General features: G+C 69.5%; 434 protein-coding genes, 3 tRNA genes, 2 pseudogenes and 1 riboswitch (1 of these 440 running past the window's edge). Of the genes and pseudogenes, 222 read left to right on the forward strand and 217 right to left on the reverse strand.

What is annotated here, in order from left to right; all coding sequences use genetic code 11:
* The first annotated feature begins 348 nt into the window (after positions 1 to 348).
* Both ITJ62_RS12460 and ITJ62_RS12465 read left to right on the forward strand, forming a co-directional pair.
* Positions 349 to 684, forward strand: a complete 336-nt coding sequence (locus ITJ62_RS12460; RefSeq protein WP_194602603.1) for a nuclear transport factor 2 family protein — start codon at positions 349 to 351, stop codon at positions 682 to 684.
* Positions 685 to 818: 134 nt separating this feature from the next.
* Positions 819 to 1,421: a hypothetical protein gene (locus tag ITJ62_RS12465; protein WP_194602606.1), complete on the forward strand. Its 603-nt coding sequence runs from the start codon at positions 819 to 821 to the stop codon at positions 1,419 to 1,421.
* Between the two features lie 73 nt (positions 1,422 to 1,494).
* Here the strand turns inward: ITJ62_RS12465 and ITJ62_RS12470 are convergent, their stop codons facing one another.
* Positions 1,495 to 2,196: a BMP family ABC transporter substrate-binding protein gene (locus ITJ62_RS12470; RefSeq protein WP_194602610.1), complete on the reverse strand. Its 702-nt coding sequence runs from the start codon at positions 2,194 to 2,196 to the stop codon at positions 1,495 to 1,497.
* A 123-nt stretch (positions 2,197 to 2,319) separates the two neighbouring features.
* The gene (locus ITJ62_RS12475) at positions 2,320 to 4,707 is read right to left on the reverse strand and encodes an immunoglobulin-like domain-containing protein (protein ID WP_194602614.1); all 2,388 of its coding nucleotides are present in this window, start codon (positions 4,705 to 4,707) and stop codon (positions 2,320 to 2,322) included.
* Between the two features lie 242 nt (positions 4,708 to 4,949).
* Here ITJ62_RS12475 and ITJ62_RS12480 point away from each other — a divergent pair, with 242 nt between their 5' ends.
* Positions 4,950 to 5,600: a GntR family transcriptional regulator gene (locus tag ITJ62_RS12480; protein WP_191942064.1), complete on the forward strand. Its 651-nt coding sequence runs from the start codon at positions 4,950 to 4,952 to the stop codon at positions 5,598 to 5,600.
* A 39-nt stretch (positions 5,601 to 5,639) separates the two neighbouring features.
* On the opposite strand, the gene ITJ62_RS12485 is transcribed toward ITJ62_RS12480, so the two are convergent.
* Together ITJ62_RS12485 and ITJ62_RS12490 are read right to left on the reverse strand one after the other, a co-directional pair.
* Positions 5,640 to 6,890: an amino acid permease gene (locus ITJ62_RS12485; protein WP_194602617.1), complete on the reverse strand. Its 1,251-nt coding sequence runs from the start codon at positions 6,888 to 6,890 to the stop codon at positions 5,640 to 5,642.
* Between the two features lie 43 nt (positions 6,891 to 6,933).
* The gene (locus tag ITJ62_RS12490; protein ID WP_194602619.1) at positions 6,934 to 8,934 is read right to left on the reverse strand and encodes an AarF/ABC1/UbiB kinase family protein; all 2,001 of its coding nucleotides are present in this window, start codon (positions 8,932 to 8,934) and stop codon (positions 6,934 to 6,936) included.
* Positions 8,935 to 9,091: 157 nt separating this feature from the next.
* Between ITJ62_RS12490 and ITJ62_RS12495 the strand changes: the two genes are divergently transcribed.
* The gene (locus tag ITJ62_RS12495) at positions 9,092 to 9,922 is read left to right on the forward strand and encodes a hypothetical protein (protein WP_194602621.1); all 831 of its coding nucleotides are present in this window, start codon (positions 9,092 to 9,094) and stop codon (positions 9,920 to 9,922) included.
* Positions 9,923 to 9,956: 34 nt separating this feature from the next.
* Here ITJ62_RS12495 and ITJ62_RS12500 read toward each other — a convergent pair whose 3' ends face one another.
* The 3 genes from ITJ62_RS12500 to ITJ62_RS12510 all read right to left on the reverse strand — a co-directional run bounded on the left by ITJ62_RS12500 (position 9,957) and on the right by ITJ62_RS12510 (position 12,793).
* Positions 9,957 to 10,451: an NUDIX domain-containing protein gene (locus tag ITJ62_RS12500; protein ID WP_194602624.1), complete on the reverse strand. Its 495-nt coding sequence runs from the start codon at positions 10,449 to 10,451 to the stop codon at positions 9,957 to 9,959.
* 93 nt (positions 10,452 to 10,544) lie between these two features.
* Complete coding sequence (locus tag ITJ62_RS12505) at positions 10,545 to 11,687, reverse strand: MFS transporter (RefSeq protein WP_228498468.1); 1,143 nt, start codon at positions 11,685 to 11,687, stop codon at positions 10,545 to 10,547.
* Between the two features lie 80 nt (positions 11,688 to 11,767).
* Positions 11,768 to 12,793: a zinc-dependent alcohol dehydrogenase family protein gene (locus tag ITJ62_RS12510; protein WP_194602626.1), complete on the reverse strand. Its 1,026-nt coding sequence runs from the start codon at positions 12,791 to 12,793 to the stop codon at positions 11,768 to 11,770.
* 128 nt (positions 12,794 to 12,921) lie between these two features.
* On the opposite strand from ITJ62_RS12510, the gene ITJ62_RS12515 reads away from it, so the two are divergent.
* Both ITJ62_RS12515 and ITJ62_RS12520 read left to right on the forward strand, forming a co-directional pair.
* A complete protein-coding gene (locus ITJ62_RS12515; RefSeq protein ID WP_194602629.1) occupies positions 12,922 to 13,854 on the forward strand; it encodes a helix-turn-helix domain-containing protein in 933 nt (310 codons plus the stop codon).
* A complete protein-coding gene (locus tag ITJ62_RS12520) occupies positions 13,854 to 14,576 on the forward strand; it encodes an SDR family NAD(P)-dependent oxidoreductase (protein WP_194602632.1) in 723 nt (240 codons plus the stop codon). The genes ITJ62_RS12515 and ITJ62_RS12520 overlap by 1 nt, the downstream gene beginning before the upstream one ends.
* Before the next feature lie 9 nt (positions 14,577 to 14,585).
* Here the strand turns inward: ITJ62_RS12520 and ITJ62_RS12525 are convergent, their stop codons facing one another.
* The 9 genes from ITJ62_RS12525 to ITJ62_RS12565 all read right to left on the reverse strand — a co-directional run bounded on the left by ITJ62_RS12525 (position 14,586) and on the right by ITJ62_RS12565 (position 23,805).
* Positions 14,586 to 15,455, reverse strand: a complete 870-nt coding sequence (locus ITJ62_RS12525; protein ID WP_194602634.1) for a MurR/RpiR family transcriptional regulator — start codon at positions 15,453 to 15,455, stop codon at positions 14,586 to 14,588.
* Positions 15,445 to 16,443: an N-acetylmuramic acid 6-phosphate etherase gene (gene murQ, locus ITJ62_RS12530; protein ID WP_194602637.1), complete on the reverse strand. Its 999-nt coding sequence runs from the start codon at positions 16,441 to 16,443 to the stop codon at positions 15,445 to 15,447. Before murQ ends, ITJ62_RS12525 begins: the two co-directional genes overlap by 11 nt.
* Positions 16,427 to 17,368: an N-acetylglucosamine kinase gene (locus ITJ62_RS12535; protein WP_194602640.1), complete on the reverse strand. Its 942-nt coding sequence runs from the start codon at positions 17,366 to 17,368 to the stop codon at positions 16,427 to 16,429. The genes murQ and ITJ62_RS12535 overlap by 17 nt, the downstream gene beginning before the upstream one ends.
* Positions 17,365 to 18,975 carry a glycoside hydrolase family 3 protein gene (locus tag ITJ62_RS12540; protein ID WP_194602643.1) on the reverse strand — a complete coding sequence of 537 codons (1,611 nt, stop codon included), beginning with the start codon at positions 18,973 to 18,975 and terminating at the stop codon, positions 17,365 to 17,367. Before ITJ62_RS12540 ends, ITJ62_RS12535 begins: the two co-directional genes overlap by 4 nt.
* Positions 18,972 to 19,814 carry a carbohydrate ABC transporter permease gene (locus tag ITJ62_RS12545; RefSeq protein ID WP_079706980.1) on the reverse strand — a complete coding sequence of 281 codons (843 nt, stop codon included), beginning with the start codon at positions 19,812 to 19,814 and terminating at the stop codon, positions 18,972 to 18,974. The genes ITJ62_RS12540 and ITJ62_RS12545 overlap by 4 nt, the downstream gene beginning before the upstream one ends.
* A gap of 83 nt (positions 19,815 to 19,897) precedes the next feature.
* Positions 19,898 to 20,869 carry a carbohydrate ABC transporter permease gene (locus ITJ62_RS12550; protein ID WP_370282131.1) on the reverse strand — a complete coding sequence of 324 codons (972 nt, stop codon included), beginning with the start codon at positions 20,867 to 20,869 and terminating at the stop codon, positions 19,898 to 19,900.
* A 6-nt stretch (positions 20,870 to 20,875) separates the two neighbouring features.
* Positions 20,876 to 22,162 carry a sugar ABC transporter substrate-binding protein gene (locus ITJ62_RS12555; protein ID WP_085514313.1) on the reverse strand — a complete coding sequence of 429 codons (1,287 nt, stop codon included), beginning with the start codon at positions 22,160 to 22,162 and terminating at the stop codon, positions 20,876 to 20,878.
* 240 nt (positions 22,163 to 22,402) lie between these two features.
* The gene (locus ITJ62_RS12560) at positions 22,403 to 23,080 is read right to left on the reverse strand and encodes an FCD domain-containing protein (RefSeq protein ID WP_194602646.1); all 678 of its coding nucleotides are present in this window, start codon (positions 23,078 to 23,080) and stop codon (positions 22,403 to 22,405) included.
* A complete protein-coding gene (locus ITJ62_RS12565) occupies positions 23,077 to 23,805 on the reverse strand; it encodes an SDR family oxidoreductase (RefSeq protein ID WP_194602650.1) in 729 nt (242 codons plus the stop codon). The genes ITJ62_RS12560 and ITJ62_RS12565 overlap by 4 nt, the downstream gene beginning before the upstream one ends.
* Positions 23,806 to 23,921: 116 nt before the next feature.
* On the opposite strand from ITJ62_RS12565, the gene ITJ62_RS12570 reads away from it, so the two are divergent.
* Together ITJ62_RS12570 and ITJ62_RS12575 are read left to right on the forward strand one after the other, a co-directional pair.
* On the forward strand, positions 23,922 to 24,692 hold the full coding sequence (locus ITJ62_RS12570) for an SDR family NAD(P)-dependent oxidoreductase (RefSeq protein WP_194602653.1): 771 nt from the start codon (positions 23,922 to 23,924) through the stop codon (positions 24,690 to 24,692).
* A 269-nt stretch (positions 24,693 to 24,961) separates the two neighbouring features.
* Entirely contained in the window at positions 24,962 to 25,867 is a 906-nt protein-coding gene (locus tag ITJ62_RS12575; protein WP_064294922.1) for a serine hydrolase, read from the forward strand.
* A gap of 46 nt (positions 25,868 to 25,913) precedes the next feature.
* On the opposite strand, the gene ITJ62_RS12580 is transcribed toward ITJ62_RS12575, so the two are convergent.
* A complete protein-coding gene (locus ITJ62_RS12580; protein WP_370581908.1) occupies positions 25,914 to 26,345 on the reverse strand; it encodes an NUDIX domain-containing protein in 432 nt (143 codons plus the stop codon).
* A complete protein-coding gene (locus ITJ62_RS12585) occupies positions 26,342 to 27,184 on the reverse strand; it encodes a triacylglycerol lipase (RefSeq protein WP_194602656.1) in 843 nt (280 codons plus the stop codon). Before ITJ62_RS12585 ends, ITJ62_RS12580 begins: the two co-directional genes overlap by 4 nt.
* A 112-nt stretch (positions 27,185 to 27,296) precedes the next feature.
* On the opposite strand from ITJ62_RS12585, the gene ITJ62_RS12590 reads away from it, so the two are divergent.
* Entirely contained in the window at positions 27,297 to 27,896 is a 600-nt protein-coding gene (locus ITJ62_RS12590) for a DUF4190 domain-containing protein (protein ID WP_137244246.1), read from the forward strand.
* 169 nt (positions 27,897 to 28,065) lie between these two features.
* On the opposite strand, the gene ITJ62_RS12595 is transcribed toward ITJ62_RS12590, so the two are convergent.
* Complete coding sequence (locus tag ITJ62_RS12595; protein ID WP_194602659.1) at positions 28,066 to 29,526, reverse strand: glutamyl-tRNA reductase; 1,461 nt, start codon at positions 29,524 to 29,526, stop codon at positions 28,066 to 28,068.
* Between the two features lie 114 nt (positions 29,527 to 29,640).
* Between ITJ62_RS12595 and hemE the strand changes: the two genes are divergently transcribed.
* From hemE to ITJ62_RS12620, 5 genes are all read left to right on the forward strand, one after another.
* The gene (gene hemE, locus ITJ62_RS12600; RefSeq protein ID WP_370581909.1) at positions 29,641 to 30,732 is read left to right on the forward strand and encodes a uroporphyrinogen decarboxylase; all 1,092 of its coding nucleotides are present in this window, start codon (positions 29,641 to 29,643) and stop codon (positions 30,730 to 30,732) included.
* Complete coding sequence (locus tag ITJ62_RS12605; RefSeq protein WP_194602667.1) at positions 30,729 to 32,273, forward strand: NAD(P)/FAD-dependent oxidoreductase; 1,545 nt, start codon at positions 30,729 to 30,731, stop codon at positions 32,271 to 32,273. The genes hemE and ITJ62_RS12605 overlap by 4 nt, the downstream gene beginning before the upstream one ends.
* Positions 32,274 to 32,405: 132 nt before the next feature.
* Positions 32,406 to 32,828, forward strand: coding sequence for a hypothetical protein (locus ITJ62_RS12610; protein WP_194602670.1), 423 nt, complete (start codon positions 32,406 to 32,408; stop codon positions 32,826 to 32,828).
* Between the two features lie 17 nt (positions 32,829 to 32,845).
* Positions 32,846 to 33,268, forward strand: coding sequence for a phage holin family protein (locus ITJ62_RS12615; RefSeq protein WP_064294953.1), 423 nt, complete (start codon positions 32,846 to 32,848; stop codon positions 33,266 to 33,268).
* Positions 33,258 to 33,509 carry a DUF3618 domain-containing protein gene (locus tag ITJ62_RS12620; RefSeq protein ID WP_079003603.1) on the forward strand — a complete coding sequence of 84 codons (252 nt, stop codon included), beginning with the start codon at positions 33,258 to 33,260 and terminating at the stop codon, positions 33,507 to 33,509. The genes ITJ62_RS12615 and ITJ62_RS12620 overlap by 11 nt, the downstream gene beginning before the upstream one ends.
* Positions 33,510 to 33,525: 16 nt before the next feature.
* Here the strand turns inward: ITJ62_RS12620 and ITJ62_RS12625 are convergent, their stop codons facing one another.
* Complete coding sequence (locus tag ITJ62_RS12625; RefSeq protein ID WP_071260458.1) at positions 33,526 to 33,987, reverse strand: GNAT family N-acetyltransferase; 462 nt, start codon at positions 33,985 to 33,987, stop codon at positions 33,526 to 33,528.
* A 91-nt stretch (positions 33,988 to 34,078) separates the two neighbouring features.
* Here ITJ62_RS12625 and hemQ point away from each other — a divergent pair, with 91 nt between their 5' ends.
* The 9 genes from hemQ (at position 34,079) to ITJ62_RS12670 (ending at position 41,758) form a co-directional block, all read left to right on the forward strand.
* Entirely contained in the window at positions 34,079 to 34,801 is a 723-nt protein-coding gene (gene hemQ / locus ITJ62_RS12630; RefSeq protein WP_064294913.1) for a hydrogen peroxide-dependent heme synthase, read from the forward strand.
* Entirely contained in the window at positions 34,801 to 36,051 is a 1,251-nt protein-coding gene (locus ITJ62_RS12635; RefSeq protein ID WP_228498470.1) for a ferrochelatase, read from the forward strand. Before hemQ ends, ITJ62_RS12635 begins: the two co-directional genes overlap by 1 nt.
* A complete protein-coding gene (hemC, locus tag ITJ62_RS12640) occupies positions 36,048 to 36,995 on the forward strand; it encodes a hydroxymethylbilane synthase (protein WP_064294911.1) in 948 nt (315 codons plus the stop codon). Before ITJ62_RS12635 ends, hemC begins: the two co-directional genes overlap by 4 nt.
* Complete coding sequence (locus ITJ62_RS12645) at positions 36,992 to 37,816, forward strand: uroporphyrinogen-III synthase (protein ID WP_137244240.1); 825 nt, start codon at positions 36,992 to 36,994, stop codon at positions 37,814 to 37,816. The genes hemC and ITJ62_RS12645 overlap by 4 nt, the downstream gene beginning before the upstream one ends.
* Before the next feature lie 61 nt (positions 37,817 to 37,877).
* Positions 37,878 to 38,885, forward strand: coding sequence for a porphobilinogen synthase (gene hemB / locus ITJ62_RS12650; RefSeq protein WP_194602673.1), 1,008 nt, complete (start codon positions 37,878 to 37,880; stop codon positions 38,883 to 38,885).
* Complete coding sequence (locus tag ITJ62_RS12655; RefSeq protein WP_194602676.1) at positions 38,882 to 40,297, forward strand: glutamate-1-semialdehyde 2,1-aminomutase; 1,416 nt, start codon at positions 38,882 to 38,884, stop codon at positions 40,295 to 40,297. The genes hemB and ITJ62_RS12655 overlap by 4 nt, the downstream gene beginning before the upstream one ends.
* Before the next feature lie 108 nt (positions 40,298 to 40,405).
* Positions 40,406 to 40,753: a hypothetical protein gene (locus tag ITJ62_RS12660; RefSeq protein WP_064294907.1), complete on the forward strand. Its 348-nt coding sequence runs from the start codon at positions 40,406 to 40,408 to the stop codon at positions 40,751 to 40,753.
* Between the two features lie 192 nt (positions 40,754 to 40,945).
* Positions 40,946 to 41,356: a DUF4190 domain-containing protein gene (locus ITJ62_RS12665; RefSeq protein WP_194602680.1), complete on the forward strand. Its 411-nt coding sequence runs from the start codon at positions 40,946 to 40,948 to the stop codon at positions 41,354 to 41,356.
* Positions 41,357 to 41,467: 111 nt separating this feature from the next.
* Positions 41,468 to 41,758 carry a hypothetical protein gene (locus ITJ62_RS12670; protein ID WP_064294905.1) on the forward strand — a complete coding sequence of 97 codons (291 nt, stop codon included), beginning with the start codon at positions 41,468 to 41,470 and terminating at the stop codon, positions 41,756 to 41,758.
* 266 nt (positions 41,759 to 42,024) lie between these two features.
* Here ITJ62_RS12670 and ITJ62_RS12675 read toward each other — a convergent pair whose 3' ends face one another.
* The 6 genes from ITJ62_RS12675 to ITJ62_RS12700 form a co-directional block, all read right to left on the reverse strand.
* Positions 42,025 to 43,041, reverse strand: coding sequence for an acryloyl-CoA reductase (locus ITJ62_RS12675; protein WP_194602683.1), 1,017 nt, complete (start codon positions 43,039 to 43,041; stop codon positions 42,025 to 42,027).
* 101 nt (positions 43,042 to 43,142) lie between these two features.
* On the reverse strand, positions 43,143 to 43,967 hold the full coding sequence (locus ITJ62_RS12680) for an ABC transporter permease subunit (protein WP_194602686.1): 825 nt from the start codon (positions 43,965 to 43,967) through the stop codon (positions 43,143 to 43,145).
* Positions 43,964 to 44,869 carry an ATP-binding cassette domain-containing protein gene (locus ITJ62_RS12685; protein WP_194602688.1) on the reverse strand — a complete coding sequence of 302 codons (906 nt, stop codon included), beginning with the start codon at positions 44,867 to 44,869 and terminating at the stop codon, positions 43,964 to 43,966. Before ITJ62_RS12685 ends, ITJ62_RS12680 begins: the two co-directional genes overlap by 4 nt.
* 214 nt (positions 44,870 to 45,083) lie before the next feature.
* Positions 45,084 to 46,037, reverse strand: coding sequence for an L-lactate dehydrogenase (locus ITJ62_RS12690; protein WP_194602693.1), 954 nt, complete (start codon positions 46,035 to 46,037; stop codon positions 45,084 to 45,086).
* Between the two features lie 160 nt (positions 46,038 to 46,197).
* On the reverse strand, positions 46,198 to 46,665 hold the full coding sequence (locus ITJ62_RS12695) for an SRPBCC family protein (RefSeq protein ID WP_194602696.1): 468 nt from the start codon (positions 46,663 to 46,665) through the stop codon (positions 46,198 to 46,200).
* Positions 46,666 to 46,677: 12 nt separating this feature from the next.
* A complete protein-coding gene (locus ITJ62_RS12700; RefSeq protein ID WP_194602698.1) occupies positions 46,678 to 47,661 on the reverse strand; it encodes a rhodanese-related sulfurtransferase in 984 nt (327 codons plus the stop codon).
* Between the two features lie 150 nt (positions 47,662 to 47,811).
* Here ITJ62_RS12700 and ITJ62_RS12705 point away from each other — a divergent pair, with 150 nt between their 5' ends.
* From ITJ62_RS12705 to ITJ62_RS12725, 5 genes are all read left to right on the forward strand, one after another.
* A complete protein-coding gene (locus tag ITJ62_RS12705; RefSeq protein ID WP_194602701.1) occupies positions 47,812 to 48,993 on the forward strand; it encodes a thiolase family protein in 1,182 nt (393 codons plus the stop codon).
* 33 nt (positions 48,994 to 49,026) lie between these two features.
* Complete coding sequence (locus ITJ62_RS12710) at positions 49,027 to 49,806, forward strand: 3-hydroxyacyl-CoA dehydrogenase (RefSeq protein ID WP_194602704.1); 780 nt, start codon at positions 49,027 to 49,029, stop codon at positions 49,804 to 49,806.
* A gap of 49 nt (positions 49,807 to 49,855) precedes the next feature.
* The gene (locus ITJ62_RS12715; RefSeq protein WP_194602707.1) at positions 49,856 to 50,689 is read left to right on the forward strand and encodes an enoyl-CoA hydratase/isomerase family protein; all 834 of its coding nucleotides are present in this window, start codon (positions 49,856 to 49,858) and stop codon (positions 50,687 to 50,689) included.
* Entirely contained in the window at positions 50,686 to 51,510 is an 825-nt protein-coding gene (locus tag ITJ62_RS12720) for an NAD(P)-dependent oxidoreductase (protein WP_194602709.1), read from the forward strand. The genes ITJ62_RS12715 and ITJ62_RS12720 overlap by 4 nt, the downstream gene beginning before the upstream one ends.
* Positions 51,511 to 51,624: 114 nt before the next feature.
* Positions 51,625 to 51,957, forward strand: coding sequence for a helix-turn-helix domain-containing protein (locus ITJ62_RS12725; RefSeq protein ID WP_194602712.1), 333 nt, complete (start codon positions 51,625 to 51,627; stop codon positions 51,955 to 51,957).
* Positions 51,958 to 52,026: 69 nt separating this feature from the next.
* Here ITJ62_RS12725 and ITJ62_RS12730 read toward each other — a convergent pair whose 3' ends face one another.
* A complete protein-coding gene (locus tag ITJ62_RS12730) occupies positions 52,027 to 52,485 on the reverse strand; it encodes a hypothetical protein (RefSeq protein WP_194602715.1) in 459 nt (152 codons plus the stop codon).
* Positions 52,486 to 52,756: 271 nt separating this feature from the next.
* Here ITJ62_RS12730 and ITJ62_RS12735 point away from each other — a divergent pair, with 271 nt between their 5' ends.
* The 8 genes from ITJ62_RS12735 (at position 52,757) to ITJ62_RS12770 (ending at position 63,015) form a co-directional block, all read left to right on the forward strand.
* On the forward strand, positions 52,757 to 54,280 hold the full coding sequence (locus ITJ62_RS12735) for an MmgE/PrpD family protein (protein ID WP_194602717.1): 1,524 nt from the start codon (positions 52,757 to 52,759) through the stop codon (positions 54,278 to 54,280).
* 31 nt (positions 54,281 to 54,311) lie between these two features.
* A complete protein-coding gene (prpB, locus tag ITJ62_RS12740; RefSeq protein ID WP_064294892.1) occupies positions 54,312 to 55,211 on the forward strand; it encodes a methylisocitrate lyase in 900 nt (299 codons plus the stop codon).
* 124 nt (positions 55,212 to 55,335) lie between these two features.
* Positions 55,336 to 56,460 (forward strand): bifunctional 2-methylcitrate synthase/citrate synthase, encoded by a 1,125-nt coding sequence (locus tag ITJ62_RS12745; RefSeq protein ID WP_194602720.1) that lies wholly within the window; start codon positions 55,336 to 55,338, stop codon positions 56,458 to 56,460.
* A gap of 101 nt (positions 56,461 to 56,561) precedes the next feature.
* Positions 56,562 to 58,661 (forward strand): hypothetical protein, encoded by a 2,100-nt coding sequence (locus ITJ62_RS12750; RefSeq protein WP_194602723.1) that lies wholly within the window; start codon positions 56,562 to 56,564, stop codon positions 58,659 to 58,661.
* 34 nt (positions 58,662 to 58,695) lie between these two features.
* Complete coding sequence (locus ITJ62_RS12755; RefSeq protein WP_194602728.1) at positions 58,696 to 59,127, forward strand: hypothetical protein; 432 nt, start codon at positions 58,696 to 58,698, stop codon at positions 59,125 to 59,127.
* A 139-nt stretch (positions 59,128 to 59,266) separates the two neighbouring features.
* A complete protein-coding gene (locus tag ITJ62_RS12760) occupies positions 59,267 to 59,818 on the forward strand; it encodes an acyl-CoA thioesterase (protein ID WP_194602730.1) in 552 nt (183 codons plus the stop codon).
* Between the two features lie 157 nt (positions 59,819 to 59,975).
* Positions 59,976 to 61,925 carry a hypothetical protein gene (locus ITJ62_RS12765; protein ID WP_194602732.1) on the forward strand — a complete coding sequence of 650 codons (1,950 nt, stop codon included), beginning with the start codon at positions 59,976 to 59,978 and terminating at the stop codon, positions 61,923 to 61,925.
* Positions 61,926 to 62,022: 97 nt separating this feature from the next.
* Positions 62,023 to 63,015 carry a DNA-3-methyladenine glycosylase gene (locus tag ITJ62_RS12770; protein WP_228498472.1) on the forward strand — a complete coding sequence of 331 codons (993 nt, stop codon included), beginning with the start codon at positions 62,023 to 62,025 and terminating at the stop codon, positions 63,013 to 63,015.
* A gap of 29 nt (positions 63,016 to 63,044) precedes the next feature.
* Here the strand turns inward: ITJ62_RS12770 and ITJ62_RS12775 are convergent, their stop codons facing one another.
* Positions 63,045 to 64,832, reverse strand: coding sequence for an NAD(P)/FAD-dependent oxidoreductase (locus ITJ62_RS12775; RefSeq protein ID WP_194602734.1), 1,788 nt, complete (start codon positions 64,830 to 64,832; stop codon positions 63,045 to 63,047).
* A gap of 204 nt (positions 64,833 to 65,036) precedes the next feature.
* Here ITJ62_RS12775 and ITJ62_RS12780 point away from each other — a divergent pair, with 204 nt between their 5' ends.
* Complete coding sequence (locus tag ITJ62_RS12780) at positions 65,037 to 68,798, forward strand: bifunctional proline dehydrogenase/L-glutamate gamma-semialdehyde dehydrogenase (RefSeq protein ID WP_194602736.1); 3,762 nt, start codon at positions 65,037 to 65,039, stop codon at positions 68,796 to 68,798.
* A 14-nt stretch (positions 68,799 to 68,812) separates the two neighbouring features.
* On the opposite strand, the gene ITJ62_RS12785 is transcribed toward ITJ62_RS12780, so the two are convergent.
* Together ITJ62_RS12785 and ITJ62_RS12790 are read right to left on the reverse strand one after the other, a co-directional pair.
* Positions 68,813 to 69,163 carry a GntR family transcriptional regulator gene (locus ITJ62_RS12785; protein ID WP_194602738.1) on the reverse strand — a complete coding sequence of 117 codons (351 nt, stop codon included), beginning with the start codon at positions 69,161 to 69,163 and terminating at the stop codon, positions 68,813 to 68,815.
* An 88-nt stretch (positions 69,164 to 69,251) separates the two neighbouring features.
* A complete protein-coding gene (locus ITJ62_RS12790) occupies positions 69,252 to 69,689 on the reverse strand; it encodes an Lrp/AsnC family transcriptional regulator (protein WP_079706386.1) in 438 nt (145 codons plus the stop codon).
* A gap of 162 nt (positions 69,690 to 69,851) precedes the next feature.
* On the opposite strand from ITJ62_RS12790, the gene ddaH reads away from it, so the two are divergent.
* The 3 genes from ddaH to ITJ62_RS12805 all read left to right on the forward strand — a co-directional run bounded on the left by ddaH (position 69,852) and on the right by ITJ62_RS12805 (position 71,965).
* Positions 69,852 to 70,733 carry a dimethylargininase gene (ddaH, locus tag ITJ62_RS12795; RefSeq protein ID WP_370581910.1) on the forward strand — a complete coding sequence of 294 codons (882 nt, stop codon included), beginning with the start codon at positions 69,852 to 69,854 and terminating at the stop codon, positions 70,731 to 70,733.
* Between the two features lie 125 nt (positions 70,734 to 70,858).
* Positions 70,859 to 71,092, forward strand: a complete 234-nt coding sequence (locus tag ITJ62_RS12800) for a hypothetical protein (protein ID WP_194604548.1) — start codon at positions 70,859 to 70,861, stop codon at positions 71,090 to 71,092.
* A gap of 114 nt (positions 71,093 to 71,206) precedes the next feature.
* Entirely contained in the window at positions 71,207 to 71,965 is a 759-nt protein-coding gene (locus ITJ62_RS12805) for a polyprenol monophosphomannose synthase (protein WP_159876187.1), read from the forward strand.
* 31 nt (positions 71,966 to 71,996) lie between these two features.
* On the opposite strand, the gene ITJ62_RS12810 is transcribed toward ITJ62_RS12805, so the two are convergent.
* The 8 genes from ITJ62_RS12810 to ITJ62_RS12845 form a co-directional block, all read right to left on the reverse strand.
* Positions 71,997 to 72,758 (reverse strand): NAD(P)-dependent oxidoreductase, encoded by a 762-nt coding sequence (locus tag ITJ62_RS12810; protein ID WP_194602740.1) that lies wholly within the window; start codon positions 72,756 to 72,758, stop codon positions 71,997 to 71,999.
* Between the two features lie 47 nt (positions 72,759 to 72,805).
* Positions 72,806 to 74,146: an alpha-hydroxy acid oxidase gene (locus ITJ62_RS12815; RefSeq protein WP_194602741.1), complete on the reverse strand. Its 1,341-nt coding sequence runs from the start codon at positions 74,144 to 74,146 to the stop codon at positions 72,806 to 72,808.
* Positions 74,139 to 74,975 carry a FadR/GntR family transcriptional regulator gene (locus ITJ62_RS12820; protein ID WP_194602743.1) on the reverse strand — a complete coding sequence of 279 codons (837 nt, stop codon included), beginning with the start codon at positions 74,973 to 74,975 and terminating at the stop codon, positions 74,139 to 74,141. The genes ITJ62_RS12815 and ITJ62_RS12820 overlap by 8 nt, the downstream gene beginning before the upstream one ends.
* 121 nt (positions 74,976 to 75,096) lie before the next feature.
* Complete coding sequence (locus tag ITJ62_RS12825) at positions 75,097 to 76,029, reverse strand: 2-hydroxyacid dehydrogenase (RefSeq protein ID WP_194602745.1); 933 nt, start codon at positions 76,027 to 76,029, stop codon at positions 75,097 to 75,099.
* 9 nt (positions 76,030 to 76,038) lie between these two features.
* Positions 76,039 to 77,502, reverse strand: a complete 1,464-nt coding sequence (locus ITJ62_RS12830; RefSeq protein ID WP_194602748.1) for a rhamnulokinase family protein — start codon at positions 77,500 to 77,502, stop codon at positions 76,039 to 76,041.
* Positions 77,499 to 79,538 (reverse strand): bifunctional aldolase/short-chain dehydrogenase, encoded by a 2,040-nt coding sequence (locus tag ITJ62_RS12835; RefSeq protein WP_194602751.1) that lies wholly within the window; start codon positions 79,536 to 79,538, stop codon positions 77,499 to 77,501. Before ITJ62_RS12835 ends, ITJ62_RS12830 begins: the two co-directional genes overlap by 4 nt.
* A 178-nt stretch (positions 79,539 to 79,716) precedes the next feature.
* Positions 79,717 to 80,475, reverse strand: coding sequence for a DeoR/GlpR family DNA-binding transcription regulator (locus ITJ62_RS12840; protein WP_194602754.1), 759 nt, complete (start codon positions 80,473 to 80,475; stop codon positions 79,717 to 79,719).
* 194 nt (positions 80,476 to 80,669) lie between these two features.
* Positions 80,670 to 81,260: a TetR/AcrR family transcriptional regulator gene (locus tag ITJ62_RS12845; protein WP_124770034.1), complete on the reverse strand. Its 591-nt coding sequence runs from the start codon at positions 81,258 to 81,260 to the stop codon at positions 80,670 to 80,672.
* 148 nt (positions 81,261 to 81,408) lie between these two features.
* Here ITJ62_RS12845 and ITJ62_RS12850 point away from each other — a divergent pair, with 148 nt between their 5' ends.
* Complete coding sequence (locus tag ITJ62_RS12850) at positions 81,409 to 82,242, forward strand: alpha/beta fold hydrolase (protein WP_194602757.1); 834 nt, start codon at positions 81,409 to 81,411, stop codon at positions 82,240 to 82,242.
* Between the two features lie 164 nt (positions 82,243 to 82,406).
* On the opposite strand, the gene rhaI is transcribed toward ITJ62_RS12850, so the two are convergent.
* Positions 82,407 to 83,573 (reverse strand): L-rhamnose isomerase, encoded by a 1,167-nt coding sequence (rhaI, locus tag ITJ62_RS12855; RefSeq protein ID WP_194602760.1) that lies wholly within the window; start codon positions 83,571 to 83,573, stop codon positions 82,407 to 82,409.
* Between the two features lie 81 nt (positions 83,574 to 83,654).
* Positions 83,655 to 84,014: an L-rhamnose mutarotase gene (locus ITJ62_RS12860; protein WP_228498473.1), complete on the reverse strand. Its 360-nt coding sequence runs from the start codon at positions 84,012 to 84,014 to the stop codon at positions 83,655 to 83,657.
* Positions 84,015 to 84,230: 216 nt separating this feature from the next.
* Here ITJ62_RS12860 and ITJ62_RS12865 point away from each other — a divergent pair, with 216 nt between their 5' ends.
* A complete protein-coding gene (locus ITJ62_RS12865; RefSeq protein ID WP_194602763.1) occupies positions 84,231 to 85,523 on the forward strand; it encodes an MFS transporter in 1,293 nt (430 codons plus the stop codon).
* Positions 85,524 to 85,541: 18 nt separating this feature from the next.
* Here ITJ62_RS12865 and ITJ62_RS12870 read toward each other — a convergent pair whose 3' ends face one another.
* Positions 85,542 to 86,393 carry an NAD-dependent epimerase/dehydratase family protein gene (locus ITJ62_RS12870; protein ID WP_194602766.1) on the reverse strand — a complete coding sequence of 284 codons (852 nt, stop codon included), beginning with the start codon at positions 86,391 to 86,393 and terminating at the stop codon, positions 85,542 to 85,544.
* Positions 86,394 to 86,432: 39 nt separating this feature from the next.
* Between ITJ62_RS12870 and ITJ62_RS12875 the strand changes: the two genes are divergently transcribed.
* Positions 86,433 to 87,041 carry a DNA alkylation repair protein gene (locus ITJ62_RS12875; RefSeq protein ID WP_194602769.1) on the forward strand — a complete coding sequence of 203 codons (609 nt, stop codon included), beginning with the start codon at positions 86,433 to 86,435 and terminating at the stop codon, positions 87,039 to 87,041.
* Positions 87,042 to 87,088: 47 nt separating this feature from the next.
* On the opposite strand, the gene ITJ62_RS12880 is transcribed toward ITJ62_RS12875, so the two are convergent.
* From ITJ62_RS12880 to ITJ62_RS12890, 3 genes are all read right to left on the reverse strand, one after another.
* On the reverse strand, positions 87,089 to 88,531 hold the full coding sequence (locus tag ITJ62_RS12880) for an L-fucose/L-arabinose isomerase family protein (protein WP_194602772.1): 1,443 nt from the start codon (positions 88,529 to 88,531) through the stop codon (positions 87,089 to 87,091).
* 101 nt (positions 88,532 to 88,632) lie between these two features.
* Positions 88,633 to 89,667, reverse strand: a complete 1,035-nt coding sequence (locus ITJ62_RS12885) for a LacI family DNA-binding transcriptional regulator (RefSeq protein WP_194602775.1) — start codon at positions 89,665 to 89,667, stop codon at positions 88,633 to 88,635.
* 140 nt (positions 89,668 to 89,807) lie between these two features.
* The gene (locus ITJ62_RS12890; protein WP_194602777.1) at positions 89,808 to 90,737 is read right to left on the reverse strand and encodes an aldo/keto reductase family oxidoreductase; all 930 of its coding nucleotides are present in this window, start codon (positions 90,735 to 90,737) and stop codon (positions 89,808 to 89,810) included.
* A gap of 48 nt (positions 90,738 to 90,785) precedes the next feature.
* Between ITJ62_RS12890 and ITJ62_RS12895 the strand changes: the two genes are divergently transcribed.
* Complete coding sequence (locus ITJ62_RS12895; protein ID WP_194602781.1) at positions 90,786 to 91,214, forward strand: PLD nuclease N-terminal domain-containing protein; 429 nt, start codon at positions 90,786 to 90,788, stop codon at positions 91,212 to 91,214.
* Between the two features lie 90 nt (positions 91,215 to 91,304).
* On the opposite strand, the gene rhaS is transcribed toward ITJ62_RS12895, so the two are convergent.
* The 4 genes from rhaS to ITJ62_RS12915 all read right to left on the reverse strand — a co-directional run bounded on the left by rhaS (position 91,305) and on the right by ITJ62_RS12915 (position 96,132).
* Positions 91,305 to 92,366 carry a rhamnose ABC transporter substrate-binding protein gene (gene rhaS, locus ITJ62_RS12900; RefSeq protein WP_085514253.1) on the reverse strand — a complete coding sequence of 354 codons (1,062 nt, stop codon included), beginning with the start codon at positions 92,364 to 92,366 and terminating at the stop codon, positions 91,305 to 91,307.
* Between the two features lie 70 nt (positions 92,367 to 92,436).
* Complete coding sequence (locus ITJ62_RS12905; protein WP_194602784.1) at positions 92,437 to 93,537, reverse strand: ABC transporter permease; 1,101 nt, start codon at positions 93,535 to 93,537, stop codon at positions 92,437 to 92,439.
* A complete protein-coding gene (locus tag ITJ62_RS12910) occupies positions 93,530 to 94,582 on the reverse strand; it encodes an ABC transporter permease (protein WP_079706409.1) in 1,053 nt (350 codons plus the stop codon). The genes ITJ62_RS12905 and ITJ62_RS12910 overlap by 8 nt, the downstream gene beginning before the upstream one ends.
* Positions 94,579 to 96,132 (reverse strand): sugar ABC transporter ATP-binding protein, encoded by a 1,554-nt coding sequence (locus ITJ62_RS12915; RefSeq protein WP_194602787.1) that lies wholly within the window; start codon positions 96,130 to 96,132, stop codon positions 94,579 to 94,581. Before ITJ62_RS12915 ends, ITJ62_RS12910 begins: the two co-directional genes overlap by 4 nt.
* Before the next feature lie 197 nt (positions 96,133 to 96,329).
* Between ITJ62_RS12915 and ITJ62_RS19345 the strand changes: the two genes are divergently transcribed.
* The 5 genes from ITJ62_RS19345 (at position 96,330) to ITJ62_RS12940 (ending at position 102,382) form a co-directional block, all read left to right on the forward strand.
* Complete coding sequence (locus ITJ62_RS19345) at positions 96,330 to 97,034, forward strand: response regulator transcription factor (protein WP_194602790.1); 705 nt, start codon at positions 96,330 to 96,332, stop codon at positions 97,032 to 97,034.
* Between the two features lie 4 nt (positions 97,035 to 97,038).
* Positions 97,039 to 98,475 carry a HAMP domain-containing sensor histidine kinase gene (locus ITJ62_RS12925; RefSeq protein ID WP_194602794.1) on the forward strand — a complete coding sequence of 479 codons (1,437 nt, stop codon included), beginning with the start codon at positions 97,039 to 97,041 and terminating at the stop codon, positions 98,473 to 98,475.
* Between the two features lie 188 nt (positions 98,476 to 98,663).
* Entirely contained in the window at positions 98,664 to 99,695 is a 1,032-nt protein-coding gene (locus tag ITJ62_RS12930; RefSeq protein ID WP_194602797.1) for a LacI family DNA-binding transcriptional regulator, read from the forward strand.
* A gap of 210 nt (positions 99,696 to 99,905) precedes the next feature.
* Positions 99,906 to 100,835, forward strand: coding sequence for a C40 family peptidase (locus tag ITJ62_RS12935; protein ID WP_194602800.1), 930 nt, complete (start codon positions 99,906 to 99,908; stop codon positions 100,833 to 100,835).
* A 134-nt stretch (positions 100,836 to 100,969) separates the two neighbouring features.
* On the forward strand, positions 100,970 to 102,382 hold the full coding sequence (locus ITJ62_RS12940) for a carboxylesterase family protein (RefSeq protein WP_194602803.1): 1,413 nt from the start codon (positions 100,970 to 100,972) through the stop codon (positions 102,380 to 102,382).
* A 20-nt stretch (positions 102,383 to 102,402) separates the two neighbouring features.
* Here ITJ62_RS12940 and ITJ62_RS12945 read toward each other — a convergent pair whose 3' ends face one another.
* A complete protein-coding gene (locus ITJ62_RS12945; RefSeq protein ID WP_194602806.1) occupies positions 102,403 to 102,963 on the reverse strand; it encodes a TetR/AcrR family transcriptional regulator in 561 nt (186 codons plus the stop codon).
* Positions 102,964 to 103,007: 44 nt separating this feature from the next.
* Between ITJ62_RS12945 and ITJ62_RS12950 the strand changes: the two genes are divergently transcribed.
* Positions 103,008 to 103,364 (forward strand): DUF952 domain-containing protein, encoded by a 357-nt coding sequence (locus tag ITJ62_RS12950; RefSeq protein ID WP_194602809.1) that lies wholly within the window; start codon positions 103,008 to 103,010, stop codon positions 103,362 to 103,364.
* Between the two features lie 810 nt (positions 103,365 to 104,174).
* On the opposite strand, the gene ITJ62_RS12955 is transcribed toward ITJ62_RS12950, so the two are convergent.
* The 3 genes from ITJ62_RS12955 to ITJ62_RS12965 form a co-directional block, all read right to left on the reverse strand.
* On the reverse strand, positions 104,175 to 105,299 hold the full coding sequence (locus ITJ62_RS12955; protein WP_194602812.1) for a hypothetical protein: 1,125 nt from the start codon (positions 105,297 to 105,299) through the stop codon (positions 104,175 to 104,177).
* Entirely contained in the window at positions 105,292 to 105,783 is a 492-nt protein-coding gene (locus ITJ62_RS12960) for a hypothetical protein (RefSeq protein WP_194602815.1), read from the reverse strand. The genes ITJ62_RS12955 and ITJ62_RS12960 overlap by 8 nt, the downstream gene beginning before the upstream one ends.
* Positions 105,784 to 106,051: 268 nt before the next feature.
* Positions 106,052 to 106,588 carry a hypothetical protein gene (locus ITJ62_RS12965; protein ID WP_194602818.1) on the reverse strand — a complete coding sequence of 179 codons (537 nt, stop codon included), beginning with the start codon at positions 106,586 to 106,588 and terminating at the stop codon, positions 106,052 to 106,054.
* Positions 106,589 to 106,821: 233 nt separating this feature from the next.
* On the opposite strand from ITJ62_RS12965, the gene ITJ62_RS12970 reads away from it, so the two are divergent.
* Positions 106,822 to 107,418: a hypothetical protein gene (locus ITJ62_RS12970; protein ID WP_194602820.1), complete on the forward strand. Its 597-nt coding sequence runs from the start codon at positions 106,822 to 106,824 to the stop codon at positions 107,416 to 107,418.
* Between the two features lie 4 nt (positions 107,419 to 107,422).
* Positions 107,423 to 107,854 carry a hypothetical protein gene (locus ITJ62_RS12975; RefSeq protein WP_194602824.1) on the forward strand — a complete coding sequence of 144 codons (432 nt, stop codon included), beginning with the start codon at positions 107,423 to 107,425 and terminating at the stop codon, positions 107,852 to 107,854.
* 108 nt (positions 107,855 to 107,962) lie between these two features.
* On the opposite strand, the gene ITJ62_RS12980 is transcribed toward ITJ62_RS12975, so the two are convergent.
* From ITJ62_RS12980 to ITJ62_RS13005, 6 genes are all read right to left on the reverse strand, one after another.
* Positions 107,963 to 108,778, reverse strand: coding sequence for an RES family NAD+ phosphorylase (locus ITJ62_RS12980; RefSeq protein WP_228498476.1), 816 nt, complete (start codon positions 108,776 to 108,778; stop codon positions 107,963 to 107,965).
* Positions 108,779 to 108,998: 220 nt separating this feature from the next.
* Positions 108,999 to 109,931 carry a sce7725 family protein gene (locus tag ITJ62_RS12985; protein WP_194602830.1) on the reverse strand — a complete coding sequence of 311 codons (933 nt, stop codon included), beginning with the start codon at positions 109,929 to 109,931 and terminating at the stop codon, positions 108,999 to 109,001.
* Between the two features lie 8 nt (positions 109,932 to 109,939).
* Positions 109,940 to 110,839, reverse strand: a complete 900-nt coding sequence (locus tag ITJ62_RS19350) for a sce7726 family protein (RefSeq protein ID WP_370581911.1) — start codon at positions 110,837 to 110,839, stop codon at positions 109,940 to 109,942.
* A gap of 197 nt (positions 110,840 to 111,036) precedes the next feature.
* The gene (locus ITJ62_RS12995) at positions 111,037 to 112,050 is read right to left on the reverse strand and encodes an LLM class flavin-dependent oxidoreductase (RefSeq protein ID WP_194602837.1); all 1,014 of its coding nucleotides are present in this window, start codon (positions 112,048 to 112,050) and stop codon (positions 111,037 to 111,039) included.
* Positions 112,051 to 112,108: 58 nt separating this feature from the next.
* Positions 112,109 to 112,405 carry a chorismate mutase gene (locus ITJ62_RS13000; protein ID WP_194602840.1) on the reverse strand — a complete coding sequence of 99 codons (297 nt, stop codon included), beginning with the start codon at positions 112,403 to 112,405 and terminating at the stop codon, positions 112,109 to 112,111.
* A gap of 9 nt (positions 112,406 to 112,414) precedes the next feature.
* The gene (locus tag ITJ62_RS13005) at positions 112,415 to 115,078 is read right to left on the reverse strand and encodes a glycoside hydrolase family 78 protein (RefSeq protein WP_194602845.1); all 2,664 of its coding nucleotides are present in this window, start codon (positions 115,076 to 115,078) and stop codon (positions 112,415 to 112,417) included.
* A 247-nt stretch (positions 115,079 to 115,325) separates the two neighbouring features.
* Between ITJ62_RS13005 and ITJ62_RS13010 the strand changes: the two genes are divergently transcribed.
* The 5 genes from ITJ62_RS13010 to ITJ62_RS13030 are packed head-to-tail and all read left to right on the forward strand — an operon-like array spanning position 115,326 to position 119,203.
* Positions 115,326 to 116,621, forward strand: coding sequence for a Tm-1-like ATP-binding domain-containing protein (locus ITJ62_RS13010; RefSeq protein WP_194602848.1), 1,296 nt, complete (start codon positions 115,326 to 115,328; stop codon positions 116,619 to 116,621).
* 2 nt (positions 116,622 to 116,623) lie between these two features.
* Positions 116,624 to 117,448 (forward strand): phosphoenolpyruvate hydrolase family protein, encoded by an 825-nt coding sequence (locus tag ITJ62_RS13015; RefSeq protein WP_194602851.1) that lies wholly within the window; start codon positions 116,624 to 116,626, stop codon positions 117,446 to 117,448.
* A gap of 45 nt (positions 117,449 to 117,493) precedes the next feature.
* Complete coding sequence (locus ITJ62_RS13020) at positions 117,494 to 117,934, forward strand: cupin domain-containing protein (protein WP_194602854.1); 441 nt, start codon at positions 117,494 to 117,496, stop codon at positions 117,932 to 117,934.
* Complete coding sequence (locus ITJ62_RS13025) at positions 117,934 to 118,329, forward strand: AraC family ligand binding domain-containing protein (RefSeq protein WP_138945500.1); 396 nt, start codon at positions 117,934 to 117,936, stop codon at positions 118,327 to 118,329. Before ITJ62_RS13020 ends, ITJ62_RS13025 begins: the two co-directional genes overlap by 1 nt.
* Before the next feature lie 10 nt (positions 118,330 to 118,339).
* Positions 118,340 to 119,203: an NAD(P)-dependent oxidoreductase gene (locus ITJ62_RS13030; protein WP_194602858.1), complete on the forward strand. Its 864-nt coding sequence runs from the start codon at positions 118,340 to 118,342 to the stop codon at positions 119,201 to 119,203.
* A gap of 9 nt (positions 119,204 to 119,212) precedes the next feature.
* Here ITJ62_RS13030 and ITJ62_RS13035 read toward each other — a convergent pair whose 3' ends face one another.
* On the reverse strand, positions 119,213 to 119,917 hold the full coding sequence (locus ITJ62_RS13035; protein ID WP_194602861.1) for a YafY family protein: 705 nt from the start codon (positions 119,915 to 119,917) through the stop codon (positions 119,213 to 119,215).
* A 73-nt stretch (positions 119,918 to 119,990) separates the two neighbouring features.
* Between ITJ62_RS13035 and ITJ62_RS13040 the strand changes: the two genes are divergently transcribed.
* Positions 119,991 to 120,776, forward strand: coding sequence for an alpha/beta fold hydrolase (locus tag ITJ62_RS13040; RefSeq protein WP_194602864.1), 786 nt, complete (start codon positions 119,991 to 119,993; stop codon positions 120,774 to 120,776).
* On the opposite strand, the gene ITJ62_RS13045 is transcribed toward ITJ62_RS13040, so the two are convergent.
* A complete protein-coding gene (locus ITJ62_RS13045; protein ID WP_194602867.1) occupies positions 120,773 to 121,489 on the reverse strand; it encodes an NADPH-dependent F420 reductase in 717 nt (238 codons plus the stop codon). The genes ITJ62_RS13040 and ITJ62_RS13045 overlap by 4 nt on opposite strands.
* A 136-nt stretch (positions 121,490 to 121,625) precedes the next feature.
* Here ITJ62_RS13045 and ITJ62_RS13050 point away from each other — a divergent pair, with 136 nt between their 5' ends.
* Both ITJ62_RS13050 and ITJ62_RS13055 read left to right on the forward strand, forming a co-directional pair.
* Positions 121,626 to 121,931, forward strand: coding sequence for a DUF3072 domain-containing protein (locus ITJ62_RS13050; RefSeq protein WP_079706423.1), 306 nt, complete (start codon positions 121,626 to 121,628; stop codon positions 121,929 to 121,931).
* A gap of 14 nt (positions 121,932 to 121,945) precedes the next feature.
* Positions 121,946 to 123,202 (forward strand): FAD-dependent oxidoreductase, encoded by a 1,257-nt coding sequence (locus ITJ62_RS13055; RefSeq protein ID WP_194602870.1) that lies wholly within the window; start codon positions 121,946 to 121,948, stop codon positions 123,200 to 123,202.
* Here the strand turns inward: ITJ62_RS13055 and ITJ62_RS13060 are convergent.
* The 5 genes from ITJ62_RS13060 to ITJ62_RS13080 form a co-directional block, all read right to left on the reverse strand.
* On the reverse strand, positions 123,180 to 126,239 hold the full coding sequence (locus tag ITJ62_RS13060) for a glycoside hydrolase family 2 TIM barrel-domain containing protein (RefSeq protein WP_194602873.1): 3,060 nt from the start codon (positions 126,237 to 126,239) through the stop codon (positions 123,180 to 123,182). The two genes, ITJ62_RS13055 and ITJ62_RS13060, sit on opposite strands and share 23 nt — an antisense overlap.
* Before the next feature lie 134 nt (positions 126,240 to 126,373).
* Entirely contained in the window at positions 126,374 to 127,378 is a 1,005-nt protein-coding gene (locus tag ITJ62_RS13065) for an aldo/keto reductase (protein ID WP_194602876.1), read from the reverse strand.
* A 34-nt stretch (positions 127,379 to 127,412) separates the two neighbouring features.
* A complete protein-coding gene (locus ITJ62_RS13070) occupies positions 127,413 to 128,357 on the reverse strand; it encodes a carbohydrate ABC transporter permease (RefSeq protein WP_228498477.1) in 945 nt (314 codons plus the stop codon).
* Positions 128,358 to 128,361: 4 nt separating this feature from the next.
* Positions 128,362 to 129,243: a carbohydrate ABC transporter permease gene (locus ITJ62_RS13075; RefSeq protein ID WP_064295739.1), complete on the reverse strand. Its 882-nt coding sequence runs from the start codon at positions 129,241 to 129,243 to the stop codon at positions 128,362 to 128,364.
* Between the two features lie 128 nt (positions 129,244 to 129,371).
* Positions 129,372 to 130,688: an ABC transporter substrate-binding protein gene (locus tag ITJ62_RS13080; protein WP_079003547.1), complete on the reverse strand. Its 1,317-nt coding sequence runs from the start codon at positions 130,686 to 130,688 to the stop codon at positions 129,372 to 129,374.
* Between the two features lie 301 nt (positions 130,689 to 130,989).
* Between ITJ62_RS13080 and ITJ62_RS13085 the strand changes: the two genes are divergently transcribed.
* The 3 genes from ITJ62_RS13085 (at position 130,990) to ITJ62_RS13095 (ending at position 133,307) form a co-directional block, all read left to right on the forward strand.
* Positions 130,990 to 131,739: an SDR family NAD(P)-dependent oxidoreductase gene (locus tag ITJ62_RS13085; protein WP_194602878.1), complete on the forward strand. Its 750-nt coding sequence runs from the start codon at positions 130,990 to 130,992 to the stop codon at positions 131,737 to 131,739.
* 11 nt (positions 131,740 to 131,750) lie between these two features.
* Positions 131,751 to 132,191 carry a carboxymuconolactone decarboxylase family protein gene (locus ITJ62_RS13090; RefSeq protein ID WP_228498481.1) on the forward strand — a complete coding sequence of 147 codons (441 nt, stop codon included), beginning with the start codon at positions 131,751 to 131,753 and terminating at the stop codon, positions 132,189 to 132,191.
* 78 nt (positions 132,192 to 132,269) lie between these two features.
* Positions 132,270 to 133,307 carry a LacI family DNA-binding transcriptional regulator gene (locus tag ITJ62_RS13095; RefSeq protein WP_194602881.1) on the forward strand — a complete coding sequence of 346 codons (1,038 nt, stop codon included), beginning with the start codon at positions 132,270 to 132,272 and terminating at the stop codon, positions 133,305 to 133,307.
* Between the two features lie 12 nt (positions 133,308 to 133,319).
* Here the strand turns inward: ITJ62_RS13095 and ITJ62_RS13100 are convergent, their stop codons facing one another.
* The gene (locus tag ITJ62_RS13100; protein WP_194602883.1) at positions 133,320 to 134,246 is read right to left on the reverse strand and encodes an SMP-30/gluconolactonase/LRE family protein; all 927 of its coding nucleotides are present in this window, start codon (positions 134,244 to 134,246) and stop codon (positions 133,320 to 133,322) included.
* A 90-nt stretch (positions 134,247 to 134,336) separates the two neighbouring features.
* Here ITJ62_RS13100 and ITJ62_RS13105 point away from each other — a divergent pair, with 90 nt between their 5' ends.
* Positions 134,337 to 135,560, forward strand: coding sequence for an ATP-binding protein (locus ITJ62_RS13105; RefSeq protein WP_194602886.1), 1,224 nt, complete (start codon positions 134,337 to 134,339; stop codon positions 135,558 to 135,560).
* 778 nt (positions 135,561 to 136,338) lie between these two features.
* Here ITJ62_RS13105 and ITJ62_RS13110 read toward each other — a convergent pair.
* A complete protein-coding gene (locus ITJ62_RS13110) occupies positions 136,339 to 136,770 on the reverse strand; it encodes a hypothetical protein (RefSeq protein ID WP_194602889.1) in 432 nt (143 codons plus the stop codon).
* 91 nt (positions 136,771 to 136,861) lie between these two features.
* Positions 136,862 to 137,302 (reverse strand): GNAT family N-acetyltransferase, encoded by a 441-nt coding sequence (locus tag ITJ62_RS13115; RefSeq protein WP_194602892.1) that lies wholly within the window; start codon positions 137,300 to 137,302, stop codon positions 136,862 to 136,864.
* A gap of 157 nt (positions 137,303 to 137,459) precedes the next feature.
* On the opposite strand from ITJ62_RS13115, the gene ITJ62_RS13120 reads away from it, so the two are divergent.
* The 5 genes from ITJ62_RS13120 (at position 137,460) to ITJ62_RS13140 (ending at position 143,003) form a co-directional block, all read left to right on the forward strand.
* Complete coding sequence (locus ITJ62_RS13120) at positions 137,460 to 138,401, forward strand: aldo/keto reductase (RefSeq protein WP_086475354.1); 942 nt, start codon at positions 137,460 to 137,462, stop codon at positions 138,399 to 138,401.
* A gap of 73 nt (positions 138,402 to 138,474) precedes the next feature.
* Positions 138,475 to 140,202, forward strand: a complete 1,728-nt coding sequence (locus ITJ62_RS13125) for a circularly permuted type 2 ATP-grasp protein (protein ID WP_194602895.1) — start codon at positions 138,475 to 138,477, stop codon at positions 140,200 to 140,202.
* Positions 140,196 to 141,125, forward strand: coding sequence for an alpha-E domain-containing protein (locus ITJ62_RS13130; protein WP_064295753.1), 930 nt, complete (start codon positions 140,196 to 140,198; stop codon positions 141,123 to 141,125). Before ITJ62_RS13125 ends, ITJ62_RS13130 begins: the two co-directional genes overlap by 7 nt.
* A complete protein-coding gene (locus tag ITJ62_RS13135) occupies positions 141,122 to 141,967 on the forward strand; it encodes a transglutaminase family protein (RefSeq protein WP_191941977.1) in 846 nt (281 codons plus the stop codon). The genes ITJ62_RS13130 and ITJ62_RS13135 overlap by 4 nt, the downstream gene beginning before the upstream one ends.
* Before the next feature lie 223 nt (positions 141,968 to 142,190).
* Positions 142,191 to 143,003, forward strand: a complete 813-nt coding sequence (locus ITJ62_RS13140) for a CPBP family intramembrane glutamic endopeptidase (protein WP_079706990.1) — start codon at positions 142,191 to 142,193, stop codon at positions 143,001 to 143,003.
* A 195-nt stretch (positions 143,004 to 143,198) separates the two neighbouring features.
* On the opposite strand, the gene ITJ62_RS13145 is transcribed toward ITJ62_RS13140, so the two are convergent.
* A complete protein-coding gene (locus tag ITJ62_RS13145; protein ID WP_194602897.1) occupies positions 143,199 to 143,492 on the reverse strand; it encodes a DUF4287 domain-containing protein in 294 nt (97 codons plus the stop codon).
* Between the two features lie 127 nt (positions 143,493 to 143,619).
* Between ITJ62_RS13145 and ITJ62_RS13150 the strand changes: the two genes are divergently transcribed.
* Positions 143,620 to 144,000, forward strand: coding sequence for a DUF3054 domain-containing protein (locus ITJ62_RS13150; protein WP_064295756.1), 381 nt, complete (start codon positions 143,620 to 143,622; stop codon positions 143,998 to 144,000).
* Positions 144,001 to 144,034: 34 nt separating this feature from the next.
* Entirely contained in the window at positions 144,035 to 144,964 is a 930-nt protein-coding gene (locus ITJ62_RS13155) for an isoprenylcysteine carboxylmethyltransferase family protein (protein WP_194602900.1), read from the forward strand.
* 115 nt (positions 144,965 to 145,079) lie between these two features.
* On the opposite strand, the gene ITJ62_RS13160 is transcribed toward ITJ62_RS13155, so the two are convergent.
* The 3 genes from ITJ62_RS13160 to ITJ62_RS13170 form a co-directional block, all read right to left on the reverse strand.
* Positions 145,080 to 146,495: an MFS transporter gene (locus ITJ62_RS13160; RefSeq protein ID WP_194602903.1), complete on the reverse strand. Its 1,416-nt coding sequence runs from the start codon at positions 146,493 to 146,495 to the stop codon at positions 145,080 to 145,082.
* A gap of 5 nt (positions 146,496 to 146,500) precedes the next feature.
* Positions 146,501 to 146,953 carry a MarR family winged helix-turn-helix transcriptional regulator gene (locus tag ITJ62_RS13165; RefSeq protein WP_370581912.1) on the reverse strand — a complete coding sequence of 151 codons (453 nt, stop codon included), beginning with the start codon at positions 146,951 to 146,953 and terminating at the stop codon, positions 146,501 to 146,503.
* Between the two features lie 114 nt (positions 146,954 to 147,067).
* Positions 147,068 to 148,126 carry a magnesium and cobalt transport protein CorA gene (locus ITJ62_RS13170; protein WP_064295772.1) on the reverse strand — a complete coding sequence of 353 codons (1,059 nt, stop codon included), beginning with the start codon at positions 148,124 to 148,126 and terminating at the stop codon, positions 147,068 to 147,070.
* 309 nt (positions 148,127 to 148,435) lie between these two features.
* Between ITJ62_RS13170 and ITJ62_RS13175 the strand changes: the two genes are divergently transcribed.
* The 4 genes from ITJ62_RS13175 to ITJ62_RS13190 all read left to right on the forward strand — a co-directional run bounded on the left by ITJ62_RS13175 (position 148,436) and on the right by ITJ62_RS13190 (position 152,565).
* Positions 148,436 to 149,320: an alpha/beta hydrolase gene (locus ITJ62_RS13175; protein WP_194602905.1), complete on the forward strand. Its 885-nt coding sequence runs from the start codon at positions 148,436 to 148,438 to the stop codon at positions 149,318 to 149,320.
* Positions 149,321 to 149,402: 82 nt separating this feature from the next.
* Positions 149,403 to 150,821, forward strand: a complete 1,419-nt coding sequence (locus ITJ62_RS13180) for an NAD(P)/FAD-dependent oxidoreductase (RefSeq protein WP_370581913.1) — start codon at positions 149,403 to 149,405, stop codon at positions 150,819 to 150,821.
* A 57-nt stretch (positions 150,822 to 150,878) separates the two neighbouring features.
* Positions 150,879 to 151,928: a biotin/lipoate A/B protein ligase family protein gene (locus ITJ62_RS13185; RefSeq protein WP_194602908.1), complete on the forward strand. Its 1,050-nt coding sequence runs from the start codon at positions 150,879 to 150,881 to the stop codon at positions 151,926 to 151,928.
* A gap of 91 nt (positions 151,929 to 152,019) precedes the next feature.
* The gene (locus ITJ62_RS13190; protein ID WP_079706438.1) at positions 152,020 to 152,565 is read left to right on the forward strand and encodes a HEAT repeat domain-containing protein; all 546 of its coding nucleotides are present in this window, start codon (positions 152,020 to 152,022) and stop codon (positions 152,563 to 152,565) included.
* A 72-nt stretch (positions 152,566 to 152,637) separates the two neighbouring features.
* Here the strand turns inward: ITJ62_RS13190 and ITJ62_RS13195 are convergent, their stop codons facing one another.
* The 3 genes from ITJ62_RS13195 to ITJ62_RS13205 all read right to left on the reverse strand — a co-directional run bounded on the left by ITJ62_RS13195 (position 152,638) and on the right by ITJ62_RS13205 (position 154,547).
* Positions 152,638 to 153,138: a hypothetical protein gene (locus ITJ62_RS13195; protein ID WP_079706439.1), complete on the reverse strand. Its 501-nt coding sequence runs from the start codon at positions 153,136 to 153,138 to the stop codon at positions 152,638 to 152,640.
* 41 nt (positions 153,139 to 153,179) lie between these two features.
* A complete protein-coding gene (gene ppk2, locus ITJ62_RS13200) occupies positions 153,180 to 154,100 on the reverse strand; it encodes a polyphosphate kinase 2 (RefSeq protein ID WP_194602911.1) in 921 nt (306 codons plus the stop codon).
* A gap of 153 nt (positions 154,101 to 154,253) precedes the next feature.
* Positions 154,254 to 154,547: a GNAT family N-acetyltransferase gene (locus tag ITJ62_RS13205; RefSeq protein WP_194602914.1), complete on the reverse strand. Its 294-nt coding sequence runs from the start codon at positions 154,545 to 154,547 to the stop codon at positions 154,254 to 154,256.
* Positions 154,548 to 154,617: 70 nt separating this feature from the next.
* Here ITJ62_RS13205 and ITJ62_RS13210 point away from each other — a divergent pair, with 70 nt between their 5' ends.
* Positions 154,618 to 155,484 (forward strand): site-specific DNA-methyltransferase, encoded by an 867-nt coding sequence (locus ITJ62_RS13210; protein ID WP_194602917.1) that lies wholly within the window; start codon positions 154,618 to 154,620, stop codon positions 155,482 to 155,484.
* A gap of 78 nt (positions 155,485 to 155,562) precedes the next feature.
* Here ITJ62_RS13210 and ITJ62_RS13215 read toward each other — a convergent pair whose 3' ends face one another.
* From ITJ62_RS13215 to ITJ62_RS13230, 4 genes are all read right to left on the reverse strand, one after another.
* Positions 155,563 to 156,576, reverse strand: a complete 1,014-nt coding sequence (locus tag ITJ62_RS13215) for a LacI family DNA-binding transcriptional regulator (RefSeq protein ID WP_194602920.1) — start codon at positions 156,574 to 156,576, stop codon at positions 155,563 to 155,565.
* A gap of 137 nt (positions 156,577 to 156,713) precedes the next feature.
* The gene (locus ITJ62_RS13220; RefSeq protein ID WP_194602923.1) at positions 156,714 to 158,162 is read right to left on the reverse strand and encodes a GH1 family beta-glucosidase; all 1,449 of its coding nucleotides are present in this window, start codon (positions 158,160 to 158,162) and stop codon (positions 156,714 to 156,716) included.
* A 304-nt stretch (positions 158,163 to 158,466) separates the two neighbouring features.
* The gene (locus ITJ62_RS13225; protein WP_137244142.1) at positions 158,467 to 160,260 is read right to left on the reverse strand and encodes an MDR family MFS transporter; all 1,794 of its coding nucleotides are present in this window, start codon (positions 160,258 to 160,260) and stop codon (positions 158,467 to 158,469) included.
* A gap of 109 nt (positions 160,261 to 160,369) precedes the next feature.
* Complete coding sequence (locus tag ITJ62_RS13230) at positions 160,370 to 161,464, reverse strand: alpha/beta hydrolase (protein ID WP_194602926.1); 1,095 nt, start codon at positions 161,462 to 161,464, stop codon at positions 160,370 to 160,372.
* 81 nt (positions 161,465 to 161,545) lie between these two features.
* Here ITJ62_RS13230 and ITJ62_RS13235 point away from each other — a divergent pair, with 81 nt between their 5' ends.
* A complete protein-coding gene (locus ITJ62_RS13235; protein WP_071260628.1) occupies positions 161,546 to 162,397 on the forward strand; it encodes a M15 family metallopeptidase in 852 nt (283 codons plus the stop codon).
* A 137-nt stretch (positions 162,398 to 162,534) separates the two neighbouring features.
* On the opposite strand, the gene pgm is transcribed toward ITJ62_RS13235, so the two are convergent.
* The 4 genes from pgm to ITJ62_RS13255 all read right to left on the reverse strand — a co-directional run bounded on the left by pgm (position 162,535) and on the right by ITJ62_RS13255 (position 166,592).
* Positions 162,535 to 164,181, reverse strand: a complete 1,647-nt coding sequence (pgm, locus tag ITJ62_RS13240; RefSeq protein ID WP_194602929.1) for a phosphoglucomutase (alpha-D-glucose-1,6-bisphosphate-dependent) — start codon at positions 164,179 to 164,181, stop codon at positions 162,535 to 162,537.
* A 28-nt stretch (positions 164,182 to 164,209) separates the two neighbouring features.
* Complete coding sequence (locus ITJ62_RS13245; RefSeq protein WP_194602932.1) at positions 164,210 to 164,656, reverse strand: TA system VapC family ribonuclease toxin; 447 nt, start codon at positions 164,654 to 164,656, stop codon at positions 164,210 to 164,212.
* Positions 164,653 to 164,898, reverse strand: coding sequence for a ribbon-helix-helix protein, CopG family (locus ITJ62_RS13250; protein ID WP_194602935.1), 246 nt, complete (start codon positions 164,896 to 164,898; stop codon positions 164,653 to 164,655). The genes ITJ62_RS13245 and ITJ62_RS13250 overlap by 4 nt, the downstream gene beginning before the upstream one ends.
* 125 nt (positions 164,899 to 165,023) lie before the next feature.
* Entirely contained in the window at positions 165,024 to 166,592 is a 1,569-nt protein-coding gene (locus tag ITJ62_RS13255) for an alpha/beta hydrolase (RefSeq protein WP_194602939.1), read from the reverse strand.
* A 289-nt stretch (positions 166,593 to 166,881) separates the two neighbouring features.
* On the opposite strand from ITJ62_RS13255, the gene pheA reads away from it, so the two are divergent.
* On the forward strand, positions 166,882 to 167,844 hold the full coding sequence (gene pheA / locus ITJ62_RS13260) for a prephenate dehydratase (protein ID WP_194602941.1): 963 nt from the start codon (positions 166,882 to 166,884) through the stop codon (positions 167,842 to 167,844).
* Positions 167,845 to 167,964: 120 nt separating this feature from the next.
* Here pheA and ITJ62_RS13265 read toward each other — a convergent pair whose 3' ends face one another.
* Positions 167,965 to 168,633, reverse strand: a complete 669-nt coding sequence (locus ITJ62_RS13265) for a GntR family transcriptional regulator (protein ID WP_194602945.1) — start codon at positions 168,631 to 168,633, stop codon at positions 167,965 to 167,967.
* A 93-nt stretch (positions 168,634 to 168,726) separates the two neighbouring features.
* Between ITJ62_RS13265 and ITJ62_RS13270 the strand changes: the two genes are divergently transcribed.
* The 5 genes from ITJ62_RS13270 to ITJ62_RS13290 all read left to right on the forward strand — a co-directional run bounded on the left by ITJ62_RS13270 (position 168,727) and on the right by ITJ62_RS13290 (position 175,822).
* Positions 168,727 to 170,016: an MFS transporter gene (locus ITJ62_RS13270; protein ID WP_370581914.1), complete on the forward strand. Its 1,290-nt coding sequence runs from the start codon at positions 168,727 to 168,729 to the stop codon at positions 170,014 to 170,016.
* 188 nt (positions 170,017 to 170,204) lie between these two features.
* Positions 170,205 to 171,560, forward strand: a complete 1,356-nt coding sequence (gene gdhA, locus ITJ62_RS13275) for an NADP-specific glutamate dehydrogenase (RefSeq protein ID WP_064296885.1) — start codon at positions 170,205 to 170,207, stop codon at positions 171,558 to 171,560.
* Between the two features lie 169 nt (positions 171,561 to 171,729).
* Complete coding sequence (locus ITJ62_RS13280; RefSeq protein WP_194602946.1) at positions 171,730 to 173,022, forward strand: FAD-binding oxidoreductase; 1,293 nt, start codon at positions 171,730 to 171,732, stop codon at positions 173,020 to 173,022.
* The gene (locus tag ITJ62_RS13285) at positions 173,019 to 174,251 is read left to right on the forward strand and encodes an FAD-dependent oxidoreductase (protein WP_194602948.1); all 1,233 of its coding nucleotides are present in this window, start codon (positions 173,019 to 173,021) and stop codon (positions 174,249 to 174,251) included. Before ITJ62_RS13280 ends, ITJ62_RS13285 begins: the two co-directional genes overlap by 4 nt.
* The gene (locus tag ITJ62_RS13290) at positions 174,248 to 175,822 is read left to right on the forward strand and encodes an ABC transporter substrate-binding protein (RefSeq protein WP_194602952.1); all 1,575 of its coding nucleotides are present in this window, start codon (positions 174,248 to 174,250) and stop codon (positions 175,820 to 175,822) included. Before ITJ62_RS13285 ends, ITJ62_RS13290 begins: the two co-directional genes overlap by 4 nt.
* A gap of 301 nt (positions 175,823 to 176,123) precedes the next feature.
* Here ITJ62_RS13290 and ITJ62_RS13295 read toward each other — a convergent pair whose 3' ends face one another.
* The 10 genes from ITJ62_RS13295 to ITJ62_RS13340 form a co-directional block, all read right to left on the reverse strand.
* Positions 176,124 to 176,750 (reverse strand): HutD family protein, encoded by a 627-nt coding sequence (locus ITJ62_RS13295; RefSeq protein ID WP_194602955.1) that lies wholly within the window; start codon positions 176,748 to 176,750, stop codon positions 176,124 to 176,126.
* Complete coding sequence (gene hutI / locus ITJ62_RS13300) at positions 176,747 to 177,943, reverse strand: imidazolonepropionase (protein ID WP_194602959.1); 1,197 nt, start codon at positions 177,941 to 177,943, stop codon at positions 176,747 to 176,749. Before hutI ends, ITJ62_RS13295 begins: the two co-directional genes overlap by 4 nt.
* Positions 177,940 to 179,409, reverse strand: a complete 1,470-nt coding sequence (locus ITJ62_RS13305) for a formimidoylglutamate deiminase (RefSeq protein ID WP_370581915.1) — start codon at positions 179,407 to 179,409, stop codon at positions 177,940 to 177,942. The genes hutI and ITJ62_RS13305 overlap by 4 nt, the downstream gene beginning before the upstream one ends.
* On the reverse strand, positions 179,406 to 180,623 hold the full coding sequence (locus ITJ62_RS13310; RefSeq protein WP_194602962.1) for an allantoate amidohydrolase: 1,218 nt from the start codon (positions 180,621 to 180,623) through the stop codon (positions 179,406 to 179,408). Before ITJ62_RS13310 ends, ITJ62_RS13305 begins: the two co-directional genes overlap by 4 nt.
* Positions 180,620 to 182,281: a urocanate hydratase gene (gene hutU, locus ITJ62_RS13315; protein WP_159876082.1), complete on the reverse strand. Its 1,662-nt coding sequence runs from the start codon at positions 182,279 to 182,281 to the stop codon at positions 180,620 to 180,622. The genes ITJ62_RS13310 and hutU overlap by 4 nt, the downstream gene beginning before the upstream one ends.
* A 133-nt stretch (positions 182,282 to 182,414) precedes the next feature.
* The gene (locus ITJ62_RS13320; RefSeq protein WP_194602966.1) at positions 182,415 to 183,341 is read right to left on the reverse strand and encodes an ABC transporter substrate-binding protein; all 927 of its coding nucleotides are present in this window, start codon (positions 183,339 to 183,341) and stop codon (positions 182,415 to 182,417) included.
* Positions 183,342 to 183,416: 75 nt separating this feature from the next.
* Positions 183,417 to 184,151 carry an ABC transporter permease gene (locus ITJ62_RS13325; RefSeq protein ID WP_194602969.1) on the reverse strand — a complete coding sequence of 245 codons (735 nt, stop codon included), beginning with the start codon at positions 184,149 to 184,151 and terminating at the stop codon, positions 183,417 to 183,419.
* Complete coding sequence (locus tag ITJ62_RS13330; protein ID WP_162852302.1) at positions 184,148 to 184,798, reverse strand: ABC transporter permease; 651 nt, start codon at positions 184,796 to 184,798, stop codon at positions 184,148 to 184,150. Before ITJ62_RS13330 ends, ITJ62_RS13325 begins: the two co-directional genes overlap by 4 nt.
* The gene (locus ITJ62_RS13335) at positions 184,795 to 185,886 is read right to left on the reverse strand and encodes an ABC transporter ATP-binding protein (protein WP_194602972.1); all 1,092 of its coding nucleotides are present in this window, start codon (positions 185,884 to 185,886) and stop codon (positions 184,795 to 184,797) included. The genes ITJ62_RS13330 and ITJ62_RS13335 overlap by 4 nt, the downstream gene beginning before the upstream one ends.
* Positions 185,883 to 186,602 (reverse strand): IclR family transcriptional regulator, encoded by a 720-nt coding sequence (locus tag ITJ62_RS13340; protein WP_079706464.1) that lies wholly within the window; start codon positions 186,600 to 186,602, stop codon positions 185,883 to 185,885. The genes ITJ62_RS13335 and ITJ62_RS13340 overlap by 4 nt, the downstream gene beginning before the upstream one ends.
* Before the next feature lie 160 nt (positions 186,603 to 186,762).
* Here ITJ62_RS13340 and ITJ62_RS13345 point away from each other — a divergent pair, with 160 nt between their 5' ends.
* Positions 186,763 to 188,211: an aromatic amino acid ammonia-lyase gene (locus ITJ62_RS13345; protein WP_194603006.1), complete on the forward strand. Its 1,449-nt coding sequence runs from the start codon at positions 186,763 to 186,765 to the stop codon at positions 188,209 to 188,211.
* A gap of 22 nt (positions 188,212 to 188,233) precedes the next feature.
* Here ITJ62_RS13345 and ITJ62_RS13350 read toward each other — a convergent pair whose 3' ends face one another.
* Complete coding sequence (locus tag ITJ62_RS13350) at positions 188,234 to 189,202, reverse strand: diacylglycerol kinase family protein (protein ID WP_194603008.1); 969 nt, start codon at positions 189,200 to 189,202, stop codon at positions 188,234 to 188,236.
* A gap of 57 nt (positions 189,203 to 189,259) precedes the next feature.
* On the opposite strand from ITJ62_RS13350, the gene serS reads away from it, so the two are divergent.
* The 7 genes from serS (at position 189,260) to ITJ62_RS13385 (ending at position 195,822) form a co-directional block, all read left to right on the forward strand.
* The gene (serS, locus tag ITJ62_RS13355) at positions 189,260 to 190,525 is read left to right on the forward strand and encodes a serine--tRNA ligase (protein WP_137244123.1); all 1,266 of its coding nucleotides are present in this window, start codon (positions 189,260 to 189,262) and stop codon (positions 190,523 to 190,525) included.
* Positions 190,522 to 191,346, forward strand: a complete 825-nt coding sequence (locus tag ITJ62_RS13360; RefSeq protein ID WP_086475291.1) for an HAD family hydrolase — start codon at positions 190,522 to 190,524, stop codon at positions 191,344 to 191,346. Before serS ends, ITJ62_RS13360 begins: the two co-directional genes overlap by 4 nt.
* 146 nt (positions 191,347 to 191,492) lie before the next feature.
* Positions 191,493 to 192,740 (forward strand): LCP family protein, encoded by a 1,248-nt coding sequence (locus ITJ62_RS13365; protein ID WP_064296868.1) that lies wholly within the window; start codon positions 191,493 to 191,495, stop codon positions 192,738 to 192,740.
* Between the two features lie 96 nt (positions 192,741 to 192,836).
* Positions 192,837 to 192,921 (forward strand) — tRNA-Ser (locus ITJ62_RS13370).
* 170 nt (positions 192,922 to 193,091) lie between these two features.
* Positions 193,092 to 194,219 (forward strand): hypothetical protein, encoded by a 1,128-nt coding sequence (locus tag ITJ62_RS13375; RefSeq protein WP_194603011.1) that lies wholly within the window; start codon positions 193,092 to 193,094, stop codon positions 194,217 to 194,219.
* A 60-nt stretch (positions 194,220 to 194,279) separates the two neighbouring features.
* Complete coding sequence (locus tag ITJ62_RS13380) at positions 194,280 to 195,620, forward strand: LCP family protein (RefSeq protein ID WP_194603013.1); 1,341 nt, start codon at positions 194,280 to 194,282, stop codon at positions 195,618 to 195,620.
* Positions 195,621 to 195,733: 113 nt separating this feature from the next.
* A tRNA-Ser gene (locus ITJ62_RS13385) sits at positions 195,734 to 195,822 on the forward strand.
* Positions 195,823 to 196,021: 199 nt separating this feature from the next.
* Here the strand turns inward: ITJ62_RS13385 and ITJ62_RS13390 are convergent.
* A complete protein-coding gene (locus tag ITJ62_RS13390; RefSeq protein ID WP_194603016.1) occupies positions 196,022 to 196,705 on the reverse strand; it encodes a hypothetical protein in 684 nt (227 codons plus the stop codon).
* Positions 196,706 to 196,912: 207 nt separating this feature from the next.
* Entirely contained in the window at positions 196,913 to 197,161 is a 249-nt protein-coding gene (locus tag ITJ62_RS13395) for a DUF2795 domain-containing protein (protein WP_194603019.1), read from the reverse strand.
* 102 nt (positions 197,162 to 197,263) lie between these two features.
* Here ITJ62_RS13395 and ITJ62_RS13400 point away from each other — a divergent pair, with 102 nt between their 5' ends.
* The 3 genes from ITJ62_RS13400 (at position 197,264) to ITJ62_RS13410 (ending at position 200,082) form a co-directional block, all read left to right on the forward strand.
* A complete protein-coding gene (locus tag ITJ62_RS13400) occupies positions 197,264 to 198,166 on the forward strand; it encodes a hypothetical protein (protein WP_228498485.1) in 903 nt (300 codons plus the stop codon).
* 181 nt (positions 198,167 to 198,347) lie between these two features.
* Complete coding sequence (locus ITJ62_RS13405) at positions 198,348 to 199,241, forward strand: putative RNA methyltransferase (RefSeq protein ID WP_194603025.1); 894 nt, start codon at positions 198,348 to 198,350, stop codon at positions 199,239 to 199,241.
* Between the two features lie 97 nt (positions 199,242 to 199,338).
* Positions 199,339 to 200,082, forward strand: coding sequence for an RNase H family protein (locus ITJ62_RS13410; RefSeq protein WP_194603028.1), 744 nt, complete (start codon positions 199,339 to 199,341; stop codon positions 200,080 to 200,082).
* A 132-nt stretch (positions 200,083 to 200,214) separates the two neighbouring features.
* Here the strand turns inward: ITJ62_RS13410 and ITJ62_RS13415 are convergent, their stop codons facing one another.
* Both ITJ62_RS13415 and ITJ62_RS13420 read right to left on the reverse strand, forming a co-directional pair.
* Positions 200,215 to 200,925: an endonuclease/exonuclease/phosphatase family protein gene (locus ITJ62_RS13415; RefSeq protein ID WP_079706474.1), complete on the reverse strand. Its 711-nt coding sequence runs from the start codon at positions 200,923 to 200,925 to the stop codon at positions 200,215 to 200,217.
* 102 nt (positions 200,926 to 201,027) lie between these two features.
* Positions 201,028 to 203,265: a UvrD-helicase domain-containing protein gene (locus ITJ62_RS13420; RefSeq protein WP_194603031.1), complete on the reverse strand. Its 2,238-nt coding sequence runs from the start codon at positions 203,263 to 203,265 to the stop codon at positions 201,028 to 201,030.
* A 180-nt stretch (positions 203,266 to 203,445) separates the two neighbouring features.
* On the opposite strand from ITJ62_RS13420, the gene ITJ62_RS13425 reads away from it, so the two are divergent.
* On the forward strand, positions 203,446 to 203,964 hold the full coding sequence (locus ITJ62_RS13425) for a DUF4190 domain-containing protein (protein ID WP_194603034.1): 519 nt from the start codon (positions 203,446 to 203,448) through the stop codon (positions 203,962 to 203,964).
* Positions 203,965 to 203,990: 26 nt separating this feature from the next.
* Here the strand turns inward: ITJ62_RS13425 and ITJ62_RS13430 are convergent, their stop codons facing one another.
* The gene (locus tag ITJ62_RS13430; protein ID WP_194603037.1) at positions 203,991 to 204,881 is read right to left on the reverse strand and encodes a metal-dependent hydrolase; all 891 of its coding nucleotides are present in this window, start codon (positions 204,879 to 204,881) and stop codon (positions 203,991 to 203,993) included.
* Between the two features lie 126 nt (positions 204,882 to 205,007).
* On the opposite strand from ITJ62_RS13430, the gene ITJ62_RS13435 reads away from it, so the two are divergent.
* Positions 205,008 to 205,382: a hypothetical protein gene (locus ITJ62_RS13435; RefSeq protein WP_194603040.1), complete on the forward strand. Its 375-nt coding sequence runs from the start codon at positions 205,008 to 205,010 to the stop codon at positions 205,380 to 205,382.
* 99 nt (positions 205,383 to 205,481) lie between these two features.
* Here ITJ62_RS13435 and ITJ62_RS13440 read toward each other — a convergent pair whose 3' ends face one another.
* From ITJ62_RS13440 to ITJ62_RS13470, 7 genes are all read right to left on the reverse strand, one after another.
* Complete coding sequence (locus ITJ62_RS13440) at positions 205,482 to 206,510, reverse strand: YdcF family protein (protein WP_228498487.1); 1,029 nt, start codon at positions 206,508 to 206,510, stop codon at positions 205,482 to 205,484.
* A 73-nt stretch (positions 206,511 to 206,583) separates the two neighbouring features.
* Positions 206,584 to 208,164, reverse strand: a complete 1,581-nt coding sequence (locus tag ITJ62_RS13445) for a sodium:proton antiporter (protein WP_194603043.1) — start codon at positions 208,162 to 208,164, stop codon at positions 206,584 to 206,586.
* Between the two features lie 145 nt (positions 208,165 to 208,309).
* Complete coding sequence (locus ITJ62_RS13450; protein WP_153303529.1) at positions 208,310 to 208,480, reverse strand: hypothetical protein; 171 nt, start codon at positions 208,478 to 208,480, stop codon at positions 208,310 to 208,312.
* 571 nt (positions 208,481 to 209,051) lie between these two features.
* Complete coding sequence (locus ITJ62_RS13455; protein WP_194603046.1) at positions 209,052 to 209,891, reverse strand: class II fructose-bisphosphate aldolase; 840 nt, start codon at positions 209,889 to 209,891, stop codon at positions 209,052 to 209,054.
* Positions 209,888 to 210,838, reverse strand: a complete 951-nt coding sequence (locus ITJ62_RS13460; RefSeq protein ID WP_194603050.1) for a 1-phosphofructokinase family hexose kinase — start codon at positions 210,836 to 210,838, stop codon at positions 209,888 to 209,890. The genes ITJ62_RS13455 and ITJ62_RS13460 overlap by 4 nt, the downstream gene beginning before the upstream one ends.
* Positions 210,835 to 211,713: an ROK family protein gene (locus tag ITJ62_RS13465; RefSeq protein WP_194603053.1), complete on the reverse strand. Its 879-nt coding sequence runs from the start codon at positions 211,711 to 211,713 to the stop codon at positions 210,835 to 210,837. Before ITJ62_RS13465 ends, ITJ62_RS13460 begins: the two co-directional genes overlap by 4 nt.
* Positions 211,710 to 212,594 carry an SIS domain-containing protein gene (locus ITJ62_RS13470; protein ID WP_194603056.1) on the reverse strand — a complete coding sequence of 295 codons (885 nt, stop codon included), beginning with the start codon at positions 212,592 to 212,594 and terminating at the stop codon, positions 211,710 to 211,712. Before ITJ62_RS13470 ends, ITJ62_RS13465 begins: the two co-directional genes overlap by 4 nt.
* 175 nt (positions 212,595 to 212,769) lie before the next feature.
* Between ITJ62_RS13470 and ITJ62_RS13475 the strand changes: the two genes are divergently transcribed.
* The 5 genes from ITJ62_RS13475 (at position 212,770) to ITJ62_RS13495 (ending at position 218,235) form a co-directional block, all read left to right on the forward strand.
* Positions 212,770 to 213,558: a DeoR/GlpR family DNA-binding transcription regulator gene (locus tag ITJ62_RS13475; protein WP_079706484.1), complete on the forward strand. Its 789-nt coding sequence runs from the start codon at positions 212,770 to 212,772 to the stop codon at positions 213,556 to 213,558.
* Positions 213,559 to 213,781: 223 nt separating this feature from the next.
* Complete coding sequence (locus ITJ62_RS13480; RefSeq protein ID WP_194603059.1) at positions 213,782 to 215,014, forward strand: Gfo/Idh/MocA family protein; 1,233 nt, start codon at positions 213,782 to 213,784, stop codon at positions 215,012 to 215,014.
* A gap of 23 nt (positions 215,015 to 215,037) precedes the next feature.
* The gene (locus ITJ62_RS13485; RefSeq protein ID WP_228498488.1) at positions 215,038 to 216,372 is read left to right on the forward strand and encodes a sugar ABC transporter substrate-binding protein; all 1,335 of its coding nucleotides are present in this window, start codon (positions 215,038 to 215,040) and stop codon (positions 216,370 to 216,372) included.
* On the forward strand, positions 216,369 to 217,313 hold the full coding sequence (locus tag ITJ62_RS13490; RefSeq protein WP_370581918.1) for a carbohydrate ABC transporter permease: 945 nt from the start codon (positions 216,369 to 216,371) through the stop codon (positions 217,311 to 217,313). The genes ITJ62_RS13485 and ITJ62_RS13490 overlap by 4 nt, the downstream gene beginning before the upstream one ends.
* Positions 217,306 to 218,235, forward strand: coding sequence for a carbohydrate ABC transporter permease (locus ITJ62_RS13495; RefSeq protein WP_085513716.1), 930 nt, complete (start codon positions 217,306 to 217,308; stop codon positions 218,233 to 218,235). The genes ITJ62_RS13490 and ITJ62_RS13495 overlap by 8 nt, the downstream gene beginning before the upstream one ends.
* Positions 218,236 to 218,284: 49 nt before the next feature.
* On the opposite strand, the gene ITJ62_RS13500 is transcribed toward ITJ62_RS13495, so the two are convergent.
* The 7 genes from ITJ62_RS13500 to ITJ62_RS13530 form a co-directional block, all read right to left on the reverse strand.
* A complete protein-coding gene (locus ITJ62_RS13500; protein WP_194603062.1) occupies positions 218,285 to 219,484 on the reverse strand; it encodes an acyl-CoA dehydrogenase family protein in 1,200 nt (399 codons plus the stop codon).
* Positions 219,481 to 220,662 carry a hypothetical protein gene (locus ITJ62_RS13505; RefSeq protein ID WP_194603066.1) on the reverse strand — a complete coding sequence of 394 codons (1,182 nt, stop codon included), beginning with the start codon at positions 220,660 to 220,662 and terminating at the stop codon, positions 219,481 to 219,483. Before ITJ62_RS13505 ends, ITJ62_RS13500 begins: the two co-directional genes overlap by 4 nt.
* Positions 220,659 to 221,324, reverse strand: a complete 666-nt coding sequence (locus tag ITJ62_RS13510; protein WP_079706489.1) for a methionine ABC transporter permease — start codon at positions 221,322 to 221,324, stop codon at positions 220,659 to 220,661. The genes ITJ62_RS13505 and ITJ62_RS13510 overlap by 4 nt, the downstream gene beginning before the upstream one ends.
* A complete protein-coding gene (locus ITJ62_RS13515) occupies positions 221,317 to 222,471 on the reverse strand; it encodes a methionine ABC transporter ATP-binding protein (protein ID WP_194603083.1) in 1,155 nt (384 codons plus the stop codon). Before ITJ62_RS13515 ends, ITJ62_RS13510 begins: the two co-directional genes overlap by 8 nt.
* 100 nt (positions 222,472 to 222,571) lie before the next feature.
* Entirely contained in the window at positions 222,572 to 223,552 is a 981-nt protein-coding gene (locus tag ITJ62_RS13520) for a MetQ/NlpA family ABC transporter substrate-binding protein (RefSeq protein WP_194603086.1), read from the reverse strand.
* 185 nt (positions 223,553 to 223,737) lie between these two features.
* Positions 223,738 to 223,965, reverse strand: coding sequence for a hypothetical protein (locus tag ITJ62_RS13525; protein ID WP_194603089.1), 228 nt, complete (start codon positions 223,963 to 223,965; stop codon positions 223,738 to 223,740).
* 122 nt (positions 223,966 to 224,087) lie between these two features.
* Positions 224,088 to 225,359, reverse strand: a complete 1,272-nt coding sequence (locus tag ITJ62_RS13530; RefSeq protein WP_194603092.1) for a hypothetical protein — start codon at positions 225,357 to 225,359, stop codon at positions 224,088 to 224,090.
* 142 nt (positions 225,360 to 225,501) lie between these two features.
* Here ITJ62_RS13530 and ITJ62_RS13535 point away from each other — a divergent pair, with 142 nt between their 5' ends.
* Positions 225,502 to 226,884, forward strand: coding sequence for an MFS transporter (locus ITJ62_RS13535; RefSeq protein ID WP_194603095.1), 1,383 nt, complete (start codon positions 225,502 to 225,504; stop codon positions 226,882 to 226,884).
* Between the two features lie 27 nt (positions 226,885 to 226,911).
* On the opposite strand, the gene ITJ62_RS13540 is transcribed toward ITJ62_RS13535, so the two are convergent.
* On the reverse strand, positions 226,912 to 227,403 hold the full coding sequence (locus ITJ62_RS13540) for a MarR family transcriptional regulator (RefSeq protein ID WP_194603098.1): 492 nt from the start codon (positions 227,401 to 227,403) through the stop codon (positions 226,912 to 226,914).
* A 38-nt stretch (positions 227,404 to 227,441) separates the two neighbouring features.
* Here ITJ62_RS13540 and ITJ62_RS13545 point away from each other — a divergent pair, with 38 nt between their 5' ends.
* Together ITJ62_RS13545 and ITJ62_RS13550 are read left to right on the forward strand one after the other, a co-directional pair.
* Positions 227,442 to 227,684 carry a hypothetical protein gene (locus ITJ62_RS13545; RefSeq protein WP_064296841.1) on the forward strand — a complete coding sequence of 81 codons (243 nt, stop codon included), beginning with the start codon at positions 227,442 to 227,444 and terminating at the stop codon, positions 227,682 to 227,684.
* 79 nt (positions 227,685 to 227,763) lie between these two features.
* The gene (locus tag ITJ62_RS13550) at positions 227,764 to 228,801 is read left to right on the forward strand and encodes a DUF418 domain-containing protein (RefSeq protein WP_194603101.1); all 1,038 of its coding nucleotides are present in this window, start codon (positions 227,764 to 227,766) and stop codon (positions 228,799 to 228,801) included.
* A 58-nt stretch (positions 228,802 to 228,859) separates the two neighbouring features.
* Here ITJ62_RS13550 and ITJ62_RS13555 read toward each other — a convergent pair whose 3' ends face one another.
* The gene (locus ITJ62_RS13555) at positions 228,860 to 229,657 is read right to left on the reverse strand and encodes an NAD(P)H-binding protein (protein WP_194603104.1); all 798 of its coding nucleotides are present in this window, start codon (positions 229,655 to 229,657) and stop codon (positions 228,860 to 228,862) included.
* Positions 229,658 to 229,736: 79 nt separating this feature from the next.
* On the opposite strand from ITJ62_RS13555, the gene ITJ62_RS13560 reads away from it, so the two are divergent.
* From ITJ62_RS13560 to ITJ62_RS13575, 4 genes are all read left to right on the forward strand, one after another.
* On the forward strand, positions 229,737 to 230,150 hold the full coding sequence (locus ITJ62_RS13560; protein ID WP_194603133.1) for a helix-turn-helix domain-containing protein: 414 nt from the start codon (positions 229,737 to 229,739) through the stop codon (positions 230,148 to 230,150).
* Between the two features lie 117 nt (positions 230,151 to 230,267).
* The gene (locus ITJ62_RS13565; protein ID WP_194603136.1) at positions 230,268 to 230,669 is read left to right on the forward strand and encodes an MmcQ/YjbR family DNA-binding protein; all 402 of its coding nucleotides are present in this window, start codon (positions 230,268 to 230,270) and stop codon (positions 230,667 to 230,669) included.
* 96 nt (positions 230,670 to 230,765) lie between these two features.
* Complete coding sequence (locus ITJ62_RS13570; RefSeq protein ID WP_194603139.1) at positions 230,766 to 232,274, forward strand: hypothetical protein; 1,509 nt, start codon at positions 230,766 to 230,768, stop codon at positions 232,272 to 232,274.
* A gap of 23 nt (positions 232,275 to 232,297) precedes the next feature.
* The gene (locus tag ITJ62_RS13575; protein ID WP_194603142.1) at positions 232,298 to 233,680 is read left to right on the forward strand and encodes an LLM class flavin-dependent oxidoreductase; all 1,383 of its coding nucleotides are present in this window, start codon (positions 232,298 to 232,300) and stop codon (positions 233,678 to 233,680) included.
* Positions 233,681 to 233,779: 99 nt separating this feature from the next.
* Here ITJ62_RS13575 and ITJ62_RS13580 read toward each other — a convergent pair whose 3' ends face one another.
* From ITJ62_RS13580 to ITJ62_RS13590, 3 genes are all read right to left on the reverse strand, one after another.
* The gene (locus ITJ62_RS13580) at positions 233,780 to 235,015 is read right to left on the reverse strand and encodes an acyl-CoA dehydrogenase family protein (protein ID WP_194603145.1); all 1,236 of its coding nucleotides are present in this window, start codon (positions 235,013 to 235,015) and stop codon (positions 233,780 to 233,782) included.
* Between the two features lie 115 nt (positions 235,016 to 235,130).
* Positions 235,131 to 236,357: an acyl-CoA dehydrogenase family protein gene (locus ITJ62_RS13585; protein ID WP_194603148.1), complete on the reverse strand. Its 1,227-nt coding sequence runs from the start codon at positions 236,355 to 236,357 to the stop codon at positions 235,131 to 235,133.
* Positions 236,354 to 237,808: an LLM class flavin-dependent oxidoreductase gene (locus ITJ62_RS13590; protein ID WP_194603151.1), complete on the reverse strand. Its 1,455-nt coding sequence runs from the start codon at positions 237,806 to 237,808 to the stop codon at positions 236,354 to 236,356. Before ITJ62_RS13590 ends, ITJ62_RS13585 begins: the two co-directional genes overlap by 4 nt.
* A gap of 191 nt (positions 237,809 to 237,999) precedes the next feature.
* Between ITJ62_RS13590 and ITJ62_RS13595 the strand changes: the two genes are divergently transcribed.
* The 5 genes from ITJ62_RS13595 to ITJ62_RS13615 all read left to right on the forward strand — a co-directional run bounded on the left by ITJ62_RS13595 (position 238,000) and on the right by ITJ62_RS13615 (position 240,489).
* Positions 238,000 to 238,536: a TetR/AcrR family transcriptional regulator gene (locus ITJ62_RS13595; protein ID WP_086475328.1), complete on the forward strand. Its 537-nt coding sequence runs from the start codon at positions 238,000 to 238,002 to the stop codon at positions 238,534 to 238,536.
* A complete protein-coding gene (locus tag ITJ62_RS13600; protein WP_086475329.1) occupies positions 238,533 to 238,895 on the forward strand; it encodes a multidrug efflux SMR transporter in 363 nt (120 codons plus the stop codon). Before ITJ62_RS13595 ends, ITJ62_RS13600 begins: the two co-directional genes overlap by 4 nt.
* Entirely contained in the window at positions 238,892 to 239,218 is a 327-nt protein-coding gene (locus ITJ62_RS13605; protein WP_194603154.1) for a multidrug efflux SMR transporter, read from the forward strand. The genes ITJ62_RS13600 and ITJ62_RS13605 overlap by 4 nt, the downstream gene beginning before the upstream one ends.
* 119 nt (positions 239,219 to 239,337) lie before the next feature.
* On the forward strand, positions 239,338 to 239,853 hold the full coding sequence (locus ITJ62_RS13610) for a hypothetical protein (protein ID WP_086475332.1): 516 nt from the start codon (positions 239,338 to 239,340) through the stop codon (positions 239,851 to 239,853).
* A 96-nt stretch (positions 239,854 to 239,949) separates the two neighbouring features.
* A complete protein-coding gene (locus tag ITJ62_RS13615; RefSeq protein WP_194603157.1) occupies positions 239,950 to 240,489 on the forward strand; it encodes an AAA family ATPase in 540 nt (179 codons plus the stop codon).
* A 33-nt stretch (positions 240,490 to 240,522) separates the two neighbouring features.
* Here ITJ62_RS13615 and ITJ62_RS13620 read toward each other — a convergent pair whose 3' ends face one another.
* On the reverse strand, positions 240,523 to 242,202 hold the full coding sequence (locus tag ITJ62_RS13620; protein ID WP_194603160.1) for a hypothetical protein: 1,680 nt from the start codon (positions 242,200 to 242,202) through the stop codon (positions 240,523 to 240,525).
* A gap of 266 nt (positions 242,203 to 242,468) precedes the next feature.
* Here ITJ62_RS13620 and ITJ62_RS13625 point away from each other — a divergent pair.
* Positions 242,469 to 242,541, forward strand: a tRNA-Arg gene (locus tag ITJ62_RS13625).
* Positions 242,542 to 242,684: 143 nt separating this feature from the next.
* Here the strand turns inward: ITJ62_RS13625 and ITJ62_RS13630 are convergent.
* The 3 genes from ITJ62_RS13630 to ITJ62_RS13640 form a co-directional block, all read right to left on the reverse strand.
* Entirely contained in the window at positions 242,685 to 243,461 is a 777-nt protein-coding gene (locus ITJ62_RS13630; protein WP_194603163.1) for an HNH endonuclease family protein, read from the reverse strand.
* 68 nt (positions 243,462 to 243,529) lie between these two features.
* Positions 243,530 to 243,790 carry a type II toxin-antitoxin system RelE/ParE family toxin gene (locus tag ITJ62_RS13635; RefSeq protein ID WP_194603166.1) on the reverse strand — a complete coding sequence of 87 codons (261 nt, stop codon included), beginning with the start codon at positions 243,788 to 243,790 and terminating at the stop codon, positions 243,530 to 243,532.
* On the reverse strand, positions 243,787 to 244,035 hold the full coding sequence (locus ITJ62_RS13640; RefSeq protein WP_064296825.1) for a type II toxin-antitoxin system Phd/YefM family antitoxin: 249 nt from the start codon (positions 244,033 to 244,035) through the stop codon (positions 243,787 to 243,789). The genes ITJ62_RS13635 and ITJ62_RS13640 overlap by 4 nt, the downstream gene beginning before the upstream one ends.
* A gap of 268 nt (positions 244,036 to 244,303) precedes the next feature.
* On the opposite strand from ITJ62_RS13640, the gene fdhA reads away from it, so the two are divergent.
* From fdhA to ITJ62_RS13685, 9 genes are all read left to right on the forward strand, one after another.
* Positions 244,304 to 245,524: a formaldehyde dehydrogenase, glutathione-independent gene (fdhA, locus tag ITJ62_RS13645; protein ID WP_079706515.1), complete on the forward strand. Its 1,221-nt coding sequence runs from the start codon at positions 244,304 to 244,306 to the stop codon at positions 245,522 to 245,524.
* A 255-nt stretch (positions 245,525 to 245,779) separates the two neighbouring features.
* The gene (locus tag ITJ62_RS13650; protein WP_194603169.1) at positions 245,780 to 246,814 is read left to right on the forward strand and encodes a helix-turn-helix domain-containing protein; all 1,035 of its coding nucleotides are present in this window, start codon (positions 245,780 to 245,782) and stop codon (positions 246,812 to 246,814) included.
* A gap of 168 nt (positions 246,815 to 246,982) precedes the next feature.
* Complete coding sequence (locus ITJ62_RS13655; RefSeq protein WP_085513765.1) at positions 246,983 to 247,402, forward strand: Asp23/Gls24 family envelope stress response protein; 420 nt, start codon at positions 246,983 to 246,985, stop codon at positions 247,400 to 247,402.
* Complete coding sequence (locus ITJ62_RS13660) at positions 247,399 to 247,587, forward strand: DUF2273 domain-containing protein (RefSeq protein ID WP_064296821.1); 189 nt, start codon at positions 247,399 to 247,401, stop codon at positions 247,585 to 247,587. The genes ITJ62_RS13655 and ITJ62_RS13660 overlap by 4 nt, the downstream gene beginning before the upstream one ends.
* The gene (locus ITJ62_RS13665; protein ID WP_138945399.1) at positions 247,584 to 247,937 is read left to right on the forward strand and encodes a hypothetical protein; all 354 of its coding nucleotides are present in this window, start codon (positions 247,584 to 247,586) and stop codon (positions 247,935 to 247,937) included. The genes ITJ62_RS13660 and ITJ62_RS13665 overlap by 4 nt, the downstream gene beginning before the upstream one ends.
* Positions 247,934 to 248,509, forward strand: coding sequence for a hypothetical protein (locus ITJ62_RS13670; RefSeq protein ID WP_138945398.1), 576 nt, complete (start codon positions 247,934 to 247,936; stop codon positions 248,507 to 248,509). The genes ITJ62_RS13665 and ITJ62_RS13670 overlap by 4 nt, the downstream gene beginning before the upstream one ends.
* The gene (locus ITJ62_RS13675; RefSeq protein ID WP_194603172.1) at positions 248,509 to 249,111 is read left to right on the forward strand and encodes a hypothetical protein; all 603 of its coding nucleotides are present in this window, start codon (positions 248,509 to 248,511) and stop codon (positions 249,109 to 249,111) included. Before ITJ62_RS13670 ends, ITJ62_RS13675 begins: the two co-directional genes overlap by 1 nt.
* Before the next feature lie 84 nt (positions 249,112 to 249,195).
* Positions 249,196 to 250,581: an Asp23/Gls24 family envelope stress response protein gene (locus ITJ62_RS13680; protein ID WP_194603175.1), complete on the forward strand. Its 1,386-nt coding sequence runs from the start codon at positions 249,196 to 249,198 to the stop codon at positions 250,579 to 250,581.
* 1 nt (position 250,582) lies between these two features.
* On the forward strand, positions 250,583 to 250,996 hold the full coding sequence (locus tag ITJ62_RS13685; RefSeq protein WP_194603178.1) for a hypothetical protein: 414 nt from the start codon (positions 250,583 to 250,585) through the stop codon (positions 250,994 to 250,996).
* A 174-nt stretch (positions 250,997 to 251,170) separates the two neighbouring features.
* Here ITJ62_RS13685 and ITJ62_RS13690 read toward each other — a convergent pair whose 3' ends face one another.
* Together ITJ62_RS13690 and ITJ62_RS13695 are read right to left on the reverse strand one after the other, a co-directional pair.
* Positions 251,171 to 252,706: a CoA-acylating methylmalonate-semialdehyde dehydrogenase gene (locus ITJ62_RS13690; protein WP_304609457.1), complete on the reverse strand. Its 1,536-nt coding sequence runs from the start codon at positions 252,704 to 252,706 to the stop codon at positions 251,171 to 251,173.
* Positions 252,707 to 252,815: 109 nt separating this feature from the next.
* Positions 252,816 to 254,174 carry an aspartate aminotransferase family protein gene (locus ITJ62_RS13695; RefSeq protein WP_194603181.1) on the reverse strand — a complete coding sequence of 453 codons (1,359 nt, stop codon included), beginning with the start codon at positions 254,172 to 254,174 and terminating at the stop codon, positions 252,816 to 252,818.
* A gap of 26 nt (positions 254,175 to 254,200) precedes the next feature.
* Here ITJ62_RS13695 and ITJ62_RS13700 point away from each other — a divergent pair, with 26 nt between their 5' ends.
* A complete protein-coding gene (locus ITJ62_RS13700) occupies positions 254,201 to 255,763 on the forward strand; it encodes a PucR family transcriptional regulator (protein ID WP_194603184.1) in 1,563 nt (520 codons plus the stop codon).
* Between the two features lie 168 nt (positions 255,764 to 255,931).
* Here the strand turns inward: ITJ62_RS13700 and ITJ62_RS13705 are convergent, their stop codons facing one another.
* The 5 genes from ITJ62_RS13705 to ITJ62_RS13725 all read right to left on the reverse strand — a co-directional run bounded on the left by ITJ62_RS13705 (position 255,932) and on the right by ITJ62_RS13725 (position 261,364).
* Positions 255,932 to 256,351 carry a helix-turn-helix domain-containing protein gene (locus ITJ62_RS13705; RefSeq protein ID WP_194603187.1) on the reverse strand — a complete coding sequence of 140 codons (420 nt, stop codon included), beginning with the start codon at positions 256,349 to 256,351 and terminating at the stop codon, positions 255,932 to 255,934.
* Positions 256,352 to 256,399: 48 nt separating this feature from the next.
* Positions 256,400 to 256,609: a type II toxin-antitoxin system HicA family toxin gene (locus ITJ62_RS13710; RefSeq protein ID WP_192019208.1), complete on the reverse strand. Its 210-nt coding sequence runs from the start codon at positions 256,607 to 256,609 to the stop codon at positions 256,400 to 256,402.
* Positions 256,610 to 256,863: 254 nt separating this feature from the next.
* The gene (locus ITJ62_RS13715) at positions 256,864 to 258,243 is read right to left on the reverse strand and encodes an NAD-dependent succinate-semialdehyde dehydrogenase (RefSeq protein ID WP_194603190.1); all 1,380 of its coding nucleotides are present in this window, start codon (positions 258,241 to 258,243) and stop codon (positions 256,864 to 256,866) included.
* A gap of 163 nt (positions 258,244 to 258,406) precedes the next feature.
* Complete coding sequence (locus tag ITJ62_RS13720; protein WP_194603193.1) at positions 258,407 to 259,840, reverse strand: FAD-binding oxidoreductase; 1,434 nt, start codon at positions 259,838 to 259,840, stop codon at positions 258,407 to 258,409.
* A 48-nt stretch (positions 259,841 to 259,888) separates the two neighbouring features.
* A complete protein-coding gene (locus ITJ62_RS13725) occupies positions 259,889 to 261,364 on the reverse strand; it encodes an APC family permease (RefSeq protein WP_194603196.1) in 1,476 nt (491 codons plus the stop codon).
* A 243-nt stretch (positions 261,365 to 261,607) separates the two neighbouring features.
* Here ITJ62_RS13725 and ITJ62_RS13730 point away from each other — a divergent pair, with 243 nt between their 5' ends.
* The 4 genes from ITJ62_RS13730 (at position 261,608) to ITJ62_RS13745 (ending at position 265,496) form a co-directional block, all read left to right on the forward strand.
* The gene (locus ITJ62_RS13730) at positions 261,608 to 263,065 is read left to right on the forward strand and encodes an aldehyde dehydrogenase (RefSeq protein WP_194603199.1); all 1,458 of its coding nucleotides are present in this window, start codon (positions 261,608 to 261,610) and stop codon (positions 263,063 to 263,065) included.
* Positions 263,066 to 263,256: 191 nt separating this feature from the next.
* Positions 263,257 to 263,709, forward strand: a complete 453-nt coding sequence (locus ITJ62_RS13735; RefSeq protein WP_056013555.1) for an Lrp/AsnC family transcriptional regulator — start codon at positions 263,257 to 263,259, stop codon at positions 263,707 to 263,709.
* A 49-nt stretch (positions 263,710 to 263,758) separates the two neighbouring features.
* The gene (locus ITJ62_RS13740) at positions 263,759 to 264,109 is read left to right on the forward strand and encodes a cupin domain-containing protein (protein WP_194603202.1); all 351 of its coding nucleotides are present in this window, start codon (positions 263,759 to 263,761) and stop codon (positions 264,107 to 264,109) included.
* 118 nt (positions 264,110 to 264,227) lie between these two features.
* A complete protein-coding gene (locus ITJ62_RS13745; RefSeq protein WP_194603205.1) occupies positions 264,228 to 265,496 on the forward strand; it encodes a GNAT family N-acetyltransferase in 1,269 nt (422 codons plus the stop codon).
* 37 nt (positions 265,497 to 265,533) lie between these two features.
* Here the strand turns inward: ITJ62_RS13745 and ITJ62_RS13750 are convergent, their stop codons facing one another.
* Positions 265,534 to 265,812, reverse strand: a complete 279-nt coding sequence (locus ITJ62_RS13750; protein WP_194603208.1) for a hypothetical protein — start codon at positions 265,810 to 265,812, stop codon at positions 265,534 to 265,536.
* A gap of 378 nt (positions 265,813 to 266,190) precedes the next feature.
* Here ITJ62_RS13750 and ITJ62_RS13755 point away from each other — a divergent pair, with 378 nt between their 5' ends.
* Both ITJ62_RS13755 and ITJ62_RS13760 read left to right on the forward strand, forming a co-directional pair.
* Entirely contained in the window at positions 266,191 to 266,766 is a 576-nt protein-coding gene (locus ITJ62_RS13755; RefSeq protein WP_228498490.1) for a hypothetical protein, read from the forward strand.
* A gap of 27 nt (positions 266,767 to 266,793) precedes the next feature.
* On the forward strand, positions 266,794 to 267,546 hold the full coding sequence (locus tag ITJ62_RS13760; RefSeq protein WP_194603214.1) for an SDR family oxidoreductase: 753 nt from the start codon (positions 266,794 to 266,796) through the stop codon (positions 267,544 to 267,546).
* 3 nt (positions 267,547 to 267,549) lie between these two features.
* Here the strand turns inward: ITJ62_RS13760 and ITJ62_RS13765 are convergent, their stop codons facing one another.
* On the reverse strand, positions 267,550 to 268,050 hold the full coding sequence (locus ITJ62_RS13765; RefSeq protein WP_194603217.1) for a hypothetical protein: 501 nt from the start codon (positions 268,048 to 268,050) through the stop codon (positions 267,550 to 267,552).
* A 61-nt stretch (positions 268,051 to 268,111) separates the two neighbouring features.
* Positions 268,112 to 268,888 (reverse strand): type I methionyl aminopeptidase, encoded by a 777-nt coding sequence (map, locus tag ITJ62_RS13770; RefSeq protein ID WP_079706538.1) that lies wholly within the window; start codon positions 268,886 to 268,888, stop codon positions 268,112 to 268,114.
* A 111-nt stretch (positions 268,889 to 268,999) separates the two neighbouring features.
* On the opposite strand from map, the gene ITJ62_RS13775 reads away from it, so the two are divergent.
* Complete coding sequence (locus tag ITJ62_RS13775; protein ID WP_194603220.1) at positions 269,000 to 269,296, forward strand: helix-turn-helix domain-containing protein; 297 nt, start codon at positions 269,000 to 269,002, stop codon at positions 269,294 to 269,296.
* A 193-nt stretch (positions 269,297 to 269,489) separates the two neighbouring features.
* Here the strand turns inward: ITJ62_RS13775 and ITJ62_RS13780 are convergent, their stop codons facing one another.
* Positions 269,490 to 269,948 (reverse strand): hypothetical protein, encoded by a 459-nt coding sequence (locus ITJ62_RS13780; protein ID WP_194603223.1) that lies wholly within the window; start codon positions 269,946 to 269,948, stop codon positions 269,490 to 269,492.
* Positions 269,949 to 269,979: 31 nt separating this feature from the next.
* A complete protein-coding gene (locus ITJ62_RS13785; protein ID WP_194603226.1) occupies positions 269,980 to 270,612 on the reverse strand; it encodes a hypothetical protein in 633 nt (210 codons plus the stop codon).
* Between the two features lie 110 nt (positions 270,613 to 270,722).
* On the opposite strand from ITJ62_RS13785, the gene pip reads away from it, so the two are divergent.
* Positions 270,723 to 271,679: a prolyl aminopeptidase gene (gene pip, locus ITJ62_RS13790; RefSeq protein WP_194603228.1), complete on the forward strand. Its 957-nt coding sequence runs from the start codon at positions 270,723 to 270,725 to the stop codon at positions 271,677 to 271,679.
* Between the two features lie 36 nt (positions 271,680 to 271,715).
* Here pip and ITJ62_RS13795 read toward each other — a convergent pair whose 3' ends face one another.
* The gene (locus ITJ62_RS13795; protein ID WP_194603231.1) at positions 271,716 to 272,264 is read right to left on the reverse strand and encodes a hypothetical protein; all 549 of its coding nucleotides are present in this window, start codon (positions 272,262 to 272,264) and stop codon (positions 271,716 to 271,718) included.
* Between the two features lie 46 nt (positions 272,265 to 272,310).
* Between ITJ62_RS13795 and ITJ62_RS13800 the strand changes: the two genes are divergently transcribed.
* Positions 272,311 to 272,787 (forward strand): GNAT family N-acetyltransferase, encoded by a 477-nt coding sequence (locus ITJ62_RS13800; RefSeq protein WP_194603233.1) that lies wholly within the window; start codon positions 272,311 to 272,313, stop codon positions 272,785 to 272,787.
* A 75-nt stretch (positions 272,788 to 272,862) separates the two neighbouring features.
* Here the strand turns inward: ITJ62_RS13800 and ITJ62_RS13805 are convergent, their stop codons facing one another.
* The 3 genes from ITJ62_RS13805 to ITJ62_RS13815 all read right to left on the reverse strand — a co-directional run bounded on the left by ITJ62_RS13805 (position 272,863) and on the right by ITJ62_RS13815 (position 274,948).
* On the reverse strand, positions 272,863 to 273,510 hold the full coding sequence (locus ITJ62_RS13805; RefSeq protein ID WP_194603235.1) for an NADPH-dependent F420 reductase: 648 nt from the start codon (positions 273,508 to 273,510) through the stop codon (positions 272,863 to 272,865).
* A gap of 99 nt (positions 273,511 to 273,609) precedes the next feature.
* Complete coding sequence (locus ITJ62_RS13810; RefSeq protein WP_194603237.1) at positions 273,610 to 274,197, reverse strand: TetR family transcriptional regulator C-terminal domain-containing protein; 588 nt, start codon at positions 274,195 to 274,197, stop codon at positions 273,610 to 273,612.
* Positions 274,198 to 274,201: 4 nt separating this feature from the next.
* Entirely contained in the window at positions 274,202 to 274,948 is a 747-nt protein-coding gene (locus ITJ62_RS13815) for a lysostaphin resistance A-like protein (protein ID WP_370581919.1), read from the reverse strand.
* Positions 274,949 to 275,191: 243 nt separating this feature from the next.
* On the opposite strand from ITJ62_RS13815, the gene ITJ62_RS13820 reads away from it, so the two are divergent.
* A complete protein-coding gene (locus ITJ62_RS13820) occupies positions 275,192 to 275,923 on the forward strand; it encodes a hypothetical protein (protein WP_194603242.1) in 732 nt (243 codons plus the stop codon).
* 112 nt (positions 275,924 to 276,035) lie between these two features.
* Here ITJ62_RS13820 and ITJ62_RS13825 read toward each other — a convergent pair whose 3' ends face one another.
* Entirely contained in the window at positions 276,036 to 277,145 is a 1,110-nt protein-coding gene (locus ITJ62_RS13825; protein WP_194603245.1) for a DNA alkylation repair protein, read from the reverse strand.
* 338 nt (positions 277,146 to 277,483) lie between these two features.
* Here ITJ62_RS13825 and ITJ62_RS13830 point away from each other — a divergent pair, with 338 nt between their 5' ends.
* Together ITJ62_RS13830 and ITJ62_RS13835 are read left to right on the forward strand one after the other, a co-directional pair.
* Positions 277,484 to 278,011: a cytochrome C5 gene (locus tag ITJ62_RS13830; RefSeq protein ID WP_194603248.1), complete on the forward strand. Its 528-nt coding sequence runs from the start codon at positions 277,484 to 277,486 to the stop codon at positions 278,009 to 278,011.
* 46 nt (positions 278,012 to 278,057) lie between these two features.
* Positions 278,058 to 278,390: a hypothetical protein gene (locus tag ITJ62_RS13835; RefSeq protein WP_228498492.1), complete on the forward strand. Its 333-nt coding sequence runs from the start codon at positions 278,058 to 278,060 to the stop codon at positions 278,388 to 278,390.
* A 122-nt stretch (positions 278,391 to 278,512) separates the two neighbouring features.
* Here ITJ62_RS13835 and ITJ62_RS13840 read toward each other — a convergent pair whose 3' ends face one another.
* The 5 genes from ITJ62_RS13840 to ITJ62_RS13860 form a co-directional block, all read right to left on the reverse strand.
* A complete protein-coding gene (locus ITJ62_RS13840; RefSeq protein WP_194603253.1) occupies positions 278,513 to 279,271 on the reverse strand; it encodes an MmpS family transport accessory protein in 759 nt (252 codons plus the stop codon).
* A gap of 119 nt (positions 279,272 to 279,390) precedes the next feature.
* A complete protein-coding gene (locus tag ITJ62_RS13845) occupies positions 279,391 to 279,891 on the reverse strand; it encodes a DUF2510 domain-containing protein (RefSeq protein WP_194603256.1) in 501 nt (166 codons plus the stop codon).
* A 321-nt stretch (positions 279,892 to 280,212) separates the two neighbouring features.
* Entirely contained in the window at positions 280,213 to 280,920 is a 708-nt protein-coding gene (locus ITJ62_RS13850) for a DUF4190 domain-containing protein (protein ID WP_194603258.1), read from the reverse strand.
* A 143-nt stretch (positions 280,921 to 281,063) separates the two neighbouring features.
* A complete protein-coding gene (locus tag ITJ62_RS13855; protein WP_194603261.1) occupies positions 281,064 to 281,486 on the reverse strand; it encodes a nuclear transport factor 2 family protein in 423 nt (140 codons plus the stop codon).
* Entirely contained in the window at positions 281,477 to 282,283 is an 807-nt protein-coding gene (locus tag ITJ62_RS13860) for an MBL fold metallo-hydrolase (RefSeq protein WP_194603264.1), read from the reverse strand. Before ITJ62_RS13860 ends, ITJ62_RS13855 begins: the two co-directional genes overlap by 10 nt.
* Positions 282,284 to 282,447: 164 nt before the next feature.
* Here ITJ62_RS13860 and ITJ62_RS13865 point away from each other — a divergent pair, with 164 nt between their 5' ends.
* Positions 282,448 to 282,942, forward strand: a complete 495-nt coding sequence (locus ITJ62_RS13865; RefSeq protein WP_138945365.1) for a MarR family winged helix-turn-helix transcriptional regulator — start codon at positions 282,448 to 282,450, stop codon at positions 282,940 to 282,942.
* 82 nt (positions 282,943 to 283,024) lie between these two features.
* Positions 283,025 to 283,585, forward strand: a complete 561-nt coding sequence (locus ITJ62_RS13870; protein ID WP_194603267.1) for a suppressor of fused domain protein — start codon at positions 283,025 to 283,027, stop codon at positions 283,583 to 283,585.
* 246 nt (positions 283,586 to 283,831) lie between these two features.
* Here ITJ62_RS13870 and ITJ62_RS13875 read toward each other — a convergent pair whose 3' ends face one another.
* The 3 genes from ITJ62_RS13875 to ITJ62_RS13885 form a co-directional block, all read right to left on the reverse strand.
* The gene (locus ITJ62_RS13875) at positions 283,832 to 285,028 is read right to left on the reverse strand and encodes a hypothetical protein (RefSeq protein ID WP_194603270.1); all 1,197 of its coding nucleotides are present in this window, start codon (positions 285,026 to 285,028) and stop codon (positions 283,832 to 283,834) included.
* Positions 285,025 to 286,935, reverse strand: a complete 1,911-nt coding sequence (locus ITJ62_RS13880) for an ATP-binding protein (protein ID WP_194603273.1) — start codon at positions 286,933 to 286,935, stop codon at positions 285,025 to 285,027. Before ITJ62_RS13880 ends, ITJ62_RS13875 begins: the two co-directional genes overlap by 4 nt.
* A gap of 414 nt (positions 286,936 to 287,349) precedes the next feature.
* The gene (locus ITJ62_RS13885) at positions 287,350 to 288,228 is read right to left on the reverse strand and encodes an NgoMIV family type II restriction endonuclease (protein ID WP_194603276.1); all 879 of its coding nucleotides are present in this window, start codon (positions 288,226 to 288,228) and stop codon (positions 287,350 to 287,352) included.
* A gap of 258 nt (positions 288,229 to 288,486) precedes the next feature.
* Between ITJ62_RS13885 and ITJ62_RS13890 the strand changes: the two genes are divergently transcribed.
* From ITJ62_RS13890 to ITJ62_RS13895, 3 genes and pseudogenes are all read left to right on the forward strand, one after another.
* Positions 288,487 to 289,740 (forward strand): DNA cytosine methyltransferase, encoded by a 1,254-nt coding sequence (locus ITJ62_RS13890; RefSeq protein WP_194603279.1) that lies wholly within the window; start codon positions 288,487 to 288,489, stop codon positions 289,738 to 289,740.
* A 115-nt stretch (positions 289,741 to 289,855) separates the two neighbouring features.
* A pseudogene (locus ITJ62_RS19355) lies at positions 289,856 to 290,239 on the forward strand (Swt1 family HEPN domain-containing protein); the annotation flags it as partial.
* Positions 290,240 to 290,410: 171 nt separating this feature from the next.
* A complete protein-coding gene (locus tag ITJ62_RS13895; protein WP_370581970.1) occupies positions 290,411 to 296,440 on the forward strand; it encodes a DUF3320 domain-containing protein in 6,030 nt (2,009 codons plus the stop codon).
* A gap of 73 nt (positions 296,441 to 296,513) precedes the next feature.
* On the opposite strand, the gene ITJ62_RS13900 is transcribed toward ITJ62_RS13895, so the two are convergent.
* From ITJ62_RS13900 to ITJ62_RS13910, 3 genes are all read right to left on the reverse strand, one after another.
* The gene (locus tag ITJ62_RS13900; protein ID WP_194603285.1) at positions 296,514 to 297,698 is read right to left on the reverse strand and encodes a restriction endonuclease; all 1,185 of its coding nucleotides are present in this window, start codon (positions 297,696 to 297,698) and stop codon (positions 296,514 to 296,516) included.
* The gene (locus ITJ62_RS13905; RefSeq protein ID WP_194603288.1) at positions 297,695 to 299,797 is read right to left on the reverse strand and encodes an AAA family ATPase; all 2,103 of its coding nucleotides are present in this window, start codon (positions 299,795 to 299,797) and stop codon (positions 297,695 to 297,697) included. The genes ITJ62_RS13900 and ITJ62_RS13905 overlap by 4 nt, the downstream gene beginning before the upstream one ends.
* A 142-nt stretch (positions 299,798 to 299,939) precedes the next feature.
* The gene (locus tag ITJ62_RS13910) at positions 299,940 to 300,719 is read right to left on the reverse strand and encodes a hypothetical protein (RefSeq protein ID WP_228498496.1); all 780 of its coding nucleotides are present in this window, start codon (positions 300,717 to 300,719) and stop codon (positions 299,940 to 299,942) included.
* Between the two features lie 304 nt (positions 300,720 to 301,023).
* Between ITJ62_RS13910 and ITJ62_RS13915 the strand changes: the two genes are divergently transcribed.
* A complete protein-coding gene (locus ITJ62_RS13915; protein ID WP_194603294.1) occupies positions 301,024 to 301,485 on the forward strand; it encodes a hypothetical protein in 462 nt (153 codons plus the stop codon).
* Between the two features lie 163 nt (positions 301,486 to 301,648).
* Here the strand turns inward: ITJ62_RS13915 and ITJ62_RS13920 are convergent, their stop codons facing one another.
* Together ITJ62_RS13920 and ITJ62_RS13925 are read right to left on the reverse strand one after the other, a co-directional pair.
* Positions 301,649 to 301,870: a hypothetical protein gene (locus tag ITJ62_RS13920; protein WP_194603297.1), complete on the reverse strand. Its 222-nt coding sequence runs from the start codon at positions 301,868 to 301,870 to the stop codon at positions 301,649 to 301,651.
* A gap of 26 nt (positions 301,871 to 301,896) precedes the next feature.
* Entirely contained in the window at positions 301,897 to 302,319 is a 423-nt protein-coding gene (locus ITJ62_RS13925; protein WP_194603300.1) for a hypothetical protein, read from the reverse strand.
* Positions 302,320 to 302,550: 231 nt separating this feature from the next.
* On the opposite strand from ITJ62_RS13925, the gene ITJ62_RS13930 reads away from it, so the two are divergent.
* Entirely contained in the window at positions 302,551 to 302,955 is a 405-nt protein-coding gene (locus tag ITJ62_RS13930) for a hypothetical protein (protein ID WP_194603303.1), read from the forward strand.
* Here the strand turns inward: ITJ62_RS13930 and ITJ62_RS19065 are convergent.
* A complete protein-coding gene (locus tag ITJ62_RS19065) occupies positions 302,927 to 303,352 on the reverse strand; it encodes a VOC family protein (RefSeq protein ID WP_228498615.1) in 426 nt (141 codons plus the stop codon). The genes ITJ62_RS13930 and ITJ62_RS19065 overlap by 29 nt on opposite strands.
* A 48-nt stretch (positions 303,353 to 303,400) precedes the next feature.
* Positions 303,401 to 304,261 (reverse strand): annotated as a pseudogene (locus tag ITJ62_RS13935) (LysR family transcriptional regulator); the annotation flags it as partial.
* 145 nt (positions 304,262 to 304,406) lie between these two features.
* Here ITJ62_RS13935 and tdh point away from each other — a divergent pair.
* Positions 304,407 to 305,519: an L-threonine 3-dehydrogenase gene (tdh, locus tag ITJ62_RS13940; RefSeq protein WP_194604435.1), complete on the forward strand. Its 1,113-nt coding sequence runs from the start codon at positions 304,407 to 304,409 to the stop codon at positions 305,517 to 305,519.
* A gap of 49 nt (positions 305,520 to 305,568) precedes the next feature.
* Positions 305,569 to 306,738 carry a glycine C-acetyltransferase gene (locus tag ITJ62_RS13945; protein WP_194603309.1) on the forward strand — a complete coding sequence of 390 codons (1,170 nt, stop codon included), beginning with the start codon at positions 305,569 to 305,571 and terminating at the stop codon, positions 306,736 to 306,738.
* A gap of 9 nt (positions 306,739 to 306,747) precedes the next feature.
* Here ITJ62_RS13945 and ITJ62_RS13950 read toward each other — a convergent pair whose 3' ends face one another.
* The 3 genes from ITJ62_RS13950 to ITJ62_RS13960 all read right to left on the reverse strand — a co-directional run bounded on the left by ITJ62_RS13950 (position 306,748) and on the right by ITJ62_RS13960 (position 308,729).
* Positions 306,748 to 307,293 carry a GNAT family N-acetyltransferase gene (locus ITJ62_RS13950; protein ID WP_194603312.1) on the reverse strand — a complete coding sequence of 182 codons (546 nt, stop codon included), beginning with the start codon at positions 307,291 to 307,293 and terminating at the stop codon, positions 306,748 to 306,750.
* Between the two features lie 13 nt (positions 307,294 to 307,306).
* Positions 307,307 to 307,489 (reverse strand): hypothetical protein, encoded by a 183-nt coding sequence (locus ITJ62_RS13955; RefSeq protein ID WP_194603316.1) that lies wholly within the window; start codon positions 307,487 to 307,489, stop codon positions 307,307 to 307,309.
* A 61-nt stretch (positions 307,490 to 307,550) separates the two neighbouring features.
* Positions 307,551 to 308,729, reverse strand: a complete 1,179-nt coding sequence (locus tag ITJ62_RS13960) for a Fic family protein (protein ID WP_194603319.1) — start codon at positions 308,727 to 308,729, stop codon at positions 307,551 to 307,553.
* 153 nt (positions 308,730 to 308,882) lie between these two features.
* On the opposite strand from ITJ62_RS13960, the gene ITJ62_RS13965 reads away from it, so the two are divergent.
* Together ITJ62_RS13965 and ITJ62_RS13970 are read left to right on the forward strand one after the other, a co-directional pair.
* On the forward strand, positions 308,883 to 309,692 hold the full coding sequence (locus ITJ62_RS13965) for a MerR family DNA-binding transcriptional regulator (protein ID WP_194603322.1): 810 nt from the start codon (positions 308,883 to 308,885) through the stop codon (positions 309,690 to 309,692).
* A gap of 59 nt (positions 309,693 to 309,751) precedes the next feature.
* Positions 309,752 to 311,074 carry a GNAT family N-acetyltransferase gene (locus ITJ62_RS13970; protein WP_194603325.1) on the forward strand — a complete coding sequence of 441 codons (1,323 nt, stop codon included), beginning with the start codon at positions 309,752 to 309,754 and terminating at the stop codon, positions 311,072 to 311,074.
* 41 nt (positions 311,075 to 311,115) lie between these two features.
* On the opposite strand, the gene ITJ62_RS13975 is transcribed toward ITJ62_RS13970, so the two are convergent.
* From ITJ62_RS13975 to ITJ62_RS13990, 4 genes are all read right to left on the reverse strand, one after another.
* On the reverse strand, positions 311,116 to 311,493 hold the full coding sequence (locus ITJ62_RS13975) for a bleomycin resistance protein (protein ID WP_194603328.1): 378 nt from the start codon (positions 311,491 to 311,493) through the stop codon (positions 311,116 to 311,118).
* 38 nt (positions 311,494 to 311,531) lie between these two features.
* On the reverse strand, positions 311,532 to 312,368 hold the full coding sequence (locus tag ITJ62_RS13980; protein ID WP_194603331.1) for a dienelactone hydrolase family protein: 837 nt from the start codon (positions 312,366 to 312,368) through the stop codon (positions 311,532 to 311,534).
* Between the two features lie 88 nt (positions 312,369 to 312,456).
* Positions 312,457 to 313,800, reverse strand: a complete 1,344-nt coding sequence (locus ITJ62_RS13985) for a DUF4041 domain-containing protein (RefSeq protein WP_228498498.1) — start codon at positions 313,798 to 313,800, stop codon at positions 312,457 to 312,459.
* A 14-nt stretch (positions 313,801 to 313,814) separates the two neighbouring features.
* Entirely contained in the window at positions 313,815 to 314,957 is a 1,143-nt protein-coding gene (locus ITJ62_RS13990; protein WP_370581921.1) for a hypothetical protein, read from the reverse strand.
* A 372-nt stretch (positions 314,958 to 315,329) separates the two neighbouring features.
* On the opposite strand from ITJ62_RS13990, the gene ITJ62_RS13995 reads away from it, so the two are divergent.
* Positions 315,330 to 318,422, forward strand: coding sequence for a lamin tail domain-containing protein (locus ITJ62_RS13995; RefSeq protein ID WP_194603338.1), 3,093 nt, complete (start codon positions 315,330 to 315,332; stop codon positions 318,420 to 318,422).
* A gap of 259 nt (positions 318,423 to 318,681) precedes the next feature.
* Positions 318,682 to 319,488 (forward strand): MerR family transcriptional regulator, encoded by an 807-nt coding sequence (locus tag ITJ62_RS14000; protein ID WP_194603341.1) that lies wholly within the window; start codon positions 318,682 to 318,684, stop codon positions 319,486 to 319,488.
* Between the two features lie 12 nt (positions 319,489 to 319,500).
* On the opposite strand, the gene ITJ62_RS14005 is transcribed toward ITJ62_RS14000, so the two are convergent.
* The 8 genes from ITJ62_RS14005 to ITJ62_RS14040 all read right to left on the reverse strand — a co-directional run bounded on the left by ITJ62_RS14005 (position 319,501) and on the right by ITJ62_RS14040 (position 328,498).
* Entirely contained in the window at positions 319,501 to 320,385 is an 885-nt protein-coding gene (locus ITJ62_RS14005; RefSeq protein WP_194603344.1) for a DUF2268 domain-containing protein, read from the reverse strand.
* Between the two features lie 249 nt (positions 320,386 to 320,634).
* Positions 320,635 to 321,564 carry a DMT family transporter gene (locus ITJ62_RS14010; RefSeq protein ID WP_370581923.1) on the reverse strand — a complete coding sequence of 310 codons (930 nt, stop codon included), beginning with the start codon at positions 321,562 to 321,564 and terminating at the stop codon, positions 320,635 to 320,637.
* Between the two features lie 97 nt (positions 321,565 to 321,661).
* The gene (locus tag ITJ62_RS14015; protein WP_370581924.1) at positions 321,662 to 322,627 is read right to left on the reverse strand and encodes a BadF/BadG/BcrA/BcrD ATPase family protein; all 966 of its coding nucleotides are present in this window, start codon (positions 322,625 to 322,627) and stop codon (positions 321,662 to 321,664) included.
* Positions 322,628 to 322,629: 2 nt separating this feature from the next.
* Positions 322,630 to 323,790 carry an SIS domain-containing protein gene (locus tag ITJ62_RS14020; protein ID WP_194603347.1) on the reverse strand — a complete coding sequence of 387 codons (1,161 nt, stop codon included), beginning with the start codon at positions 323,788 to 323,790 and terminating at the stop codon, positions 322,630 to 322,632.
* A 118-nt stretch (positions 323,791 to 323,908) separates the two neighbouring features.
* Positions 323,909 to 324,805: a carbohydrate ABC transporter permease gene (locus tag ITJ62_RS14025; protein WP_079003358.1), complete on the reverse strand. Its 897-nt coding sequence runs from the start codon at positions 324,803 to 324,805 to the stop codon at positions 323,909 to 323,911.
* The gene (locus ITJ62_RS14030) at positions 324,805 to 325,764 is read right to left on the reverse strand and encodes a carbohydrate ABC transporter permease (protein ID WP_194603350.1); all 960 of its coding nucleotides are present in this window, start codon (positions 325,762 to 325,764) and stop codon (positions 324,805 to 324,807) included. Before ITJ62_RS14030 ends, ITJ62_RS14025 begins: the two co-directional genes overlap by 1 nt.
* Complete coding sequence (locus ITJ62_RS14035) at positions 325,764 to 327,119, reverse strand: ABC transporter substrate-binding protein (RefSeq protein ID WP_194603353.1); 1,356 nt, start codon at positions 327,117 to 327,119, stop codon at positions 325,764 to 325,766. Before ITJ62_RS14035 ends, ITJ62_RS14030 begins: the two co-directional genes overlap by 1 nt.
* Positions 327,120 to 327,181: 62 nt before the next feature.
* A complete protein-coding gene (locus ITJ62_RS14040; RefSeq protein WP_194603356.1) occupies positions 327,182 to 328,498 on the reverse strand; it encodes an alpha-glucosidase/alpha-galactosidase in 1,317 nt (438 codons plus the stop codon).
* A gap of 173 nt (positions 328,499 to 328,671) precedes the next feature.
* Here ITJ62_RS14040 and ITJ62_RS14045 point away from each other — a divergent pair, with 173 nt between their 5' ends.
* The 5 genes from ITJ62_RS14045 to ITJ62_RS14065 all read left to right on the forward strand — a co-directional run bounded on the left by ITJ62_RS14045 (position 328,672) and on the right by ITJ62_RS14065 (position 333,470).
* Positions 328,672 to 329,424 (forward strand): DeoR/GlpR family DNA-binding transcription regulator, encoded by a 753-nt coding sequence (locus ITJ62_RS14045; RefSeq protein ID WP_194603359.1) that lies wholly within the window; start codon positions 328,672 to 328,674, stop codon positions 329,422 to 329,424.
* Positions 329,425 to 329,634: 210 nt separating this feature from the next.
* A complete protein-coding gene (locus tag ITJ62_RS14050; protein WP_064296756.1) occupies positions 329,635 to 329,982 on the forward strand; it encodes a GntR family transcriptional regulator in 348 nt (115 codons plus the stop codon).
* A gap of 80 nt (positions 329,983 to 330,062) precedes the next feature.
* Entirely contained in the window at positions 330,063 to 331,058 is a 996-nt protein-coding gene (locus ITJ62_RS14055; RefSeq protein WP_194603362.1) for a hypothetical protein, read from the forward strand.
* Between the two features lie 58 nt (positions 331,059 to 331,116).
* A complete protein-coding gene (locus tag ITJ62_RS14060) occupies positions 331,117 to 332,166 on the forward strand; it encodes an aldo/keto reductase (protein ID WP_194603365.1) in 1,050 nt (349 codons plus the stop codon).
* A gap of 215 nt (positions 332,167 to 332,381) precedes the next feature.
* On the forward strand, positions 332,382 to 333,470 hold the full coding sequence (locus tag ITJ62_RS14065) for a LacI family DNA-binding transcriptional regulator (protein ID WP_228498501.1): 1,089 nt from the start codon (positions 332,382 to 332,384) through the stop codon (positions 333,468 to 333,470).
* Positions 333,471 to 333,485: 15 nt separating this feature from the next.
* Here ITJ62_RS14065 and ITJ62_RS14070 read toward each other — a convergent pair whose 3' ends face one another.
* Positions 333,486 to 335,339, reverse strand: a complete 1,854-nt coding sequence (locus ITJ62_RS14070) for a glycoside hydrolase family 35 protein (RefSeq protein ID WP_194603368.1) — start codon at positions 335,337 to 335,339, stop codon at positions 333,486 to 333,488.
* Between the two features lie 197 nt (positions 335,340 to 335,536).
* On the opposite strand from ITJ62_RS14070, the gene ITJ62_RS14075 reads away from it, so the two are divergent.
* From ITJ62_RS14075 to ITJ62_RS14105, 7 genes are all read left to right on the forward strand, one after another.
* Complete coding sequence (locus ITJ62_RS14075; protein ID WP_194603371.1) at positions 335,537 to 336,625, forward strand: peptidylprolyl isomerase; 1,089 nt, start codon at positions 335,537 to 335,539, stop codon at positions 336,623 to 336,625.
* A complete protein-coding gene (locus tag ITJ62_RS14080) occupies positions 336,625 to 339,783 on the forward strand; it encodes a discoidin domain-containing protein (protein ID WP_194603374.1) in 3,159 nt (1,052 codons plus the stop codon). Before ITJ62_RS14075 ends, ITJ62_RS14080 begins: the two co-directional genes overlap by 1 nt.
* 88 nt (positions 339,784 to 339,871) lie before the next feature.
* Positions 339,872 to 341,200 carry a carbohydrate ABC transporter substrate-binding protein gene (locus tag ITJ62_RS14085; RefSeq protein WP_194603377.1) on the forward strand — a complete coding sequence of 443 codons (1,329 nt, stop codon included), beginning with the start codon at positions 339,872 to 339,874 and terminating at the stop codon, positions 341,198 to 341,200.
* A gap of 71 nt (positions 341,201 to 341,271) precedes the next feature.
* On the forward strand, positions 341,272 to 342,180 hold the full coding sequence (locus ITJ62_RS14090) for a carbohydrate ABC transporter permease (RefSeq protein WP_231884403.1): 909 nt from the start codon (positions 341,272 to 341,274) through the stop codon (positions 342,178 to 342,180).
* Positions 342,180 to 343,130, forward strand: coding sequence for a carbohydrate ABC transporter permease (locus ITJ62_RS14095; RefSeq protein ID WP_194603380.1), 951 nt, complete (start codon positions 342,180 to 342,182; stop codon positions 343,128 to 343,130). The genes ITJ62_RS14090 and ITJ62_RS14095 overlap by 1 nt, the downstream gene beginning before the upstream one ends.
* Complete coding sequence (locus tag ITJ62_RS14100) at positions 343,127 to 343,297, forward strand: hypothetical protein (protein WP_167620520.1); 171 nt, start codon at positions 343,127 to 343,129, stop codon at positions 343,295 to 343,297. Before ITJ62_RS14095 ends, ITJ62_RS14100 begins: the two co-directional genes overlap by 4 nt.
* Positions 343,294 to 344,748, forward strand: a complete 1,455-nt coding sequence (locus ITJ62_RS14105) for an alpha-L-fucosidase (protein WP_194603383.1) — start codon at positions 343,294 to 343,296, stop codon at positions 344,746 to 344,748. The genes ITJ62_RS14100 and ITJ62_RS14105 overlap by 4 nt, the downstream gene beginning before the upstream one ends.
* Before the next feature lie 20 nt (positions 344,749 to 344,768).
* On the opposite strand, the gene ITJ62_RS14110 is transcribed toward ITJ62_RS14105, so the two are convergent.
* The 3 genes from ITJ62_RS14110 to ITJ62_RS14120 form a co-directional block, all read right to left on the reverse strand.
* On the reverse strand, positions 344,769 to 345,503 hold the full coding sequence (locus tag ITJ62_RS14110; RefSeq protein WP_194603386.1) for a hypothetical protein: 735 nt from the start codon (positions 345,501 to 345,503) through the stop codon (positions 344,769 to 344,771).
* A gap of 98 nt (positions 345,504 to 345,601) precedes the next feature.
* Entirely contained in the window at positions 345,602 to 346,159 is a 558-nt protein-coding gene (locus tag ITJ62_RS14115; RefSeq protein WP_194603389.1) for a hypothetical protein, read from the reverse strand.
* 226 nt (positions 346,160 to 346,385) lie between these two features.
* Positions 346,386 to 346,976 (reverse strand): TetR/AcrR family transcriptional regulator, encoded by a 591-nt coding sequence (locus tag ITJ62_RS14120; protein WP_194603392.1) that lies wholly within the window; start codon positions 346,974 to 346,976, stop codon positions 346,386 to 346,388.
* Between the two features lie 83 nt (positions 346,977 to 347,059).
* Here ITJ62_RS14120 and ITJ62_RS14125 point away from each other — a divergent pair, with 83 nt between their 5' ends.
* The 3 genes from ITJ62_RS14125 to ITJ62_RS14135 all read left to right on the forward strand — a co-directional run bounded on the left by ITJ62_RS14125 (position 347,060) and on the right by ITJ62_RS14135 (position 350,424).
* Positions 347,060 to 347,779, forward strand: coding sequence for a TetR/AcrR family transcriptional regulator (locus ITJ62_RS14125; protein ID WP_194603394.1), 720 nt, complete (start codon positions 347,060 to 347,062; stop codon positions 347,777 to 347,779).
* Between the two features lie 32 nt (positions 347,780 to 347,811).
* Entirely contained in the window at positions 347,812 to 349,476 is a 1,665-nt protein-coding gene (locus ITJ62_RS14130) for an MDR family MFS transporter (RefSeq protein WP_194604444.1), read from the forward strand.
* Between the two features lie 153 nt (positions 349,477 to 349,629).
* Entirely contained in the window at positions 349,630 to 350,424 is a 795-nt protein-coding gene (locus ITJ62_RS14135; protein WP_194603397.1) for an SDR family NAD(P)-dependent oxidoreductase, read from the forward strand.
* 17 nt (positions 350,425 to 350,441) lie between these two features.
* Here ITJ62_RS14135 and ITJ62_RS14140 read toward each other — a convergent pair whose 3' ends face one another.
* From ITJ62_RS14140 to ITJ62_RS14155, 4 genes are read right to left on the reverse strand one after another with little or no spacing between them, the layout of a single operon-like run.
* A complete protein-coding gene (locus tag ITJ62_RS14140) occupies positions 350,442 to 351,005 on the reverse strand; it encodes an SRPBCC family protein (protein ID WP_194603399.1) in 564 nt (187 codons plus the stop codon).
* A complete protein-coding gene (locus tag ITJ62_RS14145; RefSeq protein ID WP_194603402.1) occupies positions 351,002 to 351,493 on the reverse strand; it encodes a hypothetical protein in 492 nt (163 codons plus the stop codon). The genes ITJ62_RS14140 and ITJ62_RS14145 overlap by 4 nt, the downstream gene beginning before the upstream one ends.
* A complete protein-coding gene (locus tag ITJ62_RS14150; RefSeq protein WP_194603405.1) occupies positions 351,490 to 352,770 on the reverse strand; it encodes a serine/threonine-protein kinase in 1,281 nt (426 codons plus the stop codon). Before ITJ62_RS14150 ends, ITJ62_RS14145 begins: the two co-directional genes overlap by 4 nt.
* A gap of 23 nt (positions 352,771 to 352,793) precedes the next feature.
* Positions 352,794 to 353,054, reverse strand: coding sequence for a DUF6458 family protein (locus ITJ62_RS14155; RefSeq protein ID WP_064295666.1), 261 nt, complete (start codon positions 353,052 to 353,054; stop codon positions 352,794 to 352,796).
* 114 nt (positions 353,055 to 353,168) lie between these two features.
* Here ITJ62_RS14155 and ITJ62_RS14160 point away from each other — a divergent pair, with 114 nt between their 5' ends.
* Positions 353,169 to 353,834, forward strand: a complete 666-nt coding sequence (locus ITJ62_RS14160; protein WP_370581926.1) for a metalloregulator ArsR/SmtB family transcription factor — start codon at positions 353,169 to 353,171, stop codon at positions 353,832 to 353,834.
* A gap of 42 nt (positions 353,835 to 353,876) precedes the next feature.
* On the opposite strand, the gene ITJ62_RS14165 is transcribed toward ITJ62_RS14160, so the two are convergent.
* Positions 353,877 to 354,557: a M15 family metallopeptidase gene (locus ITJ62_RS14165; protein ID WP_228498503.1), complete on the reverse strand. Its 681-nt coding sequence runs from the start codon at positions 354,555 to 354,557 to the stop codon at positions 353,877 to 353,879.
* 197 nt (positions 354,558 to 354,754) lie between these two features.
* On the opposite strand from ITJ62_RS14165, the gene ITJ62_RS14170 reads away from it, so the two are divergent.
* The gene (locus ITJ62_RS14170) at positions 354,755 to 355,486 is read left to right on the forward strand and encodes a response regulator transcription factor (RefSeq protein ID WP_194603411.1); all 732 of its coding nucleotides are present in this window, start codon (positions 354,755 to 354,757) and stop codon (positions 355,484 to 355,486) included.
* The gene (locus tag ITJ62_RS14175; RefSeq protein ID WP_228498505.1) at positions 355,483 to 356,637 is read left to right on the forward strand and encodes a HAMP domain-containing sensor histidine kinase; all 1,155 of its coding nucleotides are present in this window, start codon (positions 355,483 to 355,485) and stop codon (positions 356,635 to 356,637) included. The genes ITJ62_RS14170 and ITJ62_RS14175 overlap by 4 nt, the downstream gene beginning before the upstream one ends.
* 78 nt (positions 356,638 to 356,715) lie before the next feature.
* Here the strand turns inward: ITJ62_RS14175 and ITJ62_RS14180 are convergent, their stop codons facing one another.
* The 3 genes from ITJ62_RS14180 to ITJ62_RS14190 all read right to left on the reverse strand — a co-directional run bounded on the left by ITJ62_RS14180 (position 356,716) and on the right by ITJ62_RS14190 (position 359,186).
* The gene (locus tag ITJ62_RS14180; protein ID WP_194603414.1) at positions 356,716 to 357,168 is read right to left on the reverse strand and encodes a hypothetical protein; all 453 of its coding nucleotides are present in this window, start codon (positions 357,166 to 357,168) and stop codon (positions 356,716 to 356,718) included.
* Between the two features lie 186 nt (positions 357,169 to 357,354).
* Entirely contained in the window at positions 357,355 to 358,422 is a 1,068-nt protein-coding gene (locus ITJ62_RS14185; protein ID WP_194603416.1) for a hypothetical protein, read from the reverse strand.
* 92 nt (positions 358,423 to 358,514) lie between these two features.
* A complete protein-coding gene (locus tag ITJ62_RS14190; protein ID WP_194603419.1) occupies positions 358,515 to 359,186 on the reverse strand; it encodes a FadR/GntR family transcriptional regulator in 672 nt (223 codons plus the stop codon).
* A gap of 280 nt (positions 359,187 to 359,466) precedes the next feature.
* Here ITJ62_RS14190 and ITJ62_RS14195 point away from each other — a divergent pair, with 280 nt between their 5' ends.
* Genes ITJ62_RS14195 through ITJ62_RS14210 form a run of 4 tightly spaced genes read left to right on the forward strand, consistent with a single transcriptional unit; the run spans position 359,467 to position 364,254 of the window.
* Positions 359,467 to 360,501, forward strand: coding sequence for a sugar ABC transporter substrate-binding protein (locus ITJ62_RS14195; protein ID WP_194603422.1), 1,035 nt, complete (start codon positions 359,467 to 359,469; stop codon positions 360,499 to 360,501).
* Positions 360,498 to 362,141, forward strand: coding sequence for a sugar ABC transporter ATP-binding protein (locus ITJ62_RS14200; RefSeq protein WP_194603425.1), 1,644 nt, complete (start codon positions 360,498 to 360,500; stop codon positions 362,139 to 362,141). The genes ITJ62_RS14195 and ITJ62_RS14200 overlap by 4 nt, the downstream gene beginning before the upstream one ends.
* Positions 362,138 to 363,166 (forward strand): ABC transporter permease, encoded by a 1,029-nt coding sequence (locus ITJ62_RS14205; protein WP_194603428.1) that lies wholly within the window; start codon positions 362,138 to 362,140, stop codon positions 363,164 to 363,166. Before ITJ62_RS14200 ends, ITJ62_RS14205 begins: the two co-directional genes overlap by 4 nt.
* Positions 363,163 to 364,254 (forward strand): ABC transporter permease, encoded by a 1,092-nt coding sequence (locus ITJ62_RS14210; RefSeq protein ID WP_194603430.1) that lies wholly within the window; start codon positions 363,163 to 363,165, stop codon positions 364,252 to 364,254. The genes ITJ62_RS14205 and ITJ62_RS14210 overlap by 4 nt, the downstream gene beginning before the upstream one ends.
* Before the next feature lie 155 nt (positions 364,255 to 364,409).
* Here ITJ62_RS14210 and ITJ62_RS14215 read toward each other — a convergent pair whose 3' ends face one another.
* On the reverse strand, positions 364,410 to 366,401 hold the full coding sequence (locus ITJ62_RS14215) for an aldo/keto reductase (RefSeq protein WP_194603433.1): 1,992 nt from the start codon (positions 366,399 to 366,401) through the stop codon (positions 364,410 to 364,412).
* Positions 366,402 to 366,497: 96 nt separating this feature from the next.
* Here ITJ62_RS14215 and ITJ62_RS14220 point away from each other — a divergent pair, with 96 nt between their 5' ends.
* The 3 genes from ITJ62_RS14220 to msrA all read left to right on the forward strand — a co-directional run bounded on the left by ITJ62_RS14220 (position 366,498) and on the right by msrA (position 369,055).
* Complete coding sequence (locus tag ITJ62_RS14220) at positions 366,498 to 367,604, forward strand: LacI family DNA-binding transcriptional regulator (RefSeq protein WP_194603435.1); 1,107 nt, start codon at positions 366,498 to 366,500, stop codon at positions 367,602 to 367,604.
* Positions 367,605 to 367,708: 104 nt separating this feature from the next.
* Positions 367,709 to 368,356, forward strand: a complete 648-nt coding sequence (locus ITJ62_RS14225; protein ID WP_194603437.1) for an MOSC domain-containing protein — start codon at positions 367,709 to 367,711, stop codon at positions 368,354 to 368,356.
* A gap of 150 nt (positions 368,357 to 368,506) precedes the next feature.
* Complete coding sequence (gene msrA / locus ITJ62_RS14230; RefSeq protein ID WP_064295677.1) at positions 368,507 to 369,055, forward strand: peptide-methionine (S)-S-oxide reductase MsrA; 549 nt, start codon at positions 368,507 to 368,509, stop codon at positions 369,053 to 369,055.
* A gap of 61 nt (positions 369,056 to 369,116) precedes the next feature.
* On the opposite strand, the gene ITJ62_RS14235 is transcribed toward msrA, so the two are convergent.
* Positions 369,117 to 369,326 carry a hypothetical protein gene (locus ITJ62_RS14235; protein ID WP_124767435.1) on the reverse strand — a complete coding sequence of 70 codons (210 nt, stop codon included), beginning with the start codon at positions 369,324 to 369,326 and terminating at the stop codon, positions 369,117 to 369,119.
* Between the two features lie 221 nt (positions 369,327 to 369,547).
* Here ITJ62_RS14235 and ITJ62_RS14240 point away from each other — a divergent pair, with 221 nt between their 5' ends.
* The 6 genes from ITJ62_RS14240 (at position 369,548) to ITJ62_RS14265 (ending at position 375,171) form a co-directional block, all read left to right on the forward strand.
* Positions 369,548 to 369,769 (forward strand): hypothetical protein, encoded by a 222-nt coding sequence (locus ITJ62_RS14240; RefSeq protein ID WP_064295679.1) that lies wholly within the window; start codon positions 369,548 to 369,550, stop codon positions 369,767 to 369,769.
* Between the two features lie 99 nt (positions 369,770 to 369,868).
* Positions 369,869 to 370,564 carry an LON peptidase substrate-binding domain-containing protein gene (locus ITJ62_RS14245; protein ID WP_370581927.1) on the forward strand — a complete coding sequence of 232 codons (696 nt, stop codon included), beginning with the start codon at positions 369,869 to 369,871 and terminating at the stop codon, positions 370,562 to 370,564.
* A gap of 234 nt (positions 370,565 to 370,798) precedes the next feature.
* A complete protein-coding gene (locus tag ITJ62_RS14250) occupies positions 370,799 to 371,752 on the forward strand; it encodes a sugar phosphate isomerase/epimerase (protein ID WP_194603440.1) in 954 nt (317 codons plus the stop codon).
* A 27-nt stretch (positions 371,753 to 371,779) separates the two neighbouring features.
* A complete protein-coding gene (locus tag ITJ62_RS14255; RefSeq protein ID WP_194603443.1) occupies positions 371,780 to 372,733 on the forward strand; it encodes a 3-hydroxyacyl-CoA dehydrogenase family protein in 954 nt (317 codons plus the stop codon).
* Positions 372,734 to 372,809: 76 nt separating this feature from the next.
* Positions 372,810 to 373,583: an SDR family NAD(P)-dependent oxidoreductase gene (locus tag ITJ62_RS14260; RefSeq protein ID WP_194603445.1), complete on the forward strand. Its 774-nt coding sequence runs from the start codon at positions 372,810 to 372,812 to the stop codon at positions 373,581 to 373,583.
* 214 nt (positions 373,584 to 373,797) lie between these two features.
* Positions 373,798 to 375,171 (forward strand): MFS transporter, encoded by a 1,374-nt coding sequence (locus ITJ62_RS14265; protein ID WP_228498506.1) that lies wholly within the window; start codon positions 373,798 to 373,800, stop codon positions 375,169 to 375,171.
* 93 nt (positions 375,172 to 375,264) lie between these two features.
* Here the strand turns inward: ITJ62_RS14265 and ITJ62_RS14270 are convergent, their stop codons facing one another.
* From ITJ62_RS14270 to ITJ62_RS14290, 5 genes are all read right to left on the reverse strand, one after another.
* Positions 375,265 to 375,978 carry a GntR family transcriptional regulator gene (locus tag ITJ62_RS14270; protein ID WP_370581928.1) on the reverse strand — a complete coding sequence of 238 codons (714 nt, stop codon included), beginning with the start codon at positions 375,976 to 375,978 and terminating at the stop codon, positions 375,265 to 375,267.
* Positions 375,979 to 376,080: 102 nt separating this feature from the next.
* Positions 376,081 to 376,884 carry a triose-phosphate isomerase family protein gene (locus ITJ62_RS14275; RefSeq protein ID WP_194603448.1) on the reverse strand — a complete coding sequence of 268 codons (804 nt, stop codon included), beginning with the start codon at positions 376,882 to 376,884 and terminating at the stop codon, positions 376,081 to 376,083.
* Positions 376,884 to 377,345 carry a ribose-5-phosphate isomerase gene (locus ITJ62_RS14280; RefSeq protein WP_194603450.1) on the reverse strand — a complete coding sequence of 154 codons (462 nt, stop codon included), beginning with the start codon at positions 377,343 to 377,345 and terminating at the stop codon, positions 376,884 to 376,886. Before ITJ62_RS14280 ends, ITJ62_RS14275 begins: the two co-directional genes overlap by 1 nt.
* A gap of 108 nt (positions 377,346 to 377,453) precedes the next feature.
* On the reverse strand, positions 377,454 to 379,184 hold the full coding sequence (locus ITJ62_RS14285) for a dihydroxyacetone kinase family protein (protein ID WP_194603454.1): 1,731 nt from the start codon (positions 379,182 to 379,184) through the stop codon (positions 377,454 to 377,456).
* 287 nt (positions 379,185 to 379,471) lie between these two features.
* Complete coding sequence (locus ITJ62_RS14290) at positions 379,472 to 380,236, reverse strand: GNAT family N-acetyltransferase (RefSeq protein ID WP_194603458.1); 765 nt, start codon at positions 380,234 to 380,236, stop codon at positions 379,472 to 379,474.
* Between the two features lie 110 nt (positions 380,237 to 380,346).
* Here ITJ62_RS14290 and ITJ62_RS14295 point away from each other — a divergent pair, with 110 nt between their 5' ends.
* Positions 380,347 to 381,138, forward strand: a complete 792-nt coding sequence (locus tag ITJ62_RS14295; protein ID WP_064295688.1) for a response regulator transcription factor — start codon at positions 380,347 to 380,349, stop codon at positions 381,136 to 381,138.
* 80 nt (positions 381,139 to 381,218) lie between these two features.
* The gene (locus tag ITJ62_RS14300) at positions 381,219 to 382,766 is read left to right on the forward strand and encodes a sensor histidine kinase (protein ID WP_370581929.1); all 1,548 of its coding nucleotides are present in this window, start codon (positions 381,219 to 381,221) and stop codon (positions 382,764 to 382,766) included.
* Between the two features lie 107 nt (positions 382,767 to 382,873).
* On the opposite strand, the gene ITJ62_RS14305 is transcribed toward ITJ62_RS14300, so the two are convergent.
* From ITJ62_RS14305 to ITJ62_RS14315, 3 genes are all read right to left on the reverse strand, one after another.
* Positions 382,874 to 383,512 (reverse strand): GntR family transcriptional regulator, encoded by a 639-nt coding sequence (locus tag ITJ62_RS14305; RefSeq protein WP_194603465.1) that lies wholly within the window; start codon positions 383,510 to 383,512, stop codon positions 382,874 to 382,876.
* On the reverse strand, positions 383,509 to 384,480 hold the full coding sequence (locus ITJ62_RS14310) for a DMT family transporter (RefSeq protein WP_194603468.1): 972 nt from the start codon (positions 384,478 to 384,480) through the stop codon (positions 383,509 to 383,511). Before ITJ62_RS14310 ends, ITJ62_RS14305 begins: the two co-directional genes overlap by 4 nt.
* Positions 384,481 to 384,595: 115 nt before the next feature.
* Positions 384,596 to 385,045 (reverse strand): hypothetical protein, encoded by a 450-nt coding sequence (locus tag ITJ62_RS14315; protein WP_194603470.1) that lies wholly within the window; start codon positions 385,043 to 385,045, stop codon positions 384,596 to 384,598.
* Between the two features lie 241 nt (positions 385,046 to 385,286).
* On the opposite strand from ITJ62_RS14315, the gene ITJ62_RS14320 reads away from it, so the two are divergent.
* The 3 genes from ITJ62_RS14320 to ITJ62_RS14330 all read left to right on the forward strand — a co-directional run bounded on the left by ITJ62_RS14320 (position 385,287) and on the right by ITJ62_RS14330 (position 389,688).
* Positions 385,287 to 387,542, forward strand: coding sequence for a carboxypeptidase regulatory-like domain-containing protein (locus ITJ62_RS14320; protein ID WP_194603473.1), 2,256 nt, complete (start codon positions 385,287 to 385,289; stop codon positions 387,540 to 387,542).
* A gap of 104 nt (positions 387,543 to 387,646) precedes the next feature.
* Positions 387,647 to 388,924, forward strand: a complete 1,278-nt coding sequence (locus ITJ62_RS14325; RefSeq protein ID WP_194603476.1) for a CDP-alcohol phosphatidyltransferase family protein — start codon at positions 387,647 to 387,649, stop codon at positions 388,922 to 388,924.
* A gap of 80 nt (positions 388,925 to 389,004) precedes the next feature.
* A complete protein-coding gene (locus tag ITJ62_RS14330; protein WP_194603479.1) occupies positions 389,005 to 389,688 on the forward strand; it encodes an HAD family phosphatase in 684 nt (227 codons plus the stop codon).
* A gap of 10 nt (positions 389,689 to 389,698) precedes the next feature.
* Here ITJ62_RS14330 and ITJ62_RS14335 read toward each other — a convergent pair whose 3' ends face one another.
* Positions 389,699 to 390,220, reverse strand: a complete 522-nt coding sequence (locus tag ITJ62_RS14335; protein WP_194603482.1) for a DUF1622 domain-containing protein — start codon at positions 390,218 to 390,220, stop codon at positions 389,699 to 389,701.
* A gap of 60 nt (positions 390,221 to 390,280) precedes the next feature.
* A riboswitch (TPP riboswitch) is annotated at positions 390,281 to 390,381 on the forward strand.
* On the opposite strand from ITJ62_RS14335, the gene thiM reads away from it, so the two are divergent.
* The 4 genes from thiM to ITJ62_RS14355 all read left to right on the forward strand — a co-directional run bounded on the left by thiM (position 390,373) and on the right by ITJ62_RS14355 (position 393,840).
* Positions 390,373 to 391,224 carry a hydroxyethylthiazole kinase gene (gene thiM / locus ITJ62_RS14340; protein ID WP_194603485.1) on the forward strand — a complete coding sequence of 284 codons (852 nt, stop codon included), beginning with the start codon at positions 390,373 to 390,375 and terminating at the stop codon, positions 391,222 to 391,224. (Overlaps the previous riboswitch by 9 nt.)
* The gene (gene thiE, locus ITJ62_RS14345; protein WP_370581930.1) at positions 391,221 to 391,931 is read left to right on the forward strand and encodes a thiamine phosphate synthase; all 711 of its coding nucleotides are present in this window, start codon (positions 391,221 to 391,223) and stop codon (positions 391,929 to 391,931) included. Before thiM ends, thiE begins: the two co-directional genes overlap by 4 nt.
* Positions 391,928 to 393,496, forward strand: coding sequence for a bifunctional hydroxymethylpyrimidine kinase/phosphomethylpyrimidine kinase (locus ITJ62_RS14350; RefSeq protein ID WP_228498507.1), 1,569 nt, complete (start codon positions 391,928 to 391,930; stop codon positions 393,494 to 393,496). The genes thiE and ITJ62_RS14350 overlap by 4 nt, the downstream gene beginning before the upstream one ends.
* A 47-nt stretch (positions 393,497 to 393,543) precedes the next feature.
* On the forward strand, positions 393,544 to 393,840 hold the full coding sequence (locus ITJ62_RS14355; RefSeq protein WP_064296149.1) for a pyrimidine/purine nucleoside phosphorylase: 297 nt from the start codon (positions 393,544 to 393,546) through the stop codon (positions 393,838 to 393,840).
* A gap of 92 nt (positions 393,841 to 393,932) precedes the next feature.
* Here ITJ62_RS14355 and ITJ62_RS14360 read toward each other — a convergent pair whose 3' ends face one another.
* The 3 genes from ITJ62_RS14360 to ITJ62_RS14370 all read right to left on the reverse strand — a co-directional run bounded on the left by ITJ62_RS14360 (position 393,933) and on the right by ITJ62_RS14370 (position 396,216).
* Positions 393,933 to 394,331, reverse strand: coding sequence for a hypothetical protein (locus tag ITJ62_RS14360; protein ID WP_194603488.1), 399 nt, complete (start codon positions 394,329 to 394,331; stop codon positions 393,933 to 393,935).
* 51 nt (positions 394,332 to 394,382) lie between these two features.
* The gene (locus ITJ62_RS14365) at positions 394,383 to 395,087 is read right to left on the reverse strand and encodes an ABC transporter ATP-binding protein (RefSeq protein ID WP_194603491.1); all 705 of its coding nucleotides are present in this window, start codon (positions 395,085 to 395,087) and stop codon (positions 394,383 to 394,385) included.
* Between the two features lie 61 nt (positions 395,088 to 395,148).
* Positions 395,149 to 396,216, reverse strand: coding sequence for an ABC transporter permease (locus ITJ62_RS14370; RefSeq protein ID WP_194603494.1), 1,068 nt, complete (start codon positions 396,214 to 396,216; stop codon positions 395,149 to 395,151).
* A gap of 176 nt (positions 396,217 to 396,392) precedes the next feature.
* Between ITJ62_RS14370 and ITJ62_RS14375 the strand changes: the two genes are divergently transcribed.
* Both ITJ62_RS14375 and ITJ62_RS14380 read left to right on the forward strand, forming a co-directional pair.
* Complete coding sequence (locus ITJ62_RS14375) at positions 396,393 to 397,658, forward strand: sensor histidine kinase (RefSeq protein WP_194603497.1); 1,266 nt, start codon at positions 396,393 to 396,395, stop codon at positions 397,656 to 397,658.
* Positions 397,651 to 398,307 carry a response regulator transcription factor gene (locus tag ITJ62_RS14380; RefSeq protein ID WP_194603500.1) on the forward strand — a complete coding sequence of 219 codons (657 nt, stop codon included), beginning with the start codon at positions 397,651 to 397,653 and terminating at the stop codon, positions 398,305 to 398,307. The genes ITJ62_RS14375 and ITJ62_RS14380 overlap by 8 nt, the downstream gene beginning before the upstream one ends.
* A gap of 31 nt (positions 398,308 to 398,338) precedes the next feature.
* On the opposite strand, the gene ITJ62_RS14385 is transcribed toward ITJ62_RS14380, so the two are convergent.
* From ITJ62_RS14385 to ITJ62_RS14400, 4 genes are all read right to left on the reverse strand, one after another.
* Positions 398,339 to 399,709, reverse strand: a complete 1,371-nt coding sequence (locus ITJ62_RS14385; RefSeq protein ID WP_194603503.1) for a deoxyribodipyrimidine photo-lyase — start codon at positions 399,707 to 399,709, stop codon at positions 398,339 to 398,341.
* A 105-nt stretch (positions 399,710 to 399,814) separates the two neighbouring features.
* Complete coding sequence (locus ITJ62_RS14390; protein ID WP_194603506.1) at positions 399,815 to 400,375, reverse strand: methylated-DNA--[protein]-cysteine S-methyltransferase; 561 nt, start codon at positions 400,373 to 400,375, stop codon at positions 399,815 to 399,817.
* A complete protein-coding gene (locus ITJ62_RS14395) occupies positions 400,372 to 401,874 on the reverse strand; it encodes a DNA-3-methyladenine glycosylase 2 (protein WP_228498508.1) in 1,503 nt (500 codons plus the stop codon). The genes ITJ62_RS14390 and ITJ62_RS14395 overlap by 4 nt, the downstream gene beginning before the upstream one ends.
* Before the next feature lie 89 nt (positions 401,875 to 401,963).
* Positions 401,964 to 402,395 carry a MarR family winged helix-turn-helix transcriptional regulator gene (locus tag ITJ62_RS14400; RefSeq protein ID WP_085513978.1) on the reverse strand — a complete coding sequence of 144 codons (432 nt, stop codon included), beginning with the start codon at positions 402,393 to 402,395 and terminating at the stop codon, positions 401,964 to 401,966.
* A 377-nt stretch (positions 402,396 to 402,772) separates the two neighbouring features.
* On the opposite strand from ITJ62_RS14400, the gene ITJ62_RS14405 reads away from it, so the two are divergent.
* Positions 402,773 to 406,477: an SdrD B-like domain-containing protein gene (locus ITJ62_RS14405; protein WP_194603508.1), complete on the forward strand. Its 3,705-nt coding sequence runs from the start codon at positions 402,773 to 402,775 to the stop codon at positions 406,475 to 406,477.
* Between the two features lie 61 nt (positions 406,478 to 406,538).
* Here the strand turns inward: ITJ62_RS14405 and ITJ62_RS14410 are convergent, their stop codons facing one another.
* The 3 genes from ITJ62_RS14410 to ITJ62_RS14420 are packed head-to-tail and all read right to left on the reverse strand — an operon-like array spanning position 406,539 to position 408,089.
* Positions 406,539 to 406,907, reverse strand: a complete 369-nt coding sequence (locus ITJ62_RS14410; RefSeq protein ID WP_194603511.1) for an Asp23/Gls24 family envelope stress response protein — start codon at positions 406,905 to 406,907, stop codon at positions 406,539 to 406,541.
* Positions 406,900 to 407,517, reverse strand: a complete 618-nt coding sequence (locus tag ITJ62_RS14415) for an Asp23/Gls24 family envelope stress response protein (RefSeq protein WP_194603513.1) — start codon at positions 407,515 to 407,517, stop codon at positions 406,900 to 406,902. The genes ITJ62_RS14410 and ITJ62_RS14415 overlap by 8 nt, the downstream gene beginning before the upstream one ends.
* On the reverse strand, positions 407,514 to 408,089 hold the full coding sequence (locus ITJ62_RS14420; RefSeq protein WP_370581931.1) for an RNA polymerase sigma factor: 576 nt from the start codon (positions 408,087 to 408,089) through the stop codon (positions 407,514 to 407,516). The genes ITJ62_RS14415 and ITJ62_RS14420 overlap by 4 nt, the downstream gene beginning before the upstream one ends.
* Positions 408,090 to 408,254: 165 nt before the next feature.
* On the opposite strand from ITJ62_RS14420, the gene ITJ62_RS14425 reads away from it, so the two are divergent.
* Positions 408,255 to 409,529: an AI-2E family transporter gene (locus tag ITJ62_RS14425; RefSeq protein WP_194603519.1), complete on the forward strand. Its 1,275-nt coding sequence runs from the start codon at positions 408,255 to 408,257 to the stop codon at positions 409,527 to 409,529.
* Entirely contained in the window at positions 409,529 to 410,536 is a 1,008-nt protein-coding gene (locus tag ITJ62_RS14430) for a DMT family transporter (RefSeq protein WP_194603522.1), read from the forward strand. Before ITJ62_RS14425 ends, ITJ62_RS14430 begins: the two co-directional genes overlap by 1 nt.
* A gap of 81 nt (positions 410,537 to 410,617) precedes the next feature.
* On the opposite strand, the gene ITJ62_RS14435 is transcribed toward ITJ62_RS14430, so the two are convergent.
* Together ITJ62_RS14435 and upp are read right to left on the reverse strand one after the other, a co-directional pair.
* Positions 410,618 to 411,325, reverse strand: coding sequence for a winged helix-turn-helix domain-containing protein (locus ITJ62_RS14435; protein WP_079003301.1), 708 nt, complete (start codon positions 411,323 to 411,325; stop codon positions 410,618 to 410,620).
* A 502-nt stretch (positions 411,326 to 411,827) separates the two neighbouring features.
* Positions 411,828 to 412,460, reverse strand: a complete 633-nt coding sequence (upp, locus tag ITJ62_RS14440; RefSeq protein ID WP_194603524.1) for a uracil phosphoribosyltransferase — start codon at positions 412,458 to 412,460, stop codon at positions 411,828 to 411,830.
* Positions 412,461 to 412,511: 51 nt separating this feature from the next.
* On the opposite strand from upp, the gene tadA reads away from it, so the two are divergent.
* The 3 genes from tadA (at position 412,512) to proC (ending at position 415,178) form a co-directional block, all read left to right on the forward strand.
* Entirely contained in the window at positions 412,512 to 412,988 is a 477-nt protein-coding gene (tadA, locus tag ITJ62_RS14445; protein ID WP_194603527.1) for a tRNA adenosine(34) deaminase TadA, read from the forward strand.
* A gap of 111 nt (positions 412,989 to 413,099) precedes the next feature.
* Positions 413,100 to 414,287, forward strand: a complete 1,188-nt coding sequence (locus ITJ62_RS14450; RefSeq protein ID WP_085513994.1) for a MarP family serine protease — start codon at positions 413,100 to 413,102, stop codon at positions 414,285 to 414,287.
* Positions 414,288 to 414,335: 48 nt separating this feature from the next.
* Positions 414,336 to 415,178, forward strand: coding sequence for a pyrroline-5-carboxylate reductase (gene proC, locus ITJ62_RS14455; protein WP_194603530.1), 843 nt, complete (start codon positions 414,336 to 414,338; stop codon positions 415,176 to 415,178).
* Positions 415,179 to 415,194: 16 nt separating this feature from the next.
* Here proC and ITJ62_RS14460 read toward each other — a convergent pair whose 3' ends face one another.
* Both ITJ62_RS14460 and ITJ62_RS14465 read right to left on the reverse strand, forming a co-directional pair.
* Complete coding sequence (locus tag ITJ62_RS14460) at positions 415,195 to 415,698, reverse strand: GNAT family N-acetyltransferase (RefSeq protein ID WP_194603533.1); 504 nt, start codon at positions 415,696 to 415,698, stop codon at positions 415,195 to 415,197.
* On the reverse strand, positions 415,695 to 416,294 hold the full coding sequence (locus tag ITJ62_RS14465; protein ID WP_194603535.1) for a TetR/AcrR family transcriptional regulator: 600 nt from the start codon (positions 416,292 to 416,294) through the stop codon (positions 415,695 to 415,697). The genes ITJ62_RS14460 and ITJ62_RS14465 overlap by 4 nt, the downstream gene beginning before the upstream one ends.
* 63 nt (positions 416,295 to 416,357) lie before the next feature.
* Between ITJ62_RS14465 and ITJ62_RS14470 the strand changes: the two genes are divergently transcribed.
* Positions 416,358 to 416,816: a GNAT family N-acetyltransferase gene (locus tag ITJ62_RS14470; protein ID WP_194603538.1), complete on the forward strand. Its 459-nt coding sequence runs from the start codon at positions 416,358 to 416,360 to the stop codon at positions 416,814 to 416,816.
* A 7-nt stretch (positions 416,817 to 416,823) separates the two neighbouring features.
* Here ITJ62_RS14470 and ITJ62_RS14475 read toward each other — a convergent pair whose 3' ends face one another.
* A complete protein-coding gene (locus tag ITJ62_RS14475; RefSeq protein WP_056013885.1) occupies positions 416,824 to 417,495 on the reverse strand; it encodes a TrkA family potassium uptake protein in 672 nt (223 codons plus the stop codon).
* Complete coding sequence (locus ITJ62_RS14480; RefSeq protein ID WP_079003294.1) at positions 417,488 to 418,930, reverse strand: TrkH family potassium uptake protein; 1,443 nt, start codon at positions 418,928 to 418,930, stop codon at positions 417,488 to 417,490. Before ITJ62_RS14480 ends, ITJ62_RS14475 begins: the two co-directional genes overlap by 8 nt.
* A gap of 72 nt (positions 418,931 to 419,002) precedes the next feature.
* On the opposite strand from ITJ62_RS14480, the gene ITJ62_RS14485 reads away from it, so the two are divergent.
* The 4 genes from ITJ62_RS14485 to ITJ62_RS14500 all read left to right on the forward strand — a co-directional run bounded on the left by ITJ62_RS14485 (position 419,003) and on the right by ITJ62_RS14500 (position 420,522).
* Positions 419,003 to 419,407 carry a helix-turn-helix transcriptional regulator gene (locus ITJ62_RS14485; protein WP_064294613.1) on the forward strand — a complete coding sequence of 135 codons (405 nt, stop codon included), beginning with the start codon at positions 419,003 to 419,005 and terminating at the stop codon, positions 419,405 to 419,407.
* A 127-nt stretch (positions 419,408 to 419,534) separates the two neighbouring features.
* A complete protein-coding gene (locus ITJ62_RS14490; RefSeq protein ID WP_124767404.1) occupies positions 419,535 to 419,729 on the forward strand; it encodes a helix-turn-helix domain-containing protein in 195 nt (64 codons plus the stop codon).
* Between the two features lie 139 nt (positions 419,730 to 419,868).
* Positions 419,869 to 419,967, forward strand: coding sequence for a 30S ribosomal protein bS22 (locus tag ITJ62_RS14495; protein WP_003792170.1), 99 nt, complete (start codon positions 419,869 to 419,871; stop codon positions 419,965 to 419,967).
* A gap of 246 nt (positions 419,968 to 420,213) precedes the next feature.
* Entirely contained in the window at positions 420,214 to 420,522 is a 309-nt protein-coding gene (locus tag ITJ62_RS14500; RefSeq protein WP_194603541.1) for a hypothetical protein, read from the forward strand.
* Positions 420,523 to 420,564: 42 nt separating this feature from the next.
* Here the strand turns inward: ITJ62_RS14500 and ITJ62_RS14505 are convergent, their stop codons facing one another.
* Positions 420,565 to 420,864, reverse strand: coding sequence for a helix-turn-helix domain-containing protein (locus tag ITJ62_RS14505; RefSeq protein ID WP_191941815.1), 300 nt, complete (start codon positions 420,862 to 420,864; stop codon positions 420,565 to 420,567).
* A gap of 192 nt (positions 420,865 to 421,056) precedes the next feature.
* On the opposite strand from ITJ62_RS14505, the gene ITJ62_RS14510 reads away from it, so the two are divergent.
* Both ITJ62_RS14510 and ITJ62_RS14515 read left to right on the forward strand, forming a co-directional pair.
* Positions 421,057 to 421,317: a glutaredoxin family protein gene (locus ITJ62_RS14510; protein WP_064294609.1), complete on the forward strand. Its 261-nt coding sequence runs from the start codon at positions 421,057 to 421,059 to the stop codon at positions 421,315 to 421,317.
* A 40-nt stretch (positions 421,318 to 421,357) separates the two neighbouring features.
* Positions 421,358 to 421,666, forward strand: a complete 309-nt coding sequence (locus ITJ62_RS14515) for a Dabb family protein (protein WP_079706641.1) — start codon at positions 421,358 to 421,360, stop codon at positions 421,664 to 421,666.
* An 18-nt stretch (positions 421,667 to 421,684) separates the two neighbouring features.
* On the opposite strand, the gene ITJ62_RS14520 is transcribed toward ITJ62_RS14515, so the two are convergent.
* From ITJ62_RS14520 to aspS, 3 genes are all read right to left on the reverse strand, one after another.
* Complete coding sequence (locus tag ITJ62_RS14520; protein ID WP_194603544.1) at positions 421,685 to 422,461, reverse strand: putative protein N(5)-glutamine methyltransferase; 777 nt, start codon at positions 422,459 to 422,461, stop codon at positions 421,685 to 421,687.
* A gap of 89 nt (positions 422,462 to 422,550) precedes the next feature.
* Positions 422,551 to 423,003 carry a flavodoxin domain-containing protein gene (locus ITJ62_RS14525; protein ID WP_124767400.1) on the reverse strand — a complete coding sequence of 151 codons (453 nt, stop codon included), beginning with the start codon at positions 423,001 to 423,003 and terminating at the stop codon, positions 422,551 to 422,553.
* An 18-nt stretch (positions 423,004 to 423,021) separates the two neighbouring features.
* A complete protein-coding gene (gene aspS / locus ITJ62_RS14530; RefSeq protein WP_085514014.1) occupies positions 423,022 to 424,362 on the reverse strand; it encodes an aspartate--tRNA(Asn) ligase in 1,341 nt (446 codons plus the stop codon).
* An 85-nt stretch (positions 424,363 to 424,447) separates the two neighbouring features.
* Here aspS and ITJ62_RS14535 point away from each other — a divergent pair, with 85 nt between their 5' ends.
* From ITJ62_RS14535 to ccsB, 5 genes are read left to right on the forward strand one after another with little or no spacing between them, the layout of a single operon-like run.
* The gene (locus tag ITJ62_RS14535; protein ID WP_194603547.1) at positions 424,448 to 425,083 is read left to right on the forward strand and encodes a histidine phosphatase family protein; all 636 of its coding nucleotides are present in this window, start codon (positions 424,448 to 424,450) and stop codon (positions 425,081 to 425,083) included.
* Positions 425,083 to 425,691, forward strand: coding sequence for a TlpA disulfide reductase family protein (locus tag ITJ62_RS14540; RefSeq protein WP_121292629.1), 609 nt, complete (start codon positions 425,083 to 425,085; stop codon positions 425,689 to 425,691). Before ITJ62_RS14535 ends, ITJ62_RS14540 begins: the two co-directional genes overlap by 1 nt.
* The gene (locus ITJ62_RS14545) at positions 425,688 to 426,434 is read left to right on the forward strand and encodes a cytochrome c biogenesis protein CcdA (protein ID WP_194603550.1); all 747 of its coding nucleotides are present in this window, start codon (positions 425,688 to 425,690) and stop codon (positions 426,432 to 426,434) included. The genes ITJ62_RS14540 and ITJ62_RS14545 overlap by 4 nt, the downstream gene beginning before the upstream one ends.
* On the forward strand, positions 426,418 to 428,082 hold the full coding sequence (locus ITJ62_RS14550; RefSeq protein WP_079003290.1) for a cytochrome c biogenesis protein ResB: 1,665 nt from the start codon (positions 426,418 to 426,420) through the stop codon (positions 428,080 to 428,082). Before ITJ62_RS14545 ends, ITJ62_RS14550 begins: the two co-directional genes overlap by 17 nt.
* Positions 428,079 to 429,134 carry a c-type cytochrome biogenesis protein CcsB gene (gene ccsB / locus ITJ62_RS14555; RefSeq protein ID WP_079706648.1) on the forward strand — a complete coding sequence of 352 codons (1,056 nt, stop codon included), beginning with the start codon at positions 428,079 to 428,081 and terminating at the stop codon, positions 429,132 to 429,134. Before ITJ62_RS14550 ends, ccsB begins: the two co-directional genes overlap by 4 nt.
* Before the next feature lie 16 nt (positions 429,135 to 429,150).
* Here ccsB and ITJ62_RS14560 read toward each other — a convergent pair whose 3' ends face one another.
* Positions 429,151 to 430,128, reverse strand: a complete 978-nt coding sequence (locus ITJ62_RS14560; protein WP_194603553.1) for an o-succinylbenzoate synthase — start codon at positions 430,126 to 430,128, stop codon at positions 429,151 to 429,153.
* A 110-nt stretch (positions 430,129 to 430,238) separates the two neighbouring features.
* Between ITJ62_RS14560 and ITJ62_RS14565 the strand changes: the two genes are divergently transcribed.
* From ITJ62_RS14565 to ITJ62_RS14585, 5 genes are all read left to right on the forward strand, one after another.
* Entirely contained in the window at positions 430,239 to 431,681 is a 1,443-nt protein-coding gene (locus tag ITJ62_RS14565) for a hypothetical protein (RefSeq protein WP_228498510.1), read from the forward strand.
* Positions 431,682 to 431,697: 16 nt separating this feature from the next.
* Entirely contained in the window at positions 431,698 to 432,624 is a 927-nt protein-coding gene (locus ITJ62_RS14570) for a 1,4-dihydroxy-2-naphthoyl-CoA synthase (RefSeq protein WP_064294597.1), read from the forward strand.
* A 57-nt stretch (positions 432,625 to 432,681) separates the two neighbouring features.
* Positions 432,682 to 433,842: an AMP-binding protein gene (locus ITJ62_RS14575; RefSeq protein WP_194603558.1), complete on the forward strand. Its 1,161-nt coding sequence runs from the start codon at positions 432,682 to 432,684 to the stop codon at positions 433,840 to 433,842.
* Between the two features lie 106 nt (positions 433,843 to 433,948).
* A complete protein-coding gene (locus tag ITJ62_RS14580) occupies positions 433,949 to 436,090 on the forward strand; it encodes an acyltransferase family protein (RefSeq protein WP_370581934.1) in 2,142 nt (713 codons plus the stop codon).
* Positions 436,091 to 436,129: 39 nt separating this feature from the next.
* Positions 436,130 to 437,164, forward strand: a complete 1,035-nt coding sequence (locus ITJ62_RS14585; protein ID WP_194603566.1) for a 1,4-dihydroxy-2-naphthoate polyprenyltransferase — start codon at positions 436,130 to 436,132, stop codon at positions 437,162 to 437,164.
* Here ITJ62_RS14585 and ITJ62_RS14590 read toward each other — a convergent pair.
* Entirely contained in the window at positions 437,105 to 437,449 is a 345-nt protein-coding gene (locus ITJ62_RS14590) for a DUF4229 domain-containing protein (RefSeq protein WP_194603569.1), read from the reverse strand. The two genes, ITJ62_RS14585 and ITJ62_RS14590, sit on opposite strands and share 60 nt — an antisense overlap.
* Positions 437,450 to 437,520: 71 nt before the next feature.
* Here ITJ62_RS14590 and ITJ62_RS14595 point away from each other — a divergent pair, with 71 nt between their 5' ends.
* Genes ITJ62_RS14595 through ITJ62_RS14605 form a run of 3 tightly spaced genes read left to right on the forward strand, consistent with a single transcriptional unit; the run spans position 437,521 to position 440,597 of the window.
* Positions 437,521 to 437,943, forward strand: coding sequence for a PLD nuclease N-terminal domain-containing protein (locus ITJ62_RS14595; RefSeq protein WP_194603572.1), 423 nt, complete (start codon positions 437,521 to 437,523; stop codon positions 437,941 to 437,943).
* Positions 437,940 to 439,676 (forward strand): 2-succinyl-5-enolpyruvyl-6-hydroxy-3-cyclohexene-1-carboxylic-acid synthase, encoded by a 1,737-nt coding sequence (gene menD, locus ITJ62_RS14600; RefSeq protein WP_194603575.1) that lies wholly within the window; start codon positions 437,940 to 437,942, stop codon positions 439,674 to 439,676. Before ITJ62_RS14595 ends, menD begins: the two co-directional genes overlap by 4 nt.
* Positions 439,677 to 439,733: 57 nt before the next feature.
* A complete protein-coding gene (locus ITJ62_RS14605) occupies positions 439,734 to 440,597 on the forward strand; it encodes a polyphosphate kinase 2 family protein (RefSeq protein WP_194603578.1) in 864 nt (287 codons plus the stop codon).
* 17 nt (positions 440,598 to 440,614) lie between these two features.
* Here the strand turns inward: ITJ62_RS14605 and ITJ62_RS14610 are convergent, their stop codons facing one another.
* Both ITJ62_RS14610 and ITJ62_RS14615 read right to left on the reverse strand, forming a co-directional pair.
* The gene (locus tag ITJ62_RS14610) at positions 440,615 to 441,853 is read right to left on the reverse strand and encodes an isochorismate synthase MenF (RefSeq protein WP_370581935.1); all 1,239 of its coding nucleotides are present in this window, start codon (positions 441,851 to 441,853) and stop codon (positions 440,615 to 440,617) included.
* A gap of 88 nt (positions 441,854 to 441,941) precedes the next feature.
* Positions 441,942 to 442,784 (reverse strand): helix-turn-helix transcriptional regulator, encoded by an 843-nt coding sequence (locus tag ITJ62_RS14615; protein WP_194603580.1) that lies wholly within the window; start codon positions 442,782 to 442,784, stop codon positions 441,942 to 441,944.
* A gap of 101 nt (positions 442,785 to 442,885) precedes the next feature.
* On the opposite strand from ITJ62_RS14615, the gene ITJ62_RS14620 reads away from it, so the two are divergent.
* The 5 genes from ITJ62_RS14620 to ITJ62_RS14640 form a co-directional block, all read left to right on the forward strand.
* Positions 442,886 to 443,566, forward strand: coding sequence for an SDR family NAD(P)-dependent oxidoreductase (locus ITJ62_RS14620; RefSeq protein WP_194603583.1), 681 nt, complete (start codon positions 442,886 to 442,888; stop codon positions 443,564 to 443,566).
* Positions 443,567 to 443,629: 63 nt separating this feature from the next.
* Entirely contained in the window at positions 443,630 to 444,334 is a 705-nt protein-coding gene (locus ITJ62_RS14625; RefSeq protein ID WP_194603586.1) for a demethylmenaquinone methyltransferase, read from the forward strand.
* Positions 444,335 to 444,484: 150 nt separating this feature from the next.
* Complete coding sequence (locus ITJ62_RS14630; protein WP_085514037.1) at positions 444,485 to 446,044, forward strand: APC family permease; 1,560 nt, start codon at positions 444,485 to 444,487, stop codon at positions 446,042 to 446,044.
* A gap of 109 nt (positions 446,045 to 446,153) precedes the next feature.
* Positions 446,154 to 446,591, forward strand: a complete 438-nt coding sequence (locus tag ITJ62_RS14635; RefSeq protein WP_064294588.1) for a hypothetical protein — start codon at positions 446,154 to 446,156, stop codon at positions 446,589 to 446,591.
* 102 nt (positions 446,592 to 446,693) lie between these two features.
* Positions 446,694 to 447,089: the 5' portion of a polyprenyl synthetase family protein gene (locus tag ITJ62_RS14640; protein ID WP_285039041.1), read on the forward strand. 666 nt of this gene lie beyond the right edge of the window; the window shows 396 of its 1,062 coding nt (coding positions 1-396); it begins with the start codon at positions 446,694 to 446,696; its stop codon lies beyond the right edge, outside the window.

Genomic DNA, 447,089 nt, shown 5'->3' on the forward strand with positions numbered 1-447,089 from the left:
CCACACGGCATCGAACCCGGCCGCGGCGGCGGCGAGCGGGTTCGGTGCGGTGCTGGTCATGGGTCCATCCAAACACGGACCACCGACATTCGAACCCGCACCGAATCAGCCACTGATCTGGGCATTTATCCGGCAGTTGATGCTTGCTCGGGGTGCCCTTCGACAGGCTCAGGGACCGGCCGTGACACGGTCGCCGAGCCTGTCGAGGAGCGGTGGGGGGAGGTTCAAGCGGGCCCCGCGACCGACTCAGGGAGTGAAACGCCGGCAGCCGGTCCCTGAATGTGTCGAAGGGCCCCACGCGGACACCTTCCCCGACCGCAGCGCCAGGCCCGCGCGTAGGATCACCGCATGCGTTCATCGGCGATCGACACGGTTCTGGCGTTCATGCGGGCGTTCCGCGAGCAGGATCGACCTGCCGCCGAGGCGCTCATGCACACGGACTTCGTCTTCACGAGCCCGCAGGACGATCACCTCGACCGCGCTGCCTGGCTCGAACGCTGCTTTCCGAGCGCCGACCATTTCGACACCCCCGGCGTGACGCTCCAGATCGTCGAGACCGACGGCATCGTCCTCCACCGCTACGAGTACGTCGTGCACGGGAGGACGTACCGCAACCTGGAGGCGTCCCGTGTCGTCGACGGCACTGTCCGGGAGGTCGAGGTCTACTTCGGCGGCGCCGTCTGAGCGGCTGCAGCGCGAGCGCCCGTCGCCGGTTCTCCGAGAAGGCCGCCCCGGCACGCCCACGGAGCCCGACCGTGTCGTTCGGAAGCGACCTCCGGCGACGGATCGCACCAGGGCACGTCTGACAGGATTGAGTCATGCGCATCAGTTCTCGTCGAACGACCCTGGCCGCGGCTCTCACGATCGCTGCCATCGCCCTCACCGGTTGCTCCACCGGCTCCTCGTCGGACGCAGGCCGATCGTCCGCCTCGCCGACGCCGTCGGTGTCGCAGCCGCCGAGCACGCCGCTCCAGGAGCAGACGCTCACCGACGACGTCGACGGCACGAAGGTGACCGCCCTCGCGATCGTCGACGACTTCCCGGCGCCTGCCGGCACCACCGACGGCCTGCGTCCGATGCTCGTCCAGGTCCGACTCGAAGCCGGCGACGAGTACGGCGGCAGCGTCTTCCCCTACCGGGTGTCCGTCACCACCCGCGCCGTCAACCTCGACTACGTGACGCTCGGCCTCGGAACGCCCGAAGCGCTGAAGGCCCCGATGGCGTCCGCCGGCTACTCGCTCCTCCAGGCGACACCGGCCGGTGAGACGGCGACCGGCTGGATCGGCGCCTGGGTGCGTACTGATGAGACCGAGTTCGACCTCGTCTACGACCGCCCGGAGGGCAAGGTCATCGGCGGCAGCAAGAGTGGCGAGGTCGTGCCGCCGAGCCGCGACATCGTCCCGCTCATCCCGCAGGACTAGCCGGACCGCGCCGTACCCACCGCGCAGTGGAGGCGGGTCCGTCGACCAGCCGGACCATCGAGCTGACGAGGCCTCACGACAGGACGAGTACGCCGCCCGTCGCGTCCTCGAGGAGCGCGGCGAGGCCCGCCTGGAAGGCGTCGCCCGCCCGCTGCGCCACCTCGGGCATGCCGTTCGGCACCGTCCGGGGTTCGTCTGCCCGCCGAGCGGATGCACCGGGCCAGACCACCGCGGTGACGTTCGCCGTCGGTTCGGGCAGCTGCGCACCGACGATGAGGAACTGTCGCCCGAGGTTCGACGCCGAGGAACGGTCGGCCGCATCGAGCAGCTCGGGGCCGAGGACGACGACGAGATCGGGCGAGCCGGCCAGCACCTCCGCGAAGGGATCGCCGGAACCGGACGCACCGGGCGACACCGTCGCCGTGCGAACCGTGGCCGAAGTCGCACGTGAGCGGACCGCGTCGACCGCGGCGTCGAGCTCGGGGTCGGTGCCAGGGGCCACGGCGGTCACGATCACGACGGTGAATCCGGCCGGCGCGACCGCGGTCGACCACGTCGTCGGGTCGGGCGTGCTCGACGCTCCCGGCACCGGCTGCGTGACCCCGTTCGGGCCGACCGGCGCCGTGGGCGTGCCGGTCGCGTTCGCCACCGCCGCCGTGACGTCGCTCGCGGCTGGAGCCGTGCACGCGGTGAGGGCGATGGTGAGCGCGACTGCGGCGGTGACCGCCGAGAGGGAACCGGCCGTTCGCCGGTCGGATGCACGGAACAGTGGCATACAGGATCCGATCACGGGGTGAGGGGTGGGGAGGTCCGACCGGGGCCGGACGACGGGAACGCGGGCGTCCCCGTCGTCCGGCCCCGGTCGAGCAAGGACGACGAGGACGCCTGCGCGGTGGCCTCAGCCCTCCCGACGTGCGCGGGCGCGACGCTGCAGCAGCGTCAGCGCGCCGCCCAACAGGAGCATGAACGCGATCGCGACGATCCCGCCGATCTCCGCGCCCGTGTTCGCGAGCGGGTCGGAGCCGGACGCGACCGGCACCGGGGATCCCGCACCCGTCCCGTTGCCGGCGCCCGGTGTGCCGGGAACGGCGGGGGCAGCGGTGACCGTGACCGAGCGGGTCGCCGTCGCCGTGTTGCCGGCGGCGTCGGACACCGCGTAGCTCAGGGCGTAGGCACCCGGCCTCGTCGTGTCGACCGATCCAGAGACGGTGATCGCCGCGGTCAGGTCGCCGTCGCGCGTATCCGTCGCCGTGACGCCGGCGAGCGCGTCGAACGCGGCGCCCTGCTCCACCGTGGTCTCGGTCTCCGGCAACACCAGTTGCGGTGCGACGGTGTCCTCGCGCTGCAGCGTGACCTCGTCCACGACGCTGTTCACCGCCGCCCGAGCGGCACCGTTGGCCTCGCTCCGGAGCGTCGTGATCGTGATGGAGTCGTCGGTCACCCGGATGTTCGAGTAGTTGCGTGTGTACTCCTGGTTGATCACCGAGGCGAACCAGGCGTCGGGCGCCTTCACGTCGTAGTACTTCGACCCGCTCGCGGAGTTGGCAGTGACGTAGAGGACCTCGCCGGCCCCGGCCGTGACCGTGCCCTGTGCGGCGGTCTCGTCGGGGTTCGCGAGCTCGCCGTCCTTGATGAGGTAGCTGCGCGTGTAGCTGTGGTCGTGTCCCTGGAGGACGAGGTCGACGCCGAGGTCGGAGATGATCGACGGCAGCTTCGCCCGCATGTCCACGATCTGCGTGTCGTTCGTGTGCGCCGCCACCGAGTAGATCGAGTGGTGGAACGCGAGCACCTTCCACTTCGCGGTCGCACCCTGCTCGGCGACGACCTGCTCGAGGAACGCGGCGTGCGCGTCGTAGTCGCTGCTGTTCGAGTTGATCACCATGAACAGGACGTCCTTGTAGGAGAACCAGTAGTCGCCGCCCGAGGAGGTACCGGAGGTCGCCGCGCCGGCGGTGGGGTCCAGGTTCGGCACGTTGTAGTGCTGCTCGTAAGCCTTCGAGCCGACGTCGTGGTTGCCGTTGACGGGCACGAGCGGCATGGTGCGGAGCTGCTCGGGGGCGAGGAAGGCGTTGTAGTGGTCCTCATTACCGGCGCGCTCGACCTGGTCACCCGCTGAGAACAGCAGTTCCGCATCGGGGTAGGCGGCCTGTGCGACGTCCAGGGTGTCGGCCCAGCCGGCCTGGTCGTTCGCGACGTTCCCGGAGGCACCGATCTGCGGGTCCCCGACGAAGAGGAAGTCGTAGTCACCGGAGAAGGACTTGGTCGTGAACGTCGAGACCTCCGACCATCCGTTGTCGTCACTGCCGACCCGATAGACGTAACCGGTGCTCTCGGCGAGGCCCGTGATCGTCGCGAAGCGGTTGAACTCACCACTCGTCGTGACGCCGCCGACACCCGGCACGTTCACCGCCGACGCCTCGGGGAAGGCGTCACCGGTCATCGCGGACGCCGGTGCGACCTGGGCGACCTGGGCCACATCGCGGTCGCTGTACCAGGTGATGCCGCGTTCGCTCTCATCGGCGCCGATCGTGAGGACGACGTCGGAGATGGAGACGGGTTCGTCAGCGGCGACCGGGGCGAGCGAGGTCAGGTCGAAGTAGATGTCCGAGCTCGTGGCCCGGTCCTGGTAGAGCGCGACCGCGACGGTGTTCTCGCCGGCGACGAGTGCGCTCACCGGGACGGTGAACGTGGAGGTGAGCGGATCGCCGTTGCTGGCGCCGGCGTACATCTGGTTGCGTGACGCCTCCGGCGCCGCCTCGACCTGCTCGTCGACGAAGCCGGCGACCTTGGTGCCGTTCACGAAGACCTGCACGGCGTCGTCGTACACGATGCTGCCCTGGAGGCTGTCGAGTCCGTCGAGCTGCTCGCCGGTCAGCTCGAAGTCGGAACGGAAGTGGTACGTCGGCACATCGGGTGCCGCGCTGCCGTCGATGTACTGGTTGAGCAGGGTCTTCGCGGTGTACGGGCCGATGCCGGTCGCGCGACCGTTCTTCGCGCCGAAGCTGCCGTTCGCGGTCTTCCAGGCGCTGTCGTCGAAGCCACCCTGCGTCCAGACCAGGCGGTCGGCGGAACCGGCGGCCGGGTCGCTCGCGTCGTCGGAGTAGCTCCAGACGGTCGACGCGGTGTCGAGGAAGGTGTCGGGGTACGAGGCCGCCTGCGCCGGTGCGGCGGCGGTGGTGCCGACGCCCGCGAGGAGCACGAGCGCTCCGAGGGTGCCGCCGGCGAGTCGCGTCGCGCGGTGTTGCGAGCGGTGGCGCGTGTCAGTCGCGCCGGTGATGTCATTCACGCAGATCTCCAGTGTTCTTCCGAGGTGCGGGCATCGCCCGCACCGCCGAGCGAATCGCGACGCTCGGCAGCCGATCACGGTACGGAGACCGGATGAATGCGCGGTTGCGGGCGGACGACCCCGCGGTGACCGCGCGGTGACCCAGCCCGTCAGGTGTCGTCGAATCTCGCGTCAACCCCGGGTGGATCCGCTGATATTCGGTACGCTGATGGCATAGCATTCGCCGACGAAGGAGATCCCGCATGCCCGTGCCCTCAGCCAACCCGCCCGTCGAGCGTCGTTCACTCCGCGAGGTCGCGGTCGAACGCATCCGCACGGCCATCTTCGACGGCACCCTCGAGCCCGGTGAGCACCTCAACGACGGCGAACTCCAGTCCTGGCTCGGGATCTCCCGCACGCCGATCCGCGAGGCCCTCAACGACCTCGCCCGCGTCGGCCTCATCGAGATGGCCGCACAGCGGTACACCCGCGTCGCCCTGCCCGACCCGGCACAGCGCACCGAGGTCATGCAGACGCTGGGCGCGATGCTCGGCGGTGTCGTCCGCGTCACCGTCCCCGGTCTCGGCGCCACGCAGAAGAAGGCGCTCGTCCGCGCGATCAACCAGGTGATCGTGGTCGTCGAGCAGCGCGACATGGCCGAACACGGGCGACTCAGCTGGGAGCTCTTCGACGCGTTCATCGCCGCGTGCCCGAACGCCACGCTCGTCGCGGCGACGAAGGACATCATCGACGGCCTCACCTACCGGTCCTCCGCGACCCGCACCGAGGAGAACACCGACTGGGCTGCCAAGGAGCAGGGCTACCCGGCGCTCCGCGAGGCGGTCGAGGCCGGCGACGCGATCGCCGCCGAGCTGGCCGTCGAGAACATCTTCCGCCTCTCCGCGCAGCTGTAGCCGGTCGGCCCTTCGACAAGCTCAGGGACCGGGGGCCGGTCACCGAGCTTGTCGAGGTGCCAGCACCGCCCGCCCGGCGAAGCCGAGGAGCACGACCACCGTGCCCACGATGACCGACGTCGGCGGCAGCGTGAACATGAGGACGACGCAACCGACGGCGCCGAACACACTGACTGCGCGCGGGTACCGTCGGTGCTCGCGCGTCTGGCGGAACGCCGCGACGTTGGCGACCACGTAGTAGAGCAGCACGCCGAACGAGGAGAACCCGATCGCGCTCCGGAGGTCGACGAGCAGGACGAGCACGATGACGACCACGCCGACGAGCAGCTCCGCGCGGTACGGGGTCGCGAAGCGCGGGTGCACCGCGTCGAGCGCTCGTGGCAGGTCGCCGGTCCTCGCCATCGCGAAGGCGGTGCGTCCGATGCCCGCGAACACCGCGAGCAGTGCCCCCAGACAGGCTGCCGCGGCACCGAGTCGCACCAGTGACGCAGCCCACTGCCAGCCGTTCGCCTCCACCACCGCGGCCAGGGGTCGCGCACTGGCTGCGAGGCCGTCCGCGCCGAGCGTGAGCAGCGACACGACCGCGACGGCCGCGTAGACGACCACGGCGACGGCGAACGCGATCCCGATGGCGCGCGGGATCGTCTTGGCCGGATCGCGGACCTCCTCGCCGAGGGTCGCGATCCGCGCGTACCCGGCGAAGGCGAAGAACAGCAGCCCCGCGGACTGCAGCACGGCGATCGGGCTCGCCTCGAACCCGAGCGACGCGAGTCCCGTCGAACCGGCGTCCGGCCCGACGACGCCTGAACCGACGACCACGGCGAGGACCAGCAGGACGGCCACCACGATCACCCGGGTCGCGGTCGCCGTGCGGGTGACCCCCAGGCAGTTGGTCACGACCACGAGGGCGACCGCGAGCGCGGCGACCGGACGGCTCCACTCGGCCGGTGCAGCGTACGCGGCGAAGGCGACCGCCATGGCTGCGGCGCTCGCCGTCTTGCCCACCACGAAGCTCCATCCGGCGGCGAAGCCCCACCATGGCCCGATGAGTTCGCGGCCGTAGAGGTAGGTGCCGCCGGCCGAGGGGAGTTGCGCGGCGAGCTGCGCGGAGGACATCGCGTTGCAGCAGGCGACGACCGCGGCGATGACGAGCCCGATGAGGAGTCCCGCGCCGGCGACCTGCGCGGCCGGCTGGAACACCGCGAAGACCCCGGCGCCCATCATCGAGCCCAGGCCGATGAACACCGCGGCGCTCGTGCCGAGGCGTCTCTGCAGTCGGGGATCGCTCACCCGATCACGGTAGTGCCGTCAGGTGAACAGCGGGGTGCTCCGGTCACCGACCCCGACGGACGACGGTCTGCCGCAGAACGCGCAGCAAGCCCAGGAAGCCGAGGAACCCGATGAACGCCGCGATGAGGTCAAACACCCGCAGGCCGCCGGGGAGGACCGGGCCGGCCCCGGTGACGACGAGGACCACGGCGATCACCAGGGCGGCGATCGAGATCAGGGTTCCGACGATCTCAGCGGTCACGCCCTCCACGAGCCCCTTCGCCGGTTCGTCGGCGAAGCCCTTCAGCGTCACGCCGACGGTCCCGTCCTCGAGTCCGGACAGCAGCGAGTCGAGTCGGCGCGGGAGGTTGCGGGCCAGGGCGGCGGTGACGGCGGCCTGCGCCTGCAGGGTGACCGCCGTCTGCCGGATGGACTGCGAGCGGCGGAGGAGACGCGGGACCATCGGCAGGGCCTGTTCGAACATGTCGAACTCGGGGTCGAGCGCTTTGAGGCACCCTTCGAGGGTCGCGAAACTGCGGAACGCGGCGGCGAGGTCGCCGGGGAGCGCGATGTGGTGCTGCCGGATGACGTCGAGGAGTCGGCTGAAGATCGAGCCGTCGCCGCCCGGACGGTGACGCTCGGTCGTGATGACGATGCCCACGTCGTGGCGCAGGGCGTCGAGGTCGGCGTCCTCCGGCAGGTCGACGATGAGGAGGAGGGCGTCGGTCGCCGCGATGTCGTCCTCGCTGACGGTCGCGAGCATCACCGCGGTGAGTCGCTGCCGCTGGCTGCGCTCGATGACGCCGACGGCTCCGAAGTCGATCAGCCCGAGCGATCCGTCCTCGCGGAGGATGACGTTGCCCGGGTGGAGGTCGGCGTGGAAGACGCCGTGCACGAGGATCTGTTCGAGCACGACCTCCATGAGGCCGGTGGCGAGGGTCTCGCGTTCCTCTTTGGGGATGGTCGCGATGCGCTCCCGCGCTCGACTGAGCGGCAAGCCGTCCACAAGGTCCATGGTGAGCAGGCGGGCACCGGAGGCCGCCGGGTAGACGCGTGGCACCGTGATCCGGACGCCCTCGTCGCGCTCCTCGCGGCGCTTCAAGGTGCTGCGGATCATCTCCACGTTGCGGGCTTCGATCCGGTAGTCGAGCTCCTCGAGCAGCGTCGAGGTGAAGGCCCGCGCGACGGAGGCGAGGCGGAGGTCCTGCCCGAACTTGGTGTGCGTCTCAGCGCGCTCGGCGAGGCGGACGACGATGTCGGCGTCGGCCTCGACCTGCACCCGGGCGGCCGGTCGCTGGACCTTCACGACCACGGGGGTGCCGTCGAGCAGCTCGGCGGTGTGCACCTGGGCGACGGACGCCGCGGCGAGCGGCTCGGAGTCGATCGACGTGAACACGGTGTCGATGGGAGCACCGAGTTCCGTCTCGATGACGACCTGGACCTCGTGCCAGGGCAGCGTGGTCGCTTCGGACTGCAGCGACGCGAGGGCGCTGAGGTACGGCTCGGGCACCAGGTCGCGTCTCGTCGAGAGCACCTGTCCGAGCTTCACGAAGGTGACGCCGGAGTCGTTGATCGTGGCGATGATCGCGTTGGCGCGCTGCTCACTCGTGGTGAGTTCGAGCTGGACGCGGGATCGGCCGTGCACGAGCCAGCCCGCGCCGTGCCGTGACGCGATGGCGAGGATCTGCAGGTATCGTCTCGTCCGTCGCCGTCGTTTGATCGCCGAGCGGACGACGTCGATCGGGTTCATCAGCGGCCGGGTCGGGATGATGACCTCGATGGCCACGAGGACACCGAGCCCGAGCGCGAAGATCCAGCCGATCGCGAGGAGGGCGACGGCGATCGCCGCGAAGGCCGCCCGAGCATCTCCGGACTCACCGGGCTGGACCAGGCCGGTCTGTTGCAGCAGCCAGTTCACGAACGGTGGGCCGGTGACGAACACGACGAGCCCGACCAGGATGCTGCGTGGCCATCCGACCGGGGCGTCGAGCACCCGCCGCGCGGCGAATCCGAGGAGCAGCGCCGACACGACCGCCAGCACGATGGTGAGTGCGTCAGTCAGCATCCGGCATCCCCTCGTGGGTCGAGCGGTCGTCTCGCCCCGCCCGCCAGCGTATCCGGCCCGGCTGAGCGAGCGCGAGCGCTGACCCTCCTCGGGATCCGGCGGAACGGTCCCTCACCGCCCGGGGTTCGCTAGGGTGTCGGACGGGGACGGGATATCTATGGGCGACCAGCGGGTTCAGAAACAGGCCGCGGCGGCGGACGGGGGCCGCCGGGAGACCTTTCGTCGCCATCAGCTCGTCGTCATCCGGTTCCTCTGCGGCGTGCTGGCGGTGCTCGCGTTCACCAGTGCGGCAGGGCTCACCCTCCCGGTCGTGCCGGCTGACGGGCCGGCGTTCAGCGCGCCCGACCGCATCACCGTGACCACCGCGGACGGAACCGAGGTCGAGCTCGAACGATTCCAGGGCCCGGTCGGTCGCTTCGGGTCGTACTCGCGTGGTGATCGGACCTTCACGCTCATCGACGTCGACACTCGCTCCCGTGTCCCGGACCGCGTGCCGGTCGTCGAGCCGTCCGAGCTCATCCTGTCCGACGACCTTCCTGCACGGTTCATCGCGACGGTGAGCGGGCGGGATGGTGCGGAGGACCTGAACGAGCGTGAAGCCTCACTGACCGATGAATGGCGCATGTACGTTCCGCTGAGCGCCGGGCTGCCTGAGTACACCGATACGCAGATCAACCGGGGCGAGGTCACCGCTGCCGGTGAGACGGTCACCACGGACGAACCCTCGGTCCTTGCGATCGCACCCGACTACACCGATGGAGTGAAGCATCCACAGGAATGGGTCGTCCTCTTCGACTTCGCCGCGCTGCATGCCGCGGGCAACACCAATCTCAGCTTCCCGCTCGCTTGGTACGAGGACGGCCCGGTGGTCCCCGCCATCCGTGCCGTGGCCCCGTGGCTCGGCGTCGCCCTCCTCGGGCTCGCGGTCTTCCTCCCTCGACTGGCCCGCTCGCCGAGATCGCACAACCGGCGCTCATCCGCCGTCTGAGGCGACATCTACTGCGCTCTCGTGGAGCGCGGCGTCATCCCGCCTGGAATGCTCCCGACGCGGCGTAGGCGTCGAACAGGCGCAGGACCTCCACGGTAGGACCGTGCATCGGGGTGGGCGGGGCAATGAGCGGAGCGCAGCGGAACTCGACGACCTCGTCCGCCTCGGCGCGCAGCGAACCAGTCCACGTGCGCGCGACGAAGCACATCGCGAACGCATGGACTCGATCGCTGTTCGGGTAGTCGAGGACGTGGTGCTCGGCGGCTGAGAGACAGGCGAACGGCTCCAGGTCGCGCTCGTCCACCGTCAGGCCGGTCTCTTCGACGAGTTCCTTGACTGCGGTCTGCGCGAAGCTGCTTCCGGGCTCGCAACTACCGGCCGGGATCTCCCACAGGCCGGTGTCGACCCGCCGCTGGAAGAGTGCGTTCCCCTCGCCGTCCAGCACGAGCACCTGCGCACCCGGGAGCGCGAGGAGCCGATGCCCCACGAGCTGCCGCAGCTCCCAGAGATCGCTTCCGACATAGCCCATGCGCGGGAGTCTAGGCGCCGGAGGACACCGTCCTCTCAACGTCGCGCATGTCACGATCAATCCGCGGTCGCTCAGGGCCATCCGGCCTCGTCGTCACCCGGCGGCGAAGGCCGAACGGCGTCCCACGATCGTGAGCAGTAGCGCAGCGAGTCCGAGGGTGATCATGACCACCGGGAGGATCAGCCCGTCGAAGGAGCCGAGGAGGAGCGCCCCGAGGACACCGCCGGCGAAGATCGCGAGGTTGAACGCGACGGGCAGGAAGGAGTTCGTGACGTCCGAGTGCTCGCGTCCCGATCGGGTGAGCGCTGACTGCAGCTGGGCGGAGGAGCCGCCGAACGCCAGCCCCCACAGGACAGTCGCAATGAGGACGGCGACGATCGAGGCGTGGCCGAGCAGGAGCAGCGAGCCCGCTGCGACGAACATCGCGACGCTCCCGTGGAGCAGCGCGCGCGGAGCCCGGTCGATGAGCGCCGCCGTGAGACCGATGCCCGCGATGGACGCGACACCGTAGACGAGCAGTACGAAGTCGGCTCCGAGTCCCGTGCCCGAGGCCCGAAGGAACGACGAGATGTAGGTGTAGACGGTGTTGTGCGCCAGCATCCAGACGACGATCACCGCCAGGACGACCGCGACACCGGGCAGGACGAGCACCCGTCGAAGCGGGAGCCGTGCCGAGCGAGGCTGCCCTGCCGCATCGGGTACGAACACTGCGACGGACACGAGCACGACGAGCGCGAGCGCCGTGAGTCCTCCGAACGCCCAGCGCCAGTCGAACGCGGTGCCCAGCCAGGCGCCGAGCGGTGTCCCGAGCGCCAGCCCGGCGGGCGCTCCGACCGACACGATCGACAGTGCGAGGCCGCCACGGTCGGGCGGGCTGATGCGGCGCCCGTAGGCGGCGAGCATGCCCCAGATCACCCCGCAGAACGCACCGGCGACGAAGCGGGACACGAGCGCGACGACGACGTCTCCCGCGACGGCGGTCACGGTGTTCGCGAGGATGAGCCCGACGATCGCGCCGAGGAGGAGTGGCTTGCGGCGCATGCCACGGGTGAGGGCGATTGCCGGGATCGTCACGAGCACGGTCCCGAGCGCCCACACGCTGATGAACTGACCGATCAGGCCCTCGCTCGTGTCGAGATCCCGGGCGATGACCGGAAGGAGTCCGGCCGGCATCGTCTCCGCGGCCACGAGGGCGAACCCCATCGCGGCGAGGGCCGCCAGTGCGAACCAGGGCATCCGGGTCGGCGTTTCGGCTGCCGGGAGGGTCGACGCCCCGACCGGCGCGTCCATCGTCGAGGTGGTCGGTGCCGCGGGGCTCACAGCGTCAGCAGCACCTTGATCGCACGGCGCTCGTCCATGGCCCGGTACCCCTCGGCCGCGTCCTCGAGCGGCAGCGTGAGGTCGAAGACCTTCCCCGGGTCGATCCTCCGCTCCCAGATCATCCGGATGAGCTCGGGGAGGAACCGTCGCACCGGCGCCGGCCCACCGTGCAGGTGCACCTCGGCGAAGAAGAGCTCGTCGAGCGGCAACGAGACACCCTCGTGGGCGACGCCGACGAAGCCGACGTGGCCGCCACCGCGAGTGGAGCGGATCGCCTGCAGCATGGACTCCTCGGTGCCGACCGCCTCGATGACGCTGTGCGCGCCGAGACCGCCGGTCAGCTCCTTGATCCGTGCGACCCCCGCCGCACCGCGCTCCTCGACGATGTCGGTCGCGCCGAACTCACGGGCGAGCGCCTGCCGGTCGGCGTGACGCGACATCGCGATGATGCGTTCCGCCCCGAGCTCCCGGGCCGCGAGGACGCCCATGAGCCCGACGGCCCCGTCACCGACGACCACGACCGTCTTCCCCGGCCCCACCTCGGCGGCGACCGCGGCGAACCAGCCCGTGCCGAGCACGTCGGACGCGGCGAGCAGCGAGGGGATGAGCTCCGCGTCCGGCTGCCCCGGCGTCGCCACGAGCGTGCCGTCGGCGTGGGGGATGCGGGCGAGCTGCGCCTGCGTGCCCGCGGCGACCGACACGAACTCGGCGTGCACGCACTTCGACTGGTACCCCGCCTGACAGATCTCGCAGGTGTTGTCGGAGGTCACGAAGGAGCCCACGACGAAGTCGCCGACGGCGATCGTCCGCCCGTCCTCGCCGACCTGCTCGACGACACCGACGTACTCGTGCCCCATGTTCGTGTGGTCGACGGGCTCGACCCCGCGGTACGGCCACAGGTCGGACCCGCAGATGCAGGTCGCCGTGAGCCGGATGACGGCGTCGGTCGGGTCGACGATGGTGGGGTCCGGTCGGTCCTCGACCCGGACGTCGCCGGGCGAGTGCATGACGACTGCGCGCATGTGTGCTCCTTCTGTCGGGTGGTGCAGGCGACCAGTCAACGCCCCGCGCGACGCGGGAGGGAGTCCCGCCTGAGCGGTGTACCGAGAGGGCACCTGTCGGCTCGCCTCGACGACGTATCGTCGGAGGCATGGACGATCGAGCAGACGTACGCGAGTTCCTCATGACGCGTCGGGCACGGCTGACCCCGGAACTCGCCGGCCTCACCGCGGGCGCCAACCGGCGGGTGGCCGGGCTGCGGCGATCCGAGGTGGCGGCGCTCGCCGGGGTCAGTGTCGAGTACTACGCGAAGCTGGAGCGCGGGGCCATCGCCGGAGCGTCGTCGACCGTCCTCGACGCCATCGCCCGGGCGCTCCAGCTCGACGAGGCGGAACGCACCCACCTGTTCGACCTCGCCCGCGCGGCCGACGGTGTCCCGCTCTCCGGTCGGCCGCGTCGCCGGGCGGCCAAGAACCCCGCGACCCGGCCGAGCCTGCACTGGATGCTCGACGCGATCACCGACGGCATCGCCTTCGTCCGCAACACCCACCAGGACCTGCTCGCGACCAACGAGCTCGGGCGCGCGTTCTACTCGCCCGTCATCGGCGACGGCGGGCGCACGCCGAACCTCGCGCGGTTCCAGTTCCTCGACCCGGCCTCCCGGGACTTCTACCCCGACTGGGACGTCTTCGCCGAGATGTGCGTCTCGGTCATGCGTGCCGAGGCCGGACGGGACCCGCACGACAAGGGACTGCACGACCTCGTCGGAGAGCTGTCGACCCGGAGCGACGCCTTCCGCACACTCTGGGGAGCGCACAACGTGCGCACACACGGCACGGGAACGAAGCGGTTCAACCACCCGATCGTCGGCGAGATGACCTTCGCCTACGAGGAGCTCGCGATCACGGCCGACCCCGGTCACGTGGTGCTCGTCTACACGGCGGAGCCCGGCTCGCCGTCCGCCGAGCGACTGCAGTTGCTCGCGAACTGGGCGGCGTCCCAGCGGGAGGCTGAGCAGCGGGACGACACGGCGGTCACGAATCAGCCCGACACCAGCGAGGCCGGACGGGCAGGGAGTCGCTGATGCCGCGCATCCTGGTGACCGGTGCCGCCGTCGGGCTGGGGTTCGGCGCCGCGACCGAGCTGGTCGAGCACGGGCACGAGGTGCTCGTCCACGTACGGAGCCTCGCCCGCGCCGACGGTGTCCGGCTGTTCGACGAGCCCTCCGCGCACCTCGTCACCGGTGACCTCGCCACCCTCGACGGCGTCCATGAGCTCGCGGAGCAGGTCGCCGCCGCCGGACCCGTGGACGCGATCATCCACAACGCCGGCGTCCTCGACGGACCGGCCGTCCTGCCGGTCAACGTGGTCGCGCCCTACCTGCTGAGCGCCCTCGTCCCCGCGCGGCGACTCGTGTTCCTCAGCAGCAGCATGCACCGCGGCGGTACCGCGACGCTCGACGGTCTCGACTGGTCGGGTACCACGAGGACGGCGAGCTACTCCGACAGCAAACTCCTCGTCACCGTCCTCGCGGCGGCCATCGCGCGAGTGCGTCCCGGGGTGTTCAGCAACGCGGTCGACCCGGGGTGGGTGCCGACACGGATGGGCGGCCCGAACGCACCCGACGACCTGGAACTCGGTCACCGGACCCAGGTGGCGCTCGCCGAAGGGCGTGGCGCCGACACCTCCGGCTACTGGCACCATCAGCGACGCGAGGAGCCGCACCGCGCGGTCCACGACGAGGCGTTCCAGGACGAGCTGCTGCTCGCCCTCGCCGAGCACACGGGCGTGCCGCTGCTGCCCTGATCTCAACCCTCAGGTGTCGATGCGGTGATCTTGGATCGACTCGTAGGTGACGCGGAGCGACTCCGCCGCGGCGTCGTAGCGACGCTGGGCGACGCGGATGAAGAGCAGGTCGACGAGCGCGAGCTGGGCGATGCGCGACGACATCGCACCCGAGCGGTATCGGCTCTCCCTCGCCTGCGTCGCGAGGACGAGGTCGCACCGGCTGGCGATGGGGGAGTCGGGGAAGTTCGTGATGCACACGGTCGTCGCGCCGGCGGCCCGCGCGAGCTGCATCGCCTGCTCGGTCTCGACCGTGAGCCCGGAGTGCGAGATGCCGATGGCGACCCCACCGGGCTCGAGGAGGGCGGCCGACGGCAGCGCGAGGTGGGCGTCGACGAAGGTGTTGGCCGGCATGCCGATCCGGTAGAGCTTCTGGTGGAGGTCCTGCGCCGTGAGGTTCGAGGACCCGAAGCCGATGATGTCGATCCGTGGGGCGACGAGGAGGGCGTCGACGACCGCGTCCAGGGCGTCGCGGTCGAGCGAGCGGGCGGTGAGCTCGATCGCCTGCACCTCCTGGTACGCGACCTTCGCGACGACCGTCTCCACCGAGTCGTCCGGGTCGATGTCGGCGTCGTCGACCTCGAACCGGTCACGCTCCGCCTGCTCGCGACTCGTGGAGGTCGCGACGGCAACCCGGAACTCCCGGTAGCCGGTGTACCCGATGGTCTGGCAGAACCGCGCGACGGTCGCCTGCGAGGTGCCGCAGGCCTTCGCGAGTTCGGTGATGGTCAACTCGACCACGAGCGAGGGGGTGCCGATGATGGTCTCGGCGACGCGCGTCTCGGCGGCGCTCAGACGAGGGATCGCCTGGCGGAGCACGAGCAGCGCGTCAGTGGACATCCGGTGCGGCCCCCGTCGGGTCGTCGACGGCGTGCGCTGCGATGGCCGCGCTGAGGGAGCCGTCGCCACCGCGGAGGCGGGCGACTGCTTCATCTGCGGCGATGCCGGTCACGAGGACGAGGATAGCGGCCTTCACCCAGCCGTCCACGGATGCGAGCGTCTTCGCGGCCGTGGCGGCGTCGACGTCGGTCGCCAGCATGACCGTGCGTTCCGCCCGCGCCCGGAGCTTCTCGTTCGTGGTGAGGAGGTCGACCATGAGGTTCCGATACGTCTTCCCGAGCCGCACCATCGTGATCGTCGACAGCATGTTGAGCACGAGCTTCTGCGCCGTCCCCGCCTTCAGTCGGGTCGATCCGGTGAGGAGCTCCGGACCGACGACCGCCTCGATGCCGATGTCCGCGTCCCGGGCGAGCGGGGAGCCGGCGTTGCACGACAGGCCGATGGTGATCGCACCGATCGAGCGCGCGTACTCGAGGGCGCCCAGGACGTAGGGCGTGCGACCGGATGCGGAGACACCCACGACGGCGTCGTCCGCGGTGATCGACAGCGACTCCAGATCCGCCCGACCGAGATCGTCGCGGTCCTCGGCGTTCTCCACCGCCTGCTGGATGGCGCCCGGACCACCCGCGATGAGTCCGACGATGAGGCCGGGGTCGGTCCCGAACGTGGGTGGGGCCTCACTCGCGTCGAGGATGCCCATCCGTCCGGCGGTCCCGGCGCCCTGGTAGACGAGTCGTCCGCCCCTGCGGAGGCGCTCGACGATCACTTCGACGGCCTCGGCGATCTCGGGTTCGACGGCCGCGATGGCGTCGGGGACGGAACGGTTGTCCTCGTTCATCGCGGCGACGAGTTCCCGCGTGGAGAGGGCGTCGAGGTCGGGGTGTCGCTCGTTCACCTGCTCCGTCGAGAGCGTGGCGAGCTCCGCGCGGATGCGGTCCCGCTCGGGTTCAGGGGCCCCGGTCGAGGCGCTCTCAGGCTGCGTGGACATCGTCGCGCACGACCCTTCCGTCGTAGGAGATCGCGGTGTCGAGTGCGACGAGTCTGGCTCCGTCGAGCGCGTCACCGCGGGGTGCGACGAGGTCGACGCCGACCTCGTGCATGGCCGTCGCGAGATGTGCGGCGACGTAGGGGTGGGAGGCGATTCCGCCGACGACGCACACGGCGCCCCTGCCGGCAGCGGCGGCGCTCACGGCGAGATGGGCGCAGGCGGCGTCGACGATGTCCGCAGCGACGGCGTCGCCCTCCTCGGCGCGCGTGATGACCGTGGGCGCGAAGGTGCCGAGTTGGCGGGCCGGTGCTCCGGTGCTGGAGACCCAGCGGGGGAGCGCGGGGATCGACCCGATGAGCGCCTCGGCGTCGGCGAGCATGGCGGTGGTGGGGCCGCGGCCGTCGAAGGCACGCATGCACGCCTCGAGGCCCTGCTGCCCGATCCACCGACCGCTGCCCTCGTCTCCGAGCCAGGGACCCCAACCGTCGATCTGCTTCACGGAGCCGTCGGCGTCGACGTCGAACACGACGGATCCGGTGCCGGCGATGAGCACCGTGCCGGGACCGCCGGCGAACGCACCGGCGTGGGCTGCCAGGGCGTCGTTGACGACGGCGATCGTCGCTCCGAGCGCCAGACGCAGTTCGGCGGTGAACGCGGCGACCTCGTGCGGTGCCGCCTCCACCCCGGCGGCGCCGATCCCGACGTGCTGCACCTCGGCGAGGAGGTCGGCCGGCAGGTGAGCGACCGTCTCGAGGACCGCGCGGGCGGACAGCTCCGCACCCTCGTGGTCGGCGAGGCCCGGTGCCCCGTGGCCGCGGGCCTCCGCGAGGACGGTCAGCTCGTCGCCGGATCCGCTCGTGATACGGGCGCGGCAGGAGGTCTTCCCGAGATCGATGGCGAGGACGGGTGCTGCGAGGTGGTTCATGATCCGTTCCGGTGGTGCTGGTCGTGCAGATGGTGCGTCGGTGCCGCGGTGGAGGCCGCGGCGAGGAGTTCGGTGACTCGGTCGGCGGAGGCTCGGGAGGCCGCGAGCGTGTCGATCACCGGCAGGGGGAGGTCGGCGTGCTCGTCGAGCGGCAGTCCGACGCTCACGACGACGGCGTCCGGGCGGACCAGCGCGACGCGGTCCACCGCGAGCCGCTGCGGGGTGTCGTCGCCGAGGCGGTCCGCGAGGAGGACGACCCCGTCGTCGGCGGGGATCGTCTCGAGCAGCAGGGTCAGCTCGTCGGAGGCGGGGGCCTCGGCGTCTGGGCCCGGTGTCCGGAGGCTCGGGCCGACAGCGAGCCGGGTGACGTCGAACCGTTCGGCGAGCGACTCGGCGAACGGATCGTGGGCCGAGGCGACGGCGAACGTCGGTCGGTCGCGGAGGTCGACGAGGGTGATCGCCGACGCGTCGATCGCGACTTCGCCCCGGACGCGGACGACCCGGCGGATGGCGTCGGAGAAGCGCCCTTCGACAAGCTCAGGGACCGCGGAGGGCTCGGGGACTGATTCCCCGGTCCCTGAGTCGGTCGAAGGGCTGACGGACCGTGCGAGCCACGCCACCCGGGCGGCCGCGCGCTCGACGATCGCTCGATCGAGCTCGCCGTCGGCGATGGCGGCGCAGACCGCCTCGAACACCTCGAGGTAGTCGTCCTCGTCGGTCGTCGCGCCCTGCTTCGGCCCGAGGTTGGACGGGTTGCCGATGCAGAGCAGGTCGACCCCGGCCTCGAGGGCGAGGACCGCCCCGCGTCCTGAGCCGGTGGTGGACCGGATGGCGGCCATGTCGAGCGCATCGGAGATGATGACGCCGTCGAAGCCGCTCTCGCGCAGCCGACGGAGGGGGATCGGGTTGAGCGTCGCCGGGGCGTCACCGAACGCCGGGACAACGATGTGGGCGGTCATCACACTCGCGACGCCGGCGGCGATCGCCGCGTCGAACGGTGGCAGGTGCTCGGCTTCGAGCTCCGCCAGGTCCAGGTCGATGCGGGGCAGATCCAGGTGCGAGTCGCTCGCCGTGTCGCCGTGGCCGGGGTAGTGCTTGACGCAAGCGGCGACCCCACCGGCCTGCAGGCCGTCGACCATCGCGGCGACGTGGCGGGAGACGAGGTCGGCGGTGGGGCCGAACGAGCGCACCCCGATCACCGGGTTCGCGGGGTTGGTGTTGACGTCGGCGACGGGCGCGAGGGCGACGTTCGCGCCGGCGGCCTGGAGCCGCTCGGCGAGTGCCGCACCCACCGCGCGCGTCGTCTCGACGTCGTCGAGTGCACCGAGCTGCGCATGCCCGGGCAGGGTCGAGCCCGTCTGCGCCTCGAGGCGCGAGACGTTGCCGCCCTCCTCGTCGACGCCGATGAGGACCTCGGGCCGGTGGTCGCGGAGTTCGGCCGACAGCGCCGCGACCTCCGCGGGGTCCGAGGAGAGGTTCTGCCCGAAGTACACGACGCCCGCGAGGCCGCCGTCCAGCTCGCGCAGCAGCCAGTCCGGGGCGGTCCGGCCGAGGAAGCCCGGCCAGAGGACGCCCCGGACGAGCCGCGCGACGTCGGGGTCGATCATCCCTTCACCGCTCCGGACACCAAACCGCCGGAGAGGCGGCGCTGCACGAGGATGAAGAAGATCATGACCGGGATCGTGATGATGGTCGACGCCGCCATGACCGAGCCCCAGTCGTTGGAGTTCAGGCCGAAGAACTGCTTGAGGCCGATGGCGACCGTGTAGTTCTCCGTCGAGCCGCCGAGCAGCGTCATCGCGAAGATGAACTCGTTCCAGGCCGTGATGAAGCTGAACACGCTCGTCGCGACGAGGCCGGGGGCCACGAGCGGGAGCATGATCGAGCGGAACATCCGCCACCAGCTGGCGCCGTCGAGGAACGCCGCCTCTTCGAGCTCCACCGGCACCGCGGCGACGAAGCCGCGCAGCATCCAGATGCCGAACGGCAGCGCGAGCGCGACGTACACGATGATGAGCCCGAGCAGCGTGTTGAGCAGCTGCAGATCGCGGATCTGCACGAACAGCGGGATCACGAGCGCCTCGAGCGGCACCATCTGCACGACGAGGATCATGAGCAGCACCGCGGTGCGGAACTTGAACCGGAAGCGGGCGACCGCGACCGACGCCAGCAGCGCGACGGCGGCGGAGATGAGCACCGTCGCGCCGGCGACGATCGCGGAGTTGCGGAGGAAGACCGCGAACCCGCCGTCGGTCAGCACCGACTCGAAGTTCGTGAACGACAGCTCCTTCGGGAAGAAGGACTGGCCGCCACTCGACGCCTGTGCGTCGAACGCGCTCGACAGCATCCAGTACGCGGGGAACAGCGTGAACACGAGCAGGAGGGTGACGAGGATCGCCTTGACGGTGTTCGAGCGGATCTTCCGACCGCTCGCCTTCCGGTGCATCGGGACCTGCGGCTTGGCGGACCGGTCGGTGCCCGGTCCCGCAGTCTGTCCACGGGCGGCGGTGGGGGCGGGAGCGTGGGTGGTCACAGTTCGTCCTCCTTCATGAGGGCGCGGATGTAGACGATAGTGATGCCGAGCAGGACGAGCGTCAACAGCACCGCGATCGCGGAGCCGAAGCCGTAGCGGTTCTGCCCGAAGGACTCCACGTACGACCACACGCCGAGGTTCAACACCTCGCGGTTCGAGCCGGACCCACCCGGCATGAGGTAGATCTGCGCGAACACCTTGAAGTCCCAGATGGTCGACAGGATGATCACGACCGAGAACACCTGGCGCAGCGACGGGAAGGTGATCTGGAAGAAGCGGCGGAACGCGCCCGCCCCGTCCATCTCGGCGGCTTCCAGCATCTCCTTGGACACGCCGAGCAAGCCGGCGAGGACGGTGATGGCCACGAACGGGAAGCCGTGGTGGATCACGTTCAGGAGCGCGATGCCGTAGAACGTGAACTGGTTCGTGAACCAGTTGAAGGGCTCGTCCATGAGCCCGAGCCCCATGAGTGTCTGGTTGACGATGCCGCGGTCGGCGTCGAAGATCCAGACCCACACGTAGGTGCCGGTGACGGCGGGCATCGCCCAGGCGACCATGATGGCGCTGCCGACGATGGTGCGCCAGAAGGAGCCGAGGTTCGCCATGAGCAGGGCGACGAGGGTGCCGAGGACGACCGTGCCGATGACGGCTGCCGCGGCGAAGAAGACGGTGTTCGGGAGGACGACGGTCCAGAGGGTCGGGTCGGCGAAGACCTCGGCGTAGTTCGCGCCGCCGTTGAAGTTGGTGTCGCCGCTGACGATCTCGCGCAGGCCGTAGTCCTGCAGGGAGAACAGGACGACGCGGATGAGCGGCCAGAGGAGGAGCACGGCGAGGATGAGGAGCGCCGGCGCGAGCAGCAGCCAGGGGCGGGTGCGCATCAGGAGGCGCAGCCGCTTGGGGGAGGGGCCCCCGGCCACCCGCGAAGCGGGGGCTTCGCGGGTGACCGTGGGTGGGGTGAGGGTCGACACGATCGGCTACTTGCCGTTCATGATGTCGTCCATCTCCTTGGCGGCATCGGTCGTCGCCTGGTCGACCGACTTGCTTCCGGAGAGGATGGCCTGGATCATCGCGTTGGTGGTCTTCTTCGCCTGCACCGCACCGAACTTCGGGGTCACGGGGAGGGAAGCGCCGCCGTCGACGAACTGCTCGGCGAAGGGCTTCACCAGCGGGTCGTCGCTCTCGGTCGAGTCGCTGAGGAGCGAGGTCTGGCCGGGGAAGTAGCCGGTCTGCTCGGCCCACTCGGAGGCGAACTTGCCGGTGGTCATCATCTCGATGAACTGGAACGCGAGGTCCTTGTTCTTCGAGGTGTTGAACATGCTGAGGTGGGAACCGCCGAGCACGGAGGGCGACATGCCGCCGTCTTCACCCGGGATCGGGATGGCGGCGAACTTGCCCTCGAGCTCCGGGTTCTTCTGGACGATCGTCGCCGGGGTCCAGGAGCCCATGATCGCCATGGCGACCTTGTCCTGCACGAAGTTGTCGAGGACGTCGGTCTCCTTCCAGGTGGTGGCACCCGAGGAGGAGAGGTCGTACTTGGTGGCCAGGTCGGTCCAGAACTGGATGCCCTTGCGCGAGTCGTCGCTCGCGAGACCCGACTTCCAGGTGTCGCCGTCGAGCTCGGAGACCTCGCCGCCGGCGCCCCAGACCCAGGGGTACGCCGTGAACTCGGCGTCGCCGGGGACGGGGAACGGGATCATGTCGGGCTTGGCGGCCTTGATCGCGGTGCCGGCGTCGATGATCTCCTGCCAGGTGGTCGGCGCCTTGAGGCCGAGCTCCTCGAAGACGTCGGTGCGGTAGACGATCGAGCGGACGCCGGCGTACCACGGCATGCCGTAGAGCTCGCCGTCGTAGGTGCCGGAGTCGGCGAGGCCCTGGACGAGGTCGTCCTTCAGGCCCGCTTTGTCGACGTAGTCGCCGATGGGGGCGAGGGCGCCGGCGTCGGCGAACTCGGCCGTCCAGGTGGTGCCCGTCTCGGCGACGTCGGGGGTGGTGTTCCCGGCGATCGACGTCACGAAGCGGTCGTGGGCGTCGGCCCACTGCACGTACTCGACCTTGAGGGTGGCGCCGGTCTCCTTCTTGAAGGCCGAGCCGACCTCCTTGAAGAAGGCCTCGGAGTCGGGGTTGGTGCCCTGCATGATCCAGACGGTGAGCGTCTGGCCGTCTGCCGAGACGTCGCCTGAGCCGGAACCGCCACCGGCACAGGCGGTGAGGCCGAGTGCCGCGGTGGCGAGGACGGCCAGCGGAAGGGTGCGCTTGCGCATGGTGCTGCTCCTCGATTCTGGGATCGGGAGTCCGGGCCGTCGTTGGCCCGGGATCCGGAGTGACCGGGAAACCACGGTCGATCCCTGCTGTTTTCAGTGGGTGTGGAAACAGTATTCAATAAGTACAGGAAGCTTGCAAATATTTTCCAGCACTGCAACACGGTCGTTACCTGCGTGACGGACGTGTTTCACGAAGCTGCGAGAACCGTGTGTGTGGATGGCGGTCGGGCGCTGCCGTCGTCAGGCCGTGCGGAGGATGATCACGCGCATCGTCGCGGCGGCCCGCTCGCCGTCCTGCGCCTCGATCGCCGACGCGAGGTCCGTGTGCAACGCCGCGTCGTGGTGGTCGATGCCGTCACCGGGCAGCTGGTCCACGCGATCCCGGAGGGCCTCGTCGACGGCGTCGCCGACCCGGTCGAGGATCGGGTTCGCCGCCGCGCGCCGGATGAGGCGATGCAGCAGGAGGTCGGCCTCGAGGAACGCGGTCGGATCCTGGCGGACCGCAGCCGCGCGGAGCGCCTCGCTCGTCACGCGGAGCTCACGGGCGTCCTCGTCGCTGCGTCGCTCGGCCGCGAGCCGCGCCGACTCCGGCTCGGTCGCAGTGCGGAGTTCGCGGATCGCGAGGAGGGTGGACTCCCGTCGTCCGCTCGCCAGCGCCCAGCGGAGCACCCGAGGCTGCAACCAGTCCCAGCTCGACGACGGCTGCACGGTGTGGCCGACGTGTGCCTTGCTGGCGAGGAGTCCCATGCCGGAGAGCACGCGGGTCGCCTCCCGGACCACCGAGCGGGAATGTCCGGCCATGGCGATCAGCTCGTCCACCGTGCACACCGTGCCGGCGGGTAGTCCGCCGTCGACGATCTCGGTGCCGATCCGGTCGAGCGTCCGTTCGAAGGCCGACGCCCCCGGTGAGCGGCTCACGCCCGTGCTGACGGACGGGTGGGGGAGATCACGAGTTCGTCGATCCGCACGTGCGGCGGGCCGTCGAGGATGAACCGCACGGCGCGGCCGATGTCCTCGGGCGTCAGCATCGTCTCGCGCGCCGACGCGTCCGGCACCTGCGGCCGCATGGAGAGGAACGGGGTGTCGACGTCGCCCGGGCAGAGGTGGGTGGCGCCGACGCCGTGGGCCCCCTCCTCCTCGTTGAGGGTCGCGCAGAGCGAGGCGAGCGCGGTCTTGCTCGCGCTGTAGGCCACGCCACCCTTCGTCGAGAAGCGCCAGCCGGCGAAGGAGGAGATGACGACGATCCGTCCCTGGGCGTCGCGGATGGTGGGCAGCGCGAGGTCGATCGTCCGGGCGACCGAGGTGAGGTTGGTGTCGACGATCGCGGCGAACTCCGTCATCGACTGGTCGTCCCACCGGCGCCGAGGCGCGTTCAGGCCCGCCGCGGTGACGAGGTCGTCGACCGGGCCGAGCTCGGCGAGGATGCGGTCGTGGGCTCGCGCGAGCGAAATGGGGTCCGTCGCGTCGGCTTCCGCGGCGACGGCCACACCGTCCGCGGAGGTGATGGCTCCGACGGTCTCGAGGAGCGCCTCGCGGCGTCGCCCCGTCACGGCGACGCGCCATCCCGCCTCGGCGGCCGACACCGCCACGGCCTGTCCCATACCGCTGCCGCCACCCGTCACCCAGAGCACTCGATCCGTCATGGCGCCAGTGTATCGAGCCGGCCGACCATAAGTATGTTTTACTCGCCTGGTGCGCACGCGGCCGTCGACACCGGGTCGACGCGTCGACGGATGCGCTCGGACGACGGGAGACACCGATGCTGCTGGACCTGACGGACCGACGGGTGATCGTGACCGGAGGCGCTCGAGGGATCGGGCTCGCCCTCGTGGAGTCCTTCCTGGCTGAGGGGTCCCGCGTCGCGGTGCTCGACCTCGACGTCTCCTCCCTCGACGCGCTCGTGGCGTCCCACCGCGGTGACCTCGTCGCCATCACGTGCGATGTGCGTTCCGAGGACTCGGTGTCGAGCGCGGTCGCGGCCGCTGCCGCCGGGCTCGGAGGGATCGACGTCCTCGTGAACAACGCCGGGGTCAACGTGCAATCGCTGCTCGAGGAGACGAGCGACGCCGCGTGGACCAGGTGCTTCGACGTCAACGTCGGCGGCGTCTTCCGGGTGTCGAAGGCGGTCATCCCGTATCTGAAGGAACAGCGCTCCGGCCGCATCATCAACGCGGCGAGCTTCGCTGCGGTCATCCCGAGCGTCGGCAGCGCGGCCTACGCGGCGTCGAAGTCTGCGGTGGTCCAGCTGACCAGGGTCCTCGCGAGCGAGCTGGGGCCGTGGGACATCACGGTGAACGCCTACGCCCCCGGCATGGTGCCGACGGCGATGAACGGTTTCGCCGAGCTCCCGACGGCGCAGCAGGACGAACTCCTCGACACGCTCTCGGTGCGCCGCTGGGAGGAACCGGAGGACGTCGCGAACGTCGTCCGGTTCCTCGCGAGCGACCAGGCGGGCTACGTCACCGGCGCGCTGATCGACGTCAGTGGCGGCAAGTTCGCGACCCAGTTCCCAGCCCGCGCCCGCGGCTGATCACGAGCTGAAACCTGCGGGATCCGGGCGGTGGACCGACCGGATTCGCGGGTGATGGAAGCGACGGATGTCGGACCGACGCGCCCGGGAACGACGTTCCCAGGCCCAGATTCGCAGCCAGCGCGAAGGGCGCTTACGATACCGTGGACGGCACATCCGGAGGCCCGCAGCGCGGGTCGTCGGACGCCCGTCGAGTGGGCTGACCGGGGCAGGTCCACACCCGCAGGATCGTCGGGATCACCATCTGGAGCAGAGGAGTTCGGTCAGCCGTGGCTTCACGAGTGCACGAGTCGGAACGTCGCCGGTCGCGCGATGCGCGTCGAGGGCGCCACCGTGCCTCCGCCCAGATCGAACCCTTCACCCGCGGGTTCAGCGCCCTCGGCGAGCTGGCCGCGTCGGGCGCGCAGGTCAGCCTCCGGATCAACGACATCACCACCGGCGAGATGCTCATGTCGGCCGACGACCACGTCGTCGTGCCCACCGCCTCGATCGGCAAGGTCCTCCTCCTCATCGAGGTCGCGGCCCGCCTCGGCGACGCCGACTTCAGCGGCCTCACCATCCTCGACCGCGAGCCCCTCGACGCCGTCGCCGACTCCGGGATCTGGCAGCACCTCCAAGCGCCGTCCCTGCCGGTCGCCGACCTCGCGGCCCTCGTCGGCGCCACGAGCGACAACCTCGCCACGAACGTCCTGCTCCGCCACATCGGTCTCGACGCCGTCCGCCACCGTGCGGAGGAGATCGGGCTGAAGCGCACGGCCCTCCTCGACATCGTCCGCGACCACCGCGGCCCCGACAACGCACCGCAGCTCTCCGTCGGGTCCGCCCGCGAACTCGCCTGGCTGTTCCAGGCGCTCGCGACGGGCGAGATCGTCGACGCGACCACCAGCCGCCGGGTCCTGGCCTGGTTGTCGCTCAACACCGACCTCTCGCTCGTCGCCTCGGGCTTCGGGCTCGACCCACTGGCCCACCGTGAGCCCGACCACGGCATCCAGCTCTTCAACAAGACCGGTTCCGGGGTCGGCGTGCGAGCCGAGGCGGGCATCCTCCGCGGTCCGAACGGTGCCGTGAGCTACGCCGTGTGCACGAGCTACGACGACACGGAGCTCGGCACGCGCCTCGGGGTGGTCGACGCCGTCCGGATCCTCGGCCAGGACCTCCTCGAGTACGTGCACTGAGCCGGTCTCACTCCTCCGGTCCCTGAGCGTGTCGAAGGGCCGCCGCTCAGTCGATGAGCCCCGCCGCCGCTAGGCGCTCGAGCACCTCGCGCCCCGCGGGTGGGCAGCGGTCGAGTGACTCCGTGCCCACCCAGTGGACCGCGCTCACCTCGGCGGAGGGCGTCGGAGCCTCGTCCGTCTCGGCCGCGAAGACGTGCATCCGTACGAGCCGGCCGTCGGGCTCGCCGTGCGCCTGCGTGACCACCGTGAACAACGGCGTCACCCGCGCCGGATCGATCTCGACCGCGACCTCCTCGCGTGCCTCTCGGACAGCGGCCTCGGCCGGCGTCTCGCCCGCGTCGATCTTCCCGCCGGGCATGTACAGGACGTCGCGACCGCGAGCCGTCACCATGAGGACCCGCCGTGTGCGGACGATCGCGACCGCAGACACCAGGATGTCGGGGAGCGGGCTGCCCGAGCCCTCTGGTGCGCGGCTCACCGGTCGGCCGGGTGCTCGGTGTCGGGAGCGGGCTGCACCCGATCGGCGAACCCGTCGACGGCGAGTTCCACGGCGTCCTTGAGCTCGTCCGTGCTCAGGATCACGAAGTGACCGGGCACCGGGAGGAGTACGTTCGTCGCCCCGGGCAGCACGCTGCTGGACGGCACGTGCGGGTCGAACGTGCTGTAGATCGAGACGACGTCGGCGTTGACGTCGTGCGGGGCGCCGAGCGCGACGATGGTCTCGTCCGTCGGGAGGAACGCGCGGAGGCTCGGGTCGACCACGTACTTCGCGAGCACCGACCCGGAGAACGGCGAGCAGATCGCGACGACCCCGAGCAGGCCCAGCCGCTCGCGTTCCGTGAGGAGCAGCTCCTTCCCGACGAGTCCTCCCTTACTGTGCGCGACGATGACGCACCCGGCGGCGGGCTTCGGCAGCCGTCCGAGCGCGCGGGCGAAGCGAGCCGCCGTGTCGCGGATGGGCTTGCGGTTGTACCCGAGGCCGCGGGCGATGCGGATCCGGTAGCCGTCGGCGTTCAGGCGGTCTGCGACCGGCTTCAGGAACGCCCAGGTCTCGTACACGCCCGGGATGAGCACGACGACCGGTCGACTCGCGTCGCCACGGGCGTACTCCTTCGGGATGCGGCCGCTGAAGAAGGCCCGCGTGTGCCAGACGACCGAGTGGACCCAGTCGACGGCGACGATCCCGGCGATGGTCATCGCTCCCGGCCGTTCGGCGACCGGCGGGGCGTCGGCGAGCGCGACGTCCTCGGCTTCCGCCACCGACTCCTCGTCCATCCGCACCCCCTCGTCCATCTTGCCACCGCCTCCGGTGCGCACCGCGCGAGCCCAGTGGACATCAGGGATCGCGGGTTACCCTGTGTTGACAAGGCGACGGCACGCTGCAAGCATGAGTCCGTTCGTCGAACCCCTATGCGCGAGGTGCACCTTCATGACTGATCCGAACTCCGGCCAGCCGAACGACCCATACGGTCAGAGCCAGAACCCCCAGCAGCCGGCCTACGGCGAATCGCAGGTTCCGCCGGCTCCGCAGTACGGGGAACAGGCTCCGCAGTACGGCCAGCCCTCGCCCTACGGTGAGCAGCCGGGCCAGCAGGCTCCGCAGTACGGCGAGCAGCCGAAGTACGGACAGCCGCAGGCTCCCTACGGCGAGCAGCAGAACCCCTACGGCCAGCCGCAGGCACCCTACGGGCAGCAGCAGAACCCCTACGGCCAGCCCGCCGCTCCGTACGGACAGCCCCAGGCACCGTACGGCTACGCGCAGCCGACCGGCCCGAAGACGAACGTCATGGCGATCATCTCGCTCATCGCCCCGTTCGTCGGGTTCGGCGTCGTCGGCCTCGTGCTCGGCATCATCGCGCTCGGTCAGATCAAGCGCACCGGCGAGCAGGGCCGCGGCCTGGCCCTCGCCGGCACCATCGTGAGCGGCGTGTCGGTCCTCGCCGGCATCATCGTGATCATCTTCTACTTCCTGATCATCGCAGGCGCGATCGCCGGCGCGAGCTCGTACGACTACAACTACGACTACTGATCCACGGCCTGCTCCGCAGGCGGATCGTGACGGGCATCGGCATCGCGCCGGTGCCCGTTCGTCGTTCTGGGCGCGCACCTCGACAGGCTCGGTGAACCGAGGTCGGCTCGGTGGCCGAGGTCGGCTCGGCGACCGGGGCCACCCGACGAGCCCCAGTGCCGTCGGAAGCCTAGGAGGCGGAAGCGGCCGAGTCGGTGTCGGCGACCGGTGCGACGACCGCCGGTGCCTGGGGAACCTCGATGCCGAAGAGCGTCTGCAGCGCCGTCGTGTACGCGGCCTGCTCGCCGTTGCGTGCGAGGTTCCGTGCCCGCACCGTCGGTTCGTGCAGCAGCACTCCGGCGAGGTGACGCAGTGCGCGGGCGGTCGAGCCGTCGTCGTCGCCGCGAGCGGTCGCGCGGGCGACCTCGGCCTCGACGAGTGCGTGCACGTGGCTGCGGAGGGCGACGACGGCGGGCTCGAGGCTTCGCTCCTCGCCGACCGCGGCGAACTTCTGCGCGGCGCGGCTGACGATGGAGCGCGCGACCTCGGTGGCCTGCAGCTCCTCGAGCGGCGCGTGGATGCGGATGGTCTCGAGGTCGAGCAGGACGACGCCGGAAACGGTGGAGACGTCGGGGTCGACGTTGCGCGGCAGGCCGAGGTCGATGACGAGCTGGGCCGAGGCGTGCGGCACCGGGCACTCGGCGGCGGCCTCGGTGATGACGTCGTGGACGAGCGCGGAGACCCCGGTGGGCTCGGGCGCGGCCGGTGCGTCGGCCGCGGTGACGAGGGAGAGCGTCGGTGCGTCCGTGGCGGCCGTGGCGCGTGCACGGTGGTCGGCGGCGACGGCCGTGCGACCCGCGCGCAGCAGCTCGGCGTCGACCACGTGGCCCTCGGCGGTGGTGCAGGTGACGATGATGTCGACCTCGCCGGTGGTGCGGGCGAGGTCGTCGTGTCCGATCCAGCCGATCTCGTGCGAGCGCGCGAACTTCTCGGCGCGGCCGGACGGCGAGTACACGAGGACGTCGGTGACGCCGCGGTCGCGGAGGGCGGCGAGGCTCGCGCCGGCGTACGCACCGGTGCCGACGAGTAACACGCGTTGCGTGGCCCAGTCGTCGATACGGCTCTCCGCGAGGTCGAGGGCGAGACGCACGATGGAGCGACCGGCGCGCCCGAGCGGCGTGCGGTTCTTGATGCCGCGGGAGGTCTGGGACGCGCGCTGGAACAGGCGCTCCAGTTCGGAGCTGGTGGTGCCACCCGCGCGAGCTGCCTCGAGGGAGCGCCGCACCTGGCCGGCGATCTCGCCCTCGCCGACGACGACGGACTCGAGTCCGGCCGACACGGCGAAGAGGTGTTCAGCTGCTGCGGTGCCGACGCTGAGGTCGAACACCTCCCGCAGCTGCTCGGCGGGGATGCCGGTGGTCTCGCTGACGGCCTCCGCAGCGGCCTCGAAGGCGACGGATGCGGCGGCGGTGACGGGCTCGTCGAGGTCGATGTACGCCTCGAACCGGTTGCAGGTGGCCACGACGACGGCACCCGAGACGCACTCGTGGTGCTCGACCAGGCGCGCGGCAACGCCCTCGGCACCGACTGAGAGTCGTTCGAGGAGGTCGAAGGTGGCGTTCTTATGGCTCGCCGTCACACACATGAGCACCCGATGAGTCTACCCGAGCGGGCACGTCGGCCTCTCCGGGAAGCCACCCAGGTGACCCTCACCCGGTCGCACGCGCGCCCCTCCCTCTCAGGGCGGAGATGGGAGGATGGAGGGGTGAGTCTCCCACCCGAACACCCGCTCGTCACCGGCGTGACCCAGTCGTCGCCGCTCATCACCGCGTACCGCGGCACCCGTCCCGAGCGGACGCCCGTCTGGTTCATGCGTCAGGCCGGCCGGTCGCTGCCGGAGTATCGCGAGTTGCGGATCGGGACGGCCATGCTCGACGCCTGCCTCGACCCGGCGATGGCGAGCGAGATCACCCTCCAGCCCATCCGACGGCACGGGACGGACGCGGCCATCTTCTTCAGCGACATCGTGGTGCCGCTGAAGCAGGCCGGGGTCGCGGTCGAGATCGTGCCGGGCCGTGGTCCCGTCATGGGTTCCGCCGTTCGGACGGCCGCCGAGGTCGACGCGCTCGTCGCGCTCGACCCGGCCGTCCTCGACGACACGCTCGCGCCGATCCGCGAGGGCGTCGCGCTCACCGTCGCCGGGCTCGCGGGGATCGGCGACGGCCGCACGCCGCTCATCGGCTTCGCGGGTGCGCCGTTCACGCTCGCCGCCTATCTCGTCGAGGGCGGACCGTCGAAGGACCACCTCGCCGCCCGCACCCTCATGCACGCCGACCCGGAGTCGTGGGCGAAGCTCATGGCCTGGTGCGCGGACGTCACCGGTCGCTTCCTCCGCGCCCAGGTGCTCGCCGGTGCGTCAGCCGCGCAGCTCTTCGACTCGTGGGCGGGGGCACTCTCCCTCGAGGACTACGAGCGTCACGTCGCCCCGGCCTCCCGGGCCGCGCTCGCGCACGTCGCCGACCTCCCCGTCCCGAAGGTGCACTTCGGCGTCGGGACCGGTGAACTGCTCGGTGCGATGCACCGGGTCGGCGCCGACGTGGTCGGGATCGACTACCGGTTGGCGCTCGACGAGGGCATCCGACGTCTCGGTGGCGGCGTCCCCGTGCAGGGCAACATCGACCCGGCACTGCTCGCCGCCCCATGGCCGGTCCTCGAGGCGCACGTCCTCGACATCCTCCAGCGCGGGACGGCGGCGCCGTCGCACGTCCTCAACCTCGGCCACGGGGTCCCGCCCGAGACCGACCCGGACGTCCTGACCCGCATCGTCGCCCTCGCCCACGATTGGCAGCCCGCATGAGTCTCGAGCCGAAGCGTCTCGTCGTCATCGGCGGTGGTGTGGCCGGACTCGTCGGCGCGGTCGACTGCGCCAAGGTCGGCATCTCGGTGACGGTCGTCGACGCGCAGGAGTCGTTCGGTGGCGCGCTCGCGGCCGCCGAGGTCGCAGGTCTCCGCGTCGACGTCGGTGCCGAGAGCTTCGCGACGCGCGGTGGCTCGGTCGCCGAGCTCATCGAGCAGCTGGGCCTGACCGACCGCGTCGTGCGTCCCAACCGGGCCGGGGCCTGGTTGCACGTCGCCAAGCCCGGACAGCCGCAGCGGAGTGTCCCCCTCCCCAAGGCAGGGCTGCTGGGCATCCCGACGAACCCCCTCGCCGACGACGTCCGTCGGGTCATCGGTTGGAAGGGCGCGCTGCGCGCCTACCTCGACCGCATCCGCCCGCCGCTCACGATCGGCACCGAACACAACCTCGGTGCGCTCGTCCGGAAGCGCATGGGCGCGGCCGTCCACGACCTCCTCGTCGCACCGGTCACCTCGGGCGTCTACTCGGCCGCTCCGGACGACCTCGACGTCGACCGCGCGGCTCCCGGGCTGAACGCCGCGCTGACCCGCACCGGGGCGCTGTCCCTCGCCGTCGCCGCCCTCCGGGAGAACGCGCCCGCCGGCGCCGCGGTCGGTGGCCTCGACGGTGGCATGACCGTCCTCGTCGACGGCTTGACCGCGGAGCTCGAGCGGTGGGGGTCGACGCTCATCACCGGCGTCGCCGTCACGGCGATCTCCCGGAACCCGTTCGACATCGACGTGGACGGACCGGGTGTCGGCCTCGGCGACGCTGGCCTCCCGCGGATGAGCGAGCGTCCCGCGGCCGCCGGCGCGTCGAAGGCCCCCTGGTACGTCGCCCTGACCGACGGCCGGGTGCTCGAGGCCGATCTGGTCCTCATCGCGACGCCCGAGCAGCCGGCCCGCAACCTGCTGGCCGACGTCGGGCCGGCGCTCCGCGACCTCCCCGCCGCCGGCGACGATGCGGGCGACCCGGTCCTGCCCGCGCCGATCGAGCTCGTGACGATCGTGCTCGACGAACCGGCACTCGACGCCGCACCGCGTGGCTCCGGGCTGCTCGTCGCACCCGGCTCCACGCTCCACGCCAAGGCGCTCACCCACGCGACGGCGAAGTGGGCCTGGCTTGCCGACCGCGCGAAGGAGCATGGCGAGCACCGCCACGTCGTCCGCCTGTCCTTCGGCCGTCAGGGCGAGGCCGACGCGACGAGCGCGTTGACCGACGAGGAGCTGCTCTCGACGGCGTTGCGCGATGCGTCGGCGATGCTCGGCGTCCAGCTCGACCCGGGCAGCGTCCGCGGCTTCCACCGCATCTCCTGGACGGGGACGCAGCCGACCGCCGCGCGCGGCCAGCGCGAACGCTCGACGGCCATCCGGGAAGCGGTGGCCGAGGTGCCCGACCTCGCGGTCACGGGCGCCTGGTTGTCGGGCACGGGGCTCGCCTCGGTGGTCCCCGACGCCCACGAGGCGGCGGCACGACTCCGCCATCAGGCGCTGCAGCGGTAGACGCGCCCATATGCCCGACCCGGCATCTTTTCCTGTCAACCCCCGACCGGATGGTGGCGTCGGAGTGACACCCGACTACGCTGGTCCCGTTGGATGCAGCATCACAGCACCACTCGAACAGACGGAGGCGCCATGAAGGGCAAGGTCATGTTCGTCGTCGGTGGGCTCACGGGCTACGTGCTCGGTACCCGCGCCGGACGCGAACGCTACGAGCAGATCAAGACGCAGTGGGTCAAGCTGTGGAACGCGAAGCCGGTGCGCGCGCAGCGCGGCAAGGTCGAGGACTTCGCCAAGGCACGCATCAGCGAGGTCCCCGCGGCCCTGTGGAGCGGCGTCAGCGCCGTCGCGAAGGTCGTCAGCCAGCAGGGTTCGACACCCGGCCAGAAGCTCGATAAAGCCATCTCCAAGACCGAGGACACCGTCCAGGACGTGTCCGAGACGGTCAAGGACGCCCGCACGGCCTCCGGCACCTCGACGTCTTCGGCCCCGAAGCCCGCAGTGCGCAAGCCTGCCGCGCCCAAGACGACGGTTCCGAAGCCCAAGAGCGGCGAGTAGCACCGACGATGCCGTTCATGAGTGACCGCAACCGGTCGGAGCCGCGTTACGACAAGCGCGACGAGTCCCTCCTGACCCTCGTCGGCCAGCTGCCGGGGGTCGTCTCGAACCTGGTCAAGGCCGAGATCGCCAACCTCAAGACGCAGCTCGCCCACAAGGGCAAGTACGCGGGTATCGGCGCGGCCTTCGTCGCCGGTGCCGCGGTGTTCCTCTTCTTCGCGGTCGGCGTGCTCGTCGCCGTGCTGATCCTCGCGCTCGCGCTCGTCATGCCCTCGTGGCTGGCGGCGCTCTGCGTCTTCGTGCTCTTCGTCCTCGTCGCTGCGGTCCTCGTGCTGATCGCGCTGCGGTACTTCAAGAAGATCAACGAGGACCCGAGCCCGATGGACAACGTGAAGGAAGACATCAAGGCAGTGAAGGGACTCGGCGAGTATGACCGTTGACCAGTTCCCGGGGGCGACGCCCTCGCCCGAGCAGGCTCGTGCCGAGCTCGTCGCCACGCTGAACGCGATCGAGGACAAGCTCAACGTCCCGAAGCAGGTGCACCGCGCCAAGCGTCGTGCCATCGTGCAGATCGCGACCGTCAAGGTCGAACGCCCGGCGGTCTTCTACGCCGGTGTCGCGGGCCTCGCCGGTGCGGCCGGGCTGGCCGTGTGGGGCATCGTCCGCGCCATCGCGCGCTGACGCGTCCCGCCGCCGGTCAGTCGCTCGGCGTGGCGACGCGCGTCATCGGGACGTGCACGATGTCGTCCTCCACGTAGTCGGGGCCGCTGATCTCGAACCCGAACCGGCCGTACCAGTCGGCGAGGCGTTTCTGGGCGCCCATGCGGAGTTCCCGATGCCCGTGGTCGGCGACGGCGCGGCGGATCAGTTCCGCGGCGAGACCCCGCCCGCGGGCGGTGAACGCGGTGGCCACCCGTCCGATCTCCGAGTGCTCGGCCTCGGTCAGGATCCGGATCGTCGCGAGCACCTCGTCGCCCTCCTGCGCCCAGGCGATGAGGGTCCCGTCCTCGATGTCGCGACCGTCGAGGTCGGCGAAGAGCGCCGTCTGCTCGACGACGAAGACGTCGACGCGGATCTTCAGCACGCGGTAGAGCGTCACCGGATCCATCTCGGCCGCTCGGGCGACGTGGTACTCGACGGGAGGTTGCTCGCTGGTCATCACCCGACTGTATCGGCGGTGAGGCTGGGCTCGGTGTCAATCGTGACCTGCCCCTTTTGCCCAATCGACCGAACTGGGTGAGGATAGGACTATGACTCACCCGGCCTCTGCCGAGGCATCGCACCACCCGACCGACTCAGCCACCCCGACTGGCCCCTCAGGATTCACCCTCTGGGCTGTCCTGCGCCGCGAGCCGGCGAGTGCGCTGCCGCTCGGCGAAGAGCATGTCTCCGAACTCGAAGCATCCATCGCGCTCGTCGAAGCCCAGGGCGTGACCCTGCGCGGCATCTACGACGTCTCCGGCCTCCGCGCCGACGCCGACCTCATGCTGTGGCTCCACGGCGACACCGCCGAGGGCCTGCAGGCCGGCCTCCGCGAGCTGCGCCGCACCGCCATCCTCGGTTCGCTCGCGCCCACCTGGAACGCCATGGGCGTCCACCGCGACGCCGAGTTCAACCGGCAGCACGTCCCCGGGTTCCTCCGCGGCATCGAGCCGAAGGGCTGGCTCTGCCTGTACCCCTTCGTGCGCAGCTACGAGTGGTACCTCCTGCCGGAGGAGGAGCGCCGCAAGATGCTCGCCGAGCACGGCCGTCAGGGTGCGGCGTTCACGGGTGTGCTCGCCAACACCGTCGCCTCCTTCGCCCTCGGCGACTACGAGTGGCTCCTGCCGCTCGAAGCCGACGACGTCGTCGAACTCGTCGACCTCATGCGCGACCTGCGCAACACCGAAGCGCGCCGCCACGTGCGCGAAGAGGTGCCGTTCTTCACGGGCCGCCGTATCACGCCCGCCGAGGCATTGGAGGTGGTGCGCTGATGGCAGCCATGAACCTGGGGAGCACCGGAGCCGAGTCCCCCGAGCGCATCGTCCGCGGCGCGACCGACGCCGCAGCGGCCGGTCCTGAGCACGTCTCCGAGCCGACGGACTACGACGCCATCCTCCTCGCCGGCTTCGGCGGGCCAGAGGGCCAGGACGACGTCATCCCGTTCCTCCGCAACGTCACGCGCGGGCGCGGGATCCCCGAGGAGCGTCTCGAAGAGGTGGCACACCACTACCGCCACTTCGGTGGCGTCAGCCCCATCAACGACCAGAACCGTGCGCTCAAGGCGGCCCTGGAGCTCGAACTCGCCTCCCGTGGCATCGACCTCCCGGTCCTCTGGGGCAACCGCAACTGGGACCCGTACCTGCGCGACGCGCTGACCGAGGCGCACGAGCGCGGCTTCACGAAGCTCATCGCGATCGCCACGAGCGCCTACTCCTCGTACTCGAGCTGTCGGCAGTACCGCGAGGACTTCGCGATGGCCGTCGACGAGACGAACCTCCAGGGCGAGATCCAGATCGACAAGGTGCGTCAGTTCTTCGACCACCCCGGCTTCGTTACCCCGTTCATCGACGGTGTCCGTGAGGCGATCGCCGAGTACCTGCGCGAGCAGCCCGAGCTCTCCGCCGAGACGGAGATCGAGGTGCTCTTCGCGACACACTCGATCCCCACCGGCGACGCCGCGCGCTCCGGCCCCGACTTCCGCGGCTTCGGCGACCACGGCGCGTACGAGGCCCAGCACCTCGCGGTGGCCGAGGTCGTCATGGCGAACGCCATCGACCAGCTCCGTGAGGCCGGTGTCCTCGGTGGCGCGGTCGGCAGCGGTGTCTCGGTGCCGTGGCAGCTCGTCTACCAGTCCCGTTCGGGTCCGCCGAGCATGCCGTGGCTCGAGCCCGACATCAACGACGCGATCGCCGAGCTGCCCGCCGTCGGCCGCAAGGCGATCGTCATCGTGCCGCTCGGCTTCGTGAGCGACCACATGGAGGTCATGTGGGACCTCGACAACGAGGCCATGGAGACGGCCGGCGAGCACGGCCTGGCCGCCGTCCGCGTCCCGACGCCGGGCACCGCCGCCGCCTACGTCAAGGGACTCGTCGACCTCGTCCTCGAGCGCCGCGACGGCACGCCCGTCGAGGAACGACCGCACATGACCGACCTCGGCCCCTGGTACGACGTCTGCCGCCCCGGGTGCTGCGAGAACGCCCGGCTGGGCTTCAAACCGGCGTTCTCGGGGATCGCCCCATGACCCTTCGCATCGGAACCCGCGGCAGCGCCCTGGCGCTGGCGCAGACCGGTCATGTGGCCGACGCCCTCACGGCGGCCACCGGTGAGGACGTCGAGATCGTCACCGTCACGACGCAGGGCGACACGAGTCGCGAGTCGCTCTCGACCATCGGCGGGACGGGTGTGTTCGTCAACGCGCTCCGCGACGCCCTGCTCGACGGCGCCTGCGATCTCGTCGTGCACTCCTTGAAGGACCTGCCGACGGCTCCGGCCGAGGGCTTCACGATCGCCGCCATGCCGATGCGCGAGGATCCGCGCGACGCCCTGTGCGCCTCCGACGACCGCTCGCTCGACGACCTGCCGCAGGGTGCCAGGATCGGCACCGGCTCACCGCGTCGGATCGCCCAGCTGAAGCGCATCCGGCCCGACCTCGAGGTCGTCGACATCCGCGGCAACATCGACACCCGCCTGCGCCGCATCGACGACGACCTCGACGCGGTCGTCCTCGCGGCCGCCGGTCTCACCCGCCTCGGACGGCTCGACGCCGTCACCGGGCTCTTCGACCTCGACACCTGGCCGACCGCGCCGGGGCAGGGGGCGCTCGCGATCGAGTGCCTCGACGACGACGAATCGTCCATCGCCGGTTCCATCGCGTTGCTCGACCACGCGCCGAGCCGCTGGCAGGCCACGGCGGAGCGGGCCGTGCTCCGTCGACTCGAGGCCGGTTGCTCGGCCCCCGTCGGTGCCGCAGCCTGGCTCGACGACGAGGACCTCGTGCTGCAGGCCGCCGTCTACTCGCTCGACGGCACCGAGATGATCCACCGGGAGAGCCGCGCGGAGGGGTTCTCCGGCGACGGACACGGGCGGGAGCTGCTGCAAGCGGCCGACGCGCTGGGTGTCTCGCTCGCGGACGAGCTCATCGAGGCCGGCGCAGCCGACCTCGCCCCGCTGGGAGGCGCTGCGTGAAGGACTGGACGAAGTCGAACACCGTTCCCACCGCCACCAAGCCGCTCGGCGGGTGGCGCGTCCTCGTGCCGCGCGGCGGTCCGTGGGGCGACTCGGTCGCCGGGACGGTCCGTGGCAAGGGCGGGTCGCCCGTCGTCGCCCCGATGATCAACTTCGCCAGCACCGACGACCCGGAGACCCTCGGGGCCGCGCTCGCGGCGCTCGAGGCTGGCGAGTTCGACTGGCTGACCGTGACGAGCGCGACCACGGTCGACGTGCTGTCCTCGCAGCGGATCCGGATCCCCGAGACGACGAGGGTCGCCGCCGTCGGCGAGACGACCGCTGCCGCGCTCACCGCCGTCGGCTACAGCGTCGACCTCGTGCCGGCGAAGGACAACTCCGCCAAGGGCATGGTGCAGGAGCTCACGGCGCTCGAACCGCACCCGAAGCGCATCCTCACGCTCCGCTCGGCCATCGCCAAGCCGCTCCTCACGGAGGGCCTGATCGCCGCCGGACACGACGTCCAGTCCGTCGTGGCCTATCGCACGGTCGGTGTTCCGGTGGCGGAGAAGATCGTCGCCGACGTCGCCAGCGGCCGGGTGCGTGCCATCCTCGTCACCTCTGGCAGCGTGGCGGAGCAGGTCCGTTCGCAGTTCCCCGAGATCCCCGAGAGCACCGTCATCGCCGCGATCGGACCCCGCACGGCTCGTGACGCCCGAGGCTACGGGCTCCGGGTCGACGTCGTGGCGGAGCAGCAGACGGTCGACTCGCTGATCGAGGCGATCGTGTCGGTGGCGCTCAGCCAGAACCGCGACGAGGACGCCGGCGACGGGATCCGCTGACCGGCTTCACGCCCTGCGCGAACCGGGAGGGCGCGTCGGCAGCGGCGCGTAGGCTGGACGGGTGAGCATTCCCGAGACCCGTCCCCGTCGTCTCCGGCAGCAGCCGGCCATCCGTCGCCTCGTCAGCGAGACGCGACTCGACCCGGCGGAGCTGGTGCTCCCCATGTTCGTGCGGGAGGGCGTCTCCGAGCCGGTCGAGATCTCCTCGATGCCGGGTGTCCGGCAGCACACCGTCGACAGCGCCAAGCGGGCCGCGGCTGAGGCGGCTGCGGCCGGCATCGGTGGGGTCATGCTCTTCGGCGTCCCGGCCGAGCGCGACGCCGAGGGTTCCGGCGCGACCGACCCCGACGGCATCCTCAACGTCGCGACCCGTGCGCTCGTCGCCGAGGTGGGCGACGCCCTGGTCGTGCAGACAGACCTCTGCCTCGACGAGTTCACCGATCACGGACACTGCGGTGTCCTCGACGACCGCGGGCGCGTCGACAACGACCGCACGCTCGACCGCTACCGCGACATGGCGCTGGCCCAGGCCGAGTCCGGCTCGGCCCTCCTCGGCCTCTCGGGCATGATGGACGGCCAGGTCGCCGCCGTCCGCGAGACGCTCGACGCCGCCGGGTTCGACGACACGATCATCCTCGCCTACTCGGCGAAGTTCGCGTCCGCGCTCTACGGCCCCTTCCGCGAGGCTGTCGACTCGCAGCTGCAGGGCGACCGCCGCACCTACCAGCTCGACCCCGCCAACCGTCGTGAGGGTCTGCGCGAGGCGCTCATCGACGAGGCAGAGGGCGCCGACATCGTCATGGTGAAGCCAGCAGGGAGCTTCCTCGACGTCCTGGCCGACGTGGCGGACACGGTGTCGATCCCGGTCTGGGCGTACCAGGTGTCCGGCGAGTACGCGATGATCGAGGCCGCCGCCCGGCAGGGCTGGATCGACCGCCGACGCGCGATCGAGGAGTCGGTGCTGTCCATCAAGCGCGCCGGAGCCGAGGTCGTCCTGAGCTACTGGGCCGTCGAACTCGCCGGTTGGTTGGATGAGGCGCGCGGTCTGCGTGCAGGAGGAACCCGATGAACGACGCAGCATTCGCCAGAGCCCAGCGGTCGATCCCCGGTGGGGTGAACTCGCCCGTCCGTGCCTTCCGCTCGGTCGGCGGCACGCCGCGGTTCATGGTGTCCGCGACCGGCCCCTACATCACCGACTCCGAGGGCGTGCAGTACGTCGACCTCGTGAGCGCGTGGGGCCCCGCGCTCCTCGGACACGCGCACCCGCAGGTCGTCGAGGCCGTGCAGGCCGCTGCGGCCCGCGGCCTCTCCTTCGGCGCGTCCACCCCGGCCGAGACCGAGCTCGCGGAGCTCGTCAAGGAGCGCGTCCAGGCGTCCGGCGTCGCGCCGATCGAGAAGCTGCGCATGGTCTCCACCGGCACCGAGGCGACCATGACGGCCATCCGCCTCGCGCGCGGAGCCACCGGTCGCAGCCTCATCGTGAAGTTCGCCGGGCACTACCACGGCCACTCCGACGGCCTGCTCGCCGAAGCGGGGTCGGGCGTCGCGACCCTCGCCCTGCCGGGGTCCGCCGGGGTCACCGCCGAGACGGCAGCCCAGACGATCGTCGTCCCGTACAACGACCGGGCGGCGCTCCGCGAGGTGTTCGCCGAGCGCGGCCAGGACATCGCCGCGATCATCATGGAGGCGGCCTCCGCCAACATGGGCGTCGTCCCGCCGGCTCCCGGGTTCAACGCGAGCGTCGTGAAGCTCGCGCACGAGTACGGCTCGCTGGTCATCATCGACGAGGTGCTCACCGGGTTCCGCGTCTCCTCCGCCGGTTGGTGGGGGCTCGACAACCGCGGACTCGCCGCCGTCGCGCCGGGCACGGAGCCCGTCCCGGGCGCAGAGGCCTGGGAGGCCGGCAACCACGCCGTCGCGAACTCGACCGGCGCCATCAGCATCCCCGTCGGCGTGTACCAGCCCGACCTCTTCACCTTCGGCAAGGTCATCGGCGGTGGCATGCCCCTCGCCGCGCTGGGTGGGCGCGCCGAGCTCATGGACCTGCTCGCACCGACCGGCCCGGTCTACCAGGCCGGCACGCTCTCGGGGAACCCGGTGGCCCTCGCCGCCGGCATCGAGACGCTGCGCCTCGCCGACCAGGACGTCTACCGTCGGGTCGACGCGGCGGCCGCGATCGTGTCCGAGGCGACCTCGAACGCGCTCACGGAGGCCGGGGTCGCGCACACCGTGCAGCGCGCCGGGAACCTGTTCTCCTTCGCCTTCAGCGAGACGGCACCGACCGATTACGCCGCGGTCCTGCAGCAGGACGCCTTCCGCTACCCGGCCTTCTTCCACCGCATGCTCGACGCGGGGGTGTCGCTCCCGCCGAGCGTGTACGAGGCCTGGTTCGTCTCCGCGGCGCACGACGACGAGGCGATCGGGCGCATCATCGACGCCCTGCCCGCGGCGGCCCGTGCGGCTGCGGCGGCCATCCGCTGAGTCGGAGGGTCGCCCCGCCGCCGACGTCGGACGCTGCACAGGGCATGCGTTACCGCTTTGTGAACTTCCGGCAACGCGAACGTCGGTGGGGGTTGGCAGACTAGAGGCATGGCCTCCTTGCGTCTGCACCCCGACCGACTGGAGATCGAGCTGTCCGCGTACGACAAAGCGCTCTCGCTGCGTCGGAGCAACGTCGTCGTGCCACGGTCGAGCATCCGTTCCGCCACCATCACCGACGACCCGTGGATCTGGGTCCGGGGCATCCGTGCGCCCGGCACGGCGATCCCGTTGACGCTCGCCATCGGCCAGTGGAAGTTCCACGGCGGCATGGACTTCCTGGTCATCAAGGGCACCAAACCGTCGGTCGTCATCGATCTCGAAGACGCGGAGTACTCGCGGCTCATCATCACGACCCGTCGCAGCGCCGAGCTCATCGCGGCCCTCGACCTGCACTAGGACGCGCTGCCGGACGCACGGCGGTCTCGGCCAGATCCAAATCGTGGGCGAGGACGCGGTGTCCGTGCATCCTGGCGCTGATCAGGGCGGTTCGCAATCATTTCCCTCGAACAGGGCACAAAACGACGTCTGACCGGTATTCTGGGCCCGCTCGAACCTCCGCAGATCCGCCTGTTCGAAAGGACCACGCCCATGTCGACTCCTCCTCCCGGTGAATACCCCGGCCAGCCGCCGCAGGCTCCCCAGGCGCCGCAGCCCCCAAAGGATCAGTACGGCTCGGCTCCCGCGTACTCCGGCGGCGCAGCTCCCAGCGGCGACGCGACCGCCGGAAAGACGCTCGGCATCGTCGGCCTCATCCTCGCCTTCCTCGCCCCGCCGATCGGCCTCATCCTGAGCATCGTCGCCCTGGTGCAGTCGAAGAACGCGGGTGTCAAGAACACGCTGGCGAAGGTCGGCCTCATCCTGTCGATCGTCTTCATCGTCATCGCGATCATCGCGACCATCGCGGGTATCGCGATCGGTGCTGCGGCGTTCAACGAGGCGTGCGCATCGCTCGGGAGCGGTGTCCACACCGACGGCACGACCACCATCACCTGCCCGTAACCCGGTGACCTCCGGGCGATTGGGGAGTTGTCCCCATCGCCTGTCGGGTATCTAACCCACTACTGTTGGCTCGCGCCCATGGCGCATCTACCATCCTCGAGAGGAACCATCATGACCAACGCACCCCAGTACAACGCTCCGCAGCAGCCGGGCGGCGCCCTGCCCGCCGACTACCCGGGCAAGACGCTCGGCCTCGTCGGCCTCATCCTCGCGATCGTCGTGCCGCTCGTCGGCCTGATCATCAGCCTCGTCGCGCAGAAGCAGTCGAAGGACGCCGGCTACCCGAACCAGCTCGCCAAGATCGGTGTCATCATCGGCATCATCCTCGTCGTGCTCGGCATCATCGGCGGCATCTTCTACGCCGTCGCGCTGGGCTCGGTCATGTCGACCGCCGGCTACTGAGTCTCAGCAGTTCCGTCGGCAGCGGCCGGTCGCCTTCGGGCACCGGCCGCTGTCGCGTTCCTGCGTTCGCAACTCAGGAGCGTGCCGGTGTGTCGGTATCGAGCGGTGTGACCAGTGGCGCGACATGCCCGGTCCGTCCTGAGTTGTGAACACGGGGAAGACTCACCTCTGGCTGTTCGCAATTCAGGAGCGTGCCGGTGTGTCGGCCGTCAGCGACGCGACCTGGGGCGCGACATGCCAGGGCCGTCCTGAGTTGTGAACGCGGGTCAGGCGCGGACGTCGACGACGATCCGGCCGTGGACCGAGCCTGCGAGGACCCGTTCCGCCGCATCCGTCGCCTCTGCGAGGGAGACCGTCTCGGTCAGGGTGTCGAGCACGTCGAGGTCGAGCGCGGTGGTCACGCGCTCCCAGGCGGCCTGCCGCAGGGGGAGCGGTGCCTCGACGGAGTTCACGCCCGCGAGCGTCACCCCGCGGAGGATGAACGGCATGACCGACGTCGGGAGGTCGGACCCGCCGGCGAGCCCACAGGCGGCGACCGTCCCGCCGTACTCGACCTGCGACAGGACCGTCGCGAGCGTCTGACCGCCGACGGAGTCGACGGCTCCCGCCCAGCGCTGGCTGCCGAGTGGGCGGCCGGCCTCGGCGAACTCCGCACGGTCGACGATCGACGCCGCGCCGAGCCGCCGCAGGGCGTCTCCCAGCTCGTCGACCCGCCCGGTCGAGGCGGCGACCTCAAGGCCGGCGGCGGCCAGCAGTGCGATCGCGACGCTTCCGACCCCGCCGCCGGCTCCGGTGACGAGCACTGGGAGCCCGCCGACACGGACTGCACCGGAGGTCGCGCTGCCGTGCTCGAGCGCGAGCACGGCGAGGGCCGCGGTGTATCCGGCTGTGCCGATCGCGGCGGCCTGTGCGCTCGAGACGTGGTCGGGGACGCGGACGAGCGCGTCGGACCGCACCTTCGCGCGCTCGGAGAGCCCGCCGTACCGGGTCTCGCTCAGGCCGTCACCGAACAGGGCCACACGGTCGCCGGCCGTCCACGCGGGATCACTCGACGCTGCGACGACGCCGACGAGGTCGATGCCCGCGACCATCGGGAACGACCGCACGACGCCCGGCTTCCCGGTGAGGACGAGGGCGTCCTTGTAGTTGATGCTCGAGTACTCGACGTCGACGGTGACCGCGGCGTCGGGCAGCGAGGCGTCGGGGAGGTCGCGGAGGTCGACCGTCCGGGTGGGCTTGCCACCCTCGTGCTCGACCTGCTCGACGAGGTATGCGCGGCCCATGGTGCTCCTGTCTCCGGTGCGGTGACCGGTCGGTGGCTGTCCGTCGAGCCTACGCCTCCCCGTCGAGGGGCTGCCGGCTCGAGTCATCGCGCAGACCGTGCCTAGGTGACGTCGCGGCGCCAGGTCGTGGCGTAGCCGATGAGCGCGACGACGACCCCGATGCCGAGGAGGACGAGTCCGCCCTGCCACCAGGTCAGCGCGTCCTGTTGAGCGGACATCATCGAGTAGAAGCTCGGTCCGACGAGCGCGTCCGTCGCAGCACCCGGCAGGAACCGGCCGATGGACGCGGTGACCTCCGAGAACGAGGAGGCCAGGCGCAGCAGCGGCTCGACGAACTGCGTGAAGGCCAGCACGACGATGATCGCGCCCACCTGGCTCGGCAGCACCGCCCCGAGGCCGACGCCGATCGCGCCCCACAAAGCCATTGCGAGCACCGCCCGGCCGATGAGCGCCCAGGTGTCGGGGTCGGTCAGCATCGGATCGATGCCGCTGATCGCCAGGGCGCCGCCGCCGAGACCGACGGACGCAGCCAGCGCGATCACGCCGTACAGTGCGCCGACCCCGGTCAGTGCCAGGACCTTGCCGACGAGGACGTGACCGCGGTTCGGGTTGGCGAGGAACGTCGGCGTCAGGCTCTGGTGCCGGAACTCGCCGGTCGTGGCGAGCGCACCGAGCAGGACGGGGAAGACGTACCCGATGCTCGTCGCGAAGCCGTAGATGAGACCGGGTTGGGTGAGCATCTCGCTCGTCGCCTGCACCCCGGCCCCGCTGGACTCGGCCGCGCCCGGGATGTTGGCGAAGAGGAGCGCCGCCCCGGCCGCGGCGAAACCGACGTACACGAACAGGATGAGGGCGAGTCCCCACCACACGCGGGTGGTGAACACCTTGAGGAACTCGGAGCGGATGGCTGCCAGTAGTGAGGTCATGCGTGGTCCTCCCCACCGCTGACGAGCGCGAGGAACGAATCCTCGAGCCCTGATCGATGCCGCGACAACGCGCTGAGCGGAATACCGGCGGCGAGCGCGACCCGGCCGATGTCGATCGCCTCCACATCGTGCACGACGAGCCCCGCGCGGGCCTGGTCGAAGGTGTAACCCGCGGCGGTCAGCGCCGTGGCGAGCCGCTCGTGCTCCGGGGAGTTCACGACGACGCGGAGGGTGTCGGCGGCGTCGAGGCTCGCGAGGGTGCCCACGTGCGCGAGCCGCCCCTTCGCGATGATCACGACCTCGTCGACGGACTGCTGCACCTCGCTGAGCAGGTGCGAGCTGATGAGGACGGTCCGACCTTCGGCCGCGAGTGCGGTGAGGAAGCCGCGGATCCACTTGATCCCCTCGGGGTCGAGCCCGTTGATCGGTTCGTCGAGGACGAGCACACCGGGGTCGCCGAGGAGCGCGGTCGCGAGGCCGAGCCGTTGTCGCATGCCGAGCGAGTATCCGGCGACGCGTCGGTCGGCGACCTCGAGCAGGCCGACCTGCGCGAGCACGACGTCCACCCGGCTCGCCGGCAGCCGCGCTGCCGAGGCGTGCACGCGCAGGTGGTTGCGGGCGGTGCGGCCGGGAACGAAGCTCGCCGCTTCCAGTGCAGCCCCGACGGTCGAGGCAGGGACCGGCAGCTTGGCGTAGGGGACACCGCCGAAGGTCGCCCTCCCCGACGTCGGTTGGACGAGGCCGAGCAGCATGCGCAGGGTCGTCGTCTTCCCGGCGCCGTTCGGGCCGAGGAAACCGGTGACCTTGCCCGGTTCCACGTGGAACGTCAGGTCGTCGACCGCCTGCACCGCCCCGAAGGATTTCGAGAGTCCGTCGAACTCGATCGTCACGCCAGCGGTCATCCGGTGCCTCCCCAGGGGCGCGGCCGGATCCGCGCCTCGTCCTGCAACGCTATCGGGACCGATGCCTGTCGCACATCGGCCGCTCGGGGGAGATCCCGGTGAAGGCGCCTGTGGCCCCGTCTCAGGAGATGCCCGGCGTGGTGGGCTCGCATCGGGGCGACACGCGGCACCTCTCCTGAGACAGGGACGGCGGAGCCGAGGATGAGGTCGGCGGTTACAGCCCGAGCGAGTCGAGCGACGCGCGGACGGCGGCGGCCGAGTCGGCGAACTGCTGTTCCTCGCGTGGCGACATCGCGACCTCGACCACCGAACGGACGCCCGAGCGGTCGACGATGCTCGGCACCGACAGGGCGACCCCGCTGACGCCGTGGTATCCGTCGAGCACGGTGCTCACCGGCAGGATGGCGTGCTCGTCGCCGAGGATGGCCTCGACGATGCGCGCACCGGAGAGCCCGATGGCGTAGTTCGTCGCGCCCTTTCCCTCGATGACGCGATAGGCGGCCGTCCGGACGTCGGTCGCGATCTCGTCGAGCTGCTGCTCCGTGAAGCGCGATCCGCCGGGTAGCTCCCAGTCGAGGATCGGGACGGGGCCGATGGTCGCCTGCGACCACAGCGGTAGTTCGCTGTCGCCGTGCTCGCCGACGATGAGTGCGTGCACCGCCGAGGTCGCGACACCGGCACGTTCAGCCAGCAACCAGCGCAGCCGGGAGGTGTCGAGGACGGTGCCGGACGAGAAGACACGTTCGCGCGGCAACCCCGTGATCTGCTGGGCGGCGACGGTGAGGACGTCGCACGGGTTCGTGACGAGCATGTAGACGGCGTCCGGCGCCTGCTCGACGAGTTTCGGCAGCAGCTGCTCGAGGATGCGGATGTTCGTGCCCGCGAGGTCGAGTCGCGTCTGGCCGGGTTCCTGCTTCGCGCCGGCCGTGATCACGACAACGTCGGCATCGGCGACGACCGAGATGTCGTCACCGCCGGTGATGCTGCTCGACCCGGTGAACTGCGTCCCATGGGCGAGGTCGAGGACCTCGGCCGAGGCCCGCTTGCCGTCGATGTCGTAGAGCGCCACCCGCCGGGCGCTGCCGCGGATGAGCGAGGCGTAGGCGAGGGACGAACCGACGCTCCCCGCCCCGATGATGGCCAGTTTCGACTTCGTGCGAGCACCCATGGCTCCATCTTGGCAGGGGCGGATGTGCGCGGTCAGGGCGCGGCACGACAGGTGTCGGGTTGTCTCGATGTCGAGGTATCCGCCCTTCGACAGGCTCAGGGACCGAATCGTTCCTGCGGCACTTCGACAAGCTCAGTGACCGGAACGCCGCACCCTCCGGTCACTGTCGAAGTGCCGCAGCCAACCACCGGTTCCGCGACTCGATGAGCCGTCGCAGGTGCCGGGTGAGCGCGACGTGTTCGGCCACGACGCCGAGCGGACCGAACGGCGCCGAGAACGTGACGTCGTCGAGCATGATGGTCCGCGCCGTCCCCATCGGGCGCTCGAGCGGTTCGAAGAGGTGGACGTGGCGGAACGTCCGGAACGGACCGGACACCTGTTCGTCGGTGAACCGGTGGGGTTCCTCGAACACGGTGATCCGACTCGTCATCGTCCACGGCACACCGAAGTGCTTCGCCCGCCAGGTGACGGTCTCACCGAGGCCGATCAGCCCGGAGGTCACGCCGCCGACCGCCCGTTCACCGGTGTCCGCCATCGAGCCGAGGTGGGCGTCGATCGACCGCGAGAGGTCGAAGGCCTGCTGCATCGTCCCCGCGAGCTCGGTGCGGAGCCGGAAGTGGGCGGTCATGACGGTGGCGGATCAGGCGGGCTGGCCGGTGCGGGCATCGGTGGAGACGTCGGCCCCGGTGTGCACGGCGCATCGCGGGCCGCCGTCGGGCCCGTCCGCGTGCGCCTCGCACACGACCAGCTGCGTCTTGCAGGAGGGGTCCACACAGTTCTGGAGGTGCTTGGTCGACGCGTCGCAGACGACGCAGTGCCCGATGACGGCCGCGTGATCACTGAACTCGAGCGAGCCACGCTTGTCGAACACGTACAGGGATCCCTCCCACAGGCCGTCGTCGCCGAACTGCTCGCCGTACCGGACGATGCCGCCGTCGAGCTGGTACACCTCCCCGAACCCGCGAGAGCGCATGAGTCCCGAGAGCACCTCGCAGCGGATGCCGCCCGTGCAGTAGGTGACGACCGGCTTGTCCTTGAGGTGGTCGTACTTGCCGCTGTCGAGTTCGGCGACGAAGTCCCGGGTGGTCGCGACGTCGGGCACGACCGCGCCGGCGAACCGCCCGATCTCGGCCTCGAACGCGTTCCGGCCGTCGAAGAACACGACGTCGTCGCCGCGCTCCGCGACGAGCTCGTGCAGTTCCGTCGGCTGCAGGTGCACCCCGCCGCCGGTGACGCCATGCTCGTCCACCACGAGCTCACCCGGGGCGCCGAAGGACACGATCTCCTCGCGCACCTTCACGCTGAGCTTCGGGAAGTCGCTGCTCCGACGCCAGGGCGCTGGCCGGTGCCTGGCCGTGCGGACGGGGTCGTCCTCGTCGAAGCCGGAGCCGTCGCTCCACTTCACGTCGAGGTCGCGGAACGCGGGGTGCTCCTTCGTCTTCCGGACGTAGAGCTTGCAGGCGTCGAGCTCACCGCCGACGGTGCCGTTGATGCCGTCCTTCGAGATGAGGATGCGACCACGGAGGCCGAGTGACTCGCAGAGGTCGCGCTGCCACAGCCGGATCGCCTCCGGGTCCGCCAGGGGAGCGAACGCGTAGTACAGGAGGATCTTCGGGTCGGCCACCGCTCAATCGTACGTGTCGCCGACCGCGGATCGTCGGGCCGGTCCAGCGGACACGGACGTTCCGGCCCCTCGCTTGTCGAAGGGCGACAACCGCCGCCTTCCGCGCAGGCGCCAGGCCTAGGGTGGACGCAGACCTCGAAGGAGATGGCTATGCGCACTGCAGTGATCGTCGACGCGATCCGGACGCCGTCCGGCCGGGGCAAACCGGGCGGTGCGCTGAACGCCGTGCACCCGACGGACCTCCTCGCCGGCACGATCCGTGCGCTCGTGGAGCGGACCGGCATCGATCCCGCGGTCGTCGAGGACGTGTACGCCGGCTGCGTCACCCAGTCCGGCGAGCAGGCGCAGAACATCGCGCGGAACGCGGCGCTCGCCGCAGGGCTCCCGCAGGAGACCCCCGGCACCACCATCGACCGACAGTGCGGCTCCAGCCAGCAGGCCACCACCTTCGCCGCACAGAGCGTCATGTCGGCGGGCAACGACGTCGTCATCGCCTGCGGTGTCGAATCGATGAGTCGAGCGCCGATGGGCTCCAACGTGCAGGGTGCAGACCCCTTCGGCTCCGCCCTCCGAGCCCGCTTCCCCGATGGCCTCGTCGGCCAGGGCGTCTCCGCCGAACTCATCGCCGCCCGCTGGAACCTCAGCCGCGAGGAGCTCGACGCCTTCGCCGCCCGCTCCCACGAGCGCGCCGCCGCGACCTGGGCGTCCGGCGGGTTCGACGGCGAGGTCGTCGCCGTCACCCTCCCCGACGGCTCCGTCGTCACGACCGACGAGACGGTCCGAGCCGGGACGACCCCCGAGGCGCTCGCCGGGCTCCCCGCCGTCTTCCGCGACGAACGGCTCGCGGCGCGCTTCCCCGAGATCGCCTGGCGGATCACGCCGGGGAACGCCTCACCGCTCACCGACGGCGCCTCGGCCGCGCTCATCATGAGCGAGGTCCGGGCGCTCGAGCTGGGGCTGACGCCGCGTGCGCGCTTCGTCTCCTTCGCCGCGGTCGGGAGCGACCCGATCGAGATGCTCACCGGCATCCTCCCCGCCACCCGCCGCATCATGGAGCGCAGCGGGCTCGACATCGACGACATCGACGCGTTCGAGGTCAACGAGGCGTTCGCGTCCGTCCCGCTCGCGTGGCAACGCGAGTTCAGGGTGGACGACGACCGGCTCAACCCGCGTGGCGGGGCGATCGCCCTCGGGCACCCGCTCGGCGCCTCCGGGACGAAGCTCCTCGCCACCCTCCTCGGCCAGCTCGAGGCGACCGGCGGCCGGTACGGTCTGCAGACGATGTGCGAGGGCGGCGGTATGGCCAACGCGACGATCATCGAGCGCCTCTGATGGGCGCGCCCACCAGGTGAAGGGAACCACGACATGGATGTGACCGGCAGCTCGGCGATCGTCACCGGCGGCGCCTCGGGACTCGGATTCGCGACCGCGACGCGGCTGGCCGGCGCCGGCGCGCGCGTCGTGCTCGTCGACCTCCCCGGCTCACCCGGAGCGGAGCGGGCCGAGGAGCTCGGCGGGTTCGCGACCTTCGTGCCCGCCGACGTCACCGACGGCGAGCAGGTGCAGGCGGCGGTCGAAGCGGCGGTGTCGCGTGGACCGCTGCGGGTCGTCGTGAACTGTGCCGGCATCGCGCCACCGGCGAAGGTGCTCGGCCGCGACGGCCCGGCGGACCTCGGGGCCTTCGAACGCGTCCTGCGCGTCAACGTCCTCGGCACCTTCAACGTCATCCGGCTCACCGCCGATGCCATGCAGCACAACGATCCGGACGGCGACCCCGCCGACGGCGCCGGGGACCGCGGCGTCATCATCAACACCGCGTCCGTCGCCGCCTTCGACGGACAGATCGGCCAGCCCGCCTACGCCGCGTCCAAGGGTGCGGTGCACTCGATGACGCTGCCGATCGCCCGCGAGCTGGCGCGCTTCGGGATCCGGGTCGTGACGATCGCACCCGGCATCATGGAGACGCCCATGCTCGCCGGACTGCCCGAGGCGGCGCAGGAGTCGCTCGGGCACCAGGTGCCGTACCCGGCGCGCCTCGGCCGTCCCGACGAGTACGCCTCACTCGCCCTGCACATCGTCGAGAACGGCTACCTCAACGGTGAGACGATCCGCCTCGACGGCGCGATCCGGATGGCGCCGAAATGACCGGCTCTCCGATGCCGACGAACCCATCCACCGACCAGGGAGCCACTCCGTGACCAGCGACGACACCATCCTCTTCGAGGTGAGCGACGGCCTCGCGCACCTCACGCTCAACCGGCCCGCGAGCCTCAATGCGATCGACGACCATGCGGCCAGACGATGGCGCGACCTCGCCCTGGAGATCGCGGAGCGCGACGACGTCCGGGCGGTCCTGTTCGACGCCAACGGACCGGCGTTCTGCGCGGGCGGCGACGTCCTCGCGATGTCGCGGATGGGTGACGGCAGCGCAGGATCGACGGGCGCCTTCGTCACCGAACTCGCCGACATCATCCACGAGGGCCACCGGACCCTGCAGACGGTCGCGAAGCCGATCGTCGCCGCCGTCCAGGGGGCTGTCGCGGGCGGCGGCCTGGGATTCATGCTCGTCGCCGACGTGATCATCGCGTCCGACCGGGCGAAGTTCGTCAGCAAGTACGCCGACATCGGCCTCACGCCCGACTGCGGCGTGAGCACCCTGTTGCCCGAGGCGGTCGGGATGCGTCGGGCGCTCGAGCTCACCCTCGGCCCGCGGATGCTGAGCGCCGAGGAGGCGCTCGACTGGGGGCTCGTGACCGAGGTGGTCCCCGCCGAGCAGCTCGACGCCCGTGCCCGCGAGGTGGCCGCGTTCTGGCTGGCCGGAGCCACGGCCGCGTTCGGTCAGGCGAGGCGGCTGCTGCGCGAGAGCGTCGGCCGCGGCTACCAGGACGCCCTCGACGACGAAGCCCGCACGATCGGCGCGGCGATCGAGACGCCCGAGTCGGTCGAGCGCGTCGCAGCGTTCGCCGCCGCGTCGGCGAAGCGCGCCGCCTCCGCCGCAACCACCACTCCGAAGGAGCCCACCGCATGACCACCCTCGCCGGCAAGACCATCCTCATGTCGGGCGGCAGCCGCGGCATCGGCCTCGCGATCGCCCTGCGTGCGGCTCGCGATGGCGCGAACGTCGCGATCCTCGCCAAGACCGACACCCCCGATCCCCGCCTCGAGGGGACGATCCACACCGCGGCGGACGCGATCCGCGAGGCCGGTGGGCAGGCGCTCCCGATCCTCGGCGACGTCCGGAACGACGACGACATCACGCGGGCCGTGTTCGAGACGGCCGGTGAGTTCGGCGGGATCGACATCGTCGTCAACAATGCGAGCGTCATCAGCCTCGCACGCACCCTCGACCTCGACGCGAAGCGGTACGACCTCATGCAGGACGTGAACGTGCGCGGCACGTTCATGCTGTCGCGGGCGGCTATCCCGATGCTCAAGGACGCGGAGAACCCGCACATCCTCTCGTTGTCGCCGCCGCTCAACCTCGATCCGAAGTGGCTCGGCGCCCACACCGGCTACACGCTCGCGAAGTACGGCATGTCGATGGTGACGCTCGGTCTCGCGGCCGAGTTCGGACGGGACGGCATCGCTGCGAACACACTCTGGCCGAAGACGACGATCAAGACGGCGGCGGTCGGCAACATCCTCGGCGGCGAAGCGCTCCTGGCGAAGAGCCGCACCCCGGAGATCTACGCCGACGCGGCCTACGAGGTCCTGACGGCGTCGGCGCGTGAGCTCACGGGGCGGTCGCTCATCGTGGAGGACGTCCTCGCGGAGGCCGGGATCACCGACCTCGCGAAGTACTCACCGGGCGTTGACGAGTCGGAGCTCTATCCCGACATCTTCCTGTAGCGGACGCCCCTGTCCGCTGACGGCAGAACGTGTGCTCCCCGAGCCTGGCCGACCCGCGCCTACAGTGAGAGCACGCGGTCACGGAGCCCGCGTCCGCAGTCGGAAGGAGTCGCCATGTTGTACCGCGAAGCCCTCGGCGCGGCCCTGCGCACGCGTCGGCTCGAACAGGGGCGCACTCTGCAGGACGTCGCGACCGCGGCAGCCGTCTCGACGCCCTACCTGTCGGAGATCGAACGCGGCCGGAAGGACGCCTCCTCCGAGGTGGTCGTGACCATCGCCGACGCGCTCCGAACCCGCCTCGACGCGCTCATGTTCGACATCGCCGACCGCTTCGAGACCGCGGCGGCTCCGGTCGTCGTCGAGCTGCCGCTGGCCGCGGACACGCTCGCCGACGCGACGATCATCCCGATGCGCCCCGCTGCCGACCCGCAGCTGCTCGCCGCCTGACCCCGACCGTCGGCGGTCGTCCGCACACGGTGCTTCGTACCATCCGCTGACGGCCCGCGGCTCGCTCCGTCAGCCGCGGGCGAGTGCCTCGAAGGCCTCGTGGAGGAGCGGCTCGGCCGTCTCCCACGTCGTGTCCGCGTCCCAGGCACCGAGGTCGGTCACCTCGGTGTGGCGGCCGGCCTGGTGCTTCGGCTCGGGGTCGCCCGGGAGCCGAAGCCGCTGGGTGAAGCCTCCGGTCGTCCGGTCGAAGTCGAGCACGTGGAAGGCGACGTTCCGGTTCCAGTCCTCGGACGGCCACGAGATGAAGTTCACGCGCAGCCGCTCCGCGGACAGCGGGCCCTCGGCGACGTAACTGCCGGGGTGGTCCTCGCCCGGCGACAGGATGCGGTACGCGCCGTTCGAGCAGTACAGCAGCAGGGCCGGTACGAACGGCTTCTCCGCGAACAGTTCGGTGTAGTGGAGCGCCTCGGCTCGGATCACGTCGCCGAACAGGTGCGGGGTCTGTGCCCCAGGGGTGTGCATCGGCACGGTCGTCTCCTTCGGTTCGTCAAGGGTCGGTACGGGTGTCACTCTGGCCGCGGCCGCCGTATGCGCGGTGTACGCGGGCTGGGTGGATGCGGAGAACAAGGCTGGTATTCCACGACGCCAGGAGAACAGCGCGACAGCAGGACCGTTCCACGCGAAATGTCCTGTTCCCGGGCGGTTCTCCTGCTGCGGCGCGACGGACCCGCGGGCGTAGGCTGGAGGGACGTGACGCCCGGCAGCACACCCGCGGGGGCAGCACCCGAAAGGAACACCCGTGATCCAGCACCACCTGCGCGTCCACCGCAGCGACGAGAACCTCGCCCGCGAGGGCCAGCTCGCCTGGCAGCTCGCCCGCGTCGCCACCGATCCGGTGGAGGTGACGCCCGAGGTCGTCGACATGATCATCAACCGGGTCATCGACAACGCCGCCGTCGCAGCGGCCTCGCTCACGCGTCGCCCGGTCTCCTCGGCTCGCGCCCAGGCGCTCAGCCACCCCGTCAGCACCGGCGGCGACGGTGCCACCGTGTTCGGGCCCGACCTCGCCCGCCGCGTCTCACCGGAATGGGCGGCCTGGGCCAACGGCGTGGCCGTGCGTGAGCTCGACTTCCACGACACCTTCCTCGCCGCCGAGTACTCGCACCCGGGCGACAACATCCCGCCCATCGTCGCGGTGGCGCAGCACGTCGGCTGCACGGGCGCCGACCTCGTCCGCGGGATCGCGACCGGCTACGAGATCCAGATCGACCTCGCGAAGGCGATCAGCCTGCACCGACACAAGATCGACCACGTCGCACACCTCGGGCCGAGCGCCGCCGCCGGCATCGGCACGATGCTCGGCCTCGACCAGGCCGCCGTCCACCAGGCCATCGGCCAGGCGCTCCACACCACGACGGCCACCCGCCAGTCGCGCAAGGGCGAGATCTCCACCTGGAAGGCGCACGCCCCCGCGTTCGCCGGCAAGATGGCGGTCGAGGCCGTCGACCGGGCGATGCGCGGCGAGACCAGCCCGTCACCGATCTACGAGGGCGAGGACGGCGTGGTCGCCTGGTTGCTCGACGGCCCCGACGCCTCGTACGACGTCCCGTTGCCCGGCGCCGGTGAGCCGAAGCTCGCGATCCTCGACTCCTTCACGAAGGAGCACTCGGCGGAGTACCAGGCGCAGGCGTGGATCGACCTCGCCCGCAAGCTGCACCACGAGCACCCGGAACTCCTCGTGCCCGGAGCCGTGGACCGCATCGTCCTCCACACCTCACACCACACGCACTACGTCATCGGCTCCGGGGCGAACGACCCGCAGAAGTACGACCCGACGGCGTCGCGCGAGACGCTCGACCACTCCATCCCCTACATCGTCGCGGTGGCGCTGCAGGACGGCGCGTGGCACCACGTCGACTCCTACCGTCCCGAGCGCGCCACCCGCGCCGACACCGTCGAGCTGTGGCACCGGATCTCGACGGCGGAGGACCCGGAGTGGACGCGCCGCTACCACTCGCTGGACCCGGCCGAACAGGCGTTCGGCGGTCGCATCGAGATCACGCTCACGGACGGCTCGACCATCGTCGACGAGATCGCCGTCGCCGACGCCCACCCGCTCGGCGCCCGACCGTTCGCGCGCGCCGACTACGTCCACAAGTTCCGCACACTCGCCGCCGACGTCCTCGACCCGGAGGAGATCGAGCGGTTCCTCGCGCTCGCCGAACGGCTCCCGGAACTCGACGCCGACGAGGTCAAGCAGCTGAGCATCCAGGCCGCCTCCGGGGTCCTCGCCTCGGCACCCCACCCGACCGGCCTGTTCTGATGCCGGCCGACCTCCAGAAGGGACAGTGCTGATGCTGTACAGCGAGACCACGCCGGCGGAGAAGCGCCGGCTGTTCCGCGAGCGACTCGCCACCGGTGAGCTGCTGCGCTTCCCGGGCGCGTTCAACCCGCTCTCGGCGAGGCTCATCGAGCAGAAGGGCTTCGACGGCGTCTACATCTCCGGCGCGGTGCTCTCCGCCGACCTCGGGCTGCCCGACATCGGACTGACGACCCTCACCGAGGTCGCCGGTCGCGCCAAGCAGATCGCCCGGATGACCGAGCTGCCCGCGATCGTCGACGCCGACACCGGCTTCGGTGAGCCGATGAACGTCGCGCGCACCGTCCAGGAGATCGAGGACGCCGGGCTCGCCGGGCTGCACATCGAGGACCAGGTCAACCCGAAGCGCTGCGGCCACCTCGACGGCAAGCAGGTCGTCGACACCTCCACCGCGCTCGGCCGCATCCGTGCCGCGGTCGACGCCCGGCGCGATGCGAACCTGCTCATCATGGCGCGCACCGACATCGCCGCCGTCGACGGGCTCGACGCCGCGATCGACCGGGCCAAGCAGCTCGTCGACGCCGGAGCCGACGCGATCTTCCCCGAGGCGATGCGGTCGCTCGAGGAGTTCGCAGCCGTCCGCGACGCGGTCGACGTGCCGATCCTCGCCAACATGACGGAGTTCGGCAAGAGCGAGCTGTTCACGAGTCAGCAGCTCGCCGATGTGGGCGTGAACCTCGTCATCTGGCCGGTGTCGCTCCTCCGCATCGCGATGGGCGCTGCGGGTCGCGCGCTCGACACGCTGAACGACGAGGGCTCGCTCACGAGCAAGCTCGGTGAGATGCAGCACCGTGCCGACCTCTACGAACTGATCGACTACGAGGGCTACAACCGCTTCGACACCTCGGTCTTCAACTTCACCATCGACCGGTAGGCGTCCCCTCACCGGTGAACACCACCTGGGTCTCCGCTCCCCGAGCTTGTCGAGGGGCGAGCCGGGTGCCAAGCTCGACCGACGCGCGCAGGACGCGCGCAGGCAGTACGCAAAGGAGCAACGCATGACCGAAGCGACCAGCGACATCAAGAAGGGTCTCGCCGGCGTCGTCGTCGACGTGACGAGCGTCTCGAAGGTGAACCCGGAGACGAACTCCCTGCTCTACCGCGGGTATCCGGTCCAGGAGCTCGCCGAGCACTGCACCTTCGAGCAGGTCGCGTACCTGCTCTGGAACGGCGAACTGCCCACGGACGCCGAACTCGCGGAATTCACTGCGTTGGAGCGGGGCCAGCGCGCGCTCGACGACAACGTCAAGGCGGCCATCGACCTCCTCCCGACGACGAGCCACCCGATGGACGCCCTCCGGACGGCCGTCAGCGTGATCGGCGCGAACGACCCGACCGCCGAGACGAACACCCCCGAGGCCAACGCGGTGAAGGCCGCGAGCCTGTACGCGAAGCTGCCCGCGATCGTCGCCTACGACCAGCGCCGCCGCCACGGCCTCGAGCTCGTCCCGCCGCGCGACGACCTCGGCTACAGCGCCAACTTCCTCTTCATGACCTTCGGTGAAGAAGCCGATCCGGTCGTCGTCGACGCGTTCGACGTCTCGATGATCCTCTACGCGGAGCACTCCTTCAACGCGTCGACGTTCACCGCCCGGGTCATCACCTCGACCCTCAGCGACCTGTACTCGGCGGTCACCGGCGCGATCGGCGCGCTCAAGGGCGCCCTGCACGGTGGGGCGAACGAGGCCGTCATGCACGTCTTCGACGAGATCGGGACGGCTGACCAGGCCAGCGCCTGGCTCGACACGGCGCTCGCCGAGAAGCGCAAGATCATGGGCTTCGGACACCGCGTCTACAAGAACGGCGACTCGCGCGTCCCGACGATGCTCAAGGCGCTCGAGCGGCTCGCCGAGCACTATGGCAAGCCCGAGATCCTCGAGTTGTACACGACGCTCGAAGCGGACATGGTCGCGCGGAAGAACATCAAGCCGAACCTCGACTACCCCTCGGGCCCCGCGTACAACCTGATCGGGTTCGACACGGCCACGTTCACGCCGCTGTTCGTCGCCGCTCGGATCGTCGGGTGGACGGCGCACATCGCCGAGCAGCTGGCGTCGAACGCGCTCATCCGTCCGCTCTCCGAGTACGTCGGGCCCGACGAGCGGCACGTGCCGACCGACTGAGGAACCGTCGTTCAGCCGGGCGATCCGCTCGAGGGACGAGTTCTCCACAGATTCGGCGACCGCACCCACGGAGATATACCAGATCAGTAGTCTCGACACTCGTGACTGATCTGCCTCGCGCTCCACGCGCACTCTTCGTCCGATATGCGGTCGCAGCCCTGGCCGCCACGACCATCCTCCTGTCCTCGGTCGGCGCTCCGGCACCGGCTTCGGCCGATCCTCCGGTCGCGTCCGTCGCCGATCCCCAGGAGCACGACGCCGACGCCGGTGGTGGCGACCACGAGGATCCGGGTGCGCCGCCCGTGGCGCCTGATGCGGTGACCCCGTCCACCGGGGCCGCGCGGGTGGTCGGCAAGCTCGTGCTGCAGAACCGTTCCAGCGGCCCGACCGCCTACGTCGGCGTGTCCGCTCCGGTGTCGGGCGGCCACGTCCAGCGGCTGTACTCGCCCACGGCCGGCGGTGCGGCATCGCTCGCCGGCACGTACTCCTTGCCCGCCGTCGGGACCGCCGGCCCGATCACCGGGACCGGCGACGCCTCCGCGTTGTGCCTGGCGCCCGACTCGGTCGGGCATCGTGCACTCGTGTCGGCCCGGACGTGCACGGGCGCCTCGTCACAGGACTTCCACTGGCGGTACGTGTCGAACGCGTGGGTCTCGGGGTACGCGTTGTACCCGGTGTCGAGTTCGTACTCGCTCGGCGGGACCGACACCGACACGTACGTCGAGCTGTCGCTGGACGGCATCACCGATGTGGTCGCGCAGTCGCACCTCGCGCCGATCGAACCGTTCGCGCTCCAGGCGCCGGCCATCGGAGCCACGGTCGACACCCCGACGCCCGTGTTCAGCGGCATCGGCCAGCCCGGCGCCCTCGTCTCCATCCGCACGGATGCACAGGTGCTGCTCGCCAGCACGCTGGTGCCGGCGGATTCGACCTCCTGGTCCGTGGCCTCCACGAACCTCGCGCCCGGACGCTACACGGGCACCGCCACGCAGAGCCGCGTCGGACCCGACGTGCAGGTCCGGTTCGACTTCACGGTCGGCGCCCCGGCTGTCACCATCCCGGACGTCTCCGTCCAGCAGGGCGCGACGATCGAGGTGCCGGTCGCCTTCACCGAGACGGCGCTCGGCGCGACCGAGATCGTGGTGCCCGAGGGGTTCGAGCGCGGCACGGCCACGGCCGGCTTCGTCTGGGACGCGTCGCTCCCGGGATTCCGTGGAACGGTCACCGCCGCCGAGCGTGACATCACCCTGTCCCTCACGGCGAAGGACGATGCCGCTCTCGGTGAGCGGAACGGACTCGTCCGCCAGCCGGGCACCGGCCTGAGTCGGCAGTGGAAGGTCGCCTTCGAGCCGTCCGGGGTCACGCCGGTCCTCCCGTTGGTGGTCGAGTCCCCGAGGCTCGGCGAGACCATCCGCGAGACGACGCCGGTGTTCTCCGGAACCGGCCAGCCGGGTTCACGGATCGAGGTCCGTGGCGCCTGGGGCGATCTCATGGGTGCCGCCGACCCGGTCGACGCCAGCGGCTCGTGGTCCATCACCTGGAACAAGAACCTGCGTCCCGGCCGCTACGTCGGCGGAACGGTCAAGCAGATCGTCGCGGGCGCGCCGCCGCAGACGTTCGTCTACGACTTCACGGTCGGGCCGTCGGACGTGGCCCCGTTGGTCGTCACCTCACCGAAGGTCGGCGAGGTGATCACCGACCAGGTCCCGGTGTTCACCGGCACGGCTCAGCCGGGTGCTGCGCTCGAGATCCGCGGCGCCTGGGGCGACCTCCTCGGGTCGATCGATGAGGTCGACGCGAGTGGTGCCTGGTCGATCACGTGGAACAAGGGGCTGCTGCCGAACCGCTACGCCGGTGGCACCGTGCAGCAGATCGTCGACGGCTTCCCGACGCACACCTTCGTCTACGACTTCACCCTCGTGCAGTCGCGCTTGACGATCGAGTCTCCGCAGCTCGGCGACACCATCACCGGGACCCGGCCCGTGTTCTCCGGACGCGCGAACCCCGGAGCGACGGTGCAGATCAGAGGTGTCTGGGGCACGGATCTCGGCTCCGCCGTAGCGGACAAGCGCACCGGAGCATGGGCGATCACCTGGCCGCGTGACTACCAGCCGGGCCGCTACTCCGGCGGCACGGTGACGGAGAAGGTCGGCGGGAAGCCGGTCGGGTCGTTCGTCTACGACTTCACCCTCACCCGCTGATGCTCCCCGACCAGGACCACTGAAGGAACCACGGATGACCAAGCAGCTCAACCTCCTCGCGGTCTTCGGGCTCGCACTCGTCCTCGCCGGGTGCACCGCTCCGGAACCCACCTCCCCGTCGTCGTCGTCACCGACAGCGGCGGCAGAGCCCACCAGCGGCTCCGACTACGCGATCCCCGACGTCGCGGCCGAGTGCGTCGACGGCACGGTGACGGTCGTCGACGACAGCTCGAACGTGACCATCGACGGCGACTGCGAGAACGTCGTCATCGAGGCGTCGAACAGCATGGTGACCGTGACCGGTTCGGTCGTGAACCTCTCGTTCGAGAGTTCCATCACGCTGGTGACCGCCCCGGCCGTCGAGTACGTGACCTTCGTCGAAGGGGCCAACGGTAACAAGGTCGCCACACCGTCGGTGCCGGTCGTCGACGACGGCGGGGAGGGGAACGTCGTGTCCGCCGAGTAGTCCCGGCCTTGATCGGGCCGGCCATCCGGCCGGCCCGGTCTGTTGCCGACACGCTGCACCAGGCCGTCCGCCGGCCGTGGATTGTGGGGTGGCCACAACGCACTGGACCAGGCCGCACCCGAGGGATACGGTCGCATCCGTGCACCTCATCTTCCGCACCATCGCCGTGTTCCTCCAGTCCCGCCGCCGTGCTCGTCGCGGTGAACGCCTCGACGTGTGGGACGTCGGTCGGATCCGCCTTCGGGTACTGCCCTCCGACCTCGACGTGCTCGGGCACATGAACAACGGCGTCTACCTGTCGATCTTCGACCTCGGCCGATTCGACCTGCTGATCCGGAACGGTCTGTGGGATCGCTTCAAGCGCCTGGGGTGGTACCCGGTGGTGTCGAGCGAGAGCATCACCTTCCGGAAGTCGCTGCAGCCCTGGCAGCGCTTCACCGTCGAGACGCGCGTCACCGGGTACGACGACAAAGGGGTGTTCATCGAACACCGGGTCGTCGTGGGTGGTGAGATCTACACCCAGGCGCTGGTCCGCGGCCGCTTCCTGAAGCGCACGGGCGGTGTCGTCCCGGTGGCGGAACTCCTGGAGCTCACGGGACCCGCCCCGGACGACATTCCGGCCTGGCAGAAACAGTGGGTGCAGGACGTCGCCCTCCCGCCGACCAAGGCGCCTGCTCCCAGTGACTGGTGACGCGAACCGGCATCGAGAATGAGCCGGTCGACATACTGGATTAAGCAACTGGAATACTTGTAGGCTGACCGCGTTCATCCCGAACGCCCACTGGTACGACCGGTCGGCTCGTCCGAGTCCGGCCGGGCGTGCCCCTGCGAAAGGTCGCCCCACACCGATGAAGCCCTCCATCCCCGTCTCCGTCCTGAGCCTGGTCGGCATCGCGGTGAGCCTGCTCAGCGGCCCGGCCGCGTCCGCCACCTCGACGCCGCACGACGCCCGATCCAGCCCGGCTGCGGTCGAGGGGCGGTTCGTCGGGCAAGGGTTCCCCTCCGGTGACGACGCCTTCTTCGCGGTCGGCGCCGCCACCGACCTCCTGAACCCGGTCCCGGCGACGACGCACGCCACACTCCGCGACGCCCTGGCGGCGGCCTCGCCCTGGACCTTCCCGACGGTGGGGGTTCCCGGTCCGATCACGACCGCGGTGGGCGGCACGACCAGATGCCTGCAACCCGATCCCACGCAGGCCTATCAGTACGTCTATTCGGCCGTATGTGACGGGTCGGCGGCGCAGCAGTGGGCCTGGGATGAGGTCGCGAACGCACGTGTCGTCGGGTTCGGTCTCGTGTCGGAGGGGGGAACGGGCGGGTTCCTGCGCCAGTTCGACGGCCGCCTCGCCGTCGGCGGCTACGGCCAGGTCGCCGACGCGGATCGTCTGCTGCCCGAGGGTGTCGACCCCGTGCCCGTGGCGGAACCGGTCACCCTCGACACCCCGGCACCCGGCTCGGTCGTCCGTGACCCGCGGCCGACGTTCAGTGGACACGGCTCCGCCGACGCGGGCGTCGAGGTACTCGACGCCGATGGACGGCTCCTTGCTTCGACGACGGTCGGATCGGATGGCAGCTGGTCCGCCGTACCAGTCCGCGATCTCGCCCCGGGGGCGCAGTCCGGCACGGTTCGCCAGGTGACCGACGGCTCGACGGCGGACTGGTCGGTCACGTACCGCGTCGTCGCTCCGGTGACGGTGCGGACGCCTGCGCTCGACGCCACGATCGACGATCCCCGTCCCTCGTTCTCCGGGCTCGGAGAACCGCGCGCACAGGTCACCGTCGTCGACGATCTCACCGGCGCGGTCCTCGCGGACGTCCAGGTGGACGACACCGGTGTCTGGACGCAACCGTCGCTCCGGACGCTCGAGCCACGCGCGTACTCGGCGACCGCCACGCAGGTGTTCGATGGGCGGTCCACCACCGCGCCACTGCGGTTCACCTACCGCGACCCGGCTCCGGAGCCCGGTCCGGTCGAGGACGTCACGCTCCTATCGCCGGCCATCGGTGAGATCGTCGAGACACCGGTGCCGGTGTTCACCGGACGTGGCGAACCCGGTGCGGTCATCAGGGTGATCGGCGCCTGGGGGAGCGAGATCGGAACGGCGACGGTGCGTGCCGACCACACCTGGACGGCGACGCTGAACAAGTCGCTCGCCCCCGGCCGCTATCGAGGCGGTTCGGTGCGCCAGGAGGTCGACCGTGTCGAGCAGTCGCGCGCACCGTACGACTTCACCGTGCGCGCCGGTGCCCCGGTCGCTCCGCTCGTCGTGGACAAGCCGGCCGTCGGCGGGGTGGTCTCCTCGTCCGTCCCCGTGTTCAGCGGCACCGCCCAACCCGGCGCAAAGCTCGAGATCTGGAGCGCTTGGGGTGATCTCGTCGGGACGACCGACGTCGTCGCGGAGAGCGGGGCCTGGTCGATCACCTGGAACAAGTCGCTGCTTCCCGCCCGGTACGCGGGTGGCTCGGTCCGGCAGATCGTCCGCGGCGTGGAGACACACCGTTCCGAGTACGACTTCACGGTCGCATCCGAGTTGACGGTGACGTCGCCGAAGATCGGTGGCACCCTCACCGGCACGAGGCCGGTCTTCACCGGCACGGCGACGCCGTACGCCGAGATCGAGATCGTCGGTGCATGGGGCACCCGCCTCGGTGTGGCGACAGCGAACGGTGAAGGGGCGTGGACCATCGAGTGGAGCCGTGACTACCTCCCCGGTCGATACCAGGGAGGCCGTGTCGAGCAGCGGGTGAACGGGATCTTCGTCGATCAGGCGGGCTATGACTTCCGCCTCGTGCGGTAGGCGGGGAGTCGACCGAACGGGAGTCGAGGAGCGACGCGGGCACGCTGGCCCCGCGGAGGTCTTCGGATGTCGGTGGTCACCACGTAAGGTGACCACCATGTCCGCCCCCGCATCGTTCGCCCCACCGACGTCGCCGGTCGAAGCTGTGCGGCCTCCGATCGCACCGGCGCTCGGCACGGCGGAACCGCTGCGGACGGTCTACCGCCCGAACGGTCCGCTCGACGTCCACAGCACCCTGCGCCTCATCGCCCGCGGTGGCGACGGCCCGTGCTACCGGCGAGTGCCTGGTGGGGTCTGGCTGACGGCCCGCACCCCGTTCGGTGGCGGGACGCTGCACGTGTCGACGGTCCGCGACGGCGAGGTCGAGGCGACGGCCTGGGGGCCGGGCGCCGACTGGATGATCGACGGCGTGCCGGAGCTGCTCGGCCGCGACGACGACTGGTCGGACCTCGACGTGAGCCGGAGTCCGCTGCTCACCGAGGTCTCCCGCCGGAACCCCGGTCTGCGGTTGAGTCGCAACCGACTCGTGTTCGAGATGCTCGTGCCGTCGATCCTCGAACAGAAGGTCACCGCACTCGAAGCATGGCGTGCGTGGCGACTGCTCGTTCGCCGACACGGCGATCCCGCGCCCGGGCCGGCCCCTGAGGGCATGATCGTCGCGCCGTCCGCAGAGACCTGGCGGATGATCCCGAGCTGGGAATGGCACACGGCGGGCGTCGGGCCGCAGCGCTCCGAGACGGTCGTGCGATCCTCACGCCTCGCCTCCGCGATCGAACGGACGATCGACGAGCACCCCGACGACGCGTCGCGGCGACTCCAGAGCCTGCCGGGGATCGGCGTATGGACGGCTGCCGAGGTGACGCTCCGAGCACACGGCGATCCCGACGCAGTGAGTGTCGGCGACTACCACCTCGCGGCCTCGGTGGGTCAGGCGCTCACCGGGTCCCCCGTCGACGACGCCGGCATGCTCGAACTGCTCGCGCCCTGGGCTGGTCACCGGCAGCGGGTGCTGAGGCTCATCGGTCGGAGCGGCATCCACAAACCGCGTCGCGGCCCGAAGATCACCATCCAGGACCACCGCGGCCACTGAGCGCGGCGGCACGTTCTGCGGCGTGCGGGTCAGGCTTCCAGGACGGCCATTGCGGCGTTGTGCCCGCCGAGTCCGCTGACTGCGCCACCGCGTCGCGCCCCGGCGCCGCAGAGCAGGACGCGCGGGTGCGCCGTCGCGACGCCCCACCGCTCGGCCGCCGTCGTCCGTGGGGCGTCGTCCTCCAGGAACGGCCACGAGAGCGGGCCGTGGAAGATGTTCCCTCCCGGCATCGCCAGAGAGCGCTCGAGGTCGAGCGTCGTCCGTGTCTCGATGCAGGGTCGACCGTCGGCGTCGAGCAGCAGCAGGTCCTCGATCGGCTCTGCGATCACCGAGTCCAACGAACGCAGCACCGCGGCCTGCAGCGCGTCACGGAAGGCGTCGTGGCCGCCGGGGACCGCGTCCGCGGCGACCGCGAGCCGATGCGGCACATGCAACCCGAACACGGTGAGCGTCTGCGCCCCCGAGGCCTGCAGCTCCGGCGAGAGGATGCTGGGGTCGCTCAGCGTGTGGCAGTAGATCTCGCACGGCAGCGGGTCGGGGATCCGGCCGGCCTCCGCCTCGAGGTAGGCGTGCTGCAGCTGCGCCCAGCCCTCGTTGATGTGGAAGGTGCCGCCGAACGCCGCCGCCGGATCGACGGCCGGGTCGAGGAGCTCGGGGAGCCTCCGCAGCAACAGGTTCACCTTCACCTGGGCGCCCTCGGGATGCGGGACACCGTCCTCCGGCATTGGCGCCGTAGCGAGGATCGCGTCGGCGCCACTCCACTGCACCGGTGTTCCCCGCGCTGCCGACCACGCGGCGTATGCGGCTGCGGCGGTCCGTTGCTCCGCCGCCGGGTCGAGGAGGCGATCGAGCACCGCCGGGGCCGCGCCCGACAGGATCCACTCGCCGCGGACGACGACACCGGGGCGAGGCCGGAACCGGTCCAGCGTCGCCGCCGGTTCGGTCGACTCCAGCTCCGCCTCGGCAGCGAGGTCGACGTAGGCGACGAGCCCGTGCTCCGGCTGGATGGAGGTCACCTCGGCGAGCGTCCGGATCTCGGCACCGGCCTCCTCGGCGGCTCGGCGCAGCGCGTCCGTGACCGCGCCCATGCCGCCGACCGGGACGTCCCAGTCGCCCGTCCCGCCGCCGATCAGGTGGTAGAGGAAGCAGATGTTCTGTTGCAGCGACGGGTCGTCGGCGCGGGCGAACGTGCCGATGAGCGCATCCGTGAAGACGACACCGCGGACGAGGTCGGAACGCGCGGCGTCTTCGATGGCACGGCCGATCGGTTCATCGAACACCGCCGACCAGATCGACGCGACCTCCGCGGCAGGCACCCCGAGGTCCGCGGCGGCGGCGATCGCCGCGTCACGCGCATCGGAACGGCTGCGGAGCGGCTCGAGCACCGTCGGCCAGAGCACTGAGGCCAGGTGACCGATCCGACGGTGCAGTTCGGCGATGCCCGCGGCGTCCTCCTGATGCCCGATCGACGCGAACGACGCGACGGTGGCGTCGTCGTCACGATTGTCGATCAGGAGACCCGTGCCGGGGTTCGCGGCGTCGGGTGTGTACGAGGAGAAGCGGCGCCGGACGAGCCGGACGTCGAGCCCGAGCTCGTCGATGATCCGCTGGGGCAGCAGGCTGACGAGGTACGAGTACCGGGACAGACGTGCGTCCACGCCGGGGAACGGACGTTCCGAGACGGCTGCTCCACCCGTATGGTCGAGGCGTTCGAGGAGCAGGACGCGCTTGCCCGCGCGGGCGAGGTAGGCGGCTGCGGTGAGGCCGTTGTGCCCGCCGCCGACGATGACGGCGTCGTACTGCTCGACGGAATGCATGACCACACCCTATTCGCAGCTGCACTTCGACAGGCTCAGTGACCGGGGCAGGGTGCTCAGGGACCGGGGAGGGGGTGCTCAGCGACGTGGCCCACCGGTCCCTGAGCGTGTCGAAGGGCGGCGACCGACCGGGGTGCTCAACCGCCAGGCGTGTACTCGCGAGCCTCAGCTGGGATCACCGGATCGGAGCATAGGCTGAGCAGCATGGCGAACGTTGCGAACGAGGGTCCCACCGAACCGGTCGGACTCGCGGATCGTGCGATCGCCCTCGCGTCGAAATGGGTCGACGAAGGGGCGGAAGCTCCGACCGATCCCGCTGCCGAGCGGCTCGCCGGCGTGTTGCGCGACCCCAACGGCCTCGAGTTCACCGTCGGCTTCGTCGACGGCGTCATGCGGCCGGAGGATCCACTCGTCGCCGGGAACGCCCTCGCCGCCCTCGCCGGTCGAACGCCGCGCTTCCTGCCCTGGTATGAGCAGGCCGCCGTCCGCACCGGAGGTCTGGTCGGCCCGGTCCTGCCCTGGGTCGTCGTTCCCGCCGCGCGCCGTGTGCTCCGGGGGATGGTCGGCCACCTGATCGTCGACAGTCGCCCTCGTGAGCTCGGCAACGCGATCGCGAAGCTGCGCGCCGACGGTTCCCGACTCAATCTGAACCTCCTCGGGGAGGCCGTCCTCGGCGAGGGTGAGGCGGCCAAACGGCTCGCGGGCACCCGCGAGCTCCTGCAGCGCCCCGACGTCGACTACGTATCCATCAAGGTCTCGTCGATCGCCAGCCAGCTCTCCATGTGGTCGTTCGAGCAGGTCGTCGACCGCATCGTCCGACGCCTCGTGCCGCTCTACGAGGAAGGGCTCGCGACCGGCACCTTCATCAACCTCGACATGGAGGAGTACCGCGACCTCGACCTCACCATCGCGGTCTTCACCCGACTCCTCGACCAACCGCAGCTGCTGCAGTACCAGGCCGGCATCGTCATCCAGGCCTACCTGCCCGACGCCCTCGAGGCGATGATGCAGCTCACCGCCTGGTCGAAGCAGCGCGTGGCCGCCGGTGGCGCGCCCATCAAGGTGCGGCTCGTGAAGGGCGCGAACCTCGCGATGGAGCGGGTCGACGCGGCGATCCACGGGTGGCCGCTCGCGACGACCGGATCGAAGCGCGAGACCGACACCAACTACAAGCGCGTGCTCGATTGGGCGCTCACGCCGGCGCACACGGACGTGGTGCGGGTCGGCGTCGCCGGGCACAACCTCTTCGACATCGCCTACGCGTGGCTGCTCGCGGGCGACCGCGGTGTGCGTGAGCGTGTGGACTTCGAGATGCTGCTGGGGATGGCGACCGGCCAGGTCGAGGCCATCAAGCGGGACGTCGGGACGGTCCTGCTGTACACGCCCGTCGTGAACCCGAAGGAGTTCGACGTCGCGATCTCCTACCTCGTCCGCCGTCTGGAGGAGAACGCCAGCGAGGAGAACTTCATGTCGGCGGTGTTCGAGCTCGCCGAGAAGCCGACGCTGTTCGCGCGCGAGCGACGTCGGTTCCTCGCCTCGGTCGACGCCCTCGGGGAGACGGCCGGGCAGGTGCCGCCCCCGAACCGGACGCAGGACCGCGCCGCGGAGGCCCCGGAGGCACCGCTGCCCGACAACGACGGGGACGACCGCTTCCGCGATCCCGCGCAGGCGCCCGACGCCGGACTCACGCAGCAGGTCCTCGGACTGGAACGCGGATCGAGCGGCGGCGAGGACCGCTTCCACGCCGATCCGTCCTCCGCATACGTCGAGACGGCGGTCTTCTCCCGTTCGGAGCGTGGTGGTGTCGTCGACGGCGCCCCGGGCTTCGAGAACACAGCCGACACCGACCCCTCGCTCGCGGCGAACCGGGCGTGGGGAGCGTCGATCCTGGCGCGCGTCCCGCAGTCGACCCTCGGTGGCTCCGCGGTCGCGGCCGCAGCCATCGACGACCCACGCGTCCTCGAACGCACGATCACGATGGTCCGCGCCGCCGGTGAGCGATGGGGAGCCCGACCCGCCGCCGAACGGGCCGCCGTCCTGCACGCTGCAGCTCGGGTCCTCGCTTCCCGTCGGGCTGACCTCATCGAGGTCATGGCGAGCGAGACCGGCAAGACGATCGCCGAGGCCGATCCCGAGGTGAGCGAGGCCGTCGACTTCGCGCACTACTACGCGGCCAACGCACCCCTGCTCGAGAGCGTGCACGGCGCGAGCTTCGTCCCCTCCGCGCTCACGGTCGTGACGCCGCCCTGGAACTTCCCCGTCGCCATCCCGGCCGGAGGTGTCCTCGCGGCGCTCGCCGCCGGCAGCGGTGTGATCATCAAGCCCGCTCCACAGGCGAAGCGGTGCGCAGCCGTGGTCGTCGAGGCGCTCTGGGACGCCGGGGTGCCGCGCGACCTCCTCGTGCTCGCCGACGTGGCGGAGGGCGACCTCGGTCGTCGGCTCGTCTCCCACCCGGCCGTCGACCGGGTGATCCTGACCGGCTCCTTCGAGACGGCACAGCTGTTCCGTGGGTGGCGTGCCGACCTGCCGCTGCTGGCGGAGACGAGCGGGAAGAACGCGATCATCGTCACGCCCAGTGCCGACCTCGACCTCGCCGTCGCCGACATCGTGAAGAGCGCCTTCGGGCACGCCGGGCAGAAGTGCTCGGCCGCGTCGCTCGTGATCCTCGTCGGCTCGGTGGCACGATCCGACCGCTTCCTGCGGCAGCTCGAGGACGCCGTCCGCTCGCTCCGGGTCGGCTGGCCGTCCGACGCGCGGACGCAGATGGGGCCGATCGTCGAACCTGCGGGGGAGAAGCTCCTCGCCGGGCTGACCGAGCTGCGCCTCGGCGAGAAGTGGCTCGTCGAGCCGAAACTGCTCGACGACTCCTCGGTGAACTTCGGCCGGCCGAGCGAGCGCCTCTGGTCGCCGGGGGTCCGCACCGGTGTCCAGCCGGGCTCGCCCTTCCACGTGACCGAGTACTTCGGGCCGGTCCTCGGTGTCATGCAGGCCGCAAACCTCACCGAGGCGATCGCCCTCCAGAACGCGACCCCCTACGGGCTGACCGCGGGCCTGCACACCCTCGACCCGGTCGATCTCGGGGAGTGGCTCGACACCGTCGAGGCGGGCAACCTGTATGTCAACCGGGGCATCACCGGTGCGATCGTGCAGCGCCAACCCTTCGGCGGGTGGAAGCGCTCGTCGGTCGGGACCGGCACGAAGGCCGGCGGCCCCAACTACCTGTTCGGGCTCGGCGAGTGGCGACCGGATCCGGGATCGGCGAGCCGCAGCCTGCACCTCCGCGGGCTCGACACCCGCATCGTGAAGCTCATCGAGGCGGCCCAGCCGTCGCTCACCTACGAGGCCTTCGACGTGCTGCGGCGGTCGGCGCTCAGTGACGCGATCGCGTGGGGGAACGAGTTCGGCGAGGTGAAGGACGTCTCGCAGCTCGGCGTGGAACGGAATCTCTTGCGCTACCGGCCGGTTCCGGTCGCGGTGCGGGTCGCGTCGGGTGCGGACCTGGGCGATGCGCTGCGGGTCCTCATCGCCGCGGTGCGGTCGCGGTCACGGTTCACCGTCAGTCTCGGCGGGCGGTTGCCGCGCGAGGTCCGCGACTGGTTGTCCGAGCTGAGCATCCCGGTCTCACTCGAAACCGACGAGCAGTGGCTGACCCGGATGGCGGCCCGCGGATCGATCGACACGGGCGAGCTGGGCCAGGAGCCGCCGGTCGCGACCCGGGTACGGATCGTCGGTCCGCGTCCCGAGACGGTCGCGGAAGCGGAACCCGGAACGGAGGCCTCCGAGCCTGAGCCGCTCGCGAAGCGACTCGCAGAGGCGCTCGGCGGCGACCCCGAGATCGCGATCTGGGCCGGACCGGTCACCCAGGCCGGACGGGTGGAGCTGCTGCCGTTCCTGCGCGAACAGGCGATCTCGATCACCGCGCATCGCTTCGGCAACCCCGATCCCTGGTCCCAGAGCGTCATCTGACCCGGGCAGCGACGTCAGGCGCGGAGCGCGGCCTCCACGAGCGCCACGGCGTCCTCCGTCGAGACGCCGAGGTCCCGGATGCGGTCCGCGTACGCCGCCGCTGCCAGCTGCGCCTGCCGGTCGATCGCGTCGCCGTGCGCTGACACGAACGTCCCCGCGCGCCCCCGGGTCTCGATGACCCCGTCGGTCTCGAGGAGCCGGTACGCCTTGGCGACGGTGTTCGGTGCGATCCCCAGCTCGTCGGCCAGCCCGCGCACCGTCGGGAGCTTCGCCCCGGTCGCCAGTCGTCCGTCGTGGACGGCCTCGATCACCTGCGTCCGCAGTTGCTCGAACACACTGGTTCCCGCCTGAATCGTCCACTCCATCCGCCCATCCTGCCCGCGAACGGTCACGAATGGCGACTTCGGACGAGCCGCACTGTGCGTTGGTGACAGTTCGCGGGCCGGGGAGGGGTCAGTCGATGTGGCGGTGGATGAGACGGGTGAGGACGATCGCGCTGCGGGTGTGGTCGACGTTCGGGGCGATCCGCACCTTCTCCAGGGCGTCCTCGAGTGCTGGGATGTTGCGGGCACGCATGTGCACGATGGCATCGGCGCTGCCGGTGACGGTGCCGGCATCGACGACCTCCGGGACGCCCGACAGGATCCGCAACAGCTCGTTGGGGGACACGGTGCCGCGGCAGAAGAGTTCGACGTAGGCTTCTGTCTGCATGCCGTCGACCGTGGGGTCGACCTGGATCGTGAACGACTGGATGACGCCATCGGCGACGAGGCGGTCGACGCGTCGCTTCACCGCTGAGGCCGACAGGCCCACGACCGTGCCGATGTCGCCGTAGCCGGCGCGTGAGTTCTGTCTGAGCAGGTCGATGATGCCGCGGTCAAGGTTGTCCATGAGACTCAGTGTAAGCGCAATCATTGCGCGAAAAGCTGCCACTTCGCAGCATTCCTGCGCCAAACTCCGTGAAAACGCTGCGAATCGCATGCCATGATGAACCTGGCGTGCCCCCGGGCCCCTGGACCTCGTCCGCCGACCCTCGCTCGTTTGGAGGCCGACGTGTCGTCGACGCTCAACCACCCCACCCCCACCACGCAGGACACCACGACCGGCACCCGCGTCGCGAACCGTCGCCGGTACCTCATGTGCCGGCCGGACCGCTTCACCGTCAGCTACCGGATCAACCCCTGGATGAACCCGGACGACCCGACCGACACCTCCCTCGCGGTGTCCCAGTGGGAACAGCTGCACCAGGCCTACCTCGATCTCGGCCACCGGATCGACCTGATCGACCCGCTCGACGGCCTGCCGGACATGGTGTTCGCGGCGAACGGCGGCTTCACGCTCGACGGCATCGCCTACGGGGCGAAGTTCACCTACGAGGAGCGCATCCCCGAGGGTCCGGCCTACATGGACTGGTTCGAGGCGAACGGCTTCCGCGTCGAGCGCCCCGAGTTCGTGAACGAGGGTGAGGGCGACATCATGCTCGTCGGCGACACCATCCTCGCCGGGACCGGGTTCCGCACCGATCCCCGCAGCCACGACGAGGTGCGTCGGATCTTCGACCGCGAGGTCGTGACCCTCAACCTCGTGAACCCGAGTTTCTACCACCTCGACACCGCGATCGCAGTGCTCGACCCGGTGGCTCCCGCCGACGGCTCACCGGCGAACATCGCCTACCTGCCGACCGCGTTCGACGAGGCGAGCAACCGCATCCTCGAGCAGCGCTACCCCGACGCGATCCACGTGAGCACCGAGGACGCAGCCGTGCTGGGGCTCAACTCGATCTCGAACGGTCGTGAGGTCGTCATCGCCGCCCGGGCCGTCGGGTTCGAGCGCCAACTGCGTGAGCGCGGGTACACGCCGATCGGCGTCGACCTGTCCGAGCTGCTCCTCGGCGGCGGCGGCGTGAAGTGCTGCACCCTCGAGCTGCGCGGCTAACCCTTCGACGAGCTCAGGGACCGGATCGGAGCGGTGGGGTCTTAGGGGTCGGTGTCGAGGGGTTGCGGGTGCCAATGGGGCGGCGTATACCTGCACTGACCGCTTGAACCCGAGGAAGGGCACCCATGGACGCCGGAGAACGACGTGACCACGAACGCGCCAACGCAGGGCGCTCCGGCACCCTGAGCGATGCGACGGGGTTCTGGGTCGTGATCGCCTTCGCCCTGTTCGCCGGCGGCTTGTGGGCATTCGGTGAGGCGTTCCGCACGGACGTCCTGCAGGCCGTCTGGTTCATGGGCGGCATCCTCATGATCGCGCTCGCCATCTTCATCCCCGCGCACTTCGCCAGCAACAACTGACCCCCAGCCGGACGTTCGCCGACCGTTTCCTGAGCGTCCGGCCGTCCGGTCGGAGGCCGCCGATACGGTCCTGTTCAGCGCGCTACGCTGGCTGAGCAGACACGAGGACGGCACATGGATTCCACGGTGGTCATCATTCCCACCTACAACGAACGCGAGAACCTGGAGAGGATCGTCGCGCGCGTCCGTGTCGCCGCTCCCTCCGTCCAGGTGCTCGTGGTCGACGACAACTCACCCGACGGCACCGGAGCCATCGCCGACCGCCTCGCCGCCGAGGACGACGCGGTGCACGTGCTGCATCGCACCGGCAAGGAAGGGCTCGGCGCCGCGTACAAAGCCGGCTTCGCCTGGGCGCTCGGGCGCGGATTCGGCAACGTGGTCGAGATGGACGCCGACGGATCCCATGCTCCCGAGCAATTGCCGGCGCTCCTCGCGGCCACCGCGGAGGCGGACGTCGTCCTCGGGTCACGCTGGGTCCCGGGCGGCACCGTCGTCAACTGGCCCAAGCACCGCGAGGCCATCTCGCGGGTCGGCAGTGCCTATGCCCGGTTCGCGCTCCGGCTCCCCGCGCGGGACGTGACCGGCGGCTACCGCGTCTTCAGCGCTGATGCACTGCGTCGGCTGCAGCTCGACGAGGTCCACAGCCACGGCTACGGCTTCCAGGTCGACATGCTCTGGCACGCGAACCGCGCTGGTCTGCGGATCGTCGAAGTGCCGATCACCTTCACCGAGCGGACGCTCGGGGCTTCCAAGATGACGAGCGGCATCGTCGTGGAAGCCATGCTCCGCGTCACCTGGTGGGGCGTCTGCGAACTGACGGACCGGATCATCGGGCGTCGTCCTGCAGCGTCACGGGCGGCCGCCGGCTCCTGAGTCGCGGTGGCGCCCGTCGGCGGGCGCGCCGTCAGCTGCGGCGCGGACCCGAGGAGATGACCGGAGCCGAGCCGATGAGGTCCTCGTCGTCGACCGCGTCGACGAGGAACGCGGCGACGTCGCAGCGAGGGATGCGGAGCGAGCTCGGCCAGCTTCCCGGCGGTGACGACACGACGGGGCGTCGGGCGTCGCTGGCCGAGAGCACGGTCGGGTGCACGATGGTCCAGTCGAGCTCCGAGCGCCGGAGGAACGCGTCCGCCTGCTCGTGATCGGCGTAGACGGTGCCGAGTCGGAGGAAGTGCGTCGCCCACCGCAGGCCGGCGGGGACGCTCCGGACCGACTCGCCGGCACCGAGTGCGGAGAGGAGGACGATTCGACGCAGGCCACGCGAGCGCATCGCGTCCGTCACGACCCGCACGGCGTTCGAGATGAGATCGGGAGGGCTGACCTGGCGCGCCCACGGCCAGTCGGACGAGCCGATGTTGCTGAGGGCGATGATCACGGCCTGCGCGCCACGCATGGCCTCCTCGACGTCCTCACTCCGCAGGGGAGACCCCTGGACGACCGTCAGGCGGTCGCCGGGGACGACGGCGGCGGGGTCGCGGACGAGCGCGGTGACCGAGTGGCCGCGGCGGAGAGCCTCGCCGATGATGAGTCGCCCGGTGCGGCCGCTCCCACCGATCACGAGGAGCTGTGCCACCGTCGCCTCCAGATCGTCGAACACCGGCCCGACGGCGCAGGTGCTGCGACCGTCGGACCGTTCCATCGTTCCCGACGGAGCGATGAAGGACATCGGGGACAACCCGTGGAGTGCGGCGGTGACCGCGTTCGGTCGGGCGGTCAGGCCTTCGCGGCCGCCTGCTTCCGGGCCGGAGCCTTCCGAGCGGTCGGTGCCGCGGGCTTCGCAGCAGCCGGCCGGCCGGCGCTCAGCGACGACTGCTCCGGCATCGGCTGCAGCGTCGTGAACCGCGACAGCTGGGTCACGTGGTGCGGCTGCAGCTCCTCGAGCGACGCGACACCCAGCAGCTTCATCGTGCGCACGATCTCGCCCGAGAGGATCTGGATCGCGCGGTCGACGCCCTCGCGCCCACCGGCCATGAGCCCGTAGAGGTACGCGCGGCCGATGAAGGTGAAGCGCGCACCGAGCGCGACGGACGCCACGATGTCGGCGCCGTTCATGATGCCGGTGTCGAGGTGCACCTCGGCGTCCTTGCCCACCTCGCGCACGACGCTCGGCAGGAGGTGGAACGGGATCGGCGCGCGGTCGAGCTGGCGGCCGCCGTGGTTGGAGAGCTGGACGGCGTCCGCACCGAGGTCGACGGCGAGCTTCGCATCGGCGACCGATTGGACGCCCTTGACGATGAGCTTGCCCTTCCACTGCTCGCGGATGTACTTGACCTCGTCAGGACCGACGGTCGGGTCGAACATCGTGTCGATGAGCGCCGCGACGGTTCCCGACCAGCGGTCGAGGCTCGCGAAGGCCAGCGGCTCCGTGGTGAGGAAGTTGATCCACCACGCCGGGCGGGGGAGCGCGTCGACGATGGTCTTCGGGGTGAGCGACGGCGGGATCGTCATGCCGTTGCGGACGTCGCGCAGGCGGGCGCCGCCGACGGGGGTGTCGACCGTCACGACGAGGGTGTCGTAGCCGGCCGCTGCCGCGCGGTCGACGAGCGCCATCGACCGCTCGCGCTCGCTCCACATGTAGAGCTGGAACCAGTTGCGGCCACCGGGTGCCGCCGCCTTGACGTCCTCGATCGAGGTCGTGCCCATGGTCGACAGGGTGAAGGGGATGCCCGCGGCCGCTGCGGCGGAGGCTCCCGCGCGCTCGCCCTCGGTCTGCATCATGCGGGTGAAGCCGGTGGGAGCGATGCCGAAGGGGAACGCGACGCGCTCGCCGAGGACGTCCCAGCCGGTGTCGACGTTCGCGACGTTCTTCAGGACGGCCGGGTGGAACTCGATGTCCTGGAACGCCTGCCGTGCCCGGGCCAGCGAGATCTCGCCCTCGGCGGCGCCGTCGGTGTAGTCGAAGGGCGCCGTCGGCGTGACCTTCTTCGCGATCGTGCGCAGGTCGCTGATGGTCGTTGCGGCCGCCAGGCGTCGCCGACGGGCGTTGAACTCCGGCTTCTTGAACTGCATGAGTGGCAGGAGGTCGTGGGGCTTGGGGATGCGGCGTTCAACCATGGTCTGTCTCTTCTTTCCGCGAACTGTCGCTTGAGGTGGGTGTCGAGGGGTGCGGACTGTCGTCTTCTGACAGTTCGCGAGCCTGGTAGTAGTTGGTGATGTGGGAGCGGACGGACTGGCGGGCCAGCTCGGCGTCGGCGTGGAGGATCGCCTCCACGATGCCCCGGTGCTCGGCGCGCAGGCGGTCGGCGGTGGCCGACCACGAGGCCAGCTGGGGGACACCGGCCAGGACGTAGCGCTCGATGGAGTCGCGGAGGCCCGACATCGTGGCGACGAGGACCTGGTTGCCCTCCGCCTCGGCGAGCGACAGGTGGAACTGCGCGTCGAGGGCGAGGAACTCGGCCTCTGTGAGGGTGGGCTGATCCATCGCGTCGAGCAGGGACTCGGGGTGCGTGAGATCGGGGACGGCCGCTTCGGCACGCGACGCGAGACTGTGGACGACCGCGGTCTCGATCACGAGCCTGGTGTCGACCACGTCCTGGACGGCGAAGCCCTGCGCCGCGACCTGGAGCCGCATGAGGGTGGCCATGCCGCCGGACGGCGTAGCGACGATGATCGCGCCGGCGGTGGGGCCGGATCCCGTGTGGGTGCGGATGAGCCCCAGGACCTCGAGGACGCGGATCGCCTCGCGGACACTGGATCGACCGACGCCGAGGTCGATCGCGAGCTGACGTTCGCCGGGCAGGCGGTCGCCGGGGGTGAGGACGCCGCTGAGGAGGTCCGACTCGATGCGGGCGAGCACGACCTCCCAGGCCCTGGGCTCCGCCGCTGCGGTGGCGGGTTGCGTCGCCGGGGCCGCTGCCGGCGCGGCCGTCGCTGATGCGTTCATCGATCCTCCTTCGACACTGCGGTGTGGTCAGACCACAAACCCTACCTCTTGAACCGATTCAACGCGAGCCCTCGCCGCAGATTTCTCTGCGAAGGGAAATCGACGGACGTCGACGCACGTCTCAGGTGCGGAGGACGATGTTCTCCGGCTCCTCATCGGCCAACAGATGTTCGATCTGGCGACGCAGAAGACGCGCCATCCGCGGCAGCATGGCGCTCGTCGCGCCCCCGATGTGCGGGGAGACGAGCACGTTCGGCAGGGACCAGAGCGGGTGGTCGGCGGGCAGCGGTTCGGGGTCGGTCACGTCGAGCGCGAGTCGGATGCGACCACTGGTCGCGTGCTCCACGAGTGCGTCGGTGTCGGCGACGGGACCGCGGGCGACGTTCACCACGAGGGCGTCGTCGGGCAGTGCCGCCAGGAAGGTGTCTCCGATCAAGCCGCGTGTGTCGTCGGTGAGCGGGACGACGACGATGACGATCTCAGCGTGCGGCAGGAGTCCGGGCAGTTCGTCGATGCCGTGGATCGGCCCCCGCTCGTCCTCCCGCGCGCTCGACGCCACCCGGGTGACCTCCACCTCGAACGGGAGTAGCCGCTCCTCGATGGCCGCACCGACCCCGCCGTACCCGATGAGGAGCACGCGGCGGTCTGCGAGGCTCGGACGCTGGCTCTGCAGCCACTCGCCCGTCCGCTCGGCGCGCACGAAGTCCGGGATACCCCGCTGCGAGGCGAGGATGAGCCCCACCGTGAGCTCCGCCGTCGAGGCCTCGTGCACGGTCGCCGCGTTGGCGAGGGTGATGCCCGCGGGGAGGAGGTCCGCGAGGCCGTCGTAGCCGATCGACTGCACCTGGACGAGCTTCGGCGTCACTGCGGCGACGTTCGCGAGCGGCTTGTTCGAGCCGAGGTACACGGGCACGACGAGGTCGATGTGCTCGACCGGCGGTTCGGCGCGCAGATCCCATTCGACGAACTCGGCGCCTTCGGGGAGGGGGCCCTGCGACAGCACCTCCTCGCGCAGGTCGGCGGGCAGGCTGACGATGAGTGGAGAAGCGGTCATGCTGCGACGCTACCGGCTGACGGTCGTGGAGCCGGCAGGCTTGCGCGGCTCGTAGTGGGTCGGATCGAAGGAACGGGCGACGAGGGCGCGCAAGGTCTCGAGGTCGCCGTCGATGATCCCCACCGCCCTGGCCTGGACGAGGACGTTCCCGAGCGCGGTCGCCTCGACCGGGCCGGCGATGACGGGGATCTCCGCACGGTCGGCCGTCAGTTGGCAGAGGAGCGTGTTCTGGGATCCGCCGCCGACGACGTGGATCGCGCGCACCTGGACCCCGGACAGCTCGGAGGCCGTGTGGACCGCATCCGCGAACGCCTGCGCCAGGCTCTCGATGATGCACCGGACGAACTCGGCACGGGACTGCGGGACCGCCCGCCCGTGCTCGATGAGGAACTCGGCGATGCGCGCCGGCAGATCACCGGGGGCGAGGAACCGGGGGTCGTTCGCATCGAACACCGAGACCGGAGCGTCGACCGCGGCGGCCTGGGCGATGAGCCCGGGGAGGTCGATCGTCTCGCCACCGCGCTCCCAGGTGCGCACCGATTCGCTCAGGAGCCAGAGTCCCATCACGTTGTGCAGGAAGCGGGTGCGTCCGTCGACGCCGCCCTCGTTCGTGAAGTTCGCCGCTCGACTCGCCTCGGTGAGGACCGGGCGTTCGAGCTCGACCCCGACGAGTCCCCAGGTGCCGCACGAGATGTAGGCGGCGTCCGGGGTCGTCATCGGGACGGCGACGACCGCTGAGGCCGTGTCGTGTGAACCGATGGCGGTGACGGGCGTGGATGAGGGCAGACCGACCTCGGCGGCGACCGCTTCGAGGAGCGTCCCGATGCGATCGCCCGGCTGGACGATGGGCGGGACGACGGCCGCCGGGATGCCGAGTCGGGTGAGGAGTCCGGCGTCCCACCTGGTCGGTTCGCCGGCGCGGACGAGGCCGGTGGTCGACGCGTTGGTGGCCTCGGCGACGCGGGCACCGGTCAGCCAGTGCGCGATGAGGTCGGGCACCAGGAGCGCGGTGTCGGCGACGTCGAGCATGCCGGCGTCACGCTCGGTCGCGAGCTGGTAGACGGTGTTGAACGGCAGGAACTGCAGGCCGTTCACGCGGTAGAGGTCGGCGAAGGGGACCGTTCCGTGGACCGCCTCGACACCTGCCGCCGTCCGTTCGTCGCGGTAGTGGAACGGTGCGCCGAGGAGGCGCCCCTGCCGGAGGAGGCCGTAGTCGACCGCCCACGAGTCGATGCCGATGCTCGCCAGGTGCGGCTCCTGCTTCGCTGCGCCAGACAGTCCCGCGATGATCGAGCGGTACAGCTCGAGGATGTTCCAGTGCAGGCCGTCCGGCGTGCGGACGGGCGTGTTCGGGAAGCGGGCGACCGGTACGAGGCGCAGCTCGCCGGGGCCGACGTGGCCGAGCATGACCCGCCCGCTCGTGGCCCCGAGGTCGACCGCCGCGACGGTGCCGCTCCGGCCTGCCGTGCTCATCGCAGGAAGGCTGCGGCCACACCCGCGTCGACGGGGATGTGCAGTCCGGTCGTGTGGCTGAAGTCGCTCGTGCAGATCGCGAAGACCGCGTTCGCGACGTTCTCGGGGACGACCTCGCGCTTGAGGATGGTGCGCTGCGCGTAGAACTTGCCGAGGTCCTGCTCGTCGATGCCGTACGTCTTCGCGCGGTTCGCACCCCAGCCCGAGGCGAAGATGCCGGAGCCGCGGACGACGCCGTCGGGATTGATGCCGTTCACCTTCACACCGTACTCGCCGAGCTCCGCGGCGAGGAGGCGGACCTGGTGGGCCTGGTCGGCCTTCGTCGCAGAGTAGGCGATGTTGTTCGGGCCGGCGAACACGGAGTTCTTCGACGAGATGTAGACGATGTCGCCGCCGAGCTTCTGGTCGATGAGCACGCGTGCGGCGGCCTTCGAGACGAGGAACGAGCCCTTCGCCATGACGTTGTGCTGGAGGTCCCAGTCGGCCTCGGTGGTCTCGAGGAGCGACTTCGACAGCGAGAGACCGGCGTTGTTGACGACGAGGTCGAGCCCGCCGAAGGCGAGGACCGTCTCGTCGATCGCGGCCTGGACGGCGGCCTCGTTCGAGACGTCGGCGGCGATGCCGATCGCGACGTCCGTGGTGCCGAGCTCGGCGGCCGCCGCCTGCGCCTTCTCGAGGGAGAGGTCGGCGATCGCGACGACCGCGCCCTCCGCGACGAGACGCGTGGCGATGGCCTTGCCGATGCCGGATGCGGCACCGGTGACGAGCGCGATGCGGGTCGCGAGTGGCTTCGGCGCAGGCTGACGCTGCAGCTTCGCCTCCTCGAGGGCCCAGTACTCGATCGCGAACTTCTCGGCCTCGTCGATGGGCGCGTACGTGGAGAGCCCCTCGGCCCCGCGCATGACGTTGATGGCGTTGACGTAGAACTCGCCGGCGACGCGGGCGGTCTGCTTGTCCTTGCCGAAGCTGAACATGCCGACGCCCGGGACGAGGACGATGAGCGGGTCGGCCCCGCGGATGGCCGGGCTGTCGGCCGTGGCGTGGCGGTCGTAGTAGGCCTGGTAGTCCTCGCGGTACGCCTCGTGCAGCGTGCCGAGACGCTCGACGACCTCCTCGACGCTCGCCGTGGCGGGCAGGTCGACCGTGAGTGGCTTCACCTTGGTGCGGAGGAAGTGGTCGGGGCAGCTCGTGCCCAGCGCGGTGAGGCGCGGGTGCTCCGCCGAGGCCAGGAAGTCGAGGACCTCGGGGCTGTCGGTGAAGTGGCCGACGACGGGACGGTCGGCGGAGGCGAGCCCGCGGATGGTGGGCGCGAGGGCCGCCGCCTTGGCTCGACGCTCGACCTCGGGGAGGGCCGCGTAGCCGTCGAGCGCCGGACCGAAGGGCTCGGGGCGGGAGTTCGCCTCGATGTAGGCGGCCGCGGTGTCGATGATCCAGAGGGAGTTCGCCTCAGCCTCCTCGGAGGTGTCGCCCCAGGCGGTGATGCCGTGCCCGCCGAGGATGGTGCCGACGGCCTGCGGGTTGTCGGCCTTGATGGCGGCGATGTCGAGGCCGAGCTGGAAGCCGGGGCGACGCCACGGGACCCAGACGACCTTGTCGCCGAAGATCTTCGCGGTGAGTTCGGGGCCGTCGGTGGCGGTCGCGATGGCGATGCCGGAGTCGGGGTGCAGGTGGTCGACGTGGGCCGCGTCGACGAGGCCGTGCATGGCGGTGTCGATCGACGGGGCCGCGCCACCCTTGCCGTGCAGGGTGTAGTCGAAGGCGGCGACCATCTCGTCCTCGCGGTCGAGGCCGGGGTAGACGTCCTGCAGGGCGCGCATGCGGTCGAGGCGGAGGACCGCGAGACCCTCGGGCTTGAGCGTGCCGAGGTCGCCGCCGGAGCCCTTGACCCAGAGGAGCTCGACCGGCTCACCGGTGACGGGGTCGATCTCGGTGCCCTTGGCCGAGGTGTTGCCTCCGGCGTAGTTGGTGTTCTTCGGGTCGCTCCCGAGGCGGTTGCTGCGGGCGATGAGCTCTGCAGCGGTTGGGTTCACGGACATTCGCACTCCTTCGTCGGGGCACGTCCGTGCCCGGTGTTCGATCGTGTTAAGTGTTACACGAAGCGACAGAGGTCGCAATGGCGGATGTCCCGATCTCAGGAGAACCTCGGCGCGTTGCGGTCGTCGCGGAGCGACGCGCGCGGTGACTCCTGAGAACGGGACGTGCGGGGCCGGGTGCTCAGAGGAGCTCGACGGCGTCGCGGTAGGCGTCGAGCGCGGGGTCGGTGGGGTCGAGTTCCGTGACGAGGAGGTCGATGTCCGCGAGGGCGAAGCCGACCGCCATCGCGCGCTGCCCCAGCTTCGAGGCAGCGGCGACGAGGATCGTCTCGTCCGAGGAGCGGGCGAACGCCTGCTTCACCTGCGCTTCTTCGAGGGTGACCTCCGAACTGCCGACGGTCGGGTCGATGGCGGCGGCCGACAGGAAGAAGCGCCGGTAGAGCACCGACGACGCCGCCTGGCAGGCGATGGGGCCGATGAAGCTGTCGGTGCGCGACTCGGCTTGGCCGCCGACGAGGATCGCGGTGACCTCGCGGTTCGCGCCGGCGAGGAGGAAGTTCGGGTAGGAGTTGGTCGCCACCGTGAGGGTCGACTCGCCGAGCAGTCGACTGATGCCGCCGGCCGTGCTGGAGGCGTCGATCGCGATCGCGCCGTCCGTCGGGATGAGTGACCGGAGCTTCTCGACGATGGCGCCCTTCTCGCGGACGCCCGTCGCGGACCGCTCGGTGAAGGTCCTCGGTCGCAGGGTCGGGATCGCCCCGCCCCGGACGCGCCGTACCAGGCCGAGCTGCTCGAGGTCGGCGAGGTCGCGCCGCACGGTCATCGAAGACACGTCGAGCTCCGCAGCCGCGTCGTCGAGGCGGATGCTGCCGTCGCGTTCGAGGATCGCGGTGAGCCTGGTCCGTCGTTCTTCAGCGCCGAGCGTGCCGGTCGTGGCCATGCCGCCCCCTGTCCATCGGTGTCGGACGTGTCCGTTCGTGTCCGTCTCAACAGGATGTCACAGCGGGGGATGCCGAACGGTTCCCAACTCAGGAGCGCCCCGGCGCGTCGCCGACATGCCGCGGCGTGGCGTGCGCGGCGCGCCGCGAGCGTCCTGAGTTGCGGACCGCCGTGCATCACGCGCGCGCGGGTGATTCAGGAGGCGGCGTCGATGAGCGTCTCGGCTGCGCGACGCGCGTGCAGCGCGGCCTCGGGGGAGCCCGTGATGGCGGCGGTGGTCTGGGCGCCCTCGGCGAGGATGGCGAGCTGGGGGGCGAGCGATGCCGGAGCGCCGGCGTCGGCGACGAGGTCGGCGACGTAGTCCTGGAAGGACGCCTTGTGTTCGCGGGTGATGGTGGCGACCGCCGGCGAGACGCCCCCGAGCTCCCCGAAGGCGTTGATGAAGCCGCAGCCGCGGAACGAGTCGTCACTGAACCAGCCGGCCAGGTAGTCGTAGATCGCGAGGAGCCGGTCGCGGGGTGTCTCGGCGTCATCCACGAGCGCGCTGACGCCGGTGGTCCAGAGCTCGTGCCGGCGCTCCATGACCGCGAGGACGATGTCCTCCTTGCTCGGGAACTCCGAGTACAGGCGCTTCAACGACACGCCTGCCGCCGAGCGCAGCTCGTCCATGCCGACGGACTGGATGCCCTTCGCGTAGTACAGGCGGTCGGCGGCGTCGACGATGATGTCGCGCACGGAGGCCGGTGTCGCGGGTGCGGCCGCCGGGCTCGGCGACGCGATCGTCATCGTCTGTTCGCTGGTCATTCCATCAGTGTACTTGCATTGAGAACGATCGTTCCCTATGCTGATGGACACCGAAGAGAACGATCGTTCTCAATTCGGGGCGTGGAACCGGGCGACGAGTCCGGACGCCGAAGACGAAAGGAATCGAACCATGTCGTTCATCACCGTCGGAACCGAGAACAGCACCTCCGTGGAGCTCTACGTCGAGGATCACGGCAGCGGCCAGCCCGTCGTCCTCATCCACGGCTACCCCCTCGACGGCTCCTCGTGGGAGAAGCAGACCGCGGCGCTCCTCGACGCCGGCTACCGCGTCATCACCTACGACCGCCGCGGCTTCGGCAAGTCCTCCAAGCCCACTGAGGGCTACGACTACGACACCTTCGCCGCCGACCTCAAGGCCGTCGTCGACGGGCTCGACCTCCACGACGCGGTCCTCGTCGGCTTCTCGATGGGCACCGGCGAGGTCGGCCGCTATCTCGGCACCTACGGCTCGGAGCGCATCGCGAAGGCCGTCTTCCTCGGCTCGCTCGAGCCGTACCTCCTGCAGACCGACGACAACCCCACGGGTGTCCCGCAGGACGTGTTCGACGGGCTTCTCGCCGCCGTCACCGACGACCGCTACGCGTTCTTCACGAGCTTCTTCGAGAACTTCTTCAACACGGACGAGAACCTCGGCTCGCGCCTGAGCGAGGAGGCGCTGCGAGCCAACACGCAGCTCGCCTACAACGCATCGCCGTACGCCTCGGTCGCGGCGCAGCCCACCTGGCTGACCGACTTCCGTGCCGACGTCGCGAAGATCGACGTCCCGTCGCTCATCGTGCACGGCACCGGCGACCGCGTCCTGCCGGTCGACTCCACCGGTCGCGTGTTCGCGAAGGCGCTGCCCTCCGCCGAGTACGTCGAGATCGAGGGCGCGCCGCACGGCATGCTCTGGACCCACTACCGCGAGGTCAACGAGCAGCTGCTCGCCTTCCTCGCGAAGTAGTCGGCTCGGTCGGTTCGCAATACAGGTCCGTTCCGGCGCGTCGGCGAGCTCGGCCGGTGCGCCCGGGGTGACACGCCGCGCGCGTCCTGAGTTGTGAACGTCCGGATGTGGATGAAGCCCCGCGACCGGGATGGTCGCGGGGCTTTCCTCGTGCTCGGGTGTGCTTACGCGCCCCAGCTCGCCTGGGTCCCGCCGACGCGCTCCTCGGCGATCTGCTGCTGGTAGCCCGAGGCCAGGTAGGCGCCGAACGGGTCGGCCGGCAGGCCGCGGCTCTCGCGCCAGGCGGCGAGCGGCCCGCGGACGTCGGTGTAGAACGCGTCCATGAGGATGCCGTTCGCGCCGAGGACGTCGCCGGCCTCCTGTGCCGCGGTCAGTGCGTCGCGGTCGACGAGCAGTGCGCGCGCGGTCATCTCCTGCACGTTCAGCACCGAGCGGATCTGCCCGGGGATCTTGTCCTCCACGTTGTGGCACTGGTCGAGCATGAACGCTACCGGCGAGTCGTCGTCGAGGCCGCCGCCGCGGACGACCTCGTAGAGGATCCGGAACAGCTGGAACGGGTCGGCTGCACCGACGATGAGGTCGTCGTCGGCGTAGAAGCGCGAGTTGAAGTCGAACGAGCCGAGCTTCCCGAGGCGCAGGAGCTGGGCGACGATGAACTCGATGTTCGTGCCCGGCGCGTGGTGGCCGGTGTCGAGGCAGACGAGGGCCTGGTCGCCGAGCTGGGCCACCTGGGCGTAGGACGTTCCCCAGTCGGGGACGTCGGTGTGATAGAACGCCGGCTCGAAGAACTTGTACTCGAGCACGAGTCGCTGCTCCTCGCCGAGGCGGGCGTAGATCTGCTGGAGCGAGTCGGTCAGGCGGTCCTGCCGGCCGCGGATGTCCTGCTGGCCCGGGTAGTTGCTGCCGTCGGCGAGCCAGATCTTGAGGTCCTGCGAGCCGGTCGCATGCATGACGTCGATGCAGGCGAAGTGGTGGTCGATCGCCTTCTGACGGATCACCGGGTTGCTGTGGGTCAGGCTGCCGAACTTGTAGTCCTCGTCCTGGAAGGTGTTCGAGTTGATCGTGCCGAGCGCGACGCCGTGGTCCTCGGCGTAGCGACGGAGCGCGCTGAAGTCGTCCACGAGGTCCCACGGGATGTGGAGCGCGACCTTCGGCGCGAGGGCGGTGAACTCGTGCACCTTGGCGGCGTCGGCGATCTTCTCCTCGGGCGTCCGCGGGGTGCCGGGCGTCGTGAACACCTTGAAGCGGGTGCCGGAGTTGCCGAACGCCCAGGAGGGGAGTTCGATGGCCTGCTTCTCGAGCAGCGGGGTGATGGTGTCGAAACTGGTCATGGTCACTTCTCTGTGCGTGTTCCGGTGGTCTGGGCGCGTTCACGGCGCTGGTTGCAGCATACGTGAATCGTTTCAGCGTCGCTACTCGTGCAGGGCCGCGAGCTGGTCCTCGAGGTGGAACACCTCGGTGAGCTGGAGGAAGCCCTCGTCTGGCGGCAGGTCGAGGTCGACGAAGAACTCGCCCATCTCCGCCTGCCAGCGCGCGTTGACCTCGGTCTCGGCCATGCCGGCCTGGGCTGCCTCGAGCGATTCCGTCTCGAAGTACCCGATGAGGAGGCCGTCGTCGCGGACGAAGAGCGAGTAGTTGTGCCAACCGGTGTCGGCGAGCGCCCGCAGCATGTCGGGCCAGACGGCGGCATGGCGTTCGCGGTACTCCACGAGGCGCTCGGGCTTGACCTGGAGCTGGAAGCACACGCGGTGCAGGGGTCGGGCACTCGTCATCGAGGCGCACCTTTCGGTTCGGTTCGCGACCACCCTGAATCGATTCAGAGGATCGCAAGCAGCGTATCCGGGCGATCGGCCGTGGGTCAACGGACCGGCTGCCCGGATGTCTGAAGGTCTGGACAGGGGGCATCGACCGTTCGGCGTTCAGGGCGCGCCCGTCGTCCGCGCCGATCACCCCTGGACACCTCGGAGCGAAGTCTCTAGCGTTGACCCATGGCTGCCGATGACGCGCCACCCGATGCACCCACGATCGACGGTTCCGACGGTTCGGAGAAGTCGACCGTCGCCTCGGAGAGCCCGCGCTGGCGTCGCGACGTCGCGGTGTTCCTGTCCGGCCAGACGGTCTCGCTGTTCGGCTCGATGCTCGTGCAGTACGCGATCATGTGGCACCTGACGCTCGAGACGAAGTCCGGTGTCGTGCTCGCGTTCGCCGCCGTCGCGGGGTTCCTGCCGCAGGCGATCGTGTCGATCTTCGGCGGGGTGTGGGCCGACCGCATGAACCGCAAGCTGCTCATCATCGCGGCCGACGGCTCGATCGCCATCACGACCCTCGCGCTCGCGATCTTCCTCATCAACGGCGCCGCCGACCTCTGGCTCATCTTTCTCACGCTCGCGATCCGCTCCGTCGGCGCGGGCATCCAGATGCCGGCCGTCTCCGCACTCATCCCGCAGATCACGCCGACCGACAAGCTCATGCGGGTCAACGGCATCAACGGCTCCATCCAGTCGGCCATGATGCTCGTCGCCCCGGCTGCGGCCGGCGCGCTGTACGCGAGCGCGTCGCTCGTCGCGATCTTCTTCGTCGACGTCGTCACGGCCGCCATCGGGATCGGGCTGCTGCTGCTCGTACCGGTGCGGACGCTCGTGCGGTCGGGCGAGCGCCCCGGCTACTTCGCCGACCTCACCGAGGGCGTGCGCTACGTCTGGCACCACGGCTTCGTGCGCTGGCTGCTCATCCTCTTCGCGATCGTGTTCCTGCTGGTCGTCGCGCCGTCCTACCTCACGCCGCTCATGATCGCCCGCACCTTCGGCGACGAGGTCTGGATGCTCACCGTGAACGAACTCGCCTTCAGCGTCGGCATGGTCGGCGGCGGAGCGATCATCGCGATCTGGGGCGGCACCAGGAACCGCGTGCTCCTCATCGTCGGGTCCTCGGTGGTGTTCGGGGCGCTGTCCATCGGGCTCGGACTCTCGACCAACCTCTGGGTCTTCTTCGGCTTCATGTTCCTGCTCGGGATCGCGGTGCCGTTCTTCTCGACGACGTCGATGACCCTGCTGCAGGAGCGCGTCCAACCGGAGCGGCAGGGGCGCGTGTTCGGGTTCGTCGGCATCGTCATGGCGGTGTCGATGCCGCTCGGGATGATCGTGTTCGGGCCGCTCGCCGACGTCGTGTCCGTCGAAGTGCTCCTCGTCGTCGCCGGCGTGCTCACCTTCATGGTGCTCGCCGTCGCCGTGCTCGTGCCGTCCGGTCGACGGGCGATGGCCGAGGTGACGAAGCAGCCGTGACCCGCCCCGGTCGTCCGATCAGGGGAGCTGCGCCGAGTAGCCCTCGCGGTAGGTGGGGTAACGGTAGGTGAATCCGGTGTCGCGGAGGGCGGCCGCCGTGATGCGCTTGCCGCGGTGCGGCTCTTCCGGGGTGCGACCGGCGTCGTCGAGCGTCGGGGGAGCGACATCGAGTCGATCGGCGAGGAAGTCGGCCACCGTCGACAGCAGGACCGGCTCCTCGTCGATGCCCGCCACGACCGGCGGGAGCGATGCCGCCGGCAGATCGAGCAGGTGCACGATCACGGCAGCGGCGTCGTCACGGTGGATGCGATTGGTCCAGCCGGAGGGCCGGGTGACACGGCCGTCGCGGACCTGGTCGACGAACATCGTGGCCGTCGGACCGTAGAGGCCGCCGAAGCGGATGGCGCTCGCCTCGGGCACGGCGGCGAGGACGGCCTCCTCGGCCGCGAGCAGGGCGCGTGCGGTGCCGGTGGTCGGGACGGCCGGCGTGGTGTCGTCGAGCGTCTCCCCGCCGTCCTCGCCCCACACCGCGGTCGACGACACGAACAGGATGCGAGGCGGGGTTCCGGGGAGTGCGGCGACCGCGCTCACGAGATGTCCGACACCGTCGCGGTAGAGGGCGTCGTAGGCTTCGACCGAGCGTGCCCGGGGCGCAAAGGCCACCACGATCGCCGTCGTGTCCGCAGGAAGGTCGGGGGCGGAGGTCGTGAGGTCGCGGAGCTGGAGGGTGAAGCGCCCCTCGACCGGCTCGGTGAACGGGGTAGCCTCGGGCGCCGTGCGCTTCACGCCGACGACGTCCTCGCCACGGGCCAGGAGCCTCCCGGCGACGTCCGAGCCGAGCTGTCCGAGTCCCACGATCACGACGGTCATCGCTCCACCGTACCCGGCGCCAGGGGTGAGAATGGTGGGATGAGTGCTGCGGGGGAGTTCATCGACGCGGCGCTCCAATACGAGGGCGACGGCTACCGAGCAGCGGACGTCGCCGAGCGGCTCGGCGACGGGCTCCAGTCCTACGGTTCCTCGGTCGGGGCCGTGCGCGGCACGGTGCGCGACGCCCTCCGGAAGTTCCGCGGACTGGAGCATGACGAGCTGGCAGCCCTCGCCTCGGAGCTGTGGGCCGTGCCGGTCTTCGAGCGTCGACTCGCCGCGATCGTCCTCCTGCAGTCGAGCGTCCCGGTGCTCAAGCACACCGACCTGACGAGGATCGAAGGCTTCGTCCGCGCCGGTCGGGTGCCCGAGCTCGCCGACCCACTGGCCACCGACGTCATCGGACCGCTCCTGGAACGCCTCGATGGGACGGCCCGGGCCAAAGCCGAGACCGTCCTCGACCGCTGGATGCAGGACGAGCCCTGGCTGCGACGTGCGGCACTGCTCGCCCCGATCCGCGCGCTCGGTGCGGGTAGTGGGGACGTCGATCGCGCCACCCGTCGTCTGGCCGTCGCCCTGGACGGGTTGCAGCGGCCGGCGCCGATCGCCGTGGTCGAGCCCGCGGTGGAGCGTCTTCGCGCCGTGCTCTGATCCATGCTGTCGCTAGGTCCGGGTTCGACTCAGGGACCGACGGCGCCTCACACCTGGCGGAAGTCGATCCCCAGCAGGCTCGCCGCAGCCCGGTAGTCCGCCGCCCGGTGCCCGAGCGAGAGCGACCAGTGGTGACCGATGCCGGTCGCGCTCCACTCATCCACCCAGACACCCGGGTCGCGCCCGAAGTCGACACGGCTCGTCGTGTTGCCGATCGCGAGCAGCGGGCCGGGGACGACCTCGCCCTCCGAGGCGACGAAGGCGAGCGAGCCGTCGCGGTCCTGCCCCAACCCCAGCAGCGTGACGGGCCCGTGCCGCACGTCGAACTCGACGCTCACGCCCCAGCCGCGCTTGCCGTGATAGACCCCGAGGCCGCGCAGCAGTGGGTCGCGGGAGCTGACGGCGAGGTGCGCCGGTCCGTCGTGTCCCATCTCGACGACCTCGTCCTCGAAGTCCAGCGCCTGGATCTCGCAGAACGACCCACCGGCGCCGACGACCTGGGTCGCGAGCTGCGCGACGGTCGTGCGCAGCTCGTACTCGCCGGTCGTGGGGACACCACGAGCGGTGAGGAGGGACGCGCCGAGGATCATGCCGGCACCGAGTCGCTCGTGCTGTTCGCCGTCGCGACCGCGGTGGTAGTAGGCGAGGCTGTCGAGCGCGAACTCGTCGACGAGCCGGTCGAGGCCGACCGACACCTTCGCTCCCCACGCGAAGTCGTCCTCGACGACGGTGTCGTCGAGGGTGAAGATCTCCCGGGCGAGGGCCATGCGGTCGGCGACCTCGGCGTCGGTCACCTCGTCGACGAGGACGCGGAGGTCGTCGAACTCCACGACCTCGACGTGCGAGCCGAAGGTGGTCGGCAGCAGGGTGAGGTCGGTGGAGACGTCGAGCATGCCGGGGTAGACGTGGCCCATGAGGCCGTGGCGGGCGTGACGGAGGGCTGCGCGGACGTGCGCCGCTCGGATCCACTGCGAGATGCGGTCCCACGCCGACTCCTGACGCAGCCACCCCGACACCGAGCGGAACGGGATGCCCGCGCGACGGAAGACGTTGCCGACCTCGGGCACCGGGCACTGCCCGCAGTAGGCGAGCCACGCGCCGGTGTCGAAGCTCGCGTGGTCCATCCGCTCGGTCGGCTGCAGGTCGATGACGAGGACCGGGGTGTTCGCGCGCTGGGCGATCGGCAGGACCATCGAGGAGGTGAGGTAGGTGGTGAGGAACAGGACGATGAGGTCGCAGTCGCCCTGTCGGAGCTGTTCCGCCGCGGCGTCGCCCTCCTGCGCGTCCGAGATGAAGCCGACGTCGACGACCTCGGCGTCCATCTGCTGGAAGCGTTCCGAGACGTACCGGGCCGACGCCTGGAGCTGGGGGAGCAGTTCCGGGAACTGCGGCCAGTAGGTACCGAGGCCGCCGGCGACGAGGCCGATGCGGGGCTTCCGCCGTGCCTTCGGGGTGAGGAGCGGGTGGACGGCTGCTGCGGTGTGGGTCATCGTCGATCCTTGATTGGGTGCGGGTTCGGGAGTATTTAATCGATTAAATACCGGTGACGACTGTACCCGGGCATCATCGCCGCGTCCAGCCTCGCCGCTGCTCAGGCAGGCAGGGGAGCGGACTCGCGGACGACGAGATGCGGCTCGAGCGTCCGGGTGACGTGCTCGTGCGCCGCGCGGTCGGCGCCCAGCTCGGCCAGGAGGATCTCGACGGCCACGCGCCCGAGTTCGTCCTTCGGCTGCTCGACCGTGGTGAGCGGCACCCGCCCGTCGGCTGCAAGCGCGAGATCGCCGTAGCCGACCACCGACACCTCGTCGGGCACCGCGAGGCCGCCGTCGTCCAACCCCCTGATGACGCCGAGCGCGAGTTGGTCGTTCGTGCAGAACACGCCGGTCGGACGCGGTGTCTCTGCCGCGATCCGACGGCCCGCGATGCGCCCCGAGTCGACGGTCATCTCGTCCACGGTGACCTCGCGGAGGTCGTCGGGGTCGAGACCGGCCGCGATGAACGCGTTCCGGGCGCCCTCGCGTCGATCGGCGCACTGCGGGATCGCCAGGTCGCCGTTCACGAGCACGATCGACCCGTCGGACGCCGGGGTGGGACTGGCGAGCAGGTGGGCGACCGCCAGCTCCCCGCCGTGCACGTCGTCGATCGCGACGGAGCAGCCGGTGCCCTCGGGGGCGGTGCGGTCCATGAGCACGAGGCGGCTACCGACCCGTCGTAGCTGGGCCAGTCGGGAGGCGTCGGCCGTCAGCGGAGCGACGAGTGCGCCGGCAGCCCGGTGCTCGGCGAGCATCTCGAAGTGCCGGAGTTCGAGGTCGGGGTCGTCGTGGCTCACGCAGAGCGCGACCGTGTAGCCGTGTTCGGCCGCGGCCTCGGTGACCCCGCGGGCGATCGCCGAGTAGAACGGGTTCGCGATGTCGGGGATGACGAGGCCGATGAGCCGGTTCGTGCCCTGCCGCAGGGTGGCTGCGGCACGGTTGGGGACGAAGTCGAGTTCCTCGATCGCGGCGAGGACGCGCTCGCGGGTGGCAGGGGCGACGATCTCGGGGCGGTTGAGCGTGTTGGAGACGGTCGCGTTCGAGACGTCGGCGAGTCTGGCGACGGCGGCGAACCCGATGTCGTGCTTCGCCATGCTGCCCTCCGCTTCCTCTCCGAGCGTACCCGTCCCCAACTCAGGACGGCCGCGGCGTGTCGGCCGCGTCAGCCGGTCGGCCGGCGCGACACGCGGCTCGTGTCCTGAGTTGGGGACAGCGGGTATGGCGGAGGCGACCGCTACGGGAGGGTGTGGCCCGCGGCGGTGAAGAGGCGGTACCACTCCTCGCGCGACAGCTTCACGTCGGAACCTGCGGCCGCTTCCTGGACGCGCGACGGCTTGGTGGTGCCGAGCACGACCTGGATGTTCGCGGGGTGCCGGGTGATCCACGCGGTCGCGATGCCGGACGGCGTCACGCCGTGTGCGGCAGCGAGCTCGTCGAGCACGTCGTTCAGCTCCGCGTAGTGCTCGCGGTCGCCGATGAAGACGCCCGTGAAGAAGCCGGCCTGGAACGGCGACCACGCCTGCAGGGTCATGCCGGTCAGGCGGCTGTAGTCGAGCATGCCGTTGTCGCGGTCGATCGACTGGTCGAGGCCGGCCATGTTCGCGGCGACGCCCGACGCGATGATCGGGGCGTGGGTGATGCTCAGCTGCACCTGGTTGACGATGAGCGGCTGCTCGACGGAGCCCTTCAGCAGCTCGACCTGCGCCGGCGTGTGGTTCGAGACGCCGAAGTTACGGACCTTGCCCGAGGCCTGCAGGGCGTCGAACGCCGACGCGACCTCTTCCGGCTCGACGAGGCTGTCGGGACGGTGCAGGAGCAGGAGGTCGAGGTAGTCCGTCTTGAGGGCGGCGAGCGACTCGTCGACGGTGCGGAGGATGTGCTCCTCCGAGAAGTCGAAGAAGCCTTTGCGGATGCCGACCTTCGACTGGATGAGCACCTGCTCGCGCTCGGCGGCGGTGAGGGTGACGGCGTCGCCGAAGCGACGCTCGCACCCGTGACGCTCCGAGCCGTAGATGTCGGCGTGGTCGAACACGGTGACGCCGGCGTCGCGTGCGGTGTGGAAGAGGGTGCGGATGGCCTCGTCGTCGAGGGCCTCGATCCGCATGAGGCCGAGGACGATGCTGGACGCGGTCAGGTCGGTCTGGGGCAGGGGGATGGTCTTCATCCGACCATCCTGGCCGAACCCACCGGTGGTCTGCCTAGGATTGACGACATGTTCGTGTTGTCGTTGCTGCTCATCGTCCTCACGATCATCGCGCTCATCGACGTGGTGGGTCAGCCCGAGCCCGTCGTGCGCAACCTGCCCAAGATCGTGTGGGTGCTGCTCATCGTCTTCATCCCGCTCATCGGCGTCGCCCTGTGGTTCCTGCTCGGCAAGGACTGGTCGACGAGCCGGATCAAGCTCCCCGAACGCCGGGGCCGGAAGCAGTCGCGGACGTCCGGCTCGTGGGGCCCGGGTCGCGGTCCCTCGACGACCGCGACGCCCTCGCCGTCGCAGCCCGACCGCGCCGTCAGCAGCACGGAGGAGCAGCTTGCCGCCCTCGAGCGCGAGATCCAGGCCGCCGAGGACGCCGAGCGCATCCGCAAGCTCGAGCTGGAGATGAAGCGCGACGATCCCGACGCCGACGACAAACTGCCCTGACTCAGGAGTCCGTCGGCGCGTCGACCGGGTGTGGTCGCGGCATGCCGAGGAGTTCCTGAGACAGGGCAGTCGGGTGTGACCGGGTGACTCCTAGAAGTCGTACTTGTCGATGTTCGACGCGTCGAAGGTGGTCGGCGGGCCGACGATGACGGTGCCGTCGGCGCCGACCTCGCGCTCACCGAGGTCGCCGGCCTCGAAGGTGTCGCCCTCCTTGCCGGTGATCGTGCCCTCGGCGAGTGCCTTGCCGGCGAACGCGGCAACGTAGCCGAGCTGAGCCGGGTCCCACAGCGCGAACGCGGTGACGGTGCCGTCCTTCACGAACGGACGCATCTCGTTCGGGAGGCCGAGGCCGGTCAGCGCGACCTTGCCCTTGTACTCCGAGGTGGAGAGGTAGCGGGCGGTCGCGGCGATGCCGACCGTCGTGGGCGAGATGATGCCCTTGAGGTTCGGGTGCGCCTGGAGCAGACCCTGGGCCTCCTGGAACGACTTCGTGTCGTCGTCGTCGCCGTAGACCTTGGCGACGAGCTTGATGTCCTTGTAGTCCGGGTTGGAGGCGAGCTCCTCCTCCATGTACTTGATCCACTCGTTCTGGTTCGTCGCGTTGGCCGTGGCCGAGAGGATCGCGATCTCGCCCGAGCCACCGATCTGCTCCGAGATGAGCTTCGTCTGGATCAGGGCGACGTCCTTGGCGACGACCTGGGAGATGAAGACGTCGCGGCAGTCCTTGCTGGTGTCGGAGTCGAACGCGACGATCTTCGCGCCGCCGTCACGGGCCTCCTTGAGGGCGGGGCAGACGGCGTCGGGGTCGTTCGCCGCGATGACGATGACGTTCGTGCCGGCCTGGGTCTCGGCGTTGATGAACGACACCTGGCTGGACGCGCTCGCCTCGAGCGGGCCGACGACCTCGGTGGCACTGAAGCCGGCCGCCTTCGCGCCGTCCTTGCCGCCGCCGAGCACGACGTCCGTGTACGGGTTGTTGAGCTGCTTGGGGATGAAGGTGATGCTCTCCGCGGCACCGCCGCCACCACCTGATCCCGCGGAGTCGCCGGTGGCGCACCCGGTCGCGATGAGTGCGAGGGAGGCTGCTGCGGCGATGAGGGCCGCTGCGCGACGGGCCGAACGGCCTGCTGCGCGGTTTCGAATCGACTGCATTGTCTGTTCCTTTCTGGATACGCCTGGTGCTGTGGCGTGGGGTGCCCCGAGGGCTGCGCCGATCGGGAGATCAGTGCTGGGGCAGGCTGCGTCGGATCCGTCGGTGGTGGTTCCACTGCTTGACGGATTCGAAGATACTGGGGCCGACCACCGAGGCGATCAGCAGGGTCCCGGTCACGATGATGAGGACGACGTCGGAGACGCGGCCGAGCCGGAGCGCGTAGTTGATGGTGCCGATGAGCAGCACACCCGCGAAGACGCCCGGGATGGACCCCTTGCCGCCGAAGATCGAGACGCCGCCGAGGAGCACGGCCGCGATGACGGCGAGTTCGAGCCCGGAGGCGTTGTCGCTGCGGGCGCTCGAGTAGCGGAGCGTCCAGAACACCCCCGCGAGGGCGGAGACGCCGCCGGTCGCGACGTAGAGCCAGAACTTCGAGCGGGCGACCTTGATGCCGACGAAGCTCGCGGCCTCCGTGCTGTACCCGAGCGCGTAGAGCCCGCGGCCGAAGGGGGTCAGGTGCAGGATGACGCCGAAGGCGAGCACGACGACGAGGACCCCGACCATGACCACGGGGATGCCGGTCGAGCCGATCTTCGACGTGAAGAACGCGGTGAGCTCGGGCGGGAAGTTCGCGACCGCGTTGTCGCCGATGACGACGAGCGCGAGGCCGCGGAACAGCGCGAGCGTGCCGATCGTCACCGCGAGCGACGGGAGTCCGACCACCGCGATGAGGAAGCCGTTGAACGCGCCGGCGACGACTCCGACGAGCAGCCCGATGAGGAGGACGACCCCGATGTCCATCCCGCCGCCGGCCCACAGCACACCGATGACGGCGCTCGTGAGGCCCGCGGTGCTCGCGACGGACAGGTCGATCTCGCCGGTGATGATGACGAGCGTCATCGGCATCGCGATGAGGAGGATCGGGATCACGTCGAGGAGGAGGAAGCCGACGGTGACGGGGGAGGCGAACCGCGGGATGAGCAGGCAGGCGCCGATGACGACGACGAGCAGCGCGTAGATCATGATGGCGTCGCGACCGAGCAGGATGCGCGAGGCGCCGGTGCGGCCCTTCGGTTCGGCCACGAGCACGCCGGTGGTGTCGGTGCCGAGCGGGCCGGAGCCCTTGGTGAACGGAGCCTTCGGGGCTGCCGGGGTCTTCAGATCAGACATCGCGTGCCTCACTCATTCGCAGTTTCTTGGCCGTACGGAGGCTGGCGACGCGGTCGATGATGATCGCGGCCAGGATGAGGATGCCCACGATCGCCTGCTGCCAGAACTTGTCGACGCGCAGGGCGGTGAGGGCGCTCGTGATGGTGGTGAGGAGGATCGCGCCGATCGCTGCCCCGGCGACGGAGCCGCTGCCGCCGAAGATCGCGACACCACCGACGACGGCCGCTGCGACGACGTCGAGCTCCATGCCCGACCCGGTGGTCGCGCCGACCGAGTTGAAGCGCGAGGCGTAGAGCACGCCGGCGAGTCCGGCGAGCAGGCCGTTCGCCAGGAAGGCGAGGAAGACGCGGCGGCCGACCGGGATGCCGAACAGCTTCGCGGCGTCGGGGTCCGACCCGATCGCGTAGAGGTCGCGGCCGGAGCGTGCGCCGGCCATGTAGACGGCCACGACGACCACGACGAGGATCGCGATGAGGGTGATGACCGGGAAGCCGAGGACGGTGTCGACGGACAGGTTCCCGAACGCGTCGGGTCGGTCGTCCGCGAAGTACTGCGTGCCACCGGCCCACGCGTTGTTCAGGCCTCGGTAGATGTAGAGCGTGCCCAGGGTGATGACGAGGGCGGGCACCTTCGCGATCGTGACGAGCGCACCGTTGATCGCGCCGAGCACCGCACCGAGCAGCATGGCGATGGCGAACACCGCGATGATCGGCAGCTGCGGCATCGTCGCGAACATCGTGCCGGTCGCGAAGGCGACGAGCCCCAGGATCGAACCGACGGACAGGTCGACGTTGCGGGTGATGATGACGAGCGCCTGACCGACGGCGAGGATGATCATGATCGTCGCGTTGAGGAGGAGGTCCTTCACCCCCTGCGCCGACAGGAACAGCGGGTTCGCGAGGTAGGTCACGAGCACGAGGACGACGAGGGCGACGGTGACCGGGAGCTCCCGGAGTCGCACGATCGACGCGATCGGGTTCGTCGTGCGCTCGGTCGCGACGGTGACGGGGCCGCCGCCTCCCGGCTTCGTGGTGGTGTCGGTCATCGTGCGCCTTCCAGGGAACCGGTGGCCGCGTGCATCACGGTCTCCGGGGTCGCTTCTTCGCGGGTGAGCTCGGCGGTGATCCGGCCCTCGTGCATGACGAGGACGCGGTCGGCCATGCCGAGGACCTCGGGCAGTTCGGAGGAGATCATGAGGATGGCGATGCCGCGGCCGGCGAGTTCGGAGATGAGGCGGTGGACCTCGCTCTTCGTGCCGACGTCGATGCCGCGGGTGGGCTCGTCGACGATGAGGAAGGTCGGCTCGGTGGCGAGCCACTTCGCGAGGACGACCTTCTGCTGGTTGCCGCCGGAGAGGGTGGAGACCGCGTACTCCTGGGAGCCGGTCTTCACCTGGAGGCGGGCCGACCAGTCCTCGGCCGCCTCGCGTTCGCGGCGGCCGGAGATGATCCCGAACCGCGCGAGCCGGTGGCGGAGGGTGAGGGTCGCGTTGCGGGCGACCGACAGGTCCATCACGAGACCCTGCTTGCGGCGGTCCTCCGGGACGAACCCCATGCCGGCGTCGATCGCGGCCTGCGGGTCGCTGGCCTTGACCGGTTTGCCGTCGAGCGTGACGCGTCCGGTGTCGTAGGGGTCGATGCCGAAGACGGCGCGGGCGACCTCGGTGCGCCCGGCGCCGACGAGTCCAGCGAGGGCCACGATCTCACCCGAGCGCACCGTGAACGAGATGTCGGAGAAGACGCCGGCGCGCGACAGCCCGTCGACGGTGAGGACCGCGTCGCCGATCTCCGCGTCCTGCTTGGGGAAGAGGGCGGCGATGTCGCGACCGACCATCTGCCGGACGATCGCGTCGACCGTCGTCTCGCTCGTGACGTGCGTGGCGATGTAGCGGCCGTCGCGCATGACCGTGATGCGGTCGCACAGCGCGAAGACCTCCTCGAATCGGTGGGAGATGAACATGATGCCGGCGCCCGCGTCGCGCAGGGAGCGGGCGACCTGGAAGAGGCGGTCGACCTCGACGCCGGAGAGCGCGGCGGTCGGCTCGTCCATGATGAGGACCTTGGCGTCGAGCGAGATGGCCTTCGCGATCTCGATGATCTGCTGATCGGCGATCGAGAGGCCCTCGGCGACGCGGTCGGGGTCGATCTGGACGCCGAGGCGGTCGAACAGGGCGCGGGCGGCCTTCCGCATGGCGCCCGTGCTGATGAGTCCGAGGCCGTTCTTCGGCTGGCGGCCGATGAAGATGTTCTCGGCGACGGTGAGGTCGGGGAACAGGGTCGGCTCCTGGTAGATCACGGAGATGCCCGCGGCCTTGCTGTCGGCGACCCCGCGGAAGGCGACGGGCTTCCCGGCGAGGGTGAAGTCGCCGGCATCGGGGGTGTAGAGCCCGGCGAGGATCTTCACGAGCGTGGACTTCCCGGCGCCGTTCTCACCGACGAGCGCGTGGATCTCGCCGGCCTCGATCTGGATGGTGCCGTCGGCCAGGGCGACGACGGGGCCGAAGGTCTTGGCGGCTCCGATGAGGGAGAGCGCCGGCTGGGCGCTGCGCCCGGCGGGCTCGGTGCGCGTCGGCTGCGCTGGATGGTCGATCGTCATTGAGGGTCCGTTCCTCCACGGTGAGGGGCTCGCTCCCGACGGGATGTGAATCGATTCAGGGTCGGGAGCACCTGCACTGTATGGCCGCCGGATCACGGGCGGCAAGGCGAAGCGGTCGTTCCTGACAGGACCTTCAGAAACGGCGCCCCGGTCGGCTCGCCTAGGCTGTGGATGCTCGATGGCGAAGGAGGACGACCGTGCGGATCCTCGTCGTCGATGACGAACGCGAGATGGCTGGCCTCCTCTCCCGCGGTCTCGGGTCTGACGGCCACGACGTGACGACCGCGTTCGACGGCCCGACCGCGCTGGACCTCGCGCGGCAGGCGATCGCGCCGGCGTCCGGTGGCGACGCGGGCTTCCAGGTCGCGGTGGTCGACGTCATGCTCCCAGGGCTCTCCGGATTCGCCGTCTGCCGCGAGCTCAAAGGCCTCGACCCGACGCTCGCGGTGATCCTGCTCACGGCGCGCGACGCCGTGGACGACCGGGTCCGCGGGCTCGACGCCGGAGCCGACGACTACATGATCAAGCCGTTCGCCTTCGCCGAGCTCGCCGCCCGGATCCGCGCGGTCCGGCGGCGGGACGCGCTCACCGTGCAGCCCCGCTTGGACGTCGGTGGGCTGACGCTCGACCTGCACCGGCACCGCGCGCGCGTCGGTGACCACGACGTGCCGCTGAGCGGGACCGAGTTCGACGTCCTCCGGGTGCTCGCGACCGAGTCGGGCGCCGTCGTCTCCCGGGCGGCCATGCTGCGGGAGGTCTGGGAGACCTTCGACAACATCGACCCGAACGTCGTCGACCAGTACATCAGTCGTCTCCGTCGCAAACTCGACCTGGCCGAGGCGGGCGTCCGCATCGTGACGAGCCGCGGCGTGGGCTTCTCGCTCGTCGCCGCCGGGAGCTGAGGGCATGTCGTCGGACCGTCGCCGGTCGACGCGGCACCACGGCATCCGCACGCGGATCGCCGGGGGCAGTCTGCTCATCGCCGTCGTCGTGTCGCTCTTCGCCGGACTCGCGATCAACGCCCAGCTGGAGCGCATCGTCCGTGACGGCACCGTCCAGGCGCTCCGCAGTGACGGCGCGCAATACGTGTTCGCGCTGCAGGCGAGACCCGACGACCCGCTCCAGGGACCCGGCCTCGGCACCCGCATCGCGGTCATCGCCCCCGACGGCTCCATCCCGGTCTTCAGCCTGCCGACGACGCTCGCCGCGCAACTCCCGGCGCTCGCTGCGACGCGGGAGGTCACCACGGTCGACGCCGGTCCCGCCACCTACATCCTGTTGTCACAGCCCGTGACCGTCGGTGGCGACACCTGGTACGTCATCGCCGGACGCGACGAGGCCGAGGAGACGACCGTCCTCGTCCAGATGCGGCTCCTCCTCGTCGGGTCCTTCGCGCTGCTCGTCCTCGGCGTGGCGGCCGGCGGGTGGATCCTGACGACGGTGTCGCTCCGGCCCGTCACCCGGCTCCGGGTGAGTGCGCAGAGCCTCAGCGAACGGTCGACGGACGAGGTGCTGCCGGTCGGCCGCGCGGACGACGAGATCGCGCAGCTCGCGATCACCCTCAACGACCTCATCGAGCGGCTGCGGGCCTCGGCGGACCGCGAACGGCAGCTCGTGTCCGATGCGAGTCACGAGCTCCGCACGCCGCTCGCGATCCTCCGCACCCAGCTCGAACTCGCGCGCCTCGAGGACTCGTCGCGCGAGCAACTGCTCGCCGACATCGAGGGGGCGGAGCGCAGCGCGACGCGGTTGTCGGCGCTCGTCACCTCACTGCTCGAGCTGTCCCGCATCGAAGCGGCGACGCCGGAGGAGCGGACGACCGCGGCCACGCTGGAGGCCGACGTGCTCGAGGCGGTCGAGCGTGCGCGGTTCCGGGTCGCCTCGGACGACGCGCTGGCCGGGATCGAGGTCGAGTACGTGAGTGCGGTCGCCGGGAGCGGGCCGGGGGACGGCGCGGCGGTGTACGCCGTGCGCGCTGACGACGTCGGTCGGGTCGTCGACAACCTCGCGGGGAACGCGCTGCAGGCGTTCACCGAGCGCGGGGGTGCTCCGCGCCGGGTGTCGGTCATGCTCGACGACGACGGCGGCGGTCAGCTCACGCTGCGAGTGTCGGACAACGCCGGAGGGCTCGACCCGGCCTTCGAACCGCGGGCGCTCGAGCGGTTCAGCCGGTCGGACGCGACGCGGTCCTCCGGGCACGGTTCCGGTCTCGGGCTCGCGATCGTCGCCGCCATCGCGCGCAACGCGGGTGGGGCGATCGTGCTGCACAACCGTCCCGGCCACGGTCTCGAGGTCGTGGTCACCCTGCCCGCCGCGTCGGCCCTGCCGGTCGATCCCGCCTGATCGTCGCCCCGTTCTCAGGAGTCGCCCGGTGTGTCGGGGGCGGGCGGGGGCGCCGCGCCGGGGAACTCCTGAGTTGGGGACGGATACGACCGGGGCAGCCGGCTGCGCGGGCGCCGCGAGTCACCACATGCAACAATGAGCCAGCCCGTCCGGCATCGCCTGGCGGGACAGACAGGTGAAGGGGAGCCGTGAGCGCGAGCGTGAAGGACGTCGCGGCGAGAGCCGGCGTCTCGGTCGGGACCGTCTCCAACGTGCTGAACCGCCCCGAGAAGGTCTCGCCCGTCACGGTCGACCGCGTCCACGCGGCGATCGACGAGCTCGGCTTCGTCCGGAACGACGCGGCCCGCCAGCTCCGGGCCGGTCGCAGCCGCAGTGTCGGCCTCGTCGTACTCGACGTCGGCAACCCGTTCTTCACCGACGTCGCCCGCGGCGCCGAGGATCGAGCCGATGCGGAGGGGTGGTCGGTCCTGCTCGGCAACAGCGACGAAAGCGTCGACCGCGAGCGCGCCTACCTCGACCTCTTCGAGGAGCAGCGGGTCGCCGGCGTTCTCATCACCCCGCTCGGCGACGACCTCACCCGGCTCAGCCGACTGCGCGATCGTGGCACGCCCACGGTCCTCGTCGACCGGCAGACCGAGGACACGAGCTTCTCGTCTGTCGCCGTCGACGACGTCGCGGGTGGGCGACTCGCGGTCGAGCACCTCATCGGACTCGGTCGACGTCGCATCGCGGTCGTGGGTGGTCCGTCCTCGCTCCGGCAGGTCGTCGACCGGCTCGCCGGTGCGCGTCAGGCGGTCGATGCAGCCGCGGCCGGTGGTGCCGAGGTCACCCTCGAGGTCGTGGAGACCACCGCGTTGACGGTGCTGCAGGGCCGTTCCGCGGGCGAGACCATTCGGAACCGTCCTCGTGACGAGTGGCCCGACGCGGTGTTCGCGGCCAATGATCTCCTCGCGATGGGGGTCCTGCAGGCGTTCAGCATGCTCGGTTCGGTGCGCGTGCCGGACGACATCGCCCTGATCGGGTACGACGACATCGACTTCGCGTCGGCGGCGGTCGTCCCGCTGTCGTCGATCCGTCAGCCGAGCACACTCATCGGCCACACCGCCGTCGAGCTCCTGCTCCGCGAGGCGGACGCGGGCGCTCGACGCGTGCCCGAGCAGATCGTCTTCCAGCCGGAACTCGTCGTCCGGCAGTCGACGGTCGGCGTCGACCCGGCCTGAGTCTGGTGCTTCATCGGTCCTCCACAGGCCACGCCAAGCGGAGGATCCTCTCAGGGACGTCCACGTAGGGTGGCCGTTTCGCCTCCCTCGGATCGGGCAACCGGTCGACCGCGGTCATCGAGGGGCGGCTCTGCCGAGGCGATGCTGCACCCACCGAGCATGAACCGAGCGCGCCCCCGACGCGACCGAGACCCAGGACGGTACCCCCCCATGACCAGCACCACCCCTGCGCGCGCCCTCGAGCGCCGCGACCCGCACACTCCGGCCGTGGCCCTCACGACCCCCGCCCGGACCGGCGGCCGCCACGTGGCCCTCAGCCCGCGAGCCGCCCGTCGCGCGGCTCGACTCGAAGACGCCAGCTGGACCGCCTCCGCCGAGGAGGAGCGACGCCACGTCGACCTCGTGCCCACCAAGCGGCCCTCGGCCCCACGCGGCAAGAGCTCGTTCGCGAAGCGCGCCAAGCCGTTCGCCACGTTCGGCGTCATGACGCTCGCAACCGGGCTCTTCGTGTCGGTGTCACTGCCGGCGGCCGCTGCCGGCGTCGACGTCGATGCGGCGACCGGTGGAGCGATCCCGTCTGCGGCGACGATGCAGTCGGTGTCGTACTCCGTGCCGTCGACCGCAGCCGATGTGCCTTTCGTGCGCTACGGCTACGGCGCGACCAGCCAGGAGGAGGTCGACGCCGCCTCGGCTGCCGCTGCAGCTGCCGCAGCCGAGGCGGCCGCGAGTGCGTCCGCCGCCTCCTCGTCGTCCGCGTCGGCTTCGGCCGGACGCACCTATGCGGCTCCAGCCGTCGCCCGGTCCGGCGAGGCGATCCTCGCCTACGCGGCGCAGTTCGTCGGCGTCGTCCCCTACGGCAACGGCAACGACCCGTCCGACAGCTTCGCCTGCGACGGCTACGTGCAGTACGTCTTCGCGGCGTTCGGTGTGTCCCTGCCTCGCGGGGCCGGTGCGCAGGCCGCGTCTGGCGTGCAGATCTCGGCATCGGAGGCCGTCGCCGGTGACCTGCTCTACTGGCCGGAAGGTCACATCGCGATCTACGACGGCGCGGGCGGCATGTACGACTCTCCCGACTGGGGTCGCTACGTCCAACACCGTCTGTCGATCTGGGGCGACCCGGTCTACATCCGCATCCCGTAGACAGCCCCGTCGTCCACAACTCCTGCTCGACCGGTCGTCGGCCGGCAGCTCGGCCCGGTTCGCGCGGCCGTGTCTTCGGTGTGAGCCCGTCGGGCAGGAGTTGTGGACGGGCCTGTCGGAGATAGCGTGGACAGATGACCGAGTTGCACGCGAGCCCGACCTCCGACGCGCCAGGTACGGAGTCTTCTGCGACCCCGCCGCCGGCGGACGCACGTGCCTTCGAGACCTCCCTCGGGACGATCCTCGGTCGGGTCGACGGCGCGGTGGTGCGAGCTCGCGGCATCCCGTACGCCCGCGCGGGGCGCTTCGAGGTGCCGCAGCCGACGGGTCTTCCCGTCGGCGCCGACGGCGATCCGGTGCCGTTCCGGGCCTTCGAGCGGGCGCCGGCTTCACCGCAGCGTTCCTCCCGGGTGCTCGAGGCCGTCCTCGAGGGCGCTGGCGAGGGGATGGTCGACTCCGAGGACTGCCAGGCGCTCTCGATCACGCTCCCCGCGGACGTGCGCCCGGACGAGTCGCTGCCGGTGATGGTGTGGATCCACGGCGGGGCCTACGTCACGGGTGCCGGTGATCTCGACGTCTACGATCCGATCAGCCTGGTCGTCGAGCAGCGGGTCATCGTGGTGTCGGTGACGTACCGGCTCGGGATCCTCGGCTTCCTCGGTGACGGTGAGACGCTGCCGGCGAACCTCGGTCTGCTGGACCTCGTCCTCGCGCTCCGATGGGTCCACGAGCACATCGCTGCGTTCGGCGGCGACCCGGGGTCGGTCACGCTCTTCGGGCAGTCGGCGGGCGGCGATGCGATCGCGCACCTCATGATCAGCGACGGCACCGCGGGGCTCTTCCAGCGCGCCATCGTCCAGAGCGCGCCGCTCGGCATCAGCAGTGGCCGGGCGAAGATGGCGAGCGCGATGATGCGGGCGGCCGGCAGCCCGACGCGAGACACCCCGGTGGTCGAGTTGCTCGCGCTCGAAGAGCAGGTGGAGCGGGCGGCGCGACGGTTCGGACTGCGTGGTGGCATGGCGTTCGGCACCCAGTACGGTCACGCGCCGCTCCCGGCGGAGGCCGATCGCGACGCCGCCTGGCGGGAAGCGGCCTCGCGCATCGACGTCCTCATCGGCTCGACGACGGAGGAGACCCGGCTGTACGTGCCGCTCATCCCGGCCTTCGCCCGTATGACCTCGATGCCCCTCGTCGGTGATCCGATCCGGCGGGCGCTCGTCGGCGCGACCACGCACGTGACCTACACGCGCGACGCCCGGAAGTTCGTCGAGCGGCATCGGGCGTCGGGCGGTCGGGCCACGCGCTATGAGCTCAGTTGGGCGCCGCCCGGCAGCCCGTATGGCGCGTCGCACGTGACGGACCTGCCCCTCCTCCTCGGGACCGAACGGTCGTGGAGCCGGACGGCACTCATCGGCTCGGCGACGTGGGCCGAGGTCGACCGTCGTGGCCGCTTCCTGCGTCAGATGTGGGCCGACTTCGCGCGTGACGGCGTCCTGGCCGCGGACGCGACCGCGGGCCTGAGCGACGTGGTCACCCTCGATCGCTGAGCGTGGCGCTGGCCACCTGACTACTCGTCGACGACGAGCGCCAAGCACGCGCGGGCGTGCGCCCGTGCTTCGGCCGGCGTCGGCGCAGCGGACAAGCCGAGCAGCCTGCGTCGATGCGGTTCGCCGAGGAGCAGGGTGTAGAGCTGCTCGGCCCGCTCGCCGACGTGGCCGGAGAGGAACGCGATGGAGCGGGCCGGGCCGGCGGCGTAGAAGCCGGCGGCGACCTCGGGGAACCGAGGGGATTCCGCGATCACGAGTCGGTGCAGCGCGATCGAGACGTCCGAGTGCAGTGCGATCACGAGTCGTGTCGCCGCGTCCTCGAGGGGTTCGGCTTCGGAGCCTGGCTCGTCGGCCGCGAGAAGGTACCCGTGCTGCCGTTCGACCGCCGCCGTCAGCATGCCGGCGAGATCGCCGAACCAGGTGTAGATCGTCCGCTTCGTCACGCCCGCGTCGGCGGCGATCGCCTCGATCGTCGTCCCGCCGTACCCGTGCTCGGTGAATCGTCCGATGGCCGCATCGAGGATCGCGTCGCGGCGGAGCTCCCGTTCGGCGGCCGTCGGGCGACCTCGTCTCGTGTCCATGCCCTAATGATACGGTAGCGTCTCATTCAAGCGAAAGGGTGGAGATGACGAAGATCCTGCACGTGGCGATCGTCGACGACTGGGAGGCCAGCAGGCCGTTCGGCGAATATGAGGTGTCGACCAGGGCGGTGCCCTTCGTGGACGCCGGGTTCGTCCGCGCGACGACCTCCGACGGTCTGGCCGAGGTGCTCGACCGCGTCTACGGTTCGCTCCAGCTCCCACTGCTGCTCATCGTGCTGGACGCCGAGGAACTGCAGGCATCAGGTGCCGAGGTCACCTGGGAGCCCGCGCCGCGCGTCCTCGCCCCACTGCCCACCGCGGGCCCGGCTGTGATCGCAGAAATCCCGCTCGAACGCGATGCGACCGGCGCCTGGCAGGTGCCCTCGGCACTCCCGGCATAGACAGCGGACTAGCATCGGGGCATCTCGGGGGACTCTCGGACACTTTGACAGAGCTTCGGTAGAACGACGATGAACTTCAGGCATACCGTATGGCTGCGCTAGGGAGTGAGTACAAGACAGCTATGGAGTAGTGAGCGGAGCAGCGGAAGGAAATCGTGCTCGAGATCATCCTTGGTGTGGTCGTGGTCGTGGTCGTGGTCGTGGTCGTGGTCGGGGGGGGGGGGGGCTGGATGACTCTTCAGATCCTGCAAATCACGATTGCGATATCGCTCCCGTTCATTCGTTTCTCAGAGGGCCCCGACTGAAACAGCACAGTCGGCGCCTTCCTAGTTTCTGGCTTGGCGCGTTAGAGCGGACTGCACCCGACCAATCAGGAGGAAGCGATGACCAACAACACAGACGCCCGCTGCCGAGGACCGTATTGAGTGGGATCACCGAACGCTATGGAGCTTTGCAAGCTGACTTCGAGTGTTCCAACGGCCACAGTGAGAACTCGCGGCGACTCAATCGAGGTCTCATACAAGTTCTTGCACCGTTCTATGCCCACCTTGGAACGACAGGCGCTCTGACTCGCTCGTCGTGCGGCGAAAGGTCGGATCAAGGCTCGAAAGGCTACCGTCGCTCAGATCGACTCTGAGACAGGGTGCATCAAGACCTACCTACTCGCTCGCCGTGAGGAGTGGTTAACCGATGGGGTAGACCTTGACAAGGAACAGAAGGAAGCCGCTGCCATCATCACGGAGGTTTACACCTAGTTCTGCTCGACCAACCCCCATAGTGCCCGACCGATCTCTACGGGGGTTACTAGTCTCAGTCATCTTCAATGAGGCACAACAGGCCGACTATGTGCATGATAGCGATGAGCGCATTCGGCCGGCTGTACTGCCGCTGGCTGATCGTGTGGACGGTCCCATGTCGCGTGAACTGAGTAGGCACCTCCATGCCCTGCTGAGGGCTGTACTCCCTGAACGCGCCGTAAAGACTATGGAGGACAAGCAAGGCCCTTGGGTAGTCAACATCACGCCATGTGGGAAGACTTCGCTCAGACGTTCCGGGAGGCGTGGCGACTCTCACCGCCCCCTTGCCCTTGCGCGACTGAAGGGTGGCGTCACTGTAGGAAGACCGCACGAACTTATCTGTAGCCGTATCGAGTGTGATTGCCGCGAGAGCCTGACCGGCACGCCAATGGCCAGCCTTCATCGCTTCAGCCGCCTGCCGTGCCGATGTTCTCCATGGGGTTGTCTCGTCTGAACGCAGCCGCCGAAGCTCCTTCAGGCATGCCCGCAAGATCGCTTCCGATTCTCGCCCGATGATCCGTCGACGGGCCGCTGCTGTCGATGCGCCCAAGACCTCCGCAAGCACGCGGTTCGGCGGCACCCACGCCAATGGCAGCCCTTCTCGAAGCTGAAGCTCCTCAAGGTCTTCGAGGTCTGGGAACTCTACTTCTGGGTCGTTCCAGTTCGGCGGTAATGAAGCCTGAAACCGGCGCTCAGACTCTTCAAGTTGCTCCCAGAGCTTCCGGGCGCGTTCAGCCTCTTGCGCCTCCCACTCCCTCATTGCCTTGACCATGGGGCTTTCTTGAATCTCGTACATCTTCCGCCGGAGCTCGTTCTGCTCTTCGGCCCAGCGCATCATCTCTCGCTGTGGCGCGAGATACTGCTCATAGTCCGCGGTGAGCGCCCGGAAGCGCTCTGTCTTCCTGTCCTCGTACTCCTGAAGCGCAGCCTGGGAAGACTCGTTCAGGTCATCCCTCATGGCAACGACAACATCGAACACCTTGCCGGGCAGAGAACCGACGCGGCCAACAAGATCGATGGTCTTCGGATCTTGAGCTAAGTAGTCGGCGATCATCGCGTCGGCTTTCCGACCTAGATCGTCCAGTAGGTCTCGGAACCAGTCAGCGGCTTTCTCCTTAGGAGGGTGCTCTTCAGTCAACGGACTGGCTCTCGAAGGCTCTTCGCTTCATCGCGTCCGCGCCAAGTGCAATCCCTAGACCTACCAGTCGTCCATCGCCGCCCATCACGCGATTGAGCATGAACTCGCTGGGTATCGAGTTGATGACTTTGTCTTCGAGCGCAAACGGATCGCGTGCCCGCGCCGCAAAGATGCGCGTCGTGTCCAACGCTCGGAAACTGTCTATCGAGATGATCGATTCGGTGACCCTGCCCCGTAACGGTCGGTCGAACGCTTTGCTCGTTGACCAATGCTGCCGGACCCGAGACTTGATACCGCCGTCACTGTGGGTGATGTCTACATAAGCTTGCTTGAACTCGTCTAAGGCCATGATGTACAAGCCCTGTTTACCCTCCCAGTCATTCAGGTTTGTCACCTCAACCATGCACCGTTGGGCCTTGACAGCTTCATCGATGGCGTGGTCAAAATCTCTCCGATCCAGAGTCCTGAAATATGCCATTTTCAAGTCGAGATTTTCAAGTGCGCGGGCTTGGTGCGCCTCACACACTCGTCTGTCATGAAGCGGTGGTCCTCGTCGTCGTAGGCATCACTCAACGAGTCCCAAAGCTCGGAGGCACGCTCGCGAGGGAAGTAGGTAGACGAACGCTTGTTGATCGTGGCGTAGGTGTCGCGGTCGACCCTCAGGCCGGGCTTGCTCCCGGCTCGAACGTTGAGACCGAAGTGAACGGCGCTTCGACGCACCGAACCATTCATCGGGTTCATCGCTGACCGGCTCAGAGTCGAAAGAAGGATGGAGGGGTCGAGGGTCCTTGCTTTCGCACGATGACCAGCGCGACCGCCAATCCCAGCATCACGTAAAGGCCAACTGAGCCGAGCGCTTTGCTTCCTGTCCGGTCCTGCGCCTCGATGAACTCGGTGGCCTTCTCGCCCGTCACCCTATGTGTATTGTCCAGGAGGCCGTAGATGGTCGAGCGCTCTTCGTCGGTCACACCAGGCTCGTTCAGGCGCTTGAGCAGTCCATCGACCAACTTGTCGTTGAACTGGAAATAGTCCTCTGCAATCTTGGACTTGGCATCGTGTTCTTGGGAACCCGCTGCTATGGCGGCCTGCACTCCGACCTCGAGGTACTGCACGAGAGCTGGTCGACGCACCACCAACCGTGCCACTTCCTCAGGCATGAGACCGAGAAGGCGTTCGGCCTCTTCCTGGGACGGCATGCTGCTCTCACCTCCGGACTCCGCGTCAGGTCCATCCCCGGCCTGTGCGCGCCAATCGGCGTTCGTGTCGTCGGTGTCGTCGTCGTAAGGCATCTGTCCCCCAAGAGCTAGTCCGGCTCATCGTATCGGACGGCTCCGCGGCGGCATCTTGGGGTGTATTTCGCAGGGAGTCGCGGTCTAACCGTGCTTCTTGGGGGTTCAACGAACGGGCGTTCCCCGCACTGACTCAATGTTGATGTTACAACCGTGTAACAGACTGCCTTGGGATCGACGAGGTCCTCCCGCGATGGTGCACTCAGTTAGGCACGTGCGACAAGATGATGGGCATGGTAGGAGCATTCGGTTTGAATACTGAGGAACGGCTGCAGCAAATCGCCGATGCCGTAGCGGCAGCAATCGGCGGGCAGTCTCAGTGCATCATGGGCGTGGCGCTCTTATGCGAGGTCTCGAAGCACTTTGGCTACGCGCTTACGCCCCGCGCTGTTTCGCTCGCAGGGCAGTCGACCGCGACCGGACAGGCCGTCGCGACCGGGGCGCTGGCTGCCGACTTCATACGCAAACACGGCGGCCCTTCCGAGGTGGTGGGGTATGCCGGGGCGTTGCCTGACGGGTCGGAGTTTCAGCGGGCTGGCCACCTCGTGGCTACCTTCGAGATCCCGTTTATCCTCATCGATCCGACCTTCGAGCAGTTCTCAGCCGCGGGGTTCCCGAAGGTTACGCCCGTCGTTGCAATCTCGCCGGGCGAGGGCGAGGTGGTGCTTGAGGGGCGAGATTTCCAAGCCGTCTATCTCTTTGACGATGACAATGGGGGCTGGCAAGACTCATTCGAGAAGACGCGAGAGGCCTCTCGAGAGGCTGCCCTCGGCATCGCGAATCACCTCAAAGCGGGACGACCTCCGCACACCCATGACGTGAGGCTCTAGCCGAATGATCCTGAGCGGCGGAGAAACGCCTCAAATATCAGAGCAGTTCTCACAGGGCATCGGCCGCATCGTCTACAGCGCGGGGCGAGTGGAGTTCCTGATCGGGCGAATGCTCCCAGGCGGCGCGTCTGGCGAGAGCGGGGCGCGGCTCGTCAAAGCAGCGCGAGAAGTCAACCACCCCGCTGTCGCAGACGTAGTCGACGGTTACGAACGCATCTTGCCGGATCGCAACCACCTGATTCATGGGACCTACCAGGTGTTCGAAGATCACATCGTCGCATGGCATCTCCGCCAAGGCGGTAAGCAACTGACCAGTCATTCCTACTCCATTGAAGTCTTGAGGTTCATAGCGACGAGTTGGAGCGACTTGGGCGACGCAGCGCACAACGCCCTGCATATCCTCCTCGATGCCGATAGTGCCAAGACGACTGTGTAGGCGGCGCTGTCGTCCGTTCTAATGGAGACTGGCGTCGGACATTTCTGGGTAAGGCCGCAAGAAAGCTCCAGTGCTGAGTGGGCCAGTCGGCTACGTCGGGCTATTGGGTCAACTCCCGATAGAAACGGTTACCTGAATGACGGACACCACGTCGAGCTCAGTGGCGGTTGCAACGGTTGGATGGAAGAGGGCGATGTTCACCCCATCGTCGCTACTGACCGAACTCCTGTACAAGACGCCGTCGAAGCCCTTCTTCTTGATGTATTCGCACAGGTACTGCGTAGGAACGTACTCATAAGCGACGCCGCTCGGCTGGACAGGCCGTGTTAGTTCTTCGCCTAGTCGCTCAAGGAGTGGTAGATCGGCTCGAAGCTCGATGATCAAGGTCTCATCCCCATCGCTCAGCGGCGAGATGAGTGATCGAGGATCGCGAAGATCGGCCAGTTTGAGGTCGTCTGCGTCTAGGAGGTCGAAGCGAGCGACGCATGCTCGCTCGCCAGTGTGAGGGCGAAGCTCCGCGACGGCGGTTGCACGTGTGGACCCCAGGTAAAGGTACGGGATACCTGCCGGATTTGCCCGACCGTGACCCGCCTTGTGACGCGGAGGTGCGCCCATGTCCTTCAGGGCGAAAGCATCATCGCCCGTCATTAGGCGGGCCCGATGCCAGTTGCTGAATTCAAGGGCAGTGGGTGTAGTGATCAGTTGGTCGAGAAGAACTGCTAAGCGATCCATGTCCATGGGTTCCTCAAGGAACCAGCGGTTGCTGTGCATGAGCTCGTCACGCAGCTCTTCCCAGCGACGAAGATTGCCGCCGCTCGGATGTGCAATGGGCGTGAACCTCTTGCGGACGATCTCGCCATCGTCCAGCACATCAGCGAGTAGCTCTTTTGCTTCGGCTTCACTTAACTTCCCGTTTGAGAACATCCTCCACTCGTTGATCAGGTGTCGGACTAGGAAGTCCCCGTGCGGATCTTCGCTGTAGGTCGCGATAAGCGGTGCAAACCATTGGCTCAGTCTGGAGGGGATGACGCAGAGTGCGTCCACCTCGCCGCAGTAGTCGCAATCCTGCCTAAGGGGTTCGCATTGATCGATCAGCTGAACTCGAATGTGCCGATCGTCGAAACAAGTTGCGCAGCAGCGTCGCTCAGGCATTCGCGTGGTAATCCGCAAGCGTCTCGATGTGATGCTTGATGGACAGTTTCTTGACATATCCCAGACCCGGGAAGTGTTTACGCTCGTGCAGGTCGCGGAACTCTTGGACAGCCGTTGTGGAGAGGATCTTCGTAAAGGGATCATCAACCGCTGAGATGAGTTTGGCGAGCGCCTGCGCGAACTTACCTGCCGGGTCGACGGGGGTGTCATTTGAGTCGGACTTGAAGTGATAAACGAACATCGCGTCATCATTCGAAGGGTCGATGTATGTCAGATGGATGGCCACAGCGTATGCGGGGCCACCGCCCTCGCTGTAGTGATCGCCAATCGTCAGGAAGTCGCCGTAACCGTCGCCGCCTAGCTCTTCATAGGTAACGTGGAGATCTGAGAACCTGTTGACCAAGTCGTAGTCCGCGTTCTTCATTCGTTCGAACCCGTCTTCGACCAGGATGCGCCGTGCGCCCTTGAACGGGCGGCGGTAGAGAGTGTTGCGAGCATCAAGGAAGACATGCGTTAACGATTCCGGCTGGAGGCTGTTCGCTAGAGCTTTGCCGTCGGTAAACCCCGCATGCACGAGCGTAAGTGGGCGGTCCGCGTAGGGTTCGATGAGTTTGGTTGCATCGTCCACAGTCAGATCGCTTGTGAGCAGAAGCGCCGGGGAGATCGCATCGTTGTCCCCATGGCTTTCGGCCATGTACTGCGCCAGAATCTCGCTACTATCCCTGTGATCGCCGTGTCTCGGGTTCACGATCACAGTTGCATTGGCGCCCTTGAGAAGTAGTTCGTCCAGTGTGCGCTGAAGTCCCTTAAAGGTCTCACGAACTGGTTCGATGATCGGATTGAAACCCGCATCTGCGATGACTGCCGCACACTCACGGATCGCAATCAACTCGAACTGCTTGCCGCGAAAGTAGGGAAAGTACATCTTCGTTCCTAACTCCAGGTCATCACTGACGACATCAACGTACTAGTGGCTACGGACAGATTCGCGCGCGCGCCGTCGTCTAGGTCGCCGAACAGTGCGGCAGTCCTAATCGAGGGCGGAAAAGCGTCAAGGTGCGCTTCCTGAGCTGCACGTGATCGGCTCCGCTTCACGACTTCGACAGCGTGCCGATGCACATCGACCGGATCGAGGGTCGCATACAGCTTTCTCAGTTCCGTCCACAGGCGTGTGTTCGGAACGTCGGGCGTCTCTATCCCGAGATTCTCAAGCACCTGCAAAGCCTCGCTTGACCGGAGAGTCTCCAAAAGCGCCGTTGGTTCGATGCGTTCGGGCCGGTCCTGGGTTTCTCGGACTACCTGCAGTCGGAGACGAGGAGAGAGTGCAAGCACCCCGACGTCATCCGGAGCAAGGCGAAGGACAGCGCCCGTTTGACGAGAGCTCGTCACCACCGTGACACTCGCGAAGACAGACCTGTAGTCGCTGAGTTGGGTAGTTAGGCGGCTTAGCGAATCTCTTTCCGACTTGATCTCGTAGGCCGTCGCGGTGCCGTTGAGAATGACCAGATCCGCCTTGGACCCCCGCGCGCGCACCTCGTTCAGAACAGTCGCTGTGCGGAGGTTGTGTCGACCGAGGGCAATTCTCTCGACTACCGAACTCCGATAGACATAATCATCCCTATTGCCGGACTTCGTCAGCTTCGTGTATCCGAGATCGAGTGCATCCTGGAGCGTTGCTCCGCTGGGCAGGTCCGCTGGGACGGAAGTCGCTTGCAACAGGCGAGCGACAAGGGGCGAACGCCCGCTTCGACCAAGCTCGCGTATAGCCGCAGGTGAGAAGAGTCGCGAGAGAGCAGCGAGTTCCTCGGTGGCAAGTGTGCCCACGCGAAACACCCCCTGCCGTTCGGAACCGATGACTGATTCTAGTTGGCCAGTCGCTCGAGACCTCTTAGCCCACGACGCTGGCTCGCGATCTGGACCGTTGCGGGTTGATGTGACACAACGATGCGGCCTTGATGGGACGGGCGTGAAGACTCGATCCAGTGACCGCTAGCGCGGGACTAGGCGTCGAGCTTCGTGTTGTTTGGCGGCTACCCCAGCGCCGGCTTGATGTCCTTGACGATCGACTCAAGGATGCGCGCGTTGAAGGCCACGCCCAGCTGGTTCGGGACGGTGACGAGGACGGTGTCGGCGGCCTGCACGGCGGCGTCGGCCGCGAGCTCTGCGGCGATGACGTCGGGCTCGCCGATGAAGCTGCGGCCGAAGCGCGCGAGTCCGCCGTCGAGGTGTCCGACCTGGTCCTTCGAGTCCGCCTGGGCGCGCAGTCCGAAGTAGCGGCGCGTCTCGTCGTCGATGAGCGGCAGGATGCTGCGGCTCACGGAGACCCGCGGCTGCCACTCGTGACCGGTTTCGGTCCAGGCGTCACGGAACATCTGGATCTGCTCCGCCTGCAGTTCGTCGAACGGCACCCCGGTGTCCTCGGTGAGGAGCGTCGACGACATGAGGTTCATGCCCTGCTCCGCCGTCCACACCGCCGTGGACCGCGAGCCGGCGCCCCACCAGATGCGCTCGCCGAGCTCCGGCGACTGCGGCTGGATCGCGAGCAGGCCGTTCGTCCCCGTCATCTGCGGGTTGGCACGCGCCACGCCCGCACCGGCGATGGCCGCGCGGAACACCTCGGTGTGCGAGCGGGCGATGTCCGCGTCGGTCTCGTCGTCGCCCGGCACGTAGCCGAACGACTCCGACCCGCGGAGGGCCGTCTCGGGTGATCCCCGGCTCACGCCGAGCTGCAGTCGGCCGTCGCTGATGAGATCGGTGGCCGCCGCCTCCTCGGCCATGTAGAGCGGGTTCTCGTAGCGCATGTCGATGACACCGGTGCCGAGTTCGATCGTCGAGGTCTTCGCCGCCATCGCCGCCAGGAGCGGGAACGGTGACGCGAGCTGTCGGGCGAAGTGGTGCACGCGCACGTACGCGCCGTCGACACCGACCTCCTCCGCCGCGACCGCGAGGTCGATGCTCTGCAGCAGTGCGTCACGCCCCGTGCGCACGCTGGAGCCCGGAACGTCTTGCCAGTGTCCGAAGGACAGGAACCCGATCTTCTTCACGCTGACTACAGCGTCGCGCGGAGCGGTTCTATTCCTCTGAATGGATCAGCGGACCAGCTCAGCGCGACCGGTGCTCATCCAGCTCGAGGTCGATGAAGGCCGCGATCATCGCGCGATAGGTCGCCTCGACGACGGTGGGGGAGGCGTGGACCTCATCGGCGATGCGGCGCACCGCCTCGACGACCTGCTCGACCCGTGCGGGCGCGTGAACCGCCTGCTCGTCCTGTTTCAGCCGGCCGGCCTCGACCACCCATCCTTGACGCTCGGCGATGAGTTCGACGATCCCGTGATCGATGCGGTCGATGTGGTTCCGGACGTCCTGCAAGGTGAACTCGGATCGCGGTGACTCGTGCATCCCTCGAATTTATCGCGCGTTCCCGGCCTCGAGCAGTGCCTCTCCCCGATCGAGTCGCGCCTCGAAGCGGTGCGTACCGCTCGTCACCGACACCGGCTCGGCGCCCTGCAGGTCGACCACGGCCGTCGTCCCCGTGGGCACCTCGACCTCGACGTGCAGCGTGCCGTCGACGATCCGCCAGGCGATCGAGGCCCGCCCGTAGGGCGTCAGGTGCACGGCCGAGGCGTGGGTGAGCCCACCGCCCGGTCGGGGCCGGAACAGGATCGAGCGGTAGCCGGGTGCGGCTGGAGCGATGCCGGCGACGACCCGGTGCAGCCAGTCCGCCACCGCTCCGAGCGCGTAGTGGTTGAACGAGGTCATCTGCCCCGGGTTCACGGTCCCGTCGGGCAGCATGCTGTCCCAGCGCTCCCAGATCGTGGTCGCGCCCTGTCCCACCGCGTACAGCCAGGACGGGCACTCGTCCTCGAGCAGCAGGTCGTAGGCGCGGTCGAGATGGCCCGACGTCGTGAGCGCGTCGCTCACGATCGGCGTCCCGACGAAGCCCGTCGCGATGCGGTTGCCGGCGGCGGCGACGAGTGCGCTCAACCGCTCGCCGGCGCGGTCCACGGCCGCCGGGTCCGGCAGGAGCTCGAACGCGATCGCGAGCGAATACGCGGTCTGGGCGTCACTCGTCATCAGCCCGTCCTCGCCGACGTACTCCGCGAGGAACGCCCGGCGGGTCGCCTCAGCGAGCTCGGCGTAGTGCTCAGCGTCGTCCACTCGGCCGAGCACGGCGGCGGTCTTCGCGAGGTGCGCCGTGGACCAGGCCGAGTAGGCGGTGGCGACGAGGTGGCGGTCGGTGAGCGACTCCGCCGGGCGATCCGGTGGTGCGGCCGGGTCGAGCCAGTCGCCCAGCTGGAACCCCTCGTTCCACAGATGGTCAGGGCCGGAGAGCCGGTGGACGAGGTCGACCCACCGCTTCGCGCTGTCGTACTGGGCCGCGAGGACGCCGATGTCGCCGAAGCGCTCGTAGAGCACCCACGGGGTGAGGACGGCGACGTCGCCCCACACGGCGCCGGGTCGGTTCGGCGTCCACTGGCCGTCGTCGGGGATGAACGGGACGTACCAGGGCACGGTGCCGTCCTCGTGCTGCTCGACCGCGACGTCCTGCAACCAGGAGCCGAGCATGCCCGACACGTCGTACAGGAACGAGGCGGTGCGCGCGAAGACCTGCAGGTCGCCGGTCCAGCCGACGCGCTCGTCCCGCTGCGGGCAGTCGGTGGGCAGGTCGACGAAGTTCCCGCGCATGCTCCAGAGCACGTTCTCGTGCAGGCGGTCCACCCGCTCGTCGGAGCTCTCGAACCAGCCCGTCCGCTCGAGGTCGGAGTGGTAGACCCGCGCGACGACGTCGCCGTTCGCGACCGCCTCGTCGAGATCGCCCGGCCATCCGGTGATCTCCGCGTACCGGAAGCCGTGGATCGTGAACCGCGGCTCCCACTCCTCCGCGGGACCGCCGTCGACCGGGGTCGGGCGGCCGGCGAGGGTGTAGCTGTCGGTCGCCTTCGCCTCGCGGAGCGGACGGGTGTAGATCTCACCCCCCTGCATGACCTCCGCGGTGCGGATCACGACCGTCTCGCCCGCCTGACCGGTCACCCGGATCCGCAGTCGACCGACGAGGTTCTGGCCGAGGTCGAGGATGCGCCTGCCACTCGGGCTCGTGAGGACCGCGATCGGCGCGACCTCCTGCGTCGCGCGCACCGGGGGTCCCTGCGGTGCGACGAAGGTGGCGGGGTCGCGTGTGCCGATCCGCACGCCAGTCCACCCGCTGTCGTCGAAGCCGGGCTCCGACCATCCGGGGAGCTCCTCGCGGGCGTCGTAGTGCTCACCGTCGTAGTTGCCGGAGCTGATGATGGGGCCGAACGAGGCGCGCCAGTGCTCGTCGGTCGCGATGGTCTCGACGCGACCGTCCTCATAGCGGAGTTCGAGCTGGGCGATGAGCGAGAGGTCCGAGCCGAACAGGTTGCGGAAGCCACCGCGCCACCCCAGTCGACCCCGGTACCAGCCGTCGCCCATCCAGGAGCCGATCGCGTTGTCGCCGGGGTGCAGGAGCTCGGTGACATCGTGCGTCGCCGGGCGCAGCCGGCTCGCGTAGCTGGTCCAGCCCGGCGCGAGCGCCTCGTCACCGACGCGACGACCGTTGATCTCCGCCTCGTAGACGCCGTGCGCCGTGAGGTACAACCGCGCCGAGACGAGGTCGGCACCGACGGTGAAGTCCCGCCGCAGCAGGGGTGGCCGACGCGTGTCGCTCTCCGGCTCCTCATCCCAGTCGGCTGCGACCGGCACCGCGACCCAGTCGCCCGGTGCGAGCAGGCCGGCCTCGACCGTCGCCACCGGGCTCCAGTCGGCCGCCTCGACCGCCCGGCCAGGGCTGCTGTCGGTGCCCCACACCCGTACGCGCACCGATGCCACCTCACGCGAGCGGAGCGGAGCGGCGGGCCAGGCGACGAGGACGGATTCACCGGTGGCGACCCGGCCCGTGGTCGTGACCCGTCCGTCGCGGGTGATCTCGATCTCGGCGGCGTGCTGCTCCCAGCCGGCGGGCGCCAGATTCGTCCAGCTCAGCCTCGGGGTGGCGTCGCCGATCCCTCGGGCTTCGCGGAGGTGCTCGAATCTGGGGGCGCTCGTGGTCACCATCGTGGCTGCTGGTCCTTTCGTCAGGCAGGGCGCGTCGCAGCTCGCTCGGCGATCAACTCTGACACGTTTCAAAACCCGATGCTACAGCGTTTGTATGCGAGAAAGCGAGGATGGTGCGACACTTCTTGACACGTTTCAAAACCTGGACCAGGATGGAGGCGCTGGCGGGGTCGAAGCGGATCCGTCAGGTGGGGCGCGCCGATACGCGGCCGGCCCGCGCTCACGACGACGACGATGGAGAGCGACGATGACAGCACCCGAAGCACCAGCCAGACCGACCGTCGCCCTCGTCGGCACCCTCGACACCAAGGGTGCCGAGTACCGGTGGGTCGCCGAGCGTCTCGGCGAACTGGGCGCGGACGTCGTGGTCGTCGACGCCGGAACGCGTGAGCCCCACGGGTACGACGCTGCCGTGGATCATCCGAACCACGAGGTGGCGGCCACTGCCGGGACCGATCTCGAGACGTTGCTCGCCGCGGAGGATCGTGGCGCCGCCGTGAGCGCGATGGCCGAGGGTGCCGCGACCGTGATCGGCCGGCTGCACGCCTCCGGGCGGGTCGACGCCGTCCTCGCCCTCGGTGGCAGCGGCGGGTCGGCCATCGCCGCCCGGGTTTTCCGCGAACTGCCGATCGGGGCCCCGAAGCTCCTCGTGTCGACGATGGCGTCCGGGGACGTCGCGCCGTACGTCGGCGCGAACGACGTGACGCTCATGTACAGCGTGGTCGACATCGCCGGGATCAACCAGATCTCCCGTGCCGTCCTCGGGAACGCGGTGGCGGCCATCGCCGGCATGGCGGCGGCTGCGCAGGCGCGCGGTCCGGCCTCGTCCGCCGAGCGGACGGACCGCCCCCTCATCGGGGCGTCGATGTTCGGGGTCACGACGCCCGCGGTCGACGTGGCTCGCGAGCGCCTCGACGAACTCGGCTACGAGGTCCTCGTCTTCCACGCCACCGGCTCGGGTGGGCAGGCACTGGAATCGCTCGCCCGCAGCGGCATGCTCGCGGGGGTCCTCGACCTCACGACGACCGAACTCGCGGACGACCTCGTCGGCGGCGTGCTGACGGCGGGCCCCGACCGACTCACCGCGGCCGGCGCGGCAGGTGTCCCGCAGCTCGTCAGCCTGGGCGCCCTCGACATGGTGAACTTCGGCCCTCGCGACACCGTGCCGGAGCGGTTCGCCGATCGCGACTTCTTCGTCCACAACGCGACGGTGACGCTCATGCGCACCACGGTCGAGGAGAACCGAGAGCTGGGCGAGCGGATCGGGGCGAAGCTCGCGGGAGCCGAGGCCCCCACCGTCCTGTTGATCCCGCGCGGCGGTGTCTCGGCGCTCGACGCCGAGGGGTTGCCGTTCCGCGACCCGGCGGCGGACGCGGCGCTCATCGATGCGGTGCTCGCGGGCGTGGCGGGCAGCGCGGTCACCGTCGTCGACCGTCCGGAACACCTCAATGATCCGGTGTTCGCGAGGATCGCAGCCGACACCCTGCACGCCCTGATCGAGCGGAACAGCACCGGCCAGCACAGCACAACGGAAGAGGACTGACCATGGACAGGACCATCGCACTCGAACGTCTCCGCGCCACCGTCGCGCGTGGTGAGGCCGTCATCGGCGCCGGGGCGGGCACCGGCATCTCGGCGAAGTCCGCGGAGGCGGGCGGCGTCGACCTCATCATCATCTACAACTCCGGCCGTTACCGGATGGCCGGTCGCGGCTCACTGTCGGGGCTGCTCGCCTACGGGGACGCCAACCAGGTCGTCGTGGAGATGAGCCGGGAGGTGCTGCCGATCGTCCGCGACACCCCGGTGCTCGCCGGCGTGAACGGGACGGACCCGTTCCGGATCATGGAGCGCTTCCTCGACGAACTCAAGACGATGGGGTTCACCGGCGTGCAGAACTTCCCGACCGTCGGGCTCTTCGACGGCGTCTTCCGCCAGAACCTCGAGGAGACGGGCATGGGCTACGACCTCGAGGTCGACATGATCCGCCTCGCCGCCGAGCGCGACCTCCTCACGGCGCCGTACGTCTTCGACGTCGAGTCGACGGTCGCGATGACCGAGGCGGGTGCCGACGTCCTCGTCCCGCACATGGGCCTCACGACCGCAGGCACGATCGGCGCGACCACGGCGCTCTCGCTGGAGGAGTCGGCGCACCGGGTGCAGGAGATGCGGGACGCGGCCGTCGCGATCAACCCGGACGTCATCGTGCTGTGCCACGGCGGTCCGATCGCCGAACCCGAGGACGCCGCCTACATCCTCGCCAACACGACTGGTGTATCCGGGTTCTTCGGCGCATCATCCGTCGAGCGTCTCCCGACCGAGCGCGCCATCAAGCGCCAGATCGAGGACTTCAAGGCCATCCAGACCCGCTGACCGCCCGCACCGCCCACCGCACGACCACTCGACGAGGAGCCTCACATGACCGAACACGCCATCACCCCCGCCACCGCCGGCCGTCGCCCCGACGAGGTCCCCACCCGGGTCTTCGACTGGGGCACCATCAAGTGGCTCGTCACCCCGCATCTCGACGAGGGCGCCGGGCTCACGGTCGGCGAGGTCATCGTCTACCCCGGGCAGGGCCACGCACCCCACCAGCACCCGGGCGAGGAGGAGGTCATCACGGTCATCTCCGGTGAGGGCGTGCAGACGGTCGGCGACGGTCCGGCGTTCCCGATCCGCGAGGGCGACGCCGTGTACATCCCGAAGGACACCGTGCACTCCACCTACAACACGACGTGGCGCCCGCTGCGGCTGTCGGTCGTGTACACGCCGGGTGGCGCGGAGACGGGGCTCGACGGCCTGCCTGACGCGCGCATCCTCGACACCGGAACGGCCCCGAGCTGGAAGCAGGACCGCTGATGCCGGTGATCGAACCGGGCTCCTGGGTGCATCCGGGTTCGAAGCCGGACTGGAGCGAGATCGGTACGATCGGGCGCTTCGCGGTGTCGGTCGACGGCGGACGGTTCGACCGGCACCACCACGACGACCACGAGATCTGGTTCATCACCGAGGGCAAGGGGAAGGTGCTCGTCGACGGTGGTGAGCGATACGTGCAGTCGGGCGACATCGTGCTGACGCAGGCCGGCGACACCCACGACATCGTCGAAGTGTACGAGACGATCCGCGGCTTCTTCACGGAGACGGGACTCCCGGCCGGTGGGCGCGTCGGTCATCTGCATGCGAACGACGAGGACGCCGCCGGCCACGTGGTGACCGCACTCCCGCTGCCTGCTGACTTCCCGGCCCGAGCCTAGGATCGTCGGTATGCGCATCGCCGTCACCGGGAGTTCGGGCAAGCTCGGTTCCGCCACCGTCGAACGACTGCGGCGGGACGGCCACGACGTGCACGGGCTCGATGTCGCGGGCGCGGCCGGGCCGGGGTTCACCCGCGTGGACCTGGCCGACTACGGGCAAACGATCGACAGCCTGCTCGGGGTGACGGCGAGGTTCTCAGGTCTCGACGCCGTGGTGCACCTGGCCGCGATCCCGGTGAACGGGCTCGTGCCGGATGCGGCGACGTTCCACAACAACCTGACCGTGTCGTTCAACGTGCTGCACGCGGCGCTGCGGGCGGGGATCCGGACGATCGTGACGGCGTCGAGCATCACGGCCATGGGATTCCCGTTCGAGGAGGCGCCCGAGTTCCTGCCGATCGACGAGACCGTCAGTCGCGCGAACAACACCTACGCGCTCGGGAAGGTCGCCGAGGAGGCGATGGCCGCACAGTTGGTGCGGTGGGCCGACGGGACGTCGATCACCGCGTTGCGGTTCACGAACGTCTTGGCGCCGGGGGAGTACGGGACGTTCGCACGCGCGTCGGAGCCCGGGTACCGACGCGATCTCCTGTTCAGCTATGTCGACGCACGTGACGGTGCGCAGGCGGTCGCGCTGGCGCTGACCCGAGCGGAGCCCGGCTTCGAGGTCTACGACGTGTGCGCCTCCGACAATGGGACGACCGTGCCGTCGGCGGAGCTCGCGGCGACGCACTTTCCCGGTGTCCCGCTGCGGGCGGGGCTCGGCGAGTTCGAGACGCTCATGTCCATCGACAAGGCCCGCACACGGCTCGGCTTCGAGCCCGAGTACTCCTGGCGGGACGAGTTCGAGCGCGAGCAGTCGACGCGGGGCTGACCGGCCGCCTCAGCGATCCTCCCTCCGACCGTGGACCGGGGCCGCGTTCGCGGGAGGCTCGCCGACCTCCTCCACCGTGTGGCCGCTGCAGCCCGCCGACATCACGCTGGCTCGCTCGATGCGCGCCACGGTGAACCACCGCATGGCGTCGCGCATCCGGCACCATCCGACGAGGTACCACTGACTGTTCGTCGAGGCGAACAGCACGGGCTCGACGTCGCGCGTGGTCGTGCTCCCGGCCCGCGAGGTGTACCGGATGCGGACGACCCGTTGCTCGGCCATCGCCGCTTCGAGCGCAGATCGGACGACGCGCGAAGCGGTCGGGGGCGCATCGACCCAGATCCGACCGGCCAGCGCGTCGGCTCGTGCCCGGGTCCTGGGGTCGAGGACGTCCAGGATCTTCTGCACTCCGGCGGCCGCCAGGTCCGCATACGGGGCGTCGGGTGCCGCGGACACCGCCGACATGAGCGCCACCGCTTGCACCGGGGACAGGCTGACCGGGGGCAGTGTCGCCCCGACGGCCAAGCCGTATCCGCCACCTGGTCCGGGGCGTGACCAGATGGGCGCGCCGCTGCGCTCGAGCGCCTGCAGGTCCCGCTTGACCGTCCGCACCGAGACGCCGAAGTCCCTCGCCAACCGCTCGGCGGAGGTTCCTCGCGATCCACCCCGACGCAGTGCCTCGGACAGGGCGTGGAGTCGCTCCGCCCGCTTCATCGGCTCACGAGTTCGAGATTCATGACAGAAATAGTGACACACACCTGCCTGGAGCGCGCTTCAGGCTGGAGTCATGAACACACGGAACGACACCCCGACCATCATCCTCATCGCCGGCCACTGGCTGGGCGCCTGGGCCTGGGACGACGTCCTCGGGCATCTCGACACCGACCGTTCGCGCACCGTCGCGATCACCCTGCCCGGCCTCGACGAAGCCGATCCCGACCGGTCCAGCAGGACCCTCGACGACCAAGTCGCCTCGATCACGGAGGTCCTCGCCCGTCGGGACGTCTCAGCGGACCACCCAGCCGTCATCGTCGCGCACAGCGGCGCCAACGCTCCCGTCAGCCTGCTCCTCGACCGGCATCCGGAGCTCGTCCGCCGGGTGGTCTGGGTGGACTCCGGGCCGCTGGCGTCCGGAACGGTCTTCGCGCCGGACCTCCCGGCCGACGTGGACGAGCTTCCGCTCCCGGCGTTCGACGTCCTCGCGCAGCAGGCGAGCCTCGACGGCTTGAGCGCCGAGGTCCTCGACCGGTTCCGAGTGCGGGCAGTCGCTGAGCCGGGGCCCGTCCTCCGACAGGCTGTCGAGCTGACCAACGACGCCCGCGCCGCCGTCCCGACCACCCTGGTGTGCTGCTCGATCCCGAGCGCGCAGGTGCTGGACCTGGCCAGAGGCGGACACCCCATGTTCGCCGAGGTCGCGGGGCTCGAGACCGTCGAGGTCGTCGACCTCCCGACAGGTCACTGGCCGATGTGGAGCCGTGCCGGCGAGCTCGCGGAGGTGATCCGCTCAGCGGCGCTCACCCCGCGTCCGAACGGTCGAGACCGATCTGACGCTGAAACCCGCCAGGTCGGCTAGCGGACGCCCGCCTCGGCTTCGGCCAACGCCCGCACCTCGGCGACCTCGCGGATCTCGTCGGCGCCGATGTTCGCCCCGAAGAGCTCGTGTCCGGGTTCGAGGACGACGCCCGCGCGCAGCGGCCCGATCTCGACGGGGTCGAACCCGAGCGCGTCCACCACGGCCGAGACGGCTGCCCGGTCCGCGGGGGCGTCGCCGGCGATCGCGATGCCCTTGCGGCCCGGCGTGCCGGCCGGACGCGGCTCCCCGTCGAGGTCGTGGTACCCCATGTGGTTGAACGCCTTCACGACCCGTGACTCCGGCAGGAAGGCGGCGACCAGCTCGCTCGTCGAGGTCTCCGGCGCGCTGAGGTCGTCGCGATGTCCGTCGACCTCCCACCAGTAGTTCATGGCGTCGATGACGAGCTTGCCGCGCAGCTCGTCGACGGGCACCGACCGGTGCTTGCCGAGGGGCAGCGCGAGGATGACGAGGTCGGCCTGGGCCGCTGCCTCGGCGGCGGTCGTGGCGACGGCACCCGGCGCGAGGACGTCGATCGTCAGGGCGATCCGGGCGGCGTCGCGCGAACCGCTGATGAGCACCCGGTATCCGGCGGCGACCGCGAGTCGTGCCAGGACCGTGCCGACCTTGCCGGCGCCGAGGATACCGATGGTGATGCCCTGCGACGGAGTCGGCTCGTCGGCGGATCGGTCGGTTCCGGAAGCGGTGTCGGACATGGCTCTCCTTCGTGGACGGTGCGGCCGCACGCGGTCGACTGGGTCAACCGGGGGTCGTCCGTCGCTATTCCGACACCGATCGCGCGGGCCGCGCAACCCCTCCTGCCCGATCGCCCACTCGACGTACCGTTGCCGCATGACTGACGCAGAACAGACCGATGCAACGACCCCTGACGCCACGACCTCCGGTGCACCCGAGACGATCGGCGCCACCGAGGAGACCCTCGGAGCCCGGGGCGACGACAGCTCGACGAGCGCGAGCAAGGACCCCGAGGACTGGGTCACCGGCGACGAGCCGATGACCGGCCCGCAGCGCAGCTACCTCGACACCCTGGCGCGCGAGGCCGGCGAGGAGCTCCCCGCCGACCTGACGAAGGCGCAGGCCTCCGAGCACATCGACCGGCTGCAGAACGCCACCGGTCGCGGTCAGTCCGGATCCTGAGCGCCGCCGCCACCGTGACCGATCCCAGGACGGCACAGCTCCATCACGAGGTGGTCGTCATCGGTGGCGGCAACGCCGGTCTCTCCGTCGCGGGGAGGCTCCGGCGATACGGCGTCGATGACGTCGCGGTCATCGAACCGCGGGAGCACCACCGGTACCAGCCGATGTTCTCGCACGTCGCCGGCGGGACCGCGTCCGCGTCGGTCGCCACGAGGCCACAGCGAGCGGTGACACCGAAGGGCGTGACCTGGATCCAGGACCGGGTGCGGTCCATCGACCCGGTCGCGAAGACGGTGACGCTGGAATCCGGCACCGCCGTCGAGTACGACCAGCTCATCGTCGCTCCGGGCATCCAGCAGGACTGGGACGCCGTGCCCGGTCTGACGGAGGCGATGGCGTCGCCGGTGGGGATCTCCAACTACACCTTCGAGTACGCGCAGAAGGCCTCGCGGGTGCTCCGGTCGGTCCGCTCCGGCACCGTCGTGTTCACGCAGCCCGCCGGCCCCGCGAGCTGCTCGGGTGCCGCCCAGAAGCCGATGTACCTCGCGTGCGACTACTGGCGGCAGACGGGCGTCCTCGACGACATCCGTGTGGTGCTCGTCGTGCCCACACCCACGATGTTCGGCATGCCGATGATCGACGCCGAACTCGACCGCAAGGTCGCCGAGTACGGCATCGAGGTGCGGTTCTCGCGCGAGCTCGTCGCGGTGGATCCGGAGCGGAGCGTGGTGACCATCGCGCAGACCGACCCGCAGGACGGCCCGGATCGCGGGCAGGACGGCGTGACGGGCGGACTCCGGGAGGACATCAACTACGACGTCCTCCACGCCGTGCCGCCGCAGTCCGCACCCGACTGGCTCGCGGCCACGGCGCTCGCCGACCCCGGCAACCCGGGTGGGTTCGTCGAGGTCGACTCGTTGACCCTGCGGCATCCGCGGTTCCCCGACGTCTGGGCGCTCGGAGACGCCGCCGCGGTGATGAGTTCGAAGTCCGGCGGTGCCCTCCGGCAACAGACGAAGACCCTCGCGAAGAACCTCGTCGCCGTGCGGTCCGGACAGGAGCCGAGCACGGTCTACAACGGCTACTCGGTGTGCCCGTTCACGGTCTCCCGCGGGACGGTGGTGTTCGCCGAGTTCGACGACCGCTACCGCCCGAAGCCCTCGATCCCGTTCTGGAACGGCCTCGCGAAGGAGCGTCGGTTCACGTTCTTCGCCGACCGCTACGTCCTGCCCTGGGTGTACTGGAACCTCATCCTGCAGGGTCGGGCGTGAGCGTCCGTAGCCGCACACCGAAGGTCGTCTCCGCCACCGGCACGCGGTAGCGCTCGGGCAGGGCCGGCCCGCACGACGAGCTGCCGATGCCCTGCTGGGCGTGGTCGAGGTTGAGCCACACGCGGCCGGAGTCTCGGAGGTCCTGCGGGTGGCGGGCCTCCTCGAGCGCTTCGCTCGTCCATCGTCGGGCGGTGAAGTCGAAGCCGGTGTCCTGCAGCTGCTCGGCTCGCAGGGTCGGCAGACCGTCGCCGGTGAGTTCCACCCACCGCGTCCCGACGTGGTTGCCGTTCTCCTCGGGCACCGGGTAGTCGGTCTGGAGCCCGTCGACACTGCTCGTGAAGCGACCGACGCGCGCCGCGGCGAGGCTGTCGACGTACGACTCGCCGGGGCCGCGACCGAACCACGTCGCATCCGTGTAGCTGCCCGGTAGTCCGAGTCGGAGGCCCAGGCGCGGCAACGTCAGCACGTGATCGCCGATGGGGGTGTGCTCCCAGATCCCCTCGGGGACGACGGTGACCGACAGGTCCAGGGCGCCGCCCACGTCGGTCCAGTCGAACGTCCAGCGCAGGCCGAGCCCGTGCGCGGCCGGGGCGCTGCGGCCGGAGACCCGCAGGCCGCCGCCCTGCCCGTCGTCGATCCGCTCGACGGCGTCGGTCCGGTGGAGGAAGCGGTCGAGTCCCGTGAGCTTCCAACTGGCTGCGGCCGTGTTCCGCGGCCCCTGGCCCCGGTCGTTCTCGGTGGGTGCGCGCATGATGTCGAGGACGGGGCCGTCGAACTCCAGGTCGCCGAGCGCGCGGAGTCGGCCGGTGCGGGCGTCGAAGGAGCCTGCGCCGAGGGTGATGCGGTGGCCCGGCGTGCGGTTGGCGTGAGCGAGGGGTCTGCGCGCCGCGGCCGGCACGGGAGCGGTGACGCCGGTCGGATCCGCCGGTCGGTCGGCGGCGATCCGCGCCTGCCCGAACGCGACCTCGTGTCCCGCGGGCGCCCAGGGCTCGTCCGCGGCGAGGACGGCCCGCACGGTGAGCCAACGCTCGACGGGTGCGCCGGAGACCGGATCGACACCGGCGGTCGGCACGGTCGCCTCCGCCGGCAGGTCGACGGTCGCCGCGCTCCGGGGATCGACGGACGGTGTCGTCAACGCACCCGACGCGACGACGAGGCCGTCGTCCTCCAGCTGCCACCGGAGCGCCAGGTGATCGAGTGACCGCATGTCGTGTTTGTTCCTGACCGTCAGCGTGCCGGTGGTGGCGTCCGCCAGGAGCTCGACCGGACTGATCGCGGCGTGCAGCTCGGCGAGGCCGGGGGAGGGCGTGCGGTCGGCGAAGACGAGTCCGTCGAGGCAGTAGCGTCCGCCGTTCGGTCTGAAGGCGACATCGCCGCCGTGCATGACGAACGCGTTCCCGGCGGCGTCGGTGCTGCGGAAGCCGTGGTCGATCCACTCCCAGACGAAGCCGCCGCAGAACCGGTCGGAGGACTCGAGGATCCGCTGGTAGTCGACGAGCGACCCCGGTCCGTTGCCCATCGCGTGCGCGTACTCGCAGAGCAGGAACGGGAGCCTCCGCCGACGCACGTCGTCCGGCGACCCCGCCACGACGCCCGCGGGGGTCGGTTCCTCGCGACGGCCGATGGCCTCGAGAAGCTCCTGGTCGGGGTACATGAGGCTGGAGAAGTCCGAGTTCCGATACGACGGATCGCGCTCGTACATGATCGGCCGGGACGGGTCGCGCTCGCGGATCCACTGCTCCAGCACGTCGAAGTTCTCGCCGACCCAGCTCTCGTTCGCCATCGACCACACGACGATCGACGGGTGGTTCTTGTCGCGCTCGACCATCCGCTGGACACGGTCGAGCATGGCGTCGCGCCAGACCGGCTCCGTCGGCGGATTGCCGGCCCAGTCGGTATAGATGAAGCCGTGGGTCTCGAGGTCGCACTCCTCGACCACCCACAGCCCCAGCTCGTCGCAGAGGCGGAGGAAGTCCGGGTGGGGCGGGTAGTGGCTCGTGCGCACAGCGTTGAGGTTGTGCTGCTTCATGAGCAGGATGTCCTGCCGCATGGTCTCCGTGTCGAGTGAACGGCCGCGGTCCTGGTCGTGCTCGTGCCGGTTGACCCCGCGGAACAGCACCGGGACGCCGTTCACGAGGAAGCGGCCGTCCTCGATGGAGACGGTGCGGAACCCGATGCGCAGCTCGACGGTCTCGCCGGCCACCGGCGTCTCGTCGGTCGGCCGCGGCCTGAGGTGCGCGGTGTAGAGGCGCGGTACCTCGGCGCTCCAGGGCTCGACCGGCAGAGCGGTCGCGGTGCCGGTGGGGAGGTCGCGGATGCCGAGCTCGGGGACGTCGACGAGGCCGGGGACGTCGGTGTCGACACGCAGGACCCCGATGCCGTCGCGGTGGTCGTAGCTCACGCGGACCTGGACGTCGTCGATCGCGCCGGCCGGGCGTTCCAGGAGGTCGACGTCGCGGAAGATCCCCGGCAACCACCACATGTCCTGGTCCTCGAGGTAGGTGCCGCTCGACCACCGGTGCACCCGCACGGCGAGGACGTTCTCACCGGAGACGAGGTGCTCCCCGACGTCGTACTCCACCGGGAGCCGGCTGCCCTTGCTGTGGCCGAGGAGCACGCCGTTCAGCCACACGGTCCCGCAGGAGTCGACACCCTGGAAGCGCAGCACCGTGTCAGAGCGTCGCCAGTCCTCCGGCAGGGTGAAGGTACGGCGGTAGTCGCCCGTCGGGTTCTCCTCGGGCACGCGAGGCGGGTCGATCGGGATCGGGAACGCGGTGTTCGTGTACAGCGGCTGCCCGTGGCCCTCGAGGACCCAGTGGGCAGGCACCCGGATGCGGTCCCAGGAGGAGTCGTCGAGCGACGGATCGCCGAAGGTGTCGCCCGTCCCGTCGGCCGTGGGCGAGAGCGTGAACGCCCAGTCGCCGTTGAGGGACAGCCGACGCGCGTCGCTCAGTTCGTCGGCCCGGGGTCGCCGCCGCCCGGTCCCCGGGATCGGGTCTTCGACCCACGACGCTGCGAGCCCTGCTGAGTCGTTCATCGTCGTGCAACCTTCATCGTGATTGGTGGGTCGATCGTCCTGTTCGCAATTCAGGAGCCCCGCGGTGTGTCGTACCCGACCCGCCGCTCGCGGAGGACGACTCGCCGGGGTTCTCCTGAATTGTGGACAGGAGCTCAGTCGGTGATGGTGCTCGGCGGCGTGCCGAGGGCGTCGAGGTCCGACCAGAAGTCGTCGGGGATGAGGGTCGTGCGCAGTGCCTCGACCTGTTCCAACCGCTCCGGGCGGTTCATCCCGACGACGGTGGAGTCGACGAGTTCCGATCGCGTCGAGAACGCGAGGGCGGCAGCTGCGAGCGGGATGCCGTGGCGGGCGGCCAGTTCGTCGGCACGGTCGACCCAGGCGAGCAGCTCGGGCGACCCGGCCTGGTACGCGTACGTGGCCGGCTTGCCGTCACGGCCACGACGCCCGGCGAGGAGCCCGCCCCCGAACGGCGCCGCATTGAAGACGCCCATCCCCCGCGACCGCGCCTCCTCCAGCAAGCCGGTCGCCGAGCGGTCGACGAGCGTGAACCGGTTGTGGGTGAGGAGCACGTCGAAGACGCCGGTGCGAACGTAGGGCAGCATCACGCTGATGGCACCCGCAGCGATCCCGATCGCATCGACCAGGCCTTGCTCCTTGAGCGCCAGCATGCCCTCGATCGCACCGCCCGGTGCCGACGCCTCCTCGAACGACACCGAGTACGGGTCGTGCAGGTGGAACACCGGGATGCGCTCGACGCCGAGCCGCTCGAGACTCTCCTCGAAGGACCGCAGCACCCGGTCGCGGTCGAACACCGCCGTCGACGGATCCTGGTCGGCCTTCGTCACGACCCCGCGCCCCTCGGGCAGACCGCCCTGCCGGATGGCGTCGCCGATGGCCGTCTCGCTGCGCCCGTCCGAGTACGCGTTCGAGGTGTCGACCAGCAGGTTCGGCCCGCGGAGGGCGGCCGACGCGAACGCCGTGGAGCCTGCGGCCGGGGAGCCGTCGGCGCTCGCCGGGGTGCCGAGGCCGGAGGTGCCGACCGTGACCGGGCTCGCGAGGAGTCCGGTCAAGCCGAGCAGGCGGAGGTCGTCTGGTGTCGCCACCGCTGGAGCCGTCTGGTCGGCGGAGGGTGCGTGGGTCGTGTCGTCGTTGATCATGTCGTCCATCCTGCAGTCGTCGGGCACTCGGGCGTCACCCCTTGAGAGCGCCGGATGCCAGCCCCTTCATGATCCGCTGGTTGAGGAACACGAACACGACGAGCAGTGAGAAGACGTTGATGCAGATGCCCGCGAACAGCGGCCCGTAGTCGACCTGGCCGAACTCCCCGCTGAAGTTCAACAGACCGGCCTGGATGGTGCGAAGGTCGGCGTTCGTCGTGAACGTCAGCGAGATGAGCAGGTCGTTCCAGATGGAGAGGAACTGGACGAGCCCGATCGTGAAGAGCGCGTTCCGCACCATCGGCAGCCCGATGGACCAGAAGGAACGGATGATGCCGGCGCCGTCGATCGTCGACGCCTCGAACACCTCGCGCGGCACGGCCCGGAAGTAGGCGGTCATCATGAAGACCGTCAAGGGCATCCCGAGCGCCGTGTAGGTGATGATCATCGGCCAGTAGGTGTTCGTCAGGCCGAGGTTGAAGTAGGCGACGAACAACGGGACGAGGATCATCTGGCCGGGGATCATGATGCCGGAGATGAACAGCAGCAGTGTCAGGTTGCGGCGCTTCCACACCATCACCTCGAGGGCGAAGGCGGCGGCGACCCCGAAGATGAGGATGAAGACGAGTGACGGCAGGGTCACGATGACGCTGTTGAGCAGGTTCTGCGAGATGTTGCCGGTCGTCCAGGCCGTGACGTAGTTGTCGAAGCTCCACGACTCCGGGAGGGAGAAGGTGGACTCCTGCAGGAACTCGCGCTGGTTCTTGAACGAGGACAGGAACAGCCAGACGATCGGGTAGATCTCGATCACGAGCAGGAGTCCGATGAGGACGACCGAGGGCAGTTTCCGCAGGTAGTAGGCGCGCGAGCGGGGAGCGCGACGCATCTTCGGCCGGCGGACGGCGGTGCCGGATCCGTCGCCGCTGCCGCTCGAGGCCGGTGTGGTGGCGCCGGGTGCCGGGGTGATGGCGGTCGTCATGGCGTCAGTCCTTCGTCAGGTCTTTGCGGGAGGTCTTGAAGATCAGGAGCGTCACGAGGAAGCACATGATCGTGAGCACGAACGCGAGCGTCGAGCCGTAGCCGTAGTTCTGGTACGTGAACGTCGTGTTGTACATGTACAGCGTCAGCGGGGTCGTCGCCGTCCCGGGCCCACCGCCCGTCAAGGCGAGCACCGAGTCGAACACCTTGAGCGTCGCGTTGAAACTGAAGATCACGGCGGACAGCAGGACGGGGAGCGACAGCGGCACGATGATGTACCGGACGAGCTTCAGGCCGCGGGCGCCGTCGATGCGGGCCGACTCGATCACCTCCTCGGGGATGTCGAGGAGCCCGGCGTAGAGCAGGACGGCGTAGAAGCCCATCGACCGCCACAGGTCCATGATGATGATCACGACGAACGCGCTGTCGGGCGAGCTGAACCAGTCCACCGAGTCGATGCCGAAGCCGTTCAGGATGGCGTTGACCGGCCCGGTCTGCGGCGCGACCTCGAACAGGCGCTTGAACAGCAGACCGACGGCGACGGTCGGCAGCACGACCGGGAAGAACACGAGCGTGCGGACGAGCGTCGACGCCTTCTTGAGGACGAAGACGTAGAAGAGGGAGAGTGCGTATCCGAGGGCGATCTGCGCGACCGTCGCGATGAGCGAGTACTTGATGCTGAAGAAGATCGCTTCCGGTGCCGTCGGGTCGGCGAACAGCTGGGCGAAGTTGTCGAGGCCGACGAACTCGAAGCCGCGCAGGTCGCCCTGGAAGAAGGTGAGGCCGAACGACCACATCACCGGGACGAGCTTCACCAGGGTGAAGATGAGCAGGGCCGGGCCCAGCAGGATGGCGATGGCCTTCCTGTCGCCGAGGACGTCTTTCATGCTGTGCTCCTGAGTCGGTCGGGGGACCGTGAGGCTGGGCGGCGAGGTGCGAGACCCGCTGCAGAGGTGGATGTCCGCGGACGGACGGATCCGGTCGCCGGGCGACTGCCGGGCGACCGGATCGCCGGTTACTTCTTGAGACCCGCGTCCACGCCGGCCTGGACGAGCGCCGCGAAGTCCTCGGGGGAGATGCCGCCGGTGAGCAGCGGGGCGGCATTGGTCTGGGCGTCGACGCCGGCCTTCTCAGGGAGGAAGGTCTCGAACCAGGTGACCGTCTCATCGGTGTCGGCCATGATGCCCTGCACCTCGGCGGTGAGCGCCGGGACGTCGGTGACCTCTTCGTTGAGCTTGAACCCGGAGATGACGCCCTGGTTCTTCAGCACGCTGGAGCCGTAGTTCTCCGCGATGCAGCTCAGCCAGCCGCCGACCTTCTCCTCGTCGTAGCCCTTCGTGGAGAACGAGGTCGCCGCACCGGTGTTGGCAGGGTACTGGTCGATCGAACCCTTGCCGCCCTCGACGGTCGGGAACGGCATGAAGCCCACGGCGTCCTCACCGATCTGGTTGAGTTCGGTGTTGTAGACGTCGGCGAGCATCCAGGTGCCGTTGTACATCATGGCCGCGTTGCCGGTGAAGAACTCGCTCGTCGCGGTCTGCATGTCCATCGTCGTGATGCCGGCACCGAAGTACTTGCCGAGGTCCGCGACGGCGGTGATCGCCTCGACGTACTCGGGGTCGGTCAGCTTGGCGTCGCCCGAGGCGATGTCGTTCATCGCGTCCGGGCCGAGCAGCCGGAAGAGGTAGGTGCTGATGTAGCGGGTGATCGTCCAGCCCTGGGCGCCGGAGACCGTGAAGGCGGACTTGCCGGACGCCTGGACGGTGTCGGCCGCGTCGAGCAGTTCGTCCCATGTCTGCGGGACCGCGATGCCGAGGTCCGTGAACATCGTCTTGTTGTAGAAGAAGCCCTCGACGTTGTACTGGTAGGGCATCGAGACGAAGCGGTCGCCGTAGATGTTCTTCACGGTGGCGACGGCCGAGGGGAGGATGTCGTCCATGACGCCCAGCTCGGTGAGGGTGTCCTCGAGGTCGAGGACGGTGTCGTCGTCGCCGAGGGTGCCGCCGGGCCGCAGCGGTGCGGTCGGGGCGGTGAAGGTGGTGGGCAGGGCGTTCTGGCTGGCGAGCAGGGTGACACGCTGGAGCACGTCGGCCTGGGGCAGGGTCTCGACCTTGAGTGGCAGTGCCTTCTCGTTCGCGGCGCACGCGCCGTCGCCGAGCGCGGTGAGTTCGTCGCGGACGATCGAGTTCTCGACGGCCGCGAGGTAGTCGAACGACGTGGCGCTTGATGCGCCGCCGTTCCCTGCGCAGGCGGTCAGGGCGAGTGCGGTGACGCCGAGTGCGGCGATGGCGGTGGCCGACCGACGTTTCGGGGCCCGGTGCGCTGTGGACACATTTCCTCCTTGAAGATGTGGCAGTGATGTTGAGACGCGAGCGGTGAAGGTCGCGAGCAAAGTTGAAGCGTTTCAATGGCCGAGGCTAACCGCGCTCGGGTCGCATGTCAAGCGTCGGATCAGTTCCGCTCGGCGAGGCGCTTCGAGCACGACGACGGCTGGACGGAATGCATATTGACACGTTTCAAGACGGCGACGAGAATGGGTGATCGTCGTCCCGTGATCTCGATCATGTCGGCACGGCCACAGTCAACGACGATGCACGGCGATTCAATCCGCCGGACGAGGAACGGAACCGCACATGAGGTTGCAGGGCAAACGAGCCGTCATCACCGGAGCAGCAGGAGCGCTCGGCCGGGTGATCGCCCAGAAGCTCGCCGCGGAGGGTGCCGACGTCGCCGGCCTCGACCTCAACGCCGCGGGGCTCGAGGAGACGGCGGAGCTCGTCCGTGCGCACGGGGCGCGGGCCGCATCGGCGACGGCTGACCTGACCGACTTCGACGCCGTCCAGGCTGCCGTCGGCGGCATCGTCGACGAGTGGGGCGGGGTCGACATCTTGCTGAACGGTGCGGGCGGCGGCGCGGTCAGCTTCTTCCACGAGATGACGTACGAGACCTGGATGACCCAGATGGACCGCAACCTCAACTCGGTGTTCAACGTCACGCGCGCGGTCCTGCCCTCGATGCTCGAACAGCGCTCCGGTCGCATCATCAGCATCGCGTCCATCGCCGCCGTCAGTGGTGGACGCCTCGTGCGCGGGGCGACGGCCTACGCCGCGGCCAAGGCCGGCGTCGTCGGACTCACGAAGGCGCTCGCGATCGAGGTCGCCGAGCAGGGGGTCACCGTCAACGCGCTCGCCCCCGGAGCCCAGGCGACCCCCGGCCGCGACAACGACACCCCGGAGCGTCGCGAGGCGCTCCTCGCGCAGATCCCCACCCGGCTGCTCGGCGAGCCGGAGCACCTCGCGGAGACGGTCGTCTTCCTCGCCTCACCCGCCGCCGTGAACCTCACCGGCCTCATCCTGCCGCTCGACGGCGGACACTCGATCTGAGGCGGCGGACGATGACGACAGGACCAGAGGACATGCCGAGACTCGAGCGCGGCAAGGCGAAGTTCGACGAGGTGTACGGCGAGGGCAAGTCGGAGGGGCTCGTCGCCATGCAGACCGGGCTCGCGCAGGACCTCGCGCGCTTCGGCATCGAGTTCAACTTCGGCGACATCTACTCCCGGCCGGGGCTCACGCTGGCGCAGCGGGAGCTCATCACCCTCGCGGCTCTCGTCGCGCTCGGTGGGCTGGAACCACAGCTGCGCGGCCACACCCGCGGTGCGATCAACGTCGGCTGCACCGCGACGGAGATCCTCGAGACGGTCATCCACACCGTGCAGTACGCGGGGTTCCCTCGCGCCCTCAACGCGATCCGTGTCGTCACCGACGCGCTCATCGAGTATGGCGTGGAGATCCCCGAGCCGCTCGGGCCGGAGCCGCATCGCGATCAGGAGTGACCCGGACCGGGCGATCTAGACTGAGCCGGGCCGCGGGCGTGCGCCCGCAGAGCCGCAGGACGACAGGAGGGGTGGAGCATGGGACGAGTCGGAATCCGCGAGGTCGCGACGCTCGCCGACGTCTCCATGGGGACGGTGTCGCACTACATCAACCACCCCGATCGCGTCTCGCCGGAGAAGCAGGAACGCATCCAGCGGGCGATCGACCAGCTGGGGTTCGTGCGGAACAACGCGGCCTGGCAGCTCCGTCTCGGTCGGAGTGGCACCATCGCGTACATCGCGCCGGACGTCAGCAACCCGTTCTTCGCGACCATCGCCGAGGGGGTGGAGCAGCGCGCGGCCGAAGACGGTCTCTCGGTGTTCATCGCCAACTCGAATCGGAGTCGTGAGCGCGAGGACGCCTATCTCGGCATGTTCGAGGCGCACCGTGTACAGGGCATGCTCGTCGCCTCCCACGAGTCCGTCGAGGAGCGGTTGACGAGCATTCGGCAGCGGGGCATTCCGTCGGTCCTCGTCGGGCAGCTCGCGTCGTCAGCGGACCAGCCATCGGTGTCGGTCGACGACGTCCGTGGTGGGTTCCTCGCCGCGGAGCACCTGCTGCAGACCGGGCGTCGTCGGCTCGCGTTCGTCGGTGGTCCGCTCGGCATCCGCCAGGTCGCCGATCGGTTCGAGGGTGCGAGTGCGGCCGTCGCAGCGGTTCCGGGAGCCACGCTCGAGGTCATCGCGGGCACGGAGCGCACGATCGCCGAGGGGCGCGAGCTCGGACGCGCGATCGCCGCACGACCGGTCGACGCCCGTCCCGACGCCGTCTTCGCCGTCAACGACCTGCTGGCGCTCGGCATCATGCAGACGCTCGTGGTCGAGCACGGGGTCCGGGTGCCTGAGGACATCGCGATCGTCGGCTACGACGACATCGAGTTCGCGGAGTCGTCGATCATCCCGCTCACCTCGGTGCGTGCGCCGCACGAGGGTTTCGGTGTCGCGGCCGTCGAGCTGCTCCTCCAGGAGTTCGCCGTCGCCGACGGTGCCCCCGTCCCGCCCCCGTCATCCCGCCACATCGTCTTCGCCCCCGAACTCGTCCCCCGCGCCAGCTCGCGAACTGTCACCAACCGCTAGTCCAGCGCCCCGTCACTGTGTCGGAGTGACAGTTCGCGGGCTTTGGTGGGTGGCGGTTCGGATCCGGTAGAGGGACGTGCTGGCCGTGATGTAGAGGGTGCGGCCGTCGGGGTCGCCGAAGCAGACGTTCGCGGTGCGCTCCGGGACCGGGATGCGCAGGATGGTCGCGCCGGACGGGTCGAACACCTCGACGCCGTCGCCCGCCGACGACCACAGGTTGCCGTCGACGTCGATCCGGAAGCCGTCGGACGCGGGTACCGCGGTGCTCGCGAAGGTGCGTCCCGGGGTGTCACCGAAGACGACCGAGACGCCGTCCTCGGCGACGTCGTACGCGGCGATGCGGAGTGCGCCGTCACCCGTGTCCGACACGTACAGGATCGACTCGTCGGGGGAGAACGCGAGCCCGTTCGGGTGCACGAGCGCGGTGATGACGGGTTCGACCACGCCGGTCGCCGGCTCGAAACGGAAGACGTAGCAGCCGTCGTACTCCTGCTCTCCCGGGTGCCCCTCACGTCCGCTGGCGTCGATGCCGTAGGGCGGGTCGGTGAACCAGATCGAGCCGTCGGAGTGCACGACGACGTCGTTCGGGGAGTTGAAGCGGCCACCGGCCCAGTGGTCGACGAGCGTGATCGGACCGTCGGGCCCCTCGATCTCGACCGCGCGGCGCCCATGACTGCACTGCACGACCCGGCCCTCGCGGTCGATCGTGCGGCCGTTCGTGTACTCGGCGCCGTCGCGGAACACGGCCGTCTCACCGGTCGCGGTGTCGAACTCGAGGATGCGGTCGTTCGGGATGTCGCTCCAGCGCACCCGGCCGGTCTCCGCGATCCACGCGGGCCCCTCGCTCCAGATCGCGCCCGTGTACAGGTGCTCGAGTTCGGCTCCCTCGGCGAGCAGCGGTGAAGAATCGGTCTCTTCTGCGGCGCTGGACTCATTCATGTCCCCAGTCTGCTCGCATAGCACCATTGGGGCAATCGTGAGTTGACTTCAATCTGATCGACTGACCTGTCGATCGTCTATAATGTCTCCATGGCCAGTTTGACGGAGCAAGATGAGCGATTCAACCGCGAAAGACTCATTCGTGGAGCGTTCTCACCAACCGCTCCCATTAGTCGGAGGGATCTATTTGCGGGGCGCGTCTCCCAGTTGATGGCCCTTATAGATGGAGCTGACGCACCGGGACAGCACCTTGTTTTGTTCGGGGAGCGCGGAGTTGGCAAGACTAGCCTTGCAAATATCGCAGTGTCAATGCTCGGCGTAGAGGCCCTTTCGGTTCGAATAAACTGCACGACCAGTGATACCTTTTCTGATCTTTGGGTGCGTGCGTTCGATGAGATTCAGCTGACGCAAATGCATCTGCCGACCGGCTTCGGATCTGAGCCAGTCAGTCGCCCCACCTCCGTGCTTGAGCTTATTGGTGGTCCAGAGGCTCTGAGCGTCGATCAGGTTCGCGCCGCGTTGTTCCTCCTCACGCGTGATCAGCCCGTTGTTGTCTTCTTTGATGAATTCGATCGGCTCGAAGACGAGCACGTTCACCTGAATTTCGCGGACTGCATCAAGACCCTAAGTGATCAGGCTGTGCCGGCCACGGTCGTCATCGTTGGTGTGGCAGACGATGTCAATGACCTCATCGATGAACATGCGTCCGTGGAACGTGCGCTCGGCCAGATCCCAATGCCGCGAATGTCGGATGTTGAACTAGCGGACTTGCTGGCTCGCGCGCTTGCGAGTGTAGACATGACGATATCTGATGCGGCATCGCGAAGGATTGTCAAAGTGAGTCAAGGGCTCCCGCACTATACGCATCTCCTGGGGCAGGAGGCCGCGCTGGGCGCCTTTCGAACTGACTCGTCCGCGGTGGGGGTTGCGGCTGTTGACTACGCAATTGAGCGCGCAATCGATCGCACGCAAGAGAGTATCGCGGCTCTGTATTATCGAGCAACATACAGCGCGCGCGAAAACTTGTATAAGCAGGTGCTATTAGCGTGCGCTATGGCCCAGTCGGATGATCGCGGGTTCTTCTCAGCGGCTTCTGTCAGGGAATCACTGTCGCTCTTGCTAGGTCGGCGAATGGAAATACCATCGTTCGCCATGCACCTGAACGCGTTCTCCACTGATCGGGGTCCGGTCTTGCGGAAGGAGGGCGCGCAGAGAAAGTTCAGATATCGCTTTGTTAATCCGTTGCTGCAGCCATATGTTCTGCTGCGCGGCGTTCGAGATGGCCTCATTCAATCAAGTATGCTCGGCCAGTAGTTCGTAGAAGCGGTATGGATCCGCGACAGTAAAACTAACTCTTTGGACGCTCGACTGGCGTCGTCTGAGTCTGATTTTTTTTGCTAATTGTGTATTGCCCGCTGGATGGATTTAGAGTGACCTGTTTACCCGAACGGGCCAGGTTTCGTGATGCCTTCTGGACGAGTTTCCGGGCTAGTTCCTGCGAGCGTTCGCTGTAATCGGTCATCGTACCAACCACTTCTTTCGACTTCGGCCAGATTCGGTCGGACCTGCGAGGCCCGTTGAGCCCCGGGACACGATCACGTTCGCTACCGCAATCGCCATCTCATTATCTTCGTCCTTTGCCCATGGGACGTCAATGATCTCAGTGAGAACCGACAGCCCCAACTCAGACTGACCAGCAGTGGGGCTCACCGCTTTCTCTGCGGCCCAGGTGAAGCGGTCCCACCACTGCTCTCTTTGGGTCCAGAGTCTAGCCCGATGCGCGTTTACTGCTGACAGCACAGCGGCTGTCACCGCCGCAAGGCCTCCGATGACTGCGGCCACGAGGGTAGCCGTGCTCTGGAGCGAACTTGCAACGATTCGAGGATCGTCTTCGAACAGCTCGAGTAAGTAGATCAGCAACGGTATTCACCGTCGTTCATGTCGAGAGCTCGCGGTTTGCTCATTGAGGGTTTCGATTCTGTGCGGAAAGGAGCCCGTTTGGCCTTCTCTGTGGGCGCGGATATTCCAAGCGTAGCTTGGGGTACAGGTAGCCGCGACGGTTCCACAGCGGCGAGCATCAGCGAATGCCGGTCTACGCCGGATCGATGGGTGAGGAGCCGAGGTTGCGCGCGCTCGGTCGGGTGACGGGCGGTTCGACGATCGACTCCAGGAATGCCCACGCGTCCATGCGCCAGCGGTCACCGGCGACGTCGATCGCCTCGATCCGGAACGGTGGCGTGAGGATCGCGTCCCAGTCGATCGAGTCGAGGACGCGTCGCGGGATCATCTCGTCGACGTACGGCGCTTCACGCTCCGGATCCGGTGCGACCTCGGGCGCTTCGTCGTCGACGAGGACCTCGAGTCGGTCGATCATCGCGTCGTCGAACGCCTGCATGCGGGTCACGAGCGTGCGGAGTTCGTCGGGCTCGAGACCGGCGACGAGTTCGAGCAGATACGCGCGCCCCGGGTACGCTTCCGCGGGCACGTCGACGATGTTGTACCGGCCGTCGTCGGAGATCCACATACGTCAACGCTAGCCCGTCGCGGCTGGAGGCCTGCGGTGAGGTGCGTCGATTCGTCGTTCGAGTCGCCGTGGGACGACGATTCGCCGCATCTCAGGCGGTCGGCACCTGGCTCGGGTGGACGGGCAGCTGCGCGGCTGGACGGACGAGCGCCGTCGGGCCGGGGTCGGTGAAGCCGAACTGCTCGTAGAGGCCGTGCGCGTCGCTCGTGAAGAGTGTCCACCGGAAGTGCGCGCCGGGACCGTCGTCGATCATGGCCTGCACGATCCGCTTACCGAGCCCGTGGCCCCGGTGTGCTTCGTGGACGATGACGTCGGCGAGGTAGCCGAAGCCGAGTCCGTCGGACACCGCCCGAGCGAAGCCGACCTGTGCGCCGGTCTCCTCCTCGTACACGCCGATCACGCGCCAGGCGTCGTCGATCTGCGTCTCGACGTCGGCTCGGCTCCGCCACTTGGCCCAGTAGACCTCGCGGAGCAGGGCCCACACGGCGTCCCGGTCGATGCGGTCCTTCGAGTCGTCGATGCGGTAGCCCATCGGCCCACTGTAGGACGGCCGACGACGGGCCGTGGAGAGCCAGTCCGGCCTCGGTGGCCCGCTCGTCATCGGGCGACACGACGGAATAGTCGAGCCGTCCGCGGGCTTAGCGTGAGGGGAAGTACCAGCGATGCACCGAACCCTGGAGGACCATCAGATGACTCACGCCCGCACCACCCTCGGAACGTCCGACCTGTCCGTCTTCCCGCTGAACCTCGGCGGCAACGTGTTCGGCTGGACCGCGGATCGGCAGACCTCGTTCGACATCCTCGACGCCTTCGTCGCGGGCGGCGGAAACTTCATCGACACCGCCGACGGCTACTCGGCGTGGGTGCCCGGCAACACCGGCGGTGACTCCGAGCGACTCATCGGCGAGTGGCAGGAACTGCGCGGCAACCGCGACGAGCTCGTCATCGCGACGAAGGTCAGCCAGCACCCCGATTTCCAGGGCCTCGCGGCCGACAACATCCTGAAGGCCGCCGACGCCTCGCTCGAGCGCCTCCGCACCGACCACATCGACCTCTACTACGCGCACTTCGACGACGAGTCGGTGCCGCTCGAGGAGACGGTGACGGCACTGTCGTCCCTCGTCGACGCCGGCAAGGTCCGCCACCTCGGCATCTCCAACTACTCCGCAGCGCGCATCGCCGAGTGGTTCGAGATCGTCGAGGCCAAGGGGCTCCACCGCCCGATCGCCCTCCAGCCGCACTACAACCTCGTCGAGCGCGAGTTCGAGGGCGAGCTGCGCACGATCGCCGAGCGCGAGCAGCTCGCGGTGCTGCCGTACTTCTCGCTCGCCAAGGGCTTCCTGACGGGCAAGTACCGCGAGGGGTCGAGCGTCGACAGCGTCCGCGCCGAGGGCGCTCAGGCCTACCTCGCCGACCACGCCGCGCTCCTGCCCGTCCTCGACGAGGTCGCCGCGGCCCACGGCGTCTCCGTCGCGACGGTGTCGCTCGCGTGGCTCCGCTCGCAGCCGACCGTCGCCGCGCCCATTGCGAGTGCCCGCACGGTCGAGCAGCTGCCCGACCTCCTCGCCTCCGCGACGCTCGAGCTCTCCGCCGACGAGTTGGCCGCCCTCACCGCCGCCTCGGTCGCGTAGGGGCGGTACCGGCGAGGGCACCTCCCCGCGGTCCGAAACACCCCGGCAACATGTGTCCCGGTAGAGTCGGCCCATGGGTGACCTGTTCAACGGCTATGGCGGCACGCTCGCCCCGCGCAAGACTCCGGGCGGCGTTCCCGCCTTCGACGAGATGTTCGGCGAGGCGGCGGAACACGCGGGTGGTGCGACCGCCAGGCGGGCGTATCAGGAGATCTACAGCTCCCTCGCACGGATGACGCAGGAGGAGCTCCGAGGCCGCACCGACGCCCTCGCCAGCTCCTACCTCGCGCAGGGCGTCACCTTCGACTTCGCCGGGGAGGAGCGCCCGTTCCCGCTCGACGCGGTCCCGAGGGTGATCGAGCAGCAGGAGTGGACGCAGGTCGAGGCCGGCATCAAGCAGCGCGTCAAAGCGCTCGAGGCCTTCCTCGCCGACGTCTACGGCCCGCAGCTCGCCGTACGTGACGGCGTCATCCCCGCGAAGCTCATCTCCTCGTCGTCGCACTTCCACCGGCAGGCCTACGGGATCCAGGCTGCGAACGGCGTCCGCATCCAGGTCTCCGGGATCGACCTCATCCGCGACGAGCACGGTCAGATGCGCGTCCTCGAGGACAACGTCCGGGTGCCGTCCGGCGTCAGCTACGTCATCTCCAACCGTCGCGTGATGGCGCAGACGCTCCCCGAGCTGTTCGTCTCGATGCGTGTCCGTCCGGTCGGTGACTACCCCAACAAGCTCCTGCAGGCGCTGCGTGCGTCGGCCCCGCCCGGCGTCGAGGACCCGAACGTCGTCGTCCTCACGCCCGGCGTGTACAACTCCGCGTACTTCGAGCACACGCTGCTCGCGCGCCTCATGGGCGTCGAGCTCGTCGAGGGCCGCGACCTCTTCTGCTCCGGCGGCAAGGTCTTCATGCGCACGACCGCCGGGCCCACCCGCGTCGACGTCATCTACCGCCGCGTCGACGACGAGTTCCTCGACCCGCTGTCGTTCCGCGCCGACTCCATGCTCGGTTCGCCCGGGCTCATGCTCGCCGCGCGCCTCGGCAACGTGACCATCGCGAACGCGGTCGGGAACGGTGTCGCCGACGACAAACTCGTCTACACGTACCTGCCCGACCTCATCAAGTACTACCTCGCCGAGGACGCGATCCTCCCGAACGTCGACACCTGGCGGCTCGAGGACCCGCTCGCTCTCGAAGAGGTGCTCGACCGCCTCGACGAGCTCGTCATCAAGCCCGTCGACGGTTCCGGCGGCAAGGGGCTCGTCGTGGGCCCGGACGCGTCGAAGGAGGAGCTCGCGACGCTCAAGACGAAGCTGCAGGAGGACCCGCGCGGCTGGATCGCGCAGCCGGTCGTCATGCTCTCCACCATCCCGACGCTCGTCGAGGACGGCATGCGTCCCCGCCACGCCGACCTGCGACCCTTCGCGGTCAACGACGGCAACGACGTCTGGGTGCTGCCCGGCGGTCTGACGCGCGTCGCCCTGCCGGAGGGCCAGCTGGTCGTGAACTCCAGCCAGGGCGGCGGCTCGAAGGACACCTGGGTCGTCGGACGTCCGTTCGATCCCAATGCGGCGCCGGAGGCCTCCTCGCACGACATCCAGGGTCTCGTCGCCGAGCAGGCCACGACCGAGACGACGTCGATCCCGATCATCTACGACCACGGCACGACCCCGGAGCACTCGCCCCAGGACCGTCCGGCCGGGAACCAGGACCAGCAGGAGCAACAGCAGCAGACGCTCTCGCCTCCGGTGCTCGACTCCCCGGACCCTGAGCTTGTCGAAGGGCGGGAGGACGCATCATGCTGAGCCGCATCGCCGAGAGCCTCTTCTGGATCGGCCGCTACATCGAACGCAGCGACGGTACCGCGCGCATCCTCGACGTCCACCTGCAGTTGCTGCTCGAGGACCCGTGGATCGACGAGGACACCGCCTGCCGGTCGCTGCTCTCCGTCATGGGCAGCGACGCGCCCGCCGACCAGGAGCTCACCCGCCAGGACGTCCTCGCACAGCTCGCCGTCGACCGCACGCACCCGGCGTCGATCGCCTACTCCCTCGGCGCCGCCCGCGAGAACGCCCGACGTGCCCGCGAGATCGTGTCGACCGAGCTCTGGGAGTGCCTCAACACGACGCGTGCCCGGATGCCGCGCCGCGTCGCGAGCGACAAGGTGCACGAGTTCTTCGGCTGGGTGCGCGAGCGCTCGGCCCTCGCCGTCGGCATCGTCGACTCCGCCACGAGTCGTGACGACGCCTGGCGCTTCTTCACCCTCGGTCGCAGCCTCGAACGCGCCGACATGACCGCCCGACTCCTGGCGACGCGGTCGCTCACCGAGGCGAGTGGCCCGTCCTGGACGACGATCCTCCGCTCCTGCGGCGCCTACGAGGCCTACCTGCGCACGTACCGCGGCATGCCGAGCGCGAAGAACGCGGCCGAGTTCCTGCTGCTCGACCAGCTCTTCCCCCGGTCGGTCATGTTCTCCATCAGCCGGGCCGAGGAGTGCATGCGCGACCTCGAACCGCGCCGAGGCCGCGTCGGGACGGTTGATTCCGCCCAGCGCCTGCTCGGGCAGATCCGCAGCGACCTCGAATACCGGCCCATCCAGGACACGCTCGTCGACCTCCCCGGTCGGATGGACGCCGTGCAGAACGTCACCAGCCAGGTGTCGGAGGCGATCCGCGAACGCTACTTCCCCACTCATGCGGTGCCCGCGTGGATCGGAGAGAACTCATGACCCGGCTCCACATCAAGCACAGCACCGGCTTCTCCTACGGCGGCAAGGTCAACGCGTCGTACAACGAGGCGCGCATGCTGCCGGTGACGACCGAGGACCAGTACGTCCTGTACTCGCACATCGACATCCAGCCGGGGGCGTCGCAGTCGACGTACACCGACTACTGGGGCATGAAGGTCTCGGCGTTCGAGGTGCTGACGCCGCACGACGAGCTCTCGCTCACGGCGACGAGCCTCGTCGAGGTCCGGCCGCGCCAGCACGAACCGCACCCGACGGGCTGGGAGCAGCTCGACATCGCGACCCAGGCCGCCGTGACGCGGGTGGAGCACCTGGAACAGACGCGCCGCACGACCCCGCCGGACGACCTCGTCGAGCTCGCCCGGACCATCGCCGACCGCTACGAGAGCCCGTGCGAGGCCGCGATGGCCATCAGTCGGGAGATCGGCGAGCAGATGGACTACGTGCAGGGCGTCACGAGCGTGTACTCGACCGCTGCCGAGGCGTGGGCGAACCGCAAGGGCGTCTGTCAGGACATCACGCACATCGTCCTCGGGGCGCTGCGTTCGGTCGGGATCCCGGCCCGCTACGTGTCGGGGTACCTGCACCCGAAGCCGCACGCGGCGATCGGCGAGACGGTGACGGGGGAGTCACACGCGTGGGTCGAGTGGTTCTGCGGTGACTGGCGCGGGTTCGACCCGACCAACATGGTCGACGTGGGCGAGCGTCACGTCCTCATCGGGCGGGGTCGTGACTACGGTGACGTCTCCCCGCTCCGTGGGGTGTACGCGGGCCCCTACCGCTCGAAGCTCTTCGTGAAGGTCGAGATCACCCGAGAGGCCTGAGCCGGCTCCACCGCCGGGACGCCCTCCTCGGTGGATGCGCCAGCGCGGTGCGCTGACGTGAGCGCGGGTCATGCGCGTGAGCGCGGGTCTCCGGAGGGTCGCGCTCACGCGCAGGCCACGCGGTCGCGCCCGTTCGGGTGCTCTCGCGTCAGTGCACCGCGCCGACGCCTACAAGCCCGCGCTCGCCTCAGCGCACCGCGCCGGCACCCGTAGGATCGACGGCATGCAGACCGAGATGATCGTCCCGGCCCGCCGCCCGATGAAGCTGATCCCCGCGGTGCTGCTCGCCGCGTCCGCGTTCTGCCTCTTCGGCCTCATGCAGCCGCTCGCCGGCTACCCGCTCCTCGTCGCCGCGCTCGCGACCGCGATCCTCATCGACCGCGACCTCGCGAAGGACCTGTTCCTCATCGCGATCGGCATCGGGATCGTCTCGACCACGTCCGTGGAAGCGGACGTCTCCTGGCCGAGCTTCTTCCGCATCGGCACCGTCCTCCTGCTGGCGGTCGGCGTCCCGTTCCTCATCGACCGATTCGTCTACCGGCGGAAGGCGATCACCTTCCCCTGGCGCAGCCGCGAGAAGAAGACGAAGGGCGAGATCGCCTACCTCTTCGCCGTCCCGCTGCTCGGCTGGGCGATCCTCCCGTTCTACTTCATCCGCTCCGGTGCCTACGAGAACTGGCCGGTGATCAGCGACGCCGGGGAACTCGGCCGGTTCTTCGTCGGCGTCAACGCGGTCGGCACGTGGGACGAGCTGTTCTTCATCTGCACCTGCTTCGCCCTGCTGCGCCGGCACTTCCCGGTCTGGCAGGCCAACCTGCTGCAGGCCGTCATCTTCGTCTCGTTCCTCTGGGAACTGGGTTACCGCTCATGGGGCCCGCTCCTGACCTTCCCCTTCGCACTCCTCCAGGGGTACCTGTTCTCGAAGACGCGGTCGCTCGGGTACATCCTCGCGGTGCACCTGCTCTTCGACGCGATCGTCTTCCTTGCGATCGTCCACGCCCACCACCGCGACTGGATCCCGATCTTCTGGTATTGAGCGATGTGTCCGTCCGCCAGCGCGGTGCGCTGACGCGAATGTCGGTGTCCCGGGCCCAGCGCGGTGCGCTGACGCGAGCGGCGGTGTTCAGGCTTCAGCGCGGGTCTGGCGGGTGACCGCGGGTCTCCAGAGGGGCGCGCTCACGCCACAGACCCGCGCTCACGCGAGCGCACCGCGCTGGCAGCAACCCGGGAGTCAGGGGACGGCGGGCTTCGTCGCCGCTCCGTCGAGCCAGAGCTCGGTCGACTGGTCGCGGTGCACCCCGTCGGTGCCGACGTGCTTCTCGCTGATCGACGGACCGTTCTTGATGACGTGCACGAGCGCCATCCCATGGCCCCGGCCGAGCTCGTAGTCCGCCTTCAGCCACTCGAGGATCTCACCGGCCTTCGTCGACGCGTCGAAGCCGCGGGAGTGCGCTTCGTCGACGAGCTCGCGCGGGGTCTTACCGGTCTTCGCCTCGGCGGCATCGAGATAGGCCTGGAACGACATGACGGCTCCTTCGTCGATCGGGTGTCAGCGACATCGTAGCCAGCGACGGCACCGGGCGACAGGCCCCGCAGCGCGCCATGCGGCCACCCTCCAGGGAGGGCGGCCGCGACGCCAATAGGGTGAGGGGATGGACCGCCCCAGCAGGACCCCCGCCGGATTCGCCGCGACCGTCGGCATCGACCTCCTCGCCGTCATCGTGTTCGTCCTCATCGGCCGCGCCAGCCACGGCGAAGGCATCCTCGGACTCCTCGTGACGCTGTGGCCGTTCGCCGTCGGACTCCTCGTCGGACACGTCCTCGCGCTCGTCCTCGGTCAGCGCGAGACCCGCTCCGTCCGCTGGGCCGGCGTCGTCGTCTGGGTGTCGACCGTCGTCGTCGGAATGGTGCTGCGCGCGGTCTCCGGCCAGGGCGTCCAACTCAGCTTCGTCATCGTGACCGTCCTCGTCCTCGCAGCACTCCTCCTGGGGTGGCGCTTCGTCGCGTGGCTCATCGCCCGTCGGCGCCGATGACCCCGCCGACCCCGACCCCGACGCCGACGATCACATGAGCGCCGAGCGCTGGGGGCGCTGGTACTTCGCGGTGCAGGCCCTCGCCGGTGCTGCGTGGTGGGTGTCGGTGTTCCTCGTCCCGCCCGTCCGTGCGGCGACGCTCGGCAGCCTCGACCCCGTCGTCACGGCCGTGCTCGACGTCCCGCTCTTCGTCGTCGCCTCGGCGCTCGCCGCGTTCGGGATCCGATGGGCGGCGATCCTCGCGACCGCATGGACGCTGCTGGTCACGGTGTCACTGGGGATCTTCGCGGCCGTGACCCAGGAGGCGGGGATCGGCGCCCTGCTGATGGTCGGCGCCGCGGTCGGCTCGGTCACGGCACTCGCGCTCGTCCTCACCGGCGGGATCCCGAGAGCGTGGATCGCCATCGGGCCGTTCGCCTTCCGCCCGGCGGATGCGTCGGCGTCGACCGGTTCGCAACTCGTGAGGACCGCCATCGAGATCGTCGCGTTCTGGGGCGTCTTCCTCGCGGTGATCCCCGCCGTCCTGCGCTTCTTCGAGCTGCGATGGCGGGTCGCGATCGCCCTGCCGCCGGGTGCGGAGCAGTTCGCCGTCGTCGCCGGCATCGTCGTCTTGGTGCTCGGGAGCGTCGTCGGGCTCTGGTCCGCAGCTGCGATGGCGACGACCGGTGGTGGGACGCCGCTACCCGCCGCGATGCCGAACCGACTCGTCATCGCCGGGCCGTATCGCTTCGTCCGCAATCCGATGGCCGTCGGCAGTATCGTCCAGGGCGTCGGCGTCGGACTCCTGCTGTCGTCCTGGGTCGTGGTCGTCTACGCGGTCTTCGGTGCCGTCGTCTGGAACGTGCTGGTCCGGCCGGTCGAAGAGGCCGACCTCGAGGCGCGCTTCGGCGAGCCCTACCGCCGCTACCGCGAGGACCTGCGGTGCTGGGTCCCGAGCCTCCGTCCGGTGGCGGCTCGTTCGTAACTCCTGCTGCCGGTGGCGACCGGTCGCGTCGCCCGCCGCCCCGCCCGCCCGGGAGCCCCGGCGGTCGCAGGATGCAGGAGTTGCGAACGCCGAGCGGGTCGGAGCGGAGGACCGTCTAGCGGCGGGAGCCGGTGAGGGTCGTCGACTCGTCGACCGGCGATGACTCGGGACGCGACTCCGGACGCGACTCGGCCGTCTTCGCACGCGACTTCGGCTTCGGCAGCGGGATCGGCGAGGTGAGCGCGATCTGCTCCGAGAAGTCCTCCGGCGTGACCGGGGACACAACCCCGTCGTGGGTGAATTGCAGGCGCCAGCGGGAGTCGGGCGCGACGCGCAGGCGGAGGTGATGACGGAACACCCCGTAGGCCAGTCCGGTGGCGCAGGCGGCGAAGCCGGCGAGCGCGCCCAGGCCGAGCGCCCAGCGCGGCCCGAAGGTGTTCGCCACCCACCCGACGATGGGCGCGCCGATCGGGGTGCCACCCATGAGGATCGCCATGTACAGCGCCATCACCCGGCCACGGACGGCGGCCTCGGTGCTCGTCTGCACGAGTCCGTTCGCCGTCGTCAGGAGCGTCACCGTCGAGAAGCCGACGAGGATCAGCACGGCTGCGAACGACCAGTAGCTCGGCATGAACGCGGCCGTGAGCGCAGCGACCCCGAAGAGCCCGGCCGCGCCGACGATCATCCGCATCTGGGCCTGCGCGCGCCGCGCCGCGAGGAGTGCGCCGGTCAGGGAACCGATCGCGAGCACCGAGGAGAGGATGCCGTACTCGCCCGCGCCCTTGCCGAACTCGACGGCCATGGTCGAGGCGAAGATCGGGAAGTTCATGCCGAACGCGCCCATGATGAACACGATCACGAAGACGACCATGAGGTCCGGCCGTCCGCGGACGTAGCGGAAGCCCTCGACGAACTGTCCTCGAGCCCGCGGTGGGCGCGGCGCCCGACGGAGGTTGCCGGTGCGCAGGGCCAACAGGGCGCCGATGACGCCGAGGAAGGTGAAGGCGTTCACGACGAACACCCACCCGGAGCCGATCGCGACGATGAGGAGGCCGGCGATGGCGGGGCCGACCATGCGCGCCGCGTTGAAGGACGCCGAGTTGAGCGCGACGGCGTTCGACATGTTGTGCTCGTCGACGAGCTCGGAGACGAAGGTCTGGCGGGCCGGGCCGTCCACGGCGTTGATGATGCCGAGGGCCAGCGCGAAGAGGTACATGTGCCACAGCTCGGCGTGCCCGAAGATGAGCAGCGCGCCGAGGGCGAAGGCCAGGAGCATGAGGCTCGACTGGGTGAGGATGAGGATCTTCCGCTTGTCGAAGCGGTCGGCGATGAGACCGGTGATCGGCACGAGGACGAGCTGCGGCCCGAACTGCAGGGCCATGGTGGCCCCGACGGCCACGGCGTCGTTGTCGGTGAGGTCGGTCAGCACGACCCAGTTCTGGGTGGTGGCCTGCATCCAGGCGCCGACGTTCGACACGAGGGCGCCGATGAACCAGATGCGGTAGTTGACGCTGGACAGGGAACGGAACATTGCACTCACTGGGTGGCGAGTCTCCTCATGATCTCGGCTGCGCGGGCGAGGGTGTCGCGTTCGTCCGGGGTGAGCGCGCGCAGCTGCTGGGTGATCCACGCGTCGCGTTTCCGGACGGTCTCGGTGACGGTGGTGTGGCCCGCTTCGGTGAGGGCGATGGTGACCTTCCGGCGGTCGGCCGCATCGGTTGCTCGGGTGACGTACCCGGCCTCTTCGAGGCAGTTGACGGTGCGATTCATGGATGGCGCGGACACGCGGTCGCGTTCGGCCAGTGCCCGCAGGGTTGCGGAGCCCTCTTTGTAGAGCCCTCCGAGGACGGAGAACTGCGGATCGCTGAGGTCGTCGACCGACTTCTCCCCGCGCAGTCGTCTCGCGAGTCGGAAGGTGCCCATCCGGAGTTCGGACGCCTGCTCGGCGATCGTCAGTGCCCTGGTCTTCGTCGCTGCTCCGCTTACCACGATTCATTAGCCTAGCAAATTAGCCACCCTAAGTAAACCCGCGAACGGTCACGAACCGACAGTGCACGGGGTGCAGGACTATCGGTTGGTGACAGTTCGCGGGCTGGGGTGGGGTCAGAGCCAGCGGCGGGCTCGGAAGATGGCGTAGAGGGTGCCGGAGAGGACGAGCATCGCTCCGATCGCGACCGGGTAGCCGAACTGCCAGTGCAGCTCCGGCATGTCGTCGAAGTTCATGCCGTAGACGGTGCCGATGAGCGTCGGGGCGAAGAGGATCGCCGCCCACGAGGAGATCCGCTTGATCTCCTCGTTCTGCGCCAGCGCCGTCTCGCTCATCCGGCGCGACTCCTCGTTCTGCGCGAGGCTCGCCTCCGAGAGGCGTCGCATCTCCTCGTTCTGCTGCTGCGTCATGAGCGTCGCGTGCACCGTGAGCGCGTTCCGGAGCAGGTGACGGAAGGAGTCGACGCGCTCCGCGATCCGGAGGGTGTGGTCGAGCACGTCGCGGAAGCCGTTGCGCAGCTCCTCGTCGAGACCGTACTTGTCGGCACCCTGCAGCAGCCCGTGGAGCATGGCCCGCAGGGGCGTGGTCGCGCGCTGGAACGCGATGACCTGGCGCAGCAGTTCGTAGATGCGACGCGAGACGTCCGCGGCGTCGCCGAAGAGCTCGTCCTCGATCTCGTCGATGTCGTTCTCGAGCCCCGCGACGACGGGACCGTAGCCGTCGACGACCTGGTCGAGCACGGCGTGCAGGACGGCGTCGGGGCCGAGCGCGAGGATGTCGGGCCGGGCTTCGAGTCGCCGCCGGACCTGGCCGAGGTCGGGCTTCTCCGCGTGACGGACGGTGACGACGAACCCGGGTCCGACGAACAGGTGCACCTCGCCGAATTCGACCCGCTCCTCCTCGTCCAGGTAGCGGGCGGGACGCAGAACGACGAACAGCGTGTCGCCGTAGCGTTCGAGCTTCGCGCGCTGATGGCCCTTCAGGGCGTCTTCGACGGCGAGCGGATGCAGGTCGAACTCCTGCGCGACGGAGCGGATCTCCGACGGTTCCGGGCGGTACAGTCCGATCCAGGCCATGCCGCGCTGTTCGTTGAGGAGCTCGTACGTCGCGTCGAGCGATCGCGGGCTCGCCGAGCGCCGTCCGGTCACATAGATGCCGTTGTCGATGAGTGCCATGAGGTCTCCGTCCATCGATCGACGGGAACGTGCGGCGGCCGCGCGGGTGCAGGCGATCGCGGGGGATCGCACCCGGGGAGGTGTGAGTGAGGGCGCCTCGGCACCGGCGGTGGCAGCGCCTACCGGGTGAGGGAGGCGAGGCGGTTCGTCGATGCGATGGCGCGGGTACTGTCACCAGCCATGGCCGCTCACCTCGCTTCCGTCGAAACCTGCCGGCCCGCCGTTCGGGCCTCGTTCACCGTACGCCTGCCCTCCGGGAACCGCAAACGGACTCGCGACGCCGACGGGCCGAGGGCCTACGCTGGCGGGATGAGCGAGCAGACCCCGCCACCCGTCGACGACGCGAACCGCCCCGTCGAGCCGCGACCGTATGCGACCGAGACGATCGTCGACGACGACGGCGTCACGGTCTACGTCTACCTGTGGGAGGTGCCGAACCCGCGGGCCGTCGTGCACATCGCCCACGGTGCGGGGGAGCACGCCCTCCGGTACGGGCGCCTCGCCGCACGGCTCAACGACGCCGGGTACACGGTCGCGGCCGACGACCACCGCGGCCACGGTCGCACGGGGCTCGAGCACCTCGGCCTCGGCAAGCTCGGCCCGCGGACGACCCGGGGCGCGATCGACGCCGTCGCCGCCGTCGGCCGGTACCTGCGGACCCGCTTCCCCGAGTCGCGGCTCGCGTTGCTCGGTCACAGCTGGGGCTCGCTCATGGCGCAGAAGGTCGTCGCCGAACACGACCTCTATGAGCTCCTCATCCTCTCGGGCACCTCGCTCGCGATGCCCGGCGTCATCAACGCCGGCGACCTCAACAAGCGCTGGCGGAAGACCGGGAAGACCGGTCTCGAGTGGCTCAACCGTGACCCGGCAGCCTGGGCCGCGTTCGCCGCCGACGAGCGCAACTTCGACATCGGCGTCACCCCCGTGTGGAACCCGATCCAGGCGTTCGCGTTCCTCGGTCGCCCGCCGAAGCGCCTGCCGCGTGCGGTTCCGGTGCTCATCCTGGGTGGATCCGACGACTCGCTCGGTGGCGTCCGCGGCCTGACCCTCCTCCGCGACGCATACGTGAAGCGGTCGAAGTTGACGGACGTGACGCTCGTCATCTACCCCGAGGCGCGGCACGAGATCTTCAACGAGCTGAACCGCGAGGACGTCGAGCGCGACGTCGTGGAGTGGCTCGACAAGCGCACCTGAGTCGCCCGGACACCACCCTTCGACAAGCTCAGGGACCGCGGGGTACAGTCGCGGCACCCACACTCGACGCAGAGGAGACCCGGTGACCTCGGACGGACCCACCTACAGCCACCGCAGACGGAACTCGGCGGAGCGCATCGCGCGGTCGCTCGCGGGCGCGAGCACGGTCCCGTACTGGCTCGACAGCCCCGATCGGCCGACGCCGGAGCCCCGACTCGTCGGCCAGGTCACGGCGGATCTGCTGGTCGTCGGTGGCGGCTACTCCGGACTCTGGACCGCGCTCATCGCCAAGGAGGCCGACCCCTCGCGCGACGTCGTGCTCATCGAGGGCAAGGAGGTCGGCTGGGCGGCGAGTGGCAGGAACGGCGGCTTCTTCGAGGAGAGCCTCACCCACGGCGTCGACAACGGCGAGCGCCACTTCGCCGACGAACTGCCGGAGCTCGATCGCCTGGCGGACGAGAACTTCGACGAGTTCGTCGCCACGCTCGACCGCCTCGGGATCGACGCCGAGTTCGAGCACACCGGTGTGCTCACGGTCGCGACCGAGCCGCACCAGGTGGACGCGCTCCGCGAGGTGTCGGGCGACGGCGTCTTCCTCGATCGCGAGGCCGTCCAGGCGCTCGTGCACTCGCCCGTCTACCTGGCCGGTCAGCGCGAGTGGAAGAGCACGGCGCTCGTCCACCCGGCGAAGCTCGCCTGGGGTGTGAAGCGCGCATGCATCGAGCTCGGTGTGCGGGTCTTCGAGCACACCCCGGCGACCCGGCTGCGGCGCTCGGGCGACGGCGTCGCGGTGACCACGAAGCAGGGCGGGGTGCAGGCTCGGCAGGTCGCGCTCGCCACCAACGGCTTCCCGTCGCTCCTCAAGCGCACGGAGCTCCTGACGATCCCCGTGTACGACTACGTGCTCATGACCGAGCCGCTCTCCGTCGAGCAGTTGGAGAGCATCGGGTGGACGGACCGCTTCGGCATCGCCGATTCGAGTCGTGAGTTCCACTACTCCCGCCGGTCCGCCGACGACCGCATCCTCTACGGCGGCTTCGACGCGGTCTACCACCGGGGTGGCAGGATCCGGCCGGAGCATGATCAGCGCCGCGAGACGTTCGAGACCCTCGCCGACCACTTCTTCACGACCTACCCGCAACTCGACGTCCGGTTCACCCACGCGTGGGGCGGCATGATCGACATGTGTTCGCGGCTGTCGGCGTTCCAGGGCACGGCACTCGGCGGACGCGTCGCCTACAGCGCCGGCTTCACCGGACTCGGGGTCGGCGCGACGCGGTTCGGTGCGAAGGTCATGCTCGATCTCCTGAGTGGCGAGTCGACCGAGCTGACCCGCCTGAAGATGGTCCGGTCCAAGCCGATCCCCATCCCGCCGGAGCCCATCGCGAACCCCGCCATCCAGACCGTCCGCCGCGCGGTCGCCCGCTCCGACGCGAACGAGGGCCGCGACGGCCTGCTCCTGAAGGTCATGGACCGCTTCGGTGTCGGCTTCGACTCCTGACCTGGTTCGACGCCCCTTCCGGGGAATCCGGACGCCGTCCAGGAATAGGCTGGGGGCATGCATGGTGAGTACAAGGTCCCGGGTGGCAAGCTCGTCGTCGTCGATCTCGAGGTGGTCGACGACCGCATCGCGGACTTCCGCCTCGCGGGTGACTTCTTCCTCGAACCCGACGATGCGCTCGCGCTGATCGACCGCGCCGTCACGGGCCTCCCCGCCACCACGGACGCCGCAGGTCTCGCCGCCGCCATCCGCGGTGCGCTGCCCGAGGACGCCGTGCTCCTCGGCTTCACGCCCGAGGCCGTCGCGACGGCCATTCGCCGCTCCCTCGCGAAGGCGACGGGCTGGGGCGACTACGACTGGCAGCTCATCCACGAGGGCTCGGTGTCGCCGCAGCTCCACCTCGCGCTCGACGAGGTCCTGACGAACGAGGTCGGCGAGGGCCGCCGCGGTCCGACGCTCCGCATCTGGGAGTGGGACCAGTCGGCCGTCGTCATCGGCAGCTTCCAGTCGCTCAAGAACGAGGTCGACCTCGACAACGCCAAGGCGAACGGCTTCGAGGTCGTCCGCCGCGTCTCCGGCGGTGGCGCGATGATGATGCAGCGCGGCGGCATCATCACCTACTCGCTCTACGTCCCGGCCGAGCTCGTGAACGGCATGACCTTCGCCGACTCCTACGCCTACCTCGACGACTGGGTGCTCGTCGCCCTGCGCTCGCTCGGCATCGAGGCGACGTACCAGCCGCTCAACGACATCACGAGCCCGTCGGGCAAGATCGGCGGTGCCGCGCAGAAGCGGCTCGGGAACGGCGCCGTGCTGCACCACGTCACGATGAGCTACGACATGGACGGCGAGCTCATGACCCAGGTGCTCCGCATCGGGCGGGAGAAGCTCAGCGACAAGGGCACGACCTCCGCAGCCAAACGCGTCGATCCGCTCCGCAGCCAGACCGGGCTCTCGCGGGCCGAGATCATCGATCGCATGAAGGACACCTTCGTCGAGATCACCGGAGCGACCCCCGGCCACGTCACGGATGTCGAGCGCGCCGCCGCCGAGCAGCTCGTCGCCGACAAGTTCGCCACCGACGCCTGGCTCACCCGCGTCCCGTAGCCTGCCGCAGCCCGCGAACTGTCACCAGCGGCGGGTGTGGGCCTGCATCACCCACCGTTGGTGACAGCTCGCGGGCTAGGGTGGGGGGACGATGACAGCGCAGAACGAGACACCCGACCCGTCGACCCCCGCCACGCAGGCGTCCCTCGAGCAACGGCTCGCCGACGCGGTGGCCGCCGAGAGCGAGACCCGGGTCGTCGAACGCTGCGTGTCCCTCCTCGCCGGTCGCTACGAGGGCGAGGACTTCCTCCGCGTCGTCGGTGGCCACCACGCCGAGGGCATCCTCGGCGGAGCGCCCGCGCTGTACTGGCCCGAGCTCTGGGGCACCCGCGCCCTGCTGCACGTGTGGGACGACTCGGCGACCGCGCCCGTCGTCGGAGCACTCGGCAACCAGGCCTGGCGCGTCCGCGAGATGGCCGCACGCGTCTGCGCCGAACGCCGCATCGGCGACGTCGCCGCGATCGCACCACTGCTGAGCGACGACCACGCCCGCGTGCGCGCAGCCGGAGCCCGGGCGCTCGCCGTCGTCGGTGGTGAGGACGCCAAGCCGCTCCTCGAGGCACTCCTCCGCGACCCCGACCGCGAGGTCCGTCGCGCCGCGCAGCAGTCCGCGAAAGCGCTCGCCGCCCGCCGCTGAGGTCGCGAGGGCTCCCGAGCGGTCGGTCCCGGACGCTCGGCACCAGCCGTTCGGCACCCGTCGCGGGCCGGACTAGTGGGTGCCGGCCTCGAGCAGGATGATCACGATCCCGAACAGGGCCGTCGCGACGCCGCCGAGGAGACACCACCACCAGCGTGACCCGCGTACCACGAAGGCCGCGCACCCGAGCACGAAGAGCATCAGCGTGGACACCTGCAACGCCAGGATCACGGCGTGCTCATGGCTGAGCACACCGGCGACGCCGAACACGAGCGGGATCGTCGGGAGGACGGCGGACAGGAGCATCCCGGACGACTCCTGGAACCCGTGCCTGATCGACGCTCCGAGCGTCACCAACGCCTCGTGCCGGTCGTCACCGTGGTGCGCGAGGGCGGCCGAGTAGACGTGCGCGAGCCAGAACACGATGAGGGTCAGCGCACTCGTGATGAGCACCTGCTCGACGTCGTCCTCCTCGTACACGCTCGACGCGCCGACGAGGCCGGCGTAGACGACGGTGCCGTAGATCGCGCTCGACGAGGTGAGGCGTCGCAACGGTGACGGTTTCGGCTGCATGATCCAGAGGATAGCGGGCGCTGCGGCCCGGCGTCCCCGGTTCAGTCGCCGAGGTTGCGCTCGCCGCGTTCGTAGACCGAGGCGGCGGGCCCCACGATGTTGGTGTCCGGCGTGCCGACGACCTCGTGGTCCTTGTTGTCGTAGTCGAAGCGGTGCAGCACGTGCCGCATCGCCTCGACCCTGGCGCGCTTCTTGTCGTTGCTCTTGACGATCGTCCACGGGGCGTCGGTCGTGTCCGTCGCCTCGAGCATCGCCTCCTTCGCGCGGGTGTAGTCGCCCCACTTGTCGAGGGAGGCCAGGTCCATCGGGGAGAGCTTCCACTGTCGCACCGGGTCGACCTGGCGGATCGCGAAGCGCGTGCGCTGCTCGTCGGCGGAGACGGAGAACCAGAACTTCACGAGGTCGACGCCGTCGCCGACGAGCATCTGCTCGAACAGCGGGGCCTGGCGCATGAACTCGTCGTACTGCGCCGGGGTGCAGAACCCCATCACACGTTCGACGCCCGCCCGGTTGTACCAGGACCGGTCGAACAGCACGATCTCGCCGGCGGCCGGCAGGTGTTGGACGTAGCGCTGGAAGTACCACTGCGTGGACTCGCGGGTGGTCGGCTTCTCGAGTGCGACGACGCGGGCGCCGCGCGGGTTGAGGTGCTCCGTGAAGCGTTTGATCGTGCCGCCCTTGCCGGCCGCGTCGCGTCCCTCGAACACGACGACCAGCCGACGGTCGTTCGCCTTGATCCAGTTCTGCAGCTTCAGCAGCTCGATCTGGAGCAGCCGCTTGTCGCTCTCGTACTGCTCACGCGACATGCGCTCGGCGTACGGGTAGCCCTCGCGCCACGTGTCGATGTGGCTGCCGGCGGCGTCGAGCAGGATGGGGTCGTCGTCGTCGACGTCGACCACCTGGTAACCGTCGACCTGGTCGAGTGCGGGCGGCGGGGCGTAGTGCGAGACGAGCTGCTGCATGGTCGGGACGCTAGTCCCCGTGCGTAACCGCCAGGTGGCCGGTGGGTGACGCGCTGGTGGCGGTTCACAACTCAGGACGCGTCCGGCGTGTCAGCGCCGAGGACGGGCCTCCGATCGCGACGCGCCGGAGTGCCCCTGAGTTGTGAACGGGGGCTAGCCGGCGGAGCGGGTGAGGAGGTCCTGCCGCTCGGGGTGCGCGTCGAACCACTCGCCGACGTACCAGCACATCGGGACGATCCGACGTTCGCTGTGCTGCTCGACGTCGTCGACCGCGTAGGCGACGAGTTCGCCCGCGTACCCCTTGCCGCGGAACGGCGGCGTGGTGAAAGTGCGGGGGAACGAGATCGAATCGCCCGAGATGCGGTAGTCGACGACGCTCACCAGCTGGCCGTCGACGTGCATGGTGTAGCGCTGGGCATCGGTCTCGTTGGTGAACTCCGTGGTCATACGCGGTACAACGCGCGGGCCCGATCGTTCCTTCCCGGGTGTGCGGGCAGCGGACTGCCAGAATAGGCACATGTCCCTCGCCGCAGCAGCCGATGAAGTGCCGCTGCGATGGACCCCGGACGGCCCGGATCTCATCCTCGAGGGCGACAACCTCGACGTCGTGGCGCAGTTGCCCGACGAGTCGTTCACGCTCATCTACCTCGATCCGCCGTTCAACACCGGGCGCGTGCAGCGTCGCCACTCCTCGACCTCGGTGCGCACCGCGGAGACGGGGGTGAACCGTTTCGCCGGCTTCAAGGGGCAGGCGTACGAGCGCATCCGCGGCGACCTCCGACGCTTCGACGACGCCTTCGACGACTACTGGGGCTTCCTCGAGCCGCGCCTCGTCGAGGCCTGGCGCGTCCTGGCCGCCGACGGCACCCTCTACCTCCACCTCGACTACCGCGAGGCGCACTACGCGAAGGTGCTCCTCGACGCCCTCTTCGGCCGGGAGTGCTTCCTCAACGAGATCATCTGGGCCTACGACTACGGCGCGAAGGCGCAGAGCCGCTGGCCGACGAAGCACGACACGATCCTCGTCTACGTGAAGGACCCGAAGGGGTACCACTTCGACAACGCGACCGTCGATCGCGAGCCCTACATGGCGCCCGGGCTCGTCACCGCGGAGAAGGCGGCGCGCGGCAAGCTGCCCACCGACGTCTGGTGGCACACGATCGTGTCGCCGACCGGTCGCGAGAAGACCGGCTACCCGACGCAGAAGCCGGAGGGCATCCTGCGTCGCATCGTGCAGGCGTCCTCCCGTGAGGGCGACTGGGTGCTCGACTTCTTCGCCGGCAGCGGCACGACGGGGGCGGTCGCGAAGGCGCTCGGTCGGCGTTACGTCCTCGTCGACGAGAACCCGCAGGCGCTCGAGATCATCCGCGCACGCCTCTCCTAGCCCGCGAACTGTCAGTTCAGCACAGTCGCTGCGCCCGGAACTGTCGTCTGGTGACAGTTCGCGGGCTGGCGGGGAGGGTCAGACGGAGGCTCGCGGGACGAGGCGGGTCGGCATCATCGTGACGCGCTCGACCGGCTCGCCGCCAAGGCGACGGACCAGGACCCTCGCCATCTCGGCGCCGAGGTCGACGGGCGACTGCGCGATCGTCGTGAGCGGCGGTGCGGCCGTCTCGCCGTAGCGGTCGTCGTCGTAGCCCACGACGGCTATGTCGCCGGGGATCGTCAGGCCGGCCTCGCGGATGACGGAGTAGGCGCCGGCGGCCATCTGGTCGTTCGCGGCGAAGAGCCCGTCGATGGGCACGCCCCGGGCGAGGAGACGACGCATCGCGGCAGCGCCGTCGGCGGGGGAGAAGTCGCCCACTTCGACGAGATCGTGCGGCAGGCCCGCGAGTTCGAGCTCCGCGCGCCACCCGGCGAGTCGGTCGACACCACCGGGCATGTCCTGACGGCCCGCGATCGTCGCGATCCGCGTCCGGCCGGCCTCGATGAGGTGACGCGCGGCGGTTCTCGCCCCCTCGACGTTGTCGACGTCGACGTAGGTGCTGTCGACGACGTCGACACCCATGGGCCGGCCGCCGAACACGATCGGGAGCTCCTGGCCGAGCCGGGTGTACGAGTGGTCACCGCTGTGGTGCGACACGACGAGCGCGCCGTCGACGTTGCCGCCGAGCAGGTAGCGACGGGTCTTCTCGGAGTCAGCCTCGGTCGCGATGAGGAGGTTCAACGTGTAATCGGTCTGCGCCAGCTCGAGGGCGACGCCCTGCACGACCGACGCGAAGAAGGGGTCTGAGAACACCCGGGCGGTCGACTCCGGGACGACGAGCGCGATGACCTGGGTCCGGCGGGAGGCGAGTGAGCGGGCCGCACGGTTGGGGACGTAGTCGAGCGCGGCGATCGCCTCGTTGACGACCGCGACGACCTCGGCCGTGACCTTCGGTGAGCCGTTCACGACGCGCGACACGGTCGCGCGGGAGACGCCTGCGCGTGCCGCCACCATCTCGAGCGTTGGGGCCCCTTGACCGGACTGCATCATCGTCCCCTTCCGAGCGGGTGAGCGTGCCGAGTGCAGTGTATCGCCGGGCGTCTGGACGTCCGTGGGCGGTGCCGCTCCTCAGGAGGTGACCGGCGTGTCGCGGCCCCTCGATCGCGACACGCCGGAGTGTTCCTGCGTCAGGGAAGCTCCGCAACGGCGGGCACCACACGCGAGGCGGCGATGCGGCGTGCGTACGCGAGTCCGCTGTCCTTGATCGTGCGCTCCTGCGTGTCGTAGTCGACCCGCACGATGCCGAACCGCTTGTCGTAGCCGTACGCCCACTCGAAGTTGTCGAGCAGTGACCAGACGAAGTAGCCGCGCACGTCGGCGCCGTCGGCGATCGCGAGTTCCACCTGGTCGATGTGGTCCTGGATGAAGGCGTCGCGGTCGACGTCGTGGATGCGGCCGTCCTCCGCGACGACGTCGTCGTAGGCCGCGCCGTTCTCAGTCACGTACAGCGGCGGCAGCGTCGGGTACTCGCGGCCGAGCCGGACGAGCAGGGTGCGGAGGCCGGCGGGGTGCACCTCCCAGTCCATCGCGGTGCGCGGGAGTCCACGGCTCGGGAAGGAGATGTCGGGCGAGGCGAGCCACGGAGAACCGGCCTCGCGCTCGGTCGCACCGGAGTGGCCGCCGTCGGCGCCGGAGTCGTCAGGATGACCCGACACGAGGTCGTCGTGGTAGTGGTTGACGCCGAGGAAGTCGATCGGGGCGGAGATGGTCTCGAGGTCGCCGTCGTGGACGAGCGTGTCGAGGCCGAGGCCCTCGAGGTCCTGGGCGACGTCGGTCGGGTACGCACCGAGGACGATCGGCTCGAGGAAGATGCGGTTCATGATGCCGTCGACGCGGCGGGCGGCGTCGACGTGGGCCGGGTCGGTGGGGTTCGCCGGGATCGCATTGGTGAGGTTGAGGGTGATGCCGATCTGCTCGGCACCGAGCTCGCGGAGGCGTGTGGTCGCCAGGCCGTGGGCGAGGTGCTGGTGGTGGATAGCGGCGAGCGCGGCGGCCTCGTCGCGGCGACCCGGGGCATGCACGCCGACCGCATAACCGAGCAGGGAGGAGCAGAACGGTTCGTTGAACGTCGTCCAGTGCCGGACGCGGTCGCCGAGCGCCTCGTAGGTCGCCCCGGCGTAGTCGACGAAGCGCATGGCGGTGTCGCGGTTCGTCCAGCCGCCCTGTTCCTCGAGCGCCTGTGGGAGGTCCCAGTGGTACAGGGTGAGCCAGGGGAGGATGCCGGCGTCGAGGAGCTGGTCGACGAGACGGCTGTAGAAGTCGAGGCCGGCGGGGTTGACGTCGCGGTCGCCCGGCTTGATGCGCGCCCAGCTCGTGGAGAAGCGGTAGGCGTCGAGGCCCAGCTCGGACATGATCGCGATGTCGGCGGCGGTGCGGTGGTAGTGGTCGACGGCGACCTCGAGGTCGTCACCGTTGGCGATCGCGCCGGGCACCCGGGCGAAGGCGTCCCAGATGGAGTCCTCCTTGCCGTCCTCGTGTGCTGCTCCCTCGACCTGGGCGGCCGCGGTGGCGGAACCCCAGAGGAACGGCGGCAGGATCAGGGCCGGACGGGTGGTGGGCTGGGGGGCGTGCGTCATCGAAGCTCCTCGTGGCTGGGTGCACGCCCATGCTATCGCCTGCTGAGAGCGCTCTCATGTCGGTCTTGGGTGTGGGTGGGGTGTGGCGCCAGCGCGGTGCGCTGACGCGAGCGCGGGTCTGCGGCGTGAGCGCGCCCCTCCGGAGGGGTGCGCTCACGCACTGGGGCCGCGGTGACGCCGATTCGACAGCGCTCACGTCAGCGCACCGCGCTGGCACCCGGATGACCCCGTCAGCGCGGTGCGCTGGCGGCGGTCACCCCGCGCTCACGTCAGCGCGGTGCGCTGGCAGACCGACGAACGACGGTCAGCGACGGGCGGACGGATCGACGACGCGGTTGCTCGCGGTGTCGGGCGACAGCTGCGACCCCGCCAGCTCGGCGGCACGCTGGGCGGCGAGCGACAACTCGTCCTCGGCGTCCTCCGCGGCCTGGGCGTCGGTGCGCTCCTGCAGCGCGGACTTCGCCCGCAGCGGCGGCGCCTTGAGGAACCAGCTCAGCACGAACGCGACGGCGACCACCGCGAAGCTCACCCAGAACACGGTCACGGTCGCATCCGCGAACCCCGTGAGGAACGGCGCAGCCAGGTCGTGGTTCGCACCGACGAGGAACGAGGTGTCGCCGTCGAGCGCGGAACCGGCCGAGCCGCCGGACTGCACCTTGGAGAGCACGTCCAGGATCCCCTTGTTGGCGGGATCGGAGAGCACGGCGGGGTCCTGCGCTGCAGCCTGGGCGTTCGCGAGCAGTGTCGGGTCCTTGAACGCCGCACCGATCGTGTCGGGGAGTCGCGTGTAGAGCACGGAGAAGATGACGGCCGTGCCCAGCGTTCCACCGATCTGACGGAAGAAGGTCGACGAGCTCGTCGCCACCCCGATGTCGCGTGCCTCGACGGCGTTCTGGCTCGCGATCGTCAGCGTCTGCATCAGCTGGCCGAGTCCGAGGCCGACGAGCAACATGCCGCCCATCATCCACCAGACCGGCTTGTCCGCCGTCGCGAAGCTGAAGTAGAAGAAGCCGCTCAGGAGCAGGAAGGTCCCGACGATCGGGAACGCCTTGTACTTGCCGGTCCGGGCGATGATCTGGCCGCTCGCGATCGACGAGATCATGAGGCCGAGGATCATCGGCAGCATCAGCAGACCGGACTCGGTCGGCGTCGCGCCCTCGACGAGCTGCAGGAACAGCGGCACCGTCATCATGGCGCCGAACATGCCGAACCCGACGAGCACACCGAGGATCGTGGCGACCCGGAAGGTCGAGTTCTTGAACAGCTTCAACGGGATGAGTGCGTCGTCGCCCATGGCCCGCTCGACGAGGATGAACCCGATGATGCCGGCGACTCCGATGGCGTAGCAGGCGATGGACCCGGCCGAGGCCCAGCCCCAGATGCGGCCCTGCTCGGCGACGAGCAGCAGGGGCACGACGGCGAGGACGACCGTGGCGGCACCCCACCAGTCGATGCGGACGCTGTGGCGGGTGTGCGGGATGTGCAGGAAGCGGAGGACGATCGCGAGCGCGATGACGCCGATCGGCAGGTTGATGAGGAACACCCAGCGCCAACCGGTGATGAACAGCAGCTCGGGGGCACCGGCGAACAGGCCGCCGATCAGCGGGCCGATGACGCTCGAGACTCCGAAGACCGCGAGGAAGTACCCCTGGTACTTGGCGCGCTCGCGCGGAGCCAGCATGTCACCCATGATCGTCAGCGGCAGGGCCATGAGGCCGCCGGCGCCGAGGCCCTGGATGGCGCGGAAGATCGCCAGCTCGTACATCGAACCGGACATGCCGGCGAGGAGCGAGCCGATGAGGAAGATCGAGATCGCGATGATGAACAGCGGGCGGCGGCCGAAGATGTCGGACAGCTTGCCGTAGATCGGCGTGGAGACGGTCGAGGTGATCAGGTACGCGGTGGTGACCCACGCCTGGAGCGCCATGCCGTCGAGGTCGTCGGCGATCGTGCGCATCGAGGTGCCGACGATGGTCTGGTCGAGCGCAGAGAGGAACATCCCGGCCATGAGGCCGAAGATGATGAAGAGGATCTGCCGGTGGCTGAGGACGGGGGCGGATCCCGACGGCTCGGTCGAGGCGGGGGAACTGGATGACATGCGGTCTCGTTCGACTCTGGGCGCGCCGGTTTGCAGGCGCACCGACGTTGGGGATTTTGCGTAGTGTGCAAACTTACACCCGGCGCAAGTTCCGCGGCAACCGCTTCGGTCAGGGTGTGGAGGTCGGCGCTGCGTCGAGGTCGGTGTCGAGCGCCGCGAGGTAGTCCAGGGTGGCCGTGAGTGCCACGTGGGCGTCGTCGAGGTCGAGGTGGAACTGGTACTCGTGGGGGAGTGCCGGCTCGTGGTCCGCGGCCCAGAACAGCTTCGTGACGTCGACGCCGGCGTCTTCGAGGGCCCTGCTCATCGGGACCGACTGCAACCAGGTGAGGGCGTCGCCGTTCCCACCGGTGATGAAGGTCGGCGGGAAGTCGGCGGTGACGAAGTCGATCGTCGACATGAGCGCGCCGGTCGACGTCTCCGACCAGTCCTTCGTGCCCGCGTAGGCCCAGAGGGCGGTCTGGAGGCCCCAGGCGCCGATGCCGTCGAGCTCGGCCATCGACGGCAGGTCGTAGACCCCGCAGTTGAGGATCGTCCCGACGAGCTGATCCTTGGCGATGCCAGGGGTCATGCCCGACAGCATCGCGTAGTCGGGGTTGGTCGTGAGGACGGCGAGCTGGCTGGCGAGCTGCGATCCCGCTGAGTCGCCCGCGAGCACCAGGCGGTCCGGGTTCCCGTTCCATTCGGCGGCGTGCTCCGAGATGTACGCGAGGGCGTCGTTGAGTTGGTTCACGGCCGTCGGATAGACGGCTTCGGGAGCGATCGTGTAGTTGACCGCGATCGTCGTGTACCCCGCGGCTGCCAGGATGCGGAGGTAGGGCTCGACGTTCCCCTTCTCGCCCGAGATCCAGGCACCGCCGTGGATCCAGACGATCGTGGTCAGCGGCTCGGTGCCGTCCGCGGGGGTGAAGACGTCGAGGGTGGTGTCCACCTGCGGTCGGCCGCCGCTCGGTGCCGCGTACGCGATGTCGCGGAACTCCGTGAGCTTCGTGTCGGGGACGTACGGTTCCATCTCGGCGACCGTCGCAGCACCGCCGCGTTCGAACACCGAGCGGATGAGGAGCGCGGACGGCCACGGGGTGATGGCTGCGATGACCGCGACGACGAGGCCGAGACCGACCACGACGGCGGCCGCGGTCAGGAGCCGACGGAACCGGGGGTGCTTCCGGTGCGTCGGCGCGTGGTGTGCTGACGTCCCTGCGGTCATGGTCGGGCCCCTCGTCCGGTGTGCAAGCCTGTCGACAGTGTGACAGAGGCGCATGCGCCGTGTCGCGGTTAGGCTCGACGTGTGACCGCAGCCCACCAGCCCTCCCACCGACGCCCGGTTTCGCGGCGCGTCCGACGCAACCGCGTGATCGCGTTGAGCGTCCTGGCCGCCGCGCTCGCGATCCTGCTCGTGGTGCTCGTCGTCAACATCGCCGGCGGCGCCACGCCCACCCCGGCCGCCGCCACGAAGACGCCGAGCGCGACCCCGTCCGTCACCCCGACGCCGACCCCCACGCCGACGCCGACGGAGACGGTACCGGTCGCGCCCCCAGCCCCGCCGGCGTTCGACAAGGCCGCCTACTCGATCGACGACCCGCTGAGCCCGTGGGTGGTCGTCAACAAGACCCGACCGCTGAACCCGGTCGACTACACGCCACCGGACCTCGTGTCCGTCCCCGTCGCCCACACGTGGGACCCGCTGTTGCGTGCCGAGGCCGCCGCCGCGATCGTGCAGCTGTTCGACACCGCTTCAGCCGAGGCCGGCCTGTCGCTCGCTTCGAACAGCGCGTACCGCAGCTACTCGAGCCAGGTGTCGGTGTACGACAGTGAACCCGACGATTCGACGACCGCGCGCCCCGGCTACAGCGAGCACCAGACCGGCTGGACGATGGACATCGGTGCCGAGAGCGGCAACTGCTCGCTCAACACCTGCTTCGGCGACACGGCGGAGGGCCAGTGGCTCGCCGCGAACGCCTACCGCTTCGGGTTCCTCCTGCGGTACCCGGCCGACAAGGTCGACGTCACCGGCTTCTCGTTCGAGCCGTGGCACTACCGCTACATCGGCGTGCCGCTCGCGACCGAGATGCACAACACGGGCGTCACGACGCTCGAGGAGTTCTTCGGGCTCCCGGCGGCTCCCGGATACCTGAACTAGCCCTTCGACAGGCTCAGGGACCGGGGGTCGGCTCGTCCTTCGACAGGCTCAGGGACCGGGGGTCGGCTCGTCCCTCGACAGGCTCGTCCCTCGACAGGCTCAGATGCAGGCGACGGGCTCGGCGAGTGCGTGTCCGCTCACCGAGCCCGTCGAGTGTCGGTCGCCTCGGCGCCGAGGGCGGCGTCGACGATCTGCTTCGCCTCCGCCTGGACGAGCTTGAGGTGCTCCGCGCCCTTGAACGACTCGGCGTAGATCTTGTAGACGTCCTCGGTGCCGGACGGACGCGCGGCGAACCACGCGTGCTCGGTCACGACCTTGACGCCGCCGATGGCCGCGTCGTTGCCCGGCGCGTGGCTGAGCTTCGCGACGATCGGGTCGCCGGCGAGCTCGGTCGCCGTGATGGCGTCGCCGTCGAGCTTGCCGAGCCGCGCCTTCTGTTCCTTCGAGGCCGCGGCGTCGACGCGCTCGTACACGGGGTCGCCGAAGCGCTCGGTGAGTTCGCGGTAGAGCACCGAAGGGGTCTTGCCCGTCACGGCGAGGATCTCCGCGGCGAGCAGGCAGAGGAGGATGCCGTCCTTGTCGGTGGTCCACACCGAGCCGTCGAAGCGGAGGAAGCTCGCGCCGGCGCTCTCCTCGCCGCCGAAGCCGACCGAGCCGTCGACGAGACCGGGGACGAACCACTTGAAGCCGACCGGGACCTCCCAGAGGCGGCGTCCGAGGGACTCGGCCACGCGGTCGACGACCGACGACGACACGAGGGTCTTGCCCACAGCTGCGTCGTCGCGCCAACCCGGCCGGTTCGCGTAGAGGTAGTCGATCGCGACGGCGAGGTAGTGGTTGGGGTTCATGAGCCCGGCGTCGGGCGTGACGATGCCGTGGCGGTCCGCGTCGGCGTCGTTGCCGGTGAGGAGGTCGAACTCGTCGCGTCGTGCGACGAGCGCCGCCATGGCGGAGGGCGACGACGGGTCCATGCGGATCTTGCCGTCCCAGTCGAGCGTCATGAACGCCCAGGCCGGGTCGACGTGCGGGTTCACGACGGTGAGGTCGATCTCGTAGCGGTCGGCGATCGCCTGCCAGTAGTGGACGCTCGCGCCGCCGAGGGGGTCGGCGCCGATGCGGATCCCGCTGCGCTTGATGGCGTCGAGGTTGATGATGTGCTTCAGGTCGTCGACGTAGTTGCCGCGGAAGTCGTACGTCTCGACGGCGGACGGTTCCGCCATCTTGACGTCGTGCAGCCCACCGGCGATGAGCTCGTTGGCGCGGTTCGCGATCCAGGAGGTCGCGTCGGAGTCGGCAGGTCCGCCGTGCGGGGGGTTGTACTTGAAGCCGCCGTCGGCCGGCGGGTTGTGGCTGGGCGTGACGACGATGCCGTCCGCCTGGTCGCCGTTGCCCTCGGCGTTGTACTTGAGGATCGCGTGGCTGAGCGCGGGGGTCGGGACGAAGTCGTCGAACTCGTCGACCAGGACGCGCACACCGTTGGCGACCAGGACCTCGAGGGCCGTCGTCTGCGCCGGCCCGCTGAGCGCGTGGGTGTCGGAGCCGATGAAGAGCGGCCCGGTGATGCCCTGGCTCGCGCGGTACTCGACGATCGCCTGCGTGGTGGCGGCGATGTGGTCCTGGTTGAACGCGGTGTTCAGCGAGGAGCCGCGGTGGCCGGAGGTGCCGAACACCACCCGCTGCTCGGGGATCGAGACGTCCGGCTTCAGCGTGTAGTACGCGTCGATGAGCGACGGGACGTCGATCAGATCTGCTTCGGTGGCGGGGGTACCTGCGCGATCGTTCATCGCACCAGTCTGGCAGGAACGACCGATGTCAGGAAGGCGCTTGACCCGTGGCGAGTGGCGATTCCCACCGGAGGTCCGGGAAGCGCGCGAAGTCGCGATCGAGCGTGACGAAGGTCGCCCGGTGTTCGATCGCGAGTGCGGCGTGGGCCGCGTCGGCGACCTGAGGTCCGGCGACACCGGACTCCTGGCACAACCGGACGAAGAGCCTCCAGAACGATGGGCCCGGATGGACCGGTCGTACGCCGTCTGCACGCCGGAGGTCGTCCGCGGATTCGAGTGCTTGCAGGAGCGGCGTCGGCGGGTCGAAGATCCGACGATTCGTGACGATCCTGACGAATGCGGCCAGCACGCTGTCGCTGACGCCGAGCGGTTCGTCGGCGGCCACCGCGGATTCGAGCCAGCGGACGAGGGCGAGGTGGTTGGGATCGTCGTCCCGGAAGGCGCCGACGAGGACGTTGACGTCCGGAACCTTCACTCGAGTCCGTCCATGATGTCCTGCAGCTGCGCGTTGTTCGTCAGATCGATGCCCGGCCGTGGCCCGCTCCCGCCGCGGAACGGCACGACCTTGTAGGGTTCCCGCTCGGGCGGTGCGGCCGCAGCGGCCAGCTTTGCGCGCAGAGCCTCTTCGATGTAGGCGGTCACGGTCTTCCCCTCCTGCGAGGCGTGCTCGCGGACCGCCTCGTAGAACTCGTCGGCGAGTCGGATGGTCGTTCGCATGACCCGAGCCTACGAAGGCGTATGTCGGTATGTCAACGACGCTATCGGGTTCCATCGGCGCAGGAGCGAGCCGACACGGATCTGTGGAGAGGGCGCTGCTCCAGGTACCTGTGGAGGGCCGTCGACTAGCGCGTGGTGAGGAGCGCCGCGGCCGAGGCGGAAGCGGAGGCGGTCGTGGAGGTGCTCGTCGTGGATGCCCCCGCCCCGACGCCCGCGGCATCCGGCACGGAGCCGCGCTGGTGGGACGACCCGGGCGTCGTCAGGTCGGCGACCGCGTACGCCTGACCCGTGACGATGCGCTGGATCGCGTAGAGGCTCTCGGTCGCCGGCCCGAGATACTTGCCCCGGTCGTCGGCGTTGCTCGACCCGACCGCGTTGTGTCCGTCGACGGCGCCGAGGTGGTCGCCGTCGCCGAGCGTCAGACCGTCGGAGCCGAAGGTGGTCGCGCCCCAGGAGCTCGTCGCAGGATCGGCTCGACCGGACAGGAACTGGCCGAGACCGGCGAGGGTGTCGGCGCTCGCCTGGGAGGCGTACACGCGGCTCGCCGGGACGTGCAGATCGTCGATCCCGATCTCCGTCGGGATACCGGCCGAACCGAGCATGACGAAGTCGTCGACGTGGTAGTCGCCGGACGCCAACGCGAGCGAGGCGGTCGCCGTGCCGTACGAGTGCGCCACGACGCTCAGCTGCGAGGCGACACCGTGGGCGGAGCGGACGGCGTCGTATCCGGCGAGCACCCCGGCGAGCAGTGGAGCCCCCTCGACCGCCCGGTCGTTCGACGGCACCTCGAGCGCACTCGGGCTGTGTCCGCCGATCCAGAGGATGACCGCGCTGTCGGCTGCGGCGGTCTGGATGCGCTTCGCTCCGCGCAAGTAGTCGTCGAGTTCGAGTGCGCTGCTGTTCATCCCGGGGACGAACACCGTGACGTAGGTGGCGGTGTCCACGTCTCCGACCGCGACCGCGACCCGCGGGGGCCCGGAGCCGCCCGCCTGCAACGTGATGAGGTACTCCGGCTGGAGTCGGGCGGCGATCGCGTCCGGTGTGTACCGGTCGACGAGCAGCTTGATCGCGTCCAGGCGCGACAGGGTCGTGGCGAGGGCCGCCGAGTCCGCCTGCCCGTCGACCTGGTCGCTGCTCACGGTCAGCGAGCGGTAGCTCGCCTCGGTGTCGGCGAGGAGGCCTGCGAGGCGGGAGACGTTGGCCGTCGCCCGGTCCGTGTAGGCGACGCCCTCGAGGTTGCCGATGACCGCCGGGTAGCCGGTGATGAGCAGTGCGCGGTACCCGGGGGCGAGCTCGGTCCAGAGCTGCGCGACCTGCGATGAGGACATCGTCGTGAGTGCCGTCGCCGCCGCGGCGAGATCCCCGGCGTAGGCAGTGGTGAAGGCGGCCGCCGTCATCGTCGGGACGGAGGAGGCCGCCGGTGCGAAGTCGGTGGCGGAGATCGCGCTCGCGCCGGCGGTCGAGGTCTGCGTCACCGTGACGACGCCGGCCAGGATCGCGGCGATCGCGACGGTCATGACGATCGACTTGACGAGTGTCGCGCGGGCCGCCGAGATCGGCCGGTGCACCCAGGCCGGCAGCGACAACGACGGGAGGCTCCAGGAGGAGCCGAGGCTGAACACGGACTCGCCGCCGCTCGCCAGGTTCAGTCGGGGAGTGGACCGCGAGGCGGCGTCGGTGAAGACACTCGTCACGTCACTCCTGTTCCTGTCTCAGCCCATCGGGTGGAGCCTCGCGCGACATGGATCACGCATCGAGATCGGGGAGACGAACGGCCGTGAACTCGCTTCCCGAGACGAGCGGCAGCGCTCAATACACCCTTGTATCCATTGTGGCGGGTAGTGGCGTGATTTGAATAGCTCAAAACGGGGGGTATCGGGGCCGAAATGGCCCGATCTTCCTGGAAATCACCCGAATGTGACCTGGATGGGAGTCAACGGTCGTCCAAGGGCGTGTCGCGAACCACACGGTACGCTCGGAGGCATGCCAGCCGCACCCGCCGACGACGCCCTCCGGAGCTACAGTTTCCTCGGTCCGAGCGGGACCTTCACCGAGGTGGCGCTCGGTCAGGTCGAGGAGGCCAGAGGCCAGATCTGGAAGCCCGTGTCGAACGTCGGCGAGGCGCTCGGCGACGTCCTCGAGGGCCGCAGCACGGCCGCGGTCATCGCCATCGAGAACTCGGTCGACGGTGGTGTGTCCGTGGCGCAGGATGCACTCGCCACGATGCCCGGTCTCCGCATCGTCGGCGAGGTGCTCGTGCCGGTGAACTTCGTGCTCGTCGCCCGCCCCGGAACCCGCCTCGAGGACGTCTCGGTCGTGAACGCGCACCCCGTCGCCTACGGGCAGTGCCACCTCTGGCTCGACGCCAAGCTGCCCTCGCACGGACACATCCCGGCGTCGAGCAACGTCGCCGCCGCGGCCTCCCTGCTCGACGGCACCTCGACCGCCGACGCAGCGGTCGCCCCGCCCGGCATCGTGAACCACTACGACCTCGACGTCCTCGCGGAGAACATCGGCGACAACCCGAACGCCGTGACCCGCTTCGTCGTCGTCAGTCGCTCACGGGAGATCCCGTCCAGGACGGGTGCCGACAAGACGAGCCTCATCGTCGAGCTGCCGAACGACGAGTCGGGCTCGCTGCTCGGCATGCTCGAGCAGTTCTCCACGCGAGGCGTGAACCTGAGTCTCATCGAGTCCCGGCCCATCGGCGACGCGCTCGGCCGCTACCGCTTCGTGATCGACGCCCTCGGACACATCGAGGACGAGCGGATGGCCGACGCCCTGCTGGGGCTCCGACGCTTCAGCCCGAACGTGATCTTCCTGGGCTCGTACCCGAGCGCCGATCGCACCGCCGTCGACTACCACTCCCGGTACAACGACGAGGTGTTCATCGAGGCCCGTGACTGGTTGCGCGGGCTGCTGTCGGCGGAGCCGCTCGACGACTGAGCCGTCGCGCTCGCGCATAACTCCTGCTGTCGGTTCGCGTCCGAGCTCGGGCACGGCGTGTCAGCGGGATTCGCGGCCGGGTGCAGGAGTTGTGGACGCCGACTGCGAGTCAACGGTGCTTCAGCTGACGATGTCGACCCCGTGACCGCGGAGGCGCCGCTGGTCGGCGGTGAGTGAGGCGATGAGTCGCTCGTTCGTCCCGCGGATGTGGCGCGCGACGAGGTCCGCCGCGCGCTCGGGGTCGCGCGCCGCGACCGCGTCGAGGATGGCGCGGTGCTCCGTGGCGGCCTGCTCTCGGGCCTCGGGCGTCCGCACCTCGAGCCAGCGGGTGCGGGCGAGCCGGACCATCGCGCCGTGCACTCCTTCGGCGAGCAGGTGGTTCGCGGACAGTGCCGCGAGCTCCTCGTGGAAGTCGCCGCCGACACGGAGCACCGTGCGCTCGTCGTCGGGGCGGGGTTCGTCGAGCAGGGTGCGGATCGCGGCGAGCTGCGCTTCGGTCGCGCGTTCGGCGGCGAGCCGGACGCCGGCGGTCTCGAGCGCCTCACGGACCTCGGCGATGAGCCCGATCTCCTCGAGGTCGATGGGCGCGACGATCCAGCCGCGGCCGTCGCGACGCGCCAGTCCCTCGGCCTCGAGCCGGGTGAGTGCGGCGCGCACGGGTGTCCGTGACGCCGCGAAGCGTTGCTCGAGCCCCCGCTCGGTGAGCGGCTGACCGGGCGCGAGGTCGAGGGTCAGGATCGCCCCGCGGAGGCGCTCGTAGAGCTGCGTGGTCTGCGTCGGAGTGCTCATCCGTGATCCCGATCCGGCCGGTGACAATTGGTATACCAAAATGGTGTACCGTCATGCTAGCAGTGGGAGACACCCAGTGCGGGAAGCGCCACGATGACCGGATCGACACCAGCCCCCGTGGCCCCGGCGACCGCGCGCGGGGCGCGTCCACCGATGCCGAACGCCGGTCGGGCCTGGACCGTCCTCGGGCTCGGCGTCGCCGCGCAGACCGCCGGCACGCTCTTCGTCAGCACCCCGGCGTTCCTCATCCCGCTCCTGCACGCCGAGCGGGGCATGTCGCTCGCCGAGGCCGGCGTCATGGCCGCTGCCCCCACGCTCGGCATGGTGCTGACGCTCATCGCCTGGGGCTGGCTGGCCGACCGCGTCGGCGAGCGCGTCGTCATCGCCGGCGGCCTCGCCCTCACCGCGCTGGCCGCTGCCGGGGCGATCGCCGCGGACGGCCTCATCCCCTCGCTCGGCTACGGTCCGCTCGGCATCCTGCTCCTCCTCGGTGGCGCCGCCTCCGCGAGCACGAACTCGGCGAGCGGCCGGATCGTCGTCGGCTGGTTCCCGAAGGACCGCCGCGGCCTCGCGATGGGGATCCGCCAGATGTCGCAGCCGCTCGGCGTCACGGCGGCCGCGGTGACGGTGCCGTCCGTGGCGGCGGCGTCGGGCATCTCCGCCGCGCTCCTGATCTCGCTCGTCGCGACGGGTGTCCTCGCCGTGGCCTGCACCATCGGACTCCGGAATCCGCCACGGACCGTCGTGCCGAAGCCGGTCCCGACGGAGACGACGCCGAACCCCGTGGCCGCGCGACCCCGCAACCCCTACCGAGGCGACGGCTTCCTCTGGCGCATCCACGCCGTGTCGATCCTGCTCGTGGTGCCGCAGTTCACGCTCACGACCTTCGCGCTCGTCTGGCTCGTCACCGATCAGGGCTGGAACGCACTCGCGGCGGGCGTGCTCGTCGGTGTGGCGCAGTTCGTCGGAGCGATCGGTCGGATCGGCGTCGGGGTGTTGAGCGACCGGGTCGGCAGCCGGGTGCGACCGCTGCGCTGGGTGGCGGTGTCGGCGGTCGTCGTCATGCTGCTCCTCGCCGGTGTCGGGCTGCTGCAGTGGCCGGTGGCGGTCGCCGTCGCGCTCGTCGTCGCCAGTGCCGTGACGGTCGCCGACAACGGGCTCGCCTTCACCTCGGTCGCCGAGATGGCCGGCCCCGCCTGGGCCGGGCGGGCGCTGGGAGCGCAGAACACCGGCCAGTTCATCGCGGCGTCGGTCGTCGGTCCGGCGGTCGGTGCGCTCATCGGCCTGGTCGGCTATCCGCTCGCCTTCCTCGCGGTCGCGGTGCTCCCGGCCCTCGCGATCCCGATCATCCCGAGCGAGGCAGCGGAGCACGACCACCTCTAGGCCGTCGTCCCACCGGTCCGGTCGGCTCGTCTAGTCGACGTTTGACGGATATCTATCGCGGCTGCCAGGCTTGCCGAGGCCCCACGACGGCCCGTGTACCTCCCCGCCGGCGAGTCGCGCTCCACTGCCTCCGACCACCGTCGAGCGACAGCCGGAGACGCCTGGTCGGCCGATCAGAAAGCACCACAGTGACCGGCACCACCACGTCCACCGACCCCGTCCACGCCGTCGCGGAGGCCGCCCTGCGGCGCAACGCGGGCGAACCCGAGTTCCACCAGGCGCTCCTCGAAGTCCTCGAGTCCATCCGCCCGGCGCTCGACGAACACCCCGAGTACCTCGAGGCGGGCATCCTCGAACGTCTCGTCGAACCCGAGCGGCAGGTCGTCTTCCGCGTGCCGTGGACCGACGACCGCAACCGGGTGCAGGTGAACCGCGGATTCCGCGTCCAGTTCAACTCGGCGCTCGGCCCGTACAAGGGCGGGTTGCGCTTCCACCCGAGCGTGAACCTGTCGATCGTGAAGTTCCTCGGGTTCGAGCAGATCTTCAAGAACGCCCTCACCGCGCAGGGCATCGGCGGCGCGAAGGGCGGCAGCGACTTCGACCCGCACGGGCGATCGGACGCCGAGATCATGCGCTTCTGCCAGAGCTTCATGAACGAGCTCTACCGCCACCTCGGCGAGCACACCGACGTCCCGGCCGGCGACATCGGCGTCGGCGCGCGCGAGATCGGCTTCCTCTTCGGCCAGTACCGGAAGATCACCAACCGGCACGAGTCGGGCATGTTCACCGGCAAGGGTGTCGGCTGGGGCGGCGCCGAGGTGCGCACCGAGGCGACCGGGTACGGGACGGTGTTCTTCGTGGACGAGATGCTCGCCGTCGACGGCCGCGGGGTCGAGGGCAAGCGCGTCATCGTGTCGGGCTCCGGGAACGTCGCGACGTACGCGATCGAGAAGGTCCACCAGCTCGGTGGTACCGCTGTCACCGCGTCGGACTCCTCCGGATACGTGGTCGACGACGCCGGCATCGACCTCGAGCTCCTCAAGCAGATCAAGGAGGTCGAGCGCGGCCGGATCTCCGAATACGCGGCCCGCCGTCAGGGCGCCCACTTCGTCGCCGGCGGCAGCGTCTGGGACGTCCCGGGGGAGATCGCGCTGCCGAGCGCGACGCAGAACGAGCTGCACGAACGCGACGCGATCGCCCTCGTGAAGCACGGCGTCATCGCGGTCGCGGAGGGCGCGAACATGCCGTCGACGCCCGAGGCCGTGCGGGTGTTCCAGCAGGCCGGCGTCCTTTTCGGCCCGGGGAAGGCGGCGAACGCCGGTGGCGTGGCGACCTCGGCGCTCGAGATGAGCCAGAACGCTGCCAGGCAGCGGTGGTCCTTCGACGACAGCGAGGTGAAACTGCGCGGCATCATGCACGGTGTGCACCGCGCCGCCTACGAGGCGGCCGAACGCTACGGCCGGCCGGGCGACTACGTCGTCGGGGCGAACACCGCCGCGTTCGTGAAGGTCGCGGACGCGATGCTCGCCCAGGGCGTCATCTAGCCGCCCTCTCCCCGACTCAGGAGTTCTCCGGCGCGTCGACCGCTGACGGGCCCGGCGCGCCGCACACCTCCTGAGTCGGGGACGCGGAATCCGCTGGCGACGGACGCGGCGGGTGTCGGATTGCGACGGGATGGTCGGCTCCTGGACGGCGAGTGACTAGCCTCGAAGGGTGACCGACCCCCGCCCCGCAACCACCGTCATCGTCGGTGCCGGCCTCTTCGGCCTGGCGACCGCCGTCCACCTCGCCCGCGCCGGTCGACGGGTGACGGTCCTCGAGTCGGGCACCGCCGCCGGTGCGACGACCGCGGCGGGCGCGGGCTTCGTCGGCCTCTGGGCGGCGGGCTACGCCTGGTACTGGGACGAGTCGGAACTCGCCCTCGAGCAGGCGGGCCTCGACTTCTACCGCGGGCTCGACGCGGCCGGATATGACATCGGGCTGCGGAACACGGGCAACGTGTGGCTCGCCCTCACCGAGCAGGCCGTGCTCGACCACCTGCTGCCGTTCGCCGAGCACCCGCTCCGCCCCGAGGACGCCCGCCTGCTCACCGCCGTCGAGACCGCGGAGCTCGTTCCGGGTCTCGACCCCGAAGCCATCGTCGGGGCGTTCATCCATCCCGACGGCATCCAGATCAGCGCGCCCGACGCCGGACTCGCGCTCGCGGCGCTCGCTCGGGCCGAGGGCGTCGAGATCGTCGAGCACACGCCCGTCGTCGATCTCCTCGCCGAGGGCGGCCGAGCCGTCGGCGTGCTGACCGCCACCGGCGAGCGCGTCCTCGGCAACGAGGTCGTCCTCGCCGCAGGGTCTTGGACGAACGACCTCCTCGCCACCACGGACCGCGTGCTGCCCTTCGCGCGGGTGATCGCGAGCCGCCTGACCACCGCCCCGTTCGGCCTCGGTGAGGTGCCGACCCTCATGATCCCGGAACTCGACGGACTGTGGATCCGGGAGCACCTCGGCGGTCTCACCTACGGCAACGGCGTCGGCTACGAGGCACTCGCGGTGCACGACAGCCCGGCGGACCGGCGCCCGGACCGCCCCGACCTCGTCGAGGCGATGCGGGAGCACCTGTCGCCGATCGTCTCCGAGCTCATCCCGGCAGCCGCGCCCGTCGTCGACGACGCCGAAGCCGTGCAGGGGATCGTGTCGTACACCGCGGACCGCCGCTTCATCGCGGGGCCGGTACCGGAGCTGGACGGGCTGTACGTCGTGGCCGGCGACAACGAGTCCGGCGTCACGCACGGCCCCGGACTCGGTCGGATGCTCGCCGAACTGATGGTCACGGGTGAGAGCACCTTCGTCGACGCGTCGCGGTACGCGCCCGGTCGATTCCCGTCCCGTCCGTTCGCCGACGAGGCTGCCGTGGCCGCCGCGATGCCGGCTCGTCGGGTGGTCGACGCGCGCGCCACCGCAGCGACGCGCGTGACGACGGAGTCGGGCCTGCCTGCGGAGTCGGGCCGATGACCGCGCCGGGTCCGGCAGCGGACGCGACGCCGACCGCGCTGCCGGCGCGCGCCGAGGTCGTGGTCATCGGCGCCGGGATCGTCGGTGCGGCGGCTGCACGCTCGCTGGCCGAGCAGGGCCGCGACGTCCTGGTTCTCGAGCGGTACCCGCGCGGTCACGAGCTCGGCTCCTCCCACGGCGCGACCCGCATCTTCCGTCAGGGTTACGACGCCGACGACTACGTCGCCCTGACCTCCGAGGCGCTCGCGGCTTGGCGGGCGCTCGAATCGGCGAGCGGGCGGACGCTGCTCGACCTCACCGGTGCGCTCGACCACGGCCGCCCCGAGATGCTCGCGGCGATCGAGGCGGCGATGACCCGGGGTGGGATCGCGTCGGAGCGCCTCACCCCGGAGCAGGCGAGCGACCGCTGGCCCGGACTGCGGTTCGACCGCGAGGTCCTCCACCACGCGACCGGTGGGCGACTGTACTCCGCCGAGGCGATCGAGGCCCTGCTCGACCTCGCCGAGGTGGCCGGAGCGACCCTGCGCTTCGGCGTGCGGGTGGCCGGTGTCGATCCGACTGATCCGGCCGACCCGACCGCGGCCGGCGCCGGCGCCGGCGCCGTCGTCCGCACCGAGCTGGGCGACGTCGTCGCCGACCACGTGGTCGTCGCGGCCGGCTCCTGGACACCCGACCTCGTGGGCGCGCTCGCTCGCAGCGTCGGTCGTCCGCTGCCCGAGATCGTCGTGACGCAGGTCCAGCCCGCGCACTTCCCGAGCGAGCTGGCCGCCGACGCCTGGCCGAGTTTCGTCCACTATCCCGCCGAGGGGTCGAGCGTGTACGGCCTGCTGACCCCGGGCGAGGGGGTCAAGGTCGGGCTGCACGGCGGTGCCGTCCACGTCCACCCCGACGAACGCGACGGCCTCGCCGAACCCGAGGAACTCGCGCGGCTCACCGCCTACGTCGCCGAATGGGTGCCCGGCGTCGACGCGTCCGCACCCCATACCATCAGCTGCCTCTACGATCTGAGCCCCAGCGAGGATTTCGTGATCGACCGGATCGACAGCATCATCGTCACGACGGGATTCTCCGGTCACGGGTTCAAGTTCGGCCCGGTACTGGGACGCCTCATCGCCGATCTCGTCGACGGAGCCGACCCGCACCCGAGGTTCGCGCTCGCCGCCCACGCGGTACCCGTCGCGCCAGCAGCATCAGCTCTCCCGCAGTCACCCGAAGGAACCGCTCCATGAACCGATCCGCCAGATTCGCCACGGTCGCCGTCGGCCTCGGTGTCGTCGCCGCCCTCACCGGTTGCACGGCCCAGGGCGGCACCACCACGACCACCGCGCTCGTCATCGGCACGACCGATCAGATCGTCTCGCTCGACCCTGCCGGTGCCTGGGATCGCGGATCCTTCACGCCGCAGAACCAGATCTACCAGCACCTCCTCAGCTACGACGAGGGCGACGTCGTCCCCGCGCCCGACGCGGCGGAATCGTGCGACTTCACCGACGAGACCACCTACGTCTGCACGGTCAAGGAGGGGTTGACCTTCTCCAACGGCCACGCGCTCACGGCCGAGGACGTCGTCTACTCCTTCACCCGTGTCCGTGAGATCGCCGCCGACAACGGGCCGTCGCCGCTGCTCGCGAACCTCGAAAGCGTCGAGGAGGGTGACGACAACCAGGTCGTCTTCCACCTCACGGTCCCGAACGACCAGACCTGGCCCTACGTGCTCACGAGCATGGCCGGGCCGATCGTCGACGAAGAGGTCTTCCCGGCGGACGAGCTGCTGAGCGACGACGACGTGATCGGCTCCGGCCCCTACGCCGTCGACAGCTACCAGGCGGGCGGACTGCTCTCCCTCGAGGCGAACTCGCGCTACTCCGGGACCCGCGCGAAGACGCAGCACGTCGTGCTCAAGCCGTACACGACGGCGTCGAACCTGCGGCTCGACCTGGAGAAGGGCGACGTCGACATCGCCTACCGCTCACTGACCGCGACGGACGTCGCCGACCTTCGGAGCGATTCCGACCTGCAGGTCGTCGAGGGGCCGGGCGGTTCGGTGCGGTTCCTCACGTTCAACCTGAACACCCAGCCGGGTGCGAACGACGCTCAGAAGCTCGCGATCCGGCAGGCGGTCGCGTCGCTCGTCGATCGCGAGGAGATCGCCGACCAGGTCTACAAGGGCACCTACGCGCCGGCCTACTCGGTCGTGCTCGACGGCCAGACGGGTGCGACGCCCGCGTTCCAGACCGCGTACGGTGACGCGCCGGACCCGGCGAAGGCCGCGGCGATCCTCGCCGCCGCAGGTGTCAGCACCCCCGTCGCCCTGCCGATCCAGTACACGAGCGACCACTACGGCCCGGACTCCGACCAGGAGTACGCGCTCATCAAGTCGCAGCTGGAGGAGTCCGGCCTGTTCACCGTCGACCTGCAGTCGACGGAGTGGACGAGCTACGTGAAGGAGCTGAACCCGGAGTCGGGTTACCCGGCGTACCAGCTCGGGTTCTTCCCGGACTACCCGGACCCCGACAACTTCCTGCGTTCGGCGTACTCGACGACCGGGGCGTCCGTCGCCAACGGATACTCGGACCCGGCCGTCGACGCGCTCATCGACACCGAGGCGACGGCGACCGACCCGGCGGCGCGCACCGCGGCGATCGAGCAGATCCAGGCGCTGACCGCGACCGCGGCTCCGATCATCCCGCTGCTCCAGGGCACCGAGACGGTCCTCGCCCAGAAGAACGTGACGGGCCTCGAGGACACGCTCGACGCCACCTACACCTTCCGCTTCGCGGTGCTCGACCGCACGAAGTAGCCGTCGCCGCTGGGGTGTGCGTCAGCGCGGTGCGCTGGCGCGAGCGCGGGTCTGTGACGTGAGCGCGCCCCTCCGGAGACCCGCGCTCGCGTGCGCGGGGCGCGCTCACACCGGGTGTGCGTCATTCGCGCGGGCGCACCGCGCCGGCACCCGGTGGGGAGGCCTCAGGTCAGCGCGGTGCGCTGGCGCGAGACCTGCCGAGTCGGCGTGGGCGCGGGTCTGAGAGGTGGGCGCGCCCCTCCGGAGACCCGCGCTCGCGGCTGCGGGGCGCGCTCGCGTCAGCGCACCGCGCTGGCACCCATCACAAGTGGGGGAGGATCCGGGCGAGTGCGATCGTGGCGTCGCCGGTCAAGGACAGGGTGCCGGCCTCGAGCCGCAGGGCGTCGTGCATGTGGAGCGCGCAGCGGTCCAGGCCCGGTCCCGCTGCCGACAACGTCCCGTCGAGGAGCACGATGAACGTGACGGCGCCCGGCGACGTGGTGACCAGCCTCGAGCCGTCGACGACGCCGACCTCGAGCGATCCACGGAACCGGTCCCGCGACACCATCAGGTTGAGATCGAGCGTCGGCCCGACCACGCCCCGCGACGACACCGCTGAGGCCCCGTCGAAGGCGGCGACCTGCCACCGGTCCAACTCGACCGGCTCACCGTCGATCACGAGTCCGAGTCCGCCCGCCGACAACGCCATCAGCTGACGGTCGACGCCCGGGAAGGACGAGAAGGCGACGTCCGACTCGACCGTCGCGATGCTCAGCGTCCACCCCGGGGCGGCCGGCGCGTCACCGTCGCCGCGCCCACCAGCGGTCCGAAGTCCGACCGCCTCGACGGCGATCTCCGTCGCGGTCCCCAGCCCGTTCCGCCAGCGGTAGCTCCGATGCCGGTCAGCTGGCAGCAGCACGAGCGCACGACCCTCCACCGCGTCGCTCACCGCTGCGTCGTCCCGGCCGCGACGCGCTCGCCGCGCTGCCGGACGCCGACCGTCAACGGCACGCCCGGTCGGTAGGCGAGGTGCGACACCGAGGGCGCGTCGAGCACCTGCAGGTCCGCAAGACCACCCACACGGAGCGATCCGACGGCGTCGGCACCGCGCTCGAGACCGACCGCCACCGCGGCCCCTCGCGTCGCCGCCCACACCGCCTCGGCGATCGTCAGCTGCATCTGCAGCACGGCGGTCGCCACGCAGTACGCCATCGACGTCGTGTACGAGGTGCCCGGGTTGCAATTGGTGGCGAGCGCGATCGAAGCACCGGCGTCGATGAGCGCGCGCGCCGGCGGGAACGGCTCGCGCGTCGAGAGGTCGCAGGCCGGGAGCAAGGTGGCGACCGTCGACGAACCCGCCAGGAGGTCGACGTCGGCGGAGGACAGGTGGTTGCAATGGTCGACGCTCGCGGCCTCCAGCTCGACCGCGAGGCGCACCCCACCGCTCTCGCCGAGCTGGTTGCCGTGCACCCGCACACCCAGGCCAGCGGCGCGACCGGCGAGCAGCACCTCGCGCGACTCCTCGACGTCGAAGGCGCCGACCTCGCAGAACGCGTCGATGTAGGACGCGAACGGAGCCACCGCCGTGAGCATCGGTCCGGTCACGAGGTCGAGGTAGTCGCGGCGGTCGACACCGGCCGGCACGAGATGGGCCCCGAGGAAGGTGACGACGTCGGCGACCTCGGCCGCCGCGCGAGCGGAGCGCGCCTCGCCCTCCACGTCGAGCGCGTACCCCGTCTTCGCCTCGAGGAACGTCGTCCCCTGGGCGAGCGCCTCCGCCCGCAACCGCCGCGCACCCGCGACGAGCTGCTCCTCCGATGCGGCCCGAGTGGCGGCCACGGTCGTCGCGATCCCGCCCGCCGCGTACCGGCCGCCGGCCATGCGCGCCTCGAACTCCGCCGAGCGGTCGCCTGCGAACACGAGATGCGTGTGCGTGTCGACCCAACCCGGGAGCACGGCGCGCCCGCCCACGTCGGTCCGCGTGTCGGCGTCGGGTGCGTCGACCGCTGCGCCGAGCCACGCGATCCGGCCGTCTTCGATGACGAGTGCCGCATCGGTGATCCGGTTGCCGTCGACGTCTCCCGGTCCGGAGCCCGCGTTGGTCGTGAGCTCGCCGATGCCGGTGATGAGTTCGCTGGTCATGGCTGCATCTCCTGCGAGGGGTGGTCGGGTGTCGGGGACGAGTTGGCTGCCCGGGGCGTCTCCGTCGATGCTGCCAGCTCGGCGAGCGCCACCGCGAGGAGCTGTTCCGGCGTCGACCCTTGCGACATCGCGAGCAGCCGACCTCCCTCCACCACGAGCCGCCCGCCGACGACGACCCGCTCGACGTCGGACGCGGTCGCGACGAGGGCGAGTTGTGCCGGATCCATGCCGGTGGTGCGGAGGCTCGACGTCGACACCTCGACGAGGTCGAGCGGGTCGCCGAAATCCAGCGTGTGCCGGCCGAGTCCGAGCGAACGGTATCCGTTGTCGGTGCCCGCCTCGAGGAGCTCGGCGGGCGAGAACCGGCCGCGTCTGCCGGAGGCGAGCCGTTCCCCGGCTTCGAGGCCACGCAGTTCGAGCAGGGGGTCGACCACCGCGTTCTGGTCGGAGCCGACGGCGATCCGGGCCCCCGCGTCCGCGAGGCGTCGGGCCGGTCCGATACCGTCGCCGAGGTCCGCCTCGGTCGTCGGGCACATCACGACGGTCGCGCCGGACCGCCCGATCGCCGTGATGTCCGCGTCGGTCAGGTGCGTCGCGTGGACGAGGCTGATGCGTGGGGCGAGCGCACCGAGCGCGGCGAGCAAGCCCGTCGGCGTCCTGCCCGTCTTCGCGAGCGTGTCGACGTTCTCCTGCGGTTGCTCCGACAGGTGGACGTGCAGCGGGACGTCGTCGGGCAGGCCGGCGAGGATCGTGCGCATGGCGTCGACGGGCACGGCGCGCACGGAGTGCAGCGCGGCACCGAGCGTGACGAGCCCGGTGGCGCAGACCGAGCCGGAGAGCGCGTCGCGCAGTCGATGCCAGCGGGCGAGCCAGCCGGACGCGTCGCCGTCGCCGAACGCGAGCTGTTCGGTGAGCAGCGGAGCGGCGGGACCCCCGGCGGGCCCGAGGCCACTCGCGAGGTAGGCCGTGTCGAGGAGGGTGAGCCGGATGCCGACGTCGGCGGCGGCTTCGGCGACCGCCAGTTCCATCGCGTGGGCGGTCGGGTACGGGGTGCCGTCGGCCTGGTGGTGCACGTAGTGGAACTCGCCGACCGCCGTCCAGCCGCAGACGAGCATCTCGCCGAACACGGCACGGGCGACCCGGCCGTAGTGGTCCGGGTCGAGGCTGGCGGCCGCCGCGTACATCGCCTCGCGCCACTGCCAGAAGTCGCCGCCGTCGGCGTGGGTGCGTCCGCGGAGCAGACGGTGGAACGCGTGGGAGTGGGCGTTCCCCATGCCCGGGATGACCGTTCCGAGGCGTCGGTCGCCCGCCTCCGGCTCGACGCCGCGCTCGACGGTCGCGATCCGTCCGGAGTCGTCGGCCGTGAAGCGCACGCGGCCGGTCGGGCGACCGTCCATGATCGCCGTCGCGGCCCAGATGGGAGCCCGCACGTCCGCCGCGCCGGGGTCGACGCTCGCGACCGTCACAGGACGCTCCGGAGCAGGGCCTCGAGCGCTTCGACGCCGGCGACGCAGTCGGCCGTCTCGGCGAACTCCTCCGGTGAGTGCGAGACACCGGTCGGGTTCCGGACGAAGACCATCGCCGTCGGTACCGCGCCGCTCAGGACCCCGGCATCGTGGCCCGCACCTGTCGGCAGGAGCGGGACCCCGCCGAGCGTGCCGGCGAGCCGCGCGGTGAGTTCGGGGTCGAACTCGACGACGCCCGACCACGACTCCTCGATCAGCTCCACCGCGCACCCGGAATCGGCGACGGCCTCCTGGACCCGGCCCTCGATGTCCGCGACGAGGGCGCGCGTGCCGGCGTCGGTGGCCGCGCGGGCGTCCACCCAGGCGTCGACCTCGGAGGCGATGACGTTGGTGCCGCCCGGCAGGATGCGCAGGCGGCCGACGGTGGCGCGGGCGTCGTCCGTCGCGAGGGCGGCCTGCTCGACCGCGAGGACGGCGCGTGCCGCGGCGACCACGGGGTCACGGCGCTCGCGCATGCCGGTCGCGCCGGCGTGGTTCCCCTGACCGCTCACCCGGAGTCGCCAGCGGCCGTGGGCGAGGATCGACGAGGCGACGGCGGTGGGCGAGCCGAGGTCGATGAGGCCGCGACCCTGTTCCACGTGCAACTCGATGAACAGTCCGATGCGGCCGAGCGCCTCGTCGTCACGGCCGAGGTGCTCGGGAGCGAGCCCGGCTGCGGCTGCGGCCTCGGCCACGGTGACCCCGTCCGCGTCCGTCAGCGCTCGGGCGGCGTCCGCGGTGATCGCCCCGGACAGGAGCCGGGATCCGAGGCAGGCGACCCCGAACCGGGACCCCTCCTCCTCGGCGAACACCACGACGGCGACGGGACGCGACGGCTGGAGCCCGGTGGCCTGCAGACGCGCGACGGCGTCCAGCGCTGAGACGACGCCGAGCGGCCCGTCGAAGGCGCCGCCGCCCGGGACGGAGTCGAGGTGGCTGCCGGTGACGACCGCGTCGGGCCCAGGCCTACCCCACCACGCCCAGAGGTTGCCGTTCCGGTCCGTCTCGACGTCGAGCCCGAGTCGGGTGGCGCGAGCCGTGAACCACTCGCGCAGTTCGAACTCGGCCGGCGTCCAGACGTGCCGGGAGTACCCGCCGCGTGCCGGATCGACGCCGACGCCGGTGATCTCGTCGAGCCCGGCGAGCCGACCGTGGGCGATCAGACCGTCGGTCACTCGCCCTCCCACATCGGCACCCGCAGGCCGCGTTCGCGGGCGACCTCGGCCGCCCGCTCGTAGCCGGCGTCGACGTGACGCATGACGCCGGTGCCCGGGTCGTTGACGAGCACGCGCGCGATCTTCTCGGCGGCGAGCGGCGTCCCGTCGGCGACGATCACCTGACCGGCGTGGATGGAGCGGCCGATGCCGACCCCGCCGCCGTGGTGGATCGACACCCAGGTCGCGCCGGACGCCGTGTTGAGCAGGGCGTTGAGCAGCGGCCAGTCGGCGATCGCGTCGGAGCCGTCGGCCATGGCCTCCGTCTCGCGGTACGGGGAGGCGACGGAACCGGAGTCGAGGTGGTCGCGGCCGATGACGACGGGCGCGCTCAGTTCCCCTGAGGCGACCATCTCGTTGAACTTCAGTCCGGCGAGGTGGCGCTCCTGGTAGCCGAGCCAGCAGATGCGGGCGGGCAGCCCCTCGAAGGCGATCTTCTCGCCGGCCGAGGTGATCCAGCGGCGCAGCTTCTCGTCCTCAGGGAAGAGCTCGAGGATGGCGCGGTCGGTCGCGGCGATGTCCGCCGGGTCGCCGGAGAGGGCCGCCCAGCGGAACGGGCCCTTGCCCTCAGCGAAGAGCGGCCGGATGTAGGCGGGCACGAAGCCGGGGAAGTCGAAGGCGCGCTCGCAGCCGCCGAGTTTGGCCTCGGCGCGGATGGAGTTGCCGTAGTCGAAGACCTCGGCGCCGGCGTCCTGGAAGTCGACCATCGCCTGCACCTGCTTCGCCATGGCGAGTCGCGAGCGGCGCGTGAAGTCGACCGGGTCGGCTGCCGCCTCGGTCTGCCAGTCGGCGAGCGCCGTGTCCTCGGGCAGGTAGGCGAGCGGGTCATGGGCGCTCGTCTGGTCGGTGACGATGTCGATGGCGACCCCGCGCCGCAGCAGTTCGGGGAAGACGGTCGCGGCGTTGCCGACGAGGCCGACCGACAGCGGGCGCCGTTCGGCCTTGGCGGCGAGCACGCGTTCGACGGCGTCGTCGAGGTCGTCCGTCATCTCGTCGAGGTAGCGGTGCTCGACGCGTCGCTCCAGCCGGCTCGGGTCGACGTCGACGATGAGCACGACGCCCTCGTTGAGCGTCACGGCGAGCGGCTGTGCCCCGCCCATGCCGCCGGCGCCGCCGGTGAGGGTCAGCGTCCCGGCGAGGGTGCCGCCGAACCGCTTGTCGGCGATCGCGGCGAAGGTCTCGTAGGTGCCCTGGAGGATGCCCTGCGTGCCGATGTAGATCCACGAGCCGGCGGTCATCTGCCCGTACATGGTGAGACCCTCGGCCTCGAGCTTGCGGAACTCGGGCCAGGTCGCCCAGTCGCCGACGAGGTTGGAGTTCGCGATGAGCACGCGGGGTGCCCATTCGTGCGTGCGGAAGACGCCGACGGGCTTGCCGGACTGTACGAGCAGGGTCTCGTCGGCCTCCAGCCCTTCGAGCGTGCGGACGATCGCGTCGTACGCCTCCCAGTTGCGCGCGGCCTTCCCGGTGCCGCCGTAGACGACGAGGTCCTCGGGGTGCTCGGCGACCTCGGGGTCGAGGTTGTTCATGAGCATCCGGAGCGGGCCCTCGGTCTGCCAGCTCTTGGCGGTGAGGGTGGTGCCGCGAGCGGCACGGATGGTCCGGGTGGTGGTCGGCATGCGCTGGTCCTTTACGTCTGCGGTGCGGTGGTGGTGGTGCTGTTCCGACGGGCTCAGGGGCGGGTCGCCGGCCAGGAGCCGGTTCTCGGCCTTTGGATCGCTTCTCGACCCCTGAGCCCGTCGACGGGTGCTGTTAGCCGAGGTCGGCGTCCTTCAGCCACTCCTCGGCGATGCTCTTCAGGCTCGTGCCGTCGGACGCCTTGCCGTTCATCTCGATGAGGTCCTCGGTGGTGAGGGCTGCGGAGACCTTGTCGAGCGTCTTCGAGATCGTGTCGTCGAGCTTGCTCGTGCTGATGACGGGGACGATGTTCTCGGCCGCGAAGAGCGACTTGTCGTCCTCGAGGGCGACCAGGTTGTTCGCGGTGAGTCCGGGGTCGGTGCTGAAGATGTCGCCGACCTGCACCTGGCCGCTCGTGAGCGCGGTCATCGTGAGCGGTCCGCCGGCGTCGAGGCTGACGAACTCCTTGAAGGTGAGACCGTAGACCTGCTCGAGACCGACGACGCCGTTGACGCGCGTCTTCCACTCCGGCGGGCCGCCGAGGCTGAGCTCGGACATGTACGGCACGAGGTCGGAGATCGTCTTGAGGTCGTACTTGTCTGCCGTCTCCTGGGTGACGGCGAGCACGTCCTTGTCCTCCGCGGGGGAGATGTCGAGCATGCTGACACCCTTCGGGAGCTTGTCGCCGAGTTCCGCGACGACGTCCTCACTCGTGCTGGCCTTCGACTCGGAGTCGAGGTACTTGAGCAGTGCGCCCGAGTATTCGGGGAGGAGGTCGATGGAGCCGTCCTGCAGCGCGGCCATGTAGACCTCGCGGCTGCCGATGTTGAACTGCTCCTTCACCTTGACGCCCTCGGCCTGCAGCGCCTGGGAGTAGATGGTGGCGATGAGCTGGCTCTCGGTGAAGTCTGCTGAGCCGATGATGACGGCGTCGCCGGAGGAGCCGGACGCGCCGTCGCTGCTGAGGGCGTCCTGGCCGCCGCAGCCGGTGAGGACGAGAGCGGCGGCTGCGGTGGTCGCGGCGATGGCCGCGAGACGACGGGGGAAGGTGGGGAAGGGCATGAGGACCTCGATTCGGTGAGATGGACGGATCGGTGGTGCGGTCGTGCGGAGGTGGTCGTGCGGTGCGGGTGCGGCTCAGGCCGGCCGGGGGATCGCCCCGGTGACGGTGGTCGGGGCCGCCGTCCGCCGTCTGCGGCTGGTGCGCCGCAGACCGGGGGAGACGATGAGGGTGCCGAGGAGGGTGAAGGCGATCTCCAGTGCGAAGGCGAGGGCGGCGACGAGGATCGCGCCGCCGGCCATCTGGAAGAAGTCGGCCTGGGCGCGGCCGTCGATGATGTACCGGCCGAGCCCCTGCAGGCCGAGGTAGGCGGCGACCGTCGCGGTCGAGACGACCTGGAGGGTGGACGAGCGGATGCCGGACAGCAGCAGGGGGAGGGCGCAGGGGAGCTGGACGTGCCAGAGGATCTGCAGCTTCGTGTAGCCCATGCCGCGGGCGGCGCCCACCGCGTCGGGATCGGCGCTCTGGATGCCCGTGTACGTCCCGGTCAGAATGGGCGGGACGGCGAGGAGCACGAGGACGACGATCGTCGGGATGACGTAGACGAGCTGCCCGGGGACCACCGGCGAGATGAGGAGGAACAGCAGGATGAGGAGGCCCAGGGTCGGCAGGGCACGGAGCGCGTTGGCCGATCCTGCGACGAGGCGCTCGCCCTTGCCGGTGTAGCCGACGAGGACGCCGAGCGGCACGGCGATCACTGCGGCGATGACGAGCGCGATGCCCGTGTACAGCAGGTGGTAGCCCATCTGCGAGGGGATGCCGTCGGGGCCGGTCCAGTTGGCGGGGTCGGTCAGCCAGTCGATGACGCTCATGCTGCCACCGTCCGATCACGCCAGGGCGTCGCGAGCGAGCCGAGCCGGACGATGATGAGGTCGAGGATCACGGCGAGGACGACGCAGAGCAGGATGCCAGTGACGAGCGGCACGAAGAGGCGGAGCTGGAAGCCCTGCGTGAACAGTGTCCCGAGTTGCGGGATGCCGAGCAGAGCGGCCATCGTCACGATGCTGACGTTGGAGACGACCGCGACGCGCAGGCCGGCGGCGATCACCGGGACGGCGACGGGCAGTTCCACCAGCACGAGCCGCTGCCAGGACCGGTAGCCCATGGCCTCGGCCGCCTGCACCGCGTCCACCGGCACCGAGGACAGTCCGTCGGAGACGACGCGGACGAGGAGTGACACCGTGTAGACGGTCAGGGCGATGACGATGTTGATCGGGTCGAGGATCTTCGTGCCGAGGATCGTCGGCAGGATGATGAACAGCGCGAGCGACGGGATCGTGTACAGCAGCCCGGCGGTACCGACGATGAACGGGCGGCCGCGACGCGAGCGGTGCGCCCACCAGCCGAACGGGAGGGCGACCAGGAGGCCGAGCACCGTCGGGGTGAGCGTCAACCAGAGGTGGTTGAGCGTGAGGTCGCCGATGAGCGGGAGGTTCTCCCAGATCCAGTCGATCGTCATCGGAGGCTCCGCTCGGGGGCGGGACGCTCGAGGAGTTCGCTGGCGGCGATGGTGCCGGTGAGTCGGCCGTCGTCGTCGAGGAGCCCGACGCGTCGACTCGGGTGCGCGAGCGCTGCGTTGAGCGCGATGCGGAGCGACGCCGTGCGCGGCACGAACAGGCCCTGGCCGCTGATGGTGTCGGTCGAGACGGAGCCGTGACCGGCTGCGGTGTCGAACCAGCCGAGGGGACGGCGTTCGTCGTCCGTCACCACCACCCAGCCGCTCGCGTGCACGCCGGTCACGGCGGTGTCGCCGAGCCGGGCGACGGGCTCGCGGTGGAGGGCGTCGTCGTGGTCGAGGCCGAGGAAGCCGAGTGCACGGTAGCCGCGGGCCTCACCCACGAAGTCGGCGACGAACGCGTCGTGGGGCTGGGTCAGGAGGTCGACCGGCGGCGCGATCTGCGCGAGGAGACCGCCCTCGCGCAGGACCGCGACCTGGTCGCCGAGCTTGAGTGCCTCGTCGATGTCGTGGGTGACCATCACGATCGTCTTCGAGATGTCGGCCTGCAGGCGCAGGAACTCGTCCTGGAGCTGCGTCCGGACGATCGGGTCGACCGCACTGAAGGGCTCGTCCATGAGGAGGAACGGCGGGTTCGTCGCGAGGGCGCGGGCGACGCCGACGCGCTGCTGCTGACCGCCCGACAGCTGCCACGGGTACTTCTTCGCGAACTTCTCGTCGAGACCGACGCGCTCCAGCAGCTCGAGGGCCGCCGTGCGCGTCTCCCGACGCGAGCCGCCGAGCAGGCGGGGGAGGGCTGCGACGTTGTCGACGACGGTGCGGTGTGGGAAGAGACCGGCGTTCTGGATGACGTAGCCGATCCGACGGCGGAGGGTGACGCGGTCGAGCGACTGGGTCTCGACGTCGTCGAGCAGGATCGACCCCGAGGTCGGATCGATGAGGCGGTTGATCATCCGGAGCGAGGTGGTCTTGCCGCAGCCGGACGGGCCGACGAGCACCGTGAGGGATCCGGTCGGCACCTCGAAGGAGAGGTCGTGGACGGCGACCGTGCCGTCCGGGTAGGCCTTCTTGACGTTCGTGAAGCGGATCATGCGCGTCCCTCCAGGAGGTCCGCGGCGTCGTCGGGGACGGTCGCGGGTGTGTTGTCGGTGGGGCCGGTGTACGAGGCGAGCCCGCTGGAGAGCCGGTCCGTGGCGGCGACGAGGAGCTCGCCGTAGGAGGCGATGAGGTCGTCGGTCATCCGGTAGCTCGGGATGACGAGGCTCAGGGCCGCGACGATCCGTGCTCCCGAGCGGACGGGGGCGGCGATCGCGGTGACGTCCGACTCGACGCCCCGCTCGACCGTGACGTAGCCGGCGGTGGGGGTCCGTCCGGTGAGTGCGGCACCCGCGGCCGACCCGTCGAGGGGGATCGTGCGACCGACCCAGCTCGCGTGACGGACGGAGTGGGTGCCCTCGGTGATCGCGAGGTAGAGCGCGGTGGACGCGTGACCCTCGACGCTCAGGTAGGCGGACTCGCCGGTGCGTTCGACGAGGTCGAGCATCTCCGTGTGGCAGAAGCCGACGAGCGACTCGTTGCTGAGTGCCTGCGTGCCGAGCTGGACGACGCGGCTGCCGGGTCGGTAGCTGCCGTCGGCGTCCTTCCGGACGAAGCCCGTGGACTCCAGGGTGCGGAGGAGCCGGAGGGCGGTGCTCGGCGAGAGGTCGACGAGTCGCGCGCTCTCGGCGAGGGTCGTGCGGCCGCGGTCGCACACCACGGCGAGGAGCGAGAGTGCACGCTCCACGGTTCGAGTCGATGATTCAGCCATCAGATCCCTCTCTGTCGAGCCACCACGCTATGGCTCCGCCGTTTCAGCGAACCGCCTCGAATGTTTCCGTCAGGTAAAACTCGAATTTCATCTGGTGGGACGTTCGCCGTGTGAGCAAGGATGGTGCACACGACGACGGAGCGCAAGAGAGGGTGTCGGGATGATCGGGATCGCGGGAGCACTGGGCATCGACGAGCTGCGGCGGATCGCGGACCTCGAGGAGGAGGCCTCGGTGCCTCGCGCGGTGCTCGACCGGCTGGCCACCGCTCATGACGAAGCGCGGGACCTCGCCGAGCACGCGGCCGTCTACGGCAGGAGCACAGGCGTGGGGGCGAACAAGGACACCGCGGTGGCCGACGACGGCGATGCCCACGCACGCCGCCTGCTCCGCAGCCACGCGGTCGACGCGGGGGAGGTCGTCCCCGACCGGGTCGTGCGGGCGATGCTCGCGGTCCGGCTCAACCAGCTCGCCGTCGGCGGATCGGGTGTCGAGCCCGCGGTCGTCGCGGCGCTCGCCGAGATGCTGCGCCGCGATGCACTGCCGACCGTCCGGACCCTCGGGTCGATCGGGACCGGCGACCTCACCGCGCTCGCCGGTACGGCGCTGACCCTGCTCGGTGAACGACCGGCGTCGACGACGCTGGAGCCGCTGGACGCGTGGGGCTCGGAGAGTGCCCTGTCGTTCATCAGCAGCAGCGCCCTGACCATCGCGCGCGCGGCGCTCGCGGTCACGGAGCTGTGGAGGCTCGACCGCGCCTGGTCGGCGGTCTGCGCGCTCAGCTTCCACGCGCTGGACGGCAATGCGCAGGCGTATGCCGAGGCGGCCGCGGGTGCGTCCGCCTCGCCCGGTGTCGTAGCTGCCGCTGCGGCGTTGCGCGCGCTCATCGGACCCGCGCCGGAACCGGCTCGGATCCAGGACCCGTTCGCACTCCGCATCGCCGCGATCACGCAGGGTGTCGTGGCGACGGCGACGGACCGGCTCGCGGACCAGGTGGAAGCGCTCATCGGTGCTGCGCAGGAGAACCCGCTGTACGTCCTCGGTGCCGATTCCGGGTCACGGGCGGTCCTCCACCACGGTGCCTTCTTCCAGGCGCAGCTGGCAGCGGAACTGGACGCGACAGCGCTCGCGCTCGCGCAGACGTCGACGGTCACCCTCTCGCGCCTGCGGCTGGTGAACGAGCCCGCGTTCACGGGCCTGCCGCCGTTCCTCGGCGACGGGGAACCGGGTGCGTCAGGACTGATGATGGTCGAGTACGTCGCGGCGGGCGCGGTCGCCGACATCCGGCACGCGGCGCAACCGGCGGCGCTCGACACGGTCGTCCTGTCGCGCGGCGCCGAGGAGGATGCACCGTTCGCCGCGCAGGCCGTCGCCCAGCTGGAGGACGCGGTCGTCGCCACGAGGACGCTCATCGCCTGCGAACTCCTCGGAGCGATGCGGGTCGTGCGGCGTCGCGGTGTGGCCGATCGACTGACCGGGGCGCTCGCCGACGTGTTCGCCCGGGCATCGGCGTCGCTCGGCTCGGACGACGCCGACCGCGACCTCCGCCCCGACCTCGAGCGGGCGACGGCGCTCCTCGCCGAGATCGCGGACCTCGTCGAGGGACGGTAGCCGGGCTCAGCGGTGTCGCCGGCTACGGGAGCTTGACGAGCAGCCCGCCGCGGTGCGCGTCGAACGCGACCATCGTCGCCATGCCGAACGCGTCACCGTCGAGCTCGAGGTCCTGCGCCTCGTCGACCCGTACGGTCAGCGCCTCCGCACGCAGGTTCGTCACGGTGTTCCCTCCCCGGCCCTCGGTGAAGCGGATCATCCGCCGCCCGACGGCCGTCCGTCGCAGGACCCGGTTCTCCCACGTGACCTTCCGCCACACGAGCAGCCAGCCGAAGGCACCCTTCGGCTGCAGCACCGCGACGTCGAGGAACCCGTCGTCGAGCTCGGCGTCCGGCATGAGCTGCACCCCGCCCTGCAGCGTGCCGCAGTTCCCGACGAGCACCGAGCTCACGGTCGCCGCATGCTGACGGTGCCCGCGCAACTGGTAGTGGATGCGGAACGGCGCGGCCGTGGCGATCGAGCGGAGACCGGACTCGACGTAGGCGAGCCAGCCGAGCGACTTCTTGAGGTCCGGGTTCGCGGTGGCGATCATCATCGCGTCGACGCCCATGCCGGCCATCACGACGAACGCGTGCTCCTCCTCCGACCCGTCGGCGCGGGTGATCATGGCCACGCCGATGTCGATCGCTCGCGTGTCACCGGTGAACGCCGCCCCGATCGCGGCCACCTGGTCGCCGAGCGGCAGCTTCAGGTTCCTCGCGAGCAGGTTGCCGGTCCCCGACGGGATGAGGGTCAGCGGCACACCGCTCCCGCGCAGCCCCTCGGCGACGGCCCGCACGGTCCCGTCACCCCCGGCCGCGAGCACCACCTGAGCGCCGTCGAGGACCGCGCGCCGCGCCTGACCGACACCGGGATCGTCGACACTCGTCTCGTACAGGTGCGGAGCCGCCCATCCGGCCTCCTGCGACCGCGCCTCCAACGCGCTCCGCAGCCGGGTGGCGTCGACCTTCACCGGGTTGTACACGAGCGCGGCGTGCGGGGGAGTCGGCATGGCCCAACGGTACTGTCCCGGGGCCTCGTCACCGACCTCGATCGCTAGACTTGCCGGGTGATCGATCCCGTACTCCTCCGCGAACAGCCAGAAGTCCTCCGAGCGTCGCAGCAGAAGCGAGGGTCCTCCGTCGACCTCGTCGACCAGGCGATCGACGCCGACACCGCACGCCGCGCCGCGATCACCGGGTTCGAGGAACTCCGTGCCGAGCAGAACGCGTTCGGCAAGCAGGTCGCCAAGGCCCCCAAGGAGGAGAAGGCCGCCCTCGTCGCCCAGGCGCAGCAGCTCGCCGCCCGCGTCAAGGAGGCCCAGCAGGTCGCGACCGAAGCCGAGGCCTACTTCGCCGACGTCGCCGGTCGCATCCAGAACCCGGTGCTCGACGGCGTGCCCGCCGGCGGCGAGGCCGACTTCATCACGCTCCGCGAGGTCGGCGAACGCCCCTCCTTCGACTTCACCCCGCGCGACCACCTCGAGCTCGGGGAGCTCCTCGGCGCCATCGACATGCAGCGCGGCACCAAGGTCAGCGGCTCGCGCTTCTACTTCCTCCGCGGCATCGGCGCCCGCCTCGAGATCGCCCTGATGAACCTCGCGCTCGACCGCGCGATCGAGGCCGGCTTCGTCCCGCTCATCACGCCGACGCTCGTGCGCCCCGAGATCATGAAGGGCACCGGCTTCCTCGGCGAGCACGCCGACGAGGTCTACCAGATCGCCGGCGAGGACCTCTTCCTCACCGGCACGAGCGAGGTGGCGCTCGCCGGGTACCACTCCGACGAGATCCTCGACCTCGAGCAGGGCGCGCTCCGCTACGCCGGCTGGTCGACCTGCTACCGCAAGGAGGCAGGGTCCTACGGGCGCGACACCCGCGGCATCATTCGGGTGCACCAGTTCAACAAGCTCGAGATGTTCGTCTACACCAAGCCGGAGGACGCCGCCGCCGAGCACGAGCGCCTGCTGTCGTACCAGGAGGCGATGCTGCAGTCGCTCGGCCTCAGCTACCGCGTCATCGACACGGCCGCCGGCGACCTCGGGTCGAGCGCGGCACGCAAGTTCGACGTCGAGGCCTGGGTGCCGACGCAGGACTCCTACCGCGAGCTCACCAGCACCTCGAACTGCACCACCTACCAGGCGCGTCGCCTCGACACCCGGTACCGCACGGAGTCGGGCAAGACCACGCCGGTCGCGACGCTCAACGGAACGCTCGCGACCACCCGCTGGATCGTCGCGATCCTCGAGACGCACCAGCAGGAGGACGGCAGCGTCGTAATCCCCGAGGTGCTGCGTCCGTACCTGGGCGGCATCGAGGTCGCGAGGCCGATCCGATGACGGACGAGACGACCACCACCGCGACCCCGCTGCTCATCGCCCTCGACATCGACGGCACGGTGCTGCACGAGGACGGTTCGCTCAGCCTGTCGGTCGCCGACGAGGTGCGCCGCGTGGTCTCGCTCGGCCACATCGTCACGTTGGCCACCGGTCGCAGCTGGGAGAGCACGCGTCCGGTGCTCGAGGAGCTCGAGCTGACGCCGCAGTACGTCGTCTGCGCGAACGGTGCGCTCATCATGAAGCGCGACGAGTCGAAGCCCGATTCCTACGAGCGCTTCTTCATGGAGACCTTCGACCCGACCGAGGTCCTCGGGCTCATCCAGCCGCACCTCTCCGAGGGCAGCTACATGGTCGAGTACCCCGACGGCTTCCGCAAGTACACGGTCGGCATGGAGGACTGGAACCTCGAGAACGCGATCGAGGTGCCGTTCGAGGAACTCGTCACGAGCCCCGTCACGCGCGTCGTCGTCGTCTCACCGAGTCACGACGAGGAGGAGTTCCTCCGCATCGTCGACAAGATCGGGCTCAGCCAGGTGAGCTACGCGATCGGGTGGACGGCCTGGCTCGACATCGCGCCGAAGGGCGTCAACAAGGCGACCGCGCTGGAGCGTGTCCGGGAGTGGCTGGGGCTCGAGCGTTCGCAGATGGTCGCCGTCGGCGACGGCCGCAACGACGTCGACATGCTCGGCTGGGCCGCCGCCGGAGGGCGCGGTGTCGCCATGGGCCAGGCGCCCGAGGAGGTCCTCGCGGTCGCGTCGGAGGTCACCGGCACGGTCACCGACGACGGTCTCTCTCAGCTCCTGAGGAGCATTTCGGGTTAGCATCGTCCAAAGCTCCGTGCCGATTCGCCGTTTCCGGTGGGCACGGGGCGTCGGTGCGCGCCTGCTCCAGGGGTCACCGGACGACTCGCCGCAGCCCGGTCTCCTGGGTTCCGGCCACCCCTGTTCCTGAGACGAGAGCGAGATCCATGACCCGCAACGCCGACGCGTCCAAACCGCGCGCCGCCGTCCGTCACGGCAGACTCCGCAAGTCGAACCCGTTCGTCACCGTCGCGAAGATCGTCGCCGCGACGGCCGCCGTCGTCGGCGTGAGCGGCATCGCGGTCGCCGGCGTGGCAGCCCTCGACCTCGCCAACAGCGTGAAGCCCGTCGCCCACCTCGACAACGAGACGCCGGGTGCTCCGCCGCCCAACATCGGGGCGATCGAGGGTGGCGTCAACCTGCTCCTCGTCGGTAGCGATTCGGGCGACGGCAATGCGGCGTACGGCGATCGCGAGGAGAACCTCAACGACGTCACCATCCTCATGCACATCTCGGCAGACCACTCGAGCGCGACCGTGGTCAGCTTCCCGCGCGACATGTACGTGCAGATCGGCGACTGCGCCGACGGCGGCAACGGTCGCGACAAGATGAACACCGCCCTCATGTACGGCGGTGCCGACGGCGGGCTCGCCTGCGCGGTGTCCACGGTCGAGGGCATCACCGGCCTCTCCATCCCGTTCGCCGCGCAGATCGGCTTCGACGGCGTCATCTCGATGTCGAACGCGGTCGGCGGCGTGCCGGTGTGTGTCACCGAACCCCTCAACGACGCCTGGAGCGGCATCAACCTCGACGTCGGCACCCACGACCTCTCGGGTGCGTCCGCCCTCGCCTTCCTCCGCTCGCGTCACGGCGTCGGCGACGGCAGCGACCTGTCGCGGATCTCGAACCAGCAGGTGTTCCTCTCCTCGCTCGTCCGCACGCTGAAGAGCAGCGAGACGCTCTCCGACCCGATCAAGCTCTACTCGATCGCCCGTGCCGCGTTGAAGAACGTGACGCTGTCGAGCAGCCTGAACAACATCGACACGATGGTGTCGATCGCCGCAGCGCTCAAGGACATCCCCCTCGACCGCGTCGCGTTCGTGCAGACGCCGACGGCCACGGTCCAAGGTGGCGTGGAAGCGACGTCCGATGCGGATGTGCTGTGGACGGCGCTGCAGAGCGACCAGGCCGTGGCGCTGTCCGCCACCGGCAAGTACGTCGTGACCGACCCGAACGCGCCCGTCACGCCGGACCCGGCGACGACCGATGCGGCGGCCGACCCCGCGGCAACGGCGGACCCGGCAGCGCCCGCGGACCCGTCCGCCGCCGGCCCCGTCGCCCTGCCCGACACGATCACGGGCCAGAACGCCGCGCAGAACACCTGCACGGCCGGTCGTCCGGAGGAAGACCAGTAGTCACCGCGTGATCGGATGGGGCCGCTTCGCCGCTGGCCCGATCCGATACACTCGATCCTGGTCGTCAGCTGCGTCATCGCGGGCGATCGACCATCAGGAGGGCTGTCCGAGCGGCCGATGGAGCCAGTCTTGAAAACTGGTGGGCAGAAATGTCTCGTGGGTTCGAATCCCACGCCCTCCGCATCTTGTCTTGTCGAGACGGCCGGTTGAGCCTGGCCTCGGAGCATCCTCTCCAACCTGCGCCTTTTTGCTGCATTCGTTGTTCTGTAATATCTACGTTAATGTTGACGTATCAGTTGGCTGTGTCTCCCATCCAGCCGACGTCAGACCACTTCGAAGGCAGGACGACTCATGAGCGACGCTCCGACTTCCAACCCCGACCCGAATCCCGGGTCGTCGCCCTCGACGACCCCACCCGGACAGGCCGGCGGCGGCCCGCAGTACCCGTCGCAGCCGTTCGCGCCGAACCCGTACGCGTCGAAGCCTCGACGCGGGCTGTCCCGTGGCGCGCTCATCGGGATCATCGCGGGTGCGGTCGCCCTGCTCCTCCTCATCGTGACCGTCGCGGGCATCGGGATCAGCAGCGCCATCCGCGGTTCGCAGGCGGAGCCGGAGATCGCCGTGAAGGACTACCTCACCGCGCTGCAGAACGGCGACGCGAAGCAGGCGCTGGCGCTCCTCGAGGACCCCGACGACACCGCGTTCCTGAACGACGACGTCCTGAAGGCGTCGAACAAGCTCGCGAAGATCGGCAAGGTCTCGACGACGTCCAAGCCGTTCGGTGCGCCGTTCACCAAGGTCAAAGCCAAGTTCTCGATCGGTTCCGAGCGCGTCACGCAGGAGTTCGTGGTGAAGGATCAGGGCGACGGCACCTACACCATCTTCCAGGGAGGCACCGTCAGCGTTTCGTCCTACAGCCTCAGCGGTGCGCCGGTCACGCTCAATGGTCAGGACGTCTCCGATGCTGCTGGCGACAGCTGGACCCTGTTCCCCGGCGCGTACTCGTTCGCGGTGTCCCTCGACTCCTTCTCGGTCACCGGCGGCGACAGCATCATCCTGGCTGGCGAGGAGTCCGGCTCCCTCGATGACGTCAAGGTCGCGCTCAACGACACCGGCGTCCAGCAGTTCCGCGACGCCGTGACGGACGCGGTGAACACCTGTATCGCTTCGACGACCCTTGCCGCAGGGTGCGGGATCGACCTCCCCGGCACGCTGTCGGACGGCACGGTCGTCCAGGACGGCACCATCACCCGCAGTCTCTCCGCGGACGCGCAGGCGAACCTCGCGAACCTCGAACCGCAGGAGACCTTCGGCGATCCGCTGAACGTGCCCGGCGAGTACATCGGCCTGGTCAAGGTGACGTCGACGAGTTGCACCCAGGGCGGCGCGACCAGCGCCTGCACCATCGAGTTCGGTCCATCCCTCGGGTCACCACTGGTGGACTTCACCTCCGGGACCCCGGTGGTGCGCTGGGACTGATGCGTTCCGAAAACCCGGTCGGGCGTCCCCGTTCACAGCCGGACCTGCTTTACTGTTCCGATGCCCCCGATCACGCCTGACGCCGTCGAGCCCGAGCGGAACCGCGCGGGCCGTGGCGCAGCCGGTCGCGAGGGACGATCCCGCAAGCTCAGCACCATCGCCCGTCACGGGCGGTTGCAGCGACCGAGCGCCGTGCGGACCGGCCTGAAGATCGTCGCCTCGACGCTCGCGGTCGCGCTGGTCAGCGGTGGCATCGTGGCCGGCATCGCCCTCTGGGACGTCGCCGCGACCGTGAAGCCCGGCGTCGCGCTCGTCGACTCGCAGGGTGAGGCCGTCACCGACCTGCCCGCGATCGGCGCGTATCCGGGTGGCGTCAACCTCCTCATCGTGGGCAGCGACTCCCGCGCCGGCCAGGACCCCGTCTTCGGTGACGCCGAGGAGGAGACGGGCAACCTCAACGACGTCACGATGCTCGTACACATCTCCGAGGACCACAGCAACGCGACGGTCGTCAGCTTCCCGCGCGACATGTTCGTCCCCATCCCGTCCTGTCCCGACCCGTCCGGCGGCTCGTTCGACTCGATGAGCCGGCAGAAGATCAACACTTCGCTGAGCTACGGCGGGCTCGCCTGCACGGCGTTGACGGTGTCGCAGCTCACCGGCCTCGAGATCCCGTTCGCCGCAGAGGTGCAGTTCAGTGGCGTGATGGCGATGTCGACCGCGCTCGGTGGCGTGACGGTGTGTGTCGCCGACCCGATCGAGGACGAGTACACGGGCACCTTCCTCTCGGCGGGCGAGCACACCCTCGAGGGATATGAGGCACTGCAGTTCCTCCGCACCAGGCACGGCGTCGGCGACGGCAGCGACCTCAGTCGCATCAGCAACCAGCAGGTGTTCCTGTCGGCGATGATGCAGCAGGTCAAGAGCGCCGAGACCCTGACCAACCCTGGAATCCTCTACTCTCTGGCCAAGGCGGCGGCGCAGAACATGCAGCTGTCCGACAGTCTGACGAGCCTCGACACGATGATCGCCATCGCCATGACACTGCGTGAGGTCGACCTCGCGAACATCGCCTTCGTGCAGTACCCGAACGCGGCCGTCGAGGGCGGCGTCGAGCCGATCGACGATGCGGCGGCCGCGCTGTTCGAAGCGCTCGGCAACGACCAGCCCATCCAGCTCTCGGGCGCGACCGGCGCCGGTGCGGTGGCGAACCCGACCGACCCGACCGCGGTCGATCCGGCCGAGGGTGCAGATGCAGGAGCCGACCCGGCCGCGACGGCTCCGCCTGCCGATGGGACCGACCCCTCCGCCGGCGGTGCAGTGGTCCTCCCGTCGACCGTGACCGGCCAGACCGCCGACCAGCGCACCTGCTCCCGCGGTCGTACCCTCGAGGACCAGTAGGCGTCCCGACCTCGTTCCCTGAGCGTGTCGAAGGGCGTCTCGGACCCGGGGATTCGTCACCACGCCCATCACCGGTTATGCTGGTCGTCGTGCGTCCGCTTGCGAGCGCACATGGAGACGTCGCATAGTTCGGCCTAGTGCACCACCCTGCTAAGGTGGAGTCCCCGTAAGGGGACCGCGGGTTCAAATCCCGCCGTCTCCGCACTGGATCTCAGCTCGAAACCCTCGGCTCGCCGGGGGTTTCTGCGTTGTGTGATGTCTGTCGGAATCGCCAGCGCGGTGCGCTGACGTCACCGCGCCCCGCACGCGTGGGCGCGCCCCTCCGGAGACCCGCGCCCGCGTCCGTGGCCCGCGCTCAGGTCAGCGCACCGCGCTGGGCAGACCACCAGGTGGCGGTGAGCTCAGTCGCCGAAGTTCGTGTACGGTGCGCCGATGCTCTCGATGGGGCTGTCGGGATCCTGCGCGGAAATGAAGACGGAGTACGTGTGCTCGTTGCCCTGGTCGTCGGTACCGACCGGTGTCTCCGCCACCGAGATGCTGAAGTGACGACCGCCGTTCGCATCAACCTGGTCGGGGTGCTCCGGATAGCGCTCACGGACGGTACTGACCGATGCTCCGACCACCGTCCCCTCGATGGACCGGAAATCGACCTCGCCGAGGGCCGACGCCGTCACGGTAACCGACCAGTCAGGGACGAACTCGCTGCCGTCGCCCTGGCCGTCGAAGATGCTGATACCCGCCCATTGATAGGTGGTGTTCGGGATTTTGCCCGTCGAGTTGTCCGCGAGGACGGGTTCCTGTCCGAACAGGTTCGTGAGCCTGGCGCGCGCCTCCTCCGACGGGTCGTCGTAGGCGAAGCTCTCCAGCGGTGTCCCGGTCGTATCGACGAGTTCGAGTGCCAGCGGGCCGACGACGATGGCGACGACGTCCTCAGCAGGAGGGGCAGTCGGTTCCGGCGTGGCCGACATGGTCGGGGAACCGACGGGCGTACCGGTGGGTGCCGGTGCACTCGGCGCGCAGCCGGTGAGTGCGACTCCGAGCGCGATGACGATTCCGACAGCTGCAGACCATGTGCGTTTCCCCATCGGGCCAGTCTAGGAGCCCGAACGCGAGCAGCCAGGGCGTTACGCGCCGTGCCGAGCGTGTCCGGCCGAGTCGCCAGCGCGGTGCGCTGACGTCACCGCGCCCCGCACGCGCGGGCGCGCCCCTCCGGAGACCCGCGCCCGCGTCCGTGGCCAGCGCTCACGTCAGCGCACCGCGCTGGCGAGTCCACCAGGTGTCGGACGGGGCGGTCAGGCGGAGCGACGGAGCTCGCCGTGATGGCGGAGTTCGCGGAGGATGCCGAACGAGCCGGCGTAGTGCTCTTCGGTGAGCGTGTTGAGTGCGGCGATCGTCCCGCGGTCGAGTCCGGAACGGACCGCGATCGACTGCAGCTCTCGGCGGGAGATCGGGAAGTCCACGGTCCTGAGCAGGGTCTTGAGGTCGGTGAAGCCCGCTGTTTCAGGCGGCTCCACCGTGTCGTGGTGAGGTCTGGCATCCATGTCCACATTGTCGGTATCGACCCCCGAAAAGGCGACAGTCTGACGCCGTTCTGGCGCAAGAGGGCGCTAGCCTGACGTGAAATGATGCGAGGGAGCGGCACCGTGCCCGACGACCGCGACACCGGAACGCCGGCCCCGACGGGCCTCGCGTCCGCAGCCGTCGAGTTGCTGCGCGTCCCGCTCAGTGGCTTCGTGGCGGAGCGCAAACGCCTGGCCGTCGCAGCGCGCGACGACGGGGACGACGAGCTGGCGACGGCGATCCTCGCGCTCCGCAAACCGTCGGTCGCCGCCTGGGCGCTCAACGTGTTGACAGCGCACCGCCCGGACCTCCTCGGCGAACTGGAACAGCTCGGCTCCGCGCTCGGCGACGCACAACGCTCAGGGGACGCCACAGCGCTCCGTACGCTCGGCACCGAACGTCGCTCGCTGATCGCGACGCTCGTCACCGCCACCGTCGAAGCCGCAGCAGCAGAGGGGGCGTCCCTCTCCGGAGCGGTAATCGAGACCGTCCGCCAGAGTCTGCAGGCGGCGAGTGCCGACGCCGACCTCGCCGCGCAAGTGTCGTCCGGTCGGCTGACCGACGCCCCGACCTCGAGCGGAGCGGGGTGGGGTGGTGTGGTCGGCGGGGCCGGTACGCCCGGTAGGCGCTCCACCGCCGACGGGTCCGCTGGGACGCTGGGCGACGGAGACCGCGACCATTCCGACCATGACGACGACCGACGTCGACGCCTTCGGGCCCGGCTGGAGGCGGCCGAGCGCGACGAGGAGGCAGCGTCCAGCGCGAGTGAGGAGGCGACCGCCTCCCTGGACGAGTCGGCGGTCCGGCGGTCGGGACTCCTGCGTGACCGCGAGGACCTCGCGAGGCGACTCGAGGAGCTCGACGCGGACATCGCCGACGCCGAGCGCGAGTGGGCCCGACGCCAACGAGAGGCTGACCGGGCGCAGCGTGCGAGCGACGCAGCACACGAGGACGTCGAGCGTCTGCGGAGCGCGCTCGAGGACTGAGTCACCGAGCTGATCGAGTCTCCGCGGTGCCGAAGCCCCGCCGCGACCGATCGCCGCTCGAACGTTCCGGCGCACGCACCGTGCGGCACGCGCCTAGACTCACCGTGTGGGTGAAGTGCGACAACCGGAAGCATCGCGGCGGCGACGGACACAGCAGCTGGAAGCGGAGCGTTTCGAAGGCATGCCGATCCTCGCTGACGTCCCGCAGCACGATCGGTTGAGCCTCGTCGCCCCCGATCTCGCGTGCACGATCTGCACCGCGACCCTCGAGCTCGGCGACCGCGTGTTGCGCTGCCCCGCCGGTCACAGCTTCGACATCGCCCGGCAGGGCTACGCCTCGCTCGTCGTCGGCGGTCGGACACCGAAGACCGGCGACACGCAGGAGATGGTCGCGGCCCGCGCAGCGTTCCTCGAGGCGGAGCACTACGAGCCGATCGCGGACCACGTCGCAACGACCCTGCCGCTCGCGCGCTTCCTCCCGGACGGCTCGGTCGACGACAACAGCGCCCCGCTCGTCGTCGACATCGCCGGCGGGACCGGCTACTACCTGGGCCGGATCCTCGACGCCCGGCCGGCCTGGCGCGGGTTCGGGTTCGACCTGTCGCCGCTCGCCGCTCGTCGCGCCGCGCGCGCACACGGCCGGGCTGCAGCGGCGACCGCTGACGCCTGGGCACCGTTCCCTCTGCAGGCGGCGTCGGTCGACCACCTGTTGAGCATCTTCGGCCCGCGGAACGGTCCCGAGATGCGTCGGGTGCTCCGCCCGGACGGCTTGCTCACCGTCGTGACGCCGCAACCCGGTCACCTCGCCGAACTCCGCGACCGGCTCGGCATGATCGGGATCGCCGAGCGCAAGGACGCCCGCCTCGACGCACAGCTCGACGGCTTCACGCTCCGCTCCCGCGACACGCTCGACTACGCCGTCGAACTCATGCCGGAGGAGGTGCGCGACGAGGTCCGCATGGGGCCGAGCGCCCACCACCTCGACGACGACGTCTTCGAGCAGGCGATCGCCGACCTGCCCGGCTACACGACGGTCACGGTCGCCGTCACGCTCAGCGTCTTCGCGCCCGCCTGACGCAGGTCAGCCCGACACCGACACCGGCACCGCGGGACCGGCGTCGGGGCGTCGGTGGTGCGTCGATACGATGGAGGGCACTCATCGAAAGGCGCTCATGACGATCACCGCTGCCGCAGACGGCTCCGCCCTCGGCAACCCCGGACCCGCCGGCTGGGCCTGGTATGTCGACGACGATTGCTGGGCAGCCGGGGGATGGCCGCACGGCACGAACAACATGGGCGAGCTGCGCGCCGTCCTCGAGCTGTTCCGCGCCACCGAGCACCTCGACGAGGACCTCCACATCCTCTGCGACAGCAAGTACGTCATCGACTCGATCACGAAGTGGATGCCGGGCTGGAAGAAGAAGGGCTGGAAGAAGGGCGACGGCAAGCCCGTCATGAACCTCGAGCTCATGCAGGAGATCGACGCCGCCATCGCCGGGCGGCGCTACCGGTTCGAGTGGGTGAAGGGGCACGTCGGTCACCGCCTCAACGAGGCCGCCGACATCCGCGCGCGGACCGCTGCCGAGGCGTTCCAGCGCAAGACGCCGGTGCCGGAGGGACCAGGCTGGACCGGCGCCGGAGCTGCGGCCACCCCAGCGGACAGCGAGATTGACGCCGTCGCTGAAGACGCCCCCGAGACGACCGAGCCGGAGCTGTCCGCCGACCTCGAGGTGGAGGAGGAACGCACCGCCCCCGTGTTCGACGCGGAGGACGACGGCGCGCTGTTCTCACTCGACGTCGAGCCGACGTGGCACCAGCTCACCCTCGACCTCACGACCGATGAGCACGAACGTCTGGTCCGTCGCGCCCGCGAGGCCGGGACGAGTGTCCAGGAGCTCCTCCGCGGCCTCATCTGACGTCGCTTCCGAGTTCACAACTCAGGACGAACGCGGCGTGTCCCGTGTGGCATGCTGCGGCAGAGGGGCACCGCGCCGAGTGCATCCTGAATTGCGAACCGGACGGGGCGCGCCCAGGGGCAGGCGACCGGGTCAGCGGGCGGCGGACTCCGGCGCGTCGTCGTCCTCGGGCACGGCGAAGCCGTAGCTCGCGTCCACGAGGATCGGCAGGTGGTCCGAGATGCCGCGGCGGAGCGTCTGCACCCGGTCGATCTTCAGGCCCACGGACGTCGCGAAGTCGAAGTGCCCACGGAACATCTTGTAGCGGGTGTAGGTGCTGCGGTCGCTGAGGCTCAGGTCGTAGCCGCTCTCCTGCATCTTGGTGCCGAGGCCTTTCTGGAAGAGCGGGTAGTTGTAGTCGCCGACCATGAGCGTCGGGACGTCGCCCATCGCGTGCAGCTGCTCGTGCGCGGCCTTGATCTGGTGCCGACGCAGTGAGTTGAGCGCGGTGAGCGGGGCCGCGTGGAACGAGGCGACGATGAGTTCGCGCCCGGCCTCGACGTCGGTGAGGCGGGTGCCGATGAGGCGCTCGTGCGCCGGCGCGAGCACCATGTCGTGCAGCGACTTCTTCAGCGCGAACGTCTGCGTCGACTCGGCGGTGAACCGGTCGCGGCGGTAGTAGATCGCGAGGCCGAGCCGGTTGCGGTGGGTGCTGTCGGCGAGGTGCAGGCCGCCGAGCTCGGCGGGCAGCTGCAGGGTGTCGGCCTCCTGCAACGCGAGGACGTCCGGGCCGAACTCTTCGGTGAGCGCGACGAGCTCGCCGCTGGCCTTGTTCTTGCGGAGGTTGTAGCTGATGACCTTCATCCCAGCCTCACATTCTGTTGGCAGAGCCCAAGCCTACGGTCCTTCCCGTCGCCCGGTGCTCTGGAGGGGTCCGGACGACGGTGCGTCGCCGGTTGCCGACGGTCAGCTCGACGAGTCGACGACCGTGAGCCGTTGTGTTGCACGGGTGAGCGCGACGTACCGGAGTGACAGGGCCGCGTGGCCCGTCCCGCCCAGCGAGTCGGGCTGCACGAGGACGACGCTGTCGAACTCGAGGCCTTTGCTCTCGCGTGCGGTGCCGGTCCACACCCGGGCGCGATCGGCTCCGGCGTCGGCGAGGAGGGCGTCGATCTCCCCCAGAAGCGCGCGGGGAGCGATGACGCCCGCGATACCGGCGTGTGCGGTGATCGCGTCGACGGCGGCGCGGGCAGCCGTCGGGGCCAGCGCGGCGGGTTCGACCGTGAGCTGCACGGGCTCCTCCTCGCCGCGTCGGATCGACACGGGCGCCGGGGAGTCCGGGTCGAGTTCGAGCCGGACGGGATCGGCGAGCGCCATGATCTGCTCGGGCGTCCGGTAGTTGACGGTGAGCAGCTCCTCCGTCCAGCGCGGGAGCTGCGGGCCGAGCAGCTCCTGCCAGCTCGAGCGGGTGGCGGAGGTGCTCTGCTGGTTGATGTCGCCCACGAGCGTCATCGATCGGTTGGGGCCGCGTCGCAGGACGGCGCGCAGCAGCATGGGGGTGAGCTCCTGCGCCTCGTCGATGATGACGTGCCCGTAGACCCAGGTGCGGTCGCTCGCGGCGCGTTCCGCGGGGCTGCGGTCGTCCTCCACGGTCTGGCGGTCGGCGAGGTCCTGGGCGGAACGGAGGTAGTCGTCGTCCTGGGCCTCGTCGTCGATGCTGATGTCACCGATCATCTCGAGCACACTGCGCGCGTACTCGACGTCGTGCCGGCGCTCGTAGGCGGCGCGGCGTTGCCGTTCCAGCTCGGGGCGCTGGTCCTCGCCGATGAGCTCGGCGGCCTCGTCGACGAGGGCGATGTCGCCGGGCGTGAGCCGGGCGGCCCAGTCGGTCTCACCTGCGCCGTCCGTTCCGGCGACGGGTTCGCGGAGCAGCAGGCGACGCTCCTCCTCGGTGTGGTCGGGCGCGACACGAGCCAGCAGCTCGGGGTCGGTGAAGAGGCGGTCGATGATCTCGGCCGGTTCGAGGATCGGCCACATCGTGTCGAGCAGCTCCTCGACCTCGGGCTCCTCGCTCAGTTCCTGTCGGCGCTCGTCGGCGTCCTCGCCCGTGCGTGGTTCGAAGCCGTCGCGCTTCGCCTCGAGCCCGATGAGGTGCGTCAGCACGGCGCGGTCGAACCGCAGCTTGGCCTCGTTGTGCGGCGTGCCCGAGCGCTCGATCCCGGCCTTGATCCGGCGCAGGACGCCCGGCGTGACGCGGAGTGGGCCGTCGCCGGCGATGCGGATCGTGACCGGCTGGTCGAGCGGCACCTGACGCTCGCGGACGGCCCGGGCGACGACGTCGGCCATCCGCAGCCGACCCTTGAGCTCGGCGGCTTCGAGCGAGTCCTCCGCATGGGCGTCGAGCCCCGGCACGAGGGTCGCCGGCGTGACGAGGACGACGGCGGTCTCGCCGAGCGACGGCAGCACGCGGCTGATGTAGTCGAGGAAGGTCGAGTTCGGCCCGACGATGAGCACGACGCTGCGCATGAGTCGCTCGCGGTGCTCGTACAGGAGGTAGGCGGCGCGGTGCAGGGCGACGGCGGTCTTCCCGGTGCCCGGACCGCCCTGGACGAGGAGCGTGCCGGGGAGGGGTGCGCGGATGATCGCGTCCTGCTCAGCTTGGATGGTGTCGACGATGTCCGCCATGTGCTTGGTCCGGGCGCGACCCAGGGCCGCCAGCAGCGCACCGGACTCGCCGATGCCGCTCGGCTCGTCGTCGCTGAGCATGGTCGTGTCGAGGACCTCGTCGTGCACCTCGGTGACGCGGCGACCTGCCGTGCCGATGCGGCGGCGCAGTCGGAGGCCTTCGGGGCGGAGTGGCGTCGCGGTGTAGAACGGGCGCGAGGCCGGCGCGCGCCAGTCCAAGAGGAGCTGGTCGCCACTCTCCGGGTCGCGCAGGCCGATGCGCCCGATGTGGTGCCGTTCGTCGGTCTCGCGTTCGAGGAGGCCGAAGAGGAGTCCGTAGCTGGACGAACGCAGCTCGACCATCCGCTGGCGGTGGTGGGCGACCAGGGCGTCGCGTTCCGAGAAGCTCGAGTCGTCGTCGCCGTCGAAGGCGCGGAGGGCGAGTTCGGAGCGTCGTTCCTCGAGGTCCGACTGCGACCGGATCACGTCGTGCAGCCGATCGAGATGGTCCTGTTCCTCGGCGATCGCGTCGTTCTGCACGGTGCTCCTTCTGGGTGTGGCGCGGTCCGTGTTCCGGGTTCACTGCGAGGACCGCACGAATACGGTAGTCGCTTTCCGGGCCCCTCACCGCCCTTGAGCGTGAGCTCCCAGAGAGCTGGAGGCTGCCGTCGGGGCGAGGGGTCGGGCACCGAGCGCGGGCTGGTCGATAGGCTGACGGGCATGAGCACACCGGACGGATCGAAGCCGCAGCCCCTTGCGCCGCAACAGGCGCACTCGCAGCAGTCGGTTCCGCCGCAGCCGTACCCGCAACAGCAGCTCCAGCCGCAGCAGTACGGGGTGCAGCCGTACGCCCAGCAGGCGCCCTACCCGCAGCAGCAGCCCAACCCGCAGCAGCAGCCCTACCCGCAGCAGTACGGCATGCAGCCGTACGCGCCCGTGTACCCCGCGCCCTACCCGTACCCGGCGTCGCCGCCGAAGGGCCTCAGCATCTCCAGCATGGTCATCGGCCTGGTGTCGCTGTTCTTCGGGTTCACCTTCGTGCTCCCGGTCGTCGGATTCGTCCTCGGGCTCATGGGGCTCCGCCGTGAGCCCGCCGGTCGGGCGATGGCCATCACGGGCGTCGTGCTCAACGGGCTGTTCCTGCTCGTCTGGGCGGCACTCGTGTTGGTCTGGGTGTTCGTCATCGGCGGTCTGCTCGCCGGCGTCGGCGGCGCGGCCTCCACGGGCATCGCCGCTTAGCCGACGGTCAGTCGCCGAGCCTCCGGTTAGCCGGCCGGGACGACCGTGCTGACCATCGACAGCACCACGGCGCCGTCGACGTCTTCGCGTTCCAGCCAGACGGCGATACTCGAGAACTCGCTCAGCGACGCCGCGTGGGTGCCGCCGCAGGCGATGACCGCCGGGCCGCCCGGCAGCTCGCAGTGCCAGCTACGTCGATCCGTGAGTAGCTCGCCCTCGCGATCGATCCGGACGGCGGCGCCGCTGTCCAACCAGCCGTCGAGCGTGTTCCGGATGCGCGACGCCAGCGCGTCGAGGTCGTCTAGGGCGGCCGGGTCGAACCCCTTCCGTCGGAGCGACTTGCCGATGCGGTAACGGTCGGTCGACGCGTTCGGAGCGATCCGCGACGACTCGCAGGCGAGTGCGTCGAAATCGGGGGCCCCGAGAGCATCGGGGACGACCTCCTTGCGCCAGGCGTCGGCGAGCGCGGCGTTCAAGGCGAGTGATGCGAGGTGGCACCCGGTGTGCCCGGCGGAGAGCGCGTGCCGGGTGGACGCATCCACCTCGATGTGGGCCGTCGCGCCTTCGACAGCGACCGCCGCCGCCTCGGTGGAGACCAGATGGGCGACGAGGAAGGCCCACCCTTCGGTGCCCTTCTTCACGGGGATGTCGGGGCCGACGTACAGCCGGGTGCCGTCGCTCGCGGCGACGACACAATCGATCACGGCGACCTCCACGGCGCCCGCGCCCGCACCGAAGGTGATGGTCGCCGTGTCGGCGGGCTGGTCGGGCCACGCGGCATCGACCGGGTGGCAGGCCGTCTCGTCGAGCACCACGGCGAGGTGGTCGCCGACGGGTTCGACGTGCAGCACCGTGCCCGTCGAGACGAGGGCTCCGGAGGGATAGGTGACGCGCGTGTCCGTGACGGGGAGGCTCATGTCCCCACGCTATCGCGACCGGCCCGGGCGCCCGTCGGCGGCTGTCAACCCCGGGAGACCGTGGAGGATCACGTCGTAGAGTCCGAGGACACGGAGCGCGACGCGTTCCGCGGAGAGGAGTGCATCATGACGGATCAGCAGGACCAGCGTTCAAGCGACGACCTCGCGACCGGTGCGGCCGGAGCGGACCAGGAAGCCTGGGAGGGTGCCGACATCGACACCGCAGAGCTCGTGAGCTCCGACCAGACGACCGCCGGACCGGGCTCGGACGGATCGAGTCAGACCGTCGACGGCACCGGCTCGGAAGACGCGGCTCCCGATGAGGAGCAGGCGACCGAGGAAGCCGTCGAGACCCCGGAGCCCTCGACCGAACTCGACGCACCGCTGGCCGAGGGCGAGCGCGGCGACGCCGACGGCTCGACCGACCACCAGCCCGAATCCGGGCCGGCCTCCGAGGCCACCGACGACGCCCGCGAGGTCTACGACACCGCACCCGACTGAGTCGGACACCACACGACCGACGGGCCGTCCTCCGATCCATTCGGACGACGGCCCGTCGTGCGCTGCGGGCGTCGTCGTCGTCGCGTGGGGGAGGGCGGCTCAGATCGGGAGGAGCGACCAGACCACCCCGAGGGCGATCAGGCCCGCGACGCCCGCGATCGCCAGCGCATTGAGCAGACGGTGCTCGACCATGATGGCGACGTACTCGCGGAGGAACGCGCTCGGCACGTAGTAGGCGGCCGTCGGGGAGCCGATCACCTGCGCGTCGCTCCCGATCGCACGTGCGAGGAGCGCCGCGCGGAGGACGTGGTAGTTGTTCGTCACCACGATCGTCTCGCCGTCCCGCCCGGCCGACTGCTGCAGGTCCCGGGAGAGCAACAGGTTCTCGCGCGTGCTCGTGGACGCGGTCTCCGGGAGCACGTCCGTCGGGTCCGCACCGTTCGCGACGAGGTACTCGGCCATGGCCGTCGCCTCGGGGCGGGGTTCGTCGTCGCCCTGGCCGCCGGACGGGATCAGGAGCGGTCGTGGGGACCCCGGTGACGTGGCCCGGTAGATGCGCAGCGCGAGGTCGAGCCGGCTGCGCAGCAACGGCGGGACCTCGCCGTGGATGAGGCCGGAACCGAGGACGACGAGGGCGTCGGGCGTCCGGGTGTGGCGGTAGCGGCTGTAGACGAGCGAGTACACTCCGAAGGCCGCGAAGGTGGCCGCCGCATAGAAGCAGGCGAACCCGAGGAGGAGGCCCACGGCGACGAGGACGACGATGAGCCAGGAGGGTAGGGACTGCGGGTGTGCCCCGAGCACCAGCAGGACGGCGAGTACGGGCAGGACGAGGATGGCCACCCCGGCGAACAGCGAGAGCAGGTTGCCGAGGCTGCGGCCCTCGAGCCGGAGCATCGTGATGCCGTTGCCGATGAGCAGGACCCCGAGCACGCCCACCAACAGGACCGTGCCGAACGCGGCGAGGAGGACGGTGAACGGCGTCGTTCGGGACGCCTCCGACAGGAGCGCCACCAGCCCGCAGGCGATCGCGGACACGAGGAAGACCCCATTGCGCAGGCGACGGGCGTCGCGGCGTCGACTCACGACGTAGAGCACCGCGAAGACGGCGGCGGGGAGCAACATGATCATGCCCTCATCCTGCCCGACCGACCGTCCTGCGCGGGCTGGGAGGCCGGGGTCTGTGGACAGGAGGCGCGGGGTGCTATGGTCGCGGGGGTTTTGGCGTCATCGCCTTGAGGGTCGCCTCCTCGGCGTCGATCGCCGCCAGGACCGCCGCGACCGCCGGTTCCTGGTAGCGACCCTCGGCGCGCGCCGAGAGGAGCGCCTCGCGTTCCGCCGCGATCATCTGCCGGCGGAGTCGGGCGAACGCGACCGTGCGGAGCTCCGAGCCATCGCCCGTGTACTGCTCGAGGGCGTTGGCCACGAAGCTCGCATTGGTCCGCAGACGGTTGAGCACCTGCTCCTCGTCCGCCTCGGTCGTCAGCTCGTCGAGGCGGGACAGACCGGCGGTCTGGACCTCCGCCATGAGCATCAGTTGCTCGACGCGCTCCTGGCTGTGGTTCGGCGGCGGAAGGTGCAGGGCACGGATGATCCGGGGCAGCGCGAGCCCCGAGAGGAGCGTGCCGACGACGACGACGAATGCCAGGAACTGCAGGAACTCGCGTGACGGCGTGTCCTCGGGCAGCAGGAACACGGCCGCCAGGGTCACCACACCACGGACGCCGGCTGCGGAGACGGCGATGCCGTTGCCCCACGACCAGCTTCGCTCACGGAGCCGTCTCGGCCCGAGCCGGTAGATCGCCGTGACCGTCATCTCCCACACGAAGCGCGAGACGATGAGCGCTGCGAGGACCCCGACACTGATGAACACCGTCGGCCAGAGCCCCGGACCGGTCTGGATCGCCCCCTCGAGGATGCCGGCCAGGTTGAGCCCGATGAACAGGAAGACGGCGTTCTCGAGCAGGAACTGGATGGTGCGCCAGTTGAGCGACTCGGCGATGCGCGCCTCGGCGGACTGCACGATGGGTGCTCGATACCCGAGCAGCAGCCCGGCGGTGACGACCGCGAGGACGCCCGAGCCGTGGATCGCCTGCGCGAGGAGGAACGCGAGGAACGGGGTGATGAGCGAGAGGCAGGTGTCGAGGACCGGGGCACGCAGGCGTCGGCGGACCTCGGACAGCACCCAGCCGACCGCGAGACCGACGCCGACGCCGGCGACGACCTCGATGACGAACTCGCCGGCGATCATGACCGGGTTGACGACGCTCGTGATGGCGAGGATCGAGGCGTTCAATGCCACGAGTGCGGTGGCGTCGTTGAGCAGGCTCTCGCCCTCGAGGATCGTCAGCACACGACGGGGGAGCCCGAGTCGTCCGGCGATCGCGCTCACGGCGACGGCATCGGTCGGTGCGATGACCGCTGCGAACGCGAACGCCGCCGCGAGGGTGATCGACGGGATGAGGAGCCAGCTGGCGAACCCGACCGACACGACGGTGAACGCGACCGCACCCACCGAGAGCAGGATGATGCCGTCGTTACGGGCGCGGATGTCGATGAGGGAGATGCGGATCGCCGACGCGAAGAGCAGTGGCGGCAACAGGCCGTAGAGGATCAGGTCGGGCTCGATCTCGACGGTCGGGACTGCGGGGATGAACGACGCGACGCCGCCGACGAGCACCAGGGCCACCGGGGCGGAGACGCCCGCTCGGCCGGACAGGCCCGACACGATGACGGTGACGACGACGAACACGACGATCCACGAGATGAGCGCGACGGGATCCATGTGGGGATTCTCCCACCTGGGAGACCGTGGTCGTCCGTACGATCGTCCGAACTCCGGAGTGGCCGTGATCGGCACCGGTTCCGGACGCACGACGCCCCCGCACGGTCAGGCCGTGCGGGGGCGTCGGTTGGAGCGGTGGGGCGGCTCAGCCGCGGCGGTTGGCCGCACTGCTGGAGCCGCGCTGCTCCGCACCGGTCTCGCGGGTGCGGAGACCGAAGCGGTAGGTGAGCTTCTCGGTGGAGTGACCGCGGCCGTGGACGGCAGTGCCCGCGGAACGGTTGGAGGACGCTGGGGTCCGAGTCTGGGTGATGGACATGGTGGTTCTCGATTCTGGTGTTGCGGATGATGGATGGGCCGGTTCCAGAAGGGGAATGCGATGACGATCGGTGCAGGTCGCATGGATGGAGCGACGAGACCGTCCGGAGTGCAGCTGCGCCGAGATTCGGCTGCGCTGGTCGGCTGGGGCCGTCCGGTGGATCGTTCTTCGCCGTTCTGGATGACGGCTGGTGGTGTCGTGTCGGGAGCATTGGCGTATCCGTGGAGGTGTGGACTCTGCACACGGAAGCCGGTTGTGACATCGGCACTCGAGTAACGAACGTACGCGACCAAGCTGAGAACGACCTGGGAATGACGATCGTCAGTGCTTGCGCGGGTCGATGCCCGAGGGTGGCCCCGAGCATCGACCGGCGGTGTCGCAGAGCTTCGGGCCACCGCACCTAGGGGAGGGGTGGCCGTATCTCCCGCGCACCCGAAGGGATATCGGGCTCGGGAGGCCGGAGGGTGATCGCGGGGGACGATCGGTTACCGGTGGAGGCGTTGGAAGAACTCCAACACAATATATATTAACAGCTCAGCGTTGCGTGTTGCTGTGGGATTCCTGGGAGTGCTCAGTCGGTTACGAGGAGGCGCAGGATCCGCGCGGTCTCGGACGCGACTGCGCTACGACCGGCGCGGACGTAGGTGCGGGGGTCGACGAGCTTCGGCTGCTCGTCGAGGACGTCGCGCACCGCCCGGGTGAACAGTCCGTTGAGGTGCGTCGAGAGGTTGATCTTCGTCATCCCAGAACGCACCGCCGCGCGGAGCTCGTCGTCGGGGAGTCCGGAGGAGCCGTGCAGCACGAGCGGAACGGGCACCTCGCGGCGGAGCTGCGCGATCAGCGCGTGGTCGACGGCGGCCTCCCGGCTCGTCATCGCGTGCGAGGTGCCGACGGCCACGGCCAGGGCGTCGACGCCGGTCGCTGCGACGAACGCGACGGCCTCTGCCGGCACCGTGCGCGCGCCCGGAGCGTGGACGCCGTCCTTCCCGCCGACCTCGCCGAGCTCCGCTTCGACGGCCACGCCGCGCGCGTGGCAGAAGTCCACGATCTCCTTCGTCGCGCGGACGTTCTCGTCGTACGGCAGGGTCGAGGCGTCGAACATCACGCTGTCCACGCCGAGCTCGACGCCCTCGCGCACGAGCTCGGCCGACTCCACGTGGTCGAGGTGGACGAGGACCGGGACCGTCGCTGCGCGGGCGATGGCCAGCGAGGCGAGTGTGATGGGGGCGAGCGACCCGTGGTACCGCACGCAGTTCTCGCTGATCTGCAGGATGACCGGCAGCCCGGCCTCCTCGGCGCCGGCGACGATCGCCTCCGCGTGCTCGAGGAGGACCACGTTGCACGCCGCGATGCCGGCGTTCGAGGCCGAGGCGTTGGCGAGGAGCGTGGTGAAGTCGAGGGCGGTGGTCATTCGGTTGCTCCAATGGGGTCGGGTGCGGCGGCTGCGTCGAGGAATCGGTGGAAGGCGGCGAGGTCGATCGCGCCGGCGATCGGTTCGAGCACGGCCGCAGCACCTGCCGCCGCCGCCGTGCGGAGTGCCTCGGGAAGTGTGGCTCCCGCGCGGAGTGCTGCGACCAGGCCGGCCGTGGCGGCATCGCCGGCGCCGGTCGGGTTGCCGCTGACGCCGGGGACGGCCGGGACCTCGTGGGCACCATCGGCATCGCCGGCGGTGAGGCCGTCGGCCCCACGGGAGATGACGACCGCGCGGGCGCCGAGCGCGAGGAGTGCCGTGCGAGCCGATGCGAAGTCGGCGGCGCCCGTCGCCTCGAGGGCCTCGTCGAGGTTGGGTTTGAGGATCGTCGCACCGGCGCGGGCCGCGGCGAGGAGCGCCGTGCCGCTGACGTCGACGATCACGGGGACGCCGGCGTCGTGCCCGGTTCGGACGAGGGCTTCGACGACGGCGTCGGGCGTGGCCGGCGGGAGCGAGCCCGAGATGACGAGTGCGCTCGCGTCGTGGAGGGTGCGTCGGAGCTCGGTCGTCAGGGTGGTCCACTCCTCGGGCGTCACGACCGGACCGGCTTCGGCGAAGAGGGTCGGATGGTGGATGCCGTCGACGACCGCGACCGTCGAGCGTGTCTCGGCGCGGAGCTCCACGACCCGGGTCGGGAGGTCGTCTCCCGCGAGGGCGTCCCTGAGCCAGGTGCCGGAGGTGCCACCGAGGGGGAGTACCTGCAGGGTCGGGACCCCGAGTGACTCGAGGACGCGGGCGACGTTCACGCCCTTCCCGCCGGCACGCCGCACGACGGACTGGACGCGTTGCGTGACCCCGAGCTGCTGCTCCGCGACCGTGTAGGTGATGTCGACGGCCGGGTTCGGCGTCACGACCACGACGCGACGCGGTGCGGGGGTGGTCGTCATCGGGCTGTCACCAGTCGGCGGGCGAGGATCCCCGCACCGACCGTTGCCGCTTCGTCGCCGTGACGAGCGGGCAGGAGCTGTGGGACGCGGACGACGTCGAGCCGCTCGCGGAGTCCGTGCTCGAGCGGCTCGAAGAGCGCGGCTCCGGCGAGGGCGAGCCCACCGCCGATCACGATGGCGGTGGGTGCGGCGACGACGGTGATGCCGGCGAGGGCCTCGGCGAGTGCCTCGACGGCGTCGTTCCAGATGGCGATCGCGACGGCGTCACCACTGGCGACGGCGTCGGCGACGGTCTTCGCGTCGCGGGCGCCCGCGCGTCGTGCGATGCCGCCCGCTGAAGCGAGTTCCTCGACCCGGAGCCCGCGATGCGGGCCGTCCTGGATCACGCGCTGGCCGATCTCGCCGGCCCAGCCGCCGCCGGCGAAGGGGACGCCGTCGATGACGAGTGCCGAGGCCAGACCGGTCCCGACCGGTACGAACGCGATCGTGCCCGTGACGTCGGCTGCAGCGCCCGAGACCGCTTCCGCCAGCGCCCCGGCGCGGACGTCCTGCCCGAAGGCGAGCGGCACCTCGAGCGAGGGGCGGAGGAGCTCGGGGAAGGCGAGCTCGCGCCAGCCGAGGTTGACCGCGTGGATGCAGACGCCGTGCTCCTCGTCGACGACGCCGGGCACGACCACCCCGACGGCCGCTGGGGCCGCGACGCGGCTCGCAGCGGCGACGAGTCCGAGGACGATGTCGCGAGTCAGGACACCCGAGGTGTCGCCCGAAGGCGTCGCCTCGCGCCAGCGCCCGATGACCGTGCCGTCGGCGTCCGTCAGTGCGGCTTTGATCCCGGTCCCGCCGACGTCGATGCCGAGGACCGCCCGCTCGGTCACGGCGTCAGGATGACGGAGCGCGTGAGCGAACGGGGGTGGTCGGCGTCGAGGCCGCGGGCCTCAGCCAACGCGACCGCGAAGCGCTGGGCGACGACGAGCCCGGCGATGGGGTCGAGGTCGTGCTGCACGAAGGTCGCTCCCGTGGCCGCGACGTCCTCCGGCAGGCCGGCTGGCGTCGGTCCGAGGGACCAGACGAGTCGGCCGGGCTGCGCGATCGCGATGGGGCCGTGGCGGTAGTCCATGGCGGGGTAGGACTCCGCCCAGAACTGTGCCGCCTCCCGGGTCTTGAGCGCGGCCTCGAAGGTGAGGCCCACGGCGTGACCGAGTCCGATGAAGGAGACCTGGTCGGCGGCGAGGTACTCGTCGATCGGGATCTGCAGCGCCCGCTCGGCTTCCACGGCGAGTGCCTCGACGTCGTGTCCGAGCGAGCCGCGGAGGAGCGCGAGCGTCGTCGTGGCGAAGCGGGTCTGGACCACGGAACGCTCGTCGGCGAAGGGGAGGGCGATGACGTGTGCCGCCGGAACGGTCGCAGGGGAGTCGTCGACCGCGGTGATGAGGACGGTGGTGACCGAGTCGCCCACCGCCTCGAGGAGCTGCACGATCTCCGTGGTCGTGCCGGAGCGTGAGATGGCGACGATGCGGTCGTAGTCGCGGACGCCGGGGAACTCCGAGCCGGCGAACGCGTCCGTGATGCCGAGTCCCGCCTGTTCGCGCAACACGGCGTAGCTCATCGCGATGAACCAGCTGGTGCCGCACCCGACCACCGCGACCCGCTCGCCCGGCTGCGGCAGCACGGCACCGGCCTCCGGCACGAGGGTGGCGGCGGTGCGCCAGGATTCGGGCTGCGACGCCAGTTCGGCGGCGACGAAGGTCTCGGGCATGACGTGCCTTTCACGTGAGGGGACGCGATCGCAGCGTGGCGATGCGTTGCCGCAACCATACCGGATCGAATCTGATCGATACCAGTGCAAATCGTCAGAATCAATCAGACAGGCGCTGGCTGGGCGCCCATATGATGGTCACAGTACGCCCGACCCGACCGGAAAAGCAGGACAGATGACGCAGCAACAGCGACTCAACGCCCTGCTCGAGCTCGTGAGCGAACGCGGCAACGTGACGATCGCGGAGATCGGCGAAGCGCTCGGTATCTCCGCCGCCACCGCTCGTCGCGACCTGACGGCGCTCGCCGAGCAGCGACTCGTCACGCGGACCCACGGCGGTGCCGCCGCCCTCGGCACCGGCTACGAGCTGCCGCTGCAGTACAAGATCGCCCGCCAGGCCGACGCCAAGATGGCCATCGCGAAGGCCACGGCCGCCCTGATCAACGTCGGCGACGCCGTCGGACTCAACGGCGGCACCACCACGAGTGAGGTCGCGCGGGTGATCGGGCGGAGCGAGCACCTCGTCCGTTCGGACGGCGACGCCTCGGTCACGATCGTGACGAACGCGCTCAACATCGCCTTCGAACTGTCCGTGCGCTCGCACGTGAAGATCGTCGTTACGGGCGGCGTCGCGCGACGCCAGTCCTACGAACTCGTGGGCTCGCTCGTCGCGGGGGCGCTCGCCGAGATCGCCCTCGACGTCGCGATCCTGGGCGTCGACGGCTTGAGCGCGCAGTTCGGCGCCACCACCCTCCACGAGGGCGAGGCCTCGGTGAGCCAGGAGTTCGTCAAGGTCGCGAAGCGGGTCATCGTGGTCGCGGACAGCACCAAGATGACGAAGGCGACCTTCGCCCGCATCTGCCCGCTCGACCGCATCGACGTGCTCGTCACCGACCAGCCGGTGGATCCGACGCTCGCCGACGCCCTGGCCGCGGCCGGCGTCGAGCTCATCATCGCCGCCTGAGTCCTCCGCTTCCGGTCACTGAGCCGCCCCCTCCTGGTCGCTGAGCCACCTTTCGGTCACTGAGCCTGTCGACGTGCGACCCGCTCCCCATGTTTCCGTGCGGTAAAACCTCTCCTCATCGGCGACCCCGCACTTGCGTCAGCGCTGTGATCGCCTATTGTCATTTCATGATCGTTTTGGCATCATATGAATCAACTTCACGCAAGGAAGCGGATGTGATCGAGTGAGCACTGCACCAGCCACCACCCCTGAAGGCCTCCGGGTCGCCGTCATCGGCACCGGCCAGCGGGCCTACATCGCCGAACACGTCGCCACGAGCCCCACGTCCGCATCGGTCGTCGCGGCGGTCGACACCACCGAGATCGGTCGAGGTCGGGCACGGCAGCTGTTCGGCGACGACATCGAGGTGTTCGACTCCCACGAGGCGCTCATCGCGCAGGGTGGTGTCGACGCGGCGATCGTGACGACGCCCGACTGGACCCACAAGGAGATCGCGGTCGACCTGCTGCGCGCCGGTGTCGCCGTCTACCTGGAGAAGCCGCTCGCGATCACGCTCGACGACGCCGACGCGGTCCTCCAGGCCGCCTACGAGTCGCGGACGCCGCTCTACGTCGGGCACAACTTCCGGCATGCGGCGGTCGTCCGGCTCATGCACGAGGTCATCGAGCGCGGCGAGATCGGGGCGGTCAAGTCCGTCTGGGTGCGTCACTTCGTCGGCAACGGCGGCGACTACTACTTCAAGGACTGGCACGCCGACCGCTCGCGCGTGAACACCCTGCTCTTGCAGAAGGCGAGCCACGACATCGACGTCGTCCACTTCCTCGCCGGCGCGTACACGCAGCGCGTCGTCGCGATGGGCGACCTCGCGGTCTACGGCGACATCGACGATCACGAGGACCGTAGCGGCCAGACCATGGCCGACTGGTTCTCCTACGACAACTGGCCGCCCGAGGCGCAGCGCGGCCTGAACCCCGTGGTCGACGTCGAGGACGTCTCGATGATGCTCATGACCCTCGAGCACGGGATCACCGCCAGCTACGAGCAGTGCCACTTCACGCCCGACTATTGGCGGAACTACACCGTCATCGGGACGCACGGCCGGCTCGAGAACATCGGCGACACCGCGGGTGGCACCGTCAAGGTCTGGAACCGTCGTCGCACCTGGAGCACCGAGGGCGACGTCGAGTACCCGATCGCGGGCGTCGAGGAGGGCCATGCCGACGCCGACCTCGACACGATGAACGAGTTCCTCGCCTTCGTCGCCGACGGCACCCCGACCACGTTGTCGCCGGTCGCCGCACGCCAGGCCGTCGCCGCCGGTGCCCTCGCCGCCCACTCGCTCCGCAACGGTTCGATCCCGCTCGACGTCCCGCCACTCGACCCCGCACTCGTCGAGTACTTCTCCTCCCTCACCGCCAGCACCGCACCGCACTCCCTCGACGCCGCCGCCCGGTAGCGCACCTCGAAAGGACTCCAGTCATGCCTTCGCCGTTCATGAACCGCAACGCCGCACCCGGTGGTCGCAACCGCCGCCGTGCCGTCCTCAGTGGCATCGGCCTCCTCGCCGCCGCCGCGCTCACCGCCGGCTGCAGCACCGGTGGCGGGGGCGCCACCGGTGGCGAGTACGCCGCCGCCCCGAAGGACCTCAAGGCCGAGATCACCTACGGCGTCTGGGACCAGGCCCAGGTCGAGGCGATCGACGCCAACATCGAGGCCTTCAACAAGGTCTACCCCGACATCACCGTCAACGTGAACGTCACGCCCTGGGCCTCGTACTGGTCGAAGCTCCAGACGCAGGCTTCGAGCGACACCCTGCCCGACCTCTTCTGGTTGAACGGGCCGAACTTCCAGGTCTACGCGGCGAACGGCAAGATCGAGCCGATCACCGGCGCCGTGAAGGCGGGCGACATCGACCCGAAGAACTACCCCGAGGCCCTGAACGAGCTGTACTCGCTCGACGACACCCAGTACGGCGTGCCGAAGGACTTCGACACCGTCGGCGTGTGGGTCAACACGGCGCTCTTCGAGCAGGCCGGCGTCGCGCTGCCCGCCGACGACTGGACCTGGGACGACTTCGACACCGCCGCGCAGACGATCTCGACGAACCTCAAGGACCAGGGCGTCTACGGTGCCGCCGGCGGTATGGACGGACAGACCACCTACTACAACACGATCCTGCAGGCGGGCGGCGAGGTCATCAACGCCGACCAGACCGAGTCCGAGTACGACAGCCCCGAAGCCCAGGAAGGGCTCCAGTTCTGGACCGACCTCATCGCGAACGGCTCCTCGCCCAGCATCCAACAGCTGACGGACACGCCTGCCGACCAGTGGTTCACCTCGGGCAAGGTCGCCATGTACTGGGGCGGCAGCTGGCTGCGACCCCTCGTCGGTGAGTCCGACGTCGCCGCCACCACGCAGGCCTTCCCGCTGCCCACCGGCAAGGAGCAGGCGACGGTCATCCACGGTGTCTCGAACGTCGTCGCGGCGGCGAGCAAGAACAAGCAGGCCGCACAGGCGCTGCAGGTGTTCCTGGCGAGCGAGGAGGCCCAGCAGCAGCAGGGCGACCTCGGCGCCGTCATCCCCGCCTTCACCGGCACGCAGCAGTCCTTCGTTGACTCCTACCCGACGATGAACCTGCAGGTCTTCCTCGACGCCCTCGACTACGCCAAGCCGCTGCCGGTGTCGGAGAACACCGCCGCCTGGAACGCGCTCGAGGTCGAGCTCCTGCCCGACGCGTTCAGCGGCGACAAGCCCGTCGCCGACGTGGCGAAGGACATCGCCGAGCAGATGAACGCAGCGCTGGCCAAGAAGTGACCGGTCAGACCGTGCTGCGCACCCCGTCGGCGCCGCTCTCCTCACCGAGAGCGGCCCGGCGGGGTGCCGCCCGCGGCGAGGGCGCCTGGCCGTGGGTCTTCGTCCTCCCGCTCCTCACCGGCATCGGCGTCTTCTTCATCTGGCCGATGATCCAGACCGCCTACTACTCGTTCACCGAGTGGGGCGTCTTCGGCGGAACCACCTTCACGGGTGTCGAGAACTACGTCCGGTTGTTCGCCGACCCGCGGCTCTACGCCTCCCTCGGCAACACGCTGATCTACACGGCGGTGGTGCTCCTCGGCATCCCGATCGCTGTCTACCTCGCGAGCCTGTTGAACCTCCCCGGCCTGCGGTTCGCGAGCTTCTACCGGGTGCTCTTCTTCCTGCCGTACGTCGCGATGCCGACCGCCGTGGCCATCGTCTGGCGCATCATCTTCAACGGTGACTTCGGCATCCTCAACTACACGCTGTCGCTCGTCGGTGTCGACGGCCCCTACTGGATCAGCACGCCGGGCACCGCGATGTTCGCCGTGGCGATCGTCGGCCTCTGGTCGTCGCTCGGCTTCTCGATGATCATCCTGGCGTCCGGGCTCAAGAACATCGCCCCGGAGCTCTACGAGGCCGCCGAGCTCGACGGCGCCACCCGGTGGCGGCAGTTCCGCTCGATCACGGTGCCGCTGCTCACCCCGAGCATCTTCTTCGTCACGATCATCACGGTCATCTCGAGCTTCCAGCTCTTCGACCTGCTGTACGCGATCCTCGGCAGCACCAACCCGGTGCTCCCGAAGAGCATGTCGCTCGTCTACTTCTTCTACGACCAGGGCTTCGTCCAGAACGACAAGGGGTACGCGGCGGCGATCGCGATCGTGATCTTCCTGATCATCGGACTCGTGACGCTCCTCCAGTTCCGGCTCCAGAAACGATGGGTGAACAATGACTGAGCAACTCACGGCCACAGCACCGCTCACCACCCGTGCCGTCACCGTTCCGGGTTCGGGTCGTCCGTCCGCCGCGTCCGCACGCCGCCGCGACGCCGGTCGGCCCGGCCAGCGGCGCGGGTCGCACGTCGTCGCCCACATCGTGCTCGGCGTCGGTGGCCTCATCATGGCGTTCCCGTTCATCTGGCAGATCATCATGTCGCTGTCGACGAACGCGGAGGTGCAGAGCGTGGTCCCCACGTTCTGGCCGGCCGAACTGCAGTGGCAGAACTACGCCGCGGTGTTCGAGCGCCTCCCGTTCCTCGACCAGCTGCGCACGTCGATCGTCATCACCGTGATCAGGACGCTCGCGCAGATCGTCCTCTGCACGATGGCGGGGTACGCGTTCGCGCGGATGCGGTTCCGCGGACGCGCGGTGCTGCTCGCCGTGACGCTGTCGATCCTCATGGTGCCGTCGCAGGCGTACCTCATCTCGCAGTACCAGATCGTGCAGGGCTTCGGTTGGCTGAACACCACGCTCGGCATCGTCGCACCCGGCCTGTTCAGCGCGTTCGGCACCTTCCTCATGCGGACGGCGTTCCTGAACCTGCCGACGGAACTCGAGGAGGCGGCGCGGATCGACGGCGCCGGGCCGTTCCAGATCTTCTGGAAGATCATGCTGCCGCTCGCGAGGCCCAGCATCAGCGTCCTCGCGATCACGACCGTGCTGTGGTCGTGGAACGAACTGCTGTGGCCGCTCGTGGTGTCCACGTACGCCAACTCCATGCCGCTCGCCGCCGGTCTCGCGACGCTCTCGAGCGACAAGACGACGGACTACCCGGTGATGATGGCCGCGTCGATCCTCGCGATGGCGCCCGTCCTCATCCTGTTCATCGTGCTCCAGCGCCGGGTGATCGACGGGCTGGCGTTCTCCGGGCTGAAGTAGCACTTCGCCCCGGTCCCGGAGCCTGTCGAAAGGTGTGACCGGCGGGGCGTCACGCCTCGCCGGTGCTCCACCAGGAGGCGATCGGCGTCCCGTTCACGACGTGGTCGCCGATCGCCCTGGCCTTGAAGCGGGACGGGTTGTGCGAGGCGATCGTGCGGGCGTTCCGCCAGTGCCGGTCGAGCGCCCGGTGCGTCTCGACGGCGCTCGCACCGCCGACATCGAACAGGGCGGTCGCGGCATCGAGCACGGCGGGCAGGATCACCAGCTGCGCGCGCGCCGTCGCGAGTTCGACGGCGGCGATCCGTTCCTGCACGAGATCCGGCTCGGCACCGAGGATCGCCGCGCTCGAACGCTCCAACGCGGTCGTCGCGGCGGCCAGGGCGGCATCGGCGGCGAACGACTTCGCCGACAGCTCGCCGACGACCTCCTGCACGATCGGGTCGGCCTGGGCGGTCGACGCCGCACCGTGGCTGTAGGTCCTGGTCCGGGTCCGGACGAACGCGCCGGCGTCGTCGACGATGGCACGGCCGATGCCCGTCACCGCCGCCAGCAGGACCAACTGCACGAACGCGCCGCCGTGCGAGGGGCGCTCCGGCTCGCGGCGGGTCACCGCCGACGCGTCGACGGCGACCTCCGTGAAGACGGTGGTGCCGCTGCCCGTCAGCCGCTGACCGAACCCGGTCCAGTCGTCGATCCGCTCGACACCCGTGGCGTCCGTCTCGACGAGCACCGAGACGAACTCTCCGTCTTGCTCGGCGGCGACCCCGACGAGGTCGGCGAACAGGGTGCCCGTGCTGTAGAACTTGGTCCCGTTCAGTCGGAGACCGCCCGGCGTCTCGGTGAGCCGGGTGGCGAGGGATCCCACCTTCGCGGCCGACCGCTCGTGGCTCGCGTTGCCGACGATGGCTCCGTCGGCCAGCCGGGCCAGGCGGGACTCGCGCTCCGCCGAGGCCGGCGCGTGCAGGGTGCGGTCGATGTAGGAGAAGTGGGAGCGGAACAGTTGCGCGAGGTTCGGGTCGCGTCTGGCCAGCTCGGCGAGCAGCTCGAACAGTTCGCCGTGCGTGGCGTCCTCGCCGCCGTACCGCCGCGGCAGCGTCACGCGGGTGAAGCCCGCCGCACGCAGCGCCTCCACCGCGGCATACGGGAGCCGGCGCTCCCGCTCCCGCTCGACGGCGTCCCGCCCGAGCTCGTCGAAGAGTGGCGTGAAGCGCTGCGCCAGGTCGCGGTCGATCGTCGCCGTCCCGCTCATGCCTGCTCCCCATTCGCCGGAACGGGCTCGGTCTCGGGCCGCGCCCCAGGAGCCTGCCACTCGGGCAGGGTGCCGTTCAGCTCGAACTGCCCGAGCGCCGCCGAACGCTGCACGGCGGGATTGTGCGAGGCGATCGTCCGGACGTTCCGCCAGTGCCGGTCCAGTGCGTGGGACCGGCCGACGGCTGAAGCCCCGCCGACCTCGAACAGGCGGCTGAGCGCGTCGAGGACGAGCGGAAGGACGACCTGTTGGACACGGAAGACCTCCAGCAGCGCCGAACGCGCGGCGTCTGGATCGGTGGCCGGCCCGTCCAAGGTTCGAGCGGACACGAGGACGAGCGCGCGGGCCGTGTGCACGACGCTGCTGAGCTGGCCCACGATCGACTGCACGAGTGGATCCTCGCGCGGCAGGTGCTCGCCTGCGTGGCCGACCGTCCGTCGCCTGGCGCGCACGTAGTCGACGGTGTCCTCGAGGGCACGCTGCGCGATGCCGGCCACGACACCGAGCAGGATGAGCTGTTGGAGGGCGCCCGTCCGGTGCCACCCCGCCGCGTCGCCGCTGTGGACGACGAGGTCGCGCGGGTCCACCGGCACGCGGTCGAAGGTGGTCGTCCCGCTCCCGGTCAACGGTTGTCCGAAGCCGTCCCAGTCGTCCACCGAGCGGGTGCCCGGATCGTGTGCGGAGACGGTCACCGCGACGCGGTCGGTCCCGTCGAGCGCGGACAGGTGGATCCAGTCGGCGTAGATGCTGCCGGTCGTGTAGTACTTCGTGCCGGTCACCGTGAGGAGTTCGCCGTCACGGTTGAGGACGGTCTCGAGGTGGGCGGTCGCGTGCCGTTCCGACTGCGCGTTCCCGACGAGGTCGCCGGCGGTCAGCCGGGCGAACCAGTGCTCCCGGTAGGCGGCGTCGGGGGAGGCGAGCAGCGCCTCGATGAACAGGATGTGTCCGCGCCAGACGTGCCCGAGGCTCGAGTCGGCCGCCGAGAGGGCGATGAGCCGCGCGAACAGCTGCTCGAGGGTGAGCCCGCCGCCGCCGGATGTGACGGGGACCCTGGCCGCAGCGAAGCCCAGATGCTTCAGCTCGTCGACCTCGTCGAACAGGAGGCGCCGGTCGGTCTCGCGCGATACGGCGCCGCCGCGGATGGAGGAGAGGAAGGCGTCGAAGTCGTCGGCGTTCATCGGTGCAGCACCCGCTTTGCCAGCACGTTGCCGAGCAACTGGGCGAGCTGCACGAGCAGGACGAGCGTGACGACCACGAGTCCGACGACGATCCAGTCGAACCGCTGGTAGCCGTAGGTCATGGCGAGGTCACCGAGGCCACCGCCGCCGAGCACACCGGCCACGGCCGTCGCATCGACGAGGGCGACGAGGATGTACGTCAGCCCGAGGATGAGCGGGCCGAGCGCCTCGGGCACGACGATCGTGAACAGCACCCGCACGGGGCTCGCCCCCATGGCCGCGCCGGCCTCGATGGCACCCGGCGAGACGGCGACGAGGTTCGACTCGGAGACGCGACCGATGGCGACGCTCGCGACGAGGATGAGCGGGATCGTCGCCGGAAGCGGTCCGAGGCCGGTGCCGAACACGAGCCGCGTGAGCGGGATGAGCGCGATCGCGACGATGAGGAACGGCACCGGTCGGATGACGTTGATGACGAAGTTGAGGACGCCGAACACGACGCGGTTCTGCAGGAGGTTGCCGGGCCGGCTCGCATAGAGCAGGAGGCCCAGCAGGATCCCGATGACCGTCGCGACGGCGAAGGACACGGAGACCATGAGGCCGGTCTCCCCGATGGCCTTGAGGAGACGCGGGAAGAACGCGTCGGGATCGAAGTCACGCATGGGTGGGCTCCTTCAGGGAGTCGGGGTCTGCGGTGAGCGGTTCATGCCCTTCGACAGGCTCAGGGACCGGTGCCGGTGCAGGGACCGGTGCCGGTGCAGGCTCAGGGGCCTGCGCGGTCGGGGCAGGGTCGATCGCGGTGACGGTCGCCGTGGCCCGGAGCCCCGCGATGGCGGCGTCGACGCGGTCGTCCGGGCCGAGCAGCTCGACCGTGAGACTGCCGAACAGTCGCCCCTGGAGTTCGTCGACGCCGCCGAACACGACGTTGAAGTCGATGTCGTTGTCGCGGGCGACCCGCGAGAGGAACGGGTGGTTGGTGTCGCGGTCCTCGACGTGCAGCTGGACGAGGCGCCCGTGGTGCACCGCCCGGATCTTCGCGAGCACCTCGTCGGAGGGGATGTGGTGGAGCACCGACGAGACGAAGCGTCGCGCGGTCGCGGTGCGTGGCGCCGAGAACACCTCGTACACACTGCCCTGCTCCACCACCTCACCGTTCTCCATGACGGCGACCCGGTCGGCGAGTTCGCGGATGACGTCGATCTCGTGGGTGACGAGCAGGATCGTGACGCCGTACTCCTCGTTCACCCGCCGGAGGAGCTCGAGGACCTCGCCGGTCGTCTGCGGGTCGAGGGCGCTGGTCGCCTCGTCGGAGATGAGGATCTCCGGACGGGTGGCGAGGGCGCGGGCGATGCCGACCCGCTGCTTCTGCCCGCCGGAGAGCTGCGAGGGGTAGGCGAGCGCCTTGTCGCTCAGCCCGACGAACGCGAGCAGTTCTTCGACGCGGTCGAGGATCTCGGCGTCCGGCACTTTCGCGAGTTTGAGCGGGTAGGCGATGTTCTTGTAGACGGTCCGGGACTCCAGGAGGTTGAACTGCTGGAAGATCATGCCGATCCGCTGACGCGCGGCGTAGAGCGCCTGTCCGGCGAGTGCGGAGATCTCGAGGCCCTCGACGACCACCCGTCCGCTCGTCGGCCGCTCGAGGGCGTTGACGGTGCGCAGGAGGGTCGACTTCCCGGCGCCGGAGTACCCGACGATGCCGAAGATCTCACCCCGCTCGACCGTCAGGTCGACGTTCCGCAGCGCCTCGAAGGCGCGGCCCTTCACCTCGAACGTCTTGCTGACGTCCTCGAAGACGATTGCTGTGTTCATCACCTGCTCCTCTCGCGGGAGGGCCGTCCGGGAGACCCCGGACGGCCACTGCGTGGTGGCGGCCGGTCATCGCGGAAGGCGATGACCGGCCGCCGTGGTGCTACTCGGCTTCGGCTTGGAGCTCGGCGAGCTTGTCGCGGAGGTCCTTCACCGGAACCTTCACGAGGATCGAGTTCCCGGCGAACTCGTCGTCGAGCGCCTCGGCGACGCGCGGGTCGGCGTAGGTGTCCTCGAGGATCTTCCAGGCCGGGTTGTCCTTGTCCTCTGCGCGGGTGGCGATGACGTTGACGTAGGGCAGGTTCTTCTCGGAGAGCGAGTCGTCGAGGAAGAGCGCGTCGTCCTTCGTGATGCCCTGGCTCGGGTCGAAGTAGGAGGTCCCGACGACGACGGCTGCGAGGGACGGGTCGTCGAACTGCTGCGGGATGCTCGTCGCGGGCAGGGGCACGAACTGGAGGTTCTTGTCGTTCGCGGTGACGTCCTCGACGGTCGGGAAGTTCCCCGCGTCCGCTGCGATCTCGATGAGTCCGGCCGCGGCCAGGATGTTCAGGGCACGGCCGCCGTTGGACGGGTCGTCCGGGATCGCGATGCGCGCGCCGTCGGCGAGGTCATTGACGTCGGTGAGTGTCTTCGAGAAGATCCCCCACTGCGTGATGACGGTCGAGAACACCGGCGTCAGGTCGGCGTCGTTCTCTGCGTTGAAGGCCGAGAGGTAGAGGATGTGCTGGAAGGCGTTCGCGTCGACGGTGCCGGCGACGAGTTCGGTGTTCGGGAGGACCCAGTCCTTCACGTTCACCCACTCGACGTCGAGGCCCTTCTCGGCGGCGACCTCCTTGACGGCGTCCTGGAACTGCGTGTCCTCCGACACCGCGATCTTCACGCTGAGGCGCTCGGCGGGCGCACCGGAACCGGTCGCCGCGTCGGCTGCCCCGTTCTGGCCACCGACGACCACGGAGACGACGACGGCGATCGCGGCGACGGCGACGACCGCGACACCGCCGATCAGCAGGTTCCGGCGCTTCCGCTTCCCGGAGGCGATCGACGCCCGCAATTCGCTCGGTTCTGGTCCCGTGTGCTCACTCATGATGGTCCTCGGCTCTGTCTGTGGGTGCACTGGTGCGTGCACGGAGCCAGTTTCCCGAGGCTCGCGAAGGGACGCCCGTTGCGTTACCGCGGACCGTCACTGTTCGAGATGAAACGTAAACGCGCAGCACGGACGGGCGATCGTCCCTACACTGCGGCGCGTCGACCGGCGCTCTGCACCTCCGGTCAGGCGGGGTGGGCGACGTTGCTCCGGCGGCGGGCGAGGCGTCGGCCCGCGAGCTGATCGAAGATGGGGCAGTCGGCCGAGGCGAGCGGCGACCCGTGCTGGATCGGTGTTCCGGTCGAGCGGATCTGTTCCGGAGCAGATGACGCCGCCTGCGCGTCGAACCCGTGGGTGAGCGTCGTGAAGATCGGGGACGCGGAGCGCGGCTGGCGCGCGGACGAGCTGGGCACGGGGTCCTCTCGGGAGTCGGCGGCGAGGGCTTCGCGATGACGGTGAGTGCGTCGCGATAGCGGTGCTCATATTCTAGAACATGAATACTGAGAGTCGGCCTCCCCTCGTCAGGTGGCGAGCGTCACCCGACGTCGTACCGGGCCAGTGCGTCGGCGTCCTGGGCGATCCGCGACGCGCGGCGGGCGGCGTCGAGTGCCTCGACCGGATCGTCGACCGCTGCCGCCTCCGCGAGCGCGAGCTGCCGCTGTGCCTCGGCCAGGCGCGTCCTCGCATCGGCGCCCACGCTGCCCCGGTGCGCGGAGATGACGTCGACGGCGACGCGGATGTTGCTGTCCGCGGTGAACAGGGCCCCGCGCATCGCCTCGCGTGCGTTGTCGAGGCGCTGCTGTGCGCTCCGGGCGGTCGCGAGAGCTGCGTCGAGATCGATGTCGGCGGCGCGAACCACCTCCAGACGTCGCACCGGATCGGGCAGGACGCGGTCGCCGTCCGTGGACGTGGTCGACTCCGCCTCCAGGAGCGCGCGGTTCGCCCGCTCGACGGCAGCCGCGATGACGGCGGCCGTCTCCGCGCGTTCCACTGTCGCGCCCAACGCCTCCGCTTCGGCGATCACCGTGCGGAGCTCCCGCCCGGCTGCGGCGAGTTCGGTCTCCGCTGCAGCGATGCCCGCGAGCGAACGCTCGACGGCGTCCAGCCGGTCCTCCGCCTGCTGCAGCTCGCGCCCCAGGGCGTGCAGTGACGCGGCGGCCGGCCGGGCGGTGTCGATCCGATCCTTCGTCTTCGCCGCATCGGCCGTCGCCTGGTCGACTGCGTCCTGCGCGGTCCGGCGGAGCACCCGCGCGTCCTCGACGGCGCTCGCCGCATAGCGCTCGGCGGCCGAGGCGATCGCGAGGCCGGTGGTGGTGAGTCGTTCGCGCGCGCGGTCGATGCGTCGCTCGAGCTGGTCGAGGAGGTCGGGGGCCGAACGCTCGGCTCCACGGCGTTCGTCGAAGCCTCGCAGCCGGGCGCTCAGCGTGCGCTCGACGTCCTCGCAGACGCTGATGATCCGCTCGTTCCAGGCGCGGCGCTGCGCCTCCGTGTCGGCGATCTCGTCCTCGAGCGACTGACGGAGCCGGAACGCCTCCCCGAGCGCCGAGCGCGCCGAGGCGACGTCGGCCGCATACCCTCGGGCGGCTTCACGTCCGAACTCCGCTTCGGCGAATCCGACCTCGTCCTCGGCCTCGCGGACCGCGTCGTCGGTACGGACGAGGGCGATGCCCGCGCGGCGGTGGAGGTCGTCGATGGAGGCGACGGGGGTCTTCGGATTGCGCCGACGCAGCAGGGTGACGAGCAACCAGACGATGATGCCGACGCCGCCGAACACGATCAGCGAGGGGAGCCACCACAGGTCGTCCATGGGCTCCAGTCTACGAACGCGGAACGGGCGTCGGCTGGGAAGGACATGGCGCCGGGTGTCGGTCGTCGACGGCGTTTCGACGGCTGTCGAGCTTCCACGGGATCACGCTCGGCACGTCGGTCCGCGGGGCTACCCTGAACCCATGACCCGCCAGCAGCGCCTCGTGCTCACGATCGCGATCCTCTCCTCGTTCGTGGCGTTCCTCGACGGCTCGGTCGTGAACGTCGCGCTCCCCGCGATGACGAAGGAACTCGGCGGTGGCCTCATCGTGCAGCAGTGGGTGGTCGACGCCTACCTGATCACCCTCGGTTCGCTCATCCTGCTCGCGGGCTCGCTCTCCGACGCGTTCGGGCGCATCCGCATCCTCCGCATCGGGCTCATCGGATTCGGCGTCACCTCGATCCTGTGCGCCGTCGCGCCGACCGCCGAGGTGCTCATCATCGCGCGGCTGCTCCAGGGCGGCGCGGCTGCGCTGCTCGTGCCGAGTTCGCTCGCGATCATCATCTCGACGTTCAGTGGCATCGCGCAGGGTAAGGCGATCGGCACCTGGACGGCGTGGACGGGAGCTGCGGGCATCACCGGCCCGCTGCTCGGCGGCGTGCTCGTCGACACGCTGTCCTGGCGCCTCATCTTCGCGATCAACATCATCCCGATCCTCGTCACCCTGTGGCTCATGATGCGCACCGATCGGGTGCCTGAGCCCGAACATCGTCCGCGTATCGACGTCGTCGGAGCGGTGCTCGGCGCCGTCGGGCTCGGTGGCCCCGTCTTCGCCCTCATCGAGCAGGAGCGCTACAGCTGGTCGAGCCCGATGCTGCTCGTGCCGCTCATCGGCGGTGTCGTGTCCTTCGTCGCGTTCCTCTGGTGGGAGCGCCGCCACCCCGACCCGATGCTGCCGCTGTCGCTCTTCCGCGTACGGAACTTCGGCTACGGCAACATCGCGACCGTCTTCATCTACGGCGCCCTGTCGCTCGGCTTCTTCGCCATCGCGGTCTTCATCCAGCAGACGGCAGGCTTCAGCGCCACCCTGGCCGGCATCGCGACGCTGCCGCCGACGCTCGTCATGCTCGCGTTGTCGTCGTGGTTCGGCAAGCTGGCCGGCACGCACGGGCCGCGGCTGTTCATGACGGTCGGGCCGATCGTCGCCGGGGTCGGCTTCCTCCTGATGATGGGTGCCCAGCAGGATCTGAACTACTGGGTGCAGCTGTTCCCGGGCATCCTGCTCGTCGGGCTCGGCCTCGCGATCACGGTCGCGCCGCTCACCGCGGGCATCCTCGGGTCGATCGACCCGGCCCATGCGGGCATCGGATCGGCGGTCAACAACGCGGTGTCGCGCGTGGCGGGCCTCGTGTCGATCGCGCTGGTCGGCATCATCGCCGGTGGCGCGCTCGGCGTCGACGGGTTCCCGCGGGTTGTTCTGGCGACCGCCGTGTTCATGTTCGCCGGTGGCGTGGTGTCGTTCGTCGGCATCCGGAATCCGCGGACCGCGACCGCGCCGGAGACGACGACCTCGTCGCCGGCCTGACGCTGCCGTCTGGCGGCGAGCCCTCGGTCAGAGCGGGTCGCCACCCGTGACGGCGGGCGCGGTGGTGGCCGCCCCGATCACCGCGTGGAGCATCTCGCGGAGCCGGGTGAGATGCTCGGCGTCCATCCGGAGCTCGTTCATGACCCGGTGCGGGATGGCCTCCGCCTGGGCGCGGAGCTCACGGCCGGCGGTGGTGAGCGAGACGTCGAGGACGCGCTCGTCGAGTCGGCTGCGGTCGCGTCGGACGAGCCCGGCGGTCTCGAGGCGCTTGAGGAGCGGGGACAACGTCGCCGGCTCGAGCTGCAGTGCTCCGCCGAGGTCCTTGACCGAGCGCGGGCTGTGCTGCCAGAGCGCGAGCATCACGAGGTACTGCGGATGGGTGAGGCCGAGCGGTTCGAGGATCGGTCGGTAGAGCGAGATGACGCTGCGCGACGCGACGGCGAGCGCGAAGCAGACCTGGTTCTCGAGCTGGAGCAGGTCGTCGGCCGTGGCGACGGTGGTGGATTCGTTGGCGGTCACGGTCTCATCGTACCCAAATGATTAGTACACTCATCAATATGAGCGAGAAACGATCCTTCCGGGAGTCCGTGCGCGAGGCCGGTGGTCTGTACGGCTGGGTGAACGGCCGCATGTGGAAGGTGCTCGGTCCGCCGCCCCTCGGTCCGTACAACGAGGAGCCGTTGCCGCCGGCCGCGCAATCGGGGTGCCCGATCTGCGGCCACGCCATGTCGGAGCACATCGTCGACCGCACGACCGGCCCGCGCACGCAGCTGCACTGCCCGAAGGCGCCTGCCGCCTGAGGGGGATCTCCATCCCGGGTGGCCGGACGTCATCCTCCAGGTGCATGCGAGGTTCCGCCACACCTGCTGAACTGTTGATATGCCTCAGGTCAACATTTCTTCCACACCGCCGGTCTCCTCCACCGGCGACGTCACCTCGCGTCGCTGGCACCTCATCGACGCCCTGCGCGGGTTCGCGCTCGTCGGGATCCTCTTCGTCAACGTCCCCGACATCACCCGGCTCGGCAGCGACATCCCGTTCGACCGACGACAGTCCACGCTCATGGACACCGTGCTCGAGTTCGCGGTGCAGACGCGGTTCGTCCCCATCTTCGCCTTCCTCTTCGGGCTGAGCGCGATGCTCGTGATCCAGGGCGCCCGCCGTCGCGGCACCGGCGCGCTCGTCCCGATGCTGCTGCGTCTCGGAGCGCTGCTCCTGATCGGTGTCGCGCACGGGTTCCTCTACCCGGGAGAGATCCTCCGCGAGTACGCGATCTGCGGAATCCTCATGCTCCCCCTCATGCTGTGGTTGCCGCGCTGGGCATTGCTCGGGTCCGGCGTCGTGCTCACGATCGCCGCCTACGCACTCACCGGCGGTGGGCTCGCGACCCTGCCGGGACTGTTCCTCGCCGGTGCGGGGGCGGCGGCGTACGGCTTGCCGAAGGTGCTCGACGCCGGCGGGCGGCCCGTGTGGATCACGTTCCTCGTGGCGACGGCCCTCGCTGTCCCGGCCATCGTCTGGCAGACCACCGAGCCCGCCGACCCGCGGTTCACGACCGCCGGTGGCATCGCGGGCGGCATCCTCGCCGTCGTGTACATCACCGGATTCGCGCTGCTCTGGCAGACACCGGTGCGTCGAGTCCTCGCAGCCGTCTTCGAACCCCTCGGCCGCATGGCGCTCACTAACTACCTCGCCGCGAGCGCCGTGTTCGTCGTCGTCGGGCTGCTCGTCCCCTTCCGGGAGATCGACGACCTGGCCGCGGTGAGCCTCGGAGCGCTCGCGCTCATCGCGGTGCAGTCGGTGCTCAGCCGGGTCTGGCTGCGGCACTTCCGCTACGGGCCGGTCGAGTGGGTGTGGCGGATGGCCACCTGGCGTCGCGTCGTCCCGCTGCGGGGTGCTGCGCTGCCGGCCGCCTGAGCACTGAGTCGCCCGGATCTGCACGGTTGCTGCTCGGATTCGTGCAGATCAGGGCGACTCAGCGAGGCGGGAGTGAGGTGACCGCGACCGCGACCGCGTCGGCCGGTTCGCGTCCGAGCAGGGTGCGGAGGTCATCACCCGCGCCGCCGAGGAATCCGTGTCGGACGCCGGTGAAGATCGACATGAGCATGGCGGGCTGGAACGGCTTGAGCGCGGCCTCAGCCAGCGCCGTCCGCTGCTCGGCGAGGGAGACGGTGTGGAGTGGGACGGCCAGCCGCTCGGCCACCTGCGCGGCCGTGATCGGATCGCCGACGAGGTCGTAGCTGCGACCGACGTGGTCCGACGGGGACATCGCGACGACGGCCGCGGCCTCGGCGAGGTCGGCTCGTGCGACCGCGGCCATCGCCCCGTCGCCGAACGCCGAACCGAGCGAGTCGCCCGACCACGCCAGCAACGACCCGAACAGTTCGGCGTAGAGGCCGTTCCGCAGGATCGTCCAGGACAGGCCGCTGTGCTGCAACCGACGCTCGGTCCACCGGTGCGCGATCGCGAACGCGAGGTGGTCTCCGGCCGAGGTGAGGCTCGTGTACACGACGTGCTGTACCCCGTCCCGCTCGGCCGCGGTGATCGCCGTCTCGTGTCGGGCGATCACGACGTCGTCCTCGGCTTCACCCGCCGACACGAGGACGAGCGTGTCGACCCCGACGAAGGAGACGGTGTCGGGGTCGTCGAAGTCGATCCGTCGCGCGCCGCCCTGTCCGCTGCGGTTGCTCGCGAGCGGTGCAGCCCCACGGGTGGTGAGCGCATCGAGGATCGCGCCGCCGAGTTGGCCGGTGGTTCCGGTGACGAGGATCATTTCAGGGCCTTTCGGTGTTCGGACTGATGACTCGGACGAGTCTGCGTCCCCTGTTCCGGCCCCACAAGAAGGCACTTCCATGTCACTCACGCACACCGCGGTAACCGCCGACCTCGAACCCTGCGGTAAGGAGGACCACCCCGACTGCGGCATCCGGGACGTCCTCGACCGCATCGGCGACACCTGGTCGGTCCTCGTCGTCGTCGAGCTCGCGTCGGGCGATCGTCGGTTCCGAGAGCTCCAGCGCGCGATCGACGGGATCTCCCAGCGCATGCTGACGCTGACCCTCCGCCGGCTCGAACGCGACGGCCTCGTCGACCGGACCGTCTACCCGACGGTGCCCGCGCAGGTGTCCTACGCCCTCACCTCGTCCGGTGCGGGGCTCTCCCACCTGATCAAGACGCTCGCCGACTGGTCGCTCGAGCAACGGCCGGCGATCGCGGCGTCGCGCTCGGAGTACGACGCCGCCCACCCGGGGCACCGCATCCGGTGAGCACTGTCGCGCCTCGCATCGAAAGTGCTCGTTCTGCGGTGTGAAGCGGCAGGCAAGCGCAGAACGGGCACGCTCGATGGGCTGTCGCGTGACGCCCGCGCGGAGTAGCGTCGGCGCATGGAGCATCCGATCGTGCACGAACCCGACGATCCGTTCGTCGAACGCGTCAGGCGGATCTGCCTCGCCTATCCGGAGGCCGTCGAGACGTTCGGCCACGGACGCCCGCGGTTCAAGGCTGGCAAGCGAGTGTTCGTGACCGTCGGGTCGGAGATGCGCATCCCGCACAGCATCACGTTCACGCCCGCTGAGGAGGAGCGCGGCGCCTGGCTCGACGACGACCGGTTCTGGTCGCCGAAGTACGACGGCCCGTCGGGCAAGCTCGCGTTCGACGCCGGTCTCGACGGCGACGACGGCCGCACCCTCGACGAGGTCGACTGGACGCTCATCGCCGAACTGATCGACACCTCGTACCGGCAGGTCGCCCTGCAACGGCAGCTCCGGGCGCTCGACCCGCGCTGACCAGGGGGCGTGCCCGGCCGCGGCAGCATCTCGAAGGGTCCATGCCAGACTGACGACCGGGGGAGCGTCATCGAGACGCATCGGAAGTGGGGAGCCATGAGCGACGGGGGCGCAGCCGGGACATCGCCTGAGCGCGATGACGCCGAGGCGAGCGCCGCCGGATCCGTCGTCGCGACATCGACTGTGGCGACCTCGCCGGACCCCGACGATGCGTCCAACGATCCGCGGGATCCCGCCCGCCGGTCGCCCCGAGTCGCGTTCCTGAGCGCCTATCTCATCCGCTCCCTCGACCTCGCCGTCGCGGCCGTCTTGACCGTCACCGTCGGGGGCGTCATCACCACGCTCTTCAGGATCGTCGGCACCGCCATGTCCGTCGATCAATCGACCGGGTCGTACGGCCCGGACGCACCGATCGTGCTCGGTGGACCGTCGGAGGCGGAGCTCTGGTACCAGACGGTCGGCTCGCTCGGCGGGTGGATCCTCGTCGCCGTCGGCGTCATGCTCGTGATCGTCCAACCGGTGATGGAGGTCATCCGTCGGGCGACCCCCTCTCGCGGGCTCGCCTACCTCGGCGGTCTAACGGCGGTCGTGGCCGCCGGGATCGGCTTCGGCGTCCTCGTGATCTTCGGGATCTCACCGTGGACGTGGCTGGGTGCCAACCTGGGATCAGCACTCGCCTTCCTCGTCTTCGGGCTCATCGCCTACGGCATCCCCGTGCTGATCGTCGCCGCCCTCATCATGCTCCTCACGTTCGTCATCGGCCGGCGACGGGTGCGGGTCGTGACTGCAGTGCTCGCCGGACTCGTCGTCGTCGCCGTCATCGTTGCGTCGACCGGCGCGTTCCGCCCGCCGCCCGCGCGGGAGGTTGCCGCAGCGCAACGCTCAGAAGCCGTAGACGGATTCACCCGCGCGCTCGCCGACATCGACGGGATCGCCGACATCGAGGTCGTCGGTCACGGCGCGACGGTGACGATGTCGCTCGATGCCGGCGTCGGTCAGGTGCTCCGCGCCGCCGACGCGGCGAAGCGGGCCGGCGAGGACCTCGAGGGGATCGCGATCGTCGTGATCCAGCGGGAGGCCGACCCGACCTCGCTCGCCCAGCAACAGGACCCACCACGGGGACCGTGGCGGGTGCAGCTCGTGCCGAGCGATCAGAGCATCGACGGGATCGCCGACGAGTTGCAGCGGCTGATGCTGACGGAGCGGCTGCAGGTGTCGATCGCCGTCACGGAGGGGGCACCGCTCATCACGGTCTTCTCCATGGAAACCCTTCCCGCTGCGGTCCGGGAACTCCGGGCGATCTACCCGGACGGCGCGCACTACCGCGTGCCGGAACGCTTCTCCATGGCGGACGACCCGGCCGAGCTGAGCGTGCCGATGGTCGACGCCATCCTCGCCGTCGTCGAGGCCTACCCCGACGTCGAGATCGAGGTGACGACGCAACCGAAGCTCTGGATCACCGACGTCACGCCGGAGGAGGGTGCCGCGATCGTCGCCATCCTGCAGGACCCGGCGCTCGCCGGAACCAGTCCGTCCGGATATCCGGTCGACTACTCGATCAACACCTCCGGTACCGACCAGGACCTCGAAGGCACCTTCGGTTGAGCCCCTGCCGGTAGCGTGAGGGGATGACCGCCGCTCAGCCCTCCCGCCTCCAGTTCGGAGCCTTCGTGATGAACACGGGCTCCCATATGCAGCACGGCCTCTGGCGCCACCCGGAGGCGAAGCAGCACACCTTCGACGACGTGAACCTCTGGGTCGACCTCGCGAAGACGCTCGAGCGTGGTCGGTTCGACACGATCTTCTTCGCCGACGTCGTGGGGGTCTACGGCGGTGCGGGGGCGTCCTTCGACGTAAACGCACGTGAGGGCATGCAGCTGCCGAGCAACGACCCGTCGATGCTGCTGTCGGCGTTGGCGATCAGCACCGAACACCTGGGCCTCGCGTTCACCTCGTCGATCCTGCAGGAGCACCCGTTCACCTTCGCCCGGAAGATCTCGACGATCGACCATGCGTCCGGTGGTCGGGTCGGCTGGAACATCGTCACGAGCTTCCTCGAGAACGCGGCGCGCAACTATGGGCTCGACCGCCTCGTCGAGCACGACGAGCGGTACGCCTGGGCCGAGGAGTACGTGGCGGTCGTCGGCAAGCTCTGGGAGGGGTCGTGGGACGACGGCGCGCTCCTCGCCGACAAGGCCAGCGGCGTCTTCGCCGACCCGGCCAAGGTGCACCGGATCGACCATGTCGGCGAACGGTACCGCGTGGAGGGCCCGCACCTGTCGTCGCCGTCGCCCCAGCGCTCGCCGCTCCTGTTCCAGGCCGGGTCGTCCGGCGCGGGGAAGGCGTTCGCCGCGAACTACGCCGAGGTGCAGTTCATGATGGCGCCGAGCATCGAGGCGGCGCGGGCGTCCGCGGAGTCGACGCGCGCGCTCGTCGCCGAGACCGGCCGCGACCCGCGCGACGTCAAGTTCTGGCAGGCGATGTCGTTCATCGTCGGCAGCACCGAGGAGGAGGCGAAGCGTATCGAGGCCGAGTACGACGACCTCCTGTCGGCCGACGCGTTCCTCGCGCACTCGAACCTCGGCACCGACCAGGCGACGGGGAAGCCGATCGACCCGGACACTCCGCTCAAGGACGTCGAGACCCAGGGCGGCCACAGCATGCTGGAGGCACTGAAGGCCCTCTCGCCGGACCGCGAACCGACCGTGCGCGACCTCGCCAAGCTCACCGCGAAGCTGCGAGGCCGCGTCGTCGGCACGCCGGAGCAGATCGCCGACCATCTGGCCGAGTGGCGCGCGGCCGGGATCGACGGGATCAACGTCGCCAACTGGATGATCCCGCACTCCTACGAGGTCTTCGTCGACGAGGTCATGCCGGTGCTGCAGGAACGCGGACTCGCCCAGCGCGAGTACGCGCCGGGCACGCTCCGCGAGAAGCTCTTCGGTGCGGAGCCCACCCTCCCGGAGACGCACCCGCTGCGCGCCTACCGCGGCGCCTTCGCCGGTCGCTGACCCCCTCGCCCGGCAGCAGGACATTCGCGCGAGAACCGGACGTTTCGACGCGGAATGTCCTGCTCTCGGACGGATGTCCTGCCCTCGTGCCGCGGCGGGCTACTCCGGCTTGGCCGTACCGACGGCCCAGACGAAGGGCGGCGGGGTGCCGTTGATGGACCAGTCGCCGACGATACGCGTCTTGTAGATCACGGGGTTGTGCGACGCGACCGTGCGGGCGTTGCGCCAGTGGCGATCGAGCGCGCTCGCGCGGCTGACGGCCGAGGCCCCGAGCGTGTTGAACAGCAGGGTCGCGGACCGTGGGACGAGCTCAGAGAGCACCACCTGCGCCTGGGCGGAACGGATCTCGGCCTCGATGTTCGCCTGCAGGTCGTCCGCGGAATCGCGGTCGGCAGCGGTCTCCGACGCCCGCTCGATGGCCGCGGCGACCCCGAGGACGGTCTGCTTCGCGACGAACGCGATCGACGAGATCTCGCCGACGACCGCCTGGATCTGCCCGTCGTCCTTCACGAGCGGCGCGAGACCGTGCGTGTAGACGCGGGTACGGGCACGGATCTGCTCCCCGGCATCGCGCTCGACCGCCGCTGCGATCCCCGCGTGCACGGCGATGAGCACGTGCTGGTAGAGCGCGGTCTGGTAGCGGAACCGGTCGGTGAAGGGGTGCAGCTGGTCGGCGTCGACGACGGCATCCTCGAACACGATCGTCCCTGTGCCGGTGAGCTGCTGCCCGAAGCCGTCCCAGTCGTCGGCGATCGTCACGCCCAGCTGGTTCGTGCGGACGAGCACGGTGACCTCGGTGTCGGGCTTGCCCTCGACGACGAGTCGCGCGGTGGCGTCCGTCCAGTCGGCGTAGATGCTGCCCGTCGTGTAGAACTTGCGGCCGTTCACGACGTAACGGCCGTCGCGCTCGGTGACGATCGTTCCGGAGACGCCGAGTGCGCCGGAGCCGACCTCGCTCCAGGCGTTGCCGACGATCTCACCGGCGACGAACCGCTCGAGCCAGGCGGTGCGTCGGTCGCTCGGGGCCGCGACCAGCTGGTCCTCGACGAGGGCGATGTGCCCACGGAAGATCTGCGGGAGGTTCGAGTCCGCCGCTGCGAGCTCGATCAGGAGTTCCGTGAACTCCGGGAAGGTGAGGCCGGAACCGCCGAACTCGGTGGGGACCCGGAGCGCGCCGAAGCCGGCGGCGGCGAGCTTCCGCACCTCCTCGCGCGGGAGCCGGTGCTCGAGTTCGCGCTCCACGGTGCCGGCCTGGATCTCGGCGAACAGCGGCAGGAGCAGCTCCCGGGCGGCCGCGAAGCCGACCGGGCGGGCGGTGGTGGAGGTGATGGTCATGGTGGAGTCCGTTCCTGGGTGGGCCCTTCGACAAGCTCAGGGACCGGGTTGATGCTCGGGAGCCGCTGGGGTTCGGTCCCTGAGCCGGTCGAAGGGCGGGACCCGGGGCAGCGGCCTAGGTGTAGAGCGAGATCGGCTGCAGCTCGCCGTTCAGGTGGTTCGCGCCGACCTCGAGCTTCTTGTAGTCGACCGGGTCGTGGAGGGAGTGCGTGCGCACGTTCCGCCAGAACAGGTCGAGCCCCACGGAGGCCTTCGCCGAGCTGGAGCCGGTGACCTCGAAGATGCGGTTCGCGACCTCGATGCCGAGCTCGGTGGAGACGACCTTGAGCTTGGCGATCTCGATGGCGATGGCGCCGCGGTCCTCCGCGGTCACGTCCGCTCCCCGCTCGATGATGCGGTCGAAGCGGGCGTTCGTGCGGTCGGCGAGCGCCTCGACGGCGGCGATCGACGACACGAACTCGCCGACGACGCGCTGCACGAACGGGTCGTCGCGGTAGGTCTCGGCGTGGCTGAGGAACCAGGCGTTCTTCCGCGCCCGGACGAGCTCGGTGCCCTGCGCGAGCGCGCCCTCCGCGATGCCGAGGTAGAGGTTGCCGAAGGCGAGCTGGATCCCGGGCGTCACGAGTGAGGAGAACGGTTCGTCACCGACGGTGCCGAGGATGTCCGCCTGCTCGACGAGGACGTCCTCGAACCGCACGGAACCCGACGCGGAGAGCCGCTGGCCGAGCGCGTCCCAGTCGCCGAGGTAGGCGATGCCCGCGCGGTCGTGGTCGAGGACGAACTGGAAGATCGTGCCGTCGTGGTCGCCACCGCGGACGACCGCGTTGACGAGGATGACGTCGCCGGCCGATGCGCCCGTCGAGAACCGCTTGAGTCCGTTGAGGCGGAACGCGCCGCCGTCCTGGGTGAGCGAGAGGTCGGGGTCCGTCGGGTTCACGGAGTCGCCCCAGATCCACCGGCCCTCCACCGTCTTGCGGTGCCACTCGGCCTGCGTGGACGGGTCGGCGGTGAAGCCGATGTTGCCCGCGTTGATGTAGTGGTAGGCGAGCAGCTGGCCGATGGAGGCGTCCACGCGCGACAGGATGCGGACGACCCGGAAGGCGCTCTCCCAGTGTCCGCCACCCCCGCCGAACTCGGCGGGGTCGAGCAGGTTGACCAGGCCCGATTCGCGGAGGAGGTCGAGCTCGGTGGTGGGATCGAGGTTCGCGCGGTCGCGTTCGAGGACGTCGACCGCGAGCTTGGTGGCGACCTCGGTGGCGACGGCGTCCCAGTGCGCGAGCTCGGCGTCGTCGGCGGTGCCGGACCAGTGGGTGCGCCCCGGGGCGATATCGGTGATGCTCATGCGGATGCCCCTTCAGCGGCGTAGGCGTTGTCGGTGTCGAACAGGGAGGGTGCGGTGTCGTCGGCGGCGGACGGCTGCCCGACGTACGCACCGCGGTACCGGTGGGCCGGGTGCCACTCGGGCACGACGGGGGAGCCGGTCCCGTTGAGGCGGCCGCGCAGCGTCCCCTCCGGGTACTCGTTCCAGACCCGGCCGCGGCGACGCAGCTCGGGCACGAGCAGGTCGACGACGGCCTCGAAGGTGCCGGGCGTGATGACGTAGGCGAGGTTGAAGCCGTCGGTCCCGGCGACGTCGATCCACCGCTCGATCTCGTCGGCGACCGTCGCGGCGCTGCCGACGAACACCGGCCCGATGCCGCCGATGCCGATGTAGTGGGCGATGTCGCGCGGCGTCCACTCGCGCTCCGGGTCGGCGAGCGTGAAGATCGCGAGCGCCGAGCGGGCGGCGTCGGTGTCGACGTACTTGAGCGGCTTGTCGGGGTCGAAGGAGGAGAGGTCGAGGCCCGACCAGCCGCCGTAGAGGGTGAGGGCACCGTCGAGCGAGATGTACTGCTGGTATTCCTCGTACTTCGCCTGCGCCTCCTCGTCGGTCTCGGCGACGATCGCGGTGGCGAGGGTGAGGATCTTCACGCTGTCGCGCGGGCGTCCGAGGGCCTCGGCGCGGTCGCGGATGTCGTCGGTCGTCTTGCGCGTCAGCTCCGGGACGAGGCCGTTGATGAACACCGCTTCGCCGTGGGTGGCGGCGAACTGGCGACCGCGCGCCGAGGCGCCGGCCTGGAAGATGACGGGCGTGCGCTGCGGCGACGGCTCCGAGAGGTGGATGCCGGGCACCTGGAAGTGCTCGCCCCGGTGGTTGATGGGGTGCACCTTGGTGGGGTCGGTGTAGACGCCGTTCTCCCGGTCGATGACGACCGCGTCGTCCTCCCAGGAGCCCTCCCACAATTTGTAGGTGACGTCGAGGAACTCCTCGCCGATGCCGTAGCGGTCGTCGTGCTTGATCTGGGTGGTGAGGCCGAGGTTGCGGGCGGCGGAGTCGAGGTAGGAGGTGACGACGTTCCAGCCGACCCGACCCTTCGTGAAGTGGTCGAGCGTCGAGAAGCGGCGGGCGAGGGCGTACGGCAGCTCGTAGGTGGAGGCGACGGTGACGCCGAAGCCGAGGTGCTCGGTCGCCTTCGCCATGGCCGACACCTGGATGATCGGATCGCCGACGGGCAGTTGCGCGGAGTCGATGAGCGCGGGCGCGGAGGAGTGACGGTAGACGTCGTAGATGCCAACGACGTCCGCGATGAACAGGGCGTCGAAGGTGCCCCGCTCGAGGAGTCTGGCGAGGTCGATCCAGTAGTCGATGTCGTTGTAGCGGTGCGCCTGGTTGTCGGGGTGCTTCCACAGGCCGGGCGCCTGATGGGTCACGCAGCTCATGTCGAACGCGTTGAGGATGATGCGCTTGCTCACAGGGATACCACCGGGTCGTCTCGTCGAGGCTGGGTCCGACGGCGATCACGGCGCCGTCCAGCACGACGGTACTCGTGGGCTCGGGTGCTCGCGAGGGGCCCGAAACAGAGCGTCACATGGGCCGCCGGGCGTCCGTTCCTCACGGTTCCTTCTCAGAGTTACTTTACCTTACGTAAGCTAAAGTAACTCCCATGAGACCCAGTGCACGGAACGAGATCCTCGATGCGGCCGTCCGCGTCGTCGACGCCTCAGGAGAGGCCGACATCACCTACGAGGCGGTGGCGCAGGAGGTCGGTCTGACGAAGGCCGGGCTGCGCTACCACTTCCCCTCACGGGACGCGATGATGATCGCGGTGATCGAGCACGTCGTCGCCCGCTGGCAGCGCGAGCTCGTGGAGGAGCTAGGGGCGCCGCTCGAGACGTCGACGCTCGAGGAGCGGGTGCGGGCCTTCGTCGCCTTCGCCGGGGAGGGCGGGGCGAGCCAGGGCGAGTTCGTCGTCTTCGCCGAGGCGGTCAGGCGTCCCGAACTCGCCGCTCCCTGGCTCGAGTACCTCCGCACCTGGTTCGGGTTCGGCGAGGACACCGATTCGACCTCCCTCCTGCTCGTCTGGTTGGCGGCGAACGGCCTCTGGATCGCCGAGGCGACCGGCATCCTCGACGTCGGCCGCGACCAGCGCGCCGACCTCGTCTCGCGACTCCTGGCCCTCGCTGGAGGTGAAGCCCGATGAAGAAGTGGCTGATCCTCTCCGCCGCCATCCTGTTGGAGGTCACGGCGACCCTCTCGCTCCGTGGCGCCATCGAGAACCCCTGGTGGTCGATCCTCGCGGTGGCCGGATACGCGGGCGCGTTCGTCGCCCTGTCGCTCCTGCTCCGCATGGGGGTACCGATCGGGGTGGTCTACGGCATCTGGGCTGCGGCCGGCGTCGCGCTCACCGCGGTGCTCGCGTCGCTCGTGTTCGGCGAGCAGTTCACGTTCACGATCGGACTCGGCATCGCGATCGTGATCGCCGGCGTCGTGCTCGTGGAGACGGGCCACGCGCCGGAGTCGCCGACGCCCGCCGCGACCAACGAGGAGGTCGGCGCATGACCTGGTTGCTCCTGGCTGGCGCCATCGTCACCGAGGTCGCCGCGACGCTCTCCCTGCGCGCCTCGGAAGGCCTGCGGAAGAAGCGGTGGATCGCTCCCGTCGCCCTGTTCTACGTGACCGCCTTCGGATTGCTGACCATCGCACTCGCGAACGGCATGCCCGTCGGGATCGCCTACGGGATCTGGGCCGCCTGCGGGGTCGCCCTCACGGCCATCGGTGCGCGCGTGCTCTTCAAGGAGAAGCTGACGCCGAAGATGATCGTCGGCATCGGCCTGATCGCGGTCGGTGTCCTCGTCATCGAGCTCGGTTCGCAGGCGCACTGACCCGCGCGGATCGCTCCCGCGCGCGACGGTGGGGAGGGGTACCCATTGAGCGTGTGGCGAGTCTGAGGCATCCTCGTCCTGGGCGAACCGCCCGGAATCGACAGCCTTGGGGGGCTCCTGTGGACAGCAACGTGCTCGCAATCATCGCCATTCTCGTCCTGCTCGCCATCGTCGGGCTGGGGGTGTTGAAGGGACTCGGCCGCCGGAAGATCCGGGAGGCCGGCGAGAGCAAGCAAGCCAGGATCCCCGCGACCCTGCAGGAGTTCGGTCGCTCCGTCATCCTCGGGACCGACACCGCTGGTGCCGTCGCCCTCATCGAGGGCCTGCCGAAGAGTCGGTTGAAGTCCCTGCGCCCGGGCGTCTGGGGCCTCAACCAGATCTCGAAGGAGGACGCGGTGATCGAGGTGTGGCCCGCGGGTTCCGGCGCTGAGGTGCTGGTCACCTCGCTGGAGGAGAACTTCGGGTTTCCGCAGGGGCTCGACGGCTGGCAGCGCTTCACCGGTCAGTTGGAGGCCGCCGCGACGGCGCAGGGTGTCACCGTCCAGCGTGGCGCGCGGGCCTTCCAGTACCAGCCGGCACCCGCGAACTCCCTCGACCGCGCGCACTGGGTGCTCGCCAAGGTCGTCGCTCGCTGAGTCACTTCTCCCGAATCGCGGCGGCGCTCACTCACCCCTCCGGAAGAGCTGCGGAGGCGCCAGCACCGTCGTGGCCGCGACCGATACCATCGGGCAATGTCCATCGCGAGGTTCGACACCGTCCTGATCAATGGCAGCGTGGGCACCGGCAAGACCTCCGCTGCCGAGGCAGTCGGTGAGGCGTTGCAGCGATGCGGCGTTTCAGGCGCGGTCATCGACGTCGACTGGTTGCGCCGGTCCTGGCCTGCACCGGAGGGCGACCCGTTCCGGACCGCTCTCGCTCTCGAGAATCTGCAGGCGATCACCGCGAACTTCCGGCGCGCCGGCGCAGCGGTCGTCGTCGTCGCCACGGTGATGGAGACGCTCGACCAGCTGCAACGCACCACCGTCGCCCTCGGCTCCCCGAGGTCGCTGCACGTCCGCCTGACCCTGGATCCGGACGTCGCGCGCTCGAGGTTGGCCGGACGCCACGGTGACGACGAGGCGGCGCTCAGCTGGCACACGCGGCGTCACCCCGAACTGGCGGGCATTCTCGAGCGGGCCGCATTCACCGAGGACATGCGCATCGACACGACTCATAAACGGCCCAGGGAGGTCGCTCGAGAGATCCTCTCGGCAATCGTCGCCGGTCCCTGAGCTTGTCGAAGGGCCCGCCGACCGCCCGCTCGCCTACAGGTTCCCGAGGTAGGCCAGGCGTTCGCCGCCGAGTTCGATCGCCAGCGCCCGCTGCCGCTTCACCCGCCGCCACCGCACGATGAAGAGCACCGTCCCGACAACCGTGAGCACGAGGCTGACGCCGAGCATGATCGGTCCGGTCGCGCCGAGCTCCTCCGGGTCGACGGACAGGAGTGCGCCCGCGAGGACACCGACACCGCCGACGCAGGTGCCGAAGTACGCTCCGGCCGCGAACAGGCGCGACGCGGGGATCGGGCCGAGGAAGTGCTGCAGGAGCACGGGCGGGAGTCCGCGGCGTCGTTGTTCCGGTCCTCGCCGGTCGAGCCACTCGAGGGAGAACCGCTGGGCGATGTGGATCTCGCGTGCCCGCGCGATGCCGCCGACGATCCACGCGACGAACGCGAGTAGAGCGGATCCGACGACCGCGACAGCGACGAGCGCGTTCGCGTCGGTCGGCAGGAGGCGGTCGATCACCCCTTCCGCGATGGCCGCGCCGAAGATCGCGAGTAGGCCGATGCCGGCGAGCGCGATGAGGATCCGGTCGCAGACCTTCCGGAGGGTGCGTGCGCTGACCGTCTCCGGAATCGGTTGCAGGTGGACGACGTCGTCGTCGTCCGCGAGCCAGGATCGCACCCGAGCCTGGTCCTGTGGCGGAATCCACGACGGCAACTCGCGTCCGGCGTCCGGGTCGACGCGTTCCGCATCCCGATTGCCGAGCGCCCCGTTCCGGTCACCGAGCTTGTCGAGGTGCACTCGGTCGACGATCTGCTCCGCGGCCAGCCGGGCCGGGTCGTCCGGTCGACGGAACCGGTCGTCGTCCGTGTCGTCGTCGACCGCCGTCGCCTCGTCCTCGTCCGCGACGACCGACCCGTACTGCGGCGCAGGCGGCACGAGGGGAGTCGGGTTCGGGGCGTCATGCGCCGCTGGAGCCACGTCCTGATGCGCGCGCACGACCTCCTCCACTGCGCCCTGCGCGGCCCGCATCGCTTCGTCCCGGATGCTCCGGCCGAGCGGCCCCGCGGCCTGGACCACCGCGTCGAGCAGCTTCACGTCGCCGGTGGACTCCGCCACGGCGATGCAGTCGCCGATGAACCCGCGTCGACCGATCGCGACGTCCGAGCCCTTCCCGGCGAGTGAACGGGAGATGCGTTCCCGGCCGACGTCGAGCGGATCCTGGCCGGTGTCGTCGGGGATACCGCTGCCGGCGATGAGCGCGACGAGTGGCACGAGGTCCGACGTGGGGAGGCTGCGAAGCCAGCCGCCGTTCATGATGATGCGGGCGCGTGCGCCGGTGTCGGTCGTGAGTCGCAGGCTGAGGGCCGGCGTGGTGGCAGCGGGATTGCGGGTGAGGAGTTCGCCGCTCACGATCGAGCGCAGCGGGATCGTCTCGCCCCGGAGGAGCGCGGTGCCGCGGACGGTGTCGACACCGACCGGGCGGAAGGCGGTCCGGAGGTAGGACAGGCAGATGCCGGCGGTGAGGAGGAAGCAGAACGGAATGGTGATGATCGGGGCGAGCGCGATGTCGAAGACGGAGCCGATGATGCTCCCGAGGCCCCACCCGACGACGGCGGCGAGGATGCCCGACAGGATGGCGATGAGGACGAGGTTCGCCCGAACGGGAGGTCGGCCGATCATGGTGAAGCCGTCGTTCGTCGATCCTGGTGCTGCGCTCACGTCGTCCTCTCGGCAGGTAGTCGCATCGACTGTTCCATGTCGGCGCCCGTCGTGTCGATGGGGAGTGCTCCTGTGGTCCGCGAGCCGCACCCGCCCCCTGAGCGACTACCCCGGTCCCTGAGCGAATACGCCGGTCCCTGAGCTTGTCGAAGGGGTGCCCCTCCCGCTCGGGGACCTCGTCGCAGCACGATTCGCGTCTTCGGCTTCCGTGTTGTAGGCTCTACTTCGGCCTGCCGAGCCGAAGTTCTCTTCTCTCAGCAAGCAATGCGCCCGTAGCTCAACGGATAGAGCATCTGACTACGGATCAGAAGGTTGGGGGTTCGAATCCCTTCGGGCGCACATTGTGAAAAGCGGTCCACTTCGGTGGGCCGCTTTTTTCGTCCCGCCTGACAGCAGGATATCGGCGCGAGAACCGGCTGGAAGCGCGGGAAATGTCCGGTTCTCGGGCGTTTGTCCTGTTCTCGTGCGGCGGCCACGCGCCGCTACGCCCGGCAGCTGTCCAGCGTGCCCGTGAGCGCCTGGCGGTCGGCGTCGTCGACCGTGAGGTCGTACGCCATCAGGACGAGGACGAACCGTGCCGCGTACTCGCAGTGGGATGCGGCCGACGGCGGCATCCAATCGCCGGGGCCCGAGTCGGACTTCGACGAGTTCGTCGCGCCGTCGACGGCCTGCAGGTTGATCGGGTCGTTCGCGAACTGCTCCCGCTGCTGCTCCGTCCACGTGTTCCCGCCGTGACGCCAACCCCACGCGAGCGGCACGACGTGGTCGATCTGCACAAGCTGACTCGACCGCTCACCGCGCTGGAAGTCGATCGTCGACCCCGTGTAGAGGTCGTGCAGCACTCCGGTGAGGACGACGCAGTCGTGGGTCCCCGGCTTGAAGGTGACATCGACGAGATCGCGTGCCAGCACGTCGTTGCGGGTGTCGCAGCCGTTGCGGTCGATGTCGGCCCAGCGCTGACCGAAACGGTCCCGGTCGTAGCCGGTGGCGACCTGGGTCGCGGTGTCGACGTCGGCCAGCGCGTCTTCGACGGCGGTGGCCGAGACGACCAACTGCCCGGACGCGTCCACGACAGCGAAGCCGGCGGCCTCGAGCGATGCCCGTGCGCTCGGGCTGACCGCTGCGGGCGTCGGCGCGACGGATGTCGGCGTCGATGATCCTGGTTCGCCGAACACGTTCCCGCCGTCGACCTGCGTTGCGACAAGCACCACGGTGGCTGCAACGAGCGCGACGAGCAACGCCAAGGGAGTCTTCTTCATGCTGGGTGCTCTCCTCGGGGTCTGCTCCACCAGCGTAGAGGCGGGCGCCGACACGAGGTCGCCGGACGTCAGCCCCGGTAGACGTCGCTCCGATGGCCGAGCGTGATGACGACCACGAGGAGCACACCGTCATCGATCGTGTACACGATCCGATACCTGCCCACCCTGACTCGGAAGCCGGGGCGCCCCTGCAACGCCGTGGCGCTCGGCGGGCGTGGGTTCTCCCCGAGCAGAGCGATCGCGGCACGGATCCGCCGCTGGTCCTGAGGGTCGATCCTGCGGAGCGCCTTGATCGCGGCCGGCCGCAGCTCGATGTCGTATCGACTCATTCCCAGCCGAGGTCGGCCTTCGCCTGCGCCCACGGGATGCTGTCGCCCTCCTCGGCCATCGCCGCGTCGAAGGCACGGGCGTCCTCGGCGTCTTCGAGCGCCTCCATCATCCGGTCGTACTGTTCGGGACTGATGATGACGGCCTCTGCGCGCCCGCGACGCTCCACGAAGACGGCTTCGGTGTGGGATCGCGCGATGAGCTCGGAGAACTTCGCGCGAGCTTCGGTGACGTTGATCCGGGACATGTCGCAAGTGTACGTTTTGAGCCTCCGTCTGTACATGTGGGGGATGACCGCGGCATCGGCCGACGGTCTCAGGGAAGCCTAGACAAGGTGTGCCGACGACCGAGCGTGCTCTCCACAGGGGACAGGCTCAGGAGCCGGTGGAGGTGCGCTCAGGGACCGGGGGAGGTGTTCTCAGGGACCGGGGGACTGCCGCTCGCGACAGGGGCGGGATAGGGTCGAGCAGACACAGGGTGCCCCACAACGGGCGCCCGCGATCAAGGAGGATCACGTGTCAGGTAACAGAGCTGTCGCCTACAAAGCAGCGGGTGTCGTCGAGGTCATCGACATCGACTACCCCACCTTCGAACTCAAGGACGGACCGGGGGTGAACCCGGCCAACGTCGGCCGGAAAGTCCCCCACGGTGCCATCCTCAAGACCGTCGCGACCAACATCTGCGGCTCCGACCAGCACATGGTCCGAGGCCGCACCACGGCACCGCCGAACCTCGTCCTCGGACACGAGATCACCGGTGAAGTCGTCGAGGTCGGACCGGACGTCGAGTTCATCAAGGTCGGCGACATCGTCTCGGTGCCGTTCAACATCGCCTGCGGCCGCTGTCGCAACTGCAAGGAGCGCAAGACCGGCATCTGCCTCAACGTGAACCCCGACCGCCCGGGCAGTGCCTACGGCTACGTCGACATGGGTGGCTGGGTCGGCGGCCAGGCCGAGTACGTGCTCGTGCCCTACGCGGACTGGAACCTCCTGAAGTTCCCGGACCGCGACCAGGCGCTCGAGAAGATCATGGACCTCACGATGCTCTCCGACATCTTCCCGACCGGCTTCCATGGTGCGGTGACGGCGGGCGTCGGCGTCGGCTCCACCGTCTATGTGGCAGGTGCGGGACCCGTCGGCCTCGCCGCAGCGACCGGGGCCATGCTCCTCGGCGCCGCTGCGGTCATCGTCGGCGACATGAACGCCGACCGGCTGGCGCAGGCGCGGAGCTTCGGCTGCGAGACCGTCGACCTCACGAAGGGCGAGCCGGCGGAGCAGATCGAACAGATCCTCGGTGTCCCGGAGGTCGACTGCGCGGTCGACGCCGTCGGCTTCGAGGCTCGTGGTCACGGTGGCGACGCGGGTCACGAAGCCCCGGCGACCGTGCTCAACTCGCTCATGGACATCACCGCGGCCGGCGGTGCGCTCGGCATCCCCGGGCTCTATGTGACGGGTGACCCGGGCGGCATCGACGAGGCCGCGAAGAAGGGTGCGTTGTCGCTGAGCCTCGGTACCGGCTGGGCGAAGTCGCTGTCGTTCACCACCGGTCAGTGCCCGGTCATGAAGTACAACCACGGCCTGATGATGGCGATCCTGCACGACAAGGTGCACATCGCGAAGAACGTCAACGCGACCGCGATCACCCTCGAGGACGCCCCGCGCGGGTACGCCGAGTTCGATGCGGGGGCCGCGCAGAAGTTCGTCCTCAACCCGAACGGGTATCTGGACGCCGCGTAACCGCCCAGGCTCCACCCGATCCGCCCTCTGGCCACCACGCCGGAGGGCGGATTCACGTTGTCACCGGGAGGTCCCGACTACTGAGTTTTCACCGAAACGCGCGCTTCGAGGCATCCGGTACGGCGTTGCCTGACGAACAGCTGAGTGAACCGTGAGATCCAGTCCTCTCGGTCCGTCTCTTCAATGACGCGGAAATCGGCGGGGCCTTGGGGCCCGTCCCGTGACGAAGAGACCCCCACTCGCACAAGGACGACCATGCAACACTCCTTCCTCGCATCCGAATCAGATCCGGAGAGCGACTCCAGCACCGGCCCGCTGCTCGGCAGTGCGAGCAGTACGGCGTCGACGGTTCCGATCCGCAAGGTCACGGTCAGCGGCGACGACCCGGCGGTCGCCCGGCAGAACTACGAGCGCGCCTACGACGGCAGCCGATTCACCGTCACCCGCGGTACCGAGCCGTTCTCGTTCCAGTGGGTGTCGATCGGCGACGACCGCGTCTCGTTCCGCACCGCGACGATGACCGGTCACGTCACCGGCGAGACCCCCGGCCTCACCGACTACGTGGTCTCGTGGGTCCAGACCGGCGGCGGCTGGATCGTGCGCCGTGACGGGCAGCGGATGGAGATCCCGCGCTCGCCGTTCGTCCTCCCGTTCCACCGGCCGTACACGGTGCACCTCACCCCGCACCGGCAGAACTCCGTGCTCTTCTCCGCCCCGTACCTCGAGGACCTCGCGACCGAGATCCACGCCGGCCCGAGTCAGCAGGTGTCGTTCGACCTCGAGGCGACGCCGACACCTGAGGCGATCGAGCGCTGGCGTGTGGCGCTGAACGCCTCCACCCCGGTGCTCACCGACGAGACGTCGCCTCCGCTCCTCCGCATGAACGCCCAACGACCGCTCGCCCTCGCACTGCTGCAGCTCGCACCGTGGGCGGTGGTCGACCTGCCGGAGCCGCTCCGCGAGCCCTCGATGGCTCGCACCCGCCTCGCGGTCGAGTACCTGCACCATCACGCGGCGGAGGCCATCACGCCCGCCGACGCGGCGAAAGCGGCCGGGCTGCACACGAGGACGCTGCAGCTCCACTGCCGTCGCGAGCTCGGCATGTCGCCCACGGCCTACCTGCGCGACATCCGCCTCGACCGCACCCGACGCGAGCTCGCCGACAGCGCGCCGCAGGAGACGACGGTCGGCGAGGTCGCGAAGCGGTGGGGGTTCGTCCACCTCGGACGTTTCGCCTCCGCCTATCGGGCCCGGTTCGGCGAGGGCCCGAGCCAGACCCTCCGCGGTTGATCGACGAGTCGCGAATATCCAGAAAATGAGTGCTTCGCGACGAAAACGAGATCGACCGTGAGGTTCGAGCGTGACAAGCAGTCTCATAGATGTCGCCCGGAACACGGGCACCGCGACCGGACACCCGGACCGCGAAACCGCAGTACCAGCCACCGAAGGAGCAACACCATGTCGAACACCACCGACACCGCCAACCACGCAGCCACCGCCTCCACGGGCAAGAACGTCATCGCTGATGGCGTCGTCCAGAAGGTCGCCGGCATCGCCGCCCGCGAGGTCCCCGGCGTGCACGACCTCGGCGGCGGAGCGGCTCGCGCCATCGGCGCCATCCGCAACGCCATCAACGCCCAGGACCGCGGTCAGGGCGTCTCGGTCGAGGTCGGCGAGAAGCAGGTCGCCGCTGACATCGTGATCGTCGCCGAGTACCCCGTCGACCTCCAGCGCGTCGCGGACGACGTCCGTCGCAGCGTCACCGACGCCATCTCGAACGTCGTCGGCATGGACGTGACCGAGGTCAACGTCACCGTCTCCGACGTCCACATCCCGTCGGACGACGACAACGACGCTGACGAGAGCCGCGTCCAGTGACCACGACCGATCGGGGCATCCTCGTCGGTGCCGTCCTCGCACTGGCGGCCGTCGCATTCGGGTTCTGGAGCATGATCCTCGTCGCGCTGTTCATGCTGATCGGATTCGGCATCGGACGCGTGCTCGAGGGCAAGCTCGACCTGCGCGGTGTCGCCGACGCGCTCCGCGGGCGGCGGTCGTCGTGACCGCGGCGGTGGCGGCCGAACAGGCCGTGCATGGTCGCAACACGATCAGCTCCCGCGCCGTGCGTCGCGTCGTGTCTGCCGTCACCGCGGAGGAACTCGGTGTGCGGGCGTCGGAGGTCTCGGTCGAGCTCTCCGACGCCCAGGGGGCCCTCACGGTCACCGCGAGCACGCCCATCCACGTGTCGCCGCTCGGCGCCGGATCCCGGACCTCGGGAACCGTCCTCGAACGCCTGGCACGCGCACAGACCAGCATCCGTGAGCGGTGCCTGGACCTGACCGGGTCGACGATCGGACGCGTCGACCTCCACATCACGGGCGCGAAGCTCGAAGAACGAAGGAGGGTGTTGTGAGCACCCCAGCCCTGTACCGCCGCGCGGTGCGTCGCGAGACCCACTCGCCGCGGTCGACGCTCGCGATCACGATCGCGATCATCCTCGCGCTCGTGCTCGCCTGGCTCGGCACCGAATCGGTCCTGGCCGCGATCGGGCAGCCGGCGCTCCTCGTCGCACCGAAGGACATCGTCACCGCGGTGCTGACCGCGGCGACCGCTCCGGCCCCGCTGCTCGTCGCCATCGGCGCGGTCGCGGCGATCGTCGGCCTCGTGCTGATCGTCCTGTCGCTGGCTCCCGCCCGCCAAGGGCGTCGTGGGTCGATCGCCGATCGCACCGCGGCCGTCGTGGACGACCGCGTGATCGCGCAGTCGCTCGCCCGCGTCGCCTCGTACGCCGGTGACATCGACCCCTCGCAGGTGAGTGTCAGCGTCGGCGCCAGGAGCGCCCGCGTCGACGTCACGCCGACGAGCGGCCGACGCGTCGACCAGCGCGAGATCCAGCAGGCCGTGGACGCGGAGGTCGCGTCCTACGACTACCGACCGGCGCTCCGCGCCAAGGTCCGCGTGAGCAGCAAGGGAACGGTGGCCTGATGAACTCCACGAATCGATTCCTCAACCGGTTCTTCATCTTCGTCGTGGGACTCGTCGTCCTCGCGGCCGGCGCGGCCCTGTCCGTGGGTGCGCTCCTGCCGGATGTGCAGCGCACGATCGGCGAGAACGCCGAGCGGGCCGTCGGACCGACGAACGACACCATCGACGCCCAGCCATGGATCCTCTGGGTCGTGGCTGTCGTCGCCCTGCTGCTCATCCTGGTCATCCTCTGGTTCGTGTTCCGGCAGGGCCGCGGGCACACCGGAACGCTGCTGCAGGTCGACGAGCAGCGGACGAAGGACACCCCGACCGGTGGTCGCGTCGTGCTCGACGTGAAGGTCGCCGAGCAGGTCCTCGAGGAGGCGATCGGGCGCAACCCCGACGTGGTCTCCGTCGACGTCACCGGCTTCCGGATCCGCAAGCAGTCCACGCTGCGCCTCACCGCACACGCTCGTCGCGGCGCCTCGCCCGTCCAGCTGCGGCGCGACATCGAGGCGGCCATCCACGAGTGGGACGGCGTCCTCGGGACGTCCACCCCGGTGGTCATCCAGATCGTCAGCGGACTGCGCACGCGGCTCGCCAGCACGAACCGGGTCGTCTGACCCGACACCCCGCGGTGCCGCCGCGGCACCCGAACCGACAGCAGCAGGACCGATGCACCGCCGACGCGGTGCGAGGAGGATCGCATGAGCGACGACACGAAGCACCCGGACCAGCACCACATCCCCACCCCGGCCGAGGTCCGGGCGGAGCACCCGACGGTGCTCGTGCCCGCGCATCCCGATGACGAGGTCCGCCGCATCGAGTCGCACGACGGCGAGCACGCGGGTGGGGCCGCGTCTGCTCCCGGAGCGGTCGCGGCGGGGAACGGGGCTGACGCTGGTCCGGAGGCCGCTGAGCCGGCCGTGGCCGACTCGGTCTCCGCCGAGACGCCGACGGTGACGGTGTCTGAGCCGGTGGCTTCGCCGGAACCCGCGGACGCTCCGGTGGTCGAGCTCGACTCCGGCCGGAGACGTGAGCAGGAGGCCGACGAGCTCGCCCAGGTCATCGCCTCGACGGCCGAGACGGTCCCCGGCGTGCACGCCCTCGGTTCCCCGACGGCCCGCGCCATCGACAGCGCCCGCACCCGGCTGCTCGGTCGCACCGCCGTCCCTGGCGTCAACGTCCTGGCCGACGACGACGTGCTGAACGTCGAGGTCTCACTGGTGGCCGAGTACCCGGCCAGCATCGACGAGGTCGCGGACACCGTCCGGGCCGACGTCGCTGCGGCGCTGGAAGCCCGCCACCCGGGACCGGTCGACATCGACATCAGGGTCACCGACATCCACGGGCCGTTCGACCCGATCGAGCCCGATCCGGGCGAGGCGATCGACGACGCGAAGGCCGCCATCGGCAATGCGACGTCTGCGGCGGGTGGCGCGATCGGCGATGCGGCGGAGGCCGCTGGAGAAGCGTTGGGCAACGCCAAGACGGCTGCAGCGGAGGCGGTGGACTCGGCGCGAGCCGGAGCGGCCGACCTGGCCGACGCCGCTGGTGACGCGGTGGAGCAGCGGTCCGACCGGCCCGAGGGCGACGACGGCCGGTCGCTGGAGAACGAGCAGCCGGGCGCGGCCGCCGGTGCCGACGGCGAGCTCGTGGCTGACGGCGACGTCGCCGGTGAACCGATCGACGCGGTGGTGCCGGAATCCTCCGACGACGTGTCCGAGGAACTCGCTGAGGCCGCCCGTCAGCTGGCCACTGCGGCCGACTCGCTCGCGACCGTCGCCGAGGAGGTGACGCACGGCGCCGACCCGAACCTCGCCGACGCTGAGCCCCTCGGGGCGGCTGACGCGATCCACGACGCTCCAGCGGAAGAGCCTGCCGCAACGAGCGCGGATGCCGACCTGGTTTCGGCCCCCGAGCAGGACGGCGGCGCCGCGGCGCCCGTCGACGGAGTCCCGGAGGCGCTCGAGCCCGCCGATGAGGACACGCACGACCAGCCTGCCCCGAAGGTCGCTGACGTCGACGAGGTGGCGGACGCTCCCACCGAGGCCACGGCCGTCCAAGCTGCTGCGCCGACGAAGGAGCAGTGACATGCCGCTCTTCAGCCGGACCACGTCGTACGGCGCCCGCCCGCGTCCGCGTGCCGTGTGGGCCGCTGCGATCACGGGGGTCGTCCTGCTCGTCCTCATCGTCGTCGGCGTGCTGATCCCGATCCTCGGGCTCATCGGCGCCGCCGACGGCGCGACGGTCGGTGCGCTCAGGGTCCCGGTCAGTGGCATCGTGGTCGCGCTGCTCATCGGGTACGTCCTCGCACTGCTGTTCCTGCTCGGGTGCGTCCGCAGCCGCAACGGTGCACTCTCCTGGGTGCTCGCCGTCGCCGCGGTGATCTCGGCGCTCCTCGTGTCGCTGTGGCCGCTGCTGGCGGTCGCCTTCGCGGGCGTCGACCAGGCGTCTGACGTGGTGCCGTTCATCCAGGACCTCATCCGCCGGGTCACGGGCGGCTGAGCACAGGAGATCCGCGCGACAGCAGGAGGTTCTCCCTCAGGATCTCCTGCTGCCGCGCGGATCTCCTGTCCTCAGCTCAGCAGCGGCAGCCGGTCCCTGAGCTCGTCGAAGGGCCCCGGAACCACTCAGCCCCTCGGCAGGCTCGCGGGGAGTGCTGCCGAGGGGCCGGGAGCCTCAGTTCTGGGGGAAGCCGAGGTTGATGCCGCCGTGGGAGGGGTCGAGCCAGCGGGAGGTGATGGCCTTCTGCTGGGTGAAGAACCGCACGCCCTCGGCGCCGTGGGCCTTGGTGTCGCCGAACAGGGAGTCCTTCCACCCGCCGAAGGAGAACGTCGCGACCGGGACGGGGATGGGCACGTTGATGCCGATCATGCCGACCTGGATCTCGTTCTGGAACCGTCGGGCGGCGCCGCCGTCGTTGGTGAAGATCGCGGTCCCGTTGCCGAACGCGCCGCCGTTGATGAGCGCGACGCCCTCCTCATACGAGGCCACGCGGACGACGGCGAGGACGGGTCCGAAGATCTCCTCCGTGTACACCTTCGACGTCGTCGGGACGTTGTCGATGAGGGTCGGGCCGAGCCAGAACCCGTTCGGGTCGCCGTCGATGGGCGTGTTGCGGCCGTCGACGACGATCGTCGCGCCGTCGGCTTCGGCGATGTCGAGGTAGGAGGCGACCTTGTCGCGGTGCACCTTCGTCACCAGCGGGCCCATGTCGCAGTTCCGACGTCCGTCACCGATCCGCAAGGTCGCCGCACGCTCGGCGATCTTCCCGATGAGCTCGTCCGCGACGGGCTCCACAGCGACGACCACGGAGATCGCCATGCACCGCTCGCCCGCGGACCCGAAGCCGGCGTTGATCGCGGAGTCGGCGACGAGGTCGAGGTCGGCGTCGGGCAGCACGAGCATGTGGTTCTTCGCCCCGCCGAGCGCCTGAACACGCTTGCCGTGCGCGGTGCCGGTCTCGTACACGTACTTCGCGATCGGAGTGGAACCCACGAAGGAGATCGCGCGGACGTCGGGGTGGGTGAGGAGCCCGTCGACGGCCTCCTTGTCACCGTTCAACACCGTGAACACGCCGTCGGGGAGGCCTGCTTCCTTCCAGAGCTTCGCGAGCCAGATCGCCGCGGACGGGTCCTTCTCACTCGGCTTCAGCACGACCGTGTTCCCCGCGGCGATCGCGATCGGGAAGAACCACATCGGCACCATCGCGGGGAAGTTGAACGGCGAGATGATGCCCACGACCCCGAGCGGCTGCTTCGTGGAGTACACGTCCACACCGGTCGAGACCTGCTCGGAGAACTCACCCTTGAGGTGGTGCGCGAGGCCGGTCGCGAACTCCACGACCTCCTGCCCGCGCGTGATCTCGCCCAGCGCGTCGGAGACGACCTTGCCGTGCTCCGCCGTGATGATCTCCGCCAGCTCGCCCTTCTTCGCCTCGAGCAGCTCACGGAACTTGAACACGATCTGCTGACGCTTCGCGAGCGGCAGGTCGCGCCAGGCAGGGAAGGCGGCGGCGGCGGATGCGACGGCGCGGTCGATCTCCGACTGGTTCGCGAGCGCAACGTTCTTGGTCGCGACACCGAGTGCCGGGTCGTAGACCGGGGCGGTGCGACCCGAGGTGGATGGGGATTCAGCGCCGTCGATCCAGTGCGGGACGACCGGCAGCGAACCGGCGTCGGTGGTGGGGGTGGTGCTCATGGCGGTGGTGGTCATGCGGAGGGCTCCTGGGCGTCGTGGGGTGCAGGGGTGCTGGGTGCTGGACGTGCCGGGACGGGTGCCGGGAGTCCCGACACCGAATCCCAGAACGGGTCCGGGTCGCCGCTCATGCGCGCAGCTCCCCGAGGGCGGCGTCGATGATCGCGATGCCCGAGGCGACCTCGTCGGCGGTCACGACGGCGGGCGGGACGACGTGGATGCGGTTCTCGCTGATGAACGGCAGGAGCCCGGCCTCGAGCAGGGACGACTTGAACCGACCCATCGCCGCCGCATCGAGCGGTGCGCGGGTGTCGCGGTCCTCGACGAGCTCGACCGCCCAGAACACGCCGCTGCCGCGGACCTCGCCGATGAGCTCGTGGCGCTCGGCGAGGGAGCGGAGCGCGGGGCCGATGTGGTCGGCGCCGATCGCCTTCGCGTGTTCGACGACGCCCTCCTCGGCCATCGCGGTGAGCGTCGCGACGACACTCGCGGCGGCGAGCGGGTGGCCGGAGTACGTGAGCCCGCCGGGGAACACCTGCTCGTCGAAGACGCGGGCGATGTGCTCGGAGACGATGACGCCACCGAGTGGCACGTAGCCGGAGTTGACGCCCTTCGCGAAGGTGATGAGGTCGGGGCGCACGTCGAAGGCGTCGAACGCGAACCACTCGCCGGTGCGGGCGAAGCCGGCCATGACCTCGTCGAGGATGAGCATGATGCCGTAGCGGTCGGCGATCGCGCGGACACCCGCGAGGTAGCCGGGCGGCGGGGTGAGGATGCCGGCGGTGCCCGGAACGGTCTCGAGGAGGATCGCGGCGATCGAGCCGGGACCCTCGGCCTGGACGGTGCGCTCGAGGTGGCGGAGGGCGCGCTTCGACTCCTCCTCCGGCGTCGTCGCCCAGAACTCGGTGCGGTAGAGGTAGGGGCCGAACACGTGCACGTGACCGCGCGCGTACTCGTTGGGGATGCGGCGCCAGTCGCCCGTCGCGACGATGGCCGCGCCCGTGTTGCCGTGGTACGAGCGGTAGGTCGAGATGACCTTGTCGCGGCCGGTGGCGATGCGCGCCATGCGGATCGCGTTCTCGTTCGCGTCGGCACCGCCGTTGGTGAAGAAGACCTTCTCGAAGCCCTCGGGCGCACGCTCGAGGATGAGCCGCGCCGCCTCGGCACGGGTCGCGTTCGCCGCGGCGGGCGCGATCGTGGTGAGCAGCGCCGCCTGCTCCTGGATCGCCGCGACCACCTTCGGGTGCTGGTACCCGAGGTTCACGTTGACGAGCTGGCTGGAGAAGTCGAGGTACTGGCGTCCGTCGTGGTCCCACACGGTGCTGCCGAGCCCACCCGCGATGGGGAGCGGCTTGAGTGTGCTCTGGGCGGACCAGGAGTGCAGGACGCGCTGGGTGTCGGCGTCGCGGACGCCGGCGTTGTCGAGGCCGGAGAGGAAGTCATTGATCACTCCTGCAGCCTGGCAATCGATGGTGCCGATGTACATGGCGGGATCGGTGATAGCTTGGGTGCATGTCCACCACTTCAGTGATCGCTGGCGAGGTCGGCCGTGCGTCCTCGAACGTGTCCCTGCGCACGCTCATGGCCGAGCCGGTCTTCAAGCTCGGCCTCGTCGTCGCGGGTGACGCCGACGTCCTCGACCGCGACATCGCCTGGGTGCACAGTTCGGACCTCGGCGACCCGACGCCCTGGTTGGAGCCGGGCCAGCTGCTCCTCACCGACGGCATGCAGTTCACCGGCGAGATGAGCGACGAGCTCGCCGACCGCCGCGCCGACGAGTACGTCCGCCGCCTCTCCGCCCGGGGCGTGCTCGCGCTCGGGTTCGCTACTGGGATCATCCACGCCGACATCCCGCAGCGGCTCGTCGACGCGTGCGAGCGTCACGGGTTCCCCCTGCTCGAGGTGGGGGAGCGGACCCCGTTCATCGGCATCATCCGGTTCGTCGCCGACGCGGTCGCAGCCGCGCGCGTGGCGTCGCTCGAATGGTCGCTCGCCGCCCAGCGTGCGGTCGCGAGGGCGGCGCTGCGACCCGACGGCCTGACCGCGATCCTCGCGGAGCTGGGGCAGCAGCTCGGCTGCTGGGTCGCGCTGTACGACGCGCTCGGCAACCGGGTCACCACGAGGACGCGCGAGCCGGTGCCGGAGGGCGTGGAGGCCGCCGTCGCCGAGGTGCTGCGCCGCGGGTCGCGAGCCGGACTGCACCTCGCGGACGGAGCGGAGGGCGCGACGCTGCTAACGCTCGGTCGACGGGGCGAGCTGCGGGGCATCCTCGCCGTCGGGTCCAGCGTGCCGCTCGACCACGCCGAGCACGACCTCGTCTCCAGCGTGATCGGCCTCGCGAGCATCGCCCTCGAGCAGCACAGCGCCCTCGACCTCGCACGCCGGCAGTTGCGGTCGGGACTGCTCGAGCTGCTGCTCTCCGGCGACCGCGCGGTCGCCGAGCGCACCGCCCAGCGGCTCTGGGGGCCATTGCCGCCCGACCCGATCCGCGTCGCCGTGGTCGACATCCCCGAGGGTGAGCTGGGCTTCCTCTCGGAACTCGACGTGCAGGCCGCGGCGCATGGCGGCAAATTGTTCTTCGCCGAGCAGGACGAGCGGATCGTCATCGTGTCGAGCGACGCGGACATCGGACTCTGGGACGCCGTCGTCGGCCGCCACGGGCTGTCGGGCGGGGTGTCGGCGAGGACGAGCTGGGAAGGCTTGCGGGACGGGCTGTCCGAGGCCGAGCGGGCTCGCGCATCGGCCGGGGAGACGCCGCGATTCGTGCGGTACGAGGCACTCGCCGAGCAGGGGTTGCTCGGGTTGCTGAGCGCCTCGGGCGGGGAAGTGCTGGCGAACCGGCTGCTGGAACCGTTGGGCGGGCTCGGAGCCGAGGCTCGGGCGGTCCACGTGGAGACGGCTCGGGTGTGGTTGGAGGCGAACTGCGTGACCGATCAGGCGGCTGGCCGACTCGGGATCCACCGGCAGACCCTCCGCGCGCGCATCACCACGCTGGAGTCGCTGCTCGACCTCGACCTCTCGCGCTTCGGCGACCGCGCCGAGCTGTGGAGCGCCCTCCAGCTCGCCGACGGCTGAAGGATTCGCGCGTCGTGCACCCTCGTTCCCAGAGCCACCCCTTCGGTCCCTGAGCTTGTCGAAGGGCGGTGGTCATCGGGGCGGGACTGCACTTCGACAGGCTCAGTGACCGGATGGGGGCTCAGAGAGCGGGGGAGGGCCTCGGTGGGGGCTGTCGATCGACGAGCGTCAGTGCACGAGCTGGCTCACACGTTGCACCGAGACCCCGAAGACGGCCGCGGCGTCGCTCTGGCTGGCTCCCTTGGCGATGAGGCTCAGGACGGCCTCGCGGCGCTTCCGCGCTGCCTCGCGCACCTGCTGGCGTGCCTGCTCTTCAAGGGTGTTGGATTCGCTCCAGAGGCCGACCGCCTCGTCCCGGACGGTCACCACGACGTCCCCGTCGTAGTCATCGAGATCGAGCCACAGGGCCGCGACGTCGCGGGCCGCTGCCGCGATGTCCTTGAACCTCTTCGCTGAGCCCAGGGCGACGATCCGGTGTCCCGCGCCTCGGGGGGAGTCGGTGGTGAGCGCGGGAATCTCGAACGTCCACCACTTGCCGTCGAGGTAGGTCACGACGTCGAGCGTCTGGGTCACGGTTGCTGCGGTCATTCGCGGGCCTCCTGATTGTCTGTCGGGGCGGTCAAGCGGTGCGGTGCGCTACTTCCACCCGCTCGGCGCATCCGGGAACATCTCGATGAGCTGCTTCACGATTCCGGCCGACACCTCGTGATGTGGAATCGTCAGATACTCGCGCCCGTTCTCCGGATTCCCCCATTTCTCGTGGGAGCCCTTCTGCTGCCGGAGCAGCACCCAGCCTTTCGAGCTGAGGAACTTCACCACATCGCGGTACTTCTGTGGCCTCGGCATAATCTTACTCAAGCCCCCCATTGATTTCAAGATGAAGAGGGGTCTAGAGAGTTGATGCCACCGGCGCAACTCGACCGTGCCCCAGACTGACGAGCCTCGCCCTCCTCGAAAGGCTAGCTCGCGACGTCATCGCACCTGATCGGGTGCGCACGCCCTGTGGACAACGGGAGTGATGCACGCCCTGTGGGGGACGTTCGGCCACTGAGCTTGTCGAGGTGCGTACGAGGCACTTCGACAAGCTCAGTGAGCGGCATCTACGCGATGCGGATGAGCTTCTTGTTGACGAACTCGTCCATGGCGGGTTTGCCCATCTCGCGGCCGGTGCCGGAGCGCTTCACGCCGCCGAAGGGCAGCTCCGCCGCGTCGCCGAGCACGAGGTTGATCCACACCATGCCGGCGTCGATCCCGTCCGCGACCCGCAGCGCCTGCTCCTGGTCGGTCGTGTACACGTAGGAGCCGAGGCCGAACGGGGTGTCGTTCGCGAGGCGCACGGCCTCCTCCTCCGATGAAACCCGGTAGAGCGACGCGACGGGTCCGAAGAACTCCTCGTGGAACGCGTCCATCTCAGGGGTCACGTCGGTGAGCACGGCCGGCGGGAAGAAGTTCCCCGACGGCTCGCCCGATGCCAGGATCGTCGCGCCCTGCGCCTTCGCGCGGCCGAGCTGCTCGCCGAGTCGCTCGGTCGCGGCGGCCGACGACAGCGGGCCGAGCTGCGTGCTCTCCGCCATCGGGTCGGCCGGAGCGTTCGCCGTGAAGACCTCGGTGAACTTCGCGGCGAAGTCGTCGAACAGCTCGTCGATGATGATGAACCGCTTGGCGGCGTTGCAGGACTGCCCGTTGTTGTCGATGCGGGCGTTGACGGCGTCCTGGACGGCGGCGTCGAGGTCGTCGGTCGACAGCAGGATGAACGGATCGGACCCGCCGAGCTCGAGCACGACCTTCTTGAGGTGCTTGCCTGCCAGCTCGGCGACGGCGGAACCGGCGCGCTCCGAACCGGTGACCGAGACGCCCTGCACGCGCGGGTCGGCGATGACCGTCGCGATCTGGTCGGTCGTCGCGAAGATGTTCACGTACACGGAATCGTGGGCGCCCAGCTCGGCTTCCGCGTCATCGAAGATCTGCGCGATCGCCAGCGCCGACTCGGGGCACTGCGGTGCGTGCTTGAGGAGGATCGTGTTGCCGTTGACGACGTTCGGGCCGACGAACCGCGCCACCTGGTAATACGGGAAGTTCCACGGCATGATGCCGAGCAGCACACCGAGCGACGCACGGCGGATGAACGCCGAGCCGGTGCCGTCGGACAGCTCGATCGGCTCGTCGGCGGAGAAGGCCTCGCCGTTGTCGGCGTAGTACTGGTAGATCGCGGCGGCGAAGTCGACCTCGCCGAGCGCCTGCTCGTATGTCTTGCCCATCTCGCGGACGGCGATCTCGGCCAGCTGCTCGCGGCGCTCCGTGTGGAGGGCGGCGACGCGGGCGATGAGCGCAGCGCGGTCGGCGACGGGAGCGCGACGCGACCACTCCTCGTGGGCGGCGGACGCGGCGGTGATCGCCTGCTGCAGCTCCTCGTCGGTGATCGTCGGGTAGTCGCGGAGAGTCTCTCCGGTCGCGGGGTTGACGACGGCGTAGTCGCTCACTGGTGTGCTCCTTTGTCTGAGGTGCTGCTGGTGCGGTGCGGTGTCCGTTGCCGGCCGATGCGAGCTGTGCGGGTTCGACGTGAGCGGGACCACCACCTGCACCGTATCGAACCAGGCTCCGCCTGTCATGGGTTGGACTGCGGCTCCTGCATCGAAACCCGGCTCAGGAGTCGAAGCCCAGCCCGACGGCGTCCATCGCGCGGAGCCAGAGCCCCCGCTTGCCCTCGTTGCGGTCGGCCCGGGCCATCTCCGACAGCGAGATGCGCGCACCGATGAACGCGAGCGGGTCGGGCGGGAACGGCGTCGGCTTCTTCTGGACGAAGTCCATCGTCGTGCGCTCGGTCGGTGTTCCGCTCAGGAGGTCGAGCATGACGTTCGCGCCGTATCGCGTCGCGCCGACGCCGAGGCCGGTGAACCCGGCCGCGTGCGCGACCTTGCCGCCGTGCGCGATCTCGAAGAAGGAGAAGAACCGCCCGCAGGTGTCGATCGCCCCGCCCCACTTGTGGGAGAAGCCGAGGTCGGCGAGCTGCGGGTAGGTGTGGGCGAAGTGGGCGGCGAGCTTGAGGAAAGACTCCTCGCGCTGGTCGAACCGCGGCTCCACCCGGCCGCCGTAGTTGTAGACCGCGTCGTAGCCGCCGTAGAGGATGCGGGTCGACCCGTTCGCGTCGGTCGTGAGCCGCGAGTAGTGGAAGCGGTTGTCGAGGTCGGAGATGCCCTGCCGGCCCTTCCAGCCCAGGCTCTCGAGATGCTCGGCGGAGAGGGGGTTCGTCATGAGCGCGTAGTCGTAAACGGGCACCGTGTACTTCCGCGCGCTCGGGATGAGGGCCTTGAAGACGTTGGTGCCGAGGGCGACGTGCTTCGCGACGACCGAACCGTGCGTCGTCGTCAGGGTGACCGACGTCGCGTCCGACCGGATCGAACGGACGTGCGTGTACTCGTGGATCTCCACACCCAGGTCGAGGCAGACGCGTCGCAGCTCCCACGCCAGCTTGGCCGGGTTGACGAGCGCCGCTCCGGTGGGCTCGAACAGGCCGGCCTGGAAGATCGGCGAATGGACCTCCGCTTGCATCGCCTCGCGGTCGAGGAACCGGGCGCCGTGCTCCTCGGCGCTCTCCCGCAACCAGTCGACGTGGTGCGGAGCCGTCGCCGCCTGCAGCAGCCCCGTCTCCTCCCAGTCGCAGTCCATGCCGTACCGGGCGATGGTCTCGCCGATCTCGCGCAGGTTCTCGCGCCCCAGCTCCTCCAGGCGGTCGAACTCGTGCGGCAGGCGGCTCTTGCCGTTCGACGATCCGTGGGTGAGGCTCGGCTCGCAGAACCCGCCGTTGCGGCCGGACGCCGCCCACGCGATGCGCCGGCCCTCGAGGAGCACGACCCGGCGGTCCGGGTCGCGCTCCTTCGCGAGCAGGGCGGTCCACAGGCCCGAGTACCCACCACCGACGATCGCCAGGTCCGTCTCGACGTCCGCCTCGAGGCGGGGGAGTGGAGCGGGCCGTGCCGGGTCGTCGAGCCAGTACGGCTCCGGTTCGGCCGAGGCCAGCTGTTCCCGCAGGCGTGCGGTGTCGGCGAGCTCTTCGGCCAGTTCGTAGATGGTTCTCATGGTGGGTCCCCTGTGGTGCGTGGTTCGGTGCGGTCGCGTGGTGCGCGGTCAGTCGGTGCGGGCGGCGTCGGTGCGTTCGGCGTCGGCACGTGGGGTTCCGGCGGATGCTCCGCCGCTCCCGAGGCCCGCGTCGCGCTTGGTGCTCCGCTGCACGAACAGCCAGATCACGACGCCCAGTGCCAGCAGGCCGAGCGCGATGCCGAGCTCGAGGAACCCGCCGTACCCCGTGGTGGAGAACCCGGTGGCGCCGACGATGAGGATGATCGCGAGGATGACCGACAGCACGACCGACAGCGGCACGAAGAAGCGCGGCAGGCGGATCGGGCGGACGGCGTCGGGGCGGTCCTTGCGCAGCAGGAAGAAGCCGGAGACGGCGAAGAAGTGCGTGAGGATGTAGCCGAGGTTGCCGGTCACGATGATCGCGAGCGGGTTCTGCAGGACCACCAGGATGACGACGTTCATGACGAGCATCACGTTGAGCGAGCGGAACGGCACACCGCGACGGTTGAGCACGCCGAGTGACGGGACGGTGACGCGCTCCTTGCCCATGTTGAACAGCACGCGTGAGGCGTCGGCCACCGAGGTGGTCATGATGAGCAGCAACGAGGCGATGAGGCAGAGCACCATGACGTCCGCAGCGCCACCGACGAGCGAGGCGAAGCTGGCGACGAAGAAGGTCGCCGGGTTGTCGGCGATCGCCGCTTCACCCGCGTAGCCGCCGAGGGTCAGCGGGATGACGAAGAAGACGCCGAGGCAGAACAGGACGGAGGCCTTGATCGCCTTGGTCGTGTCCTTCACCGAGTCGCGGTACTCCGGGGCGAAGGTCGCGCAGACCTCGATGCCGAAGGTGGTCCACGCCATGATGTACAGCCAGACGATCGCGGTGTGCAGGCCCTCGATGCCCTCGAGCTTCCAGGTGAGGTCGAGCGGCGCCCAGTCGGCGCTGAAGAGCGGGAAGACGATGAACACGAACAGCGGGATGAGCAGGATGCCCGCGGTGATGTAGACGAACGCCATCGTGACGCGGACGCCGATGACGTTGATGAGGTACATCACGCCGATGACGCCGAGCCCGATGAGGATCGGGAAGGTGATGGAGATCGGGCCGAGCTGGATCACCCAGTCCTCGTTCGGGAACCACTGCGCCTGGATGAGCGCACCGGTGACCGCGCCGTAGGTGGCGAGGTTGGTGCCCCAGGGGAGCCAGTAGCCGACGCCCGTGATCGGCGCGACCCAGGGTGCGCGCGACTTCCACGCTTCGGCCGCGTAGTGCGCGATGCCGCCGGAGGAGTTCGGGAACATGGTGGCGAGCTCGGTGTAGATCCAGTTGACGCCCATGGCGAGGATCATGGAGATCGCCCACAGGACGGCGGCCCCCCAGCCGCCGAGGCCGGTGATGGAGGCGCCGAGGGTGGCGATGAGCGCGGCTGGCATGGTCATCGCCATGGCGAAGCCGTCGAACCAGCGCATCCGTTTCGGCAGGTGCGTGGTCTCGTCGGTGCTGGTGACGTGTTCGGTCGACATGGGCTCTTCTCGATTCGTGGGGGACGGGACGTCGCTGTCTCGCTGCTGGTGCACTCAATGTGCCGAAGAATTGTTGTGACGACAAGATCGTGTCGGTCTCGTTGTTGTAATCGTAACTTTGACGAAACAATACTGCTTGTTCGAGGAATCGCAAGGTCCTAGGCTGATCCCACATTCTCCCGACGACACCCGTACGACGCTGTTCGGCGTCGTCGGCCCAGCCACGACACCAGGAGGTCCGGAATGACCACGTTGCCGACACCCACTCGCACCCAGCTCTTCATCGCCGGCGAGTTCACCGACGGAACCAGCTCGGAGCGCTCGGAGGTGATCAGCCCCGTCACCGGTGACGTCATCGCGTCGATCCCCGTGGCCGGCACCGCCGAACTCGACGAGGCGGTGCGACGTGCGCACGAGGCGCAGCGGGAGTGGCGGAAGCTCGGCGTGTTCAAGCGCGCGGAGATCTGTCACCGGGTCGGCGACGCGATCAACGCCCGCGTGGAGGAGCTCGCCCGCCTGCAGACGCTGGAGCAGGGCAAGCCGCTCGCGGAGTCGATCGCCGACATCGCCGAGGCCGCGCAGCTCTTCCACCTCCACGCTGAGGACGCCCTCCGTCTCTACGGCGAGACGCTGCCGTCGAGCGACATCGACAAGCGCATGTTCACCTGGCGCGCGCCGGTCGGCGTCTGGGGCATCATCACGCCCTGGAACTTCCCGCTCCTCATGTTCAGCGAGTTCGTCGCCCCGGGCCTCGCGACCGGCAACGCCTGCATCGTCAAGCCGCCGAGCAACACACCCCTCGCGGTCCTCGCGGCGATGGACTGCCTCGTCGAGGCGGGCGTCCCGGCCGGACTCGTCAGCGTCCTCCCCGGTGACGGCGCGTTCGGTTCCGAGCTCGTCTCCCACGACGGCATCGACGCGATCGGCTTCATCGGCTCGTCCGCCACCGGGGCGAAGATCGTGCGTACCGCGGGCCTCAAGCGCTCGCTCATGGAGTGCTCCGGCAACGGCCCGATCGTCGTCCTCGAGGACGCGAACATCGAACGCGCCGCGAAGGCCGCCGTCGACTCCGCCTTCTACAGCGGCGGGCAGGTCTGCTGCGCGACCGAGCGGCTCATCGTCCACCACAACGTCCACGACGCCTTCGTCGAGGCGGCCCTCGCCTACGCGAAGGCCACCGTGCGACTCGGCAACCCCTTCGACGAGGGGATCAACCTCGGCCCGCTCAACAACGAGGGCGTCGCCGCGAAGATGGACCGCCACCTCGACGAGGCCCGCTCGCTCGGCTTCGACATCCTCCTCGGCGGCGGTCGTGCCACCGGCCACCCGACGGACCTCTACTACGACTTCACCATCGTCGACGGCGTCTCCGAGGACAGCCTGCTGTCGCGCGAGGAGTCGTTCGGTCCGGTCCTCCCCATCCTCACGGCGCAGGACGACGACGACATCCTCCGTATCGCCAACGCCGACGCGCTCGGCCTGCAGTCCGCGGTGTTCACGGAGAGCCTGTCGAAGGCCTACCGGTTCATGGAGGAGCTCGAGACCGGCCAGGTCATCGTCAACGACTCCAACGGCTGGTGGGACATCAACATGCCGTTCGGTGGTGCGGGCGGCAAGGGCACCGGCTGGGGTCGGATCGGCGGCATGTACACGCTGCACGACATGACCGACCTCCGCACCGGCGCGATCCACGTCCGCTAGTCGGACCGATCCGCTGATCGGCGACCTCTCTCGGTCTGCTCGATCGGCGTCGCCCCGGTCGACCGCCCGCGTTCGGGTCGGCCGGTCGGCCGGGGCTCGTGGCTCGGGTGGGGCGGACACCGCACCCGGGCCGCACGGCTTCCCTCGCTACGCTTGCCAGATGACCATCCGCCCGCTGCCGGAGGAGCCACATGAACGACCTTGACGACATCGACCGTCGGCTGATCGCGATCCTGCAGCAGGACGGACGGAAGGCGTTCTCGGAGATCGCCACCGAGACCGGGCTGCCGGCGTCGTCCGTCCGCTACCGGATCCAGCGACTCGAGGACACCGGGATCCTGCAGATCGTCGGCATCGCGAACCCGCTGTCGATCGGTTTCGACCACCTGGCGCTCATCGGCATCCGCTGTGAGCCGGGGATGGCGCGCGGGGTGTGCCAGGAGTTGTCGAAGCACGCGGAGACGAGCTACGTGGTGCTCACGAGCGGTGGTTTCGACGTGATGGTCGAGGCCGTGTGCCGCGACATGGACCACTACAAGACGTTCCTCCTCGACACCCTGCAGCCGACGCCCGGGGTGCGGTCGACCGAGACCTTCTTCGTGCTCGAGGCCCACAAGCTCGCCTACGGCTGGGGCGTGGGTTAGGCCGTCGCGCGCCGCCCCCTCGTCTCCGTCCTGCTCAGAGAGGTACCTCATGACCGACCACCTGCTCGCTCCCAACACCGTGCTCCAGGGCGCCGACGTGGCGCTCGCCGACAACCCGCTCGCACCTGAGGACGTCGTCTCGGGGTCGCCGCGGAGCGGGATCGTGACGCTCACGGCGGTCGGTGACGCCGAGGTGGGCGTCTGGGAGTTGGGTGTCGGTGTCGTCCAGGACACCGAGGTCGACGAGGTGTTCGTGGTCCTCTCGGGTGAGGCGACGGTCGACTTCGCCGACGGGACCCCGTCGCTGGAGCTCCGCGCAGGCTCCATCGGCCGACTCGCCGCCGGCGCCCGCACCACCTGGACCGTCCGCGAGACCCTCCGCAAGGTCTACGTCGCCTGACCCGCCCGACTGCCGGCGCGGCAGCAGGACACCTGCGCGACAGCAGGATGCTCCGCGCCCGCCTGTCCTGCTCGCGCGCCGATCTCCTGCGTTCCGGCCATCCCAATAGGCTTGTCGCATGAACCTGCGCACCGTCGAGCTCGACCACACGGACCACGCCGCCCTCGACCTCTGGTGGGGTGCAGCGTCCCGCGGCTTCCTCTCGAAGCCCGAGACCGACGTGGCGGTGCGTGCCGAGCGGCGTCAGCTCCTCGTCGGCAGCTCCATCCTCGGGGTCTACGACGACACCGCTGCTGAACCGCTCGTCCCCGTCGGCACGCTCGGTTCCTTCCCGACCGCGCTGTCGATCCCCGGTGGCACCGTCCGCGCCCTGGCCATCACGGAGGTGACCGTCTCCACCTCGCACGAACGCCGCGGTATCGCGCGATCACTGATGGAGAACCGACTCCACCATGCGAAGGCCACCGGTGCCGCAGTCGTCGCGCTCACCGCGAGTGAGGCGACCATCTACGGCCGCTACGGCTTCGCCCCGGCGACGTGGGAGTTCACGCACGAGGTCGACCCCAAGCGCGTCGCCTGGCGGGGTGCGCAGCCCTCCGGCCGCGTCCACACGCTCGACCCGCGCTCGCTCGCGATCGTCGCCCCCGAACTGTTCGAGCGCTCCCGGGGTGCCGGCGACATCGACCGCGGTGTCGCCTGGTGGAAGCAGGCCCTCCGTGAGGTGACCATCCGGCACTTCAGCCACGGCGAGGGCGACACGCTCGCCCTCCGCTATGACGACGCCGAAGGCGAGCCGCAGGGCTACGCGCTGTACCGCGTCGGCGAGGAGTGGGGGACCATCGTCGTCGACGACCTCGTCGCCGCCACCCCGGAGGCCCGCTATGCGCTCTGGCGGCACCTCACCGGGATCAGCCTTACCACGAAGGTCACCTTCCACCAGTCGCCGACGGTCGAAGCCATCCAGTGGCGATTGGTAGATCGTCGCGCGGTCAAGACCACCGCGCGCGCCGACTCCCTCTGGCTGCGCATCGTCGATGTGCCGACCGTGCTCGGTGCGCGCCGGTTCACCGTCCCGGCTGTGTCTGAGCGCCGCGAGCACCTGCTCGACGTCGATGACGCCCTCGGCCTCACCGGTGGTCGGTTCGCGCTCCGCATCGACGAGCACGGTGCCGCGGTCGCGGGACGTCTCGGCGACGTGCCGGAGTCGACCGACGACAACGACGCTGTGCGCCTCACCATCAACGAGCTGTCGGCCGTCCTCCTCGGCGGCCCGCGTGTGTCGGCGCTCGCCGAAGCGGGGCTCATCACCGGGTCATCGGAGGCGGTGCGAGCGCTCGACCTCGCGTTCGCGACTGAGCAGGCACCCTTCCTGCGGACGCACTTCTAGGGGCTACCCGCCGAGATGATGTAGCTCAGCCGATCGATCAGGGCGTGGTCGCGCCGAGGAGGATCGCCGCGGCCGGGAGGGCGAGCAGCGCCATCCAGCCGGTGATGACCGCACCGACGAGGCCGGTCAGGAGGGTGAATCCACCGATGGTGGCGGCAAGGGTTCGGCACAGCTGGCGTTGCTCGGCCGGGATGCTGCGACGCAGGGTGCGGGGAAGTGCCGCGAGCTGCGGGCGCGGGGTGCGGGGAAGTGCCGCGAGCTGCGGGCGTGGGGTGCGGATGGAGCCGGTGGTGGCGGGGTGCTGCAGGGTCGTCATCGGAGTCGGGTGGTTCCTGGTCGGGTTCGGTCGGGAGATGCGCTTCGGGGACGGCTGATCGGTCGGTCTCAGATCTGCGTCTCGAAGCGCAGATTTGTTATACACCGTGGTATACGTGCCTGCAAGTCGTCAGTAGCGCACACGCTTGACGCCGCTCCACAGGCGCCCGGTCCGCGCTCGCCGCGTCATGCCCACCAACTGTCGAGCCGTCGACCGGCTCCCGATCGATAGCGTCGCTGCAGCATCGCGACGGCCATCGTCGCGGCGCACGGCCAGACAGGAGCATGCGTGGACACGATCCCGGACGAAATGACCACCGATGCGCGCGCGGAGGCGCCGCCAGGGGGCCGTTCCAGGTTGCTCGGGCGACGCTCGATCATGGCGATCGTCGTCGCAGTGGTCGCCCAGCTGAGCGTGTTCGTGCTGCTGGTCGTCGCCTGCACAGGCCAGGTCGGTCAGTCGCGGGGCGATCGTGCTTCGCCGGCGGCCGAGGCGCCCTCGATCGACCCGCATGGTCCTCAGCGTGACGACGAGCTTCCCACCCGCGACGAGGTGTTCGCCGTGGCTGCAGACCTCCTCGGGCAGATGGTCAATACGGCGACGGGCGGGCAGCCGTTCGCGTTCTCGCCGCAGGCCTCGGAGGCGCCCTGCAGTAGTCTGGCGCCGTCCGGTCGGGCCACGAAGCTGGCACGCATGGCCGTCGAGGTCGAGCTGCCGGTCGGAACGAGTCGCGCCGTGCTCGTCGACCTCATCAACGGGTACGCGCCGCCGCTCGAACTCGCGGCCGACTCGGACGAGTTCCGGTCGGAGCTGATCGTGCCCTCACCCGGCGAGCTGGAACTGTCGGCGCAGCTCCGCGACGACGCCATCATCTTCGAACGGGAGCTCCGACCCGATGCCGACGTGCTGCGGATCACGGTCGAGAACGGCTGCTTCCTCCCGCCGATAGAGTGACAACCGTCGAGCAGTGGGGAGTGTCGCATGAAGATCGTCGTCGCAGGAGGCAGCGGGATGGTCGGCCGACACGTCGTCGCGGCGGCCCAGGAGCGCGGACACCGGGTGGTCGTGCTGTCGCGTGCGACCGGCGTCGACCTCGCCACCGGAGCCGGGCTCGCCCAGCAGTTGGAGGCCGCGGACGTCGTCATCGATGTGACGTCGACGGCCACGCAGTCCGCCCAGCAGTCGCGCCAGTTCTTCGGGGCGGTCACCCGCAACCTGCTCGAGGCCGAGGGCGCCGCCGGCGTGCCTCACCACGTCGCGCTGTCGATCGTCGGAAGCGACAGGGCGCCCTTCGGCTACTACGCGGGTAAGGCGCGGCAGGAGGAGATCGTCAGCACCGGAGCGATCCCGTGGACGATCCTGCGCGCGACGCAGTTCCACGAGTTCGCGCAGCAGATGGTCGAACGGTTCCGCTTCGGACCGGTCACGATGGTGCCGACGATGACCTCGCAGCCGGTGGCCGCGCGCGAAGTCGCCGAGCGCCTGGTGGAGCTGGCGGAGGGTGAGCCGCAGGGGCGCCCGGCCGATCTCGCGGGGCCCGAGGAGCTACGGATGACCGCGATGGTCAAGGCCTACACCGCCGCCTCGGGCATCCGCGGCCCGGTCGTGCAGATCCCGCTGCCCGGCGGCTTCGGCAAGGCGATGCGCGACGGCACGACCCTGGCTGGCCCGGGCGCGCAGCGCGGTGTGCAGACCTTCGCGCAGTGGATCGAGGGGCTCAGCGCCGCTCGCTGAGCGTCAGCTCCGCTGAGCCGCCCGGACGTCCTGCATGAGTCGAGGCGTACGCCACTCGCCGATCCGCTTGAACCACACGGACGGTGGGTAGGCGAGCCGGACGACGAAGTAGTTCACGTACTCGATGACACCCAGGAGCCAGACGAACGGGATGCCGATGGCCGCGAAGGGGTGGGCGGGGAACCAGACGATGATGCCGACGAGTCCGGCGAGCAGCAGGACCGCGTCGAGCACGCGGAACCCGCGGTAGGTGGCGGCCAGTCCAGGAGGCATGGTGCCCTGCTTGACCCACCGCCGGGCGAGCAGCCAGTAGACGCCGGCCTGCACGAGGATCAGCAGCAGCGGTACGAGGGCCGACCAGAACGCGAGTGCATCGGTTGGCCGTTCGAACAACGGCAGCGCCGAGACGAACGCGACCCAGATGAACACGAGGGCAGCGAACAGTTCGCCGAGTCCGAGGCTCAGGTACCGGCCCCGGAGGACCGTGCGGCGATCGTCGGTCATGTCACCAGCCTAAACACGGTGTGCCGGGCCGGTCGAGTGTGCTCGACAGACCTTCAGGTGCTCAGAATGTGACGGTCGGCAGCGTCATGATCTCGGCGCCGTCTTCGGTGATCGCGATGGTGTGCTCGCTGTGGGCGGTGCGGCTGCCGGTCACGCTGCGGAGGGTCCAGCCGTCGGCGTCGGTGACGAGCTTGTCGGTGTCGGCCATGACCCACGGCTCGATCGCGAGGAGGAGACCCGGGCGCAGCTTGTAGCCGCGGCCGGCGCGACCGTCGTTCGAGACGTGCGGGTCCTGGTGCATCGTCGTGCCGATGCCGTGGCCACCGAACTCCATGTTGACCGGGTAGCCGGCGCCCCGCAGCACGGTGCCGATGGCGAAGGAGATGTCGCCGATCTTCGCGCCCGGCTTGGCGGCTGCGATGCCGGCGGCGAGGGCCTCCTGGGTGGTCTCGATGAGCGCGAGGTCTTCGGGGGTCGCCGTGCCGACGACGAAGCTGATGGCCGAGTCGGCGGCGATGCCGTCGAGCAGGACGGCGAGGTCGAGGGTGAGGAGGTCGCCGTCGGCCAGTGTGTAGTCGCGGGGGAGGCCGTGCAGGACGGCGTCGTTCACGGCGGTGCAGATGTAGTGGCCGAAGGGGCCTCGGCCGAAGGAGGGGGCGTAGTCGACGTAGCAGGAGACGGCGCCGGCCTCGAGGATCATCGCCTTCGCCCAGCGGTCGATCTCGAGGAGGTTCGTGCCGACCGTCACCCGGTGCTTGAGCGTGTGGAGGATGTTCGCGACGAGCTCGCCGGTGCGACGTGCCTTCGCGACCTCGGTGGGGGTGAAGATCTCGATCATGCGGGGCCCTTCCATCGGCGTGCTGCGTTCGTGGTGCGGTGGTGTTCGTGCCGCGAACGGCGCTCGACCAATAACTATACCGGTCAAACTATCCCGTACTACACTGGGCGCATGGTCCGCCTCCCGCTCACCCCCACCGATGTCGAACGCGGTCAGCGCCTCGGAGCGCTTCTGCGCGAGGCGCGTGGTGAGCGTTCGATGCTCGACATCGCCCTCGACGCCGGCCTCTCGCCGGAGACGCTGCGGAAGATCGAGTCGGGCCGGGTCGCGACGCCGGCGTTCTCGACCATCGCCGCGATCGCCGAGGTGCTCGACCTCTCCCTCGACGAGGTCTGGGCGACGATCAGCCCGACCCGGCGGGACACTGCCCCGTCTGGCGAACGCCTGCGCGAGCGGCTCGTCTCCTAGCTCCCCCGTCGCTCCCGTTCCCTGAGCCTGTCGAAGGGCCCACGCAGTCCCGCGGCCGTATCCGCCCGACGTGCCACGCCGGTCCCTGAGCCTGTCGAAGGGCGCGGGAACTGGACATCCGCGCGGCAGCAGGACGCTCGCGGCCCATCCGTCCTGCTGCGGGGCGGTTCTCCTGCTGTCAGGAGGACGATCGCTACTGCGTGTCGCTCGTCGTCGGCTGGACCGGGCGGGTGAAGACGTTCTCGCTGATCTTCGTCCAGTCCTCGGCGGGGTCGAGCGCGGTGTCGACGACGGCGTCGGAGAGCACCGTGTATTCGTTGACGCTGTCGCTCATGCCGACGCGGTCACCGCTGCCGCAGGCCCGGAACGGCTGGGTCTCAGCGAACACGATGATGCAGATCAGGGACTGACCCTGCTCCGTCGCCGACGCGAGGAAGATCTCCGTATCGCCTTGGACGGCGACGAGTCGGGTCGAGTCGGCATCGATCGTGAAGGGGTCGTCGCTGCCGGCTCCGGTGGTGCTCGCCGGGAGACGATCCTTATCGGCCTGGTCGCGCTCGAGGTCGGCGTAGCTCGTCACCCCGCCGGTGCAGGCGCTCAGCCCGGCGGCGAGTGTGAGCGCGATGAGTCCTGCTGCGATGCGTCGATGCATGTGACGTCCCCCGATGTCGATTCCCGACAGCCTACGACTCCTGCTCCCTGCGGGCCGCTGCGACGCCCGCGTCTCGGCTCGCGAGCACGATCGCGACGATCCCGAGGAAGACCGGGGCGACGACCCCGCCAAGTCCGTCGAGGGTGGAGAGGAACGGCGCGAATCGCGACGCGTCGGGCCCTGCCGTGATGATGACCACCAGCTGCACGACCCTCACGGCAACCGCGGCGACGAGCACCCAGAGTGGCGCGAGGTTCCACGGGCGGGGCACGATCCCGGCGCGGGCGATCTGCGTGGTGGCGATCGCGGCCAGCACGAAGGTGACGATCAGGTCGACGTGTCCGAAGCCGATCATGGAGCCGCGGCCGGGCAGGGTGGCCAGGGCGTCGAGCACGGGTGTGCCGACCGCGGTCCACACGGCGAGGCCGATCAGCGCCGCGGTGCCGAACGGTCGCCTCGCGGTCACGCTCGTGGAACGGTCCGCGCCGATCGCGAACATGATCGTCGACACGACGATGAGCAGGGTCGAGAGCAGGCCTCCGGTTGGCCCCATGTAGGACCCCACCTGCAGGACCGGGCCGAGCAGGACCGACCCGATCATCAGTGCTCCGGCGACGATCCATACCTGCTTGGACCCTGGCGTCATCTCGTTCGTCTCCCCCATGGGCGCCCAGTCTACAAATCGGGTACCGATGCGCCCGGGGCGATCCCGGTCCCTGAGCTGGTCGAGCGGTGGCCCGGCGTTCGCCACCCGAGCTGTGTAGCGTGGCACGGATGACTGAGGAGCAAGCCGACCCGCACACCACCGGTTTCGTCGACGTGGATGGTGGTGCGTCGATCTTCGTCGAAGAGTCCGGCACCCCCGACGGTGTTCCCGCGCTCTGGCTGCACGGCGGCCCAGGCGGTTCGCTCGGCTCCGGCTGGTACCGCTCGCACTTCGACCTGTCGCGGTACCGCCTCATCGGCATCGACCAGCGCGGAAGTGGGCGAAGCGTCCCGAACATCGTGGACGCCCGCGAGCAGCTCGACGAGCACACGACCCAGCGCCTGATCGCCGACATCGAGCAGGTGCGTGAGGCGCTGGGGGTAGAGCGCTGGGTCGTGGCGGGGGTCTCGTGGGGCACGACCCTCGCGCTGGCCTACGCGCAGGAGCATCCCGATCGGGTGATCGCACTGGCGCTCGTCGCGGTGACGACCACGAGCCGCGACGAGGTCGACTGGATCACCGAGGGCGTCGGCCGCGTCTTCCCCGAGGAATGGGCGCGATTCGAAAGTGACAGCGACCGGCGGGACGGCGAGCGGGTCGTCGAGGCCTACGCGCGCCGTCTCCGCGAGGGCGACGCGGCGGACCGCACACACGCCGCGACCGCCTGGGACCGCTGGGAGAGTGCGCACGTGTCACTCGATCACCCGGAGCACGTCGGTCAGCTGTTCGCCGACGCGACGGTGCACGAGGCGTTCGCGACGCTCGTCACCCACTACTGGAGTCACGACGGTTTCCTCACCGGCGACCGGGCGGTGCTGTCGCGGATGGACCGTATCGCGCACCTCCCCGGCGCGCTGGTCCACGGCCGACGTGACATCAGCGGACCGGCCGTGACGGCCTGGCGCCTGCATCAGCTGTGGCCGGCGAGCGAGCTGACGATCGTCGAGACCGAGGGCCACGGCGGCGCCGAGGAGAGCGCCGTGCTGCGTGCGGCCCTGGACCGCTTCGCGGCGCTGGGTCCCTGAGCCTGTCGGAATGCCGCTCTATCGTGCAGCCGACAATCACCCGGCAAATGCCGAGAATGGAGCCACCCGCGCATCCTCGCTGAGGACATCGACGATCTCCGCCGCGCAGTGTTCGTCGGGTTGCCCCGCCTCGTGGTCGGAACTCCAGCCGACGACCACTCCTCGCTCGAACCGCACTGTCGCCTGGAAGCAGGTGTACACGGCCGGGTCGACTTCGGTGCCGGTGACGATGATCCCCTGGAAACTGGCCTCGTCTCCGGCGTCGACCAGGTTGTAGATGACCGCTCCTCCGTCCTCCAGCCCGAGCGACGCCGGGTCATCGTCGCCATTCCAGTAGACGCTGGGGAAGCTGCCGTCGGTGCTGCGGAGCTCGGCGAGGAACACGTCATGATCGATCGCATGCGCGTCGGCCAGGGCTCTCATCAGCGGATCCTTGTGCTTCCAGATGGCGCGGGTGGCCGGTCCACCGACGTCGACCGGGGCGTTGGTCTGCGCACACGAGCTGAGCGCCGCGATCGCCGCGACAGCGATGGCGACCCGCAGCGCGCGTCGAACCGCAGGGGTGGGCGAGCTTCGCGGGTACATGCGGGCAGCCTACGCAGGACCCGCCAGCCCATGCGACACTCGACCCATGGAACCCGAGGCCGTGATCCGCGTCGCAACGTCGGCCGATGCCGCCGGGCTCGCCGAGCTGAAGCTGCTGATGTCACCGCCGGCCGCCCCGCTCGCCGACTGGGAACGGGCGCTGTTCGCCCACGACCTCGTCTCGTGGATCGCGGTCGACCCCGACTCCCGGGTGTGCCTGGTCGCCGAGGTCGCCGATCAGCTCGTCGGCATGGCGTGGCTGGTCGTGTTCTCCCGCGCACCCAACATCGGCGCACTCCGCCGGCTGACGGGCGACGTGCAGAGCGTGTTCGTCCGCCCGGAGTTCCGCGGTCGCGGCATCGCCGGCCGTCTCGTCGACGGACTCCTCGACGCCGCACGAGCTCGCGACATCGGACGGGTCTCCGTCAGCTCGAACGACGCGGGTGCGCCGGTCTACCGCCGCGCCGGGTTCGAGGAAGCGCCGCTGCTCCTCGAATGGCGGGCCGACCCATCGGGCCACTGAACGACGAATCGCCCCGAATGGTCGCTTCCAGAGATCCTGGACGACCACTCGAGGCGATTCGCGATGCGGCGTGACTTACATGTCGCGGTAGCGCTTGGCCTCGGCGACGAGTTCGCGCAGCTTGTCGGCGTCGACGTCCGGGCCGTAGCCGGGGGTGTCGCGCTGGATGCGCCATCCCTCGGAGAGCGCGCCGATGTCGAGGGGCTCGAACCCGAAGGAGTCGATGAGCGCGGCGACCGTGGCCTTCGCGTCGGCGTCGTCACCGGCGATGACGAGGGCCCGGCGGTTCGGGGTGCCGGACGGCTTGCCCTTGGTGGTGAGGTCGGCGGCGTAGATGTGGTTGAACGCCTTCACGACCTTCGACTCGGGGAGGTGCGCCTGCAGCATCTCGGCCGTGGTGGTGGTCTCCTCGTCGAGCTCGGCGATGTGGCCGTCGCGCTCGGGGTAGTAGTTGTTCGTGTCGATGACGACCTTGCCCGCGAGCGGTGCGACGGGGACGGTGTCGATCGCGTGCAGCGGGATGGTGACGATGACGATGTCGCCACGCTCGGCCGCGTCGAGGGCGGTGCCGGCGGCGGCGTGCTCGCCGAGCTCCGAGACGAGGTCGGTGAGCGTCTCCGGTCCGCGCGAATTGGACACGATGACGTCGTGACCCTGCGCCACCGTGAGGCGTGCGAGCTGAGAGCCGATGTTTCCTGAACCGATGATTCCGATGGTTGTCATGTTCAGGGGAACGGTTCGGGCGGGGTGGGGCATTCCTCACCCTGGGTGATTCCCAGCGGACATTCATCCGCGACGACGGTGGGGTGCCGGCGGGGCGACTCAGTCGGTGGCTGCGACGCCGAGGAGGGCGCCGATCGCCGCGGCGAGTCGGGTGCGGACCTCGTCCTCTGGCTCGGGGTCGTAGCCGAGTTGGGAGGCGACGCCGCCCGCGAGCGCCCAGACGGCCCAGGCGGCGGTGTTGGGATCGACCCACGCGGGGATCTCGCCCTCAGCACGCCCGCGCGCCACGAGCGAGGCGATGAGCCCGCGGAGTCGGGCGTCGCTCTCGGCGATGGCGGCGGCGATGTCCGGATCGACGAGCGCGACCTGCGCGAACACCTCACCCTGGCGGTGTGCGGCTCGGCGTGGTTCGTCGAGCGGGAGGACGCCGATGAATAGCTCGACGAGCCACCGTCGCAGATTCGGGCGGCCCGGTTCGCCGGGTGGCAGGGCCGCGGAGGTGTCGCGGAGTCGCGTGAACGCCGCCGCCACCATCCGCTGCTTGCTCGGGAACGCCTTCTGCACGGAACCGAGCGAGCAGCCGTCCTCACTCGCGACGGCGCGGAACGACAGGGCGCCCATGCCGGACCGTGCGACGATCCGCAGCGCCGCGTCGGCGAGTTGGCTTTGGCGCTCGGTCAGGTCCACGTTCTCAGGGTAGGGCTGGGGCGTCGGTCGTCGCTGCGCCGTCCGACCGCGAGGACGTTCGTCGCCCGAGGAGCACCGCGTAGCCGAGCATGACGACGCAGGCCGCACCGAGTCCGAGGAGTGACCGGCTGTCGGTCGCGTCGCCGCCGATGAAGCTGACGAAGTTCCAGGCGGCGTGCCAGGCGATCGCGGGCCAGAGGCTGCCGGTGAGCACGAGGAGTTGGGCGGCGACGAGGCCGAACAGGGCTGCGAACGCCACCTGCAGGATGGAGGAGCCGACGTCCGCGCCACTCGCGAGGTTCGCCAGGTGCAGGACGCCGAAGAGGACGGAACTGCCGACGACGGCCGTACGGGTGCTGCGTGCGTGGAGGATCGCGAATACGATGCCGCGGAACCAGGTCTCCTCGTTCAGCGCGACGGCGACGACGAGGACTCCGTACGCCGCGACGGTCGGTGCGTCGACCCGGATGCCCTGGGTGCCGAGGATGATCAGGACGGTGGCTGCGGCCGGGACGAACCAGAGTGCGACGCGCGCTCGCCGCGGACGCCGGAAGCCGTAGTCGCGGACTCGAGGCGGCGACAAGCGCATGACGACCAGGCCGAGGATCGCGGAGACGGCTGCGCCGGCGGCGAGGAGGAGGGCTGCTCCGGCCACGCTCGCCCCGGAGAGTTGCGCTGCTGCTGACGCGCCGGCCGTGAACACCACGGGGACGAGCGCGAAGGCGATGGCGGCGAGCCGCGGTGCGCGCACGCGCCAGCTCGCTGCCGGGTGGTGGCCAGGCGGTGCTTGCTCGGGGGAGGGGACCGGTGCCGAGGCTGAGTCGGGGAGAGGAGCCATGCCCAAAGAATACATGTGTATTCCGAGCGGTGTGACCGCCGGATGCGGTCTGGTGCGGAGCGGCCCGCCCTGGGGGTTGCATGGGTAGCGCTGCCCATCGCCGAGCGGAACGGCGCTCGGTACCGTGCGAGTGTCGGGTCAATCAGAGGAGCAGCCATGCGGATCACACGTCGGAACCAGTCCATCGCTTCGGCCGGTGCGCGCGTGAGCGGGTCACCTCGAGCACGTCGGCTCGGCGTCGTGACCACCGGGGCGCTCCTGATCTTGGCGATGTCCGGCTGCGCGACCATGCCGTTCGCCGCATCGGCGCCGGATGACGGCGCCCCCTCGGCGGCTGTCGAGCCGTCCCAGACCCCGACGGTCGACGTGGCGTCGAAACTGCTGACCATCGACGACCTGCCCACCGGCGGGTGGGCTGTGCAGCCCACGGACCCGAGTGAGCCGGAGACCTCGACCGACAAGGCGGAGACGACCGTCTGCCAGGGCAACCTGTCCAGCGTCCTCGGAACCGAGGAACCGCCCACGGTCTCCTTCGAGCGCTCCCGGACGGTGTTCTCCGAGTCCCTGGTCCCGACGGACGATTCGGAGGCGTTGCTCGCGAAGGCCGACGCGGCCGTCTCCGCGTGCTTCGGCGAGCAGACGGAGCGGTCGGTCAACGGCGAGACGATCTTGATCGAGTGGGAGCCGCTCGACGTGACCGGGGTCGACGGTGCGGTGAAGGGATACACGTTGTCGGCGTCGACCGGGTACGTCGTGACGACGTCGATCTCGATGTACCTCGTCGCGGGTGATGGGGTGCTCGTCTCCGTCGGCGTGCTGGCCGGGAGCGTGAGCCCCGACGAGCTCGCGCAGCTCACGCAGGCAGCCGTCGACAAGGCCGCGGAGTAGCCGAGGGGACGGCCCCCACCGGTCACTGAGCTACCCCTCCGGTCACTGAGCTTGTCGAAGTGCGCCCTTCGACAGGCTCAGGGACCAGGGCTCGGCCGTAGTGACGCTCGCCTCACTCCATCGGCGGCAGCAGCTCGAACGCCAGCGGTTCGGTCGCGACCCCGTTCACCTGCAGCGCGATCCCGTGCGCACCCGGGTGGTAGCGGCGGGTGGTGATCGCGCGGAACGAGTGCTCGCGGGTGAGAAGGATGTGCTCGCCGGGGGCCAGCTCGGTCGTCGTCAGTTTGAACGTCTTCGTCGTCTGCGAGCCGTTCGCCTTCTGGTGGTGCACGACGTAATCGATCGCAAGGCGGGCCGTCTCGGCACCGGTGTTGCGGACGGTCGCGACGAATCGGACCGTTCCGCCGAACGGGATGTGGGCGCTGTCGACCGCGAAGCCCTCGACCTCCGTCGTCGCCGCGCCGAAGCCGAGGGCCGCGAGGGCACCCGGGTTGCCGCGCTTCACGAGGGTGCGCAGTGCGTGGCGGACGAGCGACAGGGTGTGGGCGTCGGGGTCGGCGAGCCAACGGTCGGCAGTTGCGACGACGAGGTCGGGGTCGTCGCGGCTGAGGTCGTTGAGGTGGTTGGCGACGGAGCGGCGCACGTATTCGCTCGGGTCGCGGTAAAGAGCGTCGAGGATCGGGACGGTGACGCCCGTGTTCGCGACGATCTCCCGCACGCGCACCGCCCACGGCAGATAGGGGCGGGTTCCTTCGCTGGCGAGGCGGCGGATGTGCTCGTTGTCGGAGGCGGTCCAGTCGAGGATGATGGCGAGCGCGCGGTCGAGATCGTGGCGCAGGAGGGTGCGGATGGCGAACTCGGCGCTGAGGCGCTCGGTGAGTTCGGCGAGGAGTCGCATTGCGTCGTCGAAGGCGTCGGCGGTGCCCTCGTCGACCGCGCGGGCTGCGACGGCGCTCGTCACCGGCCAGATCAGCCAGCCGGTGAACGCGGGGTTCGTCGCCTGGGCGGTGCGGATGACGCCGGCGAGCATCGCGTAGTCGCCCGGGACGTCCTCGAGCAGGGCGTCGCGCAGGAGGTCGGCCCGCTCGCGGAGCGCGAGACCGTCGAGGTGCTCGGCAGCGTGGGCCGTGGCATCGAACGGGTTGCCCGGCGCGGCCTCCTGGAGCGAGCGGGTGAGGGCGCGGGCGACGGCGGTGCCGAGGAGCTCGTCTGCGAAGGGCATATGGCGATCATGGCGTGTGCCGCTGACAGGTGTGCTGCTGGGCCCGGGCTGAGTCGCCCGGAAATGTTCCGAATCCGCGCAATCTGCGACAGATCTGGGCGACTCAAGGTGCTTGGGCGTCACCTGCGCTGAGTCGCCCGAATGTGTTCCAAACTCGCCCGATTTGGGACAGATGCAGGCAACTCAGGGTGACTGGGTGTGCCGCGCCTGGAGTCAGTCTGGGCTGTACTGAGTCGCCCGGAACTGTTCCGGTATCGCCCGCTTTCCGACACATCCGGGCAACTCAGCGCGACGGGACGTTCCGCCTCCGTTCACCCGGTCGCGATAGCCTGGCGCGCATGACTGCATCGCTGACTGCCCTGGCTGAAGAACTCACGCGTCGGGGCCTCGTCGCCTCACCGGAGATCGAGGACACCTTCGTCTACGGGCTCGCCCGCTTCGACGCGATCGACGCCGAGGTCATGCTCAACGTCGACCCCGAACCCGAGGAGCAGGAGGGCGAGCCGGAGCCGGCGGCGCTCGCCGACTTGGCGCAGCGGGTCCTGTCGACGCCGACGGCGGAGTGGAAGGTGCTGCTCGACCGCGTGGCGTCGGAGATCGAGGAGGCCGTCGAGTCGGACGAGGTCATCGAGACCGCCGACCTGCGTGACGACCTCGTGCTGCGCTCGGTGATCGTCTTCATCGACGCGGTGCTGCTCTCGTTCGACGCGCCGAAGCAGTTCCCCGACAGCTCGGTGCTCGTGCAGCTCGACGCCGACCTCGCCTTCGAGGCCGTCGAGGTCGAGCCCGACGAGGACGACGAAGACGGTGTCGAGTCGATCAAGTTCTCGACCGTCGAGGAGCTCGTCCGCCGCCTCTCGATGTGAGTGCGTCCCTGGTCCCTGAGCGTGCCGAAGGCCTGACATGGGCACGGTGACACATGCTCTCCGGCAACCGATCCTCTGGGCGCTGCTCGCCATCGCCGCCGTCTATGTGACGGTGGTACTGCTGGTCGCCACCTTCTTCGAGGGCAGCTGCCAGGAGTCCTATCCCGCTCGGTGTCCGGTGTTGGACGTAGCGCCCGCGGCGTTCCTCGTCACGGCGCTTCTCCTCATCGGCATCGCGGCTGTCGCAGGCTTCGTGGCTCGACGGACTCGTTCGCGCGCTCAAGTCGCCCTCCTGCTCGCGTTGGTCGCCGCGTCGATTGTCCTGAGCGTCGCGGGATTCCACCTCTCGTTGAGCCCGGCCTGGGAGATCCGCTACTGATCTCTACTGATCCCTGCTTCTCCGCTGGTAGCGGTTCGATTAATCCCGGCCGCTCGACGACAAGACCCCACGAACCGGCCGGGGCGGGTTGGTGGGGTCCTGAACGACGACGGGTGAAGTGACTACTCGTTGAGGTCCATGCTCGAGGCCGAGCACGACGCCGATGCGTACGCGCCGGTCGAGGTGTTCTCTGCGAGCACCTTGCCGTCGACGGTGATCTTGCAGGAGATGTCACCCGCGTCGTCGGCACCGTTCATCGCCATGACGTAGAACGAGCTGTAGTCGAAGGTGCCACCGGCCTTGATGGTGAACTCCTTGGTGAAGGGGAGCGCCTGGTCGTTGGCCTGCTCGGTGCCGCTGTTGCCGTCGGTGAACGTCATGTACGTGATCGACGATGCGGCGGACGTGCCGGTGACCTCGTAGACGACGGTGACGTCGCGGTCGGCTTCAGCGGACGATTCCGCCTGCGCGGTCTTGATGCCTTCGCTCACGGCACCGGCGAACCCGGCGGTGTAGGTGATCGCGAGGATGATGCTGAGGATCATCGCGATGAGCGACAAGACCGTGCCCGCGATGGCGAGGCCCTTCGACTTGTTCTTCAGGAAGAGGGCGATGATGCCGAGCACCAGGCCGACGAAGGCGAGGAAGCCGGAGACGAAGTTCACGAACGGGATGAACGCGCCGATGAGCGCGACGACGCCGATGATGAGGGCGGCGAGTCCGAGACCGTTGCCGGTCTTCGCGGGTGGCGGCGTCGGGTGGCCGAAACCGGGCTGGCCGTAGGGTGCCTGGGCATAGGGCTGCTGGCCCTGGGGTGCCTGGCCGTACGGCTGCTGACCGTAGGGCTCCTGTGGCGACGGAGGCTGCTCGGGGTAGGACATGGTGGTGGTGCCTTTCTGCGGTGTGGTCGGCCGGCGTGCTGGCGTCGGTCGGTGGTGCGGGGAAGCGAGTGTGAGGGCGCCTGGTCAGTGCTGCGTGCGCGAGCCGGACGCGGAGCGGGTCAGTAGGGGTACGCGATGAGGCGTCGGTTGGCGGTGTCGACCTGCGACTGCATGGTGCAGAGGTCGATGATCCACCACACGAAGGCGGCGAGGATCGCGACGAAGCCGATGCCGAAGACACTCAGCGCCCAGCCGCCCCACCAGAGCGCGATGAAGCCGATGCCGGCGCCGACGTTCCCCAGATAGAACTGGTGCGCACCGAAGCCGCCGAGGAGGATCGCCAGCAGGTAGCCGGTGCCGCTCTCCTTGAGCGGACGGGCATACGGGACCGGTGCCGGGTACGGCTGATGGTTGTAGGGCATGGGCACATACGCGGCCGGAGCAGCGGGCGCTCCGTACGGTTGCGGTGCGGGAGGCATCGGCATCGGCCCGGTCGGAGCGAGCGGAGCGACGGCTGAGGTCCAGGCGGTGCCGTCCCAGTACTGCTGCTGACCGGGTCGCTGCGGGTTCGGGTACCAACCGGCCGGGATGTGTCCGGGCTGCTGCGGGACGAGCGTCATGTTCATGCTTTCGAGAAGGCACACGTCGACCGAGTGTTCGGTGGGCGGAGCGGCGGAGTCAGGTTCGCGCCGCGAGGCCCCCTGCGTACTCAGTGTGATGTCCGCACTGTGGGGGACATCGGTTCCAATGTAGGGCACGCGACCAAGTTCGCGGAGGGGGGTATCCCCTGGTCTGGCATCGGATCGGGTCCGCGTGGTCCTGCGTTCGCGACCTCGCTTTGCAGCGCCGTTTGACGGGGCTGTCAGTCCGCGGGCACGCTGCCGGCCTCACGATGTTCAGTCGTGGGGTCGACGCGCTCGACCGCAGGTGCGCGGTATCGACTACTTATTCTCCGTCACCCCATCGACGCCTGACGCGGAGCATGCGACCGACGCATACGCGCCGGTCGACGTCTGCTCGGCGACCACGTCGCCGTCGACGGTGATCTTGCAGGTGACGGAGCCGGTGTCCTCGGCGCCATTGGTCGCGACGAGTGAGAACGCGGTGAAGTCGGTGTCGCTGCCTGCCTTGACGGTGAGCTCCTTGATGAACGGGAGCGCCTGACCGGTGGACTGCTCGGTGCCGTTGGTGCCGGCCGTGTAGGTGGAGTAGACGATGGAGGCGTCGGTCGCGGTGCCGTTGACCTCGTAGACGACGGAGATCTCCTTGTTGGCGGCCTCGGAGGACTTCGCTTCGGCGGTCTTGACGGCGTCGCTGACGAGTCCGGCGAACCCTGCCGTGTACGTGATCGCGAGGATGATGCTCAGGACGATCGCGATAGCCGAGACGATCGTGCCGGTGACGGCGAAGCCCTTCTTCCGGTTCTTCAGGCACAGCGCGATGATGCCGAGCACGAGGCCGACGAGTCCGACGAATCCGGCGACGTAGTTCAGAATCGGGATGAACGCACCGATGAGCGCGAACCCGCCGACGATGAGTGCGGCGATGCCGAGTCCATTGCCGCGCTTGCCGGTCTTCACGGGAGCCGGGCCGGGCACCGGCAGCGGGTAGGGCTGGTTCTGGGCGGGCGGCTGGTTCGAAGTGGACATGCGCGTGGTGCCTCTCTGCTGCGTTGGTTCCACCGTACCGAGGTCGACGCTCTGGATCACTGCCGTCTTCGGTTCGCGGTCCAAGCCGATGGCGAGGGGGCGGGGCATGTCAGCCCCGCCCCTTCGCTTGCTCGCGCCCGGCGCTACCTGCTCGCGTCGCCGACGAGGGCCGTGTCGACGAACTGCTCGAAGCGCACGATGAGTCCACCGCGGACGACGAAGTGGTGGGCCACCCGGGCGTTCAGCTCCTTGCCCGTGCCGCGGTGCGTCGCCGTGTACCGGGCGAGCACCACGACGTTCTCGCCGTCGACCACGTAGGTGTCGTCGTGCGCGGTCCAGTCGGCCCAGTCCGCACCGAGTCGTTCCATTACGTTGCTCGTGACGCCCTCCGGCGTCCGGTACGTGCCGGCGAGCGGGAAGCCGGCCATCTCGGTCCACTCGACGTCGGGGGCGAGGGTCGCCCGCAGTGCGTCGAGGTCGCCGGCGGCGGAGGCGAGGTACTGCCTCCGCACGACGTCCCGTGGTGCCGACGACGGCTCGGTCGTGGTGGTCTCGTTCAGCCCCATGTCATCTCACCCTTCGCGACCTTCGGGCCGATCTGCGCGGCGATGAGCATGCCCGAGGACGGGTACTGCTCGACGAGCGCCTGCGTCGCGGCAGCGCCGTCGGCGGACGCCGGGACGATCGTCTCGAACGCCTGCAGGTACGAGCGCGTGTAGTCGATGGCGGTCGCGTCGTTCGCGGTGTCGGGGAGGCGGTGGCCGGCGATCACGAGCTGCGGGTCGAGGGCCTGCATCTCATCGAGGAGCTCGATCCACGCTGCGCGGAGTTCCGGCGTCGCCGTGTCGGCGGTCCACACGTGCTCCTGCTGGAAGAGGAGGACGCCTCCGAGGATGGCGCGGTGCTCCGCGTTCCAGAGGTACTGGCGGTCCGGGAGGGCGGCTGAAGCGCCCTTGAGCTCGAGGCGCTGGCCGTCGACGACGAGTGCGTCGCCGCTGAGCGGGGTGAGGGGGACGAGTCGGGTGGGCAGGTTGGCGCCGAGGGAGGCCCAGGCGGTCAGCTTGCCGTCGAACGATGCGTTGATGTGCTCGATGACGATGGGGGTGGCGACGAGTGCTGCGTCGGGGAAGGCGTCCGCGACGACCTCGAGGCCGAAGTAGAAGTCGGGGTCGGCGTGGCTGACGAACACCGTGGTGAGCGTCTTGCCGGAGTCGAGGATGGCTGCGACGAGGCGGTGGCCGTCGGCACGGGTGAAGCCGGCGTCGACGAGGAGCGCCTCGGTTTCGCCGGTCACGAGGACGGCGGACTTGTTCTTCGAACCTGCGGGGAAGTCGAGGTCGAAGACGTCGAAGTTGAGCGTCATGGTGGTGGATCCTTCGGTTGGACGAGGCTCGGTGCGCCCGAGTCGATGCCGCGGTGCGGCGTACATGACGGTACAACAAAAGCTGACTCGTCAGCTATTCCCGATCTTTGGACATAGATCTCCCGACCGATCGGCGGCCTGTCCCCGGCGTCTACTGTGGAGACGTGACGACTGAGAACGAGTTCGCTTCGGCGAAGGATGCGGCGAGTGATGCCCGCATCCTGGTGTTCGGTCGTCTGCTGGGTGCGGCGAACGGCCTCGAGTACCTGCTGGGCAAGGAACTCGAGGAGCAGACCGGTCTCAGCCATTCGCTGTTCGAGCTGTTGCTGATCGTCGGTCGTGCCGGTGCTGGTGGACTGTCGGTGCGGGACATCGCGCAGGCGAAGGTCGTCACCTCCGGTGGGGCGACGCGGCTCGTGCATCGCGCCGTCGAGCAGGGGCTGGTGAGTCGCCGGGCCTCTGCCGAGGATGGCCGGGTGCAGCTCATCGAGCTGACGGCGGAGGGTGAGCGGGCGGTCGTCGAGGCTGCTGGTCTGCATGCTCGGAACATCGAGCGCCTGATGCTGTCCGTCCTGCCGGCTGAGAACCGCGCGGTCTTCGAGGAGTCGGTGAAGACGTTGAGCAAGCACGCCTCGGGGGCGCTGCCGGTGATGCCGTAGGGCAGGTCGGCTCGTGTGTGATCCGCCGGATTCGGTGCCTGCCCTCTGGCTCGCCGACCACCCGCCTGGCTAGGCTCTGCGCATGAGTAGCGATGTCCCTCTCGTCCCGGGCGAAGACGCCTTCCCGCTCCACATCTTCGACGCCCTCGGCTTGGACCCGGTGGTGTTCAAGGACCGCATCGGTGGGTCGGTGATGGTGATCGAGAAGCGCCCTGAGGATGGACCGGTAACGATCCTCACCTCCGGGGTGTCACGGCTCGCGACCGACTCCGGCGAGCGGATCGAGCTCGCGGTGGAGGTCATCGACGGTCAGCAGGGTGCCGCGATGGTCGCGCTGCGCATTGTGATCAATGAGATCGCCACCAACCGACGGGTGCCACCGGTGCTCGCACCGTGGCGCAACGGGACGCCGTTCCTCAATGGAACGGAGATCTCCGCACTGTTGGTGACCCCGTCGCGCTGGGGAGCGTCCTTCGACGAGATCCGGAACGAAGCCGGCCAGGTGGTTGGGCACGTGCGAACGCTGCGGTTGCTCACCGACGGTGAGGCCGCGGTCGCGGGGGAGCGTGGGTGGGATGCGCTCGTTGCCAAGGTGGGGTCCGTGGATGCGTTGTTAGATGTGGAGCGCAGTGTTCTACCTTGAGCTGCTACGCGCGGCGCGCGGCGAACGCACGCTCTGAGAACAGCAGCTCAAACCGCGGCCACAATGAAGACTGCATTGCCCCCAAGGCGTGGCATTCAGTCTGCGCGCTACCTTTCGTCCTTTGCTATCAGAGTGCCGATCCCCCTTGAGGTGGGTAAGAGTGACCCAGACGCGGTGCTCCGATGCCCCGCTTGTCCCAGGATCGAACACGTTGCAATGTGCAACACTCTCCACTTTAGAACGTATTCACGAACGGGACGAATTCACCCAAACTCGGTAATCGTGCTTGGAATAGCGTGCTTCAGCAAGCAAGTCTGCCGATAGATCTTGCATCTCAGTACGAAGACCTGAGTCGCCCTCTAAAAGAAGATCCAAATCGACCGCTTTCGCAATCCGCGTGAAATCCGCGGTCGTCGCCGAGCATGCGCCCAGATCCTGCCCGGAGTCTCCTTGAACCAGATCTGGACCCGAAAAAACGCTATCCACCAAGTTTGTGGGCTTACGATCTACTCGAATGACCAAACTGGCGATATCCACAACGCCGGCTGTCTCAAAGCTTGTGTACACGAAACACGAGGTCAAACGGACTTTTGCCGATAGGGATCCATTATTGAGCAGACCACGTATCCATTGAAGCGTCGCAGTGAGCGAACTAACGCGGAGCGCGTCGTCACCCCAAGCCTCCGCAGACTCTTCATCAGGCACCGTGAGACCGGCAAGGCCTATCGCCTCCGCTAAATCGGGACAGCTGTCAATCGACCCGCGGAAGCGCTCGAGCAACGGACGAATTGCCGAATCTCGCATGTCCTGACGATCGACACGGGTCGTCACGAGAAGCACCCAGGGGTTCGGGTTACCCGCCTGAAGAGCAACCACCTCCTTCAGGGCTCCGAGATAGGAGTCGGGTTCGTCCGGACCGCCATCGAAGAGCGTCGTGGTTAGATCGAAGTTGACCACGTCGACGTGGCCGAAGCTCTTCACTGCATGCCACGCACTCGTCGTGCGTTTACTGAGGTACCGCAAGTCATCTGGTCTGACACCCGACGGCTGGTAGACCGACGGTCGAGCATCGAGCTCGCTCTGAGAGATGTTAAGTTCAGTGCCGTCACCCGAGCCACTGCCAGCTGCAAGATCAAAGCCGATGTACTGCAGTTTCCGACTAGTTGGTTCACACACGGTCCGCAGTAGCTGGCGAATATCCAGTAGATCGATCCCCGGGAGGCCAACATACTTGAGCCTCTCATCGACATTACGGCCGCTCATAACATCTAGCACAGCATTTGTCCACTGCTTCTGGCGGACATACTGCTTGCGCGGCCGGTGCCATGCGAGAAACGTGTTTCGGGCGGGGCGGTCAGGGTGTTCGTAGGTGAGTGCAGTGCCCTCGTAGTCGACCTCAAGCGGGAGCGGAAATTCGTCCTGAGTTGTCTCAATGCTGCTCACTCGTCGACCATCACGATCTTCGCGAGCTGAGCCATTAGGCGTTCGACCTGCTGTTCATCGAGGTCTTCCAGGAGATTCATCGCGGCGAGAACTTGTGCAATGGCACCCATCTGCGATTCCGCTCGTTGCAGCCTCTTCGATGCGCCGGTCGCGCGGAGCACATGCTCACGCGATAGGCGAATGGCATCCGACTGATGTTCATCAGCTACTTTCGACCCACTATCGCTCCAGACGACAGGAGGTACTGGGCTATCTGCATCTGAGCCGAGTGTTTCTAGCCAGAAATCCGAGACTATACTCTCGAGTACGTCAACCTGTCGATCGGCTTCACTGTCTCTCTGGTTGCGCCGAATGACATTGGCAAGGCTCTTCTGAGTGCCGATACTGCGACTTAAGGCGGTATGGAGCCAGCTGGTAAGTCGAACTACATGGGTGTGGGAGAAGTTGTAGGACTCCCGGTCAATATTCAGTGCGCCTTCGAGGCCTTGGACGACGAATATCTCGCATGAAATCTGCTTCAGTCTCGTCGTTTCGGCAACCTGATACTTGAGGAACGTCTCATCGAACCCAGAACCGCTAGCTCCATGTATGCGGATCAAGCTTCCCACATCATCTATGGGGATAACTTTGGGCATCCACATCAAATATGCATAGAACTCAAGCGGGCCGCCGGTGCTCTCGACCGGCAGGTCCAAAAATTCATCACGCAAGTGACCGGCGAAGATCATCGGCGTCTTGACTGCGTTCGATGTCTCTGCGAGGCCAGAGAACTTTAGGGGTCGCCGAAGTTCTAGATCATCGAAGATAACCTTGAAATCCTCCGCCACCCCGATTCTGGCGGGCCAGCCGGCGGCCTCGCGAAGTGGTCCGCTGCCGGTATGCTCACTCACGCTCGTCGGACCTGGTCCGTTGAGAATGTACTGTCGTGATTCACTTAGAACTGAATCGAATGGATGCTCATCTACGTATGGCAGAGGCGCTGCCAAGCTGAGCTGCCACACCATTCTAAGGTAGTAGTCGAGTAGGTCATTCAGCTGCGGATTGCGCTGCCCACCAGCGTTTGGCTCTCCAATAGCGTTGACGAAGCTTGCGAACGCGACGTCCGGAGCGTCCCCTGGTTGCCAGGGCAGGCTCGGCATGCTGGCTTCGCCCGCTGCAAGCTCGTATTCGCGTCCGGAGGCCACGGCTCCTACGTGGTATCGGGGTGGAATATGCATGCCACGTGAAACACCCAACCACGTCGCAGAACTGCGTAGGGTGTCTCGCGCCGCCGGTTTCAGTCCATTGAGCACAATGGTTGTGCCCTTTGCCTCAACGTCGCTAGCCGGTTCCTGCCATATCGTAACCAGTCCAGCTTCGTAGGGATCCCCTTCGATGTGATCTTGAACCTCTGAATATTGCCGCAGTCGGATTGACGCGATAGTTCTCCACGACTCGTTCGCTACTTTCGTGATGATCTGGAAGCTCTGAGTCAGATGACTGACAGAGAAGAGGCCGATACCGACCTTCCCGATGAGCTTGCGTCCGCCCGGGCTCAGGGACGGATCAGCGATACTCTTAGTAATTCCAAGGCCGACGCCTTCGGCTGACCGTTTTGCGCTTCCGCCGATGTGCCGGATGAGATGGGCTACTGCTTCGGGCCCCATGCCGTTACCATTGTCGCTGATAGTGATTCGTTGGAATCGTGGGCGATCGGTCTGTATGACGACCTCGGTCGCGTCTGCGTCGTACGCGTTAGATATGAGTTCGCGAAATGCCGAGGCCGGCTGGCTGTAGATGCCATCGGTGACGCGGGCGATTACCTGAGCGTCGGTCTCCAGCGCGGTATGTACTGGTTCGCCGTTCCGGCTGTCGAGAATCTGATCTCGGAGGTCGTTGTCCGCGGCAGAGCGCTCGGTTTCAGACATTCGCTTCCAGACTCCCGAAAATTGCGTTTTGAGGCGAGTGGTTGGCTCGTTGCCCCGACGCTAGCGCATCCGCTCGTGTAAAGGTGGTCGTCTGACAGGATTTCAGTAGTTGGGCGCAGGAATCAGTGAAGTTCGCGGCTCGTTCGCTTCTTGCGGTGGCGAGCGCAGCGTTGAGCCCGGTGATGGCCCCGCTAACTCGCGGGGGCAGGCGTTTGTATTTTCGTTCACCCAGTCGGTCGTACGGTCACTTGCCCCAGGTCATCGGCTGAATGAACCTGTCGCTGGAGAGGAGCGCGATAGAGCAGGGCGGCTGGCGGAATGATCCGGGGGAGCCTGACTCCAATGTTCCTCGATGCTTCCCGAGACGTTCGGGGTTAGGGGCGCTGATCCCAGTCTTTGATATTCGCTATCCGACTACGTCGCTAGATCGAGCGGTAGATCGGCGATATCTTTAAGGCGCTTGCCCTCTATCATCATATGTAGAGACTCGGTCGCATCTCCGTGTCCTTCCGCGTCGACGGCCCGAATGAGCTCCGGCAGGGCGAAATGGTAGACGCAATCTATGTCGCCAGTCCCGAGGGCTACGGAAGCGATTCGCGAAGGCAAGGGTTCGGCCGTAACGACAGCGATATGGGGAAGTCTGCCTTTCCGGTTCCGAATTAGGTTGAGTGCCTCGGATCTTGAATTTTGTGCTCTATCGCTTCGAATAGTCCACTTGCATGACACCACAGCGTGCAGGATTCGAAGGTACGGGTTATTGCGCTCACGGAGCGGGGAATGAAGTGCCACCGTTTCATCGACGAGGTACTCCCGAGCGTTGATGAGGTCATCTCCGACAGGTCCCCTCGATACGACAATGTCCGGTGCGATCGCGTACCCGTTACCGAGAACGGCTCGAAGTTGGGGGTTTGCCCGAACAGCGGCGTCCAGCTCGACCAAGTGCGCGTATTGCTCGTAAACCGATGCCTGCGCGGCGGCTCCGCGGCCACCGACCTTCCGGATTTGCCAATCTCCGGGACGAAGCATGTCAAGCTGGGGAAAGGTCTCCGCGAGGAAGTTCGCAGTGGCTTGCTCGAACTCGCCCCCCGAGGTCTGCCCTGCGAGGCGTTCGCGGATGGTCTCGACCTCGAGAATCTCCGCTATAGCGGTGGCGTACCTGATACTCGTTCTGTTGCTGCCGTCGGCGTTACTTGGCGTGCCCTTACCGTTGATGCTGAGAACGCCGCCGGCGAGCAAGCCTGCGTGAAACTCTCGGCGAGCGCTTGCGAAAAGTGAGTTTCCGTTCAGAGTCATCTAGCCCCTCATCTGTTGGTAAATCGGCAGCGCAGCCCCCTGCCCGTCAACAACCATACGCACCAAGTGCGACAGCGATCCGCTGCTCGTCTGCTCGAGTGGACGCCGTTTGCTGCCAGGATCGCCGGTGGTTCCGTCGATCGTGCGACCTCCCCGGATGTCAGAGGCCTCAGGTTAAGATCGTCGGTACGTGCTCGTCGAAACCTCGTGTTGAGGTCTCTGGCGCTCGATGCACGTGCAGGAGTGGCAGGAGTGACTATGAGCGACCTTCGAGTCGTCGAAATTTGCGCGGGCGCCGGTGGGCAGGCTCTCGGTCTCCGAAACGCGGGGTTCCACCATGCGTTCGCTGTTGAGCTCGATGAAACGGCAGCGCTGACACTTCGCCAGAACTCTGGTGGGGAGGTTGCCGTCGGCGACGTTGCGAGCGCGGACGTGTGGACTCCGGCGGATTTTGCCAACGTGGATCTGCTGGCGGGTGGCGTTCCGTGCCCGCCCTTCTCGATCGCAGGTAAACAGCTCGGTTCGTCTGATGAGCGGGATCTGTTCGCCTGGGCGGTGGAGCAGGTGGCGGTAGTGCAGCCTCGCGCTCTCATGTTGGAGAACGTGCGTGGGCTAGCCGCAGCGCGATTCTCTGGGTACCGACAGCGTGTGCTGGACCGCCTCGCGCAGCTTGGTTACGTTGCGGACTGGCGCCTGCTGCACGCCGCCGATTACGGGGTGCCGCAGCTCCGGCCGCGATTCGTCCTTGTCGCTATGCGGCCTGAGGACGCGGCATACTTCCGGTGGCCCGAGCCGGAGCCGCGCACGGTCACAGTTGGCGAGACACTGAGGGACCTCATGGGCGCGAACGGCTGGCCACACGTGGATGCGTGGGTAGAGATGGCCAACGGAATCGGTCCCACCCTTGTCGGCGGAAGCAAGAAGCACGGTGGCGCGGACCTTGGTCCTACCCGCGCCAAGCGCGCTTGGGAGCTTCTCGGTGTCGACGGAAAGGGCGTTGCTGATGCGGCGCCGGGCCCGGACGCGCCACCGCCATCTGTGAAGCTTCCAAAGCTAACGATCCCGATGGTCGCTCGCATTCAGGGGTGGAAGGATTCTGACGGATGGGAGTTCGCAGGTCGCAAGACGTCGCAGTATCGACAGATCGGCAACGCCTTCCCTCCGCCTGTTGCCGAGGCCGTTGGCCGTTCGATCCGGGCCGCCCTGAACCACGAAGGGGTCGCGGGCGAGCTGCCCGAGCTTTCCGCAGACGTGCATGACCCGGTATATCGTGCTCTCGCTAACGCAGAGGACTTCGTGAGCGTAGAGAAACTCATCGCCGCGTTAAGCGAGTTCAACCATGCCGCTGTTGAGCGGCGGCTTGCTGTGCTCGAACAGGACTTTGAGCTTGAACGGCAGACATCTGCGTCAGGTGTCACTTCTTACAAGCTGGGAGCGTTCAAAGGCTTCACGGGTCAGAGTGAGCATGGCCGGAACGAGTACATGGACAAGTTCCGTCACCGTGTGAGCTGACAGACCACAGTTCGATTTGCTGCACGGTGTCTGCGGGTAGGACAAGCAGCGGTTAGGTGATCGCACGCTCTTGACGAATCCAGTCGTCCGCCGTCGACTCACCGGCACCACCCCAATGAAAGGCCCACACGTGGACGCTTCTGAACTCAACTCCGCCGTCGGCCAGGGGCTCGAGCAGCTTGGGTTGGGGCTTCGCCCGTTCGTCGAGGGCGCATTCGTCGAGGCGGTTCCTGGGGTCGAGTGGACGCGGGTGATCGAAGAGAAGGACCGCGCAGCCGGGATGGGGCACGGGCGGTACTCGGCGACCGACGTGTCGCTCATGCTCCGGGCGATGACCGAACGGATCGGGGAGCTGGGGTACCCGTTCGACCGCGTGCTGTCGCGAAGCGCTCGGGGGTACGCGAGCGAACTTCGGGAGGTTCGGAACGCGTGGGCGCACAACGCGGGGTTCACGGAGCAGTCGGCCTACCGGGCGTTGGACTCGATGCAGTTGCTGTTGGAGAGCGTTGGGGCTGCGGAGCAGGCTGCGGTTGTGGGGGAGTTGAAGGGGCGGGTGTTGAGCCCTTCGACAAGCTCAAGGACCGAGGGCGTTGCGTTGGCCGAGGCTGGGAGCGTTGGCGAGATGGGCCCTTCGACAGGCTCAGGGGCCGAGAGGGTTGCGTCGACAGGGTTGGCCGACGGTCGCGAAGCGGAGGATGGGCCGAGCGCCGAAGCCCCCACGTCCGACGCAGCCCCCTCCTCCGTCTCCATCCGCGTCAGCGCGACGCCGACGCTCAGCTACGCGATGGCGCACTGCAGCATCGCGGTGATCGACGAGATCGTCCTCGAGAACCACGGCGGGGAACGCCGGGCGGCGTCCGTCGAGATCGACGTCGTCACCGCCGACGGCGCCCTCGCCGACACCAAGGTGCTCCTCGCCGACCTCGGCGAAGACCGCACCACCCTCCTCCGCAGCCCCGAGGTCCTCCTCGACCCACGCCGCATGCTCCTCGTCGAAGAACAGCGCCCCGGCGTCATCCGCGTCACCGTGCGCGACGCCGTAGGCACCCAGCTCGGCACCGTCGAGAGCCCCGTCACCGTGCTCGCGTCCAACCAGTGGATCGCCGCCCCAGTGCAGCTCGGCCTCGAACTCCTCGCCGCCCACGTGCAGCCCAACGCCCTCGTCGTCAGCGAGCTCATGCTCGAGGTCTCCGACCTTCTCGACAAGCAGACCGGCAACAGCTCCCTCGCCACCTACCAACTCGACGACCCCGCCCGCATCGACGCCATCGTCGCCGCCGTCTGGGACGCCGCCCGCGCCCGCGACATCCGCTACGCCGAACCGCCCGCCAGCTGGGGCCAGAGCGGCCAGAAGGTCCGCACCCCCGAGGAAGTCCTCTCCAGCCACCTCGGCACCTGCCTCGACACCACCATCCTGCTCGCGTCCGTCCTCGAAGCCATCGGCATCCACCCGCTCCTCTGGCTCCTGAAAGACCACATCTTCCTCGGCTACTGGCGCGTCCAGACCACCCTCGACGTCGTCGCCAGCACCGACGTCTCCGAAGCCGTCAACTCCCTCGAACTCGGCCGCATCGGCGTCGTCGAGACCACCATGCTCACCGGCACCTCCGCCACCTTCGCGGACGCCTCCCGCCGGCCCCACACCGACCACCTCGCGGGCTCGCTCGACGACTTCATCGGCATCACCGACGTCGTCCAGGCCCGCCTCCGCAAGATCTACCCGCTGCCCAGCCGCCGGATCAACGCCGAGGGCGAACCCGTCGTCACCCTCTACCAGGCACCCGAAGCCCGCGCCCTCACCCAGGACGCCCCGGCCACCGCCGAATCGACCGCCGCCGGCCACGGCCCCGACGTCCCCAAGCGCGTCTCCACCTGGAAGAACGCCCTCCTCGACCTCAGCCTCCGCAACAAGCTCATCAACTACACCGACCGTTCCGGCTTCGAGCTCGCCGTCCCCGGCCCAGCGCTAGGCCGCCTCGAGGACAGCATCAACCACGGCACTCCGCTCACCCTCGTCGCCTCCGACAGCGTCGCGACGATCGACCAGCAGCGCGGCATCCGCTTCGGCCGCGACCTCGCCGAGAGCGACCGCATCACCTTCCTCGAGGACAAGAAGAGCGCCTTCATCGACGTCACCGAGGCCGCCTACCCGACGAAGCTCCGCGCCCTCGCCTACAAGGCCAAGACGATCGTCGAGGAGACCGGCGCCAACAACCTCTACCTCGCGTTCGGCATGCTGAGCTGGCGCTTCGGTGACCGTGACCTCCGCTCACCCCTCGTGCTCGTGCCCGTCACGCTCACGACCACGAGCCGCGGCTCGTCCTACCGCCTCACCCTCGACGAGTCGGGCTCCTCCACGCCCAACTACTGCCTCCTCGAGAAGCTGCGCCTGAGCTTCGGCCTGGAGATCCCCGGACTCGCGAACCCCGTCGAGGACGGCTCCGGCATCGACCTCCCGGCCGCGTTCACCGCCGTGCGCCAGGCGATCCTCGACGCCGGCCTGCCGTTCCGCGTGGAGGAGACGGCGTCGCTGTCGATCCTCCAGTTCGCGAAGTACCGGCTATGGAAAGACCTCGACGAGAACTGGGAGACCCTCGCGTCCAACAGCCTCGTCGACCACCTCATCAACTCGCCGCTCGAGGCCTACGCCGACCCGACACCAGCGCAGACCGACACCGACCTCGACCGCCTCGGCCTCGACTGCCCGGTCGCCGCCGACTCCTCCCAGCTCGACGCCGTCGCCGAAGCGGTCGCCGGCCGCACCTTCGTGCTCGAAGGCCCTCCCGGCACCGGCAAGTCGCAGACCATCACCAACCTCCTCGCCCGCTCGCTCGCCGAGGGCAAGAAGGTCCTGTTCGTCGCCGAGAAGCGTGCGGCGCTCAACGTCGTGAAACAGCGACTCGAAGACGTCGGGCTCGGCGCGTTCTCGCTCGACCTCCACGACAAGGGCGCCAGGCCCAACGTCGTCCGCGCGCAGATCAAGACAGGCCTCGACCTCCGCACCAAGGCCGACATCGACGCGCTGAGCACCAACCGCGAGCTGTCCGAGTCCGGCCTCCGCACCCTCACCCGATACGCCGACCGCCTCCACGAGGTCAACGCCGCCGGTTTCTCCCTCTACTCCGCGCGGAGTCGCCTGCTCGCGATGGATCACGACCTCGTCCCGATGGCGATCCCCGAGCAGCTCGTCGCCGCCGGCACGCCTGAGGCGTTCGAGGAGCTGCGGCAGGTGTTCCGGGATCTGCCCGAACGCTCCGACCTCGCGCGGCCGAGCACGACGCACCCGTGGGCGTTCCTCGATGGCCCGTCGGCTCCCGGGCTCGACGCCGCGACCGTGCAGCAGGCCGCACGCGCACTGGACGCCGCTCTTGCGACGACGCTCGACGCTGGCCTCCCGATGGACGCCCTGCGCCTCGCGTCGCGCCCCGACCTGCTCGGCCTCTGGTCGACCGCCGTCGCCGCACCGCGTCTGCCGATCGGCGCGCTCATGGCGGGGACCAGGCCCGAGGACTTCACCCGGCTCGACGACGCCCTCGCCGCCGCCGAGCAGCTCCGCGACGCCCAGGCCGAGTGGCGCTCGACCTTCACGCCCGCCATCCTCGACCGCGACATCGCCGGCCCGCTCCACGCCGCCGAGCAGGCTGCCGCGTCGAGCTTCTTCGGTCGCAAGAAGCGGCTCCGGGCCGCGCTCGCCCAGCTGAGTGACGTCCTCGCCGTCGACGCGACCTCGTTCAAGGTCAAGCAGCTCGTGCCGCAGCTCACCGAGGCGAAGGCGGTGCAGGACCGTCTCGTCCAGCTCCGCGGCACGCTCCGGTCCACCGCCCTGCCGCTCGTCGGCGACCGCTGGAACCCCCTTGTCGAGCCGACCCAGCCCGTCCGCGAACTCCTCGGCTGGTACCGCTGGCTGTCGGAGGGCTTCCGCCCGCCGGGCACCCCCGACGATGCGTTCATCACCGCGGTCCGCAACCACTACGCCACGACCCAGCCGTCGCAGCCTGCGGCCCAGGCGCTGACGACGCTTGCGAGCACCTGGAGCGACTTCCTGCGCACCGCGTCCGTCAGCACCGAGCGCCTGTCGGCGTGGTCGGGTGGCGAGGGCTTCCTGCAAGCCTGGTGGTCGACACGCGACGCACGCCGTCTCGACGCCGCTGAGCCCGTCGTCCTCGAACGCTGGCTCGACCTCGTGCGGGTCATCGAACCGCTGCGCACCCATGGGCTCGACGACGTCCGTGCCGCGATCCTCGCCGGTCGCATCGAGACCGAGGACGCGACACTCGCCTTCGAGAAGGGCCTCGCGCAAGCGTCGATCGACGAGCGCGAGCGCACCACCACCCTCGACGCCTTCGACGCCACCGCCCACAACCGCAGCGTCACCCGTTTCACCACGAGCGTGAAGGCTGTGCGTGAGGAGCTGCCGCGGGCGATCCCGGCGTCGGTGCTCGGCTTGCGGACGTTCAGTTCGCAGTCTGAGAGCGGTCAGGTCGGCGGCCTCCGTCGGCAGATCGACCGTCAGCGCGGCGGCATGAGCGTCCGCGCGCTGCTCGAGAACTTCGGCGAGCTCATCACGCAGATCATGCCGTGCACACTCGCGAGCCCGGAGTCGGTCGCGCGGTTCTTCCCGGCCGCTGCCGAGCTGTTCGACATCGTCGTGTTCGACGAGGCGTCGCAGATCCGGGTCGCCGACGCGATCGGGGCGATGGGGCGTTCGCGCTCGGTGGTCGTCGTTGGCGACAGCAAGCAGATGCCGCCGACGACGTTCGCCGAGGCCGGCGCGACGATCGACGACGACGCCGACTACACGAGCGAGGTGCTGCAGGACGAGGAGTCGATCCTCTCCGAGTGCGTGCAGGCGCGGGTGCCGAGCAAGTGGCTGTCGTGGCACTACCGCAGCCAGGACGAGTCGCTCATCGCGTTCTCGAACCATCACTACTACGACAGCCAGTTGTCGTCGTTCCCGGCGCCGTTCGCGGGTGCGGGCGACGGTGGCGTTGCGGGTCACGGGCTGGCGTTCGTGCGGCTCGACGGGCAATTCGAGCGGGGCGGACGCGGCAAGTCGCTGCGGACCAACCCGGTGGAGGCGCAGGCGATCGTCGAGGAGATCTCGAGGCGCTTCGAGGCATCGCCGGAGGAGACGCCATCGCTCGGGGTCATCACGTTCAACGCGCAGCAGCGGACGTTGATCGAGGATCTGCTGCGTGACAGTGCCGACCCGCGGATCGCGCTGGCGCTCGACGAGCAGGACGGGCTCTTCGTCAAGAACCTGGAGAACGTGCAGGGCGACGAGCGCGACACGATCCTGTTCTCGATCGCGTTCAGTGCGAACGAGAAGGGCGTGATCCCGTTGAACTTCGGTCCGCTCACGCGCGCTGGCGGAGAGCGACGGTTGAACGTCGCGGTGACGCGGGCGCGGCGACAGGTGGTGCTGTTCGCCAGCTTCGACCCGTCGGAGCTGCGGGCGGAACAGACCTCGTCGATCGGCATCAAGCACCTGAAGGCGTACCTGGAGCTGGCGCAGCGCGGGAGCGAGGCGGCCGGTGAGGACGGTCGTCGTCAGGCGATCATCGACCGCCACCGCGATGAGATCGCCGACGAGCTCCGATACGCCGGGCACGCCGTGCGGACGGATGTGGGGTTGTCTGACTTCCGTGTGGATATCAGCATCGCGACGGAGGCGGAGCCCGATCGTCCGCTGGTGGCGGTGCTGCTCGACGGGGCGTCGTGGCGTGAGCGTCGGACGGTCGCAGACCGCGACGGACTGCCGATCGAAGTGCTGAGTGGCCTGATGCGGTGGCCGGGCGTCGAGCGCGTGTGGTTGCCGGAGTGGTTGCACCACCGCGAGGAGGTGCTGGACCGGTTGGTCGCGGCGGTCGAGGCTGCGGCTGAGCGGTCTGCTGTGGGGAGTGCGGTGCCGGAGGTGTCGGCTGGTGCGGAGTCGGATGCGGCTGCTGCCTCGGCTGCCGATGAGGCCGATGTCGCTCTCGATGATTCGGATGCGCCCGCACCCGTTCGCAGCGCCCGCGTGCGCGAGTGGTCGGAGCGGCTGGCGTCGCTGGAGACCCTGTCGGAGTTCCGCGACCGCAAGGTCGGTTCGGCGCAGACCGTGGAGGCGGCGCCGGTGGCGGATACGTCCGCGCGCCACCCGGAGCTCTCGGAGTACCAGCCCTGGGACGCACCCACGCTGGGTGGGATCGAAGTACTCGACCGGTTGCCCGGGCGGCAGTCGGTCGTCGCGGTGCAGGGCGCGATCCGTGCGGCGGTGGAGGCCGAGGGGCCGATCCACGTGGCGCGTCTGGCGAAGCTGGTCGCGGGTGCGTTCGGTCTCGACCGGGTGGTGGGTTCGCGGGCGAAGTCGATCCTCGACAAGGTCCCGTCCGAGCTGCTGGGTCGCTCAGACGAGCCGTTCGCCTGGCCGACGTCGATCGACCCACTCACCTGGCGCGGAGCCCGTCAGTCCTCGGCCGAAGCGGCCCGAGCGATCGAGCACATCTCCCTGGTGGAGATCGCGAACGCGATGGCGATCGCAGCGGAGGAGTCTGCCGGCCTCTCGCCCGACGAACTCCGCCGCGAGACCCTCGCGATCTTCGGTGGCAAGCGCGTCACCGCCTCGATCGGAGCACGCCTCGACGAGGCCCTCGAGTTCGGGCTGGCGTCCGGTCGGTTGGCGCGAAGCGGAGAGACGATAGTTTCAGCAACCGCGTAATGCGGTTCTCCGCACCTGCCTCTCGTCGACACTAAACCGGACGTCGTTTCGAATCCATCCTTCCGCCATCGCGTCAATCGTCAAGCGCGAGCGCATTGGCCGCAATCGCATCGAGCTGCTGTTGGATGTCGCGGGGGGTTTGGTCGAGATCGACTGCGTGGCAGATGATCGTGACACCTGCTTGTTCGACGATGTAGCGCGCTGGTTCCTCATTGCCCGCTGCGTACACGAGGTGCCCCGCACGCAGGCCGTGTCGGACGCAGTAGGCGAGCATCTGGTAAATGTCGGCGTTCGGATGACGGCCATCGCGATCCGCCTTGTACTTGGCATCGAAGACGGCGGCCACCACACCATCGTCAAGCCAGACAAGGTCGGGTCTGATTACGACCTGGGCGCCATGGTCGAGGTGGTCGCTCCGCTGCGCCTGGATCGTGCCGCCCGCGGCACCTGCTGCGCGGGTGAGTTCGACTGCGATGAACTGTTCGAACAGCGTCGCAACGTTCAACAGGAAGCCCGCCGCAGATATTGTCGCTACGCCGTGATCCAGTGATGCACCCTCCAGGATGAGCTTCGCGAGTCCGACCGCGTCCCGGTAGTGCGCGTTTCGACGGGTGAACGCCGGTGTTGGGACGGGGGTGCCGCGAACGAGTGAAGAGGCATCATTCAGCGCGGATTCAACTCGGCGGAGCCGCCGACGGAGTTCGGCGCTCGTACCCGACAGACGGAGTAAACGTTGGCTCGCAGATCGCAGCATGCGGTTCTCGTCGACATCGACGGTGAAGTCGTCGAACACAATCTCGGCTGGAAGAGGCAGCCCCTGGCGCGTTCGAATCTGTTCGGAGATCAACCACCGGCCGCGGATCTGAGGTTCGCTCGCTCTTGTCTCCCTGTAATCGCGAATTATCCCTCGATCCAAGACTCGCTCCGCACTTCGCGCGAACAGGGCGGCGATCGCCGGGTACAGGTCATCGACAGAGGAGAGTTGTGCATCTTCGTCGAGCCAGGCGTCCCATCCGAGAGTTCGCGACAGCACGAAGAACAATCGGTCGAGCGGCACCTTCGGCTCGATCCGCAGTTCGACGGAGCCCACCTGCATGACGCCTACCTTCCTTACGGCAGACACTCGCCACTCTCCATCGCCGATTGGTGCGACCGTCGCGATCTGCAGTCGTGCGACCTCGGCAGCTTCGCCGTTCGTCAGCGCCACATCGACGCCGGGGGAAGCCTCTTTCAGGTCAATACGACGTAGCGTCTTCACTCGCCGGCGACCGGATGGATTGTTCGCCGAAGGGCGGCGAGCCCGTACTCGCTCTCGATGTTCCGCCCTTCTCCGTAGTGGTACTCCTCCAGGAGAGGGAGTAGCTCGTGGCGCCAAATTTCGGTGAGTCGCGCTTCCGAGAGGTCACCGTCCGATGGCATGAGGTAGCTCGGTCCGATCCTCGCCGATCGGTCGACGATTCGAGCGTTCAACGCTTGGAGCAGAACGCCCGCCTCCTGTGGCAGCCCGCGCGAAGTGAGCCACCGTGGGAGGACGCTCCGTGTCGGTTCGAGGTCCGGATGCATCTCCAGGAACGCAAATCTTCGACGCATCGCGGCATCGAGCAGAGCAATAGAACGGTCTGTGGTGTTCATCGTCCCGATGATGTAGACGTTCTCCGGGAAGGAGAAGCTCGAGTCGCTTCCGTACAAGAGCGCAATCCGCTGCTCCCGGTACTCGAGGAGGAAATACAACTCGCCAAAGATCTTCGGGAGGTTGCCACGGTTGATCTCGTCGATCACGAGGACGTAATTGCGGTCGGGGTTCTTGAGTGCTTCCGCGGCGATGCGCCTAAAGGGCCCTGGTTTGAGTTCGTAACTGAGATTTCCATGTTCGGTCCGCGGCCGGAAGCCTTCGACGAAGTCTTCGTACGAGTAGCTGGGGTGGAACTGCACCAGCAATGACTCGCCGCCCACCGAGATGTGGTCGGCGAGCTTCCGAGCGAGGAAGGTCTTGCCCGTGCCAGGGGGCCCATGGAGGATGATCTGTCGGCGCCGCTCAAGAAGGTCAAGTGCCATCTGTGGCCACTCCGCGTCCATGTGGAGACTCGAAGCGAACTCAGTTGAAGCCCGGGGGAAGCGTGGCCGATCGGGTGATGGATCGACAGGTAGGTCAGTCTCGAAGTCCGGTGAGGATCCTTCATCCGTTACCTTCGTGTCCGCTGCAGGAATCCAGCGAGATTTGAGCGGTTCAGAGTAAAAGTGAACTGGGCCGTTCTCTTTGACCTGTAGGGCAACGGTGATGCCGAGGAGATCCCGGTCCAGGTCGTCAGATGCCGTGCCCCCGATCTCTCCAATGAAGGCGTCTCGTATCGCGGTCTTGTGCTTCGTGGACACAACGCTGACGAACACGTCTGGATGGAGCATGTAGAGGAGCGCGTATCGCTGCGAGGGGAAGGTCTCTCCCGGCGTACCCATCACCAGGTCTCGCATCGCCCACGCATCGCCGAGTAGTGCTTCATGCTGGTCGCCATCGAGCTCCACCCAGGCTTCCAGAAAGTTGACGATCACCGTCATCGCAGCACCGAGCGCACTAGACATGCGAGTTCCGGGATTAAACGATCCGCCGCTGAACGCTTGATCGATCTCTGAGGGAATTTGTACTGGGTGTGTCATGAAACCGAGCACTTCCTGGACGCGCTCGCGCTTCTTCTTTTCACCGATCGCGGTGATCGATGCTGGCAAGAGCTGCAAGGTAACCAACTCCGCCATGAGCAGTTTGGCATCGTCGCTGGCGTCGGCAAGTTGGGCGGCTATCTTCCCGACAAATCCATCTCCGACAGCTCCGTCCGATTCGACGAACTCCCGAACCAGCTCGGCTACCACCGTCCGGTTCCAGATCGATCGCCCTGGGGCAAATACGGATTCACCGGCACTCAGTCCACGCTCAACGAACAGTCGAGCCGCCCGAAGTACCTCCTCCTGGGCGGCGTCCTGAGGGACGATTCCTGTGTGGAGTGTCGACGCACGCTTCGAATCTCGACTCTTCGTCCAAGCGGTGTATTGCGCACGCGCCTCGGCACGCAGAGCATCTGCATCGGGCTCACGTTCAAGGGCCTCCATGCCTTCTGAGGTGATGCTCCACCCCGCGGCGCCGCCCTTGACCAGCCACCCTGCCTTCACGAACTCCGCCGTGGTCCAGGCCCAGCTTGTTTGTCCCCGAGTGACTCCACTTGCGTGCGGTTCCCGTTCGGCCTGCGTGAGGGGCATCTCCTCAAGCACTGTTCGCCAGATCGAGGCCCTCGTCAGCGGCGCGCCAGCCGATGCAAGCACTTCCAGCGCCAAACGAGCTCTGGCGGCATCCGAGTTGATAGTAGGCAAGTGTGTCTCCTCAATCCCGTGCTGCTCGTGCCGCACCGTCCGAAGGAGCAGCCTCGATGCTGCCCCCTGTTCGCAAGGCTACTGAAGTCCGGATAGCAGTGGCAGCGAGCCCAGGTGTGATCGACGCTTCTCCGGAAGGGGGTTAGAGCACAACCACACTTCTCTCCGCAATGATCACAGCCTCAGGCTGCTGCGGACGCGCGGACTCCAGGCCGTGAAGATGACTCTTGAGCCGTTTCGCCATCGGCAGGAAAGTGCCGAGGGTGAAGGCGCCGGAAACAACGCCTCCGAGCACCGGAATGATTTTGGCGACGCCCTTCGCGAACACCTGCTTCGTCATCTGGACTCCGAGATGCTGGGCAACTGTCTTCACGACGGGATACAGAACTCCTTTTGTGAGCGCCTGCTGCGGCAGTCTGCGAATCACCTGCTCCGACATCATCACCGAGACCTTAGAGACCGCGGCATTTGCGGTCTGGGCTCCAAACATGACGCCGACAAAGAGCGTGAGCAGGCCCCTCGTCGCATCGTCGAGGTCTTCGCCTTCATCAGAGAGGAGGTCCGGCCAGCTGTACAGATACGAGAGCTTCTGAGCAATGCGGAGGATGTGGGCGAAGTATTGCGCCGAGTCCGCGGGAATGGTGCCGATGAGTGCGAACCCTCCAGGTATGCCGGCTACAGCTGAGACGCCCGTCACTTTCGCTGTTTCGTAGTTGATGGACGCATCGGCCGCCTTACTCAGAACTTCGAGAGGTATGCCGGCTGCCGTGGGGGTGTCTCTGACCGCAATCTCAAGCTGCTCTGCCGAACAGTGGCGTGTGAGCGCGCCGCGTAAGAAACGCTCCCTGTCGATTCTGACGCCCGGGAGTCGAGCTGCGGTCGTCAGGGCGAGACTGAAGGGAGATTCGATTTCTGCGTTCAACGTGGTTCTCCTCATAGCCCAGCGATGCCGGGATGGAACTGGACACCCCGAACGCGGTTGTGAGCGGGTGGTGGAATGCGGCTTTCGCTGAGCGGGCCAAGCACAGTCTGGCGGGGGAGGGGCGGGGGTCATCAGTCCCAGAATGGGTCACGCGCCCGAGTTGTGGGAGGGTAGCGCAAGGTGGATCGACGAGCCCGGCATCTCCCGGCCAGCATCGACCACTCCGACTTGACCGATGGAGGGTGAGCTCCGCATGTATGAACCGCTACCCGAAACGGATTCCGGGGGAGACCCACCCGCGCCGATGAAGTTCACGCAAACCACGGCGGGGCAGTTTCTGATCGCGTGCTCGATCATCGCGGCGATCGGCGCGATCGTCGTCGTCAGCGTTGTCGTGGGCGGAGCGCGTCCTCCAGCCGTCCAGTCGGACGGCCAGTCGTCGATGCACTCGCCGCCAGCTGACGGCCCTTCGATGCAGGCTGCAGATGATCCGATAGAACAAGCACGCGAGGTGGTTGGCGGCTCGTACTCCTACGAACGAGTGCAGCAGGCGACTGCCGCGGCGCTGGTCGCAACCGGTACGCCGGTCACGACCGACAACTCCTTCAAAGCCTGGAGTTCGGTCCTCGCTGTCACCGACAAGCTCGGTATCGAGCCGATGGAGGTCATGTTGTGCGTGCCAGAGCTCGCTTCCTCCGAATCGGGCCTCACCTTTCCAGAGGTCGCTGCGCTCTGTGCCAGTGAGATCTATCTCGGCAAGCGGTGACGGGGCGACCGGCCACCGACTCCGAGTGGACCCGCTGGTGTTGGGGTTCGTGTGGCCGTCGATGGCCCAGCGCGCAAGCTGATCCTGCAACGTTCCGGCAGTGCGGCGAGCGACCGGTCGCTCGCCGCACCGTCACGTGTCGGTCACGCTCAGATGAGTCGTCTCACCGCGTGGGAGCACCGCCCGCGGAACACGCCCCTCGTTCGGCGTTTTGTTCCGTCGGCGCGGCATCACGCTCTCGCGTCGGCGGACCTGATCGCGCAGCGATGATCGCCAGGAGCGTCAGTGCCCCAGCCATGGCGATGCCGATTCCGGGGGTGCCGTCTTCGCCGACTGAGGTCGTCAGGGCGAAGGCCGCGAAGATGATCGAGATGACGATCAGCATCCGCCTGATCTGTTCCGGAGACATCCTCATGACATCGCGTAGAACTGGTTCTCGAACCCCACCATGAACGTGCCACCGAGTGCGGGGCCGAGGGCGGTCACGACGGTTGCACGCACCGTCCACTTGATCGATTGGTACTCGGCATTGCGGAGGCCCGCGTAGTAGGCCTTCCGCGCTGCCTCGGTTCCCATCGCATGCGCGGACCCACCCATGGCGATCACGGCGATGATGATCGCGATGACGGGAACGGCTTGAGTATCGACGTCGCTCGGGCTGACGTCGACCAGAGCCTCGTCTTCCGATACCTGTGTCGTGGCGCTCAACGAGTGAGCTGGATCCTCGTCGGTCAGCTGCGTCGCTCCCGCGCTCATCGCGCTGGTGATGGTCAGGGCTGCCGCCAGGCCGAGGCCCGTGCAGGTACTGATCATGCTGCGCTTCATCGTGTTCATGCTCACTCCCTTGATTTCATCGACCGATTTGGCCGTGACAAGAATGTAGAATGTTAAATTCCATCTCGGAACCCCTCACTTCTGAGGACGCACGATCGCATCTCGCAGCGGATCCCAGAGAAGCCACGTTTGGCTCATGCCACCGGCGCGTTGACGGCATCTCTCCCCCGCGCCAAGCGTCGATGAGATGTCGCCGGTATCGGCCGATCCGCAGCGAGGGGGAGGAGTCTGGTGAGTAAGCCCTGGTACATCTTCACGGCCGCCGTGGCAGGCGCCATCGTGCTCACGTGGGTTGTCCAGACGGTTATCTGGCAGGAGGTCCCGCGCCCGATCGTCAGCGCCGTCTATGCGGTCATAGTCATCTCGGCAGGCCTTGGCTCAAGGATGCTTCGGGAGCAACTCCTCGCGGGGAATCGCGTCGTCAAGTCGGGAGGTGTGGTGCGCGACCGGAACGTCGCCTCTCGTGTTGGCGCCTTCAACGATCTCCTGCTCGTCTGCCTCGGGCTCGGCGGAATCTTCCTGCTCAGCGGCAATACCATCGCCGGGCTCGGCTGCGTCGGCCTGGTCATCATCGCGATCGTCAGCATCGAGACACGGGCGGCGCTGCTCAGACGTCGTCAGCCCGCGAACCGTTGAGACCAGGATCCGCGACCACCTCGACCTTGAAGCCCGCCTCGTTCTCGAGCCAGCCCGCGTAGTGCTGCTCGCCACCGGCGTGCGGGTAGCGATCCTGGTACAGCGGCCGCCAGCCGTGCTCGGGGCCCGCCGCCATGATCGCGTCGACAGCCTCCCGCGTGCCGCCGCGGAACGCGAGATGGTTCACGCCCGGCCGTCGCCGATCATGCGTTGACGCACTGAGGTTCGGCGACGCCGTCAGCGTGACGTAGTTGTCGCCGGCCTCCCAGGACTCGCCGCCCGGCCATTCGCTCTCCTGGGAGAAGCCGACACGGGACAGCAGCCAGGCCCAGCCCGCCCGCTCCGCCTCCAGGTCCGCGAGCCATACCTCGACGTGATGCAACCCGGGGCCGACCAGCGCCGACGGACGCTCCCGCTGCAGCGCATCAGCTCCGTCCTGCAGTCGCTCCAGCGTCCCCGCCACCGCGACCCGTGCGAGCGCGTGCGGTCGCGCGAGCACGTCGATGTTGCGCGCGATCCGCACGTCCTCCAACGGCACCAGCACCAACCGAGGGTCGGCCCGCGGCGCCGTGTACCGGGGGAACAACGCCAGCAGCTCCCCTCCCACGATGAGCGACGCGGCCAGGTGGTAGTCGTTCACCCGATGCGCGCGATGGAACCGCACGCCCGCCGTCGCCTCGACCACCCCGAGCGCGACATCCGGCGCGAAGCCCGCGTGAGCGGCGATCCACGACTCGTCCGCGAGCTCGGCCGCCGAAACCGACGATCGCCCAGCGAGTGGGTGGTCCACCGACATCGCCACGTCGAACGGCTCGCTCAGCAGCGTCGTCACCGCCAGCTGCTCCGACGGCCACGGCTCGTCATGGTCCATCCGGTGCGCGATGACGAGGTCGTACTGATCGACGAGTTCGGCGAACTCCGGTTGCGCGACATCATGCTCCCCGAACACCAGCGACGGTCCGCCATCCGCGTCCTCCAGCAACCCCGGCAGCAACGCCTGCCCGGCACTCTGGAACGCCGCCACCCGCACCCGCGCGCCGGTGTCGTCGCCGTACTCGCGCACCGTCTCGGCCGCACGGTCGATCAGCGTGTGCACCGTCCCCGCCATCTCGGCCAGTGCCATGCCCGCCTCGGTCAGCCGGACCTCGCGCCCCACCCGATACGTCAGCGCGACACCGAGCTCGCGATGCAACGCGGCCAGCTGCTGCGAGATCGCCGGCGCCGTCACATGCAGGTGCCGCGCAACCGCGGCGATCGTTCCGCGTTCGGCCAGCTCGCGCATGATCCGCATCTGAGAGAGATTCATCAGCTCAAGCTAACTGGTCGCGTGGAAACCCTCAATATTCATGACGGATCGATCTGACTACGTTGGTCACCAGGACAGCGCAACGACGCCCGTCCGCGACAGCCGGCACCACCGGCCGCCGCCGCTCCCGCAGGAAGGAACGCCGTTGCTCGCCCTCTGGAAACGACCCGACACCGCCGGTTTCGAACTCGTCGAGCGCGCGATGCCGGCCATGGGTTCCGACGACGTCCTCATCCGCGTCCACCGCACCGGCATCTGCGGCACCGACCTCCATATCGAGTCGTGGGACCCGTGGGCGGCCGGTGCGGTCGACGCCCCGCTCGTGCCTGGCCACGAGTTCTCCGGCGAGGTCGTCGAGGTCGGCAGCCGCGTCGAGGGGATCCCCGTCGGCGCAGCGGTCTCCGGAGAGGGGCATCTCGTCTGCGGCACGTGCCGCAACTGTCGCTCCGGTCGCCGTCACCTCTGCCGCCACACGCGTGGCCTCGGCGTCAACCTCGACGGCGCCTTCGCCGAGTACGTCGTCCTGCCAGCCAGCAACGTCTGGGTCCACGGCGACCAGGTCACCCCCGACCTCGGCGCACTCTTCGACCCCCTCGGCAACGCCGTCCACACCGCGCTCAGCTTCCCGATCCTCGGCGAAGACGTCCTCATCACCGGCTGCGGCCCCATCGGCCTCATGGCCATCGCGGTCTGCAGGGTAGCCGGGGCACGCAACATCGTCGCGACCGACGTCGTCGCCGACCGCCTCGAGAAGGCCCTCGCCGTCGGCGCGGACCGCGTCGTCGACGTCTCGAAGGAGCGGGTCGCCGACGCCCAGGCCGAGCTCGGCATGCGCGAGGGTTTCGACATCGGCCTCGAGATGTCCGGACAAGCTGCCGCCGCCAGCGAGCTCATCGAGAATCTCAACACCGGCGGCAAGGTCGCGCTCCTCGGTCTCCCGTCGACCAACATCGAGATCGACTGGACCAAGGTCATCACCCGCATGATCACCATCAAGGGCATCTACGGCCGCGAGATGTTCGACACCTGGCACCACGCGAGCGCCATGGTCGACCACAGTCCCGAGCTCCGCAATGCCCTCGAGTCGCTCGTGACCGCCCGCTTCCCGCTCGCCTCCTGGCAGGACGCGTTCGACACCGCACGTGGGGGAGCGGCGGGCAAGGTGCTCATCGACTGGACCGACACCCGCGACGTCGTCATCACCGGCGTCGTCGACGAACAGGCACCGGTCGCCGCCCACGCTGCGACCGCCGCCTGAGCGACCGCGACACTCAGCTCAACCGCCCACTCGACCCCGAGGAGACGACATGTACGGCACCATCAAGACGCAGCTGCGCGACCAGCTCGACCGCATCGAGGCCGACGACCTCACGAAGCGCGAGTTCGCGATCACGTCCCGCCAGGGCGGCCATGTGACGATCGACGGTCGCGAGGTGCGGAACTTCTGCGCCAACAACTACCTCGGCCTCGCCAACGAGCCCACGATCGTCGACGCGGCCAAGCTGGCGCTCGACGAGTGGGGGTACGGGCTCGCGAGCGTCCGATTCATCTGCGGCACCCAGCAGATCCACCGCGACCTCGAGCAGGAGCTGAGCGCCTTCCTCGGCACGGAGGACACCATCCTGTTCTCCTCCTGTTTCGATGCGAACGGAGCCGTGTTCGGGGCGCTGTTCGGCGAGCACGACGCGATCATCTCCGACGCGCTCAACCATGCGTCGCTCATCGACGGCATCCGTCTGAGCAAGGCCCGCCGCCTGCGCTACCGCAACCGCAACATGGCCGACCTCGAGCAGCAGCTCATGAACGCCGCCGACGCTCGTCGCACCGTGATCGTCACCGATGGCGTCTTCTCGATGGACGGCTTCTACGCGCCCTTGGACGAGATCTGCGACCTCGCCGACCGCTACGGCGCGCTCGTCCTCGTCGACGACTCGCACGCCGTCGGGTTCGTCGGCCCGGGTGGTCGCGGGACGCCGGAGTTGTTCGGCGTGCAGGACCGGGTCGACATCCTCACCGGCACCCTCGGCAAGGCGCTCGGTGGTGCGTCGGGCGGGTACGTGAGCGCGAAGCAGGAGATCGTCGACGTGCTGCGGCAGTCGGGCCGGCCGTACCTGTTCTCGAACAGCCTGGCGCCGTCGCTGGTCGCCGGAGCGCGTCGGGCCGTGGAGCTCGCGGCGGAGGGTGACGAGCTGCGCGAGGGACTGTTCCGCAAGGCCGACCTGTTCCGTGCCCGCATGACCGAGGAGGGCTTCCGTCTGCTGGAAGGCTCGCACCCGATCATCCCGGTGATGTTCGACGACGAACAGCAGGCGGTCCAGGTCGCGGCGCGGATGTTGGAGCAGGGCATCTACGTGATCCCGTTCAGCTTCCCCGTGGTGCCCCGCGGCGAGGCCCGCATCCGCGTGCAGATCAGTGCAGCGCACAGCGAGCAGGACATCGAGGACTGCGTCGCGGCGTTCGTGGCGGCGCGGGGGTAGGGGCGGCGGCTACCCAGCGAGGTGATCGGCGTCGCTGAGGGCGGCCGTCGATCGAAGTCGCATGCTCAGCACGTGCCGCACCGACCCGTCCGCCCCGAGGTCGTCGTCCACGCGCCGCATGCCGATCTTCTCCGCCACGCGCGACGACGCCCGGTTGTCGGGGTGGACGATCGCGACGAGCTCTGACGAGTCCGTGTGCTCCTGGGCGAAGTCCCGACTGGCGGCGGCGGCCTCGGTCGCGAATCCTCGACCCTGCCAGGCAGGGCCCACGTGGTACCCGACCTCGAGCTTCAGCTCGCCGTTGACCCGCTGCCAGGTCAGGCCGCAGTCACCGACGAAGTCGCCGTCGTGGGTCTCGATGATCCACAGTCCGAGACCGTACTGGGCGTCGTTGTCCTGGTTCCAGGCGATCCACGCCGCGGCCTGCTCGCGAGTCTTCGGCGCCGGGTAGAACTGCATGACCGCGGGATCGCCGAGGAGGTTCGCCATGTCGTCGAGGTCCGCCAGCGTCATGCGCCGGAAACGGAGGTGCTCCGTGTCGTGGGGAAGTGGCATCGGTTTACGGCCTCTACTGCGGCAGGCCGCGTCCTGCCGCGGCTCGGCGCTCGGCCTGTGTCTCCGCGTGGTGCTTCCGAAGCGCCGACAGGACCGCGGTCCGGATGATGAAGATCCACAACAGCACGAACAGGATGAAGCCGAGCAGCCAGGCGGCGCTGTAGGCGATGATGATGGCGGTCGGGTCGAGGTTCACCCGTGAAGGCTACCGAAGTCGTGCGCCCGGGTAGTCGGGGGTCGCTCCTCAGTGAGGCCGATCAACCGCGCCGCATGCTGCGCGCAGCGAACCCGTCGAGCGCTGCCAGAACGGGAGGCGCAGTCCAGAGACGGTTCCGCTGTCGCGACGAGCCGACCGTGAGGATGCCACGGTCGACGAGGGTGTCGAGGGTGTTGAAGACCGTGCGATCTGAGGCGTCGAGATGTTCGCGCACGAGCCGACTGTTCATCACCGGATGTTCCAGTGCCAGTGCCGTGATGCGATGCGCGGCCGAATCGGCGCGGATGTCGCGCAAGGCCTGCTGCCATGCGGCCCGGATGGTCTCGATGTCCTCCACCAACGTCCGTCCGTTGGCGATCGCGAGGAACGCACCGTCGGCGAAGACGCGGACGATCGGCTCGACGTCGCCCTGCCGATAGCTGGTGAGTGCAGCGAAGTAGTCATCACGCTGCTGCAGGATGCCGGCTGAGATGGGCACAGTGACCCCGCTGGTCAGTCCGACCCGCCGGAGGGCGGCCTGCACCAGCGCTCGACCGGTGCGCCCGTTGCCGTCAGGGAACGGGTGGATGGTCTCGAATTGCGCGTGAGCGACGGCGATCGCAGCGAGCGGGAGGGGTGCCGGTCGGAGGGAGTAGGCGATGAAGTCGTCCATCGCCGCTGCGACACGGTCATGGTGCGGCGGAACGAAGTCTGCTTCATGCGGACCGAAATTGCCGCCCCCGATCCAGACCTGCTCGTCGCGATATCGGCCGGTGATCTCCGGTGCCGATGTGCCGAGGAGCTGCTCCTGCATGGCGATGATCGTCGTGTTGGAGAGCTCGTCCGATGCTGCGAGTGCCGCCTCGAGAGCTCGGACATTGGCGACGATGAGCGGCGCGTTCCCGGTGTCGCGCTCGTCCAACTCGGCCTCGGCGATCGCCTTCGCGCTGCTCGTCAGGTTCTCGATCTGCGAGCTCGACGCCGATTCGCTCCGCAGCAGGATCGGCGAGAAGGGCGCGGTGACGTGACCGACCTCGCTGTCGAAACGGATGATCCGTTCCTGCGCTTCGCCCAGCAGCTCCACGAGATCATCCGACAAGCGGATGTCGAGGTCCGCGATCGGCGGCGGGACGGCGGCGTCGTATGGCTGTGCGAGGAGCAGCCGCTCGCGCTTCGGCAACGCGTCGGGAGCGATACGCGACCGCCATGGCCGCTGTTCATACGTGACAGCGGTTGTCATCGTCCCCTCCTGTTTCCCGGCCGAAGTTGCAGTTACGAGAGCCGTTAGTGAAGTTTATGCGCTTATCCTTCACTAAGGAACCTTCGGGGTGCAGTTTGGACGCCATTGTCGCCGGTTTGACTCTCCCGTAGGGGGAGGCGTGATGCTTGAAGCATGTTGCACATCGGAGAGTTCGCAGGCATGACCGGGTTGAGCGTGAAGGCGCTCCGCCACTACGACGAGAAGGGCGTCCTGGTTCCGGCCGACGTCGATCCCGACTCCGGCTACCGCCGCTACGGCGAGGAGCAGGTGCGTTCGGGCGTGATCGTGAAGGCCCTGCGCGATGCTGGCGTCCCCCTCGCCGCGGTGGGTGTCTCCGTCGCAGGCGCCGACCCGTCGACCGCGATCGATGTGCACCACCGCCTGGTCCTGGAGCAGCGGGAGCAGGAGGACCACGCGTTCGCGCAGGCCCGCTCGGTCGTCGCGTCGCTCGCGGCACCGGTCGAGATCGTCGAACGCGCGCTCCCGCCCCAGCCCTACGTCGGACGGGTGCTCACTGTGCCCCGCGGTGATGAGGACGCCGTGACGGACGACGACGCGAACGAGCAGTTCTCGCAGCTCTACGTCGCCGTGCAGGAGGCCGGCGTCGGCCCGACGGGCACGTTCTGGACCGCGCTCCGACCGGGTGAGCAGGGGGCGGTCGAAATCGTCTGCTGCTGGCCGACCTCGTCGCAGCTCGAACCGACGTGGGGTGGTGACGAGACCACGGTCGACGTGCTGCCCGAGCGGACCGAGCTCGCCGCGGTCTGGCGATCCGAACCGGGCGTCGAGCTCCCGGAGGGATCGACCCACCCCGCGGTGGTCGCCCTGTTCGACGCGATCGCGGAGCGGGGGATCACGATGCTGACCGCTGAGCTCAGGCAGCGGGTGCTCGGCCAGACCGCCGACGAGTACACGGTCGAGGTGTCGATCACCCTGCCGTGAGGTCGCTCTCCCACCGCGCTTCCCGGGGGCGTGTCAGGCCGGGTCGTTAGGCTGGAGTCGTGGCCAACAGCAAAGATTTCGACACCCGGTACGAGCTCCGTGAGTTCCCGTTCGCGAACGGGGCCGACGGCGAACCGACGCCCGAGAGCCTCGCGGCCCTCGACGCCATCGGATTCGGCTTCCACGAGTCCACCCCGAAGCCGGAGGCGCGCAAGCGCAAGGTGAACGAACTCATCGCCGACGAAGCGGTCCTGCTCGGCGCCTATGTCCGCAAGCCGCAGCCCGGTTCGGTCGACGAGACCTGGCCCGCCGGCACCTTCTCCTGGTTCCCGAAGGCGCTCAGCTGGGGCGACGGCACCAGCATCAACACGCAGGCGATCTCCGACGTCACGGTCCGCCCGACCGAACGACGCCGCGGGATCCTGCGCCGCATGATGACGCAAGCTCTGGAGCGCGGCGTCGCCGACGGCTATGCGATCGCGGCCCTCACCGCCAGCGAGGGCACCATCTACCGTCGCTTCGGATTCGGCTCCGCGATCCGCGAGCGGAACGTCGTGGTCAAGCGCGCGAAGGCGCTGCCGTTCCTCGCGCCGACGAGCGGCATCGTGTCCGTCGTCACGCCCGAGTACCTGGTCGACGGCGTCGCGCGTCAGGTGTTCGATCGCTTCGACGAGCGTTCGATCGGGTCCATGGTCCGCAACACCGGGTCGTGGCCGCTGGTCCTCGGCACGCTGGGTCGCGATGGTGAACCGGCGAAGGACACCCGCGCCGCCGTGCACCGTCCGGCCGACGGCGAAGAGGTCGACGGCTACGTCACGTGGCGCATGGTCGAGCAGCCCGGTGGTCAGACCGGCATCGAGATCATCGACCTCGTCTACGCGACCGACGCGGCCTACCTGTCGCTGTGGGAGTTCCTGCTCTCCATCGACCTCAACGACGTCGTGAAGTACAACCGCGCGCGCCTCGACGACCCGATCGTCTCGGCCCTCGGCGACAACCGCGCCTACGACATCGAGCACGAAGAGGATCACGTGTGGCTGCGCGTCCTCGACCTCCCGGCCGTCCTCGCGTCGCGTCCGTTCGCGGTCGACGGCACGTTGACGATCGCCGTGACCGACGCGCTCGGCTACGCGGCGGGCACCTTCCGCCTCGAGGTGACCGGTGGCCGCGGCACGGCCACGAAGCTGAGCGACGAGACCGACGCTGTCGGCGCCGACCTCGCGCTCGACGTCGCCGACCTCGGTTCACTCGTGCTCGGCGCGGTCTCGCCGGTATCGCTCGCTGCTGCCGGTGTGCTGCACGCGGCCGACCCTGCTGCGCCGCTCCTGCTGCGATCGATGCTCCAGACGCCGCGCGCGCCGCACGGGATCACCTTCTTCTAGGGGTCCCGAGCAGCGACCCGCGGACGTCGCGCCGTCGCGGATCAGTCGCGTTGCTCGATGAGGGTGAGTTGCGTGCCGTCGGGGTCGATGAGGAATCCAGCTCGGAGTCCCCAATCCTGCATCCGGACCGGGTGCAGGCGAGGCGCGCCGACGGTCGCCTCGGTGACTCCCGATTTCTGAATGGCGTCGTAGAGCTCGTCGACGTCGGCCACACGCAGGCAGCACATAAAGCCGCTCGATGCCGGGTCGAGGTCGGGTGCGGGGAAGAACTCGAGCTGCAGGCCACCGCGGACGAGGATCAGCCAGCCCTCGTCGCGGAACGTGCGCTCGAAGCCGAACGCCGAATAGAACGTCTCCGTCACGTCGAAGCTGCGGGATGGCAGGTTCGGTGTCGCGCGGTCGTGTCGTGTCGAGGTCATGGAGTCGATGATCGCAGCGTGCCGGCCGGCTGGGAAGGTCAGGCCCACGCGGTCCGTGTCGCCAGTCGTTCGCGGAGGAAGGCGACCACGCGCTTGCGGGCTTCGAACGCCGGGTGGCCGTCGCGCTCGCGGACCTCGCCGGTGAGGACCGAGTGCGCGGTCTTCGCGAAGCCGGCAGCGTTGCCGGGGGAGGAGTCGAGTTCGATGACCTCGAACGCGTCACCGAGCTTGGCCGCGATGGTGGTGAAGCGCTCCCGCGGGACGGCCCGATCCTCGCTGAAGCGGAGGCCGAGTGCGCAGACCGAGCCCCGAGCCGCACGGGCTGCGACGGCGTCGAACTCGGCGGCGGACATCCCGGGGTCGATGCGGCGGGCCCGGCTGACGGGGAACGGCGCGGACGGCTGGCTCATGACGGAAGCGAGGACGTGCTCGTCGACGGCCGCCGCGAGCGCGAATCCGCCGGTGAAGCACATGCCGATGACGCCGACGCCAGGGCCCGGCGTGCGGGCCGCGAGGTCGGCGGCCAGTGCCCGGACGTGGTCGGCGACCGGTCGGTGGGCACCGGTCGCGAACGCCTTGAACTCGGCGGAGACGCAGACCTTGCTGACGCTCGCGAGCGTGTAGCCGAGGGTCCCCTCGTGTCCGGGCGTCCCGAACGGTGACGGGATCGCGACCGTGAAGCCCTCCGTGACGAGATGCTCCGCCAACCCGAGGACCTCGGGCGTGAGTCCGGGTAGCTCGGGGATGAGGACGACGCCCGGCCCGGACCCTTTCTCGAAGCGGTCGTGCGTGACGCCGCCGCCGGTAAACGGGGTCCGCACCCAGCCGGCGAGGTCTGCGCGCGGAGCGGTGTCGGTGGTCGCATCGTCGGTCATGGGGTGAGCGTAGTCCTGGTGTGACACACGCAGGCGGAGACCGCGCGAGCCCGAATCGGAATTTCTGGTGGTCGACGTTCCGCTGGCTTCAGCCGCCGATGATCTCGTTCCGAGATTGGGCTCGCTGTGGCCAACGGCCGAGGGACTGCCGATACTCCGTCGCTTCGGCACTGTCGGAGAACTCGAGGATGTTGCCGACCTTCCGCAGGAGAACGTCCCGCACCTCTGCGGGGCTGGCGAAGAAGAACTCCTTCCGAGGATTGGCCTGATTCAGAGCCCGGTCCGCAAAATGCTTGTGCAACTCGTTCTCCAGGGTGACGGCATCCTCGGAGAAGAACAGGGTGTGGGTGTCGAATCGGAACGGCACCGAAGCCCCACTGAGCTCGGAGATTCTGTCGGTCGGCGTCAGTCGACGAGTGAGTCCGATCTTCACGACATCAGGGCCGAACGCTCCCTCGTTTGAGATGACGTAGATGTACCCGGCACGGATGTTCGCGGCTCGGAAGTCGTTGTCAGCGATCGCCTCGTCGATAGCCCCCAGACGACGGAGGAGGTCCTCATCGGTCTGCCCTTGGTTCTGGAGGGCAGCGAGCGTGTTGACCAAGTGAGCGCGCTCTTTGTCCAGACGTGCTCGCTCATCGTCGAGTTCTTTCTGAACACGTTGCTCTTCCTTGATCCGTGCCCGCTCCTCCTTTGCTTCTTCCCGCTCGACCTGCTTCTTCATGAGCCAATCAGCGGTCAGCTCGATCTCCTTCTCTCGAAGTCGATGGAACTCGTCGCTGATCCGCATCTCCATCAGCGCACCAAGCTTCGCGATCGCGGTGCGAGACGACTCGAGACGCTTCTTCGCGGTCACGACGTTTCCCGCACGAAGTGTCCGGAGCGCGTTGTCGGCTTCGGAGTTGTAGGCACGCAACATGAGCTTGGCGAGATCCGAGGTCATGCGCTTGCCCTGAGCTAGGGAGTTGTTGAACGTGAAGAGTTCGGACTTCTCGATCGCGCGGTCGTCCCGAACGAGCGAGGCGATGCGAGCCTCGATCGCTTGGAGCCGCAATTGGTAAGCGGCAGCGGTTTCGAGGGGATGGTGGAAACGGTAGATGCCCACCGACTGCAAGACTCGTGCGTCGTCGAGTTCTACGAGGTCGTCGGTATGCCCGATGGCCAACTTCTGGCGCAGGGCTGCGTTCTCACGCTCGAGTTCCTGGATGCGCGCGGAGGTTGCTGCATCCGTCGCGGTGTCCGGCGTCTGCGGTGTGTTGACGGTTGTCGGCGCCGCCGCGGCTGGTGCTTCGGCTTCGCGTCCTTCGTTCGGATCGATCCACAGTGCCCAACCGGCTGGGGCAGGTGGCCAGCTCGGATCTGGCGTCCAACTCGCGGGAGGCCTCCATCCGGCGGGAGGCTTCGGCCATCCCGGCGGTGGGTTGAAGATCATCGATCCGTTATCCGTCATGCTCGGCGAACCCCGCTGCCGTCGACCGCGATGAGCCCGTGCGGGTTCTTCGACACGACTGCGCGAAGGTGCTCCAGGGTTGCGGACGGAACGACCGCGGCCAGATCCAGCTTCAGGAACTCGTCGCGAGAGACGGCCAGGGCGAGGAACTGCACGTAGGTCTCGCGCCCGGTCGCCGGGTTGATCGTCTCGGTGCCCAACTCGAGCGACACATTGTGAATGAGGGCGCGCCGATCGGCTTCGAAGACTTCGTGGACGCTCCGCAGCGCGACGTTGTGAACGATTGCTGCGTATCGATCCTTCACATCCTTCGCCGCCAGCGGAGACGCAGTGATCTCATCTGACGCCTTGACGTACCGATAGCCCTTGGTCGTCGGGATCTGGTCCGGCCCAGGGATGGTCACCCGAAGACTGAGTTCGGCTGTCGATGGCTCGAACGTCGCGTTGGTGTCGACCGTGAACCACTCCGGGTAGACCGAGTTCGCCATGACGATGCCGACATACTCCTGGACGGCTTCTACTGTGCCGTAGCCGAGACCGGTGATGAGCTGGTCCAGCTCGGCGTTCCGCTGGGCTGCGGCAGTCTCGCGTGCTTCACACTCCTGCGTGTACTTGGACTCTTCGAATGCGAGCCGTCCACGACGTTTCTGCTCCGCGGACTCGTATGCCGCCTGTTGTGCCGCACGCTGTTGCGGAAGTGCAGCGACCGCCGCCTGCCAGGCGTAATAGTCGGCTGCATAGCGTGCTTCCACAGCGGCCTGTGCCTCGGCGAGCTTCCGCTTCTTGCCGAACATCCCGGCCGGCTCCTGGGCGGCGTACTTGACCGGCAGCGGGGGATCGGGGATTGGGGTGGGAGCGGATGTCGGGACTCGCAGATCGACTCGAGGGAACGGGGGGTGTTCAACTCGGACGCGCAGCTCCTCGAGGTCGACGTAGTCGTCGACATCCAGCGTGGCGCTGAGCAGCCCGTCGATCTCTGCATACTGATCGCGCAGATCCGCGTTCCGTTGATCCACTTCGGCTTGCATCGCGGCGACGTGCGCGGCTGCCGCTTCCTTCTCAAGGCGCTTGCGATCGGCCTCTGACGCGCGAGCTGCAGCGACCTGCGCTCGTTCGGCCGCGCGTTGCGCTTGTTCCACCTGGCGAACGTTCGCATTGTGTTGCCGGACTGCGTTGCGTTGTCGCTGCTCCGCGAGCCTCGTCTGGTGCTGCATCTCCGCCAAGAACCCACGCCGTCGTGCCATTTTCTCCCCAATTCGGTCGTCCACATTGTATGCGGCGAGGGGCCGCGAGAGAGCGCGATCAGTCGTACGTGAGTGTGGACCTCTGGGAGGGCGCCGCGGCAGTGCTGCGGGCTCGTGGTCTGCCGGGCCAGGCGTGCGCTATACGTGGCACGTCCCGCCTGGGAAGCCACCCGCCGTTCACCTCCCGGTCACCGCCGCTCCTCCACCCGGCCACCCCACGCCGATGGGATGGGTCACGATCCCCGTCCCTTCGTGCCCTGGAGACCCATGCCCCGCCTCAACCGCGTGTTGACGATGACCGCCGCGTGCGCCATCGCCGCAACCGCACTCATCGCGACGCCCGCCGCCGCCATCGCCGCCCCAGCGCCGGGGCTCCAGATCAACGAGGTCGAGTCCTCCGGGGGCGTCCCCGGCGACTGGATCGAGTTCACCAACACCGCGTCGACCGCGGTCACGCTCGACGGCTGGGTCGTGAAGGACAACAAGGACGACAGCAGCTACGCGTTCCCGGCCGGCACCGTCGTCGAGCCCGGTGCGTTCCTCGTCGTCGACGAGGACCAGCTCGGGTTCGGCCTCGGCAAGGAGGACTCGGTCCGGCTGTTCGACCCGACCGCCGCGATCGCCGACGAGTACTCGTGGACCGCACACGCGCCGGTCACCTACGGCGTCACCGCCGATCGCACCGGTTGGGCCGAGACCACCGAGTCGACGAAGGGCGCCGCGAACGTCTTCACCGCACCCGAGGTCCCGGAGACCGACGGTGAGATCCGCATCAACGAGATCGACTCGCAGCCCTCCGACTGGGTCGAGTTCTTCAACCCCGGCACGACGGCGCTCGACATCTCGCGCTACGAGATCCGCGACAACTCCGACGACCACCGCTGGCGGTTCCTCCCCGGCACGTCGATCGCTCCCGGCGAATTCCTCGTGGTCGACGAGTCGACGATCGGGCTCGTCGGTGGCACCGAGACGCAGGGCGCGTTCCGCGACCCGATCGGCATCGGCAGCGCCGATGAGATCCGCCTGTTCGACGCGACCGGCACGCTCATCGACCGCTCGGGAACGTGGAGCGGCCACGCGGCCATCGACGGTGACTTCATCGCCGCGACGCTCGCCCGCTGCCCCGACGGTGAAGGCGACTTTACGCTCGCACGCATCACCAAGGGTGCCGCGAACGACTGCGTCCTCCCGAACGTCGCGATCAACGAGGTCGAGTCGAACAAGGACACGACCGACTGGGTCGAGATCGTCAACCTCGAGGCGACCGCGCTGGACATCTCCGGCTGGACGCTCATGGACAACGACCCGGTGAGCCACGCCGCCGAGACGACCCCGCTGCCCGCGGGCACGATCCTCGAACCGGGCGCGTACTTCGTCTTCGACCAGAACGTGGACTTCGCGTTCGGGCTCGGCAACGGCGACACCACCACCGTGCGGAACGCCGCCGGCGCGACGGTCGCCGAGTACACCTACGCGGCTCACGCGGACGGCGTCTTCGCGCGCTGCCCCGACGGCACCGGCGAGTTCGTCGACACCGCCGTCTCCACCAAAGGCCTGCGGAACGCCTGCGGCAACCCGGTGCGCATCAACGAGGTCGAGTCCGACGGCGGATCGCCCGACGACTGGATCGAGCTCGTCAACCCGACAACCGCGGCGCTCGACGTCTCCGGCATCGTCGTGAAGGACGACGACGACACCCACGCCTACGCCATCCCCACCGGCACGAGCATCCCGGCCGGCGGCTACCTCGTCATCGAGCGCGCAGCCCTCGGCTTCGGTCTCGGCGGCGGCGACACGGTCCGCCTCTTCGAGGGCGACGCACTGCTCGACTCGACCACCTGGGGCGAGGGCCACCCGGCGAACACCTGGGGACGCTGCCCCGACGCGACCGGCGCCTTCGCTGCGACGGCCGAGGCCACCAAGGGCACGGCCAACGTCTGCGCCGGTGAGATCCCGGTCGGTCCGTGGCCTGGTTCACCCGACGTGACGGTGCTCGACACCAAGCCGATGTTCCTCGAGGACAGCTCAGGACTCGACACCCAGGTCACCGCTGACGGCGCGTTCCTCTGGGCCGTCGACAACGGCACCGGCTCGTTCTGGAAGCTCGCGATCGCCGCAGACGGTTCGGTCTCGTTCGTCGACGGTTGGGAGAAGGGCAAGCGCGCCCGCTTCCAGAAGGACGCGTCGAACCCCTCCGCTGCCGGCCCCGACACCGAGGGCATCACCGTCGACGGCGCTGGTTCCGTCTATGTCGGTGTCGAGCGCGACAACAGCGTGAAGGGCACGACGCTCAACGCCGTGCTCAAGGTCGACCCGAATGCGCCCGGCCCCGACGTCGTCGCCTCCGAGGAGTGGGACCTCACGGCCCTGCTGCCGACGGTCGGCGCGAACCTCGGTGTCGAGGCCGTCGAGTGGGTGGCCGACGGCGACCTCGCCGGCAAGCTCTTCGACGACAATACGAAGGCGACGTACGACCCGGCGAACTACGCGGGCCACGGCGACGGACTGTTCTTCGTCGGCGTCGAGGACACCGGCGACGTGTACGCGTTCGCACTGAACGCCGACGGCTCGGCCACGCTGATCTCGACGATCGACCCGGGCCTCCCGGCGGTCATGGCGCTCGACTACGACACGACGCTCGGCGTGCTGTGGGCCGTGTGCGACGACGGCTGTGCAGGTACCGGTGCACAGATCACGCTGAACGGGACCGAGCAGCCCGGGATCGCTCAGGTCGAGCGTCCGGCGGGGCTGCCCAACCTCAACAACGAGGGCTTCGCGACCGCGCCGGCCTCGCTGTCGGTCGACGGCAAGCGTCCCGTGTACTGGTTCGCCGACGGCTACGCATCCGAGGCCCTGCGTCTCGGGTCGCTGCCCGGAACGACCACGCCGCCCGTGACGCCCCCGACCGGTGGGGTCACGCCACTGCCCGGGACGAGCCTCACCGAGGCCAACCGCGGTGCGATCACGCTGGCGGACACCGTGCGGCGGGGCGAGACCGTGACGGTCGGCCTCGAGGACCGCTTCGCCGCGACGGCCGTCGAGGTGTGGCTGTACTCGACCCCGGCCCGGATCGCCACCGGCACGTCGAACGCCGCCGGTGACCTGCTGGCGACCATCCCGGCCGACGCGACGCTGGGCGACCACCGGGTCGCGGTCTACGCTGCGGACGGCTCGCTCGTCGGGTGGACCGAGGTGCGGATCGTCGCGGCCGACGGGACGACCGTCGACGGTTCGGCGTCGGGTGGGGCGCTCGCGACGACGGGTACCGAGCTGCCGTTCGGCACGATCGGTGCGGGGGTCTTGCTGGTCCTCCTCGGTGGAGTCCTCGTCGCGATGCGTGCGCGTCGCCGGGCGGCCTGACCGACTGAACGTCCGACGGCCCCGGGAGCGCTGCTCCCGGGGCCGTCCGCGTCACCGGTCGGGCTCGCCCGGTGTGTGGTGGTTCTGCCAGCGCGGTGCGCTGACGTGAGCGCGGGTCTGGCGCGTGGGCGCGGGTCTCCGGAGGGGTGCTCTCGCGGGTGTGGGGTGCGCCCACGCCGGGTCGGGTCCATTCGCGTCAGCGCACCGCGCTGGCAGCAGGCAGAGGACGCAGGTCGGGCCCGGGTGCGATGCTGGGTGGATGGACGAGCACGGGAGGACCGAGGGCGGTGTGACCGTCGGTCGGGCGGCGGCCGAGATCGGCGTCAGCGTGCGGACGCTGCACCACTGGGATGAGATCGGCGTCGCGAAACCGTCCGGAAGGAACCAGAGCGGCTACCGCTCGTACCTGCCCGTCGACATCGCCCGACTCCGCCGGGTCGTCCTCCTGCGCGACCTCGGCGTCCCACTTGCTCGCATCCCCACCCTGCTCACTGCGCCGGCCGCCGAACGACGCGCGGAGCTCACGCAGCGCCGCCGCGAACTCGGCGACACCATCAAACGACTCGAAGCCGTCGCCCGATCCGTCGACCGGCTGCTCGAAGCCGATGAGCTTGGCGTGCTCGTCCCCGAGGACGAGCGCCAGGCGGTGTTCGGCGACGACTGGAACCCCACGATGGCCGAGATCGCCCGCGCCCGCTGGGGTGACTCCGCGCAGTGGGCCGAGTACGCCGAACGGTCCGCGACCCGCACGACGGACGACTGGCATGCGTTGGTCGGGCCCATGCGCGACCTGGTCGACGAACTCGCCGAGGCCAAGCGCGCCGGTGTCCTCGCCGGAGACGAGTCGGCGAACACCCTCGCCGAACGGCATCGCGCCGCCCTCAGCGAGTACTTCCACTGCACGCCGTCCATGCACGTGATCATCGGTCGCCTCGCCCTCACCGAGCCCGGTATGGCCGACACCTACGACCGGATCGAGCCCGGCCTCGCCGCGTGGCTCTCACACGTCATCGACGCGAATGCGCGCAGCCACGGCGTGGACCCCGAGACCGCCGTCTGGGAGTGAGAGCGATCCGCCTCAGCCCAGCTCGCGGAGTGCCACCTCGATGATCGTCGCGCTCGGAACGTGCAGCGCCTCCGCGGCGGACGTCCCCGTCGCCGACAGGTAGGCGTCGACGAGACGGTTGCCCGCTGCATACCCGGCACCCATCGGCAGACCGACCGGCTCGCCCCCGTATCGCAGCGCGGCTTCATCACCGTGCACCCACGAGACGAAGTGCTGCATCCCGCCGACGTCTAGACCCTCGACGACCCGGTCGAACACCGCGTCGTCGTCGAGGTGCGCGACACCGATCGGCGTGTAGCCGGACGACCCGTGCAGCTGCCGGGCGAACGCGTCCGCGAGCCCCTCCGACACCACCTGCTCACCGACCACGACGGTCGCCGGATCCCACACCACCCCACCCGGCGCGTATCGCAGGTTGTGGTTGAGCTCGTGGACGGCGGCCGCCTCGAGGCGCGCGAGGTTCTCCTCCGTCGGCCAGAAGATGAGCGAGATGAAGCCGGTCGCGCTGCCGTTGCCGATGAATCCGCGGATCGACTCCATGAAGTAGGTGTCGTCGGGGTCGCCGAGGACGAGCAGGACGGTGATGTCGGGGATCACGAGGGTCGGCACCGCCGCGAGCTGGGTGGCGACCGCCGCGTCGAGCGCCCGTGAGATCCGTCCCCACGCGTCCGCCGCGACGAGCCGGTCGAGGCCGTCGACGACCCGATCCCGGCTCCGATCGATCGGGAAACCCGAGCCCATCGTGTGCATGGCGAGCAGGTCGACCTCGCCCGGGAAGTACCGGTACATGTCGGCGACGGGCTCGAGCATGGCGCGGAGTCGCGCGGGTCGTTCGGCTTCCGGTGCGTCGAGGACGGAACGCATGCCGCTGGCGGTGTCGAGGATCGTGATCGTCATGGTGACGACGCTAAAGCCTCACGCCGCGTGAGGGTCAAGCTTCAACGTCCCCCGTCCTCACGCCAGCGCGGTGCGCTGACACGAGTGACTCACACTCGGTAGGAGGTCACCCCACCCGGCCCGAGTGCACCCGATGCGGGGTGAGCGCGCCCCGCACGGTCGAGCGCGGGTCTCCGGAGACCCGCGCTCGAGGCTACGCACCGCGCTCACGTCAGCGCACCGCGCTGGCACGAACCGGGTGGGGAGGCGTCAGCGGTTCGCGGTCGCCCGCGCACCGTCGCGGAGGGCCGGAGGGACGGCCTCGCCGCGTCGCTCGTCGCTGTAGACCATGAGCGTCGAGCCGATGAGCGCCAGCACGATCGCGATGGTGCCGAAGATGCTCGGCAGGGTCTGGTAGACGACGAGCGAGACGAGGATGGTGAGCACCGGCGCGAGCGCGTTGGTCGTCGGCGCCACGACGGACGCCTTCCCGCGGCTGAGCGCCATCACGAGGAACAGCGCCCCGACCGCGTTCAACAGCTGCGTGCCCGCCGTCAGCACCGGTGCCTGCCACGGTGCGTCGAGCGGGAGCCCACCCATCGCGATGATCGCGAACGGCGTGAGGATGAGGCCGCTGATCGCCATCCACGAGAAGGTCGTCGCATCGTTCACCCCGATCGTCGCGGCCTTGCGCATGAAGAACGCCTGGACGCCCCAGGCGATGCTCACGAGGATCGCGATGATCAGCCACGGCCCTGACGCACCCTCGGCGGACCCGCTCGACACACTGAAGAGCACGATCGCCGCGAGCGCCGCGACGAGCCCGACGACCGCGATCGCATTCAGCCGCTCACGCAGGAGGATGACGGCCATGATGACGGTGATCGCAGGGGAGATCGAGATGATCGGGAAGATCAGGTAGGCAGGGCCGGTCGACAGGGCGTTGAACAACAGGAGCTGCCCGCCGGCGCCGGTGAGTCCGATCAGCAGTCCGTAGACGGCGGCTCGTGGTCGACGGTCGAAGGTCTGCCCGCGCAGGGCGAACACGGCGGGGATGATCATCACGACCGCCCAGATGACGTAGACCATCTCATCCGGGTAGCCGTACAGCGTGATGGGGAGCGATGAGAACGCTCCCCAGACGCCCCAGAACAGCACCAACAGTCCGGCGTACAACATCCAACTCTGGGTCTTCTTCACGATGGTCTTCCTTGACTGCTGATTCGGGCAGGAGTGTGCACCCCGGGGGTGCCGGGGTGGTGGTGATGGCGTCCGCGGATGCGGGCGGGGTCGAGCGTCAGCGGGAACCCAAGCGATCCAGGGCCGTCTCCGCCAGTGGCGAGCCGTGCTGCTTCGCCGCGTACAGGGCGGCGCCGACCGCGGGACCGAACATCGGGACGCGGAGTTCGTACGCCGGCGGCAGCGTGTGGAGCGCCTGCTCGAAGCCGAGCCGGATCGCGTCCGCCGTGAACATGCCACCGGAGTAAGACACCGGGACGACCTCGTCGTCCAGGAAGCCGAGCGCGACGCGGGTCGCCTCCACGATCTCGACCAGCTCCCCGCTCGCCTCCCGCAGGATGGTCGCCGACGCCTCGTCACCGTGGCCGGCGGCGTCGACGACCGTCTTGGAGAGGTCGGCGATCAACGCCCGCTGCCCCTTCCACTCGTTGACCACGACGTCGATCACGTCGAGATCGCTCGTGATCCCGACCCGCGCCTTCATGAGGTCGTAGAGCGGCCCGCGCGGCAGGCGGCCGTCGCTCATCCGCGTGAAGGCGTTCAAACCTCGAGCCGCGATCCAGTACGCCGACCCCTCGTCGCCGAACAGCTCGCTCCAGCCGCCGACCCGGTGCCCGCGGCCACGGCGCTCGCCGTAGGTCATCGAACCGGTCCCGCTGATGACGTTGATGCCGTCGACGGCGCCGAGCGATCCGGCCCAGCCGCACACCATGTCGTTGTCGCACGAGTACCGTCCGTGGCCGAGCACCTCGCCGGGGATCGCGTTCAGGCGGTCGAGGTCGGAACTCACCTCGCCGTAGCCCGGCAGACCGAGGAACGCCTGATCGATGTCGGACGCCTCGACCCCCGCCCGCGACGTGACCGCCGCCACACCCTCGGTGAGGATCCGACCGACGAGCTCGATGCCGTCGTCGAAGTAGTAGCAGCTGGCCGTCTGCGCTTCGGCGACGACGTGTCCGCCGTCGTCGAGGAGCACGAACGCGGTCTTGGATCCGCCGCCGTCCACGCCGAGGAACAGTGACACGCCTACCGCTCCTCGGGTGCGGTGCCCGCTGCGCCTGCGGTCGCCGGGTGGATCCGGACGCCCTGCACGACGCGGTTCACCGTGCCGCTCGGGAACGGGTTGTCCGGGGTCGCACCGAGCTGCAGCGAGTACGACAGGCCGAGCAGCTGCGCGACGAGCACGTAGCCGATCGCGAGCTGCGCGTCGTCGAGGCCGGCGAGCTCGGGCAGCACCCAGTCGTACGTCGTGGCACCGTCGACCGGCTCGGAGGAGATCGCGATCACGCGCTCCGGCGACAGCGTCCCGCGCAGTTCGGCGACGATGTCGAGGTCGTAGCGTCGCGTGTACGGATCGGACGACAGGTAGACGACGACGAGCGTGCTGTCGTCGACGACCGCCTTCGGTCCGTGACGGAACCCGAGCGCCGAGTCGTAGTAGGTGACGATCCGTCCGGCGGTCAGCTCGAGCAGCTTGAGTGCCGACTCGCGTGCCAGACCGGTGAGTGGGCCGCTGCCGATGTAGACGACGCGTTCGCAGCCCTCGTTGGCGAGCGCGCGGATGTCCACCTCGCGGTGGTCGAGGATCGTCGTCGCGCCGGCCGCGAGCGCCTGCACCGCGGCGTCGTCACCGCCGCCGAGGATGAGGAGGACCGAGAGCAGCATCGAGCTGAAGCTCGACGTCATCGCGAAGCCCTCGTCGTTCGACCGCAGGGGCATGAGGACGGTGAGCGACGAGGCGCGGTCGTGGTGGCGTCGGTACAGCTCGCCGGTCTCGTCGCAGGTGATCACCAGGTGGTGCACCTCGCCGAGCGACTGGTCGGCGAGTTCCGTCGCGGCCACGCTCTCCGGGCTGTTGCCGGAGCGCGCGAACGACACGAGGAGCAGCGGGACGTCCTCGGCGAACGACTCCATCGGGTTGGAGACGATGTCGGTGGTCGCGACCGCGTCGATCCGGCGACGGAGCGTCCGGGTCAGGGCCGGCGCCGCGATCTCGCCGATGAAGGCCGAGGTCCCCGCCCCGGTCAGGACGATGCGCAGCTCGGGCCGTGCGAGGAGGGGCGCGAGGAACGCGTCGATCTCCTCGCGCCGGGCGGCGATCCCCGTCGACGCCTCGAGCCAGACGTCGGGCTGCTGGGTGATCTCGCGGACGGTGGCTTCCGAACCGACGATGGTGGTGATGGACACGGGTTGCTCCTGGGGTGGGTCGAGGTGATGAGGGGGAGTTGCGATGAATCGATGTCGGTCGAGCGTGTGACGCGCTCTGGCGGCGATGGAGGCGATCCTGCCATGCCGGGATCGGTGCCTACCCCTTGAGGCCTGAGAAGGTCATGGTCGCGACGAACTGCTTCTGGGCGAAGAGGAAGAACACGATCAGCGGGAGCGTGGCGACGACGTTGCCGGCCATGAGGAGCGCCCAGTCGGTGCGGCGCGCGCCCTGGAAGTTCGTGATGCCGAGCTGCAGCGTGAAGGCCTGGTCGTTGTTGATCGCGATGAGCGGCCAGACGAGGTCGTTCCACGAACCCAACAGGGTGAAGATCGCGAGCGTCGCCAGCGCCGGCTTCGCGAGCGGCAGGATCACCCGGAAGAACACCTGGAGTCGGGTGCAACCGTCGATGAGTGCGGCCTCCTCGAGCTCCGCCGGCAGCGACAGGAAGAACTGCCGCATGAGGAAGATGCCGAACGCGGACGCCAGCCACGGCACGATCGCCGCCCCGAGGCTGTCGATGAGCCCGATCCGGGAGAACAGGATGTAGGTCGGGATCATGAGCAGCTGCGTCGGGATCATGATCGTCGCGACGATCATGAGGAAGCCCATCGTCTTCCCGCGGAACTTCAGGCGCGCGAACCCGTAGCCGGCGAGCGAGCAGAGCACGAGGTGGGACAGGACCGCGACCGTCGACACGATGACCGTGTTGCCGAGCCACAGCAGGATGTTCGACTCGGAGAAGAGCTTCGCGAACCCGTCGAAGGTGATGTGCGAGGGGAGGATCCGGGGCGGATAGGTGTTGATCTCCGACTCCGGCGTCACCGAGGTGATGAACATCTGCACGAACGGGATCGCGAAGATGATCGCGATCGGCGCGAGCACGAGGTGCCACGGGCTGAAGCGTCGACGAGTGCGTCGTTCGGCGGGCGGAGCGGTCACGGACGGCTTGCCGGTGGCGGCGTCGCCGCGTGGTGGGGTGGTCAGGACGGTCATCAGAATGCCTCCACGTTGGAACGGCGGGAGTACAGGACGACACCGATCGTGGCGATGAGCGTCACCACGAACAGCCCGTAGGCGACCGCGGAGCCGTACCCGAACTGCAACTGCTTGAACGCCGCGTCCCAGAGGTAGAACACGATCGTCTGGGTGGCACCGAGCGGGCCGCCTCTGGTGGTCGTGTACACGAGGTCGAACAGCTGGATCGCCTGGATGAACTGCCAGATGGCGACGAACACGGTGACCGGCCCGAGCTGCGGGAAGGTGATGCGCCAGAACGACTGCCAGGCGTTCGCGCCGTCGATCCGCGCGGCCTCGAGCAGTTCGGAGGGGATGTCCTGCAGCGCCGCCAGGTAGATGACGGTCGTGAACGCGGCCTGCCCCCAGAGCGACATGATCGTGATGACGACCATCGCCTGCCCCTGGTCTTCGAGCCAGCCCTGCGCCGGGAGTCCGAGGAACCGGAACACGGTGTTGAGGAGCCCGAACTGCGGGTTGAAGAGGTAGGTCGTGAGGATCCCGGTCGCGGCTGCGGAGGCGACGAAGGGGACGAAGATCGCCGTGCGGTACACGCCGATGAAGCGGATCCGTCGGTTGAGCGCGACGGCGAGGAAGAGTCCGAGGCCGAGCGACGCCGGGACGAAGAGGAGCGTGTAGACGACCGTGTGGACGACGGCCGCCTGCAGCTCGTCGTTGCCGATCATGCTGGCGTAGTTCTCCAGCCCGACCTGCTCCGGTTCGCTGAACCCGTCCCACTTCTGGAGCGACAGGAAGAACGCCCAGATCGCGGGGAAGATCGACAGGCCGAGCACGATGAGCATGGCCGGGGCGACGAATCCCCACCCGGTGAGGTTGTCGCGGAGTCGGTTCTTGGCTCGCCGGGGCGGAGCCGGGAGGCGTTCGGGTCGCTCCGGCTCCGTCCTGGGGGTCGTGTCGCGTCCGGCGACCGTGGACATCAGTCCTCCGCCAGGGCGTCGTCGGCGGTCTTCGCAGCGTCCTCGAGGGCCTGCTTCGGATCGCCCTGGCCCTGCAGCACCGAGGAGATCGCCTTGCCGATGGCTTCCGAGAGCCCGACGTAGCCGGGCACCGTCGGACGGGCCTGCTTGGCGTTCACGCCGTTCTCGGCCATCACGTCGAGGCCGGGCAGTTGAGCGACCTGGGCCTGGAACTCGGGGGTGTCGATCTCGCTCGAGCGCAGCGGGAGGTTGCCGTAGGCGACGTTCCACTTGAGGTCCTGCTCCGAGTCGGTGAGCCACTTCGTGAACTCGTACGCCCAGTACTCGCGGTTCTTGTCCTTGTGGTCGAAGAGCGCCCAGACGTCCGGGCCGGAGACGGTCTGGTGGTCGCCGTCGGTGCCGGGGAGGACGGTGACGCCGTACTTCGTGCCCTTCGTCTGCAGCGTCGACAGCTGCCACGGGCCAGAGGTGATCATGCCGATGCGGTCGCTGGCGAACAGATCGCCGAACTTCGTGTCGGTCTGGTCGAGGTAGACGCTCTTGTCCTCGACCGCCATGTCGCGGAGGAAGGTCAGTGCGTCGACGCCGGCATCCGAGGCGAACTCGGCCGTCTTGGCGTCGTCGGAGATGATCGAACCGCCGTTCTGCCAGAGGTGCGGCCAGAACTGCCAGGTCGTCTCCTCGCTGCCCGACACCGAGTACGCATAGCCGTAGGTGTTCGTCGCCGGGTCGGTGAGCTGCTTCGACGCCTCGCGGAAGTCGTCCCAGGTCCAGTCGGCCGTGGGGTAGTCGACGCCGGCCGCGTCGAACACGGTCGTGTTGTAGAGGAGTGAGATGTTGTCGACCACGGCGGGGAAGCCGATCGTCTTCTCACCGGTCGGCTGCACCGTCTTGCGGGCCGCCTCGGAGAACTCGTCCCACTTCACGTCGGGCTCGGCCACCTGGTCGGTGATGTCGAGGGTGCGGCCGGACGCCTCGAGCCGGCTCGCCCAGGAGCCGAAGGCGTACGAGACGTCGGGGTAGTTGCCGCCCGCGAAGCTCGCGGAGAGCTTCTGCAGGAGGTCCTCCGTGGACGGCGCGCCCGAGGAGACGTCGATGGTCACGTTGGGGTGCAGCTTCTCGAAGTCGTCGACGAGACCGGTGAGGATCTGCTGCGCGGCGTCGGCCTGCCCGGTCCAGAAGGTGAGTTTCACCTTCGCGTCCTTGTCGAGCGTCGTGGCACCGGAGGATCCGCCGGCGCACCCGGAGAGCGCGAGCGCTCCGACGGCGAGGACGGCGGTCGCGGTGATGAGGCGACGTACGCGGCGGGCGTGCGGTGAGGTGGAAGCGTGGATCGTGGAATGGGGTGGGAACATCGGTGGTCGTCTCCTGTGTCGATCGTTCGGGAACGGTGCGGGTCTGCGGTGCTTCGGGTCGGTCAGATGCGGTCGGCGGGGATGATCTCGCGGAGCGGCTCCGGCAGCAGGTCGCCGTGCGCGGCGACGAGGTCGTTGCACAGCTCCCAGATCTGCTCGGGCGTGAGGGTGGACGAGGCGTTCGGGTCCATGAGGACCGCCTGCCGGATGAGCGTCGGGTTGCCGGTGCGGGCGGCCTCGATCGTGAGCTCGGCGACGGAGACGTACGGGCGGTTGAGCGCGGCGCACTGCACGGGTAGGGCGCCCATGGGCTGCGGGGCGATGCCGTTCCCGTCGACCTGCACGGGGACCTCGACGACGGCGCCCTGCGGCAGGTTGTCGATGAGACCGCGGTTGACGACGTTCCCGTGGATGAGTCGCGGGGTGTCGGTCACGAGCGAGTGGATGAGCTGCGGGGCGTACTCGCTCGCCTCGTCCTCGAGCGTCAGCGGGGTCCCGGCGGCGAGGGCGGCCTTCGTCGCCTCGAACTCCGCGACGTTCTCCTCGCTGATGCCGAGGTACTCGAGCGGCTGGAGGCGGAAGCGCTCGACCTGCTCGGGGGAGCGGAGGAACCACGACAGGTACTCGGACGAGTGCTCACTCGTCTCGGTGGGGTAGTAGCCGATGCGGCGGAACATCTCGACGCGCACGCGGCGGCTGAGCTCCGGGTCCTCGCGGATGCGGTCGCGCAGGGCCTGGTAGAGGTCGCGGCCCTCGTGGGTCCACTCGAGCAACCACGACTGGTGGTTGACGCCGGCGGCGCGGTAGCTCGTGCCCTCGATCGGCACGCCGACGAGCTCGCAGAGGTCGTTCACCGTCCAGAACACGCTGTGGCAGAGGCCGATCGCGCTGATGTCGGGGGCGACGACCGACGCCCACCAGATGTTCATCGCCATCGGGTTGGTGTAGTTCAGGAGGTGGGCGTCGGGGCAGATCTCCCGCATGTCGGCGGTCAGCGCCGAGAGCAACGGGAAGGTGCGGAGAGCGCGGAAGACGCCGCCGACGCCGGTGGTGTCGCCGATGGTCTGCAGGAGACCGCGGGCCGCTGGGATCTCGAGGTCGGAGACGGTCGCGCGGATGCCGCCGACCTGGACCATGTTGATGACGAAGTCCGCGCCGGCGAGGGCGCGACGACGGTCGGACTCCGCCGTGATCGTCGCCCGGCCGTCGAGACGTTCGTCGACGTGGCGGGCGGTGCCCTCGGCCACGGCGAGGCGTTCGGGGTCGATGTCGTGCAGGACGATCTCGAGGCCGGCGAGGTCGCGGTAGCGGAGGAGGTCGGCGATGAGTTGGCGGGTGAAGACGACGCTGCCCGCCCCGATGAAAGTCACTCGTGTCATGGAGTGATCATCGACTACAGTGATCGAACCGAGCAAGAACTTGATCGGAAATCGATTGAAATGATCACTTTCGCTGAGCAAAGTTGTCGGCGACGAGGGAGGGGTTCGCCGTGGGAGGACCGACCGCAGCCGAGCTCTCGCGACACGCTCCGTCCGGGAAACGCAGTCAGCGGATGCGCACCATCCTCGCGCTCCTCGCGGCGGAGGACGCCGTCGTCTCGATCGACGACCTCACGACCCGGCTCGACGTGTCGGCCCCGACGATCCGGCGCGACCTCGCCGACCTCGACGACCTCGGTCTCGTTCTCCGGACGCACGGTGGCGCTCGGGCGGTGGAGTCGCGAGACGAGGTGCCCGTGCGGTTCCGCGACACGCAGTTCCGTGAGGCCAAGCGTCGGATCGCCTTGCGCGCGGCGGAGATGATTCCCGCGGGACCGTATGCGATCGCCCTGAGCGGTGGCACCACCACGGCGGCGGTCGCCAAGGAGTTGAGCAACCGGGCGGAACTGACGATCGTGACGAACTCGCTCACCACCGCGACCGAGATCGCCTCGCGGCCGAATCTTCAGGTGATCATGACGGGAGGCCTGGTGCGCTCCTCGTCGTTCGAGGCGGTGGGGGCGCTCGCCGAGAACACCTTCAGCGCGATCAACGTCGGCACTGCGATCCTCGGGACCGACGGCATCAGTGCGCAGGGCGGCGCGACGACGCACGACGAGCGTGAGGCGCGGACGAACCTGGCGATGGTGTCGCATGCGCAGCGGGTGGTCGTGGTCGCCGACGGCTCGAAGGTCGGGAGGGTCACGCTCGCGCGCATGGCCGAGTTGGGGCAGATCCACGACCTCGTGACCGACTCCTCCGCCGACCCCGATGAGCTCGAGCGCCTCGCGGCCGCGGACATCGCCGTGCACGTCGTCGCCCTCTGACCCGTCGGTCCTTCTGGGCGGCTTGTGCCAGCGCGGTGCGCTGACGTGAGCGCGGGTCTCCGACGTGAGCGCTGGTCTCCGGAGGGGCGCGCTCGCGGTTGTGGGGTGCGCCCGTGCCGAGTGGCGCACACTCACGTCAGCGCACCGCGCCGACCTCGACCCCACAGATGTCGCGGGCACGGACGGCATTGTTCTAGTACCATTGCAAACATGTTGTTCCGCGTCGATCCCACCTCCGCGGTCTCGCTCGCCGAGCAGATCGCGGTGCAGGTGCGTTCCGGTATCGCGACGGGCGCGCTGGCGCCGGGGGAGCGCCTGCCGCCTGCCCGCGACCTCGCCCGCGCACTGCAGATCAACATGCACACGGTCCTCCGTGCCTACGGAGAGCTCCGCGACGACGGCCTCATCGGGATGCGACAGGGCCGCGGCGCGTGGGTGAACGAGGATGCGGCACCGGGCCTCGTCCGGGTCAACGAACTCGTCGCCCAGCTCGTCACCGAGGCACGGAAATTCGGGATCACCCCGAACGACCTCAGCCGGATGATCGAACGCACCTGACGATCCCCGACGTCCACCGCACGACCACGTCGGCCAATGTCACCGAAGAACGGACCACCTCAGCACCTCAGGGGGAGCACATGCACGACACCACCACGACACCGCTACCGGCAGCACCTGCGCGCGGACGGATCCTGCTCGCCGGCCTCGCCATGGCCATCCCGGCGATCGCGATCGCACTCACCCGGCTCGTCTGGGGCGATGCGATCCCCGTCGACGTCGCCTCGCACTGGTCGGGCACCGGGGCACCGGACGACTCCCTGCCCGCCGCGGGCGTCTTCCTCGTCACGCTGATCATCGCGTCCGTCGCCGCGATCGCAGCCATCATCCTGCTCGCCCTGCCGAAGCCGGACATGCGCACCAAGCGCATGATCATCCTCTTCATCGGCATCGCCGCGGGGTCGGCCGCGTCCGTGTGGATCATCCCCACATGGCTCACCGTGCAAGCCGGCTCGGTCGATGGCGCTGTCCTCGGCTGGTGGATCGTCCCGCTCGCCGCGTGCTCGCTCTGGGGTGTGATCCCCGCCGTGATCCTGCCGGCTCAGCCGCTGCTCGCCGGCGCAGCTGCACCACCGGCGCCGATGGACCTCGGCGAGACCGAGGTCGGTGCCTGGAGCCGGAGTGTCACAGCCCTGCTGTTCCTCTGGCTCACCCTCGCCCTCGTCGCGATCGGCGCCGTCGCCTACACGCCGATCCTGCTGGGCGGCGAGTCGGGCGTCGCGATGTTCGGTCTGTCGATCCTCGCCGTCGCGACCCTCCTCTGCGCCTCCTTCATCCGCCTCCGCGTGAGCGTGGACTGGCGCGGCCTCCGCGTCGTCTCGCTCTTCGGCATCCCGATGAAGCGCATCCCCCTCGACCAGGTCGACGTCGTCGAAGCCACCGACATCCGCCCCGGCGACTGGGGTGGCTGGGGCTACCGGATCATGCCGGGACGCTCGGCCGTCGTGCTGCGATCCGGGCCCGGACTCGTCGTCACGAGCACCTCGGGTAAGCAGTTCGCGATCACGATCGACGACCCCGAGGAGCCCGCCGCCCTGCTCCGAACGCTCGCTGACCGCGCCGCGTCGCGGGTCTGACGTTGCACCGCATGACGAGCCGGACGTCGAACCCGTCGTGAAGTCGTACGGTGAATCCATGAGCGAAGCACCCCTGGCCACGGAACCGACCACGACCGCGCTGCCCTCGACCACGATCGGCGCGGGCGACACCACCGCGGAGGTCGGCGCCATCGGGTACGGCGCGATGTCCATCGCCGGTACCTACGGGGCGATCGCCGACGCCGATGTGACCACGATCCTCGACGCCACCCTGGCGAGCGGCGTGAACCTCATCGACACCGCGAACGTCTACGGCGACGGTCGGAGCGAGGAACTCCTCGGCCGGTACCTGACCGGGCGCCGCGACGACGTCTTCCTCGCGTCCAAGGTGGGCATCGTCACCGGCGGCGGCATCGGCAAGCGAGGGATCCGTGGCGACCGCGCCCACCTCCACGAGCAGATCGACGGGACACTCACCCGCCTCGGCACCGATCACCTCGACCTCTACTACCAGCACCGCGTCGACCCCGACATCCCGATCGAGGAGACCGTGGGGGCGCTCGCCGAACTGGTCGCCGCCGGCAAGGTCCTCCGCATCGGTCTGTCCGAGGCGACGGGCGACGAACTCCGCCGCGCGCACGCCGTGCACCCGATCGCCGCGATCCAGTCCGAGTGGAGCACCGTCAGCCGCGACATCGAGACCTACGTGGTCCCGACGGCGGCGGAGCTCGGCGTGACGGTCGTCGCGTTCTCCCCGCTGTCGCGCGGGCTGTTCACCGAGGACTTCACGGCCGAGACGGTGCCGCTCGGTGGGACGCGAGCGAACTTCCCGCGCTTCCAGCCCGAGCACCTCGCGGCGAACCTCGAACTGGCGGCCCGCTTCCGCACCCTCGCCCACCGCATCGGGACGACCGCGGAGGCGCTCGCTCTCGCCTGGGTGCACGACCGAGGACAGCAGCTCGGCGCACGGGTCGTCTCGATCCCCGGCACCCGGAGCGTCGCGCACCTCCACGCGAACCTCGAGGCGTTCCAGGTGGAGCTGACGGACGAGATCCGAGCCGAGATCGACACCTACGCCGACCAGGTGAGTGGTCCGCGGGCCGCCGACCCGAACTGGGTGTCTGGCGGTCGCGAGGGCCTCATCTGACGCCGTCGCGTTGGTCGTCTCCTCTTGGCCAGCGCGGTGCGCTGACGTGAGCGCGGGTCTGTGACGCCAGCGCAGGTCTCCGGAGGGGCGCGCCCACGGCTGTGGGTCGCGGCCACGCCGATTCGAGCACGCTCGCGTCAGCGCACCGCGCTGGCCCCGGCGCACACCGGCGTGGAGGTGCAGGTGTTATCCGTGCCATTGACTAACATGTGGGAATGACGTCACCCGGGGGACCGACCGCGCTCGACGCGCCCACATCGACGGCGAACGGCGGGGGCCGATCGCGTCGCGAGAAGCGGACGCGGATGCCCACGATGGCCGATGTCGCCGCGATCGCCGGCGTCTCCCCGCAGACCGTCTCCCGCGTGCTCCGGGGCCTCGACAACGTGACCGAGGTCACCCGGCTCCAGGTCGAGGCGGCCGTCGAGCAGACGGGTTACCGGCGCACCGGCCTCGCCCGCGCGCTCGTCACCGGACGCAGCCGCACCATCGGGGTCCTCACCCACGAGACCGACTACTACGCCCGCTCCTCCATGATGCTCGGCATCCAGCGGGCGACGCACCAGCACGACTACTTCGTGAGCGCCGCCGGCACGACGTCGCTGTCCGCCGCGTCCATCACCGACGCCATCGACCGGCTCCGTAACCAGGGTGTCGACGGCCTCGTCATCGCCGTCCCGATCTGGGACGAGGTCTCCCTGCTCCGGGTCACGGCCGACCTGCCGACCGTGGTGATCGACGGCCTGGAGTCCTTCGCCGACGAGATCGTGCGGGTGGACCAGGAGGCCGCGGGTCGCATGGCGACGGAGCACCTGCTCGACCTCGGACACGAGACCGTCTGGCACCTGAGCGGGCCGACGGCCTGGAAGGACGCGGGAGGTCGGACGACCGGCTGGCAGGCGGCGTTGCGCGACCGCGGGATCGACGAACCGCCCGTGCTCTACGGGGACTGGAGCCCGGAGTCCGGTTACCGCAACGGTCTGCTGCTCGGGCGCATGCCCGACGTGACGGCGATCTTCGTCTCGAGTGACGAGATGGCGTTCGGCGTCCTGCGTGCCCTGGACGAACTCGGTCGGAGCGTACCCGGCGACGTCTCGGTGATCGGCATGGACGACATCGCGCTGGCGCGATACGCCTCACCGCCGCTGACGACCATCCGGCAACCGTTCAGCGAGATGGGTCGAGTGGCGGTCGAGCACCTGCTCACGCTTATCGAGGAGCCGGCCGCGGAGCGGGAGACGGTGGTCATGCTGCCCGAGCTGATCGTGCGCGAGAGCACCGCGGCACCGACGACACGCGCGTAGCCCGCGCGGCGCAGCTCAGAACTCCTCGACGTACTCCTCGGTCGGTCCGAGTTCCGGACGGTCGACGAACTCGACGGTCGATCCGGCCTCGTGGAGCTCGAGGACGACGATACGGTTCGTGCCCGCCCGCAGGAGGGGCCCCGGCACGTAGAGCGTCTGCTGCGGGCCGATGTTCCAGTAGCGACCGAGGAGCGCCCCGTTGACCCAGACGAAGCCCTTCGTGGAGCCGGGCAGTCGGAGGTGCGTGTCGAGCGGCTCGTCGACGACGAAGGTCGCGCTCGACAGGCCGCCCCCACCGCTCGCGGCGGTCGTCGGGTCGCCGGTCCGGTCGACGACCGCTCGCAGATGGAGCGGGTCCAGCTGGTCGAGGGCCACCGGTCGCGCCCGCCAGCCGTGCACGAGACGGCGTTCGACGAGGACCGGCCCCAGCAGGCCCTTTTCGGCGCCCAGCTGCGGACCGTAGTTCACCCGGCCGAGGTTCTCGACGACCACGGTCAGCTTCGACACCAGGCCGGAGCCGGTCACGGTGACCGTGCCCGAGTCGGTGATCGTGGCCTGGAACGCCCCGTCGAGGAAGACGAGGGCGCGGTCTGCGACGCCGTCGAACACGAGGTCGACCGGTCGATCGGGGAGCAGGACGTCCGCCTCGTAGACGACGAGGCCGCCGTCGACGCCGAGGTCCTCGAACGACTGCGGCGCTGACGACCGCGGACTCACGGGGTCGCCGAGCTCGGCGAGTGCGTCCAGGAGCCCGACGCCGCGCTGGAGCGGCACGCTGCCTTCCGGCAAGAACCGCACCTCGGGGGACCGCAGCGGCTCGTCTGCGACGCCGAGGACCTCACGCAGGGCGAAGAACTTGTCCGTGAACCGGCCGTCCTCGGCGATCGGTGCGTCTGAGTCGTAGCTCGTGATGGTCGGACGCAGCTCGCCCTCGACGATGTTGGCTCCGGACCAGAGCCCGAAGTTCGTGCCGCCATGCGCCATGTAGATGCTGATGCTCCCGCCGTCGGCCAGGATGCCGCGAGCCACCTCCGCGGCGTTCCGTGCATCCCGCACGTGGTGCGGCTGCCCCCAGTGGTCGAACCACCCGTTCCAGAACTCGGCGACGAAGAACGGTTCGTCCGGGCGCCGACTCCGCAGGAGGGCGCGCGCCTCGTCCGGCTTCGAGCCGAGGGTCGCCGCCATCATGATCCCGGGGATGGAACCGCCGTCGATCATCACGTCGGTGGGCCCGTCGGCGGTGTACAGCAGCTCCTGCACGCCGAGGCGACGAAGCAGTGCGGCGAGCCATCCGGGGTGCCGGGCGTCGTCGCCGTAGCTGCCGTACTCGTTCTCCACCTGCACGGCGACGACCGGGCCACCGTGGATCGCCTGATACGGCGTGAGTCGGGGGATGAGCTCCTCGAACCAGGTCTCGACCGGCTGCTGGTATCCGGGGTCCGAGCTGCGGAGCGCGACGTCGCGGGCGGTGAGCCACGCGGGGAGGCCCCCGTTGGACCACTCCGCGCAGATGTACGGGCCGGGTCGCAGGAGGACGTCGAGCCCCAGGTCGGCGGCCGTCTCCATGAACCGGCCGATGTCACGCCAGCCGGAGAAGCTCGGTGCAGCGTCCGCGCGTGGCTGGTGGAAGTTCCAGGGGATGTAGGTGTCGATCGAGTTGAGCCCGAGGTCGACGAAGCGCAGCATCCGATCGCGCCACTGTTCAGGCACGACGCGGAAGTAGTGCAGCGATCCGGACCGCACGGAGTGCGGCGCCCCATCGCGGAGGAGCTGGCCGTCCCGCCAGTGCAGTGCGGCCTGAGCCTGCCCCACGGGGTCGTCGATCACGAACGGAACGGCGGGACCGACGGTGTCGGCGAACTTCGTCATGGTGCGGTCGTCTCCTCGGATCGGCGTGCAGACTTCCACTATGAGCCATACATGTTATGGATGCCAACCCTCTAATTGGCTCATTTCAGCCGATTTGTAACGCTTTCGAGTCAGCGATTGTTATCCGTAGCATTTTCTGCCAGCATGACTGCCAAGCACCGCCGACCCCGCTCCACTCCCACGGAAAGGCCGCACCGATGACCAGCACCGACGCTCCCGCCCACGGCCTCCGTGGTGCGATCTCACGTGGTCGGCGCCGGTCGCGGCTGTTGCTCGCCGCCGGAGCCCTGGTGCTCACGGCAGCGGTCGTCGTCGGCGTCGCCGTCAGCGGAGCGGGCGCGGCACCCGCCGAGCTGGGGACCATCGACGGAGCCCCGGTCACCCGCGACGAGCTGCTCTTCCACATGGAGCGCGTCCGACCCGCCGTCGAGAACGAGGTCCTCGTCGAGACCGGATCCGGTTCCGTCGACTGGGAAGCACCGCTCGGCGACACGACCGCCATCGACCGACTCCGGACGGCGGCCCTCGACGAGCTCGCGGCCGACCGCGTGGTGCTCGACCTCGGGCACGAGCGCGGACTCGTCCCGTTCGCGGACTTCGCCGGATTCGAACAGGCTCTGGCCGACACCAACACCGCCCGAGCGGCGCAGCTCGACGAGGGCGAGGTCGTCTACGGACTCACCTCCTTCCGCGCACAGGAGTTCTACGGCCGGACGATCGCCGATCTCCGCACCAGGCTGGTCTCTGCGCTGAGCTCGGGCGCGGACCCGGTCATCGACGTCTCCGACGAGGAGGTCCGGGGCGCCTTCGACGCGCACGCCGAGGACTGGACCCTGAACGCCTCCACCTACCAGCTCACCCGGATCGCGGTGCCCCTCGCCTCGACCACGGCCGAGCAGTTCGCGGCACGACTCGCCGCGGAGGGCGTCGGCGCCGTCTCCAGCACCGACCCGGACGCGACCGTCTCCGCGTCCACCCTCGACGGCGCGACCGGTCTCCTCGACGGCGGCTCCCGCACACCGGACCCACGCCTCGTCGCCGAGGTCGCGACTCTGACGGCGGGCTCGTTCAGCTCACCGGTGGTCGAACTCGGTGATCACGTCGTCTACCGTCTGGACGCCGTCACCGTCGACCGGGACGCCGCCTTCACCGCCTACGCCGATCGGATCCGAGCCCAGCTCGAGAACACCGCCCTCGACGCGCTCATCGCCGAACGCGTCGCGGCTCAAGACCGCCAGATGGACAGCAACGCCCTGCACCAACTCACGATGGAGGACACGCACTGATGAACACCGCCACCCCCGCGGCGATCCCGGAACCCCGACGCAGACGTCGGAACCGGTCAGCCCAGCACCCCGCCCTCCGAGGACTCGCCGTCCTCGGGCTCGCCGCCCTCTTCGCCACGGCCTTCGCTCCGGCGGCGTCCGCGGCACCGACCACCCCGGAGACCGCCGTCCAGGCGGCTGCCGCTCCGACAGGCTGGGCCGGTGACACCCCGAACACGACGGGTGGCACGGACTACTTCGTCGACGCCACCGCCGGGGACGACGCGGCCACCGGCACGTCGGCGGCCACCGCATGGAAGAGCTTCACCCCGGTCAACGCGAAGACCTTCGCGCCGGGCGACCGCGTCCTCCTGAAGGCCGGCGAGACCTGGTCGAACACCTCTCTGTGGCCGAAGGGTTCGGGCACCGAGACCGCGCCCATCGTGCTCGACGCGTACGGTGACGCCGGTGCGCGCCGTCCCTACATCGCGACGAACGGACAGGTCCCCAGCCCCTTCACGAGTCCCGGTGTCAAGAACCCCGAGACCGTCGGACTGACCGGCGCGGTGATCCTCCGCAACCAGCAGTACGTCCACATCGCGAACCTCGAGGTGTCGAACGACGACGACTTCGCCACCGACATCACCACGGGCAGCTACGTCCGCGACGGCATCTCCGTCTCGATCAACGCCGACAAGCTCGAGGCCGGCGCCGATTCGGTCATGCGCGGGATCTCGATCTCGAACGTCTTCGCCCACGACATCGACGGCCCGAGCTCCTGGCAGAAGATCCACTACGCCGGGGTCAACTTCCAGGTGTTCGGTTCGCAGCAGTACACGGCGTACCCGACAGGTGGCCACCACTTCGAAGACATCAGCATCCAGGACAACACCTTCGAGAAGGTCGAGCTGCACGCGGTGCAGTTCGCGTTCAACTGGTTCGGCGACCAGCAGGGCCAGACGGACGCCTCCGGCAAGTACCACGAGGGTTGGGAACAGCTCTGGGTCCGCGACCGCGACCTCTACAGCCGCGACGTGACGATCAGCCACAACTACGCCGAGAGCATCGGCCAGGGTCCGTTCCAGTTCGCGAACACCCAGCGCCTGACCGCCGAGTACAACGAGGCCAACGGGTGGCTCGAGCGCTACAACCAGGTCTCCGCAGGCCTCTACCTGTGGGCCGGTGCCGACAGCGTGATGCGCTTCAACGAGATCTACGGCGGCCCCGCCAACGAGTACGACGCGACCCCGTGGGACCTCGAGTTCACCAACTTCAACGTCGTCTACGAGCACAACTACTCGCACGACAACCAGGGCGGCTGGATGTCCTACATGGGCAACAGCTCCAACTCGATCGCCCGCTACAACCTCAGCGTCAACGACAACGGCGTGATCTTCAAGAACATGCTGTCGTCGAACTACTCGCCCACGTACATCCTCAACAACGTCTTCGTCTACGACGGCGCGGAGCTCGAGAGCTTCCACGACGAGGTACTGAAGGACCGCGTCTACTTCGCGAACAACATCTTCTACAACACCTCGACGACCACCTCCACGAACTGGGCTCGGAAGGCCGGCGGCCTCGACAAGGGCGTGTTCTCGAACAACGCCTACTTCGAGGCGAGCGGCACGCAGTCGGCCAACCAGCCGGTGGACAAGCGTGCCGTCGTCGGCGACCCGCAGTTCGTCGGGAACCCGGCCGACTACGCCAAGGATGCCGGCGTCGACGCCATCCGCGACTCCGCGTCCCTGTTCAAGCTGCAAGACACTTCGCCGCTGCTCGACGCCGGTCGCTACAACGAGCGCATCGGCTCGGACGACTTCTTCGGCACCGAGCTGTACTACGGCGACGGCGTCGACATCGGCCTGTACGAGGCGCCGACCGGCGCGAAGGTCGAGAACCCGGTCGACACCGACCCGATCGAGAACGAGGGCGTGGACACGCGCGTCGACCTCGCCAAGGGCAAGCCGATCGTCGCCAGCAGCACGCACCCGCACAACGACTTCGAGTTCAACGCGGGCAAGCTCGTCGACGGCGACCCGGCGACGCGCTGGGCCGGTGCAGACGACGCCACCTATCCGCTGACGATCGACATCGACTTCGGTGCCGACACGACCTTCGACGAGGTCGACCTCTCGGAGTTCACCGACTCGGGCACCGATCCTCGCGTCAACGCCTTCTCCCTGCAGCGATGGGACGCGGCGGCCGAGGCCTGGGCGACGTTCTCCTCCCAGACCGGGATCGGCGCGAGCAAGGTCGTGAAGGACTTCGAGTCCGTCACCAGCTCCAAGCTCCGGGTGTCGCTCGAGAGTCTCCTGCCAGGCCAGATCTACGCGCCGACCCTGACCACCATCAGCGTCTTCAACAGTGCGGTAGCCGCAACCGACCCCACGGTGACCCCGACGGCAGCGGTCATGGACAAGAACGCCGCGATGGCGGAGGACCCCGACAACCTGCCCACGTTCACGGTCGACCTCGACGGTGACACCCTCACCGGTCTCCGGTACGTCCAGCCCTCCGGCGCGATCGTCGGCAGCCTCGACAGTGCCGACTACGTCCGCACCGACACCGCGGACGGCGCGACGATCACCCTCACGGACGCCTTCGCCGCCGACAAGGAGCTCGGTACCTCCGGGGTCGTCTTCGAGTTCGGCTCGAACGCGACCAAGCGGGTCACGGTCGAGATCGTCGACACGACCGAACTCGCGGCGTCGATCGGCACGGCGAAGGCCCTCCTCGCCCCGACGGCGGCCGCGGCTCAGTCGGCGCGCGCCGCTGCTCCGGCGGCGGACGGTGCCGAGACGTTGACCGCGGCGGTCGCCTCGGCCGAGGCGGTCCTGGCCCTCGTCAACCGCGACACCGTCGCGACCGGCAACACCGCCGTGACGAACGCCGACGTGCAAGCTGCGGTCGTCGCGCTGAACGCCGCGATCGAGGCCTTCGAGCCCGGTGGCGGCACCCCGGTCACGCCGGGTGGACCGGGTACGCCCGGCACGCCCAGCGCAGGAAGCCCCGGTACCGGTGGATCTGGCGCCACCGGTACCGGTTCCAACGGCGGTTCGCTTGCGAGCACCGGAGTCGACGGCCTCGTGCCGGCAGCCGCAGGGATCCTCCTCCTGCTGGCCGGAGCAGCAGCACTCACCCTGCGGGCCCGTCGCGCATCGGCCACGAACCGATGACGGACCGCAGCACCCTCGCCCACCCCCGTACCGCAACACACCCCACCACCCCCTGCACAACCCACCAGCACTGGGAAGGACCCCTGTCATGAAGCGCACCAGAACCCTCGGCGTCATCGCCGCCGTCGCGACGGTCGGCATGCTCGCCGGCTGCGCGGGCAACTCCGGGACGGGCGGCGACGACGCCGACACCCTGAAGATCGCCGCATTCGAAGGCGGCTACGGCGCCGAGATGTACAAGGAGGTGGTCGCGGCCTACGAGAAGCTCAACCCGGACGTGAAGATCGAGCTCACCACGAGCAAGACCCTCGCCGACGAACTCACCCCGCAGGTCGCCGCCGGTGACTACCCGGACCTCGTCTTCCTCGGTCTCGGTGCGAAGGAGGGCTTCACCGAGTCCTTCGTCCGCGACAACAACCTGGAAGACCTCACCGGTGTCCTCGACGAGAAGATCCCCGGTGAGGACGTCACGGTCGGCGACAAGCTGACCCCCGGCATCGTCGGCAACCTCAACACCAACCCCTACGGCGACGACAAGGTCTACCTGATGCCGATGTACGCGTCGCCGACCGGCCTCGTGTACAACCAGAAGCTGTTCGCCGACAACGGCTGGACCGTCCCCACCACCTGGGACGAGATGTTCGAGCTCGGCGACACCGCGAAGGCCGAGGGTATCTCGCTGTTCACCTACCCGACGGCGGGCTACCTCGACTCCTACTTCTTCTCGCTGCTGTCGGCAGTGGGCGGACCGGAGTTCCTGAACGACATCCTCACCTACAAGCAGGACGTCTGGAAGTCGGACGACGCGACCGAGGCGCTCGAGCTCACGACGAAGCTCCTCAGCTACGCGGCCCCGACCACGGTCGGCTACGCGAACGGGCAGGACTTCACGAAGAACCAGCAGACTATCCTCGACGGCACGACGCTCTTCATGCCGAATGGCTCCTGGATCGCGAACGAGATGAAGGACGCCCCGCGCACCGACGGGTTCCAGTGGGGGCTCACCCCGGTCCCCGCTCCCGAGGCCGAAGGCACGCGCTACCTGACGACGTTCGTCGAGTCAGCGTGGGTTCCGAAGGAGGCGGCGCACAAGGACGCGGCGAAGGACTTCATCGCGTACCTGTACTCGGACGAGGCCGCCGACATCTTCGCGAAGGCGAACGCCATCCAGCCGATCCAGGGGCTCCCCGAGCGCCTGACCGGTGAGGCGAAGGACTTCTACGCCGTCTACAGCGAGCCCGGCGTCGAGGCCGTCGTCGGTGCCTTCGCCGCGACCAAGCCGGTCCCCGGCGTCGACCTGAAGGCCACGCTCTTCGACGCGGCCAACAGCGTCCTCTCCGGCACCATGACCCTCGAGGACTGGCAGAACCAGGTCAACGAGGCGAGCAACAAGCTCACCGACCAGCTCGCGGGCTGATCCGAACCGGTGCGCCCGTCCGATCCCCTGGTCGGACGGGCGCACCACCCTCCTCGCAGAAAGGACGCGCTGTGGCCAGACGCCCCGTCTCCCTCAACACCCGTGGGAAGAACCGCTTCGTGCTGCTGTGCGTCGCGCCCGCGATCATCCTCTACGTGCTCTTCATGGTCGTCCCGACCTTCGACGTCTTCCGGATGTCGCTCTACAACTGGACCGGCGTCGGCGGCACCCCCACGTTCGCCGGCTTCGACAACTTCATCGCCCTCGCCGGTGACATGCAGTTCGTCCGGGCGTTCCAGAACACCGTCTTCCTGCTCGTCGTCGTCTCCATCGTGACGATGGCCGGCGGGCTCGTGCTCGCCGGGGTCATGACCCAGGGCAAGGTGCGGGCGAGCAACCTGTACCGGTTCGTCCTCTACCTGCCGAGTGTGCTGTCCATCGTCGTCGTCGCAGCGATCTTCTCCGCGGTGTACGACCAGCAGAACGGCCTCATCAACGGTTCGTTGAACTTCCTCGGTCTCGGTTCGTTGTCGCAGGTCTGGCTCGGCGACCAGAAGATCATCATGTACAGCATCGCCTTCGCGATGGTCTGGCAGTCCCTCGGCTACTACCTCGTGCTCTACATGTCGGGCATGTCGAACATCCCGGCCGAGATCTACGAGGCCTCCGCGCTGGACGGTGCCGGCCCGTTCCGGCAGTTCTTCGACATCACGCTGCCGCTCGTCTGGGAGACGCTCCGCACGTCCCTCATCTTCTTCATCATCAGCTCGATCAACCTCGCGTTCGTGCTCGTCCGGGCACTCACCGGCGGTGGTCCGGACGGCGCCTCCGAGGTCCTCCTCGACTACATGTACAAGCAGGCGTACACGAACTCGAGTTACGGCTACGGCATGGCCATCGGGACAGCGATCTTCCTGTTCTCATTCCTCGCGGCGCTCATCATCAGCCGCGCGACCAAGCGAGAGGTCCTCCAGTTCTGATGACCACGACCACCTCAGCCCCAGTCCCCCCGATCGTCACGCCGCCGTCCTCGTCGGTCCCGCCCGGTCCGACCTCCCGTCAGCGCGTCCGTCGTCGTCGGCCGGTGTCGTGGATCTCGAACCTCGTCCTGATCCTCATCTCGCTCATGATCCTGGTGCCCGTGCTCTGGGTCGTCATGGCATCGGTCAAGACCAAGGGCGAGTTCTACGGCAACCCCTGGGCGCTCCCGGAGGGCCTGCACTGGCAGAACTTCGTCGACGCGTTCGTCGACGCCAACATGGGCCCGTATCTCCTCAACTCCCTGCTCGTCACGGTCGTCGGCCTCTGCTTCGTGCTGATCATCGCCGTGCCGGCCGCCTACGCGATGGCGCGGTTCGAGTTCCGTGGCAAGTCGATCCTCGAGACACTGCTGCTCGCCGGCCTGTTCATCAACGTGAACTACATCGTCATCCCGATCTTCCTCATGCTGCTCGGGTGGGACAAGGCGCTGCGGACCTTCATGCCGAGCGGCTTCTTCATCAACAACCTGTTCGTGCTGGGGCTCGTCTACGCGGCGACGTCGCTGCCGTTCACGATCTACCTGCTGCTCGCGTACTTCCGCACCATCCCGGTGTCCTATGAGGAGGCCGCCACGCTCGACGGTGCCTCCCGATTCCGCACCATGCGGACGGTCATGCTGCCGATGGCGATGCCGGCGATCAGCACGGCGATCCTGTTCAACTTCCTGAGCTACTGGAACGACTACATCATCTCCCTGTCGCTCATCCCGGGTGAGGACAAGACGCTGCAGGTGGGACTGCTCAACCTGTTCCAGGCACAGCGTGCGGCAGCCGACTACGGGCGGTTGTACGCGGGCATGGTGATCGTCATCATCCCGGTCGTGATCCTCTACATCATCATCCAGAAACGCCTGTTGCAGAACGTCGGAGCCGGAGGGCTGAAGGAATGACCAAGGAACGTGTGGGAGCCGTCGTCGCGGCGGTCGTCTTCGTGATCTGCGTGGCAGCGGTGATCATCGCCAACCAGTCCGTCGGGTGGCTGAACCTCGGGGTGATGCTGCTCGGGCTCGCCGGGTTGATCACGCTGCTCGCCCTCTACAACCGGAAGTTCCGATGAGCGGCGCGTCGGCGGACGTTGCCGCTGCGCGGTTGGCTGAAGCGGTCGCCCTCGTGCCGTCGCCCCGGCAGCTCGCGTGGCAGCGGATGGAGTTCTACGGCTTCATCCACTTCGGGGTCAACACCATGACCGATCGGGAGTGGGGCGACGGCACCGAGTCACCTGCCGTGTTCGACCCGGCTGGCGTCGATGCGGCGCAGTGGGTCGCGGCGGCGAAGAGCGCCGGCATGCGCGGGCTCATCCTCACCTGCAAGCATCACGACGGCTTCGCACTGTGGCCGACGGCCGTCAGCGACCACTCGGTGGCGTCGAGTCCGTGGCGCGACGGTGGCGGCGACCTCGTCGCAGAAGTCGCGGAAGCGTGTCGCGCGGCGGGGCTGGCGTTCGGCGTCTACCTGTCGCCGTGGGACCGCGCCGAACCGAGCTACGGCTCGGGTGACGCCTACGACGACTTCTTCGTCGCGCAGCTGACCGAGCTCCTCACCGGATACGGCGAGCTGTTCTCGGTCTGGTTCGACGGCGCGAACGGCGAAGGGCCGAACGGCAAGAAGCAGCTGTACGACTGGGACCGCTACTACGCGGTCGTGCGCGACCTGCAGCCGAACGCGGCGATCAGCGTGTGCGGGCCGGACGTGCGCTGGTGCGGGAACGAGGCCGGGTCCACGCGGGCTGACGAGTGGAGTGTGGTCCCTGCGTCGCTGCGAGATGCCGAGCGCACCGCGGACCGCTCGCAGCAGGTCGACGACGGGCTGTTCTCCCGGGCCGTCCGGTCCGATGAGGACGACCTCGGTAGCCGCGCTGCGATCCTCGCGACCACGGAGCCGCTCGTCTGGTACCCGGCGGAGGTCAACACCTCCATCCGTCCGGGGTGGTTCCACCATCCCTCCGAGGACGGGATGGTCCGCTCTGCCGAGGAACTGTTCGACATCTACGAGCGCAGCGTCGGTGGGAACGCGACGTTCCTGCTCAACCTGCCACCCACCAGGGAGGGCTTGATCGCGGATCCCGACCTCGAGAGCCTTGCCGGTCTCGGCCGACTCATCGACGACTTGGAGCGGCTCGACATCGCGGATGCCACTCTGCTCACGATGTCGAGCACGCCGGTGCCGACCGCGTCGATCACGGGTACGGGTTCGCAGCTGGACCTGGTGTCCTGGCGTCCGGCCGACGACGATCCGCTGCCGACCCTGCGGCTCCGCTGGGATCGACCCCAGCTGGTGTCCGGGGTGAGCGTGCGCGAGGCGATCGCGCACGGTCAGGTGATCGAGGGGGTCGAGGTCTCTGTGGTGGACGCCGCCGGTGTGCCGCGGGTGCTCGCTTCCGCGTCGACCGTGGGCGCTCAGCGGATCCTCCGGTTCGAGCCCATCGAGACGACCGAGCTGCGCGTGACGATCACAGCATCCCGCGAACAGCCGCGGATCGCACGGGTCGCGGTCTTCGCCACCTCCTGACGGTCTTCTCCGTGTCGGTGTCAGCAGCCGATGGCGGGTTTGCCGGGTCGGCAGGGCTTGTCGACGCCGACGGTGGAGTTGCGGACGATCTGGATCACGTGGGGTTCTTCGGTCGGGATCGAGAGGGTTCCGACGACGGGAAGCCAACCGCCGTCGCCGATGCGGTACTCGGCGGCGTACTCGACTTCCGCGGTGATGGTCTTGGTTCCGACGCTCGTGTAGCGGTGGCTGGTCGGGGTCTTGGAGAACTCGGCCAGTCCGAGGGTGGCCCAGGTGGATCCGCCGGTCCGGGTGGTGGTCGTGTCGCCGTCGCCGTAGTCGAAGGTGAAGCCGACGGGGATGAAGTTCACCTCCGCGACCTGGCCGAGGAGCGTGCCGGTGCGGGTGTGGCCGGACGCGCCTGCGATGACGTTCGTGTGGAGTCCGCGGACACCCCAGGCGGACGGTTCGGTGGTGACGGTCGGTGCGGCGGGGGCGAAGCTTGCGACATCGCGGATCGTGATCGGTGCGACGGGTGCTGCGCCGAGGTCGGTGCCGAGATCGCCCGGGGTGAAGGTGTAACACTCGTCCGGCCGCATGAGGCTGCAGACCGTCCGCTCACCGTTCGGGCCGTCGGTCACACCGGGCGGCAGCTCGGCTGAGCCGCCTTCGTCGTCGCCTCCGCCCGTCCCGCCACCGGAACCACCGCCTGTGCCGGGGCGTTCGACGCTGCTACCGATGTCGACCGAACCATTGCCGACACAAGCGCCATTCATGTAGTCCACCTCGGTGCAGCTGTTCGCAGACGCCGACGTGACCGGAGCAGTGAGCGTTACAACGGCGATCAGTGCGAGTACCGTAGCGAGTCTTCTGGTCATGAGCAGATCTCGCTTTCCGGGACAGGCTTCTTCGTGGAAATCAGCACTTCCCCGTCCGCTGCGGTGAGCTGAAGCTCCGTCGAGCGGAGTTGATCTCGCTCTGGATTGACAACTGAGCTTCCGCCGGAGTCCAGAACATCGACGCCGGTGTAGTCGATGCACGCGTGAGCAACCGCGATCACGCCGACAGCGTCGGGCCGAGGCCACCACTGAACGAGCTCGACGCGCCGAAGGGTGGCTTCGCCGGTGGTTCTCCAGCCCTTCGCGGCCATGTCTACGAAGCCTGCGGTCTCTGCTTCCTTCAGATCGGGCGCGAGAAGGTGGTCGAGGCGTTCTGGGTTTTGTCCGCCTTCGGCGCCAATTGTGTTCACGACGGTGACAAAGGAACCGACCGTCTCCGTCACCGCAGCCAGCGCCTGTTCCTCGTTCTCGAAGACCGGAGGAGTCCTGCTCGGAGCGGGGGTCGGCTCGGATGCAGTGCACGCGGTGAGGGCGAGGAGCCCTATCGAGACAGCGAGTGCGGAGGTGGTTCGAGGTAAGGAGGTCGTTGACATTCCTCGACGCTACGGCCGGTCGAGGAAGCCCCTCGGGTTATCCACCGAGCAGATATGCCTACACCGACATATGTCGCACGAGTGGTCCGTGTGCCAGCGCGGTGCGCTGGCGTGAGCGCACCCCGGAGGACGTGAGCGCGGGGCTCCGGAGGGGCGCGCTCACGTCGGTGACCCGCGCTCGGGTCAGCGCACCGCGCTGGCGTCAGGTCCAGGCCCGGGCCCGGGGTCAGGAGCGGCCGAGCCACCAGGCGGGGGAGGCAGCGATGACCGTACGGGCCGCCGCATCGATGTCGTCGAAGTCACCGGATCGCAGCCACTCCTCGATCGCCGCGACGGTGCCGGCACCGGCGTAGGCCACGAGCATCCGCGCGTGTCGCTCGGGCGTGATGCCGTCCTCGCGGGGCGGGGCGATGTGCGGGTGTCGGTCGAGGTGGTGCGCGAGCGCCTGCTCGATCCGCTCGGTGAGCGCGTCACGCAGGGGTCCGATGAGCCGGGGGTGCATGGCGTTGCGGTAGATCGTCGCGTGCTCGGCGACGTGACGCAGGAGGTCGCGCTCGGACTCGTCGAAGACGCTCAGCGTCGAGTCGCTGTGCGCCGGCAGATCGGCGTGCGCCTGGAGCGTCTCATCCAGTTCCTCGCCGAGCACGTCGGCGAGCAGGTGGACGGGCGTCGCGGCGTGACGGTAGAAGGTGTCGCGGGTGATCCCCGCCACCCGGGACACCTCTGCAACGGTCACCTGATCGATGCGCTTCGCCGCCGCGAGGGTGTGGATCGCGTCACGAAGGGCACTGCGGGTTCGTGCCTGACGAGGGTCCATGCGTTCACTCTAGTGAGGCCCGACCGGTCGGCTCGTGCTCCAAGTTGCACCCCGGCTCGGAGAGTGCAATACTGCACTTCGTGATGCAGAGTGCAACTTCGACGAATCGGCTGTCCGACCGGATGGCCGCCACCGCTGCGCGCCTGACGACCGTGTCGCGTCGGCTCACGGCCACCCACGGGCTCAACGGCTTCACGATCGAGGAACTCTGCGAGGAGGTCGGCGTCTCGCGTCGCACCTTCTTCAACTACTTCCCAAGCAAGGAGGACGCCGTTCTCGGCGTCGACGAGACCGAGGAGACCGAGCGGTTCGCCACCGAGTTCCTCGCGCTCGGCTCGCGCGGGTGGCGCGCCGTGCTCGACGACTTCATGCACATCGCGGCCGGTCATGCGGAGCGGTCCGGGTTCGGTCTCGCCGAGCACGTCGACTTCCATGCCGCCCTCGAGCGCGAACCCAAGCTGCTGGTCCGCTTCATGGGCCTCAACCGTGAGCGCGAGCAACTGCTCGTCGAGCTCATCGCCGCGCGGGAAGGCGTCCCGGCGGACGACCCGCGTGCCCGCGCCTGCGCCGATCTCTTCGGGATGGCGATCAAGACGACGATGGCGCGCGTCTTCGGCAGCGGCGTCACCGACCTCGGCCAGGGCGGGGAGTTCGACATCGTCGGCTCCATCCGCGACTGCCTCGCGACGTACCGCACCATCCTCGAGCCCGACGACCCCGAACCCGCCGACGCCGGACCTGCCGACGACGCCGCGCCCCAGAACCCCCACACGAACCCCACTCCCCGAAAGGACCTCCCGTGACCGCCGCCACCGCCGCACCCACCGAGGGCCCGATGCTGCTCACCAAGCGCCGCATCTGGATCATCTTCGCCGCCCTCATCGCGGGCATGCTGCTCTCCAGCCTCGACCAGACGATCGTCTCCACCGCCATGCCGACGATCGTCGGACAGCTGGGCGGCGTCGACCACCAGGTCTGGCTCACCACCGCCTACCTCCTGGCGACCACGATCGTCATGCCCGTCTACGGTAAGTTCGGTGACGTCCTCGGCCGTCGTCGGCTCTTCCTCGTCGCGATCGCCCTGTTCACGATCGCCTCCGTCGGCTGTGCGTTCGCGGGCGACTTCACGCAGCTCATCGTCTGGCGTGCCGTCCAGGGCCTCGGTGGCGGTGGCCTCATGATCCTGTCGCAGGCGATCATCGCCGACATCGTCCCCGCCTCCGAGCGCGGCAAGTACCTCGGCCCGCTCGGCGCGGTCTTCGGTCTCTCCGCCGTCGGTGGCCCGCTCCTCGGTGGCTTCTTCGTCGACCACCTCACCTGGCAGTGGGCGTTCTACATCAACATCCCGGTCGGCATCGCGGCCTTCGCGATCGCGTTCTTCACGCTGAAGCTGCCGAACAAGAAGGCGACCGCGCCGATCGACCTCCTCGGCGTGATCTTCCTCTCGGCGTTCACCACCTGCCTCATCTTCTTCACGGACTTCGGTGGCGACGCCGCGCACGGGTGGGGTGCCATCGAGACCTGGATGTTCGGCATCGGCATGCTGCTCGCCGCGCTGCTCTTCGTCATCACCGAGGCGCGGGCCAAGGACCCGATCATCCCGCTGTCGCTGTTCAAGAACCCGACGTTCATCAACGCGACCGCGATCGGCCTCACGCTCGGCCTCGGCATGTTCTCGGCGATCGGCTTCGTGCCGACCTTCCTCCAGATGTCGTCCGGCACCTCGGCAGCCGCGTCGGGCCTCCTCATGATCCCGATGATGGTCGGCCTCATCGGCACCTCGATCGTCTCGGGGAACCTGATCACCAGGACCGGTCGCTACCGGATGTTCCCGGTCATCGGCACGCTCGTCACCGCCGCCTCCATGGTCGCGTTCACGACGCTCACGGCGGACACCCCGATCTGGCTGATCTGCGTCTTCCTGTTCTTCTTCGGCGCCGGTCTCGGCTTGATCATGCAGGTCGTCGTGCTCGTCGCCCAGAACTCGGTGGACGCGTCGATGGTCGGAACCGCGACCAGCACGAACAACTACTTCCGCGAGGTCGGAGCGTCGCTCGGTGTCGCCGTGTTCGGCACGATCTTCACCACGCGGCTCACCGCCAACCTCAAGGACGTCTTCGCGAGTTCGGGAGCCAGCGCTGGGGACGCCTCCAACGCGGCGGCGACGATCGACCCGCAGACGCTCAGCCAGCTCCCGCCAGGCATCCGCGACGGTGTGGTCACCGCTTACGCCGATGCTCTGGCTCCGGTGTTCTGGTACCTGTTGCCGTTCATCGGCGCGGCCTTCCTGCTGTCGCTGTTCCTCAAGCAGATCCCGCTGTCCGACGTCGCCGGGCTCGTCGCCCGCGGTGAGGCCGTTGGCGGAGACGAGGCGGAGTCGCTCGAGGCTGCAGCGCGCGGCAAGGTGCCTGCCTCGACCACCGGGGCACCCGCGTTCGACCGGGCCTCGGGTGGCGGCAGTGGACTGGCGGACGCTGATCGCGAGCAGTCGCCGCGATAGGACGCGGCCGCTGCCCGACGCCGGCCCTGGGACACGTCGTCCCGGGGCCGGCGTCGTCATGCTGAGGGCCGCCTGAAACTATCTGACATGTGACTGATAGATGCGTATGCTGGAGATGCTCGCCAGAGCCGGCGAGCAGAACGGAGCCGCATCATGTCGAATGCATCTATCCAGGGCCGGTTCGCCGGCAAGGTCGCGATCGTCACCGGGGGCGTGTCCGGCATCGGGGCGAAGATCACCGAACGGCTGGTCGCCGAGGGTGCCTCGGTCGTCGTCGCGGACATCAACGCCGAGCTGATCGCGAGCGCCGCCGAGACCTTCGGCGATCGTGTGTGGGGTCGGCGCACCGACGTGACCGACGAGGCGGACTTCTCCGCGTTGGTCGCCGAGACCGTCGAACGCTTCGGCACGCTCGACACGCTCTTCAACGTCGCAGGCGGATCACGCGCCGGGACGATCACCGACATCTCCTTCGAGGACTGGGACTTCACGGTCCGACTGAACCTCTACAGCGCCTTCAACGGCACCCGGCTCGCCGCCCGTCAGTTCCTCGCCGAGGGCAAGGCCGGGTCGATCGTCAACATCGCTTCGCTCAACTCGCTCGTCCCCATGCACTTCGGTGTCGGTTACACGGCGTCGAAGGCCGGCGCAGTCATGTTGACCAAGCAGGCGGCGCTCGAGCTCGGTGAGCACGGCATCCGCGTGAACGCCGTGTCGCCGGGTCTCGTCGCGACGCCGCTGACGAAGTCGCTGACCGACATCCCCGGTGTGCAGGCCGCGTACGACGAGCGCATCCCGCTCCGACGTGCCGCTGCGCCGGAGGAGATCGCCGCAGCCGCCCTGTTCCTCGCGAGCGACGACGCGTCGTACATCTCGGGCGACAACCTCGTCGTCGACGGCGCCTGGCAGACCACCGGCTATCCGGACCTGCGACCGTTCATGAGCTGATCAGGTGGGGCCGACGGCTAGCCCTTCGGGGAGACGACCTTGATGCGGGAGTGACCCGAGGGGCCGCCGGTCGACTCGATGTAGGTCTTGAACGCCTCGAGCGTCCCACGGACGACCCGTCCGGCGAGCCCGAGCGCCGCAGCGGTCCGCTCCACCGCGGACACCGGCTTCCAGTGCACCGTGACGTCCACGCGGGTCTGCTGTTTGTCGATCGCGTCGAAGGTGGCGTCGCCACTGAACCAGACGTCGCCCTCGATGGTGCGCCAGACCAGGCGCTCCTCCGGGAGTTGCTCCAGGATCTCGACGAGGAACTGCCGCGAGAGTTTGCTGATCGCGACGGTCCAGCGACTGTAGACCTCGCCGGTCAGCTTCACCTCGCGCACAGCCGGCAGGAACTCCGGGTACGACTCGAAGTCGACCCACTGCTTGTAGACGGCCGCGATGGGGAGGTCGACCACGATGCTGTGCTGCACGGTGGAGACCCCGTCCTCCGCCGTGCGGGTTCGCTTCGCAGTCTCTTCGTCCCCCGGCTCGAACGATCCGTCGTCGGGCGCGGAGTCCGTGCTTCCTCGTCGCTTCATTTGTCCTTCTTGTCCTTGCCGTTGCCGTTGTTGCCGTTGTCGTTCCCGTTCCCGTGCCCGTTGTTCCCGGAATCGTCCCCGTTACCGTCGTCGGAATCGTCCCCGGCTCCATCGTCCTCGGCCGGCGAGACGGGTTCGGCCGGAGCGACCGAACTGGGTTCCGGGGTCGGTGCCGGGGTCTCGACCGCGGGGGAGAGGTCGGCGCGGACGAGCGCGATCGCCGCACGGATGTCCGCGGCTCGTGTCGCCGAGACGGTTTCAGCCGCCTCAGCAGCGGCCAGCTGCGCCTCGAGCGCGTCGAGAGCAGCGAGCGCACCCGCAGTGTCGCCGTCGGCGGCTGCGTTCGCGACCACGAGTACACGACTCTGCAGGTCGCGGCCGGTGCTCGCGTCGAGGTCTGCAGCCGGTCCAGCGCAGCCACTCAGGAGGGCGACGACGACCAACGGTACTGCGAGCAGCCGGAGCCCCCGGTTCCAGGAGTTCCTCATGGCGTCACCTCCCGCAGGAGTTCATCCAGATGCGTCGACAACGGTTCGGGCAGGGTGGGCAGCGTCGGGGCGGGCGGCTGCGCCTGGGACACGAGGAACCAGACGACCGCGACTGTGATCACCAGCAGCACGGCCGCGAGGATCAGCCAGCGTCGAAGGCGCGGCGGCTGGCGCACCGCGGCCTGGCGCCGTGCACCGCCGTCGAGACGTCGCTCCGAGCGGCGAGAGCCGTCGAGCACCGCGGTCGGGCCGGTCTCGGCGGGCGTGTCCGCCGTCGGCGCGAGCGGTGTCGTCGCCGTCACGAGCCCCGTCGATCCCTCCGGTACGGCGGCGAGCGGTGTCGTCGAGTCAAGCCGTTCGGTCGCAGCCGTGGGTTCCGGGTCTGCGGTCACCAGCGGTGCCGAGGTCGCGACGGTCGCATCCGCCGGGTCCAGCGCGGGATCCATACCACGGACGGCCACCGCCACCTCGAGGGCGGTGGGGCGCTGGGCCGGTTCGGACGCGGTCATCGCGGTGAGCAGCGACTTCCACTGGTAGCCGAGCTCGCCGGGGATCGTCGGCGACGCGTTGAGGCGTGCCATGAGCGAATCGTGCGTGGTGGTCTGCGGGTAGGCGCGGCGACCGGTCAGGGCTTCGAGGAGTACGAGTCCGAGGGCGTACACGTCGGCCGGAGGGGCCGGATCCGCACCACGGACGAGCTCAGGACTGAGGTAGGCGACCGTGCCCATCAGCGAGCCCGGGGCCGTCATCCGGGTGCTGTCGATGAGGTAGGCGATGCCGAAGTCGGCGAGCTTCGCGCGGTACTCCTGGTGGGGCAGGATCGTCGGTCGCAGCAGCACGTTGGACGGCTTGATGTCACGATGGACGACTCGCGCCGCGTGCACCGTATGGAGTGCCTCCGCGAGGTCGACGGCCATCGCGGCGACCTCGGACGACGGAAGCGGCGACCGAGCGATGCGTTGGGACAGCGTCGGGCCGTCGACGTGCTCCATGACGAGGTAGGAGCCGTCGCCGGCCACGACCCTGGCGTCGAACAGGGTGACGAGGGCCGGGTGGTTCAGGGATGCGAGCAGACGCGTCTCCGAGGCGGTCCTGGCGCCGTCGGTCGCATCGGTCGTTCCCGGGCGGAACAGCTTGACCGCCACCTTGCGCCCGAGCACCTCGTCGGTAGCCAGATGGACGGTCGCCATCCCGCCGGCACCGATCGGTTGCTCGAGTCGATACCGACCGTCCAGCAGTTCGCCGCTCTGGGACGGCGCGGTACCGGGTTCGGTCATGGGTGGTGCGGCCGGTCCGTTCGTCAGAGGACGGGGCCGTCGTTGTCGGTCGTGCTGCGGCGGGTGACGCGTTCGCCGCTACCGGGGTCCACGGCGGAGCGCGTGGTCGAGGAGACCTGTCGACGGCGGAGTACGAGCACGAGCGAGATGAGGAACACCACTGCGCCGGCGGCCATGAGGATGTACCCGATGAGCGTGAGGTCCACAGCGGGGACGTCGACGTTCACGGCGAAGGCGAGGATGGCGCCGATGACGATCAGGGCGATTCCGGTTCCGAGACCCATGAGTAGCTCCTCTTCTCGACGACCGTGAGTTCGAGCGGATCGCTCAAGGGGTGTTCACGGACGACTCAGCCTATTATTGAGTCAATCACGGTTGAGTCAACGGGGGTTGTGTCGGTGGAGTCGCTGGCGGTAAGGGCGTCCAAGTTCGCCGCGCTCTCGGAGCCGGCGCGGCTGCGCATCGTGGACCTTCTGGCGCTCGGCGACCTCTCACCGACCGAGATCCAGCTCGCCCTCGGGATGGGGTCGAACCTCGTCTCCCATCACCTCAGCGTCCTCCAGCGAGCGGGGATCCTCTCGCGCTCGCGATCCGAGTCCGATGGACGCCGCAACTACGTGCGGCTCGTCCCGGGGACGTTCGACCGCCTTGCACCCGAACCGATCAGCGCCCCGGCGCGGGTCGTCTTCGTCTGCACGGCGAACTCGGCGCGGTCGCAGATGGCGGAGGCGCTCTGGCAGGACCGCAGTGACGTCCCCGTCGCATCCGCGGGCAGCAGGCCGGCGCGCGAGGTCAACCCGGGCGCCGTTCGGGCGGCGGCACGCCATGGCGTCCGGATCAGCCCGAGCGTTCCACGCGCGACGGCGGAGGTCCTCCGGCACGGCGACTTCGTCATCACCGTGTGCAACCGGGCGCACGAGGAGCTCGACGGGCGGGACGATCTGCACTGGTCGATCCCCGACCCTGCCGCGCCTGCGACCGATGAGGCGTTCGACGAGGCGTTCCGGGACATCCGCCTGCGCGTCGAGGAGTTCGTCAGTCGGCTGGCACCGGTCGCCGGATAGGACCGGGACGCCCGGCGGTGGCAGCTGGTCGCGGCACCGACCTCATCCGGCGTCGGGGAGAAGTTCCGGGCACTCGCCGCCGGGGACGGTGGCCAACTCGAAGTGCCAGATCTCGTTCGCATAGGTCTGGCAGAGGCCGTAGTCGGCGCCGTGCTCGATGAGCCAGTAGTCGGCGTCCGTCGCGCCGATGTCGACGGCCGCCCCGCGCGTGTGCGAGGAGCCGTCGGGCGTGGCGGCGTACTGCCGGGCGGCCGCCTCGCTGCCGTACTGGAGGATCGCCTCGTCGAGCAGGTGCTGCTGGTACGCCGTGCTCCGCCAGCCGGAGCTCACGTACAGCGCGATGTCGTCTTCCGCCGCTGCATCCGTCGCCTGCTGGACGGCCTCAAGGAGGTCCGCATCGAGGTTCGCGATGGCCGGGAGATCGGTGTCGTAGGCCGAGTACCGGTTCTCGTCCAGCACGCCGTCCTCGGCCCCGAACGCGCCGTCCGTCGTGGTCGTGGTTCCGTCACTCGCGTCTCCGGACGGTCGCTCGGCCAGCGCGGTGATCCCGCGGGTGATGGTCGGCGCGACGCCCGTGCACGCGACCAGGGCGATCGCGGCGGTGAGGGCGACGGCCGTGGCGGCGAGCATGACGACGGCTCGGTTGGAGCCCCTGCGGGCGACGGTGCTCCGTCGGCCCGGGTGCCGATGCGGCTGCTGCTGGTGCTGGATGTCGTGCTGCATGGTTCCTCCTCGGTCGGTCGTCGGTGTTCGGCACGCGACGACCAGGCCCCCAGTCCAGCTCGACGGCGGTTGCGCGGGCGTCGGACGATCACCAGACGGTTCCGAAACACCGTGCCGCCTACGATCGACACGACGCCCATCGCGGGCGCCGGAGTGACGCCATCGACGCGTCATCCGTCCCGAACACCGGAGGTCCCATGCGTGTCCTGATCGCCGAGGACGAGCAGTACCTCGCCGAGAGCATCCTCGAGGGTCTGCAGCACGAGGGGCTCGCCGCCGATCTCGTGTTCGACGGCGACACCGCGCTCGAGCGGCTCGCCGTCAACGCCTACGACGTCGTGGTGCTCGACCGCGACCTCCCTGGCACGCACGGCGACGACGTCTGCCGCTGGATCATCGCCCAGGAACTGCCCTGCCGGGTGCTCATGCTCACCGCTGCCGCCGACCTCGACGACAAGGAGAGCGGCTTCGAGATCGGCGCCGACGACTACCTGACCAAGCCGTTCGAGCTGCGCGAGCTCGTCCTCCGGCTCCGTTCACTGGCGCGTCGACCCAAAGCGTCGCTCCCACCCGTCCTCGAGTACGCCGGTGTGCGGCTCGACCCGTTCCGCCGCGAGGTGTATCGCAACGGCCGGTACGTGCGTCTGGCGAAGAAGCAGTTCGCGGTGCTGGAGATCCTGCTCGCGGCGAAGGGCGGCGTCGTGAGTGCCGAAGAGCTCCTCGAGCGCGCCTGGGACGAGCATGCCGACCCGTTCACGAACGCCGTGCGGGTGACGATGTCGACGCTCCGGAAGGTGCTCGGCGAGCCGTGGATAATCCACACCGTGCCGGCCGTCGGCTACCGGGTCCTGCCGCCAGGTGAGGCTCCCGCTGAGACGAGCGGCGCGGACGCCGGTGGCGAGGACGAGGACGACGAGGTGGGCGCATGACCGCCGCTCCGGCCGTCGGTGACAACGCCCGGCCGACCTGGATGACCGCTCGCGTCAAACTCACCGCGACCTACGCCGCGTTCACCATCGTGACGGGACTCATCGCGCTCATCGTCATCAACGTCATCATCTGGCGGTTCCCCAGCTATCCACTCGCACCCGCAGACGACAGCCGACAGATCTCCGCCATCTCCCGCGGCGAGATCCGCGATTCGCTCATCAACTACTCGATGCTCGCGCTCATCGCGATGGCCGTGATCGGCACCGGCGTCGGCTGGATCGTCGCCGGACGAGTCCTGCGGCCGCTGCGGGACCTCAATGCGGCCGTGCGCGCGGCGGCGGAGGGTTCGCTCGACCACCGCATCGCGATGACGGGTCGCCGCGACGAGTTCCGCGAGCTCGCCGACCGCTTCGACGACATGCTGGCACGCCTCGAGCAGTCGTTCCTGACGCAGAAGCGGTTCGCGGCCAACGCCTCGCACGAACTGCGGACACCGCTCGCGACGATGAAGATGCTCATCGAGGTCGCCCAGGCCGACCCGGAGGGCCGCGACGTCGACCGCGCGCTGCGGCGGCTGCACGAGACGAACGAGCGTGGGATCGCGATCGTCGAGGCGCTCCTGCAGCTGAACCAGCTCGATCGCCGACCGCTCGTGACCTCGCCCGTCGACCTGGCGGCGGTGGCTCGCGACGCGTCGCAGCTCATCTCGCCGGAGTCCGCGGACGCCGGGGTCACGATCTCCTCGACCCTCAGGAGCACGGCGGTGCTCGGCAACCGCGTGCTCCTCCAACAGCTGCTGACGAACCTGCTGTCGAACGCCGTGCGGTACAACAGCGGTCCGGACGGCTGGGTCTCGATGTGGGTCGGACCCGACCCGCAGGCGCCGGGACGCGCCGTCGTCGTGGTCAGCAACTCGGGGCCGCTGCTCGACAAGGCTGAGGTGGCGCGGTTCGTGGAGCCGTTCGACCGGCGGGACGCCCGGATGGCGCGGGCTGCTGGTCGCGATCGAGGGAACGGTCTCGGGCTGACCCTGGGTGCGCGCATCGTGGAGCTGCACGGTGGGGCGCTGCGGCTCGCGCCGTTGCCGGCGGGTGGACTCGAGGCGACAGTGCTGCTGCCGGCTCGCGACGCCGACCCGGCCGGAGCCTGACCGCGGAACGACGGAACCGGGGACGACGGAACGGCCGACCGATCACGGATCGGTCGGCCGTTCCGGCTGGTGCGGAGATCACTGCACGGCGCACGCCCTGGCCTCATCGAACAGGTCCTCCGGCAGGTCCCACACCCCGTTCGCATCCGGATCGGGGACGTCGAACCCCTGGTCCCGCAGGCACTGCGCGCGAAGGCGGAGCTCGTCGGAGATCTCCGTCTTGCTGAGCTGGTCGGGGTTCGCAGGCGGCGGGCCGAGTTCCACAGCGCAGACGTCGTAGGCCTGGTTCATCGCGTCGCTGCCGTCGAACGTGATCGCGGTGCCGGGTTCCGGGTCTTCGACGGCGATCCCCTGGTCACGGAGGCAGTCGGCGAGGGAGATGGTGTAGTCGTCGTACGCCTCGGCGTAGGAGTCGGCGGTCGACGGCGATCCACCGCTCGACGGGGCTCCCGCGGATCCGGAGCAGGCGGTGAGCCCCAGCATGAGGGCGAGGACGGGGACGGCGAAGCCGAGGGCTGTGGATCGGCGCATGGGGTGGTCCTTTCTGACAGGTGACCGGTCCTGGTCACTCCGTCATCCCATCAACCGTCCTGTTCCGTCCTCGTCTCCCGATCACCAGACGTTCCCAACACCCCACCCTGCCCGCGAACTGTCACCAACGGCTCGTCGGGGCGGCCCGGACCGGCAGCAAGTGACAGTTCGCGGGCAGGGAGGGGGTCAGTTCATGCGTGTGACGATCCAGACGATCAGCATTCCGACGATGAACGCGACGGGGATCCACCTCCCGGATCGTCGCAACCTGCGGCCGGATGAAGCGACACCAGGCGGCGGGGTGAGCCGCCCGATCGCGGGTGGGCCGGCCTGAGCGCCGGGTGCAAGCGGGTGCTCCGGAGTTCCGGACGTCTGCGGCTGCAAACGGTCGTCCCGCCACCGAGCCCACTGGTCCAATTTCGTCATCAGCGCGTCGACGATGCTGAACAGCCAGGCCCAGGTGTCGGGATCGAGGGTCGACACCTCCCGTTTCGTGTAGAGGAACAGCCAGTCGTCGATGATCTCCACGTCGAGCTCGGCGGCGTGGTCGATGAACCTCGCCATGATGTCCGGCGTGAACAGGTAGAGCGCGTCGCGTTCGTAGCCTTCGGGGCAGTAGAGCGTGAAGTGCCGGTCGAAGTCGCCCTCCAGGGAGAGTCGCTGGGCCCGTTGGAACGCTGCCGGGAGGTTCGAGCCGAACCCGTTGTTGCCGATCGCATCGAGCACGATGTTCGGCAGGGGGACGTCGAGCCTCACCGCGACGTATCCCCAGTGGTGGGTCGTCGAACTCTTCCCGTGACGGACCGTGTACCGGTAGTTGCCGAACTCTACGGCGCGGGGACGACCACCCCGCAGCACGTCGGTCGACTGCCGCGACGATCCGATCCCGAAGATCATGCCGGGGAACGGAGGGTAGCTGAGGTCCGCGGTGTAGGTCATCCCGTTGGCCGCGGCGAATTGGGAGAGGCGGAAGCGCTTGATACGCCTCGTACGCCAGGAGAGGACTGCGAACACCGCGACGGCGGCGGCCGCGAGGAGCCCGATCCCGAGCAGCGGCGTCGGCCCGGAGCCGCCTCGTGAGGGAGAGGGCAGCGTTCCCAACAGGACGAACCCGGCGACGGTGACCACGACGATCGCCGCGAGCAAGCCGATGAACAGCCGGGCGGACGGCGCGCGATGGTACGAGGGCGCCTTCGCCATGGCGTCACGGTCGATGGGGTCGATGAGCGCTCGGGTGTCGATCGTGCCGTCCATCCCCTCACGCTACCTGCCCGCGAACTGTCACCAACGGCTCGTCCGAGCGGCCCGGACGAGCAGCAAGTGACAGTTCGCGGGCAGGGGAGGGGTCACATCGAGCGGCGGAGCCAGCTCTCGACGCCGGAGACATGGACCGTGACCAGCGCACGGGTGAGTTCGGTGTCGCGCTTCTCGAGGGCGTCGACGATCGCGTGGTGCTCCTGGAGGGTGCGGGCGACGGCCTTCTCCTCGGTGAGGCCGCGCCAGATGCGGGCCCGGACCGTCTTGCTGCCGAGGGCGGCGAGCAGACTCGCGAGGTAGGCGTTACCACTCAGCTCGATCACGCGGGCGTGGAACTGCAGGTCGTGCGCGACGAGATCCTCGACCGTCGTGGACTCGTCGACCTCGTCGACCATGCTGCGCAGCTCGGCGATCCGCTCGTCGTCGAGGTGCTGGATCGCCATCACCGATGCGGAGGGTTCGAGGATGCGGCGCACCTCGAACATCTCGATGAGGGAGGCGTCGGCGTGCATGTCGATGACGAACGACATCGCCTCGTGCAGCAGGCTCGGCTCGAGCGTCGTGACATAGGTGCCGTCGCCGCGTCGGACGTCGAGCACCCGGATGAGCTCCAACGCCTTCACCGCCTCGCGGAGGGAACTGCGGGAGAGTCCCAGGGTCTCGCTGAGCTCCTTCTCCGAAGGGAGGCGCTGGCCGGGTGTGAGGTCTCCGGCGACGATCATCGCCTGGATCCGCGCGATCGCCTCGTCCGTGACTGCCATGCGACCCCCTGCTCGAGCGAGACGGTCACGTGGAACACCGCCTCGCGCCATGATACATCCGACGTTTCCCCGGGCCGCACCCCGACCAGGCTCCACGCTCCGCCGACACCGGGCACCTTGTGTTACGTCAGGTTGAGCGCCCTCTCGCGGCCCGTCCGATCACTCCCTACTGTTGCTGCAACCCGACGTCCCGGTGCGCCCCGACCGCACCGACAGCGGACGCCGGCACGCTCCACCACCCCCTGCACCGTCCCGCACCCCACCGTCATCTGGAGTCCCCATGCGTCGTCGATCGCGCCTCGCGCTGTCTCTTGTCACCCTGGCCGTCGTGGCCGGCCTCGCCACCGGCTGTTCCCTCAAGCAGTCCTCGTCCAGCGAGTCGACGAGCGGCGCCGCTGCCAGCTCCGCCGCCTCTGACGTCGACGTCCCCTCGCTCAAGGGCAAGACCGTCGGCGTCGCCGCCAAGGACGTCGTCCGCGACTTCGGCCGCCTCACCTACCAGGGTGTGCAGGACCGCCTGGAGGAGCTCGGCGCCAAGGTCGTCGCCACCCAGGCCGACGCACAGGACGACAAGCACCTGGCCAACGTCGAGAACCTCGTCTCGCAGAAGGTCGACGCGATCGTCGTCATCCTCGGTGACGCGACCACCCTCGCCCCGGCCTTGCAGCAGGCGAAGGACGCCGGTATCCCGGTCTTCACGATCGACCACGCCAGCGAGAACTCGGTGAACAACATCGGTTCCGACAACTGGCAGATCGGCTCCACCCTCGCCCGAACCCTCGCCGAGGACATCGGCGGGAAGGGCAAGGTGCTCGTCTTCAACGGCTTCTACGACGTCACCCCCTGCCAGATCCGCTACGACGAGTTCAAGCTCGTGCTGAAGAACTACCCGAACATCGAGATCATCGAGCCCGAGTTGCAGGACATCTACGAGGGCACCATCGAGGACGCCAAGCAGAAGACGAACGACGCGCTCACCCGCTACCCCAAGGGCGAGATCTCGGCCGTGTGGTCGTGCTGGGACCTCCCGGCGATCGGTGCCTCGCAGGCCATCGACCCGGCGGGCCGCGACGAGATCAAGGTCTACGGCGTCGACGCCGAACCCGGAGCGCTCGACCTCATCCAGGACCCCGACTCGGTGTACCAGTTCACGGTCGCGCAGCAGCCGACCCTGTTCGGGACGACGAGCGCGAACAACGTCGCCCTGTACCTCGGTGGCAAGCAGGACGAGGTGCCGCTGAGCACCTACCTCGACGCCGTGTTCATCGACAAGGCGAACGTCGCCGACGAGCGCAAGCGACTCGGCCTGGAATGACGCACGACACCTCGATCGACGGTCAGGCCGCCCAGCGCTCGCTGGGCGGTCGGCCCGGTGCCGCCACGGCCGAAGCCTCGGCTCCCGCCGTGAGCATGCGTGGCATCGCGAAGGACTTCGGCGGCGTCCGGGTGCTGGACGACGTCGACCTCGAGGTGCACCCCGGCGAGGTCGTCGCGCTCGTCGGCGAGAACGGCGCGGGCAAGTCGACGCTCATCAAGATCCTCACCGGCCTCTACACGGCGAGCGAGGGCGCCATCGAGATCGACGGTGAACCGGTCGTCATCCGCAACCCGGGTGACGCCGAACGCCTCGGTGTCCGCGTCATCCACCAGGACCGCCACCTGGCCGGTCGGCTCACAGTCGCGGAGCAGCTGTTCCTCGGCTCGCGATCCGCGTTCCTCACCGGCCGGCAGCTCGACCGCCGCGCTGAGCGGGAGCTGCTCGACCTCGTCGGGCTCGACGTGCCGGGCAAGACCCTCGTCGACGAGCTGAGCGTCGCCGAGCAGCAACTCCTGCAGCTCGCGATCGCGACGATCACGCGTCCACGGGTCCTCGTGCTCGACGAACCCACCGCACCGCTCGCTGCCGGTGACGTCGAGCGGCTGTTCCGCACCGTCCGGACCCTGCAGGGCCAGGGCGTCGCCGTCATCTACATCTCCCACTACCTGCAGGAGGTGCGCGACATCGCGTCCCGCGTCGTCGTGCTCCGCAACGGTGAACGCGTCGGTGCCCTCGACCTCGCCGATCCCGACGCGACCCTCGACGCCATCGTCCAGCTCATGGTGGGGCGGAGCGTCGAGGAGTTCGGCGACCGCGAACGGATCGTCGCCGACGCCGGTGCCGAACCGGTGCTCGCGATCGACGGGCTGACGGTCCCCGAACGCCTGCACGGCGTCTCGATCGCCGTCCGTCCGGGCGAGATCGTGGGCGTCACGGGTCTCGTCGGCTCGGGCCTCGAGGAACTGGCCGACGCCGTCACCGGCTTGCGTGCGCACGGCGGAACCGTGCGGCTCGGCCGAGCGCCGATCCGCTCGCCGCGGGCCTTCGTCCGGGCGGGTGGAGCGTACGTGCCGGCGAACCGCCACCGCGACGGCATCCTGAACCGTCAGTCCGTCCGCGAGAACCTCACGCTCGCCGCGCTCGACCGCATCACCGGGCTCGCCGGCATCCTGCGTGGCCGACGCGAGCGGGAGATCGCCGCCGACCTCGTCACGAGGCTCGACGTCCGGCCCGCGAACGACACCGCGGTGGCCGGAAGCCTCTCCGGCGGCAACCAGCAGAAGGTCGTGCTCGGTCGGTGGCTCGCGGCCGGGTCGACCGTGTTCGTGCTCGACCAGCCGACCTCCGGCGTCGACATCGGGTCGCGTCAGCAGATCTACGCGGAGATCGACGCGCTCGTCGCGCAGGGCGCCGGCGTCCTGCTCGTGAGCGTCGACCTCGAGGAACTGATCGGGCTCGCCGACCGCGTCCTCGTGCTGTACCGCGGGACGATCCGGACCGAGCTGCCGCGATCGCAGGCGACCGCCGACACGATCCTCGCCTGGTCGACGGGTGCCGCCGAGGTCGCGTCCACGCCGTCGGCCCCCTCGACCGGCTCGGGGACCGAGTCGCCACCCACCCGAGGAGTCTCCGCATGACCGCCCTCTCCGCTCCACCCGTCGTGCCCGGCCAGGCGCCGTCGGCCGCGACGGAGTCCGCGACCAAACGTCGCCGTCCGGTCTCCCGGTTGGGACTCATCGGCTACGCGATCGTCGTCATCGAGGTCGTCGTCTTCGCGGTCGCCTCACCCGGCTTCCTCGACCCGGCCAACCTCGCGACGATCCTCACCCAGTCGGCGGTCTACGCGATCGCCGCCTTCGGACTGTCCATCGTCGTCGTCACGGGTGGTGAGGACGTCGTCCGCGGCGGCATCGACCTCTCGATCGGCGCCGTCCTCGGCTTCTCCGGCGCCCTCGTCGCGGTGCTCCTGCAGGCCGAGCTCGGTCTGCCGCTCGCGCTGCTCATCGGGCTCGGAGCCACGGCGATCATCGGGCTCGTGAACGGTCTCGTCGTCGTCGCCGGGATCCGCCCGCTCCTCGTCACGCTCGCGATGATGAGCATCGTCACGAGTCTCACGATCGTCATCACGAACAACGTGAAGGTGCCGGTCGCCGACGCCGGGCTGATCTGGTTGCGGAGCGGACACGTCGTCGGTGTCCCTGCGGCGGTCGTCGTGCTGCTCCTCGTCTTCGCGGTCGTCGCCTTCGCCACCGGGCGCACCAGCTGGGGCGTGAAGAACGCCGCGGTCGGGCAGAATCCGACGGCCGCCCGGGTGGCCGGGATCGCCGTCAACCGCCACATCGTCGTCAGCTACGTGCTCGCGGCGGTCCTCGCCGGGATCGCGGGCGTTCTCATGACCAGTCGGTTGTCCGCCGCGCTGCCGGGGATCGGTGAGCAGTCGCTCATCGACATCCTCCTCGCGACGTTCCTGTCCATCGCGTTCTCCCGTCGGCTCGTCGTCACGATCACGGGGACCCTGTTCAGTGCCGTGTTCGTCGCGATCCTCACCAACGGCTTCAGCCAGCTCGGCGTCCCGAGCCAGTGGATCGGCATCACCAAGGGTGTGCTGATCCTGCTGGTGCTCGCGGTCGCCGCGATCCGCGAACGGAGCGTCAAGCGATGAGTGTCGACACGCGCACGCAATCCTCCGCCACCACCGGCGTCTCCGTCCCGAACGTCGGATCGGCTGGACCGGGAGGCGGCGATGACCAGCGTCCCGGCGGCCCGCTCTCGAGGCTGACGGTCCGTGGCCTCGGTGCCGCGGTCCCGCAGGCGCTCGCCCCCGCCGTGCTGGCGGTGCTGCTCATCGTGTTCGCGGTGCTGTCGCCGTCGTTCCTGACCGCCGACAACCTGCTCGGGGTGCTCAACCAGAACGCGCTGCTCCTGCTCGCGGCCGTCGCGATGACGGTCGTCGTCCGCGCCGGTGGCATCGACCTCTCGATCGGTGTCGCCATCGACCTCGCGGCGCTCACCGCGTCGGCGCTCCTGGCCGACGACTACGTGGCCTGGGTGGCGATCGTCGGCGGTCTGGTCGTCGGTCTGCTCGTCGGGGCCGTGAACGCGTTCCTCATCGTGGTGCTGCGCATCCGGCCGTTCCTCGCGACACTGAGCGTCTGGTTCATCGGCGGTGGCGTGCAGCAGGTCGCGACCGACGGCGGGTCACCCATCTACCTGTCGCGGAGCAGCGTGCCGGACGAGTTCGCATGGTTGGGTGCCGGGACCGTGCTCGGTGTCGCCGCGCCGATCGTCGTCGCCGTGCTCGTGCTGATCATCGTCTGGGCTGCGCTCGAACGGAGTCGCTGGGGTCGGGTGCTGACCGCGGCGGGGGAGCAGCCGACCGCGACCCGGATCTCCGGTCGGTTGGCGGGGACGTCGATGGCGACGGCGTTCATCTTCGCCGCCGGGATCGCGGCCATCGCCGGGCTGATCCTGGCCTCGCGGAGCCAGGGCTTCGTCGCCAATAGCGGTCAGCTCTACGTGCTCGACTCCATCGGTGCGGTGTTCATCGGGACGACGCTGAGCCGGACCGGGCGGCCGAACCTCTTCGGGACGCTCGTGGGCGTGCTCATCTTCTCGCTGTTGACGAACGGGATGAACCTCGTCGGGCTGTCCTTCTACTGGCAGGGCCTCGCCCGCGGTGTCGTCCTGATCCTGATCCTGCTCCTCGGAGTCCTCCTGGCGCGCGACCGGTCCCGCAAACCCCTCACGTGACGCCCATCCGAGTCTCGTGGTGCGGTTGCGCCAGCGCGGTGCGCTGACGCGAGCGCGCCCCGCACACGTGAGCGCGGGTCTCTGGAGACCCGCGCTCACGCTCATGCCCCGCGGTGACGTCAGCGCACCGCGCTGGCGTCACCCGAAGGAACGGGTCAGACTCGGAGGTCGAGCCAGGCGACCTGCTCCGGGGTCAGCTTCAGGGACAGGGCGTCGGTCGACGAACGCGTCTCCTCGATGGACCGCGGCCCGATGAGGGCGAAGGTCGGGAAGTCCTGCGCCAGCACATAGGCCAGGGCGATCGCGGTCGGCGCGACACCCAACTCGGTGCCCAGCTGACGGGCGCGGGCCAACCGCTCGAAGTTGTCGTCGCTGTAGTAGCAGCGCACGAGATCCGGGTCCGACAGGTCCTCGGGTTCGGCACGCCCGGTGAAGAATCCACGTGCCTGCGACGACCACGGCAGCAGCGGCGTCTTCGTCTCCTCGAGCCACGCCCGGCTCGTCGGATCCGTCACCTCCACACAGCCGGCCCACGGCACGTCGAGCGCGCGGGCGAGACCGAAGTGGTTGCTCAGCGCCGCGAAGCCCCGCTTCCCGTTGGCCGCCGCATAGGCGTTCGCCTCCTCGAACCGCTCGATGGACCAGTTGGACCCACCGAACGCACGGATGCGACCGGCCTCAGCGTGCTCGTTCAGTACGTCGACGAACTCGCCCACCGGCACCTCGACGTTGTCGCGGTGCATCAGGTACAGGTCGAGGTGGTCGGTGCCGAGCCGCTCGAGGCTCTCGAACAGCTGACGCGAGATCGACTCCGGGTCGCAGAACGGCGTGTGCGCACCCTTGCCGATCACCACGACGTCGTCGCGGAGGCCACGGTTGGCGAGCCAGCGTCCGAGCAGCTGCTCCTGCAGGCCGTCGCCGTACAGCCACGCCGTGTCGAAGGCGTTGCCGCCGCGCTCGAAGAAGTCGTCGAACATCGCCGACGCGTGCGACAGGGTCTGCTGGTTGTCGACGCCCATCACGAGCCGCGAGATGTCGTGGTCGATGCCCGCGATGCGACCGGTCGGCATCGGAAGCTCGGCGCGCACGGCGAGCGGCCGGCCGGAACCGGTCGGGATGTCGGTGTCGATCGACTCGAACGGGTACTCGAGGCCGACCGCCTCGCGCCAGCGGTCGAGGGTCGCCGCGTTGCCGAGCGAGTCCGCCCAGCGCATCTGCGGTGCCTGACCGGCGTCGGCGAACGCAGCGACCGCGTCGGCCTGGATCGCGTACTGCGGTGCCCCGGGGATGTGGATCGACTCCGTGCCCGAGATGGTGCGGACCTCGATCGTCGAGCCGTCCTCGACCGACGGCAACCACGGGTCGGACACGATGATCTGGCCGGTCGAGCCCGTGACGACGACGCGGTTGTCGTCCTGCACGCGCACGCCGCTCGTGACGTGCGCCGTGATGCCCGATGGGAAGACGAGCGACGCGCTGGCCCACTCGTCGACGCCGGTCGAACCGATGGTGCCGTTCCCGGTGACCTCCGTCGGGTCGGCGAACGGCGCACCCTCGGCAGCACCCGCGATGAGCCGCGAGATGGAGACGGGGTAGCCGCCGACGTCGAGGATGCCGCCGCCCGCCAGCTCCGGGTTCATGAGCCGGTGGTCGGCGGGCAGGTTCGCGGCGAACGCGAACGACGCCTCGATGTGCTGGACGTCGCCGATGGCGCCGGACGACACGAGTTCGACGAGCTTGGCTGTCTGCGGGTGGAAGCGGTACATGAACGCCTCGGCGAGGTACACGCCGGCACGGCGGGCGGCCTCGATCGCGAGCATCGCACCTGCGCGGTTCACCGAGAGCGGCTTCTCGCTGACGATGTGCTTGCCGGCTTCGGCCGCTTCGATCACCAGCCGGACGTGCTCGGTGTGCGGGGTCGCGATGTAGACCGCGTCGACGCCGGGATCGGCCAGCAACTCGGCGACTGAGTCGTATCCGCGGACGGGAGCCGTGCCGTCGCCGAAGCGCTCACCGAACTCCTCGGCACGCGATGCGTCACGACTGGCGACGGCGGCGAGTCGACCGGTGCGACTCGCGTGCAACTCGGTCGCGAACCGTTCGGCGATCGTTCCGGGTCCGATGATCCCCCAGGCGACGTGTTCCATATGGTGGTGCTCCTCAACGTTGATCGGCGGTGCGATGGTCTGTGGCGAACGTCACCGTGAACGTTCACGGTGTGAGCGTATCAGTACGATGTGACCATGACCAGGCCCCGCGACGATCACGCTCCGGCGCGAGCGACGATCATCGACGTCGCCCGGGTCGCCGGCGTCTCGCGCCAGACCGTGACCCGCGCACTCAACGGGATGCGCGACGTCAGCGACGCCACCAGGCAACGGGTCGTCGAGGTCGCAGCCTCGCTCAACTACCGTCCGAACCGCGCCGCGCAGCACCTGGTGAGCGGCCGGACGACGACGCTCGGACTGGTCGTCGACGACCTGCGGAACCCCTACTACCCGGAGCTCGCGGCCGCCCTCGTGCAGCAGGCTGCCGAGCGGGGATGGACCGTGTTGGTCGCCGAGGTCGGGGGAGCGGCGAACGCATCGGGCGACCGACCCGCCGCCGCGGATCGCGGACCGGACCTCCCCGACGCGGAACGTGCGCAGCTCGCCGAACTCGCACGGCAGGTCGACGCGGTCGTCGGACGCAACGGCGCCGACCACGGAGCACTCCAGGGCGCCTTCGCCACCATCCCGTTCGTCTCCCTCGGCGACCATCGGCCAGAGGAGTCCGAGGCCGCAGCGGACCTGTCCGGCTCGGAGCCGGCGCTGCAGGTGGCGGGCGTCGACATCGACTTCGAGGACGGCATCCGACAGGCGCTCGCCCATTTCGTCGCGACCGGGCGCCGGTCCATCGCGATGATCGACGCCTCGGCGGAACCGTCCGGACGGCGTCTCGCGTACCGCGCGTTCCTCGAAGAGCACGGCTTGCCGTGGTCGGAGGCGTCGGAGACCTGGGCGGAGGACACCCACCAGGGCGGGGTCTCGGCCGCCCTGCAGTGCCGCGCCGCGATGCCCGACGTCGACGCCGTGCTCGTCTTCAACGACGTCATGGCCGTCGGCGTGCTCAAGGGCCTCGCCCGTGCCGGGGTCAGCGTGCCGGACGACGTCGCCGTCATCGGCATCGACGGACTCGACCTCGGTCGCTTCGTCACCCCTGAGCTCACGAGCGTGGCCGTCGACAAGGGCGACATTGCACGGCACAGCCTGGAGTTGCTTGACGGCATGATGTCCGGCACGCTCCCGCTCTCGGGGCCGTCCGTCCGACGCTCGGTGGGTGTCTCGCTCGTCATCCGCGAGTCCGCCTGAGCCAGTCCGCCTGAGCCGCTCCGATGAGCCACTCCACCCACTCCACCCGGGCCGCACCGGCCCCGTCGTCCGGACGGTCGCGGGCGACACGGCAGACTGGTCACATGTCTGAACTCCTCGCCCTCTGTCGCGTCGAAGCCCTCCAGATGGACGACGGCTCGATCGGCGTCACCGCGATCGACAAGCGGCCCGTCGACGAGCCGCTGCACGTGCGGCCGATGGGGCTCTACGGCGACGTGCAGGCCGATCGCAAACACCATGGCGGCCTCACGAAGGCGCTCTACGCCTACGCCGAGGAGGACGCGCGGTTCTGGGAGGGCGAGCTCGGTCGGGAGATCACGCCGGGGCTGTTCGGCGAGAACCTCCGCACGCAGGGGCTCGACGTGAACGGTGCCGAGATCGGTGAACGCTGGCGGATCGGCGACACCCTCGTCGTCGAGGTGACCTGCCCGCGCACCCCGTGCGGCACCTTCCAGCGGCGCCTGGGCGAGCCACGGTGGGTGAAGCGCTTCGCCGACGCCGCACGGCCCGGTGCCTACCTCAAAGTGGTCAAGAGCGGGACGGTGCAGGCGGGCGACCCGATCGAGATCGTCCGACAGCCCGGCCACGGCGTGACCATCGCCTCCTGGTTCGCCGCGGCGGACGAAGCGCAGGCCGTCACCCTCGAGCAGTCGGAGCAGTCCGGCGCCGTGGCGCTGGCCCCCGAGATCCACGAAGCGATCAAGCAGCTCCGCCGCAAACGGACCGTCTGAGCGTCGCCGTCGCGCGCCCGCACCTGTGCGAGCGCTGAGTGCAAGCCCCGCCCGGAACAGTCCGGAAGCGGATGCTGTTGCATACCATGGAGCCGAAGACCGGAGCACGCGGGGAACCCGCACGGTGCTCGGCACGAAGGAGGAGTCACGATGAGTGCAGCAGACGAGCAGAGCACGACGACCGAGCGCGCGGTGCTGGCCGGCGGATGCTTCTGGGGCATGGAAGACCTCGTCCGGAAGATGCCGGGCGTGAAGTCGACGCGCGTGGGCTACAGCGGTGGCGATGTCGCCAACGCGACCTACCGCAACCACGGCACGCACGCGGAGGCACTCGAGGTCGTCTTCGACCCGAGCAAGCTGTCCTTCCGCGAGCTCCTGGAGTTCTTCTTCCAGATCCACGACCCGTCGACGAAGAACCGTCAGGGCAACGACGTCGGCCTGAGTTACCGCTCGGCGATCTTCTTCACCTCGCCCGAGCAGGAGCGCGTCGCCCGCGACACGATCGCCGACGTCGACGCCTCAGGGCTCTGGCCCGGCAAGGTCGTCACCGAGGTCGAGCCGGTCTCCGAGTTCTGGGAGGCCGAGCCGGAGCACCAGGACTACCTGGAGCGCATCCCATGGGGCTACACCTGCCACTTCGTGCGCCCGGGATGGAAGCTCCCGCGCCGCGCCGAGGTCGCGGAGCAGGCCACCGCGTAAGCAAATCCTCAGCGCCCGGCACTTCGGTGTCGGGCGCTGTGCTGTGCGTGGACCGACAGGCTCAGACGCCGTCGGCGCGCGACGAGTTAACGGCGTCGGACGCCAGTCGTGGCGCGAACCGCGGGTCGAACTGCAGCGGTGGATCGTCGGGTGATGCCAGTGACGGCTTGCCGAGGCGGACCCACTCGAGGTACTGGAGATAGGGGTCGGACCCGGCATCGACCGGCGCATCGACGATGCGCTTGCGTCCCCACGGCCACTTCCACCCCACGATCAGCATCCTACGGACGGTTCCTGGAGATCCGCGGACCATCGCGCCACGATCTCGCAACGATGCCTCCAGTCGTCGGTCGCATTCGCTTGACGGATAGAAAGTTGTCCACCAGCCGTCGGTGCTGTCATGATGAAGCACGGCGGAGATAGCTAGACAATCGAGATACTTCGAGGGGTTGTCCGGATCCGGTCGCTGCACCCGCCGAGAGAGGTCGTTCCATGGGCTCCACCGGCAGCGAGACGTCTGAACTCCGTCGAGCCTGGGTCGAGCAGCTCACGGCCGATCGCTTCGGCGTCTTCGTGGGAGATCGGCGCGTCGGGTTCATCGACGTGGACTGGCCGCTGCACGTCGCCCTGCGCGGAACCGACTATGAGACGGCGGTCGAGGTCGATCGTGCGATCCGGTTCGATCAGGCGCTGCGTGCCGTCCTCGCCGCCTGAGTGGCCTCCGGTGTCCGGCGGCTATGATCGCAGCACGATCCGGGTGGACGATCGGCCGGGTGACGCCCGGTCGGGCCTGCGAGGCGGAGGAGGGCTGACGTGACCGACTCCTTCAGTGCCGAGCCGTGGGCATCCGGCCTCCCGGTCCTCGAACTGCCGATGTTCCCACTCGGCTCCGTGCTGTTCCCGCACATGCCGCTCGCCCTGCGGCTCTTCGAGGAGCGCTACCTGACGATGCTGGCGCACCTCCTCGAGGCGGAGGACCCGGCGTTCGGCGTGGTGCTCATCGAGCGCGGGCGCGAGACGGGCGGCGGTGAACACCGGTTCCGTACCGGGACCGTGGCCGAGATCGTCGAGGTCGACGGCGGCGAGGGGTTCGTCGCGGTGATCGCCGAGGGCGGTCAGCGGTTCGAGGTGACCGACTGGTTGCCCGACGACCCGTACCCGCGCGCCGAGATCCGTCCGCTCGACGACCTGCAGTGGGACGAGCGCTGGGAGCAGTTGCGGGACGAGACCGAGGCGGCGGTGCGGCGCTCGCTCGCCGTGGCCAGCGAGTTCAGTGAGCAGCAGTGGGCCTCGGTCGTGGAGCTCGCCGACGATCCGCTGGAGTCGTCGTGGCAGCTCGCGGGCATCGCCCCGGTGAGCGAGATCGACCAGATGCGGTTCCTCTCGGCCGGTTCGCTCGAAGAGCTGCTGGTCGGTGTGCGCGATCGCGCCACCGAGGCCGGCGAAGCGTTCATCGCGGGCGGCATCGCCGACGCGGACGACGAGGACTGGGACATCCTCGGCGGCTGAGCCCCGTCGTCGCACCTCGACAAGCTCGGTGACGGGGTTCGCCCGGTGACCGGGTGCACTCGGCCGCTGGAAGCTCGCCTCCCCCTCCGCCGGTCATTGAGCTTCCCCTCCGCCGGTCACACTAAGCCTGTCGAAGTGCCCTTGCGCATTCGTGGAAACGCTTTACTATTTCCTATAGGATCTTTTTGACCGGGAGCACCAGCCCCGAGCAGTCCTTGAGCGCAATGGAGCATCATGACGGATACGACCGCGACCGCGTCGACCCCCCGATGGACCGCCGACACCTGGCCCATCGCCACCTGCCTGCACGGCATCCCACCCGTCGACCGCAACGGCGTGTCCCTGCACGACGCGGAACCCGAAGCGTGGGACGACCTCTTCGCGCAGGTCGCCGGCGTCGGGTTCACGCTCGCCGAACTACCCGACAGCCACGTCCGACCCGCCGACCTCGAACCGTCCCGTCGCGACGAGTTCCTCGCCATCGCGAAGTCGCACGGAGTCGGCGTCCCGTCCGTCCACCTGCAGCGACAGAGCGTGATCATGCCGGGCCACGAGGAGCGCAACCTCGAGTACGCGCACCGCACGATCGACGCCGCCGCCGAGTGGGGGATGCAGGTCTTCTCCACCGGCCTGCACCAGCCCTTCAACGATGCGCAGCGCAAGGCGCTGTGGTTCTGGACCGCGCAGGGCCCGAAGGACCCCGACGACCCCGAGGTCTGGAACGCCGCCGTCAGCCGCATCCGCGAGCTCGGCAAGCACGCGGCCGAGGTCGGCCTGCCGCTCGCACTCGAGCTCTACGAGGACACCTACCTCGGCACCGCCGACAGTGCGGTCCGGTTCGTGGAGGAGGTCGGGCTCGACAACGTCGGCCTGAATCCCGACGTCGCGAACCTCATCCGCCTGCACCGCCCGGTGGAGGACTGGCGCGAGCTGTTCGCCAAGACCCTGCCCTACGCCAACTACATGCACGTGAAGAACTACACCCGCGACGAGTCGGCCGACGGCAGCTGGGCGACGTCCGTGCCCTCCACCATGGAGGCCGGGCTCATCAACTACCGCCAGGTCTTCCGCGACGCCGTCGAGCTCGGCTTCAACGGCATCATCCTGGCCGAGCACTACGGAGGCGACAGCCTCGGCATGTGCTCCACCAACCAGAAGTACATCAGGACCCTGCTGCCGCAGGCCTGATCCAGACGACCACAGGAGAGCTTCATCATGACCACACACACCATCGCCGTCGTCGGATCGGGGTACATGGGCGGCGGCATCGCCCAGGTGCTCGCGCTGTCCGGCGCCACCGTCCGCATCGCCGACATCTCCGAGGAGATCGCGCGCAAGAACTACGACCGTCTCATCGCCGAGGCCGAGCAGTTCGTCGCCGACGGCCTCTTCCCCGCCGACGCCGTGGAGCGGATCCGCGCCAACGTCTCGCCCGCCGCGTCCATCGAGGAGGCCGTGAGCGGAGCCGACTTCATCGAGGAGGCCGTCCCCGAGAAGATCGAGATCAAGCACGAGACCCTCCGTCGCATCAGCGCCGCCGCCTCGCCCGACGCCATCATCGGCTCGAACACCTCGACCATCCTCATCGGTTCGCTCGCGGAGGCCGTCACCAACCCGGAGCGGTTCCTCGGCGTCCATTTCTCGAACCCGGCCCCGTTCATCCCCGGCGTCGAACTCATCCCGCACGAGACCACCGCCGATGCGGCGATCGCCACCGTCGAGGAGATCGTCGCGGCGACCGGCAAGGAGACCGCCCGCGTCAAGGACGCCACGGGCTTCGTGCTCAACCGCCTGCAGTACGCGCTGTTCCACGAGGCGACGCAGCTCGTCGAGGAGGGCGTAGCGACGCCCGAGGACATCGACACGATCGTCCGCACCACCTTCGGCTTCCGGCTCCCCGTCTTCGGTCCGTTCGCGATCGCCGACATGGCCGGACTCGACGTGTACTCCTTCTGCTACGCCTCGCTCCAGACCCGGTGGCCCGAACGGTTCGCCACGCCGGACTCCCTCAAAGAGCTCGTCGACGCCGGCAAGTTCGGCACCAAGTCGGGTGCCGGCTACCTCGACGTCCCGGCCGACCGCACGCCCGAGCTGATCGCCTACCGCAACAAGGCCTACGTCGCGATCAAGCAGCTCATGGACGAGCTCGGCCCCGCGCCCATCAACTGAGCGCGGCGCCGACCGAGCGCACCGTCCGGCTCGATCGGACACCCGACTTCACCACTCCCACGCAGAAAGGCCGTCCATGACCGCCACCACCTTCCCCGAATCCAAGACCGTCGTCCTCACCGGCGCAGCCTCCCCGCGCGGCATCGGTCGCGCCTCCGCCCACCACCTCGCCGAACTCGGCTGGAACATCGGGATCATCGACCTCGACGAGGCTGCGGCGCAGGCGGTCGCCGCCGAGATCGCGGAGCAGCACGGGGTGCAGGCGGCCGGCGCCGGCGCGAACGTCGCCGACGAGGCGCAGGTGCGTGCCGCGTTCGACGCGCTCGAGGCCGCCCTCCCACAGCTCGTCGCCCTCGTGAACCTCGCGGGCGTCGCCTCACCCGTGCCCTACCTCGAGGTGAGTGCCGACGAGTGGAAGCGCGTCATCGACATCAACCTCAACGGTGTCCACTACACGACCCGCCGTGCGGTGGAGTCGATGGTGTCGAACGGTGTCGGTCGCGTCGTCAGCCTGTCGTCCGTCTCCGCCCAGCGTGGCGGCGGCACCTTCAGCAAGACGGCCTACTCGGCGGCGAAGGCCGGCGTGATCGGCTTCACCCGCAGCGTCGCCCGCGAGCTCGGCCACGACGGCATCACGGTCAACGCCATCTCGCCCGGACCCATCGACACCGACATCATGGGCGGCACCCTCACCGAGGAGCGCAAGACGGCCATGGCCGCCGACGGCGTCCTGCCCCGCATCGGCACCCCACGCGACATCGCCGCCGCCATCGCCTACCTCATCAGTGAGGACGCCGGCTTCGTCACCGGTCAGACGCTGAACGTCGACGGCGGCCTCTACATGCACTGATCCACCACACGCACCACGAGCGAACGGAGCAGCACCATGCAGCACCTCACCGGTCAGTGGACCAAATCCCGGTTGATCTTCCTCGGTCTCGGCGTCGTCTTCGTCGGCATCGGCCTCTGGATGATCGTCCCCTCGATGGTCTCCTGACCACCGCCAGCAGCAGCAGTAGCGCCAGCAGCACCCACCCGCACCAGTCATCTCAAAGGAGAGTGTCTTGTCCACACCCAATTCGCCGGCGATCGGATCGACCAACGATCCGGCGCTGAAGTCGGCGATCCGCAAGGCGTCGAAGCACCTCATGCCGATGCTCGTCATCCTGTACTTCGTCGCGTTCCTGGACCGCACGAACGTCGGCTTCGCCGAGGAGGCGCTCAGCGTCGACCGCGGCATCTCGAACGGTGCCTTCGCCCTCGGCGCCGGCATCTTCTTCATCGGCTACGCGATCTTCGAGATCCCGAGCAACCTGCTCCTGAAGAAGTTCGGCGCCCGGTTCTGGCTCGCCCGCATCGCGGTGACCTGGGGCATCGTCGCGGCCCTGTTCGCCTTCACGACGAACGACACGATGTTCATCGTCCTGCGCTTCCTGCTCGGCGTGACCGAGGCCGGGCTCTTCCCCGGCGTCATCATGTTCCTGTCGGAGTGGTTCCCGAACAAGGTCCGTGTCCAGATGTTCTCGATCTTCTACCTGGCGCAGCCGTTCTCGCAGATGCTCGGCGCCCCGCTGAGTGGTGGCCTCATCAGCTTCGGTGACGCCCTGACCCCGTGGCACGGCTGGCAGGTGATGTTCTTCGCCGAGGGCATGCTCGCGGTCCTTGCCGGCTTCGCAGCGCTCTACTTCCTCACCAACTCACCACAACAGGCGAAGTGGCTGGACCAACAGGAGAAGGACTCGTTGACGGCCGCGATGGAACGCGAGGACACCGTGCGGCAGTCGGATGGCCCGACCGGTATCGCGAAGGCGATGACGAGTTGGAAGGTGTGGTACTTCACCATCATCTACTTCTGCCTGCAGATCGCGGTGTACGGCACGACCTTCTACCTCCCGCAGCAGGTGGCGAACCTCATCGGTCAGGACGTCGGCTGGCAGGTCGGTCTCGTGGCGGCCATCCCGTGGCTCGTGGGTCTGTTCGCCTGCTACTACGTGGGCCGGAACGCGAACACGGTCGTCCGTCGTCGCACCTGGGGCACGATGTTCTACATCTCCACCGGCGTGTTCATCCTGGCCTCGGCCTGGGCTGGTGCGAACAACCAGCCCTTCCTCGGCATCCTGTTCATCACCATCGCGGTGGCGAGCTTCCTCTCGGTCGGGCCGATCACGTGGGCCTACCCGACGGCGTTCCTCACCGGAACGGCTGCAGCGGCGGGCATCGGCCTCATCAACTCGCTCGGTAACCTCGGCGGCTTCGTCGCGCCGATCATGCGCACCGGGATCAACGAGAGCGTGCCGACCGACAGCGGTGTGTGGGGTGTGGTCTCGCTCGGGGTGTTCGCCTTCCTCGCGGCCGCGATGCTCTACTGCACCCGGTTCTTCCGTGGTGCGAAGGCGGACGAGCTGCTCGAGACGACGGCGAACCGCACGGCGCACTAGTCACGACGCAACACCCGGACGGGGTCGATCGCTCAGGCGGTCGGCCCCGTCTCTGCGCCCTTCGACAGGCTCGGGGTCCGGAGGAGGGGCGGCTCAGTGCTCGGCGTCGCTGCGGGCGCGGGTGCGCACGAGCTCGATGTGCGAGCGCATGGCCGCCGCGGCGGCCGCGGGGCCGTCGGAGAACGCGTCGAGGATGGCGCGGTGCTCGACGACCGCCTGGTCGGCGTCGGTGACGCCCGTCTCGACCGTCTGGCGCATGCGGTGCACGCGGGTGGAGATGCCCTCGGACATGTCGAGGAGGAAGGGGTTGCGGGTGCCCTCGAAGATGAGGTGGTGGAAGTTCCAGTCCACCGCGAAGTACTCGCGGAGGAGTGCGACGGGGATCTCGCCGGCCGATGCCGCGGCGCGCACCCTGGCGGTCATCTCGACGTGCTGCTCAAGTGCGACCTCGAGGGCCGGGACGAGCTCGTCTGCGTGGGCGGCGGCCAGCGCCGTGGCACCGCTCTCGAGCACGATGCGGGCGTCGAACAGCGACTCGAGCTGGTCGTCGGCGAGCGGCGGTGCCACCCGGTAGCCCTTGTGGGTGACCCGGGTCACGAGGCCGGTACGCTCCAGCTGGACGAGCGCCTCGCGGACCGGCGTCGGCGAGACGTCGAGGTCGCGGGCGATGGCGTCGATCGACAGGCGGGCACCCGGTTCGATGCCGGAGCTCAGGAGCATGTCGAGCACCAGCTCGTAGACGCGGTCGCGCAGACCGCGGCGCTCGAGCGAGGAGGAGGCGCCGAGCGGGAAGACGGCATCAACCACGGCAGCCTCCGAAGGGTGTGCTCGAGGCGTCGTCACGGAGGGGAACCTCCGGTCGAGCGGCCGCGATGATCGTCGAGGACCAGTTTACGGGGCCTCCAGGCGTCATCGCGGCAGGTCGGAGCCCGCGCGGTCGAGGCCGGCCACCTCGTCGAGCACCAGTGAGAGGGCTGTCGGATCGTGGGCGAAGCGGCCGAGGAAGACCCCGTCGACCGCGTCGCCGATCGTCGTGAGCAGGCCGGGTCCGGCGCTCCCGCCGTAGATGACGGCCGAGGTGGTCTCGATGTGCCCGGCCGCGGCGAGCGTGTCCAGGTGGCCGCGCAGTCGGAGGCACACCGTGCGGATGTGGGCTGGACTCGCGGCCTCGGTGGCGCCGATGGCCCAGTGCGGTTCGTAGGCGACGATGACGCGGCCCACGATCCCGGCGGCGACCGCCCCTGCCAGGGCGTCGTCGAGCTGTGCGACGCACTCAGCGGCCGCCACCTCGGCGTCTCCGTGCTCGGCCTCGCCGATGCACAACACCGGCGCGAGCCCGTTGCGGAGCGCAGCGGTCGTCTTCGCGCGGACGACGTCGGGCGTCTCGCCGAACAGCCGGCGTCGCTCCGCGTGCCCGACCTCGACGACCTCGCAGCCGACCTCGCGGAGCTCTGCGCCGCTCACTTCGCCGGTGAACGCCCCGGTGTCCTCGGCCGCGAGGTCCTGAGCCCCCACGGACGCGACGCCGCGGAGCCGCTCGACCGCGCCGGTCACCGAGAGGTATCCGGGGATGACGAACAGCTCCGCCGCGCCGGATCGGAGTGCGTGGTGCTCGGCCGACACCCCCGCGACGACCGAGCACCAGTCGAGCGTCTGCGCGTGCCCGAAGTACATCTTCAGGCTCACGCCGACGAGTCTGGGACGTCCTGACATCAGGACGCTTCGTACGCGCTGATCTCCTGCACCTTGTCGTTCGAGGCGCTCGATGCGTCGAACTCGTAGGTGAGCCACTCGCGCACGTTGCGGCGGGCGAGTTCGATGCCGACGACGCGCTGGCCCATGCACAGGACCTGGGCATCGTTCGAGAGCACCCCGCGTTCGACGGAGAAGCCGTCGTGCGCGGTGACGGCTCGGATGCCCTGGACCTTGTTCGCCGCGATCGCGACGCCGAGGCCCGTGCCGCAGATGAGCAGCGCGCGGTCGGCCTCGCCGCGGGCGACGATCTCGGCCGCGGTCACCGCGACGGTCGGGTAGTTGGTGTGGCCGTCGGCGTCGACCCCGACGTCGACCACGGAGGCGACCAGGTCGCTCGCCTCGAGGTCGCGCTTGATGATCTCCTTGTAGTCGTAACCGGCGTCATCGGAGCCGATGACGATTCGCCAGGTGCGGGTCATGGTGTGCCTTTCGTTGCTGGCCCTTCGACAAGCTCAGGGACCGGTGTGTCGCTTCAGGGAGCGGGGTGTCTGTTCAGGAAGCGGAGTGTCTGTCGGTGGAGCGGTCGTTCAGCGCTCGGCGAGCAGGGTGCCGACACGCTCGACGATGAGGGCGAGGGAGACGGCTCCGGGGTCCTCGACGCCGACGGCCTTCGAGCCGTGCGAGCGGGCTCGGCCCATGCCGGGCATGAGACCGGCCGTGTCGTGTGCCGCAGCGGTTGCTGCCGCCGCCGCGGTGGTCCAGGCGGTGGAGAGGTCGTCGCCGGCGGTGACGCGTTCTGCGAGCGTGTCGGCGAACGGGACGAGGGCGTCGACGAGCGTCTTGTCGCCGACGGAGGCCTTGCCGTAGCGCATGACGGCGTCCTTCGCTGCGGTCACGCCCTCGCTCACGGCGGTGGCGGTCGGGCGCTCGGCGTCGCCGAGGCGCTCGCCGAGGGTGCGGAGCATGACGCCCCACAGGGCGCCCGAGGTGCCACCGGCGCGGTCGGACCAGGCGTCGCCCGAGCGGTCGAGCAGGGTCGCGACGCCGGCACCGGCCTCGCGCAGGCGCTCGGCCTCCTCGGCGGCGGCGGTCGCCCCGCGATCCATACCGATGCCGTGGTCGCCGTCGCCGACGATGGCGTCGAGGCGTCCCAGCTCGTCCGCGTGCTCCGCGAGGAGCTCCTGGATCGCGGAGATCGCGTCGGCCACGACGGCCGCCGACTCCTGCGACTCGGGCGAAGCGTCCGGCACGACGAAGGCGACGTCCTCGGTGTCGTCGGCGGCGACGGTCTCGAGTGCGCCGGAGTCGACGGCGCCCGTGCGGAACGCGGGCGTGTCCGCAGCAGCACTCCACAGTCGCTCCAGCTCCTCGTCCACCCAGAGCAGGGTGAGTGAGACGCCGGCCATGTCGAAGCTCGTGCAGAACTCACCGACCTGCGGGTCGACGAGGGTGATCCCGGCGTCCTCCAGCAGGGAGGCGATGCGGTCGTAGACGACGAACAGCTCTTCGGACTTCACGGAACCGAGGCCGTTGAGGATCGGGACGACGCGCGCGCCCTTCGGCGTGACGCCCTCCGGGATCTCGGCCTCGTTCAGGAGGTGGTGCACGAACAACTCCGCCAATCCGTCCGCGGAGGGGATGTCGGTCTCGTCGATACCGGGCTCGCCGTGGATGCCGAGCCCGACGGCCATCCGCCCCTCCGGCACGGAGAACAACGGTTCGTCGGCACCGGGCAGCGTGCACCCGGAGAACGCGACGCCCATCGAACGGGTCCGGGTGTTGGCCAGGATCGCCACGCGCTCGACGTCGTCGATGGAGTACCCGCCCGATGCCGCACCGCCCGCGACCTTGAAGACGGTGAGGTCGCCCGCGATTCCGCGCCGCTTCTCGAGTTCGGTGGGCGGTGCGCTGAAGATGTCGTCGGTCACGGTGACGGTGCGGCAGTCGATGCCGTCGGCGCGCACGGCGTCCTGGGCGGCGGTGAAGTGCAAGACGTCGCCGGCGTAGTTGCCGTAGCTGAGGAGGACGCCCCGGCCCTGTTCGCTCGCGCGGACGACGCTCTCCACCTGGTGTGCGGACGGCGACGCGAAGAGGTTGCCCATGGCCGCACCGTGGGCGAGTCCCGGGCCGACGAGGCCGGCGAAGGCGGGATAGTGCCCGGATCCGCCACCGATCACGAGGGCGACCTCCGGTTCCGCGGACTTCGTGGAGCGCGACACCCCGCCGGAGACCTTGCGCACCCAGCGTCCGTTGGCTCGGACGAAGCCGTCCACCATCTCATCCGCGAAGTCGGCCGGTCGGTTCCAGAGCCTGGTCATCTGCATCTCCTCGTCATCGAGTCCGTCGATCCGGCGCAAGCCGGCACATCGCGATAATCCTATAGGATATTGGAACCGACCGGAACCCTGGACAGCGCACAACTCAGGACGCCGCGGGCTGGTCGGCGCCGTCGGACGGCAGCCGGAGGCGACGCGCCGAGGACCTCCTGCGTTGTGGACGCGTGACTCGAGGGGCACACGTCGACGGCGTCCCGACGGCTGAACCTGCCGAGGCTGGAGTGGGGGAGACTCAGCCCCGGCAGGTTCGGCGATCGGGACGCCGGCGATCAGGGGCGTGTGACGGTGGACTCCGTGTGCGTGGCTTCGACGCGTTCTGCGCGACGCGCGGCGAGGAGCGAGGGCGTGATCGCGAAGGTGATGCTCGACGACCGGCGCGGCGCGGTCGCCCGCAGGAAGCCGAGCCGCTCGGCGAGGGCGATGGACCTGGTGTTCTCCGGCTCGATGACGGCCGTCACGGTCTTCGCCCCGACCTCGCGGAAGGCCAGGTCGATCATCGCCGCCGAGGCCTCGCTCGCGAGACCGCGTCCGCCGACGGCGGGGTCGAGGACCCATCCGATCTCGACCGAGCGCGCAGCAGGCTGGACGTCGCGGAGGTGCAGGGAGACGTCGCCGACGAGCCGCCCGTCGTGCTCGACGGCCAGAGCGAGGAAGTCGCCCGACTGCCAGAGGCGGCTGTGCCGGACGCGGTGACGCAGGTGCTCGCGGGACGCCTCCCGGTCGCGGACGGGCCACGGCAGGTGCTCGACGACCTCGGGCGTGGACTGGATGCGGTACCAGGCCTCGGCGTCCTCCAACCGGTGGCGACGCAGGACGAGACGGTCGGTGCTGATCGGGTGCGCATCGACCGGAACCTCGATCCGCGGCCCGCGGAGGAACCGAGGACGTGAGACACCTGCCGGGAACAGGGGGCGCAGAGCATGGACCGCGGCGGCGAGACCGCTCCGGATCCGGTCCGCGGGCTCGGCCGTCGCGCCGGCCGTTCGACGACGGCGGGGGGCGAACGACGTGCCCAGGGGCTCTGCTCGGGTCATGCCCTCCACGGTAGGCACCGCACCCATGGGCTCGGCCTGAAAAGATATGAGGCCTCTATGAATCGCCCGTCGCTCCCGCGCCTCGCAGCTCGACGACCGATAATCGTTCCATGCCCTCCGACCTGCCCACGCAGATCGTCGACTCGGGGCGCCGCCGGGCGGTCCTCGCCAAGCTACCGCGGATGTACCGGGCCGACGGTTCACCCATCCGCGTCCTCCTCGTCGATGACGAAGCGGTCCTGACCGACCTCGTGAGCCTTGCCCTCGGCTACGAGGGGTGGGTCGTGGACGTCGCCACCAACGGTCGCGAGGCCGTCCAGCGCTACCGCACGGAACGTCCGGACGTCGTCGTCCTCGACATCATGTTGCCCGACATGGACGGGCTGAGCGTCCTCCGCCAGCTTCGCAGCTTCTCGCAGGGGGAGCCGGAATCGGGCACCCCGACCCTGTTCCTCACCGCACGCGACTCGGTGGACGACCGCATCATGGGACTCACCGCCGGCGGCGACGACTACATGACGAAGCCGTTCTCGCTGGAGGAGCTCGTGGCCCGCCTCCGCGGTCTCCTCCGCCGCACCGCGCACGTCGTGTCCGACGACGACTCCCGCATCACGATCGGCGGGCTCTTCCTCGACGAGCGCAGCTACGAGGTCAGCCGCGACGGCGAGCCGGTGGCGCTCACGACGACGGAGTTCGAGCTGCTCCGCTACTTCATGCGCAACCCGAAGCGCGTGCTGAGTCGTGCCCAGATCCTCGACCGCGTGTGGAACTACGACTTCGCCGGCAAGGCCAGCATCGTCGACCTCTACGTCTCCTACCTCCGCAAGAAGATCGACGCCGATCGGGCGCCGATGATCCACACCGTCCGCGGTGTCGGATACGTGCTGCGGCCGGTCGAATGAGCACCGCATCGGTTCCGACCGCTGGCGCGCCGACGCCTCGGGTGGACCGGCGGCACCCGTGGACGCTCCAGCGACGGCTGGTGACGGGCATCGCGGCGGTCATCGCGGCCGTCCTCGCGGTGTCCGGCATCCTGACGATCGTCACGGTCGAAGGGTCGGTCACCGCCGTCGTCGACACGCAGCTCACCGGATCGATGGAGGCCTTCGAGCACTCCGTGGTGAAGTTCCACGATCAGCAGGCCGGTGGGGGAGCCGTGGTGGACCCCGATGCCACGCGCGGTGAGCCCGGATACGTCAAACCGTTCGTGGACTACGTCGGTCATGGTCCCGGCACGCTCATCGCGCTCGTCGCGGACGGTGGGGTCGTCGACTCCGCGCGCTTCACCCAGTCCAACGCGACAGCGCTCGACGTGCGGACGAAGGCGCTCATCGAGGAGGCCGTCGCGGCCGACAGCTCCGAGCGACAGAACATCGAACTGGGGTCGCTCGGCGGATACCGGCTCGAGTTCCTCGACCACGGCGACGGCGAGACCCTCGTGGCCGGCGTCTCGCTCGCCACCCCGCGAGCGGCCGTGCAGCAGGAGGCGATCGTCATCGCGGTCCTCGCCGTGCTCGCGCTCGCGGTCACCATCGTCGGGGCGATCATCGTGGTGCGCCTCGGGCTCCGACCGTTGTCCCGCGTGGCCGCCGCCGCCGAGGAGGTGTCCACGCTGCAGCTCGAGCGCGGCGACACCGGGATCGACGTGCGGGTCGATCAGGCCGACACCGATCCTCGGACGGAGATCGGCAAGGTGGGCGAGGCGCTCAACGGCCTCATCGACCACGTCGACCGCGCACTCGCCGTCCGTGCCGCGACCGACAAACGCATGCGCCGGTTCGTCACCGACGCGAGCCACGAACTCCGGACGCCGCTCGCCGCGATCCAGGGCTACGCCGAGCTCACCCGCCAGGACAGCGAGAACCTCCCGCCCATGACGGAGCACGCGCTCGCCCGCATCGAGTCGGAGGCGACCCGGATGAGCTCGCTCGTCAGCGAGTTGCTCCTGTTGGCGCGTCTCGACGAGGGCCAGGATCTGCACCTCGACGACGTCGACCTGAGCGACCTCGTCGCCGCCGCCGTGAGCGACGCGGCCGTCTCGGCGCCGGCGCACCACTGGTCGGTCGACGTGCCGGAGCGCGCGATCATCGTGCGCGGCGACCGCGAGCGTCTCCACCAGCTCGTCGTGAACCTGTTGTCGAACGCCGCCGTGCACACCCCGGCCGGCACCTCCGTGGTCACCCGCATCAGCGCACCGAAGAGTCCCGACGAGCCGCAGCGTGCCTCGCTGACGATCGCCGACGACGGACCCGGCATCGACGAGGCCTTCCTCCCCGAACTCTTCGACCGGTTCGCCCGGGCCGACTCGTCGCGCTCGCGTGCCGCCGGCAGCACGGGCCTCGGGCTGGCGATCGCGCTGTCGATCGCCGAGGGCCACGAGGGCTCGATCGAGGTCGCCTCGTCCTCCGCCGGCACCACGTTCACGGTGACGCTGCCGTGGTCGGGCCCGTCCGAGGAGCACCCTGCGGTCCGGCCGGCGGCCGACGCCACCGGCTCGCGCCCGGAGGCGGTCGCCTCGACGCGAGGCTGATCGCCCGACCGCGGTCGTCGAGTTGCACCCGGTCGCCGAGCTCGTCGAGGTGCCCTTCGACAAGCTCAGGGACCGGACGGGGTGGCTCAGGGACCGGAAGGGCTGGGTCAGGGGGCCGACTGGCGGAGCGCGATGAGCTGCTTCGCCGAGTGCGCGAGGTGCGCGCGGAGCTCCGCCTCACCGTGGTCGCCGCTGAGCGCGTGGACGAGTCGGTCGTGCTGGTCGATGAGTTCCTCGGGCGGGAGGACGCTCCGGAGCTGCACCATGAACAGGCCGAGTTCGGCGAGCAGCCCACCGTGTGCCTCGCTCAGCCGAGGGCTCCGGGCCGCGGCGACGATCGCGTGGTGCAGCTCGGCGTGCGCGACCTCGATGGCGCGGTGATCGCCGGGTCGGTCGAGGCAGATGCGTCGGAGACTGTCGTTCGCCGCGACGATCGATGCCGCGGGACGTGATCCCGGTTCCGTACGCGTTCGCAGCAGCCGGACCGCCTCGGCCTCGATCGCCGTCCGGTACTCCATGAGGGCGAGCACGTCGGCATCGCTGAACGACCGCACCCGTGCGCCGCGGTAGGCCTCGAACGTGACGAGGCGCTCCGCCGCGAGCGCCTGGAGCGCCGCTCGGACGGTGTGCCGGTTGACGCCGAACCGGGCGGTGAGGGCGGTCTCCCGCAACGGCTCGTCCGCGCCGAGCCGTCCGTCGAGGATGTCCTCCCGCAGTGCATCCGCGACGGCGTCGACCGCGGTCATGGGGCGACCTCGCGACGGTCGATGCGCTTCGGTACGACGAGGATCGCGAGTCCGATCACGAGCAGCGCGGCGCCGACGACGGTCGACGGCCCGAAGGACTCGCCGAGGAGCAGGATGCCGAGGAGCGTCGCCGTCAGTGGTTCGAAGAGCGTGAGGGTCGCGACGCGAGACGCGGGCAACCCGCCGAGTGCGTAGCCGAACAGCAGGTACCCCGCCACCGTGTTCACGAGCGCGAGCCACGCGACCGCGAGTGCGCCGGATGCGGTGAGGATCCAGGCGGTCTCGGTGGCGAGGAGGATCGGCACCGAGACGAGCGCCGCTGCGCCGAAGAGCGCCGCCATGGTGCCGAGCGGCGTCCATCCGTGCTCGATGAGTGCCTTGCTGCAGAGCGTGTACAGGGCGTAGGAGGCTCCGGCTCCGACGGATGCGAGCAACCCGTCCACCGAGACGGTCCCGATCCCGCCGCCCGTCACCCCGGACAGGACGGCGACGCCGGCTGCGGCGACGATCGTGGCCAGGAACCAGCGGCCGCTCGGGCGTCGACGGTGGATCGCCCATTCGAGGAGGCCGGTGATCGCGGGTGCGGAGCCGAGCGCGGTGAGCGTCCCGATCGCGACACCGTTGCGTTCCGCCCCGAGGAAGAAGAACGGCTGGTACGCGGTGACCCCGATCGTGCCCACGACGACGGCGACGATGAGGGCGGGCCTTCCGAGTTCCGCTGCGCGGGTCCGAGGTGGCGTGGACCTCGAGCGACGGGTGAAGGCCGCCCACACGAGGACGAGGAGCGCTCCGCCGAAGACGATGCGTGCAGCGCCGAACGCGACCGAGCCCACCTCGATCGGCAGGAGCGCGTGAGCCGTCCCCGTCGTCCCGAAGCACACAGCGGCGAGGATCGCGGCGGCGACGGACAGGCGCCCCGCGGCGGTGCTGTCGGCAGTCGTCGGGGTCTCCGTCGGCGAGCGGGTCATGGGGACAGCCTGCCGCACGATTGTGTAACAATCAACGGCTGGCTGGGATGTCCGGGAGACACGCCACGACGCCCGCCCGCTAGAGGAGCGGACGGGCGTCGGGTAGGAGATCGGGTCAGCCGGCGTAGCCGCTGCTGATCACCGACACCCCGAGCAGCAGGGCTGCGCCGGCGGCGACGATCAGGGCGAGCGCCAGCATGGTTCCGGAGATGATGACGGCGGTGAGGGCGAAGCCCTTCGACTTCGGCTTGCGGGCGAGCGCGATGATGCCGAGCACGAGCGAGGCGATCGGCAGGAGCACGAACGACGGCGCGACGACCGCGGCGATCGACAGGGCGAACGCGATGATCGACAGCGTCTGGGTCGAGCTCTCACGGTCGGCGGCCGACGCGACGGGCGCCGGAGCGGCAGGGAACGGGGCGCTCGGCTGTGTCGGCCAGACCTCGTGCACGGGCATGGCCTGGGTGAGGGGTTCGGGGCCGAAGGCTTCGGTCGGGGCGTCTGCCAGGGTCACGTCCTCGGCGGGCGAGATCGTGGTGGACTCGGTGGTGGCTGAGGCGGACATGAGGTGGGTTTCCTTCCTCCGCGGTGTGCGGAGCTGATCGGTTGATGGTTCCAGCCTCCTCGGATCACCGCCGGGGCGCGTCGCCCGCGCGCCCGATCTCCCGTCCTCCCGCGGGATGATCCTGCGCGTCCGGTCCATGGGTCTGCGATGCCGCAGCCGTCGATACCACCGTTTCGGCTGACCCTCGGAAATGGGACACCGGGCTTTCGCAGGCGAAGGATGTGTGTTCATCCTGACGCCCATGACCCGCCGCATCGGAGCCGCTGTGCTCGCCCTGCTCGGAGCCTCAGCGCTCGCCCTCACCGCAGCCGTCCCGGCGGCCTCCGCCGCGACCACCTCGAGCTGGGCGACGTGGCCCACGTTCTCCGGTGCATCGGGGTCGTACCAGGGCACGATGACCCTGGCCGGTCAGCCCGCCCTCACGGCGGCGTTGACGAGCGACTCGGTCGGTGGCGGTGGCGGTGGCGTCGGCGTCATCTCGGGCGCTTCCACCTGGTTGGCGGCGTCGACCCCGGTCGGCGCGAAGTACGGCAGCAGCCGCGATCAGCCCTACCTGAACCTCCGCCCGAAGGCGAACAACGCGGCGTCGCCCTCGACCACCACCTACTCCTTCGCGACGCCGACGCCGCCGTCCGGCTGGACCTTCGTCCTCGGCGACATCGATGCCGACCAGGTCACCGTGACGGCGATCGGCCCCGACGGCACGGCGCTCACCCCCGACGAGCTCGGGTTCAACGGAGGCTTCAACTATTGCGCTCCCGGTCTGGCCGGTAAGCCGTCCTGCACCGGTTCCGCGACGGACGTCCCCACCTGGGACCCGGCGACGCAGGTGCTCCGCGGCAATGACGCCGCCCAGGACACCGCCGGTGCAGCGGGGTGGTTCGAGCCCTCCGCCCCGATCTCCAGTCTCACGTTCACCTTCCAACAGCGTCTCGGAGCGCCCGTCTACCAGGCGTGGTTCGCATCGCTCGCACGTGACGTGACCGGCACGGTGACCGACCAGACCACGGGCCCGTTGGACGGCGTCGGCGTCCGGCTCATCGACCGCGACGGCCGGGTGGTGGCCTCGACCACGACCGCCGGAGGCGGTGCCTACGCCTTCGCCGGCTACTTCGCGACCGACGGCTACACCGTGCAGCTCGTCCCGCCGACCGGGAAGATCGTCGATGGTCCCTCACGAGCCGCCGCGGATCTGACGGACGAAGATGCCGTCGCGGACTTCACCGTCCGCGACATCGTGCCCGTCGCCGTGTCGGGGACCGCGCTCGACACCGACGGCGTCCCGATCGTCGGTGCCACCGTCACCATCGACGGTGTCGGCAGCGTCACCACCGACACCGATGGAAACTACCTCTTCGACACCGTGCCGGTCGGCGACCACACGGTCGTCATCACGCCGCCCGCGGGCTACGCGGTGCAGACCGCCCCGGCACCGTTCACCGTGCCGGTCGGGAGCGAGACGCCCATCACCGAGCAGGACTTCGTGCTCGTCGCGAACCCCAGCCTCGGTGGGGTGATCACGTCCGGTGGGGTCGGTGTGGCCGGCGTCACCGTGAGCGTCGATGGTCCGAACGGGGTCGAGAGCGCCGTCACGGCCGCCGACGGTTCCTACCGCTTCCCGCTCCTGCCCGCGGGTGCCTACCAGGTCTCGATCGTCGCGCCCGAGGGGTACGTCGTCTCCGGAGCGGCCACCCGGGAGGAGGAGCTCGCCGACGCCGATCTCGACGCGGTCGACTTCGAGCTCGCTCGGCTCGGCACCGTCATCGGCGACGTCCGCACGGACACCGACGCTCCGGTGCCCGCAGCGACCGTCACGGTGACGACGCCGGGCGGCCCGGTCGCCCTGACCACGACGGCCGAGGGCTCCTACGGGCTCGCCGACCTGGCGCCGGGCAGCTACGAGGTCACGCTGACCGTCCCGGCCGGGTACTCGGTGCCCGCGGGTGGCGCCACGACCGCCACCGTCGTCGTCGGCACGGACGGGGCGGTCCAGACGGTGCCCACCTTCGTGCTCGTCGCCGACGCGGTGCTCGGCGGCCTCGCCGGAACGGTCGAGACGGACACCGGTGCTCCGATCGCGGACGTGACCGTGACCGTCGAGACCCCGGCCGGCCCGGTCGACGTCACGACGGACGTCGACGGCGCCTACGACCTCGACGGCCTCGCGCCAGGTTCCTACGAGGTGTCCGTGGCGGTGCCTGAGGGCTACACCGCCGAGGGCGCCACCACGGCGACCGTGGTCGTCGCCGCAGGCGGTTCCGTGGTCTCGGTATCGGCCTTCGTCCTCGTTCCCGACGCTGTCGTACCCGTGCCGTCGACGAACCCGAGCGACCCCGCGGTTCCGGGCAACGCGGGTCGTCTGCCCTCGACCGGTGCGGACGCGATGCCGTGGATCGTCGCGGCCGGAGCGCTCTTCGTGCTCGGCGCCGCCGGTGTCGTCACCGCGGCCGTCCTGCGTCGTCGACGCGCGAATCGGGACGAGCTGTCCGGCGAATGACCGTTTGAACGACCCCTCGGGGATGGGAGGGCGCGGCTCGTCCGTAGACTTGGGCGAGCCGCGCCCCACCCAGGAGTGCGGATCGCACTGCTGAACGGGGATCCGTGGACATCATCGGGTGGGTGAACGACGCCGCGACGGCGCTGCCCGATCCGCTGATCTGGATCCTCGGGCTCCTGTTCACGACCGCCGAGTCCGGCCTCTGGCTCGGCCTCGTCGTCCCCGGTGAACCGGTGGTGCTCCTCCTCGCGGCCATGCTCGACTCCGCCCCCGGTGCCCTCGTGCTGTTCCTCGCGGTCGCCCTCGGTGGGTCACTCGGGGACCAGCTCGGCTACCTCGTCGGTCGTCGTTCCGGTGGTCGCCTCCGTGACTCGGCCATCGTCCGGCGTCTCGGCGTCGACGGCTGGGACCGCGCGGTCGAGGCGCTCGAGCGACGCGGGGCCCAGGCCGTCTTCCTCACGAGGCTCGTCCCCGTGCTCCGGTGCCTGACACCGACCGCCGCTGGGGTCGCCCGCGTGCCCTACCGGTCGTTCCTCGCGGCATCGCTGCTGGGCTCCCTCCTCTGGTCCGCCGTCTACGTCGGGGTCGGCTCCCTCGTCCGCGCCACGCTCGACACGGTCCGCCAGTACCTCGGTGCCACCGGCTGGGTGCTGCTGTTCGCGCTCGTCGTGATGGTCACGGTGGTCGCGATCGCCCGATTCCGCCGTGGTGCCGCGATCCCAGGCGACGAGGCGATGATCCCGGTGACCCTGCACGAGAAGACGCCGCTCGCGCGCCTCCGGACGCAGTTGTTCTCCGACGACGACTGGAAGAACCTGCCGAACGCGATCACGGCGGGACGTATCGTCCTGCTCCCGGTCTTCGCCGCCCTCGTGATCACCGGCTCCTACTGGGCTGCGCTCGTCGTCGGGGCGGTCGTGTTCCTGAGCGACGTCGCCGACGGGCAGATCGCGCGCCGCATGGGCACGGTCTCCGCGCTCGGCACCTGGCTCGACGGCGTGGCCGATCGCCTGACCGTGGTCGTGGTCGCCGCGTCGTTCGCCGTCGCGCAGATCATCCCGTTGCAGGTGTTCGTGGTCATGATCGTCCCCGACCTCCTGCTCGCGTTCGTCGCCGTCGTCGCGTTCCGCGGGACGCCCGAGGTGCCGGTGAGCATCGCGGGCAAGATCCGGACGGTGTTCCTCTTCGTCGGCTTCTTCGCGCTGCTCACAGGCCTCGCGCTCGGCGGCGGGGATCAGGCATCGGCGCTCTACCGGGTCTTCGGCGGGGTCGGCTTCGTGGCGATCCTCCTCGGACTCCTCGGCCACTTCGTCGCGGCGACCCAGTATGCGCGACGCATGGTCGTCACCTGGCAGCGACAGGGCGTCCGCGCGGCCCGCTGACCATGACACCGACCGTCGTCGGAGGTCGCCGCCGGAGGGCACACGGCCACAGCGCAGGCGGTGTCGTTTAGGCTCGGAGCATGCCAGTCGACTATCCGGACCTCGTCATCTTCGACTGCGACGGCACGCTCGTCGACACGGAACGCATCTCCGTCCGGGTGAACCTGCAGCTGCTCAACGAGGTCGGCGGCGACTACACCGAGGCCGAGGTGCGGGAGCTCTTCGTCGGTGCCTCGCTCGAGACCTACGCAACGCTCGTCGAGCAGCGCCTCGGGAAGCCGCTCGAGGCCGACTGGATCCAGCGCTGGAGCGACATGTTCCGCGGCATCTGCGAGCGCGAGCTCGAGGCGGTCGACGGTGTCGTCGACGCCCTCGACGGCATCGCTGCGACCGGGGTGCCGCTGTGCGTCGCCTCGAACGGGATGCTGCACGACGTCGTCCGCAACCTCGGGCAGGTGGGCATCCACGACCGCTTCGACGGGCGCATCTTCAGCGCGACCGATGTCGCCGTGGGCAAGCCCGCACCCGACCTCTTCCTGCACGCCGCCGCCGACTTCGACACGCCCCCCGAGCGGTGCGCGGTCGTCGAGGACAGCGTCGTCGGCGTCCTGGCTGCCCGCGCGGCCGGCATGACGGTGTACGCCTACGCCGGTGGCATGACACCCGCCGAGCGGCTCGTCGGCGACGGCACCCACGTCTTCGACGACATGCGCCTGCTGCCACACCTCATCCGCGACACCTGGGCGACCTCCGCGGCACGCTAGCCGCACTGCACTAGCTGCGACTGCGGAGTTCGGGGAAGCCGTCCTCATCGTCGGGGACGGCCTGCGTCGTGACCGTCGGCGCCGGTGCCGCGTCGGACGGCTCGAGGTCCTGGGCCGAGGCGTCCTGCTCCTCGGCGCGACGTCGGGTGCGTTCGCCGCCGCGCTTGACGGCGCGGTCGAACAGCTGCGGGCCGGTCGTCGCCAGGCGCTTCCAGGGGAGGGTGCCCTCGATCTCGATCTGCAGGGAGAAGCTCAGCAGGGTGCGGATGACGACGATGATCGCCAGGACGAGTGCGTCGGTCAGCGAGGGCGTCGACGTGACCGTCTTCACGAGGTCGGCGGCCACGAGGATCTCCAGCCCGAGCAGGATGACCGAGCCGATCGTCTCCCGCAGCATCCGGAAGGCCCGTGCGCCGTCGCGCGTGCTCCACCACAGGCGGGCCGAGAGGGTGACGGCGATCACGAAGCCCACGACCATCGCCCCGACACCGGCGACCTCGAAGACGATGGTGACCAGCTCGAAGAAGTCCATCCCTCCATCATCCTCGCCCGCCCGCTGGACGGGAAGCCGACCCGACCCGCTAGGGTGGTCGCGAGTGACACGGGGTGCCGATCTCACGACGATCGGCTGAGAACACACCCGTCGAACCTGATCTCGTTAGTCCGAGCGAAGGGATGTCGCGAATGAGCATTCGCACACCACAGCAGTCTGCCCACCCGTCCACCGACGACTCGTCCGTCGGCGAATACGCGAGCGCGTCCGGGGACCTCCTCGACCGCCTGCGCGAGCGCACGCCGCTCGTCCAATCGATCACGAACGCCGTGGTGACCAACTTCACCGCGAACGTCCTGCTCGCCATCGGCGCCGCTCCGGCGATGACCGACATCCCCACCGAGGCCGGACCGTTCGCCCGCGTCGCCTCCGGGGTGCTCCTCAATCTCGGGACGCCGCAGGCGGAGCAGCGCGAGGCCATGGTCGAGGCCGCCACCGCCGCGAACGAGGCCGGCACCCCATGGGTGCTCGACCCCGTCGCCGTCGGCTTCCTGCCGGTGCGGACGGCGCTCGCCGCCGAACTCCTCGCCCTCCGACCGACGATCGTCCGCGGCAACGCCAGCGAGATCATCGCGCTCGCCGGACTGGGCGCCGGTGGTCGCGGGGTCGACAGCACCGACTCGGTGGACAGCGCGATCGAGGCGGCCACCGCGATCGCCCGCACCTCGGGTGCCGTCGTCGCGATCTCCGGCCCGACGGACGTCATCACCGACGGTGAGCGCATCGTCCGCTGCTCGAACGGGCACGCCTGGCTCACCCTCGTGACGGGCGGTGGCTGTGCCCTCGGTGCCGTGCTCGCCGCCTTCGCGTCCCTCGACGATGACCGGCTGCTGACGACGGTCGCGGCGACCACCGCGTACACGGTCGCCGCGCAGCTTGCGGCTGCGGAGAGCCGCGGCCCCGGCTCCTTCGCTCCCGCCTTCCTCGACCACCTCCACCTCCTCGACGCCGAGTCCGTCCGCAGCCTGGCGGTGATCGCGTGAGCGCCTCGACCACCTCGGACCGGGTCCTCGCGGCCCATTCGCATGCCGAGCTCGTGCGCCGTGGCATCGCCACCTACCTCGTCACGGACGCCTCGGCCAGCGGGGATCGCGGTGTCCTCGACGTCGTGCGCCGGGCCGTCGACGGCGGGGTGACCGCGGTCCAGCTGCGGGAGAAGACCGCGTCGGCGCGAGAGTTGTTCGACCTGACCGTGCGTGCGGCGGAGGTCGTCGCAGGGCGGGCGCTGCTCCTCGTTGACGATCGTGTGGACGTGTTCCTCGCCGCCCGTTCCGCCGGTGCCGTCGTCCACGGCGTCCACGTCGGTCAGAGCGATCTCCCGGTCGACGCCGTGCGCCGCATCGTGGGGCAGACCGCCGTCGTGGGACTGACGGCGAACACCCCGGCGCACCTCGACGCGGTCGCAGCGCTGCCTCCCGGGACCGTCGACTACCTCGGCGTCGGCGTCATCCGCCCGACGACGACCAAGCCGGACCACCCGGAGCCGCTGGGCGTGGAGGGGTTCGCCGCGATCGCCGCCGCGACCCCGCTCCCGTGCGTCGCGATCGGCGGTGTCTCGCTGGCGGACACGGCCGAGCTCCACGCCGCCGGTGCCGCTGGTCTCGCCGTGGTCTCCGCCATCTGCGCCGCCGACGATCCGGCCGCCGCCGCCCGGGCGTTCCGCAGCGCCTGGATCGAGGTCTCGGCATGAGCGCCGTGGAACAGACGATGACGCCGGAGTCGTCGAACTCGAACCGGGTGCACGGTCGACGACCCGTCACGATCCGCGAGACACCCCGGGTGCTGAGCATCGCCGGGACCGACCCGACCGGTGGTGCCGGGATCCAGGCCGACCTCAAGAGCATCGCCGCGAACGGCGGATACGGCATGGCGGTCGTCACCGCGCTCGTCGCGCAGAACACCCGGGGCGTCCGGTCCGTGCACACCCCGCCCGTCGGGTTCCTCCGCGAGCAGTTGGACGCGGTCGCGGACGACGTGGTGATCGACGCGGTCAAGATCGGGATGCTGGGCGACGTCGCGATCATCGACACCGTGTCGACCTGGCTGCAGGAGACGGTGACCGGACCCGTCGTCCTCGACCCGGTGATGGTGGCGACGAGCGGCGACCGCCTCCTCCACCGCGACGCGGAGGCGGCCATGCGCGCGCTCCTGCCGCACGTCGACCTCGTGACCCCGAACCTGCCGGAGCTCGCCGTCCTCGCGGACGAACCGGTGGCGACGAGCTGGGCCGACGCACTCGCCCAGGCGGAACGGGTCTCGGCGCAGGCGGGCGTGATCGTGCTCGTGAAGGGCGGGCACCTGACGGGGACGACCGATTGCCCGGATGCGCTCGTCGACGCCACCGGTGGTCTGGGTGGCGGCCGATCACTCGTCGAGTTCGACGGTCTTCGAGTCGACACACGGAACACCCACGGAACCGGGTGCTCCCTGTCGAGCGCGATGGCCACCCTCGTCGTCCGTTCGGGGTCCTGGACCGAGGCGCTCGGCGAGGCGAAGGCGTGGCTCACGACGAGCCTCCGGCACGCGGACGCACTCGAGGTCGGCTCGGGCAACGGGCCGATCAGCCACTTCGCCGAGCTGTGGGCAGCGGGAGGGACGACCTCGGGTCGGCAGGACGGTGCCGACATCGTCGCCGACTGGTGGGAGGACATCGCCGAGGTGCGGACGCGGATCGACCACCTGCCGTTCGTGACGACGCTCGCCGACGGCACCCTCGATCCGGCCCGGTTCGCCTGGTACCTGCAGCAGGACGCGATCTACCTGCGGGCCTACTCGCGGGTCCTCGCGAGAGCGAGTGCACTGGCACCGACGGCCGAGGAGCAGGTGTTCTGGGCGACCGGTGCGGCGGGCTCCATCGAGGCCGAGATGGAGCTGCACCGCACCTGGCTCAGCACGTATGCCGTCAGCGGTATGGATGTGGACCCGTCGGCGACGACCACGGCGTACCTCGACCACCTATACGCGGCGACGGTCGACGGCGACTACGGGCGGGTGGTCGCCGCCGTGTTGCCCTGCTATTGGATCTACCAGGATCTCGGTGAGCGACTGGTCGGCGCATCGCACGCGGAGCACCCTTTCGCCGCGTGGCTCGACACCTACGCCGACCCTGCCTTCGCGACGGCGAACGCCCGGGCGATCGAGATCGTCGCCGGGGCGGCAGCTCGTACGGACGAGGCCGGCCGGGAGGCGATGCGTCGGGCGTTCCTGGCCTCGGCCGCGCACGAGGAGGCGTTCTTCGCCGAGCCGATACGATGAAGGCCGGATCCGCCGCCGCGGTCCCGGACCACGACGAGAGGCCCCTGATGCTGACGAGCAACGAGTACTTCGACGGCAACGTGAAGTCGATCGGCTTCACCACGAACGAGCCCGGTGCGGAGTCGGCCAGCGTCGGAGTGATGGAGCCGGGGGAGTACACCTTCACCACGGGCAAGGCCGAGGAGATGTCCGTGATCTCCGGCAAGCTCCGCGTGCTGCTGCCGAACACGAGTGCGTGGCAGGACTTCGGGCCCGACGCGCAGTTCAGTGTCCCGGGGAGCAGCAGCTTCCAGGTCGAGGTCGAGGTCACCACGGCGTACCTCTGCCGCTACCTCAACATCTGAACGCCCTTCGAGACTTCGACAGGCTCAGTGCGGCGCAGCTCAGGGACCGGGGTGGCGACGCCCTTCGACAGGCTCGGGGACCGGTCCGCGCTTCAGGAGTCGACGACCTCGAGCGTGAGGACGACGGTCGTGTCGTCGGAGCTGTTCGTCAGCGTCACCGTCGTACTCCCGACCTCGAGCGGCTGCAGACCGGGGTTGAACGACGCTCCGCCGCGGGAGCCGCCCGGCACGTACTCCGCGATCGACGGATCCTCGACCTCCGCGGACCACACGGTCGGATCGACGGCGACGAGGTCCACCACGTTGTCGAGGCCGACGGTGACGGTGCGGCCGTCCTGATCGACGAGCTGCACGATGACGGGTGCGATCACGCCGGCCTCGCTCGCTGAGCTCTGACCGGAGGGCGAGTCCGCGCCACCGGTGCAAGCACTCGTGCCGAGCACGGCGCCGACGATCGCGATCACGGTCAGCCCACGGGTCGCACGGCGCATGGCGGTCCTCTCTCGACGTGACCTCACCCTACCGCCGGGCGACGGTGGACCTCAGGACCGCAGGGCAAGCGCGTCGGCGGCGGAGCTCAGCCGACCGTCCTCCATGACGAGCACCTGGTCCATGCGGTCGAGGTGGCTCCGATCGTGGGTGACCAGCAGCGTCGCGGCGCCCGAGGTCGCGGTGAGTTCGAGGATGAGCTCGATGATCGCGGACCCGCGCTCGTGGTCGAGTGCACTGGTCGGCTCATCCACGACGAGGGCGTCGGGCTCGTTCATGAGGGCACGCGCGATGTTGACCCGCTGCCGCTGACCACCCGAGAGCTGATGCGGCCGCTTGCCGGCCTGGTCGGCCAGTCCGACGGCGGCGAGCAGCATCGCGGCCCGCTCGCGGGTGCGCGTCCGGTCGGTCCGGGACGCGCGGCTGCCGAGCGTCCCGAGGACGCACAGCTGCTCGAGGGCCGTGAGTGACGGCAGCAGGTTGGCCTGTTGGAACACGATGCCGAGCCTCGTGCGGCGGAAGTCGGTGGCCGCACGGCGGTCGAGGGAGGTGACGTCGACCCCGGCCACCTCCACGAGGCCGCTGTCGGGCCGGATGAGGCCGGCCGCGACGGCGAGCACACTCGACTTCCCGGAGCCCGAGGGCCCGGTGAGCGCGGTGACGGTCCCTGCCGGGACGATGAGGGTCGCGTGGTCGACGGCGGTGACGCGGTGGTCGCCGTCGGGGAAGGTGAGGGTGACGTCGGTGAGCGAGATCATGCGGTGACTCCGATGGTGACGAGGGTGGGTGCGAGGAAGGGTTCGGGGAGGGCGTGCGCGTTCACCGGTTGCCGCCGAGCGCGGTCAACGGGTCGGCCGAGAGGATGGACCGCAGGGCGAACGCCGCGCCGATCAGGCCGAGGGCGATCATGATCGCCCCGGGCACGAGCGTCGTCAGTGGGCTGAGCACGAAAGGCAGCGCCGTGCCAGCCGCGGAACCGAGTGCGGCGGTGATGCCGATGCCGAGTCCGACGCCGAGGACGAGGAGGACGAGCGCCTGGCCGAGTGCGTCGAGCGAGAGCCGACGGGTCGTCGCGCCCAGCGCTTTGAGGATCGCGACGTCGCCCGCACGTTGCATGGTCCACACCGTGAAGAAGGCTCCGATGACCAGCGCGGAGATCCCGAACAGCATGGCGACCATGAGGAGGAGCGATCCGATCTCCGAGCGGAACGAGCCGATCGCGAGCAGGGACGACAGGACGTCCTTCGACACCGTGCCGGTGGCCTGCTCCGCTCCCGTCACCGCATCGGCGCTCGGGTTCCCGGTGACAGCGAGCGCGGTCGCTCCGTCGCCGGTGGACCCTTGCGCAGCCTGCAGCGACCGCCACTCGGACAGGCTCGTCCAGACGACCGGCGTGTGGCTGTACCACTGGTCGTTGACGACCGAACCGACCTCGAGTTCGCTGCCACCGATGGAGACGGTGTCGCCTCGGGAGACGTGGAGGGCCTCCGCGGCGGTCCGACTCAGGCGGACGGTTCCGTCGGCGGGCACGACGGCGTCACCACTGATCCCGAACAGTGCCACGGAGGTGCGCGCATCGTCCGTGGTCATCCGCGTCTGGCTGATGCCGAGCTCCTGGACACCGTCCACTCCGGGGACCGCGGCCCACGTGGTGGCCGCGTCCGCATCGATCGCGGAGTCGGCGAACGTCGCCTGCTCGCCGTCGGACGGGGCCGCGAGGACGATGCTCGACGCACCCAGCCCGGTGATCGCCGAGATGTTCTGGTTCGCCAGCCCTGCGGTGAGGCCGCTGAGGAATCCGACGAGCAGGGTGATGAGGGCGACGACCGCCCCGATCAGCACGAAGCGACCGGTGGCGAAGCGCATGTCGCGCCAGGCGACGAACATGGGGACTCCTTGTCAGCCGCCCGACGGCGTCTCCGTGGTGCGGCAGGATTCCAGCCTCGTCGCGCCGCCGACTCCGGGCATCGTCGGACGGTACGGTCCTCCGGCGCGGTCAGGTGGAGGCGACGCTCCACCTTTCTGATGATTCGCGAAGACGATCCCCGCCGTACGCTGGGCGGATGAAGCACTCGGCACTCAGCCCCGTGTTCACCGGCCTGCAGCTCGGCCTCCACGGCCTCGTCACCGCACTCATCGTGCTCGTGATCGCGCGATCCGTCTCGGTCGGTGGCCAGGCGGCCCTCGCGGCGATCGTCCTCGCCGTCGTCATGCTGCTCACCTACGCCGCCGGCGCGATCCTCGGCGGTCGGGTTCGCCGCGCTGTGGCCGCCAGCGGCACCACCGATCGCGACGCTGCTCCTGTCGGCGTGCGTCGAGGTCGGGTGTCCGTCCTCGCCTGGCTGGTGGTGCTCAGCGTCGAGTGGGTGGTCCTCGTCCTGCTCAGCCCGGATGCCGCCTACCTCGTCTTCCCGTTGTTCTTCCTCTATCTGCACCTCCTCCCCAGGGCCGTCGCGGTGCCCGCCGTCGTGATCGCCACCGTCGCCGCGGTCGTGGCGATCGGTCTGCACGCCGGCTTCAGCGTCGGGGGAGTCGTCGGCCCGCTCGTCGGTGCGGCCGTGGCCGTCGCGATCGGGCTCGGCTACGAGGCGCTGGCCCGGGAGGCGGCCGAGCGGGAGCGACTCATCGCCGAGCTCGTCGCGGCACGCGAGGAGCTCGCCGAGCGGGGTCGGCAGGCGGGCAAGCTGGCGGAGCGCGAGCGCCTCGCCGCAGACCTCCACGACACGGTCGCCCAGGCCCTGTCGAGCATCCAGCTGCTCCTGCACGCGGCCGAACGCTCCGCCGTCGAGCAGCCGGGCACGGAGCAGCTGCGCTCGCACATCGGTCTGGCGCGGGATGCCGCAGCGACGGCCCTCGCCGAGACGCGCAGCCTCATCGACGAGCTGAGCCCGCCGGCGTTGGTTGGCGCGACGATCGCGGACGCGCTCGGTCGGCTCGCCGAGACGACGACCGCCCAGAGCGGCACGCCGGTCTCCACGACGGTCACCGGCGATGCGTTCGTCCTCGGCACGCCGGTGACGACCGCGCTCCTCCGGGCTGCGCAGAGCAGTCTCGCGAACGTCGTCCGGCATGCCGGAGCGAGCCGGGCGGACGTCACCCTCACCTACCTCGACGAGGAGGTCATCCTCGACATCGACGACGACGGGGTGGGGTTCGATCCGGCGAGGGTCGCCGAGCGCACTGCGGGCGGGTCGTTCGGCATGATGTCCATGCGCCGTCGCATCACCGAACTGGGTGGCGAGGTCGAGGTACGGAGCGCGCCGGGCGCCGGCACGACCATCACCGTGCGGTTCGCGTCACCAGGAGCGGAGGGGGACGCCCATGCGTGACGATGCGACGGGCGCCGGGGAGCCGCCGGTCATCCGGCTCGTGGTGGCGGACGACCACCCGATCGTGCGAGCCGGACTCCTCGCCGTCCTCGCGCCGATCGCCGACATCGAGGTGGTCGGGACCGCGTCGACCGCAGCCGAGGCCGTGGCCGCCGCACCCGGCGCCGACCTCGTCCTCATGGACCTGAGCTTCGGCGACGGGCCGACGGGGATCGATGCGACGAGGGAGATCGCGTCGCTGCCGGGCGGTCCGTCGGTCCTCGTGCTGACGAACTACGACTCCGACGCCGACATCCTCGGCGCGATCGAAGCCGGAGCCGCGGGGTATCTGTTGAAGGACGCCGCCCCGGAGGACCTGATCGACGGCATCCGCTCGGCTGCCGGCGGGAACTCGGTGCTCGGGCCGGCCGTGGCGACCCGGCTGGTCGCTCGGGTGAGCGCGCCGCAACAGGCGCTGAGCGCCCGGGAGATCGAGGTGCTCGCGCGGGCGGCCGAGGGGCTCACCAACCTGGAGATCGCCGGGCGGCTCCATGTCGGGGAGACGACGGTGAAGTCGCACCTCGCCCACATCTACACGAAACTCGACGTGTCGAACCGCTCTGCCGCGATCGCCGCGGCCCAACGTGCCGGTCTCTTCCGCACCCGCTGAGCGCCGCCCGGTCCCTGAGCTTGTCGAAGGGCTACGCCCCCTTGACCTGCTCGTACGCCGCGAGCGCAGCCTGCCTCGTCTCGCCGAGGTCGACGATCGGCTCGGGGTAGTCGGGCGTCCCGAATTCGGGCACCCACCGCTTGATGTACGCGTCGTCGGCGTCGAAGCGTTCGCGCTGCCGCTCCGGGTTGAAGATCCGGAAGTACGGCGAGGCGTCGAAGCCGCTGCCGGCCACCCACTGCCAGTTGAACGGGTTGGAGGCGGGATCGGCGTCGACGAGCGTGTCCCAGAACCAGTCCTCGCCGAGCTTCCAGTGGATGAGCAGGTTCTTGGTGAGGAACGACGCCGTCACCATCCGGATCCGGTTGTGCATGGTGCCCGTCGCCCAGAGCTCCCGCATGCCGGCGTCGACGAGCGGGATCCCGGTCCTTCCGGCGGTCCAGGCGTCGAAGGCGTCCTGGTCGACGTCCGGCCAGGGGAACCGGTCGAAGGCCTGACGCCAGTTGCGCGTCGCGAGGTCGGGGAAAGCGAAGAGGCAGTGGTAGGCGAAGTCGCGCCAGCCGAGTTCTTTGAGGAAGGTGGCGCCGTCGTCGCCGAGGTGCCGCCGGCCGTCGCGGGCGGCGTGCCAGATCTGGGGCGAGCTGATCTCGCCGAAGCGGAGGTGCGGGGAGAGCCCGGAGGTCGACGGCTGGGCCGGGAAGTCTCGGTCCTCCGCGTAGCCCGTGACGCCGTCGTCGAGGAACTCGGCGAGCCGCGCGTCGGCGCCGGCCTCGCCGGGCGTCCACTGCTCCCGGAGTCCGGCCGCCCAGTCCGGCTTCGTCGGGAGCAGGTCCCAGGAGCCGAGCTCGTCGCCCGAGGGCGGTTCGGCCATGGCGGTCAGTGCGGTCGGCGCGGGGAGGGGGTGTCTCGGCGGCTTCGCCGCGTGCCGCTGCAGCGACGCCTTCCAGAACGGGGTGAACACCGAATACGGCTGCCCCTGTCCGGTGACGATCTCCCACGGCTCGGCGAGGAGGTTCGCGGCGAAGCTGCGAGCGTCGAGCCCCACGTCCTTCAGCTCCGACTTGATCCCGGCGTCGATCTCCCGCTCGGCCGCGCCGTAGCGGCGGTTCCACAGGACGGCGCCGGCGCCGATCGAGTGGGCGAGTTCGGGCACGATGGTCGCCGCGCTCCCGGACCGCAGGAGGAGTGTGCCACCGAGGCCCCTGATGTCGTCACCGAGGGCTTGGAGGCTGTGGTGCAGCCACCAGCGGGACGCGCCGCCGAGCGGACGCAGTTCCTCGCTGTCGTCGAGGACGAACAGGCAGAGGATCGGGGCGTCGAGCTCGACCGCTGCATGCAGCGCGGGGTTGTCGGCCAGGCGGAGGTCGTCGCGGAACCATACGATCGTCGGGGCAGCAGCCATCCCGTCAGCCTACGCGGACGATCGAACCGGACCGGAGGGTTGACCGGACCCGCCCGTTCCGGTCATCGTGCCGTCCGGTGTCACCGAGTTGGTCGAGGTGCCCGCTCAGCTCAGCGCGGCCTCGCGGTCGAGCAACGACCGCTTGACGTCGAGCCCCCACGCGAACCCGCCGAGCGTCCCGTCGGTCCGGAGGACACGGTGACACGGGACGAACAGGGCGGGCGCGTTCGTCGCGCAGGCGCTCGCCGCAGCGCGGACCGCCGACGGCCGACCGCTCGCGGCCGCGAACTCCGTGTAGGTCACCGGGTGTCCTGCGGCGATCGTCCGCAGCACCGTCCAGGCGTGCGTGCGGAACGGGCCGCCGAACTGGGCCACCGGCACGAGGTCGATCGCCGTCAGGTCGCCGTCGTAGTACGCCCGGACGGCGTCCATCGCCGCGATCGTCCCCGCCACCGTCTCGCCAGGGCGGTCGGCGGGTCGGATCCGTTCGAGCATGACGCCGATGTCGTCGGACCACCCTGAGGAGAGCACCGCCCCGTCCTCGCGTGCGAGGACCGTGAACGGCCCGTCCGGGGTGTCGACGGTCTGGCTGGTGGCGGTGAGCTGTGCGCCGGACGCGTGGCCGTCGCCACGGCGGGCGCTCGTGCTGGAGATGATGGTGGTCATGCTGCTGGACCTTTCTCGAGGGCTGAGGGGGCTGCGGACGGTGCCGGTGTGGAGGCCGCCTTCCACAGGTGGAGGCAGAGGTAGGAGCGCCACGGGGCGAAGGCGTCCGCTTCCGCGGTGAGGGAGCGGGCGTCGGACGGCAAGCCCAGCCGGCCGGCACCGGTGCGGACGGCGACGTCGCCGGGCAGGAAGGCGTCGGGGTTGCCGAGCACCCGCATGCTGACGTAGTCGGCCGTCCAGGGGCCGATCCCCTTCATGGCGAGCAGGCGGGTCCGGAGCTCGTCGCGGTCGTCACCGAAACCGATCGTGAGTTCACCGGACACGAGTGCCCGCGCGACGCCGAGCAGGCTGTCGATCCGCGCTCGGGGCCCGACGAGTGCGGCCTCCCCGCCGTTCGCGATCTGCGTCGCCGTCGGGAAGAGCCGGTGCAGCCCGTGTCGTTCGGTGACCGTCGTGCTCACCTCGTCCGCGAGACGGCGGAGCTGGGTGCGCGCCGCGGCCACGGTGATCTGCTGGCCGACCATCGCCCGGACCAGCATCTCCTCCGGGTCGACCGCCCCGGGGAGGCGGATGCCCGGTGTGGCGGCGACCGAAGCGGCGAGACGCGGGTCCGTCGCGAGGACGGCGTCGGCGGAGGTCGGGTCGGCGTCGAGGTCGAAGAGCCGACGGACCCGCGAGACGAGCACCGGCAGGTCGGCGAGGTCCGTCACCTCGGCAGTGAGTCGGAGGTCGTCGCCGACCTGCCGGACCTCGAACCACGCCGTGCCGCCGGGGAGGGCGAGGAGCCGGGCGTAGTGGTCGGGGCCCGCGAGCTCGACCCCGTCCACCGCCCGTGGCGCGAGCCAGGCGAAGACCCCTGCGGCGTCGAACGGGCGACGGAACGGCAGGGACAGGGTGATCGAGCCGGGCGCGTGTTCGCCGACCGTCCGGTGTTTCGCGCGCAGCTCGCCTGGGGTGAGCTCGAACACCTCCCGCATCGTGTCGTTGAACTGCCGGATGCTCGAGAACCCGGCGGCGAAGGCGATGTCACCGAAGGGGAGGTCGGTGCCGGTCAACAGCTGTCGTGCGCCCTGCGCCCGGTGTGCCCGAGCGAGCGCGAGCGGACCCGCGCCCAGCTCGGCGCTGAGGATCCGCGTCAGATGGCGGCTCGAGTACCCGAGGCGCGAGGCGAGTCCGGGGACGCCCTCACGTTCGACGACGCCGTCGGCGATGAGCCGCATGCTGCGCGCGGCGACGTCGTTGCCGAGGTTCCAGGCAGGGGTGCCCGGGACGGCCTCGGGCAGGCACCGTTTGCACGCGCGGAAACCGGCCTCGTGAGCAGCGGCGCTCGTCGCGTAGAAGGTGACGTTCTCCGGTTTCGGGGTCCGAGCCGGGCAGGACGGCCGGCAGTAGATCCCCGTGGAGCTCACGGCCGTGATGAACTGCCCGTCGAAGCGCTGGTCGCGGGCCTGGATCGCGCGATAGCGTTCGGCGAAGTCCATACTCCGGGTGTCGTCCATGATCCGAGTCTGACATGCGCCACCGGGTCGGACGAGCGGAAATCGGACACGACAGTGGCGGTCGTGCGCGCCGGATCAGGCGGCGCGGCTCACGCTCCGCGGAGCTTGTCGCTGAGCGCCGCGAGGGTCGCCATCTCCTGTGGGCTGAGCGAGGTGGTTACGCGTTCGGCGATCGTCGCGCCGTGGGCGATGGCGACGGCGCGGTAGACGTCGTAGCCGGCATCGGTCATCCGGACGAGCGTGCCGCGGCCGTCGTCCGGGTCGGGGCATTTGCCGACCAGTCCGCGCGCGACGAGCCGATCGACCAGGCGACTGATGCTCGGCTGCGAGAGCAGCACGCTCGAGTTGAGGTCGCGGAGGCGGATGCGACGATCGGGCTCCCGCGACATCGTGTGCAGGACGTCGTACTCGTTGAGTGAGATGCCGTGGCTCGGGAAGTCGTGCGAGATGTGGCGCATCACGTCGACCTGCGCACGGAAGAGCGACTCCCACGCGGCGATGGCGAGTCGCCTCTCGTCCATACCTGCTCCCGCTGCCGTCCGACGATCCACCACCCGAATCTATCCTGGACGGCCGTCGAGCGGTGCGTCGCTGTGGGGTGGTTGCGCTTCGCATCGTCTCCGGACATGACGAGAGCCGGTCGCAGAGGCTACGACCGGCTCTCTTTCCCTTGCACCAAGAGTGTCCTGCAATCACATTCCGTCAGCTGCCACAGCAAAACAACTAACGTTCCAAAACCATATAACGGATCGGTAACGAGCGGTAGTTATCAGAACGTTATTTTTGCTGGGAGTTGCCCGAGTGGCACGGCCCGTCGCAGCTAACCGACTCAAACACTTGTTTGTTATGTTACAGTCTCAAATATCGCCCGTTCCGCAACGACTGAGATGAGATCCCGATGTCCTCACCGCTCAGGCCGAGAGGCCGCCGAGCCGTCCCCCTGCAGACCAGCGCCGTCCTCGCGTTGGTCGCCCTCATGACCGGCGCGCTGGCAGGCCCCGCGGCCGCCGTGGCTGCGTCACCGGAGCCGCCGGCCAAGTCCTCCGTCCCCTCAGCGGGAGACGTCCCCGACGGCTCGACCGTCGAGTCCCCCTCGAACGAGTCGTCGGATGATGCCGACGAGCCGGCGCAGACACCGCGTCCGACCACGGCGGACACCCCACCTGCCACGGACCCCGTGGCCACGCCGGCTGCGACACCCGCGGACATCGACCTCGCCCTGCGGATCGCACTCGCCGGCGTCACGACCGGCACGGCTCCGTTCGACGCCGATGACGCCCCCGGCCACGACAGCAGCGCGACGAACGACGTCGTCCGCACGCACGACACGGTCACCTACCGCGTCGAGGTCCAGCTCGACGGAGCCGCAGCCGACGACCTCGTGACCGTTCGACAGACCCTCCCCGACGGCCTGCGCTGGCCGGTCGTCGCCGGACTCCCCGCCTACTGCGGCGCCGGGTCCACCGTCAGCGACGACCGACGCGTCCTCGAGTGCGTCATCGGCGGCGTCCTGCCGAACTCCGTCACCACCTACGACCTCGTCGCGACGGCGGAAAGCATGCCGAACGGTTCCGTGCTCACCTCCCCGACGGGAGCGCTCAGCGCGTCCGCGAACGATGTGGCCACCGGTGCCCTCGCCGAGGACGCGACGGAGGTCCCCGCGACGACGGCGAGCAGCGGCCCGCGAGTGAACCTCGGGGTGCGCCCGCAACTGGTCTCGACGACCGCCCAGCAGGACGGACTCTCCGGGTTCCGCGTCCACTACGACGCGTATGTCGACCTGGCCGACTACAACGCCGGAGGGGGGCTCGGTGCCCGCGGTCAGGCGAACGTGACCGAGGACGTCACGTTCGTGATCGACCTCGGCGACGTGAGTCCGAACGCCCGTCTGTCGAACGAGACCGCGTGCGCCGCAGGAGCCGGGGAGAGCCGGGTGTTCCCGAAGGTCCGCGGCGGTGGCGAGAACGCCGTCACGGACTCCGGTCGGTGGACCTGCCGGATCGACCCGGACGACCCACGACGCATCATCGTGACCGTCTCGGGCGCCGACCTCAGCGCCGACCACATCCCGACGAAGACCGCCAACGGAGCCACCATCCCGCTCCGCGGCTACCTCGCGCTCGGTCGCTTCGGTGTCTTCGTCCCGCGCGACGACGTGCCCGCCAACGGCTCGCTCAACACCCGCATCCACGTCCGCGACCTCGTCGCGACGGGCGTCGACGCCGACGGCGGACCGATCCTGAACGCTGTTGAGCCGCTCGACGACAACACCGCCACTGCGAACCTCATCCGTCGACCCGACGGCAACCACGGCACCCGCTACGTGGATGAGCGACTGAGTTCGCTGGTTCCGGTCCCCGGCCAGTTCCTTCCGGGTACGGGTGACGGCGTGGTCGTCCCCGGCCAGCAGTACCGTGCGGTCACGATGTTCAACAACCGTGGCGGCACGGAGTTCGCCGGACAGCTGTTCTGCCAGGCCTTCGACACGAAGACACAGCATGCGGCCGTCGGTCTCGACGGCGTGCCCGCCCGCTCGCACGGCACCACGGACATCGTCATCGAGTACGGCACTCGGCCGACCGTCGACGTGGGTGCCGACGACGCCACGCGGTGGAAGCAGATGAACGACACGACCTGCAACGATGACGACGACGTCTGGACGAGCGATCCGTCATCGATCGACCCCGAGGACATCACGAAGATCCGATACCGCAGCACGAACGGGGTCATCGCCCTGGGCGCGACCGTCATCGCCTCACTGACCTTGGAGATGAACGCGGGTGTCATGGCCGGCACCCTGCTCGCCGAGAGCTATTCGCTGTACAGCCCGGAGCAGTATCCGACGGACCGCGACACGAGCGCATGGTACGCGAAGGACGGCTGGTACCACAGCAAGTACGACCCGGCGCAGGAGACGAACGCCGGCTACCCGCGTGGCGACCGTCTCATCGCGGCCAACGCGGTGATCGGCATCGGCAAGCGGGCGATCGAACCGGCCGTGGATCCGGGATCGCCCGCCCAACTGCTCGCCGGCGAGCGCGTGCGTTTCGAAGTGACGCCGCAGATCACGAGTGTGCCCGGCCAGGGCGACACCGCACGTGACGTCGTCGTCGTCGACCGTCTGCCCGCCGGTCTCGTGTACGACCCGACGGACGTGTCACACGTCCCCGAGTCGGTCGAGACGGCCGAGGACGGCTCCACTCTCATCACCTGGAGGCTCGGGCAGGTCGCGCGCGGTGCCGAACCCGTGATCCGGTACTGGGCGACCTCGGACGCGACCGTCCAGGGTGACCTCGTGAACCAGGTCGTCGTCTCCAGTCCCGACGACCCGGGGTCGCTCGACGAGGTCCCGACGGACCCGGCGGCGCAGGACGCGCACTACGGGCGCCAGACCGTGTCGCTCCGTGCGCCCGGAGGACTCCGCGTGCAGAAGAGCGTCGAACAGCGCGTCATCGAGTCCGGCGATCGGATCGACTACCGCCTCGCCTACGCGAACATGAACGCGACCGGCGCCCAGAAGGACGTCGCCCTCGTGGACGTGCTCCCGTTCGTCGGCGACAGCCGCGGCTCGACCGCGGCCGGCGTCCTGGCCGACGAGATCGAGGCCGCCGACGGTGACCGCGTGCTCTACACCTCCGCCGACCCGGCCGCGGTGCAGGACGCGTCCGCCATCGACGGCTCGGACACCTCCCGGGAACTCCCGGACGGCTTCGAGTGGTGCACCGCCGACGACTTCGGTGCAGACGCATGCCCCGACTCGCTCGCCGACGTCACGGCCTTCCGTGTGGAGGTCGCCGAACTCGACGCCCTCGAACGCCACGAGATCGCCGTCGAACTCACGACCGACGGAGCGGTCTCAGGTGCGGAGTACCGGAACGACGCCACGGTGCGCTCGGCGTCGCAGACCCTCGGAGCGCGCTCCCCACTCGTGACGACGACCGTCGTCTCCTCGTCGATCGGCGAGCGCCTCTGGTGGGACCGTGACGGTGACGGACTCGACGACGACGGTGCCGACGGACAGCCCGGCGACGGCGTGGCCGGTGTGCCACTCCGACTGGACGGCGTCGACAAGCACGGCGCGACCGTCTCCGAGGAGACCGAGACGGACGCCGACGGCCGATACCGCTTCAGCGGGCTCGTGTCGGGTGCGTACACCATCAGCGTCGACCTGCCTGAGGGTGCGGAGATCACCGGCTTCCGCGTCGGTGACGACGGCCTGGTCAACTCGGCTCTCGATCCGCAGTCGTCCACCATGGAGGACATCGTCGTGGCCGACCCGTCGCCGACCGGCGCGGACGCGGTCGACCTCACCTGGAACGGCGGCATCCTCGAGGCGGAGCTGCCGGTGACCCCGCCGGTGACCGATCCCGAGAAGCCGACGGACCCGTCCGTCCCGTCGGAACCGACGCCGACGCCGTCCGAGACGCCGCAGGCGACACCGGAGCGCACGACCGGAGCGCAGGGTCCGCTGGCCACGACCGGCGTGCTCTGGCTCGACCAGGCGATGATCGCCGCGATGCTCCTGCTCGTGATCGGCGGGGCGGCACTCCTCGTCGTGCGTGCGCGTCGCGCCCGCAGTGACGCCGAGGAGTCCAACGGCTGAGTCGAGCAGCCACCTCACATCGAGCGCGCACGATCCCGAATCGGGACCGTGCGCGCTCGGGTCAGTCCTGGGAGCCGCTCGGGACGACGTCGATCACGCGAACGGTGATGGACGGAGCCCCTTCGCCGGTGGCCGAACGGAGTCGCTCCGCGATGGCTCGGTGGACCGCCTGCGCGACGGCAGGGGATGCCGCCTCCGCGGCGACCGAGATGTTGGTCTGCACCGTCAGGACGCCTCGGACGCGCTTGACGCTCACCCGTGCCGGCTGGTCGGGCGAGCCGAGCAGGGCACCGACGCCCTCCTTCGCGGCCCGAAGCAGGGTGGGCTCGACGGCGGTCAATCCGTCGACGCCCGGTACCGCCAGGACCATGTCGTCGAGCGAGCTCGCGAGCGATCCGAGGTCGTCGTCCGTCTCCGTCAGGTCATGCATCGTCCCCCACCTCTCCGATCTCGTCGGCCTCGAAGTGCAGATCGTCGACGACGACGTCGAGACCTGCCACGACGAGGTCCGTGTGCTGCTGGAGGCTTGCGGCGACCTCCTCGCGGAACAACGAGACCGTGTCGGCGACCGACTTCCCCCAACCGATGCTCACCGTGACGTGGAGCATGATCGGCTCGCCGACCACGGTGACGTCGCCCTCGAGCACGCAGCGACCCACGAGCACGCCGGGCGTGCGGTCGCCGGCTCCGCGGACCAGCCCGCGGACCGTGCCCTCCGTGATGACGAGCGCCGCGTCGTCGTCGGACGCGCCGAACGGGATGTCGCGTCCAGCTTTCGCCTCGCGGCTGATGTTCTCCATGATCCCGCGGATCCAGTCCTGATCGAGCGTGGCGACCGCGGCCTCGTCCGCCTCCATCAGCGGCGTGGCGAGCGAGCGGACGCGTCGCAGGGAGCGCAGGATCCGCTGGCACTCGGGCGAGTCGTCGATCGACGGGTCGGCCGGCAGCATGTCGCGTTCGAGGTAGTCCGTGAGGGCGTCGACACCGTGCGCGCAGCCGCTCGGTTCGGGCTGTTCGGAGCCCGGAGTATCCGTGTTCATCGCCACCCCTCCATCTCCTTGACCAGTGTCGCCCGGGCCCGCGCGAGACTCCCTCGGACGCTGGCGACGCTCTGCCCCAGCTGTTCGGCGATCTCCTCGTACGAGTATCCGCCGATCTCGCGGAGCACCCAAGCCTGGTGCTGTCCGTGCGGCAGTCTGTCGAGTGCTGCTGACAGTGCTCCCAGCTGCGACGACGCTTCGGCCCTCCGCTCGGGTCCGTCACGCTCGGGAGCCTCGACCATGACGTCATCGGTCGATTCGGTGTCCTTGCGCTGCCGCATGAGGTCGATCGCCCGGCGGCTGACGATGCGCATCAGCCAGCTCTTCACCATCGCGCCGTCTTCGAGCGTGTCGATCCGTTTCCAGGCCGAGATGAGCGCCTCCTGGACGACGTCGTCGCCGTCCGCCGAGGACCGCGTGAGTCGCACGGCGTACGCCTTCATCATCCGGCCGTAGCGCGTGATGAGGACCTGGAACGCGCGGGTGTCGCCGTCGACGCACCGTTCGACGAGCGTCCGGTCGGTCGCCTGCTCGAGGAGGCCGCCCGACCTGCGTACTGGATCGACACCCACCGCCTGCCACCTCTCTGTGCCGGCCGAGACAACTTCCGGCGGTTTCGTCACACCCGACCGTGACATCTGCGAGCCGGGCTCCGTCTCACTACTGTAGGCACAGAGCGGCGATCCATGTGAACGCCCACAGCACCACGATCGCAACACCACCGAGGAGACCGCACGATGAAGACCCCCAAACTCCGGTTGCCCGGGTTCTCCTCCACCCCGGAGGAGCGCGAGGCCAGACGCGCCAAGCACCAGGAGGCCAAGCAGGAGCGTGCGGCGAAGGCCGCGGCCTCCTCACCGCCGTCGGCCGCCGTGGTCGCGGCCCTCCAGCCCTCGGCTCCGAGCGTGCGCATCAACGCGTTCCGCATCGGCCTCGTCGGCGGTATCGGCGTGCTCGTCGCGCTCGTGATCGGCAGCATCGTCACGCAGCTGAGCACCACACTCATCTACGTCGGCGTCGCACTGTTCATCGCGCTCGGCCTGGACCCGCTCGTCTCCTGGCTCGAGCAGAAGCTGCCGCGTGGCCTCGCCATCGCCGTCGTCTTCCTCGCCGTGATCGGCGCGTTCGTCGGCATCATCTTCGCCATCGTGCCGCTGCTCGTGACGCAGATCTCGAACTTCGTGAGTGACTACCCCCGGATCTCGCAGCAGTTCCTCAACAGCGACTTCGTCGCGTGGGTGCAGAACACGATCGGGAACACCCTCGACATCGACTCGGCGCTCAACGACGCGTTCTCCTTCCTCAAGGACCCCAACAACCTGCTGAACATCGGTGGCGGCATCGTCGCGGTCGGCGCGGGCGTCGCGTCGGGCATCACCGGCTCGATCATCGTCCTCATCCTGACGCTCTACTTCCTCGCGTCGCTGCGCTCGATGAAGGCCGTCACGTACCGCTTCCTCCCCGCCTACCGCCGCGAGGGCTTCGCGCAGGTGCTCGAGGAGATCACGCAGGCCGTCGGGCGCTACGTCGTCGGGCAGGTCGGGCTCGCGCTCGTCAACGGTGTGCTGAGCTTCATCTTCCTCAGCATCATCGGAGCGCCCTTCCCGCCGCTGCTCGCCCTGCTGGCGTTCATCGGCTCGATGATCCCGCTCGTCGGCACGCTCAGCGCCTCGATCGTGAACAGCGCGCTCTGCCTCTTCGTCTCGCCGGTCACCGCGCTCATCGCGATCATCTACTACCTGATCTACATGCAGGTCGAGGCGTACATCCTGAGCCCGCGGATCATGAACAAGGCGGTCGCCGTCCCGGGTGCGCTCGTCGTCATCGCGGCCTTCGGTGGCGGTGCCCTCGGCGGCATCCTCGGCGCCCTCGTCGCGATCCCGGTCGCCGCGTCGATCATCATCATCGTGCAGAAGGTCGTCTTCCCCAGCCAGGACTCCAAGGTGGTACCGGAGAACAAGCTCGGTGACGCCGAGACGGCGGCCGTCGGCACGAGCGCGGCGGCGAAGTGATGGCGGCCACGTCGTTCCCGGTCCTCGCGGCCGGCGCCCTGCTGCTGTCGGGTACCGCCGGCATCGTCGCGCAGTCCGCTCGGGCCGCGGTCGACCTCGACATCCCGACGATCAGCGTCACGCCCTATCAGGCGATCGGCATCCCGATCGCCCTCGTCGGTGCCTTCTTCCTGGCGGTCGGGACGCAGCTCCAGTCCCGGGGCGTCGGAAAGGTCGAGGCGGCCTCGTCGGCGTTCGGGCTGAAGCAGCTCCCGCAACTGCTCGGTCGACCGTCCTGGCTCATCGGCACCCTGCTGCTCGGCCTGGCCATCGTCTTCCAGCTCGTCGCGCTCGCCTTCGCGCCGCTCATCGTCGTGCAGCCGCTCGGAGCGATCGCCCTCGTGATCACTGCGCTGTTGAACGCCAGGGTCACCCGGGTGAAGATCACCAAGGAGCAGACCCGCGCGATGGTGCTCTGCGTCGCCGGCATCGGCCTGTTCGTGATCGTCGCCGCACTCTACGCGGTCGAGGAGCCGATCCGTCAGCCGCAGCTCATCATCATCCTGATCATGCTCGCGGTCGTGACTCTGGCGCTCGCCGGCGCGTACGCGCTGTGGCGCCGGAAGCTGCACACGGTCTTCTACGTGGTCGCGGCAGGCGTCCTGTACGGCTTCGTCGTGACCCTCGCGAAGGTCGTCATCAACCGGGTCATCACGCAGAACTTCGAGGGCCTCACCGTCGTCGGCATCATCGCGTTGCTCGTCGCGGCGGGACTCGGAGGGTTCTTCGTCCAGAAGGCCCACCAGAGCGGACAGCCCGACCTGGTGGTCGCGGGCCTCACCGTCGTCGACCCCCTCGTCGCCGTCGGCATCGGCATCGTCGTGCTCGGTGAGGCGGCCAGCGCTCCCTGGTTCGCGCTCGTGCTCTTCGTCGTCGCCGGCGCGATCGCCGTCTTCGGCGTGTGGAAGCTCGCGATGCGCCCGGTCCCGGCACCGGGCGAGAAACCGAAGAAGCCCCGCGTCATCTGACGCTGGACGTCCGACGGGCCCGGCGAGTGGAACACCCACTCACCGGGCCCGTCGTCTCGTCGGTGGGGCCGCCGAACCGGCTTAGAACAGGTCGGGCGACGGGGTGCTGGCGTAGCGGATGGAGACGTCCGCGTGGCGGTCGAAGCGGTAGCCGACCCCGCGCACGGTACGGACGATGTCCTCGTAGCGGCCGAGCTTGGCGCGCAGGCGACGCACGTGCACGTCGATGGTCCGCTCGTTCGGGACCTCTTCGTCGTCTCCGGCGCGCCAGAGCGAGGAGATGAGCTCCGCGCGCTCGATCGTGCGGCCCTCGCGGAGGACGAGGTACTGGAGGAGCTCGAACTCCTTGTACGTGAGCGGCGCAGCCTCGTTGTCGAGGACGAGGCGCTTCCGGGAGATGTCGACCACGACACCGGCGTGCGCGCGGTCCTGCTCCTCTTCGTCGACCTCGTCGCGGTGGGCCGCGAGTGCCGACGGGTCCTGCAGGGCGAGCCGGACGACGTCGAGGTCGCGTCCGCCGGCACCGCGAGGGGCGAGGGCGACGGCCGCGTGCGTCTCGGCCTCCGGAGCGAACTGGGCCGTCAGTGCCTTGATGGCCTCGACGATCTCACCGAGGCTCGTGCCGGCGGCTGCCGCCTTCGCCTCGTCGAGGCCGACGTAGAGGACGAAGCCTCGGGCTTCGGGGCCGGCCGGAACGGCGCGGACGTGCGGGGTCGCGGCCCGAGGTGCGTCCTCGACGGCGGCGAGCTGGCGGGTGGGGCGGGTGGTCTGAACGGCTGCAAGAGACATGAGTGCGAGGTCCTCGGGAATGATGATGCTACGACGGATCGTGCGCGGTGCGCTCGGGGTGATCCCGCCTGCCGGTGGGCAGTTGCGGTCCCGCGATCCGGGAAGTGGCGCGTCGGCCGGGTACGGACGTGGTACGTCCGGGAGTCGGCTCACCTGGTGGGGGAGCGGCGGACTCGGAGGTGCTGGGAGCAGTGGAGCGGATCCGTGTGGATCGCTACCGGTGCTGGAGGAGTCGGATCAGCGACACATTCGACAGCACATGACAGCGCGGCCGGGCATCATCATGCCGGCGTTCCCAGGGGCCTCGAAGGAGGTCGGGGTGGGCGCGTTGGTCGTCATAGTCCGCAATACAACAGGAATCCCCCGGATCCTGTCAAGTGTGAGCGGAAGATGACGTTCTGTTACTCGGGGATTGCCAGCTGGCGGCACGACTGACATGAAGCGGATCGCCGTCCGTCGCGGGGATGGACGACGATCCGCCTCATGTCGGCGGGAGCAGGGGTCAGACGACGCCGTAGAGGCGGTCGCCGGCGTCGCCGAGCCCGGGGACGATGTACCCGTTCTCGTCGAGCTTCTTGTCGAGGGCGCCCAGGACGATGGTGACGTCCTTGCCGGCCGTCTCGGCCTCGAGGCGCTCGAGGCCCTCGGGGGCGGCGAGCAGGCATATGGCGGTGACGTGCATCGCGCCACGCTGGAACAGGAAGTCGATGGCAGCCGCGAGCGAGCCGCCGGTCGCGAGCATCGGGTCGAGCACGAAGCACTGGCGGTCGGACAGGTCGTCGGGGAGGCGCTCCGCATACGTGGTGGGTTCGAGGGTCTCCTCGTTGCGCACCATGCCGAGGAAGCCGACCTCGGCGGTGGGGAGCAGCTTCACCATGCCCTCGAGCATGCCGAGGCCGGCCCGCAGGATCGGGACCACGAGCGGACGCGGCTCGCTGATCTTGACGCCGACCGTCTCGGTCACCGGCGTCTGGATGGTGATCTCCTCGACCGTGACACCGCGCGTCGCCTCGTAGGCGAGCAGCGTGACGAGCTCCTCGGTGAGGGCACGGAACACCGGTGAGGGTGTCGTCTTGTCGCGCAGCACCGTGAGCTTGTGGGTGATGAGGGGGTGGTCGGCTACGTGCACTCGCATACGATCAATCTAGTCGCTCGCGCGGCGACCAGGATTTCGGGGAGATGACGGATGCACGCACCGGCCGAGTTCGCCGCGTGGATGGACCTCGCCATCGCCGAGGCCGAGGCGGCCCTCGCCAGCGACGACGTCCCGGTGGGCGCGGTGCTCGTCGCCCCGGACGGGACGGTCGTCTCCGTCGGGCGCAACGAGCGCGAGCTGCACACCGATCCGACCGCCCACGCCGAGGTGGTCGCCATCCGCGCCGCCGCGGCCGCGCTGGCCGACTGGCACCTCACGGAGCTGACGCTCGTCGTCACGCTCGAACCCTGCGTCATGTGCGCCGGCGCGATCCTCGCCGCCCGGATCCCGCGAGTCGTCTTCGGGGCCTGGGACGAGAAGGCCGGCGCGGTCGGTTCCGTCTACGACGTCCTGCGCGACCGGCGACTGCAGCACCGCGTCGAGGTCTACGCGGGCGTGGAGGCCGAGCGCTGCTCGACGCTCCTCACCGACTTCTTCCGGAGCGCGGGCGGCGTCGGAGCCCCCTGACGGCGCACACGGCCTCGGATGTCCCCGCGCCTCGACAGGATCGGTGACCGGATGCGGCTGCTCCCAGCACTTCCGGAGCCCGTTGTCGGCGGGTGATGGCAGGATCGCAGGATGCAACCCGGCGTGATCCTCGACATCATCCTCGTCGTCGTCCTGATCGGCTTCCTGATCCGCGGGTGGCGTGCGGGGCTCCTCGGGAGCCTCGGCGGGCTCGTCGGGCTGGCGGCCGGTGGGGTCGGCGCGTTCTTCGCGATCCCGCTCGTCGCCTCGTGGGTGCCGGATGCGGCCTGGCGTGGCTGGGCGGCGGTCGCGGCGGCGGTGGTCGTCCTCGCCGTCGGCTACACGATCGGTGCGTTCATCGGCGGGGCCATCGGCTCCGTCGTCCGCAAGACCCCGCTGCGCGGTCTGGAACGGCTGCTCGGCGCCGCCCTCAACCTCGTCGTCACCGCGCTCGTCCTCGTGACCGCGGCACTCGGTGTCGGCTCCCTCGGCATACCGCTGCTCGCCCAGGCGGTCGGGTCGTCCGCGGTGATCGGCACGATCGACCGCGTCACGCCCGTGCAGGTGAAGAGCACGCTCGCGCAGCTTCGCTCCACGGTGGTCGACGGTGGGGCCCAACGCGTCATCGAGGCCTTCGGTGGAACCGCGGACGTCCCCGCCGCCCCGCAGCTCGACACCTCGACGCCGGCGCTGCAGACGGCCTCCGCGTCCGTGGTGCGCATCAGCGGCACGGCCGAGTCCTGCTCGCGGAGCCTCACCGGAAGCGGCTTCGTCTTCGCGGACGACCTGGTCATGACGAACGCGCACGTCCTCGCCGGCGTGACGAACCCGGTCGTCGAGGTCCCAGGGGCCATGCCCAGGGAAGGACGGATCGTCTACTTCGACCCGGTCGACGACCTCGCCGTCATCCGCGTCGACGACCTCGGCGCCCGATCGCTGCCGCTCGCACCGAACCCTGCTCCCGGATCGAACGCCGTCGTCGCCGGGTATCCGTTCGGCGGCCCGTACACGGCCGGTGGCGCGCAGGTCATCGTGGTGGGGCCGAGCCTCGTCGCCGACATCAGCGGGAACAACCCGACGAGCCGTCAGGTCGTGACGCTGTCCGGGACGGTGCAGCCGGGTAACTCCGGTGGCCCGCTCCTCACCGAGTCCGGTGAGGTGGCCGGCGTGATCTTCGCCCGCGACGCGAACTCCGCGCCGGTCGGCTACGCGCTCGCGATGGACGAGGTCCTGCCCGTCGTCGCGCTCGCCGGGTCACTGCAGTCCGCGGTCCCGTCGGGCGCCTGCCTCGCCGACTGAGCCGGCCGCGCACGTGCCGCCGAGCATGCAGGTGCCTAGACTCGCAGGGTGAGTGAAACGATCAGCCTGCCCAGCATCGCCATCCTCGGAGCCGGTTCGATGGGAGGGGCCGTCCTCCGCGGTCTCGTCCAGCCGGGTGTCGAGGTCGACGGTGGCATCACGGTGACGAACCGGACCATCGCCAAGGCGGAGGCTCTCGCCGAGCTGCCCGGCGTCACCTCGATCGCCCTCGAGCAGGACGCCGACGGCAACCGTCGGGCGGCTGCCGCGGCGAAGATCGTCCTGATCGGCGTGAAGCCCTACCTGGTCGCCGACCTGCTCGCCGAGATCGCCGACGCGTTGCAGCCGGGCACGATCGTCGTGAGCCTCGCCGCCGGCATCCGCGGTGCGGCCTTCGAGGCCGCCCTGCCGGAGTCGGTGTCGGTCCTCCGCTCCATGCCGAACACCCCGTCCTACGTCGGGCTGGGTGTCACCGGGCTCGCGCCGGGTACCCGGTCGAGCGAGGACGACCTCGCCGTCGTCACCGCGCTCTTCGAGACCGTCGGCCAGGTGGTCGTCATCCCCGAATCGAAGATCGACGCCCTCAGCGCCATCTCCGGTTCCGGTCCGGCGTACGTCTACTACCTCATCGAGGAACTGACCCGTACGGCGATCGGCCTCGGGTTCACCCCCGAGCAGGCGTCCGTCATGGTCGACGGAACCTTCCGTGGCGCGACGGAACTCCTCGCGACGACGGGGGAGAGCGCCGAGCAGCTGCGCGTCAACGTCACGAGCCCCAAGGGGACGACGGAGCGGGCGCTCGCCGTGCTCGCCGAGGCGGGCTTCAGCGAGACCTTCGACCGTGCTGCGGCAGCCGCCATCGCACGCGCCGAGGAGCTGTCGGCGTCCTGACCCGCTGGCGACCGGATCAGTCGAAGGACCGCACGAAGCAGTCGAGGCCGGGTCTGTCGTCCCAGGAAGCGACCGCGACGAACCCGGACCGCCGGTAGAGCGCGATCGCGGCGGAGCGCCAGTGCCACACCGAGAGACGGACGGCGTCGTCGCCCCGCAGCCGCGAGACGGTCGCTGCAGCCTCGAGCAGGGTTCCGGCCACGCCCCTGCGACGAGCGTCGGGGGCGACCCAGAGTCGCTTGAGCTCCGGTGACGGGCCGTCCGTCAGGACGACGCAGCCGAGCACCCGGTCGTCCTCGACGGCCAGGAGGATCTCCTCGGAGGCGAAGGCGGTGCTCGGGTCGGCGATCTCGACCCGGTAGCGGTCGGGAAGGGTGATCATCGGAGCGGGATCCTCCGGACGCGGTTCTCGGCCGAGGAGTTTCTCGTGCTCGGTCCGGCGGTGGTACTCCTCGAGGAGCTCGGCGAACCGCTCCCGGTGATGAGCCGGAGCATCCGCCCACCGTTCCACGACGATCATGCGTGGCTCGTCCCGTCGAGCCCGAGGACGAGCAGCAGCCGGTCCAGCGCGGCGAGCTGGGCCGCGGCGTCGTAGTGGTCGTCGTCGGCTGTGCTCAGGGTGCTGACGCCCTCGATGAATCCGACGACGACGGTGGCCGTCGCGGCGACCTCGGCCTCGGTGAGCTCGGGGCGGATCCCGGCCACGAGGCGGCGGGTGCGGGCGACGAACACGGCATGACCCGCACGGTGCCGTTCGGCCAGCACCTCGTCGTCGAGGGCCGCCGCGAGGTAGCCGAGCCAGACCCGGGCCTCCTGGCGCGTCTCGTCCGTGAGGGACAGGGCCTGCCGGAGGACGGCGCGCAGAGCGTCGCGCGGGTTCTCGGCTGCGGCTTCGAGCGCCTCGGTCCGCGCCGCCGTCCGTTCGTGGAGCAGATCGCGAGCGTGCAGCAGGAGCGCGCGCTTGTCGGGGAAGCGATGGAGGACGAGGCCCGTCGTGCAACCGGCCCGCTCCGCGACCGCGCGGAGGGTCAACCCGTGCGGGCCGTGCTCACCCAGGACCTCCCAGACCGCGTGCGAGATCCGCGCCTGGGCCGTCGGGTCCTTGGTTCTTGCCATGTCGTGATCACCTCGGAACCGATGTTACCGTAATGCTTGTTACGGAATGACTGGAGGACACGCATGACGTTCAGGATCAGCCGGGTGGCCTGGGACGACGAGGCGGGAACCGCGCTGCGGGCCGCCCAACGCCGCGAACTCGACGCGCGCTACGGGAGCGACGATCACGAACCCGGCACACCGCCGACCGCAGCCGACATCACGCTCTTCCTGCTCGCCAGCGACGTCGACGACACCCCGCTCGGCTGCGGCGGCCTGCGGATGCTCGGCGAGGACCGGGCGGAGATCAAACGCATGTTCGTCGTGCAGCAGGCCCGGGGGACCGGCGTCGCCACCGCGCTCCTGCGGGCACTGGAGGACGAAGCGCGGTCGCTGGGTCTCGGTGAGCTCCTCCTCGAGACCGGCACGGAGCAGCCGGACGCGATGCGCTTCTACGAGCGCGAGGGGTACCACCCGATCGACGCGTTCGGGCCGTACGTCGACGAGCCGCAGTCGCGCTGCTACGCGCGCAGCCTCGGCTGAGGAGGGTTCAGCCCTCGAGCGAGGCGAAGCGTTCGATGTCGGCCGAGGTGCCGGACACGATGATGAGGTCGTGGTTCGACACGACGGTGTCGGCGGTCGCGTAGGTGAAGGGCTTCCCCGGTGACTTCACCCCGACGACCGTGATCCGGTACTTCGTCCGGACGCCCGACTCCGTCAGGTTCAGCCCGCGGATGGGCTTCGGCGGGTACATCTTGACGAGCGCGAAGTCGTCGTCGAACTGGATGAAGTCGAGCATGCGGCCCGACACGAGGTGCGCGACGCGTTCGCCGGCCTCGCGCTCGGGATAGATGACGTGGCTCGCCCCCACCCGGGCGAGGATCTTGCCGTGCGACTGCGAGACGGCCTTGGCCCAGATCTGCGGGATCTTGAGGTCGACGAGGTTGGCGGTGATGAGCACGCTCGCCTCGATCGAGGAGCCGACCGCGACGACCGCGACGGAGAAGTCCTGCGCGCCGATCTGCCGCAGCGCCTCGATGTTCTTCGCGTCGGCCTGCACAGTGTGGGTGACCCGGTCGGACCACTTCTGCACGAGGTCGGAGTTGTCGTCGATCGCGAGCACCTCGCGATCGAGGCGGTCGAGCTCCCCGGCGCAGGCCGCACCGAACCGACCGAGTCCGATGACGAGGACCGGGGCGTCGTGCTTGATGCGGTCAACCAACGATGGGCCTCTCTTCGGGACGTTTGAACAGCTGGCCGCTCTGACTCGCGGCCACGGCTGCGGCGAGTGTCACTGTACCAACGCGGCCCAGGAACATGGTGACGGCGAGGACGTACACCCCGGCGTCGGGTAGGTCCGCGACGAGGCCGGTGCTCAGCCCGACGGTCGCGAAGGCGGAGATGACGTCGAACAGCACGTGGTCGAGCGGAGCCTTGGTCATCTGCAGGATGACGATCGTCGACAGGGCGACGATCGTCGCACCCCAGAGGACGACGCTCACCGCGACGCGAAGCACGTCCTGCGGGATGCGCCGGCGGAAGACCTCCACGCCCTCGCGGCCCCGGGCCTCCGCGAACGCCGCCAGGAACAGGACGGCGAGCGTCGTGACCTTGATCCCGCCTGCGGTCGAGGCGGAGCCGCCGCCGATGAACATGAGCATGTCGGCGACGAGCAGGGTCGAGCCGTTGAGGTCTCCGATGTCCACGGTGGAGAAGCCGCCCGACCTCGTCATGGCGGACAGGAAGAACCCCTGGAAGATCGTGTCCCAGAGGTTCCACTTGTTCCAGGTCTCGGGGTTGTTGAACTCGAGCAGGATGAAGGCGAGCGCCCCGGCGAAGAACAGGATGATCGTCGTGACGAGCGTGAGCTTGACGTGCAGTGACCAGCGGCTCGGTCGACGGAAGTTCCGGCTCAGGGCGTAGATGACCGGGAAGCCGATGCTGCCGAGGAAGACCCCGAGCATGAGGATGCTGAGGAACCAGTAGTCGTTCTCGAAGGCCGCGAGCCCCTCAGCGTTCGGCGTGAAGCCGGTGTTGGTGAAGGCCATGGCGGCGTAGTAGACGCTGTTCCAGGCGGCGTCCCAGGGGTTGATGCCGTCGAGCAGCATGCGCGGGAAGAGCAGGACGGCCAGTGCCGCCTCGATCACGAGGGCGCTGACGGCGACGGTGACGAGCAGGTTGCCGATCTCCCCGAGGCGGACCGCCTGACCCTCGGCGACGGGGCCGTGGTGCGACCGCAGGGGGTTCGTGTCGCTCGCCGCCATGAGCTTCTGGCGGAGTCCGAGTCGTCGGGCGATCACGAACCCGAGGATCGAGGCCAGGGTCAGGACGCCGAGCGCGCCGATCTGGACGCCGATGAAGACGAGCACGTGACCGAAGAGGGACCAGTGCGTGGCCATGTCGACGGTCGAGAGCCCGGTGACGCAGATGACGGAGACGGCGGTGAAGAGGGCGTCGGCGATCGGGGTCACCTGGCGGTCGGCGCTCGCGATGGGGAGCGAGAACAGCATCGTGAACACGAAGATCAGGAAGCTGAACACGAGGATGGCGAACCGGGAGGTCGACTTCGCGGCGAAGTCGCTGACGGCCTCCCTGACCCTCGCGAGGCCGTGGCGCACGATGATCTCGGGACGACGCCCCATGGCATTGCCGCTCATCTGACCCCTCAACACCTCAGGACTGCGCCGGAGGCAATGGTACTCCGTGCGCTCCATCACTATCGTTGGACCATGGCCGACATTTTCGACGTGATCGCTGACACCACCAGGCGGGACATCCTCGCACTGCTGCTCGAACGGCACGGTGGCACCGGGACGAGCGTCTCCGAGATCGTCGCGCAGCTCGGCCTCAGCCAACCGACGGTGTCGAAACACCTCAAGGTCCTGCGCGAAGCAGAGCTCGTGGAGGTGCGCGAGGAGGGCCAGCACCGCTACTACAGCCTGGACTCGGCGCCGCTCGAGGACGTGGAGGACTGGCTCATCCCGTTCCTCAGCGTCGACTACCAGGACGACGGTGTCGATTTCGCGGCGCTGTCGCTGCCGGACCAGGCCAAGGCCGTCGCGGGATCGGTCGGCAAGGTCGCGGCGGACGTGACCCATGCGGTGCAGTCGGTCACGAAGAAGCTCCGCCCCTAGCCCGGCCTTGCATACCGTTCACACAGGGGATGTACAGGGCGGGCGTCGGACCTCTAGAGTTGCCATGCGGCGTTCCGGTCCTCGGGGCGCCGTTCAAGCGGGTTTCCAGAGGCGAAGGAGGGGTTCGATGACGCAGGACACTGCCGACGTCCGCTTCCTCACCGTGGCCGAAGTCGCCGAGATGATGCGGGTGTCCAAGATGACCGTGTATCGCCTGGTGCATTCGGGGGAACTCCCGGCCATCCGGTTCGGGAAGTCGTTCCGTGTGCCGGAGACCGCCGTCGAGGCCGTCCGGCAGCGCCCGGTCGCCGACGTCGGCTGAGGCGTTTCCCGCTCCTAGCAGCCTGCAGGCGTACGGCGTGTGAACGACGCGCGCTGCAATCGGCTAGACTGGCAACAAGACTTGTTCTCTTCGGTCGCGATCCCTGCGGCCAAGCCCCCCAATTCTGTGAGGTAAATCCGTGGGTTCTGTTATCAAGAAGCGCCGCAAGCGTATGGCGAAGAAGAAGCACCGCAAGCTGCTTCGCAAGACCCGTCACCAGCGCCGCAACAAGAAGTAGCCGGCTGCTCCGTTCGGAGCGCCTGACGACTCTTCGTCCACCGGAAGCGCCTGCCCACTCGGGTACGGCGCTTTCTGGCGTTGTCGAGGTGATCGTCTCGTTCGCCGGTCGTGGCGTGTGGTCGCCGCGCGTCGAGCGGCGTCGAGGTTCCTCCACAGGCGAGGCCGGACGGGACTGATCCACAGCGCGTCGCGGCACGCGGTCCGTCGCTCCGAGATCGTCGGCGGTCCTTCGTAGGTTCTTCGCATGACCCGCGATCTCCCGCCAACCGTCCACCGCAACCGACGCGAGCTCGCGTACCGGGTGCCGTTCGTCGTCGAACGAGACGACGCACCTCGCTATCGACTCCGGAACGTCGGTGACGAAGCCGTCCACTGGGTCGTGCTTCGCCTGATCGGACCCGGACTCCTCGCTCCACTGGAACCGTGTCGCCTGACGCCGGGGAGCGCCCTCGAGTTCGAGGTGTGGGGCGCTGAGCTGGCCCGGGCCACCAGCGTGCAGGTGTCCTGGTTCCGTCCCGGCGGTCACCAGTACCTGTGGCGGGTCACCTTCTGACGGGCCCCACCGGCTGGAGGGGAGTGGCCTTCGAGGCGCGGGTCAGCGTTCCTGATCGCGGCGAGCAGCCAGCAGATCGCGTGCCGTCAGCTTGTGCGCCCGGCCCGGGTACATGTCGGCGTTCAGGCCCGTGACGAACGGGGCGGGGTCGAGGTCGAGCGCGGTACTCAGGCGGACGAGCGTCTCCACGCTGGGGTGCACCTGCCCCCGCTCGATCTTGCCGATGTTCGTCCAGTGCATCCCGGCCAACACGCCCAGGTCCTCGAGGGTCAGCTGGCGCTCGTTGCGAGCGGCCCGCAACCGCTCGCCGAGGATGGTCGCGGCTTCTGAATGTGTAGGCATCACTCAATGACAACGGACCTCGACCGGCGCATGCCAGAGTGTCTGAGCCCGGTGGGTTCGACATGCATGGTTCTCAACCCTGGGTTCAACGGCATCATCATTCCGGCATCGTGTCAGATGTCCCGTTGAAACACCACACGTGTCGGCTCCGTGGAGGTGCTCCGACCTCAGGCACCCCGTACAGTTGAGGAGGTGTCCACTCTGCACGTCACGCTCATCGGCAAGCCCGGCTGTCACCTCTGCGACGACGCCCGTGCCGTGATCGACGAGGTGGTCGCAGGCCTCCCGTCCGACGGCCCCACGATCGAACGCGAGGAGCTCTCGATCCTCGACGATCCGGCGCTCCACGACCGCCACTGGGAGGAGATCCCCGTCGTCCTCATCGACGGCAGGGTCCACAACTACTGGCGCATCGACCCCGACCGCCTGCGGTCCGCGTTGCTCGCCGACTGATCCGCACGTCCATCCATCCACATCGACCCTTGGGGGCCCAGTGACCATCCGCCACATCGTCAGTTGGAAGCTGGCAGCAACGGACGACGCCGAGCGCGACGCGGCGTTCGCCACCATGCAGTCCGAACTCGAGGCACTCGCGGGGTTCATGCCGGACGACATCGAGCACCTCCAGGTCGGACGCAACATCGCCTACCCCGAGAGCAACTGGGACGTCGTGCTGGTCGGCGACTACCCCAGCCTCGAAGCCCTGGAGCGGTACCAGGTCCACCCGGAGCACGTCCGCGTGGTGCAGATCGTCCGTCAGCTCGTGGTCGAGCGCTCTGCGGTCGACTTCCAGCTCGACTGAGCGGGGTGCCCGCAGGACTCAGGCCATGACGCCGACGGCGACGGTGCCGTCGAGCTCGTCGTCGCGGACGATCGACGCCGTGAGGCCCGCCGCCTTCATGAGCGCGGCGGTCTCGGGGGCCTGACGTTCGCTCGTCTCGATCATGACGGCACCGGCCGGCGCAAGCCAGTCCGGGGCCTGCGCGATGATCCGACGCTGGACGTCGAGCCCATCGGCACCGCCGTCGAGCGCGATCACGGCCTCGTACTCCCGAGCCTCGGGCGGCATCGTCGCCATCGACGCCGTCGGGACGTAGGGCGCGTTCGCAAGCAGGAGGTCGACGCGCCCCGCGAGCGCTCGGGGCAGCCCGTCGAACAGGTCTCCGAGCAGGGCGTGCCCACCGTGCGGCCCGAGGTTGCGTCGTGCGCAGTCCACTGCAGCGGGTTCGATGTCCGACGCCCAGACGTCGATCGGGCCGGGCGCCTCGACGAGGAGCGCGCTCCCGACGGCCGCGGCACCGCAGCAGAGCTCGACGACCACCGAACCGTCCCGGAGGCGCGGGAGGGCGGCGTCGACCAGGAGCTCGGTCCGTCGCCTCGGCACGAAGACCCCGTCCTCGACGACCACCCGGCGCCCGCGGAACGCGACCCAGCCGAGGACATGTTCGAGCGGCCGGCCGGCGACCCGTGCTGCGATCATCCGTTCGAGTCGATCCGGATCATCCGACTCGGCGAGGAGCAGCGCCGCCTCGTCCTCTGCGAAGACGCACCCCGCCGCACGAAGGCGTAGGACCACGGATTCGGCGGTCGCGTTCATCTGGCCCACCCCTCGCTCACGTGCGAGGACGCCGCACGGCCGGTGCGAGTCACGCTACCGTCGCGGCCGGGCGCGCACCAGAGCGATGGTCAGAGCTGTTCTGCGGCAGCGAGCACGCCGGGCAGCCAGGCGAGCGCGACGTCCTTCTTGCGCTCGAACCCGCCGTCGTCGTGCAGACCGAACTCACCGAACCGGGTAGCGCCGTGCTCGGTGAGGATGGCGTCGAGCAGCGAGCTGCCCTGGTTGTACGTGTCCTCGTAACTGCTGTCGCCCAGCCCGAAGATGGCGTACCGGAGCCCGTCGAGCTCGACGTCGGACTCCTCGAGCGCCTCGTAGAAGATCTGGCCGGTCTCACCGAGGAGGCCGTCGCCGTACGTCGACGTGATGAAGATGTGGATCTCGTCGGTCGACAGCTCCGCGGGGTCGACGTCGCCGAGGTCGGCGACGCGCCACTGGTGCTGTGAGCCGATGGCCTTGCCGATGTCGCCGGCCAGGCGTTCGGCGTTGCCGGATTCGGTCCCGTACAGGATGACGATCTGCATGGCGTCCTTCTTGCGGGGTTACGGGGCGAGGCGGGTCGGGCCGCGGAACAGGTAGGTGACCTCGCGGATGGAGGTCTCGTGCAGCATGAGCATGAGCACACGGGCGAGGCCCATGCCGAAGCCGCCGTGCGCCGGGACGCCGTAGCGGAAGAAGTCGAGGTAGAACTCGAGCTCCTCGGGCTCCAGGCCCTTCTCCTTGGCCTGCTCGACGAGGACGTCGACGCGGTGCTCGCGCTGCGCGCCCGTGGAGATCTCGACGCCGTTGTAGATGAGGTCGTAGCTGTTGGTGAGCGAGCCGTCCTCGGCGTTGCGCATGTGGTAGAACGGCCGGATGCTCGACGCGTAGTCGGTCAGGAAGACGAAGTCGTGACCGAAGGTCTCCTTGACGTAGGCCGCGATCTGACGCTCGCCCTCGGGGTCCATGTCGTCGTCGGCGCGCGGGATCTCGTAGCCGCGCTCGGCGACGATGCGCTTGGCCTCGGCCAGCGGGATGCGCGGGAACGGACGGGAGGGGACCTCGAGCTCGATGCCGAAGAGCTCGGAGATCTGCTCCCCGTGCTTGTCCTTGACCGCCGTGAAGCCGGCGACGAGGAGCTCCTCGTGCAGCTGCATGACGTCCTCGTGGGACTCGATCCAGCTGATCTCGGCGTCGACGCTCGTGAACTCGGTCGCGTGCCGGCTGGTGAACGACGGGTCGGCGCGGAATGCCGGTCCGACCTCGAACACCTTGCCGAAGCCGGCGGACTGCGCCATCTGCTTGAAGAACTGCGGGGACTGCGCGAGGTACGCCTTGCCCTCGAAGTAGTCGACCTCGAAGAGCTCGGCGCGCGACTCGCTCGCGCTCGCCATGAGCTTCGGGGTGTGGATCTCGATGAAGTCGTTGTCGATCCAGTACTGACGCAGTGCGTGCTCGAACGTCGTCTGGATGCGGAAGATCAGGGCCTGCTTCGGCTGGCGCAGGTCGAGGAAGCGCCAGTCGAGCCGCTTGTCGAGCGAGGAGTCAGCAGCGATCGGCGTCTCGGGGTTGGCGGCGGTGACGACCTCGAGCGTGGCGACCTTGACCTCGATGCCGCCGAGCTTGACGCGCTCGTCGTGCTTGAGCTCGCCGGTGACGGTGATGAAGGAGCCGTGCGCGAGGGCGGAGATCGCCTCAGTGGTGGCGAGACGCTCGGCGGAGCCCTCGACCTCCGGGTCGACCTCGCGGACAGCCGGGTTCACCAGCTGGACGGCGCCGCTCTCGTCGCGGAGGACGACGAACTGCACCTTCTTCTGGTCGCGGACGGTCTCGACCCATCCGGAGACGGTGACGGGACCGTCGGACAGGGCGGCCAGGTTCTTCACAACGACGCGTTCACTCACCCCGACAGCTTAGCCGTCGCTCGTGGCTCGGACCTGGACGGAGGTCACGGTGAATCCGCAGCTTGGGGAAACGTACACTTGGAGGGTGGTAGCCGACCAGATCCATCTCGTGCGTCACGGCGAGGTGCACAATCCTTCTCGTGTGCTCTACGGTCGACTCCCCGCATTCCGACTGTCCGAGCTCGGTGAGCGCATGGCGCAGGCCGCCGCCGACGACCTCGTGAGCCGTGATCGCACGGTGGGCGCGCTCTACGCGTCCCCGCTGCAGCGCACCCAGGAGTCCGCCGCGCCGGTCGCCGCCGCGTTCGGGCTCGCCGTCGTCGCCGAGCCTCGCGTGATCGAACCGTTCAACGAGTTCGAGGGCAAGCGCATGAGCCGCGCCCTGAAGAACCCGCTCAACTGGCCCAAGCTCCGCAACCCGTCCCGCCCGAGCTGGGGTGAGCCGTACGCGTCGATCGTCAACCGCATGACGGCGGCCGTCGAGGACGCCTGGCGCGCGACGCCGTCCGGCGACGTCGTCATCGTCAGCCACCAGCTGCCCATCTGGATGCTGCACAGCTCCGTGGTCGGGGCGCCCTATCGTCACGACCCACGGAAGCGACGCTGCGCCCTGTCGAGCATCACCACCTTCGAACGGACCGAGCAGGGCTTCCTCGAGGTCGGCTACGTCGATCCGGCGGCTCGTCTCTCATCCGGTGCGACCGATGTCGGGGCCGTCTGATGGCCCGCAGATCGAGGACGTTCGCCGTCGCCGCCGTGCTGGCCGTCGGGGCGCTCCTGCTGACGGCGTGCGGGAGCGATCCGCTCGCCGAGCAGTACCGCGAGGGCAGCAGCAAGGGGTATGTCGCCGGCGACGGCAGCGTGACCGAGGTCGCGCTCGACGACCGCGGCGAGTCGATCAGCTTCTCGGGCGTCGGCGAGGACGGCGAGCAGATCTCCTCCGCCGACCATGCTGGCCAGGTCATGGTCGTGAACTTCTGGTACGCCGCCTGCGCTCCCTGCCGTGCGGAGGCGAAGGACCTGCAGGCGCTCAACGAGGCGTACACCGACCAGGGCGCCACCTTCATCGGGGTCAACGTCCGCGACACCGCCGACACCGCGAAGGCGTTCAACGGCACCTTCGGCATCACCTACCCCTCCATCCTCGACGTCGACAGCGGGGAGGCGAAGCTCGCCTTCACGGGCAGTGTCCCGCCGAACGCGGTGCCGACCACGATCGTCCTCGACGCCCAAGGGCGGGTCGCCGCACGCATCCTCGGGCAGCTGCAGGACCGCACCATCCTCGACACCCTCATCCGCGACACGATCGCCGAGAGCGCCCCAGAGTGAGCCCCGGCGAGCTCGTCTACGGCGGCCAGCTCCTCGTGGCGATCCCGATCGCCATCGCGGCCGGTCTGCTGTCCTTCCTCTCGCCGTGCGTCCTGCCGCTCGTCCCCGGCTACCTCGGGTACGTCGGCGGCATGACGACGGTCGAGGAGGGGCGCTCCGGCGCGGGTCGCCGGCGCGTGCTGCTCGGCGTCAGCCTCTTCGTCCTCGGCTTCACCGTCGTGTTCGTGGCGATCGCGGCGTTCGTCGGAACGATCGGCGCCTGGTTCGTCGAGTGGGAGGGCGTCATCACCCGCGTCCTCGGCGCGGTCGTCATCCTCATGGGGCTCATCTTCATCGGACAGTTCTCGCGGCTGCAGCGCACGGTTCGCACCAGCTGGGCACCCGCCACCGGCCTCGCCGGCGCGCCGCTGCTCGGCTTCGTCTTCGCCATCGGCTGGACGCCCTGCCTCGGCCCGACGCTCACCGCGATCAGCGCGCTCTCCCTCTCGGGCGGCTCCGCGTGGCGCGGGGCCCTCCTCGGGCTGTTCTACTGCCTCGGTCTCGGCATCCCCTTCCTGCTCGTCGCGCTCGGACTCGGTTGGGTCACGGGGTCGTTGGCGTTCCTCAAACGGCACATCCGCACGATCAACATCATCGGCGGCGTGCTCCTCATCGTGATCGGTGTGTTGATGGTGTCTGGTCTCTGGTCCGCTTGGATGTACTCGTTGCAGGGGGTGATGAGCGGCCTTGTCACGCCCCTCTGATCACATCGATTCCGCCGCCCCGGCTCCGGCCGACGGCATCAACCAGCCGAAGCTCGGCTTCGTCGGTTGGCTCCGCTTCTTCTGGCGTCAGCTCACGAGCATGCGCACGGCGCTGTTCCTGCTGTTGCTGCTCGCGATCGCCGCGGTGCCCGGTTCCCTCGTTCCGCAGCGCTCGAGCGACCCGAACGGCGTCACCCAGTACTTCACCGACAACCCGGACCTCGCGCCCATCCTCGACAAGGTGCAGGCGTTCGACGTCTACAGCTCGGCCTGGTTCTCCGCGATCTACCTGCTGCTGTTCATCTCGCTCATCGGCTGCGTGATCCCGCGGACGAAGCACCACTGGCTCGCCCTGCGGTCCCGCCCGCCGCGGACGCCCGCGCGCCTGTCTCGGCTCTCCGCGTTCGAGCGTCGGAGCGACGACAGCGGGGCGACCGCCACCGAGCTCATCGACGACGCGACGAAGCAGTTGAAGCGCCAGGGGTACCGCGTCGAGCGCTACGACGCCGAGGGGTCCGCATCGGTGTCCGCCGAGCGCGGCTTCCTCCGCGAGACCGGCAACCTCGTCTTCCACTCGGCCCTCGTCGGCATCCTCGTGACGGTCGGCTTCGGCGGCGGCTTCGGCTTCTCCGGTCAGCGCGTGCTCGTCGAGGGTCAGACCTTCGTCAACACCCTGCTCGACTACGACTCGTTCAACCCCGGCCGCTTCTTCAACGAGTCGGAACTGGCCCCCTACAAGTTGACGCTCGACGAGTTCGGCGTCACCTACGAGACCGAGAACCTCGACGCGTACGGCCAGGCGATCGACTACCGCGCGAAGGTCACGACGACCTCGCCCGGCGGGAAGCCGCAGGACGCGACGATCAAGGTCAACGATCCGCTGCGGTTCGAGGGAACCGACGTCTACCTGCTCGGCAACGGCTACGCACCGACGATCACCGTCCGCGATCCCGAGGGCAAGGTCGTGTTCAGCGACTCCATCCCGTTCCTGCCGCAGGACGCCCAGCTCACCTCGCTCGGCATCGTCAAGGTCCCGGACGGACTGGCGGAGCAGCTCGGCATGATCGGGTTCTTCTACCCGACGCAGGCCGCGTCCAAGCCGCCCTTCTTCTCGTCCTACCCCGACCTCGCCTACCCGGTGCTGACGCTCAACGTCTACTCCGGCGACCTCGGCATCAACGCCGGCGCTCCGAAGTCGGTCTACGCGCTCGACGTCGACGACATGAAACAGCTCACGGGCGGCGACACCGGTGTCGAGTCGATCGAACTCACGCCCGGCCAGATCACCGACCTGCCGAACGGACTCGGCACGGTGTCCTTCGACAACGTCGCCGCCAACCCGTCGACCGAGAACTACGCCGGTTCCGTCAAGCGGTTCGCCTCGTTCGACGTGCACCACGACCCGACCCAGCTGTGGGTGCTCGCGTTCGCCATCCTCGCCCTGTCCGGCCTCATCACCTCGCTCTTCGTCGCCAGACGCCGCGTCTGGGTGAAGGCCGTGACCGGGAGCGACGGCACCGTCTCCCTCGAATACGCCGGGCTCGCCCGCGGCGAGGACCCCGGCCTCGAAGCGGCCGTCGCGGCGATCGCCGAAGCGCACAGTCCAACGCCTGTCCCGTCCGAACCCGAAGGTAGAATCACCCCGTGACCCTCGTCGAAATCTCGAACCTCTGCCTCTGGTCGGCCGTCGCCGTCTACGCGCTGGCGTTCATCGCCTTCACGTTCGACCTCGCGCGCCGCAGCGCCGAGGTCACCGCGGCGATCGACGCGGCCGAGCGGGCCGAGCTGGAACGGTCGGCAGCCGCCGAGGAACGCGTCGGTGCATTGGCCTCCGCCGCGGCGCGGACCGCCGCACCGATCGTCACGAGCGACGGTGTCCCGCGCAAGACCCGCCGTCCCTCGGACGAGCCCGAGCAGCAGGCGTCGCGCAAGTCGCCGAGCCTCCGGGTCGGGGTCTCGCTCACGGTCATCGCCTTCCTCCTCCACCTCGTCGCGGACGTGACGCGCGGTATCGCCGCCGGTCGCGTCCCGTGGGCGAACATGTACGAGTTCGCGATGACGGGCACGCTGCTCATCGTCGCGGTGTTCCTCGTGGTCATCGCGCGCGTGGACCTCCGGTTCCTCGGCAGCTTCGTGATCGGCCTCGTGACCGTGCTCCTCGGCCTCGCGACCGCGAACTTCTACGTCGAGGTCGTCCCGCTGCCGCCGGCGCTGCAGTCGGCGTGGCTCGTCATCCACGTGTTCGTCGCGAGCCTCGGCACGGCGTTCTTCGCCATCGGCTTCGCGTTGAGCGTCGTGCAGCTCCTGCAGGGGCGTCGCGAGCGCCGGCTCGGGCTCGTGCAGCCGACCCAGAGCTCGGGGCGTCTGCGCTTCCTGCTCACCCTCCCGAACGCGGAGCGCCTCGAGAACCTCGCCTACCGCGTCAACATCATCGGCTTCATCTTCTGGACGTTCACGCTCATGGCCGGTGCCATCTGGGCGGAGCGCGCCTGGGGTCGGTACTGGGGGTGGGACACCAAGGAGGTGTGGACCTTCATCATCTGGGTGATCTTCGCCGGGTACATCCACGCGAGGGCGACGCGCGGCTGGCGCGGATCACGGGCGGCCACGCTCGCGATCATCGGCTTCAGCGCCGTGATGTTCAACTTCGTCGTGGTGAACGTGTTCTTCAAGGGTCTGCACGCCTACAGCGGCCTGTAGGCCCCTGCATCGGCCCTCAGCCGAGCAACGCGTGCGTGCGGCGGAGCCGGTCGAGCCACCAGGCGGTCCGCTCCGATGACGCCGTGAAACGCTCGAGGAGATCGACGTCCACCTCGACGCGCCGGACGCCGATGCCGCCGTCCACGGGATCGAGCGGTGCGGTCGTCACGTCGCCGCCGAGGAGCGCGGTGGTGGCGAGGCCGCAGTCGTAGTCGAGTTCCGGCAGGGCCGCCGCGAGGTGGGCGCCCATGGAGATGCCGACGGAGGTGTCCAGCGCGCTCGAGACGACGATCGGCAGGCCGGCCTCGCCCGCGATGCGGAGCGCGGCGTGAACGCCGCCGAGCGGCTGCGCCTTCACGACGAGCAGGTCGGCGGCACCGGCGCGAGCCACGGCCAGGGGGTCCTCGGCTTTGCGGACGCTCTCGTCCGCCGCGATGGCGACGTCCAGGGAGGAGACCCGTTCCCGGATCTCGGCGAGTTCGGCGACGGTCGCACAGGGCTGCTCGACGTACTCGAGGTCGAAGGGCTCGAGGGCGCGGATGGCGTGCTCGGCCTCGTCGACGTTCCAGTTGGTGTTGGCGTCCACGCGGAGTCGTCCCTCGGGCCCGATGGCCCGCCGGACGGCGGCGACGCGCGCGACGTCGTCGGCCAGCACCTGCCCGCGCTCGGCCACCTTCACCTTCGCGGTCCGGCAGCCTGGGAAGCGGGAGAGGATCGACGGCACGTCCGCAGCGTCCACCGCCGGGACCGTCGCGTTCACGAGGATGCGATCCCGGTGGAGGGGCGGGAGGTCCGACCAGCCGAAGTCGATGGCGGCCCGGAGCCACGCGGCCGACTCCTGGTCGTCGTACTCGACGAAGGGGGAGAACTCCGTCCACCCGGCGGGCCCGCGGAAGAGGACGGCCTCGCGGGTGTCGATGCCCCGGAACCGGACGCGGAGGGGGATGGAGACCACGCGGGCGGTGGCGAGGACGTCGTCGAGGTTCGCTTGCATGTCCCCATCCTGCACCCGGACGTCGGAAGCCGTCGCGGGACGCCCGTGACACAATCGATCCCGTGCCGCTGTTCTCCCGACGCAAGCCGACGCCCGGCGATCGGCGAAGCATGCCCGCGGACGAACCGGCCGCCTTCTCGGTGCCCGAGCCGATCTTCGAGCCGGGCCCCGAGGCCGAGGTGCTCCCGGTGATCGAGGAATCGCCGGTCGGGTCCTCCGACGAGCCGCGCGATCCGAACGCCCCGCCGATCCCCGGGGCGCCGCCGGCAGCCGTGCCCGCGGCCGTGCAAGCGCCTGACGCTCCGGAACGCACGCCCGAGGAGCTGGAGGCGGAGACCGCCCGGTTCCGTCGTCCGGGGTCCCGAGGACGACGGACACCCCGGCAGGCCGCATCGCGGAAGCCGTCGTCGCGTCGTCAGCGGAAGGCGGCGGAGCGCGCTGCCGCCTCGCGACCGAAGGCCGTGGCGGACCGGGCTGACGACGACGAGCGGAGTCAGGCGGCCCACCCGCCTGCCGCCGGTGCGTCCCCGACGGGGCGGGACGAGCTCGGCGCGCGGAGTCGGGGTGTCGTCGCCTCCTTCTCCCCGCTCGCCCTGCTCGGCGCGGTGGTGGCCGTCACCCTCTTCACCGTCCTGCTGGCCGTGAGCTACCGGCCCGGCGAGGGGGCCTGGGCCATCCTCGTGGCGTTCGTCCTCGTCGTCGTCGTGCAGATCGTGCTGCTCATCGGGAGCGTCATCGTCATCCGCCGGAAGGTGCGGCGCCGCTGGGGCGTGCTGGCGCTGGTGCTCCTCCTCGTCGTCAACCCGGTCACGGCGATGGCGGTCGGCGGTCTCTCCACGGACCGGGCAGGGGACGGCTCCTCCTCCGCCGGCGGCAGCGGCGACGAGGAGCACGACCCGATCTGGGACACCTACCCGGGGTCCGCCTACGTCGACGCGAAGGAGACCCTCGACGGCCCGAGCTACGAGGACTTCGTCGGGACGTCCGACGAGATGCTCGCGGAGATCCGGACGGCGTTGACCGCCGAGTTCGGCTTCGACTGGGTGGAGCGACAGCCTGCCGAGACGGAGGTCGATCAGAACGGGTACGGCGGGGACTCCATGCTCTTCGAGTACACGGCACCGGTGTGGCAGACGACGACGACCGTGCGCACCTTCGAGGAGAAGTCGCGGGTCGTCGAGCTGATCCGGCAGGTGCTGCTCCGCTACGGCATCGCGAACCTCGACATGCAGAACGCACCGTCCTCCTGGCGCGAGCCGGGCGAGCTCACTGAGCGGTACGGCGGCGAGACCCTCGACACCCAGGCGCTGTGGGACCTGCACACCTACAACGCCATCACGGGGGCCGGGGATTTCCGGACGAGCATCGTCGACCTCACGCTCGACTCGGCCGGCACGGTCGCGAAGGACCGCGAGTTCGACGTCGACTACTACGACATGGCGGCGGAGGGCATCGAGCTGCACCTCGACTCCTATGCGCTCCTGAAGGAGGCGGACCGCGCCGACTACCTGGAGGCGCTCAAGCCCTACGCGGACCTCGACAAGCCGAAGTAGTGCCTAGGCTGGACGCATGAGCGATCGAGTGTCCGAACTGTTCGACCCGGAGATCTGGGACGTCGTACCGGGGTTCGAGGACCTCACCGATCTGACGTACCACGTCGCGCGCGAGGGGGGCTTCGTGCGCATCGCGTTCGACCGCCCCGAGGTGCGCAACGCCTTCCGCCCGCACACCGTCGACGAGCTGTACCGGGCGCTCGACCATGCACGCCAGAGCCCGACGGTCGGCGTGGTGCTCCTCACCGGCAACGGTCCGAGCGCGAAGGACGGCGGCTGGGCGTTCTGCTCGGGCGGCGACCAGCGCATCCGTGGTCGCGACGGCTACCGGTACGCGAGCGACGACGCCGCAGACGACGAGACGGCGAGCGGCATCGACGCCGCGCGCAACGGTCGCCTCCACATCCTCGAGGTCCAGCGCCTCATCCGCTTCATGCCGAAGGTCGTCATCAACCTCGTTCCAGGGTGGTCCGCGGGCGGTGGGCACTCCCTCGGTGTGGTGTGCGACCTGTCGATCGCGAGTCGGGAACACGCGCGGTTCAAGCAGACCGACGCCGACGTCGGTTCCTTCGACGCGGGGTACGGGAGCGCGTACTTCGCCAAGCAGGTGGGTCAGAAGTTCGCCCGCGAGGTGTTCTTCCTCGCCCAGGAGTACGACGCGGAGCGCGCGCTGCAGGCGGGCGCGATCAACGCGGTCGTCCCGCACGCCGAGCTCGAGCAGACGGGGGTCGCCTGGGCCCGCACCATCCTCGGCAAGTCGCCGACCGCCATCCGCATGCTGAAGTTCGCCTTCAACGCCGTCGACGACGGTCTCGTCGGCCAGCAGGTCTTCGCGGGTGAGGCCACCCGCCTCGCGTACGGCACCGACGAGGCCGTGGAGGGGCGTGACGCCTTCCTGGAGAAGCGCAAGCCGGACTGGGCTCCGTTCCCCTGGCAGTTCTGAGCTCCGCGACGTCGAGGGGTCGGCGGAGCACCGACGTACCCGGCGTACGCTGAATCCATGACCCGTCAGCTGCTCCCCGTCGACGCGTCCGCCTCGGCGATGCTCGCAGCCCTGGAGACCGCGCTCGACGGCTCTGGACCCGCAGTCCTCCCGATGCAACCCGGATCGTCCGCGGCACCGGCCGTGGTCGACGACCGGGTGGCCCTCGTGATCGAGACATCCGGCTCGACGGGCGTGCCGAAGCGGGTCGCCCTCTCGGCTGAGGCCCTCCTGGCCAGCGCGGCGGGTTCAGCGGTGGCTCTGGGTGGCCCTGAGGCCCACCGCCGTTCGTCCCAGTGGATCCTGGCGCTCCCGACGCACTACATCGCCGGCGTCAACGTGCTACTCCGGTCGATCGTCGCCGGGACCAGGCCGCTCGAGGCACCGACAGGGTCGTTCGACGCCCGGGCGTTCTGCGGACTCGTCGAGCGGCTCAACGCCGATGCCGGATTCGCCGCCCTCGTACCGGCACAACTGCGCATACTCATCGACGCCGCCGAGACGAGCACTTCCGTGCGTGACGCGCTCGCCGGACTCGCCGGGCTGCTCGTCGGGGGACAGGCCACCCCCGCCCCACTGCTCGAACGGTCCGCAGCGCTCGGCATCCGCGTCGTGCGGAGTTACGGCTCGAGCGAGACCTCCGGCGGCTGTCTGTACGACGGCGTGCCGTTCCCCGGCGTCGAACCCCGGCTGGTGAACGGAGAGCTCCTCATCGCCGGACCGGTCCTCGCCGAGGGCTACCTCGGCGAACCGGACCGCACGGCGACCGCCTTCCCGGACGACGGCGGTCGCCGGTGGTACCGCACCGGCGACACCGCCGAGCTCGTCGACGGCGTCGTCCGAGTCACCGGGCGGGCCGACAACGTGATCATCAGCGGCGGGGTGAACATCTCCCTCGACCGCGTGCAGGCGGTCGTCCGGTCGGTGCCGGGGCTCGCCGAGTCCGTCGTCGTCGCCATCCCCGACGAGCGGTTCGGTCAGGCGTCCGCGATCGTGACGGCCACCGGGACCGCCTCGGATCAGCACGCGGACGAGGCTCTCCTGCAGGCCGCCCGGGACACCGTCGCGGAGGCGCTCGGCCGCCCGGCGCGCCCCGCCCGACTGGTCCGTCTGACCGAGCTACCGCTGCTCGCGAGCGGTAAACCCGACCTCGTCGCACTCCGCTCACGCCTGGGTTGAGCCCGTCCTCCGCGTGACCGCGAGGGCCGGTTTGCAGGCGGTTGTCGCATAGGGCATGCTCTCCCATGCGCGTCGACGAGCGACCGCAGCCGGGGGACGACGACAGGTGACAACGGGGACCGACACGGGCGCTGCGCCCACGAGGCCGACGACGGCGTTCCGTGCCGACATCCAGGGGATGCGGGCGCTCGCCGTGACGGCGGTGATCCTCGCCCACGCGACCGGCTGGCCCGCCGGTGGCTTCGTGGGCGTGGACGTCTTCTTCGTGATCTCCGGCTTCCTGATCACCGGGTTGCTCCTGCGCGAGCACGAGCGTTCCGGGCGGATCTCCCTGCCGGCCTTCTTCGGTCGGCGGATCAAGCGCATCCTGCCCGCGTCGCTGGTCGTCCTAGCCGCGACCGTCGCGCTGGCGACGTGGCTCTTCAACGCGCCGCGGGCGCTCGCGACCTGGTGGGACGCGGTGTCGGCCGCGCTGCTCGTCTCGAACTGGCGCTTCGAGGCGTCGGGCACCGACTACTTCCACGCGACGGACGCCGCGTCACCGCTGCAGCACTTCTGGTCCCTCTCGATCGAGGAGCAGTTCTACCTCGTGTGGCCGGTGCTGCTCGTCGTCCTGCTCGCCGTCGCAGCTCGCGGAGCCCGACCCGTGCTGCGCTCGCGCATCGTCGTCGGTGGCGTGCTCGTCGTCCTCATCGCGGCCTCGTTCGCCGTTGCCGTGTGGCAGTCCGGGGCGGCTCCGCAGGCCGCCTACTTCGCGACTGGCGCACGAGTGTGGGAGCTGGGGGCCGGCGCACTCCTGGCCGTGCTCGCGCCGCTCCTCGGCCGGCTGCCGCTGGCGCTCCGGGTGGTCGCTGGATGGGCGGGGCTCGTCGGCATCGTCGCGTCCGCGCTGCTCATCACCGGGTCGATCGGGTTCCCCGGCCCCTGGGCGGTCGCCCCCGTCGCCGCCGCGATGCTGCTCATCGCCGCCGGGACCGGAGCCGGTCCGGCGTACCCGCGCTGGATGTTCCCACTCGCGAATCCGCTGAGCCGTGGCGTCGGAGCGATCTCCTACTCGCTCTACCTCTGGCACCTCCCGATCCTCGTGTTCGTGCCGATGCTCGTCCCCGACACCGCCCTCAGCACGGTCCCCGGGATGCTCGGGCTCATCCTCGGGGTCTCGGTGCTCTCCTTCCTGCTCGTCGAGCAGCCGTTGCACCGCACGCCACTCGTGGGTTCCTTCCGCGGTGACCGCGACGCCAGGGACGCCGCCTGGACCGCCTGGCGCGAGCGGTTCGCCTCCCAGTACCTCTACTCGGCGGTCGGACTCGTGATCGTCGCCGGGCTCGCGGTCATCGCCATCGGCCCCGCGCTCCGCATGCCGGTCACGACCGGGGGGCCCGCGGCCGTCGCGACACCGGCCGGAGACCCGCTCCAGGGCATCGCCGCTGAGCTGCAACTCGCGAACGAGGCCTCGGCGTGGCCGGACAACCTCTCACCGAGCCTCGACGACGCGATCAGCGCGACCTCGAGCACCAACCCCGCACGGGCCTGCTTCGACCTGGGTGCGACGCCCGACGACGGCTCGTGCACCTGGGGGGATGCCGCTGCGCCGAAGCACGTCTACCTCGTCGGCGACTCGACCGCGCTCGCCTACGCGCCGGCGTTCCGTGCGATCGCGGACCAGAGCGGCGGTGCGGTGCGGATCACCACCATCGGTCTCTACGGATGCCGCTTCACGCAGGACCTCATCCAGAACAGCGGCGCCGGCGTCATGGACGACTGCCCGACGCGGAAGCACGACATCGCCGAACGCATCGCGGCCGACCAGCCCGACCTCGTGATCGTCTCGAACGCGTTCACCGCGGGCCGCGCATCCGACGGCCGATCGCTCGACACGACGTCCATGGTCGCGTCGGCGCTCGCCGAGACGGCCGGGTACCAGGTCCCGGGCCGCGTCGTGTTCCTCGCACCACCGCCGCTCGGCGCCGACCTCGGTTCCTGCTACTCGCGGGTGTCCAGTCCGCAGGACTGCGCCGTGGGCGTCGACGCGGCCTGGAACGACTTCGCCGCAGCGACCGAGTCCGCGGCGGCCGCGGCCGGAGAGCGCTTCGTCTCGTCACTACCGTTCAGCTGTGCGGATGGTGTCTGCCCGGCGTTCGCCGGGACGACGCCGACGAAGTACGACAGCGTGCACCTCACCCCGGCGTTCGCCGAGCACATCGCTCCGGCGGTCCTCCAGACGCTCCAGACCGCCGGGGCCCTGTGACGCCGTCCACCCCGAGGCTCCGCGGGTAGACTCGCCGTCGTGGCACATGGAGCACGGCCGGCAGCGCCGAAACAGCAGAAGACGTCCGCACAGCGCCCCACGGCGGGTCGTGGCGCGAACGGTGGACGATCCGGCAACCCCGCACGCGGTGGCGGTCGCAAGGTCCCGCTCGCGAAGCCGGCGACCTTCGGCGACTGGGTCGGTGCGGCCCGGATCCGCACGCTGCCGATGGCCGTCGCCCCCGTGCTCATCGGCACCGGCGCCGCGACGATCATCGCGGGCCCCGGGGTCTACCACCCGGTCCGTGCGCTGCTCTGCCTCGTCGTCGCGCTCGCGCTGCAGATCGGCGTCAACTACGCCAACGACTACTCCGACGGCATCCGCGGAACGGACGACCTGCGGGTCGGCCCGAGCCGACTGACCGGTTCCGGTGCGGCGAAGCCCAAGACGGTCCTCACCGTCGCGCTGGTGTTCTTCGGTATCGCGGCGGTGGCCGGCATCGTCCTCACGATCCTCACCCAGTTCTGGTGGCTGCTCCTCGTCGGGGCGGTCGCGATCGTCGCCGCCTGGTTCTACACGGGCGGGAAGCGGCCCTACGGGTACTTCGCGCTCGGCGAGGTCTTCGTCTTCGTGTTCTTCGGCCTCGTCGCCACGCTCGGCACGACCTTCGTCCAGGTCGGGACCGTGAACCAGGAGGCATGGTTCGGCGCGATCGGCGCGGGCCTCATCGCCTGCGCGGCGCTCGTCGTCAACAACCTCCGCGACCTCGAACAGGACAAGGCGGTCGGGAAGCGCACCCTGTCGACGTTCATCGGTCGGATCGCCTCGAAGGTGCTCTACTGCGTCCTGCTGCTCGTACCGTTCGGCATCGCCGCGTTCCTCGCGCTCTTCTATCCGATCGCCTGGTTCACGATGTTCGCGCTGCTCGCCGCCATCCCGGCGTGCGTGATCGTGCTGTTCTCCACGACGGCCAGAGAGCAGATCCTGGTGCTCAAGCTGACGGGGCTCGTGCAGCTAGCGTTCGGGGTGATCTTCGGTCTGGCGTTCTTCTACACGCCCGGCATCGGCAGCTGAGGACGCTTGCGGTGTCGCCGCGCTCGCATCGAGCGCCGCGTCCTCGGAGTCCTCGTCGTCGTGCGGCGTCGGCTTGTCGCCGTGCCGACGGGCGTAGAGCTCCTGCGCGACGGTCTCCCGCGGGGTGCGCAGGAAGATGTAGGACACGCAGAGCCCGATGATCGCGGCGATGATCGCGGCGACCCAGGGCTGCAGACCGGTGAGGAAGACGAGAAGCAGGAGCGGCACCACGAACGCCAGGAGGCGGAGGATGGTGTACCGGACGGCGGCGGGAACGCGTTTCACCAGACAAGTCTAGGCGTCCCGCCTGAAGGCAACCCCAGGTAATCACGTCACCTGGCGTTTACGATGGAGACATGGTTCGTCTCTGGATCGGCCTCGCCGTCGCGGCAGTCGTCTTCATCGTGTATTCGGTGGTTGACTGCGCCACGATGCCGCGCGACCGCGTCCGTGGCATCAGCAAGACCTCGTGGATCATCGCCATCCTCCTCCTGCCGGTCATCGGCGGAGTCCTCTGGTGGATCATCGGCCGGGTCCGCGCTCCGAAGGCCGTGCCCCGCGGCTCAGCCCCGGACGACGACCCCGACTTCCTCAAGAAGCTCGACGCCGACCGCGCGCAGACGAAGCGCATCCGCGACCTCGAGGACGAGCTCAACCGCTTCGACGACGAGTCGGGCGACAGCCCGGATACGACGAAGCACGACGACCCCACCCCGGGATCCGACACGCCCGACGACGGTTCCGGCCGCAGACCGCCTGGCGCCCCGAGCGCCTCGTGAACCCGTCCGCCGCTCCCGAGCCCGTCGGCTCGGCTCCCTCATCGAGCCCGGCCAGCGCGTCCGCGTGGGCACTCCTCGACGCGCTCGTCGCCGCGGGTGTCTCTGACGTCGTCGTCTGCCCGGGTTCCCGGTCGCAGGCGCTCGCGCTCGCCGCTGCCGAGCTGGCGGCCTCCGGGCGGATCACCCTGCACGTGCGCATCGACGAGCGGGTCGCCGGCTTCCTCGCCTTGGGCCTCGGCGTCGAGACCGACCGTCCGGCCGTCGTGATCACGACCTCGGGGACGGCGACCGCGAACCTGCATCCGGCGGTCCTCGAGGCGCATCACTCGCGCGTCCCGCTCATCGTCCTCACCGCCGACCGGCCGGCCGAGGCGCACGGCATCCGGGCGAACCAGACGACGAAGCAGGACGACCTCTACGGGTTCGCCGCGCGACTCGCCGTGGTCGTCGAGGCCCCGACCGGTGACGCCGGTGAGCAGGACGCCGCCCGCGATCTCGCCCAGCGGGCGTACCGCGCCGCGACGGACGTCCTCGATCCGGGCCCGGTGCACCTGAACCTCGCCTTCCGGGAGCCGCTCTCGGGCGGCTTCGACCCGGTCGTCGCCGAGGCGGCCTCCGACGTCCTGGACGAGACGGACGCCACCGCGGAAGCGCCGCTCTATCCGGGTCGACCGCATCTCGTGCTCGAGCGCGGACCCAGGACCCTCGTCGTCGCCGGTCACCACGCCGGCCCGGCTGCCGAGCAGCTCGCAGCCGACGGCGGGTGGCCGCTCATCGCGGAGGTGTCGAGCGGATCCCGGTTCGGGCGGAACGTCATCGCCGCCTACCGGGAGCTGCTGCGCGAGGAGGACTACCGCGAGGCCGTCGAGCGCGTCGTCGTCTTCGGCCACCCGACGCTCAGCCGCGAGGTCCCGCTCCTGCTCCAGCAGCCGCAGGTCGAGACGATCGTCGTCGCCCCGGCCGGAGCCGAGGTCTACAACCCCGGACGACAGGCCGACCGGATCGTGTCCTCCGTCGCCGTCGAGGCGGGTCCCGCGGATCGCGCCTGGCTCGGAGCCTGGGTCGTCGGATCCCGCGAACGCATGGTCGACCCCTCGCCCGCAGCCCCCGATCTCGACGGGCTGCACTCGACGACACCCGCCGAGCGACTGGCCTCCGTCCGGGCCGAGCTCGACGCCGTCCGCCTCCCGGCCACCCGCGAGGTCCTCGTCGACGCGGTCTGGCGTGCCACCTGGCCGCACGACCGCCTCGTCGTCGGCGCGTCGAGGCTCATCCGCGTGGCGGACGGTCTCGTCCCCGGCCGCAAGATCAGCGTGCACGCCAACCGCGGACTCGCGGGCATCGACGGCACCATCGCCACCGCCACGGGGATCGCGCTGGCGAGCCAGGCCGATGGCGGTCCCGGTGTCACGCGGGTGCTCCTCGGCGACCTCGCCTTCCTCCACGACGTCGGCGCGCTGCTCCTGGACGACGGCGTCGCGCCGCGTCTCCAGGTGATCGTCGGCAACGACGGGGGTGGCACCATCTTCGACGCGCTCGAGGTCGCCCAGAGTGCACCCGGAGCGCTCTTCGACCGCGTCCAGTACACGCCGCAGCACGTCCGGCTCGAGTCGCTCGCGACCGCCTACGGGTGGGAGTACCGCTCGGCCCGGACACGCACGGAGCTCGACCAGGCGTTCACCGCGCCGGTGACCGGTCCCGTCCTCATCGAGGTCCCGCTGCCGCGAGCCTGATCCGTGGGGTCCTCCCGGGGGTCGACTTCCGACGCGACCTGCGGCCAGAATGGGCGGATGACGGCATCGAAGCACGCATCGACCTGGACCGCACCACCCCGAGACACGCTGCGCGTAGGGGAGGGGTTCAGCCTCGCCGACGTCGATCCCTCATCGACGCCGGGCTTCGACGGCGACAAGCAGCAGGGCAGGCTCGAGCTCGACGCGGGGGTGCCCGCCCTGTCCGAACTGCAGGAGCGACTCTTCGCGGCCAGCACGCAGGGAGCCCCGGAAGCTGTGCTCCTCGTCCTGCAGGCGATGGACACGGCGGGCAAGGGCGGCATCGTCAAGCACGTCGTCGGCTCGGTCGACCCGCAGGGCGTGCACCACTACGCCTTCAAGAAGCCCACGGAGGAGGAGCGCTCACACGACTTCCTCTGGCGGGTGGAGCCGCACCTGCCGAAGCCTGGTCAGATCGGCGTCTTCGACCGCTCGCACTACGAGGACGTCCTCATCGGTCGGGTGCGTCAGCTCGCGGAGCCGGACGAGATCGAGCGTCGGTACGGGGCGATCAACGACTTCGAGGCGGGCATCGTCGCGAGCGGGACCCGCATCGTCAAGGTGATGCTGCAGATCAGCGCGGACGAGCAGAAGGAACGGCTCGCCGATCGGCTCGCGCGTCCGGACAAGCACTGGAAGTACAACCCGGGCGATGTCGACGAACGCGAGCTGTGGCCGGCCTATCAGGACGCCTACCAGGTGGCGTTCGAGCGCACGAGCACCGAGGCCGCCCCGTGGTTCGTCGTGCCGGCGGACCGCAAGTGGTACGCGCGCATCGCGGTCCAGCGTCTCCTGCTCGACGCCCTCGAGGACATCGATCCGCAGTGGCCGGCGGCCGACTACGACATCGCCGTCGAGCAGGCACGACTCGCGGCGAGCTGACGCCGAGGGGCCTCGGCTCAGCCGAAGGCCTCCACGATCGGACGGAACTTCATCTTCGTCTCGACGAGCTCCGTCGCGGCGTCCGAGTCGGCGACGATGCCGCAGCCGGCGTAGGCCGTGATGTCACCGTCGGGTGCGATCTGCGCACACCGGAGGGCCACCGCCCACTCGCCGTCACCCGAGGCGTCCACCCACCCGACCGGACCGGCGTAGCGACCGCGGTCGAACGGTTCCAGCTCACGGATGAGGGCGACGGCGTCGCGCGTCGGGGTTCCGGCGACGGCGGCCGTCGGGTGCAGGCCGTCCATGAGGTCGAGCGAGGACGAGCCGTCCGAGAGTCGTCCGTCGATGTCGGTCGCGAGGTGCCAGAGGTTCGGCAACTTGAGGGTGAACGGGACCTCGCTGCGGCGCAACTGGGGGCTGTGTGCTTGCAGGGCGGTCAGCACCGACTGCACGGCGAACTGGTGCTCACCCTGGTCCTTCGCGCTCGTCATGAGTGCGACGGCCTGGTCGTGGTCGCTCTCGGCGTCGGGACCACGCGAGATCGTGCCGGCGAGGACGCGCGCCGAGACGGCACCCCGATCCACTCGGACGAGCGTCTCCGGGCTCGAGCCGATGAAGCCGTCGACCGCGTAGGTCCAGCAGTCGGGGTAGCCGAGGGCGAGGTCGCGGAGCACCCGGCGGCGGTCCGCTTCCGCGGGGAGGTGCCCGGCCAGGTCGCGTGCGAGCACGACCTTGCTCAGGCCACCGGCCTGGATGCGGGCGATGGCGCGCTCGGCCGAGTCGAGGTAGCCCTCGCGGCTCTGCACGCCGGGGGTCAGCTGGATGCGGTACTCCGGCCCGTACGCCGTGGTCACGGGATCGACGTCCTCGGCACCGTCGCCGAGGGAGACCCGCGTGATGAAGCTCGCGTCGGGGTACCGGCCGATGATCGTGCGCGGCACGATGAGGACGCTCGTCGCGGAGGACTCGTCGTCGAAGGCGAACGTGCCGAACGCGACCAGGCCGGTCCCGGGCCGTCGTACCTCGTCCGTCACCACTGCTGCGGCGCAGACGTCCCGCCAGGCCGCCGCGGCACGCGTGAAGCGGTCGGGGCCCGAGAACTCCAGGCGGAGCGCCTCACCCAGTCCGACCAGCCCGTGTCCCTTCCGCACCCAGAGGAGCGGCGAGGTCTGGTCGGCGAACGGGAGGAGCTGGCGCGGGTCGTCGATGGCGACGGTCTGGGCGACCAGTGACGAGGTCAGGGGAATGGTCACCGTTCAACCCTACGCCCGCGCAGGAGGGGTCCCTCCCCGCCGCAGCCCGACTGGTGGAGGGTCGGTCACCGCTTCGTCGGCGGGCCGTTCACCGGCCGGACGTCCCGATCGTCTGCAACCCGGTGACCCCGAGCAGCGCGAGTTTCGCCGCGTCCTCGGTGCCCGGTGCCGCCGTGTACACGACGATGCGCAGGTCGCCGCCCGGCGTGGACAGGACGTCGCAGTCGACGGTGATCGGTCCGACCGGTGTCCGCGTGACCGTCTTCCGGCTCGCCCGGTGCTCCGCGACCCTGGCCTCCGCCCAGCGCCGCTCGAACTCGGGCGACACCGATCGCAGCCGGGCCACGAGTCGAGCCAGCTCGTCATCCCGCGGGTAGCGCCCGACCGCGGCCCGGAGGTCCGCGGCGAGGTCGCTCGCGAACTCCTCCTCGTGCTGCTCGTCGAAGTCCGTGCCGTCGTGCCCCGCGGTGAAGTGCCGCCACACCAGGTTGCGATCGTCACCGACGAGGGCGGAGGGATCGCCGTTCACCGCGGCCCACAGCGGGTTCCAGAGCAGGATGTCGTGAGCGGCGGAGAAGACCGCCAGCGGCACGTCGCCGAGCCGGTCGACGATGCGCTGCACGCCCGGACCGATGTGCCGCGGGACGACCCCGGGCGGTGGTGGCGCGGCTCCGGCGACGCGGTAGAGGTGGTCGCGCTCCTGATCCGTCAGCCGCAGTGCGACCGCGAGGGCCCGCAGCAGCTGCGGCGACGGGTTCTTCGCGCGACCCTGCTCGAGCCTGACGATGTAGTCCACGCTGATGCCGGCGAGGGCGGAGAGCTCCTCACGGCGCAGGCCGGCCGTCCGTCTTCCCGGGCCGGCGGGGAGACCGACCTCGGCGGGGGAGACCCGTTCGCGCCAGGCCCGGAGCACACCGGCGAATTCGTCCATCCGGCCATTGTGCCCCCGGTGTCGGTCCGCATCCTGGTACTGCCGGTCCCCCTGTCGACCGGGGCCTGGCGGACCGACCATGCCGGGCGGAGCATGGACCCATGACCACCACACTCATCACCGGGGCCAACAAGAGCCTCGGACTCGAAACCGCACGCCGACTGATCGACGCCGGCCACACCGTCTACGCCGGCATGCGCGACCTGGGCCGCGGCGATGCCGTCGCCGCGCTCGGCGCCCACCCCGTCCAGCTCGACGTCACCGATCAGACGAGCGTCGACGCGGCCCTCGCAGTGATCCCTGAGCTCGACGTGCTCGTCAACAACGCGGGCGTGCTCGGCACGTCCTTCGGCGTGGACGACCTCACCCCGGAGTCGATGCAGGACGTCCTCGACACGAACGTCGTCGGTGTCGTCCGCGTCACCCAGGCGGCGTTGCCCCTCCTGCGCCGTTCGTCCCGACCCGTCATCGTGAACGTCGCCTCGGGGGTGGGATGGCCCCGCTTCCTCACCTCCGAGGAGGCCGACGAGTTCGCGGTGCCGACGATCCCGTACGCCGCGTCGAAGGCGGCCGTCATCACGCTCACCGTGCAGTACGCGAAGAACCTGCCCGGGTTCCGGGTGAACGTGAGTGACCCGGGCTACACGGCGACCGACTTCAACGGACACGGTGGCCACCAGACGGTGACCGAGGGGACGGACGCGACCGTCGCGCTCGCCCTGCTCGGCCCGGACGGTCCCACCGGCGAGTTCCACAACCGGCACGGACGCATCGACTACTGAGCGTGAGCCTGGGAGCCGTGCTCGGACGGCCGGCTCCCAGCGGCGCGGACGTAGGATGGACGGGTGAACCGCGCCGACCTCTCCAAGCAGCCCGAGCAGGTCTCGGCCATGTTCGACGACGTCTCGACGAAGTACGACCGCATGAACGCGGTCCTCTCCGTCGGGAACGACGCCCTGTGGCGCATCGCGACCACTCGTGCGGTCGGTCCGGCCGCCGGTGAGCGCATCCTCGACCTCGCGGCCGGCACGGGAACGTCCTCCGCGGCGCTGGCACGCAACGGTGCGCAGGTCGTGGCTGCCGACTTCTCGCCCGGCATGATCGCCGTGGGTCGCGAGAAGTACGCCGACCGCTCCGACATCCAGTTCGTCGAGGCCGACGCGACCGACCTCCCCTTCGCCGACGAGGAGTTCGACGCCACGACGATCTCCTTCGGCCTCCGCAACGTCGTCCGCCCGAAGGACGCGCTCGCCGAGATGCTCCGGGTCACGAAGCCCGGCGGCCGCATCGTCATCTGCGAGTTCTCCACGCCGACGTTCGGGCCGATGCGCGCCGCGTACAACCTCTACCTCGAGCGGGTCATGCCGCTCGTCGCCGGCGTCGCATCGTCGAACGCCGAGGCGTACACCTACCTGAACGACTCGATCCGCGCGTGGCCGAGCCAGCCCGAGCTGGCCGCCTGGTTGCGCGAAGCGGGCTACGAGTACGTCGCGTACCGCAACCTCACCGGCGGGATCGTCGCCCTGCACCGAGGACTCAAGCCGGCCTGAGTCCCGTCACCGTCGGGGTTCGTCTCGGCATTCCCGAGGGGTGGAACCTGTTGATCCCGTCACTTCCCGCGAGTCGGCGCGACTGATTCCGTAGCCCGGTCCCGAACGGGAGCATTGACACACGGGTGCGCCCGGCCCTACCGTTCCGTCATGACAGCACAGGACACGGCCCGCGGGTCGCAGCCGGCATCACCCACCGGCGGCAAGGGTCTCGCCACCGGCACCCTCGGCCTCTTCGGCTCCGTGATCATCGGCCTGGCCTCGACCGCGCCGGTGTACTCGCTCGTCGCGACACTCGGGTTCGTCGTGCTCGCCGTGGGTGCCCAGGCGCCGATCGCCTTCATCGTCGCCTTCATCCCGATGCTGTTCATCGCGTTCGCCTACCGCGAGCTGAACCGCGACGTGCCGGACTGCGGCACCACCTTCACCTGGGCGACGAAGGCCTTCGGCCCGGTCACCGGCTGGATCGGCGGGTGGGGCGTCGCGCTCGCCGGCATCGTGGTGCTCGCCAACCTCGCACAGATCGCGGGGCAGTACCTGTGGTTGCTCATCGGTGACGGTTCCCTCGCCTCGAACGTCCCGCTCGTCACCGCGACCGGTGTCGTGTTCATCGCCCTCATGACGTGGGTGTCCTACCGCGGCATCGAACTGGGGGAGCGGATCCAGAACATCCTCCTCGCGGTCCAGTACCTCGCACTCGTGCTGTTCGCCGTGTTCGCCTTCATCGGAGCGTCGAACGGCACCGCGCCCGACGCGACGCCGATCTCGCTCGACTGGTTCAACCCGTTCGCGTTCACCGATTACCACGGCTTCATCGAGGCCGTGCTGCTCGCACTCTTCATCTACTGGGGTTGGGACACCTGCCTCGCCCTGAACGAGGAGACGAAGGACCCGCAGAAGATCCCCGGTCGCGCGGCGGTCATCTCCACGGTCATCCTGCTGGTCACCTACGTCACCGTCACGGTCGCCGCGATGGTCTACGCCGGCCTCGGGACCACGGGGACGGGGCTCGCCAATGAGGACAACGCGAACGACATCTTCCTGGCGCTGAAGGACCTCGTGCTCGGACCGTGGGCGTGGATCCTCGTCGTCGCCGTGCTCATCTCGGCGGTGTCGTCGACGCAGACGACGATCCTCCCGACGGCGCGCGGCACGCTCGCGATGGCGGCCTACAAGGCGCTGCCGAAACGGTTCGCGACCGTCCACCCGACGTTCAAGACGCCGTCCTTCTCGACGCTCGTCATGGGCATCGTCGCCATCGTCTACTACGTCGGCATGACGCTCGTGAGCGAGAACATCCTGGCGGACTCGATCCTCTCCCTCGGACTCGCGATCGCCTTCTACTACGGCATCACCGGGTACGCCTGCGTCTGGTACTTCCGGAAGGTGCTCTTCCGCTCCGCGCAGGACTTCTTCTTCAAGGGCCTCTTCCCACTCCTCGGGGCGCTCATGCTCACCTTCGCCTTCGTGCAGAGCTGCATCGACATGTTCGACGTCGACTACGGCTACACGGTCCTGTTCGGCGTCGGCGGCACGTTCGTCATCGGCGTCGGTTCGCTGGCCTTCGGTTTCGTGCTCATGCTGCTCTGGTACAGCCGGAAGTCCTCGCGGCCCTTCTTCCGCGGGGAGAGTCTCAACCGCGACACCGAGGTCCTCGTGCCCGACGAGCCGATCGAGTACGGCCGTTCCGTCGACGGCGGTCTCGCCTGACCTCCGGTCCCTGAGCCGCACTCCGGTCCCTGAGCCTCACTCCGGTCCCTGAGCTTGTCGAAGGGCCCATCTCCCGGTGTCGTCCAGGCGGGCCGGGCATACTGGTGGGATGTTGGACACCCTGCCAGGCGGCCCGTGGATCTGGGGCATCGCGATCGTCGGTCTCGTGCTCGTCGTCATCCTCATGAACGCCAGGCGGGCGAAGTCCGCATTCGCGAAGCCGTACGAGCGCTACGACACCACGGAGATCCCGCCGGACACCCCGGGTACCCGCGAGTTCATCGTGCGAGACGACGCCACCGGTGCGCGGCTCCAGTTCGTGGCGTCCGGGCCGTCGGCCAGGATCGCCCTCGTCGTCGTGCCGCCGAAACACCTCGGGACCGGCGTCGAGGCCGGCCTCTTCCGCGCCGCGCTGCCGACTGCCCAAGGCGTCGACGCCTGGACCTGGCCGCCGCTCAACACCGACGGCTACTCGATGCTGCTCGACCTCGCGCACGAGTTCCCGCATCTGGCGTTCTACGACGCCGAGGGCGTGCGGCTCCGCTGAATCGAGTCATGTGGTCCGACCACAGCTGCCAATCGCCTGACCGCGCCCGCGGATTCCGGTCCTCCGGCACAGGTGGCGGGCTGCCCCGGCTAGGCTAGAGCTGTGAATCCCAGCGCGACCCGCCGTGTCAGCAACCTGGCCAGCCAGGCCGGGCTTGCCGAACGCATGTTCGCGACCGGTGCAGACCGCAAGCTCGCCAAGACCATCGACGACGGCGTGGCCCGTCTCGAGATCGGTCTGGAGGAGCAGCTCGGGTTCACCGACGACCTCGTCGACGTCACCGCGCGCTATCTGCTCGAGGCCGGTGGCAAGCGGGTCCGCCCGCTGCTCACCATGCTCATCGCCCAGCTCGGCGACGGCATCACCGACAACGTCCTGCGGGCGGCCGAGGCGATCGAGATCACCCACCTCGGCTCGCTGTACCACGACGACGTCATGGACGACGCCGACAAGCGTCGCGGCGTGCCCAGCGCCCACCAGGTGTTCGGCAACAACACC

It is taken from the genome of Plantibacter sp. VKM Ac-2876, from assembly GCF_015350715.1.
GTDB lineage: Bacteria > Actinomycetota > Actinomycetes > Actinomycetales > Microbacteriaceae > Plantibacter > Plantibacter auratus.

Bases quoted from the DNA above. Each gene is read 5' to 3' on its own strand.
- ITJ62_RS12835 (WP_194602751.1), bottom strand. From the start codon at position 79,538: ATGTCCGTGAACCCAACCGCTGCAGAGCTCATCGCCCGCAGCAACCGC.
- ITJ62_RS14465 (WP_194603535.1), bottom strand. From the start codon at position 416,294: ATGGCAAGAACCAAGGACCCGACGGCCCAGGCGCGGATCTCGCACGCG.
- ITJ62_RS13170 (WP_064295772.1), bottom strand. From the start codon at position 148,126: ATGGCACTCATCGACAACGGCATCTATGTGACCGGACGGCGCTCGGCG.
- ITJ62_RS13925 (WP_194603300.1), bottom strand. From the start codon at position 302,319: ATGAACACGATGAAGCGCAGCATGATCAGTACCTGCACGGGCCTCGGC.
- ITJ62_RS12690 (WP_194602693.1), bottom strand. From the start codon at position 46,037: ATGGGTGCTCGCACGAAGTCGAAACTGGCCATCATCGGGGCGGGGAGC.
- ITJ62_RS12790 (WP_079706386.1), bottom strand. From the start codon at position 69,689: ATGGACAACCTTGACCGCGGCATCATCGACCTGCTCAGACAGAACTCA.
- ITJ62_RS12655 (WP_194602676.1), top strand. From the start codon at position 38,882: ATGAACGACGCAGCATTCGCCAGAGCCCAGCGGTCGATCCCCGGTGGG.
- ITJ62_RS12460 (WP_194602603.1), top strand. From the start codon at position 349: ATGCGTTCATCGGCGATCGACACGGTTCTGGCGTTCATGCGGGCGTTC.
- ITJ62_RS14320 (WP_194603473.1), top strand. From the start codon at position 385,287: ATGACCCGCCGCATCGGAGCCGCTGTGCTCGCCCTGCTCGGAGCCTCA.
- ITJ62_RS12745 (WP_194602720.1), top strand. From the start codon at position 55,336: ATGACCGAAGCGACCAGCGACATCAAGAAGGGTCTCGCCGGCGTCGTC.
- ITJ62_RS13410 (WP_194603028.1), top strand. From the start codon at position 199,339: ATGACGATCACCGCTGCCGCAGACGGCTCCGCCCTCGGCAACCCCGGA.
- ITJ62_RS13600 (WP_086475329.1), top strand. From the start codon at position 238,533: ATGAAGAAGTGGCTGATCCTCTCCGCCGCCATCCTGTTGGAGGTCACG.
- ITJ62_RS13765 (WP_194603217.1), bottom strand. From the start codon at position 268,050: ATGACCGACGATCGCCGCACGGTCCTCCGGGGCCGGTACCTGAGCCTC.
- ITJ62_RS13510 (WP_079706489.1), bottom strand. From the start codon at position 221,324: ATGCGTGACTTCGATCCCGACGCGTTCTTCCCGCGTCTCCTCAAGGCC.
- ITJ62_RS13845 (WP_194603256.1), bottom strand. From the start codon at position 279,891: ATGACGCTCGTCCCGCAGCAGCCCGGACACATCCCGGCCGGTTGGTAC.
- ITJ62_RS14045 (WP_194603359.1), top strand. From the start codon at position 328,672: ATGCGCACCATCCTCGCGCTCCTCGCGGCGGAGGACGCCGTCGTCTCG.
- rhaI (WP_194602760.1), bottom strand. From the start codon at position 83,573: ATGACCAGTTTCGACACCATCACCCCGCTGCTCGAGAAGCAGGCCATC.
- ITJ62_RS13375 (WP_194603011.1), top strand. From the start codon at position 193,092: ATGAGCGACGCTCCGACTTCCAACCCCGACCCGAATCCCGGGTCGTCG.
- ITJ62_RS14575 (WP_194603558.1), top strand. From the start codon at position 432,682: ATGACCCGTCAGCTGCTCCCCGTCGACGCGTCCGCCTCGGCGATGCTC.
- ITJ62_RS13795 (WP_194603231.1), bottom strand. From the start codon at position 272,264: ATGTACCCGCGAAGCTCGCCCACCCCTGCGGTTCGACGCGCGCTGCGG.
- ITJ62_RS13335 (WP_194602972.1), bottom strand. From the start codon at position 185,886: ATGATCCGCTTCACGAACGTCAAGAAGGCCTACCCGGACGGCACGGTC.
- ITJ62_RS12755 (WP_194602728.1), top strand. From the start codon at position 58,696: ATGACCAAGCAGCTCAACCTCCTCGCGGTCTTCGGGCTCGCACTCGTC.
- ITJ62_RS14120 (WP_194603392.1), bottom strand. From the start codon at position 346,976: ATGGACCCTCGTCAGGCACGAACCCGCAGTGCCCTTCGTGACGCGATC.
- ITJ62_RS13870 (WP_194603267.1), top strand. From the start codon at position 283,025: ATGAGTAGCGATGTCCCTCTCGTCCCGGGCGAAGACGCCTTCCCGCTC.
- tadA (WP_194603527.1), top strand. From the start codon at position 412,512: ATGCACGCACCGGCCGAGTTCGCCGCGTGGATGGACCTCGCCATCGCC.
- ITJ62_RS12895 (WP_194602781.1), top strand. From the start codon at position 90,786: ATGTTCGTGTTGTCGTTGCTGCTCATCGTCCTCACGATCATCGCGCTC.
- ITJ62_RS13950 (WP_194603312.1), bottom strand. From the start codon at position 307,293: ATGCCACTTCCCCACGACACGGAGCACCTCCGTTTCCGGCGCATGACG.
- ITJ62_RS12720 (WP_194602709.1), top strand. From the start codon at position 50,686: ATGACCACCCTCGCCGGCAAGACCATCCTCATGTCGGGCGGCAGCCGC.
- ITJ62_RS14155 (WP_064295666.1), bottom strand. From the start codon at position 353,054: ATGGGTCTCGGAACCGGAATCGCCCTGATCGTCATCGGCGCCATCCTC.
- ITJ62_RS13265 (WP_194602945.1), bottom strand. From the start codon at position 168,633: ATGAGCACTCCGACGCAGACCACGCAGCTCTACGAGCGCCTCCGCGGG.
- ITJ62_RS12825 (WP_194602745.1), bottom strand. From the start codon at position 76,029: ATGACCGCTTCTCCACTCATCGTCAGCCTGCCCGCCGACCTGCGCGAG.
- ITJ62_RS13470 (WP_194603056.1), bottom strand. From the start codon at position 212,594: ATGCCCGAGACCTTCGTCGCCGCCGAACTGGCGTCGCAGCCCGAATCC.
- map (WP_079706538.1), bottom strand. From the start codon at position 268,888: ATGATCGAGATCTTCACCCCCACCGAGGTCGCGAAGGCACGTCGCACC.
- ITJ62_RS12905 (WP_194602784.1), bottom strand. From the start codon at position 93,537: ATGTCTGATCTGAAGACCCCGGCAGCCCCGAAGGCTCCGTTCACCAAG.
- ITJ62_RS13545 (WP_064296841.1), top strand. From the start codon at position 227,442: ATGAGCGAGAAACGATCCTTCCGGGAGTCCGTGCGCGAGGCCGGTGGT.
- ITJ62_RS12635 (WP_228498470.1), top strand. From the start codon at position 34,801: ATGGCAGCCATGAACCTGGGGAGCACCGGAGCCGAGTCCCCCGAGCGC.
- ITJ62_RS13655 (WP_085513765.1), top strand. From the start codon at position 246,983: ATGTCGAACACCACCGACACCGCCAACCACGCAGCCACCGCCTCCACG.
- ITJ62_RS13350 (WP_194603008.1), bottom strand. From the start codon at position 189,202: ATGCCGACTCCCCCGCACGCCGCGCTCGTGTACAACCCGGTGAAGGTC.
- ITJ62_RS13115 (WP_194602892.1), bottom strand. From the start codon at position 137,302: ATGGGCTACCGCATCGACGACTCGAAGGACCGCATCGACCGGGACGCC.
- ITJ62_RS14635 (WP_064294588.1), top strand. From the start codon at position 446,154: ATGTTGGACACCCTGCCAGGCGGCCCGTGGATCTGGGGCATCGCGATC.
- ITJ62_RS14425 (WP_194603519.1), top strand. From the start codon at position 408,255: ATGAAGACCCCCAAACTCCGGTTGCCCGGGTTCTCCTCCACCCCGGAG.
- ITJ62_RS14460 (WP_194603533.1), bottom strand. From the start codon at position 415,698: ATGATCGTCGTGGAACGGTGGGCGGATGCTCCGGCTCATCACCGGGAG.
- ITJ62_RS13270 (WP_370581914.1), top strand. From the start codon at position 168,727: ATGACCGGATCGACACCAGCCCCCGTGGCCCCGGCGACCGCGCGCGGG.
- ITJ62_RS14240 (WP_064295679.1), top strand. From the start codon at position 369,548: ATGGGCTCCACCGGCAGCGAGACGTCTGAACTCCGTCGAGCCTGGGTC.
- ITJ62_RS14390 (WP_194603506.1), bottom strand. From the start codon at position 400,375: ATGACCACCATCATCTCCAGCACGAGCGCCCGCCGTGGCGACGGCCAC.
- ITJ62_RS14335 (WP_194603482.1), bottom strand. From the start codon at position 390,220: ATGGACTTCTTCGAGCTGGTCACCATCGTCTTCGAGGTCGCCGGTGTC.
- ITJ62_RS14000 (WP_194603341.1), top strand. From the start codon at position 318,682: ATGGACGAGCACGGGAGGACCGAGGGCGGTGTGACCGTCGGTCGGGCG.
- ITJ62_RS14110 (WP_194603386.1), bottom strand. From the start codon at position 345,503: ATGAATGGCGCTTGTGTCGGCAATGGTTCGGTCGACATCGGTAGCAGC.
- ITJ62_RS14105 (WP_194603383.1), top strand. From the start codon at position 343,294: ATGAGCGGCGCGTCGGCGGACGTTGCCGCTGCGCGGTTGGCTGAAGCG.
- ITJ62_RS12510 (WP_194602626.1), bottom strand. From the start codon at position 12,793: ATGCGCGCAGTCGTCATGCACTCGCCCGGCGACGTCCGGGTCGAGGAC.
- upp (WP_194603524.1), bottom strand. From the start codon at position 412,460: ATGCGAGTGCACGTAGCCGACCACCCCCTCATCACCCACAAGCTCACG.
- ITJ62_RS13485 (WP_228498488.1), top strand. From the start codon at position 215,038: ATGCCTTCGCCGTTCATGAACCGCAACGCCGCACCCGGTGGTCGCAAC.
- ITJ62_RS13915 (WP_194603294.1), top strand. From the start codon at position 301,024: ATGAAGTTCACGCAAACCACGGCGGGGCAGTTTCTGATCGCGTGCTCG.
- ITJ62_RS13380 (WP_194603013.1), top strand. From the start codon at position 194,280: ATGCCCCCGATCACGCCTGACGCCGTCGAGCCCGAGCGGAACCGCGCG.
- ITJ62_RS13730 (WP_194603199.1), top strand. From the start codon at position 261,608: ATGACCACGTTGCCGACACCCACTCGCACCCAGCTCTTCATCGCCGGC.
- ITJ62_RS13340 (WP_079706464.1), bottom strand. From the start codon at position 186,602: ATGGCTGAATCATCGACTCGAACCGTGGAGCGTGCACTCTCGCTCCTC.
- ITJ62_RS13075 (WP_064295739.1), bottom strand. From the start codon at position 129,243: ATGAAAGACGTCCTCGGCGACAGGAAGGCCATCGCCATCCTGCTGGGC.
- ITJ62_RS12770 (WP_228498472.1), top strand. From the start codon at position 62,023: ATGTCCGCCCCCGCATCGTTCGCCCCACCGACGTCGCCGGTCGAAGCT.
- ITJ62_RS12540 (WP_194602643.1), bottom strand. From the start codon at position 18,975: ATGATCGACCCCGACGTCGCGCGGCTCGTCCGGGGCGTCCTCTGGCCG.
- ITJ62_RS12965 (WP_194602818.1), bottom strand. From the start codon at position 106,588: ATGCCTTACGACGACGACACCGACGACACGAACGCCGATTGGCGCGCA.
- ITJ62_RS13585 (WP_194603148.1), bottom strand. From the start codon at position 236,357: ATGAGCATCACCGATATCGCCCCGGGGCGCACCCACTGGTCCGGCACC.
- ITJ62_RS12710 (WP_194602704.1), top strand. From the start codon at position 49,027: ATGGATGTGACCGGCAGCTCGGCGATCGTCACCGGCGGCGCCTCGGGA.
- ITJ62_RS12805 (WP_159876187.1), top strand. From the start codon at position 71,207: ATGGATTCCACGGTGGTCATCATTCCCACCTACAACGAACGCGAGAAC.
- ITJ62_RS13890 (WP_194603279.1), top strand. From the start codon at position 288,487: ATGAGCGACCTTCGAGTCGTCGAAATTTGCGCGGGCGCCGGTGGGCAG.
- ITJ62_RS12620 (WP_079003603.1), top strand. From the start codon at position 33,258: ATGACCGTTGACCAGTTCCCGGGGGCGACGCCCTCGCCCGAGCAGGCT.
- ITJ62_RS12605 (WP_194602667.1), top strand. From the start codon at position 30,729: ATGAGTCTCGAGCCGAAGCGTCTCGTCGTCATCGGCGGTGGTGTGGCC.
- ITJ62_RS12950 (WP_194602809.1), top strand. From the start codon at position 103,008: ATGACGAAGATCCTGCACGTGGCGATCGTCGACGACTGGGAGGCCAGC.
- ITJ62_RS12695 (WP_194602696.1), bottom strand. From the start codon at position 46,665: ATGACCGCCCACTTCCGGCTCCGCACCGAGCTCGCGGGGACGATGCAG.
- ITJ62_RS14570 (WP_064294597.1), top strand. From the start codon at position 431,698: ATGAGCGATCGAGTGTCCGAACTGTTCGACCCGGAGATCTGGGACGTC.
- ITJ62_RS13780 (WP_194603223.1), bottom strand. From the start codon at position 269,948: ATGCATCGACGCATCGCAGCAGGACTCATCGCGCTCACACTCGCCGCC.
- ITJ62_RS13110 (WP_194602889.1), bottom strand. From the start codon at position 136,770: ATGTGGATCTCCGACGACGGCCGGTACAACATCGTCGACGTGCCCGCG.
- ITJ62_RS14365 (WP_194603491.1), bottom strand. From the start codon at position 395,087: ATGATCTCGCTCACCGACGTCACCCTCACCTTCCCCGACGGCGACCAC.
- ITJ62_RS14400 (WP_085513978.1), bottom strand. From the start codon at position 402,395: ATGGACGAGAGGCGACTCGCCATCGCCGCGTGGGAGTCGCTCTTCCGT.
- ITJ62_RS13850 (WP_194603258.1), bottom strand. From the start codon at position 280,920: ATGTCCACTTCGAACCAGCCGCCCGCCCAGAACCAGCCCTACCCGCTG.
- ITJ62_RS13920 (WP_194603297.1), bottom strand. From the start codon at position 301,870: ATGCTGATCGTCATCTCGATCATCTTCGCGGCCTTCGCCCTGACGACC.
- ITJ62_RS13060 (WP_194602873.1), bottom strand. From the start codon at position 126,239: ATGAACGACTCAGCAGGGCTCGCAGCGTCGTGGGTCGAAGACCCGATC.
- ITJ62_RS13405 (WP_194603025.1), top strand. From the start codon at position 198,348: ATGCCGATCCTCGCTGACGTCCCGCAGCACGATCGGTTGAGCCTCGTC.
- ITJ62_RS13710 (WP_192019208.1), bottom strand. From the start codon at position 256,609: ATGCCGAGGCCACAGAAGTACCGCGATGTGGTGAAGTTCCTCAGCTCG.
- ITJ62_RS13690 (WP_304609457.1), bottom strand. From the start codon at position 252,706: ATGACCACCACCGCCATGAGCACCACCCCCACCACCGACGCCGGTTCG.
- pgm (WP_194602929.1), bottom strand. From the start codon at position 164,181: ATGAACGATCGCGCAGGTACCCCCGCCACCGAAGCAGATCTGATCGAC.
- ITJ62_RS14525 (WP_124767400.1), bottom strand. From the start codon at position 423,003: ATGCAGATCGTCATCCTGTACGGGACCGAATCCGGCAACGCCGAACGC.
- ITJ62_RS13520 (WP_194603086.1), bottom strand. From the start codon at position 223,552: ATGAGTGAGCACACGGGACCAGAACCGAGCGAATTGCGGGCGTCGATC.
- rhaS (WP_085514253.1), bottom strand. From the start codon at position 92,366: ATGCAGTCGATTCGAAACCGCGCAGCAGGCCGTTCGGCCCGTCGCGCA.
- ITJ62_RS13435 (WP_194603040.1), top strand. From the start codon at position 205,008: ATGACGGATCAGCAGGACCAGCGTTCAAGCGACGACCTCGCGACCGGT.
- ITJ62_RS13775 (WP_194603220.1), top strand. From the start codon at position 269,000: ATGGTCCGCCTCCCGCTCACCCCCACCGATGTCGAACGCGGTCAGCGC.
- ITJ62_RS12970 (WP_194602820.1), top strand. From the start codon at position 106,822: ATGGTAGGAGCATTCGGTTTGAATACTGAGGAACGGCTGCAGCAAATC.
- ITJ62_RS13705 (WP_194603187.1), bottom strand. From the start codon at position 256,351: ATGACCGCAGCAACCGTGACCCAGACGCTCGACGTCGTGACCTACCTC.
- ITJ62_RS13005 (WP_194602845.1), bottom strand. From the start codon at position 115,078: ATGGTGACCACGAGCGCCCCCAGATTCGAGCACCTCCGCGAAGCCCGA.
- ITJ62_RS14065 (WP_228498501.1), top strand. From the start codon at position 332,382: ATGACGTCACCCGGGGGACCGACCGCGCTCGACGCGCCCACATCGACG.
- ITJ62_RS13100 (WP_194602883.1), bottom strand. From the start codon at position 134,246: ATGAATGAGTCCAGCGCCGCAGAAGAGACCGATTCTTCACCGCTGCTC.
- ITJ62_RS12470 (WP_194602610.1), bottom strand. From the start codon at position 2,196: ATGCCACTGTTCCGTGCATCCGACCGGCGAACGGCCGGTTCCCTCTCG.
- ITJ62_RS13105 (WP_194602886.1), top strand. From the start codon at position 134,337: ATGGCCAGTTTGACGGAGCAAGATGAGCGATTCAACCGCGAAAGACTC.
- ITJ62_RS13025 (WP_138945500.1), top strand. From the start codon at position 117,934: ATGCCGGTGATCGAACCGGGCTCCTGGGTGCATCCGGGTTCGAAGCCG.
- ITJ62_RS14620 (WP_194603583.1), top strand. From the start codon at position 442,886: ATGACCACCACACTCATCACCGGGGCCAACAAGAGCCTCGGACTCGAA.
- ITJ62_RS13675 (WP_194603172.1), top strand. From the start codon at position 248,509: ATGAACTCCACGAATCGATTCCTCAACCGGTTCTTCATCTTCGTCGTG.
- ITJ62_RS14485 (WP_064294613.1), top strand. From the start codon at position 419,003: ATGGCCGACATTTTCGACGTGATCGCTGACACCACCAGGCGGGACATC.
- ITJ62_RS14250 (WP_194603440.1), top strand. From the start codon at position 370,799: ATGACGGATACGACCGCGACCGCGTCGACCCCCCGATGGACCGCCGAC.
- ITJ62_RS12980 (WP_228498476.1), bottom strand. From the start codon at position 108,778: ATGTTCTCAAACGGGAAGTTAAGTGAAGCCGAAGCAAAAGAGCTACTC.
- ITJ62_RS13175 (WP_194602905.1), top strand. From the start codon at position 148,436: ATGAGCGAGCAGACCCCGCCACCCGTCGACGACGCGAACCGCCCCGTC.
- ITJ62_RS14285 (WP_194603454.1), bottom strand. From the start codon at position 379,184: ATGACCAGGCTCTGGAACCGACCGGCCGACTTCGCGGATGAGATGGTG.
- ppk2 (WP_194602911.1), bottom strand. From the start codon at position 154,100: ATGCAGCAGCTCGTCTCGCACTACGCCCCGCCGCCCGCACTCGACCAG.
- ITJ62_RS13740 (WP_194603202.1), top strand. From the start codon at position 263,759: ATGACCGACCACCTGCTCGCTCCCAACACCGTGCTCCAGGGCGCCGAC.
- ITJ62_RS13415 (WP_079706474.1), bottom strand. From the start codon at position 200,925: ATGAAGGTCATCAGCTACAACCTCCGCAAGAACAAGGCCAGCGGCGAG.
- ITJ62_RS13290 (WP_194602952.1), top strand. From the start codon at position 174,248: ATGAACCGATCCGCCAGATTCGCCACGGTCGCCGTCGGCCTCGGTGTC.
- ITJ62_RS13825 (WP_194603245.1), bottom strand. From the start codon at position 277,145: ATGCCCTTCGCAGACGAGCTCCTCGGCACCGCCGTCGCCCGCGCCCTC.
- ITJ62_RS14220 (WP_194603435.1), top strand. From the start codon at position 366,498: ATGACCAGGCCCCGCGACGATCACGCTCCGGCGCGAGCGACGATCATC.
- ITJ62_RS13130 (WP_064295753.1), top strand. From the start codon at position 140,196: ATGCTGAGCCGCATCGCCGAGAGCCTCTTCTGGATCGGCCGCTACATC.
- ITJ62_RS13475 (WP_079706484.1), top strand. From the start codon at position 212,770: ATGACGCAGCAACAGCGACTCAACGCCCTGCTCGAGCTCGTGAGCGAA.
- hutI (WP_194602959.1), bottom strand. From the start codon at position 177,943: ATGACCAGCGAACTCATCACCGGCATCGGCGAGCTCACGACCAACGCG.
- ITJ62_RS13150 (WP_064295756.1), top strand. From the start codon at position 143,620: ATGGACCGCCCCAGCAGGACCCCCGCCGGATTCGCCGCGACCGTCGGC.
- ITJ62_RS13000 (WP_194602840.1), bottom strand. From the start codon at position 112,405: ATGCACGAGTCACCGCGATCCGAGTTCACCTTGCAGGACGTCCGGAAC.
- ITJ62_RS13325 (WP_194602969.1), bottom strand. From the start codon at position 184,151: ATGAGCGTCATCGACTGGCTGACCGACCCCGCCAACTGGACCGGCCCC.
- ITJ62_RS12670 (WP_064294905.1), top strand. From the start codon at position 41,468: ATGACCAACGCACCCCAGTACAACGCTCCGCAGCAGCCGGGCGGCGCC.
- ITJ62_RS14500 (WP_194603541.1), top strand. From the start codon at position 420,214: ATGACCCGCGATCTCCCGCCAACCGTCCACCGCAACCGACGCGAGCTC.
- ITJ62_RS13695 (WP_194603181.1), bottom strand. From the start codon at position 254,174: ATGTACATCGGCACCATCGATTGCCAGGCTGCAGGAGTGATCAATGAC.
- msrA (WP_064295677.1), top strand. From the start codon at position 368,507: ATGAGTGCAGCAGACGAGCAGAGCACGACGACCGAGCGCGCGGTGCTG.
- ITJ62_RS12925 (WP_194602794.1), top strand. From the start codon at position 97,039: ATGTCGTCGGACCGTCGCCGGTCGACGCGGCACCACGGCATCCGCACG.
- ITJ62_RS13630 (WP_194603163.1), bottom strand. From the start codon at position 243,461: ATGAAGAAGACTCCCTTGGCGTTGCTCGTCGCGCTCGTTGCAGCCACC.
- ITJ62_RS14070 (WP_194603368.1), bottom strand. From the start codon at position 335,339: ATGACGAAGTTCGCCGACACCGTCGGTCCCGCCGTTCCGTTCGTGATC.
- ITJ62_RS12820 (WP_194602743.1), bottom strand. From the start codon at position 74,975: ATGAACGCATCAGCGACGGCCGCGCCGGCAGCGGCCCCGGCGACGCAA.
- ITJ62_RS14165 (WP_228498503.1), bottom strand. From the start codon at position 354,557: ATGCAGCACGACATCCAGCACCAGCAGCAGCCGCATCGGCACCCGGGC.
- ITJ62_RS12480 (WP_191942064.1), top strand. From the start codon at position 4,950: ATGCCCGTGCCCTCAGCCAACCCGCCCGTCGAGCGTCGTTCACTCCGC.
- ITJ62_RS13985 (WP_228498498.1), bottom strand. From the start codon at position 313,800: ATGATCTTCAACCCACCGCCGGGATGGCCGAAGCCTCCCGCCGGATGG.
- ITJ62_RS12570 (WP_194602653.1), top strand. From the start codon at position 23,922: ATGCTGCTGGACCTGACGGACCGACGGGTGATCGTGACCGGAGGCGCT.
- ITJ62_RS12780 (WP_194602736.1), top strand. From the start codon at position 65,037: ATGGCGAACGTTGCGAACGAGGGTCCCACCGAACCGGTCGGACTCGCG.
- ITJ62_RS14215 (WP_194603433.1), bottom strand. From the start codon at position 366,401: ATGGAACACGTCGCCTGGGGGATCATCGGACCCGGAACGATCGCCGAA.
- pheA (WP_194602941.1), top strand. From the start codon at position 166,882: ATGCCAGCCGCACCCGCCGACGACGCCCTCCGGAGCTACAGTTTCCTC.
- hemQ (WP_064294913.1), top strand. From the start codon at position 34,079: ATGACTCACCCGGCCTCTGCCGAGGCATCGCACCACCCGACCGACTCA.
- ITJ62_RS12665 (WP_194602680.1), top strand. From the start codon at position 40,946: ATGTCGACTCCTCCTCCCGGTGAATACCCCGGCCAGCCGCCGCAGGCT.
- ITJ62_RS12890 (WP_194602777.1), bottom strand. From the start codon at position 90,737: ATGAAGACCATCCCCCTGCCCCAGACCGACCTGACCGCGTCCAGCATC.
- ITJ62_RS14565 (WP_228498510.1), top strand. From the start codon at position 430,239: ATGCCCGCGGACGAACCGGCCGCCTTCTCGGTGCCCGAGCCGATCTTC.
- ITJ62_RS12545 (WP_079706980.1), bottom strand. From the start codon at position 19,814: ATGCACCGGAAGGCGAGCGGTCGGAAGATCCGCTCGAACACCGTCAAG.
- ITJ62_RS14295 (WP_064295688.1), top strand. From the start codon at position 380,347: ATGCCCTCCGACCTGCCCACGCAGATCGTCGACTCGGGGCGCCGCCGG.
- ITJ62_RS12705 (WP_194602701.1), top strand. From the start codon at position 47,812: ATGCGCACTGCAGTGATCGTCGACGCGATCCGGACGCCGTCCGGCCGG.
- ITJ62_RS13450 (WP_153303529.1), bottom strand. From the start codon at position 208,480: ATGTCCATCACCCAGACTCGGACCCCAGCGTCCTCCAACCGTTCCGCG.
- ITJ62_RS12565 (WP_194602650.1), bottom strand. From the start codon at position 23,805: ATGACGGATCGAGTGCTCTGGGTGACGGGTGGCGGCAGCGGTATGGGA.
- ITJ62_RS13460 (WP_194603050.1), bottom strand. From the start codon at position 210,838: ATGACGACCACCCCCGCACCGCGTCGCGTCGTGGTCGTGACGCCGAAC.
- ITJ62_RS13185 (WP_194602908.1), top strand. From the start codon at position 150,879: ATGCATGGTGAGTACAAGGTCCCGGGTGGCAAGCTCGTCGTCGTCGAT.
- ITJ62_RS13615 (WP_194603157.1), top strand. From the start codon at position 239,950: ATGTCCATCGCGAGGTTCGACACCGTCCTGATCAATGGCAGCGTGGGC.
- ITJ62_RS13425 (WP_194603034.1), top strand. From the start codon at position 203,446: ATGAGCACACCGGACGGATCGAAGCCGCAGCCCCTTGCGCCGCAACAG.
- ITJ62_RS14180 (WP_194603414.1), bottom strand. From the start codon at position 357,168: ATGCGCCGATCCACAGCCCTCGGCTTCGCCGTCCCCGTCCTCGCCCTC.
- ITJ62_RS14150 (WP_194603405.1), bottom strand. From the start codon at position 352,770: ATGACCGAACCCGGTACCGCGCCGTCCCAGAGCGGCGAACTGCTGGAC.
- ITJ62_RS14315 (WP_194603470.1), bottom strand. From the start codon at position 385,045: ATGTCCGCCTCAGCCACCACCGAGTCCACCACGATCTCGCCCGCCGAG.
- ITJ62_RS13965 (WP_194603322.1), top strand. From the start codon at position 308,883: ATGTTGCACATCGGAGAGTTCGCAGGCATGACCGGGTTGAGCGTGAAG.
- ITJ62_RS12870 (WP_194602766.1), bottom strand. From the start codon at position 86,393: ATGACCGTCGTGATCGTGGGACTCGGACAGCTCGGCTCGGACGTCGCC.
- ITJ62_RS14375 (WP_194603497.1), top strand. From the start codon at position 396,393: ATGAAGCACTCGGCACTCAGCCCCGTGTTCACCGGCCTGCAGCTCGGC.
- ITJ62_RS13580 (WP_194603145.1), bottom strand. From the start codon at position 235,015: ATGACCATCACCTCCACCACCGCCCGCCCGGTCGGCTTCGCGGCCGCC.
- ITJ62_RS14145 (WP_194603402.1), bottom strand. From the start codon at position 351,493: ATGAGGAACTCCTGGAACCGGGGGCTCCGGCTGCTCGCAGTACCGTTG.
- ITJ62_RS13285 (WP_194602948.1), top strand. From the start codon at position 173,019: ATGACCGCGCCGGGTCCGGCAGCGGACGCGACGCCGACCGCGCTGCCG.
- ITJ62_RS14350 (WP_228498507.1), top strand. From the start codon at position 391,928: ATGAGCGCCGTGGAACAGACGATGACGCCGGAGTCGTCGAACTCGAAC.
- ITJ62_RS12465 (WP_194602606.1), top strand. From the start codon at position 819: ATGCGCATCAGTTCTCGTCGAACGACCCTGGCCGCGGCTCTCACGATC.
- ITJ62_RS12500 (WP_194602624.1), bottom strand. From the start codon at position 10,451: ATGGGCTATGTCGGAAGCGATCTCTGGGAGCTGCGGCAGCTCGTGGGG.
- ITJ62_RS12515 (WP_194602629.1), top strand. From the start codon at position 12,922: ATGGACGATCGAGCAGACGTACGCGAGTTCCTCATGACGCGTCGGGCA.
- ITJ62_RS14190 (WP_194603419.1), bottom strand. From the start codon at position 359,186: ATGGCAGTCACGGACGAGGCGATCGCGCGGATCCAGGCGATGATCGTC.
- ITJ62_RS12810 (WP_194602740.1), bottom strand. From the start codon at position 72,758: ATGTCCTTCATCGCTCCGTCGGGAACGATGGAACGGTCCGACGGTCGC.
- ITJ62_RS13880 (WP_194603273.1), bottom strand. From the start codon at position 286,935: ATGTCTGAAACCGAGCGCTCTGCCGCGGACAACGACCTCCGAGATCAG.
- ITJ62_RS12815 (WP_194602741.1), bottom strand. From the start codon at position 74,146: ATGGTTGAACGCCGCATCCCCAAGCCCCACGACCTCCTGCCACTCATG.
- ITJ62_RS14135 (WP_194603397.1), top strand. From the start codon at position 349,630: ATGTCGAATGCATCTATCCAGGGCCGGTTCGCCGGCAAGGTCGCGATC.
- ITJ62_RS14050 (WP_064296756.1), top strand. From the start codon at position 329,635: ATGTTGTTCCGCGTCGATCCCACCTCCGCGGTCTCGCTCGCCGAGCAG.
- ITJ62_RS14450 (WP_085513994.1), top strand. From the start codon at position 413,100: ATGCAACCCGGCGTGATCCTCGACATCATCCTCGTCGTCGTCCTGATC.
- ITJ62_RS12945 (WP_194602806.1), bottom strand. From the start codon at position 102,963: ATGGACACGAGACGAGGTCGCCCGACGGCCGCCGAACGGGAGCTCCGC.
- ITJ62_RS14060 (WP_194603365.1), top strand. From the start codon at position 331,117: ATGAGCGAAGCACCCCTGGCCACGGAACCGACCACGACCGCGCTGCCC.
- ITJ62_RS13495 (WP_085513716.1), top strand. From the start codon at position 217,306: ATGACTGAGCAACTCACGGCCACAGCACCGCTCACCACCCGTGCCGTC.
- ITJ62_RS14100 (WP_167620520.1), top strand. From the start codon at position 343,127: ATGACCAAGGAACGTGTGGGAGCCGTCGTCGCGGCGGTCGTCTTCGTG.
- ITJ62_RS14615 (WP_194603580.1), bottom strand. From the start codon at position 442,784: ATGGACGAATTCGCCGGTGTGCTCCGGGCCTGGCGCGAACGGGTCTCC.
- ITJ62_RS14305 (WP_194603465.1), bottom strand. From the start codon at position 383,512: ATGACCGCGGTCGACGCCGTCGCGGATGCACTGCGGGAGGACATCCTC.
- ITJ62_RS12915 (WP_194602787.1), bottom strand. From the start codon at position 96,132: ATGACGATCGACCATCCAGCGCAGCCGACGCGCACCGAGCCCGCCGGG.
- ITJ62_RS12675 (WP_194602683.1), bottom strand. From the start codon at position 43,041: ATGGGCCGCGCATACCTCGTCGAGCAGGTCGAGCACGAGGGTGGCAAG.
- ITJ62_RS13855 (WP_194603261.1), bottom strand. From the start codon at position 281,486: ATGGGGCTGAACGAGACCACCACGACCGAGCCGTCGTCGGCACCACGG.
- ITJ62_RS13330 (WP_162852302.1), bottom strand. From the start codon at position 184,798: ATGACGATCGACTGGATCTGGGAGAACCTCCCGCTCATCGGCGACCTC.
- ITJ62_RS14435 (WP_079003301.1), bottom strand. From the start codon at position 411,325: ATGTCTCTTGCAGCCGTTCAGACCACCCGCCCCACCCGCCAGCTCGCC.
- ITJ62_RS14520 (WP_194603544.1), bottom strand. From the start codon at position 422,461: ATGAACGCGACCGCCGAATCCGTGGTCCTACGCCTTCGTGCGGCGGGG.
- ITJ62_RS12880 (WP_194602772.1), bottom strand. From the start codon at position 88,531: ATGACCCACACCGCAGCAGCCGTCCACCCGCTCCTCACCCCGAAGGCA.
- ITJ62_RS13760 (WP_194603214.1), top strand. From the start codon at position 266,794: ATGAAGATCGTCGTCGCAGGAGGCAGCGGGATGGTCGGCCGACACGTC.
- ITJ62_RS14115 (WP_194603389.1), bottom strand. From the start codon at position 346,159: ATGTCAACGACCTCCTTACCTCGAACCACCTCCGCACTCGCTGTCTCG.
- ITJ62_RS12495 (WP_194602621.1), top strand. From the start codon at position 9,092: ATGGGCGACCAGCGGGTTCAGAAACAGGCCGCGGCGGCGGACGGGGGC.
- ITJ62_RS13120 (WP_086475354.1), top strand. From the start codon at position 137,460: ATGACTCACGCCCGCACCACCCTCGGAACGTCCGACCTGTCCGTCTTC.
- ITJ62_RS13440 (WP_228498487.1), bottom strand. From the start codon at position 206,510: ATGATCATGTTGCTCCCCGCCGCCGTCTTCGCGGTGCTCTACGTCGTG.
- ITJ62_RS13065 (WP_194602876.1), bottom strand. From the start codon at position 127,378: ATGATCAACGACGACACGACCCACGCACCCTCCGCCGACCAGACGGCT.
- ITJ62_RS14360 (WP_194603488.1), bottom strand. From the start codon at position 394,331: ATGCGCCGTGCGACCCGTGGGCTGACCGTGATCGCGATCGTCGGCGCC.
- ITJ62_RS13390 (WP_194603016.1), bottom strand. From the start codon at position 196,705: ATGGGGAAACGCACATGGTCTGCAGCTGTCGGAATCGTCATCGCGCTC.
- ITJ62_RS12875 (WP_194602769.1), top strand. From the start codon at position 86,433: ATGAGTGCTGCGGGGGAGTTCATCGACGCGGCGCTCCAATACGAGGGC.
- ITJ62_RS14200 (WP_194603425.1), top strand. From the start codon at position 360,498: ATGACGCACGACACCTCGATCGACGGTCAGGCCGCCCAGCGCTCGCTG.
- ITJ62_RS14415 (WP_194603513.1), bottom strand. From the start codon at position 407,517: ATGAACACGGATACTCCGGGCTCCGAACAGCCCGAACCGAGCGGCTGC.
- ITJ62_RS14505 (WP_191941815.1), bottom strand. From the start codon at position 420,864: ATGCCTACACATTCAGAAGCCGCGACCATCCTCGGCGAGCGGTTGCGG.
- hutU (WP_159876082.1), bottom strand. From the start codon at position 182,281: ATGCCGACCACCACCCGGACCATCCGTGCCGCTCGCGGCACCACCCTC.
- ITJ62_RS13650 (WP_194603169.1), top strand. From the start codon at position 245,780: ATGCAACACTCCTTCCTCGCATCCGAATCAGATCCGGAGAGCGACTCC.
- ITJ62_RS13565 (WP_194603136.1), top strand. From the start codon at position 230,268: ATGGAGCATCCGATCGTGCACGAACCCGACGATCCGTTCGTCGAACGC.
- ITJ62_RS13570 (WP_194603139.1), top strand. From the start codon at position 230,766: ATGAGCGACGGGGGCGCAGCCGGGACATCGCCTGAGCGCGATGACGCC.
- ITJ62_RS14490 (WP_124767404.1), top strand. From the start codon at position 419,535: ATGACGCAGGACACTGCCGACGTCCGCTTCCTCACCGTGGCCGAAGTC.
- ITJ62_RS13160 (WP_194602903.1), bottom strand. From the start codon at position 146,495: ATGTTCCGTTCCCTGTCCAGCGTCAACTACCGCATCTGGTTCATCGGC.
- hemC (WP_064294911.1), top strand. From the start codon at position 36,048: ATGACCCTTCGCATCGGAACCCGCGGCAGCGCCCTGGCGCTGGCGCAG.
- ITJ62_RS14185 (WP_194603416.1), bottom strand. From the start codon at position 358,422: ATGGACGGCACGATCGACACCCGAGCGCTCATCGACCCCATCGACCGT.
- ITJ62_RS13535 (WP_194603095.1), top strand. From the start codon at position 225,502: ATGACCCGCCAGCAGCGCCTCGTGCTCACGATCGCGATCCTCTCCTCG.
- ITJ62_RS12785 (WP_194602738.1), bottom strand. From the start codon at position 69,163: ATGGAGTGGACGATTCAGGCGGGAACCAGTGTGTTCGAGCAACTGCGG.
- ITJ62_RS12590 (WP_137244246.1), top strand. From the start codon at position 27,297: ATGACTGATCCGAACTCCGGCCAGCCGAACGACCCATACGGTCAGAGC.
- ITJ62_RS14395 (WP_228498508.1), bottom strand. From the start codon at position 401,874: ATGGACGACACCCGGAGTATGGACTTCGCCGAACGCTATCGCGCGATC.
- ITJ62_RS13050 (WP_079706423.1), top strand. From the start codon at position 121,626: ATGACTGACGCAGAACAGACCGATGCAACGACCCCTGACGCCACGACC.
- ITJ62_RS14595 (WP_194603572.1), top strand. From the start codon at position 437,521: ATGGTTCGTCTCTGGATCGGCCTCGCCGTCGCGGCAGTCGTCTTCATC.
- ITJ62_RS12610 (WP_194602670.1), top strand. From the start codon at position 32,406: ATGAAGGGCAAGGTCATGTTCGTCGTCGGTGGGCTCACGGGCTACGTG.
- ITJ62_RS14470 (WP_194603538.1), top strand. From the start codon at position 416,358: ATGACGTTCAGGATCAGCCGGGTGGCCTGGGACGACGAGGCGGGAACC.
- ITJ62_RS14560 (WP_194603553.1), bottom strand. From the start codon at position 430,128: ATGCAAGCGAACCTCGACGACGTCCTCGCCACCGCCCGCGTGGTCTCC.
- ITJ62_RS13685 (WP_194603178.1), top strand. From the start codon at position 250,583: ATGCCGCTCTTCAGCCGGACCACGTCGTACGGCGCCCGCCCGCGTCCG.
- ITJ62_RS14630 (WP_085514037.1), top strand. From the start codon at position 444,485: ATGACAGCACAGGACACGGCCCGCGGGTCGCAGCCGGCATCACCCACC.
- ITJ62_RS12555 (WP_085514313.1), bottom strand. From the start codon at position 22,162: ATGCGCAAGCGCACCCTTCCGCTGGCCGTCCTCGCCACCGCGGCACTC.
- ITJ62_RS14040 (WP_194603356.1), bottom strand. From the start codon at position 328,498: ATGACACGAGTGACTTTCATCGGGGCGGGCAGCGTCGTCTTCACCCGC.
- ITJ62_RS13020 (WP_194602854.1), top strand. From the start codon at position 117,494: ATGACCGAACACGCCATCACCCCCGCCACCGCCGGCCGTCGCCCCGAC.
- ITJ62_RS13190 (WP_079706438.1), top strand. From the start codon at position 152,020: ATGACAGCGCAGAACGAGACACCCGACCCGTCGACCCCCGCCACGCAG.
- ITJ62_RS13745 (WP_194603205.1), top strand. From the start codon at position 264,228: ATGAACCTGCGCACCGTCGAGCTCGACCACACGGACCACGCCGCCCTC.
- ITJ62_RS13860 (WP_194603264.1), bottom strand. From the start codon at position 282,283: ATGACGCTCAACTTCGACGTCTTCGACCTCGACTTCCCCGCAGGTTCG.
- ITJ62_RS14030 (WP_194603350.1), bottom strand. From the start codon at position 325,764: ATGTCCACGGTCGCCGGACGCGACACGACCCCCAGGACGGAGCCGGAG.
- ITJ62_RS13155 (WP_194602900.1), top strand. From the start codon at position 144,035: ATGAGCGCCGAGCGCTGGGGGCGCTGGTACTTCGCGGTGCAGGCCCTC.
- ITJ62_RS13205 (WP_194602914.1), bottom strand. From the start codon at position 154,547: ATGACCACGGAGTTCACCAACGAGACCGATGCCCAGCGCTACACCATG.
- ITJ62_RS14140 (WP_194603399.1), bottom strand. From the start codon at position 351,005: ATGAAGCGACGAGGAAGCACGGACTCCGCGCCCGACGACGGATCGTTC.
- ITJ62_RS14210 (WP_194603430.1), top strand. From the start codon at position 363,163: ATGAGTGTCGACACGCGCACGCAATCCTCCGCCACCACCGGCGTCTCC.
- ITJ62_RS13960 (WP_194603319.1), bottom strand. From the start codon at position 308,729: ATGACAACCGCTGTCACGTATGAACAGCGGCCATGGCGGTCGCGTATC.
- ITJ62_RS13555 (WP_194603104.1), bottom strand. From the start codon at position 229,657: ATGATCCTCGTCACCGGAACCACCGGCCAACTCGGCGGCGCGATCCTC.
- ITJ62_RS14025 (WP_079003358.1), bottom strand. From the start codon at position 324,805: ATGACCGTCCTGACCACCCCACCACGCGGCGACGCCGCCACCGGCAAG.
- ITJ62_RS14430 (WP_194603522.1), top strand. From the start codon at position 409,529: ATGGCGGCCACGTCGTTCCCGGTCCTCGCGGCCGGCGCCCTGCTGCTG.
- ITJ62_RS12775 (WP_194602734.1), bottom strand. From the start codon at position 64,832: ATGCATTCCGTCGAGCAGTACGACGCCGTCATCGTCGGCGGCGGGCAC.
- ITJ62_RS12490 (WP_194602619.1), bottom strand. From the start codon at position 8,934: ATGCTGACTGACGCACTCACCATCGTGCTGGCGGTCGTGTCGGCGCTG.
- ITJ62_RS13010 (WP_194602848.1), top strand. From the start codon at position 115,326: ATGACAGCACCCGAAGCACCAGCCAGACCGACCGTCGCCCTCGTCGGC.
- ITJ62_RS12845 (WP_124770034.1), bottom strand. From the start codon at position 81,260: ATGACGATCGCGTCGCCGAGCCCGGCGGCCGCACCCGCGACACCGGCC.
- ITJ62_RS13215 (WP_194602920.1), bottom strand. From the start codon at position 156,576: ATGATGCAGTCCGGTCAAGGGGCCCCAACGCTCGAGATGGTGGCGGCA.
- ITJ62_RS13840 (WP_194603253.1), bottom strand. From the start codon at position 279,271: ATGTCCTACCCCGAGCAGCCTCCGTCGCCACAGGAGCCCTACGGTCAG.
- ITJ62_RS14330 (WP_194603479.1), top strand. From the start codon at position 389,005: ATGCCAGTCGACTATCCGGACCTCGTCATCTTCGACTGCGACGGCACG.
- ITJ62_RS13250 (WP_194602935.1), bottom strand. From the start codon at position 164,898: ATGCGAACGACCATCCGACTCGCCGACGAGTTCTACGAGGCGGTCCGC.
- ITJ62_RS13085 (WP_194602878.1), top strand. From the start codon at position 130,990: ATGAGGTTGCAGGGCAAACGAGCCGTCATCACCGGAGCAGCAGGAGCG.
- ITJ62_RS13095 (WP_194602881.1), top strand. From the start codon at position 132,270: ATGGGACGAGTCGGAATCCGCGAGGTCGCGACGCTCGCCGACGTCTCC.
- ITJ62_RS14260 (WP_194603445.1), top strand. From the start codon at position 372,810: ATGACCGCCACCACCTTCCCCGAATCCAAGACCGTCGTCCTCACCGGC.
- ITJ62_RS13445 (WP_194603043.1), bottom strand. From the start codon at position 208,164: ATGGATCCCGTCGCGCTCATCTCGTGGATCGTCGTGTTCGTCGTCGTC.
- ITJ62_RS14480 (WP_079003294.1), bottom strand. From the start codon at position 418,930: ATGAGCGGCAATGCCATGGGGCGTCGTCCCGAGATCATCGTGCGCCAC.
- ITJ62_RS14035 (WP_194603353.1), bottom strand. From the start codon at position 327,119: ATGTTCCCACCCCATTCCACGATCCACGCTTCCACCTCACCGCACGCC.
- ITJ62_RS14175 (WP_228498505.1), top strand. From the start codon at position 355,483: ATGACCGCCGCTCCGGCCGTCGGTGACAACGCCCGGCCGACCTGGATG.
- ITJ62_RS14405 (WP_194603508.1), top strand. From the start codon at position 402,773: ATGTCCTCACCGCTCAGGCCGAGAGGCCGCCGAGCCGTCCCCCTGCAG.
- ITJ62_RS13515 (WP_194603083.1), bottom strand. From the start codon at position 222,471: ATGAACACAGCAATCGTCTTCGAGGACGTCAGCAAGACGTTCGAGGTG.
- ITJ62_RS13090 (WP_228498481.1), top strand. From the start codon at position 131,751: ATGACGACAGGACCAGAGGACATGCCGAGACTCGAGCGCGGCAAGGCG.
- ITJ62_RS12660 (WP_064294907.1), top strand. From the start codon at position 40,406: ATGGCCTCCTTGCGTCTGCACCCCGACCGACTGGAGATCGAGCTGTCC.
- ITJ62_RS12525 (WP_194602634.1), bottom strand. From the start codon at position 15,455: ATGTCCACTGACGCGCTGCTCGTGCTCCGCCAGGCGATCCCTCGTCTG.
- ITJ62_RS13135 (WP_191941977.1), top strand. From the start codon at position 141,122: ATGACCCGGCTCCACATCAAGCACAGCACCGGCTTCTCCTACGGCGGC.
- ITJ62_RS13345 (WP_194603006.1), top strand. From the start codon at position 186,763: ATGATCGGGATCGCGGGAGCACTGGGCATCGACGAGCTGCGGCGGATC.
- prpB (WP_064294892.1), top strand. From the start codon at position 54,312: ATGCTGTACAGCGAGACCACGCCGGCGGAGAAGCGCCGGCTGTTCCGC.
- ITJ62_RS13500 (WP_194603062.1), bottom strand. From the start codon at position 219,484: ATGAGCGGGACGGCGACGATCGACCGCGACCTGGCGCAGCGCTTCACG.
- ITJ62_RS13365 (WP_064296868.1), top strand. From the start codon at position 191,493: ATGACCCGCAACGCCGACGCGTCCAAACCGCGCGCCGCCGTCCGTCAC.
- ITJ62_RS14170 (WP_194603411.1), top strand. From the start codon at position 354,755: ATGCGTGTCCTGATCGCCGAGGACGAGCAGTACCTCGCCGAGAGCATC.
- ITJ62_RS13430 (WP_194603037.1), bottom strand. From the start codon at position 204,881: ATGAGCCTCCCCGTCACGGACACGCGCGTCACCTATCCCTCCGGAGCC.
- ITJ62_RS12840 (WP_194602754.1), bottom strand. From the start codon at position 80,475: ATGGCCACGACCGGCACGCTCGGCGCTGAAGAACGACGGACCAGGCTC.
- ITJ62_RS12765 (WP_194602732.1), top strand. From the start codon at position 59,976: ATGAAGCCCTCCATCCCCGTCTCCGTCCTGAGCCTGGTCGGCATCGCG.
- ITJ62_RS13395 (WP_194603019.1), bottom strand. From the start codon at position 197,161: ATGGATGCCAGACCTCACCACGACACGGTGGAGCCGCCTGAAACAGCG.
- ITJ62_RS12935 (WP_194602800.1), top strand. From the start codon at position 99,906: ATGACCAGCACCACCCCTGCGCGCGCCCTCGAGCGCCGCGACCCGCAC.
- ITJ62_RS13030 (WP_194602858.1), top strand. From the start codon at position 118,340: ATGCGCATCGCCGTCACCGGGAGTTCGGGCAAGCTCGGTTCCGCCACC.
- murQ (WP_194602637.1), bottom strand. From the start codon at position 16,443: ATGTCCACGCAGCCTGAGAGCGCCTCGACCGGGGCCCCTGAACCCGAG.
- ITJ62_RS13725 (WP_194603196.1), bottom strand. From the start codon at position 261,364: ATGTCGACCGAACACGTCACCAGCACCGACGAGACCACGCACCTGCCG.
- ITJ62_RS12910 (WP_079706409.1), bottom strand. From the start codon at position 94,582: ATGACCGACACCACCACGAAGCCGGGAGGCGGCGGCCCCGTCACCGTC.
- ITJ62_RS13560 (WP_194603133.1), top strand. From the start codon at position 229,737: ATGTCACTCACGCACACCGCGGTAACCGCCGACCTCGAACCCTGCGGT.
- ITJ62_RS13360 (WP_086475291.1), top strand. From the start codon at position 190,522: ATGACGGACGAGACGACCACCACCGCGACCCCGCTGCTCATCGCCCTC.
- ITJ62_RS14085 (WP_194603377.1), top strand. From the start codon at position 339,872: ATGAAGCGCACCAGAACCCTCGGCGTCATCGCCGCCGTCGCGACGGTC.
- ITJ62_RS14255 (WP_194603443.1), top strand. From the start codon at position 371,780: ATGACCACACACACCATCGCCGTCGTCGGATCGGGGTACATGGGCGGC.
- ITJ62_RS13995 (WP_194603338.1), top strand. From the start codon at position 315,330: ATGCCCCGCCTCAACCGCGTGTTGACGATGACCGCCGCGTGCGCCATC.
- ITJ62_RS13830 (WP_194603248.1), top strand. From the start codon at position 277,484: ATGACTGCATCGCTGACTGCCCTGGCTGAAGAACTCACGCGTCGGGGC.
- ITJ62_RS13755 (WP_228498490.1), top strand. From the start codon at position 266,191: ATGGCGATCGTCGTCGCAGTGGTCGCCCAGCTGAGCGTGTTCGTGCTG.
- ITJ62_RS13125 (WP_194602895.1), top strand. From the start codon at position 138,475: ATGGGTGACCTGTTCAACGGCTATGGCGGCACGCTCGCCCCGCGCAAG.
- ITJ62_RS12625 (WP_071260458.1), bottom strand. From the start codon at position 33,987: ATGACCAGCGAGCAACCTCCCGTCGAGTACCACGTCGCCCGAGCGGCC.
- ITJ62_RS14205 (WP_194603428.1), top strand. From the start codon at position 362,138: ATGACCGCCCTCTCCGCTCCACCCGTCGTGCCCGGCCAGGCGCCGTCG.
- ITJ62_RS13045 (WP_194602867.1), bottom strand. From the start codon at position 121,489: ATGTCCGACACCGCTTCCGGAACCGACCGATCCGCCGACGAGCCGACT.
- ITJ62_RS14080 (WP_194603374.1), top strand. From the start codon at position 336,625: ATGAACACCGCCACCCCCGCGGCGATCCCGGAACCCCGACGCAGACGT.
- ITJ62_RS14370 (WP_194603494.1), bottom strand. From the start codon at position 396,216: ATGTTCGTCGCCTGGCGCGACATGCGCTTCGCCACCGGTCGCTTCGTG.
- ITJ62_RS14355 (WP_064296149.1), top strand. From the start codon at position 393,544: ATGCTGACGAGCAACGAGTACTTCGACGGCAACGTGAAGTCGATCGGC.
- ITJ62_RS13220 (WP_194602923.1), bottom strand. From the start codon at position 158,162: ATGACGCACGCCCCCCAGCCCACCACCCGTCCGGCCCTGATCCTGCCG.
- ITJ62_RS13975 (WP_194603328.1), bottom strand. From the start codon at position 311,493: ATGACCTCGACACGACACGACCGCGCGACACCGAACCTGCCATCCCGC.
- ITJ62_RS14125 (WP_194603394.1), top strand. From the start codon at position 347,060: ATGCAGAGTGCAACTTCGACGAATCGGCTGTCCGACCGGATGGCCGCC.
- ITJ62_RS14310 (WP_194603468.1), bottom strand. From the start codon at position 384,480: ATGACCCGCTCGCCGACGGAGACCCCGACGACTGCCGACAGCACCGCC.
- ITJ62_RS14275 (WP_194603448.1), bottom strand. From the start codon at position 376,884: ATGTCAGGACGTCCCAGACTCGTCGGCGTGAGCCTGAAGATGTACTTC.
- ITJ62_RS13225 (WP_137244142.1), bottom strand. From the start codon at position 160,260: ATGTCATCCAGTTCCCCCGCCTCGACCGAGCCGTCGGGATCCGCCCCC.
- ITJ62_RS13885 (WP_194603276.1), bottom strand. From the start codon at position 288,228: ATGACTCTGAACGGAAACTCACTTTTCGCAAGCGCTCGCCGAGAGTTT.
- ITJ62_RS14075 (WP_194603371.1), top strand. From the start codon at position 335,537: ATGACCAGCACCGACGCTCCCGCCCACGGCCTCCGTGGTGCGATCTCA.
- ITJ62_RS12505 (WP_228498468.1), bottom strand. From the start codon at position 11,687: ATGCCCTGGTTCGCACTGGCGGCCCTCGCCGCGATGGGGTTCGCCCTC.
- ITJ62_RS14280 (WP_194603450.1), bottom strand. From the start codon at position 377,345: ATGACCCGCACCTGGCGAATCGTCATCGGCTCCGATGACGCCGGTTAC.
- ITJ62_RS14095 (WP_194603380.1), top strand. From the start codon at position 342,180: ATGACCACGACCACCTCAGCCCCAGTCCCCCCGATCGTCACGCCGCCG.
- ITJ62_RS14130 (WP_194604444.1), top strand. From the start codon at position 347,812: ATGCTGCTCACCAAGCGCCGCATCTGGATCATCTTCGCCGCCCTCATC.
- ITJ62_RS13735 (WP_056013555.1), top strand. From the start codon at position 263,257: ATGAACGACCTTGACGACATCGACCGTCGGCTGATCGCGATCCTGCAG.
- ITJ62_RS13805 (WP_194603235.1), bottom strand. From the start codon at position 273,510: ATGACAACCATCGGAATCATCGGTTCAGGAAACATCGGCTCTCAGCTC.
- ITJ62_RS14605 (WP_194603578.1), top strand. From the start codon at position 439,734: ATGACGGCATCGAAGCACGCATCGACCTGGACCGCACCACCCCGAGAC.
- pip (WP_194603228.1), top strand. From the start codon at position 270,723: ATGACTGAGGAGCAAGCCGACCCGCACACCACCGGTTTCGTCGACGTG.
- ITJ62_RS13140 (WP_079706990.1), top strand. From the start codon at position 142,191: ATGCAGACCGAGATGATCGTCCCGGCCCGCCGCCCGATGAAGCTGATC.
- ITJ62_RS13230 (WP_194602926.1), bottom strand. From the start codon at position 161,464: ATGACCGCAGGGACGTCAGCACACCACGCGCCGACGCACCGGAAGCAC.
- ITJ62_RS13530 (WP_194603092.1), bottom strand. From the start codon at position 225,359: ATGGACGACCTGTGGTGGCTCCCCTCGCTGATCGTGTTCGGCGGCGTC.
- ITJ62_RS12830 (WP_194602748.1), bottom strand. From the start codon at position 77,502: ATGAGCACGGCAGGCCGGAGCGGCACCGTCGCGGCGGTCGACCTCGGG.
- ITJ62_RS13210 (WP_194602917.1), top strand. From the start codon at position 154,618: ATGTCCCTCGCCGCAGCAGCCGATGAAGTGCCGCTGCGATGGACCCCG.
- ITJ62_RS14385 (WP_194603503.1), bottom strand. From the start codon at position 399,709: ATGGCTGCTGCCCCGACGATCGTATGGTTCCGCGACGACCTCCGCCTG.
- ITJ62_RS13605 (WP_194603154.1), top strand. From the start codon at position 238,892: ATGACCTGGTTGCTCCTGGCTGGCGCCATCGTCACCGAGGTCGCCGCG.
- ITJ62_RS14290 (WP_194603458.1), bottom strand. From the start codon at position 380,236: ATGACCCGAGCAGAGCCCCTGGGCACGTCGTTCGCCCCCCGCCGTCGT.
- thiM (WP_194603485.1), top strand. From the start codon at position 390,373: ATGAGCATTCGCACACCACAGCAGTCTGCCCACCCGTCCACCGACGAC.
- ITJ62_RS12685 (WP_194602688.1), bottom strand. From the start codon at position 44,869: ATGACCGCTGGCGTGACGATCGAGTTCGACGGACTCTCGAAATCCTTC.
- ITJ62_RS12680 (WP_194602686.1), bottom strand. From the start codon at position 43,967: ATGACCTCACTACTGGCAGCCATCCGCTCCGAGTTCCTCAAGGTGTTC.
- ITJ62_RS12615 (WP_064294953.1), top strand. From the start codon at position 32,846: ATGAGTGACCGCAACCGGTCGGAGCCGCGTTACGACAAGCGCGACGAG.
- ITJ62_RS12885 (WP_194602775.1), bottom strand. From the start codon at position 89,667: ATGGCGAAGCACGACATCGGGTTCGCCGCCGTCGCCAGACTCGCCGAC.
- ITJ62_RS13720 (WP_194603193.1), bottom strand. From the start codon at position 259,840: ATGAGAACCATCTACGAACTGGCCGAAGAGCTCGCCGACACCGCACGC.
- ITJ62_RS13820 (WP_194603242.1), top strand. From the start codon at position 275,192: ATGCGGATCACACGTCGGAACCAGTCCATCGCTTCGGCCGGTGCGCGC.
- ITJ62_RS12940 (WP_194602803.1), top strand. From the start codon at position 100,970: ATGACCGAGTTGCACGCGAGCCCGACCTCCGACGCGCCAGGTACGGAG.
- ITJ62_RS13750 (WP_194603208.1), bottom strand. From the start codon at position 265,812: ATGACGACCCTGCAGCACCCCGCCACCACCGGCTCCATCCGCACCCCA.
- ITJ62_RS13800 (WP_194603233.1), top strand. From the start codon at position 272,311: ATGGAACCCGAGGCCGTGATCCGCGTCGCAACGTCGGCCGATGCCGCC.
- ITJ62_RS13320 (WP_194602966.1), bottom strand. From the start codon at position 183,341: ATGCCCTTCCCCACCTTCCCCCGTCGTCTCGCGGCCATCGCCGCGACC.
- ITJ62_RS14055 (WP_194603362.1), top strand. From the start codon at position 330,063: ATGCACGACACCACCACGACACCGCTACCGGCAGCACCTGCGCGCGGA.
- ITJ62_RS13635 (WP_194603166.1), bottom strand. From the start codon at position 243,790: ATGAGTCGATACGACATCGAGCTGCGGCCGGCCGCGATCAAGGCGCTC.
- ITJ62_RS13455 (WP_194603046.1), bottom strand. From the start codon at position 209,891: ATGACCACCGCCCTCGACTTCACCACGCTCCTCGCCAACGCCTCGGCC.
- ITJ62_RS13575 (WP_194603142.1), top strand. From the start codon at position 232,298: ATGACCGCCGCTCAGCCCTCCCGCCTCCAGTTCGGAGCCTTCGTGATG.
- ITJ62_RS13785 (WP_194603226.1), bottom strand. From the start codon at position 270,612: ATGGGGGAGACGAACGAGATGACGCCAGGGTCCAAGCAGGTATGGATC.
- ITJ62_RS13040 (WP_194602864.1), top strand. From the start codon at position 119,991: ATGAACACACGGAACGACACCCCGACCATCATCCTCATCGCCGGCCAC.
- ITJ62_RS13595 (WP_086475328.1), top strand. From the start codon at position 238,000: ATGAGACCCAGTGCACGGAACGAGATCCTCGATGCGGCCGTCCGCGTC.
- ITJ62_RS14410 (WP_194603511.1), bottom strand. From the start codon at position 406,907: ATGCATGACCTGACGGAGACGGACGACGACCTCGGATCGCTCGCGAGC.
- ITJ62_RS13550 (WP_194603101.1), top strand. From the start codon at position 227,764: ATGCCTCAGGTCAACATTTCTTCCACACCGCCGGTCTCCTCCACCGGC.
- ITJ62_RS12860 (WP_228498473.1), bottom strand. From the start codon at position 84,014: ATGACGAGTGCCCGACCCCTGCACCGCGTGTGCTTCCAGCTCCAGGTC.
- ITJ62_RS13700 (WP_194603184.1), top strand. From the start codon at position 254,201: ATGTCCACCACTTCAGTGATCGCTGGCGAGGTCGGCCGTGCGTCCTCG.
- ITJ62_RS13505 (WP_194603066.1), bottom strand. From the start codon at position 220,662: ATGAACGCCGACGACTTCGACGCCTTCCTCTCCTCCATCCGCGGCGGC.
- ITJ62_RS12975 (WP_194602824.1), top strand. From the start codon at position 107,423: ATGATCCTGAGCGGCGGAGAAACGCCTCAAATATCAGAGCAGTTCTCA.
- ITJ62_RS12535 (WP_194602640.1), bottom strand. From the start codon at position 17,368: ATGAACCACCTCGCAGCACCCGTCCTCGCCATCGATCTCGGGAAGACC.
- ITJ62_RS14225 (WP_194603437.1), top strand. From the start codon at position 367,709: ATGTCTGAACTCCTCGCCCTCTGTCGCGTCGAAGCCCTCCAGATGGAC.
- ITJ62_RS13980 (WP_194603331.1), bottom strand. From the start codon at position 312,368: ATGACCGACGATGCGACCACCGACACCGCTCCGCGCGCAGACCTCGCC.
- ITJ62_RS14380 (WP_194603500.1), top strand. From the start codon at position 397,651: ATGCGTGACGATGCGACGGGCGCCGGGGAGCCGCCGGTCATCCGGCTC.
- ITJ62_RS12865 (WP_194602763.1), top strand. From the start codon at position 84,231: ATGGCTGCCGATGACGCGCCACCCGATGCACCCACGATCGACGGTTCC.
- ITJ62_RS13945 (WP_194603309.1), top strand. From the start codon at position 305,569: ATGTACGGCACCATCAAGACGCAGCTGCGCGACCAGCTCGACCGCATC.
- ITJ62_RS12520 (WP_194602632.1), top strand. From the start codon at position 13,854: ATGCCGCGCATCCTGGTGACCGGTGCCGCCGTCGGGCTGGGGTTCGGC.
- ITJ62_RS13035 (WP_194602861.1), bottom strand. From the start codon at position 119,917: ATGAAGCGGGCGGAGCGACTCCACGCCCTGTCCGAGGCACTGCGTCGG.
- ITJ62_RS14540 (WP_121292629.1), top strand. From the start codon at position 425,083: ATGGCCCGCAGATCGAGGACGTTCGCCGTCGCCGCCGTGCTGGCCGTC.
- ITJ62_RS13070 (WP_228498477.1), bottom strand. From the start codon at position 128,357: ATGACGACCGCCATCACCCCGGCACCCGGCGCCACCACACCGGCCTCG.
- ITJ62_RS13640 (WP_064296825.1), bottom strand. From the start codon at position 244,035: ATGTCCCGGATCAACGTCACCGAAGCTCGCGCGAAGTTCTCCGAGCTC.
- ITJ62_RS12985 (WP_194602830.1), bottom strand. From the start codon at position 109,931: ATGTACTTTCCCTACTTTCGCGGCAAGCAGTTCGAGTTGATTGCGATC.
- ITJ62_RS13680 (WP_194603175.1), top strand. From the start codon at position 249,196: ATGAGCGACGACACGAAGCACCCGGACCAGCACCACATCCCCACCCCG.
- ITJ62_RS14195 (WP_194603422.1), top strand. From the start codon at position 359,467: ATGCGTCGTCGATCGCGCCTCGCGCTGTCTCTTGTCACCCTGGCCGTC.
- ITJ62_RS12725 (WP_194602712.1), top strand. From the start codon at position 51,625: ATGTTGTACCGCGAAGCCCTCGGCGCGGCCCTGCGCACGCGTCGGCTC.
- ITJ62_RS13195 (WP_079706439.1), bottom strand. From the start codon at position 153,138: ATGCAGCCGAAACCGTCACCGTTGCGACGCCTCACCTCGTCGAGCGCG.
- ITJ62_RS13015 (WP_194602851.1), top strand. From the start codon at position 116,624: ATGGACAGGACCATCGCACTCGAACGTCTCCGCGCCACCGTCGCGCGT.
- ITJ62_RS12850 (WP_194602757.1), top strand. From the start codon at position 81,409: ATGTCGTTCATCACCGTCGGAACCGAGAACAGCACCTCCGTGGAGCTC.
- ITJ62_RS12800 (WP_194604548.1), top strand. From the start codon at position 70,859: ATGGACGCCGGAGAACGACGTGACCACGAACGCGCCAACGCAGGGCGC.
- ITJ62_RS14005 (WP_194603344.1), bottom strand. From the start codon at position 320,385: ATGACGATCACGATCCTCGACACCGCCAGCGGCATGCGTTCCGTCCTC.
- ITJ62_RS13145 (WP_194602897.1), bottom strand. From the start codon at position 143,492: ATGTCGTTCCAGGCCTATCTCGATGCCGCCGAGGCGAAGACCGGTAAG.